At 42.5% G+C, this 461,373-nt stretch carries 423 protein-coding genes, 3 tRNA genes, 2 other RNA genes, 6 pseudogenes and 2 riboswitches (1 of these 436 only partly in view); of the genes and pseudogenes, 317 read left to right on the forward strand and 117 right to left on the reverse strand.

All coding sequences use genetic code 11. The features are described from left to right. From ACZ5C4_RS01600 to ACZ5C4_RS01615, 4 genes are all read left to right on the forward strand, one after another. On the forward strand, window positions 1-217 hold the 3' end of the coding sequence (locus tag ACZ5C4_RS01600; RefSeq protein WP_464519519.1) for a sigma-70 family RNA polymerase sigma factor. 674 nt of this gene lie to the left of the window's left edge; the window shows 217 of its 891 coding nt (coding positions 675-891); its start codon lies beyond the left edge, outside the window; it ends in the stop codon at window positions 215-217. Further along, entirely contained in the window at window positions 187-366 is a 180-nt protein-coding gene (locus ACZ5C4_RS01605; protein WP_464519520.1) for a hypothetical protein, read from the forward strand. Before ACZ5C4_RS01600 ends, ACZ5C4_RS01605 begins: the two co-directional genes overlap by 31 nt. Window positions 367-1,292: 926 nt before the next feature. Then, entirely contained in the window at window positions 1,293-1,865 is a 573-nt protein-coding gene (locus tag ACZ5C4_RS01610; RefSeq protein ID WP_464519521.1) for a GNAT family N-acetyltransferase, read from the forward strand. A gap of 53 nt (window positions 1,866-1,918) precedes the next feature. Continuing rightward, window positions 1,919-2,794 carry an aminoglycoside 6-adenylyltransferase gene (locus tag ACZ5C4_RS01615; RefSeq protein ID WP_464519522.1) on the forward strand — a complete coding sequence of 292 codons (876 nt, stop codon included), beginning with the start codon at window positions 1,919-1,921 and terminating at the stop codon, window positions 2,792-2,794. A gap of 74 nt (window positions 2,795-2,868) precedes the next feature. Here the strand turns inward: ACZ5C4_RS01615 and ACZ5C4_RS01620 are convergent, their stop codons facing one another. From ACZ5C4_RS01620 to ACZ5C4_RS01645, 6 genes are all read right to left on the reverse strand, one after another. Further along, window positions 2,869-4,068 (reverse strand): homocitrate synthase/isopropylmalate synthase family protein, encoded by a 1,200-nt coding sequence (locus ACZ5C4_RS01620; protein ID WP_186876114.1) that lies wholly within the window; start codon window positions 4,066-4,068, stop codon window positions 2,869-2,871. 293 nt (window positions 4,069-4,361) lie between these two features. Further along, window positions 4,362-5,189, reverse strand: a complete 828-nt coding sequence (locus tag ACZ5C4_RS01625) for a FadR/GntR family transcriptional regulator (protein ID WP_464519523.1) — start codon at window positions 5,187-5,189, stop codon at window positions 4,362-4,364. Window positions 5,190-5,308: 119 nt separating this feature from the next. Beyond that, window positions 5,309-6,580 carry a Glu/Leu/Phe/Val family dehydrogenase gene (locus tag ACZ5C4_RS01630; protein WP_464519524.1) on the reverse strand — a complete coding sequence of 424 codons (1,272 nt, stop codon included), beginning with the start codon at window positions 6,578-6,580 and terminating at the stop codon, window positions 5,309-5,311. Between the two features lie 92 nt (window positions 6,581-6,672). After that, window positions 6,673-7,671: a hydroxyacid dehydrogenase gene (locus tag ACZ5C4_RS01635; RefSeq protein WP_464519525.1), complete on the reverse strand. Its 999-nt coding sequence runs from the start codon at window positions 7,669-7,671 to the stop codon at window positions 6,673-6,675. A gap of 85 nt (window positions 7,672-7,756) precedes the next feature. After that, on the reverse strand, window positions 7,757-8,803 hold the full coding sequence (locus tag ACZ5C4_RS01640; protein WP_464519526.1) for a fumarylacetoacetate hydrolase family protein: 1,047 nt from the start codon (window positions 8,801-8,803) through the stop codon (window positions 7,757-7,759). A gap of 33 nt (window positions 8,804-8,836) precedes the next feature. Beyond that, complete coding sequence (locus ACZ5C4_RS01645; RefSeq protein WP_464519527.1) at window positions 8,837-10,021, reverse strand: pyridoxal phosphate-dependent aminotransferase; 1,185 nt, start codon at window positions 10,019-10,021, stop codon at window positions 8,837-8,839. A gap of 287 nt (window positions 10,022-10,308) precedes the next feature. Here ACZ5C4_RS01645 and ACZ5C4_RS01650 point away from each other — a divergent pair, with 287 nt between their 5' ends. The 5 genes from ACZ5C4_RS01650 (at window position 10,309) to ACZ5C4_RS01670 (ending at window position 16,615) form a co-directional block, all read left to right on the forward strand. Then, window positions 10,309-11,196, forward strand: coding sequence for a DUF6282 family protein (locus ACZ5C4_RS01650; RefSeq protein WP_464519528.1), 888 nt, complete (start codon window positions 10,309-10,311; stop codon window positions 11,194-11,196). A gap of 36 nt (window positions 11,197-11,232) precedes the next feature. Continuing rightward, the gene (locus ACZ5C4_RS01655) at window positions 11,233-12,768 is read left to right on the forward strand and encodes an acyl-CoA carboxylase subunit beta (protein WP_464519529.1); all 1,536 of its coding nucleotides are present in this window, start codon (window positions 11,233-11,235) and stop codon (window positions 12,766-12,768) included. Window positions 12,769-12,807: 39 nt separating this feature from the next. Continuing rightward, window positions 12,808-14,238: a Na+/H+ antiporter NhaC gene (gene nhaC / locus ACZ5C4_RS01660; protein ID WP_464519530.1), complete on the forward strand. Its 1,431-nt coding sequence runs from the start codon at window positions 12,808-12,810 to the stop codon at window positions 14,236-14,238. Between the two features lie 65 nt (window positions 14,239-14,303). After that, window positions 14,304-15,371 (forward strand): pyridoxal phosphate-dependent aminotransferase, encoded by a 1,068-nt coding sequence (locus ACZ5C4_RS01665; RefSeq protein WP_464519531.1) that lies wholly within the window; start codon window positions 14,304-14,306, stop codon window positions 15,369-15,371. Between the two features lie 269 nt (window positions 15,372-15,640). Beyond that, window positions 15,641-16,615: a DnaJ C-terminal domain-containing protein gene (locus ACZ5C4_RS01670; RefSeq protein WP_464519532.1), complete on the forward strand. Its 975-nt coding sequence runs from the start codon at window positions 15,641-15,643 to the stop codon at window positions 16,613-16,615. 81 nt (window positions 16,616-16,696) lie between these two features. On the opposite strand, the gene ACZ5C4_RS01675 is transcribed toward ACZ5C4_RS01670, so the two are convergent. After that, window positions 16,697-16,918 (reverse strand): hypothetical protein, encoded by a 222-nt coding sequence (locus ACZ5C4_RS01675; RefSeq protein ID WP_464519533.1) that lies wholly within the window; start codon window positions 16,916-16,918, stop codon window positions 16,697-16,699. Between the two features lie 352 nt (window positions 16,919-17,270). Here ACZ5C4_RS01675 and ACZ5C4_RS01680 point away from each other — a divergent pair, with 352 nt between their 5' ends. The 6 genes from ACZ5C4_RS01680 (at window position 17,271) to ACZ5C4_RS01705 (ending at window position 23,775) form a co-directional block, all read left to right on the forward strand. After that, entirely contained in the window at window positions 17,271-18,998 is a 1,728-nt protein-coding gene (locus tag ACZ5C4_RS01680; protein ID WP_464519534.1) for an ABC transporter ATP-binding protein, read from the forward strand. After that, window positions 18,998-20,854 (forward strand): ABC transporter ATP-binding protein, encoded by a 1,857-nt coding sequence (locus tag ACZ5C4_RS01685; RefSeq protein ID WP_464519535.1) that lies wholly within the window; start codon window positions 18,998-19,000, stop codon window positions 20,852-20,854. The genes ACZ5C4_RS01680 and ACZ5C4_RS01685 overlap by 1 nt, the downstream gene beginning before the upstream one ends. Before the next feature lie 58 nt (window positions 20,855-20,912). Beyond that, window positions 20,913-21,338, forward strand: a complete 426-nt coding sequence (locus tag ACZ5C4_RS01690; protein WP_464519536.1) for a MarR family winged helix-turn-helix transcriptional regulator — start codon at window positions 20,913-20,915, stop codon at window positions 21,336-21,338. A 111-nt stretch (window positions 21,339-21,449) separates the two neighbouring features. Beyond that, window positions 21,450-22,067: a TetR/AcrR family transcriptional regulator gene (locus tag ACZ5C4_RS01695; RefSeq protein ID WP_186876130.1), complete on the forward strand. Its 618-nt coding sequence runs from the start codon at window positions 21,450-21,452 to the stop codon at window positions 22,065-22,067. An 11-nt stretch (window positions 22,068-22,078) separates the two neighbouring features. Beyond that, window positions 22,079-22,981, forward strand: coding sequence for an ABC transporter ATP-binding protein (locus tag ACZ5C4_RS01700; RefSeq protein WP_464519537.1), 903 nt, complete (start codon window positions 22,079-22,081; stop codon window positions 22,979-22,981). Then, window positions 22,978-23,775 carry an ABC transporter permease subunit gene (locus ACZ5C4_RS01705; RefSeq protein ID WP_464519538.1) on the forward strand — a complete coding sequence of 266 codons (798 nt, stop codon included), beginning with the start codon at window positions 22,978-22,980 and terminating at the stop codon, window positions 23,773-23,775. The genes ACZ5C4_RS01700 and ACZ5C4_RS01705 overlap by 4 nt, the downstream gene beginning before the upstream one ends. Window positions 23,776-23,852: 77 nt before the next feature. On the opposite strand, the gene ACZ5C4_RS01710 is transcribed toward ACZ5C4_RS01705, so the two are convergent. The 9 genes from ACZ5C4_RS01710 to alsK all read right to left on the reverse strand — a co-directional run bounded on the left by ACZ5C4_RS01710 (window position 23,853) and on the right by alsK (window position 31,276). Next, window positions 23,853-25,337 (reverse strand): rhamnulokinase, encoded by a 1,485-nt coding sequence (locus tag ACZ5C4_RS01710; RefSeq protein WP_464519539.1) that lies wholly within the window; start codon window positions 25,335-25,337, stop codon window positions 23,853-23,855. A 27-nt stretch (window positions 25,338-25,364) separates the two neighbouring features. Beyond that, complete coding sequence (locus ACZ5C4_RS01715) at window positions 25,365-26,099, reverse strand: class II aldolase/adducin family protein (protein ID WP_464519540.1); 735 nt, start codon at window positions 26,097-26,099, stop codon at window positions 25,365-25,367. A gap of 198 nt (window positions 26,100-26,297) precedes the next feature. Further along, window positions 26,298-26,861 (reverse strand): RpiB/LacA/LacB family sugar-phosphate isomerase, encoded by a 564-nt coding sequence (locus ACZ5C4_RS01720; RefSeq protein ID WP_186876134.1) that lies wholly within the window; start codon window positions 26,859-26,861, stop codon window positions 26,298-26,300. 19 nt (window positions 26,862-26,880) lie between these two features. Further along, entirely contained in the window at window positions 26,881-27,327 is a 447-nt protein-coding gene (gene rpiB / locus ACZ5C4_RS01725) for a ribose 5-phosphate isomerase B (RefSeq protein WP_464519541.1), read from the reverse strand. Window positions 27,328-27,350: 23 nt separating this feature from the next. Beyond that, window positions 27,351-27,956: a class II aldolase/adducin family protein gene (locus ACZ5C4_RS01730; protein ID WP_186876136.1), complete on the reverse strand. Its 606-nt coding sequence runs from the start codon at window positions 27,954-27,956 to the stop codon at window positions 27,351-27,353. A gap of 33 nt (window positions 27,957-27,989) precedes the next feature. Then, a complete protein-coding gene (locus ACZ5C4_RS01735) occupies window positions 27,990-28,817 on the reverse strand; it encodes a PHP domain-containing protein (RefSeq protein WP_464519542.1) in 828 nt (275 codons plus the stop codon). Window positions 28,818-28,829: 12 nt separating this feature from the next. Then, window positions 28,830-29,642, reverse strand: coding sequence for a glucose-6-phosphate isomerase family protein (locus ACZ5C4_RS01740; protein ID WP_464519543.1), 813 nt, complete (start codon window positions 29,640-29,642; stop codon window positions 28,830-28,832). Between the two features lie 30 nt (window positions 29,643-29,672). Further along, the gene (gene rpe / locus ACZ5C4_RS01745; RefSeq protein WP_464519544.1) at window positions 29,673-30,332 is read right to left on the reverse strand and encodes a ribulose-phosphate 3-epimerase; all 660 of its coding nucleotides are present in this window, start codon (window positions 30,330-30,332) and stop codon (window positions 29,673-29,675) included. Continuing rightward, entirely contained in the window at window positions 30,329-31,276 is a 948-nt protein-coding gene (gene alsK, locus ACZ5C4_RS01750; RefSeq protein WP_464519545.1) for an allose kinase, read from the reverse strand. The genes rpe and alsK overlap by 4 nt, the downstream gene beginning before the upstream one ends. Before the next feature lie 264 nt (window positions 31,277-31,540). Between alsK and ACZ5C4_RS01755 the strand changes: the two genes are divergently transcribed. From ACZ5C4_RS01755 to ACZ5C4_RS01840, 18 genes are all read left to right on the forward strand, one after another. Beyond that, window positions 31,541-32,473 carry a 1-phosphofructokinase family hexose kinase gene (locus tag ACZ5C4_RS01755; protein ID WP_464519546.1) on the forward strand — a complete coding sequence of 311 codons (933 nt, stop codon included), beginning with the start codon at window positions 31,541-31,543 and terminating at the stop codon, window positions 32,471-32,473. A gap of 79 nt (window positions 32,474-32,552) precedes the next feature. Continuing rightward, entirely contained in the window at window positions 32,553-33,569 is a 1,017-nt protein-coding gene (locus ACZ5C4_RS01760; RefSeq protein WP_464519547.1) for a sugar ABC transporter substrate-binding protein, read from the forward strand. Between the two features lie 90 nt (window positions 33,570-33,659). Then, window positions 33,660-34,625 carry an ABC transporter permease gene (locus ACZ5C4_RS01765; RefSeq protein ID WP_186876143.1) on the forward strand — a complete coding sequence of 322 codons (966 nt, stop codon included), beginning with the start codon at window positions 33,660-33,662 and terminating at the stop codon, window positions 34,623-34,625. Between the two features lie 46 nt (window positions 34,626-34,671). After that, a complete protein-coding gene (locus tag ACZ5C4_RS01770) occupies window positions 34,672-36,174 on the forward strand; it encodes a sugar ABC transporter ATP-binding protein (RefSeq protein ID WP_464519548.1) in 1,503 nt (500 codons plus the stop codon). Further along, on the forward strand, window positions 36,174-37,157 hold the full coding sequence (locus tag ACZ5C4_RS01775) for an ABC transporter permease (protein WP_186876145.1): 984 nt from the start codon (window positions 36,174-36,176) through the stop codon (window positions 37,155-37,157). The genes ACZ5C4_RS01770 and ACZ5C4_RS01775 overlap by 1 nt, the downstream gene beginning before the upstream one ends. 69 nt (window positions 37,158-37,226) lie before the next feature. Further along, on the forward strand, window positions 37,227-38,015 hold the full coding sequence (locus ACZ5C4_RS01780; RefSeq protein ID WP_464519549.1) for a DeoR/GlpR family DNA-binding transcription regulator: 789 nt from the start codon (window positions 37,227-37,229) through the stop codon (window positions 38,013-38,015). A 25-nt stretch (window positions 38,016-38,040) separates the two neighbouring features. After that, window positions 38,041-39,516 (forward strand): rhamnulokinase, encoded by a 1,476-nt coding sequence (locus ACZ5C4_RS01785; protein WP_464519550.1) that lies wholly within the window; start codon window positions 38,041-38,043, stop codon window positions 39,514-39,516. A 49-nt stretch (window positions 39,517-39,565) separates the two neighbouring features. Beyond that, window positions 39,566-40,666 carry a M24 family metallopeptidase gene (locus tag ACZ5C4_RS01790; RefSeq protein ID WP_464519551.1) on the forward strand — a complete coding sequence of 367 codons (1,101 nt, stop codon included), beginning with the start codon at window positions 39,566-39,568 and terminating at the stop codon, window positions 40,664-40,666. Between the two features lie 15 nt (window positions 40,667-40,681). Continuing rightward, window positions 40,682-41,182, forward strand: coding sequence for a heme-degrading domain-containing protein (locus tag ACZ5C4_RS01795; RefSeq protein ID WP_464519552.1), 501 nt, complete (start codon window positions 40,682-40,684; stop codon window positions 41,180-41,182). Then, entirely contained in the window at window positions 41,183-42,052 is an 870-nt protein-coding gene (gene aroE / locus ACZ5C4_RS01800) for a shikimate dehydrogenase (RefSeq protein WP_464519553.1), read from the forward strand. It abuts the gene before it with no gap. A gap of 19 nt (window positions 42,053-42,071) precedes the next feature. After that, window positions 42,072-42,350 carry a hypothetical protein gene (locus ACZ5C4_RS01805; RefSeq protein WP_464519554.1) on the forward strand — a complete coding sequence of 93 codons (279 nt, stop codon included), beginning with the start codon at window positions 42,072-42,074 and terminating at the stop codon, window positions 42,348-42,350. 114 nt (window positions 42,351-42,464) lie between these two features. Next, window positions 42,465-42,752, forward strand: coding sequence for a phage holin family protein (locus tag ACZ5C4_RS01810; protein WP_186876152.1), 288 nt, complete (start codon window positions 42,465-42,467; stop codon window positions 42,750-42,752). A 132-nt stretch (window positions 42,753-42,884) separates the two neighbouring features. Further along, a complete protein-coding gene (locus ACZ5C4_RS01815; RefSeq protein ID WP_464519555.1) occupies window positions 42,885-43,550 on the forward strand; it encodes a Crp/Fnr family transcriptional regulator in 666 nt (221 codons plus the stop codon). Between the two features lie 72 nt (window positions 43,551-43,622). Then, entirely contained in the window at window positions 43,623-44,447 is an 825-nt protein-coding gene (locus ACZ5C4_RS01820) for a purine-nucleoside phosphorylase (protein WP_464519556.1), read from the forward strand. A gap of 38 nt (window positions 44,448-44,485) precedes the next feature. After that, window positions 44,486-46,180 carry a phospho-sugar mutase gene (locus tag ACZ5C4_RS01825; RefSeq protein WP_464519557.1) on the forward strand — a complete coding sequence of 565 codons (1,695 nt, stop codon included), beginning with the start codon at window positions 44,486-44,488 and terminating at the stop codon, window positions 46,178-46,180. Window positions 46,181-46,278: 98 nt separating this feature from the next. Continuing rightward, window positions 46,279-49,272 (forward strand): TOTE conflict system archaeo-eukaryotic primase domain-containing protein, encoded by a 2,994-nt coding sequence (locus ACZ5C4_RS01830; RefSeq protein ID WP_464519558.1) that lies wholly within the window; start codon window positions 46,279-46,281, stop codon window positions 49,270-49,272. 132 nt (window positions 49,273-49,404) lie between these two features. Further along, a complete protein-coding gene (locus ACZ5C4_RS01835; protein WP_464519559.1) occupies window positions 49,405-49,710 on the forward strand; it encodes a type II toxin-antitoxin system RelB/DinJ family antitoxin in 306 nt (101 codons plus the stop codon). Continuing rightward, a complete protein-coding gene (locus ACZ5C4_RS01840) occupies window positions 49,707-50,027 on the forward strand; it encodes a type II toxin-antitoxin system RelE/ParE family toxin (protein ID WP_464519560.1) in 321 nt (106 codons plus the stop codon). Before ACZ5C4_RS01835 ends, ACZ5C4_RS01840 begins: the two co-directional genes overlap by 4 nt. 72 nt (window positions 50,028-50,099) lie before the next feature. Here ACZ5C4_RS01840 and ACZ5C4_RS01845 read toward each other — a convergent pair whose 3' ends face one another. After that, window positions 50,100-51,251 (reverse strand): aldo/keto reductase, encoded by a 1,152-nt coding sequence (locus tag ACZ5C4_RS01845; RefSeq protein WP_464519561.1) that lies wholly within the window; start codon window positions 51,249-51,251, stop codon window positions 50,100-50,102. Between the two features lie 262 nt (window positions 51,252-51,513). Between ACZ5C4_RS01845 and ACZ5C4_RS01850 the strand changes: the two are divergent. Further along, window positions 51,514-52,322: pseudogene (locus tag ACZ5C4_RS01850) on the forward strand (DMT family transporter). Between the two features lie 185 nt (window positions 52,323-52,507). Here the strand turns inward: ACZ5C4_RS01850 and ACZ5C4_RS01855 are convergent. Next, window positions 52,508-54,040: a response regulator transcription factor gene (locus ACZ5C4_RS01855; RefSeq protein WP_464519562.1), complete on the reverse strand. Its 1,533-nt coding sequence runs from the start codon at window positions 54,038-54,040 to the stop codon at window positions 52,508-52,510. 43 nt (window positions 54,041-54,083) lie between these two features. Further along, window positions 54,084-55,853 (reverse strand): cache domain-containing sensor histidine kinase, encoded by a 1,770-nt coding sequence (locus ACZ5C4_RS01860; RefSeq protein WP_464519563.1) that lies wholly within the window; start codon window positions 55,851-55,853, stop codon window positions 54,084-54,086. A gap of 209 nt (window positions 55,854-56,062) precedes the next feature. On the opposite strand from ACZ5C4_RS01860, the gene ACZ5C4_RS01865 reads away from it, so the two are divergent. The 4 genes from ACZ5C4_RS01865 (at window position 56,063) to ACZ5C4_RS01880 (ending at window position 63,893) form a co-directional block, all read left to right on the forward strand. Further along, entirely contained in the window at window positions 56,063-57,394 is a 1,332-nt protein-coding gene (locus ACZ5C4_RS01865) for an ABC transporter substrate-binding protein (RefSeq protein WP_464519564.1), read from the forward strand. Between the two features lie 19 nt (window positions 57,395-57,413). Next, window positions 57,414-58,307 (forward strand): carbohydrate ABC transporter permease, encoded by an 894-nt coding sequence (locus ACZ5C4_RS01870; protein WP_464519565.1) that lies wholly within the window; start codon window positions 57,414-57,416, stop codon window positions 58,305-58,307. 2 nt (window positions 58,308-58,309) lie between these two features. Next, window positions 58,310-59,152 (forward strand): carbohydrate ABC transporter permease, encoded by an 843-nt coding sequence (locus ACZ5C4_RS01875; RefSeq protein WP_464519566.1) that lies wholly within the window; start codon window positions 58,310-58,312, stop codon window positions 59,150-59,152. A gap of 94 nt (window positions 59,153-59,246) precedes the next feature. Continuing rightward, complete coding sequence (locus tag ACZ5C4_RS01880; protein WP_464519567.1) at window positions 59,247-63,893, forward strand: family 78 glycoside hydrolase catalytic domain; 4,647 nt, start codon at window positions 59,247-59,249, stop codon at window positions 63,891-63,893. A gap of 50 nt (window positions 63,894-63,943) precedes the next feature. On the opposite strand, the gene ACZ5C4_RS01885 is transcribed toward ACZ5C4_RS01880, so the two are convergent. Beyond that, on the reverse strand, window positions 63,944-64,954 hold the full coding sequence (locus tag ACZ5C4_RS01885) for a LacI family DNA-binding transcriptional regulator (RefSeq protein WP_464519568.1): 1,011 nt from the start codon (window positions 64,952-64,954) through the stop codon (window positions 63,944-63,946). Window positions 64,955-65,219: 265 nt separating this feature from the next. On the opposite strand from ACZ5C4_RS01885, the gene ACZ5C4_RS01890 reads away from it, so the two are divergent. From ACZ5C4_RS01890 to ACZ5C4_RS01905, 4 genes are read left to right on the forward strand one after another with little or no spacing between them, the layout of a single operon-like run. Then, on the forward strand, window positions 65,220-66,620 hold the full coding sequence (locus ACZ5C4_RS01890; RefSeq protein ID WP_464519569.1) for an L-fucose/L-arabinose isomerase family protein: 1,401 nt from the start codon (window positions 65,220-65,222) through the stop codon (window positions 66,618-66,620). 2 nt (window positions 66,621-66,622) lie between these two features. After that, a complete protein-coding gene (locus tag ACZ5C4_RS01895; RefSeq protein ID WP_464519570.1) occupies window positions 66,623-67,495 on the forward strand; it encodes a transketolase in 873 nt (290 codons plus the stop codon). A gap of 1 nt (window position 67,496) precedes the next feature. After that, complete coding sequence (locus tag ACZ5C4_RS01900; protein WP_464519571.1) at window positions 67,497-68,450, forward strand: transketolase family protein; 954 nt, start codon at window positions 67,497-67,499, stop codon at window positions 68,448-68,450. A gap of 5 nt (window positions 68,451-68,455) precedes the next feature. Continuing rightward, a complete protein-coding gene (locus tag ACZ5C4_RS01905; protein ID WP_464519572.1) occupies window positions 68,456-69,937 on the forward strand; it encodes an FGGY-family carbohydrate kinase in 1,482 nt (493 codons plus the stop codon). 115 nt (window positions 69,938-70,052) lie between these two features. Here ACZ5C4_RS01905 and ACZ5C4_RS01910 read toward each other — a convergent pair whose 3' ends face one another. The 6 genes from ACZ5C4_RS01910 to ACZ5C4_RS01935 form a co-directional block, all read right to left on the reverse strand. Continuing rightward, complete coding sequence (locus ACZ5C4_RS01910) at window positions 70,053-70,862, reverse strand: Cof-type HAD-IIB family hydrolase (protein ID WP_464519573.1); 810 nt, start codon at window positions 70,860-70,862, stop codon at window positions 70,053-70,055. A gap of 5 nt (window positions 70,863-70,867) precedes the next feature. Beyond that, the gene (locus tag ACZ5C4_RS01915; RefSeq protein ID WP_464519574.1) at window positions 70,868-72,253 is read right to left on the reverse strand and encodes a UDP-N-acetylmuramoyl-tripeptide--D-alanyl-D-alanine ligase; all 1,386 of its coding nucleotides are present in this window, start codon (window positions 72,251-72,253) and stop codon (window positions 70,868-70,870) included. 30 nt (window positions 72,254-72,283) lie between these two features. After that, window positions 72,284-72,634, reverse strand: a complete 351-nt coding sequence (locus ACZ5C4_RS01920) for a DUF3784 domain-containing protein (protein WP_464519575.1) — start codon at window positions 72,632-72,634, stop codon at window positions 72,284-72,286. A 126-nt stretch (window positions 72,635-72,760) separates the two neighbouring features. Beyond that, the gene (locus ACZ5C4_RS01925; RefSeq protein WP_464519576.1) at window positions 72,761-73,822 is read right to left on the reverse strand and encodes a D-alanine--D-alanine ligase family protein; all 1,062 of its coding nucleotides are present in this window, start codon (window positions 73,820-73,822) and stop codon (window positions 72,761-72,763) included. Window positions 73,823-73,885: 63 nt separating this feature from the next. After that, on the reverse strand, window positions 73,886-75,334 hold the full coding sequence (locus ACZ5C4_RS01930) for a nicotinate phosphoribosyltransferase (RefSeq protein ID WP_464519577.1): 1,449 nt from the start codon (window positions 75,332-75,334) through the stop codon (window positions 73,886-73,888). A gap of 331 nt (window positions 75,335-75,665) precedes the next feature. Continuing rightward, a complete protein-coding gene (locus ACZ5C4_RS01935; protein WP_464519578.1) occupies window positions 75,666-76,391 on the reverse strand; it encodes a FadR/GntR family transcriptional regulator in 726 nt (241 codons plus the stop codon). Window positions 76,392-76,700: 309 nt separating this feature from the next. On the opposite strand from ACZ5C4_RS01935, the pseudogene ACZ5C4_RS01940 reads away from it, so the two are divergent. From ACZ5C4_RS01940 to ACZ5C4_RS01965, 6 genes and pseudogenes are all read left to right on the forward strand, one after another. After that, window positions 76,701-77,540 (forward strand): annotated as a pseudogene (locus ACZ5C4_RS01940) (transketolase); the annotation flags it as partial. Then, complete coding sequence (locus ACZ5C4_RS01945; protein WP_464519579.1) at window positions 77,537-78,466, forward strand: transketolase family protein; 930 nt, start codon at window positions 77,537-77,539, stop codon at window positions 78,464-78,466. The pseudogene ACZ5C4_RS01940 and the gene ACZ5C4_RS01945, both read left to right, overlap by 4 nt. 16 nt (window positions 78,467-78,482) lie before the next feature. Further along, entirely contained in the window at window positions 78,483-79,394 is a 912-nt protein-coding gene (locus ACZ5C4_RS01950) for an NAD(P)-dependent oxidoreductase (protein ID WP_464519580.1), read from the forward strand. Window positions 79,395-79,443: 49 nt separating this feature from the next. Next, window positions 79,444-80,415 carry a 2-keto-3-deoxygluconate permease gene (locus tag ACZ5C4_RS01955; RefSeq protein ID WP_464519581.1) on the forward strand — a complete coding sequence of 324 codons (972 nt, stop codon included), beginning with the start codon at window positions 79,444-79,446 and terminating at the stop codon, window positions 80,413-80,415. A gap of 29 nt (window positions 80,416-80,444) precedes the next feature. After that, the gene (locus ACZ5C4_RS01960; protein ID WP_464519582.1) at window positions 80,445-81,683 is read left to right on the forward strand and encodes an amidohydrolase family protein; all 1,239 of its coding nucleotides are present in this window, start codon (window positions 80,445-80,447) and stop codon (window positions 81,681-81,683) included. Further along, complete coding sequence (locus ACZ5C4_RS01965; RefSeq protein WP_464519583.1) at window positions 81,680-82,645, forward strand: D-2-hydroxyacid dehydrogenase; 966 nt, start codon at window positions 81,680-81,682, stop codon at window positions 82,643-82,645. Before ACZ5C4_RS01960 ends, ACZ5C4_RS01965 begins: the two co-directional genes overlap by 4 nt. A gap of 56 nt (window positions 82,646-82,701) precedes the next feature. Here the strand turns inward: ACZ5C4_RS01965 and ACZ5C4_RS01970 are convergent, their stop codons facing one another. The 3 genes and pseudogenes from ACZ5C4_RS01970 to ACZ5C4_RS01980 all read right to left on the reverse strand — a co-directional run. After that, window positions 82,702-83,049 (reverse strand): alpha-L-rhamnosidase C-terminal domain-containing protein, encoded by a 348-nt coding sequence (locus ACZ5C4_RS01970; RefSeq protein ID WP_464519584.1) that lies wholly within the window; start codon window positions 83,047-83,049, stop codon window positions 82,702-82,704. Window positions 83,050-83,058: 9 nt separating this feature from the next. After that, window positions 83,059-83,103, reverse strand: a pseudogene (locus ACZ5C4_RS01975) (hypothetical protein); the annotation flags it as partial. A gap of 17 nt (window positions 83,104-83,120) precedes the next feature. Then, a pseudogene (locus ACZ5C4_RS01980) lies at window positions 83,121-84,809 on the reverse strand (recombinase family protein); the annotation flags it as partial. A 164-nt stretch (window positions 84,810-84,973) separates the two neighbouring features. Between ACZ5C4_RS01980 and ACZ5C4_RS01985 the strand changes: the two are divergent. The 17 genes from ACZ5C4_RS01985 to ACZ5C4_RS02065 all read left to right on the forward strand — a co-directional run bounded on the left by ACZ5C4_RS01985 (window position 84,974) and on the right by ACZ5C4_RS02065 (window position 103,476). Continuing rightward, the gene (locus tag ACZ5C4_RS01985; RefSeq protein WP_058118389.1) at window positions 84,974-85,192 is read left to right on the forward strand and encodes a hypothetical protein; all 219 of its coding nucleotides are present in this window, start codon (window positions 84,974-84,976) and stop codon (window positions 85,190-85,192) included. A gap of 128 nt (window positions 85,193-85,320) precedes the next feature. Then, window positions 85,321-86,265: a DUF6017 domain-containing protein gene (locus ACZ5C4_RS01990; protein ID WP_058118388.1), complete on the forward strand. Its 945-nt coding sequence runs from the start codon at window positions 85,321-85,323 to the stop codon at window positions 86,263-86,265. A gap of 36 nt (window positions 86,266-86,301) precedes the next feature. Then, window positions 86,302-86,775 (forward strand): PcfB family protein, encoded by a 474-nt coding sequence (locus tag ACZ5C4_RS01995; RefSeq protein WP_002604484.1) that lies wholly within the window; start codon window positions 86,302-86,304, stop codon window positions 86,773-86,775. Continuing rightward, window positions 86,772-88,556 carry a VirD4-like conjugal transfer protein, CD1115 family gene (locus tag ACZ5C4_RS02000; protein WP_070087586.1) on the forward strand — a complete coding sequence of 595 codons (1,785 nt, stop codon included), beginning with the start codon at window positions 86,772-86,774 and terminating at the stop codon, window positions 88,554-88,556. The genes ACZ5C4_RS01995 and ACZ5C4_RS02000 overlap by 4 nt, the downstream gene beginning before the upstream one ends. Before the next feature lie 63 nt (window positions 88,557-88,619). Continuing rightward, entirely contained in the window at window positions 88,620-88,835 is a 216-nt protein-coding gene (locus ACZ5C4_RS02005; protein WP_003508243.1) for a Maff2 family mobile element protein, read from the forward strand. An 82-nt stretch (window positions 88,836-88,917) separates the two neighbouring features. Next, window positions 88,918-89,769, forward strand: a complete 852-nt coding sequence (locus tag ACZ5C4_RS02010; RefSeq protein ID WP_003431220.1) for a VirB6/TrbL-like conjugal transfer protein, CD1112 family — start codon at window positions 88,918-88,920, stop codon at window positions 89,767-89,769. A 16-nt stretch (window positions 89,770-89,785) separates the two neighbouring features. Further along, window positions 89,786-90,682, forward strand: coding sequence for a radical SAM protein (locus tag ACZ5C4_RS02015; RefSeq protein WP_171898515.1), 897 nt, complete (start codon window positions 89,786-89,788; stop codon window positions 90,680-90,682). A 1-nt stretch (window position 90,683) separates the two neighbouring features. After that, on the forward strand, window positions 90,684-91,076 hold the full coding sequence (locus ACZ5C4_RS02020; protein ID WP_006774460.1) for a PrgI family protein: 393 nt from the start codon (window positions 90,684-90,686) through the stop codon (window positions 91,074-91,076). Then, on the forward strand, window positions 91,036-93,432 hold the full coding sequence (locus ACZ5C4_RS02025; RefSeq protein ID WP_058118383.1) for a VirB4-like conjugal transfer ATPase, CD1110 family: 2,397 nt from the start codon (window positions 91,036-91,038) through the stop codon (window positions 93,430-93,432). The genes ACZ5C4_RS02020 and ACZ5C4_RS02025 overlap by 41 nt, the downstream gene beginning before the upstream one ends. After that, a complete protein-coding gene (locus ACZ5C4_RS02030; RefSeq protein WP_464519585.1) occupies window positions 93,429-94,385 on the forward strand; it encodes a DNA-methyltransferase in 957 nt (318 codons plus the stop codon). Before ACZ5C4_RS02025 ends, ACZ5C4_RS02030 begins: the two co-directional genes overlap by 4 nt. Then, window positions 94,382-96,349 carry a C40 family peptidase gene (locus ACZ5C4_RS02035; RefSeq protein ID WP_044942463.1) on the forward strand — a complete coding sequence of 656 codons (1,968 nt, stop codon included), beginning with the start codon at window positions 94,382-94,384 and terminating at the stop codon, window positions 96,347-96,349. Before ACZ5C4_RS02030 ends, ACZ5C4_RS02035 begins: the two co-directional genes overlap by 4 nt. Window positions 96,350-96,370: 21 nt before the next feature. Then, window positions 96,371-96,637 (forward strand): DUF4315 family protein, encoded by a 267-nt coding sequence (locus ACZ5C4_RS02040; RefSeq protein ID WP_003508256.1) that lies wholly within the window; start codon window positions 96,371-96,373, stop codon window positions 96,635-96,637. Then, complete coding sequence (locus ACZ5C4_RS02045) at window positions 96,627-97,352, forward strand: DUF4366 domain-containing protein (protein WP_044942466.1); 726 nt, start codon at window positions 96,627-96,629, stop codon at window positions 97,350-97,352. The genes ACZ5C4_RS02040 and ACZ5C4_RS02045 overlap by 11 nt, the downstream gene beginning before the upstream one ends. Then, window positions 97,349-99,424 carry a type IA DNA topoisomerase gene (locus ACZ5C4_RS02050; protein WP_044942468.1) on the forward strand — a complete coding sequence of 692 codons (2,076 nt, stop codon included), beginning with the start codon at window positions 97,349-97,351 and terminating at the stop codon, window positions 99,422-99,424. The genes ACZ5C4_RS02045 and ACZ5C4_RS02050 overlap by 4 nt, the downstream gene beginning before the upstream one ends. Further along, window positions 99,421-99,789, forward strand: a complete 369-nt coding sequence (locus tag ACZ5C4_RS02055) for a cysteine-rich VLP domain-containing protein (protein ID WP_002584962.1) — start codon at window positions 99,421-99,423, stop codon at window positions 99,787-99,789. Before ACZ5C4_RS02050 ends, ACZ5C4_RS02055 begins: the two co-directional genes overlap by 4 nt. 125 nt (window positions 99,790-99,914) lie before the next feature. Continuing rightward, window positions 99,915-103,262, forward strand: a complete 3,348-nt coding sequence (locus ACZ5C4_RS02060) for a YodL domain-containing protein (protein ID WP_257357936.1) — start codon at window positions 99,915-99,917, stop codon at window positions 103,260-103,262. A 4-nt stretch (window positions 103,263-103,266) separates the two neighbouring features. Further along, a complete protein-coding gene (locus ACZ5C4_RS02065) occupies window positions 103,267-103,476 on the forward strand; it encodes a transposon-transfer assisting family protein (protein WP_002584960.1) in 210 nt (69 codons plus the stop codon). Window positions 103,477-103,677: 201 nt separating this feature from the next. Here the strand turns inward: ACZ5C4_RS02065 and ACZ5C4_RS02070 are convergent, their stop codons facing one another. From ACZ5C4_RS02070 to ACZ5C4_RS02080, 3 genes are all read right to left on the reverse strand, one after another. Then, a complete protein-coding gene (locus tag ACZ5C4_RS02070) occupies window positions 103,678-105,012 on the reverse strand; it encodes a relaxase/mobilization nuclease domain-containing protein (protein ID WP_044942473.1) in 1,335 nt (444 codons plus the stop codon). Further along, the gene (locus ACZ5C4_RS02075) at window positions 104,973-105,302 is read right to left on the reverse strand and encodes a plasmid mobilization protein (RefSeq protein WP_002584958.1); all 330 of its coding nucleotides are present in this window, start codon (window positions 105,300-105,302) and stop codon (window positions 104,973-104,975) included. Before ACZ5C4_RS02075 ends, ACZ5C4_RS02070 begins: the two co-directional genes overlap by 40 nt. Before the next feature lie 199 nt (window positions 105,303-105,501). After that, the gene (locus ACZ5C4_RS02080) at window positions 105,502-105,858 is read right to left on the reverse strand and encodes a helix-turn-helix transcriptional regulator (RefSeq protein ID WP_044942672.1); all 357 of its coding nucleotides are present in this window, start codon (window positions 105,856-105,858) and stop codon (window positions 105,502-105,504) included. A 398-nt stretch (window positions 105,859-106,256) separates the two neighbouring features. Here ACZ5C4_RS02080 and ACZ5C4_RS02085 point away from each other — a divergent pair, with 398 nt between their 5' ends. From ACZ5C4_RS02085 to ACZ5C4_RS02110, 6 genes are all read left to right on the forward strand, one after another. Further along, window positions 106,257-106,442: a cysteine-rich KTR domain-containing protein gene (locus ACZ5C4_RS02085; protein WP_003431289.1), complete on the forward strand. Its 186-nt coding sequence runs from the start codon at window positions 106,257-106,259 to the stop codon at window positions 106,440-106,442. A 16-nt stretch (window positions 106,443-106,458) separates the two neighbouring features. Next, complete coding sequence (gene rlmN, locus ACZ5C4_RS02090) at window positions 106,459-107,442, forward strand: 23S rRNA (adenine(2503)-C(2))-methyltransferase RlmN (protein WP_002584956.1); 984 nt, start codon at window positions 106,459-106,461, stop codon at window positions 107,440-107,442. 473 nt (window positions 107,443-107,915) lie between these two features. Next, window positions 107,916-108,353 carry a sigma-70 family RNA polymerase sigma factor gene (locus ACZ5C4_RS02095; RefSeq protein WP_003502131.1) on the forward strand — a complete coding sequence of 146 codons (438 nt, stop codon included), beginning with the start codon at window positions 107,916-107,918 and terminating at the stop codon, window positions 108,351-108,353. Further along, on the forward strand, window positions 108,337-108,579 hold the full coding sequence (locus ACZ5C4_RS02100) for a helix-turn-helix domain-containing protein (RefSeq protein ID WP_002604473.1): 243 nt from the start codon (window positions 108,337-108,339) through the stop codon (window positions 108,577-108,579). Before ACZ5C4_RS02095 ends, ACZ5C4_RS02100 begins: the two co-directional genes overlap by 17 nt. A gap of 455 nt (window positions 108,580-109,034) precedes the next feature. Next, window positions 109,035-109,208 carry a transposon-encoded TnpW family protein gene (locus tag ACZ5C4_RS02105; RefSeq protein ID WP_002604472.1) on the forward strand — a complete coding sequence of 58 codons (174 nt, stop codon included), beginning with the start codon at window positions 109,035-109,037 and terminating at the stop codon, window positions 109,206-109,208. A 77-nt stretch (window positions 109,209-109,285) separates the two neighbouring features. Continuing rightward, entirely contained in the window at window positions 109,286-110,959 is a 1,674-nt protein-coding gene (locus ACZ5C4_RS02110) for a recombinase family protein (RefSeq protein ID WP_058118380.1), read from the forward strand. Window positions 110,960-110,966: 7 nt separating this feature from the next. Here ACZ5C4_RS02110 and ACZ5C4_RS02115 read toward each other — a convergent pair. The 13 genes and pseudogenes from ACZ5C4_RS02115 to ACZ5C4_RS02175 form a co-directional block, all read right to left on the reverse strand. After that, window positions 110,967-111,158: pseudogene (locus ACZ5C4_RS02115) on the reverse strand (recombinase family protein); the annotation flags it as partial. Window positions 111,159-111,212: 54 nt separating this feature from the next. Continuing rightward, window positions 111,213-111,404: a hypothetical protein gene (locus ACZ5C4_RS02120; protein ID WP_004070763.1), complete on the reverse strand. Its 192-nt coding sequence runs from the start codon at window positions 111,402-111,404 to the stop codon at window positions 111,213-111,215. Between the two features lie 70 nt (window positions 111,405-111,474). Beyond that, window positions 111,475-111,705 carry a YdbC family protein gene (locus ACZ5C4_RS02125; protein ID WP_004070761.1) on the reverse strand — a complete coding sequence of 77 codons (231 nt, stop codon included), beginning with the start codon at window positions 111,703-111,705 and terminating at the stop codon, window positions 111,475-111,477. A 43-nt stretch (window positions 111,706-111,748) separates the two neighbouring features. Continuing rightward, window positions 111,749-112,603 (reverse strand): ParB/RepB/Spo0J family partition protein, encoded by an 855-nt coding sequence (locus tag ACZ5C4_RS02130; RefSeq protein ID WP_373131967.1) that lies wholly within the window; start codon window positions 112,601-112,603, stop codon window positions 111,749-111,751. A gap of 8 nt (window positions 112,604-112,611) precedes the next feature. Next, window positions 112,612-113,577, reverse strand: a complete 966-nt coding sequence (gene mobV / locus ACZ5C4_RS02135; RefSeq protein ID WP_373131966.1) for a MobV family relaxase — start codon at window positions 113,575-113,577, stop codon at window positions 112,612-112,614. Window positions 113,578-113,918: 341 nt separating this feature from the next. Then, window positions 113,919-114,971, reverse strand: coding sequence for an AAA family ATPase (locus tag ACZ5C4_RS02140; RefSeq protein WP_004070756.1), 1,053 nt, complete (start codon window positions 114,969-114,971; stop codon window positions 113,919-113,921). Between the two features lie 152 nt (window positions 114,972-115,123). Continuing rightward, complete coding sequence (locus tag ACZ5C4_RS02145; RefSeq protein ID WP_004070755.1) at window positions 115,124-115,597, reverse strand: RNA polymerase sigma factor; 474 nt, start codon at window positions 115,595-115,597, stop codon at window positions 115,124-115,126. A 66-nt stretch (window positions 115,598-115,663) separates the two neighbouring features. Further along, window positions 115,664-116,107: a sigma factor-like helix-turn-helix DNA-binding protein gene (locus ACZ5C4_RS02150; protein ID WP_004070752.1), complete on the reverse strand. Its 444-nt coding sequence runs from the start codon at window positions 116,105-116,107 to the stop codon at window positions 115,664-115,666. A gap of 492 nt (window positions 116,108-116,599) precedes the next feature. Further along, window positions 116,600-116,773, reverse strand: coding sequence for a cysteine-rich KTR domain-containing protein (locus ACZ5C4_RS02155; RefSeq protein WP_373131964.1), 174 nt, complete (start codon window positions 116,771-116,773; stop codon window positions 116,600-116,602). A 64-nt stretch (window positions 116,774-116,837) separates the two neighbouring features. Continuing rightward, window positions 116,838-118,757 (reverse strand): tetracycline resistance ribosomal protection protein Tet(O), encoded by a 1,920-nt coding sequence (gene tet(O), locus ACZ5C4_RS02160; RefSeq protein ID WP_464519586.1) that lies wholly within the window; start codon window positions 118,755-118,757, stop codon window positions 116,838-116,840. A 366-nt stretch (window positions 118,758-119,123) separates the two neighbouring features. Continuing rightward, on the reverse strand, window positions 119,124-119,498 hold the full coding sequence (locus ACZ5C4_RS02165; protein ID WP_001129922.1) for a TnpV protein: 375 nt from the start codon (window positions 119,496-119,498) through the stop codon (window positions 119,124-119,126). Continuing rightward, a complete protein-coding gene (locus ACZ5C4_RS02170) occupies window positions 119,479-121,917 on the reverse strand; it encodes a family 78 glycoside hydrolase catalytic domain (protein WP_464519587.1) in 2,439 nt (812 codons plus the stop codon). The genes ACZ5C4_RS02165 and ACZ5C4_RS02170 overlap by 20 nt, the downstream gene beginning before the upstream one ends. Before the next feature lie 42 nt (window positions 121,918-121,959). Next, window positions 121,960-123,297: an MFS transporter gene (locus ACZ5C4_RS02175; RefSeq protein WP_464519588.1), complete on the reverse strand. Its 1,338-nt coding sequence runs from the start codon at window positions 123,295-123,297 to the stop codon at window positions 121,960-121,962. Window positions 123,298-123,445: 148 nt separating this feature from the next. On the opposite strand from ACZ5C4_RS02175, the gene ACZ5C4_RS02180 reads away from it, so the two are divergent. Continuing rightward, a complete protein-coding gene (locus ACZ5C4_RS02180; protein ID WP_464519589.1) occupies window positions 123,446-124,423 on the forward strand; it encodes an AraC family transcriptional regulator in 978 nt (325 codons plus the stop codon). A 23-nt stretch (window positions 124,424-124,446) separates the two neighbouring features. On the opposite strand, the gene ACZ5C4_RS02185 is transcribed toward ACZ5C4_RS02180, so the two are convergent. Beyond that, the gene (locus tag ACZ5C4_RS02185) at window positions 124,447-125,181 is read right to left on the reverse strand and encodes a lysophospholipid acyltransferase family protein (protein WP_464519590.1); all 735 of its coding nucleotides are present in this window, start codon (window positions 125,179-125,181) and stop codon (window positions 124,447-124,449) included. A 279-nt stretch (window positions 125,182-125,460) separates the two neighbouring features. On the opposite strand from ACZ5C4_RS02185, the gene ACZ5C4_RS02190 reads away from it, so the two are divergent. From ACZ5C4_RS02190 to ACZ5C4_RS02205, 4 genes are all read left to right on the forward strand, one after another. Beyond that, a complete protein-coding gene (locus ACZ5C4_RS02190; RefSeq protein WP_464519591.1) occupies window positions 125,461-126,360 on the forward strand; it encodes an NAD(P)/FAD-dependent oxidoreductase in 900 nt (299 codons plus the stop codon). A gap of 336 nt (window positions 126,361-126,696) precedes the next feature. Continuing rightward, window positions 126,697-126,915, forward strand: a complete 219-nt coding sequence (locus tag ACZ5C4_RS02195; protein WP_186876170.1) for a DUF3791 domain-containing protein — start codon at window positions 126,697-126,699, stop codon at window positions 126,913-126,915. Then, window positions 126,912-127,415 carry a DUF3990 domain-containing protein gene (locus ACZ5C4_RS02200; RefSeq protein ID WP_464519592.1) on the forward strand — a complete coding sequence of 168 codons (504 nt, stop codon included), beginning with the start codon at window positions 126,912-126,914 and terminating at the stop codon, window positions 127,413-127,415. The genes ACZ5C4_RS02195 and ACZ5C4_RS02200 overlap by 4 nt, the downstream gene beginning before the upstream one ends. Window position 127,416: 1 nt before the next feature. Further along, complete coding sequence (locus ACZ5C4_RS02205; protein WP_464519593.1) at window positions 127,417-127,647, forward strand: hypothetical protein; 231 nt, start codon at window positions 127,417-127,419, stop codon at window positions 127,645-127,647. 491 nt (window positions 127,648-128,138) lie between these two features. Here ACZ5C4_RS02205 and ACZ5C4_RS02210 read toward each other — a convergent pair whose 3' ends face one another. The 4 genes from ACZ5C4_RS02210 to ACZ5C4_RS02225 are packed head-to-tail and all read right to left on the reverse strand — an operon-like array spanning window position 128,139 to window position 131,415. Next, window positions 128,139-128,984 (reverse strand): hypothetical protein, encoded by an 846-nt coding sequence (locus ACZ5C4_RS02210; RefSeq protein ID WP_464519594.1) that lies wholly within the window; start codon window positions 128,982-128,984, stop codon window positions 128,139-128,141. Further along, window positions 128,978-129,202, reverse strand: a complete 225-nt coding sequence (locus ACZ5C4_RS02215) for a hypothetical protein (protein ID WP_464519595.1) — start codon at window positions 129,200-129,202, stop codon at window positions 128,978-128,980. Before ACZ5C4_RS02215 ends, ACZ5C4_RS02210 begins: the two co-directional genes overlap by 7 nt. A 14-nt stretch (window positions 129,203-129,216) precedes the next feature. Beyond that, window positions 129,217-130,353, reverse strand: a complete 1,137-nt coding sequence (locus ACZ5C4_RS02220) for an ATP-binding protein (RefSeq protein ID WP_464519596.1) — start codon at window positions 130,351-130,353, stop codon at window positions 129,217-129,219. Between the two features lie 15 nt (window positions 130,354-130,368). Beyond that, window positions 130,369-131,415 (reverse strand): Fic family protein, encoded by a 1,047-nt coding sequence (locus tag ACZ5C4_RS02225; RefSeq protein ID WP_464519597.1) that lies wholly within the window; start codon window positions 131,413-131,415, stop codon window positions 130,369-130,371. 351 nt (window positions 131,416-131,766) lie between these two features. Here ACZ5C4_RS02225 and ACZ5C4_RS02230 point away from each other — a divergent pair, with 351 nt between their 5' ends. The 22 genes and pseudogenes from ACZ5C4_RS02230 to ACZ5C4_RS02335 all read left to right on the forward strand — a co-directional run bounded on the left by ACZ5C4_RS02230 (window position 131,767) and on the right by ACZ5C4_RS02335 (window position 160,201). Beyond that, window positions 131,767-132,180 (forward strand): protease complex subunit PrcB family protein, encoded by a 414-nt coding sequence (locus tag ACZ5C4_RS02230; RefSeq protein ID WP_464519598.1) that lies wholly within the window; start codon window positions 131,767-131,769, stop codon window positions 132,178-132,180. Between the two features lie 10 nt (window positions 132,181-132,190). Further along, complete coding sequence (locus ACZ5C4_RS02235; protein WP_464519599.1) at window positions 132,191-133,750, forward strand: DUF3794 and LysM peptidoglycan-binding domain-containing protein; 1,560 nt, start codon at window positions 132,191-132,193, stop codon at window positions 133,748-133,750. Between the two features lie 68 nt (window positions 133,751-133,818). After that, entirely contained in the window at window positions 133,819-134,694 is an 876-nt protein-coding gene (gene ispE / locus ACZ5C4_RS02240; protein WP_464519600.1) for a 4-(cytidine 5'-diphospho)-2-C-methyl-D-erythritol kinase, read from the forward strand. Window position 134,695: 1 nt separating this feature from the next. After that, window positions 134,696-135,367 (forward strand): GntR family transcriptional regulator, encoded by a 672-nt coding sequence (locus ACZ5C4_RS02245; protein ID WP_464519601.1) that lies wholly within the window; start codon window positions 134,696-134,698, stop codon window positions 135,365-135,367. Window positions 135,368-135,458: 91 nt separating this feature from the next. Next, window positions 135,459-136,100 (forward strand): stage II sporulation protein R, encoded by a 642-nt coding sequence (spoIIR, locus tag ACZ5C4_RS02250; protein ID WP_464519602.1) that lies wholly within the window; start codon window positions 135,459-135,461, stop codon window positions 136,098-136,100. Then, complete coding sequence (locus tag ACZ5C4_RS02255; RefSeq protein ID WP_464519603.1) at window positions 136,097-137,275, forward strand: cation diffusion facilitator family transporter; 1,179 nt, start codon at window positions 136,097-136,099, stop codon at window positions 137,273-137,275. Before spoIIR ends, ACZ5C4_RS02255 begins: the two co-directional genes overlap by 4 nt. Window positions 137,276-137,320: 45 nt before the next feature. Then, a complete protein-coding gene (locus ACZ5C4_RS02260; RefSeq protein WP_464519604.1) occupies window positions 137,321-138,028 on the forward strand; it encodes an acyl-[acyl-carrier-protein] thioesterase in 708 nt (235 codons plus the stop codon). A gap of 13 nt (window positions 138,029-138,041) precedes the next feature. After that, window positions 138,042-138,860 carry a CvfB family protein gene (locus tag ACZ5C4_RS02265; RefSeq protein ID WP_464519605.1) on the forward strand — a complete coding sequence of 273 codons (819 nt, stop codon included), beginning with the start codon at window positions 138,042-138,044 and terminating at the stop codon, window positions 138,858-138,860. Window positions 138,861-139,211: 351 nt separating this feature from the next. Further along, the gene (locus ACZ5C4_RS02270) at window positions 139,212-140,576 is read left to right on the forward strand and encodes a homoserine dehydrogenase (RefSeq protein ID WP_464519606.1); all 1,365 of its coding nucleotides are present in this window, start codon (window positions 139,212-139,214) and stop codon (window positions 140,574-140,576) included. Window positions 140,577-140,611: 35 nt separating this feature from the next. Then, a complete protein-coding gene (locus ACZ5C4_RS02275; RefSeq protein ID WP_464522292.1) occupies window positions 140,612-142,528 on the forward strand; it encodes a sigma 54-interacting transcriptional regulator in 1,917 nt (638 codons plus the stop codon). 35 nt (window positions 142,529-142,563) lie between these two features. Next, window positions 142,564-143,829 carry a 3-oxo-tetronate kinase gene (gene otnK, locus ACZ5C4_RS02280; RefSeq protein WP_464519607.1) on the forward strand — a complete coding sequence of 422 codons (1,266 nt, stop codon included), beginning with the start codon at window positions 142,564-142,566 and terminating at the stop codon, window positions 143,827-143,829. Between the two features lie 4 nt (window positions 143,830-143,833). After that, on the forward strand, window positions 143,834-144,424 hold the full coding sequence (locus tag ACZ5C4_RS02285) for a class II aldolase/adducin family protein (protein ID WP_464519608.1): 591 nt from the start codon (window positions 143,834-143,836) through the stop codon (window positions 144,422-144,424). Window positions 144,425-144,778: 354 nt separating this feature from the next. Next, the gene (locus tag ACZ5C4_RS02290) at window positions 144,779-145,744 is read left to right on the forward strand and encodes a 2-keto-3-deoxygluconate permease (protein ID WP_464519609.1); all 966 of its coding nucleotides are present in this window, start codon (window positions 144,779-144,781) and stop codon (window positions 145,742-145,744) included. A gap of 70 nt (window positions 145,745-145,814) precedes the next feature. Beyond that, complete coding sequence (locus ACZ5C4_RS02295) at window positions 145,815-146,972, forward strand: amidohydrolase family protein (RefSeq protein WP_464519610.1); 1,158 nt, start codon at window positions 145,815-145,817, stop codon at window positions 146,970-146,972. A 133-nt stretch (window positions 146,973-147,105) separates the two neighbouring features. Further along, complete coding sequence (locus ACZ5C4_RS02300) at window positions 147,106-147,345, forward strand: hypothetical protein (protein ID WP_059066472.1); 240 nt, start codon at window positions 147,106-147,108, stop codon at window positions 147,343-147,345. A 97-nt stretch (window positions 147,346-147,442) separates the two neighbouring features. Continuing rightward, entirely contained in the window at window positions 147,443-150,916 is a 3,474-nt protein-coding gene (locus ACZ5C4_RS02305; RefSeq protein ID WP_464519611.1) for a DNA polymerase III subunit alpha, read from the forward strand. 126 nt (window positions 150,917-151,042) lie between these two features. Then, window positions 151,043-152,074 (forward strand): 6-phosphofructokinase, encoded by a 1,032-nt coding sequence (pfkA, locus tag ACZ5C4_RS02310; RefSeq protein WP_464519612.1) that lies wholly within the window; start codon window positions 151,043-151,045, stop codon window positions 152,072-152,074. A gap of 21 nt (window positions 152,075-152,095) precedes the next feature. Then, window positions 152,096-152,917, forward strand: coding sequence for a glutamate racemase (murI, locus tag ACZ5C4_RS02315; RefSeq protein ID WP_464522293.1), 822 nt, complete (start codon window positions 152,096-152,098; stop codon window positions 152,915-152,917). 3 nt (window positions 152,918-152,920) lie between these two features. Beyond that, a complete protein-coding gene (locus ACZ5C4_RS02320; protein WP_464519613.1) occupies window positions 152,921-153,385 on the forward strand; it encodes a YwiB family protein in 465 nt (154 codons plus the stop codon). A gap of 443 nt (window positions 153,386-153,828) precedes the next feature. Then, window positions 153,829-157,452 (forward strand): annotated as a pseudogene (locus ACZ5C4_RS02325) (family 78 glycoside hydrolase catalytic domain); the annotation flags it as partial. Continuing rightward, window positions 157,429-158,130: an alpha-L-rhamnosidase C-terminal domain-containing protein gene (locus tag ACZ5C4_RS02330; RefSeq protein ID WP_464522294.1), complete on the forward strand. Its 702-nt coding sequence runs from the start codon at window positions 157,429-157,431 to the stop codon at window positions 158,128-158,130. The pseudogene ACZ5C4_RS02325 and the gene ACZ5C4_RS02330, both read left to right, overlap by 24 nt. A gap of 439 nt (window positions 158,131-158,569) precedes the next feature. After that, window positions 158,570-160,201, forward strand: a complete 1,632-nt coding sequence (locus ACZ5C4_RS02335; RefSeq protein ID WP_464519614.1) for a hypothetical protein — start codon at window positions 158,570-158,572, stop codon at window positions 160,199-160,201. A 70-nt stretch (window positions 160,202-160,271) separates the two neighbouring features. On the opposite strand, the gene ACZ5C4_RS02340 is transcribed toward ACZ5C4_RS02335, so the two are convergent. The 7 genes from ACZ5C4_RS02340 to ACZ5C4_RS02370 all read right to left on the reverse strand — a co-directional run bounded on the left by ACZ5C4_RS02340 (window position 160,272) and on the right by ACZ5C4_RS02370 (window position 166,641). Beyond that, the gene (locus tag ACZ5C4_RS02340; RefSeq protein ID WP_464519615.1) at window positions 160,272-161,084 is read right to left on the reverse strand and encodes an energy-coupling factor ABC transporter ATP-binding protein; all 813 of its coding nucleotides are present in this window, start codon (window positions 161,082-161,084) and stop codon (window positions 160,272-160,274) included. Window positions 161,085-161,087: 3 nt separating this feature from the next. Then, entirely contained in the window at window positions 161,088-161,945 is an 858-nt protein-coding gene (locus ACZ5C4_RS02345) for an energy-coupling factor ABC transporter ATP-binding protein (protein WP_464519616.1), read from the reverse strand. Then, window positions 161,930-162,739, reverse strand: a complete 810-nt coding sequence (locus tag ACZ5C4_RS02350) for an energy-coupling factor transporter transmembrane component T (protein WP_464519617.1) — start codon at window positions 162,737-162,739, stop codon at window positions 161,930-161,932. Before ACZ5C4_RS02350 ends, ACZ5C4_RS02345 begins: the two co-directional genes overlap by 16 nt. A gap of 39 nt (window positions 162,740-162,778) precedes the next feature. Further along, a complete protein-coding gene (locus ACZ5C4_RS02355) occupies window positions 162,779-163,399 on the reverse strand; it encodes a hypothetical protein (protein WP_464519618.1) in 621 nt (206 codons plus the stop codon). Window positions 163,400-163,578: 179 nt separating this feature from the next. Further along, window positions 163,579-164,466 carry a ribokinase gene (locus ACZ5C4_RS02360; RefSeq protein WP_464519619.1) on the reverse strand — a complete coding sequence of 296 codons (888 nt, stop codon included), beginning with the start codon at window positions 164,464-164,466 and terminating at the stop codon, window positions 163,579-163,581. 6 nt (window positions 164,467-164,472) lie between these two features. Further along, window positions 164,473-165,420 carry a nucleoside hydrolase gene (locus ACZ5C4_RS02365; protein ID WP_464519620.1) on the reverse strand — a complete coding sequence of 316 codons (948 nt, stop codon included), beginning with the start codon at window positions 165,418-165,420 and terminating at the stop codon, window positions 164,473-164,475. 57 nt (window positions 165,421-165,477) lie between these two features. Then, window positions 165,478-166,641: an MFS transporter gene (locus tag ACZ5C4_RS02370; RefSeq protein WP_464519621.1), complete on the reverse strand. Its 1,164-nt coding sequence runs from the start codon at window positions 166,639-166,641 to the stop codon at window positions 165,478-165,480. A gap of 165 nt (window positions 166,642-166,806) precedes the next feature. Between ACZ5C4_RS02370 and ACZ5C4_RS02375 the strand changes: the two genes are divergently transcribed. Beyond that, window positions 166,807-167,502, forward strand: coding sequence for a Crp/Fnr family transcriptional regulator (locus ACZ5C4_RS02375; RefSeq protein WP_464519622.1), 696 nt, complete (start codon window positions 166,807-166,809; stop codon window positions 167,500-167,502). A 71-nt stretch (window positions 167,503-167,573) separates the two neighbouring features. Here the strand turns inward: ACZ5C4_RS02375 and ACZ5C4_RS02380 are convergent, their stop codons facing one another. Continuing rightward, window positions 167,574-168,014, reverse strand: a complete 441-nt coding sequence (locus ACZ5C4_RS02380) for a hypothetical protein (protein WP_186876203.1) — start codon at window positions 168,012-168,014, stop codon at window positions 167,574-167,576. Between the two features lie 197 nt (window positions 168,015-168,211). On the opposite strand from ACZ5C4_RS02380, the gene cls reads away from it, so the two are divergent. From cls to ACZ5C4_RS02405, 5 genes are all read left to right on the forward strand, one after another. Next, the gene (gene cls, locus ACZ5C4_RS02385; protein WP_464519623.1) at window positions 168,212-169,696 is read left to right on the forward strand and encodes a cardiolipin synthase; all 1,485 of its coding nucleotides are present in this window, start codon (window positions 168,212-168,214) and stop codon (window positions 169,694-169,696) included. Window positions 169,697-169,910: 214 nt separating this feature from the next. Further along, a complete protein-coding gene (tig, locus tag ACZ5C4_RS02390) occupies window positions 169,911-170,993 on the forward strand; it encodes a trigger factor (protein ID WP_464519624.1) in 1,083 nt (360 codons plus the stop codon). A gap of 56 nt (window positions 170,994-171,049) precedes the next feature. Further along, on the forward strand, window positions 171,050-171,919 hold the full coding sequence (locus ACZ5C4_RS02395; RefSeq protein ID WP_464519625.1) for an aldose 1-epimerase family protein: 870 nt from the start codon (window positions 171,050-171,052) through the stop codon (window positions 171,917-171,919). Between the two features lie 208 nt (window positions 171,920-172,127). Beyond that, window positions 172,128-172,883, forward strand: coding sequence for a LamB/YcsF family protein (locus tag ACZ5C4_RS02400; RefSeq protein WP_464519626.1), 756 nt, complete (start codon window positions 172,128-172,130; stop codon window positions 172,881-172,883). Between the two features lie 71 nt (window positions 172,884-172,954). Then, the gene (locus tag ACZ5C4_RS02405) at window positions 172,955-174,136 is read left to right on the forward strand and encodes a pyridoxal phosphate-dependent aminotransferase (RefSeq protein WP_464519627.1); all 1,182 of its coding nucleotides are present in this window, start codon (window positions 172,955-172,957) and stop codon (window positions 174,134-174,136) included. A gap of 61 nt (window positions 174,137-174,197) precedes the next feature. Here ACZ5C4_RS02405 and ACZ5C4_RS02410 read toward each other — a convergent pair whose 3' ends face one another. Continuing rightward, the gene (locus ACZ5C4_RS02410; RefSeq protein ID WP_464519628.1) at window positions 174,198-175,127 is read right to left on the reverse strand and encodes a LysR family transcriptional regulator; all 930 of its coding nucleotides are present in this window, start codon (window positions 175,125-175,127) and stop codon (window positions 174,198-174,200) included. A gap of 121 nt (window positions 175,128-175,248) precedes the next feature. Here ACZ5C4_RS02410 and ACZ5C4_RS02415 point away from each other — a divergent pair, with 121 nt between their 5' ends. From ACZ5C4_RS02415 to ACZ5C4_RS02495, 17 genes are all read left to right on the forward strand, one after another. Further along, window positions 175,249-175,929: an RraA family protein gene (locus ACZ5C4_RS02415; protein WP_464519629.1), complete on the forward strand. Its 681-nt coding sequence runs from the start codon at window positions 175,249-175,251 to the stop codon at window positions 175,927-175,929. An 86-nt stretch (window positions 175,930-176,015) separates the two neighbouring features. After that, on the forward strand, window positions 176,016-177,287 hold the full coding sequence (locus tag ACZ5C4_RS02420; RefSeq protein ID WP_464519630.1) for a Glu/Leu/Phe/Val family dehydrogenase: 1,272 nt from the start codon (window positions 176,016-176,018) through the stop codon (window positions 177,285-177,287). Window positions 177,288-177,338: 51 nt separating this feature from the next. Next, the gene (gene pxpB, locus ACZ5C4_RS02425; RefSeq protein ID WP_464519631.1) at window positions 177,339-178,133 is read left to right on the forward strand and encodes a 5-oxoprolinase subunit PxpB; all 795 of its coding nucleotides are present in this window, start codon (window positions 177,339-177,341) and stop codon (window positions 178,131-178,133) included. Between the two features lies 1 nt (window position 178,134). Continuing rightward, window positions 178,135-179,079 (forward strand): 5-oxoprolinase subunit C family protein, encoded by a 945-nt coding sequence (locus ACZ5C4_RS02430; protein WP_464519632.1) that lies wholly within the window; start codon window positions 178,135-178,137, stop codon window positions 179,077-179,079. Between the two features lie 20 nt (window positions 179,080-179,099). Then, window positions 179,100-180,065, forward strand: coding sequence for a D-2-hydroxyacid dehydrogenase (locus ACZ5C4_RS02435; RefSeq protein ID WP_464519633.1), 966 nt, complete (start codon window positions 179,100-179,102; stop codon window positions 180,063-180,065). Window positions 180,066-180,360: 295 nt separating this feature from the next. After that, entirely contained in the window at window positions 180,361-181,554 is a 1,194-nt protein-coding gene (locus ACZ5C4_RS02440) for an ATP-binding protein (RefSeq protein ID WP_464519634.1), read from the forward strand. 355 nt (window positions 181,555-181,909) lie between these two features. Further along, entirely contained in the window at window positions 181,910-182,380 is a 471-nt protein-coding gene (locus ACZ5C4_RS02445) for a PTS sugar transporter subunit IIA (RefSeq protein WP_464519635.1), read from the forward strand. Between the two features lie 16 nt (window positions 182,381-182,396). Further along, window positions 182,397-184,361, forward strand: coding sequence for a BglG family transcription antiterminator (locus ACZ5C4_RS02450; protein WP_464519636.1), 1,965 nt, complete (start codon window positions 182,397-182,399; stop codon window positions 184,359-184,361). A 91-nt stretch (window positions 184,362-184,452) separates the two neighbouring features. Then, entirely contained in the window at window positions 184,453-185,094 is a 642-nt protein-coding gene (locus tag ACZ5C4_RS02455; RefSeq protein WP_464519637.1) for a class II aldolase/adducin family protein, read from the forward strand. A gap of 20 nt (window positions 185,095-185,114) precedes the next feature. Continuing rightward, a complete protein-coding gene (locus tag ACZ5C4_RS02460) occupies window positions 185,115-185,429 on the forward strand; it encodes a PTS sugar transporter subunit IIB (protein WP_186876234.1) in 315 nt (104 codons plus the stop codon). Window positions 185,430-185,444: 15 nt separating this feature from the next. Continuing rightward, on the forward strand, window positions 185,445-186,713 hold the full coding sequence (locus ACZ5C4_RS02465; protein ID WP_186876235.1) for a PTS transporter subunit IIC: 1,269 nt from the start codon (window positions 185,445-185,447) through the stop codon (window positions 186,711-186,713). 106 nt (window positions 186,714-186,819) lie between these two features. After that, window positions 186,820-187,683: a class II fructose-bisphosphate aldolase gene (locus ACZ5C4_RS02470; protein ID WP_464519638.1), complete on the forward strand. Its 864-nt coding sequence runs from the start codon at window positions 186,820-186,822 to the stop codon at window positions 187,681-187,683. A gap of 12 nt (window positions 187,684-187,695) precedes the next feature. After that, a complete protein-coding gene (locus ACZ5C4_RS02475; RefSeq protein ID WP_464519639.1) occupies window positions 187,696-187,956 on the forward strand; it encodes an HPr family phosphocarrier protein in 261 nt (86 codons plus the stop codon). 86 nt (window positions 187,957-188,042) lie between these two features. Beyond that, window positions 188,043-189,035, forward strand: a complete 993-nt coding sequence (ydjG, locus tag ACZ5C4_RS02480) for an NADH-dependent methylglyoxal reductase (protein ID WP_464519640.1) — start codon at window positions 188,043-188,045, stop codon at window positions 189,033-189,035. Window positions 189,036-189,570: 535 nt separating this feature from the next. Continuing rightward, window positions 189,571-191,067, forward strand: a complete 1,497-nt coding sequence (locus ACZ5C4_RS02485) for a sugar ABC transporter ATP-binding protein (protein WP_464519641.1) — start codon at window positions 189,571-189,573, stop codon at window positions 191,065-191,067. 1 nt (window position 191,068) lies between these two features. Further along, the gene (locus ACZ5C4_RS02490; RefSeq protein ID WP_464519642.1) at window positions 191,069-192,034 is read left to right on the forward strand and encodes an ABC transporter permease; all 966 of its coding nucleotides are present in this window, start codon (window positions 191,069-191,071) and stop codon (window positions 192,032-192,034) included. Window positions 192,035-192,081: 47 nt separating this feature from the next. Next, window positions 192,082-193,083: a sugar ABC transporter substrate-binding protein gene (locus ACZ5C4_RS02495; RefSeq protein WP_464519643.1), complete on the forward strand. Its 1,002-nt coding sequence runs from the start codon at window positions 192,082-192,084 to the stop codon at window positions 193,081-193,083. Between the two features lie 53 nt (window positions 193,084-193,136). On the opposite strand, the gene ACZ5C4_RS02500 is transcribed toward ACZ5C4_RS02495, so the two are convergent. Beyond that, window positions 193,137-194,390, reverse strand: coding sequence for an ROK family protein (locus tag ACZ5C4_RS02500; RefSeq protein ID WP_464519644.1), 1,254 nt, complete (start codon window positions 194,388-194,390; stop codon window positions 193,137-193,139). A 163-nt stretch (window positions 194,391-194,553) separates the two neighbouring features. Between ACZ5C4_RS02500 and ACZ5C4_RS02505 the strand changes: the two genes are divergently transcribed. From ACZ5C4_RS02505 to ACZ5C4_RS02590, 18 genes are all read left to right on the forward strand, one after another. Beyond that, a complete protein-coding gene (locus ACZ5C4_RS02505; RefSeq protein ID WP_464519645.1) occupies window positions 194,554-195,594 on the forward strand; it encodes an NAD(P)-dependent alcohol dehydrogenase in 1,041 nt (346 codons plus the stop codon). Between the two features lie 38 nt (window positions 195,595-195,632). After that, a complete protein-coding gene (locus ACZ5C4_RS02510; RefSeq protein ID WP_464519646.1) occupies window positions 195,633-196,460 on the forward strand; it encodes a class II fructose-bisphosphate aldolase in 828 nt (275 codons plus the stop codon). Between the two features lie 17 nt (window positions 196,461-196,477). Continuing rightward, window positions 196,478-197,413 (forward strand): carbohydrate kinase family protein, encoded by a 936-nt coding sequence (locus ACZ5C4_RS02515; protein WP_464519647.1) that lies wholly within the window; start codon window positions 196,478-196,480, stop codon window positions 197,411-197,413. A 10-nt stretch (window positions 197,414-197,423) separates the two neighbouring features. After that, window positions 197,424-197,825 carry a VOC family protein gene (locus ACZ5C4_RS02520; protein ID WP_464519648.1) on the forward strand — a complete coding sequence of 134 codons (402 nt, stop codon included), beginning with the start codon at window positions 197,424-197,426 and terminating at the stop codon, window positions 197,823-197,825. Between the two features lie 28 nt (window positions 197,826-197,853). Continuing rightward, entirely contained in the window at window positions 197,854-198,942 is a 1,089-nt protein-coding gene (locus tag ACZ5C4_RS02525) for an alcohol dehydrogenase catalytic domain-containing protein (RefSeq protein WP_464519649.1), read from the forward strand. Between the two features lie 36 nt (window positions 198,943-198,978). After that, on the forward strand, window positions 198,979-200,064 hold the full coding sequence (locus ACZ5C4_RS02530) for an alcohol dehydrogenase catalytic domain-containing protein (protein WP_464519650.1): 1,086 nt from the start codon (window positions 198,979-198,981) through the stop codon (window positions 200,062-200,064). Window positions 200,065-200,094: 30 nt separating this feature from the next. Next, window positions 200,095-200,529, forward strand: a complete 435-nt coding sequence (rbsD, locus tag ACZ5C4_RS02535; RefSeq protein WP_464519651.1) for a D-ribose pyranase — start codon at window positions 200,095-200,097, stop codon at window positions 200,527-200,529. Between the two features lie 24 nt (window positions 200,530-200,553). Beyond that, the gene (locus ACZ5C4_RS02540; protein WP_464519652.1) at window positions 200,554-201,501 is read left to right on the forward strand and encodes an aldo/keto reductase; all 948 of its coding nucleotides are present in this window, start codon (window positions 200,554-200,556) and stop codon (window positions 201,499-201,501) included. Window positions 201,502-201,791: 290 nt separating this feature from the next. Further along, window positions 201,792-203,138, forward strand: a complete 1,347-nt coding sequence (gene rpoN / locus ACZ5C4_RS02545; protein ID WP_464519653.1) for an RNA polymerase factor sigma-54 — start codon at window positions 201,792-201,794, stop codon at window positions 203,136-203,138. 2 nt (window positions 203,139-203,140) lie between these two features. Next, window positions 203,141-205,063: a sigma 54-interacting transcriptional regulator gene (locus tag ACZ5C4_RS02550; protein WP_464519654.1), complete on the forward strand. Its 1,923-nt coding sequence runs from the start codon at window positions 203,141-203,143 to the stop codon at window positions 205,061-205,063. A gap of 221 nt (window positions 205,064-205,284) precedes the next feature. After that, window positions 205,285-206,124 (forward strand): alpha/beta fold hydrolase, encoded by an 840-nt coding sequence (locus ACZ5C4_RS02555; RefSeq protein WP_464519655.1) that lies wholly within the window; start codon window positions 205,285-205,287, stop codon window positions 206,122-206,124. A 10-nt stretch (window positions 206,125-206,134) separates the two neighbouring features. Then, on the forward strand, window positions 206,135-206,440 hold the full coding sequence (locus tag ACZ5C4_RS02560; RefSeq protein WP_464519656.1) for a hypothetical protein: 306 nt from the start codon (window positions 206,135-206,137) through the stop codon (window positions 206,438-206,440). 2 nt (window positions 206,441-206,442) lie between these two features. Then, window positions 206,443-207,972: a sodium:solute symporter family transporter gene (locus tag ACZ5C4_RS02565; RefSeq protein WP_464519657.1), complete on the forward strand. Its 1,530-nt coding sequence runs from the start codon at window positions 206,443-206,445 to the stop codon at window positions 207,970-207,972. A gap of 234 nt (window positions 207,973-208,206) precedes the next feature. After that, complete coding sequence (locus tag ACZ5C4_RS02570; protein ID WP_464519658.1) at window positions 208,207-209,400, forward strand: CaiB/BaiF CoA transferase family protein; 1,194 nt, start codon at window positions 208,207-208,209, stop codon at window positions 209,398-209,400. 16 nt (window positions 209,401-209,416) lie between these two features. After that, window positions 209,417-210,325 carry a hydroxymethylglutaryl-CoA lyase gene (locus ACZ5C4_RS02575; RefSeq protein WP_464519659.1) on the forward strand — a complete coding sequence of 303 codons (909 nt, stop codon included), beginning with the start codon at window positions 209,417-209,419 and terminating at the stop codon, window positions 210,323-210,325. Between the two features lie 10 nt (window positions 210,326-210,335). Next, complete coding sequence (locus ACZ5C4_RS02580; protein WP_464519660.1) at window positions 210,336-211,160, forward strand: transketolase; 825 nt, start codon at window positions 210,336-210,338, stop codon at window positions 211,158-211,160. Window positions 211,161-211,165: 5 nt separating this feature from the next. After that, window positions 211,166-212,116: a transketolase family protein gene (locus ACZ5C4_RS02585; protein WP_464519661.1), complete on the forward strand. Its 951-nt coding sequence runs from the start codon at window positions 211,166-211,168 to the stop codon at window positions 212,114-212,116. Then, window positions 212,113-213,078, forward strand: a complete 966-nt coding sequence (locus ACZ5C4_RS02590; RefSeq protein WP_464519662.1) for a D-2-hydroxyacid dehydrogenase — start codon at window positions 212,113-212,115, stop codon at window positions 213,076-213,078. The genes ACZ5C4_RS02585 and ACZ5C4_RS02590 overlap by 4 nt, the downstream gene beginning before the upstream one ends. 324 nt (window positions 213,079-213,402) lie before the next feature. Here ACZ5C4_RS02590 and ACZ5C4_RS02595 read toward each other — a convergent pair whose 3' ends face one another. From ACZ5C4_RS02595 to ACZ5C4_RS02645, 11 genes are all read right to left on the reverse strand, one after another. Continuing rightward, window positions 213,403-213,801, reverse strand: a complete 399-nt coding sequence (locus tag ACZ5C4_RS02595; protein WP_464519663.1) for a hypothetical protein — start codon at window positions 213,799-213,801, stop codon at window positions 213,403-213,405. 11 nt (window positions 213,802-213,812) lie between these two features. Continuing rightward, window positions 213,813-214,061: a hypothetical protein gene (locus ACZ5C4_RS02600; RefSeq protein ID WP_464519664.1), complete on the reverse strand. Its 249-nt coding sequence runs from the start codon at window positions 214,059-214,061 to the stop codon at window positions 213,813-213,815. A gap of 89 nt (window positions 214,062-214,150) precedes the next feature. Then, window positions 214,151-214,774: a V-type ATP synthase subunit D gene (locus ACZ5C4_RS02605; protein ID WP_464519665.1), complete on the reverse strand. Its 624-nt coding sequence runs from the start codon at window positions 214,772-214,774 to the stop codon at window positions 214,151-214,153. Window positions 214,775-214,844: 70 nt separating this feature from the next. Further along, on the reverse strand, window positions 214,845-216,236 hold the full coding sequence (locus ACZ5C4_RS02610) for a V-type ATP synthase subunit B (protein ID WP_464519666.1): 1,392 nt from the start codon (window positions 216,234-216,236) through the stop codon (window positions 214,845-214,847). A gap of 19 nt (window positions 216,237-216,255) precedes the next feature. Next, entirely contained in the window at window positions 216,256-218,022 is a 1,767-nt protein-coding gene (locus ACZ5C4_RS02615; RefSeq protein WP_464519667.1) for a V-type ATP synthase subunit A, read from the reverse strand. Next, window positions 218,015-218,602: a V-type ATP synthase subunit E gene (locus ACZ5C4_RS02620; RefSeq protein ID WP_464519668.1), complete on the reverse strand. Its 588-nt coding sequence runs from the start codon at window positions 218,600-218,602 to the stop codon at window positions 218,015-218,017. Before ACZ5C4_RS02620 ends, ACZ5C4_RS02615 begins: the two co-directional genes overlap by 8 nt. 61 nt (window positions 218,603-218,663) lie before the next feature. After that, a complete protein-coding gene (locus ACZ5C4_RS02625) occupies window positions 218,664-218,972 on the reverse strand; it encodes a V-type ATP synthase subunit F (protein ID WP_059067527.1) in 309 nt (102 codons plus the stop codon). A 1-nt stretch (window position 218,973) separates the two neighbouring features. Next, the gene (locus ACZ5C4_RS02630; protein ID WP_464519669.1) at window positions 218,974-219,405 is read right to left on the reverse strand and encodes an ATP synthase subunit C; all 432 of its coding nucleotides are present in this window, start codon (window positions 219,403-219,405) and stop codon (window positions 218,974-218,976) included. Window positions 219,406-219,417: 12 nt separating this feature from the next. Next, complete coding sequence (locus ACZ5C4_RS02635) at window positions 219,418-221,355, reverse strand: V-type ATP synthase subunit I (RefSeq protein WP_464519670.1); 1,938 nt, start codon at window positions 221,353-221,355, stop codon at window positions 219,418-219,420. Continuing rightward, the gene (locus ACZ5C4_RS02640) at window positions 221,352-222,398 is read right to left on the reverse strand and encodes a V0D/AC39 family V-type ATPase subunit (RefSeq protein ID WP_464519671.1); all 1,047 of its coding nucleotides are present in this window, start codon (window positions 222,396-222,398) and stop codon (window positions 221,352-221,354) included. The genes ACZ5C4_RS02635 and ACZ5C4_RS02640 overlap by 4 nt, the downstream gene beginning before the upstream one ends. A 3-nt stretch (window positions 222,399-222,401) precedes the next feature. Continuing rightward, window positions 222,402-222,713 carry a hypothetical protein gene (locus tag ACZ5C4_RS02645; RefSeq protein WP_186876284.1) on the reverse strand — a complete coding sequence of 104 codons (312 nt, stop codon included), beginning with the start codon at window positions 222,711-222,713 and terminating at the stop codon, window positions 222,402-222,404. A 506-nt stretch (window positions 222,714-223,219) separates the two neighbouring features. Here ACZ5C4_RS02645 and trmB point away from each other — a divergent pair. The 3 genes from trmB to ACZ5C4_RS02660 all read left to right on the forward strand — a co-directional run bounded on the left by trmB (window position 223,220) and on the right by ACZ5C4_RS02660 (window position 224,800). After that, a complete protein-coding gene (gene trmB, locus ACZ5C4_RS02650; RefSeq protein WP_464519672.1) occupies window positions 223,220-223,870 on the forward strand; it encodes a tRNA (guanosine(46)-N7)-methyltransferase TrmB in 651 nt (216 codons plus the stop codon). 297 nt (window positions 223,871-224,167) lie between these two features. Further along, the gene (locus ACZ5C4_RS02655) at window positions 224,168-224,524 is read left to right on the forward strand and encodes a thioredoxin family protein (protein ID WP_464519673.1); all 357 of its coding nucleotides are present in this window, start codon (window positions 224,168-224,170) and stop codon (window positions 224,522-224,524) included. A gap of 203 nt (window positions 224,525-224,727) precedes the next feature. Beyond that, a tRNA-Lys gene (locus ACZ5C4_RS02660) sits at window positions 224,728-224,800 on the forward strand. 98 nt (window positions 224,801-224,898) lie between these two features. Here ACZ5C4_RS02660 and ACZ5C4_RS02665 read toward each other — a convergent pair. The 4 genes from ACZ5C4_RS02665 to ACZ5C4_RS02680 all read right to left on the reverse strand — a co-directional run bounded on the left by ACZ5C4_RS02665 (window position 224,899) and on the right by ACZ5C4_RS02680 (window position 226,766). Continuing rightward, entirely contained in the window at window positions 224,899-225,648 is a 750-nt protein-coding gene (locus ACZ5C4_RS02665) for a metallophosphoesterase (RefSeq protein WP_464519674.1), read from the reverse strand. Next, window positions 225,648-226,190, reverse strand: a complete 543-nt coding sequence (locus tag ACZ5C4_RS02670) for a hypothetical protein (protein WP_464519675.1) — start codon at window positions 226,188-226,190, stop codon at window positions 225,648-225,650. The genes ACZ5C4_RS02665 and ACZ5C4_RS02670 overlap by 1 nt, the downstream gene beginning before the upstream one ends. A 19-nt stretch (window positions 226,191-226,209) precedes the next feature. After that, entirely contained in the window at window positions 226,210-226,437 is a 228-nt protein-coding gene (locus ACZ5C4_RS02675) for a hypothetical protein (protein ID WP_464519676.1), read from the reverse strand. Window positions 226,438-226,595: 158 nt separating this feature from the next. Beyond that, window positions 226,596-226,766 (reverse strand): hypothetical protein, encoded by a 171-nt coding sequence (locus tag ACZ5C4_RS02680; protein WP_464519677.1) that lies wholly within the window; start codon window positions 226,764-226,766, stop codon window positions 226,596-226,598. Between the two features lie 579 nt (window positions 226,767-227,345). Between ACZ5C4_RS02680 and ACZ5C4_RS02685 the strand changes: the two genes are divergently transcribed. Then, on the forward strand, window positions 227,346-228,110 hold the full coding sequence (locus ACZ5C4_RS02685; protein ID WP_464519678.1) for an EFR1 family ferrodoxin: 765 nt from the start codon (window positions 227,346-227,348) through the stop codon (window positions 228,108-228,110). Window positions 228,111-228,136: 26 nt separating this feature from the next. Here the strand turns inward: ACZ5C4_RS02685 and ACZ5C4_RS02690 are convergent, their stop codons facing one another. Next, window positions 228,137-229,099: a carbohydrate kinase family protein gene (locus ACZ5C4_RS02690; RefSeq protein ID WP_464519679.1), complete on the reverse strand. Its 963-nt coding sequence runs from the start codon at window positions 229,097-229,099 to the stop codon at window positions 228,137-228,139. Window positions 229,100-229,422: 323 nt separating this feature from the next. Between ACZ5C4_RS02690 and ACZ5C4_RS02695 the strand changes: the two genes are divergently transcribed. From ACZ5C4_RS02695 to gtfA, 9 genes are all read left to right on the forward strand, one after another. Next, window positions 229,423-229,665 (forward strand): hypothetical protein, encoded by a 243-nt coding sequence (locus ACZ5C4_RS02695; RefSeq protein WP_464519680.1) that lies wholly within the window; start codon window positions 229,423-229,425, stop codon window positions 229,663-229,665. Window positions 229,666-229,718: 53 nt separating this feature from the next. Beyond that, window positions 229,719-229,824, forward strand: a riboswitch (TPP riboswitch). A gap of 41 nt (window positions 229,825-229,865) precedes the next feature. After that, complete coding sequence (locus ACZ5C4_RS02700) at window positions 229,866-230,531, forward strand: energy-coupled thiamine transporter ThiT (RefSeq protein ID WP_464519681.1); 666 nt, start codon at window positions 229,866-229,868, stop codon at window positions 230,529-230,531. A gap of 198 nt (window positions 230,532-230,729) precedes the next feature. Next, window positions 230,730-231,746 (forward strand): LacI family DNA-binding transcriptional regulator, encoded by a 1,017-nt coding sequence (locus ACZ5C4_RS02705; protein ID WP_464519682.1) that lies wholly within the window; start codon window positions 230,730-230,732, stop codon window positions 231,744-231,746. Between the two features lie 242 nt (window positions 231,747-231,988). Further along, on the forward strand, window positions 231,989-233,284 hold the full coding sequence (locus ACZ5C4_RS02710; RefSeq protein ID WP_464519683.1) for an ABC transporter substrate-binding protein: 1,296 nt from the start codon (window positions 231,989-231,991) through the stop codon (window positions 233,282-233,284). Window positions 233,285-233,431: 147 nt separating this feature from the next. Further along, window positions 233,432-234,346 carry a carbohydrate ABC transporter permease gene (locus ACZ5C4_RS02715; protein ID WP_464519684.1) on the forward strand — a complete coding sequence of 305 codons (915 nt, stop codon included), beginning with the start codon at window positions 233,432-233,434 and terminating at the stop codon, window positions 234,344-234,346. Between the two features lie 18 nt (window positions 234,347-234,364). Continuing rightward, window positions 234,365-235,204 (forward strand): carbohydrate ABC transporter permease, encoded by an 840-nt coding sequence (locus ACZ5C4_RS02720; RefSeq protein ID WP_207723942.1) that lies wholly within the window; start codon window positions 234,365-234,367, stop codon window positions 235,202-235,204. A gap of 15 nt (window positions 235,205-235,219) precedes the next feature. Then, on the forward strand, window positions 235,220-236,116 hold the full coding sequence (locus tag ACZ5C4_RS02725; protein WP_464519685.1) for an aldo/keto reductase: 897 nt from the start codon (window positions 235,220-235,222) through the stop codon (window positions 236,114-236,116). 79 nt (window positions 236,117-236,195) lie between these two features. Beyond that, the gene (locus ACZ5C4_RS02730; protein WP_464519686.1) at window positions 236,196-237,275 is read left to right on the forward strand and encodes a Gfo/Idh/MocA family protein; all 1,080 of its coding nucleotides are present in this window, start codon (window positions 236,196-236,198) and stop codon (window positions 237,273-237,275) included. A gap of 11 nt (window positions 237,276-237,286) precedes the next feature. After that, the gene (gene gtfA, locus ACZ5C4_RS02735) at window positions 237,287-238,690 is read left to right on the forward strand and encodes a sucrose phosphorylase (protein ID WP_464519687.1); all 1,404 of its coding nucleotides are present in this window, start codon (window positions 237,287-237,289) and stop codon (window positions 238,688-238,690) included. Between the two features lie 96 nt (window positions 238,691-238,786). On the opposite strand, the gene ACZ5C4_RS02740 is transcribed toward gtfA, so the two are convergent. Further along, window positions 238,787-240,526 carry a hypothetical protein gene (locus tag ACZ5C4_RS02740; protein ID WP_464519688.1) on the reverse strand — a complete coding sequence of 580 codons (1,740 nt, stop codon included), beginning with the start codon at window positions 240,524-240,526 and terminating at the stop codon, window positions 238,787-238,789. Window positions 240,527-240,644: 118 nt separating this feature from the next. Beyond that, window positions 240,645-240,776, reverse strand: a complete 132-nt coding sequence (locus tag ACZ5C4_RS02745) for a hypothetical protein (RefSeq protein ID WP_464519689.1) — start codon at window positions 240,774-240,776, stop codon at window positions 240,645-240,647. Between the two features lie 342 nt (window positions 240,777-241,118). On the opposite strand from ACZ5C4_RS02745, the gene ACZ5C4_RS02750 reads away from it, so the two are divergent. Further along, window positions 241,119-241,961 (forward strand): tyrosine-type recombinase/integrase, encoded by an 843-nt coding sequence (locus tag ACZ5C4_RS02750; protein WP_464519690.1) that lies wholly within the window; start codon window positions 241,119-241,121, stop codon window positions 241,959-241,961. 374 nt (window positions 241,962-242,335) lie between these two features. Beyond that, a complete protein-coding gene (locus ACZ5C4_RS02755) occupies window positions 242,336-244,861 on the forward strand; it encodes a DUF7601 domain-containing protein (protein ID WP_464519691.1) in 2,526 nt (841 codons plus the stop codon). A 296-nt stretch (window positions 244,862-245,157) separates the two neighbouring features. Here ACZ5C4_RS02755 and ACZ5C4_RS02760 read toward each other — a convergent pair whose 3' ends face one another. After that, complete coding sequence (locus tag ACZ5C4_RS02760; protein ID WP_464519692.1) at window positions 245,158-245,934, reverse strand: DeoR/GlpR family DNA-binding transcription regulator; 777 nt, start codon at window positions 245,932-245,934, stop codon at window positions 245,158-245,160. Window positions 245,935-246,294: 360 nt separating this feature from the next. Between ACZ5C4_RS02760 and ACZ5C4_RS02765 the strand changes: the two genes are divergently transcribed. From ACZ5C4_RS02765 to ACZ5C4_RS02890, 26 genes are all read left to right on the forward strand, one after another. After that, window positions 246,295-247,449, forward strand: coding sequence for an iron-containing alcohol dehydrogenase (locus tag ACZ5C4_RS02765; protein WP_464519693.1), 1,155 nt, complete (start codon window positions 246,295-246,297; stop codon window positions 247,447-247,449). 12 nt (window positions 247,450-247,461) lie between these two features. Then, window positions 247,462-248,424 (forward strand): nuclear transport factor 2 family protein, encoded by a 963-nt coding sequence (locus tag ACZ5C4_RS02770; RefSeq protein WP_464519694.1) that lies wholly within the window; start codon window positions 247,462-247,464, stop codon window positions 248,422-248,424. Between the two features lie 18 nt (window positions 248,425-248,442). Then, window positions 248,443-248,766 (forward strand): PTS lactose/cellobiose transporter subunit IIA, encoded by a 324-nt coding sequence (locus tag ACZ5C4_RS02775; RefSeq protein WP_464519695.1) that lies wholly within the window; start codon window positions 248,443-248,445, stop codon window positions 248,764-248,766. A gap of 4 nt (window positions 248,767-248,770) precedes the next feature. Beyond that, on the forward strand, window positions 248,771-250,078 hold the full coding sequence (locus ACZ5C4_RS02780; protein ID WP_464519696.1) for a PTS sugar transporter subunit IIC: 1,308 nt from the start codon (window positions 248,771-248,773) through the stop codon (window positions 250,076-250,078). A gap of 39 nt (window positions 250,079-250,117) precedes the next feature. Further along, complete coding sequence (locus tag ACZ5C4_RS02785) at window positions 250,118-250,432, forward strand: PTS sugar transporter subunit IIB (protein ID WP_186876303.1); 315 nt, start codon at window positions 250,118-250,120, stop codon at window positions 250,430-250,432. 68 nt (window positions 250,433-250,500) lie between these two features. Then, entirely contained in the window at window positions 250,501-251,682 is a 1,182-nt protein-coding gene (locus ACZ5C4_RS02790) for an iron-containing alcohol dehydrogenase (protein WP_464519697.1), read from the forward strand. Window positions 251,683-251,684: 2 nt separating this feature from the next. Further along, complete coding sequence (locus tag ACZ5C4_RS02795; RefSeq protein WP_464519698.1) at window positions 251,685-253,619, forward strand: NAD(P)/FAD-dependent oxidoreductase; 1,935 nt, start codon at window positions 251,685-251,687, stop codon at window positions 253,617-253,619. A 17-nt stretch (window positions 253,620-253,636) separates the two neighbouring features. Continuing rightward, window positions 253,637-255,064 (forward strand): 6-phospho-beta-glucosidase, encoded by a 1,428-nt coding sequence (locus tag ACZ5C4_RS02800; RefSeq protein ID WP_464519699.1) that lies wholly within the window; start codon window positions 253,637-253,639, stop codon window positions 255,062-255,064. Window positions 255,065-255,108: 44 nt separating this feature from the next. Continuing rightward, window positions 255,109-255,255 (forward strand): HAD hydrolase family protein, encoded by a 147-nt coding sequence (locus ACZ5C4_RS02805; protein WP_464519700.1) that lies wholly within the window; start codon window positions 255,109-255,111, stop codon window positions 255,253-255,255. 45 nt (window positions 255,256-255,300) lie between these two features. Then, on the forward strand, window positions 255,301-256,254 hold the full coding sequence (locus tag ACZ5C4_RS02810; RefSeq protein ID WP_464519701.1) for a nuclear transport factor 2 family protein: 954 nt from the start codon (window positions 255,301-255,303) through the stop codon (window positions 256,252-256,254). 39 nt (window positions 256,255-256,293) lie between these two features. Next, window positions 256,294-256,737: a DUF3284 domain-containing protein gene (locus tag ACZ5C4_RS02815; RefSeq protein ID WP_464519702.1), complete on the forward strand. Its 444-nt coding sequence runs from the start codon at window positions 256,294-256,296 to the stop codon at window positions 256,735-256,737. Between the two features lie 27 nt (window positions 256,738-256,764). Next, the gene (locus ACZ5C4_RS02820; RefSeq protein WP_186876309.1) at window positions 256,765-257,013 is read left to right on the forward strand and encodes an HPr family phosphocarrier protein; all 249 of its coding nucleotides are present in this window, start codon (window positions 256,765-256,767) and stop codon (window positions 257,011-257,013) included. Window positions 257,014-257,247: 234 nt separating this feature from the next. Beyond that, complete coding sequence (locus ACZ5C4_RS02825; protein WP_464519703.1) at window positions 257,248-258,876, forward strand: MutS-related protein; 1,629 nt, start codon at window positions 257,248-257,250, stop codon at window positions 258,874-258,876. Next, window positions 258,873-259,871, forward strand: a complete 999-nt coding sequence (locus tag ACZ5C4_RS02830; protein WP_464519704.1) for an SPFH domain-containing protein — start codon at window positions 258,873-258,875, stop codon at window positions 259,869-259,871. Before ACZ5C4_RS02825 ends, ACZ5C4_RS02830 begins: the two co-directional genes overlap by 4 nt. Window positions 259,872-260,116: 245 nt before the next feature. Further along, complete coding sequence (locus ACZ5C4_RS02835; protein ID WP_464519705.1) at window positions 260,117-260,845, forward strand: GntR family transcriptional regulator; 729 nt, start codon at window positions 260,117-260,119, stop codon at window positions 260,843-260,845. A gap of 252 nt (window positions 260,846-261,097) precedes the next feature. Next, a complete protein-coding gene (locus ACZ5C4_RS02840) occupies window positions 261,098-262,351 on the forward strand; it encodes an IS4 family transposase (RefSeq protein WP_464519706.1) in 1,254 nt (417 codons plus the stop codon). Between the two features lie 357 nt (window positions 262,352-262,708). Further along, complete coding sequence (locus ACZ5C4_RS02845) at window positions 262,709-263,689, forward strand: sugar isomerase (protein ID WP_464519707.1); 981 nt, start codon at window positions 262,709-262,711, stop codon at window positions 263,687-263,689. 34 nt (window positions 263,690-263,723) lie between these two features. Next, complete coding sequence (gene ilvD / locus ACZ5C4_RS02850) at window positions 263,724-265,379, forward strand: dihydroxy-acid dehydratase (protein ID WP_464519708.1); 1,656 nt, start codon at window positions 263,724-263,726, stop codon at window positions 265,377-265,379. A 19-nt stretch (window positions 265,380-265,398) separates the two neighbouring features. After that, on the forward strand, window positions 265,399-266,382 hold the full coding sequence (locus tag ACZ5C4_RS02855) for an ornithine cyclodeaminase family protein (protein WP_464519709.1): 984 nt from the start codon (window positions 265,399-265,401) through the stop codon (window positions 266,380-266,382). A 30-nt stretch (window positions 266,383-266,412) separates the two neighbouring features. After that, window positions 266,413-266,835, forward strand: a complete 423-nt coding sequence (locus ACZ5C4_RS02860) for a PTS sugar transporter subunit IIA (RefSeq protein WP_464519710.1) — start codon at window positions 266,413-266,415, stop codon at window positions 266,833-266,835. Window positions 266,836-266,847: 12 nt separating this feature from the next. Further along, a complete protein-coding gene (locus ACZ5C4_RS02865) occupies window positions 266,848-267,318 on the forward strand; it encodes a PTS sugar transporter subunit IIB (protein WP_464519711.1) in 471 nt (156 codons plus the stop codon). A 22-nt stretch (window positions 267,319-267,340) separates the two neighbouring features. Beyond that, on the forward strand, window positions 267,341-268,123 hold the full coding sequence (locus ACZ5C4_RS02870; RefSeq protein ID WP_464519712.1) for a PTS mannose/fructose/sorbose/N-acetylgalactosamine transporter subunit IIC: 783 nt from the start codon (window positions 267,341-267,343) through the stop codon (window positions 268,121-268,123). Beyond that, window positions 268,110-268,946, forward strand: a complete 837-nt coding sequence (locus ACZ5C4_RS02875; RefSeq protein WP_464519713.1) for a PTS system mannose/fructose/sorbose family transporter subunit IID — start codon at window positions 268,110-268,112, stop codon at window positions 268,944-268,946. The genes ACZ5C4_RS02870 and ACZ5C4_RS02875 overlap by 14 nt, the downstream gene beginning before the upstream one ends. 13 nt (window positions 268,947-268,959) lie before the next feature. Further along, window positions 268,960-269,769 carry an HAD family hydrolase gene (locus ACZ5C4_RS02880; protein WP_464519714.1) on the forward strand — a complete coding sequence of 270 codons (810 nt, stop codon included), beginning with the start codon at window positions 268,960-268,962 and terminating at the stop codon, window positions 269,767-269,769. A 48-nt stretch (window positions 269,770-269,817) separates the two neighbouring features. Then, window positions 269,818-270,822 carry a proline racemase family protein gene (locus ACZ5C4_RS02885; RefSeq protein ID WP_464519715.1) on the forward strand — a complete coding sequence of 335 codons (1,005 nt, stop codon included), beginning with the start codon at window positions 269,818-269,820 and terminating at the stop codon, window positions 270,820-270,822. A 59-nt stretch (window positions 270,823-270,881) separates the two neighbouring features. Then, window positions 270,882-271,379, forward strand: coding sequence for an N-acetyltransferase family protein (locus ACZ5C4_RS02890; RefSeq protein ID WP_464519716.1), 498 nt, complete (start codon window positions 270,882-270,884; stop codon window positions 271,377-271,379). Between the two features lie 233 nt (window positions 271,380-271,612). On the opposite strand, the gene ACZ5C4_RS02895 is transcribed toward ACZ5C4_RS02890, so the two are convergent. The 9 genes from ACZ5C4_RS02895 to ACZ5C4_RS02935 form a co-directional block, all read right to left on the reverse strand. After that, the gene (locus ACZ5C4_RS02895) at window positions 271,613-272,173 is read right to left on the reverse strand and encodes a cob(I)yrinic acid a,c-diamide adenosyltransferase (protein WP_464519717.1); all 561 of its coding nucleotides are present in this window, start codon (window positions 272,171-272,173) and stop codon (window positions 271,613-271,615) included. A gap of 69 nt (window positions 272,174-272,242) precedes the next feature. Continuing rightward, window positions 272,243-272,572 (reverse strand): glycerol dehydratase reactivase beta/small subunit family protein, encoded by a 330-nt coding sequence (locus tag ACZ5C4_RS02900; protein ID WP_464519718.1) that lies wholly within the window; start codon window positions 272,570-272,572, stop codon window positions 272,243-272,245. Window positions 272,573-272,601: 29 nt separating this feature from the next. Then, complete coding sequence (locus tag ACZ5C4_RS02905; RefSeq protein ID WP_464519719.1) at window positions 272,602-274,413, reverse strand: diol dehydratase reactivase subunit alpha; 1,812 nt, start codon at window positions 274,411-274,413, stop codon at window positions 272,602-272,604. Beyond that, a complete protein-coding gene (locus tag ACZ5C4_RS02910) occupies window positions 274,410-274,802 on the reverse strand; it encodes a diol dehydratase small subunit (RefSeq protein WP_464519720.1) in 393 nt (130 codons plus the stop codon). The genes ACZ5C4_RS02905 and ACZ5C4_RS02910 overlap by 4 nt, the downstream gene beginning before the upstream one ends. Then, the gene (locus ACZ5C4_RS02915; RefSeq protein ID WP_464519721.1) at window positions 274,803-275,498 is read right to left on the reverse strand and encodes a propanediol/glycerol family dehydratase medium subunit; all 696 of its coding nucleotides are present in this window, start codon (window positions 275,496-275,498) and stop codon (window positions 274,803-274,805) included. Window positions 275,499-275,512: 14 nt separating this feature from the next. Next, on the reverse strand, window positions 275,513-277,177 hold the full coding sequence (locus ACZ5C4_RS02920) for a propanediol/glycerol family dehydratase large subunit (RefSeq protein ID WP_464519722.1): 1,665 nt from the start codon (window positions 277,175-277,177) through the stop codon (window positions 275,513-275,515). Between the two features lie 263 nt (window positions 277,178-277,440). Then, entirely contained in the window at window positions 277,441-277,683 is a 243-nt protein-coding gene (locus tag ACZ5C4_RS02925; RefSeq protein WP_415930738.1) for a DUF4318 domain-containing protein, read from the reverse strand. Between the two features lie 32 nt (window positions 277,684-277,715). Further along, window positions 277,716-278,627 carry a 4-hydroxy-tetrahydrodipicolinate synthase gene (gene dapA / locus ACZ5C4_RS02930; protein WP_415930739.1) on the reverse strand — a complete coding sequence of 304 codons (912 nt, stop codon included), beginning with the start codon at window positions 278,625-278,627 and terminating at the stop codon, window positions 277,716-277,718. A gap of 188 nt (window positions 278,628-278,815) precedes the next feature. Continuing rightward, the gene (locus ACZ5C4_RS02935; RefSeq protein ID WP_464519723.1) at window positions 278,816-280,606 is read right to left on the reverse strand and encodes an OPT/YSL family transporter; all 1,791 of its coding nucleotides are present in this window, start codon (window positions 280,604-280,606) and stop codon (window positions 278,816-278,818) included. 248 nt (window positions 280,607-280,854) lie between these two features. Between ACZ5C4_RS02935 and ACZ5C4_RS02940 the strand changes: the two genes are divergently transcribed. After that, on the forward strand, window positions 280,855-281,748 hold the full coding sequence (locus tag ACZ5C4_RS02940; protein ID WP_464519724.1) for a LysR family transcriptional regulator: 894 nt from the start codon (window positions 280,855-280,857) through the stop codon (window positions 281,746-281,748). 9 nt (window positions 281,749-281,757) lie between these two features. Here ACZ5C4_RS02940 and yaaA read toward each other — a convergent pair whose 3' ends face one another. After that, window positions 281,758-282,522, reverse strand: a complete 765-nt coding sequence (gene yaaA, locus ACZ5C4_RS02945; protein ID WP_464519725.1) for a peroxide stress protein YaaA — start codon at window positions 282,520-282,522, stop codon at window positions 281,758-281,760. On the opposite strand from yaaA, the gene ACZ5C4_RS02950 reads away from it, so the two are divergent. Genes ACZ5C4_RS02950 through ACZ5C4_RS02960 form a run of 3 tightly spaced genes read left to right on the forward strand, consistent with a single transcriptional unit; the run spans window position 282,509 to window position 284,130 of the window. Continuing rightward, the gene (locus ACZ5C4_RS02950) at window positions 282,509-282,658 is read left to right on the forward strand and encodes a hypothetical protein (RefSeq protein ID WP_464519726.1); all 150 of its coding nucleotides are present in this window, start codon (window positions 282,509-282,511) and stop codon (window positions 282,656-282,658) included. The two genes, yaaA and ACZ5C4_RS02950, sit on opposite strands and share 14 nt — an antisense overlap. A gap of 33 nt (window positions 282,659-282,691) precedes the next feature. Then, window positions 282,692-283,543: a lysostaphin resistance A-like protein gene (locus ACZ5C4_RS02955; protein ID WP_464519727.1), complete on the forward strand. Its 852-nt coding sequence runs from the start codon at window positions 282,692-282,694 to the stop codon at window positions 283,541-283,543. Then, window positions 283,540-284,130, forward strand: a complete 591-nt coding sequence (locus tag ACZ5C4_RS02960) for a Maf family protein (protein ID WP_464519728.1) — start codon at window positions 283,540-283,542, stop codon at window positions 284,128-284,130. The genes ACZ5C4_RS02955 and ACZ5C4_RS02960 overlap by 4 nt, the downstream gene beginning before the upstream one ends. 24 nt (window positions 284,131-284,154) lie before the next feature. Here the strand turns inward: ACZ5C4_RS02960 and ACZ5C4_RS02965 are convergent, their stop codons facing one another. Beyond that, window positions 284,155-284,715 (reverse strand): M48 family metallopeptidase, encoded by a 561-nt coding sequence (locus ACZ5C4_RS02965; RefSeq protein ID WP_464519729.1) that lies wholly within the window; start codon window positions 284,713-284,715, stop codon window positions 284,155-284,157. Window positions 284,716-284,785: 70 nt separating this feature from the next. On the opposite strand from ACZ5C4_RS02965, the gene ACZ5C4_RS02970 reads away from it, so the two are divergent. The 5 genes from ACZ5C4_RS02970 to ACZ5C4_RS02990 all read left to right on the forward strand — a co-directional run bounded on the left by ACZ5C4_RS02970 (window position 284,786) and on the right by ACZ5C4_RS02990 (window position 290,657). Continuing rightward, on the forward strand, window positions 284,786-285,478 hold the full coding sequence (locus ACZ5C4_RS02970) for a response regulator transcription factor (RefSeq protein WP_464519730.1): 693 nt from the start codon (window positions 284,786-284,788) through the stop codon (window positions 285,476-285,478). Next, the gene (locus tag ACZ5C4_RS02975; protein ID WP_464519731.1) at window positions 285,475-286,401 is read left to right on the forward strand and encodes a sensor histidine kinase; all 927 of its coding nucleotides are present in this window, start codon (window positions 285,475-285,477) and stop codon (window positions 286,399-286,401) included. Before ACZ5C4_RS02970 ends, ACZ5C4_RS02975 begins: the two co-directional genes overlap by 4 nt. 86 nt (window positions 286,402-286,487) lie before the next feature. Beyond that, window positions 286,488-287,168, forward strand: a complete 681-nt coding sequence (locus ACZ5C4_RS02980; protein WP_186876335.1) for an ABC transporter ATP-binding protein — start codon at window positions 286,488-286,490, stop codon at window positions 287,166-287,168. Continuing rightward, entirely contained in the window at window positions 287,165-289,624 is a 2,460-nt protein-coding gene (locus ACZ5C4_RS02985) for an ABC transporter permease (protein ID WP_464519732.1), read from the forward strand. Before ACZ5C4_RS02980 ends, ACZ5C4_RS02985 begins: the two co-directional genes overlap by 4 nt. Window positions 289,625-289,700: 76 nt before the next feature. Next, window positions 289,701-290,657, forward strand: coding sequence for a DUF2238 domain-containing protein (locus ACZ5C4_RS02990; RefSeq protein ID WP_464519733.1), 957 nt, complete (start codon window positions 289,701-289,703; stop codon window positions 290,655-290,657). Between the two features lie 43 nt (window positions 290,658-290,700). Here ACZ5C4_RS02990 and ACZ5C4_RS02995 read toward each other — a convergent pair whose 3' ends face one another. Next, window positions 290,701-291,378 carry a TMEM164 family acyltransferase gene (locus ACZ5C4_RS02995; RefSeq protein ID WP_464519735.1) on the reverse strand — a complete coding sequence of 226 codons (678 nt, stop codon included), beginning with the start codon at window positions 291,376-291,378 and terminating at the stop codon, window positions 290,701-290,703. A 664-nt stretch (window positions 291,379-292,042) separates the two neighbouring features. On the opposite strand from ACZ5C4_RS02995, the gene ACZ5C4_RS03000 reads away from it, so the two are divergent. The 12 genes from ACZ5C4_RS03000 (at window position 292,043) to ACZ5C4_RS03055 (ending at window position 303,210) form a co-directional block, all read left to right on the forward strand. Next, window positions 292,043-292,702, forward strand: a complete 660-nt coding sequence (locus tag ACZ5C4_RS03000) for a F0F1 ATP synthase subunit A (RefSeq protein ID WP_464522295.1) — start codon at window positions 292,043-292,045, stop codon at window positions 292,700-292,702. Window positions 292,703-292,733: 31 nt separating this feature from the next. Next, the gene (gene atpE / locus ACZ5C4_RS03005) at window positions 292,734-292,958 is read left to right on the forward strand and encodes an ATP synthase F0 subunit C (RefSeq protein WP_178058253.1); all 225 of its coding nucleotides are present in this window, start codon (window positions 292,734-292,736) and stop codon (window positions 292,956-292,958) included. A gap of 29 nt (window positions 292,959-292,987) precedes the next feature. Continuing rightward, window positions 292,988-293,491, forward strand: coding sequence for a F0F1 ATP synthase subunit B (gene atpF / locus ACZ5C4_RS03010; RefSeq protein ID WP_464519736.1), 504 nt, complete (start codon window positions 292,988-292,990; stop codon window positions 293,489-293,491). Then, entirely contained in the window at window positions 293,472-294,005 is a 534-nt protein-coding gene (gene atpH, locus ACZ5C4_RS03015; RefSeq protein WP_464519737.1) for an ATP synthase F1 subunit delta, read from the forward strand. Before atpF ends, atpH begins: the two co-directional genes overlap by 20 nt. Continuing rightward, on the forward strand, window positions 294,002-295,519 hold the full coding sequence (gene atpA, locus ACZ5C4_RS03020; RefSeq protein ID WP_464519738.1) for a F0F1 ATP synthase subunit alpha: 1,518 nt from the start codon (window positions 294,002-294,004) through the stop codon (window positions 295,517-295,519). Before atpH ends, atpA begins: the two co-directional genes overlap by 4 nt. 3 nt (window positions 295,520-295,522) lie before the next feature. Beyond that, the gene (gene atpG / locus ACZ5C4_RS03025; protein ID WP_464519739.1) at window positions 295,523-296,416 is read left to right on the forward strand and encodes an ATP synthase F1 subunit gamma; all 894 of its coding nucleotides are present in this window, start codon (window positions 295,523-295,525) and stop codon (window positions 296,414-296,416) included. Between the two features lie 9 nt (window positions 296,417-296,425). Continuing rightward, the gene (gene atpD, locus ACZ5C4_RS03030) at window positions 296,426-297,814 is read left to right on the forward strand and encodes a F0F1 ATP synthase subunit beta (protein WP_464522296.1); all 1,389 of its coding nucleotides are present in this window, start codon (window positions 296,426-296,428) and stop codon (window positions 297,812-297,814) included. Between the two features lie 12 nt (window positions 297,815-297,826). Beyond that, the gene (gene atpC / locus ACZ5C4_RS03035) at window positions 297,827-298,243 is read left to right on the forward strand and encodes an ATP synthase F1 subunit epsilon (RefSeq protein WP_186876343.1); all 417 of its coding nucleotides are present in this window, start codon (window positions 297,827-297,829) and stop codon (window positions 298,241-298,243) included. A gap of 640 nt (window positions 298,244-298,883) precedes the next feature. Beyond that, window positions 298,884-299,705, forward strand: a complete 822-nt coding sequence (locus ACZ5C4_RS03040) for an Rpn family recombination-promoting nuclease/putative transposase (RefSeq protein ID WP_464519740.1) — start codon at window positions 298,884-298,886, stop codon at window positions 299,703-299,705. Window positions 299,706-300,103: 398 nt separating this feature from the next. After that, a complete protein-coding gene (locus ACZ5C4_RS03045) occupies window positions 300,104-301,726 on the forward strand; it encodes an EAL domain-containing protein (protein WP_464519741.1) in 1,623 nt (540 codons plus the stop codon). A 66-nt stretch (window positions 301,727-301,792) separates the two neighbouring features. Then, the gene (locus tag ACZ5C4_RS03050) at window positions 301,793-302,422 is read left to right on the forward strand and encodes a 4'-phosphopantetheinyl transferase family protein (protein ID WP_464519742.1); all 630 of its coding nucleotides are present in this window, start codon (window positions 301,793-301,795) and stop codon (window positions 302,420-302,422) included. Then, window positions 302,422-303,210 carry a M15 family metallopeptidase gene (locus ACZ5C4_RS03055; protein WP_464522297.1) on the forward strand — a complete coding sequence of 263 codons (789 nt, stop codon included), beginning with the start codon at window positions 302,422-302,424 and terminating at the stop codon, window positions 303,208-303,210. Before ACZ5C4_RS03050 ends, ACZ5C4_RS03055 begins: the two co-directional genes overlap by 1 nt. Before the next feature lie 82 nt (window positions 303,211-303,292). Here ACZ5C4_RS03055 and ACZ5C4_RS03060 read toward each other — a convergent pair whose 3' ends face one another. Continuing rightward, a complete protein-coding gene (locus tag ACZ5C4_RS03060; RefSeq protein ID WP_464519743.1) occupies window positions 303,293-305,017 on the reverse strand; it encodes a vWA domain-containing protein in 1,725 nt (574 codons plus the stop codon). 3 nt (window positions 305,018-305,020) lie between these two features. Further along, a complete protein-coding gene (locus tag ACZ5C4_RS03065; protein WP_464522298.1) occupies window positions 305,021-305,953 on the reverse strand; it encodes an AAA family ATPase in 933 nt (310 codons plus the stop codon). Window positions 305,954-306,183: 230 nt separating this feature from the next. Here ACZ5C4_RS03065 and ACZ5C4_RS03070 point away from each other — a divergent pair, with 230 nt between their 5' ends. Both ACZ5C4_RS03070 and ACZ5C4_RS03075 read left to right on the forward strand, forming a co-directional pair. After that, window positions 306,184-306,984 (forward strand): hypothetical protein, encoded by an 801-nt coding sequence (locus tag ACZ5C4_RS03070; protein ID WP_464519744.1) that lies wholly within the window; start codon window positions 306,184-306,186, stop codon window positions 306,982-306,984. Between the two features lie 23 nt (window positions 306,985-307,007). Continuing rightward, complete coding sequence (locus ACZ5C4_RS03075) at window positions 307,008-308,420, forward strand: deoxyguanosinetriphosphate triphosphohydrolase (RefSeq protein ID WP_464519745.1); 1,413 nt, start codon at window positions 307,008-307,010, stop codon at window positions 308,418-308,420. On the opposite strand, the gene ACZ5C4_RS03080 is transcribed toward ACZ5C4_RS03075, so the two are convergent. After that, window positions 308,413-309,372, reverse strand: coding sequence for a DUF6128 domain-containing protein (locus tag ACZ5C4_RS03080; RefSeq protein ID WP_464519746.1), 960 nt, complete (start codon window positions 309,370-309,372; stop codon window positions 308,413-308,415). The genes ACZ5C4_RS03075 and ACZ5C4_RS03080 overlap by 8 nt on opposite strands. A gap of 101 nt (window positions 309,373-309,473) precedes the next feature. Here ACZ5C4_RS03080 and tadA point away from each other — a divergent pair, with 101 nt between their 5' ends. Beyond that, window positions 309,474-310,013, forward strand: coding sequence for a tRNA adenosine(34) deaminase TadA (gene tadA, locus ACZ5C4_RS03085; RefSeq protein ID WP_464519747.1), 540 nt, complete (start codon window positions 309,474-309,476; stop codon window positions 310,011-310,013). 27 nt (window positions 310,014-310,040) lie between these two features. Here the strand turns inward: tadA and ffs are convergent. Beyond that, window positions 310,041-310,302: signal recognition particle sRNA large type (ffs, locus tag ACZ5C4_RS03090), an RNA gene on the reverse strand. A 46-nt stretch (window positions 310,303-310,348) separates the two neighbouring features. On the opposite strand from ffs, the gene ACZ5C4_RS03095 reads away from it, so the two are divergent. From ACZ5C4_RS03095 to ACZ5C4_RS03125, 7 genes are all read left to right on the forward strand, one after another. Then, window positions 310,349-312,061, forward strand: a complete 1,713-nt coding sequence (locus ACZ5C4_RS03095; protein ID WP_464519748.1) for a B12-binding domain-containing radical SAM protein — start codon at window positions 310,349-310,351, stop codon at window positions 312,059-312,061. Window positions 312,062-312,070: 9 nt separating this feature from the next. Further along, window positions 312,071-312,697: an endonuclease III gene (gene nth / locus ACZ5C4_RS03100; RefSeq protein WP_464519749.1), complete on the forward strand. Its 627-nt coding sequence runs from the start codon at window positions 312,071-312,073 to the stop codon at window positions 312,695-312,697. A 186-nt stretch (window positions 312,698-312,883) separates the two neighbouring features. Then, window positions 312,884-314,401, forward strand: coding sequence for a VanW family protein (locus ACZ5C4_RS03105; RefSeq protein WP_464519750.1), 1,518 nt, complete (start codon window positions 312,884-312,886; stop codon window positions 314,399-314,401). Window positions 314,402-314,408: 7 nt separating this feature from the next. Further along, window positions 314,409-315,440, forward strand: coding sequence for an AIR synthase related protein (locus ACZ5C4_RS03110; protein ID WP_464519751.1), 1,032 nt, complete (start codon window positions 314,409-314,411; stop codon window positions 315,438-315,440). 29 nt (window positions 315,441-315,469) lie between these two features. Continuing rightward, window positions 315,470-315,967, forward strand: coding sequence for an Lrp/AsnC family transcriptional regulator (locus ACZ5C4_RS03115; RefSeq protein WP_186876355.1), 498 nt, complete (start codon window positions 315,470-315,472; stop codon window positions 315,965-315,967). Beyond that, window positions 315,967-317,136: an aminotransferase class I/II-fold pyridoxal phosphate-dependent enzyme gene (locus tag ACZ5C4_RS03120; protein ID WP_464519752.1), complete on the forward strand. Its 1,170-nt coding sequence runs from the start codon at window positions 315,967-315,969 to the stop codon at window positions 317,134-317,136. Before ACZ5C4_RS03115 ends, ACZ5C4_RS03120 begins: the two co-directional genes overlap by 1 nt. A gap of 19 nt (window positions 317,137-317,155) precedes the next feature. Further along, window positions 317,156-317,650, forward strand: coding sequence for a tRNA (cytidine(34)-2'-O)-methyltransferase (locus ACZ5C4_RS03125; RefSeq protein ID WP_464519753.1), 495 nt, complete (start codon window positions 317,156-317,158; stop codon window positions 317,648-317,650). Between the two features lie 40 nt (window positions 317,651-317,690). Here the strand turns inward: ACZ5C4_RS03125 and ACZ5C4_RS03130 are convergent, their stop codons facing one another. Next, entirely contained in the window at window positions 317,691-318,044 is a 354-nt protein-coding gene (locus tag ACZ5C4_RS03130; RefSeq protein ID WP_464519754.1) for an MmcQ/YjbR family DNA-binding protein, read from the reverse strand. Between the two features lie 1,205 nt (window positions 318,045-319,249). Here ACZ5C4_RS03130 and ACZ5C4_RS03135 point away from each other — a divergent pair. From ACZ5C4_RS03135 to ACZ5C4_RS03205, 15 genes are all read left to right on the forward strand, one after another. Next, window positions 319,250-319,741: a PTS sugar transporter subunit IIA gene (locus ACZ5C4_RS03135; RefSeq protein ID WP_464519755.1), complete on the forward strand. Its 492-nt coding sequence runs from the start codon at window positions 319,250-319,252 to the stop codon at window positions 319,739-319,741. Between the two features lie 3 nt (window positions 319,742-319,744). Further along, entirely contained in the window at window positions 319,745-320,593 is an 849-nt protein-coding gene (locus tag ACZ5C4_RS03140; RefSeq protein WP_464519756.1) for a PRD domain-containing protein, read from the forward strand. 172 nt (window positions 320,594-320,765) lie between these two features. After that, a complete protein-coding gene (locus ACZ5C4_RS03145; protein ID WP_464519757.1) occupies window positions 320,766-322,151 on the forward strand; it encodes a PTS transporter subunit EIIC in 1,386 nt (461 codons plus the stop codon). 69 nt (window positions 322,152-322,220) lie between these two features. Then, a complete protein-coding gene (locus ACZ5C4_RS03150) occupies window positions 322,221-324,644 on the forward strand; it encodes a glycoside hydrolase family 3 N-terminal domain-containing protein (RefSeq protein ID WP_464519758.1) in 2,424 nt (807 codons plus the stop codon). A 276-nt stretch (window positions 324,645-324,920) separates the two neighbouring features. Then, entirely contained in the window at window positions 324,921-325,043 is a 123-nt protein-coding gene (locus tag ACZ5C4_RS03155) for a hypothetical protein (protein ID WP_464519759.1), read from the forward strand. Window positions 325,044-325,141: 98 nt separating this feature from the next. Further along, window positions 325,142-327,010, forward strand: coding sequence for an autotransporter outer membrane beta-barrel domain-containing protein (locus tag ACZ5C4_RS03160; protein ID WP_464519760.1), 1,869 nt, complete (start codon window positions 325,142-325,144; stop codon window positions 327,008-327,010). Between the two features lie 595 nt (window positions 327,011-327,605). Further along, window positions 327,606-327,920: a hypothetical protein gene (locus ACZ5C4_RS03165; RefSeq protein ID WP_464519761.1), complete on the forward strand. Its 315-nt coding sequence runs from the start codon at window positions 327,606-327,608 to the stop codon at window positions 327,918-327,920. A 21-nt stretch (window positions 327,921-327,941) separates the two neighbouring features. Then, window positions 327,942-329,963, forward strand: coding sequence for a V-type ATP synthase subunit I (locus ACZ5C4_RS03170; RefSeq protein WP_464519762.1), 2,022 nt, complete (start codon window positions 327,942-327,944; stop codon window positions 329,961-329,963). Further along, entirely contained in the window at window positions 329,960-330,448 is a 489-nt protein-coding gene (locus tag ACZ5C4_RS03175; protein WP_186876363.1) for a V-type ATP synthase subunit K, read from the forward strand. The genes ACZ5C4_RS03170 and ACZ5C4_RS03175 overlap by 4 nt, the downstream gene beginning before the upstream one ends. 42 nt (window positions 330,449-330,490) lie before the next feature. Beyond that, window positions 330,491-331,084, forward strand: a complete 594-nt coding sequence (locus ACZ5C4_RS03180; RefSeq protein ID WP_464519763.1) for a V-type ATP synthase subunit E — start codon at window positions 330,491-330,493, stop codon at window positions 331,082-331,084. 59 nt (window positions 331,085-331,143) lie between these two features. Further along, window positions 331,144-332,115, forward strand: a complete 972-nt coding sequence (locus tag ACZ5C4_RS03185; protein WP_464519764.1) for a V0D/AC39 family V-type ATPase subunit — start codon at window positions 331,144-331,146, stop codon at window positions 332,113-332,115. Next, window positions 332,108-332,428, forward strand: a complete 321-nt coding sequence (locus ACZ5C4_RS03190; RefSeq protein WP_464519765.1) for a V-type ATP synthase subunit F — start codon at window positions 332,108-332,110, stop codon at window positions 332,426-332,428. The genes ACZ5C4_RS03185 and ACZ5C4_RS03190 overlap by 8 nt, the downstream gene beginning before the upstream one ends. 35 nt (window positions 332,429-332,463) lie before the next feature. Continuing rightward, complete coding sequence (locus tag ACZ5C4_RS03195; protein WP_464519766.1) at window positions 332,464-334,230, forward strand: V-type ATP synthase subunit A; 1,767 nt, start codon at window positions 332,464-332,466, stop codon at window positions 334,228-334,230. Continuing rightward, the gene (locus ACZ5C4_RS03200; protein ID WP_464519767.1) at window positions 334,231-335,604 is read left to right on the forward strand and encodes a V-type ATP synthase subunit B; all 1,374 of its coding nucleotides are present in this window, start codon (window positions 334,231-334,233) and stop codon (window positions 335,602-335,604) included. 39 nt (window positions 335,605-335,643) lie between these two features. Beyond that, complete coding sequence (locus ACZ5C4_RS03205) at window positions 335,644-336,303, forward strand: V-type ATP synthase subunit D (RefSeq protein ID WP_186876369.1); 660 nt, start codon at window positions 335,644-335,646, stop codon at window positions 336,301-336,303. 117 nt (window positions 336,304-336,420) lie between these two features. On the opposite strand, the gene ACZ5C4_RS03210 is transcribed toward ACZ5C4_RS03205, so the two are convergent. The 3 genes from ACZ5C4_RS03210 to ACZ5C4_RS03220 form a co-directional block, all read right to left on the reverse strand. Then, window positions 336,421-338,157 (reverse strand): ABC transporter ATP-binding protein, encoded by a 1,737-nt coding sequence (locus tag ACZ5C4_RS03210; RefSeq protein ID WP_464519768.1) that lies wholly within the window; start codon window positions 338,155-338,157, stop codon window positions 336,421-336,423. Continuing rightward, the gene (locus tag ACZ5C4_RS03215; RefSeq protein ID WP_464519769.1) at window positions 338,150-339,895 is read right to left on the reverse strand and encodes an ABC transporter ATP-binding protein; all 1,746 of its coding nucleotides are present in this window, start codon (window positions 339,893-339,895) and stop codon (window positions 338,150-338,152) included. The genes ACZ5C4_RS03210 and ACZ5C4_RS03215 overlap by 8 nt, the downstream gene beginning before the upstream one ends. Window positions 339,896-340,009: 114 nt before the next feature. Continuing rightward, a complete protein-coding gene (locus tag ACZ5C4_RS03220; RefSeq protein WP_464519770.1) occupies window positions 340,010-340,654 on the reverse strand; it encodes a TetR/AcrR family transcriptional regulator in 645 nt (214 codons plus the stop codon). A 633-nt stretch (window positions 340,655-341,287) separates the two neighbouring features. Here ACZ5C4_RS03220 and ACZ5C4_RS03225 point away from each other — a divergent pair. The 8 genes from ACZ5C4_RS03225 (at window position 341,288) to ACZ5C4_RS03260 (ending at window position 348,811) form a co-directional block, all read left to right on the forward strand. After that, the gene (locus tag ACZ5C4_RS03225) at window positions 341,288-342,274 is read left to right on the forward strand and encodes a helix-turn-helix domain-containing protein (RefSeq protein WP_464519771.1); all 987 of its coding nucleotides are present in this window, start codon (window positions 341,288-341,290) and stop codon (window positions 342,272-342,274) included. A 33-nt stretch (window positions 342,275-342,307) separates the two neighbouring features. Further along, a complete protein-coding gene (locus tag ACZ5C4_RS03230; RefSeq protein ID WP_464519772.1) occupies window positions 342,308-342,538 on the forward strand; it encodes a FeoA family protein in 231 nt (76 codons plus the stop codon). Further along, a complete protein-coding gene (gene feoB, locus ACZ5C4_RS03235) occupies window positions 342,538-344,562 on the forward strand; it encodes a ferrous iron transport protein B (RefSeq protein ID WP_464519773.1) in 2,025 nt (674 codons plus the stop codon). Before ACZ5C4_RS03230 ends, feoB begins: the two co-directional genes overlap by 1 nt. 43 nt (window positions 344,563-344,605) lie before the next feature. Then, on the forward strand, window positions 344,606-344,866 hold the full coding sequence (locus tag ACZ5C4_RS03240) for a hypothetical protein (RefSeq protein WP_464519774.1): 261 nt from the start codon (window positions 344,606-344,608) through the stop codon (window positions 344,864-344,866). Between the two features lie 195 nt (window positions 344,867-345,061). Beyond that, window positions 345,062-345,493: a DUF5391 family protein gene (locus tag ACZ5C4_RS03245; RefSeq protein ID WP_464519775.1), complete on the forward strand. Its 432-nt coding sequence runs from the start codon at window positions 345,062-345,064 to the stop codon at window positions 345,491-345,493. Between the two features lie 70 nt (window positions 345,494-345,563). Continuing rightward, window positions 345,564-346,229, forward strand: coding sequence for a TetR/AcrR family transcriptional regulator (locus tag ACZ5C4_RS03250; protein ID WP_464519776.1), 666 nt, complete (start codon window positions 345,564-345,566; stop codon window positions 346,227-346,229). Between the two features lie 124 nt (window positions 346,230-346,353). Further along, window positions 346,354-347,598 (forward strand): MFS transporter, encoded by a 1,245-nt coding sequence (locus tag ACZ5C4_RS03255; RefSeq protein ID WP_464519777.1) that lies wholly within the window; start codon window positions 346,354-346,356, stop codon window positions 347,596-347,598. A 436-nt stretch (window positions 347,599-348,034) separates the two neighbouring features. Then, a complete protein-coding gene (locus ACZ5C4_RS03260; RefSeq protein WP_464519778.1) occupies window positions 348,035-348,811 on the forward strand; it encodes a DUF3784 domain-containing protein in 777 nt (258 codons plus the stop codon). 62 nt (window positions 348,812-348,873) lie between these two features. Here ACZ5C4_RS03260 and ACZ5C4_RS03265 read toward each other — a convergent pair whose 3' ends face one another. After that, a complete protein-coding gene (locus ACZ5C4_RS03265; protein ID WP_464519779.1) occupies window positions 348,874-350,124 on the reverse strand; it encodes an MFS transporter in 1,251 nt (416 codons plus the stop codon). A gap of 36 nt (window positions 350,125-350,160) precedes the next feature. Continuing rightward, window positions 350,161-350,982: a zinc dependent phospholipase C family protein gene (locus ACZ5C4_RS03270; protein WP_464519780.1), complete on the reverse strand. Its 822-nt coding sequence runs from the start codon at window positions 350,980-350,982 to the stop codon at window positions 350,161-350,163. A gap of 203 nt (window positions 350,983-351,185) precedes the next feature. On the opposite strand from ACZ5C4_RS03270, the gene ssrA reads away from it, so the two are divergent. Then, window positions 351,186-351,530: a transfer-messenger RNA gene (ssrA, locus tag ACZ5C4_RS03275) on the forward strand. Window positions 351,531-351,532: 2 nt separating this feature from the next. Further along, window positions 351,533-351,605: transfer RNA gene (locus ACZ5C4_RS03280), tRNA-Ala, on the forward strand. Window positions 351,606-351,622: 17 nt separating this feature from the next. Here ACZ5C4_RS03280 and ACZ5C4_RS03285 read toward each other — a convergent pair. From ACZ5C4_RS03285 to ACZ5C4_RS03300, 4 genes are all read right to left on the reverse strand, one after another. Beyond that, window positions 351,623-352,369: a hypothetical protein gene (locus ACZ5C4_RS03285; protein WP_464519781.1), complete on the reverse strand. Its 747-nt coding sequence runs from the start codon at window positions 352,367-352,369 to the stop codon at window positions 351,623-351,625. 1,132 nt (window positions 352,370-353,501) lie between these two features. Then, window positions 353,502-353,690: a hypothetical protein gene (locus ACZ5C4_RS03290; RefSeq protein WP_186877231.1), complete on the reverse strand. Its 189-nt coding sequence runs from the start codon at window positions 353,688-353,690 to the stop codon at window positions 353,502-353,504. A 41-nt stretch (window positions 353,691-353,731) separates the two neighbouring features. Continuing rightward, on the reverse strand, window positions 353,732-354,913 hold the full coding sequence (locus ACZ5C4_RS03295; protein WP_464519782.1) for an IS91 family transposase: 1,182 nt from the start codon (window positions 354,911-354,913) through the stop codon (window positions 353,732-353,734). A 132-nt stretch (window positions 354,914-355,045) separates the two neighbouring features. Next, complete coding sequence (locus tag ACZ5C4_RS03300; protein WP_464519783.1) at window positions 355,046-356,011, reverse strand: YbjQ family protein; 966 nt, start codon at window positions 356,009-356,011, stop codon at window positions 355,046-355,048. A 252-nt stretch (window positions 356,012-356,263) separates the two neighbouring features. Between ACZ5C4_RS03300 and ACZ5C4_RS03305 the strand changes: the two genes are divergently transcribed. From ACZ5C4_RS03305 to ACZ5C4_RS03335, 7 genes are all read left to right on the forward strand, one after another. Continuing rightward, window positions 356,264-356,968: an ABC transporter ATP-binding protein gene (locus ACZ5C4_RS03305; protein ID WP_186876377.1), complete on the forward strand. Its 705-nt coding sequence runs from the start codon at window positions 356,264-356,266 to the stop codon at window positions 356,966-356,968. Window positions 356,969-356,977: 9 nt separating this feature from the next. Beyond that, window positions 356,978-360,352 carry an FtsX-like permease family protein gene (locus ACZ5C4_RS03310; RefSeq protein WP_464519784.1) on the forward strand — a complete coding sequence of 1,125 codons (3,375 nt, stop codon included), beginning with the start codon at window positions 356,978-356,980 and terminating at the stop codon, window positions 360,350-360,352. 21 nt (window positions 360,353-360,373) lie between these two features. Further along, window positions 360,374-361,054 (forward strand): response regulator transcription factor, encoded by a 681-nt coding sequence (locus ACZ5C4_RS03315; protein WP_464519785.1) that lies wholly within the window; start codon window positions 360,374-360,376, stop codon window positions 361,052-361,054. Beyond that, window positions 361,051-362,646 carry a sensor histidine kinase gene (locus ACZ5C4_RS03320; RefSeq protein ID WP_464519786.1) on the forward strand — a complete coding sequence of 532 codons (1,596 nt, stop codon included), beginning with the start codon at window positions 361,051-361,053 and terminating at the stop codon, window positions 362,644-362,646. Before ACZ5C4_RS03315 ends, ACZ5C4_RS03320 begins: the two co-directional genes overlap by 4 nt. A 12-nt stretch (window positions 362,647-362,658) precedes the next feature. Next, complete coding sequence (gene hisH, locus ACZ5C4_RS03325; RefSeq protein ID WP_464519787.1) at window positions 362,659-363,264, forward strand: imidazole glycerol phosphate synthase subunit HisH; 606 nt, start codon at window positions 362,659-362,661, stop codon at window positions 363,262-363,264. A 16-nt stretch (window positions 363,265-363,280) separates the two neighbouring features. Then, window positions 363,281-364,042, forward strand: a complete 762-nt coding sequence (gene hisF, locus ACZ5C4_RS03330) for an imidazole glycerol phosphate synthase subunit HisF (RefSeq protein ID WP_464519788.1) — start codon at window positions 363,281-363,283, stop codon at window positions 364,040-364,042. Window positions 364,043-364,123: 81 nt separating this feature from the next. Then, window positions 364,124-364,795, forward strand: a complete 672-nt coding sequence (locus ACZ5C4_RS03335; protein ID WP_464519789.1) for a uracil-DNA glycosylase — start codon at window positions 364,124-364,126, stop codon at window positions 364,793-364,795. 269 nt (window positions 364,796-365,064) lie between these two features. Here ACZ5C4_RS03335 and ACZ5C4_RS03340 read toward each other — a convergent pair whose 3' ends face one another. The 3 genes from ACZ5C4_RS03340 to deoC (ACZ5C4_RS03350) form a co-directional block, all read right to left on the reverse strand. Further along, window positions 365,065-365,253, reverse strand: a complete 189-nt coding sequence (locus ACZ5C4_RS03340) for a hypothetical protein (RefSeq protein ID WP_186877231.1) — start codon at window positions 365,251-365,253, stop codon at window positions 365,065-365,067. Window positions 365,254-365,294: 41 nt separating this feature from the next. Beyond that, window positions 365,295-366,476, reverse strand: a complete 1,182-nt coding sequence (locus tag ACZ5C4_RS03345; RefSeq protein ID WP_464519782.1) for an IS91 family transposase — start codon at window positions 366,474-366,476, stop codon at window positions 365,295-365,297. A 110-nt stretch (window positions 366,477-366,586) separates the two neighbouring features. Beyond that, complete coding sequence (gene deoC / locus ACZ5C4_RS03350) at window positions 366,587-367,222, reverse strand: deoxyribose-phosphate aldolase (protein WP_464519790.1); 636 nt, start codon at window positions 367,220-367,222, stop codon at window positions 366,587-366,589. Window positions 367,223-367,554: 332 nt separating this feature from the next. On the opposite strand from deoC (ACZ5C4_RS03350), the gene rbsK reads away from it, so the two are divergent. From rbsK to ACZ5C4_RS03385, 7 genes are all read left to right on the forward strand, one after another. Further along, a complete protein-coding gene (gene rbsK / locus ACZ5C4_RS03355; protein ID WP_464519791.1) occupies window positions 367,555-368,475 on the forward strand; it encodes a ribokinase in 921 nt (306 codons plus the stop codon). A gap of 29 nt (window positions 368,476-368,504) precedes the next feature. Continuing rightward, a complete protein-coding gene (locus tag ACZ5C4_RS03360) occupies window positions 368,505-368,948 on the forward strand; it encodes an RbsD/FucU family protein (RefSeq protein ID WP_464519792.1) in 444 nt (147 codons plus the stop codon). Window positions 368,949-369,010: 62 nt separating this feature from the next. Beyond that, the gene (locus tag ACZ5C4_RS03365) at window positions 369,011-370,075 is read left to right on the forward strand and encodes a substrate-binding domain-containing protein (RefSeq protein ID WP_464519793.1); all 1,065 of its coding nucleotides are present in this window, start codon (window positions 369,011-369,013) and stop codon (window positions 370,073-370,075) included. 104 nt (window positions 370,076-370,179) lie between these two features. Then, on the forward strand, window positions 370,180-371,688 hold the full coding sequence (locus tag ACZ5C4_RS03370) for a sugar ABC transporter ATP-binding protein (RefSeq protein ID WP_464519794.1): 1,509 nt from the start codon (window positions 370,180-370,182) through the stop codon (window positions 371,686-371,688). 10 nt (window positions 371,689-371,698) lie between these two features. After that, a complete protein-coding gene (locus ACZ5C4_RS03375) occupies window positions 371,699-372,673 on the forward strand; it encodes an ABC transporter permease (protein ID WP_464519795.1) in 975 nt (324 codons plus the stop codon). A 272-nt stretch (window positions 372,674-372,945) separates the two neighbouring features. Then, the gene (locus ACZ5C4_RS03380) at window positions 372,946-373,977 is read left to right on the forward strand and encodes a LacI family DNA-binding transcriptional regulator (protein WP_464519796.1); all 1,032 of its coding nucleotides are present in this window, start codon (window positions 372,946-372,948) and stop codon (window positions 373,975-373,977) included. Between the two features lie 26 nt (window positions 373,978-374,003). Then, a tRNA-Gly gene (locus tag ACZ5C4_RS03385) sits at window positions 374,004-374,074 on the forward strand. 155 nt (window positions 374,075-374,229) lie between these two features. Here the strand turns inward: ACZ5C4_RS03385 and ACZ5C4_RS03390 are convergent. Then, complete coding sequence (locus ACZ5C4_RS03390; protein WP_464519797.1) at window positions 374,230-374,817, reverse strand: N-acetyltransferase family protein; 588 nt, start codon at window positions 374,815-374,817, stop codon at window positions 374,230-374,232. Window positions 374,818-375,020: 203 nt separating this feature from the next. On the opposite strand from ACZ5C4_RS03390, the gene ACZ5C4_RS03395 reads away from it, so the two are divergent. The 3 genes from ACZ5C4_RS03395 to ACZ5C4_RS03405 are packed head-to-tail and all read left to right on the forward strand — an operon-like array spanning window position 375,021 to window position 378,628. Then, on the forward strand, window positions 375,021-375,731 hold the full coding sequence (locus ACZ5C4_RS03395) for an ABC transporter ATP-binding protein (RefSeq protein WP_464519798.1): 711 nt from the start codon (window positions 375,021-375,023) through the stop codon (window positions 375,729-375,731). Continuing rightward, the gene (locus ACZ5C4_RS03400) at window positions 375,718-377,247 is read left to right on the forward strand and encodes a COG1361 S-layer family protein (protein ID WP_464519799.1); all 1,530 of its coding nucleotides are present in this window, start codon (window positions 375,718-375,720) and stop codon (window positions 377,245-377,247) included. Before ACZ5C4_RS03395 ends, ACZ5C4_RS03400 begins: the two co-directional genes overlap by 14 nt. Continuing rightward, window positions 377,204-378,628 (forward strand): ABC transporter permease, encoded by a 1,425-nt coding sequence (locus ACZ5C4_RS03405; RefSeq protein WP_464519800.1) that lies wholly within the window; start codon window positions 377,204-377,206, stop codon window positions 378,626-378,628. Before ACZ5C4_RS03400 ends, ACZ5C4_RS03405 begins: the two co-directional genes overlap by 44 nt. 17 nt (window positions 378,629-378,645) lie before the next feature. On the opposite strand, the gene ACZ5C4_RS03410 is transcribed toward ACZ5C4_RS03405, so the two are convergent. After that, a complete protein-coding gene (locus tag ACZ5C4_RS03410) occupies window positions 378,646-378,909 on the reverse strand; it encodes a hypothetical protein (protein WP_186876447.1) in 264 nt (87 codons plus the stop codon). Between the two features lie 19 nt (window positions 378,910-378,928). Beyond that, window positions 378,929-379,249 (reverse strand): nucleotidyltransferase domain-containing protein, encoded by a 321-nt coding sequence (locus ACZ5C4_RS03415; RefSeq protein WP_464519801.1) that lies wholly within the window; start codon window positions 379,247-379,249, stop codon window positions 378,929-378,931. 280 nt (window positions 379,250-379,529) lie between these two features. Between ACZ5C4_RS03415 and ACZ5C4_RS03420 the strand changes: the two genes are divergently transcribed. From ACZ5C4_RS03420 to ACZ5C4_RS03565, 30 genes are all read left to right on the forward strand, one after another. Then, on the forward strand, window positions 379,530-380,222 hold the full coding sequence (locus ACZ5C4_RS03420; RefSeq protein ID WP_464519802.1) for a response regulator transcription factor: 693 nt from the start codon (window positions 379,530-379,532) through the stop codon (window positions 380,220-380,222). Window positions 380,223-380,243: 21 nt separating this feature from the next. Next, entirely contained in the window at window positions 380,244-381,092 is an 849-nt protein-coding gene (locus ACZ5C4_RS03425; RefSeq protein ID WP_464519803.1) for a sensor histidine kinase, read from the forward strand. Between the two features lie 172 nt (window positions 381,093-381,264). Continuing rightward, window positions 381,265-381,945, forward strand: a complete 681-nt coding sequence (locus ACZ5C4_RS03430) for an ABC transporter ATP-binding protein (protein ID WP_464519804.1) — start codon at window positions 381,265-381,267, stop codon at window positions 381,943-381,945. Continuing rightward, window positions 381,938-384,487, forward strand: a complete 2,550-nt coding sequence (locus ACZ5C4_RS03435) for an ABC transporter permease (RefSeq protein ID WP_464519805.1) — start codon at window positions 381,938-381,940, stop codon at window positions 384,485-384,487. The genes ACZ5C4_RS03430 and ACZ5C4_RS03435 overlap by 8 nt, the downstream gene beginning before the upstream one ends. A 199-nt stretch (window positions 384,488-384,686) precedes the next feature. Further along, the gene (locus tag ACZ5C4_RS03440; protein WP_464519806.1) at window positions 384,687-385,742 is read left to right on the forward strand and encodes a PTS sugar transporter subunit IIC; all 1,056 of its coding nucleotides are present in this window, start codon (window positions 384,687-384,689) and stop codon (window positions 385,740-385,742) included. 261 nt (window positions 385,743-386,003) lie between these two features. After that, entirely contained in the window at window positions 386,004-386,753 is a 750-nt protein-coding gene (locus tag ACZ5C4_RS03445; protein WP_464519807.1) for a GTP pyrophosphokinase, read from the forward strand. A gap of 385 nt (window positions 386,754-387,138) precedes the next feature. Further along, window positions 387,139-388,197 (forward strand): nuclear transport factor 2 family protein, encoded by a 1,059-nt coding sequence (locus ACZ5C4_RS03450; protein ID WP_464519808.1) that lies wholly within the window; start codon window positions 387,139-387,141, stop codon window positions 388,195-388,197. A 37-nt stretch (window positions 388,198-388,234) separates the two neighbouring features. Beyond that, entirely contained in the window at window positions 388,235-388,984 is a 750-nt protein-coding gene (locus tag ACZ5C4_RS03455) for an SDR family NAD(P)-dependent oxidoreductase (protein ID WP_464519809.1), read from the forward strand. 6 nt (window positions 388,985-388,990) lie between these two features. Then, window positions 388,991-389,635, forward strand: coding sequence for a TetR/AcrR family transcriptional regulator (locus ACZ5C4_RS03460; protein ID WP_464519810.1), 645 nt, complete (start codon window positions 388,991-388,993; stop codon window positions 389,633-389,635). A 99-nt stretch (window positions 389,636-389,734) separates the two neighbouring features. Then, window positions 389,735-390,916, forward strand: coding sequence for a Gfo/Idh/MocA family protein (locus ACZ5C4_RS03465; protein ID WP_464519812.1), 1,182 nt, complete (start codon window positions 389,735-389,737; stop codon window positions 390,914-390,916). Window positions 390,917-390,943: 27 nt separating this feature from the next. After that, complete coding sequence (locus ACZ5C4_RS03470) at window positions 390,944-391,432, forward strand: VOC family protein (RefSeq protein WP_464519813.1); 489 nt, start codon at window positions 390,944-390,946, stop codon at window positions 391,430-391,432. 13 nt (window positions 391,433-391,445) lie between these two features. Further along, window positions 391,446-393,377, forward strand: a complete 1,932-nt coding sequence (locus tag ACZ5C4_RS03475; protein ID WP_464519814.1) for an oxidoreductase — start codon at window positions 391,446-391,448, stop codon at window positions 393,375-393,377. Window positions 393,378-393,404: 27 nt separating this feature from the next. Then, the gene (locus ACZ5C4_RS03480) at window positions 393,405-394,151 is read left to right on the forward strand and encodes an SDR family NAD(P)-dependent oxidoreductase (protein ID WP_464519815.1); all 747 of its coding nucleotides are present in this window, start codon (window positions 393,405-393,407) and stop codon (window positions 394,149-394,151) included. Window positions 394,152-394,154: 3 nt separating this feature from the next. After that, window positions 394,155-395,663 carry a sugar ABC transporter ATP-binding protein gene (locus ACZ5C4_RS03485; protein ID WP_464519816.1) on the forward strand — a complete coding sequence of 503 codons (1,509 nt, stop codon included), beginning with the start codon at window positions 394,155-394,157 and terminating at the stop codon, window positions 395,661-395,663. Window positions 395,664-395,705: 42 nt separating this feature from the next. Beyond that, window positions 395,706-396,632, forward strand: coding sequence for an ABC transporter permease (locus ACZ5C4_RS03490; protein ID WP_464519817.1), 927 nt, complete (start codon window positions 395,706-395,708; stop codon window positions 396,630-396,632). A gap of 86 nt (window positions 396,633-396,718) precedes the next feature. Beyond that, a complete protein-coding gene (locus ACZ5C4_RS03495; protein WP_464519818.1) occupies window positions 396,719-397,915 on the forward strand; it encodes a sugar ABC transporter substrate-binding protein in 1,197 nt (398 codons plus the stop codon). Window positions 397,916-398,014: 99 nt separating this feature from the next. After that, window positions 398,015-398,980 (forward strand): ABC transporter permease, encoded by a 966-nt coding sequence (locus ACZ5C4_RS03500; protein WP_464519819.1) that lies wholly within the window; start codon window positions 398,015-398,017, stop codon window positions 398,978-398,980. 8 nt (window positions 398,981-398,988) lie between these two features. Then, complete coding sequence (locus tag ACZ5C4_RS03505) at window positions 398,989-400,089, forward strand: Gfo/Idh/MocA family protein (protein WP_464519820.1); 1,101 nt, start codon at window positions 398,989-398,991, stop codon at window positions 400,087-400,089. A gap of 17 nt (window positions 400,090-400,106) precedes the next feature. Beyond that, a complete protein-coding gene (locus tag ACZ5C4_RS03510) occupies window positions 400,107-400,559 on the forward strand; it encodes a VOC family protein (RefSeq protein WP_464519821.1) in 453 nt (150 codons plus the stop codon). 30 nt (window positions 400,560-400,589) lie between these two features. Continuing rightward, the gene (locus ACZ5C4_RS03515; RefSeq protein ID WP_464519822.1) at window positions 400,590-401,504 is read left to right on the forward strand and encodes an ROK family protein; all 915 of its coding nucleotides are present in this window, start codon (window positions 400,590-400,592) and stop codon (window positions 401,502-401,504) included. Between the two features lie 14 nt (window positions 401,505-401,518). Beyond that, window positions 401,519-402,514, forward strand: coding sequence for a Gfo/Idh/MocA family protein (locus ACZ5C4_RS03520; protein ID WP_464519823.1), 996 nt, complete (start codon window positions 401,519-401,521; stop codon window positions 402,512-402,514). Window positions 402,515-402,550: 36 nt separating this feature from the next. Then, on the forward strand, window positions 402,551-403,180 hold the full coding sequence (locus ACZ5C4_RS03525; RefSeq protein ID WP_464519824.1) for a flavodoxin family protein: 630 nt from the start codon (window positions 402,551-402,553) through the stop codon (window positions 403,178-403,180). A 27-nt stretch (window positions 403,181-403,207) separates the two neighbouring features. Next, window positions 403,208-404,623 carry a glycoside hydrolase family 1 protein gene (locus tag ACZ5C4_RS03530; protein WP_464519825.1) on the forward strand — a complete coding sequence of 472 codons (1,416 nt, stop codon included), beginning with the start codon at window positions 403,208-403,210 and terminating at the stop codon, window positions 404,621-404,623. 211 nt (window positions 404,624-404,834) lie between these two features. Further along, window positions 404,835-407,288: a heavy metal translocating P-type ATPase gene (locus tag ACZ5C4_RS03535; protein WP_464519826.1), complete on the forward strand. Its 2,454-nt coding sequence runs from the start codon at window positions 404,835-404,837 to the stop codon at window positions 407,286-407,288. A gap of 189 nt (window positions 407,289-407,477) precedes the next feature. Beyond that, complete coding sequence (locus ACZ5C4_RS03540; protein WP_186877058.1) at window positions 407,478-407,837, forward strand: ArsR/SmtB family transcription factor; 360 nt, start codon at window positions 407,478-407,480, stop codon at window positions 407,835-407,837. Window positions 407,838-407,863: 26 nt separating this feature from the next. Beyond that, window positions 407,864-409,723 carry a heavy metal translocating P-type ATPase gene (locus tag ACZ5C4_RS03545; RefSeq protein WP_464519827.1) on the forward strand — a complete coding sequence of 620 codons (1,860 nt, stop codon included), beginning with the start codon at window positions 407,864-407,866 and terminating at the stop codon, window positions 409,721-409,723. A gap of 9 nt (window positions 409,724-409,732) precedes the next feature. Beyond that, window positions 409,733-410,275, forward strand: a complete 543-nt coding sequence (locus tag ACZ5C4_RS03550; RefSeq protein ID WP_464519828.1) for a tetratricopeptide repeat protein — start codon at window positions 409,733-409,735, stop codon at window positions 410,273-410,275. Window positions 410,276-410,402: 127 nt separating this feature from the next. Then, window positions 410,403-410,966, forward strand: a complete 564-nt coding sequence (gene mnmM, locus ACZ5C4_RS03555; protein WP_464519829.1) for a tRNA 5-(aminomethyl)-2-thiouridylate-methyltransferase MnmM — start codon at window positions 410,403-410,405, stop codon at window positions 410,964-410,966. A 47-nt stretch (window positions 410,967-411,013) separates the two neighbouring features. Beyond that, window positions 411,014-412,255 (forward strand): GTPase HflX, encoded by a 1,242-nt coding sequence (hflX, locus tag ACZ5C4_RS03560; RefSeq protein WP_464522299.1) that lies wholly within the window; start codon window positions 411,014-411,016, stop codon window positions 412,253-412,255. A 66-nt stretch (window positions 412,256-412,321) separates the two neighbouring features. Then, complete coding sequence (locus ACZ5C4_RS03565; protein ID WP_464519830.1) at window positions 412,322-413,701, forward strand: MATE family efflux transporter; 1,380 nt, start codon at window positions 412,322-412,324, stop codon at window positions 413,699-413,701. 472 nt (window positions 413,702-414,173) lie between these two features. Here the strand turns inward: ACZ5C4_RS03565 and ACZ5C4_RS03570 are convergent, their stop codons facing one another. Next, entirely contained in the window at window positions 414,174-415,049 is an 876-nt protein-coding gene (locus ACZ5C4_RS03570; protein ID WP_464519831.1) for an Rpn family recombination-promoting nuclease/putative transposase, read from the reverse strand. A 553-nt stretch (window positions 415,050-415,602) separates the two neighbouring features. Between ACZ5C4_RS03570 and ACZ5C4_RS03575 the strand changes: the two genes are divergently transcribed. The 9 genes from ACZ5C4_RS03575 to ACZ5C4_RS03615 all read left to right on the forward strand — a co-directional run bounded on the left by ACZ5C4_RS03575 (window position 415,603) and on the right by ACZ5C4_RS03615 (window position 428,248). After that, entirely contained in the window at window positions 415,603-416,310 is a 708-nt protein-coding gene (locus ACZ5C4_RS03575; protein WP_464519832.1) for a LytR/AlgR family response regulator transcription factor, read from the forward strand. Further along, entirely contained in the window at window positions 416,307-417,656 is a 1,350-nt protein-coding gene (locus ACZ5C4_RS03580; protein ID WP_464519833.1) for a GHKL domain-containing protein, read from the forward strand. The genes ACZ5C4_RS03575 and ACZ5C4_RS03580 overlap by 4 nt, the downstream gene beginning before the upstream one ends. A gap of 279 nt (window positions 417,657-417,935) precedes the next feature. Then, window positions 417,936-420,695, forward strand: a complete 2,760-nt coding sequence (locus ACZ5C4_RS03585; protein ID WP_464519834.1) for a glycoside hydrolase family 3 protein — start codon at window positions 417,936-417,938, stop codon at window positions 420,693-420,695. Next, a complete protein-coding gene (locus tag ACZ5C4_RS03590) occupies window positions 420,685-423,159 on the forward strand; it encodes a glycoside hydrolase family 3 C-terminal domain-containing protein (RefSeq protein ID WP_464519835.1) in 2,475 nt (824 codons plus the stop codon). Before ACZ5C4_RS03585 ends, ACZ5C4_RS03590 begins: the two co-directional genes overlap by 11 nt. Before the next feature lie 24 nt (window positions 423,160-423,183). Further along, the gene (locus tag ACZ5C4_RS03595) at window positions 423,184-423,786 is read left to right on the forward strand and encodes a hypothetical protein (RefSeq protein WP_464519836.1); all 603 of its coding nucleotides are present in this window, start codon (window positions 423,184-423,186) and stop codon (window positions 423,784-423,786) included. Window positions 423,787-423,912: 126 nt separating this feature from the next. Next, on the forward strand, window positions 423,913-424,359 hold the full coding sequence (locus tag ACZ5C4_RS03600; RefSeq protein ID WP_464519837.1) for a hypothetical protein: 447 nt from the start codon (window positions 423,913-423,915) through the stop codon (window positions 424,357-424,359). Window positions 424,360-424,421: 62 nt separating this feature from the next. Further along, window positions 424,422-424,931: a shikimate kinase gene (locus ACZ5C4_RS03605; RefSeq protein WP_186875626.1), complete on the forward strand. Its 510-nt coding sequence runs from the start codon at window positions 424,422-424,424 to the stop codon at window positions 424,929-424,931. A gap of 231 nt (window positions 424,932-425,162) precedes the next feature. Then, window positions 425,163-426,455 carry a UDP-N-acetylglucosamine 1-carboxyvinyltransferase gene (locus ACZ5C4_RS03610; protein ID WP_464519838.1) on the forward strand — a complete coding sequence of 431 codons (1,293 nt, stop codon included), beginning with the start codon at window positions 425,163-425,165 and terminating at the stop codon, window positions 426,453-426,455. A 365-nt stretch (window positions 426,456-426,820) separates the two neighbouring features. Next, complete coding sequence (locus ACZ5C4_RS03615; RefSeq protein WP_464519839.1) at window positions 426,821-428,248, forward strand: CapA family protein; 1,428 nt, start codon at window positions 426,821-426,823, stop codon at window positions 428,246-428,248. 526 nt (window positions 428,249-428,774) lie between these two features. Here ACZ5C4_RS03615 and ACZ5C4_RS03620 read toward each other — a convergent pair. Genes ACZ5C4_RS03620 through ACZ5C4_RS03630 form a run of 3 tightly spaced genes read right to left on the reverse strand, consistent with a single transcriptional unit; the run spans window position 428,775 to window position 432,540 of the window. Next, window positions 428,775-430,295: a xylulokinase gene (locus ACZ5C4_RS03620; protein WP_464519840.1), complete on the reverse strand. Its 1,521-nt coding sequence runs from the start codon at window positions 430,293-430,295 to the stop codon at window positions 428,775-428,777. A 23-nt stretch (window positions 430,296-430,318) separates the two neighbouring features. Then, the gene (locus ACZ5C4_RS03625) at window positions 430,319-431,725 is read right to left on the reverse strand and encodes an ATP-binding cassette domain-containing protein (RefSeq protein ID WP_464519841.1); all 1,407 of its coding nucleotides are present in this window, start codon (window positions 431,723-431,725) and stop codon (window positions 430,319-430,321) included. A gap of 20 nt (window positions 431,726-431,745) precedes the next feature. Further along, entirely contained in the window at window positions 431,746-432,540 is a 795-nt protein-coding gene (locus tag ACZ5C4_RS03630) for a DeoR/GlpR family DNA-binding transcription regulator (protein ID WP_464519842.1), read from the reverse strand. A 307-nt stretch (window positions 432,541-432,847) separates the two neighbouring features. On the opposite strand from ACZ5C4_RS03630, the gene ACZ5C4_RS03635 reads away from it, so the two are divergent. The 7 genes from ACZ5C4_RS03635 to deoC (ACZ5C4_RS03665) all read left to right on the forward strand — a co-directional run bounded on the left by ACZ5C4_RS03635 (window position 432,848) and on the right by deoC (ACZ5C4_RS03665) (window position 440,663). Continuing rightward, entirely contained in the window at window positions 432,848-433,864 is a 1,017-nt protein-coding gene (locus ACZ5C4_RS03635; protein WP_464519843.1) for a substrate-binding domain-containing protein, read from the forward strand. A gap of 24 nt (window positions 433,865-433,888) precedes the next feature. Then, window positions 433,889-434,869, forward strand: coding sequence for a sugar phosphate isomerase/epimerase family protein (locus tag ACZ5C4_RS03640; RefSeq protein ID WP_186875620.1), 981 nt, complete (start codon window positions 433,889-433,891; stop codon window positions 434,867-434,869). A 13-nt stretch (window positions 434,870-434,882) separates the two neighbouring features. Then, window positions 434,883-435,950: a zinc-dependent alcohol dehydrogenase gene (locus ACZ5C4_RS03645; protein WP_464519844.1), complete on the forward strand. Its 1,068-nt coding sequence runs from the start codon at window positions 434,883-434,885 to the stop codon at window positions 435,948-435,950. A gap of 27 nt (window positions 435,951-435,977) precedes the next feature. Further along, window positions 435,978-436,967, forward strand: coding sequence for an ABC transporter permease (locus tag ACZ5C4_RS03650; RefSeq protein WP_464519845.1), 990 nt, complete (start codon window positions 435,978-435,980; stop codon window positions 436,965-436,967). Window positions 436,968-436,993: 26 nt separating this feature from the next. Continuing rightward, a complete protein-coding gene (locus tag ACZ5C4_RS03655) occupies window positions 436,994-438,496 on the forward strand; it encodes a sugar ABC transporter ATP-binding protein (RefSeq protein WP_464519846.1) in 1,503 nt (500 codons plus the stop codon). Window positions 438,497-438,537: 41 nt separating this feature from the next. Then, window positions 438,538-439,779 carry an oxidoreductase gene (locus ACZ5C4_RS03660; RefSeq protein ID WP_464519847.1) on the forward strand — a complete coding sequence of 414 codons (1,242 nt, stop codon included), beginning with the start codon at window positions 438,538-438,540 and terminating at the stop codon, window positions 439,777-439,779. 146 nt (window positions 439,780-439,925) lie between these two features. After that, window positions 439,926-440,663: a deoxyribose-phosphate aldolase gene (gene deoC / locus ACZ5C4_RS03665; RefSeq protein WP_464519848.1), complete on the forward strand. Its 738-nt coding sequence runs from the start codon at window positions 439,926-439,928 to the stop codon at window positions 440,661-440,663. Between the two features lie 212 nt (window positions 440,664-440,875). Here the strand turns inward: deoC (ACZ5C4_RS03665) and ACZ5C4_RS03670 are convergent, their stop codons facing one another. Further along, window positions 440,876-441,631, reverse strand: coding sequence for a GntR family transcriptional regulator (locus ACZ5C4_RS03670; protein ID WP_464519849.1), 756 nt, complete (start codon window positions 441,629-441,631; stop codon window positions 440,876-440,878). 184 nt (window positions 441,632-441,815) lie between these two features. On the opposite strand from ACZ5C4_RS03670, the gene deoC (ACZ5C4_RS03675) reads away from it, so the two are divergent. The 12 genes from deoC (ACZ5C4_RS03675) to ACZ5C4_RS03730 all read left to right on the forward strand — a co-directional run bounded on the left by deoC (ACZ5C4_RS03675) (window position 441,816) and on the right by ACZ5C4_RS03730 (window position 453,171). Then, window positions 441,816-442,505: a deoxyribose-phosphate aldolase gene (deoC, locus tag ACZ5C4_RS03675; RefSeq protein ID WP_464519850.1), complete on the forward strand. Its 690-nt coding sequence runs from the start codon at window positions 441,816-441,818 to the stop codon at window positions 442,503-442,505. 3 nt (window positions 442,506-442,508) lie between these two features. Next, the gene (locus ACZ5C4_RS03680; RefSeq protein WP_464519851.1) at window positions 442,509-442,868 is read left to right on the forward strand and encodes a Lin0368 family putative glycerol transporter subunit; all 360 of its coding nucleotides are present in this window, start codon (window positions 442,509-442,511) and stop codon (window positions 442,866-442,868) included. Between the two features lie 50 nt (window positions 442,869-442,918). Continuing rightward, a complete protein-coding gene (locus ACZ5C4_RS03685; RefSeq protein ID WP_464519852.1) occupies window positions 442,919-443,254 on the forward strand; it encodes a Lin0368 family putative glycerol transporter subunit in 336 nt (111 codons plus the stop codon). Window positions 443,255-443,311: 57 nt separating this feature from the next. Continuing rightward, window positions 443,312-444,349: a zinc-dependent alcohol dehydrogenase gene (locus ACZ5C4_RS03690; RefSeq protein ID WP_464519853.1), complete on the forward strand. Its 1,038-nt coding sequence runs from the start codon at window positions 443,312-443,314 to the stop codon at window positions 444,347-444,349. Window positions 444,350-444,366: 17 nt separating this feature from the next. Next, the gene (xylB, locus tag ACZ5C4_RS03695) at window positions 444,367-445,893 is read left to right on the forward strand and encodes a xylulokinase (protein ID WP_464519854.1); all 1,527 of its coding nucleotides are present in this window, start codon (window positions 444,367-444,369) and stop codon (window positions 445,891-445,893) included. A 181-nt stretch (window positions 445,894-446,074) separates the two neighbouring features. After that, window positions 446,075-446,176, forward strand: a riboswitch (SAM riboswitch). Between the two features lie 156 nt (window positions 446,177-446,332). Continuing rightward, complete coding sequence (gene metK, locus ACZ5C4_RS03700) at window positions 446,333-447,529, forward strand: methionine adenosyltransferase (RefSeq protein ID WP_464519855.1); 1,197 nt, start codon at window positions 446,333-446,335, stop codon at window positions 447,527-447,529. A gap of 284 nt (window positions 447,530-447,813) precedes the next feature. After that, window positions 447,814-448,869 (forward strand): sensor histidine kinase, encoded by a 1,056-nt coding sequence (locus ACZ5C4_RS03705; RefSeq protein WP_186875615.1) that lies wholly within the window; start codon window positions 447,814-447,816, stop codon window positions 448,867-448,869. After that, window positions 448,862-449,554, forward strand: coding sequence for a response regulator transcription factor (locus ACZ5C4_RS03710; protein ID WP_186875614.1), 693 nt, complete (start codon window positions 448,862-448,864; stop codon window positions 449,552-449,554). The genes ACZ5C4_RS03705 and ACZ5C4_RS03710 overlap by 8 nt, the downstream gene beginning before the upstream one ends. Before the next feature lie 74 nt (window positions 449,555-449,628). After that, window positions 449,629-450,969, forward strand: coding sequence for a TrkH family potassium uptake protein (locus tag ACZ5C4_RS03715; RefSeq protein WP_464519856.1), 1,341 nt, complete (start codon window positions 449,629-449,631; stop codon window positions 450,967-450,969). A 13-nt stretch (window positions 450,970-450,982) separates the two neighbouring features. Next, entirely contained in the window at window positions 450,983-451,633 is a 651-nt protein-coding gene (locus ACZ5C4_RS03720; RefSeq protein WP_186875613.1) for a potassium channel family protein, read from the forward strand. Between the two features lie 75 nt (window positions 451,634-451,708). After that, on the forward strand, window positions 451,709-452,506 hold the full coding sequence (locus ACZ5C4_RS03725) for a TrmH family RNA methyltransferase (protein WP_464522300.1): 798 nt from the start codon (window positions 451,709-451,711) through the stop codon (window positions 452,504-452,506). Then, window positions 452,500-453,171, forward strand: a complete 672-nt coding sequence (locus ACZ5C4_RS03730; RefSeq protein ID WP_464519857.1) for an HAD family hydrolase — start codon at window positions 452,500-452,502, stop codon at window positions 453,169-453,171. The genes ACZ5C4_RS03725 and ACZ5C4_RS03730 overlap by 7 nt, the downstream gene beginning before the upstream one ends. Before the next feature lie 122 nt (window positions 453,172-453,293). Here the strand turns inward: ACZ5C4_RS03730 and ACZ5C4_RS03735 are convergent, their stop codons facing one another. After that, complete coding sequence (locus ACZ5C4_RS03735) at window positions 453,294-455,291, reverse strand: oxidoreductase (RefSeq protein WP_464519858.1); 1,998 nt, start codon at window positions 455,289-455,291, stop codon at window positions 453,294-453,296. 188 nt (window positions 455,292-455,479) lie between these two features. Between ACZ5C4_RS03735 and ACZ5C4_RS03740 the strand changes: the two genes are divergently transcribed. The 6 genes from ACZ5C4_RS03740 to dusB are packed head-to-tail and all read left to right on the forward strand — an operon-like array spanning window position 455,480 to window position 461,346. Beyond that, on the forward strand, window positions 455,480-456,070 hold the full coding sequence (locus ACZ5C4_RS03740; protein WP_464519859.1) for a TetR/AcrR family transcriptional regulator: 591 nt from the start codon (window positions 455,480-455,482) through the stop codon (window positions 456,068-456,070). Between the two features lie 59 nt (window positions 456,071-456,129). Next, window positions 456,130-458,214, forward strand: a complete 2,085-nt coding sequence (gene argF, locus ACZ5C4_RS03745) for an ornithine carbamoyltransferase (protein ID WP_464519860.1) — start codon at window positions 456,130-456,132, stop codon at window positions 458,212-458,214. Window positions 458,215-458,249: 35 nt separating this feature from the next. Continuing rightward, window positions 458,250-459,230: a biotin--[acetyl-CoA-carboxylase] ligase gene (locus tag ACZ5C4_RS03750; RefSeq protein WP_464519861.1), complete on the forward strand. Its 981-nt coding sequence runs from the start codon at window positions 458,250-458,252 to the stop codon at window positions 459,228-459,230. 35 nt (window positions 459,231-459,265) lie between these two features. Further along, on the forward strand, window positions 459,266-459,619 hold the full coding sequence (locus tag ACZ5C4_RS03755) for a DUF6145 family protein (protein WP_186875808.1): 354 nt from the start codon (window positions 459,266-459,268) through the stop codon (window positions 459,617-459,619). Further along, window positions 459,603-460,373: a type III pantothenate kinase gene (locus ACZ5C4_RS03760; protein ID WP_464519862.1), complete on the forward strand. Its 771-nt coding sequence runs from the start codon at window positions 459,603-459,605 to the stop codon at window positions 460,371-460,373. Before ACZ5C4_RS03755 ends, ACZ5C4_RS03760 begins: the two co-directional genes overlap by 17 nt. Window positions 460,374-460,386: 13 nt before the next feature. Next, complete coding sequence (dusB, locus tag ACZ5C4_RS03765) at window positions 460,387-461,346, forward strand: tRNA dihydrouridine synthase DusB (protein WP_464519863.1); 960 nt, start codon at window positions 460,387-460,389, stop codon at window positions 461,344-461,346. Window positions 461,347-461,373 lie beyond the last annotated feature (27 nt).

Raw genomic sequence — 461,373 nt, forward strand, 5'->3', positions numbered from 1 at the left:
TGGAATAGGGGCAGAAAGCGTGAGAAATCTTCAGAATAAAGCCATGAGAACACTTAGACAGCAGGCGCATAAATATACATACCGCCGATATTATGAAGAATATCTTGCAGCTGCTCCAATCCATCATATAGGCATTGAGAGCTTCCAGAGGACATGGACAAGTGAAGTAGAAAGAGAGGCGTTGAGATGGGCAGAAAAGGAATTGGAATATATTTGATGAAGAACCATGAAGGGTATCACGATCCGACAGCAGGAAAGGCAATCAGGCGGACGGCTCGTCATAAGGGAAGATACAGAGGTAGCGAAACGCGACCTTTGACGTACCTGATCGGAGAGATGCCAGGCTTTCCAGTGATACTGAAATAGATGTTGTGCGCTGTTTGCGCTTATGGTAATATATGAACAGGGAAACCAAAGCCGGGCGGCTTACCCTCTGAATTTTTCGGAGGGGCAAACCCTCCAGACGAAAGAAAGGAGGGTTGCCAATGAATATTACATATTCGGATTTAATCCAATTTTGTATATTTGTTGTTGCCCTTGTTGGTCTGTGTTATCAGATTTTCAAGGGAAAGAAATAGCCGCCACTACTGCAATAGTGACGGCTTGCCGCTTGTAGCGGTGTAGCTTAGTTGGTATTGAGGGTAAGCCGCTTTTGGTTTCCCTTTTCTATTCATAATATAGCATATTGGCCGTAAATATTCAAGGAAAATTCGTAGTAGACATTGCCTACATTTTGCCTACCATGTACAGATTATGTATGATTATTGGTTGCGGAAATGAGTGATTGAGCGAATAAAGGAAACTGAAAAAAGCCTTGTTTTACTGCGTTTTCAGAGATTATATGTTAAACTATATTAAATAGTACAAGGCATATTCTTTATACGGTGCATGTGGAGACGGTAGTAATGTTGCAAAAGAAAGACTTATAGAAGTTTAGGTGTTTTACAGACATTTTGTGTTTGTAGAAGATAAAGATGGAAATCGAAAAGTGGCACGAGAAATGTTTTATTATAATCCTGACATGATTATTTCTTTTGGGGAAAATATAATAGATTATCATGCTTGAAAATAAGTGCATACAATCATTAGAAGAAATACCAAAAGACTACATAACGCCTTGCGGGGGTGTGTAGACAAGTGTTGCATGAATTTTGTGGGGAGGATGCACTGCTGGTATTGCTGGTAAAAGGAAATGGGGAATGGAAAGAGACTTCGCTTAATGAACTTCTTCCCAACAGTTTTTCCCTGGAATAAAAGTATCCTTATAAGCAGGAAGCTATGGAGGAAATGCAATGTCTAATATAAGAATTGAGACAGAAAGATTAATAGTAAGAAGATTTGAAGAAAAAGATATGGGAGCGTTGTATTTACTTTTGAAAGACGAAACAGTGAATACGTTCTTACCGTGGCTACCTGTAAAAAATATGGAAGAGACAAGAGATTTTTATGAAAAACAGGTTAGGGGTAAAACATATTATTATGCAATCTGTCTAAGAGAAGAAGATGAACCGATTGGTTATGTAAAGGCCGATACAGATGATAGTTATGATTTTGGATATGCACTTCGCAAAGAATTTTGGCACAAGGGGATAGTAACTGAAGCAAGCAAGATACTCGTGGAACAGCTGCGAAAGGATGGAATTCCCTATATTACAGCGACACACGACAGAAATAACCCGCGAAGCGGTGGAGTAATGCAGAGGATAGGAATGAAATATTGCTATTCGTATGAAGAGCTATGGCAGCCTAAAAATTTTTTGGTTACATTTAGAATGTATCAATTAAATTTGGACGGACAAGAAGACAGAGTATATAAAAAATATTGGAATCTCTATGAAAGACATTTTATAGAAAAAGGCATATAAAGAGATGTGCTATAGCTTTCTCTAAAAATGTATGCTTGTAAGGGAAATGGAAAATGCGTAGTGAAGAAGAAATGTTTGATTTAATTATAAGTACTGCTCAGAAGGATGACAGAATACGCGCTGTTTATATGAACGGCTCCAGAACGAATAAGAAGGTGAAAAAGGATATATTTCAAGACTATGATATTGTTTATGTAGTCAGGAAAAACAAGCCTTTTTATGAAGAAACAGCTTGGATCGATATTTTTGGAGAAAGGCTATATATGCAGTGTCCTGATGAGATAGACCGCTGTAATGGATTTCATGTTGATTTTGATAAATGCTATGGCTGGCTGATACAGTTTAAAGACGGAAATCGGCTTGATCTGCATGTGATACCGGAAGCAGAAGTAAAGGTGCTAGATGATAAATTATGTGTAATTCTATTAGATAAAGATGGAATTCTGCCAACAGTATCAGAGCCTACGGATGAGGATTACTGGATAAAAAAGCCCACACAAAAAGAATTCGAGGCCTGCTGTAATGAGTTTTGGTGGTGTCTGAATAACGTTGCAAAGGGATTGTGGCGTGAAGAAATTCCATATGTGCATAAAATGCTTTATGACGGAAGCCATCTGGAATTAGTAAAATTGTTGAATTGGAAAATAGGCTATGAAACAGAATTTCGGATTTCAACAGGAAAGGCGTCTAAATATTTGCAAAAATATTTAGATGGAGATATATGGAATCGATTTCTTGACACATATGCCAATGGTAATATAGATAACATTTGGCATAGTGTATTTGTTATGTGCGAATTGTTCAACGATACTGCATGTGAATTGGAACGGCGTTGGGGACATACTTACAATTTAAAAGAAGCAGAGGCAGGTTATAAATTTTTAAAGCATGTGCAGACACTGCCCAAAGACGCAAAAGAGGTTTTTTAGAAAGAGTATTGTATTTTAACGCGTAGCTTTGCCCTGCGTCTTTTTACTAAAAGAAGCAGGGCAGGAAATAGGGATTATACTTCTGCGTGATAGATGTCTAAGAACTCTTCTTCTGTTAGAAGGCCTCGTTTTTCAATTCCTTTTTCTTTTACTTTTGCTAAGATGGAAGTGATTTGTTCTGCATTTGCAGAGAGATTTAGTTTGTCAAGAAAATATTCAATAGAAGCTTTTCCACTCTTTTTACCAAGTACAATATCTCCTTCGCGGCCGAAATATCGTGGATCTGTAGCATACATAGCAAGTGGTTGCTTTACGACAAGATCGATACCAATTCCAGATTCACGGGTATAATTACGAATACCGGCTACAGGTTTGTTATTTGCGAGTTTTACACCAGAGATTTTTTCAACTTCTTTGCACATTTGCGGAAGTTTTTCTATTTTATAATCATTAGGCATGTCCATCATAATCTTCATGCACATCATGAGTTCTTCAAGAGAAGCATTTCCGGTTCGTTCACCTAACCCATTAATACATGAATGTACACAACTAGCGCCTGCGGCTATAGCGGCTAATTCTGTTGCAACTGCCATGCCAAAGTCGTTATGTGTATGTACTTCTACAGGGAGATCATTGGTCATTTTTTTCATCTTTTTAACAAGGTATTCTATTGTCTGTGGCATTGCACAACCCATTGTATCCACTACACCAACGGAAGTTGGAGCTGCCTCTTTCATAATCGCAGCCATCAAATTTTCTAAATCTTCTACTCTGGAACGTGTTGTGTCGTACGGGAAGTAAACAGCTTTCAGGCCCTGGCTCTTCGCATAATTTATACAGTCAGCACTTTTTTCAAATACTTTTTCCCATGTCCAATCAAATTGATATTTTAATTTTGGATAGCCGATTGGAACTTCGATGACAACACCATTTGCGCCGCAGTCTACAGCCATATCTATATCTTGGCGTGTTGCACGAGCAAATGTATAAATTTCCGCTTTAAGATTTTTCTTGGAGATTTCTCTGATGGCGTCCTGGTCCATTTTGGAGACCGCCGGCATACCTGCTTCAATTCTTTCTACACCGATCTGATCTAACATTTCTGCGATGCGCACTTTATCATCTTTAGTGAATACTACACCAGGAGTCTGCTCTCCATCTCTTAGGGTGGCGTCATGGATTTCTACTTTTTGTCCTGCAGTCATCAGTGATTTTACTTCATTTAGATCATTGTATGGGCTAGCCCACCATGCATCTTCTTTAAAATACGACATTGTTTTTCCTCCTTTTGTATATACCTTTATTATACATTTAAGAAATATTAACATATTATGTTAATACCTTTATGATAATTTCATCATACCTCTATATCTATTAGAAGTCAAGAGAAAATACGAAATAAGATATACGAAATATAAGGGCTGGAAGAGAAAGATCGGGAGTATGAAATAGAATGAAAATACAGAGAAATAGAAGAATGACACAGAAAAAAATATTCCCGACAGGAGTGCCTGTCGGGAATATTTGCTGAGAAATATATATCTGTTTATCAAAGAATAAATCTATATTATAAAAAGTTCTCCTGCGAAATACTTGTCTGCTTGGAAGCCTCGGTTAACATACGTCCTTGCATGATACGCAGATGATCGGTATTTAAACTATATGCTTTTTTATAATTTCTATCTTTTAATGCATTCAATATTTTTTTATGATAAGAATAAGAATGCTTTATAACACCTTCCACAGCGCTGGAGCGCTGGAGCTGTTCTTTTACAAACGGACTTAAGGCACTCCAAAACTGAAACAAAAACTCGTTTTTAGAGAGCATAATCAACTGGGAATGAAAATCATAATCTAGCTTTGCATATTCCTCTGGAGATTCACAGTTTTCCTGTTTTTTAAGATTTTTTTCAATAAAAACAAGAGCTTTTTCATCTAATCGTTCTGTAGCCAGTCGAAACGCTTCGCGTTCAATACAATTTCTGGCTTCAATATAATGAGAAAGCTGATAATTTCCGATTGTAAATAGAGAACGGATTGCCTCTCTTACGTTAGAGTTATCATCTGCTAAAGGCGGAAGAGAGGATTCTTCTACAGAAGAATCCTCGCCTTCTGCTGATTTTTCATCAGAAGTAAGAATAGACATCGCAGTATTGGCATCTACTACATAAGTTCCGTTTCCCTGTTTAATAGAGAGTATTCCAAAATACTCTAACTTTTTAAATGCTTCACGGAGCGTTGTTCTGCTGACTCCAAATTCTTGAGTTAACATTTTTTCAGACGGGATTTTTTTCCCTTCTTTAAAACGTCCGCTTTTAATTGCTTCTATCATCTGTTCTACGACAGCGTCTACCAGTGTAACACGTTTGACGTGTAATGAATTATTATTTGGCATGAGTATTTCACCATTACTTTCTTTCCTATATCTTTCCATATAATAATACCATACAACTCCCTTGAAAATCAACAAAATTAGAATTGCTTGCCAAACATGACCTGGAGGAAGCTGTTTGCTTAAGGCCAGATTCCACGCAGGTTTTTAGCATCTATAACGCGTTTGACAGCGATCAGATAAGCACCTGTCCGTAAGGTGGTCCCTTTTTCTTGGGAAATATCCCACACGGACTTGAAAGCTTGATCCATAATTTCTTTTAATTGTTCATTTACATGTTCTTCACTCCAGTTTACAGATTGAATGTTCTGTACCCACTCAAAATAAGAAACAATGACACCTCCAGCATTTGCCAGAATATCAGGCACCAGTATGATGCCCTTCTTTTTTAGGATTTCGTCGGCTTCCACAGAGGTTGGCCCGTTGGCTCCTTCGACAATGACTTTGGCTTGAATCTTGTCTGCATTTCCAGCGTGGATCTGATTTTCCAGCGCCGCGGGGACAAGAAGGACAGTATCCAGTTCAAGAAGCTCTTCATTGGTAATATGAACGACATTTTCCTTCTTATAATCTTTTAAGAGATTTCCTCTTTTTTCGGATAAATATTGAATAATATCCGGGATATCTAATCCGTCGGCGCAGTAAAGTCCGCCGGAGACGTCACTTACTCCTACTACTTTCATGCCCGCCATATGTAAAAGCTTTGCAGAAACGCTTCCGACATTCCCCATTCCTTGAACAGCTACGGTTGTTCCTGATATTGGCAGATGTAAAGCGCGAAGAATATTAAGAGCAGTAATCATAACTCCCCGTCCGGTTGCCTCACTTCTGCCCAGGGCCCCGCCTAATTCCAGGGGCTTACCGGTGACGACACCTGGAACACAGTGCCCTTTGAGCATGCTATAGGTATCCATGATCCATCCCATGACATTTGCATTTGTGCCTACATCAGGAGCAGGAATATCTTGTTCAGGTCCTATAATAGGGGCGATCATAGCTGTAAAGCGACGAGTAAGACGGCGGATTTCCGCTTCAGATAGTTCGGAGGGATCGCAGACAATTCCGCCTTTACCTCCGCCATAAGGGATATTTACAACGGCGCATTTAAAAGTCATCCAAGCTGCAAGCGCTTTTACCTCATCTGGGTTTACGTTTTGATGGTACCGGATACCGCCTTTGGCAGGCCCCCTGGAAGTGGAATGCTGCACACGGTATCCTTCAAAGACTCGGACGCTTCCATCGTCCATACGCACAGGAACAGAAACCTTTAACTCTCGTTCTGGATGCAGGACAGCTTCGTAATCGCTGGAATCATATTGCAGAAGTGAAGCGGCATGCTTTACAGTTGAAACTACATTATCGTAAGGATTGTATTTTTCAGATGTTGTACACATTCTAATCTCCATTCTGCACCACTGACGCTTGAGGCGCAAATATAATAAAGATGGTGTGCGTCATTCACCATAACTCATTTTTGATATTTATGTTAGAGCTTTTCAAGTACTGCAGTGTTTACAATCCAATCTGCTTTCTCACCCTTAAGTACTTTGACCATCTGTTCTGCTGACTGAACAGCCATTTTTCTGGAACCACTGACAGTAAGGGCAGAAGAATGAGGACTGATAATAAGATTTTCCATAGAAAACAATTTCTGGTAAGTATCCAGAAGTTTTCCGTCTTTATCCGTTGGTTCTGTTTCAAAGACATCTAGGGCAGCACCTGCGATAGTTTGGTTTTCCAACGCTTCTATAAGTGCCTTTTCATCTACGATAGGGCCACGGGAACAATTAATAAAATAAGCAGAAGGCTTCATTTTCGCAAACTGTTCCTTACTCATCATATGGATAGTTTCTTCTGTCTGCGGCGTATGGAGCGTTACGAAATCTGCATTCTTCAATACACTATCCATGTCAGGCATCATTTTTGCTCCGTATTTTGCGCCGTCTTCCGGACTCAGACGTGGATCATACGCGATTACATTCATGTCGAATATATTGCAGTATTTGGCAACAATGCTGCCTATATGTCCGAGACCGATGATGCCAACTGTTTTTCCTTCTATATCATCGGGTTTATAAGTAACTTTGATAGCAAAATTTCCTTTCTTTTGTTCTTTGTCTGCGGTCATTATTTTGCGGCCAAGCATCAGGATGTACATCATGGTGTGTTCTGCAACGGATACAGTGGCGGCATGCGGAGTATTTGTCACGATGACGCCCTGCTTTGTTGCGGCCTCAAGGTCGATCAATTCAGTACCAATACCGTGACGTGCGATAACCTGAAGATTCGGGCATTTTTGAATCATTTCAGAGGTCAGACGGTTATGGCGGACAATGATTCCATCTATGGATTCATCCATCATAGAAAGAAGTGTTTCCGGTTTTGGATCTGGTGCTAGTACAACCTGTTCTATTGCGTCCTCAAGTATTTTCATGCCGTCTGGATGGATGAATTGAGTGATAAGGACTTTTTTCTTAAGTTTCATATAGATACCTCCTGTTAAGTTGACATATGAAATGAAAAGACGAAGCGGGATATGCTGTGAGTATATCCCGCCTTCGGTTGCTGGATTATTTAATCATATCGTCAGAAATCACCTTGATCGGGTTTGCTATTTTTCCGATACCTTCTACTTCTGTTGTGAGAACTTTTCCTTTGCCAAGGTCAACATGCTGAAATTTCACTTTGATATCTTTGCGTTTTTCAGCATGCTTTTCGTCTCCGCCCTGTACAGTTCCCCAAGATACAATATCACCGGCACAAAGAGTGTGCGCGCCAGAAAGGTAGCTGATGAGATATGGAATTTTGAAAAACATATCTCTGGTATTACCTGTCTGAATGTGTTCTCCGTCAAGCCATGCGTCGATATCCAGGTTATTTACATCTTCGATTTCATCAGCGGTAACCAGATATGGCCCCATAGGAGCGAAAGAATCGTAGCATTTATATCTGCCGGCATACGTCAGTCGTTTGTCGCCGCCTTCTTCAGCAGAACGTTTGGAAACAATCCATTCTCTGTTATCGCGGAGCCAGTGAGCAGTAAGATCATTATGTACAGTATAACCGTAAACATAACTTTCAGCCTCTTTTTCATCAATGAAACGCCCTTTTTTAGCAATGACAAACGCCATTTCAGATTCAGAGCCGACATTGCCGATTTCTTTTGGAATTTCGAGTGTGTCATAAGGGCCTACGACACAGGTTGGAACCTTGATAAAGTAATACGGATGTTTTGGCCCATCTGGCAGATCTGCGATTTCATATTTCTGTCTATTGTTGATTGCTATAGAAAAAATCTTGGATGGAGCAGGGATTGGCGCCATATAGGTGATTTTGTCAGTATCATAAAGTAGCTGCTCCCCTTCTGGACCGGCTGCATCTGGATTTTTAGAGGCATAAGCCATAGCCTCTCTGATACATTCTTTGCCTTCCTCCCCACTTTCGATAACACCGATCATGCAAGGAGGTGTCATAACATCTGCACGTTCCTGAGGTTTTGCCTTTCCTGCGGCTTTAAGTGCTGCTGCATATCCATAGTTTACATCCAAAATTTTACCATTTTCCATCAATACGCCTACGCGCTGTTCACGACCTGTTTTAAAAGTACAAAGTTTCATAATTTTTATTCTCCATTTCTTATTGTTTTATTTTTATTGTTTGGAACGGATATCTGCTACAAATTTCTTTAAACGTTCCATTCCTTCGGCGCAGTCTTCATAAGAAGTAGCATAGGAGAGCCGGAGGTTATTTTTAGAACCAGGGCCAAAGTCACTACCAGGAACACAGGCTACTCCATATTCCTCAAGAAAACGCTGGCAGAAGGTATCGCCGTCCATACCTAGAGAAGAGACATTTGGAAATACATAAAATGCAGCCTGCGGATATGCACAGGGCAGTCCGAGTTCTTTTAATGTACTATATATTAATTCGCGTCTCTTATTAAATTGTTCCATCATATAAGCAATTTCATCTGACTCCTGTGTGAGCGCTGCAAGAGCAGCATCCTGTGAGGAGGAAGTTGCGCAGAGTACAATTTTTTGATGTGCGCGGATTAAAATGGACATTAATTTTTTGCAGGCAGCAATGTAGCCTATCCGGAAACCGCACATGGAATGACTTTTGGAAAAGGACTGAATTGTAATTGTTCTTTCCCACATTCCAGGCAGACTAGCAATAGACGTATGTACATTGTCTTCATATAGAATACGCTCATAAGCCTCGTCTGCGATCACAAGAATATCATGGTCGATACAAATTTGGCTGAGTTCTTCTAAGCTTTCCCTGTCCATAATTGTACCGGTCGGATTAGAAGGGGTACAAAGCATAATCAGCTTTGTCTTAGAGGTGATGCTCTGCTTAAGGATCTCCAAATCAAAATTCCAGTTATCTGCTTCACGTAAAGGTACATAAACGGGAACAGCGTTTGCGATTTTGACAATGCTGTCGTAAGGGGAATATCCCGGATCGGATAAGATCACCTCATCTCCGGCATCCACCAGTGCAAGGACAGCGGCAGCCATTGCCTCTTCTCCGCCGACGGTAACCATAATTTCACTGTTGGGATCCGCGTGGATGTGATTTTCTTTTTCCAATTTTTTCGCGATGGCTTTACGCAGTGCTATAGTTCCGTAATTAGAAGTATAGCGTGTATTACCTGCCTGAAGAGAAGCACATGCTGCTTCGCGGATATACTTTGGAGTGACAAAGTCAGGCTGGCCGATTTCAAAATGGATTACGGATTTTCCATCGGCTTCTAATTGCCCGGCTCTTTCAAGAACGCGCCGGATTCCGGTAAATGTAATTGCCTTCATCTTTTTCGGTTCATAATCTTTCATGCCATTCATCCTTTCTCTCATTTTTATTTTTGTAGATACAACGGAAAATAGATGCTGAGTAATACGTGCTATTTTCACAATGGTGTATCAAACATACTATGATAATACCTTTTGAAAGGTATTCTGTCAATATGTTTCGACGCAATAATTTGTACAAAAAAATGCAAAAAAAACTAGTAATATGTGACAGTTGACATATTTTTGTTTGATATGCATAATTGATATAAAGGTATTATAATATTATGATATTATTTAAATTGCGCAATTATTTAAAGGAGGTATGAACTATGGATCAGATAGATTCATTATTAGAGGGGTCTGTGGACATGCATATCCACAGTGGCCCGGGACTGATAAGCCGTTCATTGGATCATGTAGAGGCGGCACAGGAAGCGATGGCTGCGGGACAGAAAGCGATCGTAATTAAAGATCAGCATATTCCATCGGCGGAAACGGCAAACATTATTCAGAAATATATAGTCCGGGAGGCGCCCTTTCATATATATGGAAGCGTAGCATTAAACAATGCGGCAGGTGGAGTGAATCCCCGCGTGGTTGAAGCGGCACTAGGTTGTGGCGCAAAAGTAATATGGATGCCGACGCTTTCGGCCAGGTTCCACAAAGAAGGACACGCGAAGATGACGGCAAAGGCACAGGCTGCAATGCCGAAAACAAAGTTTGCGCTTTCACAGGATCCGCCGCTTTCTATATTGAAGGAAGACGGGAGCTTATTAGACGAAGTATATGAAATTTGCGAACTGATCGCACAAAAAAACGTAGTACTTGGAACAGGTCATCTTTCCTGGCCGGAGACATATGCCTTGATTAAGGCTGCGAAGGAAGCCGGTATAGAAAAAATTGTCGTAGATCATCCGGAACATCTTTTAAAAGCCACGGCAGAACAGATGCAGGAACTGACGGCGCAAGGTGTCTATGTAGAACATGTGTTGGCGTTGGTATATTCGAATAAATCATCACATGAAAAGATTTATGAGATGATTCGTGGACATGGAGTTGAATATTGCGTAGTTGCATCTGATCTAGGGCAGGTAGGGCGTCCCCATCCAGTGGAAGGCATGCGGAATTTTATTTCAGATATGCTGAAATTCGGGCTTACAGAAGCAGAGATCCGGAAGATAACTTCGGAAAATCCAGGAAAGCTTCTTGGGGTATAAATAAGTATTTATAAAAAATGATTTGAGGAATGTAGTATGACTAGGGAACAAAGAGAACTTCTTGAAATAAAGGAAAAGCTTCGGCTGGGTGGAGGGAGTAAGGCAGTTGAAAAACAGCGTGGTTTAGGGAAGCATACAGCACGTGAAAGGCTGGAAATGCTTTTTGATAAAGGTACTTTTGTAGAAACTGGACTGTTTGTGAAGCATCATGCATCTGCTTTTGGTATGGAAAGCAAAGCTGCAGCGTCAGATGGGGTTGTGACGGGACATGGATATGTGCAGGGACATCTCGTATATGCATATTCACAGGATTTCACTGTCCTTGGGGGAACACTTGGTGAGATGCATGCGAATAAAATTGCTGCAGTACAAGAAGAAGCCCTAAAAACAAAATCACCGATTGTAGCAATCAATGATTCGGGTGGTGCCAGAATCCAAGAGGGTGTAAATGCTCTGGGTGGTTATGGAAAAATTTTTACAAATAATATCCGTTCTTCGGGTGTAATTCCTCAGATTTGTGCGATATTAGGTCCGTGTGCCGGCGGTGCCGTATATTCGCCGGCATTGATGGACTTTGTGTTTATGGTTGATGGTATAAGCCAGATGTTTATTACAGGGCCACGGGTATTAAAAGAGGTGACAGGTGAGGTTGTTTCTTCCCAGGATCTAGGCGGTGCAAAGATACATAACGAGATAAGTGGCTGTGCACATTTTAGAGATCGGACAGAGGAAGACTGTTTTGGCAGAATACGGAAATTAATAGAACTGCTCTCAGAGCAGAAGCTGCCGGAAAGAAAGGAGGGGGAACAAGAGCTTCGGCGAGATCAAAATATGGATTATATTGTGCCAGCGAATCCGCGGAAACCATACAGTATGCGGAGTGTAATTGATGGAATTGCAGATCGGGGAGAGTTTTTTGAGTATCAAGAAGAGTTTGCGCGGAATATAAGAACCGGTTTTATCCGGTTGAACGGGAGAAGTGTAGGAGTGATTGCAAATGAGCCTTCGATACTGGCAGGCTGTCTGGATATTAACGCTTCGGATAAGGCTGCCAGATTCATTCGGACTTGTGACGCATTTGGAATCCCACTTTTGACATTGGAAGATGTACCAGGGTATTTACCAGGAAAAAGCCAGGAATATGGGGGGATTATCCGTCATGGAGCGAAACTTTTGTATGCGTATGCGGAAGCTGATGTACCAAAAGTGACTGTAATTACAAGGAAAGCATACGGTGGTGCCTATATTGGAATGTGTTCTATACACCTTGGTGCGGATTATGTATTTGCCTGGCCCGGAGCCGAAATAGCGGTGATGGGGGCGGAAGGAGCCGCCAATATTATTTTTGCAAAAGAAATAAAGCAAGGAGAAAATGCAGAAGCGAAACGAAAGGAATATATTCACCAATACGAAGAAATTATGATGAACCCATATATGGCGGCGGAGTCTGGATATGTACATGATATTATCGTGCCGGGTGAGACACGCAAAAGAGTGATGGAAGCATTTCGGGCGTTGGAGCAAAAAACAGAACAAAGGATACCTAAGAAGCATGGAAATATCCCATTGTAAGGAAAATGCGGATAATTAAGTGAAGAAAGGAATTGTGAGATGAAAAAAGAAAAAACGACGGAAGTAAAAAAAGAGAGAATACGCAGAGAACCCAAAGTGTGGCAGGCATTTTTGGCACTTGTCTGCGTGATTGCCGCCGTTGTAGCGGCGATAAGAGGCGATGTAGGAATCCAGATGGGACTTGCTATGGGAGGATGCATCGCGATTGTATTTGCTCTTCTAATGGGAAATAAATGGGAGGACGTACAAAATACAATTAAACATGTTGTCGGAGATTCAGCTACCACTCTTTTGATTTTGATAAGTGTAGGTATGATGGTGGGCATCTGGATTATAGGAGGGACAGTTCCTACGCTGCTTTACTATGGTCTGAAGCTTTGCTCTCCAGCAGTAATTACTCCGTTGACTTTTGTGCTATGTGCCATTACCTCCCTGTTTACTGGAAGTTCTTTTGGCTCGATTGCTACAATGGGACTCGCCTTGTTTGGCGTGGGAATCAGTATGGATATTTCTGCCCCGTTGATGGCAGGAGCAGTGTGCTCGGGAGCATTTTTCGGAGATAAGCTTTCTCCATTGTCTGATACAACGAATGTAGCGGCAGATATGTCCGGAACCCGTTTGTATGACCATATTGGCTCCATGATGTATACGACAGTACCTGCTACGGTGATATGTCTGATTCTATATACAGTTTTAGGAATACACAGTGCTTCTGCAAATGCAGATTTGAGTAGCGTTCAAACCATTATGACTACATTGGAATCGAATTTTAATATTACTATTTTTGCATTGATTCCGGCGCTTTTGGTTTTGGTTACTTCCGCTTTGAAAATGCCGGCTGTACCTGCCATGTTAGGGTGTACCGCGGTCAGCGGTGTGTTTGCCTGTGTTTTGCAGAAAGCAAGTCTTCCAGCAGTTTTAGGAGCAGCGATGAACGGATTCGTATCGGATACAGGAGTCGACATGGTGGATACGATTTTATCACGCGGCGGTATGACATCTATGTATGGAACAGTTGCGATTATTATTCTTTCTGCGACCATGGGCGCTGTATTAGAAAGAAGCGGCGTCATCGAATGTCTGGTGAAAAATGTCCTGCTTAAAGCAGTACATAAACCACGCGGACTTATTCTCTCAACGATGGTTTACTGCTATTCCTTATTATTAATCTCTGGTCATCAGGTAATGCCAATCATTCTTGGGGGACGGACATTCCGGCCAGCATATGACAAAATGGGAATACAGTCAAAAGTATTGTCCAGGACGTTGGAAGACACGTGTACAATCGGTGCTCCGCTGGTTCCATGGGGAACATCGTGTGCTTATATGTATTCCGTGCTTGGTATTGGAATCGCATATATACCTTATGCGTTCTTAAGCTTTATCGTACCGTTGTTTGCAATTCTCTATGCATGCACAGGTTGGTTTGTATGGCGGAAAGAACCGGTTACGGACGCAGCAGAAGCCTAAGTTAAGAAAGTGGGAAATGTACGGCAGCCATTTGCTTTATGCAGGGCTGCCGTTTAGGAGAAAAAATGATTAAAATAAAAGCATCTGTAATAGCTAACCAAAAGATGACATATGTGCAGGATAATAATGCCTGTATGCAAATTGACTGTTCTGCCGGAATTAATGATCTTTTGCTGCCGGATTGTTGTCGAAAGTTGGGTCTGGCTGATTATCCAAAAGATAACGCTTTAATAGAAGAATTGGCTTGTTATTGGAAAAAGGTGGCGGATACAACGATGGATATGTTTCTTCTTGGAAACGGTTCTCAGCAGCTATTGTATCTTGTGAATAAACTACTAATTGAACAAGGGACAAACGTACTGGGCTATGCCCCACAGTATTCTTCTTACTGCTCAGATGTGCTGTTTTGCGGAGGAATATACCGTGCCTGTCCTATGGGTGAAAACTACCGATTTGAACTAAAACGTTTCACAGAACAGATAGAACAGACAGATACCTTAATATATTTGGATAATCCGAATAATCCTACAGGTCAATGTATTCCGTTGGAACAGATAGAATATATTGTAAGAGAAGCGGCAAAAGATAATATATGCGTACTTGTTGATGAAGCGTATGGCGAATATATGCGTTCTGAAAATTCTGCGATAACATTAATAAAGACGTATGATAATCTTATAGTTCTCCGCACATTTTCGAAAGGGTTTGGGCTTGCAGGGCTTAGGTTGGGGTATCTTGTAGCAAGGCCTGAGATTATAGAGGAGATGAAAAAGTTGACATCTCCTTATGATGGGAATACTCTCGCACGCCGTATCTGTGCGCAAGTACTAAAAGAGGCGGACTTTCTTTCAAATCTTCGAAATGTAGTACGTGGTTTGAAGCTTCCAATTATGAATACTTCGTTTACACATTTAAAAATAGCATGGACGGATGTACATGTTCCGATTTTTATGTTATACCATTCGCGGCCGGATTTTGAATTGGCAAAGGCGTTGTCGTGTGAAGGAATTAGCGCTGTGTCAGGAAAGAATTTTTATTGCGTGGGTCCTAATGCCGTCCGTATGCGTGTTCCACCAAGAGAAGAACTGGATGAGGTATTAAAAATCTTACGTAAAATCGATCAAATGCTATAAGAAATTGTTGGAAAAGAAATAGAAGTCAGTAATATAAGGTTGACAATTAAAATTATATTTGCTATATTACATATAGAACAAAACCCCCGGAGATATTCCGGGGATTCTTTTTCATTGTATAGGAAACTCCGTTCCCTATACAATAAAACCCTCCGTGGGATGCACACTGCGCGCAAGTGGAAAATGGCTGCTGACACAGCCGCACTTCGGTGCGAGAATGTGCAAAGCACATTCTTTTTAAGTATTAGGAAAGAGAGAGGTGATATGTAATGGCAGTAAAAAGAGACTACTATGACATTTTAGGTATTCACAGGAATGCAGATGAAAATACAATAAAAAAAGCATACAGGAAGCTTGCAAAAAAGTACCACCCAGATACAAATGCAGGAAATTCCCAGGCGGAAGAAAAATTTAAGGAAGTTACAGAAGCATATAATGTACTAAGTGATAAAGAAAAGAAGAAACTGTATGATCAGTTTGGACATGCGGCATTTGACGGAAGCCAAAATGCAAGGGAAGCCGGTGACTTTGGCGGGTTTGACTTTAAAAACGGTTTTGGCGGACAGAATGGAGGTTACAGAGAATATCATTTTGAGGGCGGCAATATGGATGATATTTTCAGTGATATGTTCAGCGGTATTTTTTGTGGCGGAAAATCAAGGGCACAGGGCTTTGGCAGGGGCGGTTTTCGTCAGAAAGGCGCCGATCTGAGGGCAGAAGTGAGTGTCACCTTTGACGAAGCGGCATTTGGATGTAACAAGATTTTGCATTTGCAGGAAGAAGATGGGAAAATACAGGCGTTGCAGGTCTCTATTCCGGCGGGGATTGATACGGGCAAGACAATCCGACTGCGTGGGAAAGGAGCACCAGGCATAGGAGGGGCAGAAGCAGGAGATCTTCTGCTGAAAGTAAATGTCGGGGAAAAATCTGGATTTAAGAGGGAAGGAATGGACGTATACACAGAAGCTTCCATACCTTTTACAACTGCGGTATTTGGTGGAGAGGCAGTGGTGAAAACATTGAAAGGAAATGTTGTCTGCAAGATTCATGCAGGGATTCAGCCAGGCACGAAAATTCGTCTGAAAGGAAAAGGAATTGTATCTGTAAAAAACCCGAATGTATACGGAGATTTGTATGTGAGGGTAGAGATACAGGTGCCGACGAATTTGAGTCCAGAGGCGCGGGAGAAATTAAAAGAATTTGACGCTGCCTGCAGAAAGCAGAAAAAAACAAATGTAGCATAAAAATAAAGATGAGAAAATGGGTGCGACGCTAAAAGGCGGCGCACCTGTTTTATACTAGTGCGAGAATTTTGTGCCACCCGTTTAAGAATCTTCCATAACCATGGCGATCGCCATAGCATCCTCTTCGGCAAGTGTCTGTGCACAAAGCAGGACATCCTGTACATAGGATTGTTCAAAATGCAGAGTGGATGCAATCTCTGTTATATTTTTTCCCTCTTTATAGAGTGACAAAATCTGCTCTACTTCCTGGGCTTTGTTGAGAAGTGTTTCATTGGTAATGGAAGGGTGATTTGATACATTCATAAGAAGCCTCCTTTACAAGTGAAATAGTAATATAGTACTATTATAACATTTTTGAGAGAAGATACCTAGCTTCTCATTGCAAGTATATTGTGCTTTCAAATCTAAGCAAGATTGAGTAAACACAGGCTTGTTGACGTACGCCTGGATTTCCTCTAATACTGGACAATAGCCTTTATTTGTCTAGTTCTTCATAATCCATATTATATCAATTTTGTATATCTATCTCAATAAAGAGTATTTTAGTCTGTTGGTCGTACTGTTTTTCTGTAGCAGAGAAAGGCGATAGAGGTTGACATTGATAATAATTGCGCATACAATAGTTGTATATACAACTATGAAAGGAGAAAGAAATATGCTTCGTCGGATTTTTTCTTACATGGGTGAATATAAGAAGTATATGTATCTGGCAGTTATCTGCATTACAGGGGAATCTGTCTTTGAACTGGTAATCCCTCTGATTATGGCAAACATACTGGATATCGGGGTTACGAATCAGGATAAAGTATACATTTTCCAGCAAGGCGGGATTATGCTTGTCTGCGCTCTGCTTGCCCTTGTACTGGGGATAGGGAGCGCACGTTTTTCCGCGCGCTGCGGCCAGGGGCTGGGAGCCAACTTACGAGAAGCGGAGTACGCCAAATTCCAGGAATTTTCTTTTGCAAATGTGGATCATTTTCAGCTCTCTTCTTTAGTGACGCGCATGACGAGTGACGTGACAAACATTCAGAATACCATTTCCGGCGGTATGCGTCCGGCGTGCAGGGGGCCGGTTATGCTAGTGCTGGCGACAGCAGTGGCATTTTCTATCAATCACAGGCTTGCTATTGTATTTTTCATAGCCTTACCAGTGCTTGCTGTTTTTTTGTATGCGATTATCAGCCATGTGCGTCCGCTGTATGCGAAAATGCAGTCGGCAATTGATCTGGTGAACCGGATTATCCAGGAAAATTTGACAGCGGTGAGAGTGGTAAAGGCGTATGTCAGAGGGGAATACGAAATAGAAAAGTTTGAAAAAGTCAATACCAATTTAAAAACACAATCAGAAAAAGCGTTTAAGCTTGCTTCTACGAATATGGCGGCAATGCAGTTTGTCATGTACGGGACAATACTTGCAATTCTCTGGTTTGGAGGAAGGATGATCCAGGTCGGAAATATGCAGGTGGGAGAATTGACAGGATTTCTAAGCTATGTACTTCAGATTTTAAATTCTTTGATGATGATTTCCAATATTTTTATGATGATGACGCGTTCTTTAGCGTCAGGTAAACGTATATTGGAGGTTATTGATGAAGAGATTGATATTCGGGAGGATAAAGCAAAAGACATAGAAGTCACCCGAGGAGAAATCGTGTTTGACCATGTGTATTTTAAATATAAAAAGGAAGCGCCAGAATATGTGTTGTCTGATATGCATTTAAAAATTCCGGCAGGAAGCACAGTTGGGATCGTCGGGCAGACCGGATCGGCTAAGACTACGCTGGTGCAATTGATACCCCGCCTATATGAAGTGACGGAAGGGTCAGTCTTAATTGACGGGAAAACAGTAGATCAATATCCGCTTAAGACTCTGCGGGACGCGGTAGCGGTCGTATTGCAGAAAAACACCTTATTTTCTGGGACGCTTCGTGAAAATCTACTGTGGGGGAATCCAAATGCAACACAGCGTGAGTTGGACGAAGCATGCCGGATTGCAGGAGTGGATGAGTTTCTGGGGCGGCTGGAAAAAGGATACGATACGGAGATGGGACAGGGCGGCGTGAATGTTTCAGGAGGACAAAAGCAGAGGATCTGTATTGCCAGAGCCATCCTGAAAAAACCGAAGGTACTGATACTTGATGATTCTACCAGCGCAGTTGATACAGCGACAGAGGCGCGGATACGAAGCCAGCTTGCAGAATTTTTGCCGCATATGACGAAAATCGTTATCGCGCAGAGAATTTCTTCTGTCAGGCACGCGGATTTTATTGTAGTTCTGGATGACGGAAGGATACAGGGGATAGGTACGCATGAAGAACTGCTTGAGAGTAATCGTATTTACCAGGAAATATATGAATCCCAGAAGGAAGGGGTGGATCTGTAATGGCACGTTATGCAGGATATAAACGTCCGAAGAATACAAAGCAGGCATTAAAGCATCTGCTTGCCTATATGGGAATCCACAAATGGATGCTGCTGCTGGTTGCGGTTCTTGTTGTAGTCAGTACATCCGCCAGTGTGATGGGCACGTATCTGCTCAAACCAGTCATTAATTCTTTGATTCTGCCGGGAAATGTAAGGGGGCTTGCTTTTGCAGTGGTGGGAATGGGAGGTATGTATTTGTGCGGCGCTTTGGCAACCTTTGCATATAATCGCCTGATGGTAAAAACAGCGCAGAAGATTGTAGGGGATATACGGCAGGATTTATTTGCACATGTCCAGAAGCTTCCTCTTCGTTATTTTGACGAGCACACGCATGGGGAGATGATGAGCCGGTTTACGAATGACGTGGACACTGTACAGGAGGCGTTAAATAATAGCTTTACAATGGCGATCCAGAGTTTCCTGACACTGACAGGCACTGTGATTATGCTATTTGTCTTAAATACGGTCATGGCGTTGATTGTCTGCCTGTTTTTAGGGATTATGTTTCTATTTATTAAATGGAACGGAAAGAGAAGTAAAGTGTACTATAGCAGGCAGCAGACGGAGCTTGCAGGGATCAATGGCTTTGTGGAAGAGATGGTAGCAGGGCAGAAGGTAGAAAAAATCTTTAACCATGAAAAGGAAGATATGAAGGAATTTCACAGAAGAAATGAAGCGCTTAGGAAAGCGTCTACCAGCGCTTTAAGTTATTCTGGTATGATGGTGCCTGCGATTGTGAGCCTTTCCTATGGAAATTACGCAGTTTGTGCCTGTGTGGGAGGTTTGTTTGCACTAAGCGGGATGATGGATCTGGGGAGTCTTGCATCTTATCTGGTCTATGTAAGGCAGAGTGCTATGCCGTTAAATCAGTTTACACAACAGATTAATTTTATCCTGTCGGCGCTGGCGGGGGCAGAACGTATATTTGAAATGATGGATGAACCAGTCGAGGAGGATGAAGGGAAGGTTACGCTTGTCAGGGCAGAGGAAAAAGAAAATGGTTCGCTTAAGGAGTGTGAGACATACACAGGAATCTTTGCATGGAAAAAAACGGACGGCAAAAAGACAGAGCTGATCCGTTTAGAAGGAGACGTTCGTTTTGAGAATGTCGTTTTCGGGTATGTGAGGGAGAAAACAATCTTAAATGGAATCAGCCTTTATGCAAAGCCAGGGCAGAAGATTGCGTTCGTGGGTTCTACCGGCGCGGGCAAAACAACGATTATCAATCTGATTAACCGGTTTTATGAGATACAAAGCGGGAGAATTTTATATGACGGGATCGATATACGAGAGATTAAAAAGGACGACCTGAGACGTTCCCTGTCTATGGTTATACAAGATACGCATTTATTTACGGGGACAATCGCAGAAAATATCCGTTATGGAAAGCTGAACGCTGCGGACGATGAGATACGCAAAGCGGCTGAGATTGCCAATGCGGATTCTTTTATACGCAGGCTGCCGGACGGATATGATACAATGCTCTACAGTGACGGAAATAATCTTTCCCAGGGACAAAGGCAGCTTCTCGCCATTGCACGGGCAGCGGTAGCGCAGCCTCCCGTCCTGATTCTGGATGAAGCAACCAGTTCTATCGACACAAGAACAGAACGTCTGATCGAAAAGGGGATGGATGCGATTATGGAGGGAAGGACGGTTTTTGTGATTGCACACAGGCTGTCTACAGTACGAAATTCTAAGGCAATCATGGTTTTGGAAAAAGGAGAAATTATAGAACGCGGAAGCCATGAGGAGCTACTTGAGAAAAAAGGACGTTACTATCAGCTTTATATGGGGATGTATGAGCTGGATTAAGAGAAAACAGGCAAGTTGAAAGAAAGTAAAAAGCGGAAACAGAGGAGATGGCAGAAGGATGGAGAAGGAAGAAATCAGAAAGACATTATTTCAAATAGAACAGGCAAGAAGAAAGATCGTGCAGAATTTTTTAAAAGAGATCGGTCTGACCCCAGGACAGGGGCAGGCACGTATTCTGCAATTTCTTGCAGCGCATGAACCCGTAACGCAGAAGAAGCTGGCAGATGCGTGTGATCTGGATGTCACGACGATGTCGAGGGTACTGGATCGTCTGGAAAAGGAAGGGTATTTAAAAAGAGAGAAAAACCCACAGTGCAGGAGATCGTATTTGATTGCGCTGACAGAAAACGGATATAAAAAGGCGGAGGAGATTGCAGAAGGATTTCAGAAGCTGGACGAAAAAATATGTGCGGGGTTAAAAGAAGAAGAGAGCGAGACTTTGCTGATACTTCTTCACAAAGTAGAAAAAGAACTGGAAAGGTAATGGTGTTTCCGGTATAAAAATGAAATTAAATATAGAAAAGCAGGGTTCACAAAAACGGTCAGTCGCTCTAAAATAAGGTGAGGTAAGGAAAACAGCGGGAGGAAAAGGGCAATGAATGAAAAGTTTTATTCCCTGCCAAAAGAAAAACAACAGCGGATTATACAGGCTGGTTACAGGGTATTTGGAGGCGGCAGCTATAAAAAATGTCCAGTCGGCGAGATTGCGAGAGAAGCAGGAATCAGTAAGTCGCTGTTGTTTTATTATTTTAAGAATAAGAAAGAATTGTACTGGTTTCTGTGGGACGAAGCAATACGCACTGTGGAGGAATCTATGCAGGAAGCAGGAATGGAAAAGTGGGCACAGAAAGGATATTTTGAACTGCTAAAAGAAGGGATGAGATATAAAATAAAATTGTTGGCAGAAAAGCCGGAGCTGTCACAGTTTATGATAAATGGATTTTATGAGGCGGATGTCGATATAGCAGATGAAGTGCAGAGACGCTGTAAGCTTCTCCTCTTGAAATATAACCAGCCTTTTTTGCAGGCAATGGAACAGGAGCCGTTTGTTACGGGGCTTGACTTACATATGCTGGTTCAGGAGAATTACTGGGCGTGCGACGGGTGCCTCCATGCATTGATGCAAAATGGAAGCCTGGACGCAGAGGAAGCGTGGGCAACCTTTGAGCGTTTGATCACATTTTGGAAAAGCATTTATTTAAGGCAGGAGTAAGGGAGATAGAGATGGAAAATATAATAGAAATCAGCCATGTCACGAAAGACTATGGACGTGGCAGAGGCGTGTTTGATGTTAATTTCTTTGTGAGGGAGGGGGAGACACTTGGGTTCCTGGGGCCGAACGGCGCGGGGAAAACGACGACGATCCGGCAGCTCATGGGATTTATCCGGCCGGACAGCGGGAAATTATCGGTTATGGGGAGGGATTGCTTTAAAGAGGCAGACAAAATACATGCTCTGGTGGGCTATCTCCCGGGGGAAATTGCGTTTATTGATTCTATGAGTGGTATGGACTTCATTCGGTTTGTGGCAGATATAAAGAAAATGAACGGGCTGGGCCGCGCACAAGAGTTGATAGAAATGTTTGAGTTGCATGCATCGGGGAAATTAAAGAAAATGTCCAAAGGGATGAAGCAGAAAATAGGAATTGTCTGTGCGTTTATGAACCCAGATACCCAGGTGTATATTCTGGATGAGCCGAGCAGCGGCCTGGATCCGGTTATGCAGAATCGTTTTATTGATTTGGTCTTAAACGAAAAGAAACAGGGAAAGACGATTCTGATGTCCTCCCATATGTTTGAGGAGATCGAAAGGACATGCGATAGGGCGGCGATTATAAGAGAAGGAAAAATCGTGGCGGTTGAGGAAATGGAAAAGCTCCAGGCGGGACGGCAAAAAATGATGGAAGTGACATTTGCTTCACCTGATATGGCAAAGGCATTTGCAGGGGAAATTCATGGAGCGCAGTATACAGAGGGTACGCGCAAAGTCAGAGCAAAAGTGGGAAAAGAGCTGGATACATTTGTAAAAAAAGCAGGGCGGTATACTGTGACAGACTGGAATGTACAGACACAGAGCCTGGAAGAATTCTTTCTGCATTTCTACGGAGGGGAGGAAGAAAAAGTATGAATATAACGTTGTTGAAAAAGGAAATAAAATCAAACTGGCTCCTGCTTACAATTTTTCTTGCTGTGCTGACAATGTACGGCGTTATGGTGACAATGATGTATGAGCCGGAGTTGGGGGAAAGCCTTAAGATGATGGCGGAAAGTATGCCGGAGATATTTGCGGCATTTGGCATGGCGGAAGTAGGAGAGACGCTTCTGGAATTTCTTTCTGGCTATTTATATGGAATGCTGTTTGTGGCGTTTCCAGGCGTGTTTATTATTATTTTGACAAACAGGCTGTGTGCAAAATATGTAGATAATGGCTCTATGGCATATCTGTTGGCAGGACCGGGAAAACGCCGAGAAATTATGCGGACACAGGCGATATTTATGGTGGGCTGTCTGGTTCTGATGGTGCTCTATGTGTTTGGGCTTTTGGCGGTGACAAGCAAGATACTTTTTCCAGGAGAACTGGATATGACAGGCTTCTTTTATGTAAATGTGGGGCTCCTGGGTATCCTACTGTTCTTCGGTGGAGCAGGATTTTTCGTATCTTGTCTTAGCAACGAATCCAGACATGCTGTCGGATTTACCTCTGTTGTGGTCGTATATACCATATTAGTACAGATGATTTCCCAGGTGGGAGATAAATTTGAAAATCTGAAATATATAACTCCTGTTACACTTTTTGATGTAGAAGGGCTAAGTTTAGGAGAAACAAAAGCCTGGATCATGTGTGCAGTGTTGTATTTGACAGGCATAGCGCTTATCTGCGCGGGGATTGTAAAATTTGACAGGAGAGACTTGCCTTTGTAGTTTTTATAGATAGACCGCCTCTAAAAGTAGAAACCATCCGTTTGGACTTTTGAGGCGGCTTTTTCCGTTTGATTGTGTCAAAGGGAAGTGAAAGACAGATATTTTCGATACTGCTCATCCCAGACAGCTTGATCTTGCGGGTGATATTCAAAAATCTGGAAGGAATTTCTAAGAAGAGCTGCCATTTCTTGTTCCTTTTCTATACAGCCCAAAGCATGAAACTGTATCAGAGCATTTCCGACAGCGGTTGCTTCAACAGGGCCGGCGGCGACTTTCCTGCCGGTGGCGTTGGCGATATACTGGCAGAATGCTTTATCTTGAGAAGCGCCTCCCAAAAGGTGCAGGGTGTCTGTCTGATAGCCGGTGATATGTTCTAATTCTTCTACACACTCTCTATATTTAAAGGCGAGAGATTCCATCACAGTTCGGTAGAATCCGCCTGGTGAGTCTATGGCAGACTGCCCGGTTTTCTGACAGTATGTATTGATAGCCTGCTCCATATTAGACGGGGCGGTAAAAAGTGGATCATCGGGATCGATGAAATGGGCAAATGCAGGGGCTTTGTCCGCTGCCAGAAGTAGTGTAGTGTAATCATTTGGCAGCCCTTTTCTTTTCCAGTATTTCCGAAGCTCCTGAATCAGCCACATTCCCATAATGGTTTTGACAAGCTTGACTTTTCCAAAGGCAGCGCCTTCGTTGGACAGTCCGCTTCTGTAAACTTCTTCTGTGACAACGGGTGTATCTGTCACCATGCCGATGACAGACCAAGTTCCTGAATTGATGAAAATATAGTGAGGAGCTTCTGTAGGAACTGCATAGGCAGCAGAAGCAGAGTCATGCTGGGCTGTGGCAATTAAAAGCAGCTCTCTGGAAGGGGGAATTCCGATAAACTCTTTCAGACGCGGAAGGACAACTCCTTTCTGAGCCCCCGTCATGGTGATTTCTGGAAATAGGGAAGGAGAAAGATGAAGTTTCATCAGTATTTCCGGACATAACTGCCGATTTTTGAGATCGTATATCTGGGTGGTGGAAAGGCTGGTATATTCCAGGCTTTTCTTTCCCGTAAAGAAATACCCCAGTATATCGGCGAGCATCAGGAAGGTATCTGCATTTTCAAAAATACGTGGATTACGTTTCTGTATGCCGAGAATTTGATATACTGTGTTGTACCACATATCTTGTACTCCGGTCAGAGAGAACAGCCCTCCTTTTTTAAAGAGAAATTCTGCTTTTTGTATCATGCCTTGTGCCTGCGAGTCTCGATACTGATAAGGAGTGGAAATAAGCTCGCCTTCCTGGTCCAACAGCCCAAAATCTACACCCCAGGTATCAATGCCGAAAGCTTCAGCCGAATCTGTAATTTGAAAAGCTTTTTGCAGCCCTGCCAGAATTTCATGGAACAAATAAAGCAGATCTGTATAGCATCTCTCTTGGATATAAAGACCTTCGTTAGAGAAACGGTGTACTTCTTGCAGCTGGAGTTTATTATCTGCGAGAGTCACCAGGATAACACGCCCGTTGGACGCGCCTAAATCAACGGCAATTACACTTCTTTTTTTCATAGATTTTCCTCTTTTATCCCTGCTCAATTACGATAGTGTATCTGACTTATGGTAAAGTGACAGGACAGAATGAAATTTGCCTCTTTTTCCGGGGATGGAAAGACTCCGTTTCTGAATGACTGTATCAAGTTCTTTCACTGCCTCATCAGGTATTGCTTTTAAATTACCAAGAAGCTTTGCGGCAATGACAGACTGCGCCATACATTCCATCATCTGCATCATTTCGACTCCGTCAGACGCGCCGTGTGGACTACACATGAGTGCACCGTGGTTTTCCATGAGGAATCCATTGGAATCTTCGATCACTTTATCGAATTGAAGAGAAAGAGCCTCAGACACGGGCGTCTCGTAAGGCACCATTAGGAGGGGGCCTACCTCGAGTATGGGTTCTGGAAGAACCGGCTCGGCAAGCAGAGAGGAATCTGCAATCGCGAATCCTGTCAAAAGCGGTGGATGCGCATGCACAACAGAACGAATATCAGGACGTTTGTTCATAATACGTATATGGAAAGGCGTTTCTCCGGTCGGTTTCTTTCCTTCAGGTACAAAGACAGACTCACCATTTAAATTGACAATGCAGATGTCTTCAAAACGGACAAGACGCTTGGGGGTCTGTGTAGGTGTAATTAAAATAAGATTGTCTTTTGTACGTAGGGAAAGGTTTCCGCCTGCTGAGGTGACATATCCTAATTCCGCCAGACGATGACTGGCATGTACGAGTTCAATGATTTCGTTTTCATATTTTATTTGTAGTTCCTTCATATTGCGATATTTCCTTTCTTGCCGGAAAGCTGTGCGTCTCTATATCTTGTAGGACAAAGCTGCAGAAAACACCGGCATTTATGAATAAAGTTTGTGCCGGAATGCATTCACTTCGCAGGGAAGTGAGGGGGACGCGGATGAGGCGGCATTCCGGCACAAACGTTATTTTTCCACAGAAAATTTTCCTGTGAAACGAAATTATTTCAGAGGCTCTGGACCTAATTCTACTTCTCCAAGTTTTTTCACCTCAAAGCCATTTTTCTTGAATTCTTCATAGTCAAAGGCTTCCAGTTCGTCATAGGCAAGTTTGTGGAATTCATAGAAATTTTTCCAGTCCTCATATCCGTCGCCTAAGTTATGCTCTAAGAACGCGTCAGCCATCGCGATTCCTGTCTGTGGAGCTACATAGTGGGCGCCCATGGACATTACGTTACAATCATTGCCGGTGATACAGCGCAGAGCCGACGGAACACTTTCTACCACTGCGGCATGTACATGGGGGCATTTGCTTGCGGCGATATGGATTCCCATACCTGTACCACAGAAAATCAAAGCTCTCTCAAACTCTCTTTCTGCGATTTTTGCTCCTACTTTCAGACCGATACGGTGGAACATTTCTGGATTTTCTTCATCCTCTGTTTTGACGCCGATATCTGTGACAGTCCAGCCTTTTGCTTTTAAATGCTCTACGACTGCATTTTTCAAAGGCACTCCGGCAATGTCTGCTCCTACTAGAATTTGTTTGTCTTTTACTGTTTTCATGTGAATCCTCCTTATATTTTTATGAATTTCTTTTTTCAATTTCTGAAATCATGTCGATACGGTTCTGGTGACGACCTCCCTCGTATTCGGCATTCAGCCATTCGTCTACAATCATTTTGGCGAGCTCTATTCCTACAACTCTTGCTCCGAAGGCAAGGATATTAGTATTGTTGTGCTGCTTTGATAATCTGGCAGAATAAGGCTCGCTGCATACACATGCCCGTATTCCATTTACTTTATTGGCACTTAAGGAGATACCGACTCCTGTGCCGCAGATAAGAATCCCGCAGTCTGCCTCCTTGTGGGCTACCAGGTTGGCAACCTTTTCGCCGTATATGGGATAGTCACAGCGTTCAGGGGAGTCCGTTCCTACATCCGTAACAGCAATCCCCTTTTCCTGGAGATATTCTTTGATTTTCAATTTCATTTCAAGGGCGACATGGTCATTGCCGATTGCAATTCTCATACATTTTTCCTCCGAAGCTTTCCTTATATATTGTTTTTGAATATACCGCACATTGCATCCTGCTCGATACGTTCCAGCATGCTGTAAGCCATGTGCAGATCACTGCCGGATACAACAACCCCATGCAAAGGCATGATACAACCGATGGGATAAGTCTCTGCCAGTTCACGCCGGCTGTCCCAGTATTTATAAATTTCTTCATGGAGATCTTTGGTGTATGCTTTCGTATACGGAATACATTCTACAGGGCCACGCTTCATTGTTGCTTCGGTAATGTTTGGTATCGGTTTGGACTGTGCTACATACACCATGCAGTATTGTGGATGTGCATGGATTGTTGCTTTGATGTGATTGAATTTTGTGAGAAGAAGAACATGCATATACCCTTCTCGGGAAAGTTTTCCTGTGCCCTCCAGAATGTCCATATTGGAATTAATCAGCAGAAAATCTTCTGGTTGTAATTCGCAGAAATGTCTCTCTGACATAAGAGAAGGGGAAATCAAAATGCGGTCATCATCTACGCGTACGGCAAAATTTCCCCCTGCCGCATTGGTAAGCCTTCTGTCCCACATGTAATGTGCGACCTTGCACATATCCTCACGATCTTTTAAATAAGATATTTCAGACATAAATACCATCCTTTCTGAATGTGTAAAAATGGGTTATTGTAAACGTTCTAAAAATTGCCGGCTGTTCTCTTCGTCTGTTGTATGAAAACCGACAGGATGCACAGACTTGGAGTACATGCCGTGGAAATCGCTTCCGCCGGTTACTAACAGGTGATAAGAAGCAGCTATATCTCGGCAGGTTTTAGTGACTTCGGGTGAGTTCTTGTAGTGCATACATTCAATGCCATGAATTCTTTTTTCGCGGGCGAGCCGCCGTATAAGATCGATAGAATCAAATTGCCCTGGATGGGCAATTACAACGATCCCTTCCGCCTGGTGCATCATGTCAATGACGTCCAGGGTGTCGGGATAATGGATGGGAACGTAGCAAGAGCCTTGCTTTCCTATCAGTTCACCCAACAATGGCCCGAAAGGTTGATTGGTAAGTCCTGCATTTGCCAGTGCCATCATAATATGCGATTCAAAAATAGAGGCACTTTCATGGGATAGCAGGAGTACGTCTTCCACTGTTACTGCCGGATATAGTTGTTGTATTTTTTCTGCCATTGCAAGCTTGGCATTTTGTCGGCGCTGCGATGTTTCGTCGAGTACGGGCTTTAGGACAAGGGGCCTTTTCGGCGCGTAGCAAAGTACGTGCACAGGACGGCCTGAAAAAGGATCCTTTGTCGTACATTCCACACCGGGGATCACGCGAAGGGAAGTTGCGCGGGCGTATGCTTCGAGCCGGGCGACTCCGTTCATTGTATCGTGGTCGGTCAAAGCGATATAGTCAAGTCCTTTGCGCAGGGCATATTTTCCAATTTGTTCCGGTGTAGCGGAACCATCTGAATAGATGCTGTGACAATGTAAATCTCCTGTCATAAGAACACATCCTTATTTTTCTTTTAACATAGCGAAGAATTCCTCTTGAAGCTCCTGCGGCTCATTGAGGTAGCGATACAGAGCCGGATTCTTAAGAAATTCTGTGTAAACCGGACAGTCTTTAGAAATTCCCAATTTTGGGCTGTCTGTAGGCACAACCACTTTTGGCTCGCATTCGAATACATAGTTTGGATTTTTTTCGATCTGATACCCATTTTCAGTCTTATATATATAGGTGCTCATACCGTGACTTTGTTTCACACTGTCATAGTAGTTCATGCTGTTTACAGATACCAGATTAATAAATACCAAGGTTCCCTCCCCGATGTTGACGGTACAGTGTCCGTAATCTGGAGGAATGACAACGGTTTCTCCGGCATGTACTTCTGCTAGGAGAAGGTCTTTTACTGTCATAGGTTCCTCTTTTTGATAATCGTCGACGCGCTGCATGACAAAAAGGGCGGTACCGTTTATCACCTGATAAAGTTCAGGGAAGCTATAACTTTTTCCTGGAATTGGAAGGTGAAAATGTCCGGCTGTCTTTTTAAATTCTTTGCCTGCTGTGCCTGACAGAATAACCGTAGAATCATAGCGCAAATCTACATCAGAAAATGTGCTGCGTGTGCTGTTATTTACGATTGCTTTATAGAAATCGTAGTAAGGCTCGTCTTCTGTTTTATAGTCTGGATCTGCCAAAAGCCCTGCCATTTTACCGGAATATTTGCGGGAATAGTCCTCCCAGCAAACATCAGGTTCATTGCTTGTAAGCTTTCCTGTTTTTTCGTCGAGTGCGATCGGCATGCCAAATAAAGTTAAATTTTTCATTTTTTCCTCCTGATTATACAAATATACGTATTATAAATTTTGATAGAATTTTATTGCCTTTGGATATTCTTCCGGAGTATACGCATTGAAAAGTCCGGATGTTCCAAGCACAAGGATATTTGCGCCCGCCTTTACAAGCTCTGGCGCCGTTGATTCTTTTACCTGTCCGTCAACCATGATTTCTACTTCCTTGCCGGCGTCGGCAAACATAGTGCGTATTTTGCGTATCTTCTCTATTGTAGCAGGTATCAGAGTCTGTCCGGCAAATCCTGGATCCACTGTCATAACACAGATTAAGTCTATATAGTCGAGCATATATGTCAGTTGTGAAATATCTGTGGCAGGATTGATAGCGAGCCCTGCCTTCTTTCCGAGGGAACGGATTTGCTTCAAAGCACGAATCGGATGCATCAGCGCTTCGATATGTAAGGTGATATAGTCGGCTCCACATTCTGCGAAGTATTCAATATATTCTGTCGGGTTGGTAACCATCAGATGTACATCCATAGGTGTCTTTGAGATTGCGGCAATATCTTTCATAAGATACCCGTTCAGACAGAAGTTGGGAACGAAATGACCGTCCATAATATCAATATGGTAGAGATCAACTCCGGCTTTATCCAGGCTCTCGATTTTTTCTTTTAGTTCCATCGTGTTAATGCACATGACGGAAGGTGATACTTTGTTCATAGTTTGTCCTCCTTAAAATGTTCATGGTTTAATTTATTCCACATATAAATCCCCGCGCCTAAGATTCCGGCAAAGGGATTATTGGATCCTTTCATAAAATCCAGCGAATTCGCAGGATAGGGCTTCCGTGCATAATCGTATATCTTTTGGCAGAGCTCTTGATAAGGAAAGTCTTTCATATGAATGACGCCTCCTGCCAATATGATATGCACGGGATCTAAAATATTAATTTCTGTAGACAGAGCTATTGCCATGAAATCAAGGTATTCATGCAACTTAGGAGTCTGTTCGTAATGAGAAAAAATATCTGCAAAGGGAATATTGGACAGATACGTATCATGGATGCGTTCTAATGCCTTTCCAGCGCAGAAAAGTTCGATACAGCCCTTGTTTCCGCAAGGGCAGGTTTCTTCTTTACTGTAAACGGGTATATGCCCGAGCTCACCGGCGACTCCGTTTTTCCCGTCTAAAAAACGTCCGTGTATGTAGATGCCATTTCCTAATCCTGTACCAACATAGAAAGAAACAATACAGTCCGCGTCCTCCAGGTGTTTCTGTCTTATATCATAAGAAAGCAGGAGAATTACATCGTGTTCTGCTATGACGGGAACTTTGAACCGTTCCTTCAGAGGCGCGGCGATATTCAAATCTGTAAAGGAAAGTAAATTTGGACAGGAGATGACGGTTTCTTTTGTGTGATCGACTGTTCCTGGAAAGCCGATACAGATTCCCTTCATATGATAATCCGGAAAGGAACACATAAAATCGGTGATAACCTGGCTCAAGATTTCAACGGGTGAGCCAGAACAAAACATACTGCGGCTGCTATATTTTATAGGCTCTGCAATGAGAGAACCATCCTGCAGGACTCCGCCGATTCTGAAATTCGTCCCTCCTATATCAATGCCAATTACATATTCTTTTGTGTCAGCTGATATATTCATAATCTCCTCCTTTTGTTCGTGCACATTATATCACTTTATAATGTGAGAAACAATAAAAACGGGTGAAAAACGGTCAAAAACGGAAATTATACCAAAAAACACATGGGATAAATGTGAAAAATTCACAAAAACAAAAGTTGATAACAAAAAATACTTGAAAATTTGCATAACAAGATCTATGATTGAGGCACAAACAAAAATAAACGGTACAAAAAAGAAATATAAATTACCGGTATTGTGAATATTTGAGAGGGGATTGTCATAATGATATGCACTGTAACAATAAACCCTGCAATTGACAGAGTGATTTATCTTACGCAGCTAAATAAGGATAATACGAACCGGATTAAAGAAGTAAAAGAAGTTCTGGGAGGAAAAGGCACACATGTATCTGTGAATTTAAGTATCCTGGAATGTGTAAATAAAGCGTTTGGTATTGATTTTGGAGAAACAGGACGCAGAATTGAAAATCTGCTGGAACAGGAACATATAGAGATGAAATTCCTTCACTATGATGAAGGGGAATCTAGAATGAATTATGCGCTGATTGAGGAGGATAAGACCTGTACTCTGATCAGTGAAAAAGGAAAGGTTATCTCAAAGGAACAGTGTGAAGAGCTGATAAGAAAAATATATGAAGAGGTAAAGGATGGAGACATTCTTATTTTGTCGGGAGATGCGTCTAATACAGAAATTCCTCTTATTTATACGAAGATGATAGAAGCGGTATCAGATAAGAAAGTAAAGGTATTTTTAGATGCCAGTTCTGAAAACCTAACAGGCGCTTTGAGATGGAAGCCATTTCTTATTAAGCCAAATGAGGATGAATTGTCCCAGATTCTGGGGGAGGAGATAAAAGGGGAAGAGAAAATCCTCGAAGGCATTCGGAAAATTTCTGAGACAGGAATTGCGTGTATTGCGGTGTCCTGCGGAGGAAACGGTTCCTACATATGGTATGAGAATGAAATCTATAGAATACATCCGCTGAAAGTAAATGTGATGAATACTATCGGCTGTGGAGATGCATTTTTAAGCGGAATGGCATATGGATTTGAAAAGGGACTGGAATTTACTGAAATTTTGAAATATGCAGCAGGCGTCTCTTCTGCGACGGCAGAATCCAACAGTACGGTTGGATTTGACCGGAAAAGAGCATACGAGCTGATGGAAAAAGTACAGATTGAAAAATTGTTCTAAATGATAGGAGAGAAAAGAGCATTATATGTCGGTGAGACATTTAATGAATAAAAAATTATAAGAAAAGGAGAGAAGTATTATGAAAAACAAAGCGGTACGCAGAACTTTGAGTATCCTGGCAGTCAGTGCAATGATGCTTGGGATGGTAGGATGCAGCGGTGGTTCTTCCGGAGGAGATGACGCTTCCGATGAAGGCGGCAGCGGCGATTCTGGAAAGACAATCGGTATTTCCATGTGTGCGATTGAATCACAGATGTGGGCAGAGTACCAGGAATCTATGCACGCAGCGTGTGATGAAGCAGGTGTGAAGTACACGGAATCTATCGCAGAAAATGACGTGCAGAAACAGAATCAGCAGATTGAGGATTTTATTTCGCAGGGAGTTGATGCGATCATTATCGCTCCGGCTGACGGAGATGCGGTTGTATCTGCAATTCAGAAGTGTAACGATGCCGGAATTCCGGTTATTATGGCAAACCGTGCGGCAGGAGAAGGTGCAGAGGTATTTGCAACGATTTCTTCTGACAATAAAGAAATGGTAAAACGTGAGATTCAGTATGTGGCAGAAAATGCTCCTGAGGGAACAAAATATAAATGCCTCGAACTCGTAGGAAGCCTGACAGACGTAAATGCGATTGCAAGACAGGAAGGTTTTGAAGAGGCGATCGCGGAGTATCCGGACATGTTTGAATTGGTAGCGACAGTTCCGACAGAGTGGAAAGGTGACCTGGCTCTTACTGGCGTACAAAATGCATTTGCATCGGATGATGATATTAACTTTATCTTTAACCCGTCCGACGCGCTTCTTCCATCTATTCAGTCCGGCTTGCAGCAGCTTGGCAAATATGAGAAGGTCGGAGAAGACGGACATGTTACTCTGGTTACATTTGATGGTGCAGCAGATGCGGTTACAGCTATCCGTGAAGGATATGTAGATGTTGTTTCTGTACAGGATGCTACAGAGCAAGGCAAACTTTGTGTACAGGCGGCACTGGACGCTATCGACGGAAAAGAGGCTTCTGACTATACAGACCCAGGCTTTGAAGTAAGTACAGAGAACTGTGATACAGAGTACGCAGACTTCGAAGGATATTGATTTAAATAAAACTAAACGGCAAAAGTGGAAGTGCCTCAAAAGGATTCCTTTTGGGGCACACTCTATAAAAAGATTAAGGTGGGTTTCAACGTGAGTATAAAGAAGAGTTTAAAATCTATTGATGCGATATTCTGGTTTGTAGGAGTCTTTTTTATAATTTCTCTGATTTTCGTACCCGGCTTTGCGCAGTTTTCCGCTATTAAAAGTCTGTTAAGCCAGACTTGCGTTCTGATGGTTTTGGCATGTGGTGTACATCTTACCGTATTGAATGGTGGTGTAGATTTTACCAGTGCAGCACTACTTGCGCTGACTACGGTTGTAGGTGGTTCTATCATCAGTACAGGGGGAGCTCTGGGAGGAAGCGGGCTGGCAATCTTTCTGGGAATTGTAGTTATGCTTCTGCTGGGAGCAGGATTTGGAATTATTAACGGATTTTCCGTTGTCACTTTTAAAATGCCGTCGTTCATTGTAACAATGGCGACACAGATGCTGGTAAATGGACTTGCTGTCGTATATACAGGTGGATCCAGTGTAACAGGAATGCCGGCGGCGTTCGGAAGTTTTGGAAATGGCAGTATTTTTGTGATTCCGTATATTTTAATTATAGCGGTACTGGTAGCTGTCTGCATACATATCCTGCTGACAAAGACACTGCTTGGGCGGCAGCTATATGCGGTGGGAACGAACCCGAAAGCTTCGCTGATTTCCGGTATCTCTACAAAAAAGACTATATTTAAAATTTATGTGATCAGCGGTCTTTGTGCAGGAATTGCAGGCGTTATTGAACTGGCATATATGCAGAGTGGTTCCGTAAACTATGGAAGTACAATGTTTAATGATATTATGGGCAGCATTATTGTAGGTGGGACAAGCCCGCTTGGAGGAAGAGGTAAAGTTATCAATACGGTTATGGGAGCATTCCTGATTACAATGATAGGAAGTGTTCTGAATATTTTAAGCGTGCCGTATTATATGATTACTTTGATTAAAGGTCTGATTATTCTTATTGCTGCAAGTCTTGATTTGGTTAAGACAAAGAAGAGCATGGCGCAGTAAAGTGTGTCCGTTATAGGATTAAGACTACAGATTGGAAGTGAATAAGATGAGTGAAAATATTTTGGAATTAAAAGGCATTACAAAATCATTTGCGACCGTCAAGGTATTAAAGGATATTACCTTTTCTTTAAAGAAAGGCGAGATATTGGGGCTTGTAGGAGAAAACGGCGCAGGAAAGTCTACACTGATGAATGTGCTCGGAGGAATTTATCAGAGGGACGGCGGAGATATACTGTTGGATGGGAAAAAATTCGAACCCAGCAATCCGAAGGTGTCCAGTGATGCAGGTATCGCATTTGTGCAGCAGGAGCTGAATCTGTTTACAAACCTGACGGTTATGGAAAATCTCTTTATCACAGAGATGAAGAGAAGTAAAATTGGTAGCATCAATAAAAAAGAGATGAAGAAAATTGTCCGTGAAAAAATGGAGGAACTTGGCGGTACTGGAATTTCACCGGATGATATTATCGGCAATCTTTCTATGGGACAGCGGCAAATGGTAGAAATCACAAAGTCGATTATGAAGGATTCTAGAATTATTATATTTGACGAGCCGACAACATCTCTGTCAAATAAAGAAAAAGAAAAGCTGTTTGAGATCATGCACAGAATGCAGGAGCAAGGGAAATCTATTATTTTTATTTCTCACATTCTGGAGGACGTGTTTGCATATACGGATGAAATCGCGGTCTTACGTGATGGTGAAATCATCTCCCAGAGGAAAACAAAAGAAGCAGACTCCAATACAATCATTAAAGAGATGGTTGGGCGTGAACTTACGAATATTTATCCGGTCTGCGAAAAAGAGATAAAGGACATTGCCTTTGAGGCAAAAAATATCTGTCAGAACGGCAGATTTGAAAATTTGAACCTACATATCAGAGAAGGTGAGATTGTAGGAATGTTCGGCCTGATGGGTGCCGGACGGACAGAGCTTTTGAGATGTTTGTTTGGGTTAGATGAGATGGACGCAGGAGAGCTGTTCTATAAAGGGAAACAGATAACACCGGTGAATCCGCAAAATTGTATTAAAAACGGTATGGCATTTATCACAGAAAACAGGCGGGAAGAAGGACTTCTGATTCCAAAGACACTCAAGGAGAACATTGTATTGTCAAGCTTGAGAGAACATAAAAAGAATCTGTTGTTTATGGATGCGGCGAAGGAAAAAGAAAATACAGATAAAATGGTAAAGAGCCTGAATGTGAAAACCTTTGATCCCGGCAAACAGACGGCAGGAACACTGTCTGGAGGAAACCAGCAGAAAATTGTATTTGCAAAATGGGTTCTGCGGGAACCGAAGATTTTTCTTCTGGATGAGCCGACTAGAGGTGTGGATGTCGGGGCGAAATATGAGATCTATACCATTATACAGGAGTTGGCGAAAAAGAATTCCTGTGTGCTGATGGTTTCATCAGAGATTGAGGAATTGATGGGAGTGTGCGATAGAATTTTGGTTATGAGCAACAATCGGATTACAGGTGAACTTACCAAAAATGAGTATGTTCCAGAAGAAATTATGAAGTTTGCGGTAGGAGGTGTGAAATAATGGAGAAAGCAAAAAAGCAGCCGTCTACAGTAGGAGCAGGGAAGAAGTTTGTGGACTTGTTCTGTACATACGGCTTGTACTTTATTTTTATTGTACTGATCATATTTTTCGCGGTGCAACGGCCGAATTTCTTCTCCGTAAGTAATTTCCTCTTGATTTTGAAGTCTTCTTCCGTTCTGGGCATTGCGGTTGTAGGAATGTTCTTTGTCTTGATTGTAGCAGGAATTGACATATCGGTATCTATGAATATGTATTTTTCTGCGGTTATCGGAGCGACGGTGTTAAATAGTATGGAACTGCCGCTGATCGTATGTTTCCTGGCGGCGGGGGTAAGTGGACTTTTGATAGGCTGTATCAATGGATTTTTTGTGGCGAAGGTAAAAATTGTTCCATTTATCGTAACACTGGCGACGTATTCAGTAGCAAAAGGACTGGGCTTGTTTTTTACGAATCAACAGATGGTATTTCTGAACAGTTCCGTTATGACTCTTGCCAATGCCAAAGTTTTTGGAATTTCTGTATTCGTATTTATTTTCCTTGGCATTGTCTTGATTGCACATTTTGTCCTTACATCTACCCAGTTTGGACGTCAACTATTTGCTTGTGGAAATAACCTGGTGGGCGCGAATAAAATGGGAATCAATGGTCCGCGAACTGTATTTTTAGCCTATGCGATCTGTGGAGCTCTTGCAGGAATTGCAGGAATGTTGAGTGCATGTAACTTGAGTGTAATCAATCCAAACTTTGCGCAGGGTGATGAGTTTGTTGTTATTTCCTCTTCGGTTATCGGAGGTGCCAGTCTGTTCGGAGGTAAAGGAAAGGTTCTTCCGGGAGCGATTATCGGTATTGTTATGATTCAGGCGATCATAAACGGACTGACGATGATGGGAGCATCTGCATACTCCTATACGATATTCAGAGGAATTATCATCTTTATCGCGGTTATGGTCGACAGTATTAAATTTAGTGGTGAAATAAGATAATTTATGCCGCAAATCCTTTTTATGCTGTATAATGTTAAGTATCAATTTTAAGCTATGGGAGAAATGCGGATGAGAACGAAAAACTATAGTATTGAACGAAAAACAAAGATACTTAAGACTTTGGAAAAGGATGGAAGAGTAGAAGTGGAGACACTTGCAGGAGAATTAAAGGTCAGTAAAGAGACAATACGCAGAGATCTAAGAGAAATGGAGCAAGAAGGACTTCTTAAAAGGACGCATGGAGGCGCTGTGAGCACTGGAAGCACACAGCAGTCTTATGAGTATCCATATCTAATGCGTGAGATTCAGTGCCTGGAGGAAAAAGAAAGGATTTGCAAAAAGGCGGCATCTGTAATTAAGGACGGAGACACGATATTTATCGACAATAGTTCTACGAATATCTCTATTTTGAAAAACATCAATCCAGAGTATTCTGTAACTATCATAACAAATTCTGTGCGACTTCTTCTGGAGAGCACGCGATATGCGAATGAGAATTTTGTTTTTATTTCCCTGGGTGGGATTTTCAGATATAAGAATTATTCCTGTGTGGGAGACATTGCCAATGAAATGTCAAATAAATTCCGCCCAAGCAAGGCATTCTTATCCTGCTACGGTGTGGATACAGAAGGAGCGCTGTTTGACAGCAGTATGTATGAGATAGAGGTTAAGCGAAATTTTATTGAGCTTGCCGGAGAAGTCTACATAACGGCAGATCATACAAAGATTGGAAGAAAAGGCGGAGTACAGCTGTCAGACATATCTCAGGCAGATTATCTGATTTGTGATCGTGCGCTTACAGAGGAAGAACAGAATAATCTGGATATGCAGAATGTAAAAGTATTGGTAGCAGGATAAGTAGACATGTCGGGATAGGAGAGGCATGAAATACTTAGGATTCGACTTGGGCGCCAGCAGCGGGAAAATGATGCTGGGGGAATTAGATGGACAGATTTTAAGGACAAAGATAGTCCATCGTTTTCCAAACCGGCAGATTTTGGCGGCGGGTGGCCTGTACTGGGATATCCTCAACATATATTGGAATTTAAAAAATGGAATAGAAAAAGCAGTTTATGAGTCAGGAGAAAAAGAGATAAGTCTGGGAGTAGATTCTTTTTGTAATGATTTCGGGCTTCTGGACAAAGAGGGAAGGCTTGTCAATCAGGTATACTGTTACAGAGATGAAAGGACAAAACGCAAGGAAAAAGAAATTTACTCCAAAGTTTCTAAAAAGGAACTGTATATGGAAACAGGAAGTCAGAGTGCGTTGTTTAACACAGTGATACAAATGGCGGCTATGGTAGAAGAAGGAGAAGGATACCTTCTGGACAGATGCAGGCATGCACTGTTGATTCCAGATTTGCTTGCATATTTTCTCACGGGAGAGATGCATACGGAGTATACACTCGCATCGGTGACTCAGATGTTGGATTGGAAGACTAGGAGCTGGCATAAAGGCATTATGAAGCGTTTGGGGATTCGGGAAGATATTTTTCCAGAGGTGATTCCGTCAGGAACAGACGCAGGCGTTTTGGACAAAGAGAAAAATCTGGAATTCACAAACATTTCCTTACATGTTGTATCTGTATGTGGGCATGATACGGCATCTGCGGTCGCAGCGCTTCCTACAGTAAAGGAACATGTCGCATATATCAGCAGTGGAACATGGTCAATCGTAGGAACAGAAGTGGAACGCCCGATTCTTACGGAAGAAGCTTTCCGCTATAATATAGCGTTCGAAGGCGGCGTGGATTATCGTTACCGTATGATTAAAAATGTAATGGGGCTGTGGGTGCTGCAGGAGTGCGAAAGAGATTATGAAAGGCAGACAAGGCGAGAGTGTTCTTTTGCCTATACTGCGCAGGAAGCAAAGAAGGCAGCAATGCTGAAGTTTCTGATAGATCCGGACGATGTGTGTTTTTATATGCCTGGGAATATGCTGGAGAAGGTAGCAAAGTACTGTGAAAAAACAGGACAGGGAAGGCCGGAAACATTCGGAGAGATCGCACGTACTGTTATGGAAAGCCTTGCAATGAAGTATCGGTATGTACTGGAGAAGATGGAAGAGATTCTGGGCTATCGTCTGGAAGAAATCTATATTTTAGGCGGTGGAGGACAAAACCGAATACTCAGCCAGTTTACGGCAGATGCCTGTGGAAGACTCGTTTATACCGGCCCGTATGAGGCAGGACTTGCAGGCAATCTGATTGTGCAGATGCGAGGGCTTGGTGAAATCGCTACATTAAAAGAAGGACGTCAGATTATCCGTGACTCATTTGACATCACAGAATTTGTGCCTGAAAAGTGCGAATTGTGGGAAGAAAAATACAGTCAGTTTAAAAGACTGCTTGACATGTGAGAGGTCGGAGCATATCCGGCTTCTTTTTAATAAGAAAGGATGGAAGAAAATGATACGAGAAGTCAATGAAAAAATAAATAGAGTAAGAGGATTTATGAAGGAGGAGAATCTGGATGCAATCCTTTTAACCACTACGCCGAACTTCTTCTGGATTACCGGAGGGAAGCGAGGATATGTGGACAGGGGAACGCAGGACGCAGCGGTAAAAATACTCATAGAGAAGGAAAAGGCTTATGTTATCTGTAATTCCAGTGAAAAATACCGCGTCATGGATGAAGAACTGACAGACGGAAGCTTTGAACTGATTGGATATCTGTGGCATGAGGACGAAGCGGAAATTTTAAAACCTTATCTGGACGGAAAAAAGCTGGGCAGTGATTCGGGCATTTATGGTTCAGAAAATGTGGGAGGAAAGATTCAGAAGCTTCGCTATGTGCTGACAGAGGAAGAAGAAACCCGCATGCGCGAAATCGGACCGGAATGTGCACAGATATTGGAAGACTGTGTAAGAGAGATAAAGCCGGGCGAAACAGAGCTGGAAGCTGCAGGAAGGGTGATGGGAAGATTGACGGCAAGGGGATACCAGATACCTGTCTGCCTGGTTGCCTCTGATGAGAGAATGTATAAATACCGTCATCCACTTCCCACCGAGAAAAAGATTGAGAAATATGCAATGATTGCAATCTGTGGGCAGAAGTATGGATTGACTGTGTCTATTAGCAGAATCGTGAGTTTTGGGCCTGTACCTGATGAAATCCAGAGAAAATATGAGGCGCTGCTAAAAATTGACGCTACCTACATTTTGAATACAAAAGCCGGCGTATGGTCGCAGGATGTATTGAATAAGGCATACGAAGCATATAAGGAACAAGGCTATGAGGCGGATTTCCACCTGCATCATCAGGGCGGCGCGCTGGGATATTTGACACGTGACTATTGTACCAACGAAAGAACGCAAGAACGTATTTATGATCATCAGGGATATTCATGGAACCCGACGATTGCCGGGGTGAAGCTGGAGGATACCTATCTCATTAACGGGGAACAGCAGGAGATTATTTCCGATACGGGGAACTGGGTATACCGAGAGGTGACAATAGACGGAAAGAGAATTCGGCGTCCGGATATATGGATACAGGAGAAAAAATAGAAAGAGGAGAAGGATATGTCTATAGAAACCAGAAATTATGAGATTGTAAAAAAACAGGAAGCATTGCTTACATTTTCCCATTTTGACAACGAATCTGCCTGGGAACTAGGAAACATAATCGTAGAATATGCGAGGGAAAAAGAGGTGTCTATTGCAGTGGAGATCTGGATCAACCATTATCGGGTATTCCGGTATGGGTTCCAGGGGACAAATGCATTTAACGACCTATGGCTGAGGCGGAAGGTAAATACGGTAAATATGCTGCACCGCAGTTCTCTGAGAGTGCATTATATGCCTTATGTGGGGGAGGATGATATTTATGCAGACGGACATTTAGACCCTTCTGTATATGGAAATATGGGAGGCGGATTCCCGATTTACGTAAAGGGTGTTGGTGTGATTGGCGTTGTAGCGGTATCTGGGTTGACGCATACACAAGATCATCAGATGGCAGTCGAGGGAGTGGCCAGGATGTTGGGAATTGAGAACTTGGAAACGGTTGAGGAGGAAGTTTAGATGGGAAAATCATATAGAGAAGAATTGGTTGGAGTATTTGGATATCCGGTAGATGAAAATCCGACAGTGGTTGTGGCACAGACAGCATTTGAAGATTTGCAGGTGCCATACCGTTACCTGACAGTAGAGGTAAAACCAGAGGACTTAAAAGAGGCAATTCGGGCGCTTCCGGCATGGAATATGAAGGGCATCCATCTGACAATTCCTCATAAAGTAGAGGTATTAAAATATCTGGATTATGTGGCAGAGGATGCGAAAATAATGGGCGCAGTCAATACGGTTTATGTGAAGGAGGGCAAGCTGTACGGAGAGAACACAGATGGAAAGGGTTTTATAAAATCTTTGATAAATGCCGGTATATCCATCAAAGACAAGAAAGTCTTTATGCTGGGAGCAGGAGGCGCGGCAAGGGCAATCGCAGTAGAACTGGCAAACGCGGGCGCAAGAGAACTGGTAATTCTCAACCGTTCCAGAACAAGAGGAGAGGAATTAAAAGCGCTGCTTGAGGCACATACAAAGTTAAAGGCAGAGTATCGGGAATGGAAGCATACGATGCCGATAGACGAAGATACAGACATATTGGTAAATACAACAAGCATTGGTCTGTATCCAGATGTAGATGCAAAACCGGATATTGTATTTGATACGATTAAGGAACATATGATTGTCTGCGACGTTATTCCGAATCATCCCCATACACAGCTATTAAAGGAAGCCGAGAAAAGGAATGCAGTGACGATAGACGGACTGGGTATGCTTATCAACCAGGCAGTGGAAAGTATTCGGATGTGGACTGGAAAGACCGCAGATGCTGAGAAAATGAAGAATGCTCTCGCGAAAGAGTATGGAATTACAGATGTACACTATTGATGACAGAAAGTGCGAATATATGAACGAAAAAAGACAGAAAGATAAAACAGAAATGAAACGAGAAGAGCAGGAAGAAAAAAAGGAAGAAGGTACACTTAGCACAAGGCGATGGATGGGAATTGTACTTATTATAGCAGGGATGTACTTTGGCGCTACCGGACTTTCAGGGGCAGTGCTGCCGTTAAAAGACGAGGGTACTGCAGCAGTGAACGGACTAGTGATTTTTACAGGTATCATTGGGATTCTGGGAATCGTTATGATTGCAGTAGGGGCATATCTGTTTATGAAAAAACGATAGAGTCGGTATACAAGGGGCAATATGTGTTACCCCTTTGTACACCGACGCTAAAGGAACTTTCTCTGTCTGTTGTGCATATGATAAATTAGGCAGCAGATAAAAGGAGGGTTTTAAATGCAAGTAACAGATTATGTGAAACCGGAACTGCTTGTTGTCGCACTTGTTTTATATTTTTTGGATACAGGGCTGAAAAAAAGTGCTCTGATAAAGGAAAAATATGTTCTTTTTCTAACTGGAGGAATTGGGATTGTTATCTGTGCACTGTATGTGTTCGCCACATCGCCATGCTCATGTCCGAAGGATGTTGCGATGGCGCTGTTTACGTCCATTACGCAAGGAATCCTGCTGGCGGGGCTGAGCACGTATGCTAAGCAGATGATTGGGCAGATAAAACAGAAGTAAAAATAAAAGGATACCCCTTATGGCACTTAGGGCCTGGGGTATCCTTTATGCTTGCATTTCCCGAGAAGAAATTATATACTTTTTAAAAAGAAAAAGGGTCAGATGACCTTTTTTTAAAATGGGAGAAATGTTATGCTAAAGATGTCTATATTTCAGGAAATTCCAGAGCGTCTGCGAAAAAGCGCTGTTCTTATGTCTATGAAAAAGGGGAATATACTGATTCAAAAGGGAGAAAAGACAGAGTATGCTTATTATATAGTAAGCGGCAAGGTTTATGTACAAGCTGCGTTTCTCAATGGAAATGTGTATCAGTTTTCTTATTTGGAGAAGGGAGAGTATATTTCGGATGTGGAAGTGTTGTCGGGGATCTATCGGAATGTTTCTACCTTGATTGCGGCAGAAGACATACAGGTTTTAAAAATTCCGGTTGCGGCATTTGCGGAAGAATTGCAGGCAAATAAAGAGTTTCTATATTATGTATCTATGCACATGGCAAGGAAAATGTACAGCAGTAGTTATGAACGTGGACAAAATCTTTTTAAAAAAGGGATATTCAAAGTTGTATTGTATTTAATTCGATACTATGAGACAGAGGCGGGGGAAAAGAAAACCGTAAAAATAAGAAAGACAAGGCCGGTCATTGCCAGTGAAATAGGAATCAGTATTAAAACCCTGAACCGTTCGGTACAGCAGCTATATAAAGAGCAGCAGGTTTCTATTGACAAAGGAAAAATCACAATAAATGAAGAGCAATTTCAGACGCTGCTTACTCTGGCGGAAAAGGAAAATTTGTATTGACCGGAGGACGGTAAGAAAGCAGGTACATGTCTGCGTGCTGCTGGGAAAATAAAGAAGAAAAGAGGAGAAAATATGTATAACATAGCAGAGATGAAAGAGTATATCGGGCAGATCATTGCATATCAGCCTGAGATAGGACTTGTTTTGGGAAGTGGTTTAGGCGGATATGGAGAAAAGCTGGAAAAACCGCAATTTATTGAGTACAGAGATATTCCAGGTTTTCCAGTATCAAAGGTGCAGGGACATAAAAACAGGTTTATTTTGGGCACATTATTCGGGAAAAAAATCATTGCAATGCAGGGAAGATTTCATTATTATGAAGGAATAGAACAGCATATGCTGGCATTGCCTGTCCGGATCATGAAAGAAGCAGGAGTAAAAACCATTATTCTTACCAATGCAGCAGGAGGATTGAACCCTACATTTACACCGGGAGATTTGATGCTTATAACAGACCATATTAATTTTTCCGGCTCTACACCACTACGCGGTGAAAATGATGAGGAAATAGGGCCGCGGTTTCCTGATATGACAGAAGTGTATTCGAAACAATACATAGAAAGAATACAGTGTATTGCAAAAGAAAAAGGAATAAAACTGAAAAACGGAGTATATGTAATGAATACAGGACCTGCATATGAGACACCGGCAGAAGTAAGAATGCTTCAGATATTAGGCGGTGACGCGGTAGGTATGTCTACTGTGCCGGAAGCGATAGCGGCGCGGCACTGCGGGATTAAAGTAATCGGCGTGTCCTGCATTACCAATATGGCGGCAGGAATATTGGATCAGCCGTTGTGCCATGAAGAGGTAATGGAAACAGCGGAAAAAGTAAAAAAGGATTTTGAATATCTGGTAGATATAATGATACAGGAGGTTATACCTGCAAGGAGATGAACCGATGCGGGTACCACCAGGAGAAAGGGGTTTACAATATGGAAGCAGAGAAAAGATATTTACAGTGGAAGGAAAAGACAAGGTGCCAGGAACAAATACAGAAAGAATTAAGTGAGATGGAGGGGCATCCGGAACAGATAGAAGAATGTTTTGGAAAAGAATTAGAGTTTGGAACGGCAGGGCTTAGAGGAAAGCTGGGGGCCGGAACAAACCGCATGAATGTGATTACAGTAGGCAGGGTTACACAGGGAATTGCAGAATATATTGCAGACAGAGGAGCACAGTATAAAGACAGAGGGGTAGTGATCGCCTATGACTGCCGCCACTGCTCGGAAGAGTTTGCCAGGCTGGCAGCAGAGATTTTTGCGGCAAATGGGATAAAGGTCTTTCTTTTTGCATCTCTTCGGCCAACGCCGGAGCTATCTTTTGCGATCCGTCAGCTAAAAGCAGCAGGCGGAGTCAACATCACAGCCAGTCATAACCCAAAACAGTACAACGGCTATAAGGTGTACTGGGAGACAGGGGCACAGGTGATGTCAGACATTGCGGACAAAATGCTGGAAAAGATCCAAAAGACAGATATGTTTGAAGGTGTACACCGCATGGAGTATAAAAAGGCAGTAAGCAATGGGAATATCGTCATACTTTCAGAAGAAATGGATGAAAAATATTTGCAGCTCGTGAAATCTCTGGCTATACATGAGAAGGAAGAACTGGCGACAGATATTGCCATTGTATATACACCTTTAAATGGGGCAGGAAGCAGACCGGTACAAAAAATTTTAAGGGAAAGGGGATTTTGTAATGTTTCCATTGTGGAAGAACAAAAAGATCCGGATCCGGATTTTACAACAGTTGGATACCCCAATCCTGAAGACAGAAAAGCGTTTGCCCTGGCAGAGAAGTTAGGAACAGAAACAAACGCGGAAGTACTGATTGCTACAGATCCGGACAGCGACAGAATGGCCGTAGAGGTAAGAGGTGAGAACGGAAGCTATGTCGCTTTAAATGGAAATCAGACGGGCGTACTTCTTATTGCGTACATTCTGGAGGGAAGGAAAGAGAAAAAGAGCCTGCCTGCAAAAGGTGGAATGATAAAATCCATTGTCACAGGAGATATGGGAGCAAAAATCTGTCAGGCATACGGCGTCAAAACCTATGAAACTCTGACCGGCTTTAAAAATATCTGCGGAAAAATACCGCAGCTTAAAGAAGAGGGAAGAGAATATGTCTTTGGTTATGAAGAAAGCATTGGGTATGCAATCAGTGAAGAAGTCAGAGACAAAGACGGAATCAGCGCTGCGATGTATATATGTGAGATGGCGGCGTACTATAAAAAACAAGGCAGGTCACTTTTGCAGGTATTGGATGCGCTGTATGAACAATACGGATTTTACAAAGAAGAGCAGGTCTCCTTTGTGCTGGAGGGCATGAAAGGAACAGAAAGAATCAAACGTATCATGCAAAGGTGCAGAGAAGAACAGTTTGTACAGTTCGGCGGAATGAAGATAGAAGAAAAAATTGACTATAGGAACGGGTATAAAGAAATTGCCAAATCAGATGTACTAAAATTCGTGCTGGAGGATGAAAACTGGTTTGCAGTCCGCCCGTCAGGAACAGAGCCGAAGATTAAGTTCTATTTTTACGCCAAAGCAGACAATGAGCGTGAAGCCTTAAAACGTCTGCAGAAAGTAAAGGAGGATGTACTCTCCTTTGCAGAAGGAATTGAATAACAGCAGAATGGAAAGATCAGCTATGGCTGGTCTTTTCTCTTTTATGGATTTTCTTGTGCTATAGGCGGAAACTGGATAGAATAGAGCATAGAAAGCAGGTGACAGTTTTGAATATAGAGGCATATGACACGGAGTCTTTGAGAAAGCTTGTCAGACTTCTTGAATATGAAAACAGGATATTGAAAGAGAAACTGAAAAGAGAAAATATTCCATATGAGGAAATACATCCTTTCGAAGAGATGATGGATGATGCAGAAGCGTACGATCCGGATCAGGGAGGACGTATTGTTTATCCCCCGTTTATTACAGAGGAGATGGCAAAACGCTTTTTTTCTATGTTTTGGGGAAGGGAAGATGTCTATGCGAAACGGGGCAGGAATGGCGGTTATTTTCCTCAATGTGATAACAGATGGAACGACAAGCTTTGTCCAAAACAGCAGGGAGAAAAGGTGTTTTGTGATGAATGTAAGAATAACCAATGGACAAGGCTGGATGTGAAGAAAATCATTGCACATTTACTTGGGTACAAAGAGGATGGTTCAGATGTAATCGGTGTATATCCACTCTTACCGGACGGAACATGTAGATTCCTTGTGTTTGATTTTGACAATCATGAAAAGGGTGCAGAATCAACGGATTTTGCGAATACCGATAATGAGTGGCATAAAGAAGTGGATGCCCTCAGAAAAATGTGCGAGATAAATGGCATTAAGCCGTTGGTCGAACGTTCACGCTCTGGGAAGGGCGCCCATGTATGGATTTTCTTTAAGAAAGCGATCGCTGCTTCCCAGGCCAGAAATTTTGGATTTCTGTTATTGGATAAGGGGTCCGCCTCTATTAACTTAAAATCTTTTCACTATTATGATAGAATGTATCCTTCACAGGATGTGGCAAGCAGCATTGGAAATCTGATTGCGCTACCTCTGCAGGGACAGGCCCTTAAAAGAGGAAATAGTGCATTTGTAGATGAAAACTGGAATGTATACCCCGATCAATGGGGGATTTTACTTAATAAGACAGAAAAGCTGAGAACAGAAGATATTGAAAAATATATGGCAAAGTGGCAGGCAGAGCTGGCGGAAACCAGAGGGGGACTTACCGGTACAGGTATGAATAACAGGCCAAAGCCTTGGAAAAAGAAGTGTGAGTTTATGAAAGCGGATGTTGTCGGTAAGCTTCATATGGTACTTAGCGATGGTGTCTATATCGATACATTGAATCTTATGCCGAGAATACAAAATCAGATTCGCAGTCTGGCGGCTTTTGATAATCCGGAATTCTATAAAAATAAGAGAATGGGATATTCAAATTATTACAATTTCAGCTCTGTTTATCTGGGGAAGGATATAGACGGTTATATTCAAGTGCCAAGAGGATTGAGAGAACGAATTGCAGAGGAATGTAACAAAACCGGAATAGCTATTGATATATCTGATAAAAGAGAAACGGGACGGCCAATCAGAGTTTGTTTCAAAGGAGATTTGCGGACGCAGCAGGAGCTTGCGGCGGAAAAATTGTTATCCTATTCAGACGGCGTGTTAAGTGCAGCGACTGCATTTGGTAAAACGGTTGTGTGCAGCTATCTGATTGCAGAACGAAAAGTGAATACACTTATTTTGCTGCAAAGTAAAGATTTGCTTAACCAATGGGTGGATGAGCTGAATAAATTTCTGGATATCAGGGAAGAACCGCCAGAGTATGAAACCAAGACGGGAAGAAAGAAAAAAAGAAATAGTGTGATAGGTGTTCTGCATGGAAATAAAAATACATTAACAGGCATTATAGATGTTGCAATGGCGGGTTCGATGTATAGTAAAGGGAAGTTTCATAAGCTGCTTCATTCCTATGGAATGGTAATCATGGACGAATGTCATCATGCGGCATCACATACATCTATGGAGTTATTGCAGAAAATCAATACAAAATATGTGTATGGAGTCTCGGCTACACCAAAACGTGGAGACAGCCTGGACAAGATTATTTATATGCTGCTTGGACCGTTAAGACATAGATTTACAGCTTTAGAAAGAGCACAGGAACAGGGGATAGGACATTATTTTGTTCCCAGATATACGAGAGTGGTTGATACGGCTGACAGTAAGGCGGACATTAATAAAGCGTATAGTTTGATTAGTACCAGTAAGGTCCGCAATGAAATGATTGTAAGCGATGTAAAAAAGAGTATTGCGCAGAAGAAGACTCCGGTTATACTAACCAGATTTAAAGAGCATGCGGAGCTATTGTATGATATGCTGAAAAGGGAAGCCGACTATGTATTTCTTTTATATGGTGGAAATTCAGATAAGGAAAATGCAAATATACGGGTGAAGTTAAAACAGATTCCCAGAGAGGAAAGCCTTATTTTGATTGCGACGGGCCAAAAGATAGGAGAGGGCTTTGATTTCCCGAGACTTGACGTATTGATGCTTGCCGCACCTGTATCTTTTGAGGGGCGCCTGGAACAGTATGTGGGAAGATTAAATCGTGACTATGAAGGGAAAGAGGCGGTTTATGTATATGATTACATTGACGTACATATGAGATATTTTAATAAAATGTATGGAAAAAGGTTGAGAACATATAAGAAGACCGGATTTTCTATATGGATGGAGAATACGAAATCTAAACAAATGATTAATGCGATATATGATTCCGGTAATTATACCGAAAAATTTGAACAGGACATTGTGGAAGCAGAAAAGGCAATCGTGATTTCCAGTCCGGATATCCGACAAGATAAGGTTGAGAGACTGTTATTACTGGTGAGGAAAGGACAAGAAAAAGGTGTGAATGTAACCGTCATTACGACAGAACCAGAGGAAGTTATATATGGTAATGTCGATGCATGCTGCGAATTGATTCGAGAGATGCAGCAGGCAGGAGTTAATGTAGTGACAAAAGAGGAAGTAGGAGAACATTTTGCTGTGATTGATGGTGAATTGGTATGGCATGGAGGAATGAATCTACTTGGCAAGGTGGACGTCTGGGACAATCTGATGCGTATAAAAAATCATCAGGTGGCAGCGGAGCTGTTGGAAATTGCAATGGGTACGGCAGAAAAACCGAAGGAAACAGAAAAAGGAGACGAATAATAGTAGGATTAACACGAGTGGAAGCGTAGACTTTGTTTATTGAGTATAGAATGATGTATTGCTTATATCAATACAATGTAGTATATTAAACATAGAAAAGGGAACACTGTTTCTATGAAAGGAGTTGTTGGTATGGCAAAATCAGCAAGTGTATATGCAAGAATTGACCCCGTATTAAAAGAACAGGCAGAAAGCATTTTATCCGCACTTGGTATTCCGACATCGAATGCGATAGATATGTTTTTTAAGCAGATTGTTTTAAAAAAAGGATTGCCTTTTGAAGTAAAACTTCCGTATGAAAGGCCGGTTTGCATAGATAGTCTTACAGAAGAAGAATTTCATGCAGAGCTTGAAAAAGGATATGCGGATTTACAAGCAGGGCGTACAAAGCCGTTAGAACAGGCGATTGCAGAAATGAGCAGGGATTTTAAGATATGAAATTTGAAGTTGAATTATCCGAAAAGGCAGACAGAGATTTAAGGAATATCTTTCTTTATATTGCGATAGATTTATGCGCGCCTGAAACTGCTGAAAAGCAAGTTAATCGCTTATGGAACGCTATGCGTTCACTTGATGAGCTGCCAGAACGACACCGTCGTTATGAAAATGAACCGTGGCGCAGTCGAGGCATGCGAGTCCTTCCTGTAGATAACTATGTTATATTATATATTCCGGACTTGGAAGAAAAGATTGTGTGCATTGTCGGTGTTATGTATAGTGGACGTGATATAAGCGAACAATTAGAGAAGATTTAATGGGATAAGAAAATTGAGTACGATATAAAAAAAGTAGTTGATCTTTCGACCAGCTACTTTTTTCTATCTGTTTTATCCAAATAACCGGTTTGCTTCCTTCATCCTTTCGGCAATGGAAACACCGAATGGGCAACGCTTTTCACAGCTCTTACAGACAATGCAGTCTTTGCCGGACGCAGACAACGCGTGATAGTGTTCCTTTACTGAGTCAGGGACCTGTGATTGCATAACAGCAAGATCATATAGCTTATTTACCATAGCGATATCAATGCCTGCTGGACAGGGAGCGCAATGACCACAATAGGTACATTGGCCATAATAGGCATGTGCAGGTGCCTGTGACAAAACTGTTGCATAGTCTTTGGCTTCCTCCGAAGCGGTTTCGTAGGCAACAGCTTCTTTTACCTGACGGACAGAATCGAATCCTACCATTACACTTGAGACGGCAGGGCGGGTCAAAGCATAGTGCAGACATTGTACTGGAGTTAAAGAGACACCAAAAGGAGAGGTCTGCTCCGAAAACAGCCTGCCGCCGCCATAACCTTTCATAACGGTAATGCCTACCCCTGCTTTTTCACAGTTCTTATACAGCTCGACACGTTCCGGTGCGATGCCGCGCAACTCCTGATGGTTCTGATAGGTATGCAAAGAATAATAGTCCTCCAGATTTTCTGTGGGTGGCAGCATATCGAAGGCGGGATTAATACTAAATAGGATGACCTCGATTTTTTTACTCTGTACAGCAAGGGAGGCAACCTCAGGATTGTGGGTACTAAGGCCAATATGACGGATGGTTTTTCTGGCTTTTAACTGTTCTATATAGGAGAAGAAATCTCCCCTCATCACCCTGTGAAATTCTGCTGGTTCGTCGATATAGTGTATCATTCCCAAGTCAATATAATCGGTACGAAGCCGCAGAAGCAGATCTTCAAATGCCGGAATGACCTTTTTCATATCACGTGTGCGTGTATACTGTCCGTTTTCCCAGATAGAACCGATGTGCCCCTGAATGATCCATTTTTCACGATGCCCTTCTATAGCGGCGCCAATATTGGAACGAACATTTGGTTCAGACATAAAGCAATCCAGTATGTTGATTCCCTGCTTTTCACAGAAAAAAATGATTTCATGTACCTCTTCTGCACTGTGCCGTTCCAGCCATTCTCCTCCCAGGCCGATTTCACTGACCTTTAGTCCTGTTTTTCCGAGTGCTCTGTATTTCATAATAATTCCTCCTTCTAATATATTTTATTTTCACGGATAAGATGCCGGACAGACAGGGAGAGTATTGCCTTCTTGAACTGTAGGAGGCAATTCCCTTATATACATGCCTATACGGTTTAAAATACTTATTCACAATTATACCAGAAAGAGGAGTTGTCCGACACTAGAATCTATATAGAAATCAATACTATATGGCAATCTCTTTAGAAGTAGTTTATAATAAACCAAGTTAGAACCAGCATATAAGGAGATAGTGCGGCCGATGAAGGGAAAAGTGAGAAATAATATTTTGCTGATGATGACAGCATTTATTTGGGGAAGCTCTTTTGTGGCGCAGAGTGCCGGAATGGATTATATTGGACCGTTTACATTCAATTCTGTTCGTTGTCTAATGGGAGCTGCGGTGCTGTTTCCTGTGATAAAATTTCTGGACAGACAGAAAAAAACGGTTGGAAGAATAGAAAAGGGAAAAGAGATAGAAGAAAATAAAAAGACTCGGAGAAAGGACAGACAGAGCCTGCTTCTTGGGGGCTGTTGTTGTGGTGTTATTCTGGGCGTGGCGAGTTCCTTGCAGTAGTGGGAATGTATTTTTTATGTATTACGAAAGGATTTGCCATTGGAAAAGGAGATTTACTCGTGTGTATTTGTTCGGTGGTTTTTTCGTTACATATCCTGGTAATCGATTATTTTTCGCCTCGTACTGACAGTGTGAAGCTGTCCTGCGTCCAATTCTTGATAAGTGGTGTTATGTGTGCAGTACCTATGCTGATCATAGAGAAACCTTCTTTGGAAGAAATCTTCGCTGCTTGGCTGCCACTCATATATGCGGGGGTATTGTCCTGTGGAGTCGCTTATACATTACAGATTATAGCACAGAAGGATACAGATCCGGCAGTTGCGTCGCTTCTTTTAAGTCTGGAGTCAGTATTTGCCGCACTGACCGGATGGGCTATTTTAGGAGAAAGACTTTCTGCCAGAGAGATGTCTGGCTGCGTATTGGTATTTGCGGCAATTATTCTTGCACAGCTTCCGGAAGGAAATACGGAAAAGAATGAGAAGAAAGACGGATAAAATTCCCCTTATCTCTTGTCATACTGCATTCATATCCCACAGATGTGGAGATGGAGACATTCCGTCTGATAAAGAGTAGTGTTTCGGGAACAGTATAGTACACAGACAAAACCCCTTACCTGCGTATATAACTGAATAAAAATACAGGGAAGAGCTTCCGCAGGAATGGTCTTCGTAGGGGGAATTTAGCTTTCGAGAGTATTCTTTACCCATACAGTTGGAGACATACCGGTATATTTTTTAAATAACTGACTAAAATATTGCGGATTATTACCATAGCCGATTTCTTCGGCAATGTTACAAATTTTGTCGCTGCCCTGCTTTAACAAAAGTTTTTTTGCTAATTCCATCCTTGTATTTGTCAGATAGGCTGAGAATTTGATTCCGGTCTGTCTGACAAACTGTTTACTGACATAATCTACATTCATAAACAAGTAATTTTCAGCGATCCATTTTAGTGAAAGAGAAGAATCGGCAAGGTGTTCATTGACATAGGCAAGAGTCTTTTCAATAAAGTCTTTGTATACGCCGGCGTTTTGGTTTGTCTGGAACAAATAAGGGCTGTGTTCCATGAAATAGGAGCGTATGGAATCCGCTGTTTCCAGTCCGCCCAGATGTACTAAAAATTCTGAAATGTCTGGATTATATTTCTTGTAATAAGAACTGTTATCCGCATATTTTAATATCAGACTGTTTATTATTGTTTTCATTAAATCTGTATCACTCATCTCGGAGAGCTGCTCCTGAAAGGTTTGTAATATCTGCATACTACCATCATCATTGTCTTCAGAGAGTGCTTTGGCAGTGTTATAGGCAAAATGAAGCAGAGCATTATGATTTACGGTTTTGATTTTATGAAGACCGTCCATCAGATATACGACTTCAAAACGGCGCAATTTTGTAAGCAGTGTCTGTAACAGGGCAGAAAGATTCGGGTACAGTTTGTATTCAGTCTGAAAATCCGTACGGCATGCGGGAAAGTGCATTTGCGACAAAAACAATGAAAAGTTATCGACATTTCCATCGGTATTCGGATAAAAAAGAACAAGAGTATTTTTTACATAGAGGATGAAACTGCGAGTTTCGGGAGAGGAAAGAGCAGACTCCCAATTCGCATGGATTTCCTCCAGGGCGGCCGTCAGACAATTTTCAGGAAGGTAGTACAGATAATGCAGGATATAATCAGTGTGCTGAAAATCTAAAAAATGTTCATACTGCGAGAGAAGTGTCTCCGGCGGAAGCTCATTGGAAAGACTCTCTGTGATAATACTGCGCAGGATAGTCTGATACAGAGTGTTGGCGAACAGCAGATTTTTTTCCTGGATTTCTAAAAATGCGCGGCGTCTTTGACAGTCTGCGGTTACTTGTTTCATTATATCTATAATTTGGTATTCGTTACAAGGTTTTAATAGATAATGCCGTACTCCGTATTGCATTGCCTCCTTTGCATACTCAAACTCTCCGTAGCCCGAAAGAATAATAAACTGAATATTCTGATTAAGCTCAGATACTTTCTGTATAAGTTCCAATCCAGAAAGACCGGGCATTTTTATATCCGTCAGAACAATATCCGGATATTCATCTAATACCATATCATATGCTTCTATCCCATTTTTACACAGACCAACGACTTCTATACCTAAGGAGTTCCAATCGATGAGATCGTGAATCATTTCTCGTATTACTCTTTCATCATCTGCAATTAATAAACGTAACATGTTTGAACCTGCTTTCTTTTGTGATTATAGTATGCTGCCGGTTTTATATATGGTGATAAGGAAATATTATTTCCGCGACAGCGAAATCTTCTTCATTGTACAGGGAAAGTCCGTATGTGTTTCCCCAAGTCAGCTGTATCCTGTGGTGGATATTTAAAAGTCCGATACCGAAACCGCTAGGTGTGTGTCCCCCTGCTTCTAACTTAGACAACAGGTTGTCTTCGAATTGGGAACCACTGTTTTTGACGCAGAGTTGTATGAGGTTATTTTCCGTTAAATGACCACATATATAAATATAGCAGCCTTCCGTCACCTCTTCCAGAGCATGTATGATAGAATTTTCTACTAGGGGCTGAAGTATCAGCTTAGGAAGAAAGGCGTCTTTTAGCATATCCTCTATCTCTATCTCATAATACAGCCTGTCATCATACCGTATTTGCTGGATTGTCATATAGTTCTCGATGAGTTTTAATTCCATGCCCAGCGTATAATTCTGCGTTTTGGAGCTTAAAGTCGTACGCAGTAGATTTCCGAGAGATTCAATCATCAGGGAAATGGTATCCGCATGGAGAGCCTTAGCACGCCAGTTGATAGATTCCAGTGTATTGTACAGAAAATGGGGATTGATCTGTGCTTCTAAAGCCTTAATCTGCGCTTCTTTCATTAACAACTCGTTTTTATAGTTGACAGTAATCAAATCTTGTATTTGACATGCCATTTTGTCAAATTGCTGATGAATGATACCCAGTTCGTCCATACGGGTACTATAATCATATCCTACATCTATGATTTTATCTTCGGATTTTCCGAAAGACTGCATTTTATCGATAAGTGTGTTAAAATGGCGTGTCAGGCTGTTTATAAGAAAACTTGAAAACAATATACACATGAATATACCAAATCCAAGAATAAGCAGACAGCGTACATACGCCTCCTGCAGGGTCTGGTGAATATCAGCGTAGGAAACAAGACATACATATTCCCAATCATAATTCGGGATATTGCCTTTTACTGCGAAATATTTCTGGCGCTCCAGTGTGACAATAGAATAGGTGTCATCGGAAATGTCGGATAGCTTTTTGACAGAAGTATCCGACATTCCTTCCGGACGATAGATGAGATTCGTTCCATCTGTTAATACATAATAAGCGGAATTATAGTCTTGATGGAAATTAGAAGCAGCAGAAATTAAGCGGTCTATATCTATCTTGAGCGTTAGGATACCCAGAGGTTCCAGACTCAAATGTTCTACCTCCCGGATAGAACGGGTAAGGAACAGACCGTCTTCTTTGGCAAATTCTGTTACCCATACAGCTTTTCCGCCAGCTTCCTGTGCGTACCGGTAAAGAGTGGGCGCGATTTCTTCGGGAATAGGTTCCGAAGAGGAAGAATAGGAGGTCATCTCAAAATTGTAATTATATAAATGGATAGAGGAAATATTATTTTGTTTATACTGAAGATAATAGTTCTGTATGACCGTATAGAGACGGTAATAATGTTGATTATTGGCGGTGGATATGTTTTCGTCGTGCATGGCGGATAGCTCTGCTTGTATCACACTGTCTGAAAAGATAACGTCAGCCAGTGTACCTGCAGCATCCAGCGTACGTTGGATTTCTGTAGAGGAGTAAGACAGGGAATCGGCAGTTGAACGATAAAGAGACTTTGTATAGGCGTTGATGATAATATGGATACCGGGTATAAAAATAAATATACACAGAAAAATATTTACAAATACGATGATAAATGTAAATTTATATTTTAAGGAAAGATTATTGATATATTTTTCTATTTTTCTTTTTAGTTTTTTCATACTTAGAGCCCCATTTCAAAACGATATTCGGTTGTTAACAGTGTAACAATTCTTATATAAATAGACAATGGATTATAGAGAAAAGACGGTTTTTTTGAAGAAAAAGACGGTTTATTTCATCGACTTGTTTCCGGGAATCCTTATAATAAAAGTTACGAGAGTAAGACAGACATAAGGTAAGACAAACCACATAAAAAGGAGGAAAAAATATGAGGAAAGCAAAGAGATGGACGGCATTCGCACTGACGGGCGTACTTGCTGTTACTGCACTGGCAGGATGCGGAAGTTCACAAAGCGACGGAGAAAAAAAGGAAGCAAAAGGGGGAGACAAACAGCTGACCGTTTCCTGGTGGGGAAATCAGGTTCGTAATGAAGGAACGCAGAAGGCGCTGGATCTGTTTGCAGAAGAAAATCCCGGAGTGACATTTGACGGTCAGTTTTCAGAAGGCGCAGATTATTGGAACAAGCTTGCTACGTCAGCGGCGGGAGGAAATCTTCCGGATGTTATTCAGATGGATTATGCATATCTGGATCAGTATGCAAGCAGCGATCAGCTTCTGGATTTAACTCCTTACATTGAAAATGGAGATATCAATGTAGAAAACTGCGATGAAGGCGTATTGAACTCTGGAAAAGTGGGAGACAAATTATATGCGCTGTGTATTGGCGTGAATGCGCCGGCCTTATTGTATAATAAGACGCTGCTAGAAGATAACGGGATCGAAATCAAAGACAATATGACGACAGATGAATTTATTGATGTTTGTCGTGAGGTCTATGAAAAAACGGGATATAAGACAAATATCAGTTATGGCATCAGCGTGCAGTATCTGGAGTGCTGGCTGAGAGGAGAAGGGATCCCGTTGTTTGAGGATGGCAAACTGGGTGGAGATTCTTCCAAGCCATATGAAGAATATTTTAAGATCTATGAAGAGGGAATTACAGAGGGATGGCATATTGAATCCTCTGTGTACGCAGAGCGAACGGTCGGAGCGCCGGAACAGGATACATTGGTTTACGGCTCTGGTCCGGACACACGTTCCTGGTGCGCGTTTGTATATTCCAATCAGTTGTCCGCATATAAGAATGCTGCGCCGGATGACATGGAAATTGGAATTACAACATGGCCGTCAGACGATCCTTTGAAATCAAATTATCTGAAGCCAAGCCAGTTCTTCTCTATTTCAAAAGATACTGAGAATGTAGAAGAGGCAATCAAACTCTTAGACTTCTGGACAAATTCTGTAGAGTGTAACGAAATTTTACTGGGAGAAAGAGGGGTGCCGCTGTCATCCGAAGTATCTGAAGCAATTCTTCCGAAACTGGATGAAAATGGACAGCTTGTGACAAGCTATATTAACGATGTTGTAACGCCGAATTCTTCACCAATCGATCCGCCGTATCCGGATGGTTCAAGTGAGGTGACGGATACATACTGGAAATTATTGGAGCAGATCTGCTATGGCGAGATTTCTGCAGAAGAGGCAGGAAAGCAGCTTTATGAAGAAGGAAATAAGATTTTAGCTTCAAAGGCAGAGTAGGCGAGAAATGGAGTAAGTGATGAAAAGACTGAAACGTATGATGGGGAAGGAGGAAACGGCAGGGTTTATTTTTACTCTGCCGTTCCTGATAGGATTTTTGTTCTTTATGATAGTGCCGATGGGAATCTCCTTGTACTATTCTTTTTGCAAGTTTGATATCCTGACCCCGCCTGAATTTATAGGGTTAAAAAATTATATAGATATGGTGGCGGATCCCACGTTCTGGCAGACAGTAAAAGTGACGTTTTTCTTTGCTTTTGTTTCTGTTCCGCTGAAACTGATATTTGCTTTGCTCGTGGCGCTGCTTCTGTTACGGAACACGAAATTGTCCGGCTTCTACCGCGCGGCATATTATCTTCCGTCTATTATCGGCGGTTCCGTAGCGGTATCTATTTTGTGGAAACGTATGTTTGCTGTGGACGGCGTGATCAATAAATTGCTGAATACAGTGGGAATAGACAGTAGTGTTTCATGGCTGGGAGAGAAAAGTACGGCAATCTGGGTGCTGATTCTGCTGGTTGTGTGGCAGTTTGGTTCCTCCATGCTGATTTTTTTGTCAGCGCTGAAGCAAATTCCGAGTACACTTTATGAGGCTGCAATGATGGACGGTGCGGGCTCGGTAAAGAGATTTTTCAAAATTACCCTTCCGCTTCTGACGCCGACGATTTTCTTTAATCTGGTTATGCAGATTATTAATGGATTTTTAACTTTTACCCAGTGTTTTATTATTACACAAGGAAAACCGATGAATTCCACGCTTTTGTATACGGTGTACATGTATCAACAGTCGTTTGAATTTAGAAACACAGGATACGGTTCGGCGCTCGCATGGGTAATGTTCCTTATTCTGGGATTAATTACAGCGGTTCTGTTTAAAACAAAGAAATACTGGGTGTATGAAGGAGGAGTTTAATCATGAAGAAAAAGACGGTACGTTCTATCGTTTATAATGCAGTGGTACTTGTCGTCGGACTGATTATGATATATCCTCTGCTCTGGATGGTTATGAGTTCCTTTAAGGATACAAACACCATATTTACGACAGCAAATTCTCTGTTGCCGGATAAATTTACGTTGGATAATTATATCAATGGCTGGAAGGGATTTGCAGGAGTTGGATTTGAAATATTTTTTAAAAATTCTTTTTTCCTGTCCATTGTAGGGACAGTGGGAACACTCCTGTCTTCTTCTATTGTGGCTTACGGATTCGCGCGCTTTCAATTCAAAGGGAAAAAAATTCTGTTTGCCGCAATGATTACCACTATGATGCTGCCGGCGCAGGTGTTGATGATTCCGCAGTATTTGTGGTATAACCAACTTGGCTGGGTCGGTTCATATCTTCCTCTGACTGTGCCGTTTTTCTTTGCTATACAGGGATTCTTCGTATATTTGATGACGAACTTTATCGGAGGAATTCCGCGCGAGCTTGACGAGGCGGCAAAAATTGATGGATGTTCTTATTTCGGAATATTCAGGAGAGTTATCCTTCCGCTTATGAAACCGGCGATTGTAACGGCGCTTATCTTTTCCTTTATGTGGCGTTGGGATGATTTCCTGTCGGCTCTTTTATATGTAAACCAGTCAGATAAATATCCGGTCAGCCTGGCGCTAAAGCTGTTCTGCGATCCGGGTTCCTCATCGGATTATGGCGCGATGTTTGCGATGGCAACCTTGTCCATTCTTCCGGCGGTAATTATTTTTATTGTATTTCAGAAATATCTGGTAGATGGAATCAGCACATCTGGTTTGAAGGGATAAAAAAGTATTTTTAAAGTGGAAAGAGCGTCTAAGAAAAAGATAAGGCGTTCTTTCGTTTTGTTATTATAGAAAATGAAATGAGGAGGTAATTTTTATGCTGTACGGCGTTTCTTTTTATCCGGAACAGAAAGACAAACAGGAATTACAACATGACATACAACTGCTGGAGGAATCAGGGATTAATACGGTACGGATGGGAGAATTTGCATGGTGCCGTTTTGAACCGGAAGAAGGGAAGTTCCACTTTACATGGTTAGATGAAGTAGTAGAGGAGTTGGGCAAAAAAGGAATCCAAACGATTATATGTACGCCTACTGCTTGTCCTCCGGCATGGCTGGTTGAAAAATATCCGGAAATTCTTTATGTGGATAACAGAGGAATTACACGTCCGTTTGGAGGGCGTCGCCATTACTGCTATAATAATGAAATCTATCGTCGTTATTCCGGCAGAATTGCGGAAAAAATAACGGAGCATTATGGAAAGAATCCTTATGTGGCAGGATTCCAGATAGACAATGAGCTGGCGCAGGAGGGAACGGGCAGGTGCCACTGCGCAGTGTGCAGAAAAAAATTCCAAAGCTATATGAGAAATAAATATCATACAGTGGAGGAATTGAACCGTCGAATTGGCGGAGTATTTTGGTCAGGGGAGTATTCGGATTTTTCTCAAATTGAAATTCCTGTCAATACAATAGAGGTTGGAGCGACGCAACAAATTGAAGCGTTTTATGAGAATCCGTCTGTCAGGCTGGATTTTGAGAGATTTGCGGATGAGAGTCTCAGAGAATACCAGGATATTCAGAAAAAAGTAATGAAAACGTACACGAATAAACCGGTAACGACAAATGCTACAGGACTTGCTACGAATAGTATCGATTATTATAAAGGCTTTCGGGATCTGGATGTATATGCGTTCGATTATTATCCAGAATTAAGAGACAGCAAAGCAGATACTTTTCCCTACGCTTTTGGCAGAGGAATAAAGCAAGGGCAGAATTTCTGGGTGATGGAATTTATGTCAGGCGGCGGTCATCGATTCAGTGGTTCCGGAAGAAGACAACCTAATCCGGGGGCATTGAAAAAAGCAGTGTTTCAGGCGTTTGCCAATGGAGCAGGGGCGATGCTGCATTTTCAGTTCAGAACATTTCCTTTTGGAGCAGAACAACTGAATTATGCGATTGTAGACGCGGATGGAGTGCCGCGCAGACGGTATTATGAAATGCAGGAAACAGCGCGGCTGCTCAAGAAAATAGAAAAGTATGAGAGCGCGGAATTTAAAAACGAGACCGCGATTTGTCTGGACTATGAGACCTATTGGGCGCTTCGCATTAAGCCGGTCAATGATCCGGTATTTGAGTATTTGCGATATTGCGGAGAAATATATCAATTATTGGAAGCACAGGGTATACAGGCGGATGTTATCTCTGTGAAAGAAGATATTACACCGTACAAAACAGTTATTTTACCCTCTGCGTTTATTTTAGACGAACAGGACAGAGAGAGGCTGAAAACCTATGTGCAAAACGGCGGAAACCTCGTCGCGACATTTTTAAGCAGCGTGAAAAACAGAGATAATATCGGATATACAGAAACACTGCCGGCGGGACTGACAGACGTATTTGGAATTGAAGTAGAAGAAGTAGAGCCTGTATTCGAAAGTAATCATGCGAATATAAAGCTGGAATTGGACGGGAAGTATCTGGAAGGGCAGGACGGAATCTGGTGCGATTTATTAGGTGGTACGGCAAAGATGATAGGCAGCTATCAGGACTCTTATAAAGCAGGAAAAGGAATTGTTTCCGAGAACTGTTTTGGAGAAGGGCATGCCTACTATATCGGAACGGCGCTATCCGCAGAGCTGATGGAAGAATTGCTGGTATGGATCTGTGATAAGGCGGGAGTTAGAAAACATCCGTTTCAAAAGAAAAATGGCGTAGAGGTGGTTACTCGTTTCTATGAAGGTCGTCCGGTATACTTTTTTATAAACCAGTCCGGGAAAGCGGCAGAGATAGATCTGGAGGAACGCTATGAAGAATGTATTGAGGAAAAACAGCTGGAAGAGAAGCTGCATCTTGACAGTCAGGGGATCGCTGTACTGACTCCGTCTGTCGCAGGCGGATTAAAAGTAAACCATGAGAAAAATCCTATAGGAATCCAGAAAATTGAACAGATTTCATGGATACTGCAGTCAGAGGAGAAAAATATAAAACAAATGTCCTACCGGATACAGATTGCGCAAGACGAGGGATTTGCCCGACTTATCTATGACAGCGGGACGATATATTCAGAAGAGTCCGCGTATGTACGAATCGGAGAAGTGGACTTGAAACCGGTACAAAAATATTATCTCAGGGTATATGTGACGGACAGCACAGGAAGAAGTGGCTGTCTCAAAGGGCATTTCGTAACTACTCTGCACAGAGAAGAAGAGTGGAAAGGAGATTTTATTACTGTAGAAACAGAGGCAGAAAAGGAAAAATCGCAAAGCTTTTACGTACGCGGAGAATTTCAGACGAAAGGGGAAATAAAGTCTGCATATGTAATGTCTACGGCATTAGGGGTATATCATGCTTATCTGAACGGAGAAAAAATAGGAGAGGATGAGCTGACTCCGGGGTGGACGTCTTACCGGAAGCATATTCGGTATCAGATGTATGATGTAAAGGAGATGCTGCGGCAGGGAAAAAATGTGATCGGCGCATTGGTCGGCGCGGGCTGGTATAAAGGTAAAATGGGATTTTTACTGCGCCGTAATAATTACGGAACCAGAGCTGCATTTTCCTGCCAGCTTTTTATAGAATATGAAAATGGTGGAACAGAGATTGTAAAAACAGATGCTTCCTGGAGAGGGCATAAAGGGCCGATACTGTTTTCGGAGATTTATGACGGAGAATACTATGACGCAAGAGAGGAAATAGAAGGATGGAATAAGACGGAGTGCAGTTGTGAAAAATGGGAGAATGTCCGTAAAGTCCCTTGGAATGTACAAACCTTGAAACCACAAAGCGGAGCAAAAGTAAAATGTATGGAGAAAATTCCGGCAAAACGGATTTTTACCACGCCGGCAGGAGAAACGGTTGTAGATTTCGGGCAGAACTTAACCGGATGGATTGCATGCCGGGTAAAGGGAAAAAGAGGAGATAAAGTAGAACTGAATTGTTTCGAGGTGTTGGATAGAGAGGGAAATGTATACAGGGAAAATCTAAGGACTGCTAAGCAGACTGTGACCTATGTTTTAAAAGATGAAAAAGAGGTCGTTTTTTATCCGAATTTTACTTATCAGGGCTTCCAATATGCGAAGATCGCATCTTATCCGGGAATACCGAAAGCTTCTGATTTTACTGCCTGCGTTTTGTATTCAGAGATGGAACACACAGGTGATTTCCATTGTTCCAATGAGGACGTTAACCAGTTGCAGCATAATATTCTGTGGGGAATGAAAGGAAATTTTCTGGATATTCCTACAGACTGTCCACAGAGGGACGAACGGGTGGGCTGGACGGGGGACGTGCAGATTTTCTGCGGTACCTCCTGCTATTTAATGGATACGTATGTATTTTACCGTAAATGGCTTTGCGATCTGACGATGGATCAGAGAGAAGACGGAGGCGTGCCTCATGTGATACCGGACTTTATTGGGGATTGTCCGGGGAAGGACTGGCTGTTAAGCCAGGGTACCCATTCTGCGGCGGCATGGGCAGATGTGGCAGTGGTACTGCCATGGACATTATACCGGATATACGGAGATATGCAGATTCTGGAAGAACAATACGAAAGTATGAAGAAGTGGATTCAGTTTATGGAAAGACACGCTGAAGATTATATCTGGAATTACCGTCTTCAATTCGGAGATTGGGTCGCTCTGGATGCTGAAGAGGGCAGTTATTTTGGGGCAACGCCAAATGAATTAACCTGTACTGCTTATTTTGCATATTCCACAGGGCTTATGGAAAAAATCAGTACGATTTTGGGAAAAACAGAAGATGCGGCATATTATCGCCGCTTATACGACAATATAGCAGAAAAATATCAACATTCTTTTTTTGATGAAACAGGACACCTGATGGCACAGACCCAGACAGCGCAGATTATTACCTTACAGTTTGGGCTGGCACCGGAAGAATACAGGAAAAATGTGCAGCAGGATCTGCTGCGGCTCTTGCAGAAGGAAAACGGGCACCTTGTGACAGGATTCGTGGGAACACCATATTTTTGTCATGTGTTGAGCGAGGCAGGTTATATAAAGGAAGCATATGAACTATTGCTGAAAGAGGATTTTCCCTCCTGGCTGTATCAGGTGAAAAACGGAGCAACAACGATATGGGAGCACTGGGATGGGAAAAAACCAGACGGAACTATGTGGAGTCCGGACATGAATTCTTTTAATCACTATGCTTACGGAGCTGTAGGAGAGTGGTTGTACCGGGCAGTAGCGGGAATAAATGTGGCAGAGGACGGAGCCGGTTATAAGAAGATTTTAATACGTCCGTATATTGGAGGCAGGTTAAGTTACGCCAGAGGGACGTTCCGTTCTGTTTATGGAAAGATAGAATCCCGCTGGCAGGAGGAAAATGGAACTGTGACGCTGCGGATACGGATTCCGGCGAATACAACCGCGCAAATCTGCCTGGAACAGGCGACGGAGATTGTAAAAAGCGGAGAGATAAAATTAACATCATCTAAGGAAGGATATACAGGAAGTTGTGGCTCAGGGACCTATACCATTGTATATCGGATATGAAAAGAAAAGGGAAAGGAAGAAAAGTGGAAATAAGAAGAAAACAGCCCGTATCAGGCTGTTTTTCTTTTTATCAGTGTAGTGGCGACTTCTGTTTTAAGAGGAGGCTGTCCGGGAGCGTTTATAATAGCGGATAACCTTTGGGCCGCTATTTCTCCCATATATTGCTTAGGCACATGTATAGTAGTAAGAGCCGGTTCAATGACACTGGTAAGCGGAAGATTATCAAATCCAATGACAGCGATGTCTTCGGGGATTTTATAACCTTCTTCCTTAAACGCTTTGATGGCCCCGATGGCGATCAGATCGTTATCTGCAAAATAACAGGGAGCGAGTTCTTCATTTGCTTTCAGAATTTCACGCATATCTGCATAGGCGCCCTCTATAGAAGGGGTAAGACGGTGAATAATACTTTTAGAAGCAGACATACCACAGAAACGAATTGCTTTAAAAAATCCAGAAGAGCGTTCTGAAAAATTACTGATTTGATAAGCCGACTGCAGGTAGCCAGGCTGTTTTTTATATTTACGTATAAGATGCATGGCGGCAATGAAAGCACCTTGTATGTTGTTGATGAGGACGCAGTCGCAGGGAAGAGTTTCAAAATAGGCATCCAGAAGAAGTAGAGGACAGGACAGAGAGAGAAAAGGAGCGACATCTTTGGCTTCCATTTCAGTTCCCAGCAAAAGAATGCCGGAACAGTCAGAACCCCGTATGTCGGCAATCTGCTGTTCTATGGCTGCTGCCTCTTCATAGACATAACTGATCTTCAACGCAAGGTTCTGTCGTTTACACTCACGAGATATTCCTTCTGAAAGCTGAGAGAAAAATGGCGTGTCTGCAACAATAGCTCCATACTTTTTATAAATAATGAAATAAATAACATTGGTCAACTGCTGCCTGCGTTCCATGACTCTGGAAAAATCGTAACCATATTTTTCAGCGGTATCTATGACTAGTCGACGGGTCTGTGTACTTACGCCAGGTTTATGATTCAGCGCCATTGAGACGGCTGCTGCTGAAAGATTTAGTTTCTTTGCAAGTTCTTTTGCTGTGATTCCCATAGTTTTCCCCCTTTTTCATAATAATAAGAAAGGATATACCCTGGAGGGCATCCCGCAACACATTCCCTTCGGGAGGGCGGGTTTCACCCGACAAAGTATAAATTTTCCTTTCTTCTAGTATGAAGGATACAGTATAAAAAATCAATAATTAAGCAGATAATTAAGTGAATAATACTTAATTATTGGATGTGATTTAGTTAAACAAACATTATACTAAAATTAGAAATAAATAGTTACGGGATGGTGAGAAAGGAGAATCAGGAAAATGAAAAGAATAAAACTTGGCTATGTACCTACCAGGCGAAGCATTTTCAGTGCACCGGACGCGCTGAAATTTAGAAAGCTGACGGCACAGAAGCTGCAGGAATTGAAAGTAGATTATGTCGATATCACCGATATAAATGAGGAAGGGCTTCTGTATGATGATGCAGATGTGGAAAAAATTGCTGAGAAATTCAGAAGAGAAGGCGTGAACGGGATTTTGCTGGCACACTGCAATTTTGGTACAGAATACGTATGTGCACGTCTTGCAAAAAAAATAGGACTTCCGGTACTTCTCTGGGGACCTCTGGATGAAAGGCCGGAGCCAGATGGAGTCCGTTTAAGAGATACGCAGTGCGGGCTGTTTGCTACAGGAAAGGTATTGCGCAGATTCAGGGTGCCTTTTACCTATCTGACAAACTGCCGTTTAGACGATCCGGTATTTGAACGAGGAATCAGAGATTTTCTGGCGGTCTGTAATGTAGTCAGGACGTTCAGAAATATTAGAATTTTGCAAATCTCTACCCGCCCTTTTGATTTTTGGACAACAATGTGCAATGAAGGAGAGCTGTTAGAGAAATTTAACATACAACTGTCCCCTGTTCCTATGACAGAACTAATAGAAGCAGTAAAAGAGGTAAAGAAAAATAAGGAAAAAATGTTTGCTATGCTCTCTTATATCAGGGAAACAATGGAAATCCAGATTCAGACAGAGGAAGTGGAAACCGTAGCTGCCCTGGCACTGGCAATGAAGAGGCTGATAGAAAAATATGGCTGCCAGGCGGCTGCAATCCAGTGTTGGAATGCTCTGCAGACGGAATTAGGAATTATGCCTTGTGCGGCAAATGCAATTTTAAATGAGCAGGGGATTCCGGTTGTCTGCGAGACAGATATACATGGCGCAATAACAGCGCTTTTAACAGAAGCAGCAGGAATGGGAGAAACAAGAAGTTTCTTTGCGGACTGGACGATACGCCATCCAGATATTGAAAATGGGGAACTTTTGCAGCACTGTGGGCCATGGCCTGTATCTGTGGCGAAAGAAAAGCCAAAACTGACATATCCATTGGCGTTTGAACATCCAGGCAGTCTGACAGCAGAGGCGAAGCATGGAGAAGTGACTCTCTGTCGTTTTGATGGAGACAATGGAGAATATTCACTTCTGCTTGGCAATGCAAAAGGTGTAGACGGCCCCAAAGGCATGGGAACATATCTCTGGGTGGAGGTAGAAAATATCAAACGCCTGGAAGCAAAAATTGTGGAAGGACCGTATATTCACCACTGCGTCGGTATACATAAAAATGTGGTGCCAATTCTCTATGAGGCATGTAAATATATTGGAATAAAGCCAGACCTGTACGATCCAATAGAAGAGCAGGTGAAAGCATATTTACGAGGGGAATGAAAATGCTTGTTGAAAAGAACAGAGAAATTCCAGGAAAGGAAGTAGAAAATATGAATTTAAAAGCATTGGCATACAAGCTTAGAAAAGATACGGTTGATATTATCTGCTCGGGAAAAGCAGGCCATATTGGCGGTGACATGAGTGTGATGGAGATACTTACAGAACTGTATTTTTGCCAGATGAAAATAGATCCGGCAAATCCGGAGGATGAGGAAAGAGATTTGTTTGTTTTAAGCAAAGGACATTCTATGGAGGCATATTATGCGGTACTATCTGAAAAAGGATTTTTGGATAAAGCGGATGTAATGCAACGATTCAGCAAGTTTCAGTCTCCTTATATCGGACATCCGAATAATAAGCTGCCAGGTATTGAGATGAATTCAGGCTCTCTGGGGCATGGCCTGCCTGTATGTGTAGGTATGGCAAAAGCGATAAAAATGGATAAAAAAGACAGGCGCGTTTATGTAGTTATGGGAGACGGTGAGTTGGCGGAAGGTTCTGTATGGGAGGGAGCAATGGCGGCACACCAGTATAAACTGGACAACCTCTGTGCCGTAATAGATCGGAATCGCCTGCAGATTTCCGGAAACACAGAGGAAGTGATGGGACATGACGATTTGCATGAACGTTTCAGAAGCTTTGGATGGCATGTGATCGATGTGAAAGATGGAAATGATATTGATATGCTTCACGAAGCGTTTGAAGAAGCAAAGCAAGTAAAAGGTAAGCCTACAGTAGTGATTGCCAACACCGTAAAGGGAAAGGGTTCTTCGATTATGGAAAACAAGGCGGAATGGCATCATAAGGTTCCGTCTCCGGAACAGTATGAAAGCATTATGAGAGATTTAGATGCGGCAAAGGAGGCTCTTTTGTAAAATGGAAAAAACAGCGAATAAACAAAAAATATGCGAAGTATTATTAGAAGCGGCGCAGAAAGATAAAAATATTGTGGCATTGTGCAGTGATTCCAGAGGAAGCGGTTCCTTTACTCCGTTCGCGGAGAAATTTCCAGAGCAGTTCGTAGAGACGGGTATCGCAGAGCAAAATTTGGTGAGTATCGCCGCGGGCCTGGCTAAGTGTGGAAAAAAGGCATATGCAGTCTCGCCAGCCTGCTTTTTATCTACTAGAAGTTACGAACAATGCAAGATTGATGTAGCGTATTCCAACACAAATGTAAAGTTGATAGGAATTAGTGGCGGAATCAGCTATGGAGCACTGGGGATGAGCCATCATTCTGCACAGGATATCGCAGCAATGAGTGCAATTCCCAATATGAGAGTTTATATTCCAAGCGATCATCTGCAGACAGAAAAACTGATAAAAGCATTGTTAAAAGATGAGAAACCTGCTTATGTCCGTGTAGGCAGAAATGCGGTAGATACGGTATATGAAGAAGAAAACGTACCTTTTGAGATAGATAAAGCGTGTGAGGTGATAAAAGGAGATGCTGTACAGGACGATGTAGCGATTATTGCCTGCGGTGAAATGGTAAAACCGGCAAAGGGTGCTGCGGAAATGTTAAAAAAAGAAGGATATTGCGTATGTGTGCTGGATATGTATTGCGTGAAGCCTTTGGACAAAGAAGCAGTAGTAAAAGCAGCAGGAAAAGCTAAGATAGTTGTAACAGTGGAAGAACATTCTCCTTTTGGAGGACTTGGAGCGATGATTGCTCAGATTGTAGGAAGTGAGTGTCCGAGAAAGGTTATCAATTTATCTCTGCCGGATGCGCCTGTTGTTACAGGAACGTCAAAGGAAGTGTTTGATTACTATGGGTTAAATGCAGAAGGAATTGCGGCAAAGATCAGAGAAACATTATCAGCGATGGAGTGAGAAAAATGCCGGAAAAATATATTATCAGTGTCGATCAAAGTACACAGGGAACAAAAGCGCTGCTTTTTGACGAAAGCGGCGTACTTTTAAAACGTTCGGATCTGTTGCACAGGCAAATTATTAATGAAAAAGGCTGGGTATCGCACGATCCGGAAGAAATTTATCAAAATACAGTATGTGCCGTTAAAAAATTGGTAGAGACATCCGGGATAGATAAAAAGAAAGTGGCGGGACTGGGGATCAGTAATCAAAGGGAAACTTCGCTGATCTGGAAAAAGGAGGATGGCAAAGCACTTGCGGATGCAGTTGTATGGCAATGTGCGAGAAGTACGGAAATTTGCAGCCGTATCGAACAGACACAAGGAACGGCGGAAAAAATCAGAGAACGTACGGGGCTGCACCTTTCTCCTTATTTCCCTGCCTCTAAACTGGCCTGGCTGCTAGAAAATATACCTGGAGCACAGGAGCTGTTAAAAAGGCATGCATTATGTATGGGGACAGTAGATACATGGCTTGTCTACAGACTGACAGAAGGGAGCTCCTATAAAACAGATTATTCGAATGCCTCCAGGACACAACTGTTTAATATTTTCGAATTGAGGTGGGACGAAGATATTTGTCAGATGTTTGGGATAGATAAGGCGGATTTAGCACAGGTCTGTGATTCGGATTCCTGTTTCGGAAAAACGGATTTAGAAGGTTTCTTCCCGACAAAAATTCCGATACACAGTGTTATGGGAGATTCTCATGGCGCGTTGTTTGGTCAGGGCTGCATAAAGCCGGGGATGATCAAGTCTACATATGGAACAGGCTCCTCTATTATGATGAATATAGGAGACAGCCCTGTATTGAGTACGCATGGAGTAGTCACTTCTCTTGCATGGGGGAGAAAAGGAAAAGTTCATTATGTCCTGGAAGGAAATCTGAATTATACAGGCGCTGTGGTAACCTGGTTAAAGGAGGATATGGAACTGCTCACATCCGCGGAGGAGACAGAAATATTCTGCCGGAAAGCAGAACAGAATGATTCCCTGTATTTTGTACCTGCTTTTACAGGATTGGGAGCTCCTTATTGGGACAGCAATGCCAGAGGAATGTTATCTGGAATCACGCGAACAACGAAAAAGGCGGAGATAGTAAGAGCTGGAATAGAATGTATTGCTTACCAGATAGCAGATGTGGTAAATGCCATGAAGCAGGATGCAGATATGGAAATAGGAGAACTGCGCGTGGATGGAGGGCCGACCAGAAATAAGTATTTAATGCAGTTTCAAAGTGACATTTTGCATACAAAGGTTCTGGTACCTGTAGCAGAAGAATTATCCGGGATCGGTGCGGCATATGCCGCTGGAATCGGGCTTGGACTATATACAGAAGATATAGCCGATCATATCGACAGAAAAAAATATATACCACGTATGGAAGAGGAAACACGAACAGCAAAATATAAGGGATGGAAAGCGGCAGTCAGGCGTATATTGACCTGAGATAAATTTTACACGGTACAGGGTATAGAGATGGGGCCTATACCCTTGTGCTGCCGCAAGTATCCTGAAACGGTTCTTTTTGGTGTTGGATGGATTGCCTGTCCACTTGTATTGCTTACCGCATAAAGGTATTGATGACATGCAGGATTCCTTCATCATCATTAGATTTGGTAATAAAATCTGCGGTATCTTTTACAATAGACTGTGCATTTTCCATAGCAACGCCTAAACCGGCATATTCGATCATGGAAACATCGTTATAGCCGTCTCCGCAGCAGATCATCTGTTCAGCGGTCAGACCGATGCTGTTTAACAGCTTCTGGAGGGAATAGGCTTTATCAATATGCTGCGGCATAATTTCCAGGAAAAATGGTTCAGAACGGTAAATATTTAATAGGCCGTGATACCGGGCTTTTAATTTTGGCATACACTGCTCTAAAGCAGCAGGATCTCCGGGAATTAAGAGCTTATTAACCGGAAAAGCAAGGGCAGCAGGAAAATCCTCTACTATGCGTATATCCATTTTATTTATAAAGGATTCTTTCTGCGTATATTCATTTGGAGCAATACCGGAGATAATCGTTTCCGCATCATAAGAAAGAATGTCCAGTCCCGGGAATTCTTGAACAAACTGGTAAATAGGGGCGATTACCTCAGGTGGAAGCGTCTTGTTGTAAATGGCTTCTCCGGTAGAACATTGGGTAATACGGGCTCCGTTGAAGGAGAGAATATAGCTTCCATATTTGTGGAGATCTAACTTTTGGGCAAGGGGAAGTACACCATTGACGGGACGCCCGCTTGCCAGGACAACTTTTTTGCCCATTTTCTGTATTTCCAGAAGTGCTTGGCGTGTAGGTTCAGTAAGTTCTTTTCTGGAGTTTGTCAGGGTACCGTCCAGGTCAAGGACAAGCATCTGATATTCCATAACTATTACCTCATTTCTTTTAATCGTTCAACAATTTCAGGAAATTCCATTCCATGAGAAGCTTTGACAAGAACCGTATCGTTCTTTTTGAGTAGTTTATCTGCATTTTCCAGAAATTCTGCTTTTGTTTTAAAATAGTGTATCTCCATTTCGGAGCATAAAGATGTACGTTCGCCCTGTGCGCCCTTTGCCATGTGCGCAGAGTAATCACCGATACAGATCAGAACCTTGATTCCGGTTTTGGACGCGTAACGTCCTACTTCTGCATGTAGTTCGTTTATTTGAGGGCCGAGTTCAAACATATCTCCTAAAACGGCAACCGTACGTGTATCGGCCCTGGAAAGAACAGAAAGAGAGGACTTCATGGAAGCAGGATTGGCATTATAACAGTCGTCAATGATAGTAAGGTACTCTGTCTGAATCAGATTGTTTCTTCCGGCAAGAGGGACTAAATGTTCAATTCCCTGTATGATTTCTGCATCGTTCATTCCAAGTACACGTCCGACAGCAATGCCTGCCAGGGCATTGTATATCATATGTTTTCCCGGTATGGAGACATGAGCCGTAAAATCAGAATGCGGGGTAAAGAATCTGGCAGATGTGCCGTCCAAGCCATTGTCTTTTATATCTTTTGCATGATAAGGCAGCAAGGCGTCCAGTCCAAAATAGATGGGCGAGATTCCGTTAGAAGGCGAAAAGTTTTTTAGTTTATCGTCATCTCCATTTAAAATAATGGTGCCCTGTGGATTCATATAGTCAAACATTTCTGTCTTAGCCTTTAATATGCCATCCCGCGATTTTAAATTTTCCAGATGGGCGCAGCCGATATTGGTAATCACGCAGATGTCTGGACGAGCGATTTTTGCGAGTCGGCTCATTTCACCGAAGTCGCTGATTCCCATTTCAAGAACGGCGATTTCATGTTCTTCGCGCAGGCGAAAAACAGTCAGAGGAAGCCCGATTTCATTGTTAAAATTCCCCTCCGTCTTTAATACGTTGAATTTTTGAGACAAAATAGACGCAATCATCTCTTTTGTGCTTGTCTTGCCCACACTTCCTGAAATACCCACAACCTTAAGTTGCAAAACACGGCGGTAATATTCTGCCAGATCCTTTAATGCCTGTAAACAGGAGTTCACCAGAATATAGGGGAAGTCTGCATTGTCCAGCTTACGTTCTGATAGAGCACACAGTGCGCCGTTTTTCATTACCTGCGGGATAAAAGTATGTCCGTCCACGCGGGCGCCTTTTATCGCGATGAACAGGCTGTCCCGTTCTACTTTGCGGCTGTCAATTACGACACTGCCAACCTCTCTTATGGCAGCATCAGAACTGCCAAAATAGGTGCCGCCGCAGGCAGCGGCAATTTCTTTTAAAGACATATGTTTCATAAGGATACTCTCCTTTTTCGTTTTTTAAAATTATTTTAACCGATACTTTTGAAAAGCCTTGTCCCGATCCAGGTGTACATCCTTGAAAAACCAGATAATCCAGAGGAGAAACACAGGAATTGCAAGCCATTGGCTGATTAGAGTAAGCGCGGCTCCTGCAAATGCGAGAATTGCAAGCTGAAAATATAGATTGCGGATATCGCGGCTTATGCGCGCGCAGTCATAGTTTTTCTGTTCTTCGGGAGTAAACATATTAAAGCCAGAGACATAACGTGCCATCTTTTCTTTGCCGAAAGCAAATGGAAGAGCTGCAAAGAACATAATAAGTCCCATAAAAATACAGGAGACAGTAGCAATATGTGTTTCGATAAAATGATCCATATTAAAAGCTCCTTTCTTTCCCTTTGCTCTGTAAAGAAGAACGGATCAATATACCCTAAAGGGCATCCCGTAACACATTCCCTCCGGGAGGGCGGGCTTCACCCGATAAGGTATACCGGTCAATGATTACTGTGGGGAATAACGTGTTTCTAAAGATTTCTGGATAATAAGCTCGCACAGGCTTCCATAGTCGATTCCGACTGCACCTGCTTCCTTTGGAAGAAGACTTGCTGGTGTCATTCCAGGAAGCGTGTTCATCTCCAGGCAATAGAGATTACCTTTCTCATCCAAAAGAAAATCAGCTCGGCTGTACACGCTCAGTTTTAAGGCGCGGTAAGCTTTGACGGTCAGCTCTTTCATTTTGTTTTCTATTTCCGGACTGATGTCGGCAGGGCAGACTTCTTCGGAAGCGCCGTCCTGATATTTATTGGCATAGTCGAAAAATCCTGTTTTCGGGATGATTTCAATAGGAGGGAGCGCCTTGCCGTCTATGATGCCGCAGGCAAATTCGCGGCCTTTGATGTAAGGCTCTACAAGAATTTCATCTTCATACCGGAAAGAATTGTTTAATGCTTCTTCATATTCCTTTTCTGTATGTACAATATATACGCCGATGCTAGAACCACCGGAACAAGGTTTTACAACGACAGGAAGAGTGAGTGAAAAACGCGCCAGTGATTTATCGGTGTCATTTTTGTGAAGGCAGCCGCCGGCAGGAGTATCTACTCCGGCCTGTAAAAAGACTTGCTTTGTAAAATCTTTATCCATAGCGACAGCACAGCCGAGAGAGTCTGGGCCGGTATAACGGATTCCGAGCAGATCAAAGGTCGCCTGTAGTTTTCCATTTTCCCCCTCTCCTCCATGCAGGCCGAGGAAGGTAATATCTGCCATGCGGCATAATTCAATGACATTTGGGCCTAAGAAGCAGCTTGATTTGTCTGTGCGGGAAGCCTTAATTGCTTCAATGTCCGGCTCTGTGGTACGGATTCCCTTCGCGATTTCCAGCCCGTGTCCGGGCAGAGAAAAGACGTCCTCCAGATTAGCAGGAGGATTTTCTAAGCCTAAAAATACATCCAGCAGGTAGGCTTCATGTCCTTTTTCTACCAGCGTTTTACAGATTCCGGCGCTGGAGGAGAGGGAGACATCACGCTCCGTACTTAATCCTCCTGCCAGTACAATAATTTTCATAATCACAATCTCCTTTAACTTTCAATCTGTCATTTTTAAGTCAGTAAACATGCAAGCATATGTCTAAACACTCATAGAGTCTAACAATTTCGTTTTTGTGTCATAGAGTTTTTTGGATAGATCCACATATACCTTGTGCGGGTAGAAAAGACGCTTTGTCTCATCCCAGAGAGTCTCTTTTTCCTGCTTACAGTAAGCGGCAATTTCCATGACGGAAGGGGAGGTGTATACACATTCGCCATGGATAAAGACGGGCTTTAAGATTTCTCTCATGGTGTAGCTTCCCCCTGGAAGGCGTGTCTTTTTCCAGGTCGCATTCGGATCAAAAAGCAAGAGCTCTTCCGAAGTATCGTAGGTTTCGTCTACAAAACAGATGAGATCGGCGCGGATCTTTCCTGTTTCTTTATCATAGATTCGATAAATAGTTTTATTTCCTGGATTTGTAATTTTTTCTGTATTTTCTGAAATTTTAATTTTAGGTACAAATTCTCCTTCTTCATTCTGGATTGCGGCAAGCTTATAGACTCCGCCAAAGGAGGGACAATCTTTAGAAGTAATCAGATTGGTTCCTACACCCCAGGAAGTGATCGCGGCTCCCTGCATTTTCAAGTCATGGATGAGAAGCTCATCTAGGTCATTGGAAGCGGCGATAACAGCGTCGGGAAAACCTGCCTCATCCAACATTTTACGTGCTTTCTTGGAGAGATATGCAAGATCTCCGCTGTCCAGGCGAATACCGTAGCTTTTGGGCTTTATTCCGGCGTCTTTCATCTCTTTAAATACCCGTATCGCATTGGGAACACCAGATTTTAAAGTATCATAGGTGTCCACCAGAAGGGTACAGGAGTCTGGATATAACCGCGCGTATTCTTTAAAAGCAGTGTATTCATCTTTAAAACTCATAATCCAACTGTGGGCGTGTGTCCCCATGACCGGAACGTTGAACATTTTTCCGGCAAGGACATTGGAAGTTCCTACACAGCCGCCGATCATAGCAGCGCGCGCTCCGTAGAGTCCGGCGTCCGGCCCCTGGGCACGTCTCAAACCAAACTCCATAATACCGTCTCCCTGCGCGGCAAAGACAACACGCGCGGTTTTTGTAGCAATCAGGCACTGATGATTGATGATGTTCAGGATAGCAGTTTCGACAAGCTGCGCTTCCATGATAGGCGCAATTACTTTTATGATAGGCTCCTTGGGGAAGATTACAGTTCCTTCAGGAATGGCATAGATATTTCCGCTGAAATGAAATCCGCTTAGATAGTGTAGAAAATCCTCGCTGAAAATACCGAGCTTTCTTAAGTAGTCTACATCTTCATAAGAAAAATGTAGATTTTTAATATATTCAATTACCTGTTCCAGCCCCGCCATTATGGAATAACCGCCTTTATTCGGGTTCTCACGGAAAAATACATCGAAAATAACCGTTTCATTTTCCTGGGTTTCAAAATAGCCCTGCATCATAGTCAGCTCATACAGGTCTGTCAGTAGTGTCAGATTATGCGCACTCATAGTTCTCTCCTTTTTTATAAACCAGCCTGCCCTGGCAGGACAGACGCTCAATTAACAGGGAGTCACATAGTTACTGCGGCTTAGCCCTTGACGCATATTATAGCATATGTAAAGAAAAAGTAAAAGAAAAAGGAAGGAGGGAAGAAGGAGATTCGTAACAGTTCAGCCCGCGCCATTCGTAAAACCGCACTGCGTGCTTATCGTGGCTGTCGCCACCGTTTTACTCATTGATGGGCGCTTAAGCTCATACAGATGTACGCTCGCAAAAATATGCAAGCATGTTTTATGCTTCCCGCACACTGTATGGCTGAACTGTTCTGCAAAGAAAATTTTAATGATATATATCTTTCCAAAAGAAATAACTGTCATTCAGCGTTTTATCCAGATTTTCAAAGTCGCGGTTCTCAATGACATTCATCAGCTTTAAATGCGTGTCTATTAAATATTGTGCGTCTCCACTTTGAATGACCTTTTGGATTGTCTTTGCGCGGGAATCCTTTGTCAGCTCTACGACAAGAGAATTAATAAGCTGAATCAGGGAATTACGGGTTGCCTTTGCTATTTCATCGTGAAATGCAATGTCGGCGAGCAAAATCGCATCTGTATTTTCCGGGGTGTTTTTTAAAAGATTTACCAGCTTGTCACAACAATTTTTCATAGAGTAAAGCTCTTCTTTTGTCATATCTTTTTCAAGAATGATATGCATAATTCCGTTTTCTATCATTTTCCGCAAATCTACGAGATCGTTGTAAGCACTCTCCTTTTGGAGAATAATGTGGTAGAGCATGGGATTGATCATTTTGGCGGAGAAATCCGTACATACGAAGGTACCTTCAGGGCGTCTGATTTCCAGTACGCCGTAGGCGACAAGAATCCGGACGGCTTCCCGTACAGAATTACGGCCAACTTGAAACAGAGAGGCAAGCTCTGGCTCTGTAGGAAGCTTATCCCCGGGCTTTAATTCTCCGCTGATAATCGCATTGCTGATTCTGTCAATTACTAATTGTACGACGGAAGTGCTGTATATAGGCGCCAGAAAACGCTTTTCGTGTTCCATATATGTAAACCTCCAAAGTAAATAAACTACCAGTATCTATTTAGCATTATAACAGCTTTTAAGAAAAAAGACATAGGGGAAAATAATAAACATGGGATTTAGGGATGTTGCACAAAAATCATAATCAATAAATGTTGAGATTTCATAAATCGTAAAAATTATATAAAAATCTATTGAATTTTAAGGCAATGATTTATATAATACAAACAACATCCAACGTAGGATGTTGAAAAAACAAAAAGGCACGATTACGTCGTGCAAAATTTTTTGAGATTAAACATCCTATGTTAGGATGTTGGAAAGGCGGAAGAAATGCAAGAGGTATCAGTTGAAAAATTAAAAGAACAGGCAAAAGAACTTAGAAAGACGGCATTGACTATGATCTATAAAGCGCAGTCAGGACATCCGGGGGGCTCAATGTCAGCGGCAGACATTGTGACAGCACTGTATTTTCGGGAAATGAATATCCGTCCGGAAGAACCAAAGTGGGAGGAAAGAGACAGATTTGTTTTGTCCAAAGGCCATGTGTGTCCGATTTTGTATTCAGCTCTGGCGGTGAAAGGATACTTTGACAAAGAAATTTTAGGGACGTTAAGGAAACAAGGTTCTATTTTACAAGGGCATCCAGATATGAAAAAGTGTCCGGGCATTGACATCAGCACCGGCTCTCTGGGACAGGGAGTTTCCTGCGCGACGGGCATGGCGCTTGCAGGTAAAAGAGATAAGAAAGACTACAGAGTATTTACGCTGGCAGGCGATGGAGAATGTCAGGAAGGACAGGTGTGGGAAGCGGCTGAGACAGCGGCGAAATATAAGCTGGATAATCTGATTGTATTTGTAGATAATAACCGGCTGCAAAATGACGGAACCTGTGAAGACATCATGCCGACACAGGATTTAAAAGAAAAGTTTGCGGCGTTTGGATTCGAGGCATACCGCATTAACGGGCATGTGATGGAAGAAATCATAGATGTACTTGACATGGTGAGAATACATAAGAATGGAAAGCCCAAAGCGATTATCTGCAATACAGTGAAAGGAAAAGGCATTTCCTTTATGGAAAACGTTCCGGTATGGCATGGGCAGGCGCCGGATGAACAACAATATAAAAAAGCAATGGAAGATTTGGAAAGGGGTTTTGAAGCATGAACGGGAAAGCATTAAGAGAGGCATTTGGAGATGAGATGTTGGAATTGGGAAAAGAAAACCCAGATATTTATATCGTAGATGCAGATGTCGGAAAATCATGTAAAACACTGGCTTTTGCCTCCGCATACCCGAACCAGCACGTCAACGTCGGGATCGCGGAACAGAATGCCTGCGGAGTGGCGGCAGGACTTGCGACAACGGGAAAGATTCCTTTTATCAGCACCTATGCTGTATTCGGGTCTATGAGAATGTCCGAACAGATACGGCAGGAAATCTGTTATCCAAAGTTGAATGTGAAGATCGCCTGCTCACATGGAGGGCTGACTCCGGCAAATGACGGGGCAAGCCACCAGTCTATCGAGGATATGGGGATTATGCGGACACTTCCGAATATGACCGTAATCATGGGAGCAGATTATTATGCCACGAGAAATTTAATCAGAAAAGCGGCAGAATATGAAGGGCCGGTGTATCTGCGTTTTACAAGAGACGCGATACCATTTGTATATGATGAAACGATCGAATTGGAGATTGGCAAAGCACATCAGATACAAGAGGGGAAGGATATAGCTATTATTGCAAATGGAGATACAGTCTGCATTGCAAAAGAGGCGGCAGAAATACTGGAGACGAAAGGAATACACGTACGGCTTCTGGATATGCACACGATTAAACCGCTGGACAAAGAGGCGGTAGAAAAGTGTGTGAAGGAAATCGGAAAGATGATCACCGTAGAAGATCACAATATTCTCAATGGTCTGGGCAGTGCGGTGTGTGAGGTGACAGCAGAACTTGGCAGGGGAATCGTCCGCAGAATCGGCGTGCAGGATCAGTTTGGACAGTCGGCGCCTTATGAAGAGCTGTTGAAAATAAATGGGATTACAACAGAAAATATTATCCGGACAGCAGAAGAGCTCTGCCGGTAGAAAGGAGGAAAATACAGTGAAGATAGGGTTTGTAGGACTAGGAAACATGGGGTATAATATGGTTCACAACCTGTTGAAAAACGGCTTTGAAGTATATACATATGATGTGTTTGAGGAAGCTGTAAAACGGACGGAAAAAATTGGAGCATATGGAGCAAAAACACTAAAAGAACTGGGAAACACCGCGGATGTTGTTTTTGTTATGGTTATGAACTTTAAACAGGTACATAGCGTCGTGTTCGGGGAGAATGGAAACGGGGAAGGACTGGCAGATTCTATGGCGCCAGGGAAGATACTGGTTGTGTCCAGCACTGTGTCGCCGGAACAGACAAGAGAAGTTGCAGAAGCGGTGGAAAAGCGTGGAATCGCGTATATGGACTGTCCTGTCAGCGGCGGGAAAACTGGGGCGATAGACGGAAGGCTGATTATGATGGCCGCTGGAAAAAAAGAAATTTTTCTGAAAATACAAAAAGTTTTGGAAGCAATGGGAAGGAACAATACCTACCATGTCAGTGAAAAAATCGGCAATGGGCAGGTTATGAAAAGCATCAACCAAGTGATGATAGCAACGGGGATGGCAATTGTATCAGAGGCGGTCACAATGGCAGTAAAATCAGGGCTAAAACCAGAGCAGATATACGAGGTGATCTCAAAATGTACAGGATGCAATGATGTATTTAGAGATAAGCTGCCGTTGATTATGAAAAGAGACTTTACCCCTAGGGGGCCGGTGGATATTTTTATCAAAGACTTATCGATTGCTTTGGATATAGGCAAAGAAGTAAAAAGCCCAATGTTTGTGAGTGCTCTTGTAAAACAAATTTTTACTTGGAGCAGCGCGTGCGGATACGGGCAGGACGATCTGGGCGCTCTGATAAGAAGCTATGAGGATTGCGCGAAGATTGAAATAAAGGGAGAAGAAATCTGAAATAGAGAAAAATAATAATCATATAGGAAGAGATAGGAGGCGCTTTAGTTTGAAATTGGTAAAATTAATGAATAAAATACCTGGCGGAATCATGGTAATTCCTTTGCTGGCAGGCGTGATAATCAATACGTTTATTCCGGACGCATTGCAGATCGGCGGAGCTACAACAGGACTTTTAAAAGATGGAACAAATTGTCTCATGGGACTCTTTTTGATTTGCTGCGGGGCGTCTATCAGCTTTAAACAGGTTGGCGCGCCACTGTATAAAGGCGCCCTTCTGACAGTATTAAAGTTTGTGATCGGAGTAGCGATAGGCTGGGGTGTACAAATGGTATTTGGACCGGAAGGTTTCCTTGGACTGACACCGGTTGTTTTGATAGCGGTGTTGACAAATTCTTCAGGTTCAATCTATGCGACACTGGCGGCGAGATTTGGAGATTCTACAGACGTAGGCGCGGTCTCTGTTTTGTCGGTGAATGACGGGCCATTTCTTACGATGGTGGCATTAGGAGCCACAGGAATGTCAGATATTCCGTTTCTGACTTTACTGGCAACCATATTGCCTATCATCATTGGAGTTGTATGGGGAAATCTGGATAAAGATTTTAAAGAAATGGCGGAAAAGGCGCTTCCATTTATTATTATTTTCTTCTCTTTTGTACTCGGAGCCGGAATGAGCTTCATCACTGTAATAGAAGCAGGTGTCGCAGGAATTTTACTTGGAATTCTGGTACTGTTTTTCTCTGGTTTCCTTGTAAATCTGATTTATTGTCTAATATTGAGAAAACGGACGGCAGTAGGAGCCGCTGCTGGAACGGCAGCAGGAAATTCGGTGGCAACACCGGCGGCGATTGCGGCAGCAGATCCGAGTTTTGCCCCGTATGCAAATGCTGCGACAGCACAGTGTTCGGCGGCATGTGTGGTAACCGCTATTTTGTGTCCGGTTATGGTGGCATTTCTGGATAAAAGGATTAAGAAAAAAATGGAAAAAGAAGTGAAAACAAAAATAGAAGAAAAATAAACCAGAGATTTTAGAGAGGAGTCAGGAAGATGCAAAGATTAATATTAAAAAATGTAAATCTTTTCGATGGCGAAAATGATAAATTAGAGGAAAAAAAGACACTTGTAATAGAAAATGGAGTGATTGCGGATATTTTGTCAAAGGACAGCGAACAGGCAGAAAATGGAAAAGTGATCGATTTGTCGGGTTATACCTTGACGCCAGGCTTTATAGACTGTCATATGCATATGCTCCTGGAGGAGGTTACAGATAAGGAGGAGTCTCTGGCCACGACATCACCCGGAGGAGAGAGACTGGATACAGCGCAGGCAGCCGTTGCTTATTTAGGCGCGTATAATTGCCGTAGAATGTTGGATGCAGGTTTCACTACAGTGATTGACGGAGGAGGAAACAACTTTATCGAGTGTGCATTGAAAGAAGCAATTCATAAAGGATACATAGAAGGGCCGGATCTATTTATTGCAGGCAAACAACTCACGACAAATAAAGCACATTTCGTTGGATTTTCTATGGAGCCATACGGCCCTTATGGGATGCGCAAGGCGGTAAGAGATTTGATGTATCACAGTGTAGATCATATTAAGCTTCAGTTAAGCCCTCCGATCCGTATGATTGGAAGAAACTCCCAAGCCTGTGATTTTACACCGGAGGAAATCGAGGCAGCTATTGACGAAGCACATAACTATGCAACACCAGTACATGCGCATTTAAGAGGCGCCGAGGCGATCAAGCGTTTCCTGCGCGCAGACGGAGACCTTGTCGTACATGGAACGGGGATCGATGAAGAAGGGATTGAGCTGATGCTGAAAAAAGACCGGTATATGCTTGCTACGCTTCTGTCACCGACACCGACTCCGTCTAAAGAACTGGTAGCGGCAAAAAGCCAAGGGGTGTTAGACCTCCTGGCAAAGACAGCAGAGCGCCATTGGGCAAGCGTGAAAAAAGCATATGAAGCGGGCGTAAAAATCGCATTTTCTACCGACGCAGGGACACTTGGGATCAAAGTAGGTACGAATGCACTTGAATTTATGAATCTGAAAAAGATCGGAATGAGTAATGTAGAAGCCTTAAAAGCAGCGACCTCTGTGGCGGCATCCGCGATCGGGCAGGAGGATAAAATCGGATATATCAAAAAAGGGTATCGGGCGAATTTTGCGGTTCTTTCCGGAAATCCACTGGAAGATCTGCAAGCCACACAGAAAGTTGTTATGACAATAAAAGACGGCAAAATATTAAAAGACAGCAGAGAAGAGCAGGTGAGTTTATGAAAATCGTAGTATTGGACGGATATACATTAAACCCGGGAGACTTAAGCTGGGAAGCACTGGAAGAAATCGGGGAATGTACGGTATATGACCGCACATCCCTGACAGATACAGAAGAGATAAGAAGCAGAATCAAAGATGCAGAAATTGTTTTTACGAATAAGACGCCATTGTCTGCTGAAATATTGAAGGGATGCCGGAAGCTTCGCTATATTGGTGTCCTGGCAACAGGCTACAATGTAGTTGATATACAGGCAGCAAAGGAACAGGGGATTGTGGTGACAAATATTCCGACTTATGGGACAGCGGCGGTGGGACAGTTTGCCATAGCGCTTCTTCTGGAGATCTGTCATCATATCGGTCACCATAACAAGGTAGTACAGGAAGGCGCATGGACGCGAAATCCAGACTGGTGCTTCTGGGATTATCCGTTAATTGAATTGGCAGGAAAGACAATGGGAATCATAGGATACGGCAGAATTGGACAGGCAACAGGGAGAATTGCGCAGGCGCTGGGCATGAAAGTGCTCGCGTTCGATAAGCTTCAGACTGTGAAAGAAACGGAGCAGTTTCAATATGTAGATCTAAATACCTTATTTGCGTCATCTGATGTAATTGCGCTCCACTGTCCTTTATTTCCCGATACAGAGGGCATTATTAATAAAGAAAATATCGCAAAAATGAAGGATGGAGTGATTATTTTGAATAACTCCAGAGGGCCTCTTATCGTAGAGGAGGATTTGAGAGACGCATTGATAAGCGGTAAAGTTGCCGGGGCAGGATTAGACGTGGTATCTTCTGAACCAATCAGAGCAGATCATCCACTTTTAGGACTCGATAACTGTATTATCACCCCTCATATATCCTGGGCGCCTAAGGAGTCAAGGGAAAGACTTATGCAGACAGCAGTAGAGAATGTAAAAGCATATTTAAAAGGAAAACCAATCCATGTAGTGGGAGCCTGAATCAGTAGAAAAGCTCCTGCCGAATGGAATGAAATCAATTTGGCAGGAGCAGGATTTTATTTTGTAAAAGAAAATTGATATATACCCGGAGTCAGGCTGCATTCTGTATATCCGTTTATTTGTATTCCTCCAACTGGTTCACCGTTACATGTAACGTTTTTGCCGGGGATATATACCTTTGAAGTTGTGTTGTCGGGGATTTCGACAGTCATTAGCCCTTTTTTGAAATCTGTTTCTGCATAGAGTTTTCCATATATTGTATCATAAGATGCTCTTACCCAATCTAGTCCGCTGTTCTTAAGCGGCTTAATGGAACTTTTACGGTATCCTGGCGATTCTGAGCGAATTCCTGCCAGATATGTATACATCCAATTACCGACGCATCCGAACGCGTAATGATTCATGGAATCTTTATTTACACGTCCGTCCGGAAGGATTGTTTGCCAAGTTTCCCATATGGCAGTAGCTCCGTGGTTTACTTCAGTCGGTCATTTTTTGCGGACAGTTCAACACATACCTGTCTGTTTCGTTCTCTGCTCCTACGTTTCGTTTCTGTCCCTTGAGCCTTTCTTATCTTTCCCCTGCACTCTGGACAATACTTCGATATTGCGGAGCGGGGGACGTATTCAACACCGCACACTGTACAATTCTTAGGCTTTAATGCTGTCCACCGCTTTGTGGGTGTGATATGTAATTCACCGACAAAGCCGATGAATTTATAGTAAATCTTGATTTCCTGCTTCACTGTTCCGTCTGCCGATTTTTCACGCTCCGAAACAAGTATCTTGTCTATCAGTGCATTTATCACTGTTGCGTCCAGTTCTTTCAAACCTTGATAGTTGCGGATAAGGGAGAGGAAGTCACGGATTCCCTGCGATTTCTCGTAGCTTTCGTTAATCGTTTCCGTTACTTCTTTCAGTCTTGCTTCGATTTCAAGCTGTTCTTTCTGGTATTTCCCCGACATCATCTCAAAATTCCGCTCGGTGATACGCTCCATGACCTTATCCTCATAGAGAGAGGAAAACAGCCTGTCAAGCTCCGCAAGGCGTTTGTTCAGCTTCTTCCGTTCTTTCTCCATTGCCTTTGCTTTGCTCTGGTCTGTTTCCGTGAGCCGCTTCTCAATCGCCCTCACCGCCCTCTCGTCATTCACCGCCATATCTGCAAAACGGTTAATATCGGCAAGGACGGCGTTGAATAAGTCCCTCGCTTCAATGGCGTGTGCGGTACACATGACGTTGCCATACCTGCCATAATTATTACAGGTGTATTGTACGCAGTCGATAATGTCGGGGCGTTTCCTCCTGTTTGCGCTCATCGCCCGCAGAGCATAGCCGCAGTCCGCACACTTGATAACACCTGAAAAAATATTCTCAAAGTCACCCTTATTCTTTTCCCGTCTGCGGCTCGTCATAAGCTGTTGGACAGTATCAAATTCTTCTTGTGTGACTATGCCCTCATGGGTGTCGGGTATCACTTCCCATTCTTCTGGCAGCTTGGACGGTCTTTTCTTGCTTTTCATATTGGCGGCAATCCGCTTGTAGCCTGCAAGGTTTCCTGCATAGATAGGGCTTCTTAAAATATTCCTCAAGCTGTTCTCACTCCAGATATAACGGTTTTCTTCGTTGTCCTCAAAGTATCTCTCATAGCCTGTTGCTCCCTGCTCCGCCGCATAAGCGGCAGGGCGTAAAACGTGCTGGCTGTTGATGTGCTTGCGTATTTTTCCAAGTCCATTTCCCGCTAATGCAAGGTCAAATATCTCCCTTACAACGTGCGCCACCTTATCGTCAATCAGCAGATGGTTGTGGTCGGCAGGGTCTTTGATATATCCATAGGGTGCATACGTCCCCATAAATTTCCCCTGCTGGAATCTCGCTCGGTACGCCGATTTTATCTTAACCGACACATCGGCAGAGTACATTTCGTTTAGGATATTGCGGAATGGGGTGATGTCCATCGCCGATTTATTCAAGGTATCCACGCCGTCATTGACCGCTATATACCTCACATTATGCTCTGGGAAAAAGACTTCCAAATATAATCCGCAGTCAAGGTAGTTCCTCCCTAAACGTGATAAATCTTTCGTAATCACGCAGTTTATCCGTCCGTTTTCAATGTCCTTAATCATGTTCTGGAAGCTCGGTCTTTGGAATAATGAGGTGTGATAGCGATAGCGGCAAAAAGCTAATAAAATCAATGGTTTTGCGGACAGCGGATAGACAGGGAATGTGTTAAAAACTGAATACGCACACAAGCGGCGTTACCTTAACCCCTTTTGGGGAGAAAGTAACGCCGTTTTTTTATGCCCGCAGGAAAGGAGGTACAGCCGGAATGTATTTCATAAAAGGCAAGCAGCGGGCATTTGAACTGCTCATGCAGCAGAAGCCGGGATTTGACCGCTATCAATCCGGTTGTGCCGGAGATGATGAAGATTGCGGCACTTGCCGTTTCTACCGCCCCGGGTGGAAATATGAGTTTTGCGTTTTCAAAGAGTGTCCCTATTGCCCCGGCAAAAGGACGCGGAAAACGCCCGCCAGCATGGACAAATAGACGGGCAAAAGCCCTTGTGTCATGCGGCTTTGCAGACGCGAAAACGGCAAAGGGCATATTGCAATACCAAAACAGCCGAAAACGGCTTTCTAATTGTCCACGCAGACCAAGAGAGGAAGTGAGGAAAAATGGCAGTTTTCAGAGTGGAGCGAAATACGGGATATACCGTTATGAGCAACCACCACTTGCGAAACAAGGAATTGTCCTTAAAAGCAAAAGGCTTGCTTTCGCAAATGCTGTCCTTGCCGGAGGATTGGGATTATACCCTTGCGGGCTTATCCCATATCAACCGGGAGAAGATCGACGCAATCCGCGAAGCGGTAAAGGAACTCGAAAAAGCCGGATATATCGTGCGCAGCCGGGAACGCGACGAAAAGGGACGCTTGCGGGGCGCGGATTACGTCATATACGAGCAGCCGCAGCCGCGAGAGCCGGAAGCAGCTACCAGCGTCGGACAGCCGCCTATATTGGATTTACCTGCGTTGGAAAATCCAACATTGGAAAATCCAACGTTGGAAAAACCTACGCAGGAAAAACCTACGTTGGAAAATCCAACGCAATTAAATAAAGATATATCAAGTAAAGAAAAATCAATTACTGATTTATCAAGTACCCATTCCTTTCCATTCCATTCCCTAAATCCCTTGCCCTTTGAGCAGGGCGAAGCGGCTTCGCCGCCGGAAAGGAAAAGAACGGAAGCGAAAAGCAATAGCGCAGTAGAGATTTACAGGGAGATTATCAAGGACAATATCGAGTATGACATTCTCATTCAAGACCCCAAAATGGACAAAGACCGCCTAAATGAGATTGTTGACCTCATGCTGGAAACCGTCTGCACAGCGCGAAAGACAATCCGTATTGCCGGGGACGACTACCCCGCCGAACTGGTGAAATCCAAATTTTTGAAGCTGAACAGCAGCCATATTGAGTTTGTTTTGGATTGCATGAGGGAGAACACAACCAAAGTGCGCAACATCAAGCAGTATCTAAAAGCGGTGCTGTTCAACGCGCCGAGTACCATTGACAGCTACTATACCGCCCTTGTCAATCACGACTTATACGGCGGCGAATGAGCATAGCCGCATTTTACCGGGAAAGGAGTTGATACCTTGCAGGAGGAAGTAACCCAAAAAACGATTGCCCTATACGTCAAAGTGGGAAAAGGCGCGGCGCGGCTTACCGAACAGGCGTTGCAGAAAGCAATCCAAAAGTTTTTGGAGCAGAAAAGCAAGCCCGCGCATGGGAAACAGACCATGCGGCAGCTTATGAAGCAGAACGCGGGTGTTTCCAACATCGAGATCACCGACAGCAATATTAAAGCCTTTGAGAGTACGGCGAAGAAATACAACATAGATTTTTCGCTGAAAAAGGTTAAGGGCGAGCAGACCCGCTACCTTGTGTTTTTCAAAGGCCGGGACGCAGACGTTATGACCGCAGCGTTTCAAGAGTTTTCCGCAAAGAAGCTGAACAGGGAGAAAAAGCCCTCTATCCGCAAAGCCCTTGCCGCTGCAAAGGACAAGGCAAAGCAGCTTAACGCCGCCCGCGACAAGGTAAAGAAAATGGACAGGGGGCGCGAGATATGAAGCAGATTAACTACAAAAAGCTAATACTTCCGAATATCCCCTATGTGTTCTTTGTCTATCTCTTTGATAAAGTCGGACAGGCGGTGCGGCTTGCCCCCGGCGCGGATATTTCCGCAAAGATACTGAATATCACGCAGGGATTTTCCGCAGCCTTTGAAAGTGCCTTGCCGAGCATTTACCCGCTGGATTTGCTTGTCGGCATTGTCGGCGCGGTGATTATCCGCTTGATTGTCTATGTCAAAGGGAAAAACGCGAAGAAATACCGCAAGGGCGCGGAGTACGGCTCTGCCCGATGGGGAAACGCCGAAGATATTAAGCCCTACATAGACCCGGAGTTTCAAAACAACATCATTTTGACACAGACGGAACGCCTTACCATGAACAGCCGCCCGAAGCAGCCGAAGTACGCAAGAAATAAGAACGTCGTCGTGATCGGCGGCAGCGGCAGCGGAAAAACAAGGTTTTTCGTCAAGCCGAATTTAATGCAGCTTCATTCCTCTTACGTCTTGACAGACCCGAAAGGTACGGTTTTGATTGAGTGCGGGAAGTTGCTGCAACGGGCGGGCTACCGCATTAAGGTACTGAATACGATTAACTTCAAAAAATCTATGCACTACAACCCCTTTGTGTATATCCGCAGCGAGAAAGATATTTTGAAGCTGGTAAACACGTTGATAGCGAATACCAAAGGCGAGGGAGAAAAAAGTGCGGAGGATTTTTGGGTAAAAGCGGAAAGGTTATTGTATTGCGCATTGGTTGGCTACATCTGGTATGAAGCCCCCGCCGAGGAAATGAACTTTATTACCCTGTTGGAACTTATCAACGCCAGCGAAGCCCGCGAGGACGACGAGGAATATCAAAGCCCCGTCGATCTGCTGTTTGCCGACTTGGAAGAACGCGACCCCGACCATTTCGCGGTGAAGCAGTACCGAAAATATAAATTGGCGGCGGGCAAAACAGCAAAATCAATCCTCATTTCTTGCGGTGCGAGGCTTGCGCCTTTTGATATTAAGGAATTGCGCGATCTCATGTCCTACGACGAATTAGAACTTGACACGTTAGGCGACAGAAAGAGCGCACTTTTCCTCATAATGAGCGATACGGACAGCACGTTTAATTTTGTTATCGCTATGCTGCAATCGCAGCTTTTCAATTTGCTTTGCGACAAAGCGGACGACGAATATAACGGCAAATTGCCTGTTCACGTCCGCTTTTTGCTTGACGAGTTTGCGAACATCGGACAGATACCCCGATTTGATAAACTGATTGCCACAATCCGCAGCCGGGAAATGTCCGCTTCTATCATTCTGCAATCGCAGAGCCAGCTAAAAGCCATTTACAAGGACGCGGCAGAAATCATACTTGATAATGCCGACAGCACCTTGTTTTTGGGAGGACGTGGGAAAAATGCAAAGGATATTTCGGATAACTTGGGACGGGAAACAATTGACAGTTTCAACACTTCCGAAAATCGCGGCACGCAGGTTTCTCATGGACTTACTTATCAAAAATTAGGAAAGGAGTTGATGACACAGGACGAAATAGCAGTTATGGACGGTGGGAAATGTATTTTGCAGCTACGCGGTGTACGTCCCTTTTTAAGCGACAAATACGATATAACGAAACACCCGAACTACAAATACCTTTCCGACTTCGACAAGAAAAACGCTTTTGATGTGGAACGGTATATGTCTACCCGCCCGGCAATAGTAAAGCCCGATGAAGCCTTTGACATATACGAAATAGATTTGTCCGACGAGGACGCAGCCGCCGAGGAATAACGGCGGCATTTTCATTTTCAACAACATTTTTTGAGCCGCAAAGCGGCAGAAAGCGAGGTTTATATGGATTTCTTTAACAGCGCAGTTGGTGTATTGCAGACTTTGGTTATCGCGCTTGGCGCAGGTCTTGGCATTTGGGGGGCTATCAACCTCATGGAGGGTTACGGCAACGACAATCCGGGCGCAAAGAGCCAGGGCATGAAGCAGCTTATGGCGGGCGGTGGCGTCGCGTTGATCGGCGGCACCCTTGTTCCGCTTCTTTCCAAACTTTTTGGATAATGCCTAAAACAAATACCACCCGCCGCGCCCTCTCGGAAACGGGAGGGCGCGGGAAAGGAGGGATTAACTTTTGATATGGCAGATGATTGAAGATTGGTTTCGCGGCATTTTGACAGACGGGATTTTATCGAACCTCTCCGGCTTGTTTGACAGCGTAAATACAGAGGTTGGAGAAATTGCAACGCAAGTCGGCACGACCCCCGCCGGGTGGAACGCGGGCATATTCAACATGATACGCAGCCTTTCGGAAAACGTCATTGTACCGATTGCGGGCGTTATCATTACCTTTGTCATGTGTTATGAACTAATCCAGCTTGTAATTGAAAAAAACAATCTGCACGATCTCGACACTTGGATTTTTTTCAAATGGATTTTCAAAACCTTTGTTGCGGTGCTGCTGGTAACAAATACTTGGAATATCGTCATGGGAGTTTTTGACGTTACGCAGAGCGTCGTCAATCAGAGCGCGGGGGTTATCATATCCGATACAAGCATAGACGTTACCACTGTCATTACCGACATTGAAGCAAAACTCGACGCTATGAGCGTGGGCGGTCTTTTGGGGTTATGGTTTCAATCCCTCTTTGTAGGGCTTACCATGAAAGCCCTGTCAATCTGCATTATGCTTGTGGTGTATGGGCGCATGATTGAAATATATCTTGTAACGAGCGTTGCCCCTATCCCGATGGCAACAATGGTAAATCACGAATGGGGCAGCATGGGACAGAATTACTTAAAATCTTTGCTTGCGCTTGGTTTTCAAGCGTTTTTGATTTTGGTGTGTGTCGGCATTTATGCGGTGTTGATACAGACAATCGCAGCGACCGACGACATATCCGGCGCGATCTGGGCTTGCATGGGCTATACCGTCCTCTTGTGCTTTACCCTTTTCAAAACAGGGAGCCTTGCAAAGAGCGTCTTTTCGGCACATTAAGGGGGTGAGTTATGATTTGAAAATCGGCTTAATCGACGTTGACAGCCATAATTTCCCCAACCTCTGCTTGATGAAGCTATCCGCGTATCATAAAGCAAAGGGGCATACGGTGGAATGGTGGAACACAAAGGAGCGGTACGACCTTGTATATAAAAGCCGCGTCTTTACGGACACCTATTCCAAAGACACGATAACCGTTACCAACGCGGAACAGGTCATTTTCGGCGGTACGGGCTACGACACGAAAAACCGCTTGCCGCCGGAAGTGGAACACAGTTACCCGGATTATTCAATCTACCCGCAGTTTTTCGGGATTGCTTACGGCTTTTTAAGCCGGGGTTGTCCGAGAAATTGCGGGTTTTGCATTGTCAGCGGTAAAGAGGGACGCAAAAGCGTTAAGGTTGCGGATTTGTCCGAGTTTTGGAAATGGCAGCCGGAAATAAAAATCATGGACGCTAATCTGCTTGCCTGTCCCGACCATGAAAATCTCATTGAGCAGCTTATACGAAGCCGCGCATGGGTGGATTTTTCGCAAGGGCTGGATATTCGCCTTGTGAACAGGGATAATGTCAGCCTGTTAAATCGGGTACGGATAAAAGCGGTACATTTTGCATGGGATAATCCCGACGAGGACTTGACCGGGTATTTCCAACGTTTTTTGGATTTGACAGCTATTAAGAGCAGCCGCCAGCGGCGCGTGTATGTTCTTACCAACTACGGCAGCACTCACGAACAGGATTTATACCGCGTGAACACCTTGCGGGCTATGGGCTTTGACCCGTATGTGATGATTTACGAGCGTCCAACCGCCCCGCCTGTTACCCGCCATTTGCAACGGTGGGTAAACAACAAGCGGCTTTTCTATGCTGTTCCCCGCTTTGAAGATTACATTCCGGGCAGAAAGGAGGTTTGAAATGGCGTATGTAACCGTCCCAAAGGACTTAACAAAAATCAAAAGCAAGGTAATGTTCAACCTTACCAAACGACAGCTAATTTGTTTCAGCGCGGCGGTAGCAATCGGACTGCCGCTGTTCTTTTTGGTAAAAGGCAGCGTTGGAACGAGCGCAGCGGCATTGTGCATGGTGCTTGCCATGCTGCCTATGTTTTTGCTTGCCATGTACGAGAAAAACGGGCAACCGCTGGAAGTGATTATTCGGCAATTTGTGGAAGTGAAGTTTCTTCGCCCCAAAGAGCGACCTTATCAGACCAACAATTTTTATGCCGCCCTTGCGCGGCAAGAGCAATTAGATAAGGAGGTACGGGCGATTGTCAAAGGAAAAGAAAAACACCCAAAACGAAAAGCGTAAACTTTCCCGACAGGAAAGAAAACAGATAGATACCCTTATCCGACAGGCAAAGGGCGACGGGAAGCCCCATACGGCGCAGGACAGCATACCGTTTGAGCGAATGTATAAGGACGGGATTTGCCGCCTTGCAAACGGGCGGTATTCCAAGTGCATTGAGTTTGAGGATATAAATTATCAGCTTGCGCAGCCGGACGACAAAACCGCCATTTTTGAAGCCCTTTGCGATATGTATAACTCGTTCGACGCTTCTATCAGCGTGCAGCTTTCCCTAATCAGCCGCCATGCGAACAAGGACGATTTTAAGAACAGTATCACGATTGCACCGCAGAATGACGACTTCGACAGTATCAGAGCAGAATACACCGAAATGCTTAGGACGCAGCTTGAACGCGGAAACAACGGGCTTATCAAAACCAAGTTTCTCACCTTTACCGTTGAAGCAAAGGACATTAGATCGGCGCGGGCGCGTCTTGCCCGCATTGAAACGGACACCCTCAACCATTTTAAGGTGATCGGCGCGGCGGCGCGGGTATTGGACGGGAAACAGCGTCTTGAAGTGCTGCATGGGATTTTTCACCCGGACGGGGAACGCTTTAACTTTGCGTGGGAATGGCTACCCGCAAGTGGGCTTTCCGTCAAGGACTTTATCGCCCCGTCCTCTTTCCGATTTGGCGACGGGCGAATGTTTCAAATGGGCGGCAAGTTTGGTGCGGTTTCCTTTTTGCAGATCGTCGCGCCGGAACTCTCCGACCGTATGCTTGCCGACTTCATGGACGCGGAAAACGGGATTATCGTTAATCTGCACATTCAGAGTATCGACCACAACGAAGCAATCAAGACGATTAAGCGCAAGATCACCGACCTTGACCGCATGAAGATTGAGGAACAAAAGAAAGCAATCCGCAGCGGCTACGACATGGATATTATTCCGTCTGACCTTGCCACCTACGGCGGGGAAGCAAAAAACCTACTCCGCGATTTGCAGAGCCGCAACGAAAGAATGTTTCTGCTCACGCTGCTTGTCTTAAACCTTGCAGATACCAAGCAGAAATTGGATAACGAAGTATTTGGGGCGGCGGCAATCGCACAGAAATACAACTGCATTTTGACCCGCCTTGACTACCGGCAGGAACAGGGGCTTATGTCCTCTATCCCGTTGGGGGAAAACCTTATCCATATCCAGCGCGGCTTGACGACCAGCAGCACCGCCGTTTTCGTTCCCTTTACGGTGCAAGAGCTGTTCCAAAGCGGCGAAGCATTGTATTACGGCTTAAACGCCCTTTCCAACAACATGATTTTGTGCGACCGAAAGAAGCTGAAAAACCCCAACGGCTTGATACTCGGCACACCGGGCAGCGGCAAAAGTTTTTCTGCAAAACGCGAAATCACAAACGCTTTTCTTATCACGTCCGACGACATTATCATTTGCGACCCCGAAGCCGAATATTATCCCCTTGTCGGACGTTTGAAAGGACAGGTTATCAAGGTTTCGCAGAACAGCACGCAGTACATTAACCCTATGGATATTAACCTCAATTACAGCGAGGGCGACACGCCCATAGCCTTAAAGAGCGATTTTATCCTTTCCTTTTGTGAGTTGATTATGGGAGGTAAAAACGGGCTGGAAGCTGTTGAAAAGACCTTGATTGACCGCGCTGTTATCAGCGTGTACCGCAACTACCTTGCCGACCCGAAGCCCGAAAATATGCCGATTTTGGGCGACCTCTACGACGAGATCAAGAAGCAGCCGGAAAAGGAAGCGCAGCGTATCGCGGCGGCATTGGAACTCTATGTAAACGGCAGCTTGAACATTTTTAACCACAGGACAAACGTTGACATTCATAACCGCCTTGTCTGCTTTGATATTAAGGAACTCGGTACGCAGCTTAAAAAAGTCGGTATGCTTATCGTCCAAGACCAAGTATGGAACAGAGTAACGGTAAACCGCAGCGAGGGCAAGGCGACGCGGTATTACATCGACGAGTTTCATTTGCTGCTCAAAGAGGAACAGACCGCAGCATACAGCGTCGAGATTTGGAAGCGTTTTAGGAAGTGGGGCGGTATTCCGACAGGTATCACCCAAAACGTGAAAGATTTGTTGTCGTCCCGCGAGGTGGAGAACATCTTTGAAAACAGTGATTTTGTGTATATGCTCAACCAAGCCCAGGGCGACCGGGAAATCCTTGCCAAGCAGCTTAACATTTCACAGCAGCAAATGACCTATGTAACCCATTCCGAAGCGGGCGAGGGACTTATCTTCTATGGCAACGTGATTTTGCCCTTTATTGACCGTTTCCCAAAAGATACGGAACTCTACCGCGTGATGACGACCAAGCCCGGCGAGGTGTCAGCATGAAGATAGAAACGGATAAAATCTATTGCGGCGACAGCTTGCAGGTGCTTCAAACCTTGCCGGATAACTGTATGGATTGTTGCGTAACGTCCCCGCCCTACTATGCTTTGCGCGATTACGGCACAGACGGGCAGATCGGACGGGAAGCAACGCCGGAGGAATATGTTTCCCGCATTACAGCGGTTTTCCATGAGGTAAAGCGGGTGCTTACGCCGGAGGGTACTTGTTGGCTGAATATCGCGGACACTTATTGCGGCACAGGCAGCAAAGCCGACCACCAAGACCCGAAATATCCCAAAGGCAGGAACGGGCAGCAAGTGGCGGTAAACCACCGCGCCCCCGGCTGCAAGCCGAAAGACCTAATCGGTATTCCGTGGCTTGTAGCCCTTGCCTTGCGGGGCGACGGTTGGTATTTGCGCAGTTCTATCATTTGGCACAAGGGAAACGCCATGCCGGAAAGCACGCGGGACAGACCGACGCGCTGCTATGAATATGTGTTTCTGCTTACCAAGTCGAAGAAATATTACTACGATTGGCAAGCAGTAGCCGAGCCGATAGCCCCCACAACGGCGGTACGGCTGAAAAGCGGAGTTGGGAAAGGCAACAAATATGCCGCTACTGTTCCGGGGCAAAACCAACCGCAGAAAATCAACCGCCCCCGCGAAAAGGGCGCATACGCCGATGAGTTGATATGCCCCGTCCGCAGCCGCCGCAACGTTTGGCAGATCAACACAGCTTCCTATCGCGGCGGGCATTTCGCAGCTTTCCCGCCGAAACTTGCGGAAACGTGCATTTTGGCGGGCTGTCCCGTCGGCGGGATTGTCCTTGACCCGTTTTTAGGCAGCGGAACCACCGCAGCGGCGGCAAAAAGCCTTGACCGCCGCTATATTGGTATTGAGATCAACCCCGAATACTGTAACCTTGCGAAACAGCGGATTGGAGGTGAAAGCCCATGAGCAAGGAATGGAAAGCCCCGGACAAGGTAACGCAGAAAATGACCCGCGACGGTGCGGTTGCGGAAAACCTCACGACGGGCGAAACGTCCAGTATCAGCGAAAGGCCGCAGGAGGAAAACTATTCAGCCCCCGCAGGCGCGGCAGCGGAAAAGGTTGTGCAGCATATCGGCGCAGAGATTGAGCGACACGCAGCAAAAGGCGCGGAGAAAAAAGCCCTTGACGCGGCGCAGCCTAAAACCCATTCTTCCCGCTTGCAGTTTTCCGAAGCGGAACGGGCAACGCCGGACCTGCAAAAGGCAATCAAAAAATCCGATACGGCGGCTGACCGTTTAGACAAAGCGCGGGCAGCTATCCCCAAACAGACCAAAATCAAGAAAGAGCGCGTTTTTGACGAAGCCAAAGGCAAAGCAAAGACGCGCCTTGCTTTTGAAAAAACGGATAAGCCCCCAAACGGCAAGTTGCGTCATAACCCGTTATCCCGTCCGGCGCAGGAATTGGACGCCGCCGTACATGGAAAAATCTATGAGGTGGAGAAAGAAAACGTCGGTGTGGAAAGCGGACACAGGATAGAACTTGTGGGCGAGAAAGCGGGCGGCATGACGACGCGGGCAGTAAAACGCGGCATACGCAGCCATAAGCTGAAACCTTACCGGGCGGCGGCAGCAGCCGAGAAAAAGGCAGCAAAGGCAAACGCCGATTTTCTCTATCAAAAGGCGCTGCATGATAACCCCGCCCTTGCGCACTCTAACCCGATTTCCCGTTTTTGGCAAAAGCAGCGCATTAAAAAGCAGTATGCAAAGGCGTTGAAAACGGGCGGCAAGGTGAAAAAGACCGCCGAAGCCACCGCAAAGGCAGCAAAGAAAACGGCGCAGGAAACCAAACGGGCGACGTTCTTTGTCGTCCGGCATTGGAAAGGCTGTTTGATCGTGGGCGGGATTGCCTTTATCGTGCTTCTGTTTTTCGGCGGTTTGTCCTCTTGTTCCCTGTTCGGCGGCAACAGCGGAAGCGGCTTGATTGCGTCGTCCTATCTCTCCGAGGACGCGGATATTACAGGCGCAGAAAGCGCGTATGTCGCTATGGAAGCCGAGTTACAGGATATGCTGGATAACATCGAAAGCGAATACCCCGGCTATGACGAATACCGGGTAACGGCTGACGAGATCGAGCATGACCCGTATGTGCTAATCTCTATCCTCTCCGCTTGGCATGAGGGCGTGTTTACTCTCGATGAAGCGCAAAGCACCCTTGAAATGCTCTTTGATAAACAGTATATCTTGACGGTTACGGAGGAAGTCGAGGTACGCTACCGCACCGAAACGCGGACGGACAGCGAGGGCAACGAATACGACGTTGAAGTAGCCTATAACTATTACATTCTCAATGTGGATTTGGAAAACTTCAACCTCTCCCATGTTCCCGTTTACATTATGGGCGAGGAACAGCTATCCATGTACGCTATGTATATGTCGTCGCTTGGGAACAGACCCGACCTTTTCCCGCAATCCGGCTATATTTCAAAATACTATGAAAACCCGCCAGCGGATTATGAAATCCCGCCCGCCTATCTGGAAGATGAACAGTTTGCGCGGCTCATTGAGGAAGCGGAAAAGTATGTCGGTTTTCCTTATGTGTGGGGCGGCAGCAGCCCGGAAACCTCTTTTGATTGCAGCGGTTTTGTTAGCTATGTGCTGACGAACAGCGGCCTATACAATACGGGCAGACTTGGGGCACAGGGGCTTTACAACATTTCAACCCGCGTTTCCAACCCGCAGCCGGGGGATTTGGTTTTCTTTACGGGTACATACGACACACCGGGCGTATCTCATGTGGGTATCTACGTTGGCGAGGACGGGGACGGAAGCCCCGTCATGCTGCATTGTGGCGACCCGATACAATACGCAAAACTTGATACAAGCTATTGGCAATCCCATTTTTACGCCTATGGGCGGCTACATTACAACTGACTTTGAAAGGAGTTTATTTCTATGGCAAACACGAAACTTGACCGTATCGAACGGGATATTGAGAAAACGAGGGCGAAAATCCTTGAATACCAAAAAAGACTGAAAGACCTTGAAGCGCAGAAAATCGAGGAAGAAAATGCGCAGATCGTTCAAATGGTGAAAGCGGTACACCTTGACGGGGCGCAGCTTGCCGCGTTCCTCTCCGCTTACGCCAGCGGCGAAATTGCTTTGCCGCAGCCGGACGCAGACTATACCGACGAACAGGAGGAAACCGAAGATGAAGCATAAAAAACTGTTCCGCAGCGTTACCGCTTTGCTTGCCGCCCTTGTACTCATGGGCGGCTTTTCTGTTACCGCTTTTGCGGGCGGCGGTGACGTGAGCGACGAGCCGCCTACCCCCGTAACCGAAACCGAGCCGGAAGAAACGACGGGCGGCTATGAGCCGCAGCCTTTAACGCCGGAGGGCAACATGAGCCTTGTGGACGACATAACGGGCGAAGCGTCCGGCGATAAGCAGTTTATTACCGTCGTTACGAAAAACGGAAACTATTTTTACATCATCATTGACCGCGCCGAGGACGGAGAAAACACCGTCCATTTCCTCAATCAAGTTGATGAAAAAGACCTTTTGCAGCTTATGGAGGACGAACAGACCGAAGCCCCCGCTTGTAGCTGTACTGAAAAATGCGTTGCCGGAAGCGTCAACACCGATTGCCCCGTTTGCAGCGTCAATATGAGCGAGTGCGCGGGCAAGGAAGCCGAGCCGGAGCCGGAAGAAACCGAGCAGCCGGAGCCGGAGGAAGATAAAGGCGGCGGCATGGGCGGTGCTATTCTGCTTGTCGTGCTGCTTCTTGCCGCAGTAAGCGGCGGCGCGTTCTATTACTTTAAGATTATGAAGCCCAAAAAGGACGCGGCAAAAGGCAGCAGCAACCTTGACGATCTCGATTTTGACGAGGACGACGAGGAAGAATTAGAAACCGAGCAGGAGGACGAGGAAGTATGAAACTTGTAATTGCAGAGAAACCGAGCGTCGGGGCGGCGATTGCCGCCGTTATTGGCGCGAATGAAAAGCGCAGCGGATATTTTGAGGGCAGCGGCTACCTTGTGTCGTGGTGTATCGGGCATTTGATTAGCCTTGCAGACGCGGCAACCTACAACGAGCAGTACCGAAAATGGAAGTATGACGATCTCCCCATTGTCCCGCAGGATTGGCAGTTTACCGTTGCCAGCGGCAAGGAGCAGCAGTTTTCCGTACTCAAAGACCTTATGCAGCGCAGCGACGTTTCCGAGATTGTCAATGCGTGCGACAGCGGGCGCGAGGGAGAACTCATTTTTCGATTTGTCTACGAACAGGTAAATTGCCAAAAGCCCTTTTCCCGCCTTTGGATTAGCAGCATGGAAGAAAGCGCAATCCGCGAGGGCTTTTCAAACCTCAAAGACGGGCGCAGCTATGACAACCTCTATCAATCCGCGCTTTGCAGAGCAAAGGCAGATTGGCTTGTCGGGATTAACGCGACCCGCCTTTTCTCTATCCTCTATCACAAAACGCTGAATGTCGGCAGAGTGCAGACGCCCACCCTTACCATGCTGGTAAACCGCGACTATGCGATCAGCAGCTTTAAGAAAGAAAAATATCATGTTGTCCGTCTGGACGCGGGCGGTGTTTCGGCTTTGTCCGAAAGGCTGAACGAAGAAGCGGCGGCGCAGCAGATGAAAGCGGCTTGCGAGAAATCGCAAGCCGTTTGTACTTCCCTCAAAAAAGAGAAAAAGACCGTTGCACCGCCGAAGCTGTTTGACCTTACCGCGTTGCAGCGCGAAGCCAACCGCCTGTACGGGTTTACGGCGAAACAGACCCTTGATTATGCGCAAGCCCTCTACGAAAAGCGGCTTTTGACCTATCCCCGCACCGACAGCAAATATATCACTTCCGATATGCAGCGCAGCACAAAGGAACTCATTACCGGGCTTTGTTCGCTGCTTCCCTTTATGCGGGACGTGAAGCTGCAAGCAGACCTTACAAGGGTTTGCGACAACAGCAAAGTAACCGACCACCACGCTATTTTGCCGACAGCCGAGTTTTTGAAAACGGGCTTTTCTTCCCTTACCGACAGCGAAACAAAACTTATGACCCTTGTATGCGCGAAGCTGCTTTGCGCCGCAGCCGCGCCCTATGAATATGAAGCGGTTACGGCGGTTATCTCTTGCGGCGGTTATACCTTTACCGCAAAGGGAAAGACGACGCTTTGCGAGGGGTGGCGTGAGATTGAAAAGCTGTCCCGCGCCGCGTCCGAGGAACAGGACGAGGACGCAGAGCCGGAAACCGTTTTGCCGCCGCTTGCCGAGGGGCAGACCTTTGACAATCCGGCAGCGGAGATCTCCGAGCGTTACACGCAGCCCCCAAAGGCATTTACCGAAGATACGCTTCTGTCCGCTATGGAGAACGCGGGCAAGGAAGAAACGCCGGAGGACGCAGAGCGCAAAGGGTTAGGCACTACCGCAACGCGGGCGGGTATCATTGAAAAACTCATTAGCGCGGGCTTTGCCGAGCGCAAGGGCAAAAAGCTAATCCCCACAAAGGACGGGTATAACCTTGCCGCTATCCTGCCCGAAGTCCTTACGTCCCCGCAGCTTACGGCAGAATGGGAAACCCGCCTTACCGGGATTGCCAAAGGCAGCGACAGCCCGGACGATTTCATGCGCAGCATTGAGGAAATGACAGCGGGGCTTGTCAAGACCTATTCCGCGATTTCCGAGGATAAAGCGAAGCTGTTTACCCCGCAGCGGGAAGCAATCGGCACTTGCCCCCGTTGCGGCGCGGCGGTTTACGAGGGCAAGAAAAACTTTTACTGCTCCGACAGGGCTTGCAGCTTTGTGATGTGGAAGAATGACCGCTTTTTTGAGCAGCGCAAAAAGGCTTTCACAAAGGCGATTGCCGCCGCCCTTTTGAAAGACGGAAAGGTAAAAATCAAAGGTATGTACTCGACCAAGACGGGAAAGACCTTTGACGGAGTTGTGCTGCTTGCCGACACAGGCGGCAAGTATGTAAACTTCCGCGTCGAGCAGAACCGAAAATGATAAGGCTTGATGAAAAGCAATACCGCGCCGTAAAGAAAATGACCCGCGCCGCTTGTGCAAACAACGATTGCGGGAATTGTCTGCTGCTGGACGACGGGGAAACTTGCGTTTGTGTGCAGAGTATCAGCTATTCGCTGCTATGCCGCTATTTCCGCGAAGCGGTATTACCCGCCGACAGGCAGCTTTGCGAACAGATCACCCGCAGCGGGGAAACCGATTTGAAGCGTTGCGCGGTATGCGGCAGCACGTTTGCGGCGGGCAGCAACCGGGCGAAATACTGCCCCGATTGCGCGGCAAAGATACGCCGCAGACAGAAAGCCCAAAGCGAGAGAAACAGGCGTTTACGGATAAAAACAACTACATAGCAAGCACAGCAAACGAGTACCCGTTTGCGAGAAATGCCCGCGCTTCCCATAGAGAGCGCGGGCATTTTGCTTGTTGGGATAGTCCCAAACCCTTATATGACCGAGAAAGGACGTGATGAAAGAATATGCCGTATTCCTCATACGACCATGACAAATTGGAAACCGCCGAAACCATGCGGATAGAACGCCGGATATATTTTGAAGCAAAGGACAGGGAGATTGCCCCTTATGCTTCCTTGCCGATTGCGCAGCTACTTTCCATGCGCAGCGAAAGCGCGGCGGCAGAACAGGCGATTTTTGACGACCTTAAAGAACGCGCCGCCGCATGGGAAGAACAGGCGGGAAGAACGCTTTTGCTGGATAAAACACTTGAATATGTGAGAACGCCGCACGTCCAGCACACCGCTAACGAGTGGCAGACCACCGAGCATAACCGCCATATTCGCAGCAACCGGGTATATCAGATGAATTACTACATTTACGAGAATACCCGCTACGACAAAGAAGCGCAGAAATCTATCCCGTATTCATGGACGCTTACATGGAGCGTGCGCACCAACAGCCCAAGCAGAACCCAAGCGAAGATTGCCGGACAAGATAGAAAGGTTTTCACCGACAAGGCAGCTATGGAAAAGTATCTGAATGGGCGTATCAAAGCGTATGACCGTCTGTTTACGGAAATCTCCCCGCCTATCCCGCAGGAGTACGCCGACTATTTCAAAGTAAACGGTATGCTCATGCCGGACTACACCATAGAGGGCGAAGAACCCCCGCAGCAGCAACAGGCGGCAGCTATCCCCGAAAATACCGGGCAGGAAAAGGAGCGTGAACACATGAGCGAACAGTTTTCTATTATGATTGGCAACCGCAGCCGTTTTGAAGCGGGCGACCCCGACGGCTATTGGTTGGATATGCCCGCCACAAAGGAGCAGCTTCACGAAGCCATGCAGAGCGTCGGCATTACCGCCGACAACCCGCAGGATTTTTCCATTCGCGGCTTTTCCGACGACCCGGAAAAACATATTGCCTTGCCTTATGAAATGGTATGCGCCGCCGACGTGGACGAACTCAATTTTCTTGCGGCGCGGCTCGAACAGCTTGACCCCGCCGAGGTTGGCAAGCTGAACGCAGCCTTGCAGCAGAAAAACGGGCTTGCAAATATTGGACAGGTAATTGACTTCACCTACAACGTGGATTTCTACGTCCATATCCCCGAAGTACATAACTACCACGATTTGGGCGACTATTACTTAAATCAATCCGGCATGGTACAAATGCCCGAAGAATGGAAAGGCGGCATTGACCTTTCTACTTTTGGCAGGAACGCTGCCGCGCAGGAAAAAGGCGCGTTTACCGAGTACGGCTATATCGTGGAAAGCGGCGACGAGTGGGAACGGCAGTTTGAGGGGCGCGAAGTGCCGGAAGAATACCGCATTATGAGTTACCCGCAGCCGGAGCGCGGCGAACAGGACAAAGCCTATATGGACGCAGCCGAAACGCAGCAAGCAGACGCACAGGCCGCAGAGCCGCAGCAGCCCCGCCCCGTCGTCCCCATTATCCTTACTTCCGAAAAGCCCGCCGAAAAGGTAAAGGAGATCACCGCGCGTTTGGAACAGGGCGTACAGGCGATTTTTGACAGCGACCGCTACAAAGAGTTTCTTACTGCCATGTCGAAGTTTCACGATTACAGCTTGAATAACACTATCCTAATTGCCATGCAGGGCGGCAATTTGGTAAAGGGCTATTCACAATGGCAGAAAGAGTTTGACCGCCATGTAAAGAAAGGCGAGAAAGGCATTAAAATCTTTGCCCCCGCGCCCTACAAGGTGAAAAAGCTGGTTGATAAAATCGACCCCGAAACGAGAAAGCCCATGCTTGACCGCGAGGGAAAAGTGGTAAAGGAAGAAAAGGAAATCACCGTCCCCGCCTTTAAGGTTATAACCGTCTTTGATATTTCGCAGACCGAGGGCAAGGAGTTTCCCGACCTTTCCGTTAAACCGCTGCTTGCCGATGTGGAGCAGTACGAGGATTTTTTCGCCGCCCTTGAAAAAGCGTCCCCCGTCCCGATTGCATTTGAGCAGATCACAAACGGCGCAAATGGGTATTTCAGTTTGACCGACAAGCGTATTGCAATCAAAGAGGGCGTGAGTGAATTACAGGCGGTAAAGACCGCCATTCACGAAATCGCCCATGCGAAGCTGCACGACGTAGACTTAAACGCCCCGCCGGAGCAGCAAAACCGCGTTGACCGCCATACCTGCGAGGTAGAAGCGGAAAGCGTCGCTTATACGGTTTGCCAGCATTTCGGCCTTGATACTTCCGATTACTCTTTCGGCTATGTGGCTGGTTGGAGCAGCGGCAAGGAAATGACCGAGTTAAAAGCGTCCCTTGAAACAATACAGACCACCGCAAAGGAACTCATTACCGAGATTGAGGGGCATTTTACCGAGTTGCAGCAGCAGCGGCAAGCCGAGCAGGAGCAGGGCGATACCTTTTCCATTTATCAGTTAAAGCGCGGGGACGAAACAAGGGACTTGCGCTTTGAGCCTTATGACCGTCTGCAAGCGGCTGGACTTACCATTGACCGGGTAAATTATGAACTCGTCTATACTGCACCGCTTACAAAGGATATGACGCTGGGCGACATTTGGGAAAGGTTTAATATCGACCACCCCGCCGATTTCAAGGGGCATAGCCTTTCCGTTTCCGACATTGTTGTGCTTCATCAGAACGACGAGGACACCGCCCACTATGTAGACAGTATCGGTTTTCAGCAAGTGCCGGAGTTTTTGCAGGAGCAGCAGACCCCCGTATTTGACAAGCTGCCGCCCGAACAGCAGCAAGCCTTGTCCGACACCGTACAAGACACTTTGCAAATGCTGGTTGACGCAGACAAGCGGATTTATGGCGACGTTACGGGCAAGACCCTTGAAGCAATCGCGGCGCAAGGATATTCCTACAAGGACGGGCAGCTTGAAAAGCAGCAGCCGGAAGCGACCCCCGACAGCCTTTTGACGGGTGAAACCGTCAGAACGCCGAGGGGCAATTTTCATATTACCGATATGAGCCGTGAACAGATCGAAGCGGCGGGATTTGGTTTTCACCATGCGTCGGAGGACGGGAAGTATCTCATTATGGGGAATGGCACACAGGCTTATGCCATAGCCGCCGAGCAGCCGCAGCGGGATAATCCCTTAAAGCACGTCGAGGACACCATAGAGCAGAACGACAACAATTTTGACGGGCTTATCAACAATACGCCGCAAACGCCCACCGTTGCAGATTTTGAGCAGCGGGCAAAGGCGGGGGAAGCGATTTCCGTTACCGACCTTGCAAAAGCGGTAAAAGCCGAGAAACGGGAACAGCCGCAGAAAAAACCGTCCATTTTGAAGAAGCTGGACGAATACAAGAAACAGGCGGCGCAGCAGCCGAAAGATAAACAGAAAGAGCATAAAAAGGATTTGGAGGTTTGATAGCATGAATACCCGCTTTACCATTGAGGAAGAAAACATTGTTGCGATCTACGCCGAGGACAGCCGGGAAACAACGCTTGAAAATATCCTTGCCGCCATGCCCTACATGGACGAGGATATGCGCCAGCTTGCCGCCGCAGCGGTGAACAAGCTGCAAGCCATGACGGACAGCGAGTTTTCCGAAAGGGAGTTTATCTTGACCGACGAGGAATAGCCCATAGAAAACAGGGGCGCGGTTGCCGATTTCCGGCACCGCGCCCCTGTTCTTTTTTTGTCCTTGCGTGGACAATTAGAAAGCCGTTTTTGCGGGTTTGAATATACTTTATCGTCTATGCTGTTTCCCCGCGCTGGAAGCCGCAGAAACACAGGCGTTTTCAGCCCTTAACGTTCCACTTGCCACCCCATGTTTTGCGCCTTATCGCTCCTGCTCCCGCGCCCTGCTTTGGGACGGGTAAAGAATACTATCGACGTTCTTTTTGACAATGCCGTATTCTTGCATTTGCTTTTTCGCTTGGCGGTAATCCTCATACAATTTGCTTTTTCTGTCGTTTAAGCTGCTATACTCCTTGCGCAGCGCGGCGAGATCGGGCAGCTTCTTTATCTGCATTTCCTTTAATGCCCTTGCCGCAGCTTCAAACAGGATAATTTCGCTTTCATGCCCCCGCAGATACTTTTCCTTGTCCCGCGACTTCTTGTATTCCTCGTAAATCGGTTTTAATTGTCGGTATGTGGTCGTGTGCTTGATAAGCAGCGACAAATCAGACATACGCTGCTCTACGTCCTTAACCGCCCTTGCCGCCGCGTCATGGGCGGTCATAATATCGGCTATCTTGCTTTCAAGTTCGCTATAATACTCAATCTTGTTTTCGGTTAGGAAGTTCATGCTTTTAGCAGCCTGTTTCAGATTATGGATTTTTGCCCACCGTTCATAGCCCGCCGACTGTTGGGCTTTGATACTGTTTTCAAGATCGACGACAAGCCGGATTTTCTTATCTTCCCGCAGCGTTTTTGTTTTGGCAACATACACGCCCTTGATACGCTCCTTTATCGCTTCTTCCGTATAGGCCGCGCCGAGCGTCTTTGTGCGGGTAAACCGTTCCTGTCCGGCAGCGCGAAAGGAAATGTATTTGCCCTGTTTGATTTCATACCCCATTTCCTGCAAGCGGCGCAGCAGTTCGTCAAAATCTTTCACTTGGGGAATGAGAGTATCTATCGCCGTTTTCAGCTTTGCTTTGTAGCTTGTCCCTTGCTTTTCGGCGGTGTATTCTGCATAGCTTTTTCCCTTGTCCTGTCCCGGTACGACGACGGATAGCCCATGCTCTTTACATATCCTGTCGCTGGTGCGCCGGATAAAGTGATAGCTTTGCTTGTTGGAATGGTACTTTTTGTAGTCAACGAAGCTAACCGCGTTGAAAATCAAGTGATTATGCAGATGGTCTTTATCGACGTGAGTTGTCAAAACAAACTCATACTTGCCGCCTAATACCGCCCCGGCAAGTTCCATGCCGATTTTGTGCGCTTCTTCCGGTGTGGTTTCTCCCACCGCAAAGGATTGTATCAAGTGCCGCCCTAAATGTGTGCCGCGATCTCCGGCAGCTTCCCGCGTCCATGCAAACTCAATATCGGCGGTTTCCAGCCCGCAGCCGAAAGAGGACGCAAGCAGCTTCCCGTCTGTCTTTTCGGGATTTAAGATATAGTCTATCGCAGCCTTTAAGGTTGATTTAATAGGGTGCGTCTTTGTAACCGCCATATCTCGTCCACCGCCTTTTTAATGTCCTCTATATCCTGCCTGTAAACCGTCCCCGTCGCATTGGCGCGTTTTGCAATCTGGTTGATGTTCCGGCTCACCGCTTGCAGTTCCCGGATATATGCTTTTGTGTCGCTTCGGTCAACGACAAGAATATACCCGTCTATCGCCATTTTACGGAAGTATGCCCCATACTGCTTTATGGGAAGCTGCTTCATCTTCTCGTCGATCAGCCGCTTTTCTTCTTCCGTAACGTAAAACTTCATCTGTATATTTCTCTTTCGGTTTTCCATTTCCGCACCGCCTTTCGGTATAAGGGTTTGGGATTATCCCAACAAGCACTTTTCGCAAACGGGTACTCGTTTGCTGTGCTTGCTATCTACTCCTTATCCCGTTTCAAAGGCAGCGTTTGTTGCACTCTCTTTCTAATTTGGCGCAAAAAAAGATTGCAGCCCCTATGCGCTGCAATCTCCTGCTTCCCATATTGTGAGGTTAGTCCTCTGCTTGTTCGACTTCTGTTATCTCCCTTGCCGTTGCGGTTACAATCCGTATGCCTTTATCGCTCATACCGTCCAGCAGCGCGTCAAGCTGCCGCCGCCCGGTGGATTTCTCCGCATTGCTGTTCGGGAAGAAAAATTGATCTACCGAAATATGATACCGGGTTACAAGGTCATAGAATACCTGTAAACTCGGCTGTTGTCCCTTGTTCTCGATATTCGCAAGGTAGCGCGGGGAAATATATAACTCGTCGCTTACCTTTTTGCGGCTCTCGCCGTATTCATTTCTCGCGGCTTTTATAGCTGCCCCGAAAGCCTTAAAGTCGTACAATGGTACGGGTCTTTTTGCCATTTTCATTCACCCTGTTACATTTTACAGTTCACCTTTCTTTTTGGATATGTCCACACAATTCATATCATTAGGTTAAATACTTCCTGTTGTGTATTGACAGTAGACTGATTTTCTGATAAAATAAAATTTATGTAAAAGGAGGCGGCGTTTATGTTGCATAGCATGCGTATTAGATAAGCATTGAAAAAAAGGATTTTCCCATTTTCAACATGGGCTTTTTTGTCATGCTTATTTTGCGGATGCTATACAAAAAACTAACGACGTATAGATATAGTATAGACATAGTGCAAGCTATGCCTTAGTTTTGTTGTACTGCTCTGTGCATTATAAATGCAGGTCAATGCTCATGTTGAGGATTGACCTGCATTTTTTTGTGTAAAAAGGACGAGTGAAATATAATGCTTAAAAAATATTGGATAAAATGTCCGATTTGTAACGGAAAGACGAGAGTTCAAGTATTTCATAATACTGTATTAAAAGATTTTCCTCTTTTCTGCCCTAAATGCAAATTGACGCATATCATTGATGTAGAAAAATTAGAGATTGTAATCAAAAATACAGAAAAACAAACTTTTATTATTTAGAAGAAAGGATATAAAAATGAAACGTTTACCTAAATATACGCCTGCGGAAGTACGGAATGATCCATACGGATTTACTTACAAAGAAATGTCGGAAGTTATTGGCGAGAATGAAGCAAAAGCCTTATATGAAGAATTATATAAGCAATTACCACGCAAAAAAAATCTATCAATGTTGGTAAAAAATATTTGCAAAAGCAGTGATACTGAAAAGTATGTTTACGAACTGAAAGACAACAAATACATTGAAACGGTTTTTATCAAGCGGCGAGATGGTGGAACTGTTTGCGTGAGCACACAAGTCGGTTGTCCTGTTGGTTGTATTTTTTGTGAGTCCGGGCGAAATGGCTTTGTTCGTAATCTAACATCGTCAGAAATCGTACAACAGATTATATTGTTGCGTCGAAAAGTAAACCGTATCGTTTTTATGGGTATGGGAGAGCCTTTATTCAATTATGACAACTTGATAAAAGCAATCCATATTCTCCGAGATAGATATGGGCTCAACTTTCCAACCGACGGCATTACCATATCAACAGTTGGTCCGGTCGATCAATTAAAAAAATTGCGCGAGGAACATCTTAAAATTCAGTTGACAATATCTTTACACGCAGCAACACAATCTGCAAGAAATCGTATTATTCCTCACATGCGCATATATGCTATTGAAGATGTTGTTAAGCAAGCCTTATCCTATTCTGAAAGGCATAATCGCAAAATTGTCTTTGCGTATTTGCTTTTACCGGGTATAAATGACCGGCCCTCAGATGTAAGACAACTTGCAAAATGGTTTCGGGGCAAAAAAGTTATGATTAACGTGTTACAATACAACCCAACAAGCAATTCAAGAATTAAAGCACCACAGAAACGGGAAATAGTTGCATTCAAACATCAATTAGAGCAAGCAGGACTTGAAGTTACTATGAGAGTTTCTCATGGCAGAGAGATTAACGCGGCTTGTGGACAGTTAGCTAACACATATAATAAATTCAAAAAAAAATGATTAAAAGTGCCAGACGCATAGACGCAGAGCCGATAACGCATTAGGTCAAAAAACCTATGTGTTATCGGCTTTTTTATTTAATATTGCGCAAAAGCCGCTGTTCCCTATTATAGAATGGATTGCGGGTAGTGTATTAAAGTCGCCCTTTTTTAAGGATACGGCGGTATCGGGGAGGTATCGCCGTGTCCATTTTTATTTACTGTAACCCGCCTAATGCTTTGCGGTCAAAAAAAGCTATGCTCCGCAAGCGGGATATTCCGGCTATGAGTATGAACTGTCAATACATCTAAATACTTCTTACATTTCCTTTGCGCTCGTCCGCGTCTTGCGGACGGGCGCATTTTGCTTTTTTCAACTTTTTTCTGAAAAACGCACTCAAGAGCCATCTCCCGAACGGGTACGGAGCGAAAGGGGCAGAGAGGACAAGCCCTTAACTCCCGTCCTCTACTCCACGCGGGAAGGAGGTGAACTCTATGGAGCTATCTTCTTCCGACAAGGAAAGAATACAACATCAGTACGACGCATTAGCAAAGAAAACTTTGGTTGGCGAAGCGAAAAGCCACCGCCGCACTCTTGCGAAACGCGCAGCACGCGAAGTACCTTTTTCGGATTTGAGCGAAAGCGAACTCGCGCAGCTTTTCACAACGGACGAATACAAAAGCGATTATTTCCGTTTTCAAGTGTCCGGCTTTGATGTACTCGTCAAAAATGAACTGCTTGCCGAAGCCCTTAACGCTTTGCCCGAAAGGAAACGCGACATTATCCTTTTGTCCTACTTCTTGGACATGAGCGACGCGGAAATTGCTGAACTGCTGAATGTTGTACGCACGACGGTTTTCCGGCACAGGAAATCCGCGCTTGCGAAAATCAAACAGTATTTGGAGGGAAAAGCAGATGATGAATACCGTTAGGAAATCTGAAAATCTGTTGCCGTTCCCTGTCATTTCCGCAGCGGCAAACGGCGACACAACCGCCATGTGCGCGATCTTGAAGCATTACGAGGGTTACATAGCGAAACTTTGTACCCGCACGCTGAAAGACGACGCGGGCAATACCTATTCCTATGTGGACGAGGAAATGCGTAACAGGCTGCAAGTGCGCCTTATTACCCGCACCCTTGCTTTTCATGTAGGATAATCTTTTAGCCCATGCGGGGAGCGTGTCCCCTTTCCACGCTTCCCGTTATGGGCTATTTGTCGTTCCGTAACAGCACATCGGAAACGGTGTACTGTTACAGGCCGACAAAGCCTATTGTTCCTTGACAAAGAAAGCGGCCTTTGGTGCGCAGCATAACAGGCAACGGGTACATTCCGTCTGTACCGAGCCGGGCGGCGGGTACGCCATGACCGCTTTTCCCCGTTGGGGAAAAGTCGAGCGAGAACTACCGCGCCGTAAAACAAGTTTAGCAGCTTGTGGGCGACGACATACAAGGCGGCACAATGATACTCCCGCGTTGAACACCCTCAAAGTATTGCGCGGCGCACCCATAAGCATGGGCCGGGGTGAAACTCCCGTGAGGTTGCAGCTAACAACCGCCCGTTTTGCCTTTTGACGAATATAGTTTATCCATACAGGAAAAGGAGGTTTTTCTAATGGATAAAAAACAGACAATTACAACCGAACGCAAAATAGGGAAAATCACCTATCTTGTTCAAGCGTTGCCGAGTGAAAAGGCAACCGATACAATCCATAAAAAGATTGAAAAACTCATTGTAAAGGATTTGCAGAAAAAGCCCGGAAATCCGGGCTTTTTAGCGTCCGAGTAGTGCATTAGGCGGCGGGATATGGTATAATGATAGCAACACATTATACCTGTTTATTCGGCTGTCGGAAAGGAGGACTAATGTTACAGTCGAATAAAATCACCGCCCTTTACTGCCGTTTAAGTCAAGAGGATATGCAGGCCGGAGAAAGCGGAAGCATACAGCACCAAAAAATGATACTTCAACGCTATGCGGACGAACACCATTTTTTGAACACAAAGTTTTTTGTGGACGACGGATTTTCCGGCGTGAGTTTTGAGCGCGAGGGGCTGCAAGCGATGTTGCAGGAAGTGGAAGCCGGACGAGTGGCGACGGTTATTACCAAAGACCTCTCCCGTCTTGGCAGAAACTATCTGAAAACGGGCGAACTCATAGAGATTGTATTTCCCGAAAACGGAGTGCGCTATATCGCGATTAACGACGGAGTTGACACAGCGCGGGAGGATAACGAGTTTACCCCCTTGCGGAACTGGTTTAACGAGTTTTACGCCCGCGATACAAGCAAGAAAATCCGTGCAGTTAAACAGGCACAGGCGCAAAAAGGCGAGCGTGTCAACGGGGAATATCCATACGGCTATATCCCAGACCCGAACAACCGCCACCACCTTATACCCGACCCGGAAACCGCGCCGATTGTCAAACAGGTTTTCGCTATGTTTGTTAGCGGCGTGCGTATGTGCGAAATCCAAAAATGGCTTGCGGAAAACAAAGTCTTGACGATTGGAGCGTTGCGCTATCAGCGCACAGGACAGGCGCGGTATCAGCGGGCAATGATCGCCCCCTATACTTGGCCGGACAAAACGCTCTATGACATATTAGCAAGGCAGGAATATTTAGGGCATACCATAACCGCGAAAACTCACAAGGTATCCTACAAGTCGAAAAAGACCCGGAAGAACGAAGAAGAACAACGCTATTTCTTCCCAAACACCCATGAGCCGCTTGTTGACGAGGAAACCTTTGAACTTGCGCAAAAGCGGATTGCTACCCGCCACCGCCCGACAAAAGCAGCGGAGATTGATATTTTTTCCGGCTTGCTGTTTTGCGCTGGTTGCGGACATAAGATGTATTACCAACAGGGCGTAAATATCGAGCCGCGCAAGTTTTCCTATTCTTGCGGCGCATGGCGCAACAGGGCAAGGACAGGCAGCGAGTGTACCTCTCATTATATCCGCAAAAACGTACTTCTTGATTTAGTGCTGGAAGATATGCGGCGGATTTTGCGGTATGTTAAGGAACACGAACAGGACTTTATCTGTAAAGCTACCGAGTACGGCGACATGGAAGCGAGAAAGGCATTAGCGCAGCAGCAAAAGGAACTTTCCAAAGCACAGGCGCGTATGACCGAACTTGACACGCTTTTCCGCAAGCTGTATGAGGACAACGCATTAGGCAGACTGACAGATGAACGGTTTGTGTTTCTAACTTCCGGCTATGAGGACGAAAAGAAATCCCTTGCCGCAAGGATAGACGAGTTACAACAGCAGATCGCAACCGTTACCGAGCGAAAAAGGGATATATCAAGGTTTATTCAGATTGTCGGGAAATACAGCGACATACAGGAATTGACCTATGAAAACGTCCATGAGTTTATCGACCGTATCTTGATACACGAATTGGATCGGGAAACCAACACCCGGAAAATCGAAATCCATTACAGCTTTGTCGGACAGGTTGATACCGAGCAGGAGCCGACGCAAGTTGTCAACCATGACCGCCGTAACATGGTTGATGTAAAAAGTATCGCTATCTAACCTCAGCAAAATTCGTACCAGAGTACCCGTCGTCCACATACGTTTTTGCCAAATGCCAGCCCTGCTTTTTCACATAATCCGTGAGGATGGATTTCTGCGTGGCAATGCTCGCACTCTCGTTTTCCGTGCCATCGTCCTTTGACAAGCGGCAGTAAATGCCGACTTCATAAATCTGATTCCCCGTTCTTATCCCTGCCATACTGTTAAACCTCCGTCCTTGCTCTACTTAATTTCATGTTCCATTGCGTACATTCTAAGCGGATATATCCTCATTGTCGAAGGTGTCATCTTTGCCAATCCCCCTCCGTATATCTTCGGAGATAATCGGGATAAACGCTTCGGCAACGGTCTGTGTACCGACATATTCCCGACTGATAATTACCTGCACTTGTGCTTTTGGCATGATACGCTTTCTCTTTTTGTTCGTTGTCTTATCCTCGCCCATATTCAAATCTTCCTTTCCAGACAGGGCAGGGGAGCGTCTGAAAACGTCCCCACCTGCCAATCAGACACAATCAATCCCCGCTGTTCAATTCTTCCTGCAATGCTTTAAGGAGAGCCGCCGCTTCATCGGCAGTCAACGTGATTCCCTTTCCGCACTTCTCATGGTTGGGAGAAAAACTGCGGATGTCATACTTCGGCTCGTTCCCGTTCCATGAAATCAAGTTGATTTCCTTTGCGTAGCCGCTGTCGCTCATGGACAATACGGCGATTTTCTTTACAATCTCGTACTGGATTTCTTTCATTTTCTACCTCAACTTTCTGTATTTACCTCCCGAAAAAAGAAGATTAGCGGCTGTCCCTGTTCCGTTTCCTCTGCAATTCACGCTCTAACAGTTTGATGATGGCGTCCTCCATCTGCTTCGGCGTTGTGTTCTTCGGAAAATATTTTTTCAGCTTGCTTGTGTTGATTTTCAAGGTTTCTTTCTGGTTTTCCTTTTCCTCGGTCATAATGGAAAATATCATATCCATGTCAAGCCGCCCGCTCTGGCTAAGGCTTTTCATCCGCTGTGCCTGTGAGAGTGAGGGCGTTGCTTCTTCGCTCTCCATTGTGGCGAGTAGATTTTCCTGCTCGTCTTTCTTCAAAAAGGACAGCTCCACCGCAGGCGTGAGGGCGATTTTCCCCTCGTCCACCATCTGCAAAATCGGCGGTATCAGTTCCGTCAATCGGATAAATCTCTGCACGGTCATCCTGCCAACGCCGAAGCCCTGTGCCACCTTATCGTCTGTCCGCAACCTCGTCCCAACTTGTGACGAGGTTAAGTCTGTGCGGAAACCCTGCCGCTTCATGGCTTCGGATTTCATCTTGTAGGCAAACGCCCGCTCGCTCGGCAGGATATTTTCTCGTTGCAAATTGCTGTCCACAAGGGTGATGATGGCTCGGTCACGGTCTAAGGGCAGGACAAAAGCGGGGATTGTGTTTAACCCTGCAAGCTCCGAAGCACGCACACGCCGCTGTCCCGCAATGATTTCATAACCATTCCCGTCCTCTTTCGGGCGTGTGATTATCGGCGTTACGATTCCAAACTCTTTGATACTCTCTGCTAATTCTGATAACATTTCGTCCTCCACTACATGAAACGGATTATCGGGAAACGGGTATAAATCTGCGGTCTTTAATACCTTAAAATCCTGTCTCTTCATTCACATCCCTACCTTTCTTTTTTTCTGGTTCTGCCTGTTTTCTGTAATTCTTCCAATACCTCTGACGGTATTTTTTTCAATAACCGTTCCATCTGCTGATTGGTTTTCTGCAATTCAAATATCCTCTGGTTGGCTTTCTGTACCTTTAATTCCTGCTTGTACTTTTCATTACGCATACGCCCCGCATAATCGGATTCCTGCCCGATTCTCTCTTTCAAGCTGTCGATATAAGCTCTCTGTTTGCCGATTTCCTTAGAGAATTTCTCCACGTCTGGGAGCCACGCCGCAATCAGTTCCAGAGCCTTGTCACGCTTCTTTCCTGCGTTAAAGGCGTTAATGTCGGAGAGGGCAGACACGATTTCTTCATACTGTTTATCAAGCCTGCCGCCTAGTTTATAGAGCCATGTGGGGATGTGCTTGCGCTTTGTATCCATTGAGGACTGCCCCCGTTCAAGCGGATTCCACCGTGCGGACATCCGCTCATGGTAGGCGGTCTGCCACTCGGACAGGCTCTTTTGATTGCCTAAGATAGACTTCGCTGACAGCTTGTTGTCGGGCGTGAGCGGCACAAAGCACAGGTGCATATGGGGCGTTCTTTCGTCCATGTGGACGACTGCGGAGAGGATATTCTGCTTTCCCACACGTTCCGAAATGAAGTCAAGAGCCGTCTGGAAATAGGCTTTTTGTTCTTCTGGCGGTAAGCTGTTCATAAATTCGGGCGAAGCGGTGATGAGCGTTTCCACCATCATCACGCTGTCTTTCCTTACCTTACAGCCCGCTTCATCTACCATTCGGTTTATCTCTTTTTTGTAGGTGTAACGGGGTGGATTCACAAGATGGTAGTTATCTTTGGAGCGTCCCACGTCAATGTCTGGGTTGCTTTTATAGGCTTCTTTCTTCCTCTCGTTGTGGCGTTCACAAGCCGCAACGCCGCCTGCTTTGCGTTTCTGGAAACGCAGGATTGCATAGGGCATAGTTCATCATCTTCCTTTCTTTCGGCGGGTAACTGTCGCTTCCTGTCTTTGGTGCGTGACGGTCATGACGATGATGACGGTGTTTTTGGGATACCCCCTCATAAGAGCCGTAACCGTCACGCCGATATTCTTTTATCCGAAGCGGAAAGCGCAGGATAAGCAGGGCGTAAGCCCTGCCATAAGGGAGTCCAGAGGGAACGTCTGGCACACGACTTTGCAGGGCAAAGTGTAGTGTGTTACACCCTGTAAACGCAGTCGGAAAAATCGGGGGATTTTTCTGACCGCAGGGGTGGCTTTACGAGCCGAAAAGGGCGAGTAATGCCCACGCCTGCATGTTGCGTTTACGGGGTGTTCTCCCGTAGGGATGACAGCGGCGGGGGCATCCCAAAAACACCGTCATCATCGTCATGACCGTCATTCCCCACATCTTCCTGCCTTGCAAGGGAAATCATCCGCCCGTTGCTCCTGCGGCTGAAATCATAGCGGATATGGTTTTCAAGCAGGAAGTCAAGGCGGTACTCGTTCATCCACTTCGTCAAGACATTTGCCGCTGTCCCTGTTTCCCCCAGAGCGTCCAGTAACTCGGTGGCTGTGCCAGTCCATCCCTCCCTGCCCTGCATGAAATCAACCAGACGAAAAAGAACATCAGGTATCGCTTCTTTCGCAAGCTGTTCCTGCTCCTTACGTTCCACCAGTTCCCAACTGCAATCACGGAAGCGGAGCTTAAACTCCTGATAGGGTGTGTCCCTGCCCGTCACATATAACTTTGCGGCATTGGACGCACGGTTTTCCTGTTCCAGAACAAAGGTGGCGTCCGCACTCCCCGTCAATCCCGTCGTGCCAGACACCTTGTTGAACACATCGCTGTCGTTCTGCTTTCGGATGTGGTGTACGACAATGACCGCCAATGAGTGCCTGTCGGCAAAGTCTTTAATAAGGGAGATGTCCCCGTAATCGCTTGCATAGGCGTTGTCTTTGGATGCGGTGCGGATTTTCTGCAAGGTGTCAATGACAATCAGCCTGCTGTCGGGGTATTCTTTCAGATAATCTTCCAACTGCACAATAAGACCGTCTGACAGCTTATCGCTTGCCACCGCAAAGTGGAGCCGCCCACTTGCTTCGTCCGTCAAGCGGAACAGCCTGTCCTGTATGCGGCAGAACGTGTCCTCCAGACAGAGGTAAAGCACATCGCCCTCCCGTGTCGGCATATCCCATAAGGGGATTCCCTGTGACACACATAGGCAGAGCTTTAACATGAGCCAGCTCTTGCCGATTTTCTGTGAGCCGCAGAAAAGGGTTAAGCCCGTGGGTATCAGACCGTCCACTACAAAGGACGGTTTCTCAAGCGGCTCATAAAGGAGCGTGTCTGCATTGACTGTCTGTAACTTCTGCATGGCTTTCCTCCTTTCGGGCTGTGGTTTTGGTTTTGTTGCACATAAAAATAAACCTCCTTAAAAAGATTTACTCCCACGAAAAAAAGTGAGAGTATGTATTGCCGCCAATCCCACACCTATTAAGAGCAAACTTCTTTTTCGGGCGGTGACTGTCACGGTTGGAGATATTTCTTCATTTCTGCCTTGACCTTTTCCCTTGCAACCGAAACGGACTTCTGGATAGCGGAAGCGGTGCAATGCTCCATCTTGCCGATTTGATAAAAGTTGAAATCATACTCGTAGTAGAGCAGGAAACGCCGCCTTTGTATCTCTGGCAGTCGGGCAATAGCTTTGTAAAACAGTTCATTCCGTTCTTTTTCAATCATTCTTTCATCAAGCGATTTAGGCACTCTTAACGCACGTCTGTAAAGCGTTTCGTCCCATACCTCGTTAAACTCCCTGTGCCGCTGATTCCATTGCTGAAGGTTTCTATTTTTCCGTTCCATCTGCCGAAATTCAAAAAATAGCTGTTCTGATACTTCCAACTCGTGAGATTTCCCCTGCCCGTCCCTAAAACTGATAAAATACCTTGCGCCGCTTTCCGTGGATTCCTCCCGAAGTGTGTATGTCTTTGCCCCGTATGCCATTTCCTTTCCTCCCGAAAAAAATTGAGTGAGAGGATTGCCCTCCCACCCAATAGCCCGTGGAAATGATTAAATTTCCCCGAAAGGATAAAAAATAGGCTTTAATTTTTTACGGAGCCTTTCAAGGCGTTTATAGACCGCCCTTTCGGTAAGCCCTGCCATCGCCGCAATCTCCCTCGTGGAATAGCCCTGCATTTTCAGCAAGAGAATGAGCAGGGTATGCTTGTCCACCGTAAGCAGTGCCTGATACAGCTTCTCGTTCTCAATCTCGTCCAGTAAGTCCGCAATGGTATTCGGCTCTGCCTGCGGTTCGGTGTCTGCCATTCCCTCAAGGTATTCCCCAAAGTCGCTCGTCCATCGGTAAAACCGCCTGTTGGAATTAAAGTCTGCCCTGTCCTCTATGCGGATTTGCTCAATGACCGCTTCATCAACGCCGCACTCCCGCAACATCTTTTCCTCGGCTTCTTTCCAGATACGCCATTTTCTGTCCTCTCGTCCGTGGTTATATGCCATGTTCCTTTCCCTCCAATCTGAATTTTTGAAAATGTAAAAATCCAGATGGAGAGGCGGGGAACGACAACCAGCACAAGGACTAGCCCTGCGGCACATTCCGATAAAAAACGACAAAAGAAAAACCGCAAAAGCTCTGTGACCTCTACGGTTATAGGAGATACATATTCTGTTAAGTGGATATTCTACTTCTGGTTTCATGGTGAGAAGTAGCGTTGCATGGTTGGGGATAATTTTTTTAACTGGCTTCCTGCCATTCCCCGATATGTTGTGTATGTATAAATTCTGCGTTGCATGAGCAGATAGATTACTGCCCGAAAAAAGGAACATAAAAACCCTCCAAATTCAAAAACAAATCCAGAGGGTAATTTAAGGTATAATAAAAAAGCCCACCCGAATATCGTTTTTTTATTTGTGGGCTTGTCCTTTCAAATGCCAAATTAAAAAAAAGCCGATGATTCGTGAGTTATTCCACAAATTCATCGGCTCTGCGTCTTAAGCGTCTGGCTCTCTGATGACTGTTACTTTCAAATTATCAACTTTTATCAATCTTTCTTGCCTGCATTTTGGACAATAGAGAGGATAATTTTTTAAAACGCTATCCTTCCTAATTTTATTACGAGTTTTACTCCCACAAACAAGACACAATATCCATTCACATTTAATCATAATTACGTTCTAATCCTTTCAAATCCCATTCTATACAAAATATTTATACAATTTACACAAACTGTTAAGTCAACTTATGGAACATATGCCGAACCTTATCTATACGGCTATTCGGGCGGCGGGGTTGGCAAATAAATTTACCAATAGCTGGCTGGTATCCTTTTAACTCTGTCAAGCAGACTCCCTGCCCATTTGTGAAATAAGTTAAATCGTTCCTGTATTCTTGAATACATCTAGCAGGGATTTCTCCTTTCAGAATGACCTCGTCATTCTTTATCTGAGTACTTACAATATCTGCACAATACCTTGGAGCATCATGATACGCCCGTGAGAGATATTCCTGCGGTGCATAAATTTCAAAGTGGAGATATGGCTCTAATAGTTCTGTCCCTGCTTTTTTTAAAGCCTGCTCCAATACGATAGGGGAAAGCAGCCGAAAGTCTGCGGGGGTACTTACAGGACTATAATACAATCCATATTCAAAACAGATTTTACAGTCTGTCACTTTCCATCCATACAGCCCCTGCTCGCAGCCATAAAGAACCCCCTCCATAACCGCATTTTGGAACGATTGATTTAAATATCCAAGTGAAACTCTGCTTTCATACTGCACTCCGCTTCCAATAGGGAGCGGCTCTATGGACAACCCGACAGAAGCCCAGAAAGGATTTGGCGGGACTTCTATGTGGATGGTATATTCTGCTTTTCTAAGCGGTCTTTCCATATATATAACAGTAGGCTCTTTTATTTCTGCCTCCACATGATATTTTTCCTCAAGGATGGCACAAATGACTTCCATCTGCACATTCCCCAAAAAAGAAAGTATAATCTCATGCGTTGTAGTATCCACATAATATTTTAAAAGAGGGTCGCCATCTGAAATTTCTGTAAGTGCCCCAAGCAATATTTCCCGCTGTTCAGATTTCTTTACTGCAATCGTTGTTTGGAGCATAGGGAGAGGATTTTCAATAAATTTTCTCTGCGGCAACAGTATTTCGTTCCCCAAAATACTGTTTAGCTGCAAAACATCATTTGGTAAAATTACAATATCACCAGAGCAGGCTGTATCGGATGAATATAATTCACCGTTTGTCGGAACACACATCTCTGTGATTTTTATTTTCTCTTTTTCAGATATTCTAATAACATCCCTCAAATGCAATGTTCCGCTATATATACGCACATAAACAAAACGCCGCCTTTTCTCTGAATATTCAATCTTAAAAACCTGCCCGCATAGTTCAGATTGACCTTCAGGCGTTGATGAATAAAATTTACTGGCAATTACTTCTATAAGCTGCCGAATCCCCAGATTGTTTTTAGCGCTTCCGTGATAAACGGGAAATAACGTTCCGTTTTGGAATCTCCTGTTTTCTTCCTGTTCCAGTTCTGACATTTTAAACGGTTTCCCTGACATATATTTCTCTAATAGTTCATCGTTTCCCATAATTACCGCATCCCACTGTTCCATATCGTCATTGTCCGTTACATTTATATGGGGATGCTGCCCAACCTTTTGCTTCACTATAATTTCCGAAGAAAGCTTTGCTTTCATTTCCCGATATACCATTGGCAAATCAATCCCCTCTTGGTCAATTTTATTGATGAAAAAAATTGTCGGAATCTTCATTATCTGTAGTGCATGAAACAGTATACGGGTCTGTGCCTGTATGCCATCCTTTGCAGAAACTAATAATACTGCTCCGTCTAATACGGATAAAGAACGGTATACTTCCGCCAAAAAATCCATATGGCCTGGCGTATCTATAATGTTGACTTTTACATCCTCCCACTGAAAAGATGTCACTGCTGTCTGGATAGTGATTCCCCTTTGACGCTCCAAATTCATTGTATCTGTCCTTGTTGTGCCTTCATCTACGCTCCCTAGTTCTGCAATTGCACCACTGGTATACAATAAACTTTCCGTTAATGTTGTCTTTCCTGCGTCAACGTGAGCCAGAATGCCTAAGTTAATTATTTTCATGTGATTTTCCTCCTATCAACACCCAAAAAAGGGCATAAAAATACCCAGTGATAAATACTCCTATCACTGGGTAAATAACTCCAATAGCCCCAAAACACTTATATGTTTTCGGGCATATAAAATTACATGATAAAAGTATTCTTAAACTGGGTACAAAAAACTAAGCCCCATATTAAAAGTGAAACGGGACTGCTACTTTTTGTTCCCACTATCAAATTGACAGTTTATTTAAGAATACCTTGCCGCATATTTATTAACTCCTTGTATAATACTGAATCTAATTATATTCCTTAACCCTTTATTTGTCAAGCTGACAAACTAAAGCAGAAAAAGCGGCAGGATTTCCCCCTGCCACTAATCATCTGTTTATGCAAAAATAATTTCCTTTTCCACAATCTCCCTCGCACAAGCCCTTATGTTATTGAGGCATCCTGTCCATTCTAAGGCGTTTTCTGCCTTTAGCTGTTCCGTTATGCCCTGTGCCTGTTTCATACCCTCTATGAGCCTTTCAAAGCGTTCCTGTGCCTGTCTGTTGATGTCGGCAAGGTAGGCGTTTAGCCTGCCGCTTGTAAGAAGATTGGTGTATGTAACTTTACGGTACTGTTTTAGATAATCTAAATGCCGTTGCCCCCAGATGCCTATTGCCTGTTCTTCTTCGGCGGGTACAGTTAAGCACGGTATCAAATAATCCCCTTGCCTTTCGTATTTGCCGCCCAGTTCCTCAAATAATGATTTTGCCATTGTCTGTTACCTCCACATTCTTTTTTATTTTGAATGTCCGCAAAATCCGTCCTACATCATATAGCCAGGAAGGGCACTCTTCCTGGTACAAAATTTTCAGGGCAATATCTTCGTGTCCATATTTACAAAGTTCTTCCAACAGATATGGAATACTCATAAAGCCTGTATCCAACCTGTAACCGTTCTTTATGATTAAGTCAACTAAATGGTTTACAGCCAGAGGGACTTTTTCTTCCGGAAACATCTCAAATTTCAGGCCGAGAACATATAACCCTTGTAGTTCCTGCGGCATATAACCGTTTTTGTCTATATATTCTTCTGCGAAAGCTTCTCGAATGTGTCTGTTCAAAGTATAAAAATATTCGCTGTCCTTCTTTTCACCCAAAATTTCTGCGACCTCAGCTGCAATCCTGGCAGAGGCTGCATAAAAACATGTAGGTACGTATTTGTTTGTCAGCAGAGCGCTTCTTTCCATATCCGTTTTTCCGGTGTCCGGATTGATGCAGACACTTGGCGTTACCCAGTCGCCAAAATGAAAATTTGTATTCCACAAATATTTCTGTCGTTGTTTTTGTTCTTCTGACAGGTTTTTAAGTTCTTTCGGATAATGATTTTCTGCGACAGAGGAAATATAGTGAATCCATTTTTTCATCATCTGGTAGTTTTCTTTGAGGATTCTTTCATCTCGGTATATTTTATAAAGATTCCACGGAAGGAACGTACATACATCACCCCAGCCGGCAGAAGTGATATTATCAGGTAAAATCTGTTCTCCCAGTCCTGTAGACGCTGCCTTCTGGTATGCTTTTATAAATGGTACCACAATGGGTACCTGGCCGTCTGCGCTCTGTTCTTTCTGCATCATATGCAGATAACGGCGGAAAAAAGTTATTGCGTCAAGATTAAAGCAGGCAGTAGGAGAAATGACCTGTACATCTCCTGTCCATCCGGCTCGTTCCCGCTGCGGACAATCTGTTGGTATAGATAACAGATTTCCTCGAAGGCTCCAGTAGATATTCTGCTGCAGACGATTTAATTTTTCATTTGAGCATTCGAAGAATCCTGTTTTCTCCATAGAAGAACTCAAAACCCGAGCTATAAAATTTTCTTTTTTTACCACTCCGGGATAACCGGTTATCTTTACATATCGAAAGCCATGATATGTAAACCATGGTTCATACTCTTCGGACATTTCGCCTTTCAGAATATAGTGGTCTGTCTGGTCTTTGTAAATTCCTGTTATGTTTTGAAAGAAATTTCCATTTTCGTCTAATGTTTCAGAATGTTCCAATGTTATTTTAGTTCCACGCTCTCCGGATACCCGAAATTTTACTCTCCCTGCAATTATCTGTCCGAAGTCAATAACGGTTTCGCCTTTTGGCGTATGGATAATATCTACAGGTGAAATTTCATCTATACATTTTACAGGAGCGCCGTATTGCGCGGTCAGATTGTCCTTTTTGATATCTGCGATCTGTACATTCTGCCATCCCTCCGCTGGGTAGCCTGACCTGTTCCATCCGATGATTTCACGGGTTGCGTCATATGTTTCGCCAAGAAAAAGGTCGGAATAAGTAAGTGGTCCTGTAGAGGATTTAAAGTCTTCATCAGACAATATATACATTCGACTTCCATCTGAACAAATTAAATTTATCTGCAGCAATGCCGCGAGTTTATTGCCATACTGGCAGGAGTCTCCCGTACATCCAATCCTGCCCGCGTACCAGCCGTCTGAGAGAACAATGCCAACTGTGTTCTGACCGTCTGTTATCAAATTTGTTATATCATATGTCTGATAAGGAAGAATGTCATCATATGGTGAATTACCGGGAGCAAGTTCATCGGGATTTACGCAGACGCCATTAATTTCCAAACGGTATATTCCGTGAGATGTTGCAAAAGCGCGCGCACGTTTTATACTCTTATTAATATAGAATTCTTTTCGGAGAAATTTGCAGGGATAAATTGTCGAATAGTCGAATGCCACCCCTCCGTTTCCTGCTTCCAGGAACATTTCTTCCATACTGATGTCCCTGCTTTCCGGAACGGGAATCTGCTCCGGTTCAATCCAGTTTGCTTTCCAGGATGTTTCATTCAACAGCCCTGTAGAGAATTGTCCGTCTGCGTTTCCGCCGGAATTTCCATCATTGTCCCAGACAGATATTTTCCAGGTATAATACGTGTCGTCCGTAAGCTGTAGATCGGAGGCGTTGTGCCATACTTCGCTGCTGTTTATCCGGCCGCTGTCATAGAGCACATCATTTCGCTCTGTCTGGAAAATCTGCAAACGGAAGCTGCTCTGACTAAAGCGGCGGTGTTTATCTGTGTTTTTTATCTGCCAGTTAAACCGTAAATCTTTCTTGTCTACAACCGGATTTTTCTGATATTCACATTTAAGATTAATAGGATAAATATTCATTTTTTCTACCTTTTCTACAACAATATATTTTCTTTAATGTCTCTAGTTTTTCTTTTCGGCAATTGCTGCACGTACGTCTTCTAACATTTTACCTTTCAAAGGATAAATCAGAGCAAAAATAATCGCGCCGGCAAACGGTATAATCGGATAAAGATAGCGCATGATATTGAGGCCTGTTATTGTTGAAGCTGACTGTACCGATAAAGCGGCGTCGAAACCGCAGGCGCTTAGGAGAATTCCTAATAATCCGCTGTTGATTGCCTGCGCAATTTTGGCAGTCAGGTTATTTATAGAGTACATTACTCCGTCTTCTCTGCGTCCGGTTCGATAGAAAGTATAATCGGATACATCTGTACACATAATTGTGACGATAGTAGCGGGAGCGAAAGAGCAGGCACTGCCTACAAAAGTCAGTACAAGCAAAAGCGGGATATTCCTATCGCCAAGTATAAACATGGATACGTGACTTGCTATACCTATAAGCAAGAACATAACAAGCGCTTTTTCTCTCGACAGGCGTTTCAATACAGATGGAATAATGACAGTAACGCATGACATCGCGATTGTCATTATAAACATATAAATGGAGAGCAGAGCTTCATTATTAAGTACGTAGAGAACGTAATAGCTTCCCATTGCATTTCCGACAGACATTGCCAGCGTGAAAAGGAAATTGATTCCTTCGACTGCCGCAAAGGGTTTGTGAAGAAGATTACGGAATCTTTGCGTTATCTTGAGAGATTCCACCTGCGCTGTTTCAATTTCTTCTCTGGTAGATATGAAAGTCGTCCAGCCTGAGGCAATTAATATGATTCCGACAACAGCCATAGCCCATGGATAACCTTTTGCCAGATTGGATGTTTCACTTCCGCCGCCAAGCAGTTTAATCAGCGGATAGGCAAATGTACTTCCCAGCACAACTGCCAGTGTGGTGAAAAAGGTCTGGCAGGTTGCCAGAGCGCTTCTTTCTTTTGGGTTTTTAGTAAGCGTTGGCATCAAACTTAATACCGGAATATTGAAAGCGGTTGATAACATACTCATAATCACATAAGTGACTGCCGCCCATGTAACTTTGCCTACATTGGAAAAATTAACAGGGATAAATACGAGAACACCGAAAATGGCAAGCAGTGGAGGGACGAATAAGATATAGGGTCTGTATTTCCCCCAACGTGACTTTGTTTTATCTGCGATAACCCCCATAATCGGATCATTGACGGCGTCCCATATCTTGGTTCCCATCATAATCATTCCACCTGCGAAAGCGGATATTCCAAGAATATTTGTATAAAAAAGCATGAGATACGTACTGATTATAATATTGCACAGATCTTTTCCCAATGAGCTAACACCGTAGCCCAGAATTTTACCTTTACTCATTTGCAAAATCCTTTCCCGTTTTATTTTCATAACTATTTACAAAATTTCTCGATGCATCGTATAAGAGGATTATAACAAAATAAATATCGCCCAAAATATCTAATTATGATATATTTTATATTGATACTTATGATTTAAGGAGGAAAAAATGAAAAATCAAGGAAATGAAGAAATAAACAAGATGTTGACAGCGTTAAAAAAATATACGACATCCAGACCGTTGGACAAAACAATTCTCGTGCATTATAAAGATTATGATTTTTTGACAGACAACATTTTTGATGGTGGGATGAATATTTTTATAAACCGTCATTTGGCGTCGGCAAATAAACCTTTTCAGCGCCTTCACCGCCATAATTTTTTCGAAATTATTTACGTTTTGAAAGGGGAATGTATCCAGAATATCAATAATTCTGAGAAATTTGTATTAAAAGAGGGGAGTTTGTGCGTCATGAATCCTATGGTAAAACATAATATATTTATAGAAAATGACGACAACTGTGTGATTAATATTTTGATAAAAGCTAATTTATACTATTCTACTTTTCTTACACTTCTTAATTCTGAACAAAATATGAGCAGCTTTTTTATGAGTTATATTCTTTCGCAAAATATGGAAAGCAATTATCAGATTTTTGAAATAGAATCAAATGATACGATAAAAAATACAGTTTTTTATGTTATTTCTGAGTATTTAAAAAAAGAAAATTATTATGAAACGGTTATCGCGAGCCAACTCATCAGTCTTTTTTCACTGGTAAACAGAGAACATGAAAAAATTATTTCCAGTAATATTTTCAAAAACAAAACGGATTTGAAACTGGCTGCGTTATTTCAGTATCTCAGCCGCAATTATAAAAGTGCGACACTTGAATCTACGGCTGAGTATCTGCATTTTAGCCCTAATTATCTGTCTGCCTATATTAAAAAACATACTGGCAAAACTTTCCGCTATATTCTGGAACAGATTAAACTTAGCTATGCTTCAAATTTTTTATTGAATACAAATATGTCTGTCTATTCAATATCTGAAATTCTTGGTTTTAAACAACCATGTAATTTTTACGCTCTGATTCAAAAGTATTACCACATGACACCTACGGATTACCGAAAGCATTTATCATAATTGATATAAGAGCAGGAGCGATTTTATACAAGTTCCACATTCTTTTTGATTGTCTCTCGGATGATATTTTCTACATAGTCCCCGATATGCCGCTTTGTCTCTTTATCCAGTTCGTTTGGATATATGGGCTTTCCATATTCAATGACGACATGGACTTTTCTGATTTTGGGAAATTGATTTTCAAATATAGCAGCAGTGTTGTTCATAGAAATCGGTATAATAGCACATCCTGTCTTGGTGGCGATTTTAAAGGCGCCGTCTTTAAAAGGAAGCATGCTTAATTCTTCCCCTTTATTTCTTGTACCCTCCGGAAAGATACAGATAGAAATTCCTTTTTTAATATAGTCGATTGCAGTCAGTATAGTTTTCAGCCCTTCCTTTGGATTTTCCCTGTCCAGAAACAGGCAGTATACAAAACGCATCCAGGTAGAGAGCAGAGGAATGTGCTCCATCTCTTTTTTAGCCACATATCCGGTGAGGCGCCTGCAGCGGCTGTATGTCAACAGAATGTCGAAGAAGCTCCTGTGGTTGCCGACAAAGAGTACCGGCTCATCGGGAATATTTTCTTCTCCGATAATGGTTGCTTTAACGGAAGTCATTTTCAGGATAATTTTAAAGCCGAGCTGTACGATACGCAGGGAACTATAGTCTCTCTTTTCACGACTAAACTTTCCAATGATCCATTCTGCCAGAAATACAGGAATGGACAAAATAAGATAAAGCACAAGGAAAATAACAATACATATAAAACGAAACATTCGGTGAACCCTCTTTTCTTTAGAAATGTCACATGTAAAACAATAGTAACGTAAATACAGCCGTATTTCAAGCGTAATTTACGCTGAAAAGCTGAATAAATACGGATGGATATGGAGGCTTGCCATTTAGATAATTCATTTTCTGTCCGAACTATAATAAAATTATATTATGATAAAATAAATAAATATAATTTTACATTATGATATATGAAGGTATAATGAAAGTCAGAAAGATAAAAGATATGGAAGAACAGGAAAATAACGGAAAGGATGAGGATGATGTACGATATTATTATAATAGGAGCAGGGCCGGCAGGTATCAGCGCAGGTATTTACGCAGTGAGTCGCGGCAAAAGGACGCTGATTCTGGAAAAGGAAGCGGTAGGTGGAATCATCGGAAAGGTATCGGTAGTTACACACTATGCTGCCTTGCTTCCCGAAGAGACAGGAATTACCTTTGCAAAGCGTATGGAAAAACAAGCTTTAGACGCGGGGGTAGAGATTCTCTATGAAAATGTAACAAAGGTAGAACTTAAGGGAGCAGTAAAGAAAATTTATACAGAAAAGGGAAACTACGAAACGGCGAAAGTGATTCTTGCAAACGGCAGTACGCCGCGAAAACTCAATATTCCGGGAGAGGCAGAGCTGGCAGGTAAAGGAATCGGCATGAATGCTGCGAAATGTGGAAAAAATTATACCGGAAAAAATATATATGTTGTAGGCGGAGCAGACGGCGCTGTAAAAGAAGCTTTGTACCTGGCACAGTTTGCAAAAAACCTGACGATTCTTCACTTTGAGGATTCGCTTGGATGTATTCCGGAATTTTTAAACAGAGTAAAAGAAATGCCGAATATTTGTGTGCGCACAGGGTATCGGTTAAAAGCAGTGTATGGCGCGAGTCATGTAGAAAAGCTGGAAATAGAGCGCGAGAAAGACGGGAAAACGGAAATGATAGAAGATGACGGATGCGGAATCTTTATCTATGCCGGATCGACACCGAATACAGAATTGTATAATGGACTTGAGCTGATAGATGGATATATAGTGACAGATGAAAAAATGCGTACGAATCTGTCGGGAGTATATGCTGCCGGAGATATACGTGTAAAACAAGTGCGTCAGGCTGCGACGGCTGTTGCAGACGGTGCGGTTGCGGCAATTAACGCTGCGATGGAATAGGTAAACGACCGTATTATGTAAAGACATAGTACGGTTTTTTATGCTATATTCCTGAAATGTATCAAAGAGTGAGTGTGAAGGCTAGAACAGCAAAAAAGCAAAGTGAGGATATACAATAAATTCTACACCTGTGGTATACTAGTTCTACCAAGTTTAAAGCTTTTTCTGGATGTCTTATACGAACAATGGAGGGAATGATGACGGAACAGGAATAATATAGAAAAAGACAGATAAAAAGAAGAAATAAAAAATAGTTGTGACTTGCGCTGTGGTCAATCGAATGTCTGGATATTTATGAAAGAAAATGTTTATTATGGAAAGAGAGGAGATGTTTAAATGAGTGAACAGAAGAAAAAGATTAATTTTACAGTTGCCTGTGTAAATGAATTTGCTCAAAAGTATAACTTAGGTGTTCAAGAGGCGTTTCGCTATCTCTTTCAATTTAAAGGCATTGCATTTATCAAAGAAAATTATGATATTGAACATACGTTAGATTTTGAAACAGTACTAGAAGATTTAGGAACTCTGTGTCGAAAAAATGGAGGTATGCTATGAAATTATATCATGGGAGTAATATAGTGATAGATAACATAAATTTAGCAATGTGCAGACCATATAAAGATTTCGGAAAAGGTTTTTATTTGACAGATATTGAGGAACAGGCGGGAAAAATGGCGGTAAGAGTGTCTAAAATTTATGGGGGAGTTCCTATTGTGAATACCTTTGAAATAGAAGATGATTTTAGAGAATTAACAAATATTAAGATTAAAGATTTTGGAACTTATACAACAGCGGAATGGGCAAAATTTGTAATGAATAACCGGAACAGAGCATTTATAGATGAGAAAGATGTTTTGTGCAATAAAGATAACAAATATGATATTGTTATTGGACCTGTTGCAGATGATAATATGGCGTTATTATTCCGGCAATATGAAAATGAAATGATTGATTTTGATACATTGCTAAAAGGAATGATATATAAGAAAACGTCTTCTCAATATTCTTTTCATACTGAAAAAAGTATTAAACTTTTACGAAAGGTGGTTGATTAAAATGTGTAAGCAGAGCCAGTTGATTGAATATATGATACAGGATATTGTGGATATGATTACTACGGATCAGAAAATAGAATACGATGAAGCTATGAATAGATTTTATAATTCAGAAATTTTTGAAAAGCTCCAGGATAAAGAAACGGGATTATATTTAGAAAGTCCAGAATATGTATATGATCTTTTTAAAGATGAGATGAACTTTGGACATATCATCCAAGCGGAGATATAAAATCCCTAAATTTAGAACTGATATTTAATAAAAGTAGTATATGAGTATAATTTTTATATATTAGATTATCTTTTTAGTAGCGTAAACACTAAAGAAGAGAAGAAATGATTGGGAACAGCATAAGTCATATAGTTGTTCCACTGTAAATCATGCGCTTACAAGACACTGCAGAGTGTGCGGTATATTTGAAATTTCTATTCATGGACTTGGGCATACACATACAACACTTTTGACTACATTCTCTTTGCTTGGAGTTACTGTTTTATATTATTGAGTTTGGGAATATTGTATTATTTGTCAAATTAATAAATGACAATACACGTAAAAATGTGTGATATGACAATAAAATCGTTTTTGTCGTCAGTTTTATGTAAGAGTGTACACACTCTTCTAAATCATGTAATCGAATCTATTTTTTCTTTATAATTTTAATCCATGTTCACATTAAAAAAACAAGCCAATAATAAATAGCGTCACAAAGAGTACTGAGCCTATTGAAGTAAGACGTAATCCCTACTTGTAATACTTGAATTTTTTATCGCTAACCAATGCCCAGATTTCTTTACCACATTTTCAAACACCCCTAACTTCAACCAACTAGAATATTGAGCTTGGATACATAAAATGTTGTATGCTTCTTCATACATATTAAAATACATATATATGTCAACGAGATAGCAGTCTAAATCTATTTGAACTTGCAGTTTTAACTTTCCAAGTTCTTCTCCTAACTCATACATTTTTGAGATAAGTTCAAACCAATATTCTTTTCCACATTCCTTTATCAAATTGCTCTTGCAGAATGTATTTGAAAAAATACTCATATATACAGAATATGCTTTTTCTCTGTTCTGTTTTTCTTTGCGATTAATATCTGTTTGTTTTAGTCCATACTCCTGAATCTCCAATTTCTGAATGTGTAGATTCATCAATGAATATTTCACAAGGGGGGGGACTAAGCTACAATAACGGTTGGCATAATTCGTTGTTGAACTGACCCAAACGCTCCCTGTTTCATTTTCGGCCGTTTGGTCACTTTCTTTTCCTCGCATTCCAACCTTTGTAATCATAACTGCACCTGTACAAATACCGACACCGCAACCAATACAAATATCCATTGATTTTTTCAAAGCAGGATTTAAGCAATAATCAATCAACGTATGAATATATCTGGCTGCTTTTATTTCTTTGCATGATGATAAAATAATTTGGTCGTCTTCATTGCTATCCTGAAAAACCCCCATAATTCCGTCACCGGCAAGCTGCCGTGTATATCCTCCCGAATACCGAATTGCTTGAATAACGATACGAATAAATGAGCGATAAACTTTCACCATTTTTTAGATTTCAATTTATCTGTTAAGTCGGTAGACTTTCTCATATCCACAAACAGAACAGACAGGTTTCCCTTAAACACTTTGTTAGAATCTGTTATATCATTAAGCGGTGGCAATATGTCTATTATTTCTATTTCTTCAACAGGAAGTCTCAAAATTTTGTTGATAGTATTACTTACTACTTCAAATTCCGATGATGGGATAGATGATTCTTCCATAAGCACAACCTCCTCTAACTTTTAAAATCCTTTAGCATTTGCTGTAATAGTTGAGATTGTAAATATTCATTTCTAAATGCATCCATATTATATCCTTCTAAATCCGGAAAATAGGGCAGTCGATTGGTAAATTCGTCAATATTATATTTTTTAAAATTGGCTATGACGAAATCATTAAATTTCATTCTTTCATATTCAGATTCAAAAACAAGTATACATTCCATAAATCTTTGTCTTGCAGTAAGTTCCTCGTCCATATCATCAGTAATATAGAATAGATGAATTCTATGTTCGATTGAACCTTTAACGAAATACTTATATAAAATATCCCAATGGTGATAGCTTTCTTTATATAAAGAAATTCCGCCTGTTTCTGGGGTAGATGTAAAACACCTTCCACCGTCCAATGCGACCCCGCCCAAAGAATATAATAAGGTTTGATGATAATAAATGTTTATATCGTACCATCGAGGGTGGAAATCGTATTGATTAAATAAATAGAACTCATAACCGTTTCGGCAATCGTCAGCTGATGTTTCTTCAAGTGTAAATTCGGGAGCATATTTATAAAACTTTTTCCCATCATCAGAACCTACCCAATCACAAGGAGTTTGTAATAACAACAATGCACGATCAAGAACGGGTGCGTCAATACCAAACCGTTTTTTCCAAAGCCTTTCGATTATATTTATATCGGCTGACGAGTTTTTAGGGGTGTTGGTATCCATTATCCGAGCATAAATGTTGTTGGCAAACACACCTTGATATTGTTCTGTTAAATAATAAGGCGTGTTACGATCATTCCTAATAACAATAACATCTATTTCGCTTTTTCTAAAAGAGAGTGACTGCACATATACCGTCGGGCGAATACCGCCAGCAAATTTTTTCTCTCGCAAAAAAACAACAATGTCCTGCGTTTTTCTTCTGTGTGGGTCACTTGTAATATCACAAATAGAATAATCGGTTTCTTCATCAACACCGATAATAATGAGTCCGTCGTGATTAGAAAGATTATTCGCCATACATATAATATCGTGTAATAAATCGGATTTATTTTTATGCCACTCTTTTTTGAAATCCCAATATTCACCCTCTTGTCGAAGTTCTAGAAGCCGCCCTATTTCAGTTTTAATTGAAAACACATCCATTTTATTCACCTTGTACTATACCTTAATATATCGTGTTGCCCTCGATTTGCCGACTCGTTTTATCGCACCGCTTTTTACCATAGCGCCAAGAACAGCTTCAACGGTAGTTGGACTTACATCAGGAAGAATTTTGCATATCTCCGCTTTGGAAAGCGGCGTTAGACTATTTAGTATCGTAGCTTCAATACGGGCTTTCTTTGTAATCTTTTTTCCGTGAACAACAGCGAAACGTTTATCAAGTTCCTTATAACACATATAAAGCATGGATAAAAAGTTTTCGATAAAAGGGAAATAACTGTTTTCACCGGATTCCCAACCATCCGAAGATTGACGGAGAGATTCATAATAATATGCTTTGTATTTATTGATCTGTTCTTCAAAGGACACATATTTTCCCGCATCAAACCCATTTTTATATAAAAGCAACAGAGAAAGCAGGCGTGACATTCTGCCATTGCCGTCTCGGAATGGATGTACGCAAAGAAAGTCCAAAATAATACAGGGAATCAACAAAAGCTGATTCACATTTGCATCGCTACGAGCCTCCATATATGCAAGTTCTAGTTGCTCCATTGCTTTCGGTGTTTCGGCTGCGGGAGTAGGGCGGAAACGAACTCGTCTATTGCCGTCAGAGTCTATCTCTAAAATTACATTGTCATCCGTTTTGTACTGACCGCCGTATTCATATCCAGCAAAAGACATCATCATTTCGTGCAAACGCAAAATATCACGACTTCTGAAATCGATATGTTCAAAGCCTAAATGAATTTCATTTAATGCGTCCCTATAACCTGCGATTTCTGCTTCGTTATGATTAAGAGGGGCACTATTTTGATTTACAATGGCAGCGATACGTTCGTCGCTTGTAACAATTCCTTCAATAGCATTAGAACTTTTAATAGATTGTACCTTTGCAACGGCTTCAAGTTCAGTAAAAATCTGCCTGTATTTGTCTTTTCGTACACCTGCCATGGTCTTCAGAGAAGATATGTTTGCAGTTAAGTTTACAAGATTCGCAGGCAACAGGCCGTTATTCAAAAAAGAATAATCAAATTTTCTCATATAGCTCCATCCTTTCTGCACATAATTGTACTATATTATATGCAGAAAAACAAGAATATGGACATATTTTCTGCATATAATATAGTGTAATTATATGCAGATAGTGTGTGCCATAATGCGGAAAGGCGATACAACATTGTTGGAACTCTAAACTATCAAGTCGAAATTATGCCGTTAATGAAACACCATCCTTTTTCGATAAATTTTTCGTCAAAGTTCAACTTGGAAAAGTAATTGAATAAATGACGATAAATGCTTACGCTGATAAATCAAAAAATCTTCCAACAGCAGGGTATAATCCTGCTGTTTTTTTAATATGATATTAGAGAAAATATGCCGCGGAGAATGGGGATGGGAAAGAAAACATATAGGAGCATATGGATTTTCTGCCTGGCGGCGCTATTTCTGACAGGCTGTATATCGAGGCCGCAGAAAACAGAAAAATTACAGGACCTTTCATTTACGGTTCTCGACAAGGAGGCGGTGCCGGAAGAACTGAAATCCATGATCGAAGAAAACAAATCACAGCCGTTTAAGCTTACCTATGCGGACCAGGGGCAGTTGTATATTGCACAGGGATATGGGGCACAGATGAAAACAGGGTACAGTGTAGAGGTTCTGGCGCTATATGAGACGAAGAATGCTGTTTATATACATACCAATCTGCTTGGACCAGAGAAAGGAGAAAAGACAAAAGAGATTACCACATTTCCTTATGTGGTCGTACAGCTTAAATATATAGAAAAAGAGGTCATTTTTGATTAAGGAGGAAAAGATGGAACTGATAAAAAAGCAGATACATTATAATCAGGAAGGAAAAAAGATTTTCGATCAGTTTGTGCTGGATGAAGATTATAACGTGCCGGATGCGAAGGAAGACGTGCGGCAAATTGTTCAAAATACAGGTACAGTGAAAGTAGAGGACATTCGGACTGTAGAAAACTATATCCGGATCACAGGGAAATTTTATTTTCAGATTTTATATTTAGCAGACTCTTTGGAGGCACGCCCAGCGGTACTGGAAGGGAAAATACCTTTTGAAGAAATGGTGTATGCGGAAAATGATGAAAATGAGAATTATTATATGGAAAATATCAGAAATGAATTTACAGTCACTATGGTCAATTCGAGAAAAATCAGTCTGAAGGCTATGGTTGAGATGGAGATAGGAAAAGAAAAGTTAGAAGACGAAGAGACGACGACAGATGTGGAGAGTACGGTTCCAATCTATAAAAAAATGAAGCCGGTGAATCTTCTGAAGCTTAATACGACTAAGAAAGATACATACAGGGTGAAAGAAGAGATTACCTTGCCCGGTACAAAAGAGAGTGTAGGCGTAATGCTCGTAACCCATGTAAGCAGCAGAAAGCTGGAAATCAGGCCGGAGATGGATGCGCTTCTGATAAGAGGGGAACTGCTGGTATTCTGTATGTATCTGTCAGAGGAAGAAAAGACAGACTGGATAGAACAAAGCGTTCCCTTCGAAGGACGGCTTGCTTGTGACGGAGTAGAGGAAGGGATGTATTATCATGTACAGCACACACTGGAGGATACATTGGTGGATGCCCGTATGGATGAAGATGGGGAAATGCGTATTCTGGGAATCGAAGGTACGATAAATCTGCGGCTGAATATTTACGAGGAAGAACAGATGGAACTACTTGCAGACATGTATTCACTGGAACAAAGATGTGAATTCCAGACACGTGAAGCAGTATATGAAGAATTACTGATGCAGAATCACTCGAAATGCAAAATTGGGGAGAGACTGGAACTGCCGGAGTTAAAAGACAATGTACTACAAATCTGCCACAGCGAAGGAAACATTCAGATAGAGCATATCGAAAGAACAGAAGGAGGACTACAGATCGAGGGGATTTTACATCTGTCATTTTTATATCTGCGTGCGGATGACAGTATGCCTTTTGGAAGCTGGCAAGGAATGGTGCCGTTTTCTTATCTGATGGAATGTGCAGGCGTTCCGGAAGCTGTAAGATACAATATGTCTTATCATGTAGAGCAGCTTTTAGTTACACTGGCGGGAAGTGAGGCAGTAGAAGTAAAAGCGGTGCTTGCATTTGATGCGTTTCTTCGAAAACCGGTTCCCATGCAAGTGATTACAGAGGCCAAGTTAACAGAGGTTCCTTTAGGGGAAATGGAAAACAGACCGGGAATTGTGGGATACATTGTAAAAGCAGGAGACGAATTGTGGGATTTGGCGAAAAAGTATATGACAACAGTGGAAGGAATCAAAGAGATAAATACATTGGAGACAGATACGATAAAACCGGGCGATAAATTGTTGATTTTTAAAGAAAATATGAGTATACTATAAGTATAATGTATACAAGATACAAGACATAAGATAAGACAATCTGAAGAATACAATATGGAGGACATACAATGAGGCAGCTCTCATTAAAAGCGCTTGCAAAAATTAATCTCGGGTTGGATGTACTTGGGAAAAGGGAAAATGGCTACCATGATGTGCGCATGATAATGCAGTCAGTTTACCTGTATGATGATGTGCATATAGAAAAGACAGAAGAAGAGGGAATCTCTCTGGAGACGAATCTGCATTTTCTTCCGACAGATGAAAGCAACATAGCCTATAAGGCGGCGAAGCTGCTGTCAGATGAATTCCATTTAAGGCAGGGAGTGAAGATTGCATTAGAGAAGCATATACCTGTGGCGGCAGGATTGGCAGGCGGCAGCTCCAACGCAGCAGCAGTGCTGTTTGGAATGAACCGCCTGTTTGATCTGCATTTAACGCAGGAAGAACTGATGGACAGGGGCGTGAAGCTTGGGGCGGATGTTCCGTATTGTATTATGCGCGGGACAGTGCTGGCTGAAGGAATCGGTGAGAAGCTGACGATGCTGCCGGCTATGCCGAAATGTACGGTTCTGATTGCCAAACCGCCTGTCAGTGTATCTACAAAAATGGTATATGAAGCTCTGGATGCAGAAATTATACAAAAACATCCAGATATTGACGGACTGATCCGCGGATTGGAGCATCAGGCACTTTATGAGATAGCTGCCTGTATGGGAAATGTCTTGGAGGATGTGACGATCCCCATGTATCCGGTTATTGAAGAGATCAAAAAAGAAATGAAGGCAGCAGGGGCATTAAATGCGATGATGAGTGGCAGCGGGCCAACGGTATTTGGTTTGTTTGAAAACCGGACAGACGCCCGGAAAGCACAGATACGAATCAGAGAGAAAGCACTGGCAAAGCAAGCGTTTGTGACAAATGTACATGGAGTAAGGAGGAAATAGGATGGAGCCGAATTTTGAAGTAACAATGAACGAATATCTTCCTTTGAGAGACGTCGTGTTTCAGACATTAAGACAGGCTATTTTGCGAGGAGAATTAAAGCCTGGCGAACGGCTGATGGAAATACAGCTTGCAAATAAACTGGGGGTAAGCAGGACACCTATCCGAGAAGCAATCCGGAAGCTGGAACTGGAAGGACTTGTGCTGATGATTCCCAGAAAGGGAGCAGAGGTAGCGGAGATCACAGAGAAAAACTTAAGAGATGTGCTGGAAGTGCGCTGCGCGCTTGAGGAATTGGCAGTACAGCTTGCATGTGACAGGATTGATAAACAAGGGATTCGAGATTTACAGCAAGCGGCAAAGAATTTTGAGTCGGTGCTGGACAGTGCGGATATAACGAAAATCGCGGAGGCGGACGTGGCATTCCATGATATTATCTATATGGCGACAGACAATAAGAGGCTGATTCAGCTTTTGAATAATTTAAGGGAGCAGATGTACCGCTATCGAATTGAATATCTGAAAAAGAAAGAGTACTATCCCAGGTTGCTGGCGGAACATCAGGATATTATTCAGGCGATCGCAAATGGAGAACGGGAACGGGCTACGAAAATCACCAGCCAGCATATTGATAACCAAGTGGAGACGGTTGCCGATACGATCCGGCACAAGTAAAAGAAAAAATAGATAAAGGACGTGTGTTTTTTGAATAAAGAGGGAAGAAACGTCCATACTCTCTGTATCAGTAAGATGGAGGGAGATACATATGGACAGAACATATATAGAAAAACACGCAAATCAGTTGGTATTTTTTCTGGCAATCTTTATTGCCACACTTGTTACTGCTGCGGCAGTCTGGAGAGTACAGACAGTAGCAGCGGCAGAACGCCAGGAACATTTGTCGCAGGAAGTCTTAAGATTTCATGTTGTGGCAAATAGTGACAGTAAGAGAGATCAGGCTTTGAAGATAAAAGTCAGGGACGCAGTGATGGACTGGATGGAAGAAGCATTGCCTCAGGAAATGGATGTAAAGCAGACAACCCAGTGGGTGCGGGAGCATACAGATGAGCTGGAGAAAATAAGTAAAAAGACTCTGGAAGAAAATGGTGCGGACGATACAGTAAGCGCTGCGGTGTGCACCTGTTACTTCCCAGATAAGACGTATGGAGATGTGACATTTCCGGCAGGAAACTATGAGGCGCTGCGGATAGAAATTGGAAATGCGAAAGGACATAACTGGTGGTGCGTACTGTATCCGAATCTTTGCTTCCTGGATACGACAAATGCAGTAGTGCCGGACGAAGGAAAGAAAAAATTAAAAAATGTACTTACAGAGGAGGAATATTCTCAGATTACAGCCGAATCAGAGTTTAAGATAAAATGGTTTTTCTGGGGAGACGATAAATGACAGAATTTTTGGTCAGACATTTTGTAAAAGATTATAAAGAGGTAGAGAAGGTGTCCGTGCGGACGGCATATGGAGTGCTTGCCAGCATTGTGGGCATCTTCTGTAATGTATTTCTATTTGTTGTAAAGCTTGTGATTGGAATTTTCCTGCACAGTGTTTCTGTCACAGCCGATGCATTCAATAATCTTTCAGATGCGGGCTCTTCTATTATCAGTTTTGCAGGTGTAAAAATGGCGAGTAAGCCGGCGGACAAGGATCACCCGTTTGGACATGGCAGAATGGAGTATATCGCGGCGTTAATCGTATCCTTTCTGATACTGGAGGTGGGATTTACCTTTCTAAAGGATTCCTTTGGAAAAATTTTACATCCGGAAGAACTAAATTTCCAGGTGGTTTCTGTTGTGATATTGGCATTGTCCATTGGTGTGAAGCTGTGGCTTGGATTGTTTAACAGAAAGTTAGGTCAGAAAATTAATTCCAAGGTAATGAAAGCGATATTTACGGATTCGATGGGAGATGTGATCACGACAGGAGCAACGATTGTGTCTCTTGTATTTTTTGGAATTACGAAGATCAATATTGACGGATTTGTAGGAATTGGTGTGGCGCTTGTCGTGATGTGGGCCGGAATCGGCATTGCGAGGGATACGTTGGAACCGCTTATAGGAGAAGCGATTGACCCAGAGATTTATGAAGAAATCAAACAGTTCGTGGAAGGGTATGACGGGATAGAAGGAACCCATGACTTGATCGTACATAATTACGGACCAGGCAGAAGCATGGCGTCGATACACGCTGAAGTCCCAAATGACGTAGATGTAGAACAGTCCCATGAGATCATCGATCGGATAGAGAGGGAGGCCGCAAAGAAGCTGGGAATTTTTCTTGTTATCCATATGGATCCGGTGGAGATGAAGGACGAAAGAGTCCTTGAGATTAAGCGAAAGACCGAAGAAATACTGAACGAACTGGATGACGCGTGTAGTATCCACGATTTTCGCGTGGTGTACGGGCAAGAGCAGATCAATCTGATTTTTGATATGGTAATTCCAATCGAATATGAGGAAGAAAAAAGAAAGCATCTTCCACTTGCATTAACAGAACGACTACAGAAATTAGATGCGAGGTATCAGTGTGTAATAACTGTGGATTATAATTATGTTGCAAAAGAATAGAAGAGGGACTAGAATAGCAGAAGGAAAAGAAGGAAGGAAAAGTACATGTATACATTTGACAGCCAAGTGCGTTACAGTGAAATTGATCACCGCGGTACAATGACACTGCCGGCGCTGATTAACTATTTTCAAGACTGCAGCACCTTTCATTCTGAGAGTGTAGGACTTGGAATGAACGTTTTAAAAGAAAAAAAGAAGGCATGGATACTGTCTTACTGGCAGGTAGTGATAGAACGCTTTCCGAAGCTGGCGGAGAAGATTACAGTAGGAACCTTTGCTACGGAATTTAAAGGTTTGTACGGCAACCGTAATTTTTTTATGAAGGATGAGACGGGGGAAAGAATCGCCTGCGCGAACTCAATCTGGGTATTTATGGATCTGGAAAAGGGCCGTCCTGTACGTCCTGAGGAGGAATATATTCTGCCATACGGAACAGAAGAGCCGCTTGCTATGGAATATGAAGGAAGAAAAATTAAGATGCCGCAGCAGTGCGAAAACCTGGAACCATTTCCGGTCAGAAAATATCATATTGATACCAATGAACACGTCAATAACTGTCAATATGTACAGATGGCCTTGGAGGTTCTGCCGGAGGAGAGGAGACTTCGGCAGATTAGAGTAGATTATAAGAAATCTGCCGTCTATGGAGATATTATCTATCCGAAAGCGGCATTTGAGAATGACAGGACGATAGTAGAGCTGTGCGATACAGAAGAGAAACCTTATGCAGTAATAGAGATGAGAGAAGAATAAGAGGAGAAAAGTGATGAGATTAGGAGAAAAGCAGATGCTGACCGTAGTAAAAAAGGTAGACTTCGGCGTGTATCTGGGAAATGATGAGCAAAGAGTTCTGCTGCCGAAAAAACAAGTGCCAGAAGAAATTGAGCCCGGCGATCCGATAGAAGTATTCCTATATAAAGATTCTGCGGACAGGCTGATTGCGACAACGCGGGAACCAAAGATAACCCTGGGAAAGCTTGCAGTTCTTAAAGTAGCAGATGTAGGCAGGCTGGGGGCCTTCTTGGAGTGGGGACTGGAAAAAGATTTATTCCTGCCATTTAAGGAACAGACCGCGAAAGTAAAAAAGGGAGATTCCTGCCTTGTAAGTCTCTACATTGACAAAAGTGAGAGACTGTGTGCCACGATGAAGATATATCACCTTCTACGGACAGATTCTCCATACAAAAAGGATGACAAGGTAACGGGAATTATCTATGATACCAGTAAAGAATATGGCGTTTTTGTCGCGGTGGACAACCAGTATTCCGCACTGATTCCGAAGAAAGATTCGTTTGGAAGCTTAACGGTGGGGCAGGAAATCACAGCGCGGGTGACAGCGGTAAAAGAGGACGGAAAGCTGGATTTAAGCGTAAGAGAAAAGATTCCGGAGCAGATGGATAAGGATGCAGAGAAGATTCTGGAAGTGCTGAAAAGCTATGATGGTGAACTGCCCTTTACCGATAAGGCGGATCCGGAGAGAATCAAACAGGAATTCGGCATGAGCAAGGCAGCGTTTAAGAGGGCTGTCGGCAGATTGTTAAAGCAAGGGAAGATAGAGATATTAGAAAAGAGTATAAAGGGATAGAAGGTAAGAATGCTGCATGTGTTGCAACAAATGTGTTACGTAACATATTTGTGCAACGTATGCAGCGTTTTATATAATAGGAAATTTCGATAAATTTCCTATTATACAAAAAGCCCTCCGGGCGGGATGCGCACGCCGCAATAAGGAAATTTTACCGCTTTGCGGTATTGCGGCGGCGCGCAAAGTGTACAAGCCTTTCAAGATTGAGGGTAGGGGTGTTGAAGTGGGCTTGCCCACTTTATTCTAATAGAGAAGATATAAGAAAAAGAGCTTATAAAAAGTTGGCATGTGAATTGCTGTATATTTTGATGTAAAAAATACATTGAATATATGCAAAGGAGAGTGGATAGAATGGACTATACGAATTTATGGAAAGACTGTGCGGGGAAAAAATCAATTGTAGGCATTATTGGCGCAACTCGTGGGTATGGATATACTTTGTTAGCGCAAATCCCGAAGGTGAATCATATGAAGCTGCGGGTCATCTGTTCCAGGCATCCGGAAGAGTGCTTTGAGGTTCTCGCGGAGATTGGCTATAGAAAAGAGAACGTGGTTGTCTGCCGCAGCAAAGAAGAGATTGTACAGGCAGGAGAAGAGAAGGTTCTCATAGTGGAGGATTATAAGCTGGTTATAGAGTGCGGTATTACAGCGCTTGTCGAATGTACCGGAAATACGGAGATAAGTTCGGAGGTTGCACTTCTGGCGTTGAGACGCGGCATCAATGTTTATATGGTTTCAAAAGAGACGGACAGTGTATGCGGGCCTATATTAAATAAAACTGCGGAAGAAAATCACGCGGTATATTCACTGGTAAATGGGGATCAGCCGCGAAACCTGCTGGATCTGTACTCATGGGGACGTGCGCTTGGACTGGAGATTATAGCAGCCGGAAAGGCGAGCGAATATGATTTTGTCTGGGATTATGAGACAGGAGAGCTGACCTATACAGATGGAACAGACAATGTGAAGGAGCTTCCACAGATGAAGGACTGCTGGAGATACGCAGGGACTAAAACCCTGCAGAGGAGAAAGGAACTCTTAAAAAGTTATACAGAGGTGATTTCTGCAGACCTCTGCGAAATGAATCTGGTGTCGAATGTGACAGGGCTGGTTCCATCCTCTGCATTTCTAAGTTATCCAATCGCGAAGACCAGTGAGCTGGCAGATATTTTTATTCCTGAAGAAGACGGTGGAATTTTGAAGAAAACGGGCGTAGTAGATGTCTTCTATAATCTGCGGGAAAAAGACGAAGCCAGCTTTTGCGGCGGTGAATTTATTATTGTGAAATGTGAAAATAAGAAGATGTGGGATCTGTTAAAGAGCAAAGGGCATGTAATGAGTAAGAATGGAAAATATGCATGTATTTATCTGCCATATCATTATATGGGACTGGAGACGCCGCTGTCTGTTCTTTTAGGAGATTTAAATGGAATCGGTACACATCCGGAATGCAGGCAGGTTTCCGTAATGGCGGGAGTTGCGCAGAGAAATATGGAAAAAGGAACCGTACTGAAAGTGGCGGGGCATCATCATTCTATAGAGGGACTGGAACCAGAATTGATAGAGAGAAAAGCAGCAGATAATCTGGCGCCGTTTTACCTTCTGAACGGAGCTGTCCTTTTGAAAGAGGTTAAAGAAGGGCAGCCTGTCACGCTGGAGGATGTGGAACTATCTGGAAACGCATTTGAGATTTACATGCAAGGTTTAAAATTGTAAAATAACGATATAAACCGAAGAGGAGGAGCTGTTTGGTGAATATACTGCTGATTGTCCCGTATCCGAAATTGGAAAAAACAGTGAGAAAAGTTTATCAGGAATCTTTTAAAAGAAAAAATCTGCATGTAGACATACGTGTTCTGCGAGACAGAGAGGTGGAAGAAATTGATGCGGGTGAAAAATATGATCTGTTAATTGGTCGGGGGAATACGGCGTCCATTCTAAAGAAAAAATATCCGGATAAATCCATTCTGGAAATTCCGATTACCGGATACGACATTATGCGCAGTATTTTAGAAGCAAAGTCCCGTTTTGCGGCAAAACGAATCGCCATTATAGTCTCCTCCGCATATAACCATGATGAGACGGTGCTAAGTATGGTTTTTGGTTCTCATATTACGGTGAGAAAGATATTAGATTTCAGCAGAACCGCAGATTTTATAGACGCTTTGATCCGAGAAGGGTATGATACGGTGATAGGCGGCTATTCCGTAGAGTCAGCCGCAAAGGGAAAGGATATACATGCCTTAACTATAGAGACAGGAGAAGAGGCTGTTGCACAGATTTTAAATGACGCTGTCAACATGGTGGCAGTAATACAGACAGAAAGAGAAAAAAAGACCCTCTATGAGACAATCACGCAATCCTCCAAAGAAGGCATTGTATATGTAGGAAGGACAGGCTATATTGAACTGGTAAACAAAAAAATGCTACAGCTTGGGGGAAATCGCAAGGGTACGGTAAATGGAGAAAAGCTATCGGAAGTATATCCATTTTTTAGGGAATGCTGTGAAGCAGTATTACAGAAGGGAACAGCTCTTAGCAACGAAATTGCAAGGGTAGGTTCCAATGTATTTTCCGTAGATTATATGCCTGTGATAGTAGGACATAAGGTAATGGGTGTCGTGATCACCTGCCAGAATGTAAAGAAAATACAGCAGATCGAATCCCAGCTAAGGAAGAAGCTGTCTGAAAAAGGATTGGTGGCAAACTATACATTTGCAGATGTTATCCGTAAAAGCGAATTGATGGAAAAAACAATTAAACACGCAGAAAAATATGCAAAGGTTTCCTCCAGTATTTTGATTGTCGGTGAGACAGGGACAGGAAAAGAATTAATGGCGCAGAGTATTCATAATGCCAGTAACAGGCATGACGGCCCCTTTGTGGCTGTGAACTGTGCGGCGCTGCCGGAAAATCTTCTGGAAAGCGAATTGTTCGGCTATGTGGACGGAGCCTTTACAGGCAGCAGAAAGGGCGGAAAGGTAGGATTTTTTGAACAGGCGCACACAGGAACCTTGTTTTTAGATGAAATTTCAGAGCTGCCGCTGAGCTTTCAGGGGAAATTTTTGCGTGCTTTGCAGGAAAAGCAGATACGCAGGATAGGAGACGATAAAGTAGTAAACGTAAATGTACGTATTATTGCGGCGACAAATAGAAATCTGTCTCTCATGGTAAAAGAGAAAAAATTCAGGCAGGATCTGTTATACAGGCTGGATGTTTTGAAAATCTATATACCTCCGCTTAGAGAGAGAAAGGAAGATATTCTGCCGCTGTTTTACTATTTTATACAAAAGTATAATAAAAAATTTGGCAAGGAAATAGGTTTTTGTACAAACGAGGCAGAGCGTCTGCTGGAGAGCTACGCATTTGAAGGAAATATCAGGGAGCTCAGAAATCTGGCAGAAAGAATTTCTGTGATATGCGAGGAGGAACGAATCACCGAATATATGGTAAAAACAGCGCTGTATCCGGAGGACATTTTTGCAGTGCAGGAGCATATTGAACAGCAGGAAAAGGCCGCTTTATACGGGGAAAAGAAACCGACAGAACAGGAAAAGATTATACAGGCGCTGCACATCAGCGGCGGCAGGAAGAAGGATGCGGCGGCTTTACTGGGAATGGACAGGACAACACTTTGGAGAAAAATGAAGTTTTATCATATGGAATAAAAAAGAAGGACGTTGAACCAGAATGGAGGAGAGCTATGGAGACAAAGCAGAAGGGAATACTGCTGGGATGTGTAGCGGATGATTTTACAGGGGCATCGGACGCAGCAAGCTTTTTACAGGAAGCGGGACTGCGTACAATCCTGACAAATGGGATTCCCGAAAAAGCAGAGATACCCGAAGAGATACAGGCTGTTGTAGTAGCGCTGAAATCCCGTACGCAGGAGACCACGCAGGCGGTGTACGAGGCGCTTGAGGCAATAAAATGGCTAGAAAAGAGTGGGGTAGAGCAATTTTATTTTAAATACTGTTCTACCTTTGATTCGACGAAGCAGGGAAATATAGGGCCGGTTACAGATGCGATTTTAGAATATCTGAAAGTAAAATACACGATTTTATGTCCGGCGCTTCCGGTGAACGGACGTACTGTAAGAGGTGGATGCCTGTACGTAAACGGCGTGCCTTTGCATGAAAGCTCTATGAAGGATCACCCGCTTACGCCTATGTGGGACAGCCGTATCAAAAATCTGATGGAAGCGCAGGGAAAATATCCGGCATATGAGCTTTACAGTGAATCCATGAAGGATATTTACAAAAGGGCGTGCGAAGAGAAGCATTTCTACGTAATTCCTGATTATGAGGAGGAAGAGGACGGCGAGAAGATCGCAGCGGAATTTGGCGACTTGCAGCTTCTTACAGGCGGTTCCGGAATCCTGAAGCCTTTAGGGAAATATTTGCTGAAAAAAAATAATATAAAGCAAATGAAACAGGACGAAAAAAAGAAATATAGTTCTACAAAAACAGTACTTTTTGCCGGAAGCTGTTCCGCAGCGACATTGGGGCAGATTGCGGATTATCAGGACAAAGGAGGGATTTCTGTCCGGATTACTCCTTTGAAGTTGCTGGAGGGAACCCAGACGATAGACGACATACTCAAGTTTATACATACACATTCTGACAGAGATGTTTTGGTGTATTCTTCTGATACTGCTGATAAGGTCAGAGAAATACAAAAGTCCGGACGGGAAAAAATTGCAAACTTGATAGAAGATACTATAAGCGGTACAGCGGCAGAACTGGTAAAAGAAGGATACGGCGGCATTATATCCGCAGGAGGCGAGACCTCCGGAGCGATCATGAAAAAGCTGGGATTTGATATGTTTCTAATCGGAGAATCTGTGGCGCCGGGAGTACCGGTGATGGTACCGGTCGCATGCAGAGAGTTGAAGCTTGTACTGAAATCAGGCAACTTCGGACAGCTGGATTTCTTTACGAGAGCGTTGAAAATATTGAGAGGAAAGTGAGAAGATGACCGAATTAGAAAAAAAGATAGAGGACGCAATATGGGTGGCAAAGGAATTGTTTGAAAGAGGGAAAGCAACAGGATCTTCAGCAAATTTAAGCTTTAAGCATGAAGGCTGCATTTACATTACGGGAAGCGGTACCTGTTTTGGGAGGCTGACGCCGGAAAGTTTTTCAAGGGTAGATGAAACCGGCGCATGGACGGGGAAGAAGCCGAGCAAAGAATTGCCTCTGCACAAAATATTCTATGAAAAATCAGAAAGCATTGGAGCAGTCATACATACACACAGTTTCTATAGTGTTATGTATACATTTTTGAAGCATGAATGGACGACCGATATTGTACCGGACTATACGCCTTATCTGAAAATGAAGGTGGGAACGATCGGGCTTGTGCCATATGCGGCGCCGGGGAGCGAGGAATTGTTTTCTTATTTTAAAAAGGCGGCGCCGGACAGTGATGCGTTTCTCTTAGAACGGCATGGCTCCGTAGTTGGGGGCAAAACGCTCATGGATGCCTTCTTTGGTGTCGAAGAGCTGGAGGAAAGCTGTAAAATAGCATGGACGCTGAAAGAAAATAAAATATTACATGAGTAATAGAGGCTGGGCAGAGAAGCGTGTTATCTACTTGATCAGGGAGCTGCTGCAAAACAGATGAGAAATCACCTGTGGAGCAATGGCTCTCCTTTTTATGTCTGAAATCTAGTGTGTGCCAGATAAAATGTTGCAACAAATACAACAAAATGCAGCAACGGTGCAGCGTGAAACGAGCTGCCTCAAAAGAGAAGCCGAAATTAAGAAGCTAAAAAAGCGGAAATACGGGATTTTTCTGATACCTCGCAAAAAAGTTTAGAGAAAGATAAATTGGCATGTGGTTTGCTTATAATATATATAACAAACATATGCTGCGCGGCTGTGAAAATATAGTAGGACGAAAGAGAGGTAAAGGATATGAAGATATGTGCGACAATGAAGAAATTTCCGGGAGGGATGATGGTAATTCCATTGTTGATCGGATGTCTGGTGAATACATTTATTCCACAGTGTCTGGAAATCGGAGGGTTTACGACTGCCTTGTTTAAGAGTGGACAAGCGACGCTGGTAGGTCTGTTCATCTTTTGCAGCGGAGCTACAATCAATGTGAGACAGGTAGGAATGCCGCTATATAAAGGTGTAATACTGACTGGTCTTAAGCTGGCTATCGGCGTGATTATCGGGTACCTGTTAAATATGGCGTTTGGCCCGGCGGGAATGCTGGGCTTGACTCCCTTTGCGGCGATCGCGGCGATTACAAACTCAAACGGGGCAATCTATACAGCGTTGGCAAAGGAATTCGGTGATGATACGGACATGGGTGCGATTGCGGTATTATCCCTGAATGACGGGCCATTTCTCACGATGATCGCACTGGGCACGACAGGACTTGCATCTATCCCTGTTATTGACATCGTAGCTGCGATTATACCGCTTATCATAGGTATGATACTCGGAAATCTGGATTCGGATTTCAGAGATCTTCTTTCAAAAGGCTTGAATATGATCCTTCCGGTCAACGGCTTTGTATTCGGAGCGAACATGAGCCTTATTACGATCGCAAAGGCCGGAGTACCGGGAATCATTCTGGGGCTTATTACCGTCCTTTCCACAGGCGTGCTCACTTATTTTATTTACAGTGCAATCAGAAGAAAACCCGATCCTATGGGAATGGCGATTGGAACAGTAGGAGGAAATGCGGTCGCAACACCTGCCTCTGTGGCAGCAGTAGATACAAGTCTTGAACCATATGCAGCGTCGGCGACAGCGCAGATAGCCGCTTCGGTCGTTATTACGGCAATTCTGACGCCTGTTCTGACAGGCTTTGTAGCGCGCCGGAGCCAGAAAAAACTGCAGAAAAAGGCGGAGCAGAAGAAAGAGTAAGCCTTAAAAGGCAGGAGCTGTAAAAAAGAAAGAATATAGAAAGCACATAGAAGGCAAGAAGGAGAAGAAAATGGAACATTATATATTAAAAGCAGAAAATGTAATAGCAGGCCGTAATCTACAGACGCTCTGGAATGCGGCTGTGGAGGTGAAGGACGGAAAGATCGCAGAAATTTACGAGACGGAGGCGGAGATACCGGAAGAGCTCAAGGACAGAGTGACGGATTTGGGAAAGGTTACTTTGATGCCGGGAATGATTGACTGCCATAACCATCTTGCGCTTGATACTCGCTTAGAAAATCATCTTGTAAAAATGAATGACTGCGAGTGCGAACAGACCATTCGGGCATTAAAGACAATGAAGGACGATCTGGAGGCAGGTGTGACAACAGCCCGCTGTATGGGGGACAGATATTATATTGACGTAACTTGCAGAAAGGCGCAGCAGGACGGCAGAATTGCAGGCCCGAAGCTGGTTGTGAGTGGAATCGGAATGCGGGCTTCACATGGACATGGATATGTGGGAATGCCCTTTGACGGGCCAGAGCAGTTCAGAAAGCAGGCAAGGGAGAATATCGCACATGGAGTTGACTTCCTGAAAGTATTTACGACGAAGGTGATCAATGCAACTCCGTTTATTTACCATTTTATGAGTCCGGAGGAGCTTAAGGCAGTTGTACAGGAGGCAAGGAGTGTGGGAATTACGACCGCGTGCCACTGTTCAGGCGGCCAGGGGCTGGAAGACTGTCTGGAAGCAGGTATCGACTGCCTGGAGCATGTATATTATATTACGCCGGAACAGGTAGAAAAGGTCAAAAAAGCAGACAGATGGGTTGTATATACGCCAAGCTATGCTTTGAATGATAAATTACTGTTTAAGTTTTCACCACAGGATCGTGAAGGAAGCTTAAAAGAAAAAGAAATCATCTGTAAATGCCTGTCGGGAGCCATTCAGGGAGATCTAAAGTTCGGGATTGGAACAGACGGAATTCACACAGGACTGCCCCAGGAAGCGGAATATATTGCTTCTTTAGGTGCATCTAACACGAAGGTATTAGCCGGAATTACGGTGAATGCAGCAAAGCTATGCGGTGTAGACGATAAGACCGGAGCGATCGAAAAAGGGCTTGCAGCAGATTTTGTAATGCTTGCAGGAAACCCGCTTGATAATATCAGCGCCTTAAAGCAGGTGAAATCAGTGTATCAGGATGGAAGAAAAATACGGTAGGGAAAGGCAAAATTCAGGAATATATCTTGCAATCCCTTGTAAATAGGGTATAATAGCAATAGAAACACCAAAAACAGATATAGTTCTGTCAGGTGAAATATCCATTATATAGGATCAGAAAGGAGATTGTAAGATGAAAGTACAAAATATTACAGACATAGACGCATTTTTTAAAGTAGTAGATTCCTGCAAAGGAAGAGTAGAGCTGGTAACAGGAGAAGGAGACAGACTGAATCTGAAGTCCAAACTTTCCCAGTATGTATCTATGGCAAATATTTTTTCCAATGGAGAAATTCCAGAATTAGAGATTATTGCATATGAGAAAGAGGATACAGATAAGCTGATCAATTTCATGCTGAATGGCGGTCAATAGGTAAAGCTGGTTCTGGCAGCTGAATCAGGCATGTTATAAGGGCAGTTCCCCGACGGGAACGCCCTTTTTGTATCGAAAGAACAGCGAGAGGTGAAACATGAATTTTGCGCATTTGCACGTCCATACAGAGTACAGTCTGCTGGATGGATCCAATAAGATAAAAGAATATGTAGCGCGAGTGAAGGAATTAGGGATGAACAGCGCGGCGATTACAGATCATGGGGTAATGTACGGGGTCATTGATTTTTATAGAGAAGCGAAGAGCCAGGGAATTAACCCGATTCTTGGCTGTGAAGTCTATGTGGCGCCAGGTTCCAGATTTGACAGAGAGATTTCCGGCGGAGAGGACAGATATTATCATCTGGTACTTCTGGCAGAAAATAATACAGGCTATTCAAACCTGATGAAAATTGTCTCAAAAGGGTTTGTAGAAGGGTACTATTATAAACCGCGTGTAGATAAACAAGTGCTTCGTGAGTACAGCGAAGGGATTATTGCATTAAGCGCCTGCCTGGCAGGAGAGGTGCAGCGGTATCTGACAAAAGGACTGTATGAAGAAGCAAAAAAATCAGCTCTGGAATACAGAGATATTTTTGGAGAGGGGAATTATTTCCTTGAACTGCAGGATCATGGTATACCAGAGCAAACAATGGTAAATCAACGTTTGCTGAAATTATCTGAAGAACTGGGGATTGAACTGGTAGCGACCAATGATGTCCACTATACCTATGCAGAGGACGCGAAAGCCCATGACATTCTTCTATGTATCCAGACGGGAAAGAAGCTCGCTGATGAAAACCGGATGCGGTATGAAGGCGGGCAGTATTATGTAAAATCTCCAGAAGAGATGCGCACGTTATTCCCATATGCTCTACAGGCGTTGGAAAATACGCAGAAAATCGCAGACAGGTGTCATGTAACGATTGAATTTGGAGTGACAAAACTTCCAAAATATGACGTGCCAGACGGTTTTACGTCGTGGGAATATTTGCAGAAGTTATGTTATGAAGGGCTTGAAAAGCATTACGGCAACCCTTCGGATGCATTAAAAGAGCGTCTGGAATATGAGCTTACCACCATTAAAAATATGGGGTATGTAGACTACTTCCTGATTGTATGGGATTTCATCAAATATGCCAAGGACCATGGTATCTCTGTAGGGCCTGGCAGGGGGAGCGCGGCGGGGAGTATTGTGTCTTATTGTCTGGAAATTACGACTATCGATCCGATTAAGTACCAGTTGCTGTTCGAGCGTTTCTTGAATCCTGAGCGTGTCTCTATGCCTGATATTGATGTAGATTTCTGTTTTGAGCGCAGACAAGAAGTGATTGATTACGTAGTACGTAAATACGGGAAAGATCGTGTTGTGCAGATTGTAACCTTCGGTACACTTGCTGCGCGCGGAGTCATTCGTGATGTGGGAAGAGTTATGGATTTACCGTATGCTTTTGTGGATACAATTGCAAAGATGATTCCTACAGAGCTGAATATTACGATCGATAAAGCAATGAGAGAAAATCCAGAGCTAAAAAGAACCTATGAGAGTGACGAGCAGGTAAAATACCTGATCGATATGGCAAAACGTCTGGAAGGCTTGCCGCGGCACAGTTCTATGCATGCTGCCGGCGTTGTAATCTGTCAGGAGGACGCGGATGAATATGTTCCACTTTCGCGTGCCTCTGACGGAACAATCACAACACAGTTTACCATGACAACGTTGGAGGAGCTGGGGCTTTTGAAGATGGACTTCTTAGGCTTACGTACGCTCACTGTGATCCAAAATGCGGTACAGATGGCACGAAAGAAAACGCCGGATTTGGATATGACAAAGATTGACTATAATGATACCGCAGTTTTAGAGTATATCGGTACCGGAAAGACAGATGGAATCTTTCAATTGGAAAGTGGAGGAATGAAAGGCTTTATGAAGGAATTAAAGCCCCATAGCCTGGAGGACATTATTGCCGGAATTTCCCTCTATCGTCCAGGGCCGATGGATTTCATCCCACAGTATATCAAAGGGAAGAATGATGCAGGGTCGATTTTCTATGACTGTCCGCAGCTGGAGCCGATTCTTGAGCCTACGTATGGCTGTATTGTGTATCAAGAACAGGTTATGCAGATTGTACGTGATCTGGCAGGATACACATTGGGGAGAAGTGATTTGCTCCGTCGTGCAATGTCAAAGAAAAAAGGCGATGTTATGAGAAAGGAACGCCAGATTTTCGTATATGGGGATGAAAAGACTGGGGTACCGGGCTGTATAAACAATGGGATCGATGAAAAGACGGCGAACAAGATTTATGATGAAATGATTGATTTTGCAAAGTATGCATTCAATAAATCCCATGCCGCTGCGTATGCGGTTGTCGCCTACCAGACTGCCTATCTGAAATTTTATTATCCAGTAGAATTTATGGCTGCGCTTATGACGTCTGTGATTGAAAATCCTCCTAAGGTGGCAGAATATATTTATGCCTGCCGGCAGATGGACATCCATATACTTCCTCCGGATATTAATAGAGGAATCGCGAGCTTCTCTGTGGACGGCGGTAACATTCGATACGGACTGGCCGCAATTAAAAGTATCGGGAAACCTGTGATAGAGCAGATTGAAGCAGAGAGAAAAGAATTTGGCCCCTTTAAGAATCTGGAAGACTTTATCAGCCGGATGTCGGTGAAAGACATATTGAATAAAAAAGTAATAGAAAACTTTATTAAGTCCGGTGCGTTGGACTGCCTCGGCGGAACGCGGAAACAGTATATGAGTATTTATATTCAGATTATGGAGCATGTCAATCAAGAGAAAAAGTATGCAATGACCGGACAGATGACACTGTTTGATCTGGTAGATGAAGAACAGAAAAGCGAGTTCGAGATCAAACTGCCGGATGTAGGGGAATATGCAAAAGAGAATCTGCTCGCCTTTGAGAAGGAAGTGCTTGGAATCTATATCAGCGGACATCCTCTGAAAGAATATGAGGAGAAGTGGAAAAAAGTAATTTCTGCAACTACACTGGATTTCCAGCCGGATGAAGAAACCGGACGCACGAAAGTACATGACGGGGTGAAGGAAATCATAGGAGGAATGATTACAGATAAAACAGTGAAGCATACAAAGACAAACCAAATGATGGCATTTGTAACAGTGGAGGATTTGCTTGGAACAGTGGAGGTTGTTGTCTTTCCCAGGGATTATGAAAAGAACAGAGAATACCTGGAAATCGATAACAAGGTATTTATACGCGGCAGAGTATCAGAAGAGGACGAGAGAGCGAGCAAGCTGATTTGCGAGAAGGTAATTCCTTTCGAGAAGACGAAAAAAGAGCTTTGGATTCAGTTCCCCGATAAGGCAGCGTATCTGGAAAATGAGCAGATTATATACGGATACCTGGCAGATTCAGAAGGAGAGGACGAAGTGGTGATTTACTGTGCAAAAGAACGGGCGGTAAAACGCCTGCCGAAAAACCGCAACATTCGAATTGGACAGGAAATCTTAGGAAGATTGATGAATCATTACGGCGAGAACAGGATAAAAGTGGTAGAAAAAGCTATTGAAAACCATTTCTAAATGGGGTAGAATATTATCCAAAGTGTTAAAATTTAATCAATAATGTCAGTGTATATTGGCATCAGTATTGCTGTAAAAGCAAAAATGGGTTTAGGTTATTATTTTTGGGAAAGGTGGAATTGAAACATGGCAGAAACAAAAGAAAATACGGCAGCAGTGGATAAGGCAAAACTGCTGGATGAAATCGAGGATAGGATCCGTACTATAGGTGTGTTGACAAGTGGAGGAGATGCACCGGGTATGAACGCGGCAATCCGTGCAGTTGTCAGAACTGCATTGGCACGCGGATTAAAGGTGCGTGGAATCCGCAGAGGGTACCATGGACTATTGAAAGAAGAAATTATAGATTTGACAGCGCGGGACGTATCAGATACGATCCAGCGCGGAGGTACGATTTTACAGACTGCAAGGTGTCAGTCTATGCGTACAGAAGAAGGACAGCAGAAGGCAGCGGCGATTTGTAAGAAATACGGTATAGACGGATTGGTCGTTATTGGAGGTGACGGCTCTTTCGCGGGTGCGCAAAAATTGGCAAATCTTGGAGTGAATACAATAGGAATTCCTGGAACGATCGACTTAGATATTGCATGTACAGATTATACGATTGGTTTCGATACAGCAGTGAATACGGCTATGGAAGCGATTGATAAGGTGCGTGATACTTCCACTTCCCATGAACGGTGCAGCATTATAGAGGTTATGGGAAGGGATGCAGGATACCTGGCCTTATGGTGTGGAATTGCAAATGGAGCAGAAAAAATTCTTATGCCGGAAGAAAAGGATTTCAACGAGCAGGAGTTAATTGACGATATCCTGGAGAACAAAAAACGCGGCAAGAAGAACTATATTATTATTAACGCCGAGGGAATCGGTGATTCTATCAATATGGCAAAGAGAATTGAGGAAGCAACTGGTATTGAAACAAGGGCAACGATTCTCGGCCACATGCAGCGCGGCGGAAGCCCCACATGTAAAGACAGAGTATATGCTTCAACAATGGGTGCTATGGCAGTAGATTTGTTATGCCAGGGCAAGTCAAATCGTGTAGTCGGGTATAAGAATGGACAGTATGTAGACTTTGATATAGAAGAAGCTCTCGCGATGAAGAAAACAATTCCAGAATATCAGTATGAAATATCAAAAGTATTGGCAATCTAGGAGAGGATTGATAAAGTGAAGGTGACAGGAAAGAAAGCAGCTCCGATCGGTGTATTTGACTCTGGAGTAGGTGGTCTGACAGTAATGCGGGAGATTTCCCGTCAGCTGCCCTGTGAAAATATTATATATTTTGGAGATACAGCGCGCGTTCCATATGGAAGCAAATCTCAGAATAATGTGATTCGTTTTTCAGAACAGATCATTCGCTTTCTCCAGACAAAGCAGGTGAAGGCAATTGTGATTGCGTGCAATACGGCGAGTGCGCTTGCATTGGAGTCTGTACAGGAACGGTTTGCAGTTCCGATTATCGGGGTGGTAATTCCTGGAGCACGTGCAGCGGTTGAGGTGACACAGAATCGAAAAGTAGGCGTGGTTGGAACCGATGCTACAGTGCAAAGTGGTATGTATACCAAAGTAATCCACAAGATGGCGCCGGATATAGTGGTTCTGGAAAAAGCCTGCCCTCTGTTTGTACCCCTTGTGGAAGAAGGATTTAAGGAACATGTGGTGACAGAGGAAGTGATAGAGTACTATCTGGATTCTCTGAGAAATACAGAGATTGACGCTATGATTTTGGGGTGTACGCATTATCCGCTGCTTCGTTCTAAGATACGCGCCTTCATGGGAGATAAAATACAGATTGTAAATCCTGCTTATGAAACGGCAATGGATTTGAAAAAGCTTTTGAAACAGCAAGGAATAGAAAATGACGGAGCTACCCGAGAATGCAGGCATTATGAATTCTATGTCAGTGATGCTGCAGAAAAGTTCCGTAAGTTTGCCAATACAGTTATGCCGTTTGATGTACCGACGACAAATGTAGTAAATATTGAGGAATATTAAGATATGACGAAAGATGTAATCGTAAGCATTTCTGGACTTCATATGGATATGATGGCAGCAGCCTTCAAAGAGGAGGACGCCATTGAGGTTATGACTCCTGCAAGCTATTACTTGCGCAATGGAAAGCATTATATCATATATGATGAAGTGCTAGAGGGAATGGCAGGGACAATCAAAAACAAAATAAAAATTACAGGGACAGACAGCTTGGAAATTATGAAAACAGGGGCGTCTAATACACATATGGTTTTTGAAAAAAATAAGAAAAACCTTACCTATTACCGGACTCCTTACGGACAGATGCTTGTAGGCTTAAATACCCGCAGTATGGAAATTAACGTGACAGAAGAGAAGATAGACGTGCTGGTGGATTACGAGCTGGATGTCAACCACGAGCCGATGGCAGACTGCCGAATTAAAATGAATATTACATCAAAAGACAGTAAAAATTTTTCTGTATTGAGTTAAGAATTCAGATAAAAATACCTTGTTATAGAATCGGCAAATTTTATGCGTTTATAATTGAATATTTATTTAGAGAAGCGGTTAGTCTTTAGAGATTGACTGCTTTTTGTATACTTAAAACTTACCAAAGAACTGTTAAGAATATTGGTTTGCTTTTAAGTTAAAAGATACAGAAATAGTTCAAATAATTAATATGTATTTGGAAGAAGTGGATAAAAAATTACCCGAAAAACAAATATTTTACCGTTGATATGTTGAAAAAAGAGTGTTATTCTTTCTGCTATACTGGGAATTATTATAAAAGGAGGCAAAAGAATGAAGAAGAAAAGAAGAAGGCGTCTATATGCATTTTTGGCTGCAGGCCTTATGCTGATGACTGCTATTTTTTCAGGGGGGGGGGCGTAGCCCAAGCTGAAACAACGGATGGACTTAAAGTAACAGAACTTCAAACAGAGAGTTTAACAGATCCTTTGGGATTGGATGAGGCACACCCATCATTTAGCTGGAAAATAATGTCGGATATTCGGGGAACAGTACAGACAAAGTATCAAATTATCGTAAATCAGTTAAATGCAGATGGAAAAGTAGAAAAACAGGTGTGGGACAGCGGAAAAGTTAATTCGGGTGTTTCGGTGGACATTGCCTATGCCGGTGATGACTTAGAGGCACGAACTCGCTATGCCTGGACAGTGCAGGTATGGGATGGTACAGGCAACACAGCAGTTTCAGACACCGCTTATTTTGAAACAGGGTTGATGGATGAAGGTTGGAGTGGGGCACAATGGCTGGGAATGCCAGATGAATGGAACGGTGAAAAGTATCATTATAGCATTGCATATACATTCGTAATTAATCAAGGTGTTTTTGCTCCGGTTTTTGGCGCGTCAGATGAAGGAAATCTGTATATGTGGCAGGTAAAGGCAGACGGTTCTTCCATTGTTCCTCATACGTGTACAAACAACAGCTTTTCTACTTTAACATCTACATCAGCAGATATTCAAACGGGTATTAAGTATGACATGGAAATTGAAGTGAATGGAAGAGAAGTGAATACCTATTTAAAAGAGCATGATGGAGAAACATTTACAGAAGAACATCTCGTGGCATCAGATGATTTAGAAATCTCTCCCGAGCTTGGAAGAATTGGATTTCGCTCTTATATCGATGGGGAAAATGCAGATGTGTATTCTGTGAAAGTAACAGATTTAGATAATGAAGAAAATAGTCGTTCATATGATTTTTCGACACTGCAGGAAAATCCATTTACTGGAGGCGAAGTAAAAGATGGCAGCCTGCATGTGCAGATGCTGAGTACCCCGAATAATGTGATTCTTGAAAAAAATGCAGATGATGAGGAGGAAGAGACTCTTACCCAATATTCATTGGAATATATATTTAAGACAGATAGCGGGACAACGCAGTTTTCTCCGGTATTTGGTGCAAAGGATGAGAATAACTTTGTTATGTGGCAGATGAATAATGGAGGTATAATCCCGCATATCTGGACAAATGGCAGCCCTTCTTCTATGGCAGCACTTAATTATCCAGAAGGGCTTGCGCTGACATCCGATAATACCTATGCCATGAGGATTGAGGTAGAAGGGAAAACGGTCAGGACATATATAAAGACGTATACATTGGGAGAAGACATTACTTTTACAGAAGAAGATGCGGGGGATGCGGTTCAGATGAACAGCGAAATTCCATATGGACAACTGGGATTTCGGGCATATAATTCAGAAGGGTACAATGTATATTTAATAAGAGCAATAGATGAATCGACACAAACACCGATTATAGAGATGGATTTTTCCAATATAGTTGAAAATCCATTTACAGCAGGCGAGATACAAAATGGCGCATACCATTTGACAAATTGCACGCTTGCTAATAATACTACTCTTCAGAAGAATCCTGTAGAGTATATTGTCAAGATACCAGAAGATACCGAAAGTGCTGAAGAACAAGCTGAGCTTTCCACTATCAGCGAAGAAAATAAACAGGCAGAAGAAAACCCATACGGTTTAGTGCGTCCGACTGTGGATAGCAGAGGATGGGAATTTACAGACTGTAAAGTCCCCCGGCTTCGCAGTGAATTTGAACTTGAAAAAGATAAGATAGTAAATGCACGTCTATATACTACGGCGGCAGGTATTTATGATGTGTATCTAAATGGAAATAAAGTTGGAAATGATTACTTTAATCCAGGTAATTCAGAGTATAAAGATCGGGTGTTCTATCAGACATTCGACGTGACAGAAATGTTGAATTCTGGCGGTAAAAATGTAATCGGAGCAGAATTGGGAACTGGATGGTATGCAGGAGCAGAATATCAGCAGATCGCGTTATATTATGGCAGAGATTTGGCTTTTTTATCTAAACTGGTAGTTACATATGAAAATAATGAAGAAACGATTCTGGTATCCAACGGCGATAGCTGGCAAATTACTACAGATGGACCTTTGAAATACGCAAATATGTACCATGGGGAGACCTATGATTCAAACGATGAGATGAAAGGATGGACAACCACAGAATACAAAGGATTAGAAAAAGATGGCTGGAAAAACGCACAAGCGACGAATATTAAGAAACTGAAACTAGGAGAAATTGTATCCCAGAGTTTCCCGACGATTCAACCGGAAGAGGAAGTAATGACTGCACAGACTGCATATCAGATTGCAGAGGATACCTGGATTTATGACTTTGGACAGAACTTTGCCGGAGTGGAGAAGGTAGTGCTAGATGGCATGGATGCGGGAGCAGTTATACGTTTCCGCCATGCAGAGATGCTAAATTATGACGAGTCGGGAAACGTTGTATCTATTTTTCAGGGAGATTACGGTGGAGCGCAGGCGACAAATTTATATACGGCAAATGGGGAGGCTGAACAGAGCTATTCTCCGACAAAATCCTATACAGGCTTTCGTTATCTTGAAATAACGGGGATAAACCATCAGTTGCCTTTGGAAGATGTACAGGCTTTTGTTCTCCATACAGAATTTGAAGTGACAGGAGCAGTAGAAAGTTCGAATAAAAATCTGGAACAGCTTTATAAAAATACGACTTGGAGTACAAGGAGTAATTTCATGTCTGTTCCAACAGATTGTCCACAAAGGGATGAAAGACTGGGATGGTCATTTGACATTGGAATATTTGCCAGAACATCTACTTATATCACAGATAATGAGGCTTTTCTGAGAAAATATCTGGATGATCTGAACGACTGCCAGGCGGCAGATGGGGGATATTCTAATATCGCACCACGAGGAGAAGAATTTTATTTCTCTGCAGGAGAAGGCGGATGGACAGAAACGGCAACAATCCTTACGTGGGAGTTATATCAACAGTTTGGGGATTATAATGTCCTTACAGAATATTATGATAATTTGAAAAGAAATCAAGAATACTTAATGAGTTACTTTAAAACAGGGGATCCGTCTACGGATAAAGACGGGGGATATGATGAATACCCATTAATCAGAACAATTGAGCGTGCGGGCTCATGGGGAGATTGGATGTCATTGGAAGGCTGCGATTATCTTTTGGGTGATACAGCATATGCTGCGTACAATGCTTTATTAATGGAGAAGATTGCGCTTGTCATTGGAAACGAAGAAGATGCGGCAGTATTCCATGAGAATTTTGAGACATTGAAATCTGGATTTCAGGCGGCATTTTTCGAGACGGATAATGATGGAAACTATACTGGAAAAATAAAAGAAGGAACAGATACACAGGGAGCATATCTAATGGCAATCGCATTTGAACTCGTACCGGAGGGAAAAGTGGCGCAAGCGGCAGAAAATTTAGTGAAAGATATTGAAGAACATAACTATCATCTGACAACAGGTTTTCTCGGAGTAAATTTGCTTTTGCCAGTACTTTCCCAGACAGGATATTCAGATATTGCCTATGATCTGCTTCTTGCGGAGGATTATCCAAGCTGGCTGTATTCTGTAACGACAGGTGCAACGACAATGTGGGAAACCTGGAATGCTTATACAGAGGAAAATGGCTGCCAGAATATTAGTTTTAATCATTATATGTTTGGCTGTGTATTTGGATGGGTATTTCAGAATAGCGCAGGAATTTGGTTTGATGAAGTGCTGGAACCAGGCAGTACAGAAAAGGCAGCTTATAAACACTTTATTGTAGCTCCAGAAGTAGACAAAAGATCAGAAGAACATCTGCAGGCAGTAGATACAGGTGCAGGAGAAAAAGTTACCTATCTCGGGGCGTCTATTGATTCAGCGTACGGGCGGATTTCAAGCAAATGGACGACGAATGAAGATGGAACGATAACATATGATATTACAATTCCGGCAAATACTTCCGCAACAGTAAAACTTGATGCAAAAGATGGCTATGTTATGACGGAGGATGACGGAACTGGCGCTAAAAATGTTATGACAGAGGATATTGCGGGAATTGAACGTAATAGTGTAAAAGAGGAAAACGGTGTTATCAAAATGGAAGTTGGAAGCGGGACATATAAATTCAGGCTTATGAAAGCCGAAGAAGTACCGGAAATAGACGAGCCTTCTGATAAGCCGGATGAATCAGAAACAGATAAACCGCATAGTTCATCAGAAAATAAAAATAATCTGGGGACAGACGAGGCGGTGAAATCAGTAAAAACAGGCGATGAGACCTCCATAAACCTATGGTTGGCGTTTTTTGTGGTTTCTGCGGGCATAGCTGGCAGTGTGCTATTTGTTGTACGAAAAAGAAAAATAAAAAAATAATGCTGTAGTCTTAAAAATTCTGAAACAGGTATATAAGACAGTATCGGTTCAGGCAAACAGATATAAATATTTTTGCTAAATTTTTACTAGGTCTGTATCTGAAAATCTGTTATAATACATGTATGTAAAAAATATACAAAAGGGGTTGTAAATCATGGGATTCCAGCCTAAAATTGACAGACAGACAGACAGACAGACAGACAGACAGACAGACAGACAGACAGACAGACAGACAGACAGACAGACTAGCTAAGTATGTCCTTTTTGGCGTGCCGAAAGAAATAAATAATATTGTATGGAAAGGTATGTTGCACTTACGGTTTATCCGTGAGTGTAACATGCCTTTTTGTATTCCTTCACCGCCAGGAGGCTAGTAAAGCTACACTTATATTTATATCAGGATTTAAAGATACGGATAATGGAAGGGAAAAGGTGTAGTATGTACATAAAAAAGATTTTTCAAATATTATTTTTAACAGGGATAACAGCGCTGGCAATGCCTGTAGCAGCTTCTGCCGCAAGTAACGGACAGATATGGGTAAATGGGGAGAACATTGTACAAGCAGAGGAGCATAAGGTGGCCTGTGGTACGGGGAGCGCTTCATATGATCCGCAAACGAAAACATTGACATTGGAAAATGCCGTTATTACGCAAGGCAATTCCTATAAGCGGGGAATAGATCTTCCCAGCGATATAGACTTGAACATAGTACTGACAGGAAATAATTATATCACAGGCGAAGAAGTACTTTCTGACGATGGTGTAGGTCAGGGAATATATGCAGACGGAAATATTAAAATAAGTGGTACAGGAACGCTGACAACAGTGACAAATTTGGATGCTTTAAAGGCTATGGGCAATGTAGAGATTGATGGGGTTGCACTGGACTTAACGGTAAATAAAGATTATTTTGCTATACATGCCAATGGGGGAGATGTTACGATTCAAAATAATGCTGTAGTCAAAGCGGAGAACCAGAAAGGAACGATGGCAGGAGCATTAATAGCGGGATGGAATTCAGTAAACATTGAAAGCAGTAAGATAAATGCGGTGTCTTCCTGTGAGTCAGTAATACAGTCAGGAAACGGTAGTGTCAATATTACGGACAGTCAGGTGGAGTTGGAACAAAAGGACATTGGCGGTACGATTTACGCGGGAAATGAAATTGCGATTTCGGGCGAAAATACAGAGGTAACAGCCACTTGTGGAGCGAATACAAAGATGGCTAATATGTATGCATATAACGGTATAAGTATCCAAAGTGGCACTGTAAAATCTATTTCCGGAAATAATGGACTTTATACGGACAATACTCTTGAGATTTCCGAGGCGGCAAATGTAACAGTTGAAAGTGCCAATACCGGATATACAGGAATGCAGGCAGCGGAAATGACGATCAACAGCAAGAATGTAACGATAAGCGGAGGAACGCGGGCAATAAATGTATTTGACGGCATTATAAATCTCAACGTGCCGGCATGGGCATCTGTAAATGCTGACAGAACAAGTATGGAAAAATTTTCGGCCGAAGAATTTACAGTGTATAAGTGGATATCTACCAAGCCAATTTACCTTTCGGAAGTGACAGATGTTGTGTGGGACACTTCGGAGAGAGGAAAGGTTTCTTGGAGCAAAGTGGATTGTGCGGCAGGATATGAGTTACAGCTCTATAAAGATGGTATAGAAGAGGAAAATAAAGTTGGAAACGCTGTAAATGTTACAGAGGGAACAACATATAATTTTAATCAGTCCATAGTAGAAGCAGGTACTTACTATTTTACGGTAAAGGCATTGGGAGAAGAGGGATATTCTTTTGACAGTGATATTACGAAGAGCAACTCCTGTGAATTTGCGGCAATGCCTGTAAAACCGGTTCCGCCTGCTGAGACAGACCAACCTGACAAGACAGTTAAACCGGCAGACTATACGAAGACAGATAAGGGACAAGAAATACCTAAGACAGGAGACAATACGACGCCGGAAATATGGATTGCGATATTGGGAATATCCGGTTTTGTAGGTGTATGTATTCTTTTGGGAAACAGAGCAGGTAACAGGAAAAAACTGTAATTGTATTATAGCGCCGATAGCTGCAAAAGCTCTGTAGCTATCGGCAGCTTTTCATATAATTGTCATATTGTTATGGTAAGTCTGCCCATTTACCGTAGATCTGTCTTGCGGCTGTTTCCACATCTGCCGCATCTATATCCAAATACCGGCAGAGTCTGAGGATGCTGGGCGGCTCCAGACCTGCCTTTTTAAAGAGATGAGGGGTTTGGAAAGCTTCCTTACGTGTACCAAAGAAAAGAATCCCTTTATTTGCCATTATGATGAACTTATCAAAATTTTCAAAGACAAATTCCATATCATGTGAGATGACGATCACAGTTTTCTTTTTTTCTTTTAATTCTCGGAAAATATTTATCAGTGTATTTCGCCCAGCTAAGTCTTGACCGGCTGTAGGCTCGTCAAAGATAAAAATATCTGGATCCATGGCTAATACAGACGCCATAGCCACGAATCTTCGCAGAGAGAGGGGAAGCTCAAATGGATTTTTCGTTCTGTATTTCTCCATACCTGTAATATGAAGGGCTGCATCGATTTGTGCTTTGACATTCTGTCCTTTTTGCCTTACTATTTTTCTGCAAAAGCCTACTTCCTTTTCTACTGAGGGATGGAAAATCTGATCGTCTGGATTTTGAAATACATACCCAACATGATGCGCGATTTTTGCAGTTGTATATTCTTTTGTATTCATGTCACCGATCCAAACGTTTCCATCGGTGGGAGATAAAAGACGGTTTATAAGTTTCGCGAGGGTGCTCTTTCCTGCCCCGTTATGTCCTATCAGGGCGATCTGCTCTCCACTGTCTATTGTCAAATCTATATGTTCGAGGACAGATTCGCTGTCAGGATAAGAAAAGCTTACATTTTGAAATAGAATATCTTTCATAGTTTATCTCTTTTCTGTATGCAGTAGTCTGTTGATTACGATAAGTGCCTGATCATAGGTTATGGGAATTGAATCAAAGGAAATCCCATATTGTTTTAATTTATTACTCAAAAGTGCCGCCTGCGGAGGAAGGACGCCTCTGCCTATCAGATCAGGAGAGGCGAGAATGTGATTGGTATTCCCACTGTTCGTTAATCGTCCCTTTTCAAAAATAAGGACTTCATCTGCATATTCTGCAATCAGATCCGTTTTATGTTCCGCAATAATCACCGTTTTTTTCTGTTCCTTTAATGCTTTTACAATATCAAATACATTCCTTGTCTCCTGTGGATCTAGTTGACTGGTAGGCTCATCCAGAATCAAAATGTCTGGTTCCTGTACAAGAACAGAGGCAAGCGCGGTACGCTGCAGTTGGCCGCCGGAAAGATGGAGAGGATTCTTTAATGCCAGGTCTTTGATATTTGTCTTTTCCATAGCCTGTATAACTCTGGGCTCTATGGTATCGGCATCAGCTCCCATATTTTCCAGGCCATATGCCACTTCTTCAAATACAGTATCCTTCACACCGCTTAACTGTGTAAAAGGATTTTGGAATACATAGCCGATTTCTTTAGCCAGCAATCCGCCGTATTCAGAAATTGGTTTATTTTTCAATAGTACCTCGCCAGTCAAAGTACCTTGATAAAATGTAGGTACAAAACCTCTCAGAAGAGAACAAAAGGTTGTCTTACCGGAACCATTAGCCCCGAGAACTCCATAGATTTTTCCGGCCTCCAGGATAATATTGATGTCGATAAGAGCTGGAAATTTGCTTAAAGGATAATAATAGGTGATATTTCTACACTCTATGATAGGAAACATAACATTACCCTCCCTGCCAGTATAAATATAGTGCATAAGGCGGCAGCCATGATCGCATATGTTTCATGTCCGCTGCGCTTTACATTCAATAAATGGGTCTTGGGACATTCTACCAGAAAGCCTTTTGTCTCTAAAGCCAATACCCGTTCTTCGACACCGGTTATAGCGGTCAGAAACAGGGGGAGCAGTACAGGGATAAAAGCTTTTATCCGAAGGAGAAGGTTTCCGTCGGTTTCGATGCCGCGTGCTCTTTGTGCATTGAGAATCGTTTTACTGTTTTGTGAAAGGACATCAATCATTTGAAAGGTGGAGAGCATAATATAAGCAGCTTTGTAGTGGACGCCAGAGTCTTCCAGTGCACGAATGATTTCTTTGGTTTCTGTGGTCTGAAAAAACCAGATAAAAATACCTGCTATATTCAGCAGAGTAAATGACAGGGAAATACCGGATCTTATTCCTTCCTCATATAGAGTCAGGAAGAAGAGGCGGAAAACGAGTCTTCCTCCGGGGATTAAAAAAACCTGTACGAAGAAGATAATGGCCGCAAATTTTAGTATATCTTTTAAAATATTGTAACCATTTTTGGAGATTTCACTTACTATGAGCAGAAACACAACAATACCAAATTCGGGGATCAGAAGCAGCGGTAAAGATAAACTTGTTATTCTGACGGTTCCGATTACCAGTGTACAAAATATATACAGGACAACAATAATCAGTTTTGCTGTGGGATAGAGTGCTGCGATTTTGTTTGTTTTATAGATTTGTATTTGTTCTGTGTAGTTTGTTTCCATAACCGGTCACCCTTTCTTTCACTGTATGGCTGATGATTCCTACATAGGCGGAAGTTCCTTTTGGTCTTTGATAAATGTATATCCGCATTTATATTTAATCAGTATACGGGGAGGAATACAGCGTATGACAGACAGGCATATAATAAAAGACAAGATTCGGTCTAATACAGTAAAGATGCCTTCCGTTCCCAGAAAGGCTGTCCATATATTGACACCCGCCGCCATTACGACAGCTGTGATGATGGAAGTTCCGCCTCCGGTAATTCCGCCGTACAATAAAACAACAACAGGGGCGGAAAGGATAATTGTAATCGCTGATATGATGCATATAGAAATGGGCCATTTCCACCAGGAAGAAAACATATTTTTATTTGCAAGAAATCCGGTTACAAGCCCTACTCCTATATTTACTATGATAAAAGGCAAGACAGATGGATTGATAACACCGGATACCAAATTTGACAGTGCTCCTGTAGCTGCGCCAACCCAGGGGCCGCACAACATGGAAACAAACATAGTTCCGATGGCATCCAGATATAAGGGGAGCTTTAGAATCGCAGCGGTCTGGCCTCCTACAAAGTTTACAGCTACGCCTATAGGAATGACCAGAATTGCCAGCATAGAAAAATCATGTTTTAGGAAGTGTGTTTTGTCTCTCATAATTCCCCTCTTATGTAAAAAATGCTCAATGTTTTTCATTGTTTCTTGATTTTAATGTTACTTTAGCACAAATAGAATGGCTGAAAAATGACATTTGTCAGTTTATAAATATATTCAGATAGTAAAAAATAGAAAGTATGATTTTCCTACCATACTTTCTATTTTGTTCTATCCTATTCCTATTTTGTGCTTAAAATCTCATCTATTTTAGGTATGGATAAAGCCGCACCTTTACGTGAGACAGTGATAGACGCCGCTTTGGCAGCCATTTGCATAGATTCTTTCGCACAGAATCCTTTTAACTGCCCTGCCAGATAATATCCTGTGAAGGTATCTCCGGCAGCGGTCGTATCTATAGCTGTGACAGGATAGCTTTCTTGTGTGATATGACCTTCTTTCCCCAGATAGAGAGCACCCCGTTCACCCAGTGTCAGTACGATTTCAGCATGAGGAAAAGCAGCATGTACCTTTTCTAAAAGCACATTGTCATTTCCGGTATCTTTTATTAATTCCTGTGCCTCAATTTCATTTAGAATGAAGCAGCTGATGTGCTCCAGATTTATATCAAAAATCTTACTGTCCATCGGAGATGGGTTCAGCGCAATATGGATCCCTTTTTTGTATGCGCTTTCCACGATATAGGGAATTTCATTTATCTCATTTTGCAGAAGCAGCCAGTCATCTTTTTCAAAATTTTTTAAAACACAATCTATAAATTCACGTGTAACAGCTTGGTTTGCTCCTCCGTACAACAGGATGCAGTTATCTCCCTGGGCGTCATTTTGAATGATCGCATTTCCCGTTCGGGTTTGCTCGGAGGTCATAACATAACGGGTATCGACACCAGCATCTTTTAGAATATCCTCCAGAAATGTACCGTCTGTTCCTATCATTCCCGCGTGATATACATGTAATCCTGCTCGGCTTAACGCGACAGACTGATTCAGTCCCTTTCCTCCGCATGAAACACGCAGATTTTTAGAGGAAATGGTTTCTCCCTTCCGTACAAAATGTTCGACTTCATAGACGTAGTCTATATTCAGGGAACCAAAATTTAATATGTTCATTATCGTTTACTCCACTCGCAAGGTCCTGTAAATATATTCTTTGTATTTATCTGGATGCAGCTTACTGCAGATATATACATTCGGTTCTTTACCGGAGAAGTAATTTACATCCACCAGCATGGAACCATAGCTTGGCCCATTTGTAACGTCTACCTCGCAGTAATACTTGTCACATTTATCAATACATTCCGGATAAAGAGCTGCTGCCATTGCAGATGGATCTGCCATGTCAAGATAGGCATCCCCAAAGCGCTCCTTATTCATTTCCATTAAGTCTTTATTGCAGTCAATGGCAAATTTGCCAAGCGTACTTCCGTTCCTGATTTTGTCGATTTCCTGTGGGTTCAGCATACTGTCGCCCAGGCAGGCATCCCATCCTACATAGATAATCTGGTCTAGTCCGGATTCCGTAACGACCTTAGCCGCTTCTGCGTCCTGCCATATGTTAAATTCAGCCACCGGCGTTACATTTCCTGCGCCCAGTCCGGCAGTTCCCATGATGATGATGCGTCCTGCCTTTTGCATTGCTTCATAATCGAGACGGAGGGCAAGCGCAATATTTGTAAGAGGCCCGAGAGCGACGATGTCGATTTCTCCCTTTTCACTGTTGCGCAGATGTTCCAGCATTTTTAGAACGCCATGTCCTTCTTGGGCTTTTAATCGTTTTGGCACAAGCCCAATATCACCCATTCCGTCATTTCCATGTGTTTCATGGGCATAGATAAGCTCTTTCAGAAGCATTTTGTCTGAACCCTTATATACAGGCGGTTCGTAAGTGTCGGCATATTCGATCGTTGTCAATGTATTGATCGTTGCCTGATCTACATGTACATTTCCTGAAACGGTGGAAATCATTACAATTTCATAAGCTGGGTCATTTAATGCCATTGCAATCGCCATTGCGTCATCAGATCCACAATCTGTATCAATAATAATTTTCTTTTTCTGTTCCATAATAATAGTCTCCTTTTATATATGATTCGATAAAATATACCTGCACAAAGGCATGGTTTACACTTCTGTTTCGGAAGTGGAAAGTTTTACTACCGCTGCCGCAATGATACATACAGCCAACATAATCAGAGCAAAGATATAAGAGAAATCAATTCCCAGGCTGGCGATAACTGCTCCTGTGATAACTGGTGTGAAGAAATCCGCAAAACCGCTTGCAGTTGCGACTAAAGAGCTTGCGACACTGATTCTTTTATATCCGATACGCGTAGCGATAGATACGATAACGCTGAACAGTACGCCTAAGAAAAGTCCCGCGATAAACAGTCCGACGAAATAAACCGGCGTCGTGTTGATAAGCATAGCGGCAAGGATTGCAATAAAGGCTACGGCACAGTTCATAAGAAGCACAGTCTGGCTCTTGATGTATCTTAAAACAATAACGAATACGGCGCCTCCGATTACGCAGCCTACATTATATACAGTAAACATAAATGCTGCGGAAGCCTCGGAAATTCCTCTGCTGATTGCGAAGCTGGAAGTATACAGGCCGATTGCGCTGGATACTGCGCTGAACGCAGCTACAACAAGGAAGATTCCCACATAGACGACGTAAGGTTTTTTTGTATACAGCGGCTGGATGTGTTCTTCAGCCTCTTCTGCCTGCTGCTCTGTCTCTTTTGCAAAGAAAGTCAGAATAAAGATTAAGACGGCAACTGCTGCCAATACAAAATAAGAGTAGTAGAACGGCAGTTTTCCTGAGAGCATAATTCCGATCAGGAAAGGTGTTACAGAAGTACCGATACCAAAGAGTGTCTGTCCTCCGCTTAAGGCGCTGGAGTAATTCTTCTTAAATACCATGCTCAGTAAAACCGGAGTTACTGCATCCTGGGTTCCCATTCCGATTCCGCCCAGCACTGCGAACAGCATTCCTGCATAGAAGTTTATAATCAATGGGATTCCTAATAAAAAGGCACCTGTTAAAGCTGCGCCGATGGCAAGGACTTTGAGTGGGCCGATCTTTTCAACCATACGTCCGGTGATATAGACAGTCAATACACGCCCCAGGGCATATGCGGAACCTAATAATGCAACCTTATCTAGTCCGATTCCATACATTTCTACTAGCTGCGGAAGGCTGCTTCCGACAAGAACGCACGCAGCACCGGTTAGAAAATACATGGCAAACGCCAGAAAACCTAACAATTTGTATCTGTTTTTCATGTTTACTTTTACCTCTCTTCCTGTGTGGTTAGTTAAAATATCCGGATATGCTTTGTGTATTTTTCACAAAACTTTTTTCTAACTTGATATTAATCTACCATAGTTATATAATACAAAAAATGACACATGTCATTTTTGTGATTCAGTTTATGGAGGCAGTATGAAATGCAAACGAATCTGGAAAAGGCTCTGAAGATTATTTTAGAAAAGAAGTATAACACTAGAAATCCAGTGCTTTCGCTTGCGGAAATCGTTCCGTCTAAGGATCTTCTGATATTTGAAAAAAATGAGACAATTCTCAACCAGAAAGAGCCGCTGGATTACTTTTATTTTCTGCTAAGCGGGCGGGTTTCGGTGTGGAATGAAATTTCCTGGAACAGCAACAATATAATCGAATATTTAGAACCACTTGAGATTTTAGGGTTGATTGAATACTTGAATCATACGGACTACTACACTGCTTATATTTTAGCGGAGAGTAAATGTACAGTATTTAGAATTCAGACAGAAAGATTCATACAGATGATACAGCAGAATAATGAACTGTGTTTTCAGACGCTTTTCGTTCTTGGGAATATCGCAGCATTAAATATGGAAGGCGCAGAAAAACAGCATTTATTTACCCCTGGAGATATATTGGGGCATTATTTATTTTTACAAGCGTGCCATCGCCGTCCATATACCTGTCCTCTTACGAGAGTAGCGCTGGCAGAAAAGCTGCATATCAATCTGAGAACTCTATACCGGCATATCTATGCACTGGAAAGTCAGAACTATCTGCGTATAAAAAAGGGGAAGATTGTAATCGAAGAAGAACAGTACAAGCTTCTTGCTGAGAAATACGATGAAATTATCCTTTGAGAATAAGACAAAATTTATCCAAAAAAAACGGCATAGTCACGAATCACTATGCCGTACTTTATGTATTCTGTTTATTTTCCTCTCAGCCGAGCAAAGAATCCTTTCTTCTTCGGCGGAGTCTCCAGCGCGCCGCGCACGCCTCTTACTCCAGTTATGTAAATTCCGCTGATGACAGCTTTTACCTCTTTCTTTACTGGAATCAAAGGAAAGACCTGTGCGTCGCACATCAGGGTCATAATCTTGGGGCCGATTTTAGCCTTTACTACAGGAACCTTAGTACGGCGCAGGTATTTGGGTGTATTTTCTAAAACAGCAGAAGGAAAACCAGCGTCCCGCAGCTTCATCTTGCCTTTGTCAATGACCAGTATGCTGACCGTCTGCGCAATGGCATCCATTTGTTCTTTCTGTGCCGCCTGTTTCTTTTCTGCCTTTTTTCCCATTACATATAAAACAATGACTGCGATAATTAATATCACAAGAATTACAAGCATTATTATCAATGGTGTACTCACGATAGAACCCTCCTAATTACTCTGTTTCGCAAGTAGTATTGTATCATTGTTTGAGGACAAGTGCAAGCAATTTGATATTTTGGGGTTACTTTTCCCATGTAAAACGGGTATACTGTGTATATGGCTTGCTTTTCCATTTCTGGTTGGCAGAAAGTGGAATGTGTTATGCGTAAAAGAAAAGGAGTTTTTGACGAATTATGAGTGTAACAGAAACAATATGGAATCTGTTGGTGGCAGGGTATGATTTTATCATGGATAATCTGCTGATTATCAATATACTGCTGTCCCTTGTTATTGTTTTCTTTCAGAGGAGGTCTCCGCAGACAGTATGGACCTGGCTGCTCTTGCTCTACTTCATCCCGATTCTGGGATTTCTCTTATATTTGGTGATCGGACAAGATTTTCATAAAAGCAGGATGTTTAAAGCAAAAGAAATAGAAGGGGAATTAAAGTATGCGGTGCGTCGGCAGGAGGAGACGATATATAGAAAGCAGTTAAGGCTGGCAAATCCGGAGATGGCGCGGTTTAAGGATTTGATTCTCTATAATCTGGAGGCAGGAGAGGCAGTCCTAACGGATAACAATGAAGTGCGCATCTATACGGACGGGAAGGAAAAATTTCGGGCGCTGATAGAAGAGATGAAACAGGCAAAGCGGTATATCCATTTACAGTACTATATTATACGGAATGATGAACTGTGGAGAGAGATAGAAAAAGTCCTGCTTCAGAAGGCAAAGGAAGGCGTGGAAGTCCGCGTCCTTTTTGACAGTATGGGCTGCCGGACAATGCATAATAAGGATTGGGAAAGACTGGAGAGAGCAGGGATTCAGGTGGCAGAATTCTTTCCGGCACTGCTGGGGCAGCTGCAGCTGCGTGTGAATTACCGAAACCACAGAAAAATCGTCGTGATAGACGGTAGAATCGGGTTTGTCGGTGGATTTAATATTGGACGGGAATACCTGGGATTGGATACGAAGAAATTTGGCTATTGGAGGGATACGCATCTTTGCATAGAGGGGGCGGCGGTGACTTCTCTTGCTGTCCGGTTCGTGCTGGACTGGAACTATGCGGCGAAGGAAAATCTGTTTTTAGAGGACAGACTGTTTGAAATTCCCGACTATGTACGACATGGAAGAGATCCGGTGCAGATTATTTCAAGCGGCCCTGATTCACAGACAAAAACGATTCACGATAACTATCTTCGTCTGATTCACAGCGCAAAGGATCACGTTTACATACAGACACCGTACTTTATTCCGGATGAATCGATCTTCGACGCATTAAAAATTGCCAGCCGATCCGGTGTGGACGTCCGTATCATGGTGCCTTGCAAGCCGGATCACCCGTTTGTGTACTGGGCGACGTATTCTTATTTAGGAGATATGGTTGCGGCAGGGGCAAAATGCTATGTTTATAACAATGGATTTTTACACGCAAAAACGCTTAGTGTGGACGGTATGGTGGCATGTGTGGGAACCGCGAACATGGACATTCGAAGCTTTGGTCTGAATTTTGAAGTGAACGCGGTGATATACAGTGAGCGTACAGTACAGAGACTGGAGAGAGCATTCGAAAATGACATGACAAAATGTACGCATGTGACAAGAAAGATCTATGATCAGAGAGGACTCGTCATACGGACAAAAGAGCAGTTCTCCAGGCTGTTGTCCCCGCTTCTGTAAAAAATAACATGCGGTGTGCCCTTTAGGGTATACCTTATCGGGCGAAGCCCGTCGTCCCGAAGGGAATAAGTTGCGGTGTGCCCTTAGGGTATAGTTTTGGTGAAGAGTCACGTATTTTTGCGGAAGGAACTTTTCACTGAAAAGGAAATGTGGTATAAATATAGGAAGCGCATAGAAGGCTTCGTATGGGAAAAAGATAAAAGGAGAGACGAAAATGAAAAAGAAAATAATTGCAGTTATGATAAGCTTGATGCTGACAGCATCCTTAGCAGGATGCAGCGGTGAGATTTCAAATGATTATATTACAATTACCCAGTATAAGGATCTGGAAGTTCCACAGGTAGAAAGTACAGAGGTCACCGAGGAAAAAATAGAAAATGTAATTAACAGTAATTTGGAGCTGGCGGCTACAAAAGAAAGTGTTACAGATCGCGCCGCACAGGAAGGCGATACTGTGAATATGGATTATACGGGAACGATCGAGGGCGTGGCTTTCGAGGGCGGAACAGCCTCCGGCGCGACAATCGAGCTGGGAGAAAACAGCGGTTATATAGGGGCGACGGGAGATTATGAAGGCTTTGCAGATCAAATTGTCGGACATAGTACAGGAGAGGAATTCGATATTACCGTACAGTTTCCAGAGGATTATACAGCAGAGATGGCAGGAAAAGTGGCAGATTTTCATATTAAAATAAATGAGATCTACCAGATGAAGACACCAGAGCTGACAGACGAATGGGTACAGGAAAACAGCGAAGAATCTAAGACGGTAGAAGAGTATAAGAAGGAAATTAAAAAACAACTGGAAGAAGAAAATACAGAGTCCGTAGATGGAGAACTGGAAAATGCTGTTATGGAAGTATTTCTGGAGAAAGTGGAAGTGAAGAAATATCCAAAGGACGCAGTAGAAGAACAAGTACAGGAGGTAAAAGAATACTATACGAGTATTGCAGGCGCATACGGGATGGAATTTGGCGATTTCCTTGCCAATTATATGAATGGAATGACAGAAGAGGAGTTTAATGAACAGGCAGAGAAAGCGGCGCAGAATACAGTGAAGAGAAATGAAGCAGTCAAGCTGCTCGCTGAAAAGAAACATTTAGAGCCGTCAGAGGAAGAATATGAAAAGGAAATCGAAAAATATGCTGAAGATGCCGGAGCTGCGGATGTGGAGGCGTTCAAAGAGCAGTATGGAGAAGACTCTCTGAAACTGGCTATACTCACAGAAAAGGTGGCAGAATATCTGGCAGATAACTGTATTCAGGTAGAAAGCTCTGATACGGAAGCGGCAGAGTAAAAAAAGAAAGATAGATACGAAAAAGGAGTTCCTATTGTATAAATGGAGGTGTCTGGATGAAGCTGGAAAATGAGAGACTCTGCGTAGAGATTGTAGAGAGAGGAGCAGAGGTTGTAAGAATCTATGACAAAAAGAAAAATCAGGAGATTCTTTGGGATGGAAAGCCTGAATTTTGGAAACGTCATTCTCCAATTTTGTTCCCCAATGTAGGAAAGACGTGGAACAATACGGTTTTGTTTAACGGAATCCAATATCCTTCCTCCCAGCATGGATTTGCCAGAGACAATGACTTTCTTTGTGTAAAATCAGACAAAACAGAGGCAGTCTGGCTTCTGCGTTCTTCTGATGAGACAAAGGAGGTATATCCGTTTGACTTTGAACTTTATATTACATATATGCTGGAAAAGAACCGGCTTCATGTAAAATGGGAAGTAAAAAATCATTCTGAGGAGACCATGTATTTTACAATCGGCGGACATCCGGCGTTTTGGTGCGCACAGGATGCAGAAAGCAGAAATGAATGTTTTCTGAAATTCCCTGGCAAGGAAAGCCTTGAGTATATAGGAGTAGACTTGCCAACCGGCGCGGCACTGCCAAAGACAAAACAGACACTTTTCTTAAAAGAGGGATTTTGTCAGATTACAGATAAGCTTTTTGAACTGGATACGATGATTTTCGATGGAGGACAGATCGAGGAGGCATGGCTGTGCCACAAAGACGGAACACCTTTTGCGGGAGTAGTATGCAAGGGCTTTCCTAATTTTGGAATCTGGTCGGTAAGAGGTTCCCCGTTCGTGTGCTTAGAACCGTGGGCAGGACGGTGCGATGACAAAGGGTTTGATGAAGACATTTCTCAAAAACCTGGGATTAACCAGGTTGAGGCAGGGGAAATATTTCAGAAGGAATATACGATAGTGGTAGGATAACTGGTAATCACCCATAGAATTGGAAAGAATTCTGTGGGTGATTTTTTTAAACTAAATATAGAAAACATTAATATTTTACAGAGGAATAATTTATTTTATTCTTGATTCTTCCAATGCTATACTTTAAACATAGAAAATTCTCAGGCTGTTTTTATACGTATAGACGATAACCGAGAAGAAAAATAAGATGGAGAGAAGGAGGTTTATTATGTACAGTATTGACTTAAATAGTGACATGGGAGAAAGCTTCGGGGCGTATAAACTCGGCAGTGATGAAGAAATTATCAAATATGTTACTGCCGCAAACGTAGCATGTGGATGGCATGCGGGAGACCCAATGGTGATGGATAAGGTTGTCCGTATGGCGAAAGAAAGAAATGTAAAAGTAGGCGCGCACCCGGGGTATCCGGATTTACTCGGCTTTGGCCGAAGAAAAATGGCGCTTTCCCATAATGAAGTGAAGAACTACGTTAAATATCAGATTGGTGCACTGGCGGCATTTGCGCAGAGCTGTGAAATGAAGCTGCATCATGTAGCACCTCATGGGGCAATGGGAAATGCTTGTCAGTACGATGAAGATATATCGTCGGCAATCTGTGAGGCGATTTATGAGTATGACAGAGATTTGATCGTGTATTACTGCGCAGGGGCAGTCCTTGGAGAGATTGCGGAGAGTATGGGGTTGCGAACTGCTTCTGAAATTTTTGCGGATAGAGCGTATATGGACGATCTGTCTCTGGTTCCGAGAAACATGGAAGGTTCTATGATCACAGACGAAGAAATTGCAATACAAAGGTGCGTGAAAATGATTAAGGAGGGAAAGGTCACCACTATTAATGGAAAAGAAGCGGATATCAAAGGCGACACGCTTTGTGTACATGGGGACGGGCCGAAAGCATTAGCTTTTGTCAGGAAAATCAGAGAGAAATTTACAGAAGAAGGAATTGAAATAAAACATTTATAACGGATAAGCAGTGCGGTTCGTTGTCTGGACGGCAGACTGCCGCTTAAATTATATTTATGGGAGGAATTGATATGGAGTATAGAACAGCGAAGAGAATGGAAAGTCTTCCATTTTCGGGGATACGAGCAGTAATGGAAAAGGCTACAAAGATGCAGCAGGCCGGTGAAAAGGTAATTCATCTGGAAATTGGCCGGCCGGATTTTGATACGCCGGAAAAAATTAAGGAGGCAGCCTTTAAAAGTCTAAAAGCCGGACATGTATTTTATACCTCAAATTACGGGATACCGGCGCTTAGAGAGGAAATAGCGCGGTGGGAGACAGAACATCATGGTGTGAAATATGAGGCAGAGGAAGTGCTTGTAACAGTAGGAGTGGGGGAAGCGACGTACGCGTCTATGGCAGCGTTTCTCCAGGAGGGGGATGAAGTATTGGTTCCGAATCCGGTATGGCTGAATTATATCCATGTGCCGGCTTCACTGGGAGCAACGCCTATCACGTACAGTCTGAAAGAAGAAAATGATTATCAGATAGATTTTGATGAATTAGAAAGCAAGCTAAGCGACAGGACAAAAATGATTGTAGTTGTTAATCCGAGTAATCCGACAGGCGGGGTATTCTCCTTTGAAACACTGGAAAGATTAAGCAGGATTGCCATAAAGCACGACCTTCTTGTTGTCGCAGACGAGATATACAGCCAGCTTGTATATGACGGAACGAAGCATGTGAGTATTGCTTCACTTCCCGGAATGAAGGAGAGAACCATTACGCTCGGCGGATTTTCTAAAGCATATTCCATGACAGGATGGCGGCTGGGATATATGTGCGCGCCAAAGGAAATTATTCAGGCGTGCGTCAGAGTCCATCAGTATACTATCACCTGTGCTTCGTCTTTTGTGCAGGAGGCCGCAATCACTGCGCTGCGTGACTGTGCCGGTGATGTAGAAAGTATGAGACAGGAGTACCAGAGAAGGAAAGACTATATGGTAAAAGCGCTCAATGAGATAGAGGGCATCAGTTGTAACAATCCCCAGGGAGCGTTTTACATCTTTGTAAATATTAAACAGCTTGGGAGAACTTCTATGGAAATGGCTGAATACCTGCTGGAGCATGCAAAGGTAGCATTGGTGCCGGGCTCTGCCTTCGGTACGGAAGGAGAAGGGTATTTGCGTATCTCTTATGCCTGCAGCTATGAGGAACTCCAGGAAGCATGCGGACGTATTGAAAAAGCCGTGGCAGAATTGAGAAAGAAATAGCTGTCAAAATAGCGGAACCGGAAGCAGTCTTTTTGTTAAAGCCTGCTGTCCGGTTTCTGCTTTATCTATTTTCGGCAGGGGCCCATACTTCTCCGAAAGTAAAGGAAGGAAAAGGATCCTTTAAAAATTCTTCCAGAGCATGTTCAAAAAATTCTACGGCGCGTTTGCTGGTCGTCTTTGGATACCGGTGTCTGATTTTATAACAGATTCTATTCGGCGGCGGGTTTTTCAGTTCGCTGATGAAAAGAGGCCGGTAACGGGAAAGCTCGCTGATGACGGAAACAGGGGCAATCATCCAGTTTTCTTCTTTTTTCCACAGTCGATCCAAAAGTGTGATGGTATCTGCGGCGATATGGGGTCTGGAGACGGAGGAAAACCAACGATCGTGCCAGAGCTGGAAGTTATCATCCCAGCTTAAGAAAAGCTCCGTAGAAGGATCCAGCTCGTCTGTATGTACCTTTGCAGAGGGAATGGAAGGGGCAGCAGACTGTATGAGATAAAGCTTTTCTTCAAAAAGCTTCTCTGTGATAATATTTTTGTAATGCAGCTTGTGATAGACAAGTCCTATATCAATGTTATGCTCTCCAAGCAGACCGTATAATTCGGAAGAATGGTGAGACTGGATATTTAAGTCAAGTCGGGCATGGTCTTGCAGCAGCTTGTCATACAGGGGAGCAAACACGGCGATATTAAGGCTGTCGGTACAGCCGATTTTCAGCAGCAGGGTTTCCTGGTTCCTTTTTAATTCTAATGTTTCCTTCCACAACGACATCCATCGTTCGGCTATAACAATGAAGTCAGTACCCTTTGGGGTTAATTCCACTTGCTTGTACCCCTTATTCCGGACGACAAGAGGAAATCCCAGTTCATTTTCCAGTGAAGTCAGCCTGTGGCTGACAGTAGGCTGAGACAAAAACAGCAGATCGGCTGTGCGGCTGATACTTTTTGTATTTACAATCGTAAGGAAGGTTTCAATTTCTGACAGATTCATAGGCATTCTTCTCCTGTGTAAATATAGAATTTATTTATATTATACAAAGAAATTATTCGTTTTTCAATTAGAATTGTCTGTGCTATTATGAGGACAGATTAAAAGAAAAGAGGGTTTTAAAATGTCAGCAGGATGCAGAATAAAAAGAAATTTTCAAAGACCGCCGAAGGAATTGGTGGAAGCTTTCCGTGGAATCCCAGTGGCTAATATAGACGACAATTGCGGAAGAATCGCCGCTGTAGACGCATGTATTTATCCGTTGAATCCAAAGGCGCGTCTTCTTGGCACTGCTTTTACGGTAAACGCACCGGCAGGAGATAACCTTTTATTCCACAAGGCGCTGGATATGGCACAGCCGGGAGACGTTATCGTACTTGCCAATAAGGGAAGTATGAGCCGCGCCCTGTGCGGGGAAATTATGAGCAGCTATGCGAAATCCAGAGGGCTTGCAGGGATCATTATTGACGGATGTGTGCGTGACAGCTATACGCTCAGTCAAATGGATTTTCCGGTATACGCAAAAGGCGTGACGCCAAATGGACCTTATAAGAACGGGCCGGGAGAAATGAACTTTCCTGTTTCTTTCGCGGGAATCATTATAAATCCAGGGGATATTATTGTCGGCGATTCAGACGGGCTGATCGCTGTGCGGCCGGAACACGCAAAGGAACTGGCGGAGGCAGCGAAGGCTTATCATGCCGGAGAGGAAAAACAGATGGAGGGTATCCTAAGTCGAGGAGAATGGCCGAGGCCCTGGGTAGATTCCAAACTGGAGGAAGCAGGATTTGAATTTGTAGATTAGAAGCGGCAGCCAGAAAATAACTTCCACTTATACAGACAGTGGGAGACAGACAGGTATTGGGGAGAAAAGAACGGAGGAAGCTGTAAATGGGAACAAAAACATATAATCCTTATGAAAATATGGTTGCAGTTCTGGAACAGGCGGCAGAGAAGCTGGGGCTGAAGCCGGACGAGTATGAAACATTAAAATATCCGGAACGGGAGTTGATTGTGTCTATACCGGTCAGGATGGATGACGGAACGTTGAAAGTATTTGAAGGATACCGCGTGCAACATAACAGTGCAAGAGGGCCCTATAAAGGAGGTATCCGTTATCACCAGAATGCGAACCAGGATGAAGTGAAAGCGCTGGCGGCATGGATGTCATTCAAATGCGCGGTGGCAAATATTCCTTACGGTGGAGCAAAAGGTGGAATCAAGGTTGATCCGACAAAATTGTCCAGGGATGAGCTTATCCGTCTGACAAGGAGATATACGACCAGAATTCTGCCCCTGATCGGGCCGGATCAGGATATACCGGCGCCGGATGTGAATACAAACGGTGAGGTAATGGGCTGGATTATGGATACATACAGTATGTTCAAGGGACACAGCGTACCGGGAGTCGTTACAGGAAAGCCGGTTGAGATCGGCGGTTCTATCGGAAGAGCAGAGGCTACAGGACGCGGAGTGACTATCATTGCTGAAAAATGCCTGGAAGACTCGGGAATGGAGCCGCAGGAGCAGACATACGCCATCCAGGGAATGGGAAATGTAGGCGGTACGGCGGCAAAAATTCTGTATGAAGAAGGCAAAAAGGTTATTGCTGTCAGTGATTGGTCTGGAGGCGTAATGAAGAGAGAGGGACTGGATATTCCGGATATTCTGGCATTTCTCTCTGACAGGAGCAAAGCGTTGAAGGACTATGAAAAGGAAGGAACAGAACATATCAGCAATGAGGAGCTGCTCACATGTAAGTGTGATGTATTGATTCCGGCAGCATTGGAAAATCAGATTACAGAAAAAAATGCGGCACAAATACAGGCAAGAGTAATTGTTGAGGCGGCAAACGGGCCGACTACCATAGAGGCAGATCAGATACTGGCGGAAAGGAAAATAACAGTTATTCCGGATATTCTCGCCAATGCAGGTGGTGTAGTAGTCTCTTATTTTGAGTGGGTACAAAATATTCAGAGCATGGCATGGGAACTGGATGAGGTAAATCAGATGCTAAAAAAGGTGATGCTCAAGGCATACCATGATGTAAGTAATATGAGTAAAGAAAAAAGCAGTACGATGCGCATGGGAGCGTATATGGTGGCTATCAACAGGATTACTACGGCAGGAAGGCAGAGAGGCGGTCCGATTTCTATGGCATAAATGTGCTATAATGTATGGAGATAGGAAAAAAATGCAGGAAGGTCTGGCGATATGAGGACAGACCTTCCTGCTTTTGAAAAAAACGGAGGTGCTGTTATGGAGGCAAAATTTCTCATAGCTGGAGAACGGGCGGTTTCTGTTGAACTGGGCAAAGAAATTTGCCTGGAGGTAAACGCCAGAGTCCGCATGCTGGAAGAAAGGTTAAAAGAGGATCCGATTGACGGGGTGATAGAGGTTGTTCCCACATATTGCTCTTTGATTGTACATTATCGGCCGGAAGTGCTGCTTTACGGTACTCTGGTGGAGGAACTGAAAAAGAGGCTGACGGACATGAGAGGAACAGAAATGCCGGCGAAGAAGATTGTAAAGGAGGTACCGGTTTTATATGGCGGAGAGACAGGGCCGGATCTGGAGTACTGCGCACAGCTTGAACAAATATCAGTAGAGGAAATTATCCGGAAACATTCAGAACATGAATATTATGTCTATATGCTTGGATTTGCGCCGGGACATCCATATATGGCGAGATTTGAAGAGCCATTTTCATTTAAAAGAAGAGAAACTCCGCGTGTTAAGATTCCTGCCCGATCTGTAGTAGTACAGCAGAATCTTTCCGATCTGATTCCGTTTGAGCAGCCATGCGGCTGGAATATTATTGGAAGTACGCCTCTCGATCTCTGCAATTATGAGAAGGAGGAACCGTTTCTTCTAAACGCGGGGGACTGGGTGAAGCATGTGCCGGTTACACAGGCGGAATATGACAGAATACGAAGAGAGGTTGAAAAGGGAACATACAAAGTAAAAACGTATGCGAAGGAAGACGCAGGCGGGAAAGGGCGGGGATAATATGGGAATTATCGTAGAAAACGGAGGAATCCTGACGACGGTGCAGGACGAAGGACGATTCGGGTACCAGGCATATGGGGTATCAACTTCGGGCCCGCTGGACAGCCACGCTTTCCATATCGCGAATCTCCTTGTTGGAAATAGAATGGAAGAAGGCGCGCTGGAAATGACGTTTATCGGGCCGACACTTACCTTCACTTGCAGTAACATTGTCGCGGTGACAGGCGGTGATCTGACGCCGCTTCTGGATGGAAAGCCTCTTCCTATGTATCGGGCGGTACTCGTAAAAGAGGGGCAGAAGCTGTCTTTTGCGGGCGCAAGAAACGGATGCCGCGGGTACATTGCCTTTGCAGGAGGCTTAGACGTACCGGAGGTAATGGGAAGCAAATCTACACTGATCAGGAATAAACTGGGTGGAATTGAGGGACGTAAGCTGGAAAAAGGAGATAAAATCGGCTTTTGCCGGCCTAAGACAGAATTATCCGGTATGGAGAAGAGAACTGTGCCTGCGGATGTATACCCGCAGGGAGAAATTTCTCTTCGGGTGGTGCTTGGCCCACAGGAGGATGAGTTTACAGAGAAAGGAATCCGTAGTTTTTTCTGGAACAGCGGTGTCATCACGAACGAATTTGATCGGATGGGCTGCCGGATTGAGAGAGAGCCGATCGAGCATAAGGGAGATGGGAATATCAATACAGACGGTATTTCCCTGGGTAGCATCCAGGTGCCGGCGAACGGAAAACCGATCATTATGCTCGCGGACAGACAGAGCACAGGCGGATACGCAAAAATCGGAACGGTAATTTCCGTAGATCTGCCTAAAATTGCGCAGAGCCAGCCGGGATATAAGGTGCGGTTTATCGAAGTGAGCCTGGAACTGGCACAGAGCCTGTACATAAGAGAGTGGAACCGGATGCATGAGTTGGATAAAAAATTAAACAAATAAAAAGAAAGGTGAAAAATACTATGAAAATTGTTGTATTAGACGGATATACAGAAAACCCGGGCGATTTAAGCTGGAGCGCGCTGGAGAAATTAGGAGAGGTGACAGTGTATGACCGTACCTCGTATATAGAGTCTCCGCTGATCGCGGAGCGTATCGGCGATGCAGAGATCGTTGTCATCAATAAGACGCCGATTTCAAGAGAAACAATAGATAAATGCGGCAATATGAAGCTGATTGCCGTCCTTGCGACAGGATATAACGTTGTGGATTATAACTATGCAAAAGAAAAAGGAATTCCCGTTGTAAACGTACCGACTTATGGTACGCAGATTGTGGGGCAATACGCGGTAGGACTTCTTCTGGAAATATGTTCTCATTATGGACACCATGATAAAACGGTAAAAGAAGGAAAATGGGAAAACAATGCAGACTGGTGCTATTGGGATTATCCAATGATTGAATTATATGGAAAGACGGCGGGGATTATCGGATTGGGAAGAATCGGACAGGCTACGGCGAAGCTTTTAAACGCGCTGGATATGAAGGTGCTCGCCTATGATGCATATGAAAGTGAAGAAGGAAAGAAGCTGGCCACATATGTGACGCTGGATGAACTTTTTGCCAAATCGGATGTAATCTTTTTACACTGTCCTTTGTTTCCTGAGACAGAAGGAATTATCAATAAAGAAAATATCAAGAAAATGAAAGACGGTGTGATTCTTATCAACAACAGTCGAGGACAGCTTGTGAAGGAACAGGATCTGGCGGACGCGTTGAACTGCGGAAAGGTATACGCGGCAGGGCTGGATGTTGTATCTACAGAACCGATAAAAGGAGATAACCCGCTGCTGAAAGCAAAGAATTGCTTTATTACACCTCATATTTCCTGGGCGGCACAGGCTTCCAGGCAGAGAATTATGGATATTACCGTTGAAAATATCAAGGCATTCATTGCCGGAAATACGGTAAACCGAGTGAATGAATAACAGGATATAAAACAGGAACAAAAAAGGATACTCTTTCCTTTTATATGATGTGATATTTCCTCTGGGAGTAGTCAAGGGCTGATAGGAAAGTATTTTAGGAAATATGGTGTAACCTCAGTAAATGGGGTTATACCTTTTTCTTTTTTGGACAAAGGGTACTGTTTTGGATGCCCAAAATCGTCCGTCTTTTAATTTTATTGTTAATGTGGAAGTTTCAGATTTTACTTCCCAAAAACAAAATTATATTGTTTTTGGGAAGTGGACGCGGTATAATAACTTTGCGAGGTGATTTTCTATGAAACTGATCGAAAGAAAACAGTACTTAGATAAAATGATAGGTGTTATCGGAATTCCCGATATTAAAGTTTTGACGGGTGTGCGTCGTTCTGGCAAATCGAAACTGCTGGAAGCGTTCAAAGCCTATGTGCAAAAGAATATTGCTGACGCCAATATTATCCATATTAACTTCAATTTATCTAAGTATGACAACCTTAAAGAATACAAAGCGCTAAATGAATATATTGAAAGCAATTATGCGGAAGGCAGGGAGAATTTCGTTTTAATTGACGAGATTCAGATGTGCGATAACTTTGAACTGTGTATAAACAATCTGCACGCAACGGAAATGTATGATCTTTATATCACGGGTTCCAATGCATTCCTGCTTAGCTCAGATTTGGCAACTTTGTTTACCGGCAGAACATTTGAAATTAAAGTATATCCGTTTTCTTTTGCGGAGTATGTTCATTACTTTGACTTGACAGATAAATATACTGCATTCGATAACTATATGCTTGAAGGCGGTATGTCCGGCTCTTATTTGTATAAAGAGCAAGAGGATAAATATGACTATATTGAAACTGTTTTTGACACTTTGATTTTAAGAGATATACGTCAAAAGTATAAAATTAAAAATCCTGCTTTGATAGATAGAATTTCTCAATTCCTAATGGATAATGTGTCCAATTTAACCTCGGCGAGAAGCATTACGGATACTCTTACATCGAACAAAGATAAAATCAATCATAAGACGGTTGGCAACTATCTGAATTACCTTTGCAATGCTTTTGCCTTTTATAAGTTCCGCAGATATGACATTAAAGGCAAAAAATATCTCGCGTCTAACGATAAGTATTATTTGAGCGACCACACTTTTCGATATGCCAAGCTCGGAACAAAAAACTTAGACAACGGCAGAATCATTGAAAACATCATTGCTATGGAATTGCTCAGACGCGGTTACGAAGTTTATGTCGGCGTTTTATATAAAAAAGAGATTGACTTTGTGGCACTCAAGAGAAACGAGAAAATTTATATTCAGGTTTCGGATAACATAACCCATCCCGATACCTTTAAGCGAGAAGTGGATCCTCTGCTTAAAATCAAGGATGCCTATCCTAAGATGGTAATAGCACGAACAAGAAATCCCGAATATCAATATGAAGGCGTTAAAATTGTAGATGTGGCGGATTGGTTATTGAATAAATAGATTATTTCCCAAAAATGAAAAATTTTATATTTTGGATAACAACATTTTATCGCTTTAAAAAAATAAGGTACAATCAACGGATTTTTCTCCGAAGATTGTGCCTTATTTCGTCTGTGTATTATTTCTGAATTCACGATTTCGATTGCTCGACTGCGAATGTTATTCATTTTTTGAACCCGTAGTATTTTCTCAGGGGGATTTTTTATACAGACCTCGCTGATATGGACAATCCTTCTATTCTAATATGTACGTTCTTCCTAAAAGCATAGGAAGAAACGAACTTGTATTCCAGAAGGGTAAAAACATATACTGAACGTAAATAGAAAATATTACTTTAAGAAGGAAGGTAGACTAAATGGAAGAAAAGAAATCGTTATTCCGGAAAGATGCTGTTTTTTTTCTGGATCAGGAAAAACAATATGAAGGAGAAGACATTCTGCATTTTATAGGAAAAAGAATGGCAGAAAAAGGGTATGCAAAGGAAAGCTTTGAACAGGCTTTAATTGAACGGGAGAAAAAATTCCCTACGGGACTTCAGACAGCTCCATATCCGATTGCAATTCCCCATGCGGATATGGGACATGCCAACGCGTCTTGTATCGGAGTTGTTCGTCTGCGTGGAAGCGCATGTTTTTCAGATATGGTGGAACCGGACAAAAAGGTACATGCTAAGTTTATTTTTTGTATAGTTTTGTCGAAAAAGGAACAACAGACAGATATATTACAGGAGGTAATGCAGATTGCCGCGGATGAGGAGCTGATGGAAAAAATGGAACAGGCAAGGACAGAGGAAGAGCTGTATGATATGTTAAGCAAAAGAGGTTAAAGAAGGAGGACAAAAGATGTATCTGACTGAACGACAAAAGAGGATTTTGTCGCTGCTGCTTGCTTCAAAGGAATGGATGACCGGGGCGGAGATAGGGAGAAGGCTTGGCATAACAGACCGCACAGTGCGTAAAGATATACGGGAGATTAACGAATCGCTGAAGGAATACAAAGGTTCGCATATTGATTCTATACGTGGAACAGGGTATGTTTTAAAGACAAAAGAAAGAAAACAGATTTTGAAATATACGGGGAAGGGGAATGAAAACGAAACACTGCAAGGAAGGATTTCAAGCCTCGCATTAGAAATATTGACTGCGGATGAAGCCATATCCCTGGATGATCTGGAAGAAGCGTTTTTTATCAGCAGGACAACTCTGGAAACGGCTATCAGACAGATCAATGAAAAAAGTATAAAGTATGGACTCGGAACTGTAATCAAGCATAAGAGGAATATGGTCTGTACGGAATGTCTGGAGGAGGAACGCAGAAAAGGAATACATATTTTTTTGAAAAGACTGTGGGAAAGCAGGCAGATTGCAGAGGATGAGTTTGGCTTTTTGAACAAGAAGGAAATACAGGACATCCAACAGAGCGTATGGAAAGCCTTTGCAGCATATGCACTGAAGGTGACAGATCAGGATATGGAGGAGTTGGTGTTATGGCTGTATGTACAGAAACTTCGGTTAATTACGGGGAATGGACTAAAAACTGAGAAAAATATGGGGGGGGGGGTAGGAAAGAATATTCCTTTGGTTATTAAGCAGCTTACAGATATGATATTAGACAGTATGCAGGAAAAGTATCAGATTGTATACGCGGAGACGGAAAGACATGCTCTGGCAGAAGAACTCTGTAATTTGAGGCTTATGAAAAAAGAAGAGCGTTTTACACGGGAAGAGATTATCGCGATGATTGAGCCCTGTTATATCGTCATTGTAGAGGAGCTGTTAAACGATATTAAAGACAGGTTTATGATCGATTTTACCAGAGATGACAAGCTGTTTTCTGATTTGGTGATGCATATCCGGTTTTCTGCCCGGCCGCAGCATGAGAATATGAGTCAGGAAGCATTTCTTCTGGATATGATTAAGAGCAGATACCCTTTCGTTTTTGAACTTTCTACATATATTTTCGGACGTATCTATGACGCACTGGGGTTCGAGATGGATGAGATACAGTTAAGCTATGTGGCGGCACATTTGGGAGCAGCACTGGAAAGAATGGAACGGATAAACTCTACCAGTGATTTTACAATCGCCGTATGCAGTAATATGAGCATGGGAATTGTCCGTCTTTTAATGGCGAAGCTCCATTCTATGTATCAGACCCAGGCGAAGATCGCGGGGCCTTATCCATTGTATGACGTAGAAAATATGATGAAAGAAAAACCACAGCTTATACTTACAACCAACCTATATGGAATATTTGAAGAATTCGGTGTACCTGTGCTGACGATCTCGCCAATGCTTGAGCCGGAAAATATTTTGCAGATAAATGAAAAAATAAAAAGCATCCGGCAGAAATCTGTCATTCTGTCTCCGGAGCATGAAATAGAACAATATTTTGAACGGGAACTTTTTTTTCCGCATATGGATTTTTCGACCAGAGAAGAAACATTGAAATTTCTGGCGGACAGAATCGTGGAAAAGGGATACGCCCCAGAGAATCTTCTGGCAGATATTTTAGAACGGGAGAGAATTGCGCCGACTACATTTTCTAATTATATGGCTATGCCGCATCCGCTGCATATGTGTGCCTATAAAACGGTCATAGCGGTGTCTACTTTAAAAAACAGTGTACTGTGGGGAAAACAGAATGTAAAACTGGTATTTCTTCTGATCGTAAGGAGCAGCGACATGAAATATATCAGCGGTTTCTTCGATATTACTTCCAAGCTGGCCAGCCAGAAAAAGAAAGTACAGCGTCTTTTGGAAATATCGGATTTTGATGAATTTGTAGAAGAACTTGTTCCTATGTGATACGGAATGAGACGGTTTTTAATCTGAAAAGGATTTATATATAATGAAATCAGAAAAAACAAAGCGATGTAATGCTAAAGGAGGAATAATAATGAAATATCAGGAGACAAGAGAGAAAGTTCTTGAAATCGCGGTAAAATGTCTGGAAAAAGGATTGATTCATGGAACGGCAGGAAATGTATCCATGAGGGTTCCGGGAGAAGATTTGGCGATTATCACACCTACGAGAATTCCATACGATCAGCTGAAACCAGAGCAGCTTCCGGTAGTCAGCCTGCACGCAGAATGGCTGGAGGGAGAGTTTAAGCCTTCATCAGAAGCCCCAATGCATACGGCAGTTTACAGAGCAAGACCGAATCTGAACGGCGTAGTACATACACATTCCATGTACGCGACAGTATTTTCTATATTGGAAAAAGAAATTCCGCCTATGATGCCGCCGTCAACTCCGTATGCGCCTGTACCGGTTGCGCCGTTTCATTTACCTGGCTCGGAGGAGCTGGCGCAGTCGGCTGTGGAGGCATTAGGAGAGGACAAAATGGTCTGCACACTTCAGAACCATGGCCTTTTGGCAGCGTGCCCTACATTGGAAAGAGCTTTTTCAGCGGCAGAGTATATAGAGGAATGTGCGCAGCTTGCGTATTTAACACTGATGGCAGGCAAGATGAATCCGATACCGGATAAGGATGTACAGACACTGCGCGACCGTATGTTGAAAGGAATCGCAGTGTAAAAAGAGAGGAGGGAATCAAAATGGGAGAAAACTACCGTATTCTTGCAATTTGTGGAGCAGGACTTGCAACATCTACCCATGTGGCAAAGACATTACAGACAGGATTAGAACAAAGAGGGATTTCTACACAAATCCGGACATGCAGTGTGGCAGAGTCGTCAGGCGTTATGTTTCAGTATAAACCACATGTAATTCTGGCGACAGTATCTGTTGATTCTATACAGCCTCCTCAGGATACACCGGTTTATTCCGGCGTTCCGCTTCTGACAGGAATTGGCTCTTCTAAGGTACTGGATGAAATTGCAGAGTATTTGAAAAATAAAAATGCCGGATAATACAGGAGGTGTACTATGGATGCAGTAATGGATGTACTAAATAAAGTGGTGGATCTGGGTGCGTTTGTTATGATGCCTGTCATCCTGTTTATTATGGGGATGATTTTCAGGATGAAGGCAAGCGATGCGATCCGCGCCGGCATTACAGTCGGAATCGGATTTAAAGGTATCTCTTTGGCAGCGGGCCTGATCAGCACAACGATGAGCCCCCTGGTAGAAACTTTGCAGGAACTATGGGGACTAAAGCTGGACGGAGTAGATTTGGGAGTACCGGTTATCTCTACGATGTCATTCAGCGACGGAAGATTTGTGCTGATGATGTTCGGCGGTGTTCTTCTTGTTAATGCAGTGATGCTCATACTGAATTTGACGAAAACGCTGAATGTAGATATTTGGAATTTCTGGCATTATCTTTTTATAGGAAGTCTCGGAACACTCATATCAGGAAATATTTTTATAGGTTTGCTTGTAGGCGTAATTTATTCCGCGATTAACCTCGTGCTTGCCGATCGCAATCAGGATCTGATTTGTGAGGTATGCGGAGAACAGTACAGGGGATTGTCTTTCTGTACGATGGCATTTCCGATTCTGCTTCCTATCGGCAGGGCGATTAACTGGGTAATTGACAGGATTCCGGGTGTGCGTAATATCAATTTTAACTTAAAGAAAGTTCCTAAAAAGTTTTCCTTTTTTACAGAACCTATCATAATCGGGTTTGTAATAGGCGGGGCGTTGGCCGCTTTGGCAAGATATAGCTGGGATCAATGCTTAAATGTAGGTATGACGATGGCCGCGGCAATGTTTTTGCTCCCCAGAATGATTTCTATACTGATGGAAGGTCTGTCACCAATTGCAACTGCTACAAGAGAGTTCATGGCAGCAAAGTTTCCAAAACGCGAGTTCCGGATTGGTATGGACTTCGCACTTCTGGTAGGAGACGCGGACATGATTACACTTGGAATGCTGTTTGTACCGATTTCATTGATTATGGCAGTATTACTTCCAGGTAACCGTGTACTTCCGGTAGTGGGATTGACGAACTTAGCCTATATGATGATGGCTCCGGTTATATCGTCTAAAAGAAATATGTTCCGGGCGCTGCTGACAGGAATCATTATGGTTGCGCTTGTGTTCTTTATGGCAACGAGTCTGACGCCTTTGATTACAGAATTGGGAATACAGACTGGACTTGTAGAGGCAGGAGGAAACTATACACTATTTAATACAGGAGAACATGTAGGCTTTGTATTGCTGCAGATATTGAAATTGTTCTTCCCTTCATAAGACGGACAGGCGGTTTCGGCTTGTAATAAAGAGGTGAAAAAGCAAGAGCATGTGGATTTTAGTTCCATATCACTTGCTTTTTCTATAACAGCAGAAAGGAGAAAGTATGGTAGTAAAAAGAGAAGAGATACAGGAACTGTTCAGGGAAGCGGCGGACAAAGGAATCGCTGTTCCCCATTTTAACCATTCAGATTTCTGGGATATGTCATTTATAGTTGAGGCGGCAGAAGAACAAGGAGCACCGGTCATTATCGCCTGCCTGCCCAAAGTGATAGATGCGATAGGGATTGAAAAGCTTGGGGCGGTTGCGAAAGTAGTGATGGAGAAAAGCAGTGTTCCGATCGTATATCATCTGGATCACTGTCACAGTGTAGATACTTGCCTGAAAGCGGTAGATCATGGTTACAATTCTGTAATGATCGACGCGGCGGATCTGCCATTGGAAGAAAATATCAAAGCTGTAAAAAAAGTAGTGGACTATGCACATGCCAAAGGCGTGCATGTAGAAGCAGAGATCGGGCAGATAAAAAGCGCAGGCGAGGAAGGATATACGGTTGAGTCGGAGCTTGCGGCGTTGGAAGATGCAAAAAGACTGGCGGAGGAAACCGGAGTAGATGCTCTTGCAGTTTCCATAGGGAGCGAGCATGGATTCTATCAGCATACGCCCAAATTAGATTATGCACTTCTGGAAAAAATACACGGTGTGATTCAGGTTCCGCTGGTATTACACGGCGGTTCCGGTATTCCGAGAGAAATGGTACGAAAAGCGATTCAAAAAGGAATACGGAAAGTCAATGTAGGCACCCAGATACGTTATACATATATAAAAACATTAGGAGAGACAATACAGAATATGGGAGCAGGCACCCACACAGCAGATATAATGGAAGCAGTAAAAATTCCGGTAAAGGAAACACTGAAAGAATGGATTGTCACATGCAGGGGAGAAGCAAATAACGGCTGGAAATAGGAGGAAGAAAGTATGTATGCAAAAGAGGTAGAAATTGTAAATCCTACGGGACTACACGCAAGACCTGCATCTCAGCTGGTAAAACGCGCGGAGAAATATAAATCAAATCTCCAGATAATCAAAGGAGAGAGAATCGTAAACCCTAAAAGTATCTTCAATATACTTGCGGCTGGAATGGGAAAAGGTTTGACTATTACCGTATGCGCAGAAGGAGAAGATGAGAAAGAGGCTGTGGAAGATTTGTGTACGTTTATTTCAGAGTTAAAAGAGTGATTAGAAGATAATAACTAGGCGGAAATGTTCATGGATGTACAGCGGCCTGAAAAAGGCTGTTCCACAACAGAAGGAGAAATAAAACCATGAAAACAATGAAATTAGGAAAAACAGGAATAAATATCTCGAGGATCGGTCTTGGAACATGGTCTATCGGAGGAGGCTCTGCATGGGGCGGAGATCATGAACTGAAGACTGTAGTAGATACGATCAGGGAAGCGCCAAAGGTTGGAGTAAATCTGATCGATACGGCTCCGGGATATAATTTCGGAAACAGTGAAAAGATACTCGGCAAAGCGCTGGAAGGCATGAATCGCGAGGAGGTAGTCATTATTACCAAATGCGGTGTCACCTGGGATCAGGAGATGAAGGGCGATCTTTTCAATAAGGTCAATGGAATCCAGCTTTACAAAAATCTAAACAGCAAGTCGGTGAAAAAAGAAATTGTCGGTTCTCTGGAACGCCTCGGTACGGATTACGTGGATGTTTACATGACGCATTGGCAGGCGATCGAAGGCTCGGAGTATTATGTTCCGATAGAGAAGACGATGGATGTGCTAAATGAACTAAAGGCGCAGGGAAAGATCCGAGCTATCGGAGCAGCTAATGTGGACATCCGTCAGATTGAGGAATACTTAAAGTGGGGACAACTTGACATCGTACAGGCAAAATATTCCATTCTTGATCGGGGGATTGAAACAGACATTATTCCATGCTGCCGCGAGAACGGCATTACGATACAAGCGTATTCGCCGCTTGAAATGGGCCTGCTTTCAGGGACTATGCCGAGGGACTACAAGCCGGTAGGAGCGCAGATTCCGAAAAAATGGTTCCAGCCGGACAATATGCAGGCTGCAATGGATATGATGGATCAGTGGAAACCACTGTGTGATAAATACCATTGTACGATCGCTAATCTGGCATTGGGCTGGATTCTGGCTCAAGGAGATTTCCTGAATCTGTTAAGCGGCTCAACGACGGCCGAACAGATCCAAGAAAATGTAAAATCAGCAGAACTCGAGCTGGAGGCGGAAGATGTGGCGTTCATGCGTGAGCTGGCGGAAAAGATAGATAAGTAAAGAATGATAATTTTCAACATAAGTAGTAGAATAAATAGTAATCACTCATAGAATTGGAAAGAATTCTATGGGTGATTTTTTTGTATAATAGGAAATTTTGATAAATTTCCTATTATACAAAAAGCCCTCCGGGCGGGATGCGCACGCCGCAATAAGGAAATTTTACCGCTTTGCGGTATTGCGGCGGCGCGCAAAGTGGACAAGCCCCTCAAGATTGAGGGTAGGGGTATTGAAATGGGCTTGCCCACTTTGTTCTGGGGAAAAATTTCCTTCGGGATGGCTAGTTTAGCCCGATAAGGTATATTTATAAAGATAAAGAATGTAATAAAATTAAGCTGATAAAAATAATATGCACAAAAAATAGCGTTAATTTGGTATAAAAACACAATAAAAATAGAAAAAATAAATAAAAATTATACAAAATGCAAAAATGTTTTGACAAAATAAAATTTACTTGGTAAAATTAATAAACAAAATAAAATTTAGTTACTTAATTTTATTGTGGCGAAAAATATATGAGAAAGGGAGGAGAAAAATGGAAAAAGGATACAAGCTACAGTTGAAAGATATCTGTAAGAGTTTTCCAGGCGTAAAAGCACTTGATAATGTCAGCTTAAATGTACGTAAAGGAACTGTCCATTCGCTTGTTGGTGAAAATGGTGCGGGAAAATCAACAATGATGAAAATTCTTAACGGCTCATTAATGCCGGATGGGGGAGAGATATGGATTGACGGCAAAAAAGTAAACATTCGAACTCCGAAAGATGCAGAACAACTTGGAATTGCAATGATATGGCAGGAGTTACAATTCGTTCCGCATCTTACCATTCAAGAAAATCTTGTTATTAACGGACATCCTAAAAAAGGAAAAACACCATTTATTAATTGGAAAAAAATCAATGAAAGCGCAAAAAGTATTCTAAAGAAGGAAGGGATTATGCACGATCCCAAAACACTCTTATCTGATATATCAGTTTCAGACATACAATTATTAGAAATTGTGAAGGCAACAACGAAAAATGCAAAGATTATTATTATGGATGAACCAACTTCATCGTTGACACAGCATGAAACAGACCGATTGATGGAAAAAATAAAAAGATTGCGCGAAGAGGGAACAACAATCATATATATCTCCCATAAAATGGATGAAGTGTTTGAACTGAGTGACGATGTAACGATTATGCGAGATGGAAAATTTGTAGGGACATATCCGATTGCAGAGGTGAACCGTGACGAAATTATAGCGATGATGGTGGGAAGAACAGTAGAAAATATATATCCGGAACGAGATACTCCTATAGGTGATATTTTATTTGAGGTAAACGAATTATGTTGTGGAAAGCTGTATCAGAATGTGTCCTTTCATGTTAAAAAGGGAGAAATTGTAGGATTTGCGGGATTAGTAGGAGCAGGACGTACGGAGATTATGAGGGCGATAGCAGGATTAGATCCGTACGATTCAGGGGATATATTTCTAGAGAAAAAGAAGATTAACCCGAAGTCAGTAACAAACGCGGTGGATGCGGGTATTATGATGGCTACAGAGGATAGGCGCAGATATGGTTTAATTCCTATTAGGAGCATAAAAGAAAATATAACATTGGCCGGTCTCAAAAAATTATGTAAAGGACCTTTCATTAACAAGAAAAGAGAAAATAAAGAAGCAATGGTCTATTTCAATCGGATGAGAGTGAAAGCACCAAGTTTAAATACACCTACTTATACATTAAGTGGCGGAAATCAGCAGAAAGCTGTATTGGCAAAATGGATGATGGCAAATCCAAAAGTATTTATTATGGACGAGCCGACCAGAGGAATTGATGTGGGGGCAAAATTTGAAATATATAATCTGATGAATGAGATGATCCGCGAAGGTATGTCTATTATTATGATTTCCTCTGAACTTCCAGAGTTACTGGGAATGTGTGACCGAATTTATATTGTATGTGAAGGGCGTATTAACGGAGAAATAGCAAGAGAAGAATTCACGCAGGAAAGAATTATGAATCTCGCAACAGGAGGAAAATAAAATGAATACAAATAAAAGTGCAAAGGATAAAGTTGGTTTTCTAGTAAGCAAATTTGGAATTGTAGTTGTTTTATTTATATTAGTTATTGTATGTTCAATTGTCAGTCCAGTTTTCCTGACAGCTACGAACATTTTAAATGTACTTCGTCAGGTATGTGTGGTAGCGTTAGTAGCTTTTGCTGAGGCTGTTCTTATTATTTCAGGAAGTATTGATCTTTCAGCCGGTACTTTGATGTGTTTTTCTGGAATTATGGCAATTCCGGTATATGTATCAACAGGCTCTATTACTATTGCAATCGGAGCAGCGATTGTCTGTGGAATTGTATTGGAAGGAATTTCGGGTCTTTTGGTTTCTTTATTTAATTTACCTCCTTTTGTAGCAACTTTGGCAATGAATATGTCGGCGAGAGGTGCAGTGAAGTTGTATACAGGAGGCATGGTCATTACAGATACAGGAGAAAACTTCAGTTTTATGGGACAGGGATATTTGGGGATTATTCCAATTCCAGTTATTGTAATGCTCATTGCGACAATTGCGTTATGGATTGTATTAGAAAAGACACGTTTTGGAAGGAATCTGTACGCCGTTGGAGGTAATGCAGAGGCTGCAAGAGCGTCAGGAATTAATGTAAAAAGATTCAGATTGTATTCATTTATATTTGCAGGAATTTTTATTGGCCTGGCAGGATATATGTTTGCATCACGAGTGAATTCAGGCGTACCTACAGCGGGGACAGGATATGAAGGCCAGGGAATTTCAGCAGCGATTATAGGAGGAGTTGGATTTGCCGGGGGCACAGGTTCGGCAGGCGGAGTATTGGTGGGCGCCATTATTATGGGAGTTATCAGCAATATATTAAATTTAATGAGGGTAGATTCCTATTTACAGGAAGTGATTAACGGTATCATTGTTGTAGTGGCAGTTATTATAGACCTGCAGACCAAAAAGAAGCGATTAGGTCAGTAACTATGTACATAAGTACATAAAATAAAAAAATAAAAGGAGGAAAAGAGATGAAAAAAAGAGTAGCAGCGGTTATATTGGCATTCGTGATGGTATTGTCAATGATTGGGTGTTCAGCAGGAGGAAGCAGTGGAAACGAAAAATCGGGAGATGGTGGAGAAACTTATGATGTTGCTGTTATTGTACGCCTGACAGATATGTATGGAGCGTGGCTTAAGGTAGCATATGAGGCGGCTGAAAAGGAATTTCCAAATCTGAATATTACGGTAATGGATCATCAAAGTGACAACGCAAAACTAGTAGAGTGTATGGAAAATGCGGTACAACAACAATATGATTTTATTGTAGTTCAGACGGTATTAGGCAATTTTGAAGATTCCTTTGAACGGGCAATTGATGCAGGGATTCCTGTTGTCAGCATTAACTGTTATCAAGATTGGGTTGATAAGTATGCGGCGCAGGTATACTGTGATGAATACAAACTGGGGCTTGCTATAGGACAACGTGCGGCAGAAGAACTTCCGGAAAATGCACAGGTTGTTATACTAGACGGACCTGCTGGATTATTGTTGTCAGAACAGAGACATGACGGTATTGTAGACGGACTAAATGAAAGAAGCGATATTACGATTCTCGACAACCAAGATGCAAATTTTGAGAAAGATACCGCAATGGATAAGACAGAGGATTGGATTCAGGCATTTAATGGGGAGATTGATGGTGTTCTTGCGGCATCCGATTCGGAAGCTTTAGGAGCAGTTGAAGCCTTTAAATCAAGTGGAATTGATTTGAAAGATGTTCATATATACGGTATAGATGGTTTAACAGATGCCTGCAATGCAATTACGAATGGAGAAATGAGCGCTTCAACCTTACAGGACGCTACACAGTATCCGACACTTTCCTTACAGCTGATTATGGATCATATAAATGGAGATATTGATTTGTTTAAAGATTTGGAGCAGATTACCTTTGATCCAGAATTAATTGATTCTAACAATGTAGAGGAACAGCTGGAGTTCTACAAAGAACAAGGACTGGTAGAAGAATAAAGATAAAGAAGGAAGGAGCTGGAACCTTCCGGCTCCTTCTTAAGAGAAAACAATTAGCTGACAGGTTTGATACTATTAACCCATTCGATATTCTGCAATATTTTATTTGTAGCATAGAGACAACCACCAATGATAGTATTATCTTTTTGGGTGACACGTTCAACAGGCAGCATCCGAATATCAGGAAAGTAATCATTTCGGTGAGGAAGATGAGTGTGAACAGCATCTGTCAGCATATACAAAAAAGTTTCAGAATTAGGAAGTTCATCCCCAATAAAAATACAATGTGGATGAAGCAGAGAAATTAACTGCACTATTGCGTAGCCCAGAATATCGGCAGCATATTGAAAAATATTTAATGCTACTTCATCTGCAATATAGAACGCGTTAATTAGATCTCTGCTAATAAGAAACTCTTTTCCATAGAGTGAAGAATCAGGATAGTGGGAAACGATTTTTTGGGCCTTGTTCAATAAAGCCTGTGTTGTTATGGAATCCTGTAAAGTGACTTGTTTTCCAGTACAGTCGGTGACAAGGAAATTTCCAAAGGCTCCAGGAATTCGAATGGCATTTTTCAGGATAGTCCGATCCTGCATGATAGCAATGTCAATATCATAGCTTACATCAATATGAATTACAGTTTTATTATGGAGGTAATTAAGACTGCGCTGACAACTTAACCAGTAAATACCAAAGTTAGCAGTCGAATTGAAATAAACAGGAAGCTGAAAATCTTGCTTTAATGTACTGCTTAAATCAATGTATTTTCCACTACCTTCCAGCATAATACATTCTTTTTCAGTAAGGCGGAAATTACCCAGCAGAGACATGGCAATAGCTAATGGAGTTAAATTTTTTGCTTCGCCCAGTTGGATAAAGTGACGAATCTGTTTCTTTAATTCTAATAGTGATAAAGAAATATCATGGAATGTATCTATATAAGTTTTTTTAACATCGATACATACAGAATTAATATCATAAAGCCCCACTGCTATATATTGTGGGGTGATACGCAGGCCAATTGTACAAAATCGATCTGTGACAATAGAAAGACCAATCATTTTACGTCCGGAATCTCCGTCTACATAACCATTTTCGCATATTAGACCGGCAGCAAGTAATTCACGAGTAATATTTGTGATGCTGGCCTGTGTTAATTGGCTATATTGGGAGAGCTCTTTTCTGGAAATTACACCAGCATCTTTAATAATACGTAAAACCAGAGTCTTTGTGCTATTTAAAGCGGAAGAATGTTGATTTTTTTGAGGCAAAAAATAACTGGATAACGGTGAATGATATTTTTCCAAAAATATATCCCTCCCTATTGTTTGATAAAATTTATTAACTTTATTTTAGGTAGTGGACACAATTTTGTCAATATAATACATAAAAGGAATAAAATGTAAAATTTGGAAACTTATGTAAAGAAAGCTTATTAAATACATATTTAAAAGAAAAGGAGAAAGAATTATGGAGAATCAGACGGCTTATTTAATAGAAGCAGAAAAGTTTGAAATCAGAGAATCCCCTATGCCTGTTTGTAAAGATGATGAAGTTTTAGTACAAATGAAACATGTAGGAATCTGTGGTTCAGATGTTATGTTTTATCAGGACCCAACATTAGGCGGAGTTTTGGATGTAGAATTACCCATTGTTTTAGGGCATGAATGTGCAGGAATTGTCGTTGAAACAGGGAAGAATGTAAAACATCTTGTGAAAGGCGACAAAGTTGCATTGGAACCTGGAATACCGTGCGGAAAATGTGAGTACTGCTTGAGTGGACAATACAACCTATGCCCTGAAGTTAACTTTATGGCAGCCCCACCATGGAAATCAGCGGCATTACATAAGTATATAAGCCATCCGGCAGCATTTACATTCAAATTACCGGATAATATGGATACGATTGAGGGAGCAATGATTGAACCACTTGCTGTTGGAGTACATGCTGCCAACCGAGCGCAAGTACAGCCGGGAAAATCCATTCTTATTTTAGGAGCAGGATGTATAGGGCTTATGACATTACTAGCATGCAAGGGACGCGGGGCAACAGATGTTACAGTGGTAGATCTATTTGCGAATCGTTTAGATAAAGCACTAGAGTTAGGAGCTTCAAGAGCTATCAATGCCAAGGAAAAAAATGTGATAGAAGAAATAGAGTATATTACAAATGGGAAAGGCATGAACATAGTTTTTGAGACAGCAGGGAACAAAGCGACTGCACAACAAGTTCCATACCTTGTAAAAGCTGGAGGAAAGGCGGTAATGGTAGGAAATGTACATGGAAATCCGGAAATAGATTTATTTACTATGAATAATAAAGAAGCTGATATTTTATCTGTTTTTCGTTATAGAAATATTTATCCTATGGCGATTGAGGGAGTGGCCTCGGGAAGTATGCCGGTAAAGAAGATAGCATCGGATTTCTTTACATTTGATAAGGTGAATGAGGCGTTTGCATGTGCATTGAAACAAAAGCAAACAGCATTAAAAGTACTGATTGAATTTTAAATTAAGATTAAGCATAAACAAAAAGGAAGGTAGAGATTATGGCATTAGCAAAGTTAAAAGATGTATTAGTACCAGCGCGTGCAGAAAAGTATGGCGTTGGGGCGTATGATTTTACCAATATGGAGATGATGCTTGGAATTTTAGATGCTGCTGAGCAGACAAAAACGCCAGTAATTATTCAATTTCCTCATATTGATGAATTTGATGAGATTATTGATGTCTTTGCGCCGATGATGGTAGAAGCTGCAAAACGAGCAACTGTTCCAGTAGTTTTACACTTGGATCACGGAAAAACATTTGCTGCTTGTAAAAAGTGTGCAGATGTAGGGTTTACCAGTGTTATGCTTGATGCGTCTACAGAACCATTTGAAAAAAATGTTGCACTGACCAGGCAGGTAGTTGCTTATTGTAAACCTTTGAATGTGGATGTAGAAGCAGAAATAGGACATGTAGGAGAAGGGGAAAATCTGGAATCCTGTCAGTATACAGATCCAGATGAAGCCCAAAGATTTGTAGAAGAAACAGGAGTTGACGCTCTGGCTGTCTCAATTGGTAACGCACACGGAGCTTATAAGGCAGCGCCTAAAATCAATTACGAAGTACTAACTGAAATTGAGAAGAAGGTATCTATTCCTCTGGTACTACATGGCGGCTCAGGGATTTCAGATGAAGACTTCAAGAAAATAATCAAACATGGTATTGCTAAAATTAATATTTTTACAGAATTAACACAGCAAGTGAAAGAAGAAATGGATAAGATACCGGATACACAGATGAATATGTTTACAGCATTGGGAACAATACGAGAAGGATTTAAACAACGTACGCTTGAGAAAATTAAGCTATTCGAAACAAAACCAGTGTAAAGAAAGGAAACATGCATATGAAAACAGATGTAATATGTATCGGACTTACATGTGCAGATGTACTTATTCGTGGAATAGATTTTTCTAGTCCGTTTATAGCTGAAACAAAGCCGGCAAAAGAGGTTTCATTTCATGTTGGAGGAGATGCTGCAAACCAGGCGATTGTACTGTCTCATATGGGAATAAATACGGAACTGGTAACAGGACTGGGAAAGGACTCTATAGGCGATTTCTGTGTAAATACATTTAGAGGAGCAGGCGTTGACATAAGCAAAGTGATTTATGCTAAGGCGGCGCCTTCATCCATCAATGTAGTAATTATAAATGCAGATGGACAGAGAAATTTTATAAATAGTGGTATGCCTGAAAGTGTGTTTTTTACTCCGGATTTCGAACAGATTAAAGAGGCAAAAGTCGTTTCCCTTGGAAGTATGATGATGCCTCCGTTTACAACTGTTTCTATTATTGAAAAGACTGTAAAAAAAGCAAAACAGGAAGGCTGTATTGTCTGTGCGGATGTGATGTTTAATCCAGAAAGTTGTACCCTTGAGGAGCTGGGAAAGGAAGTCTTGTCTAACATTGATTATATTTTCCCAAATGAGGACGAGGCCAGACAACTTACAGGGAAGACAGATTTAGACGAGATGGCAGACATATTTTTGAGATATGGAATCAAAAATGTACTGATCAAAATCGGAAAAGACGGATGCTTTGTTAAAAACAAAGACATTAGAAAAATTTTCCCGGCTATTGCAGTCAAGGTTGTAGATACGACAGGAGCAGGAGACAATTTTGCAGCAGGATTTATTACAGGGTTGGTAGAAGGAAAAGACCTGGAAGGATGCGTTACTCTTGCGTCGGCTACGGCCGGTATAGCAATCCAACATATGGGAGCTAATACGGGAGTAAAAAGCAGGGAACAGGTAGAAACATATTTACGAGATACTATATAAGGAGAGAGTTATGGCAATCGGCAATATAGAAGGATTGGCACATATAGGAATTTATGTGAAAAATATGGAGGCATCTAAGAAATTTTATTGCGGTGTTTTAGGATTTGAGATTGTTTTTGAACGTTCAGAGCCTTATCGCGATAATAAGAAAGTACAAATTTCTTTTTTAAAGTTAGGAGATATGATGCTGGAAATGATTTGTGTGCCGGAAGTAAGTTATCCACCTGACGGATGTTTTCAACATCTTGCGTTTCGTGTTACAGATATAGAACAGGTGAAGAGGAGACTGGAGGAAAAAGGAGTACATATGGATGAATTGGTGTATTCCCCAGAGACATTTTCGCATGGGGCTAAGTGGGTCACTTTTTTAGGCCCTGATGGAGAACATCTGGAGATAAATGAAGTACTTTAGAAATGTATATGGCAAAGGAGGAAGAGATATGGAAAAAACAATGAGAGCGATGATTATTGAAACTCCCGGAGGTGGCCGCGCTGCGTCAAAAATTACAGATATACCATATCCGAGATGCGAGGATAACCAGATTATTATCAAGGTTATGGCAGCAAGTATATGCAAGCATTGTGAAGGACCGTATGATAAAGGGGCGATGCAACTTACAAAATCGGGGGATTATCCTATTGTTCTTGGACATGAATTTGCAGGCGAGGTTGTGGAAAAGGGCAGTAAAGTAAAAGATATAAAGATCGGAGATCGTGTAACAGTAGATAATACAGTCCTTTGCGGAGAATGTTATTATTGCCAGAAAGATTTGCCTCTTAAATGCGACAATTTTGGTTCTATGGGACACAACATACACGGAGGATTTGAACAGTATGTAGCTGCTTTAGCAGAGAAAGCGTTTCTCATTCCAGAAGGAATATCATTTGAAGAAGCTGCTTGTACAGAGCCAGTGGCATGCTGCTTAAGAGCTGTGGATCGGATGGACGTTACATATGGCGATAATATCGCAGTTTTAGGAGCAGGATCCATGGGGATGATACTTGCACAGCTATGCAAACATACTAGTGCAAATAAGGTGGTAGTGTTGGCATCTACGCAAAGTAAGCTGGATATTATTGAGAGAGAATTTGGTGTAAAAACAATTTTGGTAGATAGAAATGATTATTCTAAACATGAAAAAGCAATTGAAGAAATGTTTCCACATGGGCTGGACATTGTAGTAGATACAACAGGCTCAAAGGAGATGGCGTGGAGTGGAGTGCGGATGCTTGGAAGAGGAGGTAAACTTGTATTCTACACAGTTGTTGATGCGTTTGAGGTCAAAGACAGCGATATGTGGTTTAACAAAGAGATTTCTTTGATTATGTCGTGGTGTCAGACACATAATTATGGACGGTGTCTGGATTCTATAGAAAATGGTTATGTCAATTTGAAGCCTTTGATTACACATGAATTTTCTTTAGAAGACTATTTTGAAGCATTGGATACAAATTATGAAGACAGAAATTCTGTGAAAGTGCTAATTCATCCGCATTGGGAGAAAGGAAAGAAAAAGGTACATATTTGACAGAAGACGAATGAAGTTAAAGTAGGAGGAATTGGTATGGAAAAAACAATGAGAGCAATGATTATAGAAAAACCAGGAGGAGGCAGGGAAGCAACTAAAATTACTAATCTGCCATATCCGAAATGTGGGGACAAACAAATTATTGTTAAAGTGATGGCAGCCAGTATCTGCAAACACTGTGAAGAAATGTATGATAATGGCAGCATGGGAATGACAAAAGAGGAAGACTATCCAATTGTGCTTGGCCATGAATTTGCAGGAGAAGTGGTAGAGGTTGGTGCAAAAGTAAGAAATGTGCGGGTTGGGGACAGGGTGACAGTGGATAATACAGTTCTTTGTGGAAGCTGTTATTATTGCAAAAAGGATCAGCCCCTTTATTGTGAGAATTTTGGTTCTATGGGACATAACCTTCATGGCGGCTTTGAGGAGTATGTGGCGGCTTTGGGAGAAAAAGCTTTTGTGATACCAGACAGTGTATCTTATGAGGAAGCGGCGTGTACAGAACCGGTAGCATGTTGCCTGCGGGCAGTAGACAGGATGAAGGTTACGTTCGGAGACAAAATTGCTGTAATGGGAGCAGGATCGATGGGGCTGATATTAGCGCAATTATGTAAGCATACAAGTGCAAGCGATGTTGTAGTTTTAGCATCTACACAGAGCAAGCTGGATTTGTGCGAAAAAGAATTCGGGGTAAAAACAATCTTAGTTGACAGAGAAGATCACACAAAACATGAAGAAAAAATTGCAGAAATGTTTCCGCATGGATTGGACATTGTCGTTGATACAACCGGATCTGCGGCTATGAATAGCAGCGCCCTTAGAATGCTTGGAAAATGCGGAAAGCTGATTCAGTATACTTGGGTACCGGGGTTTAAAATTGAGGATGCCTGGATGTTTGCGAATAAAGAATTGTCTGTGATCGTATCGTGGTGTCAAACACATAATTATGGGAGATGCATCGAGGCAATTGGAAAAGGATATGTAAATTTAAAACCACTCATTACACATGAATTTTCACTTGAGGATTATCTGGAAGCACTGGATACAAATTTAAGAGACAGGAATTCAATTAAAGTGTTAATTCATCCACAATGGAAAAAGGGAGAAAAAGTGATACCCTAAAGGGTACATATATAAAGAAGAGGAGTACGTATGAAAAAAGCGGGTGTTTTAAATGCACAGTTAATGTGTGAACTTACAAAATTACGCCATACAGATAAGATAGTCATCTGTGATGCAGGTTTTCCTATACCGAAAGGAGCTATAATTGTGGATGTGTCTTTGGTTGAAGGAATACCGACAATGCCGCAAGTGCTAAAGGCAGTGTTAAATGAAATTATTGTAGAGGAATACGTCATTTTTGATATGATGAAGAATGTAAACAAAGAGTACTATGACTTTATAAAAAGCACATTTAAAGGAGAACAAAAGAAGGCGGAGGTTTCTATGGCTGCTTTTCAAGAAACAGCCATAGATGCGAAAGTCTTTGTACGTACAGGAGATTTAGCACCCTGTGCGAACATTATGCTGACTTCTGCATCAGGGGTATCTGCCATATGTGAACCAATGAATATTACATGCCGGTAACGGAAGAAAGGAGTGTATGAATTTATGAGATTTAAAGAATTTGGGAAAACAGGAGAGAAAATATCGGCCCTGACTGTGGGAACCTGGGCAATCGGAGGAGCTGGTTGGGGAGCAGTAAATAAAGCAGATTGTATTAAAGCAATTCACGCTATGTTTGATAATGGGGTAAACAGTATTGATACTGCACCGTGTTATAATTGTGGAGAATCAGAGAGGATTGTAGGAGAAGCGTTAAAAGGCAGAAGAGAACAGATATTTTTAACAACAAAGACGGCTTTATATCAGCCGGATCCTCAGACGCCGGCAATCAAAGATGGAAGGCGGGAGACGATTCTGCGTCTTTGTGATGAATCATTAAAGAACTTACAGACAGATTACATAGATTTGCTGCTGATTCATTGGCCGGATATTGAACATAATGCACCGATTGAAGAAACAATGGGCGCTATGAATGAACTGGTGAAAGCAGGAAAGGTGCGTTATCTGGGCGTTTCTAATTTTAGTATCGAACAGATAAAAGAGGCAGAAAAATATGGCATAATATCAGCTTCTGAACCTCCATACTCTATGGTAAACCGTTCAGAAGAAGAACTGATGAGGTGGTGTTACAGCCAGAACATTGCAAATATGACGTATGGTTCTTTGGGGGCAGGAATCCTGACCGGAGCGATAAGAGAACTGCCTAAGTTTGACGAAAACGACTGGAGACTGACATTCTATGATTTCTTTAAAGAGCCTAAATTCTCAAAAGTAATGAAGCTGTTGAAAGTACTGGATGAGATAGCGGCAGGTCATAATGCGCCGGTTGCACAAGTGGCAGTAAACTGGAATGCACAGAAGGACTTTGTTCAGACGGCTCTCTGTGGTGTCCGTAATGAGCATGAGGCAAATGAAAATTGCAGAGGGTTTGAATGGAGTCTTTCAGAGGAAGAGATGGCCGTGATTGATAAAGCAATAGAAGAATATTTATAAGGGCGTACATATTAAACAAGGTGTTTCAATTGTATGAATGATTTGATTTGCTCTGTTGGGTAATACCGACTTTTGACTATTGATTCTTGAGAAAGAGATCGTACTGTGAAATTCAGGCTTTTTCAAAGTCTTGAATCTGCACGGAACGGTCTCTTTATGTTATAATTATTCAAAAATACGATTTTTACAATATATTTTTCCACTTAAGAATAATAGAATGAAGTTTACAATGTGTATTGCTAAGTAAGAAGAAACGATGAAATTATAACCAAAGACGAGGAGAACTGCAAATGGAACTTGGACAAGGGATGGAGCAAAAAAATATTCAGACATTAAGATTGTCTCCACTCCAAATACAAAACTTAAGTGTGTTGGAAATGAACGGTCAAGAATTATCCATATTTATTGAAAATGAACGGATGGAAAATCCTATGCTGGAATTGGAGGACGGAAGTTCTAGGCAGAGTGAAGAGACGATAGAACGAATGCAAAATAATGAGTATGAAGAGGAAGACTATCCGATACAAGAGGAGAAAAGAGAAAATAGTCCTTATTCCTCGATCTCAGTACAAAACAATGAAAGCCTGACGGATTATTTAAAATCACAAATCTATTCCAAAGACAGAAAAAAAGAGTATTGTCAGTTATTAGAGACTTTGATTGAATGTATAGATAAAGAAACCGGCTTTTTTTCAGAACCAATCAATATTCTGAAAAAGATTCCGGGATATGGAGAAGATGAAATTATTCAGGCGATAGACACTATTCGCGAAATGGAACCGGTAGGAGTGGGAGCATTTGATTTATCAGATTGCCTTCTCATTCAAGTCCAAAGACAAAAAATAGAAGATCCATTATTGGAGAGAATAATTCATAGCTACATGAAAGAGATAGCAGAGGGGAAAATCAGCACGATTTCCAGAGCACTGCATATATCGACAGAAAAAGTCAGATATTATATCCGATATATCCAAACTTTAAATCCAAGACCATCAAAAGGCTTTGGAGAATCTGAAACGATTTATATTATTCCAGATATAAAAGCGGTATGGAATCATGGGAAATGGGAAATTACAATTTGTGGAAACACATCAAAAGATATTCATCTAAATCAGTTATATATGAATCTGGCAAAGAATGCAAAAGACGAAGAAATAAAAATTTATCTGGAAGAAAAGATAAAAAGGGCAAAGCAGATGATTAAAGCTGTGGAGCAAAGGGAGGAGACTCTGAAAAAGGTAGTTTTATACGTACTGATTCATCAGGAAAGGTTTTTAATAGACAGAGGACCAAAACAGATTCTGACAATGAAACAGATAGCAAAGGAGTTGGGAATGCATCCGTCCACGGTTACAAGGGCTGTAAAAGGAAAATATATAGAAACGCCCAGAGGGGTTATTTCTTTGAAGGCACTGTTTCCTCTTTCAAAAGAAAAACGCGAAACACCAGAGAAGGACAAGATGATAGTTGATAAGATTAAAATATTGATCTCGAAAGAAGATAAAAAAGCTCCATTATCTGATCAGAGAATATCTGAGAGATTAGCGGAAGAGGGAATCCAGATAGCGAGACGAACTGTAACAAAATACAGGGAGGCATATGGGATTAAAAAAGCATCAGAGAGGAGGAAGAATTGAAAATGAGAACAGAGATACCAGAGATTTGTTTGATTGCTCCTACAGAAGAACTTATGAAAAAAAGTGATAAGATTATCCGGAAATATAAAAAGAAAGTGCATGTATATCAAGGGTCTATTGGAAATGCAATAGAATTATCTGAAAGGCTGCTGAACCAGGGGGCACAAGTAATTATAAGCCGCAGGGGAACAAAGAAAATAATAGAAAAGAAATTTCCTGACCAGGTAATTGACATAGGATTGACACTTGCCGATTATATGCCTGTAATAGAAGAAGCAGCAGCGATCTCAGGAAAGACAGCCTTTTTTTCGTATGGAAAAATAAGAGAGGATGTAAAGGTGATATGCCATATGTTAAAGATAGAAGCAGAGTTTTACTCCTTTACAAATTTATCTGACTGTTACCATATTGTAGAAGAAGCGGTAAAAGGGGGAGCACAGTTAGGAATTGGCGGAGCAGATACGGAGAAAATAGCACATGATAAAGGACTCCGACATTTGGTAGTTGAAAATTCGGAGGAGTCGTTGCTAAGAGCAATAGAGATGGCAGAGCAGCTTTTACAGGTGAAGAAAAAGGAAAAGGAAAAGCAAAAACAACTAAAATTAAAGATGGAGAGGTATCAGCTAATTTTTAATCATACACATGATGCTATTATTGCGGTAAATAGAGAAGGTGAGATTGATGTTATTAATGATGAAGCAAAAAAAATATTGAAGCGGGGGACGCAAAATTTAAAAGAAACAGAGATGGTTGAAAAAGAAGCTGTACAAGATACACGATTGATGGAGGTTTTTCACACAGGAGAAAAAAAGCTTAACCAGTTAATGAGCTTAAATGGGGTGTTGGTTTCTGCTAATAGAATGCCGATCGTAGTGGATGGAAAAATTGAAGGAGTAATTGCTACATTTCAAGATGTTAAAGCGATACAGGATAATGAGCAAAGAATTCGTGTTAAGCTGCATCAAAGAGGATTGATTGCAAAATATCATTTTACGGATATTATAGGAGAGTCAAAATTAATGAGGGATAATGTGAATCTTGCCAAAAAGTTTGCAAAATCAGATGCAACCATTCTTCTGCAGGGAGAAACAGGAACGGGAAAAGAGCTATTTGCACAAAGTATACATAACGCAAGCAGAAGGGCAGAAGGGCCTTTTGTGGCGGTGAACTGCGGAGCATTCCCCAGAAATCTGCTGGAAGCAGAATTGTTCGGATATGTTGAAGGCGCCTTTACAGGAGCAAGTAAGGGGGGAAAAATCGGTCTTTTTGAGATGGCTCATAGAGGGACAATTTTTTTGGATGAAATTGGTGAGATGCCGTTAGAAACACAGGTACAACTGCTGCGTGTTTTGCAAGAAAAAGAAATAAGAAGAATTGGAAGCGACAGGGTAACACCAGTAAATATTCGAGTGATTACGGCTACAAATAGAAACCTGCATAAAGAAATTAGTAAAGGAAAATTCAGGGAAGACTTATACTATCGGCTGAATGTTTTGAACATTAAGATTCCTGCTTTAAAGGAACGAAGAGAAGATATATGTGAAATTGGATTTCACTTATATGAACAATGTAGTGGAAACGTTTCAGATGAGGAACAGAAATTTATTAGGAGGATACTCAATAAACTGGAACAATATAATTGGCCTGGGAATGTCAGAGAACTGGGAAATTTAATGGAACGGATTTATGTATTACTTTCACAAGGCGAGGAGCAGGATTTTGTAGAAGCATACATTTCTTCATATTTATATTTTCAAGAAAATAAAGAAGATGCGACAGAAAGATTAGATGAATGGGAAAAAAATCATATTCTTACAGAACTAAAAAAACAAAATTTAGAAATTGGAAAAACTGCGGAAGCAATGGGAATAAGTAGGAGCACTCTTTGGAGAAAAATAAAAAAGTATGGAATCGAATTTAGGTGAAACAATATAAAACAAAATTAAACATTTGTTGTAATGAAAAGAAAATTTATTAGTTTATTTGATGATAAATAAGTAAACTGATAAATTTTTTTTACTTAAAATATTGAATTTATAAGAAGAAAAGAAATTTTATATCGAAAAATCAAGTATTGGCACGATATAAAAAATAAATTGCTAATAAATAAAAGTAAACAAATTTATTAAGGAAGGGAGTGAAAAATATGATTTTTTCAAAACAAAATTTTTTTGAGACAAGTGATGGGACGATTTTATACTATGAGGATTATGGTGAGGGCAAGCCAATACTCTTACTGCATGGTTTTTGCTGTAGCAGTCAGGTGTTTAAAAGGAATATAGCAGGGTTGAGCCAAGATAATCGGTTAGTATTATTAGATCTCAGAGGACATGGATCCAGTTCAAAAACCTTGAAGGACATTACCATATCAAGAATGGCAAAAGACGTGAAAGAGCTTATAGAATATCTGCATTTATGTGATGTTACCCTTTTAGGATGGTCTATGGGCGGACAAGTAGCACTCATGTATTGGAGAAAATATGCGGGTTATGGTTATGTGAGACGTATGGGAATTTTGGATTCCACGTTATATCCATTTTCAGAAGAGGAATGGAATCAACATGGCAATAGAAATTATAATATGGATAAAGCAAATGACAGACTGATCCATATGCTGGAAGATCACGAGGCTGATGCATATGCAATGGTGGAGGGAATGGTAGTAGAAGGAACTTGCCAGGAAGATAAAGAATGGATACAAAAAGAAATTATGAAAACACCACCTTATATAGCATACAGTATATACACGGATTTCTTAGGAAGAGATTTTACAGAGTATATTCCGGCTGTTATGATTCCTATACTTTTTATAGGGAGTACATCTCCAGCTGTAAAGGGTGAATTGGCAATGGATTATTATGTAAGCAAATGCAGAACTTCATATGAATTGGTAAAAATAGGGAATTCAGGTCATTTCTTTTTCTATTTTCAGCCAGAAAGATTTAACAAAATTGTACTTGATTTTATAGAAAAATATCCAGTATAGGAGGAAGAAAATGAATAGTGAACGTGATTTAGAGAGCAGAGAATATGATGTGAATGATATTGTGGATGACAAAAGGTTTATAAGGTGCAAAAAAGAAATGTGGATTGTACTTCTCATTGGGGCAATACAGATTATTATTCCTACTATTTTGATTTATACATTAAATGGTAATGGAAAATGGTTTGCAGGAGTACCGATGTGGTATGGAGTGACGGCGCTATTTTATTTATGTATATCGCTTGTTTCGATTATTATTGCAAAAACAGTAATTAAGAATCATAAATTGGATGCAGTTGCAGATGATGAGGAGGTATAAATATGGATTTAGGTTTTACAGTATCAACAGGACACCAAAGAATGATCATTATTGTATTTTTTATTTATACAATAATCATTATGGGGCTGGGGCTTTATGTTAAATATGCAGGCAGGAGAGAGAATACTTCTCAAAAAGTAGCAGGTTTCCTGACGGGAGGAGGAAATCTGGGAGCTTTATCAGTCGGGTTGATTATGGTAACAAATATTATGTCCAGCGGCGGCATGGTAGGTGGGCCGGGATTAAGCTATGGCACAGGCTTTATCTGGTCGCTGTGTGTCTTTTGTAGTTTTATTAATATTTTCCTATCTTTGGGAAGTGTTGGAAAAAAGATGTCTATTATGGGAAGAAGAACAGGCGCTCAGACTGTACTGCAATTATTTAGACATAGATACCAATCCAAGGTTTTTTCGACGTTTTTAGGGCTGACTTTCATAGTATTCCTTCTCCCCTATGCAGGAAGTCAGTTTATTGGAGGAGGGAAACTATTTTCAGTAGTAACGGGAAACGGAAATTACAGGGTTGGCGTGTTATTGTTTGCTCTGATTACATTGCTCTATACGCTGACAGGAGGAATTAAATCTATTTCTAAAATTGCAGTTGTACAAGGAGCGATTATGATTTTCTCAGTGATTGCTATTTTTGTTGCAACAGGCGGAGAACTGTTTGATAAATTTGGAAGTATACAGTCAGCTATGGAATTTGTAGAAGAAACCAATCCGTTATTGTTGGATGCGAGTACATATGCACCGTTGATTTTTATTGGTACGGCATGTATACAAAGCTTTGCCTTAATTCCCCTTCCCCATGCATTGATGGGAACATTTACCTATAACAATACAAAGACACTGAAAAATGCGATTATTGTGGGCATTATTGGTTATACAATTATTCAGTTTACAATGTCTGGCGTGGGCCCGCTGGCGTATGCGGTCAATCCGAATGTAAGCGAGGGAGATTATGTAATTCCAATGTTGTTATCTACTCTGTTGCCTCCGGTAATGGGTGGTATTGTAATAGCAGGTGCAGTAGCAGCGATTCAGTCCACTGTAGCAGCTTTCCTAATTATTATTGCATCTACCATTGTGAAGGACTTGTATAAAACATTGATTAATCCAAATATTTCAGAAGAGAAGGAAAATAAAGGGAATCTTATTTTTACAGTTATAGCAGCAGTGATTGCAATTATAATGGCGATGTTCCCTAGTGATTACTTACAGGTGATTGTAAATTTTGCGATTGGCGGGTTGGCAGCCGGCTTTTTCTTCCCATTATTCCTTGGGTTATACTGGAAGAAGGCAACACCGGCAGCGGCAATAGTGGGTACAATAGCAGGCACAGTTGTTTATATTATAGCAACGGTGATGTCGGCACCTATTCATCCTATTTTACTGGCATTTGCAGTATCCGGCATTTTGATGGTGTTAGTAAGTCCAATGACGCCGAAGGTAAAAAGAGGAGTTTTTGAAGTGTGGTTTGGAAAAAATTATAATGAACAGTATGCAAAGGCAGATATTTCTGCTATAAAGTGAAATATGAGACGAATTAAAACATTATGAAACAATATAGCGGATCCAGAAGAGGTCAATCTTCGGATCCGCTTCATTTTTTGATTTGTACAGTATTTAAGAAGGCTTTTTTAAAACTATAAACAAAATAGTAAGAAAATTATATGTAAAATAGTTGTTTTAATTTGAATTGGCACGAAAGAGAAAAAGAATTGCTAGATATATATTATAAAAACATATAGAAAGAAGGTAAATAAAATGAAACAAACAGGTCTTTTAAGTGGAGTAAAAGTGTTGGACTTAACGCGGGTACTTGCGGGTCCCTATTGTGGGATGATGCTTGCAGATATGGGTGCAGATGTAATTAAGATTGAAATGCCAGGCAGGGGAGATGATGCCCGAAGAAATGCTCCGATTGTTCATGGGGAAAGTGCATATTTTATGAACTTGAATCGGAATAAACGGGGAATGACACTGAATTTAAAAAGTGAAAAAGGAAAAATGATATTTCGAAAGTTGATAGAGAGATCAGATATTGTATTGGAGAATTACCGGCCTGGCGTAATGGAAAAATTAGGATTGGGGTATGAAGAACTCCGAAAAATTAATCCGGCCATTGTATATGGAGCAGTGTCAGGGTTTGGACATTATGGGCCATATTCACAGCGCGCAGGGTATGACATTATCGGGCAGGCTATGAGTGGACTAATGAGTACAACTGGATGGCCAGATACGCCTCCTACACGTACAGGAACTGCAATTTCTGATGTGATGGGAGGAGCGAGCTGCTGTATTGGTGTTTTGGCAGCCTATGTAAACCGCCTGAAAACAGGAGTGGGAGATAAAGTCGATGTCTCCCTCGTAGATTCTATGGTGTCTTCTCTTGAAATTATCAATATGATTTATCTATGTACCGGACGAGTACCGAGCAGAATTGGAAATCGGTATGAGGCAATCTATCCTTATGATTCCTTTCATGCGAAAGATGGTATGGTCATCATTGCATGTGGTAATGACAAACTGTATAACATTTTAAAAGAAAAACTGAAAATGCCGGAGCTTCAGGATGAAAAGTTTGCAACGAATGTCGATAGGGTGAGAAATCACGCGCCGTTAAAAGAGATTATAGAACGCTGGACAAAAGACAAAAATATTGATGACATCGTGGAGGAGCTGCTTGCGGCGGGGATTCCGGCAAGTCCTGTCAATACAATCGACAGAGTAGCGCGGGATCCGCATATTGCAGTGGCACGGGAAATGTTTGTGGATTTGGAACATCCGGTGGCAGGAAAGATGAAGGTTACAGGAAATCAGTTGAAATTCACAAATAATAAAATAAAGATTGATACACCGGCGCCTCTGTTGGGACAACACACAGAAGAGATTTTAAAAAAAGAGCTGGGGATTGCCGAGGAAGAATATGAAGGTATGAAAGCAGAGGGAATTTTTTAGAAAGGAAGAATTGAATATGGCGAAGAAAGTAAAAATTGTGGAAATAGGGCCGCGGGATGGGTTTCAGAGTGTCAAAACATTTATCCCTACAGAAACGAAACTGAAGATTATAGACGGACTTGTAGAGGCAGGATATAAAAAGATACAGATGGGCTCTTTTGTAAGTCCGAAAGCGATTCCGCAAATGCGGGATAGTGCAGTGATAGCGGAGACGGTTTTAGAGAGATATAAAGGAGTAGAATTTTTTGCTCTTGTACCAAACCTCTATGGGGCAAAAGCCGCGGCGAAAGCAGGGCTTAAAGAGATCACACCAGTAATTTCTTTAAGTGAATCTCATAATATGGCAAATGTAAAAAGAACTAGAGAACAATCACTAGAAGAGATTAAGAAAATACGGGAAGAACTGCCGGATATGAAAATAACACAGGATATTGCAACAGTGTTTGGATGCCCGTTTGAAGGAGAAATGTCAGTTGAAGCATTGATAGAATTGGTAGGAAACATAAGAGAACTGGGAATTCATTCGTTTACCTTGTGTGATACAGTAGGTATGGCATATCCGACTTTGGTAGAAAGAGTTTTTTGTGCGATGAAGAAAAATTTCCCTGAAGATAAGTTCCATGTACATATTCACGATACAAGAAATATGGGAATATTAAACAGTTATATTGCATTACAAAATGGAGCAGACAGCATTCAGGCAGCAGTAGGAGGACTTGGAGGATGCCCTTTTGCGCCGGGAGCTACAGGGAACACTTCCAGTGAGGACCTAGTATATATGTTGGAACAGTGTGGGTATGAGACAGGAATTAATTTTGCTAAATTACTGAAGACAGCAAAATATGTAAAAGCCAAAATTGATGGAAATTTTAGTGGGCACCAGATAAATATACCGGAAAAACCATGTGTGATAACGCAGGAGTAAAGGAGCAGATATGAATAGAGATGAATTGGAAGAAGTGTGCCGTATAGTCCGTACAGACATTATAGAGATGATATATAATGCTGGTTCTGGGCATCCTGGCGGGTCGCTGTCAGCGGTAGAATTGTTGGCAGGGCTTTACTTTGGAGGAATTTTAAAAATAGACCCCAAGAATCCGAAATGGGAAGAAAGAGATTACTTTATCCTTTCTAAAGGCCATGTTGCCCCTGTACTATATAGTGTGTTGGCACGAAAAGGTTTTTTTCCTGTTGAAGAGCTGAAAACGCTGCGGAAAATGGGGAGTATTCTTCAGGGACATCCACATATGTCGCGTACACCGGGGCTGGATTGCTCTGGAGGTTCATTGGGGCAGGGTCTTTCTATTGCAAACGGGATTGCGTTGTCCTGCAAAATGCAGAAAAAGGGGAACAGGATATATTGTCTGATGGGAGACGGAGAATTACAAGAAGGACAGATATGGGAAGCGGTTATGACAGCAGCGCAGCATAGATTGGATAACTTGTGCGCGATTGTGGATTACAATCATATTCAATTAGATGGAAACTTGGAGGAAATTAAAAATCTGGGTGATCTGACGGAGAAATGGGCTGATTTTGGATGGAATGTGTTGGAAATCAATGGACACGATATAGGGGAAGTACTTTTGGCATATCAAAGCGCACAGATGCAAAAAGAAAAGTCAACGGTAATCATTGCAAATACTGTAAAAGGAAAAGGGGTTTCCTTTATGGAAAATGATTGTAACTGGCATGGAAACGCGCCAGATAATGAGCAGTACAAACGGGCTATTTCAGAAATCAGGAGAGGGGAGGTATAAAGCGGATGGAAAAAGAAAAAATTCCCATGCGGGATGGGTATGGAAGGGCATTGTTAAAGCTGGCAGAAGAAAAGAAAAACTTAATTGTTATGGATGCGGATGTGGCGAAATCTACCCGTACAGTATGGATACGCGAACAGTATCCAGAGAAGTTTATTGATATGGGAATTGCTGAACAAGATATGGTGGGAACAGCCGCAGGGTTGGCATTAGGCGGTATGCTCCCATTTGCGACGACGTATGGCGTGTTTTTAGCAGGCAGAGCGTGGGATCAGATCCGAACAACGATATGCTATAATCATCTCAATGTGAAACTAGCGGGAGCCCATGCAGGTATTTCTGTAGGAGCAGACGGCGCAACGCATCAATCGCTGGAGGATATAGCATTGATGCGTGTATTGCCAGATATGACAGTTGTAGTACCTTGTGACGCGTATGAGACAGAGAAAGCGACATTGGCGATTGCAGAACAGGAAGGGCCATGTTTTATCCGTTTTGAACGTGAGGCGGTTCCAGTTGTCACGAAAAAAGAAAGTCCATTTATACTGGGTAAAGCGAATATAATGAGAGAAGGGAAGGATATCGTTCTTTTTGCAAATGGAGCGATGGTACAGGAAGGATTAAAAGCAGCAGAGTCTTTGGAAAAAGAAGGAATTGATTTGATGGTTGTGAATGTACATACGGTGAAGCCGTTAGATACAGAAGCTATTTTGGAAGCAACGAAAAAAACAGGATGTGTTCTTACGGCGGAAGAACATCAGGCAGCCGGAGGGATGGGCAGCGCAATAGCAGAGTTTTTGATTCGGAATTATCCGGTTCCTATGAAAATAATCGGCGTGGAAGACAGCTTTGGAGAATCGGGGAAGCCGGAAGAACTGATGGAAAAATATGGACTGACTGCAGAACGGATTTATAAAGAGGCAAGGAACCTGTTAAAGAAAGGGGAACAAGGATGAAAATAGTAGTATTGGACGGATATACGTTGAATCCAGGAGATTTAAGCTGGGAAGAATTAGAACAATATGGAGAGTTGACGGTGTATGACAGAACCTCCTTAGATGATGAAAAAGAGATTATCCAGAGAATTCAGGACGCAGAAGTCGTATTTACGAATAAAACACCGCTGTCAAAAAATATATTTAGTTCGTGTGAGAATATAAAATATGTAGGGGTACTTGCGACTGGATATAACGTGGTAGATATTCTTGCAGCAAAGGAAAGAGGAATCGTTGTGACGAACATTCCAACTTATGGGACAAATGCTGTAGGACAGTTTGCAATTGCACTTTTACTGGAAATATGCCATCGGATCGGGCACCATGATAAAGCGGTGCACGAAGGAGCGTGGGAAACAAACAAGGACTGGTGCTTCTGGGATTATCCCCTGGTTGAACTGGCAGGAAAAACAATGGGAATTATAGGCTTTGGAAAAATTGGGCAGACGACAGGACGTATTGCCAGGGCCTTAGGGATGGAAGTAATTGCAAATGATGAATATCCAAATGACAGAGGCAGGGAGATTGCAGAATATGTATCCAAAGATGAAGTGTTTAAAAAGGCGGATGTGATCACGCTTCACTGTCCATTATTTGCTTCAAAGGAGGGAATTATTTGCAAAAAGAATATTGAAAAGATGAAAGATGGAGTCATTATACTAAATAACTCTAGAGGAGCGTTGATAGTTGAGCAGGATTTAGCGGAGGCTTTAAATAGCGGAAAAATATATGCGGCAGGTTTAGATGTTGTGTCTACAGAGCCTATAAAAAAGGAAAATCCCTTATTAAAAGCTAAGAATTGTATTCTTACTCCACATATGTCGTGGGGTGCAAAAGAAAGCAGACAGAGGCTGATGAAGACAGCGGTAGAGAATCTGAAAGGATTTTTAGAAGGAATGCCGGTAAATGTAGTAAATAGATAAAAACTAGGAAGAGAGATACATACATTTTGACGTTTCAATAGATTTGTTTTACTCTGCCGGGTAATTATGCAAAGCAAAGATTTGGTGTCACCTTTCAGAAAAAACGGAATCTGCTATAATCATATCTGCAGAATTTAATTGAAACCGCGGTGTAAAAGTTAGAAAAATAAGAAAATGGTTTAATCGTACCCCGACAGAAAACTACAGGGAGAAAGGCTTTAGTTTGGCTGTCGGGGATTTATAATGTGAAAAGATAAATTATGATTTTGAAAAAGCAATTATTAAAGAGTATGCTAAAGATTGGAACAAACATAAATTTTCTCTTTAGTATTCTACAAGATATTCATTTAGACTTCTAATACGCAAATGGCAATTTCCATTCCCTTCTATATTTTTTTCATATATGATAGGATCAAATCCAATTTCTATATTTTTCTTTATTTCCTGTCCCTGTATATCTTTATAAGAGATAGACAGAATTATTTGTGGAAAGTCCTGCATAGTTAACGGATTGTTATACTCAATATCCTCCGATAGAGGAAGCTTTTCATAACAATAACCAGATAATAATTCTAAATAAATAGAAGGTATCATTATCTGTTTTTTCATATTTTGCGAAATATAACTCTCTAAATCTACAGGATCAATACGTGTACGTGCAATTCTACGACCTGCATAATCGACTTCAAAAACATTTTCTTCTTTAAGAATAGAAACATCCATGTTACTGCCTTCTAAGTATAATCATCTTCTCTTTTGATTGGAATTCCGTCATTATCCCAATATAGAGAGATGGTGTTTTCATATACTCTGAGATCCGGTTTATATCTAAGCTCTCTTTCTTGCTTTAATTCATATACAGAATATATGGCGATAAGGAGTGAACCTAAGGATATACATATTGCTATTAACGAACCATAATTTGTTTTTTTAAAGGGATCGATATATTTGTTGTATTCTTCTGCTACTTTATCATTAGACACAGATAATCTAACAGCTACGGTTTATATATTCGTCTTTTTACGTTTTAATTTCCATAAATAATAGCGAACTTTTAATTTGGTAAACATTTTTACCCCTTCTTCATCTTCATCCTCTTTATTACTTTCAGCCTTGTAAACTCCTCCCTCTCTTTTTCTTCCAGTGCGTTGGTAATGCTATATACCAGCTGTGAATACATGGGAATAGTGATGTTTTGCAGTGCATTCGCCCGTTTTTGTGTCTTTTTGATATTCGAAGCGAGACGATACGCTGCATTTTCCACCATAGAGAGCTTGACTGTTAAGTCTTTTACCTTGCGGAATGCCTCTCGTGCGGTATCAATGGACTCGTGTGTGGTGCCGAAAGAGTAAGTCGGCGTACCGTCGTCCGGAATATATTTCACATGGGGAATTTCGGTACCCATAATGCTTCTTGTCTGAATGGTGATGGAGTTCTCAATGGGCACTGTGTAGGCAAGCTGATCCACCATATTGATTCCATGCTCAATATTTGCCCTCTGTAGGCACCGGTAGGCATAGGTAAAGGTATGATCGATTTCATCTTGTATATTGCGCGCTTCATCGATCAAATTCATAAGTTCTCGGATAAGAATATTTCGCTTTTTATCCATCAGATCATACCCTTGCTTTGCAAGTGCCAGGGAATTTTTTGCCAGCATGAGATTTCCTTTTGTAGGAAAGGTACGCGGATCCATGCGACTCCTCCTTTCAAAAATATATCAGCCTTCAAAACAGATATGCTATACCCTGTTGAAAGGAAGAGTTTTATTCCTCTTCCTCTTCTGTCGGGTGATAATATTTATCCAGAATCTTTGTATCTACTCGATCCAACTCTTCTCTTGGCAGACGACCGAGCAGCTTCCACCCCAGATCCAGGGTTTCTTCCATGCTGCGGTTTTCTTCGGGACCCTGCCCGATATAATTTTGCTCAAAATCTATTCCAAATTCCAAGTATTTTTTGTCAATGGGCGAAAGCTCATCCTCACCGATAACGGAAGCCAGGTTTCGCGCGTCTCCTACTTTGGCATAGGCGGAGAAAAGCTGGTTTGCCAAGTCCTGATGATCCTCTCTTGTATATCCTTCCCCGATACCGTCCTTCATCAGGCGGGAAAGAGAGGGCAGGATATTGATGGGCGGATAGATGGACTGCCCATGCAGGGGTCTGTCTAAAACAATCTGTCCTTCTGTGATATATCCTGTCAGGTCAGGAATCGGATGTGTAATGTCATCATTGGGCATTGTGAGGATGGGAAGCTGTGTTACCGAACCCTTTACGCCTTCTACAATGCCGGCACGTTCATAGATAGTGGCAAGCTCACTGTACAGATAACCGGGAAATCCTTTTCGGCTTGGAATCTCTCCTTTAGAGGAAGAAACCTCCCGCATCGCTTCTGCAAAAGAAGTCATATCCGTCAGGATAACGAGGATATGCATATTTTGTTCAAAGGCCAGGTATTCTGCTACAGTCAAGGCTACCTTCGGTGTAATCAGACGTTCGACTACCGGGTCATTGGCAAGGTTTAAAAACATGGCAACGTGGTCTGCCACGCCGCTTTCTTCAAACGTATGGCGGAAGAAGTCAGCGACGTCATGTTTTACTCCCATAGCGGCAAATACAATGGCGAACTGTTCCTCAGAGTTTTCGCCGAGGGAGGCCTGTTTTACAATCTGTGCCGCGAGCTGGTCGTGGGGCAGGCCATTCCCTGAGAAAATGGGGAGCTTCTGTCCGCGTATCAGGGTAGTCAGTCCGTCGATAGCAGAGATGCCTGTGTGAATATAATTTCTTGGATATTCTCGTTTTACCGGATTCAAGGGAAGACCGTTGACGTCCCGTTTCAGTGTGGAGATAATCGGGCCTAAATCGTCAATAGGCTGTCCGATTCCATTGAAAGTACGCCCCAGCATATCCGGAGAGAGCGCGATTTCCATTGGATGTCCGGTAAGTCGTGTGTGCGTATTTTTCAGAGACATATTTTCAGAGCCTTCAAATACCTGTATCACAGCGCGATCCTCGTACACCTCTACTATACGTCCAATTTTGCGTTCTGTACCGTCCACAATAAATTCAACGATTTCATCAAAGAAAGCATCCTGTATGCCTTCCAGGGCGATGAGAGGACCATTGATGCTGCTTAAGCCTAAATATTCGATTGACATGTGTCGGATTCCTCCCTTCTTATGCATTTTTTTCCAGGACACGTTGATAAAAAGCGTCAATATCCCGATGGTATCCGGCAAACAACTCTGGTCTGTCATTTGGTACGTCGTACTTGATAGCGATAACCTTGTCGAAAATGTTTTCTGCTTTTAGTACAGACATAGGATGCCCCATTGTGACGAGAGCACGTGCCTGGTTGTACAGATATAAGATTGTTTCCATCATCAGATATTGTTTTTCCATAGAGACACAGGTATCGTCTTTGTGGAAAGCATTTTGCTGCAGGAAACCGAGTCGGATGACCCGGGCGATTTCCAACACCAGTTTTTGATCATCAGGAAGTACGTCGCTTCCGATCAATTTTACAATTTCCAGCAGACTGCTCTCCTGATTTAAAAGTGCCATAAGGCGGTTGCGGTAATCTACAAATTTAGGAGAGACGTTATCCTGATACCAGTGGCTTAAATCATTCAGATATTCACTGTAACTGGTGAGCCAGTGAATTGCAGGAAAATGTCTGGAGTAGGCAAGGCTTTTATCCAGTCCCCAGAAACAACGGACAAAACGTTTTGTGTTCTGTGTTACAGGCTCAGAAAAATCACCGCCCTGCGGCGAAACGGCGCCGATAATTGTCACAGAACCGTCTGTTCCATTTAAGTTGTGCATCATGCCTGCCCTCTCATAGAAGGCAGAGAGACGGGAGGCAAGGTAAGCGGGGAATCCTTCCTCCGCGGGCATCTCCTCCAGACGTCCGGAGAGCTCGCGCAAAGCTTCCGCCCAGCGGGAAGTGGAATCTGCCATGATAGCAACGTCATATCCCATATCGCGGTAGTATTCGGCGAGGGTAAGGCCGGTGTAGATGCTTGCTTCGCGGGCGGCAACCGGCATATTGGAGGTGTTGGCGATCAATGTAGTCCTGTCCATCAGAGGATTTCCGGTGCGGGGATCTGTAAGCTCTCCAAATTCTTCCAATACCTGCGTCATTTCATTTCCACGTTCGCCGCAGCCGATATAAATAATGATGTCGGCATCTGCCCATTTGGCAATTTGGTGCTGGGTCATGGTTTTTCCTGTACCGAATCCGCCGGGAATGGCGGCTGTGCCCCCTTTGGCGATGGGAAACATTGTATCAATAATTCTCTGTCCGGTGATAAGCGGAACAGAGGCTGGAAAACGATGATGGGTCGGACGCGCTGTACGGATAGGCCAGTACTGTGTCATAGAAAGTTCTTTTTGAGAACCGTCGTTTAATTCCAGCGTTACAAGTGTTTCTTCGATCGTATACTCCCCGTCCGAAGCGACAGAAAGAACAGTACCTTCTATATTTGGAGGAACCATACACTTGTGGAGAATGGCGTGGGTTTCGGGAACTTCTGCAATAATATCACCGCTGTGCAGATATTGCCCTTCCTTCACTGTGATGTGCGTCTGCCATTTTTTAGATTTATCCAATGAATCTACGCTTACGCCGCGAGTGATAAACGCACCCGCAGATTCGGAAATACGCTCTAAAGGCCGTTCAATCCCGTCGAAGATATTATTGAGAATTCCGGGCGCCAGTGTGACAGAAACAGCATTTCCGCTGGCAATCACCTCTTCACCAGGCTTTAAGCCCGTTGTCTCTTCATAGACCTGAATGGTTGTTCTGTCTTTATCGAGCGCAATGACCTCACCTACAAGCTTCTGCTTTCCGACATAGACCATTTCAGACATACGAAAGCCCGTATTGCCCTTCAGATAGATGACAGGGCCATTAATTCCGTAAATTGTTCCAGTTTTAAGCAACTCCGTCACCTCCTAAAAACAAAAATGAGTCATATTCATTGCGAAGCTTTGTCTTGAAGGAATTATCAATGAGGATATTTCGCGCACGAATAACAGCGCGTACCCCTCCGATAAAGTCCTCAGCGCTGATTGTCAAGTGAATACCGGTGGCATCCTCCAAATCAGAACGCTTCGTTTCATCAGAAGGATTGATATAAATCACAACCGGATCCTCTCCGGCAAAATGTTTGGCATGATGGATGCAGTTTATAAGGTAATCCAGATAGCTTTCGGTTTTCATATAGTCATCAAGCAGGCTTTTGGTTTCTTCAAATATTTTATCTTTTAATTCCAACTGTACTTTTCCGTACTGTCGTTTTATTTCCAGCTGTGATTTTGCCATTGCCTGGTTTAGCTGCTGTCTGGCATTTGTCGTCTCAGCCTTGATGCGGGTCTGGGACTGGCGGATCGCCTCCTCTTTATGATCTGCCAATACTTTTTCCAGTGCTTCTTTGTAGGAATCGATGATGGCATTTCCTTCGCTTCTCGCCTGTTCCATCGATGTAGTCTGTAAATGTGCGATTTTTTCTTCCAGAGTCAAACAAAATTCCTCCTTTTCCATTCAGCACGTTTTTTCATTTCAGATGTCCTTCTTTATATATTTACAATTTAAGTCCGATTGCTTCAGTAATATAAGACGTGATAAAGTCTTTTTTTCGTCCGGTTCCGTGCCTGTCGGGGATTTCGACAAGAAGGGGATTTTTGCGTTCCAGACGGAATGTGTCAATGATGTCAGGAAATTCGCGGCCGAATTTTTCGGTTAGAAGCACAATGCCTACCGTTTTGTCTGCCAGCACATCTTCAAGCGCTTTGCGAAGCTCCTCGCGTTCATGTACAACAACACCGTCTACCCCTGCAAGTCTCATGCCCGTATAGGTATCGACATTATCACTGATTAAATACATTTTCATATTATAGGTTCCCCAGGATCATAAAAGAGATAATCAGCCCGTAGAGGCAGACACCTTCTGCAAGTCCTACGAAAATTAAAGATTTACCCAGAACAGAAGAGTCTTCGCTGATTGCTCCCAATGCCGCACTCGCTGCGCTGGCAACGGCAATACCGCCGCCGATACAGGATAAACCGGTAACCAATGCGGCTGCGATATAGCCCATTCCTGTTGCAAAACCAGAATCTGAAGTGACACTTCCCGCCGCCTGTACATCTGGACTTAACATCATAATGGAGGCGAGGGCAAACGCACCGAAGAAAAAGAAAGCATTGACGCCGAGCGTACGTTTATAACGCTTTTTATTCTTTTCTCCGATCAGATAGTAGCCAAATGGGATGATAATGCTTAAAATCAAAGCGATGATGAAGATAATTTTCGTTGCTAAAGTCATAGTATAATCCTCCTATTTTTTGTTTGTCTTTTTTGTATATGGCTGAAATGCTCTGCCAGTGCCTTTATAAAAGCGGCTGAACATTTCATAATATTCTAGACGCAGTACCTGGATACCTACGATTAGTCCTTCCAATCCGCATACAAACAGGTTTCCCAGTACAATGACAATCCAGTTTGGATTTCCCTCCTCTGCACCGGCGAGCATCAGCACAACCTCCATGATGGCTGCGTGGCTGACGGCGAAGGCGCCGATACGGATGAAAGAGATGGTGTTGGAAAAATAACTTAATAAGGTCTCAAATAATTCAAAGAATCCTTCCACAATGAACATTGCCTTGCTCTCTTCCATCTTGTCAGCGCGCTTTTGAATAAGCCTGGTCAGCGGTTTTTTAAAGAAAATCAAAAGCAGCGGCACCCCGAACATGACAGCCATGACAAATCCGGCAGGAAGAGAATTGCCGGTCATAAACAGTACAATGGAGACGATGGCGGAGGCATAGAAAATGAATCCGGCAACACCGTTGGCGTCAAACCAGGCGCCTTCTATATCGCGGCTTTTCAGTGCGTTGATAATATGAAGAATCATAGCGAGAAGAATGATTCCCATACCAAAGGCAACAGCAATGATAAATACAGTGTTCAGCTTTCCTAAAAACGGCAGTGTCGTCATATGGTCAATGGGACGCAGCCACAGAGCCGGTAGGACATTTTCAAAACCAAAAATACTCCCGAAGAGGAAGCCGAAAATGGTGGAAAAGATTCCGGCAGTTGCGATAATTCCGGCAAGAGGAGCCTTTTTAAAATGAAAGATCAGCCCTCCGCCAATAAAAAGCAAAAGTCCCTGTCCCACATCTCCGAACATAACGCCGAAAATAAACGAATACGTCAGGCCTACAAATACAGTCGGATCCATTTCGTTAGAAGCAGGAAGTCCGTACATCTGGATAAACATTTCAAAAGGCTTGAAAAGCTTGGGGTTCTCCAGCTTTGTAGGTGGTTCCCCGAAAAAGGTATCGTGGTCGTCCTCCACTACGACGAATACCCGATCGTCCTCTTTGATTTCAGCTAAAAATTTTTCTACGTCATCTTCCGCCATCCAGCCGCAGAGAATATAGTAATCCTCTTTTTTGTCTTCTACGCGGGCAGCAAGCTTGCGGACATCAAAGTTATTAGAAAGTTCTTCTAAACGGTTTTTGGCGGCGACAAGCTGCGGCGCACGATCAGAGAGCATTTCTCCGGCAGCTTTGTCCAAATCTTCGATTTCTATATGAATTCTTGCAATCTCGCTGTCTAAAGCCTGATAGGCATAAGAAGGAGTACCCTCAAATTCGTCCTTTAATTCAATCCGTTCAAAATGCAGAGAACGAAATACTGCGTCTACCTTCTGTACTTCCCCGGGAGAAACAAAATAAGCCCCGTACACATAGCTTTCATCGCGTTCTCCTTCTACGAAGATAGCGCCCAGATCTTCCATCAGATATTTGAGCATTTTGTGATAATATTCCACAGCAATTCGCCCAAACCGGTAATTGATGAACCGGTAATTTAAGACGTGATGTAAATCACAGTCCAAAGGACGGAAAGGTGCGATGACTTGCTGCTTTGCACGAAGCTGTTCGGTTTTCTTTTTTAATTTTTCCTTCTTCTCCTCAAGAGACATGTAATCTTCGTTCGCTTTTCTGACGATTTCAAACATGTCGTTGAGCCCCAGGGATGTGTCAGGAACAATATCCTGGACATTTGGAAGGAGCTCCACAAATTGTACTGCTTTATTTAATGCGTCACGGTATGGATTGATTTCTATAAAGGGGCGCAGGTTATCCACTGTCTTGAGCTCAGACAATGCAGATTCCAGTTGGATTTCGTATCGGGAAAGATAAAGATCTGTCACCCGATCAATGTCACTGCGCGGGCCGGATATATTAATAAATTTCATCTTTACAATCATTGTGTTCTACCTCCTACGTATGCCAACGTTTCGCCGGGAGACAGGCTGTACCGGATACACTCCATAGCGGTAGTCAGCTTTTTGAGTTCCTCTTCTTTTAAGAAGAGATAGGTATTGATTGCAGCGATAGAGTAGGGGTTACGTCGTCTGTCTATTATATAAAGATGATGGAGACAATCAGCGTACATCTGCTCGATCGTTAGATTCTGCCGGAAGTTATAATGACGGGCATAGGAGGTTTTTTCTAATACATTCATAAATTCCTCCAAAGATGCCGTCTCGACCAGTTCTTTTATCTGGTCGACGTGAACTTTATAATGAATGGGAATCAGCATCAAATAAATATCTGCCGGCTGCATGTTGTAATATTTCTTTGCGCGGTATATATACTGCAGATTCAAAAGATCAATTTTGGAGCCGCAGTCCTGTGTAAATAGATCTAAGTCTGTTTTTTTCAGCACTTTTTTCCGTTCTTTCCATAAAGAAGAAAAATAATACAGATCTAAAGTCAGCTCGTAGTCAAATAAAGACAGATGCTGCGACTCTTGTATCTTTTTCAACGGTTCATAATACTCGGTATCCTTTAGATTTTCAATCAATTCGCCGGTCGTATGCGAGCCGATCAGTTTTTCAATGGAAATCTGAGAATAGCGGTCGAAAAAAGCCTTCTTATAATGTAAGTCAAATGGCTGCCGATAGTGATTGATTACAATCCGCAGGCAGTAATTGATTAAATCAATCTCATAACGTTTCAGATAAAGCTTTAAAAAACGACGCTGCTGCTGTCCGCAGAAACGGTAAATCTTCGTATAATCATGGTAGAGCGACTGAATCAGAACTTTCTCAATATTACCGCGGTGCAGTTTATCATCCTCCAGTGTCTCAAGGACATCTGCATAAGATGAATTTTCTTTCAGGTAAGAGACAACCTCCAGAACGCTGCTTAGATTTGCGATTTCTTCAAATTGTTCCGGTTTTAACAGCTTTGCTTCCATTGCACGTATTTTTGTCACGATACCGCTGTAAGCTAGTATATTTCCCATAGGCTACACCTCGGTAATCCGGTTTAATAATTCTTTTGCGTATTTCGTATGATTCTCTTCGTATTCTTTTTTCAGCGCTTCCACTGTCAAATTACCAGCTCCACTCTGTGATTCCAGAAGCTTTCGCGTATTTTCTTCTAACTTGGCACGTATGGCCTCAATTTGGCTTAACGTTTTATTTTCTAATTGGGTATCAAAGGCTCTTCTTTTTTCATCGTATTCTTTGTCAAGGATTTCTTTCTGGGCTTCCGCATGTTGAACAATCGCTGAAGCGGCATCTTCGATTTCCGTCAATTTGTTTACAATAGAGTCCATAACAACCCTCCTGTTTGTTAAAAAATACTAATTTATTCTATCATACACCTTTTTTAGAAAAATGCAAGTTAAGGAATTGTCAATTTTTATAAAATGGTATCAGTTCAGACATACAGTGGAGGCAGCCACGATAAGCACGCAGTGCGGTTTTACGAATGGCGCGGGCTGAACTGATAATTTCTATAAAAACCCCTTTGACCATAAGTGGGGGCTTGTGCTATGTTAAAGGTAACGCCGGAATAGGGAGAATGTGGAAGGAGGACTATCCGACTTAGATTTTTCCAGAGTTTTATGCGAGGCGTAGTATTCCCCAGACAGGAAGCTTGTATACCTTATCGGGCGAAGCCCGCCATCCCGAAGGGAATAAGTTACGGTGTGCCCTTTAGGGTATACCTTATCAGGTGAAGCCTGCCGTCCCGAAGGGAATAAGTTATGGTGTGCCTTAGGACATAGTTTTTAAGGCATGGAAGAAAAGCGGGAAGTTTTGACAAAAAAGGAGGCATCATATGAGACTGCGTAATATACCCAGAGCAGAAGGAGTAATACAGCTTCACAGAGCTGTTATAAAAAGACCAGAGGCACAGAGAGGAAATTGGAAGCAGATATTTGGAAACGAAAATCCTATTTATATAGAAATCGGTATGGGAAAAGGACAATTTATTCTTGAAATGGCCCGCAAACATTCCGCGCTGAATTTTATTGGGATTGAGAGATATTCCAGTGTCCTGCTGCGGGCAATCGAAAAGTTTGATACAGAAGAGTTCCAGGAATTAGAAAATGTCCGGTTTGTCTGCATGGATGCCAGGAACGTAGAAGAGGTGTTTGCCCCGAAGGAAGTGGGAAAGATTTATCTGAATTTTTCAGATCCATGGCCGAAAGCACGACATGCGAAGAGACGGCTTACTTCTCGGGAATTTCTGGAGCGCTATGAAAAGATCCTGGCGGATGGAGGAGCTGTAGAGTTTAAAACAGATAATACAGAGTTGTTTAATTTTTCATTGGAACAAGTAAAAGAGGCAGGATGGGCATTGAAGCATTATACTTACGATCTTCACCATAATGAAGAGTTGAACCGAGGAAATGTAATGACAGAATATGAAGAAAAATTCTCTTCTAAGGGAAATCCTATCAATAAGATGATTGCAGTGAAAAAATAGTATAGAAGAATATTTCACATCTGCGGACTTTGTTCATATACTAATATATATTCCCAGTATCGGCATAAAGAGAGAAGAAAAGGAATAGAAAGTGGCATACCTTTGGATTTGCCGGCGTTTAAAATGGAGGAATGTTATGAGATGGAGAAAGAGTTGGAAAACCTGTGTAAGAGAGAGATTATATTGTATGCCGGGGATAAACAGGCGCCTGATGTGCCTGAGATGTTCTTTTGATGAGGTGTACCGGATTTTAAACACCGGTTTTTGCCATGGAGATGAAAAAGAAAGAAAATGTAGGTGAATAAAGTGAATGCATGGTCTCAAAAGAAAGAAAACAGGCGGATTTTGGTTACAGAAGATACTTATAGACAGGAAGTGCTTGCCTCCGATTTGCCTGTTCTGGTTGAATTTTATGCATCCTGGTGTGGAAAGTGTGCAATGATGCAGGAGACGGTGGCACAGCTTGCAGAAGAATACCAGGGGATTATAAAGGTCTGTCAGATCGACATTGACAAATCAGAAACACTTGCAGCGCAGTTTGAAGTGACAGAGGTTCCTACATTTGTTATTTTTGTAGAAGGTGAGCCTGTCGCGGCGGCAAGTGGAGTTGTACGAAAGAGTATGCTGAAAAAAATGATAGAGGACTTCAAATGAAGAAAATTTTGTGCCGGTGTTTAAGATTGCCGGCACAAGATATGTATGTTTCCATCAAAATAGGGTAAGATGAAAGATAGACGGCAGATTTAGGGTGAAATTGTAAAAAAAGAGGAAGAAAATAGAAAAAATCTCTTGCAATCCTAAAAAAACTGTTATATAATAGCACTTGCGTTACAGAAATAACAAGAAAATATTGAAATGCGCGATTAGCTCAGTTGGTAGAGCACCTGACTCTTAATCAGGGTGTCCAGGGTTCGAACCCCTGATCGCGCACTTGAAAATCACTGTTTTTGAAGTCGTTGGAGCTTCGGGGGCGGTGGTTTTTTTGTATGTTTTCAAGGAGGGGAATTAGATAACCTCTCTCTTTCTGTTTATATAATCCTTAAAATTTTTTCAAAGATAGCGGTTTCTTGTTCATTTATTGTTGTATCAATATGATAGTGACCAAAAAACCACCGTTTAAAGTTAACATTGCTTCGTATATCTTCCAAATAATCTGTCAGTATATCGGGTTTGAAATAGCCCCGAGATAATAGCATTACACTGCTGCTTGCTCCACAATGGGTTAATATAAAATCGACGTTATTGTTTGTTTGCTGGAGATTATTTAAAGCTTCGTTCATTTCCTCTTGCGACGGTAATTCTTGTTTCCACCAGGAAATTTTATTAACACGAAATAGTTTGTTAGGATTATTTTTCCATGTCTGAAGCTTTGGGTCATTTACTTCAATAATTCCGTCTCTGATATCGTGGCTTCTCGCGCCTCCAAATGTAAAAAAGCGTTTTTCTTGTATTTGAAATATTTGGCCACGCATTAGGTGGATTATACTAGAACGGATTTTATGTACCTTACCGCCATTCCATATCTCTGTTGGATAGTTGACTAGTCTATCGAAATTTTCATGATTGCCATCGACGAAGCAAGTAGTAAATGTTTTTTGTTCTAACCAGTCAAGCCTCTCCTTTTCGTATGTGTTTTCTCCTTTGTAATCCCAAACTAAACCGAAATCCCCAAGAATTATAACTAAATCTTTTTTACACAGCTCATTTTGCTGAGGAAAATTTTCTAGTGAAAATCGGTTTTGCGGATTGCCATGAATATCTCCAGTAATGAATACCATTATTCTTCCTCACCTTCTTTCCGATAATATCCAGAAGCGCTTACATATGTGATGCTGGCAATTAATTCACAAAGATAGCGATAACGTACTCCTTGCTTAGAATTAATTAAACCCAAATCAAAATCAGCTTTCAGTTGTTTATATAGCGCAGAATCACTAGGTAAGATTTCTTGTACTACTTCTAGATAGTCCACATACTCTTCTTTTGGGATTTTTCGAAAATCACTCCATGCCCAAGCTGGAACGCCCGATTTCCCATGCCAACCATATTTGTTTAGTACATTAATAGTTTCTTGGACGAAAGCTTTTTTTGTTTTTTCTTTATGCTTTGTATATGTGTATTCTCTTTTTAGATGGTCGGAGAGATTTCCACTGCAATTCGAGTCTAAATACCCTCGTTTCTCGAGCTGATTTAATGTACTTTGTAAGGCGGTGAGAAGAGCCATCTGTATGTTCTCGTTTTGTGATTTTGAAAATATTCGGCTTTCGTGAGGAATGTTGACAGCGATATATACCTGTGCTTTGCTCAAGCAGTTTTTCATTGTGCTCCCTCCTTTAAACTCAATTATTGCAAGAAATGTTTTCTAGTAAATAGCGAATAGCGGTATCGTACAATAGGGTGTTTAGCTCAACGTCTTTCATTTTGCGTCCACGGTAATACCCCAAAGCTACGATAATCTGTCTAATAGTTTCGTAGGGGACATGAAGTTGCTTTGCAATATCTGAAATCCATGCACTACGCTCTCCGTAAAGTTTATTAATAAGTTCTAACACTTCTCTGCTTGTCATTTTTTCCTCCTCTTTTAATATGATGTCATAAAAATAGCATACAAAAATGATATTGTCAACATCTATTTGATGAATTGATAGATGATAAATTGATGTTTTCGAGGTGAAAAAATGAGCGATAGAAAAATTTGGTATCTATCGCTTATGTTATAATGAGTTTATTGTTCTGAAATTGTTTTACTTTGTTCATGATTTAAACATTCTTTCAAGGCATATGAAACAGTAAATCCTTGTGTTACGCGTGAATCCCATTTTTTTGATAAAATTGTTTGCAATTTTTCTAAATTTTCAAGGGCTTCTTGAGATAGTGTTAAAGTTGTGCGTGCCATAATTAATCCTCCTCTATATTTTATTAATATTAAAATAACATATCAAAAAACATCTGGTCAACATCAAATTGATGACAAAATAGGAGGGGATATTGAACATGGGATAGATAGCATTAAGATGTTACTTATCCTGAAGACAATCTTAATTATATCATTGCTGTTTAAAGATTACTCTACGGCATTATTGGCTTCGTCCAGCCCTTTGACAGTAGAGACATTTATCGACTATCTAAAATTATTCTATGCGTCTTTAAACTATCCAAAGTTTTATTATCAATTCCAGATTTCAATAATTTATACTGACTAATATTTTTACATTTCATATTTTCCCATAATGGAGAGTAATCTATCATTGTAATTACCATCTTTTCCTACTTTTTGATAGAAAAATTTTGTTTCATTATATATCAATGCGAAGTCAGAAGTATAAGATAAAATTTCTTTCTAAGCATATTTTAAGTAGGCTATTATGTATAGGGATACATGAAATTATAAAGAATAAGAAATATATGATATAATAATACAAATGTATGGCATCCTGTATGACTGCGAAAAAAATATAAAAAGAAGGTGAATAAAATGATATTTTATTTTTCAGGAACGGGAAATAGCGCTTATATTGCAGAACGAATTTCCCAGGCGTTAGATGAAAGAATCTGCTCATTAAACCAGGAGATTAAGAACCATCGACTTTTTAAAGGAAAGACACCCGAACGGCTGATTTTTGTATTGCCAACCTATTCTTGGAGGATACCGAAGGTTGTGGAGGAGTGGATTTTAAAATCCAGATTTTATGGTACACCAGAAGCATATTTTGTGATGAACTGCGGAGGAGAAATTGGAAATGCGGCAAAGTATATAAGAAAGCTCTGCCGTAAAAAAGAGTTTCTTTACCGAGGATGTGCGGAGATTGTTATGCCAGAAAATTATATTGCCATGTTTTCTGCACCTGATGAGATGGAAGCAAAAGAGATTATTGCGAAAGCAGACCCCAAGATTGATGCAGTGATAGAACAGATTGCAGAGGGGAAAACGCTGGAGAAGGAAAAAGAAGGGTTCATGGGCGCAGTTTTAAGCGGACCGATTAACATTCTATTTTATCCAGCAGTAGTACATGCAAAAAAATTTTGGGCAGACGACCAGTGTATTGGATGCAGAAAATGTGCAGATGCCTGCCCGTTGAATAACATTACAATGGAGGAGAGAAAACCTAAGTGGCACAACAAGTGTACACATTGTATGGCATGTATTACAGTCTGTCCCACAAAGGCAATTGAATACGGAAAGAAAAGCGCGGGTAAACCGAGATACCGCTGCCCATACGGACAGATGAGAGAGATATGAGCTGGCAGTGAGTGTTTAGTTGAGAATTATACCGGACAGTATCCTGTATCAGAAAGAAATTTTTCCGCCTGTGCTCTGCTTTGCACACCAGAAGTAGCTCCGACAGACTGGACACAGATGGCAGCGCAGGCAGAGGCAAAAGACAAGGCATTTTTAAATGAACTGCCGCGCAGGAGAGCAGAAAGAAAACCTGCGGCAAAATTATCGCCGGCTCCAGTACTGTCTATTGCGTTTACTCTGAATGCAGGCATGGAAAGACTTATCTTATGATTTTTAGCAAAGCATCCATTCTGTCCGGTTTTGATGATGACATTTTTAACCCCATAGTTTAAAAAGACTTCTGCCATATCAGCGTAGTCTTTTTTCTTTGTATAAAATCTGGCCTCTTCTTCATTGGGGAAGATATAGTCAATATAAGACAAGGCTTCCTTGATGTCTTCAAGTGTGACGGGTGTTTGAAGCGGAAGTTTGGTATCCGCTGTTACAATGGCTCCGGAAGCTTTTGCATCACGGCAGATTTTAGTAATGATTTCTGGGCATGTTAAGGGTGGTCTGAAAAGACTGGCAAGAGAGACTATCTGTACCTTTTTAAACAGAGAATGGGAAATCTGTAAGAAATCGTTCAGACAGAAAAAGGCATTGATCGATTTTCGATTTCCATCAGCGTCTACGAGTAGAGGGGCAATAGGAGTGTGTACCGCGTTATTACGGATGATATTGGTTGTACATATTCCGCTGTCAGTAAGGAGGTTGGTTAATATATCTCTGGCAAGATCGTTTCCGAGGACACAGACAGTCTGTACGCTGTGACCCAGACGGGATAAAACAACGGACTCATTGAATGCATCTCCGCCAGGGGACAAAGTGACAGAATCAGCAGTCTGCACACGTTCTTTATAAGAAGCACTGTTCCATCCTTTTATGATACAGTCCATAAGAACCTGACCAATACAAAGGACTTCTGGTGTTGTGTGAGTATGTATATTCATTTTCGCAGCCTCCTCATGCTCTAAAAATAAAAGGTATGTCGGCCGTCTTCATCAGAGAAATACAGATAAAAACGGCTGGATGCTAAAATTATATCATATCCATATATATTTGTCATAGAAGGATAGACAGACTTTTTAGGCGAGAAATCGATTTACATGCATAAGAAAAAATAATAAGGAGTCGAGTAGAGCCTAAGAATATACGTTGACAGTCTATGAAAGCAGTGCTACTCTAATAATATGAAGTTAGCGATTGCTAACCAATCTGATATATATCAGTATTCTAAAGCTGGAAGTTCATAAAAGGAAAGAAGGTCTGTACAATGGGAAGATATTACCGATTGTCAAAGAAAATTACAGAAGAGACGGCAGAAGAAATATTAAGGGAGATACGGGAAATTGAAGGGGCTGGAGAGATTACATTTGTAATGGACAATACTTGCCTGTTTGTAGATGTAGACAGAGAAAAGTATCCGCAGATTATGGGAAGAGCAGTGAATATATGCAGCAGAGTAGGAAAAGGGTGTGAGTTGTCCTTCGCTGGTTTCGGGCAGGAAAATAAATAGTGTTGCTTGACATTTACCGTATTTATGTTTATGATAAAAATCAAATACATAGGAATGATAACAAGGGGAGCTTGTGCTACAGGCTGAGAGGAAGTTTATAACTTCGACCCATAACCTGATTTGGATAATGCCAACGTAGGGATTTACGGTATGTGGGATTGTGCCCTCCTTGTTTTCAAAAAATAACAAGGAGGGTTTTTATGTTTGATCTATTAGTGAATGGGGAAGGCAGTCTGACGGCAGCAGGTTATGCGGTGAGTATTGTCGCTGGAATCCTTCTATTTATAGCAGCGTCTTTCTTTGCAGGAAAAACCTCGGAGAAAAAGAAGATGACAGCAAAACAGCTTGTATTTTGCGGTATGGCGATTGCATTAGCGTTTCTGACATCTTATTTAAAAGTATTTGAAATGCCCTGGGGAGGCAGTGTGACCCTGTGTAGTATGCTGTTCATTGTCTTGGTAGGAAACTGGTATGGGCCGAAGACTGGAATTTTGGTGGGCTTTGCATACGGACTTTTGCAGTTTTTGCAGGAACCTTATGTGTTGTCCTTTTTTCAGGTATGCTGCGATTATATTCTTGCCTTTGCAGCATTGGGGACAGCAGGATTCTTTGCAAAAAGCAGATACGGGCTAGTCAAAGGTTATATTGTCGCTGTGATTGCGCGAGGGGCTTTTCATGCACTGGGAGGATACCTGTACTGGATGAGTTATATGCCGGATAATTTTCCGCAATCTTTAAAGAGTATTTATCCAATTGCATATAATTACAGCTACATTCTTGCAGAAGGGGCGATTACGCTGGTGATTATTTCTATTCCTGCTGTGGCAAAAGGACTGAACCGGATTCGACAGATGGCCTTAGAATAAAAGTGAGTGCCGGGGCAGAGGAATGATGAAATCCATAGAAGTGTTTATTGTAAATCTGTACAATAAATGATATGTAAAATTATAAGTTATCCACAAAAAAAGCCAGGATGGGAAAAAGACATTGACGTAGTCAAGATACAGTGCTATTATATAGGCAAATAGGAAAACGATTTCCTGCTTTGTAAAAGGAGAACTTATATGGCGGTTACGATTGCAGATATTGCGAAGGAAGCAGGAGTTTCCATTTCTACTGTTTCCAGGGTGATAAATAACACAAAGCCAGTGAGTCCGGAATTAAAAGAAAGAGTATACCGGATTATAGAAAAAAATCATTTTACACCAAACGCATTGGCGCAGGGATTAATTACAAAAAAGACAAATATCGTAGGCGTTATAGTACCAGATATTTCCAATGCGGTTTTCGGAGCTCTGACAAAGGGGATCAATAGTGTATGTTCCAACAAAGGGTATACGATTATGGTATGTGAATCGGGGGGAGAGCTTGAACGGGAATTAAATCTTTTGAACATTCTTGAGGACAGGCAGATTGACGGCGTTCTTTTCGCGGGAGTGGACGTTAATCAGGAATTGGTCGATGCTATGCAGAGAAAGGATTATCCGGTTGTCCTTGTGACGCAGGAATGCTCCGTAAAAGAAAATATAATTGATACAGTGACACATGATAATGTACAGGCACTTTATGATGTTGTGATGTTCCTGCATGAAAACGGGCATGAGAGAATTGCATATTTAGGAGGTCCAGAGTATGATTTTTCTTCTGGACAGAAGCGGCTGAAAGGGTATAAGGAAGCACTCAGTGCACTGAAGATTTCCGTCCCGTATTCATATATTGAACAGGTACAGTTTTCTTTTCAGGGGGGATATGAAGGTATGAAGCGCATCTATGAAGAGAATAGTATTCTTCCTACAGCCGTGGTAACGGGAAGTGATTTGATTGCAATCGGGGCAGTACAGTTTTTGAATGGCCAAGGAATAGGCGTTCCAGAAGAAATATCTGTAATCGGATTTGATGATTTAGATTTTGCTACTTATTTCAGGCCGGAGTTGTCTACTGTTAGGATTCCTTATTTTGAGGAAGGGGAGATTGCGGCGAAGGAATTGTTGAAATATATGACGGGGAGTAAAACAAAAGCCTCTACACATTATGTACCTCACAAGATTATTCGGAGAGGTACTGTAAAAGTATTAAAATAAAGAAGGTCAAGAGCTGAAGTTGGTTTCAGCTCTTTCAAAATAGTTGATAGGAAAACGCTTTCCTAATAGATAAAAAGAAAATGATAGTTCAATAATTTGAGAAAAGGATGAGAATTAAAAAGGAATATTCTTAAAAGAAAGAATATTCAGTTTTTTGTCAAAAAAGGAAAACGCTTTCCAATGCCAGAAGATTCTCCCAAAAAGGGGAATTATATAAAATAATAAATTTAAAAGGAGGAAACATGATGAAAAAGAGAATGAAACAAATTGCAGCGTGTATGATAGCGGCCACGATGGTTGCTGGATTGGCAGGATGCGGCGGGAACAAAGACGGAAACAGCGGTTCCGGTGGAGGCTCTGGAGACAAGATTACCCTGCACTTTTCTTTTGACCAGGGTGTGGGAGAACCTACGCAGCAGATTGTGGACAAGTTTAATGAAAGTCAGGATAAGATACAGGTTGAGACGGTTCTACTTCCACAGGATGCAAACCAGGTTCACGATGACTTCGTGAATAAACTGGCTTCCGGAGACACGAGCGTAGATATTATGGGACTTGATGTCGTATATGTTTCAGAATTTGCTTCTGCCGGATGGCTGATGGATCTAACAGACAAGGTCGATACAAGCGCAATGCTGGAAGGACCGGTAGCGGGTGCAACTTATGACGGAAAACTGGTGGCAGCACCGTGGTTTACAAACTCCAGTGTTCTGTTCTACCGGACAGATGTATTGGAAGCACTTGGAGCAGAGGTTCCCACTACATGGGAAGGCTGGATGGAGCTGGCCGACAAGGCAGTTGGTACAAATGGAATCGAATATGGCGCTGACTTCCAGGCAGCACAGGCTGAAGCACTTGTAACAAACTGGGTAGAATATGTATGGGGTAATGGCGGAGATATACTAGATGAAGACGGAAAGCCGGTCGTAAATTCTGAAAATAATATCGAAGCGACCAATATTATGAAAACACTGGTAGACGAGTATGCGCCAGAGGGTGTCACCACCTATACGGAGACAGAAAGTGAGCAGGTATTTAAAGAGGGTAAGTGTTTGTTTATCCGTGATTGGTCAGGATTCTGGTCAAGTGGACAGGACGAAGGCTCTAAGGTGACAGGAAAAATTGCAGCTACCAAGCTTCCGACAGGCCCAAGTGGGGAAGAATCTCATACATGTCTGGGCGGGCTGGATCTTGTTGTAAATAATGCAATCAGCGATGAACAGAAGGAAGCAGCAATAGAGTTTATCAACTATATGACAAGTGCAGAAACACAGAAAGAAATGACACTGATTTCTTCACAGCCGCCGGTAGTAAAAGATGTGTATACAGATGAGGAAATTTTGGAAGAAATTCCATTTTATGCAGATTTCTATGACATTATTATGACAGGAAAGTCAAGACCAATGTCTCCACAGTATGCAAAAGTTTCTGATGCAATTCAGAGAAACATTCACCAGGCATTGACAGGAGAGGCAGAGGTAGAAGATGCATTAAATACACTGCAAAGTGAAATCGAAGAACTAAACAGCGAAAAATAAGCACTTCGTGTAATCGTGCGCACGCCGCGTAACATAAAACCTGTCTTCTGGGCAGCAGCGCGGCGGCGCATAAGAGACAAAAGCTCTTTAGGACAGAGGGACAATCAATTTGAAGTGGGCTTGCCCGCTTTGTTTAAGGAGGCAACTATGACGGGTAAGAAGAAAAAGTATAATACTCTCCAGAAAACCGAGACAAGGGATGCCTGGATTATGATGGCGCCTGCGATTATCATGCTTTTGATCATAGCAGTATATCCAGTTCTACGCACAATCTGGTTGAGTCTCCATGAGATGGTACTGACGGATCCAGGCAGCGGCTATCCATTTATCGGCCTGGAAAATTATATAAATATTTTAAAAGATGAAAGAGCCCTAAACTCTATTTTATTTACATTGAAATTTACAGTTACTACTGTGTTTTTTGAATTACTCATCGGCTTTGCGGCGGCGCTTGTGATGAATAAAGCATTTCGTGGCAAGGGACTAGTCCGCGCGGCAATTTTAATTCCGTGGGCAATCCCGACATCCGTTTCGGCGCTGATGTGGAAGTTCATTTACAACGACCAGTACGGGCTGTTCAACGATATATTGTACAAGCTGGGGATTATTGACAGTTATCAGGCGTGGTTAAGCACCGCAGACGGCTCCTTTATGGCACTTGTTATTACGGATGTATGGAAAACAGCTCCGTATATGGCGCTGTTGATTTTGGCAGGTCTGCAGATGATTCCGGAGGATCTTTATGAAGCAGCAAAGATTGACGGGGCGAATGTCTTTCAAAGATTCCGATATGTCACTTTACCAAATGTAAAGGGTACAGTATTAGTCGCACTTTTGTTCCGTACACTGGATGCGTTTCGTGTATACGATCTGGTGTCTGTTATGACCGGAGGTGCAAATCAGACGGAAAGCGTATCTCTGTATGCGTACAACAACTTGATGAAATTCTTAGACTTTGGGTATGGTTCTGCGATGGCGGTATTGGTGTTTGTCATTGTGTTTATCATCAGCCTGATCTATATGAGGGCGATGGGCGACCAGCTGACCGGTTCATTAGACTGATAGAAAGAGGGTGGACAAATGAACAGAAAAATGACACATGGAATCAAACAGATTTTCTTTTATCTATTTGTCATCGTCTTTGTAGGGATTATTATTCTGCCGTTTCTGTGGCAGTTTCTGACATCGATTAAACCGATGTCAGAGATTTCAGCTATACCGGCGAAATGGATTCCAAGCGAGATAAATATACAATATTATTTTAATGTATTTGAAAAACATCCTTTCGGCAGATATTTAATGAATAGTTTTATCGTGGCAGTCTGCACGACTGTATTAGGCCTCTTGGTAGGAGCTTCTGCGGCATATGCGCTTGCGCGGCTGAGATTCAAGGGAAAGAAGATTCTTTTAATGGCGATTTTAAGTATCTCTATGTTCCCTGCGATTGCGACATTGAGCCCAATTTATCTGTTGTTAAAGCAGTTCAATCTGTTGAATACGTATCCGGGTTTGATTATCCCGTATATTACATTTGCACTGCCGCTTGCGATCTGGCTTCTGACGAATTTCTTCTCACAGCTTCCTAAGGGCTTTGAAGAGGCGGCTTCTATAGATGGGTGTTCCCGTGCCGGAATTTTCTTTAAAATTATGCTTCCGCTTATCAAACCGGCTATTTTTTCTGTAGCTTTGATTGTATTTATCAATGCATGGAATGAATATATCTATGCGCTGACCTTCATGACAAATGACTTGATGAGAACAGTACCGGTAGGAATCGCCATGTTCCCAAGCAATTATGAAATGCCTTGGGGTGATATGGCGGCAGGTTCTGTCATTGTGACAGTTCCGCTGATAATTCTGGTATTGATTTTCCAGAAAAAGATTATTGCCGGACTGACGACAGGCGGAGTAAAAGAATAAGGAGAGTAAGACAAAATGAAAACAGTAAAAATAGACGAAGCATTTGAAATATCTCAGGTGGTAGCGGGATGCATGCGTGCTGCTGATGCTGGGATGGAAGGGGATACCTTTCTAAGATTTGTAGAAGAGTGTATGGAAATGGGGATCACTACGTTTGACCATGCGCCGGTGTATGGAGGATATACCTGCGAGAAATTATTTGGCGACGCGGTTTTGAGAAAAAAACCAGAGCTGCGGAAAAAAATGCAGATCGTGACAAAGACAGGAATCGTACTTCCGGGAAAAAATGGAAACAAGACGATTTATTATGAATCCTCTAAACAAGAAATCAAAAAAGAGATGGAAGCGTCTCTTGTAAATCTAGGTACGGATTATGTAGACCTCCTGTTGGTACATCGTCCAGATCCATTAGCTGATCCGGCAGAAACAGCAGAAGCGCTGGACACTCTGGTAAAGGAAGGAAAAGTACGTTATATTGGCGTGTCTAATTTCATGCCTTCTCAGGTAGAAATGCTGCAAAGCTATATGAAAAATAAAATTGTGATTAACCAGATAGAATTGTCTGTTAAGAATACAGAAAATTATTTTAACGGCGTGACAGATGATGCATTTACAAGAAGGATGCCGCTTATGGCATGGTCTCCTCTTGGCGGAGGTAGTGTATTTAGTGGAGAAGATGAACAGTCAGTACGCCTACGAAGCGTATTAGAAGAAATCGCGTCCAGATACGGCACGACAATCGATACGATCATGTATGCATGGCTGTTTATCCATCCTGTCAGAATCGCGGCAATTACCGGTACAATGCAGACGGACAGAATGAAAAAAGCTGTGGAGGCTTTAGAGATAAAACTTTCCTATGATGAATGGTATCAGATTTTGGAGGCATCCAGAGGATTTCCTGTACCGTAGAGAAATGTATGGCTTATAAGATGAGCGTTTAAAGTGGTGAGGAAACGCTTTATGAAACTGGATTGGAGGAAGAATGGAAATGAAAAAGATTAGATTTGGACTGATTGGTTCCGGCTGGAGAGCAGAATTTTATATCCGCATTGCAAAAGCGCTGCCGCAGCAGTTTGAATTGACGAAAGTTCTGATACGGGACAAGAAAAAGGGAGAGCAGTTTAAAAAGGTCCATGATGTGGAGGTTGTACAGACAATAGAAGAACTGGAGGCAGACCATCCCGATTATGTGGTACTTGCCATCAAGCGTGGGATTATTTCCGGATATCTTCCGAAGCTTTTTGAAAAAGGGATTCCGGTTTTGTGTGAGACACCGCCGGGAGAAGATATAGAGGCGCTGAACAGTGTCTGGAAAGCATATGAAAAATATCAGGCAAAAATTCAGGTCGCAGAGCAGTATTTTGTACAGCCATTATATGCAGCATGGGAAAAGGTGATCAAAGAAGGGAAAATCGGAAGAGTAGAGAATATTAACGTCTCTGCTCTACATGGGTATCATGGAGCGAGCATCATCCGCAGATTTTTAAATGCAGGCTTTGAGAATGTAGTGATATATGGAAAAAGGTTCTGGTTTGATGTGACAGAGACATATGGACGTGACGGAATGATATTTGACGGAGAAGTATTCCAGTGTTCTAGAGATCGCCTGACGCTGGAGTTTGACAATGGGACAGTGGCCTATTTTGACTTTTCAGATCCGGCACAGTATCATTCTTTTATCCGTACCCGCCAGTTGACTGTGCAGGGAGTACGCGGGGAGATTGATGATATGACAATTCGTTATCTGACAGAAGAAAATATACCTGTTACCCAGGAATTAAACAGGATTGACTTAGGTGTTTATGGAAATCAGGAGTGGGCGCATTATGGAATTATGCTGGGAGAAGAATTCTTATATAAAAATCCATTTAAAAATGCCCGATTTAATGATGACGAGATTGCAGTTGCGACATGTATGATGAAGATGGGAGAATATGTAAAGACAGGACAAGAATTTTACAGTTTAAGGGAAGCGCTGCAAGATATGTATATTTCCCTTAAAATGGACGAAGCGCTGGCAAATCCAAATAAAGAAATCAGAACAGAGACACAAATCTGGGCGAAATAGGAGGAAATGATATGAAAAATCAGATTATGCTTATTACCTATGGGGACAGCCTGGGAAAGAACTTTCAGGAGATGGAACAGATTTTAGAAAAGCATTATCAGGGTGCAATAGGAAGTATCCATATTCTTCCTTTTTTTCCTTCTTCCGCAGACAGGGGATTTGCTCCAGAGAGGTATGATGAAGTCGATAAGAAATTCGGAGACTTTACAGATCTTGAACGAATCGGGAAAAAATATGACCTCATGTATGATTTCATGGTGAATCATATTTCTGCACATTCACCGTATTATATGGATTTTAAAGAGAAAAAAGAGGATTCCGCGTATAAAGATTTTTTTATACGTTATAAAGATTTTTGGGAAAACGGGGAACCGACACAGGAGCAGGTAGACAAAATTTATAAAAGAAAACCGAAGGCACCCTATGTAAATCTGACCTTTTCAGACGGCACGACCGAAAAGATCTGGTGTACATTTGGGGAAGAACAGATCGATCTGGATGTGAACAGTCCTCATGTAAAAGAGTTTATCGAACAGACCGTGCGGTTTATGTGTGAACACGGCGCGGGGATTATTCGCTTGGATGCTTTTGCTTATGCGGTGAAGGAACCGGATACAAGCTGCTTTTTTGTGGAACCGAAGATGTGGGATTTGCTCTATGAAATTGAGGCAGTGGCAAAAGAGTATCATGTAGATATTTTGCCGGAGATCCATGAACATTATACCATCCAGCTTAAGATCGCAGAAAAAGGATTCTGGGTTTATGACTTTGCATTGCCGATGTTGGTTCTGCATGCACTTTACACACACAGAGGAGACCGGCTGCAGCATTGGCTTACGATTTGTCCGCGCAAGCAGATGACGACGCTGGACACTCACGATGGGATTGGGGTAGTCGATGTGGTTGATTTGCTGTCTCCTGAGGAAATAGAAGAGACGAAAGAATTGCTTTACACAAAAGGAGCGAATGTAAAGAAAAAATACAGCAGTGAGGAATACAATAATCTAGATATTTACCAGATTAACTGTAGTTATTATTCTGCTCTCGGCAATAATGACGACGCATATCTGCTGGCAAGGGCAATTCAGTTTTTCGCTCCAGGGATTCCACAGGTATATTATGTAGGTATGCTTGCGGGAGAAAATGATCTGGAGCTTCTAGAACAGACAAAAGAGGGACGCAATATTAACCGGCATTATTATACAGCAAAGGAAGTAGAAGAGAATCTGAAACGTCCAGTCGTAGAAAGATTACGGGATTTGATGAGGTTTAGGAATACCTGTCCGGCTTTTGACGGGGAGTGTATTTGCGAAAGTGAAGGAGATAAACTGATAATCACGAGAAAAAGTAAAGATGCAGAGGCGGTGCTGAAAGCAGATTTGAGTACATATCATTTTGAGATCGAAGTGAAATAAAAGATAAGCCTGTAACGTACAGAAAAATAGACGGAGCTGCCGCATCTATGATTAAGAAATCATAGGTACGGCAGCTCTATACTGTTTGAGGAATATTTATTTTGTTTTATGGTGGCGCTTCTGGATGTAAAGTATTGTACCGATCCATACGATAGCTGCCATAAGCATTACCCCAATCCAAAGGGGAAGATTACTGCTGTCTCCGGTATGCGGACTGCCTGCCTCGCCTGCGCTGGAAATATTCTTGTCGGGTTCAGCTTGTACAGGCTTCTTTTCCAATGCAGTAATTGCCTCTTCAATCGCCTTGGCCATAGCGTCTACTTCATCTTGTTCCGTAATGTTCTTGCCATATACGACAGAGTTAATTGCCGCTTCTACCTTGGAAAAATCCGTATATTCGTCCTTATTCAAGGACTCTGCTTTTTTTATCGCTTCTGCCACCTTGTCATAGCTGGCAGGTTTATATTCCAACGCCGAAACTGCGTCTAAAATAGCCTGCGCCATTTTGTCTACTTCAGCCTGCTCTAATTTACTCTTATTCCAGTCAACCGCTTCGAGCGCTTGTGTGACGTCCGCATAATTTGTATACAGTTCTGCGTTTAATGCCTGGGCTGTTTTTACCGCTTCCTCAACCGCCTTATAATTTGCAGGAATGTTCTGCTCATCCCAATCAAAGGTTGGATGCTTTATTCCAATAACCCAATTTACATTTTGGTGCGCATTAGCTTTCAAAGCCTCTAACAAGGCAGTGTCTTTGAAATCTTTCACAGAGCTGCCGCAAGTATCAATAATTGTTGGATTACTTTCTAAATTTATGATGGCTGGCGGCCAGTTATCTGCACTATCCGGCCAATAGCAATTCTGCGGTGCGCCTGATTCTGTATTATACATAATCCAGGTAGGCGGATTGCCTTCTCCGGATTTTGTATATGCATTTTCTATCTGGCTTGTTGCTGCCATGCAGTTATTGAGCACTACATCTCCCGTACCGTTCTGCGATATATAGTGATAGCCCAGAATTCCTCCCGTCAGACTGGATTTGCCGATTTCCACATCACTGTCTTCTGAAAATAGTATTTTTCCGTTAAAATAACAGTCGGAAATGAAACCGTTTTGATCATCGGTATGAACCCATGCACCTATAATTCCACCAATCGCATGTCCCGTCCAACTTGTCACATAATCGATGATTGTCGCGGAAGAAGAACATCCGATTACGTTTGTACTGCCTTGTGCAAGACCTATCACGCCTCCTACATTACTACCGCCAAGCGGAGTTGTTGTCAAAGTTCCGGAAACGGAGCAGCTTATAATTGTTGCCTGACTTGTCTGGCAGGCAAGAATACCGGCATACATCTCACTAGTATTGACGACAGTTGCATCGGTCACATGAAGGTTAGAAATTGTTCCGCCTGTAACACCGCCAAATAGCCCCAGCTGGTTATGCACTTTTTGGGTGGTTGTCGTCATGTTTTTGATTTCATGCCCCTGACCGTCAAAATTTCCATAAAAAGCAGTACCATCAGACGCAGTAGGCAGATTTCCTATCGCGGTCCATTCATGCCCGCCCAGATCCAAATCCTTTTGCAGATAAAAAGTCTTGCCCGCAAAATCTGCCCCCTCTCCTGAATTTACAATTTCCGCCAACCCCGCAAGCTGTTCCGCTGTCGCAATTTCATAACTGTCCTTGACATCACTAGAATCAAACCATGAGGTATCAGCTGTACCATCCCAAGTATCTGTTTCATTTTCTGCCGCAAGAGTGGTCATTGGAATCAAAGTAAACAGCAGGCAGAAAGCGAACAGAGAGCTTAGAAATTTTCGTTTTGTTTTCATTATTTCCCTCTCTTTTCAAATATGTATTTGACTGTTGATATAAATTTATGCAACACAAAAAGGCGCATCCCGCCCGCAGTAAAACGAACAGAATACGCTTTTCAAATATATGTAATATTTAAGCTTGACAGGAAAAAAGGACACAATTATACTGCGCTTGCTTGCTTGCTTGCTTGCTTGCTTGCTTGCTTGCTTGCTTGCTTGCTTGCTTGCTTGCTTGCGGCCAGAATTGGCTCTTTTTCTCCATCATTGTCAAGACTCCTTTTCAAATATAATTATATATATTACAACATATAATCTGGAAGTTTTCAAGAGATTATGGTTTAGATTTCGTTAGGTTCCTCTATGTCTGATTCATTTTCACATATAGAAAAAATAAATACTTTTTCCAAACTAGAGACTGCGGCGTTTCATAATAAGATAGAAACGGAACGGGAATGATATATCTTAAAAGACATACCGTAATCCAATCCCTTCGGGAGGGCGGGTTTCGCCCGATAAGGTATACCCTAAAGGGCATACCGTAATACATTCCCTTCGGGAGGACGGGCTTCGCCCGATAAGGTATAGAAAAGTGCAGGAGGAAATGAATATGCTACATGAGGAAAAAGAAGAAAAATGGTTACTAGAGTTTCAGAGGCATATGGAAGAGGAGGAAAAGAGCAGTGCTACAATTGAAAAATACGAAAGGGATGTACGAAAATTTCTGAGTTTTCGAAATGACAGGGAGATAAGTAAAACGCTGACATTGGAATATAAGGAGCATCTGATACAGAACTATGCAGTTTCCAGTGTGAATTCTATGCTTGCTGCAATGAACAGTTTTTTGAGATTCATAAGGATGGCACATTGCTGTGTGAAACAACTGAAGGTACAGCGTCAAGTATACTGCATGGCAGAGAACGAGCTTACAAAAGCAGAGTATATACGGCTTGTAAAAGCAGCAAGAGAAAAGAAGAACAGGAGGTTAAGTCTGATACTTGAGACAATCTGCGGGACAGGAATACGGGTGAGTGAATTAAAATATATTACGATAGAAGCGGTAAAGAAGGGCAAAGCAGTTGTGACCTGTAAGAATAAAACAAGAGTTGTGCTGCTGCCTGTGCAGCTTCAGAAAAAATTACGACAGTATGCGAAGGGGAAAAATATATTTACAGGCAGCTTATTTATCACCAGGACAGGGCGAGAGATGAATCGCTGTAATATTTGGAAGGAGATGAAGCTGCTGTGTGAGAAGGCAAAAGTACTGCCTGGAAAAGTATTTCCACATAATCTCAGACATTTGTTCGCAAGAACTTTTTATAAAATAGAACATGACATTGTAAAATTAGCAGATCTATTAGGACACAGCAGTATTAATACAACACGTATATACACAGTAGCAACTGGAAAAGAACATCAGCAGAAATTAGAAGAAATGAGTTTGATTTTATAAGATAAAAAATAAAAGGTAATAATATTGAGATTTATTACATAATTGTCATTATGTAATAAATTTCTCTCTATGAGCCACATAATTGTCATTATGTAGCATTTTATATCTCATATTTTATTCTAAAAGAACTAGATAAGATTTGCAAGCGGTAAATCTAGATACAGTATTTTTCTTAAAAATAATCAAAGTTTAAAGAATTACATGCCAAATAGACTTTTCTATGTTTGTAGAAAGGAAAAGTCTTATTTGCTACGTTTAAAATAAAGAATTCTGATATTCTTCAACGATTTGAAAAGGAAACAAAATAGAATATCGCCCTCTTTTTTACATAAATTACAACATAATGACAATTATGTGATAAAAGGAGTGTAAAAATGTTAAAACAAAAATGGAAAAAAGTATTAAGGGGAATGTTTTTTAGCGTTATACTTCTGGCTTTTAGCATATCTGTGTATGCAGAAGAGCCAGATACCTCTGTGGCAGAAACAAAGGTTTCTTCCTATGAAATGCTCAAAAAAGCTGTAGAAGAATCGCAGGGAGAGACGGTATTGACAGTCGGCAGTGATATTGTTCTGGAGGAACCGATAACAATTAAGGCGGGACAAAATATTACACTTGTGGATGACGGAGTAGCAAGGAGAATATCTACAGATTCCCAGAACAAGGCAGATAGGGCATTTGAAGTTGAAGCAGGAGGAAAATTTACAATAAAAACAAGCATTCCAGGGCGAAATGATTTATTAGTGATAGACGGACAGAATTTCGATATGCCGGGAGGAGCATTTGAGGAAGGGCAGATTATTACATGTAGTGGTCAGTTTGTGTTAGAAGGAGGTACGATTGAGAACAGCAACTGTGATACGGCGCGGTCAGGGGCAATTGTTGTTTCGGGAGAAGAAGCGTTCTTTCATATGACAGGTGGACTGGTAAGAAATAATTTTTATGAGAATCAGTACGGTGGTATCATAAGAGTCTCCTGCGGTGCTACATTTAACATGGAAGGCGGAAGTATTTCTGGAAATGATACATATCCGGGCGGGCAGGTGAATAATGCGACTATTTATGTTGCGGCAAAAGAAGGAAACTCTAGCTTTCAGATGAATGGCGGAGAAATTAGCGAAAATCATGGCTTTTTTGGTGGTGTATTTCTGGGAGAATGGCTCAGTCCCGACTATGTTTCTATTGCTTCCATGGAAATGAATGGCGGAAAAATTATGAATAATAAAGCTGAGAGATTTGGCGGCGGTATTATGGTATGTGGACAGGCGTCTTTGATTATGGAAGGTGGAGAAATATCCGGCAATGAGGCGCTGATAGGCGGAGGAATCGCGGCATATGATCTGTATTATGCCAGAGGTGGTTCTGGAAATTATGATATAGAGACGTGGAAACAATTTTTTCCGGCAGAGTTTGTTATGAATGGGGGAACAATATCTGGAAACAAAGCGTTTGATGGCGATGAAGAAAATGACGGAGGCTGTGGCGGCGGAATATATATTGGATCTGACAGTGTAGTGCTTAACGCAGGTTATATTACCAACAATACTGCACAGAGGCAGGGCGGCGGAGTGTATGTCGGTTCAGTACCCTATACATTACATATGTACAATACACTTGTCACAGAAAATACAGCAACGATTTTAGGTGGCGGCTTATGGTTCTGTCCTACCGGAGATGCCCATAATACCGTGACAAACGGAGGGGCAATTTTTGGAAATACGGCCAGGTCAGAGTCAGGGGTTGAGACAGAGGCGGCAGGAGATGACTTTGCTGCGGTACCCCAGGAAGGGAAAGAGCATTTCGTCACACTGGCAGATCGTATGCTTGGCGGCGGTGAAGCGGCATGGTATAAGGATGGCGGCGTGTTATCTACGGAACCGGATAAAGGAAATGTATTGGGAGAACCAGATGGCTCCGCCAGATATGATGAAGCGAATTCGGGAGATAGAATTACAGAAATTAAAGATAACAAAGATGGAATTGCACTGAAGTCTGTTGTATCAGAATCGGCGGCGCAGTTGGCACGAATGGAAGCAAAATTGTTTGTGACAGGGAATACGGCGCCGCGCGGAGGGGGAATCGGTTCAAACGGAGCGATTATTATCGGGACACCGCAGGATGAGTGGAGTTTGGATGTAATAAAAGCATGGGCAGATGAAATTCCTGAGGATGCGAAAAAAGAAGTTACGGTACGGCTTACGATTGGAGATTACGAATTGGACACAGTGACTCTGAATCAGACAAATGGCTGGAAGGCTTCATTTACCCAGCTTCCGAATCCGGATTCACTAAGCGAAGGATTAACAATTACTGCAATAGAAGAAGGAAATGAATATATTGCAGATTATACAGAGGTATCGAAGGATGGAGAAAATAAGAGGCTGGAACTTACGATCACGAATCATTTAAAACCTTCAGGGAACCTTATTGTTTCGAAAGAAGTGATAGAAGGAGATAAAGATAAGGAATTTCCATTTACGGTAGTATTGGGAGATACAACAATCAATGGAATATATAACGATATGGAGTTTAAAGACGGAATAGCGCAATTTACATTAAAGGATGGAGAAAGCAAAACGGCGATTGGGCTTCCGGCAGGAATCACTTATACGGTGGAGGAACAGGAAAATGAGGAATATACGGTGACAAAGGACGGAGATACAGGGATTATACCAAAGGGAGATACGGCATATGCACTCTTTAAGAATAAGAGGATTCATGGTACGGATACACCGGGGGAGAATCCTGAAGATCCAAAAGAAAGCTTAAAAAGTACAGATAAAACAAATAGCCCTAAGACGGGGGATGACTTTGGAGTATACATAGCTTTGGCAGTGACGGCAGCAAGTATATGCCTTATAGCAGGAAGCCTGTATATCAGAAAGAAAAAACAACTCTAAAGGGAACACCGTAATACATTCCCTTCGGGAGGACGGACTTCGCCCGATAAGGTATACCCCAAAGGGCATACCGTAATACATTCCCTTCGGGAGGGCGGACTTCGCCCGATAAGGTATACCCCAAAGGGCATACCGTAATACATTCCCTTCGGGAGGACGGGCTTTGCCCGATAAGGTATAAATAACAAGTGAAAAAGCTTCTTTCAGATGCGAAGAAATATTCTGTAAAAGCAGGGTAAGTACGTATCTGAAAGGAGCTTATATTTTATGGGACCAAGAGCTGTTCACAGTATATTTTATGATTCATTTGCATTTCTGTCAGGGGCAGCATCTACAAGGATAAGATTTTCTACGGTAAAATCGGGCCTTTTATTCGTTATCAGAGTCGCAACGTCTAGCCCAGAAAATGTATAAAGGCGTTTTAAGCCAAACTTAGAGTGATCACATAGAATATAACTTTTACTACAACGTTTAAGAACACTTTTTTTGATTGCCGCATCATGCTCGTTGCGTGTCGTATATCCTGCATATTCATCCAAGCCGCTGGTTCCAAGAAATGCTAAATCAAAATTCAGATTAGCGAGCTGCCCACTGGTTTCAGAACTCATAATAGCAGAAGAACCAAAATTGATATAGCCATTTGGCACATACGTTTTAATGTTTTTCTGTGCTAGTGTTTGGAAATTATTAATTCCATTTGTCACTACGGTTATATTGTGCGCTGTGATATATTCTACAATAAAGGAGGTTGTAGAACCCGCGTCAAGAAAGATACAGTCATTATCTTTAATCATTGAAGCGGCATGCTGCGACAAAGCACGTTTTACATCGACCCCTCTTTTAAAATTCAAGATATAATCATCCTGCCAATGTGCATTTTCATTTGTCTCGTGTGCCACTGTACTTGCGCCGCCCCACAGTCTTTTAATCATATTCTGGTTTTCCATTTTTACTAGGTCTCTGCGTATCGTTGTCTCGCTGACTGATAGCATAGAGGCAAGTTCCTGTACAGAGAGAGAACCTGATTTGCTCAAAATTTCTTCAATTTTTTCCCATCTTTTTTCTACTTTCATTGCTTATCCCCGTTTATTTTGATTTGAGCCTCCATTTAATACCAGCAGTTATGCATAGATGTATATGATATGATACCAGAAGCAAAAGACTACAGATTTTCTGAATGAAACATAAGCCTTTTTGAACATAAAATTTGATTAAATGAAGTCTCGTTAAGGTCAGTATAATATTCAAAAAGCGAAAAGTCAACTTAAACACATTAAAAATGATTGAAAAAGTGATTGAAAATAGATTTAAATGAATAAAATGGTTAAAATGATAAAATTATGATTGAAAAATGATAAAAATGATTGACAAATGAACTTAAAAAGATTATATTTAGACTAAATAAAAGAGGACGTAAAGTTTGGAGGAGGAATATGAACAATTATGTTACACAATTAAATTTAGGACAGATAAGACTACTGTTCGGAATAGGTGTGGTAAAAGAGACACCGGCAGAATTGAGAAGAGTGGATGTGAAATATCCATTTATTGTAACAGATCGGTTTTTACGGGAAGGAGGACTACTAAGCTCCTTGATAAAAATACTTACAGAGGAAAACTACAGGTTTGAAGTGTTTGACAAGGTGACGCCGGATCCGGGAGGAAGTATTGTAGATGAAGCAGTAGCATATCTGAAACAAAAAGAATGTGACTGTGTGATTGGCTTCGGGGGAGGCAGTGTGATGGATGTGGCAAAATGTGTGGCGGCCATGGCAGTAAATGAGGGAAAATTAATGGATTATGACCACGCAAATTCAGCGCATAAAGAATTTACAAAAAGCAGCCTGGCACTGATACAGATTCCGACTACGTCAGGGACTGGTTCAGAGATGAGCCCATATGCAGTAATTACAAATGAACAGGAGGGTAGAAAGGCAACAATTGGTTCGCCAATGCTGTTGAGCAGAATAGCATTAGTAGATCCAGAGTTGGTAAAAAATCTTCCAAAAGGGGCGACCGCTTCGACTGGTATGGATGCACTGACACACTGCATAGAAAGTTACACTACAAAGAAATCATTGGAAACACCAAACCCGATTATAGATGCACTGGCTTTAAAAGGAATTCATTACTTATATAAGAACTTGTACAAAGCATACAGGGAGGGAAGTAATTTATCCGTACGCGAGAAGGTAATGTGGGGAAGTGTTATCGGGGGAATTGTGCTTCAGTATGGTTCAGGGGCTAGTCATGGTTTGGGAAATGTATTAGGTGGAGAGTATCATGTTCCGCATGGAACAGCAGTAGGGATGTTGTTGCCGTATGTCATGGAATTTAACAAAGATGTCTGTGGCAGACGATATGGAGAGATAGCAGACGAGCTAGGATTAAAAAGTGTAGAAGAATTGATACAGAGAATGAAAGAATTAAAAGAAAATCTGGAAATACCGACACTTTTACATTATGTAAAAGATACCAATGAGATTAGCAGATTGGCACAGCTAGCTGTTTTAGACAAATGTACTAGGATTAACGGAAAGAAAATAGAACCGGCAGATGCCGAATCTATCTATAAAAAAGCATTATAAGGAGGAAAACATATGATGAGAAAGAGGGACATAATCAAGCAGAGATTTGAGGAATTTGTAGAAGCACTGGAATCATTTTGCCCAGAAAAAATCAGAAAAATCACAACAGAGGATGTAAAAGGGCATTTCTCAAATGTAGGAGAGGCAGAGGGGAAAGATGCACTGATAGAGTTGCTGACATGGAAGGGAAAAAAGATGAATGTTTCCCGGAGGAGAATAACAAATTTCGTTGTCAGAACACAGGGAGAAAAGGCGCAGCAATCAGCTTATGTTATGTCTTTGATTGGCTATGACAATGGAAAATTTTTGTTTCCCTTTGAATTTGGAGGAAAATATGTTGTTAGCTGGGAAGAACAGGACGGAGAGTGGAAGATAAAGGAAATCCGATATGATATGGATTGGGAGAAAGGGAATACATATTTTGCAAAAGATTGGAACTTCATCGATTATAAAATTTATGCTGGGCATAAACCTATGATCAGCAGTGAATATCAATCTCCGTGGGCAGTAGTTTTGGAGAATGACGAAGAACTGACAGAAGAAGAAAAAATTATGGAAAATATGTTTAAATATTCTTTCGGGCTGGATAATTGTGATTGGGCGCTACATCATAGTTCGTATACAGACGATATTATTTTTTATGCCGGAAACAGTGTGATGGAAAGCGGCGCCTGCAATCTTATTAATAATTTTAAAAATACAAGTCATAAAGAGCCTGCGCTGGAGCATGCAATTAAAATTATAGACATTCAAATTAATGGGGATGAAGCGGTGCTGTATGGATACCGGATAGAACCACATAGGCTTGGGTCTAAAAACCTGAACCGTGATACTCTGCACCAGAGCTTTTACAGTGCAAAATATAAAAATCTGTTAAAGAAGGTGGACGGAGAGTGGAAGATGTATGAGATTCATTATCAGAGTGGTGTCTTTTTCGAAAATGATAATGGTAAACATTATGTAGATACGATATAAGGGAAAGGAGGGAAATATATGGAGGAACTTCAGATGATTGCTTTTGAGATGATTACAACCGTCGGAGAGGCAAAGACATTTTATATGCGTGCAGTCAATCTAGCAAAAGAAGGAAAGATGAATGAGGCGGAAGAAGCAATCGGACAGGGGAATGCAGTTTTTGCAAAAGCACATGAACATCATTTTTCCTGTATACAAAAAGAGGCGGAAGGAGAACAACTGCCGTTCTCTATTTTGTTTCTGCATGCGGAGGACCAACTTTTGTCTACAGAAATAATGAGAGATATGGCAGTACAACTGATAGACGTTTACAGAGAGCTGAAGTGTTTAAAGGGGGAATAGACGAATGAAAAATGAGAAAAAACGAAATCCAATCATAGAAAAAGTAATGCGTATTACAGAGAAATTGAGTGCAGAAGTACATCTAAGGGCAGTTAGAGACGCCTTTCTTCTGACAATTCCTTTTTTGGTATTATCTGGTTTTATGACATTTATCGCATATGTTTTGCTCGCAGAGGACAGCATAGTATATAATGCCATTCCTGGAAATGTATCTGCGGCGATTATAAGCATCTGCAGCAAGACGATCAATGGAGGACAGAATATTTTAGCGCTTCTAATGGTTTTACTTGTATCCTATAACCTGGCTAAGTATAAAAAATACCATAATCCGTTAATGGCGGCTCTGATTAGTCTCGGTGCCTTGTTTATTATGATGCCGGATACTCTGTCTTATACTCCGATAGGGACAAATGGAATGTTTGTATCCCTTATCACAGCGTTACTTGTGACAGAGGCATTTCTTGCATTAAGTAAACAAGACAAGTTAAAGCTGAAAATTTCCGGAAATGTACCGCCTGCAATTACAGAAAGTTTTAATTCTATGTTTGTCATTATTATCATAGAGCTTCTTGTAGCGGTTTTGGCATTTGCCTGCAATGCAATTTCAGGAATGGGGGTACATGACATGATCAATGCAGTACTTCAAAAACCGCTTGTCGGAGTTGCAACGACGCTGCCTGCATTCCTGTGTTACTTTGGCTTTGGACAATGCTTATGCTATTTCTTTGGTATCCATCCGGCAGGAGTTATTAACCCCATCGTAGAGCCAGCACTTCTGGTAGCAATTAATGAAAATAATGAAGCATGGCTGGCAGGAAAAGAAATTCCTCATATCATAACACTTCCGTTTCGAGATGTATACGGTACACTTGGAGGAATTGCCTGCACATTAGGACTTTTGATAGCGATTTTCTTGGTGAGCAAACGGTCAGATGTTAGAAGTATTGCAAAATTGAGCCTTCCAGTCAGTGTATTCAATATCAATGAACCGGTTCTGTTCGGGCTTCCGATTGTATTTAACCCAATTATGTTCGTACCATTCTGCTTTACAACCACAATTATCTATATTGTTGCCTATGTAGCTACTGCTCTGGGATTGGTATCTAGATTGGTTGTATATACGACATGGTCTACCCCTATTTTTCTATCCGGCTATATGGCAAGTGGAGGAGATTTCAGAAATGTAATCCTCCAGGTCATCTGTCTGGGAATTGCGGTGCTGACTTATCTGCCGTTCGTAAAATTACTGGATCGCCAGCAGATAACCTCTGTACAGGATGATGAGCTGACAGAAGAGGATCTATCTTTTTAATAGAAAGGAATTGGCGGTGGGAAAGGAGTAGAAGGAAATATGAAAACAGTATTACTAGTGTGCAGCTTTGGAATGTCAACCAGCTTTATAACTAAGAAAATGAATGATTTGGCAAAGGAGAAAAATATACCACTTATGGTATATGCAAAGAGTGAAAATGCAATTGAGACAGAACTGGACAAGGTAGACTGCATTTTAATTGGTCCGCAGATTGCCTATCTGGAAGAGAAAATCAGACAAAGAGTAAATGGGAGAGTACCGGTTGAGTGTGTAGATGCAACAAGCTTCGGACGCATGAATGCGGCAGCGATCTTAAAACAGGCAATCAGGATGATCAAGTCACAGAATAACTAGACGCGAAAAGAGGGATGGTCTGTAAAGGACCATCCTGATTTATCTAATGAAAGAAAGCGAGACGGAATATGAAGTACATAAAATATAATTTAACCGGTATTCAATTGATTGCCGGGCAGGGAGCTTTTGAAGAATTAAAAAAAGAGATGAAACGCATGCATGTAATGAAACCTCTGATTGTTACGGATAAAGGAATTGTAGAGGCTGGAATTATAGAGAAGGCAGAAGTGTATTTGAAAAACAGTCAGATTCCATATGCTATATATGATGAAGTCTTTACAGACCCTACTGACGAATTGGTAGAAAAAGGTGTATATACATACAAAGAGAATGGATGCGACGCAATTATGAGTATTGGCGGTGGAAGTGCAATGGATGTGGGAAAATGTATTTCTATTATGTCAGTGCATACAGGCAAAATATTAGATTATGCAAGAAGTACACCAGAACACCGCCTTTTTGAAAAAAAAGGATGTCCGATCATTGCAGTTCCTACTACATCGGGAACAGGAAGCGAGGTCAGTCAATATGCAGTGCTTACCAATGCTGTAACACACAGAAAAACGACGATTGCATCTCCGTTCATTTTAAGCAATGTTGCAATTTTAGAACCAGAGTTTGCAAAGACGATGCCAAAAGAAGTGACAGCTTATACGGGAATGGATGCATTGGCTCATGCGATTGAAGCATACACATTCAAAACAGCAATGGAAGGAAATATACATATTGTAGACGCTGCGGCATTAAAAGCAGTGCAGCTGATTGGGGGGAATATTGTAAGGACCTATGAAAACGGAGAGGATATAAAAGCAAGGGAAAGGATGCAGTGGGGGGCTTTGTTGGCAGGGATTGCTTTGAATATTGGCTCAGGGGAAACTCACGCGATTGGTTCCATGCTTGCTAAATATTATGGAGTATGCCACGGCATTTCCGTAGGAATTCCACTACCGTACTGCATGGAATATAACATGTCATATGGATATGAAAGATTTGCTGATATTGCAAAGGTACTGGGCGTTGATACGGCAGGAATGACATGGGAGGAAGGTGCTCAGGCAGCGGCAGAGAAAGTAAAAGAAATACAGAAAAAGCTGCAGTTCCCTAAAATGACAGATTATATCCACAGTATGGAAGAAGTAGAGAAATTTAGTGAAGAATGTGCGAATAACAGCTGTTGTGTGAGTAATCAGAGAATGAATAACAAACAGGCGATAGAAAAAGTATTTCGCATGTGTATGGAGGCGAGATAGAGATGAGATACAGAAAATTATTTGAACCAGTCAAAATAGGAAATGTGACATTGAAAAACCGGTTTGTCATGCCGGCTATGGATAGCTCTACTACAACACCGGAACACAAATTTTCTCAGCAGTCAATTGAGTATCTTTCCGCCCGGGCAGAAGGCGGGTTTGGTCTGGTAATCGCAGAGTTTATGGCGGTTGACCCGTCAGGATTTGCGACACCTAACCAGGTGGGAATTTATGACGATTCCTTTCTGCCTAATCTAAGGGAACTGACAGAAGCGATTCACGCGAAAAATGGGAAATGCTGCGCGCAGATACATCATGCGGGTATTCAGACAAAGACAGATTGTATAGGCAGGAAGCCTCTTGCTGTTACAGGGATTCCGTCGACAAAATATAAAGAACCAGTCCATGAAATGACAACAAAAGAGGTGTATGCATTGATTGATAAGTTTGCCGAGGCGGGAATACGGGCAAAAAAGGCTGGATTCGATTTTGTAGAAGTACATGGGGCGCACGGGTATATGATTGCACAGTTTTTGTCAAAAGCCACCAATAAACGTTGTGATGAATTTGGCGGCTCCTATGAAAATAGGGCTAGATTTGCCACAGAGGTGATACGGAGAATAAAAGTACGCTGCGGAAATGATTATCCGATCCTATTCCGCATCAGTGCAGAGGAATTTATGAACGGAGGAAATAAAATAGAGGATGCGATTGTCTATGCAAAACTGGCGGAAGAAGCTGGGGCAGATGCAATTCATATTTCAACAGGCTCTGCAGCAGGTGGAAATATCGTAACGACATACTACACAGATCCAGGCTTTAATGTAGAAAATGCAGCGAGGGTAAAAGAGAGCGTCAATGTGCCTGTGATTTGTGTGGGGCGCATCAATGATCCAGCACTTGCAGAAGAGATTATCGAGTCGGGGAAAGCTGATTTGATTTCTTTGGGCAGACAGTCTATCTGTGACAGCGAGTTTCCTAATAAGATTTATGAAGGGCGTGAGGCAGAGATTTACCACTGTACAGGTTGTATGCAGCGGTGCTATTATTCCCCCGGATGTGATGAACAGGATAAAGGTATTTCGTGTATGATCAATCCATTTTCCGGCAAAGAAGGATGCTGGAAGATAGAGGAAGCAACGAAAAAGAAACGGGTTGCTGTAATAGGCGGAGGCGTGGCAGGATTGGAAGCGGCGTGGATTTTGGCAAGGAGAGGACATGAAGTACAAGTGTATGAAAAAGAAGCTATGCTGGGAGGACAGTACCGTGTTGCCAGTGTAACTCCGAAAAAACAGGATATGGGTAAAACAGTGCATACATATGAGGCTTTATGCAGGCGATATGGAGTGAAAATTTATCTGAATACGGAAATAACAGAAGAAAAATTAAAGCATTTAGATGTGGACACTATTTTACTTACTACGGGTGCAAAGCCGATTCTTCCTAAAATACCAGGGATTGATTCAAGAAATGTCAGTCAGGCAAATGAGATTCTAAGTGGAAAAAAGGTGATAACGGACAAAAAAGTCTTGATGCTCGGCGGCGGGATTGTAGGATGTGAATGTGCAGAATTTTTAAATCTCTATAACAATGTGGTCGATATAGTAGATAAAATTTTAACATTTGCGGACGGACTTAACAAATATCCAAAAGCAATCCTGCTTGCTTCTTTAAAGGAACACGGTTCTGTATTGTATCCGGAAACGAACATTACTAAGATAACAAAGGACGGTATCGAAGGAGAACATAATGGTGAAGAAATCTGCCTGAAAGGATACGATGAAATTGTTATAGCAGTAGGTTCTAAACCGGAATGTTCTCTGAAAGAACCTTTGGAGAGTATGGGAGTGGAAGTGCATGTACTGGGAGACGCTATGCAGGTACAGGATGCAAAATATGCGATTTTCAACGCTGCGAAACTGGCATTGACATTATAAAAGGAGCAAATAAGTGTATGAACAGAATACAGGATAATTTTTTATGGGGAGGTGCAGTAAGTGCCCATCAGTGTGAGGGCGCCTACTGTACGGGCGGCAAGGGGTTAAGTATTGCGGATGTTACGACTGCGGGTAGCAAAGACTGCCCGCGCAGAATTACAGATGGAATTGTAAAAGGAGAATATTATCCGAATCACGAAGGAATAGACTTTTATCACCGGTTTCGAGAAGACATTGGACTGCTGGCAGAGATGGGATTTAAGTGCTTCCGTATGTCGATTGCATGGACACGGATTTTCCCCCGCGGAGACGAAAGAGAACCCAATGAAGAGGGGATAAAATTTTATGATCAGGTTTTTACGGAGTTAAAACGACATAATATAGAACCGATCGTGACGCTTTCCCACTTTGAAACGCCCTATTGTCTGGTGAAAGAGTACGGCGGTTGGAAAAACAGAAAACTGATTTCCTTCTTTGAACGGTATGCAGAGGCAGTCTTTAATAGATATAAGGACAAAGTGAAATACTGGCAGACATTTAATGAAATAAACCATTGCAAGGCAGATTCTAAACTTGGAATGTGGCTTGCAGGAGCACTGGAAATAAAAGAAGGAGATGACAGAGAACAGATTTGCGCCCAGGCAGTACACAATATGTTTGTAGCCAGTGCAAAAGCAGTTATCTGTGGTAAAAGGATAAATCCTGAATTTAAAATCGGATGTATGGTTGGATATATTCCATATTATCCTGCTACTTGTAATCCGTGTGATGTAATGGCAGTAATGAAAAGAGAAGAAGAGGATTACTTCTTTACAGATGTGATGGTAAAGGGAACATACCCATACTACAAAGAACAGGCATATAAAAAGAAAGGAATTCAAATTCAGACGGAACCGGAGGATGGGAGTTTACTAAGACAAGGAACAGTGGACTACATTGGATTTAGCTATTATATGTCAAATGTGTACAGTGATAATATAGAGCATATTAAGGTTTCAGCAGGAGGAATTATAAGAACAATGGAGAATCCCTATTTAAAATCAACAAAATGGGGATGGGCGATTGATCCCTTAGGGCTGCGTATTTCTTTGAACAGGTTGTATGACCGATACGGCGTTCCTCTTATGATTGTGGAGAATGGATTCGGAGCTTATGACAAATTTGCAGAGGACGGAATCATCCATGATGATGACAGGATTGCCTATCTGAAAGCGCATATAGAGGCGATGAAACAGGCGATAACAGAAGATGGAGTAGAGGTGCTGGGATATACACCGTGGGGATGTATTGATTTAGTGAGTGCTTCCACAGGAGAAATGGAGAAACGGTATGGCTTTATCTACGTAGACAAAAACAACAGGGGAAAAGGAGATCTTCACAGAGAAAAAAAGAAATCCTTTTACTGGTATCAGAAAGTGATAAAAAGCAATGGAGAAATTTTGTAAAACGGTGGCGGTAGCCACGATAAGCACGTAGTGCGGTTTTACGAATGGCGCGGGCTGAACTGATATGTATTGATGACACATTGGTAGATCCGAAGAATGAGAAGATACTAGAATCTGCAGAAAAGATACTAAAAGAAGCGCAAAAAATAGGATACCGGCTCCGTATAGCAACGGGAAGGGCATACAGATGAGTGGGTAAAACAGCGCTGGTAAAGTTTGAGGAGGTGGAAAAAGGAATGGATTTGGAATTGGAGAAAATTAGAGAAGTACAAAGAGAATTTGTAGAAAGGCTGAAGGAGAACTGTTTTGTAGATTTGGATAGGGTTCTTAGCCATGATGTGAAAATAAACTGCTATATGACTGGCAGGGGAAAAGGGATTGGGGCAGTAGAAGAACTGCTGCGGTATCCTGGGCCTGCTCCGTCCGATGTGAAAATGAATATAGAAAATGAGATTCTAAGGCGTGATAAGGAGTATGCACAGCATAGCTTTCATCTTCTGATGTTATATACAGTCTGTGGGGAGAATAAGCAGTTTCATTTTATGCAGTATGGTGGGACAATGGTCTTATCCTATAAAAAACAGGAGGAAAAGTGGAAAATCTGTAAAATTCTGTTTGATTTATGTTGGCTGGACCAGAACAGCTATTGGGTGAATTCCTGGAAAATGCTAAATTTCCATGAACCATGGAATCACGAGCCAGTAATAAGAAAGGAGGACAGTGTATGGAGAACGGTTTCTGTATGTGAATATGCAAGAACAGACGAAGAAAAGATACGCGAGACACTGTATCATTTTGGTTGGGTTACAGACACAGAAGATTATGAACTATTGGAAATAATTGCCTTACGAAATGTTGTGATTGTGGATGGATACCATAATCAGCGGATTACATCGACGGATGAATGGAAAGAATTTTTAAAGGGAATTAATTATAGGGAACCAAGACTACATCATTCCTACCGTATCAGAGAAATACTGATAGATAAAGATAAGGCAGAGGCGCGGATGTCCAGAGTAGAACCAAACCGAATTGGAACAAAAGTAATCGGTGAACATAATTATTTTATGGATTGGTTTACAATGGACTGCAATGTGGAATTAATCAGGGTGGATAAAAATTGGAAAATAAAACATGTAGAATTTATAAAGAACATATATTCCAGTCCTGTTGTTTCTAACAAAGTTTAAGCATATCCGGATATCTGCGTAAGAGGAGAGGTGAATAAAATGAAAGTTGTTAAAACATTGAAAGTAAGCCCGGAGGAATTTTTTACATTGATTGAAAATTCATTGAGATATGATATTGAACAGTACGGAAGAAAAGCAGCAGGAGAATATGTGCTGGAGGAAGGTTTGGTCTATTATAAAAAGATAAAGTATAAGAAGAAGGAGTACCGGACGCGTACCGAAGTAAAGAATTTCCAAGCGCCGTGGGCTTACCAGGTATTGATAAAAAATGAGATGGGGAATTTTGTGATCTCCTACGATATTTCACAAAAGGAAGACAATGTGATTGAAGTAGTTTATCAGGAAAATACAGTAGATGAAAATGGAAATCCTAACACGTCTCTTGGCAGACGGATCTTTGGAAAACTGCAGGCAGGAAGAATAAAACATAGATTATCTTATATGGAAAAAAATATTCACGAACAGAGGAAGAAAAATGAATAACAGATAATCAATAAAAAGGAGAAAACAATGGCAGAATTTTTATATACAATTACAGATGAATTAGGACTACATGCAAGACCGGCAGGAATTCTTGTAAAAAAGGTGAGAGAACTCGGGGAGGGAGTAACACTTACAAAAGGTGAAAAAACAGTAGATGCCTCAAAACTGTTTGCGATAATGGGGCTGGGTATAAAGTGTGGGGAGACTGTCAGTGTGGCAGCCGAAAACGATAAAACACTGGCAGAATTAAAAAAGTTTTTTGAAGAAAATTTATAGTTATATGTATGTAGAAACGAACAGGAGATTTTTAGAATCTTCTGTTTTTTAGTTGCTGGGCGCTTAAGCTCATACAGATGTACGTTCGCAAAAACATGCAAGCATGTTTTATGCCTCCCGCACATTGTATGGTTGAATTGTTACACACAAATTTAGAGAACAGAATTTGGATATTGACAATTTTGGACTTTCGTACTATTGTATTAATAAGATAATACAAAAGGAGGCAGTGAAATGACCGCCGCTATATTGACCATGGCAGGAATCGTGTTATTTGCTTTGGCAGTTTCTTTGTCAGGAAAGAGAGAAATACGGAAAAAACAAAAGGCTTATATGGAGAAAAAATTTGGCACTGTTCCCTCTAAGACAGAGTTTGACGAGAATATAAGAAACTATTATGATACATTTTCGGATGCCTCCGGAGTGGACGAGATTACATGGAATGATTTGTCTATGGATGCTGTTTTCTGCCGGCTCAATCAGTGTGATACGTCCGCAGGGGAAGAAATTTTATATTACCAGCTTCACAGAGACGCGCTTTCAGAGGAAGAATACGAACAGATCGAACGTAAGATTAAAGCGGCCAGAAAGGAAGAAAACCGTCGGGATATTGAGAAGGAGCTGATGAAGATTGGAAAAAGTAAAGGCGCTTATTTTATACCGTCCTACATGGATGCGCTGGAAGAATATCAGATGAAAAATGCCTGGATTTATCAAGTACTTCAAATTTTGTTTTTCGCAGTGCTGGCTGCTTTTTTATTATTTCCAGTTACAGTGACAGGAATTATATTGTGTACCGTAATCGGAATAAATCTGGTATTGTATGCAGTTTTAAAGATGCGTTATGAAATTGAGATTCAGATGATAGGAACTGCAGTAGGGATATTAAGATGTGGAAATCAGCTTGTCAGAAAAAAAGAAGTAGCTTGCTTATATCCAGAGTTAAAGGAGGGACTTGAGAATTTACAAAAAGTGACGCGCAGTGTTACTTTGCTCCAGACACAGAAATACAGCGCTTTTTCAGGAGACATCTTTGGAATTGTATTAGATTATATACTGGGTGTGACAATGTGGCAGATTGTTACTTACAATAAAGTAATAAAAAGACTGGAAAGAAATGCAGCAGACTACATGATGGTCTATCGCTCGATTGGAGAGATGGATATGACAATCAGTATTGCTTCCTTCCGACAAAGCATTCCCTGGTACTGCCAGCCGGAATTTCAGGAGAAACAATCCATCGAGATGGAGGAGATTTATCATCCCCTTTTGGAACATCCGGTAGAAAACTCATTGAAGCTGGAAAAGAATTGTATCATAACCGGTTCTAATGCGTCTGGAAAATCGACCTTCATCAAAGCGGTAGCAGTATCTGCAATTTTGGCGCAGACAATACATACCTGTACGGCGCGGAGCATGAAGCTACCGAAGTGTCAGGTGATTACCTCCATGTCGGTCAAGGATGACTTGTCTGCCGGAGAGAGCTATTTTATCAGAGAGATAAAATATTTAAAGAGGATACTGGACAGTTTGTCAGAGGAGAGAACAACGCTCTGCGTAGTGGATGAGATACTGCGTGGAACGAATACAGGAGAAAGGATTCGGGCATCGACCGCCATTTTAAAGTATCTGTCAGATAAAAAGTGTATCGCGTTTGTGGCAACACATGATAAAGAACTGACAGAGCTGCTTGCCGGAAAATATGAGAATTATCATTTCAGCGAAGAAATCGGAGAAGAGGATATTTATTTCAGCTACAAGATAAAAGAAGGGCCGTCCACTTCCCAAAATGCAATTAAATTACTGGAGTTTGCAGATTTTCCAAAAGAGATTATTGAGAAAGCGAAGGAGAATATAGGATGAATACAGAAAAAAATCAAATAGAAAATGAAAAGGTGTTGAAGGCGAAGAATGGATATGGAATGTTGTTTCTATGGATTTTGGGAATATTAGCAGGAATTGCCCTGATGGTAGCAGGCCCTGTTCTTTATTCCTATGAAAAAGTGAATGGAGGAGTACTGGGAACAGCGATTGTGCTGGGAATCGTACTGATGTTGGTTTCTATTATCGGGTTATGCGGCCTAAAGGTATTAAATCCAAATGAGGCATATGTGCTTGCTTTGTTTGGAAAATATTATGGAACGCTGAAAGAAGCGGGGTTTTTCTGGGTGAATCCATTTTGTACTGCGCTGAATCCTACTGTGCGTCCGGCGGCTCCTGTTGTATCAGCAAACGGAGTATCACGCTCTGTCTCTGTGAGCATGGCAAATAAAAAAGTATCATTGCGTACAATGACGCTGAATAATGAGAAACAAAAGGTAAATGATGAACTGGGGAATCCGGTGGAAATCGGTGCGGTAGTTATCTGGAAGGTAACGAATCCTACAAAGGCGGTAGTCAATGTAGAGAATTATAAAAATTATCTTTCTATACAGTGTGATGCGATTATAAGGAACACAGCGCGGAAGTATCCTTATGATACGAGCGAGGGTGGAGACGAGAAATCTCTGCGGGGAAGCAGCCAGGAGATTGCGGCAATTATGAGTCAGGAATTGCAGGAAAAAGTAGAAAATGCCGGAATCCGGATTATCGAGGTAAGGATTACACATCTTGCTTACGCGCCGGAAATTGCATCTGCAATGTTACAGAGGCAGCAGGCGGCAGCGATTATTGACGCGCGGCAGAAAATTGTAGAAGGCGCCGTAGGAATGGTGGAGATGGCGCTTGCAAAATTAAATGAGCAGGAGATTGTCAATCTGGATGAAGAAAGAAAGGCAGCGATGGTAAGCAACCTTTTGGTAGTGCTGTGTGGGAATAAAGACGCACAGCCTGTTGTAAACAGTGGAACACTGGTATGATTTTCCTTAAATAATAGAAATCCATATGGTAAATTTGAATGACAAGGTACTTATATTTTGTTATACTTGTACCGTTACTGTCCCTATAACTGGCAACAGGAAGGGGATGGGCTTTTTCGGTTTTGGATGGGGAAATAAATAAAAGCTCTATTTGGAATGAAAAGCTTGAATTTTGATATAAAATAATATATTATATAGAAGATGTATTAACACGTCTTTTATAAATATGTTATAAGGAATATAGAATGAATATAATTTTAAAAAATGAAGCTACTCCACTATATTTACAAATTAAAAGTAAAATAAAGAAAGAAATCCGAACAGGAATATTAAAACCTGGAGATAAACTGCCGTCTGAATCTGAAATGCAGAAGAAGTATAATATAAGCCGGGTTACAATACGTAATGCAATGGCAGAGCTTGAATCAGAAGGTTATATTATTAAGGTGCAAGGAAAAGGAAGTTTTGTGGCACATTCGGATATGCTAAGGCTACCTGTAGGAGTAACAAGTCTGAGTGAAGATGTAATTATGCAGGGAGCCAGTATAAGTTCTTTTGTGATAAAGGCAGGGATTGAGAAGGTTAAAAGTAATCTTGATAAAGAGTTTTTTGGATTGGATGAAAATGGCGAAATTATGGCGATAAAAAGAGTGAGAATTATTAATGGAATTCCACTCATTTTAGAAGAGTGTCATTTTTCTTCTGAATTTTCAGAATTACAGTCGGAAGATTTAAGTCAGTCTTTATATGAGATCATACAGAACAAATATAAAGTATTTCCGACAAATAAAGGGCGAAGAAGTATAAAAATAACTTTTGCTTCAGAGCATATAGCAGAATATTTGGATGTGCCAACAGGTATGCCGGTCATAGAGAGTGAGATGTGTGTGTTTGATATGAGTGGGGAACCTGTACACACGGTAAAAGAAATTGTACGAGGAGATAATGACCGTTTTTTTAAATGGTATGTGTAAAAGAAAGTTTTAGAATGTATATGTGTGAAGGGATGCTATTATTAGCATCCTTTTTTATAGGGGTCGGATAGACCCAGTTGAGTACGTTGGAGTTTCTCAACAGAGAAACGGAAACGTGCGAAATATAATCCACCCGCTATGCGGGCAATGTCGTCAACTTAAGAGATATCGAAAAAATGCGTAAAAACACTTGACAAAACGTTCAAAAAATGTTGCCTCGCATTGATTACATTTTCAATGCGAGGTGTTTTTATGAATACAAAACTTTTAACGTCCATCTTACAATCTTCTAATGAGCTTATCACATCAGTAGATTTTCTGGCAAGGCATCGTATCGGTAATGCTTTTACACGTTCAGGAAAACTTCCTTTCTCCAACCTGATTTACTTTGTGCTCCAGTCGGTACATAAATCCATTCAGATAAACTATTCCCGATTTTTAGATATGTTCCCATCTGAGGTTCCTCCATTTGTATCAAAACAGGCGGTTTCAAAGGCAAGACAGGGCATTTCTCATAAAGCATTCCTTGAATTATTCCGTCTTTCTGTGCAGCAGTTCTATTTACGGACAGTAGATTTATGTACATGGAATAACTTCCATATTTACGCTGTTGACGGAAGCACGATACAGATTCCAGAATCAAAAGAGAATTATGAGGTGTTTGGAGGCAACCCGAACAAGACAGGAATAGTGTCACCCCTTGCTTCCGCATCTGTTCTTTATGATGTGTTGAATGATATTCTGGTTGACGTTTCTCTTCATCCTTATCGTTACAACGAACGGGAATCGGCCAAATCCCACATGGATTTTCTGCCCGGTTTTCCAAACAGCGTCATACTTTTTGACAGGGGCTACCCTTCCGAGGATATGTTCCGCTATCTAAACTCCAAAGGAATCCTGTTTGTCATGCGTGTGCCAAAAACATTTAAGAAAGCCATAGCAGAACAGAAAGACGCTTTGTTTACATATCCTGTTTCCCGTAATAAAGAATCCCTTACTTTAAGGAGCATTCACTTTTTACTGGAAGACGGCAGTGCCGAATATCTGGTAACAAATCTGATGCCTGAACAGATGGCTGTGGAGAATTTTCCGGGTTTATACCGGCTGCGCTGGGGAGTTGAAAGTAAATACAGGGAGCTTAAGAACCGGCTTGAAGTAGAAGCCTTTAACAGCGTTAAACCTGTCAGTATCCGGCAGGAGTTCTTTGCAGCGATGTATTTATCTAATCTGGCTGCAGTCATAAAATTGGAGGCGGATTCAAAGCTCATTATGTCTGCTGGCAACAGGCGTGATTACCAGTCTAACCGCAGTTATATATTAAACCGGATAAAAGGCTGTATCATACGTCTTTTGCGGTCGTCCCTGCCCCTATGCAATGAGATGATATGCCGGATAGTGGAAGAATCTTCCAAAATACGTTCGATTATCCGCCCTGACAGAAAGTTCGGCAGATACCGAAAACATACACGCCGGAGATATTACAGCCATATGAAAAGCTGCATTTAAATAAGACCACGACCAGAAGGATATGGGACTGTTTAAAAATCAACAGTCCTATTTGTGGTGCGATTATTTGCAACAATAAACTTAATTGCTTGGTATCATGCTGTTTTTTTGAAGCAAATACTCTTAAGTTGACGACATTGCCCGTTTTACGGGTGGGGGCGACTGAAAAAGAGAGGGAATGTTTATGAAAAGATATTGACATAAAGTGTTTTATAACATATACTTAGATTAAGACGTATTAATACAAGTTAAAAGGGCCCGATAAAATAGGTATTAGCGCATGAGTAATAATTAAAATAAGATTTATATCTATTAGATGAATATTAAAAAATTAAGGAGAAATTAGGAGAAACTATTATGGAAATCAGAGAAATTATTGAAAGAATCGTAAAGGAAAAAGAAGAAGTTGGCGGGGTTAAAAACGTAGTGTGGTTAGCTGCGGGTGGTTCAAATGGTGGAAACTACCCGGCGCAATATTTTATGGATCGAGAAGCAAAAACAATACGTTCCCAGATGTTTACAAGTAATGAATTTGTTTACGCTCCTCCTAAATTTATAGGAGAAAACACAATAGCAATTATTACATCTATGAGGGGAACACCGGAAACATGTGTTGCGGCACAGGTGGCGAAAGAATTGGGAGCAGTTACAATCGGACTCTATGTAGAGGAATCTTTGCTGACAGAGACATGTCATTATAATATCCGTTATGACAGTATTATGTTTGATGAATCAGATCAGAGCAAAACCAATTCGGCGTTCGGATTAAAAATTGCAATGAATATAGTAGATATTGTAGAAGGATATGAAAACTATCAAGATGCAATGAAGGCATTTGAAATTTTAGATGATATATATAATGAAGCAAAAATTTACTGTGCTCCACTGGCCGAACAATGGGCAAATAAAAATAGAGATAAAAAACTTATTTCTGTAATGGCAAGCGGCCCTGCATATGCGGCAGGATATACATTTTCTATCTGTAATCTTATGGAAATGCTGCAAATTCAGTCCCCAACGGTGAACTGCTGCGAATTTTTCCATGGGCCGTTTGAAGTAGTAGATAAAAATGAATCTATCTTTTTGCTGGTGGCAGAGGGAAGAACACGAAAGGCAGATGAAAGAGCAGTTAAATTTTTAAAAGAATATGGCGGAGAAAACGTATATATTCTGGATGCGAAGGAATTAGGCATTAACAGGTTTAAAGATTCCGTAAGTGAGTATTTTAATCATATGTTGTTTGCTCCTGTTTTAAATAATGTATATATGAAAACACTGTCGAAAGCGACAGGAGTAGACTATATGACGAGACGTTATATGTGGAAGGTAGAATATTAATTCAGAATGGAAGGTAGCGGAGAGGAGGGAGCATATGAAAAACGAATTTTGGAATGGGGCGCAGGCGGCGCACAGAAGAGTAATGATGAAGGCGGCAGGGTATTCAGATGATGATATTCGTAATAAACCGCATATAGGCGTTCCTAATTCTTATATGTCTGGTTCTCCGGGTTCGGCACATTTGCGGCAGCTTACAGAAGCAGTAAAAGAGGGGATTTGGGAAGCGGGGGGAGTGCCGGTAGAATTTGGTATTCCCGCTACGTGCGGAAATATTGCGAATGGCGCTGAAGAGTTGAAGTATGAGCAGGTTGGCAGAGATATTGTGGCGATGGCGATAGAATTTGTAAGCAGAGTACACAATTTTGATGGTTTAGCTATGACGGCAACTTGCGATAATATTATAGCGGGCTGTTATCTGGCCGCTATGAGACTGGATATTCCATCTTTGATTATAACTGGGGGCTCAATGCAGCCGGGACAGTATTGCGGCAAAGTAATTGTAGAGGCAGATTTGGATTCTGCACGATTTTCCGGAATATCTAATATGGAATTAAAGGAGATGGAAGATAGTGTGTGTCCTTCTTTTGGGGCATGTCCTTCTATGGGAACGGCCAATACAATGCAGATGCTTGGGGAAGTGCTTAATTTAGTAATTCCGGGGACATCCACAATTCCGGCATCAGATAATCTAAAACTCAGAAAAGCCAGAGAAGCAGGAAGATATGCAGTTAAACTGGCGAAAGAAAAGCGAAAACCTTCTACACTTATTACAAAAGAGGTGCTGTTGAATGCTGTTATGTTTGATATGGCAGTGGCAGGATCTACAAATGCAGTACTTCATCTTTTGGCATATGCATATGAGTTGGGAATTACACTTACGTTAGAAGATTTTGAGAAATATGCAGAAAAAATTCCATGCATTAATGCAGTGATTCCAAATGGAACATTTACAGTTGTGGACTTTCATTATGCCGGCGGAGTATTAAATGTAATGAAAATGCTGGAAAATCAGATTTATCAGGAGGTTCCCTGTATCTTTGGAACTACTTGGAAAGAAATTTTGGTAAATGTAACGGCAAATGAAAATGAAGTGATTCATTCTTTAGAAAGACCGGTATTTAAAGAGCCGGGGCTTAAAATTTTAAAAGGAAATCTGGCGGATAAGGGAGCAATTGTCAGACCAACAGCTGTATATGAAGAAGTGAAATATATGAAAGGTAAAGCAAAAGTATTCGATGGGGATCGCGCGGCTTTTGATGCGATATGGAAAGGCGATATAAAACCCGGAGACATATTAGTAATACGATATGAAGGATGTAAAGGGGCTCCGGGTATGAAAGAGTTGATGCTAAGTATAGATGCGCTGATAGGACTGGGGCTTCATAAAAGCGTAGGCTTGATTACAGATGCAAGATTTTCAGGATTTAACTATGGAGCTATTATCGGACATGTTTCACCGGAAGCATATGAAGGTGGGAATATTGCCTTAGTAGAAGAGGACGACGAGATAGAAATTGATATTCCAGGAGGAAGAATTTCACTTTTAGTATCGGAAGAAGAATTAAGCAGAAGAAGAGCTGAATGGAAAGTGCTGCCATTAAAAGAGAAGAAGGGTTGCTTAAATATTTATGCGCAGATGTGCCGCCCGGCGGAAGAAGGCGGCGCTATGCAGCCGTGGGATTTAAACTAAAAAGAAAAGAGGTGAATGTATGCTACTTTTATCTAAACAGGATATTAAAAGTATATTTACAATGCAGGATGCAATAGAAGCGGCCCGTCAGGCATTTAAGGTTATAGCGCTGGAAGAATGCGAACTTCCTCTTAGGACAAATATACAGGCGGCAGAAGAAGGCTGTTTTTTATTTATGCCTGCATATGCAAAAAAAGAAGAAACGGCAGCATTAAAAGTTGTAAATATTTTTCCCCGTAATGTCGAAAATAATCTTCCGACTTCTGTTGGAACGCTTCTGTTGATAGATGGTAAGACGGGAATCGTTACGTCTGTATTGGACGGGACACATGTGACTCGAATGAGAACGGGAGCCGCTACAGGACTGGCATTTGATATGCTTGCCAGAAGGGAATGTAAAATTGGCGCTTTGATAGGAACAGGCGGGCAGGCGGCTTCACAGTTGGAAGCAATGCTGTCAGTACGAAAATTGGAAATAGTAAAAGTATATGACGTAAATCAAAAGCGTACAGAACAGTTTGTTGCGCAGATAAAGAAAGAAGCAGTGGCGTATGGTACAGAAATCCGCGCGGTTGTTTCTTCCGATGAGGTAGTTGAAAATGCGGATCTTTTAGTTACAGTTACTTCTTCACATAAACCTGTATTTGATGGAAAGAAAATTAAAAAAGGAGCGACAGTTAGCTGTGTAGGTGCATATCAGCCGCATATGCAGGAAATGGATCCCGTCATTTTACAGAGAGCTTCAAAAATTTATTTCGATTCTATGGATGCGGTTTTGCAGGAATCAGGGGATATTCTTATTCCTCTTAAACAAAAATTAATTTCAGAACAAGATTTCACAGGAAATTTAGGAGAGGTAATATTAGGGGAATTACCGGGAAGACAGAATGATGATGAGATAATTGTGTTTGAGACGGTCGGTCTCGCTGCACAGGATCTAATTACCGCAAAACATATATATGAGAAAGCGATAGAAAACGGTGCGGGAACAGTGTGGGAGTAAAGAGTAAAAACTCAGATGAAAGGAACGGTTATGAGAAAATTTTTATTTGCATCACATGCATATCTGGCCGAAGGAGTAAAAAGCGCGTTGGAATTAATCATGGGAGAACAAGAGTCTGTTGAGGTAATGTGCGCGTATCTTCAGGAAGATTATGATATTAAACAGGAAATTAAAAAATATATGGATAATCTTTCAGAAGAGGCGGAATTGATTATAATAACTGACGTGTTAGGGGGAAGTGTAAATAATGAATTTGTTGAGAACATTGCAGGAAGAAAAAATATATTTCTGATTTCCGGACTGACATTGTCTCTTGTGATGAATCTGATATGCAGAAAGGATGAAGAATGCCCTACAGAAAAAATGATTCAGGAATGTATAGAAGAAGCAAAGGAATCAATATGTTTCTGTAATGCCAGAATGTGCGAAGAAACAGAAGATGAAGATTTTTAAGGAGGATTGGATATGGTACTAATAACAAGAGTAGACGAGCGCCTGTTGCATGGGCAGACAGCCGCTTCGTGGATACCGGCGATAGGAGCAGACTGTATTCTGATAGCAAATGACAGTGTAGTACAAGACAACCTGAAAAAAACAGCAATGAAATTGGCGAAGCCCTCCGGTACGAAGCTGGTTATGAAAAGTATAGAAGATTCTATACAAGCTTTAAATAGTGGAGTAACAGATAAATATAAGTTATTTATTATAGTAGAATCTATTGCAGACGCGGAACGAATCTCCAGTGAAGTGTCAGCAGTGGATAAAGTAAATTTGGGTTTGGTACGGGCGAAAGAGGGGACACGAAATATTTGCAAATCAGTTAATGTCCTTCCGGAAGAGGAAGAATTAATAAGAAAGATGATAGAGGCAGGGATAGAAGTAGAAATTCGTCAGGCGCCGAATGACAAGAAAATAAATGTAACTGCAGTATTATAAAAGTAGAACGGGAGCAAAAGATATGTTGAAAGTATTTTTGATTTTTCTTATAGCATGTGTCGGATATAGTGATTATTTTACAGGCAAATCCTTACTGACAAGACCGCTTGTTACAGGTCCTCTGGTAGGACTTGTTTTAGGAGATTTAGAGGCAGGGTGTGTAATAGGCGCAACGGTAGAATTGGCGATGATGGGAGCAGTAGGAATCGGGGCTGCGCTGCCACCGGAAGTTGTATCCGGCGGAATCTTGGGAACAGCATTTGCTATTATTGGAAACCAGGATGCTGGAATGGCAGTGGCGTTGGGACTTCCAATTGCTATGTTGGTAATGTTGCTTAGAAATGTATTGTTTATATTGGTTGTTCCGTTATTTATGAACAGAGCTGATAAATACGCGGAACAGGGGGATATAAAAGGTGTCGCACGGATGCACTGGTTTGGAGGAACTTTTGGAATGTATCTGCCGTTGGCAGTGTTGGTTGCAGTAGCATTTTATTTTGGTAGTAATGTAATGGAAAGTATTCTCAATGCAATTCCACAGTTCGTACAAGATGGGCTTACAATTGCGGCAGGTATTCTTCCGGCGTTAGGATTTGCAATTCTGCTTCGTATGATTGTAAATAAAAGGATTATTGCATTTTTAATTATTGGTTTTGTACTGACAGCATATCTAGGTATGCCAGTACTTGGTGTAGCAATTCTTGCAGTAGGCATCCTTCTTTTAATGGCATTTGGAGAAGAAAAGCGTCCATTAATGGATACAGGAGAAGGAAAAATGGAGGTAGAGGAAGATGAGGACTTCTAAAGAGCAGGTTATGGAAAATCAAAAGATTACAAAAAAGGATTTGATGAAAGTATTTTGGAGATCTATACCATTTGAAATTTCATGGAATTATGTAAGACAGATGCACTCTGGAGTTGCATATGCATTAGGACCGATTATAGAAAAATTATATAAAACGAAAGAGGAGCGTGCAGAAGCTCTGAAACGTCATATGGAATTTTTTAATATTACGCCGTATTTTGCTACCCTGGTTTTGGGAATTGTAACAGCTATGGAAGAAAAGAATGCCGAAGATCCAGAATTTGATGTAGCATCCATCAATAATGTGAAGGCCAGTCTTATGGGACCGTTATCGGGAATAGGAGACTCTCTGTTTTTAAATACGTGGAGGATTATTACAGCGGGAATAGGTATTTCTCTGGCTATGAATGGAAGTCCACTGGGAGCTGTTATATTTCTTATACTTTATAATATTCCTGCATTAATTCTTAGGTATTTTGGAATGATGAAAGGATATGAGTTGGGTACAGGCTTGATTGAAAAAGTACAGAAGTTGGGTTTGATGAGTAAGATCATGGATATGACAGGTATCCTGGGGCTGATGACGGTAGGTTCAATGATTGCTACAATGGTAACAATGAAAACCGGAATTACCTTTGGATCCGGTGAGGCTGTGACAGAATTACAAGCAATTTTAGACACGATTATGCCATGTCTATTGCCTGCGTGTGCCACTTTTCTTATATATTGGCTGTTAGGCAAAAATATTAAAACAACCTGGCTGTTAATAGCTATTATTATTGCTTCTATAATCTGTGCAAGATTTGGTATATTGGCAGTATAGTCCGGAGGGAGAAATGGATTTCAGGAATATAATTTTGTTTTCAGATATGGATGACACACTATTAAATGATAATAAACAGATTTCGGAGGAAAATCTAAGAGCTATCCAGCAATTTAAAAAGAAGGGCGGCCTGTTTACTATTGCGACAGGCCGTTCTGCAAGAAGTGTAAAAAAGTATATTCATCAACTGGATATAGATATGCCGGTCATTTTATATAATGGGGGCTGTATTTATGACTATGGCAGACGCTGTGCAGTATGGAAAGAGAAATATACAGAAAATACGATTAGGTTTTTATCTGATATAATTAGCGCATTTCCGCGCTTGGGTGTTCAGTTTATGGCAGAGCAAAATTCATATTGTTGTCATCCTACCCCTGTATATGAAAAGAGTATGATGAAAGAAGATCTTACTTACCAGATTATAGAGGGAGTGGAGGAGATCCCGGAAGAATGGATAAAAATAGAACTTATTTACGATTTGGTTGACGAGATAGAACTTATACAATATTTAGAGCAGAATATTCCGCAGGGGTGCAGATGGCTTCTGACAGGAAATTTTACAATAGATATTGTCATGCAGTGTGTTTCAAAAGGAAATGCCGTAAAGAGATATATGGACATATTCGCTTTACAGGGAAAGACGATATGCTGCATTGGAGATCATAACAATGATTTTGAAATGCTTCAGAAAGCGGATATTAGTTTTACAGTAGAAAATGCGCTGAAAGAAATAAAGGATAAAGTAGATTTTATAGTACAAAGTAATAATCATCATGCACTGGCAAATGTAATTAATTTACTGGCGGGTATATCTGAATAAGCAAGGGAAAAACAATCCTCGATAAGGCGCCGGAGAAAGGGGAATATTTTGAGCATAGGTCATCGTATATACACAATTGAGGCACATACTATGGGGGAACCTCTCCGTTGTATTGTAGGAGGGATGCCGTACCTTTTTGGAAACACAATACAGGAAAAAAGGGAATATCTAAAAAAGAATTATGATTATCTGAGAAGAGCGTTAATTTTAGAACCCAGAGGGCATAAAGATATGTTCGGCGCTGTGTTGACTGAACCAACAGTGCCGGAGGCAGACGTGGGCGCTATTTTTATGCATGGCAAGGGTTACCATAATATGTGCGGACACGGCACGATAGCAGTTAGTACGATACTAATTGAAAATAAAATGGTGAAAGTAAGGGAACCGGAGACTATTTTAAAAATAGAGACTCCAGCAGGACTCGTAACGGTTCGTGCAAAAGTAAAGGATGGATACGTTGAACAGGTGTCCTTTCAAAATGTTCCTGCATTTTTGTATGAAAAAAATTTACTGGTAGAGTCAGAGGAGTTTGGGGAAATTATAGTTGATATTGCATTCGGAGGAAGTTTTTTCGTAATTGCGAATGGAAATCAGTTTGGCATTGATATTTGTCCGGATAACGCTACAAGGCTGATGAAAATAGGAATGCAGATTTTAAATGATGTAAATACAAAAGTAAAAGTATGTCATCCTATATTGGAACATATTAATACAATTGATTTATGTGAAATCTATGGAGCTGCAAAATCAGAAACTGCAGATATGCAGAATATCACTATTTTTGATAATCAGATCGACCGTTCTCCATGTGGAACCGGAACCTGTGCGAAATTAGCGGCAATGTGGGCTGCAGATGAAATAAAGGCGGGAGAAAAATTTGTCTATGAAAGTGTGATTCAGACAAAATTCACCGGCAGAATAGTAGAAGAAACAAAAATCGGAGAGTTTAAAGCAGTTATTCCAGAAATTACAGGAAGAGCGTTTATAATGGGGAACAGTCAATTTATGATAGACGAAAGAGATCCGGTAAAACATGGATTTTTATTATCTTGAAAATTGTTAATTAGCCTGTAAGATGAAAGAAGGAAAATGACAGAAGGAAGAAGCAGTGAATGAACAGAGAGATTTTCATTAGAAATTACAGAATAGAAGATATGGAACAGATGTTAGCAATATGGAATGAGGTTGTAAAAGAAGGAAACGCGTTTCCGCAGGAAGAATGTCTGGATACGGAGACAGGAAAAAGCTTTTTTGGAAGCCAGACATATTGCGGTGTTGCGCAGGATAGGGAAGAAAAACAAATTTTAGGATTATATATACTACACCCTAATAACACAGGAAGGTGCGGACATATATGCAATGCAAGCTATGCCATTTCCAAGAAATACAGGGGGCTTCATATCGGAGAGAAATTAGTTAGAGACTCTTTGAAAAAAGGGAAAGAATATGGGTTTCGTATTCTTCAGTTTAATGCGGTGGTGGTATCGAATGTTTCTGCCAGACATTTATATGAGAGAATAGGATTCCGGCAGCTTGGTACAATACGAGGGGGATTTCGCAGGAAAAATGGGGAATATGAAGATATTTGTCTTTATGTAATTGACCTGTAATTACAAAAACATATAATATAAAGTAAAGATGTAGAGGAAATCCGTTCGCGGATTTCTTTAATTTTTAGTGCACAGACTTTTGTCTGCTTGTCATCTAAAATCATGCGATTTTCGATATAATGTATCGTTGAGAAACACCAGCCTTAATGACATTCACACTCAAAAGTGCAATTAGATTACAGGAGAGTATGGATTTCTCCCCCCAAAAAAAATTATTCAGAAAGCGCAGACTACTAGTTGCTTTTTAAAATATTCTGTGCGATATTCTGACGGATTGCTTCTTCCTTTGTATGTGACGCCTGATAGTCTATGAAGCGTGCCGCAATGTACAGGAAATCAGATAGGCGGTTTATATACTGCATTGCTTTTGGATCGCAGCCATAGTTTTGTTCTACCTTACGAAAGCGTCTTTCTGCTCTACGAGCGACAGCGCGCGCTACATCCAGGCGGGCAGACTGTTCACAGCCTCCGTACAGGACGAATTCTTTCGCACGCGGGAAAGAAGCATCCATACGGTCTATCTCTGCTTCCAGGTCAGACGTTTCCTGTGCGTTTAAATTGTAGTTCAGATTACGTGGCTCGGCGATTTTTGCCATAATCTGCATCAAGGTTTTTTGAATTTGTGAAATCTGGCTGTGCAGAGGTTCATCACAGAGCACCTTCGCGAGTCCTAAGTGGCTGTTCAGTTCATCAATCGTGCCGAGCAGCTCTATGCGATCGTCAGACTTGGAAACGGTGGTTCCGTTCATCAGAGAGGTTTTTCCGCTGTCACCCTGTTTTGTATATATCTTCATCTACAAATTTCTCCTTCCTATCAATGGACAGTATACATATCCTAATTTGCTTCGGAATTTTTATGAATTTTAACGAAACGGCAGCTTTTTGACTGCACGTGCACTGTTAGAGCCTGTTTTCCGAGCTTCTTCTGCTGTTGGATGAAGATGGCTCTCTATGTTTTTTCCTTTTTCAAGCCCCTGCATTTTGAAACATACGGCAGTGCCGAAGATGCCGATTCCCGATCCGAGCATAGAATCTCTTGCCGCTTTATAGGCGAGTTTTTCCATACATGCATCAGGAAATTCTGTTATCTCATAGAATACGCCTTCTTCCTCGATTCCAGCGCATACATTACGAAGCACCTGAGGACTGGCATCATGTGTGTAAATAAAAACAGAAGGTTTTTTAATTATCATTTTCGTAACCTCTTCTGGAAAGATTATATCTATTTGCCGATATAGGAGAGAACAAGTCCGGTCGCAACCGCGTTGCGTGGCCCTTCTGTACCGCGTATATTTCCGCGTCCGCATACAATACGGTATTCGGCAAATGCTTCCATCAACATTTCCGGTATCTCGAAATCCTGCGCAGAACCGCCTACCAGTACGACATTGGAAATATTTTTTAGATCGTGGCATGGAGCTACTTTTTTCAGTGCGCGGAAGGCGTTTGCGGTGAAGACCTTCCGTTTTGCATCTCGCCGTACCTGTACAATTTTTTCCATGGGTATATCTTGCTCTATACGTACATATCCGTTTTCTGTCAGAAGAATGACCCTGCCAAAAAAGCGAGGATCGATAGAATCCTCTACAAAGGTCATCTGTCCATTTTCCATCCGCATATGGAACAGGCTTTCTACCTTTGCAAGAGGGTATTTCTTTATCTGCTCTGCGATACGGCGGTCCCCAAGTCCCAGTTCTGTTTCTATGAGCATAGAGACTAGCTCTCCGGCGCCTGCCTGGTGCGTCATTGTCACCTGTCCATTTTCGGAAATAACAGCGGCATCTGTCGACCCCCCGCCCATATCTAAAATAGCGAGAGGCAGCTTCGTACCCGGTGTAGTCAAAGCGCCGAGACTTGCCATGACAGCCTCTACTCCGGCGACAGTGACGTCTGTACCCAGTTCCGTTTTCAGACGCGCTGCAATTTCCTGCATGGGAAGCTTCTGGGTCTTTACCATGGCGGCAATCCCGACTGCTTTTTCCAGACAGGTCTCCCCGGCGAGAGCGCCGGAAATGAGAACAGGTGCCAGCGTATCTACAGCAAGGATGTCTGTAATGCGTATATCGGACGAAGAGCCGGGATCAAGCTGATGCATTCCCTGTTTGATGCGGGTAAACATATTTCCGACATTGGTGTCGGCCTGTCCGCTGATGTCATATATGTCTCCGGCAGCGGATACAGCTTTCATAATTTTTTCTGCACCCTCATCCAAATTAATAGAAATTGTTTCTTTACCGTTTAAATAAATTTCACCGGCAGGAAGAACATTTTCGTGCACATTTCCGCCGGGAGTCTTTAAGACAACCGCGCTGCGTTTCCCGATCAGGCTTTTGGCGATCGGTGTGACGGTATGGGTCTCTTCTGCATTTAACTGTAACAATGTGGCGATTCCATACGGGTTGGAAAGCATATGGATCGTCTGTCCGGGGAGCGCAACCTCGATTGCCGCCAAAACTCCGTCCGGCAGCCTGTCGATATGCAGAACCTCATCAATGATGGGCAGCTTTTTATGCAGACGGTTATATACAAGAACCGCCTCGTCTGCCTGCAAAATCAGTCCTGTGATTTGGAGGCGCTCTGCGAGAAGATTGATCTGAGCAGCAATTTCCTCATAGGGATGCTCGCGGGATACAGCGACGATATAAGGAGTATCCTTTACCGCCCGCATAAGATTATCATATACCAGAATTTCACCTACTGCCTGTCCTGCTCCGGCAGGGGTAGAAGGATTGTGTCCGATCATAGAAGAGTCGGTTATAATCGTTTCTGTGAGTGTTTCCATCGCGGTATCCCCAATAACAGGAGCAGCTTCGTTTAACCGGACGCAGTGCAGACTGTCCGGAGCTTTTCCGATCTTTTCCATTGCCTGGTTAAGAGCAGTTTTTATGCCATGTACATTTTCGACAGTACCCTTCGTTCCGGTTGTAGGGCATGAAGAACTAGCGCGAAAGGTAAGGGTTCCATTTTCCGAAACTTCTCCCACGCAGACTTCTGTTGTGGAATTTCCAATATCAACTCCGGCGATTAATCTCAAAGCAAAATCCCTCTCTTTTCGTACACTTCGGCGGCTTCCATGACAAGCCTTGCACAGTTTCTGGCATTGTATTTTTCCAATAACTCCTGCGCCATCATTACTAACTCTAGTTTCGTGGAACGGTTAGGACGCAGCTTATCATACATTTTTAAAATAACGTCATCTGGAACATCCACCAGTTCTGCGGCACGCTCAAAATTTTTTTCCATAGGAGCGTTCCCGTTTTCCTTTGCCACCTGCCCTTGTGCGCGAAGTATTTCTTTGGATATTTTAATGTCATCCGGTGAGATATGATTTTTCATAACCTCATCCAATGTGATGTCGGTTAGTTTTTTACCTGTCTTAGAAGAGATACGCTCTTTTTCGTGTTCACCTAAAGGGTACTGCATCTATTTTCCCTCCCATTCAATGATTCCTACTTCGGGATCTAACTGTTCTGTCTCTGCGATATGCATGATTGCCGCCTTTACCTGGTACTTTGGACGAGACATGGGGTCATTGGTACAGGGGATAGGTATGACCTGCTCTCCTTTGACGTATTTTGCCGCGTTTTTCCCGATCTGACGGTAGGTTTCCAGTGACATAAGAGGAGCCTGCGGAAATAGCTCCAGATTGGAGAGAGGATACAAATCTCTTTGATGGATAACCGTTGTCCCTTTTGACTGGATACCGACGCCTATACCGGAACCAGAAAGTTTTGCCGCCTCCAGCGCCATGAAGCACACATCAGAGGTATCCAGTATCTTAACCACTCTTGGGTTCATACCTTCTTCTTCAATCCCTGCTTTTACATTTCGAAGGACGTCATTCAGAGGAATTCCACTGATAGTTTTCGTAATTTCCTTCTGAAAAGCGGCCCCGACGCCGATCACGACTTCCTTTGGGTCAGTGCCTTTGCGGGCGCGGGGATAATCGCGGTAAGAAGTTTTTTCTTCATTGATGCGTTCTTTTCCGGCCAGAGAAGGAAGCTGTTCTGATAAAGAAGTATCTGAAGCAGAAGGAGAACTGGCAGAAGAAGCGGCTTGCCCCATCTGTGTCAGGACGGCGTTTGTAATCTGTTTGATTAAATCTTCATTGATCTGCATGATTTCTCAACCTCCTATATATCTTTCGGGTTGATAATGTGAGGAATTTTTTTGATTTCCTCCCAGCGTTCACCCTCTACACGATACCCTGTGCCCGGCCCCATATAGTCGTTCGGTGTGTTGATTCCCGAAAGAACATGGAAATCTTTATCTAATATTGCGGCTGTCTGCATATAATCGCCTGCCACACGCTGTTTCAGCATATTAAGAACGCTGGAGGCAATATCCTCAAAGCCGGATTCTGCAAGAGCGCGGACGACGTCGATACCGGTAATCCCTCTTTTTAAGACATCCTCCGCAGCCATCAAATCTGCGGTGACGTCGCGGGAAGGCGTATCCTTGCTTCCATGTGCATAGGTTGCCGCCTCCACCTGCTCGTCTGTGACAGGAGAAAGCCCAAGATTACGGAAAACTGCCTGCACCGCGCTGGCAGCGCGGTTTCTTACGCGGATGACCTCTTCTTCTGTAACAGGGCGAAGGCCTCCGTCTACCTGCATGTCTCTCTGTAATACGTTATAGTCATCAAAGTCTTCGGCATCAAAGTTAGAGCCGGCAAACATATTGTCATAATTTGGTTCTGCGGCATAACCGGAGAAGATAAAATCCGTGCCCGGTAAAAACTGCAGCATAGTACGCGCGGTTCTTCTCATATCAGAATTGGAAAAGCTCTGATCGTTAGAGGAAGCGCATTCCAGCCCAAGCAGAGCCGCTACAAGGTTTTCGGCCAGCACTTCTCGGATTCCCGAAGGAACAGAGCCGGTGACTCCTATACAGCTTACACTGCCGTTTTGAATCCCCTGGCTTCCGGCGCCCTTTGTGGCATACAGACACCGGCATTCTAAATACAACATAGATTTTTTCTCACTGCTTCCCATCAGTACCTCTGAACCGGAGCCGGAGGTGAAACGAACCTTTAACCCTCTGGAAGCGTAGGCGGAGTTTAGGAAAGCCTTAGAATAAGGCGTGTCATCTCCGTCGATAAAGACCTTTTCTGTACCATATACAGACAAAGTCTCCGCATAGGTAGTCAGTCCGCGTATTCCCAATTCCAGCTCAGTCGCTTCTTCGGCAGAACACTGGGTAAGCACGCCGGGACGCCCTGCCTGAGAACCAATCAAAAGCGCCATTGCGCTTAGTGGAGCGTAACGTGCTACACCCATTGTCGTTTCTTCTTCGGCAAAGCCTCTTAAAGCGCCTTCTGCGGCGTCTGCAGCTATCTGTACCGGATCATCTTTCAGATTGGTGATATGAGCCTGATTCCCCGGCGTTCTTCGCGCGCGGATTTTCTGCATGCCCATCATCAGCTCCACGACATTTAAGTGATTCATTACTTCCGCCATTTTCGCGGGAGTGATACCGGAAATTAAATCCAGGATTTCTCTGCGTGAAACATGAATGTCTACAATCATTCTGGCAATATCCAGAGAAGAGACAGACATGGAAGCTTCAGCGCGTTCTATATGGATCGCGTAGTCAGCAATAAATTGGTCAATAAAGTCAAAATCTTGTCTTTTCTTTCCGTCCAGTTCTATAATTTTTCCATTTTCGACTTTGACGGAAGGGTGTGGATCGTAGGGGCTTTTCATAGCAACAAAGCCCATTTCCGGCCACTCATTGATATAACCGTCCAGATTTACCGGACGCCTGTCCAATGCTTCGATTCGTTTCGAACGCTTCATTTTGGCTTGTTCTCCTTACAAACGATATTTATATGGGTATTATACAATAATCACAGGGGAATAGCAATATAAGATTTCAAGAAACTGGTATAAAACCACATGTGAAAGAAATAAAAACCACAACAAACCACAAAATAGGATTGGTGTTTGAAGTATATAAAAAAATGTACAAAAAAACCGGCAACCCCCATCAGAAGTATAGATAAGACGAGAAGGAAACTTCTGCGGACGCGAAGATTGCCGGTAATATTAAGAATCTGTATTTATGCTTTTGCAGCTTTGGACTGGCACTGACAGCGGATCATCCAGTACGCAGGGCCGTCCAATGTCTCTTTTTCTATTTTCGTTTTGTAGAATTCCCCGTCCATATAGAAGCAGACAGCTCCCTTTCGCGGAAGAAAACGGTATTCCAAACTGTGTTCCCTACAGAAATGTTCAATACTTTTCTTTATCTCTGTTTGGTTCTTAGGGTGTGTATCTTGAAAAATAATCAGTTCTTTTTTCATTATTAAAATCCTCCTGTTTATTTACATGGAATTTATATTAAATGATATTCTTTTAGACAATTTTTCAATTCTTCTGCCTTTGACGGCTCCATCGGACATAACGGGAGTCTGCAAGGCCCGGTTTCAAAGCCCATCATTTCCATTGCTGTTTTTACTGGAATCGGGTTGATGTCGGAAAACAAAGCTTCGATCAGCGCTTCATATTTTAATTGAAGCTCTTCACTGTGGTGTACATTTCCGGAAAAATAGGAAGCACAAAGTTCACTTACTGCTTCCGGACAAATATTGGAAAGTACAGAAATAATTCCTTTTGAACCAAGTGCCAGCGCTGATACTGCCTGGTCATCATTTCCGCAATAAATATCCAGCCGATCTCCATAACGGGAAACAATTTTGGCAAGCTGTGAGAAATTTCCGCTTGCTTCTTTGACCGCACGTACATTTGGAATCTGAAGCAGCTCTTCATATGTAGAAGGCTGAATGTTCACACCTGTCCTCGACGGAATATTGTAGAGGATAAAGGGAAGGCCTGTAACCTTGGCACATGCAGCATAATGCATGACCAGCCCTTTTTGGGAACATTTATTATAATAAGGGGTTACGAGAAGTAAGGCATCTGCACCGGCTTTCTCTGCATTTTCACACAATAGCTGTGAGTGGGCAGTGTGATTGGAGCCCGCGCCGGCTATGACCGGGACCCGTTTGTTTACAACTTCACAGGTAAAACGAACCAGTTCATAATGCTCTTCTGTGCTTAAGCAGGCAGATTCTCCAGTTGTACCGGCAACGATAATCGCATCGGCATGTCCTTTGATCTGGAATTCGAGGAGCTCTTCCATTTTTTTGTAATTGATGGAACCATCCTCGTTCATTGGGGTGATAATGGCGGTGCCTGCTCCTGTAAAGATAGAATCTCTCTTAGGTTCACTGTCTTCTCTGTCCATAATGTCTCCTTTAATCTATTATTTTGTTTTTTTGTTTGCTCTGATTCTACCTCACCTGTTGTAAAAAGCGTATAAAGAATAAGAGGAAAGGTATAAAGACTGTATAAAAATCAAAAAGGCTGTGCCGCCCTCTTAAAAAATACAAAAAGGGCGGCGCAGCTTTGAAAGACAAGATTTAAGAAAAACAATTATTTTGAGGTTGGTTTAAACAGTTTAAAGGTATTGCTGAAGAAGGAGAAAAGCGCGCTTCCGGCAATTAGGCCAGCAGATACAACATTTAAATTTTTTCTTCCTTCATCACCGAACAGTTTTTCGATCACTACCCGAATTGCCAGGAAGATCAGACCGGCAATTCCGGCTACCGGATTGGTGATCAAAAGTCCTGCCGCAAACATGATACCAATCTGGCGTTTCAGACCGCTGATGAGCTGGATGACCCCGCCTAAAACTGCCCAGGTTAAGATGTATTTGAGCACGATCGGATCTACGCCTGCTTCAATCGTAGATTTATAGACAGAGGCAACAGGAGGAATCCTTCCTGCTTCAAAGTATGCTTTGTAAAAGAGGACAACAGCTACGATTGCGACAACTCCCCCTAACATTTCAGCGAAATACTGTTGTTTCCGTCCTTCTACTTCAAATTTGGCGTGCTTCCCTTTTCCGCGCAGTATCCAGCCGGTTTTTAAGTCGTAGCCCATATCTGCAAAGGCGGGGCCTGTACATGCCGCGTATCCCGCGAGGAATGCGAGCGCATAAGGGGGAAATCCGATAAACATTCCAAGCACAAGGAAAATAATAACGGTTGCCATTGCGGGGAAATATCCGGAGTGCATGGCAGATATTCCGACAAGGATTTCAGACACCAGTGCGGCAATCATTGCATAAATAACCCAGATGACCAGCATACCTGTACTCATTTCTGCAAAAAGCCCTCCGATAACTGCCATGATAATTGCACCGATTGTATAGAGGACGACGCCTTTTAACATAGCTTTAGACATATCCTCTGTGGAACGGGAGTAGACGTAAGACTGTTCTTTTGTCTCCTGGACTTCTTCTTTGATTTCTTTTTGAATTTCGGAGACAGCTTCTAATTCTGGTTCCAGAATGGTTTCTGCCTCTTCGATACCGGCAGTCTCTTCCACACTGTGCTCGGAGGCCGCAGCAGAGAGATTCTGTTCGCGTTTGTTTTTATAGCGGCGCACAATCAGGATGCCGGCCTGAATAAGGGCCACAAGTCCGGCGCCTACCATGACACCCTGGGGAACATAATAATCTGCAAGTGCATATCCAAACAGTCTGTCCCAGTAGCCATTGCAGAGAAGTCCGATACAAAATGCGGTCAGCGCTACGATATTTCCAAGCCCACAGACACCAATAATATCCATAGGAAGCCCAAAGTAGGTCCCAGCAATGCCGACGACTGTTCCGGAAATAAGAAGGACTGCCTTTTTACCCAGCTCAGCGGCGGCGAGAATGGTCTCTGCGGTCGCAATGCCGATCGGCCATGCTTCATTGGCGCCCATAAGCGGGGTATCAAACATCCAGTACATCATAGTAATGTCGATTAAAAAGGCAATGATACCGCCTATCAGAATTCCGGTGCACATCTGCGGTTGATCAAATACCCAGATAACAGAGACGCAGACGAGAAGTACATTTCCGGCTCCGAAGGTTGCACAGGAGATTGCCGTCTCGATAATGTTCTGCGTATGAATATTGCGGAACTGCCGCGTAAACCTCATAGGGATCATGCCGACTAGAACTGCGATCAGCGCTCCGATAATGGAAGTGTTGGTACTAAGTCCGAATTCCACAATCAGTTCCATACCAATAATTGCTCCCAGAATAGATGTCAGAAGGATGATGAACAATATAGCGGGACTAAAGGTTTTAGGATGCTTTTGTGCCACATAGTACTCGATAATTTCATCATCGGAGTTGAATTTGGGGATATCGTGTTTGTTGCTTGAATCCATATGTAGTCCTCCTTTACGCGGTCATTATAAAAGGCAGAAGGAGTGTTATTATAAAAAGTAAATTTTTAAAATAACACTCCTTTGCACAAGTATAATTTTGAAAATTTTATAAAAATATATGAATTTTCTTTAATTTTAAAATATTTATAAAAATTGTTCAAATAAAATATTTTTATGTTGTTTATAAATTGTATTTATATATAGCGACTGTTATAATGGAAAGAAATGATGGAGTAGGAGGTGGGGAAATGCTGGATTTCAGGCTGCATACATTTATGGATTTATGTGATTCTAAAAGTTATACAAAGACAGCGAAAAATTTGCATATGACACAGCCCGCTGTTTCACAGCATATCCGGTATCTGGAGAATTACTACGGGGTCAAGCTGATTCATTATGAAAAAAGAAAAATGTCTCTGACAAAGGAAGGAGAATATCTTTTTAAATCTGTAACCGGACTTTTAGAATCCTCTCGGATTATCCGGCGTGGGATTTTATCTCTCGGTCAGAAAACGCCTCCGGTATCCGTAGGAGCAGTGCCTGCTGTAGGAGAATTTATTCTGCCGCATTTAACAGCGGAATATGAAGAAAAATATGCTTTTTTAAATATTCATTCTGTGATTGGGCGGACAGATACATTGGAGAGAAAGATGCGCGCCGGAGAGTTGGATTTTGCGGTTGTGGACAGTGAAAAGACATGTCCGGAGCTGCCCCACTGTCTGATCGGAAGCCAGCAGATATGCTGCGTGTGCAGTCCGGCTCACCCGCTGGCTTGGAAATCTGCTACCTTTAAAGAGCTGACAAACCAGAATATTATCTATTGGGAAAAAGATTCTCATGCGTACCGGATACTAAATGAAAAATTAAAAAGACAGGGGCTTACGTTAAACGATTTTTCGATCACTGTGCAGTCGGACAGTATGGTTTCGATTCTTTCTTACTTAAAAGAAACACCTCGGATTTCTTTTTTGTTTAAAAGTGTGATTAAAGAAAAGCTGGACAAAGGAGAGCTTGCGGAAATCTATATAGACTCCTTCCATGAATCTGAGGCTTTCTACTGTATTTATACGGATGAAATACAGAAAAAAGAACAGGCGGCGCATTTTATGGAATTTTGTATTTCCAGAGGAATCGGGGAGTAACCGGATACATCAGAGGGAGGGATGTTTCTCCTTTATAAATACAAGCTCTTCCGGCGTGGACAGCTCTGGACGATAATGATACGAAAGAGAGGAAAAGCCGGTGAGCTCTCCGGACGTTGTAACCTGTTTTTCTGACATCCACCGCACCATCTCTCCGCGGGCCATTTTTGCCTGTGTTGCTTTTACCTTTACTTTTCCGTTTATCATTTCCCCGAAGATACAGGTTACACAGTGTATGTGCGGGGGAATATAAGGGAGGACTGCCTTGCTGTATTCGGCGGAGGCTAAGTTGATAATTTCATCCGTACCTTCTCTGGAAAGCTCTTCATACAGGGAACTGCCCCAGAAAGCATAGAGTCGCTGGAATGTATTGGTTTTTAGCTTTGCCTGCATTTCCAGACGGTATGGAATCACTCCATCTGTAGGACGCAGAATACCATAGAAGCCTGACAGAATTTTTAGATGCCGGTTTACGTATTCCCACTGCATGTCGGAAAAGACAGAAGGGGAGATGTATTGATACTGGATTCCCTCGTAGGCGAGAAGTGCAGGGGTCATATTTTGAGATAAGTGGTATGTGTGGAGCCGCTGATAGTTTTCCTGTGCAAGCTTATCACTGCACTGCCAGAGCTTTTGCAAATCAGACAGTGACTGCTCTTTTAAAAGTTTCATCAAGATATTGGTTTTGTCCAAAAAGACAGGAACAGTCAGCTCACAGGGGTATTCATCATAGACATTCATTTTTTTGGCCGGAGACAAAATGATTTTCAGCATAAAATATCCTTTCTTTTGCACATTTATTTTCAGCGCCAGACAGACACAAAAGCAGAAGCTGCTCTTTGTATCTATCATAGACGAAAAGGATAGCGAGGTAAAGCGGCAGATTGACAAAAGAGGGAAAGATACATAAGATAGGTTATATCCAAAAAGGAGAACAACACATATGAAGAAAAAAATCAATTATCTGTATGCAGCTTTGGTATTTATAGCTGTAATGTGCCTTATGAACGGACTTAGTTATTTCTGGTCGTTTCTTGCGATGATAGAGGGAATGCTGCTTAGAGGGGAACAGGGCGTGGACATTGTGTATACGTTCCTGATGGATCATATGAATTTTTACTCCGTGATGATCTATCTGCCTGTCGCCTTTTTGTTCGGCATATGGTTCTATCTCACAGTATTGTTAAAGGAAGGGACAGGTGTATATCTAAGAAAAAGTACAAAGAGGGTGTCTTTGGCATGCTTTGGCTGGACGTTCCTGCTTACATTGGCAATGCAGCACGCAACCTCTCTTATATTTTTATTATTTCAGCTTATCAGTCCAGAGGCACTAAGCGATTATAATGATTTGGTGGAAGGCTCAAGCATGATGCAGTATTCACTCCTGTGGGTGTTCAGTACGCTTATCTTGCCGCCCCTGGCAGAAGAAATTATATTCAGGGGGCTGATTATGAAATATCTGCAGCGTGCAGGTGCGGCTTTTGTCGTTGCAAATCTGATACAGGCGGTCTTGTTTGGAATCTTTCACCAAAATTTGGTGCAGGGAGTTTATGCAGCGGTTTTAGGTTTTATTTTAGGTTATCTTGCTTGGAGATACGACAGCCTTCTGGTACCTATGGTTATGCATTTTCTATATAATCTGACCGGAACGGTACTTGTGGATTTTGAAAATGCCTTTTTGCCAGACTGGGCGTTCGTGATTCTGATGTTTTTCAGTGTACCTGTGCTGGCTGTATCGCTGTTGATGATACATTTTGGAATTGGCGACAAAAAGAAAAAGGAGAGAGTAAGATGAAAAAAGTGATACTTGCATCTGGGTCTCCCCGACGCAGAGAGCTACTTGCGCAGATCGGAATAGAATTTGACGTCAGGGTCAGTGAACAGGAAGAAATTTATCACAGTACAGTTCCAGAAGAGATTGTAAAAGAGCTGGCGCTTCTAAAGGCAGAGCATGTGGCAGAAAATATGCAGGAAGAAGAGCGTGCAGGCAAAGTGATAATCGGGGCGGATACGGTGGTTGTACAGGACGGAAGGATTCTGGGAAAACCACAGGGAGAAGAGGACGCCTTTCGCATGTTAAAGAAACTACAAGGGAGAAGCCATGAGGTATATACCGGAACAGCACTTTTGTATTTTGAAGGGAAAGAGAAAAAGACGGTAAACAGAGCCGTAAAGACAAACGTGTATGTACATGCTATGACAGAGAAAGAAATACAAGACTATATCGCCTCTGGGGAACCGATGGACAAAGCGGGCGCTTATGGAATCCAGGGGAAATTTGCGGCATTTATAGAACGGATCGAGGGCGACTATTATAATGTGGTAGGGCTGCCTGTTTCGTTTGTATATCAATGCTTAAAACAGTGGAATCTGGCAGGCTGAATCTGTCAGAACAGGGGAACCCGATTAGACGGGATTCCACAGGGAATGCCCATTCTCTCTTAACCATTTCTGGCTTTTTTTGTAATCCGGCAGCACCTGCTCTACAATGGCATAAAAGGCTTTGGAGTGGTTCATTTCTATACGGTGGGCAAGTTCATGCACAACAATATAGTCTAAAACCTCTTCAGGAGCAAAAATGAGGCGCCAGTTGAAATTTAAGTTTCCGGCGCTGCTGCAGCTTCCCCACCGCGTTTTCTGTTCCCGGATAGAGATACGGTGGTAAGTAACGTGCATCCGCTTTGCATAATAGGCTGTTTTTACGGTGAAAATATCACGTGCCATCTGTATATAATGCGTTCGTTCCTTTTGGGTAAGCGGGTGTGGAGATACCCTGTCAGAGGTTCGTTTTTGTATCTGTGACAGATGTTTTAAGATCCAGCCCTCTTTTTCGCAGAGAAAGGCGTCGATAAAGGATTTCGGGCAGCGGCGGGGAGCGCGCACCCGCACTGTTCCCTCTGGGGTAATCTGAATTGCCGTAGTTTTTCTGTCGCTGTACAGAACTTCATAGTCAAATGGGTGCTTCATAACGTATACCTCCTACAAAAGCTAAGTGTAGCAGGGGGATAGAAAAAGTGCAAGAAAAAGGAGGCATATCATGAGTCAGGAAAAAATTTTGATCATAGAGGATGATGAAATTCTGGCGCAGGGAGTAAGGATGAATCTTTCCCTTGCCGGATTTGCGGCGGAGACGGCGAAGAATTTAAGAGAAGGAGAAGAAAAGCTTACATCAAAAGTATGGAGCTTACTTCTTTTGGATGTCAATCTGCCCGATGGAGATGGGTTTTCTTTTGCAAAAAAATTAAGAGAAAAGCAGGATATTCCTATTATTTTTCTGACTGCAAAGGATATGGATACAGATATGATGGAAGGGTTTGAAAGCGGGGCAGATGATTATGTCACGAAGCCGTTTCATGTACAGATTTTAATACAGCGGATACGTGCTGTCCTTAGCAGATATGCTGCCGGAAAAAAGGAAGAGAACCGTAAGAAAACGGGAAACCTGGAAATAGATTTCCAGGCATATAAAGTCTGGAAAAGCGGGAAGGAGCTGACTCTGACGCCGACAGAATTCAAACTGCTGCGTAAATTTCTTGAAAATTCGGGGATCGTCCTTACAAGGGGCGCCTTGCTGGAAGAGCTTTGGGACAAGGAGGGGGACTTTGTGGACGAACATACGCTGACGATTTTCGTCAGCAGGCTGCGTTCAAAGATTTCAGATGCAGAATATACCTATATCCGGACTGTTTATGGAACAGGATACCAGTGGACAGAGGAGAAAAAAAGATGAGTCAGTGGGGAATTACAGCAGTAGCTTTGGGCAGTGTGCTTTTCATTACAGGCGCAATATGGCTGTATATGCGGCGCCAGTATATTCTTTTTACAGAGGCAGTCTGTTCCAGTATTGATAAAATTCTGGAGGGAGACGCAGAGAATACGTTTCAGACAGAGTCAGATGAATTGTTGTCAAAAATACAGATGCAACTGGTGCGGCTGCAGGAGATAACTGCCTTCCATGCACAGGAAAGCGAACGACAAAAGCAGAAAGTACAAGGGATTGTTTCGGACATTTCCCATCAGTTGAAAACACCTATCGCGAATGTAGTTATGTACTGTGACACAGCGGTAAATCCGAAGCTTTCAGAGAGGGAGCGAGATATGTGTCTTGGAGTGCTGAAAAACCAGGTGGGCAAGTTGGATTTTCTTGTACAGGCATTAATACAAATGTCCAGGCTGGAGCAGAATATACTCCATCTGCATACAGATGCGGTACCTCTTATGCAGCTTTTGGAGGATGCGAAAGAAAGCATTGGGGCAAACGCGAAAAAGAAGAAAATAAAGGTGGAGATAAACTGTCCAGAGGATACGGAACTGTTCTGTGATGAAAAATGGACGCTGGAAGCATTGTTTAATGTTCTGGACAATGCGGTCAAATATTCAGATGCGGGAAGTACGATACGGATACGTTCAGAGCGTATGGAAATGTATACAAAAATCCAGATAGAAGATGAGGGCACAGGAATTGCTCCGGAACATATAAATGATGTCTGTAAACGGTTCTACAGAGAAGAACGTGCAGCACACGTGGAAGGACTTGGAATCGGTCTGTATCTGACAAGAGAAATCATAGAGAAAGAAAGCGGATATTTAAAAATCCAGTCAAAAGAGGGAAAAGGAACGCAGGTTACTGTATATCTTCAGAATGTCGGATGAGAAATTTCTGTTTCTTTTTTCATTTTTGAGAGGTTTTTGAAACATTTGCCTGTTATCCTCTAACTAAAAGATGGAGGTGTCAGAAAATGAGTATACTGGTTACGGAAAATTTAAAGAAATACTATGGGACAGGTGCAAATGAAGTGCGGGCATTAGACGGTGTTTCCATGGAAGTAGAGGATGGAGAGTTTGTCGCAATCGTTGGGACGAGTGGCAGTGGAAAATCTACTCTGTTAAATATGCTGGGAGGTCTGGACATACCTACTGCAGGAGAGGTTACAATTGCGGGAAAAAAGCTTTCTGGTATGGGCGACGAGAAGCTGACTATTTTCAGAAGACGCCGGATCGGATTTGTCTTTCAGAACTATAACCTAGTTCCTATTTTAAACGTCTATGAAAATATTATCCTTCCGGTATCCTTAGACGGAGGAAAACCAGACGAACTTTATTTAAAAAAAATTATCAGTCTCTTGGGACTGAAAGAAAGGCTGACAGAGATGCCGGGCAATCTGTCAGGCGGACAGCAGCAAAGAGTGGCGATTGCGCGTGCATTAGCGTCTAAACCTGCACTCGTGCTTGCAGATGAGCCGACAGGGAACCTGGATTCAAAGACCAGCCAGGATGTGATCGGATTGATTAAGACATCCAGCCGACAGTTTCATCAAACGGTGGTGATGATCACACATAATGAAGAAATCGCACAGACTGCAGACCGGATTATCCGGATTGAGGACGGAAAAATCATGGAAAGCAGGTGGACAGTATGAGCCGCAGCAAGAGAATCTCTTCGAATAATAACAGGAGATCTGTCTGGTCTTTAGCTGTACGCAGTGTAAAGAGCAGCAAAATGAAAGACTTTTTTGTAATTTTGACGATTGTATTGTCTGTCAGCCTTCTGATGGTGATGTCCCTGTTTTATGTCGGAATGAATACAGAGACAAAACGGACGGTCGCACGCATGCAGCATGCTATTTATTACAATCTGGAGGAAGAACAGCTTGCACAGATGGCGAAGGATGAACGAAGCCAATATGTGCTTTCCATGAAAGAAGGGCAGGCTGTCGAGGTGGACGGGAACATGGTTAAGCCTGCGGCGTATGGAAAAGCTCCCTTGAAAAACGAAGGCATAGAAATAGACACAGTGACTCCGACAGAGGGGAAAATACCAGAGAAGACAGAGGAGATTATGCTTTCGGATGCTTACTGCAAGCTGGCGGGAATAAAGGCGACTCCGGGGGAAACGGTTTCTTTTACATGGCTGGACGGTACAACAGAGAACTATCGTATCTCTGGCATTTACCACACAGAGGAAAACCAGCCCCTTTATACGGTGTTGTTCTCGGAAGCATATGCCAGAGAGGGCAGCCAGTTAAAGGAAGTTCCATGGGAAGGGATCGTCTGCTTTTATGGAGCAGATGAGATGACGCAGCCGGCGTTTGAGGAGCTGGTTTATGGCTTTGGGGACGACTGTGGCGTTACAAGAAAAGATATGAATATCAATAATTTCTTCTTGGATGCACTTCCGGGAGGAGATATGGCAATGCAACAAATGATGGTAGTCATCTGTGCAGGTATCGGGCTTCTCTTTGTCAGTGTACTTGTCATCTATAGTGTATTCTATCTTTCTGTAGTAGGAAGAATCCGCCAGTTTGGGCAGCTTCGGACGATAGGCATGACAAAGAGGCAGATTCGCAGAATGGTACGGATAGAAGGACTGTTTCTAAGTGCGCTGGGTATTCCGATTGGCTTGCTTGTCGGCGGCGTGGTCAGCTATGTAATACGGCCGGGCGGCTGGGACATTGTACACACGTTGATTGCAGCGGGAATTGTGACGGTAGCAGATGTAATTACTGTTTTAATTTCTGTGCAGAAGCCTGCGAAGAAGGCAGCTTCTGTCTCTCCGGTGGAAGCGGCAAAATATTCCGGTTATACAGGGGAAGAGAAGAAAAAGAAAAGGAAAGAGTCGGGCAGCCGGACTATAAGACTGGCAAGAAAGATTACGCCGACGAGTCTTGCTGTTATGAGTAATGCAAGAAATAAGAAAAAAACAGTACTTACAATGATTTCTCTTGGTATCGGCGGAATACTTTATATGCTGGCGGCATTTTTTGTGACCTCTACCAGTCTGGAGGGATACGCAAGGCAGGGAGAATATAAATATGGAGAATTTGTAATAGGCTATTCTTATAATGTGGCAGAGACAGCCGAACATGGAGAGACTCAGCTTCAAAAGGAACATCCTCTGGATGAAAAGCTGCTGCAGGAGATCGAGAAAACAGACGGTGTGAAGAACATGCATACGGTGCAAAGGCTGGAAGTATCTTGGGAGGCCCACGACACCCAGGAGGAAGGAGACGACAATGTAAGAAGCTTTCCCCAAAAGCGTATGGAAAAATTAAAGGAATTGAAGCATACCGGAGATTTTACTTATGAAAAAATGGTAGAAGAGGATGGGATTCTCTTTACCCGGGGAGGAGCCTGGGAGGAAGTCTACGGGTGGGAATTCAAACCAGGAGATAAAGTGAAGCTGTCCTGGTACGACGGAGAAGAGGAGAGGGAGAAGGAATTTACAATTATGGGTATCATAGATGCAAACGACTTTGACGAGGAACCAGGAGATACCTTTACTTCCTTTTTGATTCCAGAACAGACACTGAAAAGTATGACAAAAGGGCTGAACCTGAATGCAGAGCTGATTGTTGAGACGGATCAGAAAAAAGAAACACAGGTTGGAAAAGAACTAAAAGATATAACAGAACAATACCCTTACCTATCGCTGGGGACGCTGGAGGAACAAAGACTAATCGCAAAATCGCAGTTTACTACGTTGTTTTCTGTTATGCTGGGACTTAGTATGTTTATCATAGGGTTTGCATTGCTCAATCTTCTAAATACTCTGATTACGAATATACTGACGAGGAGCCATGAATTTGCCATGCTGCAGTCTGTGGGAATGACGAGGCGGCAGCTTTGTAAAATGCTGCGTATGGAAGGGCTTATATTGGCAGCCGGAAATCTGGCTGTATCACTGGTACTGGGAACAGCGGCAGGATACGCTATGATACAGATTATGAATTATTTCGGGGCGGACTATATGCACTTTGTATTCCCTGTCTGGTATTTCCTAGGATATGCGGCATTTATCCTTCTGGTTCCCGTTCTGGTTACGGAATATATGGTAAGAAAATTTCAGAAACAACCGCTGGTAGATAGGTTAAGATAAGAGGAGTCTTTTTTGTGTGACTTTCAAATAGGAGTGTGATAGAATAAAAGGAAAAAACGGAGAAGTATGGTATTAGATGAAGAACAAAGAAGAAAAACAGAGCAGAGAAGAAAGACGGGCGGGCGGACGTCTTAGAAATCTCAAGAAAGCGCTTGGCATGGAGCTGCGGGAGCATAAGAGTTCCTTTATCGTGTATTTTGTGCTGCGTTTCCTTGTTATAGCAATGATGATTCTGCAGATTTTAAACAGGAATTATGAAAATGTATTTCTATGTGCATTGACCTTGCTTTTGCTTGTAATACCGAGTTTCGTACAGGTTACATTTAAAATCGAGCTGCCGACGACCTTAGAGATTATTATTCTTGTTTTTATATTTGCCGCGGAGATTTTAGGAGAGATCAGCGAATTTTATCTGATGTTTCCATTCTGGGATACAGTACTGCATACGCTCAATGGATTTCTCGCCGCGGCAATCGGATTTTCCCTTGTAGATTTATTAAATCGCAGTGAAAGGACATCTTTTACATTGTCTCCGGTATTTATGGCTATCGTGGCGTTTTGTTTTTCAATGACGATCGGGGTAATATGGGAATTTTTTGAATTTGGAATGGATCAGATTCTGGGCTATGATATGCAGAAGGATACGGTAATCCATGTGATTCGTTCTGTGACGCTGGATCCGGCGGGGCATAATGTTCCTGCAATCATTGACAATATTTCCAGCACAGCCGTAAATGGAAAAGAGCTTGGGCTTGGAGGATATTTAGATATTGGCTTGATTGATACAATGAATGATTTGATTGTTAATTTTATAGGGGCGACAGTCTTTTCTGTGATCGGCTTTTTCTATGTAAAGAGCAGAGGAAAAGGAAAAGTCGCACGCCGGTTTATTCCGCGCAGAAAGAAAAGTGACAGAGATTTTCTGCGGATTGTCGCGGAAAACGCAGAAAAGGAATCGGAGGAACAAAAAGGACGAAAGGAAAAAGAATCGGAGGAAGCGGTCAGGGAGGGAAAGAAAACACAGGACAGCTGACAGGCGGCTGCGCGTAGGAAGGCTGTGTTTACGTCTTATCTCCTTAAAAATTTTTGTCCGCCGGAAGTGCTTTTTTACATCGTTTCCAGATAAGCCTCCACATAAGGAACAGAAAGAAAGCACCACATATCGTCGAAAGGATATATAGAAGGATAGCAGTAAGGTTTCCTGCCGTATCTGCAATCTCGCGGAATACGATCTGTTGCATAGAATAGTCTGGATTGATATAGAACATGTTGATTGTGCCAAAGGAATCGAAGGTCAGATTGATCCACTCTGCAATGGTGCAGCAGGCAAGGTATAGAAGTACCGTTATTCCAAAAGCAGGAACACGCAGACGGAACGCTCTCTGCTTAAATAATGTAAATCCGGCATACAGGCCGATCAAGATTAGGACAAAGTGCCAGAGATAGGAATGAACTGTAAGCAAGGCGAGAGGATAGTGCAGCCCGCTTGTGTCGGCAAAGGCGGCGATACCGCCTAAAAGACCGAAAGTGGAGAGAAAGACAAGGAAGCTTTCCTGTATTTTGAGGGGCACGAACGGCAGCAGAAGCATAAGATACATAGGAATACTGCATAGCTGGAAGGGCAGATACCACCAGTAATAGCTTCCGCCATTTACGACGAAGGTAAGCAGTAATTGTTTGAATATTTCACTTAAGAACAGACAGATTCCGCAGAGGAAAAAACTGCGGAATCTATTTTTATGTTCAAATCGCATAAAAACCTCCGGAATATAAAGTCAGCAATATCTGTGTATTATCAGTACAGGCATATGCAGGTGTTAGTTCTATTATAAGACAAATTTAGAAAAGATATAGGGGGAAAGTTTGTGAAATAATAGACAGATTTCTGGGCGTTTTTTACAAAAATATAGGACGAAAAAAATAGAATATTGTGTGTTGTGCAATTGAAAAATAAAAGAGGGTGTTTTTAGAAATGAAGAAGCGGCAAAATAGATAAAAATAGCGAAATGAGGATTTTGAATACAGACAAATTCGTGCAAAAACCGACTGAGTTCGGTTTTTGAAAAGGACTGAATTTTTTTGTTGACAAATCAACAAATTGCGCGTAACCTTTAAATGTCTTTTGGACAAGGGTTGTTTAAAAGACTGGAGGGGCATATGTTCAGGAAAGAACAGGCTTCTTTTTTGTATAATAGGAAATTTTGATAAATTTCCTATTATACAAAAAGCCCTCCGGGCAGGATGCGCACGCCGCAATAACGAAATTTTACCGCTTTGCGGTATTGCGGCGGCGCGCAAAGCGGACAAGCCCCTCAAGAGTGAGGGGGCAGGAAAGTTGAAGTGGGCTTTTCCACTTTGTTCTGCATGAATTTAAGAAGAAAAGGAGGAAGTGATACGGGAGATTTAACAGAAAAATTAATGGAAGAATTAAACTGTGAAACAGTGTTTGACCTTCCGGTTTTAGGCGGTATTTCAGAGTCCGTTGTTGTCACCTGGATCATTATGGCAGTTCTGGTAATTGCGTCTGTGATACTGGTACGAAACCTAAAGGTTGAAAATCCCGGCAAAGTGCAGCTTGCACTGGAATCCGCTATAGGGTGGGCGCAGGATTTCTTTGAAGGAATTATCGGAAAAGAGAACAGACGATATATCCCTTATCTGATAACTGTTCTTCTTTATCTGGGGATTTCTAATGCGGTTATGCCACTGTTTGGGTTCAAGCCTCCGACAAAAGATTTGAATGTAACGGCGGCTTTGGCAATTATGAGTATGTGCCTGATTGAATTTTCAGGCATACATAAGAATGGATTAAAGCACTGGGTGAAACATTTCGCCAAACCGGTACCGGTTGTAGCGCCGATTATGGTACTGGAGGTTGTAATCAGGCCGTTGTCTCTTTGTATGCGTCTGTTCGGCAATATGCTTGCCGGATTTGTGGTAATGGAACTTTTGAAGGTGTTTGTACCTCTTATCATTCCGATTCCGGTAAGCTTTTATTTTGATATATTTGACGGACTGCTTCAGGCATATGTGTTTGTATTTCTGACGGCGCTGTTTATGAATGAGGAAATGGAGTAAATAAGATTAAAGAAAAAGGAGATTGAATAGTATGGGAACAATTATTGCAATTGGAGCAGGTATTGCGGTTTTAACAGGTATTGGAGCAGGAATTGGCATTGGAATTGCAACAGCGAAGGCTACAGAGGCGATTGCCAGACAGCCTGAGGCAGAAGGAAAAATCAGTAAAACGCTGATTCTTGGATGTGCGCTTGCAGAGGCGACGGCGATTTATGGCTTTATTATCGGTCTGTTGATTATTTTCTTCTTAAAATAAAGACAATAACGGAAAGGCGGGTGAGACAGGTGCTGCAACTGAATATGAACCTTCTCTATACCATTATAAATCTTGTTGTTCTTTATCTTTTGCTTAGGCACTTTTTGATTAAGCCTGTGACAGAGATCATGGAAAAAAGAAAGAAGCTCATCGAGGAGGGGCTTTTAAACGCGCGGAACGCACAGGATGACGCGGCGAAAATGAAGCAGGAATATGAGAAGGCTTTAAGCGGCGCAAAACAGGAGTCCGCAAAGATCCTTGAGAAGGCGCAGAGACAGGCAAAAGAGGAATATGAGAAAATCCTGCAAAAAGCTGACGAGAAAGCGGCAGATATGATGGAGTCTGCGAAAGAATCTATCCGCGTACAGCGGGAACAGACGATACACGAGCTCGAGTCCCAGATTGCAGGCCTGGCGGTAAATGCGGCTGCCAAAATTGTAGGAGAAAAGGCAGAGAATCAAGGAAATCAGGAAATTTATAATCAGTTTCTAGAAGAAGTAGGTGAAGCTTTTGATGACCCAGACAAAAAATAGTACAGGGCAGATACCGGCAGCAGCGATACGGTACGCCAGAGTATTGTATGAGCTTCCGATTTCAAAGGAAGTGATACAGGAGGCAAGGGATATATTAAAAGAGACGCCGATTCTCTATGATGTGTTTATAAATCCTGTGGTTGCCGACTGCAGTAAAATGAGAGTGATTGGCAGGATTTTTCCGGAAGAAATAAGAAATTTTTTAAAGCTTGTATGCAAAAACCATAGAATGAATCTGATTACAGATATATTTGCTGCCTATGACAGATATTCAGATGAGAAGGAACAGATCATCCATGCACAGCTTATCTGTGTAGAGCCTCCGGATAAAGAGCAGCAAAAGAAGATAGAAGCGTTTCTTTTAAAGAAATACAGCGCTGTAGAAGTCAAGCTCACGATTCGTAAAGATCCGCGTCTGCTGGGCGGATTTATATTGCTTGTCGGCAATGAGGAGTATGACTGGAGTCTGAAAGGACGATTAGACAGATTAGAACAAAAATTGACCTGGAGGTGAACAAGGTGAATGCAATCAGTTCAGATGAAATTATCTCTATCTTAAAAGAGGAGATAGAAAATTTTGATAGTATGGCAAAAGACAGCGAAGTCGGAACGGTTGTCGCAGTTGGCGACGGAATTGCCACCATTTACGGAATTGACCACGCGATGTATGGGGAGATTGTTACCTTCGATACAGGCTTAAAGGGTATGGTACAGGACGTCCGGAAAAATGAGATAGGGTGTATCCTTTTTGGACATGATACCGGCATCAGAGAGGGAACGAAAGTAACCCGAACAGGAAAGAAGGCAGGCGTTCCGGTAGGAGAAAGCTACATTGGAAGAGTTGTGGATGCGCTGGGAGCTCCAATCGACGGAAAAGGTCCGATTCAGGAAGACGATTATCGGCCTGTCGAGCAGGAAGCGCCGGGAATTATCGACCGGAAATCGGTCAGTGTACCGTTGGAGACGGGGATCCTTTCTATAGATGCGATGTTCCCGATCGGACGCGGTCAAAGAGAGCTGATTATTGGAGACCGGCAGACCGGAAAAACTTCGATTGCGCTGGATGCGATTTTGAATCAGAAGGGAAAAGACGTCATCTGTATTTATGTAGCAATCGGTCAGAAGGCTTCTACAGTTGCAAAGGTGGTTAATACACTTGGAAGTCATGGGGCGCTGGACTATACGATTGTTATGTCCTCGACGGCGAGTGATTGTGCGCCGCTGCAGTATATTGCTCCTTATGCCGGTACAGCAATGGCAGAATACTTTATGTACCAGGGAAAGGATGTATTGATTGTATACGACGATCTGTCGAAGCACGCGGTGGCTTACAGAGCCTTGTCTCTTCTGCTTGGACGTTCTCCGGGACGTGAGGCGTACCCGGGAGATGTGTTCTATTTACATTCCAGACTTTTGGAACGTTCAAGCCGTCTGAGTGAAGAAAAAGGCGGCGGCTCCATTACAGCGCTGCCGATTATAGAGACACAGGCAGGAGATGTATCTGCATACATTCCGACGAATGTGATTTCTATTACGGATGGGCAGATTTTCTTGGAAAGCGATCTATTTGCCGCAGGTATGAGGCCTGCTGTCAACGTGGGACTGTCTGTATCTCGTGTGGGTGGTGCGGCACAGACAAAGGCGATGAAGAAAGCATCTGGAAGTATCCGTATTGATCTGGCACAGTATCGGGAAATGGAAGTGTTTACTCAGTTTAGTTCCGATCTGGATGCGGCGACGAAGGAACAGCTGGAATACGGAAGCGGCCTGATGGAGCTTTTAAAACAGCCGCTATGCCACCCTTTGAGCCTGCATGAAAAGGTGATTACATTATGTGCAGCTACGCATAAAGTATTGCTTGGTGTAGACAAGGCAAATATCAAATCTTTCCAGAAGGAAATGCTCGCATATTTTGAGACAGAACATCCGGAAATCGGACAGGAGATAGAGGAAAGCAAAGCGCTGACGGAAGAATTGATAGAAAAGATTGTTGAGGCAGCCGGAGAATTTAAAAAGAGCAGGTGTTAGCACATGGCAAATATAAAAGAAGTACAGGAACGTATCAACAGTGTCAAAGACACGATGAAAATTACAAATGCGATGTATATGATTTCTTCTTCTAAGATGACACAGGCGCGGAAAAAATTAGCGGATACAGAACCATATTTTTACGGACTGCAAGGAGAGATTGCAAGGATTTTGCGGCACCTGCCGGAATTGACGCACCGTTTTTTTGACAGGCGTGAGGGGGTGCCCAAAGAGGAGAGGAAAATTGGTTCCATTGTGGTCACCGCAGATAAAGGCCTTGCGGGAGCCTATAATCACAATGTGATAAAGCTGGAGGAAGAAATTCTGGCAAAGCCGGGAAAACACAAGCTTTTTGTGGTGGGAGAGCTTGGCAGGCATTATTTTTCCAAGAAAGAGATTGAAATTGATACGAATTTTCAGTATACAGTTCAGAAACCAACGATGCACCGGGCAAGGAACATTTCCGCGAAGATTTTAGAACAGTTTCAGAATAGAGAATTGGATGAGGTTTACATTGTGTATACCAGAATGGAAAATTCGGTACAGGCAGATGCAGAGGCAGTAAAGCTCCTTCCTCTGGAAAGAAGTGATTTCAGTGAAATGAAAATGCCTCTGAATATGTACCGAGAAGCGATTGAACTGTATCCTTCGGCGGAAGCAGTGATGGACAGCATTGTTCCAAATTATGTGACGGGTATGGTTTATGGCTGTCTGGTGGAGGCTTATGCCAGCGAGCATAATGCCCGTATGATGGCAATGAAATCTGCTACTGACAGTGCACAGAGCCTGATCAAAGATTTGTCTGTTCTATATAACAGGGCGCGGCAGGCGGCAATTACCCAGGAGATAACGGAGGTCTGCGCGGGAGCCAGAGCACAGAATGGGGAAAGGAAGTGAGCATGAATGATGAATAAAGGACGAATTGTACAGGTGATGGGGCCTGTCGTTGACGTAGTGTTTGAAGATGGAGAGCTTCCTTACATTAAGGACGCTCTTGAAGTAGAGAATAACGGCAAAAAATGTATTATGGAAGTGGCACAGCATCTGGGAAATAACGAAGTGAGGTGCCTTATGCTCGCGGCGAGTGAAGGGCTGCACAGGGACATGGAAGTGACGGCGACCGGTGCGGGAATCAAAGTTCCCGTCGGGGAAAAGACGCTGGGAAGATTGTTCAATGTTCTTGGAGAGACGATTGATGATGGAGAGAAAATAGAGGAAGCTCCCAAGTGGGTCATTCACAGAGATCCGCCGAGCTTCGAAGATCAAAGTCCGGTAGTTGAAATTCTGGAGACAGGAATCAAAGTCATTGACCTGCTGGCGCCTTATGCGAAAGGCGGCAAGATTGGGTTGTTCGGCGGCGCGGGTGTTGGGAAAACTGTGCTGATACAGGAGCTGATCCGCAATATCGCCACCGAACATGGAGGATATTCTATTTTTACAGGTGTAGGAGAGCGTTCCCGCGAGGGAAACGATCTCTGGACAGAGATGAAAGAATCAGGCGTATTGGAAAAAACAGCGCTGGTATTCGGACAGATGAATGAACCGCCTGGAGCGCGTATGCGTGTGGCAGAGACAGGGCTTACAATGGCGGAGTATTTTCGTGATGAGCAGCATCAAAATGTACTTCTCTTTATCGATAATATTTTCCGTTTCACACAGGCAGGAAGTGAGGTTTCTGCGCTGCTTGGGCGTATGCCTTCCGCAGTAGGCTATCAGCCGACTCTTGCCACCGAGATGGGAGAGCTCCAGGAAAGAATTGCTTCAACGAAAAATGGCTCCGTTACATCAGTACAGGCAGTCTATGTGCCGGCGGATGACCTGACAGATCCGGCTCCGGCAACGACGTTCGCGCATCTGGACGCAACCACTGTACTTTCCAGAAAGATTGTAGAGCAGGGAATTTATCCGGCGGTAGATCCTCTGGAATCCAGTTCACGTATCCTGGAAGCAGATGTAGTAGGCGAGGAGCATTATGAAGTAGCAAATAAGGTACTCGCTATTTTACAGAAATATAAGGAACTGCAGGACATTATTGCCATTCTTGGCATGGAAGAATTGTCAGATGAAGACAAGGCAACGGTTATGCGCGCGCGGAAGATTCAGCGGTTTTTGTCCCAGCCGTTCTTTGTGGCAGAGACATTTACTGGTATTCCAGGCAGATACGTGCCATTGAAAGAGACTATCCGCGGATTTAAGATGATTATAAACGGCGAGATGGACGCGTATCCGGAATCTGCATTTTTCAATGTGGGAACCATTGACGATGTAATAGAGAAGGCAAAAGCTGCAGAATAGAGGTGCATGTGTATGGATACATTTGGACTGAAAATTATAGCAAGCGACAGGGTATTTTATGAAGGCAGGTGCAGGCAAATAATTATACCAGCGCCGGACGGGGAGAAAGGAATCCTTCCGAACCATGAGAATATGGTGATTGCAGTGAATGTCGGAGACGCGCGCATGGAAGTGGAAAAAGGAAAATGGGTGGATATTGCGGTCGGCGCAGGATTTATGGAAATTGTAAATAACCGTGTGACAATGCTGGTAGACACTGCGGAACGGCCGGAAGAAATTGACATCCGGCGTGCAGAGGAAGCAAAAGAACGCGCGGAAGAACAACTCCGTCAGAAACAAAGCATCCAGGAATACTACCACTCACAGGCGTCGCTGGCAAGAGCTATGAACCGCCTGAAAGTATCAAAAGAAAAACCTTGGAATCTTTGACAAATATAAATTTAATTGATGAAATGGTTCGCGCAAGAGGGCGTGTATTGCAACGTTCGTCAGGGCTTCGCCGAAATTCCTCACTTTTGCAACACACGCCCTCTTGCGCTTACACTTTCGCCAGCTTAAGTTTATAATTTCAGACAGAACAGAACCGGTTTCACGCTGCTACAGACTCCCAATCAGAAGTTTTTCCTTCGTCTATAGGAAGGTGGCGCCCTAACTGAAATTCATAAAAAAGAGAACGGCTTCACGTTGTTATAGCCCTCCAATTAGAAGTATCTATACTACTTCTGATTGGAAATGCATAGCAGCGTGAAGCCGATTTTTTATGTCTGGAAATATAAACTTAAGCTGGCGAAAGCGTGAGTGCGAAAGAGAGGCTTTGCGTGAGTGAGGAATTTCGGCGAAGCCCTGACGAACGATGCAAAGCCTCTCTTTCACACATCCCTTTTGTCGATTAAATTTATATGTATCATTCTATTTATGTTCATCTGATGGACAATCGGTTTTCCGGCAGTTAGCTGTCTGGATATTCTGAATCTTTACCCAATGGAACAAAAGAAACTGCTGTGTAACTTAAGGGGAAAGTGTTGTAAACCGTAAGACTTTTCCCTATAATAAAGGAGGAAAAGTAAATATGGAACAAAAACAAAAAACATTGAAGGACTTGAATCTGCTGGATCGTTTTTTATTCTCACAGGCTGCTGATGACCCAGATACAATGCGGGACATGCTGGAGATTATTCTAGGAAGGGAGGTTGTCTTAAAACTCCTGCCCCAGACAGAAAAGGAGCAGCGCACCCATCCGCTGAACCGGTATGTCCGTCTGGATGTCTGGGCAATGGACAAAGAGGAGCGCATATACAATACAGAGGTGCAGAGAGAGGATACCGGAAATCTGCCGAAGCGAAGCCGGTTTTATCAGGCGCTAATTGATTCCAACCTTTTAAAGCCAGGAGAAGTAGGGTTCCAAAGCCTGAATCCTGTCTATATTATTCTTATCTGCCCTTTTGATTTATTCGGTTATGGATTATACCGATATACCTTCCAGATGCAGTGTAAAGAAGTACCTGGATTATCCTTGCAGGACGACGCTATTCGGATATTTTTAAATACCCGCGGGCAGCACACAGAAGGAGTACCACAAGAACTGATAGAGCTGTTAAAGTATATGGAGCACACCACAGAGGAGGTAAGCGCCTCCTGTGCCAGTGAGAGGATACATAATATCCAGAAACGGATCCGCACAATCAAATCCAGTGAAAAGATTGGAGTAAAATATATGCAGGCATGGGAAGAAAAGATATTGGATCAGGAGAAAGCACGTAAAGAAGGACAGATGCAAAAATTAAAAGAATTGGTAGAAAAGAAAGTAAAAAAGGGATATGCAGCGGAAGAGATTGCGGAGATGTTGGAAGAAGATATAGAAACCATTCAAAAATTAATAGAAGAATTATAGCGCCGGTGTACAAGGGGGGCTCCTTGTACACTGACGCTAAAGTTAATGAAGCAGAAAGCAGCGTGAAGTGCAAATCTTCCTTTTATAATTACATATCAGTTCAGCCCGTACCATTCGTAAAACCGCACTCCGTGTTTATTGTGGCTATCGTCACTGTTTTATTCATTGGCGGGCGCTTCGCTCATCTGTATATTAGTCGCCGGATTCTTATGCAGGCATAAATCCGTCTCCTGCTAACAGAGGGTTGAACTGATACGAAATTACAGATTACAGAAAGCTTACAGACTTGCATTTTGACATAGATTATACTACAATAGCTTTATCTGAAATCGGATAAATAGGTTTTTTGCGCCCTTTTATCCAAAAAATGAGTAAAATTTTGAAAAAAGGGGTATTCCATGAGTGAAAAAGAAAGACAACGCTCTCTTGTAGAGATTATGAATGATGTACTGAGTACAGTACGGAATTATTATGATTCAGAATATGTATATTATATAGAAAAAGAATATGACGACGTAGAGACTATCTATGAGTGGTGTGCAGAAAATGTACCGTGGCAGCGTGACAAGATTAAAATGCTGGAGGCGGAACAGCAGCCTAAGTGGATGAAACAGGAAATAACAGACACAACGGAAGAAAGCTACAGTATATTTGAACAGATTGGCGAAGAGGCAACAGCAATTCTGGCGGTTGTAGGAGTGCACAGAGGGGGCTGTGAGTTATCTTTGATGTATGCGATGTTGCCATTTATAAGACAGGCGATTGTATTGCAGAAACAGCAGAAGCAGCAGGAGTACTTAAGCTACCACGACGATTTGACTGGATTATTAAACAGAAACAGCTTTGTACAGTATCTGGCAGAAGCTGAGAAAAAGAAGCGAAAAACGCTTGGCGCTTTATCTGTGGACATCAACGGACTGAAAAACTTTAACAAGGAATTTGGGCGCGACTACGGGGATGAAGTGGTTATCCGCGTGGGAGAGGTGCTAGAAGAGTTCTTTAAAAGCGGTATGGTTTTTCGTCTTACAGGAGATGAGTACCTGGCTGTTGCCGAAGATGCGTCATACGAAGAATTTATGAAGAATATTCATGCGGCGCATGATAAATTAGATAATATCAGCCTTGGGCTCGTTACGATGGGATATGCATGGGAAAAGATAGATATCAATGTAGATAATCTGGTGGCGCATGCAGAGAATATGATGCGTGAAGAAAAACAGAAATATTATAAAAACCTGAAGAAAGGACACCATGAGCCGATCATAAAGCAAGACTTGCTTCAGGATATTGAACAGGGAAGTTTTATTGTCTGTCTGGTACCTAAGATCGATGTAGTGACGGAGGAAATCGTCGGGGCAGAGGCAGTAGTGCGTTACCATCATAAAGATTTAGGAATTTTAAATCCTGAAAAATATATTACACTGCTTCAAGAAACCCGTCTGTCTCATCATTTAGACCTCTATGTATTTGAAGAGGTATGTAAGACCTTACGCAGGTGGGAGAGAGACGATATTCCTATGATTCCTATATCTGTAAATTTTGCCGGAGCTACTTTGTGCCAGGTGGATATTGCAGATAAAATGATGGCACTGATTGAGAAATACCATGTATCCTGCGAATATCTGGAGGTGGAAGTTTCAGAATCCTATGCAAATATGAATCAGGAAATGCTTTCAGAGACGAGCAATAAAATCAGGAAGGAAAATGTAAGAGTTACACTGGACCATTTCGGGGCAAAGGATTCTAGTATTTCTATTCTTTCTGTGATGGAATTTGATGGTTTGAAACTGGACAAGGGGCTTGTGTCTAATATTGTAGGAAACAGCCGCAGCAGAATTGTGGCAAAGGCAGTGATTGAGGTGTGCAGGCAGCTTGGAGCATATGTCTGTGCGTCTGGAGTGGAAACACAGGATCAGTTAAATGTGCTGAATGAACTTGGATGTAATTATGCACAGGGAAGTCTTTTTAATAAACCGATTACGATCGATACATTTGAAGTGCGGTATTTAAAAGAGAGATAGGCGGTATCCGCGGGCAAAAGCAGTGCTTTGCAGCGGCTGGCTAAGAGATGAAAAGGTTGAAAGCATATGGTGAAAGCCTGGGTTGCAGATATTCGTCCGCTACTGGACGAGGGATGTTATAAAAGATATTATGAAGTGCTTCCTTCTTTCAGACAGGAAAAAGCGGACAAGATAAAGAGAAAATTAAACAAGGCACAGAGTGTAGGTGTGTGGAGCTTGTGGGAAAAGATAAAGAAAGCGTATCAACTGCCAGAGGACAGTAGCTTCAATCTTTCCCATTCTGGTTTTTTTGTGATGTGTGCGGCGGAACTGGAAAAAAATGTAGATGTGCAGGTCGGCTGTGATATTGAGCAGATAAGGGAAGCAAATCTAAAGATGGCACACCGGTATTTTTGTCCTGCAGAGTACAAAAGGATAGTAGAGGCAGCAGACAGACAGCGGCAGAATGAAATGTTCTTTAGATATTGGGTACTCAAAGAAAGCTTTATGAAAGCGACGAGAAAGGGAATGGCTCTTGCACTGGATACCTTTGAAATTGTTTTAGGCACCCCCTCTATACTGATAAATAAGCCGGCTGATTTTACAGATTCCTATTATTACCGCGAATACGAGATTGAAGGCGAGCCATATAAAATGGCGGTCTGTTCAACACAAGAAGAAATAGATTCTAAGATACGGACGGAGTTTAAACTGTGATGAGAAAATGGAATGTGAAGATGAAAAAAATACTGATAACAGGAATCGCGATAGGAGTCGTATTTGGTATCCTGCTTACAATCGCCGCGGCGAAGCATGTAGTAGATTCACATGAGGAAAAATTGACTGCACAGAATAAAAAGCTGGAGACAGAGAACAAAGAGCTAAAAGGCAAGGTGCAGATAGAATCAGCGGTAGGAGACAGCGCTGCAACTCTTTCAGGAGATGAGGACGGATGGGCTTTAGCGCTTGTCAATGAAAGTCATCCTTTGGCGACGGACTATACGCCGGAGCTGACGGAGATTGATACAGAACGATCTGTAGATACAAGAATTGTCGAGGAATTAGAACAGATGTTAAGTGATGCGCAGGCGGAAGGTTTAAGTATGTATGTGGCGTCTGCGTACCGTTCCTATGAACAGCAGAGAGAAGTGTTTAATTCTACAATGCAAGACTGGATTGTACAGGGGTATAATCCGCTGGACGCATATGATGAGACAAAGAAATCGGTTGCAGTGCCAGGGACAAGCGAGCACGCGACGGGGCTTGCGGTGGACATTATTGCCTCTGCTTATGAGGCGCTGGATGAAGCACAGGGGGATACGCCGGAGCAGAAATGGCTTATGGAACACTGTGCTGAATATGGTTTTATACTCCGGTATCCTTCAGATAAAGCAGAGGTGACAGGGATTATTTACGAGCCGTGGCATTATCGGTATGTAGGAAAAGAGGCGGCGCAGGAGATAACAGAAAAAGGACTGACATTGGAAGAGTATCTGGAACAATAAGGATTGCCGTAAAGTATTGTTTACATAAAAAGTATAGCCGCTGTATATCTGTACAGACATTGTGGCAGAAAAGGGCGGCATATTATAAAGATAAGAGGGAATGGAGAAGCATATTCCCGACAGAATCAGCAAAATGATGGATATCTTGTATTCTTACAAAATCCCTGCCGAAGATTTCTTTTGCGGCGGGGATATCTTTTTCAATTCCCATAAACACTCCAAGAACTTGAATTCCGCGTTTTCTTAGATTCCGTACTTCCTTGGCCGTATCTTGAATACCAACGCTGTCTGTATATTCATGGTTCTGATAAAAAGGGCCTTCTTTTGCACAGCGATCGTCACTGGGGCTTGCATCAGACAGCATAATGAGCAGTCTCTTTTCACAGGGAGATTCTTCCATCAGATGTGCGGCGCCTCTAAGAGCCAGACCGTCTCTGTTACTGCCGGCAGCAGTATATGAAAAGATGTCTTTGTTTTGGTTATTCTCCTGATAGGTGCGGTATAACCGCATCACTGTGTAGCCGCGTATGCTGCAATAGGAATATATCTGTACAGGAATATGCAGGCGAGTAAGGCTTTCTGCAAGAATGTAGGCTTGGGCGGCGATACTTTCCTGACAATCTTTTCTGGAAGAAGAAGCATCTAAAAGCAAATCTACTGAAAATCCGGCAGAAAGGTGTTCTCCTTTTTTTGTAAAAATACGGTTGTCATCGAGGCAGAAAGCACGCCAGACCTGAGAGGTGTTTAATCTGCCAGAGTGTGAACGGGGGGCTTCTTCATCAGACAGAAAATCTAAGGCATTTGAAAGCTTTTCTGACAAACGAAGGATGCTATTTTGATGAAGCGGCAGGGCGTTCCTGTAATACTGGATGTTTTTTTCCTTCTGTAAAATGGTTTCCTGGCGGAAGGTCTGTACTTCTTTCTGAAATTTTTCAGGACATGCAGTAAGCGGCGTAAGGGATGCGCGCGTAAAGAGTAGATGGAGCCCTGCGTGATTTCCTGTACAAAGAGCTTGCTCGATTTTGCAGGCAGTCTGCTCAGGATACATACTCTCTCCGAAACATGCTTGTACATACTTCCTAGAAAGTGCTTCCTTTTCCAGGTGTGTGAACTGAAAAAGAACACCTAATTGTCGGGAAAGTGTGCCGGCAAGACTAGATGCAGCCTTCTCTTTGGAGGAGGTATGCACCCTTACATAGCCAGAATGAACCCTGCCAAGAGAATAAAATGCAGGAAGCACTTTCTGGAGAAAGTAGGATCCGGATTTTTTTCTGGGAGCGTGGGGGATATACTGGAAATAGGTTTGATAAATTTTCTTTGTCTTTTCTATGATCTCACAGGAAGATAACTGGGCGCTGTAGGACAAGGAGCTTAATAGCTCTTTTTCCCAGCCGGACAGAGAACTGTCTTTGCCTAAAATTTCACAGAACCTTCCGCGCTGTAGTGCACAGAGAAGCACATCCGAGGCAGATTTATGCATAGCTTTCAGATTACGGGCAGCGTATTCTGTACGCAGTTCTTTCAAGGCAGGACGTAATGGGACTTCTTTTTCGTAAGCGGCATTCTCAAGTCCCAGCCAGAAAATTCCCTCATATAGCTCTCTCTGACTGGTTCCCAGAGAATGAAAGAGATGCTCTATTTCTGTTTTATCATACCATTTGTATACCAGTCCAATGATAAGATTCAGGTATACGTCAGCGGTGTTATCCTGGTTAAAAGCGAGATAGAGTGGCTCAAACGAATAGTCTTCGGCAGCAGTCCAGATGATGTTTTTTGCCCGTTTTTCTTCCTGTATATCATAGTTCATACCTTATACCTCGAATAATTGATTGTGTTCTAGATGCCTTGGAATCCTCGTATGGATTATATCGCGGATGAAGGTTTGTTCATAGATGTCAAAAGATTTATTCGTGATTCCCATATCCAGAGCAGTATGCGCTTCCAGCCCTCTTTCCATAAGAGCGACAGCATCTAAAAGACCGCGTAAGTCCAACGGTTTGGATGAGATTTCGGAGTTTTCGCATTTCTTTTGCAATTCTAGAAAGAGTGCTGCAAACTGTTCAGCATATTTGGTTTTTATCGCAGGAAATTCGCACTGCAAAAGTCTTTTAAGCTGTTCATGGGTGATCATAGGCATCTGAATAACGACAAAACGAGAGGTAAGCGCTTCGTTAAGCTCTTTTGTTCCGGCATAACCATAGTTCATGGTAGCAATGAAACGGGCAGCGGGGTGAAGGGGGATCCGTTCGTATCCTGGTACGTCAATGACACGGCGGAAATCAAGCGCAGCATGAAGAACAGCCAACGCCTCATTTTTTGCCATGTTGATTTCGTCAAGTATGCCGAAACCACCGTACTTTGCACACTGAAAAACGGGACCCGGGCGGAAAACTACTTTTCCATTTTCAAAAGTATCGCAGCCGATCAAAGTGGAGGCGTCCATATTTACGTGAAAAGAAATGTCCCATCTGGGACGCCCGAATATGGCGGCGAGATTCTCGGCAAAGATGTTTTTTCCGGTTGCTTTATGTCCTGCAAGGAGAAGGTTTTTCCCGCTTAAGATGGCGCAGACTGCCGCTTCCCATATTTCTTTCCCATAGTAAAATTGAGAGGGGACAGGAAGCCGGTCTTTTAGATTTTCAGGAATAGGATAACAATCGGTGAATTGTTGGATGCTTTCCAACAAAGCAGGTTGCAGATATTCTTCTTTTAAACGATTTAACACAAGAGTTCCTCTTTTCATATAATGCATGTTTTTCGTGCCTGTTCCGCATAAAAACAGATAGTTTTGACAAGACAGGCTACGTATGTATTATAAATAAACAAGCGCTTATTTACAACTGCTATATTATTGACGAAAAAACAGGGTTTTGATAAAATGGGAAAAGGGAAAAAGATAGGTTTATGAAGCAACGATTATGTTGCTTCTGGGATATTCATATTGGAGTATAAGAGTACATAAGGAGGAAAGTCATGGAAGACCTGACATTTGGAGAACAAGTCAAAATTATTCTGGGAAGAAAGGGAATGACAATCAAAGAGCTGGCAGAAATAATTGAGGCACAGACCGGAAAAAAGATGTCCAGGCAGAATCTGACACAGCGTTTAGGAAGAGATAATTTTCAAGAACAAGATATGCGGATGATTGCGCGGATATTAGGTTGTCCGTTCCAACTGAGCATATTATCTGGAGAGACGACATTGCAGAAAAAAGCGGAACCTACGGCAGAGAAGGCAGCAGCGGACAAAGTAGAACGTGACATGACGATAGGGGAACTTTATGAAATTCACCAGGAATTGTCAGAATTGGAAGAAGAAGCAAAGTCTGGCGAGGCAGTTGAAACGATAAAGGAAGAGCTGGAGAACCCAAAGAAAGAAAAATTTCCGACAGGAAGCATTTTTTTCCGCAGGAAGGAAGGAAGCTCGCCAGAGAAGGAACGCAAGGCGACGGAACAACGAATCTTACATGCAGCGGGCAGGGAAGAAAGAGTTCCCGTCAGTGAAGGTTCTGAAAAAGAAGAAGACTTTGAACCTGTTATTCGTCAAAATGATGAGCAGGAGGATCGGGAACGCGGAGAGGTCAATCCATATACAGGAAGGGAATACCAGTCAAACAGCGTACGTATGCACCCTACAAGGATCGGTTATGTGCAGGTGTATGACAGGAAACTGCACAAGTGGACAGATATGACAGAGTGGGCGTTTTTAGGATACCAGGAAAGAATGAAAGCGCTGCTTGGAAAGGCATATGAGCCGCCGATTTATCTGGACTAAATGCAGAAAGGACATAGAAGTCTATGGAATGGAATACACTGCTGTCCGCACAGCGTATGCGGGGAGGAAAAAGCAAGAAAAACTTCAAATCAACAGATCTGCGCAGCGAATTTGAAAAAGATTATCACAGGATTATCGGAAGTGCGTCATTTCGCAGGCTGCAGGATAAGACACAAGTTTTTCCGCTGGATAAAAGCGATTTTATAAGGACAAGGCTGACACACTCTCTGGAGGTTGCCTCTCTGGGGAAATCGCTGGGGCAGAACATTGGGGAAAATATTTTAAATTATAGAAAAGACAGCGGATTTACGATACAGATGAAGGAGGATATCTGTCATATTCTGGAATGTGCGGGGCTGATACATGACATTGGCAATCCGCCTTTTGGACATTTTGGCGAGACAGCGATACGAGAATGGTTTGAACGTAACCTGCCGCAGCTTGTATTTAAAGGGAGACGGGTGGAAGATATATTGACACCTCAGATGAAGGGGGATTTTTATCATTTCGAAGGAAATGCGCAGGCGCTCAGGCTAGTGACAAAACTGCACTATCTGGTAGATGAATATGGAATGAACCTGACATACGCTCTGTTAAACACAATTGTGAAGTATCCGGTTCCTTCTGATAAAATCAATAAAAAAAGCGGCAACATAAAAGAGAAAAAGATGGGATATTATGATGCGGACAGAGAAGTATTTGAAGAAATTTCCAGCGCCACAGGAGCAGGAAACTGCAGGCATCCTCTGACATATATTCTGGAGGCGGCAGATGATCTCGCCTATAAGACGGCAGATATAGAAGATGCGTTTGTGAAAGGATTTGTCTCTTACTATACACTGGAAAGAGAACTGTCTGATTTGATGGAGAAGCATCCGGACGCCCCTTTTGATGCATTGGGGAAACTGAAAGAGCTGTATGAGAGGGGAGCAAAAAAACAGCCGCAGAATCCGGAATCCTATGCGGTAAAAAATTGGATTGTGCGTGTGCAGGGATTTTTGATTAGCTGTGCGACATATGGTTTTACATCACATTATGACGAAATTATGGCGGGAACCTTCTGCCACGATCTGTTTTACGGCACCTATGGGGAGGAGTTGATGGAGCTATTGGGGGATATTGCATTTCGGTATGTATTTTCCTCAAAAACGATCTATAAAATGGAAGTATCCGAGGCAGTGATTCTCGATTTTCTTATGGACAGACTGGTACATGCAGTCTTGTACTATGATACGAAAGAGAAGCTCAACTCTATAGACAGTCGGGTGATTTCTTTTATATCAGACAACTATAAAAATGCCTACAAGCTGCAGGCGGAGGGAAAGACAGAAGAGGAAAAGCTGTATCTTCGCCTGCTGCTTGTGACAGATTATGTCTGCGGTATGACAGACAGCTATGCAAAACGTCTGTATCAGGAAATGAACGGGATCATTTAATATAACGGCACCAGTGTCCGAAATCTGCATCGTCGTTTCGTTCTTCTTCTTCTAATTGAAGCGCTTCTGTATAAGAACGGGTAAACTGTGGAAAACCGAACAGGCTGGCAGCCCGCGCTTCATGGGAGTCATAAATGCCCGGAACACCGAGCCAGTAATGACCATCTTCTTCTACAAGAAGGAGGTGGTTATAATTATGATAACCATGGAGCAGAAAGCTGTTGTTTGCAAGAAACCAATATTTTTTTGGAAGCAGACATAGCTCACTGCGGTCAATTTTCCGTGCAGTAGGATGAACGGAGTTCTCTTTTACAGCGGGCTTTTCTGCAGGAGCCTCGTGGTTATCGGATTCGGGAGCCTCTGGTGGAGCTTCTGCGGGAGCCTCTTGGTTATCGGATTCGGATGCCTCTGGTGGTGTTTTGGTGGTAGAATTCTCTTCTGGAGAGCTTTCCTGCAAGGAAGCGTCTTCTGCCGGCGGTGTCGGCGAGGGCGACTTGTCGGCAGAGGCATCCTTTGCAGGAGTCTCATGCTCCGGCATTTCCGAAGAGGAGTCTTCACCGGAAAGGGAAGCTTCCTCGTAAGGGATAATATTCTGGGGAACAATATGTGAGACAACCCAGAATTTTTGAGATTCTGTGTGTGACGCTTTCAAGAAGAACCCGTCAATTCTTTCCAGAGTGCGGCCCTGCGGGAAGACAGATTCCGAGACGGAAATCCGGACGGACAAAGAGTGCTCCATGCAGGAGAGGGAAGCAAGCTTTTTAGCGACACTATGTTCCCCGTCCTGGTAGAAAACATATAAATCTACACTGCTCTTAGCGTGGACAGAAATGCCTCTTGCCTGGATTTGCAGGATGCAGGTGTGATAATGCCGAGTGATTTTAAAAAATCCGACATTTCTTACTTTACGGATATTTTCATATTCATATAGATAACAATTACCGGGATTCATACTATATACCTCTGGTCTTGTCTTTCTTTTAAATCTATTCAGTACATGACTGAAAAAGAACCGGAGGAAAAAAGAAATTGAAAAGGAACAGGTTGCAGAATATGGGTAGAGAAACGCTGGAAACTGAGGAAGAATTAAGAAGTCTTCAAAGAAAGACAGATGAAAAATATATGAAAGAAGCGTTGAAGCAGGCGAAAAAGGCATACGCACTGGAGGAGACACCAATCGGCTGTGTGATTGTGAGGGATAACCGGATTATTGCCAGGGGATATAACAGACGTAATACAGATAAAAGCCCTCTCGCACATGCAGAAATCGCGGCGATTAAAAGAGCGAGTAAAAAGACGGGAGACTGGAGGCTGGAAGACTGTACTTTATATGTGACTCTGGAACCATGCCAGATGTGCGCGGGAGCGATTGTACAGGCACGAATGAAGCGTGTCGTAGTGGGATGTATGAACCCAAAAGCGGGATGCGCCGGTTCTGTGCTGAATTTGCTGCAGATGGAAGCATTCAACCATCAGGCAGCGCTTACAACAGGAATATTAGAAGAAGAATGCAGCCAAATGATGAAACAGTTTTTCAGAGAGTTGAGACAGAAAAAAACACTGCGTCCCAAACAGTCAAAAGAAGCTGAATAAAGGAAAGCAGTGCTGCTAGTCTTTTTTATGTGCATTGCGCTTCGAACCAGGTTCATAAACGTTACCCCGACAGTTAACTCAGCTCAGGCACCCTCACGGCACCCGGGAGGTTCTGCTTAGTGCTGCTTCGTTCCCGACCTGACACAGTTCACAGATTCCCGTCGCGTAAGACCCAGGCATCAACATCACTTATCGGGGGCAGCTTTACAAACTTTCGCCCTCTGCGCAATATCACCCCTGCTATAGCGGATTGCAGGTACAAGGTACCGCTAACACCCCGGCTGCACAGGTTCTAATTTTACATTGTTTTTTTTAAAATGTCAATGGAGGAGAGCATGAAAGTTTTATTGGCTGCAATAAATGCAAAATATATACATTCCAATCTGGCTGTCTACAGTCTTAAGGCATATGCAGAAAAGTTCGGATATAAGGCCAAAATCGCTGAATATACAATCAATCAGCCGCTAAATGAGCTGTTAGGAGAGCTGTTTGAGCAAAAACCAGACGTCATATGCTTCTCCTGTTATCTTTGGAACATTTCCTATGTAAAGGCGCTTCTTAAGGAACTTCCCAAAATTTTGCCCGAGGTACGGCTGTGGCTGGGCGGGCCGGAGGTATCTTTCAATGCCAAACAAATGCTTGCAGAGTATCCGCAGCTAGAAGGCATTATGTGCGGAGAGGGAGAAGAGACATTTCGGGAACTGATGGAACATTTTGAACAGGGGCGGCCGGAATTGGATAAGATACGCGGAATTGTATTTTGCAGAAAGACGGATGGAAAAATCATAGAGACGTCTCCAAGACAGGTGATGGATCTCAATGCGGTTCCATTTGTCTATGAGAACCTGGATTGCTTTGCAAATAAGATTGTGTATTATGAATCGAGCCGAGGCTGCCCGTTTTCGTGCAGCTATTGTCTGTCCTCCATAGATAAATGCCTGCGGTTTCGAGACACAAAGAAAGTGAAGGAGGAACTGCAATTTTTGATAGACAGCGAGGTGCCGCAGGTAAAATTTGTAGATCGTACATTTAATTGCAGGCGGGATCATGCAATGGAAATATGGACCTATTTAATGGAGCATGACAGGGGGATTACAAATTTTCATTTTGAAATTGCGGCGGATTTGTTGAGTGAAGAGGAGCTGGAGCTGATTGGGAAAATGCGCCCAGGACTGATTCAGCTTGAAATTGGGATTCAGTCTACCAATGAAGACACAATCAGAGAAATTCGAAGGACAATGCAGTTTTCGCGGGTGAAAGAGGTGGTGAAGCAGATACAGGAAAGGGGAAACGTACACCAGCATTTAGATCTGATTGCAGGGCTTCCCTTTGAAAATATGGCAAGTTTTAAAAAATCGTTCTGTGATGTATATGCTCTGAAGCCGGAACAATTACAGCTTGGCTTTTTAAAAGTTTTAAAAGGCTCCTGGATGCATGAGAAGGCAGAAGATTATGGGCTTTTATATCAGGACATGCCGCCCTATGAAGTACTCTCTACCAGGTGGATAGCGTATGGAGAAATCCGCAGGTTAAAAAAGATAGAAGAAATGGTAGAGGTGTACTATAACAGCAGGCAGTTTGAATATACGATAGAACTGTTAGAACAGGAATATTCGGATGCATTTACCATGTATGAAGCGATTGCGGCGTATTATGAGAAAGAAAATCTGGACAAAATAAACCATTCCAGACTGGCAAGATATGAGATTTTGTTTGCATTTATAGAAAAATCCCAGATACGAGATATAGAGAGCTACAGGCAGTCGCTGCTGCTGGACCTATATATGAGAGAAAATGTGAAACGGCGCCCCTGTTTCGTACAGGAGATACAGATAACAAAAGAGGAAGCAAGAAGATTCTATGAAAAGGAAGCGCAGGAATTCCATTATCTGAAGGGGTATGAACAGTACGACAGAATGCAGATACGTAAAATGACGCATTTAGAATGGATAGGAGGAAAGCTTCTTCTGTTTGACTATCAGAACAGAAATAAGCTTACCCACCAGGCGGCAGTATATGAGATTACAGAGGATACAGGAGAGGTTTAAGCGATAAAGATGAAGAAACGTACAGAGGAAATTATAAAAATATTGGATGAACAGTTTGGAACAGAATACGTCTGTTACCTGCATTATGAGACGGCGTGGCAGCTTTTGATTGCGACTATGCTAAGCGCACAGTGTACGGACGCGCGCGTCAATATTGTAACGGCAGACCTGTTCCAGAAATATGATACATTGGAAAAGTTTGCAAATGCAGATTTAAAGGAACTGGAACAGGATATTAAACCGACAGGATTTTATCATAATAAAGCAAAAAATATCATAGCGTGTACGAAGGCGCTGGTAGAACGGTTTGGCGGGGAGGTTCCCAGAAGCCTGGAGGACTTGACGTCTCTTGCGGGGGTAGGAAGAAAGACAGCGAATGTCATACGGGGGAATATTTACCATGATGCCAGTGTAGTGGTAGACACCCATGTAAAGAGAATTTCGAAAAGGCTGGGGCTTACTGTGAATGAAGATCCAGAAAAAATAGAGCAGGATCTGATGAAGGAGCTGCCAAAGGATCACTGGATTTTGTATAATATCCAGATCATCACCTTTGGGCGGACTGTCTGTACGGCGAGAAGTCCCAAATGTGAACAGTGCCGCTTGCAAAAATACTGTAAAGAGTATAAAATGTAGTTTATTATAATTAGATGAAGTTTCATAAGGAGTGGAATAAATGAATTTATATGATAAAAAATTCAGAAAAATTGTTTCTATTGGAATTCTTGTGATCATTGTGGCAATGATTCTGACAATGGTTTTGCCATATATCATATAATGCAGGTGGTATAAAGAAAGTGTGTGAGTAAGGCGGGGGAATGTATGAACAAGAAGAGAAAAAAACACAAAAGTGTCAGAAGCTATAAGCCGGATAGAAGGGCGATCTTGGGTCTGCTCTTTGTTCTTGCCTGCGCAGTTTGTGTCATTGTGCTTGTTCAGCTTTACTTACATAAAACAATTGATAAATATGAAAAGAATGTCATTATAAAAGGGGTATCTATCGGGACAACCGACGTCTCAGGCATGACAAAAGAGGAGGCAAAAAGCGCTGTTTTAGCAGATACAGAAAGCTGTGGACAAGAGCAGCTTATATTGACATTAGAAAACGGAAACCAGGGAGAGGCAACCTTGGCAGAGTTGGGGCTTACTGTAAAGGAGCTGGACAGCGTGATTCAAAAAGCGGCAGATTACGGAAAAGTCGGAAATGCAGTGAGCTGTTTTAAAATTTTAAAAAATTCTGAAAAGGGTAAAGAGAAGAAACGCTTCACCATTGCGTACCAGGTGACGGAAGAAGATGCGAAAAGGATACTGGAAGAACGTTTAAATCCCCTTTTGAAGCTTCCGGCCAATGCCCGTGTGACACAGGATGAAAACGGCGTAGTTGTAGTGGAGGAACAGCCAGGAGAGATACTGGATATAGAAAAGACAGTCAAAAATATCAACCAGTTTTTGGATAAGAAATGGGATAAAAAGGGCGGTACAGTGCAAGCAGAGGTCAGTCATACGGAACCGGATATAACAACAGAGGATTTGGAGGGGATAACGGATCTGCTTGGAAGCTTTACTACATATTATGGAAATGACGGTTCCGGCCGATCCCTGAATGTAGAGTCTGGGGCAAACCATATAAACGCTGCTCTGCTTCAGCCTGGAGAAGAGATCTCTGTCAATGGGGCGATGGAGCCCTACACAGAAGAGAATGGATATTATCCGGCAGCATCCTATGAAGGAGATCGGGTGGTCGAGTCTATGGGTGGGGGAATTTGCCAGGTATCGACGACACTGTACAATGCAGTGCTAAGGGCAGAGCTGGAGGTGACAGAGCGTCATCCCCATTCTATGCTGGTTTCCTACGTAGAGCCGTCTATGGACGCGGCGATTGCAGAGGATATACTGGACTTTAAATTTAAGAACAACTATGGCAGTCCGATCTATATCGAAACAGTCCTTTCTGACGGTTCCCTGACATTTAACATCTATGGAAAAGAGACAAGGAACGAGAATCGGTCTGTAGAATATGTAAGTGAAACATTAGAGACAGAGGAGCCGGAAGGGAAACGGTTTGTTGCCACAGAGGATGCGATTGGATATATAGCAACACAAAGCGAGGCGCATACGGGCATGACTGCGCAGCTTTGGAAGGTTGTCTATGAAGACGGACAGGAGGTAAGCCGAGACGTCATTAATTACAGTCAGTATGTGTCCTCAAAGGAAACGATCGGAGTGGGGACTGCATCGGACAATCAAGAAGCTGTTGAAAAAATAAACGCCGTCATTGAGACACAGGACGAGGACAAGATACAAAAGGCGATCCAGGAGATTACAGACGGAAATGGATAAAAAATAAATGAAACAAGAAGAAAATAAAGAGAGGGCTTCCATGAAGATTGGAAATCTATCGCAAACCGTGTGGAAACGGGATATAAAAAAGAAAATACAGATGAGACGCAAAGAGGTACTCTTTCCGATTACGATGGAAGAAAAAACTTCTGCCCTTGTCTCTGGAGGTAAGGCACACAGTGAAGCCTTTGTGTGGGCGGATGCATCTGTAAGTGGAACAACCGAGAAGCTTGGACAATATGCCATTCTTCGCGCGGCAAATGACGTCGCTGCGAAAGGAGCAGAGCCAATAGGGGTGTCTGTGCAGGTTTTAAGTCCTGCGGAAGAAAAGGAAGAAAAAATCGTACATATGGCAGCGGCAATGGAGGAAATGTGCGAAAAATTAAACCTTCAGATAACCTGTATAAGAGCAGAGGGCAGTCCTTCTGTCTTGCAAAATATTGTCTGTGTAACAGTGGCAGGCTTTTTAGATGCCGCTGTTCCTGCAAAAGACGCACGTCCGGGCAGGGAGATTCTTCTGTGCGGCTATGCCGGACTGGAAGGAACCCTGCTGATTGCGCAGGAAGCAGAGGAAGAGCTGGACAGACGTTTTACCCCTGCGTTTTTGCGTCAGACAAAGGAAAAGGAAAAATGGCTGTGCACACCGACTGTGATTCAAGGAGCATTCGCACATGGTGCCAAAACAGCGCGGCAGATAGGAAGCGGTGGGATTCTGGCAGCTCTTTGGGAGCTTGGGGAACGTTTTAACATAGGAATGGAAATAGAATTTTCAGACATTCTTATTTGCCAGGAGACAGTGGAAATTTGTGAGTATTACCAGCTAAATCCATATCAGATGACTTCTGCCGGAAGCTTGCTTATCACCACAGATAAAAGTACAGAACTGCTGGCGTTTTTTAAGCAGGTGGGAATACGAGCCAGAAGGCTTGGGGTTATCACGGATGACAATGTCCGGATAATCACAAGCGGCACAGAAAAAAGGTATCTCGACAGGCCGGCGCCGGACGAATGGCTGCGCTGGCAAAGCGACAGAGAATAGAAAAAATAAGAAAATCAGGAGGCAGTGACATGAATCAGAATGATTTGAGACTGGAAATATTAAAGTACCTGGAAAAGAACAGTCGGGTAGATTTGGGAGAACTTGCGGTACTGCTTGGCGTATCGGAAGTGGATATTGCAAACGCTATGTCCAATATGGAACAGGAAAAAATTATCTGCGGATACCATACATTGGTTGATTGGGATAAGGCCGGAGTGGAAAAAGTAACGGCCCTGATAGAAGTACGTGTAACACCGCAGAGAGACAGAGGATTTGACAGGATTGCAGAACGGATTTATAAATATCCGGAAGTATTTTCCGTATATCTGATTTCCGGAGGATATGATCTGCTTGTTACATTAGAAGGAAAGACACTCAAAGAAGTATCCCGCTTTGTTTCAGAGAAGCTTTCTACTATAGATGAAGTCATCAGTACTGCCACATACTTCATATTAAAAAAATATAAAGATTACGGAACCATCATGGGGCCGAAAAAAGAATCTGAGAGAATGAAGGTGACACCATAATGCGGACACCCTTATCAAAAAAAATTATTGATATTCAGCCTTCTGGAATCCGGAAGTTTTTCGATGTGGCAAATGAAATGGAAGATGCGATCTCACTGGGGGTAGGTGAGCCGGATTTCGATACACCGTGGAGAATACGAGAAGAGGGCATTTTTTCGTTGGAAAGAGGACGGACATTTTATACGTCCAATGCGGGGCTTCAGGAATTAAGAGATGAGATTTGCCGTTATCTGGAACGGAAAATCCATGTGTCTTATCATTCTAAGACAGAAACGCTTGTAACGGTCGGCGGAAGCGAGGCGATAGACATTGGGCTTCGCTGTATGCTGGATCCGGGCGACGAGGTTTTGATTCCGCAGCCTAGTTATGTGTCCTATCTGCCATGTACCGTTATGGCGGACGGGGTGCCGGTGATTATTCCCCTCCAGTATGGAAATGAATTTAAACTGACAGTGGAAGATCTGGAAAAATATGCGACGGAAAAGACAAAAGTGCTGGTTATGCCATTTCCAAACAATCCCACCGGTTCGATTATGACGTGGGAAGATTTAGAGCCGATCGCGCGGTTTGTAAAAGAGCATGATCTGTATGTAATGTCGGATGAAATCTATTCAGAACTCAGCTACAAGGGGGAGCATGTTTCGATCGCGAGCCTGCCTGGTATGCGGGAGAGAACAATTGTAATCAATGGATTTTCCAAAGGCTTTGCTATGACTGGATGGAGGCTGGGATATTGCTGTGGGCCGGCGGCGATCATTGAACAGATGACAAAGCTGCATCAGTTTGCAATTATGTGTGCCCCTACAACCAGCCAGTATGCGGCGGTAGAAGGCTTAAGGAACTGCGAGAATGAGGTGGAAGAAATGCGCAAGGCATATAACCAGAGAAGGCGCTTTCTTATGCATGAATTTGCCAGAATGGGTCTGGAGTGTTTTGAGCCGTTCGGCGCGTTCTATGTATTTCCGAGTATCAGGGAATTCGGCATGACATCTGAAGAATTTGCAACCCGTCTTCTCAAGGAAGAAAAGGTGGCGGTTGTGCCGGGGACGGCATTCGGCGAATGTGGAGAAGGCTTCCTTCGGATTTCTTATGCATATTCCCTGGAAGATCTAAAAGAAGCGCTGGGCAGGCTTGGGCATTTTATTCAGCGCCTGCGCAACGAAAGATAGGGCAGAAAGGAAATACCATATGCTAAACATTGTACTGCTCGAACCGGAGATACCGGCAAATACCGGAAATATTGGACGTACCTGTGTAGCGACAAATACGCGCCTGCATCTGATAGAGCCATTCGGATTTAAGCTGAATGAGAAGGCATTAAAACGTGCCGGAATGGATTATTGGAAAGATTTGGACGTCAGAACATATATTGATTTCGAGGATTTTAAAAAGCAAAATCCAGGCGCGAAAATCTATATGGCAACGACCAAAGCGCCGAAGGTATATACGGAAGTAAGGTATGAACCAGACTGCTATATCATGTTCGGGAAAGAAAGCGCGGGGATTCCGGAGGAAATACTTGTAGAATATAAAGAAAACTGCGTGCGGATTCCAATGGCAGGAGACATTCGTTCGCTGAACCTCGGAAATTCGGTTGCAGTTATTTTGTATGAGGCGCTTAGACAGCAGAAATTTGCAGATCTGGAGGTTACAGGCCATCTGCATAGGTTAAGCTGGGAGTAAAAGAAGAGAAGTCCCTAACAGGGCTTCTTTTTTTCTTTTATCAAACAGTTAATTTAAAACTTATATCAAGAAGCAGTTTTACTGTTTCGGCGCTGACAGTTCCATCTAATGCGACAGAAATCCAGTGCGCCTTATTCATATGATAGGCCGGATAAATGCCTGGCTTTTCCCGAAAAGAACCAAGCGTGACAGGGTCACATTTTACATTCAAAAGCTCCAGATACTCCATACCAGGCAGGCCCAGCTTTTCTTTAGGCACAGTCATACATAACGCAAACCATTTTTTGTTGCGGGTATGGCGGAAAACCATGTAATCTGGATACTTTGCCCAAGGAAAATCAGGATAGGTATGGTAAGCCTCAGCGATATATTCTTTTAATTCTATTTTGTTCATTTTTCACTCTTATCTCCTATCGTTATCCTGTCAAAGACAGAAATGTTCCTGCTTTGGATTATAAATCAGTTTTTATTATTGCTATAATATCATTCCATTATCTGGCAAACAATAAATGAAAGCTATGGGGCCAGGACAACCTCATAAAAAATATCCATCTGGAGAATGTTCCTCTGGATGGATATTTTTAAACGTTTTCTGCAATTTTCTTTCCTGTAAGATACTCTATTTCTGGCAAAATCGCATACTTCCTTTTTCTATGCGTCTATGTTTTTTTCGATGGTCTGATAAGTGATCAGCCTTTCCGGCTCATCTTTTTCAGTATAAGAAAAATAGTCTTTTATTTTTTCGTGCAGAATTGCCTGGTTTGTTTTCATTGCAAGGCAATAATGCTCGTTCTGTTCCACAATCTACTTTGCAATATGTTTTTGGTAGCCGATTGTATCTAACGTTAACACACACTCTGTAATACCCAGTTCCTTCAGCAATTTTGGGATTTCTTTAATCTCATTGGTTTCCCCCACTTTTAACTGCCCAATGGAAAGACCATAATTTCTCCAATATGCGGATATGATATAGAGGATGCTCCCGCCTTATACTGCCGCCGCACGTACAGCCCTTTTATCAATGGCAACTCATCATTGTGGCTCCAGTTTCTTATTTTTCTGGATGGTTGACAACACATCACGAATCCAAGGATAAAACATCTGCATAAACTTTTCGGGTTCTATAGTCGCAAACACACGAAGATAAAGTGTCGACAAAGGAAACCCCATATTTTAAATCCAGCATCTTAGAAAAATAAGACTCTTGAAGTTTCATAAAAAAGCCATGTTTTCCGCATCTGTGTATCCACATAAAATTGCATAGATACTCATAACGACGATATCCTCAAGATTATGCCTTAATCCACAGTTATTTCTGTTATCTTTAAATCGGAAAAATACACCCTCATTTCCATCATAAAAATCATTTTTTATGCGGTTACCCTGAGTATAGGGATATTTCTTCTTGACAAAAGTTGTACATTTTGATATAAGATTTATATAAGGACTGTAACTCCAAGCGGAGGCATGACCTTGATAAAGACATTTGTGTTTTTATTGGTTATGATCTGCTTGTTTTTTTATATAAAAATACTGTTCCGGTCATAAATACCAATAATCCACTTATCATCAAGAATCAGGAGGTATACGACAGAAATTATGTTTAAGCTGAGTTTTTTAAGTGTTGGTTCTGAACCGGACGACACGAATCTGTATTCCCCGGCACAGGGGAATTGTTTGGACATCACCGCATGTCCGGACGCGACATTTTCTAAGAAGATACTTGGGGATGGGTTTATGGTCATTCCGGAGACTAATATGATTTGTTCTCCTTGTGACGGAACAGTAGAGAATATTTTTCCGACGTTGCACGCCTTTGGCATCAGGATGAAGAACGAAGCGGAAGTTATGATTCACATTGGCCTGGAGACGGTAAAGTTAAACGGAAACGGATTTCGGACATTCGTTCAAAAAGGGGATACTGTAAAAGCCGGAGAGCCACTGGCAGAATTTGACGCCGCGTTTATGAAGGAGAAGCAGATCGATATGTCTACAATGGTTGTGCTGCTCGGAACGGCCGAGGCTCCCCACACGAAGCTGAATCTTAATAAGCACGTCAATATTAAAGATATGGTTATAAGGATTGATTAATGTATGAAATTAATTAAAAAAATCAACAATAATTTTGCTCTTGCGGAAGATTCAAAAGGCGAAATTATTATTGTAAACGGGAAAGGCATCGGCTTTTTGAAAATGCCCTGTGAAGCCACAGACTTAGATATCATTAGCCGCACGTATTATTCAACAGATTCCCGGGTTTATGAGCTGATCAAAAAGCTCCCGGAAGAGGTGATGGCTGTTTCAGAAACTATTTACGATATAGCGCGTAAGAGGCTGGGACAGGCGTTGAACAGCAATTTAATTTTCACTTTGGCGGATCATATCCATTTTGCAATCGTAAGAACAGATCGGGGAATCCGGTTTGGAGCCGGCGTTGTTTACGAAGTCCGTTACCAGTATCCGAAAGAATATGAAATCGGCGAATGGGCGCTAGACTATATCAACTATACGCTGAGAGCGAATCTGCCGCCTGAAGAAGCTTCGATTATCGCGATGCATCTGGCAGAAGGGAAGAACAATGTCGAACCGGAGAATTTTGATCAGAAAGCAAAAAATGACGAAATAATAAAATCGATCCTATTTATTGTGGAGCAGCAGATGGGCATTATCATCAATAAAAGCAGCTTTGACTACTACCGTTTCCTAATGCATCTTCAATATCTGCTGCAGAGGGGCATCACAGGATATCTGAAAACAGAGAATGAAAAGATGTTTCAGGAAGTGAAAGAGCAATATTCAGAAGTCTATGAATGCTCACTGAAAATCAAAGAATATCTGGCAGAGCAGACATGCGAAGAACTCTCAGATGAAGAATGTTTATATCTTATGTTGCACATTAATCGCTTATGTATAGCCGGGGACTGTAACCGGAATCGGGCATGACCTCATAAATGTAATCAATACTTATTCTGTATTGTTATGTTTATGGGGTTTTTTATTTCTATCAAGCAGAAGGAGAATACTGTTCTATTGCAGCACGAAAACTTGAAGGTGTGAACCACTTTCATTACTATTTTTGTGCCGTTAACTGAAAGACGGCAGAATGGAGATTATTATGAAGAATTATAAAGAGCTTTGCACTGTGCTGATCGAATTGGTCGGCGGTAAAAGTAACATTAAAGACGTCCTGCACTGTATGACTCGCCTCAGATTCACCTTAAAGGACAGAGGCCTTGCAAAAATGGATGAGATTGAAAAGACAGACGGCGTACTTGGAATCATCAAAAGCGAGGGTGAACTGCAGGTTATTATCGGCCCTATGGTAACGGATGTTTATCATCAGTTAGTCGAAATTCTTAATATTGAGGCAGACCGCCCCGACAACCCGGCTTTAGAGGGCGAACGGAAGAAGATGGGCATAAAGGATATTGGTAATAATATTATAAATGCAATCGCCGGCTGTTTCGGCCCGCTGGTTCCTATCTTCTTTATACTGGGTATATTTAATACCATCGCTATTATAATCGGGCCCAATCTCTTGAATATTGTTTCTGAAGAATCTGATATTTATACGAACTTTTACTGGATCGGGCAGGCTATCCTCTACTTTCTGCCTGTATATATTGCCTACGCTGCTTCTAAAAGATTTAAAGTCAACACGCTGATCTCTTTGACAATTGCTGCGTTTATGTTATATCCATCATTTGTATCGCTTATTGATGCCGGAACCGGATATACATTTTTCGGCATACCCATAACGCTCGTTAATTATTCTGCTTCTGTAATCCCGATTTTTTTGTCTGTATGGATTCAGTCATATATCGAGCGTATTATTAATAAATACCTGCCAAACACATTAAAATCAATACTCGAAGCCGCACTGGTTGTGGCCGTACTGCTTCCCATTACTTTAATTGCCATCGGTCCTCTCGGCACCTGGATCGGCATCGCGCTCTCCTGGTGTCTGGACACGCTCAATCATATTGCCGGGCCTTTGGCTACGACACTGGAAGGAGCCACCTCCCTTTTGGGAACAGGAATGGGGTTTACACGTCCTATCTTTTTTGCTGGAGTCACAACCCTCACGGAGCAGGGGGTAGAACGGATTATTCTACCAAGCTGCTTCATTATCCAAAACTGGTGTACGTTTGGAGCGACAGCAGCTTTTATTATTCGTTCGAAAACAAAACAGGATAAAACATTAGGTATCACTTGTTTTACCTCATCTTTTCTGGGGGGAGTATCAGAACCAGCTATATATGGTATCTTTTTTAACCACAAAAAGATCATGGCGGCAACGATGATCGGTGGTGCTGCGGCAGGGTTGTTCTGCGGTATTATGAAAGTTGCGGTTTATTATTTCGGGCCTTCCTCTTTTTTAGGTGTTTTAAGCGCCATTGGCAGCGGCGGAATGGGTAATTTCTATAACGCATGTATTATGGCCGGCATCGCATGTATCGTATCCTTTGTACTGACGCTTATTTTATACAAAGGGGAATAGAAGACCGTTTTATCGTGTCATTGTCAATCTGAAAAAAATTTAGTGAAGAAAGAAAAGGAGAAAGAAACGATGAATAAATATAAAGATCAGAATCTAAGTCCAAGGGAGCGTGCGGAAGATCTATGCGCTCTTATGAACCTGGAGGAAAAAATCGCACAGTTGTGTGGTTATATGCCATTTGCGCTGCTGGATTCAGAACTTGCCGTAGACCCGCAGAAAGCCGAAGCGATCGCAAAACACGGTCTGGGACGGCTGACACAGTTTGCCGGCATATCCGCAATCGATCCTCGCAAAATCGTAAAAGCCTATAATACGATCCAAAAATACTGTGTGGAACAAACCCGTCTGGGGATTCCTTTTATGACTCAGGCCGAATGCATCAATGGTCTGGTTGCCCCTTATGGGGCTCCTTTCCCCTGTCCTACTGTTGTAGCTTCAACATTTAATCCGGAGATGGCACGGCTCGTAGGAAAGTCCATCGGAGAACAGAATGCGGCCGCTGGAGTCAATATTGGGCTTTTTCCGACTGTCGATCTGTCCAGGGACGCAAGATGGGGGAGGATTACCGAGAACTTCGGTGAAGATGCATATCTAACAGCAGTTATGGCTTCCACTGAGGCAAAAGAGTATCAGAAAAATCCGAAGCTGATGTGTACTGCGAAACATTTTGTCGGATTCGGTCAGGTTATAGAAGGGCAGTACAGCGCAGAAATCATGGTTCCCGAACACACTCTGCGCGAAGACCACGCCTATCCCTGGGAAACGATGTTTCGTGAGTCTGACGTCAGAGGTGTCATGTGTACATACGGTTTATGGAACGGCGTGCCTGCCTCCGTCAGCAAGGAGCTTCTGACAGGGCTTTTAAAAGAAGAACTTGGCTTTCAGGGAAGTGCTATTTGCGATGGCAACTCTATCACCCAGGCTCATGAGTTGAATTATGTCGGAGATAATGTGGCTCACACTGCTGCACTTGCGGTGAAAGCTGGACTAGGCGCAGACACCCCTACGCCGAAGTATTTCCCACATTTGCGTGAAGCGGTTGAACAGGGGTATATTACAGAAGCGGAAATCGACCATCGTGTCGTAGAGATATTGGAGCAAAAGTTCCGCTTAGGATTATTCGAGGCTCCTTACTTCGATGAGAGCAAGGTGTCAGAAACCTTAATCAAAGGGAGGTATGATGAAGACTGTAAAGCGGTCCTCCGCGAAGGCATCACACTGCTCCAGAATAAAGAGCATTTCCTGCCATTAGAAAAAACATCGGATCACATAGCGGTAATCGGGCCGTTTGGAGACAGTTTTAAAGACTTTTTCGGCGGTTATACATTTCCCACATATGCCCGGATGATGTGGGGGATTGTAAAAAAACAGGAAAAAGGAAAAATGCAGGGAGTAACGGATGCAAACGCCATTGGCGACGCTTCCTACGGCGCGACGTTTGGCAACATGTTTAACGGCATGCCCGACGAGTGGCAGAGACGTCTTGTGGATGAAGACTTAAAAGACATCATATGCGACGAAATGTACAACGGGGAAACCATCGTGCAGGCCATAGAACGACAGACCGGGAGAAAACCATCCTTCGCGAAAGGAACAAATTTCAGTTCCGTTCACGAGAGTTATGAAAATGCGTTGAACCTGGCAGGAAACGCAGACATTGTCGTACTGGCTTTAGGAGAAAATGTCGGATGGGGAGAAGATTCTTTAGGTGGTGAAGGAAATACCAGAACTTTCTGCCTTCCGGAAAATCAGGAGAAATTGTTAAAGGAAGTGATTCGGAGAAATGAAAATGTTATTTTAGTACTAATTGCAGGACGCCCTCTTGTTCTGCCGGAGGAAGCGCTACAGGCAAAAGCCATCTTCAATATGTGGATGCCCAGCGCATTTGGCGGCACATGCTTATCAGAAATATTATTCGGCGCTGTGAATCCAAGCGGAAGACTGCCGGTTACTATGCCTCTTTCCTTGAAAAACACCCAGTCTTATTACGCCCAGATTCCGGGAAAACGATCCCCCCAAGGAGATGGTTTTGACGAAGTGCAGCGCTGGCCTTTTGGATATGGACTGTCCTACACAGACTTTGAATATTCCGATTTAAGAATAGATGAAACCACGCCTATCGACGGGAATGTAACTATTTCTGTCAAAGTTACCAATACAGGACATCGAACCGGGAAAGAAGTCTGCGAAGTTTATTTCCAGTTGAAAAACCGCACGGTATCCAGGCCGATCCGGCAGCTTGTTGCTTTTGAAAAGGTAGAACTGGTTCCTGGACAGACTGCGGAAATTAAATTCCATATTCCGGTGGATATTGTAGGATACTACAATATGGATCATATATTCGGAATTGAAAGAGGCCCTGTCGAAATCTACGTAGGCGGAGATTCTGAACATTGTGCTTTACACGGAAAAACAGAAGTGGTTGGCGATTTCCGAACACTTGATTATCACAGGAAACATATTTCACACTCCGAAGTGAGCATAATAAATTAATCCAAAGCCCGGAATATCATTATCCTTCATAAAGCCTCCTTTTGGCAAAGCGTCAAAAGGAGGCTTTTATTTATTGTTTATTGTGCACCGCAAGGCGTACAACATTTAAAAATATCCATCCAGAGGAGTATTTCCTAAATAGATATTTTTTATGCGGTTGTCTTGGCTATGGGGCGGCGAAAATAAGATATTTGAAAACTGGATTTCAGAATTGCATTCATAATATGTTTTTGTTATAATCATTATGTATAAATTTATGGAAAAGGGGATTGACAGATGATTAGAAGTGGAAGCATAATTTTAGCAAGCAAGCAAGCAAGCAAGCAAGCAAGCAAGCAAGCAAGCAAGCAAGCAAGCAAGCAAGCAATAATTTTGCCTCTTTTTATGTTCAGTCTGTAAATTCCTCAAATTTAAAAGGCGTATTCTGCCCATTTTATTATGGGCGGGATGCGCCTTTTTGTATGCGGTGAAAAGACAGAGCAGGAGGTAAAAGAAAGGTGAAACAAAAAGTAAAACAAAAAATAGTTATAATTATGGCAAGCCTGTGCCTTATGATAGGGTTAATGCCGCTGACAGCATATGCAGGAACGAGCTATGGCAATATTCAGGTTACGTCAGATAGTACATGGGGAGATACGATCTCTTATGATGCGGGAAGTAATACGCTTACTCTGACAAACTGTACGTTGACAAATACGAAATCTGTAAATATACCTGCGATTTATGCGCCAAATGGAGATTTGAAGTTGGAATTAGTCGGGACAAACAGTATTACGGCGAATCAGGGAATATTTACAAATGGCAGTTTAACGATTACAGGAGAAGGTAGCCTGAATGTAAACGGAACTACATACGCCCTTTATGGCAGCAAGGGTGTCAGCATCAGCGGCGCAAAGGTTACGGCATCTAATGCAAAAAGTAATGCCGCGCTCCTTGCCGGAAGCGGAGCAGTTTCGGTGACAGACGGAGCAGAAGTAAATGTATCTAATTCAGCGGGGATTGGTATCAGTGGAAGGGACGGCGTCAGCATTGAAAACAGCAAGGTTGTTTCAACGGTTACAGCGGAATCAGGGATTTATGCCGGAATATCTTCCAGCGCGGGCAAAGTAGAAATTACAAACTCATCCGTAGAAAGTTCCAGCGCTTGTGATGCGGGAATTTATGCAGGAAACAGTATCAGTATTAGTGGCAGTACAGTGACAGTCGAAGCTTCATCCTACGGGTATAGTATCGGTACAGAAGGAAATATTTCTATTTCCGGAGGAACTGTGTCAGCAGCCTCAGCAGGCGCTGAAAGTAATGCGATTTATGCCGGAGGCGCCATTGAGATTACTGATAATGCTTCTGTAACAGCAAAGGCAACCAATGAAGGAAGCTATCCGGCAGTGTATGGAACAAGTGGAGTTTCTGTTTCTGGAAGTAGAGTAGAAGCAGAGTCAAAAGGAGACGCTGCTATTTTTTCTCCCGCTACAGTTACACTGAGTAACGGGGCAGATATAATAGCAACAGGGTATTGGCCTGCAATCAAGGGAAACGATTCTGTCGAAATAAGTGGAAGTAAAGTAAACGCTGTTTCAGAAAATGATGTTGCCGTTTACTCAGAGGGGAGCGTCACAATTGGGGACAGTGTTGTAAAAGCGACAGCGCCGCAGGAAACAGAGAGTATTCTGGCAAACGATTCTGTCTCTGTGTCTGATTCCTGGGTAGAAGCTTCCTATGTAGAGGATGGATTGACGGCTGTTTCAGACAGTGTGATTTTCACAGGAAACACAGGAATGGTTACCGGTGATGCAGTCATTCCGGCAGATGTGGAGATTGCCGCAGGAATGAACCTTACAGTTCCAGACGGGACATCCCTTACAATTCCGGCAGATAAAACATTGACCAATCATGGAATTGTTTATGTGGAAGGAACAATTACCCGTAATGGGAATATAGTATGTGACAGTCACAACGGAGGTACGGCAACCTGTGCAAAAAAAGCAGAGTGTGAGTTCTGTGGAACAGGATATGGAGATTTGGATGAGAAAAATCACATCAATCTTATAAAAGTAGAAGAAAAAGCGGCTACACAACTAGAAGAGGGTAACATCGAATATTATTTCTGTGATGGTTGTGGGAGATATTACAAAGATGCGGCAGGAAATGAAGAGATTACTCTTGCAGAGACTGTGATTGAGAAGCTAAAAGGGAATACAGAAGCGAATAAAACAACAAATGATTCTTCTGTACAGAAAGGCAAATCAGACGATAAAGCAATCCCTTCAACAGGAGATAGTGAGAATATGTATATGTGGCTCACATTCGTTTTGATGGCAGGCATTGTGCTGACCGGAACGGAGGTAATCAGAAGAAAACAACGGTAAACGATCCGGCAGGATAGAATGGACAGAGCAAAAAGAACTGTCCCAGCCGGCTTATACAAAGATTTAGAAAGACCATCCCGACTTTTCATGGAAAGTTATGGGATGGTCTTTTTATATAAGCGGCGGCGCGCAAAGTGGACAAGCCCCTCAAGAGTGAGGGGCAGGAGAGTTGAAGTGGGCCTGCCCACTTTGTTTTAGCAGGAGCAGAAGGCGAAAGATATAAGATGATAGAAGAAATAGAAAATATAAAAAGTATATGAATAGTCGAATGAAAATATAGAAAAAGCGGGATACTTGTTAGAATAATAAAAAAATGAATGGAATAGTATGAAACTTATCAAAGAAAATTAGCTGTGGTTATAAATATGTTTTGAACATTCCGACTATTTATTGTATAATAGTTACAACGCTCTGTAAGGGGCGTTTATATTCGTTTATAATAGTGTAGGCACGTGGGATTTTACATGCGTGCTGCCGCATAAACGCGGGAAATATGGGCGTGTCAGGTGGAATTTTTTGTAAACGCCCAGGGAGGATATTTTTACAGATTATTTGACGAATGAAAATAAAGAACAGGGAAGGTGGTGAATCGAGTATGGTGGAAGAGACCATTCAGGCAATCCGCGAGACAGAAAGGCAGGCAGAAGAAATGATAAGAGAGGCAAAGCAGAAAAGCCAGAGTATACTTAAAGAAGCCCAGGAGAATGCCTTACAGTTAAGAGAAGAGAAAATCAAACGCGCGCAAAACGAAGCTTTGGCCGCGCTTGAAAAAGCACAGGATGACGCGGAAAAAGCACATGAAAACGCGAAGAAAAGTGTAGATGAGGAAGTGCTGGCGCTAAAGCAGGCGGCATCCAAAAAGCAGGAAGAAGCAATGCGTCTCATAATTTCACAGTTAGTTTCATCATAGAAGAAAAGGAGGGATAAAATTATGTCGGTATTGCAGATGCAGCGAATCAGTATCTGCGCGTTAAAAAAAGACCGTAAGCCGATTCTGGAAAAATTACAGAGTATGGGTATCATGGAGATAAGCCTGTCTTTAGACGAAGATAAGGATTTTCAGAAGATGGATACTATGAATGCGAGAATGAGCTTTGAAAAAGCGGCTGCCGCGGCAGATCAGGCGCTGGATATTTTAGAGTCTTATGCACCTGTGAAAAAATCCATGCTGTCCGCATTAGAGGGAAAAGCTCTGGTAGAAAAGGCAGTATATCAGAAGGTGACTGACCAGAAGGAAGAGCTTTTGAAAACTGCGAACAGGCTGTATGCTCTGGATAAAGAGAAGGCAGAGTTAAAAGCAAATATTCTAAAGCTTGAAAATCAGATGGAAAGCCTAAAGCCATGGCTTGCTCTGGATGTTCCTATGAACCTGACCGGAACGAAAAAGACGGCGCTGCTGCTTGGAACTATGCCGGGAACGGCGGGGGTGGAAGAGATTTTCCGTATTCTGGCAGAAAAAGCTCCTAAGACAGAAGGGGCAGATGTTCAGATAATCGCATCGGAGCCGGATACAGTATATCTCGCTGTACTTTGTATGAAAACGGATGTACGGGAAGTGGAGGAAGCGCTTAGGAGCGCAGGCTTTGCAAGGCCATCTCAGGTATGGGAAAACCAGCCAGTAAAGGAAAAGGTATATCTGGAAAATCAGATAAAAGAAATAAAAGGCCGGATTTCCGAAATAGAGAAGGAAATTAAGGGAGAGGCTACGATAAGAGAAAAATTGAAAATTCTCAGTGATTATTACAGAGTACGTGCCAAAAAGTACGAAGTTCTGGGCCAGATTCCACAGACCGGAAGGACGTTTGTGATAAGTGGCTATGTGCCGAAGCAAAACGCGCAGGAGGTGGAACAGCTTCTGAACGTAAATTATGACTGTGTGGTAGATGTAGAAGACTTAAAGGATGGGGAAGAAATGCCGATTCTTTTAAAGAATAATCCATTTTCTGCAAGTGTGGAAGGGATTGTGGAGTCCTATGGCCTGCCGCATAAAGGAGAAATCGATCCGACGACGATTATGTCATTTTTCTATGTATTTTTCTTTGGAATGATGCTTTCAGACGCGGCATACGGCGCGATTGTAGCGGCTGCATGCTTTATCGTATTGAAACGTTTTCCGCGTATGGGAGCAGGAATGAAAAAATCTTTAAGACTATTCATGTACTGCGGTATTTCTACCCTTGTCTGGGGAATCCTTTTCGGAGGATATTTCGGGAATATTGTGGATATTGTATCGGAAAAATTCTTTGGACATACTGTGACGGTTCCGGCGTTATGGTTTGTACCGTTAAATGATCCGATGAAGCTTTTGGTATACTCCATGCTGTTTGGAGTGATTCATTTGTTTGTGGGCTTGGGTATCAAAGGCTATATGTGTCTGCGAGATGGAAAAGTTATGGATTTCTTCTGTGACGTTGTGCTTTGGTTTATGCTTTTGGTAGGATTGATTTTGATGCTTCTGCCAAGTGATATTTTTGCATCTATCGCACAGACGCAAATTGTATTTCCGGCAGTAGTGAATACGCTCGCGAAGGTTCTGGCAATAGCAGGAGCTGTGGGAATTGTTCTGATGTCAGGCCGTTCCAGTAAAAATCCGGGGATCCGTATCGCGCTGGGAGCATATGATTTGTATAATGTCACAGGGTGGTTAAGTGACGTGCTTTCTTATTCGCGTTTGCTTGCTTTGGGGTTGGCAACAGGCGTTATCGCATCTGTCATCAATCAGATGGGAAGCATGATGCCGAACAATATTTTTGGAATTATCGGATTTGTTGTGATTTTTATTGTTGGACATTTATTGAACCTCGCAATTAATTTACTCGGTGCATATGTGCACACAAACCGTCTGCAATTTGTAGAATTTTTTGGAAAATTCTACGAAGGCGGGGGCAGGCCGTTTAATCCATTTAAAACAAATACAAAATATACAGATATAAAGGAGGAGACTTTAACATGAGTATTATGAGTGAATTAGGAATCGTATATGCGCTGCTCGGCGCAGCAGTGGCAGTGCTGTTTGCAGGGGCTGGCTCTGCGATTGGAGTTGGAATCGCGGGACAGGCGGCAGCCGGCGTTGTCACAGAGGATCCAAGCAAATTTGCAAAAGTGCTGATCATTCAGCTTCTTCCGGGTACACAGGGACTTTACGGGCTTTTAGTCGGATTTATCACATTGTCTAATATTGGAATTTTAGGTGGAGATATTGCGCAGATCGATGTCAAAACAGGACTTTTGATTTTGGCGGCATGCCTGCCAATCGGCATTGTAGGTCTGCTGTCTGGAATCGCACAGGGAAAGACGGCTGCGGCCTCTATCGGCATTGTTGCAAAGAAACCGGATCAGTTCGGTAAAGCGATGCTGTTTCCTGCAATGGTGGAGACATATGCGATTCTGGCACTTCTGATTTCTTTCCTTGCAGTAAGTGGAATTAAGATTCAGTAAAAAGACGGATGAAAAAGGAACGAAAAAAAGGAGAGCATGAATATGAGTGGATTAGAAAAAATGAAAAGCCAGATATTAGATGAGGCGCGCCACTCAGCGGAAACAGAAATAAAGAAAGCAGAAGAACAAGCGGCAGAAATGCGAAATAGGGCCAAGGCAGATGCGAATGCCGAGGCTGAGAAAATTCTGGAAAAATCGAAAGCAGATGTGGAAAGTTTCCTGGAACGCGCTGCTTCTTCCTGTGATATGTACAGAAAGAAGGCGGTGTTAAAAGCAAAACAGGAAGTTATCCAGGAAGTGCTTCAAAAGGCATATGAAAGAATCCAGAGCCTGGACGCACAGAGTTATTTTGAGATGGTAGAAAAACTGCTGGACAAATATACACTGGCGCAGGAGGGTGAGATTTATTTTTCAAAGGAAGATTTGGAGAGAATGCCGGAAGGATTTGAACAGAAGATTCGTCAGACTGCCGTTTTAAAAGGCGGTGCGCTTACTGTTTCCAAAGAGCCGAGGCAGATAGACGGCGGTTTTATTCTGGTGTATGGCGGGATCGAAGAAAACTGCACAATCAAGGCATTATTTGAAGCGAAAAGAGAGGAATTGTCTGATAAGGTGCATAGCTTATTATTTGCATAAAGCGTAACCTAAGCGCAGTGTTTTTGGACACAGCGTAAAGCGGATAAGGAGGATTAGTCTTGAAAGATTTGGAATATACTTACGCGGTTGCGCGCATACGTGCTTTAGAAGTCTCACTGCTTACCGGAGCTTCCATCGAACAGCTTTTATCCTGTGCGACTTTCGAGCAGTGCCTGCAGTTCTTAAGTGAAAAAGGCTGGGGAGACGCAGGCGGAGAGCTGGATGCGGTTTCTATGCTGAAGCGGGAGGAGGAAAAGACCTGGGAAGTGATTGCCGATGTTGCGCCGGATATGAGTGTGTTTGACGTATTTTCATATCCAAAGTTGTATCATAATTTAAAAGCAGCGATCAAGGAAGTATGTACGGAAGCGAGAAACGAAAATATCTTTTATGAAGACTGCAAAATTCCTGGAAGCGAGATGCTCCATATTGTAGAGAATAAGGAATTTGACAGACTTCCAGGGCAGATGGCACAGACGGCGCGGGAGGCCTATGATACCTTGCTTCATACGCGGGACGGACAGCTATGTGATGTCATTGTAGACAAAGCGGCGTTGGACGCAATTTATGAGGCAGGAAAGAATGCTTCCGACAAGATTATTCGGCAGTATGCGGATGCTACAGTTGCAATTTCAGATATAAAAATTGCAGTGCGTGCACAGAAAACAGGGAAAAGTGCGGAATTTATGCGGCGTGCTCTTGCACCGTGCGACAGTATCAGTGTAGAACAGCTTATGAAAGCCGCGCTTAGCGGTATGGATGCAATACGGGATTATCTGGCAGGCACGACATATGCAGAAGGTGCACTGGCATTAGAGGAATCTCCGTCAGCATTTGAGCGCTGGTGTGACAACCGTATGATAGAAACAATGAAATCCCAGAAATACGAGGCATTTTCTGTGGGGCCTTTGGCAGCATATCTGATTGCCAGGGAAAATGAAATAAAGACAGTTCGGATTATACTGACAGGAAAACAAAATGATTTTCCAGAAGATGCAATCCGAGAAAGGATAAGGGAGATGTATGTATAAGATTGCGGTAATCGGCGATTATGACAGTATTTACGGCTTTGCGACACTGGGTCTTAGCATATGTCCTGTTAAGAACCGCGAAGAGACAAAGGAAAAGTTAAACCAGCTCGCGTCAGGAAAATATGGAATCATCTATATTACCGAGGCCGCAGCAGCCGGATTGAAAGAAGAAATCGAAAAATATCAAGAGCAGGTCATGCCTGCGATCATCCAGATACCGGGCGTGTCGGGAAATACCGGCGCCGGGGTGGAAGGAGTGAAAAAGACCGTAGAACAGGCGGTCGGATCGGACATTTTGTTCGGTAACGAGTAAACTAGGAAGAATTGAATGAAGGAGGCAAAAGCCCAATGAGTACAGGCACAATTAAAAAAGTCGCAGGGCCTCTTGTTATTGCAGAGGGGATGCGCGACGCGAATATGTTTGACGTGGTTCGTGTCAGTAATCAGAGACTGATTGGCGAAATCATAGAGATACATGGCGACGAGGCTTCCATTCAGGTATATGAGGAGACTTCTGGCTTAGGGCCGGGAGAACCTGTAGAATCTATGGAGGTGCCAATGTCCGTAGAACTGGGGCCAGGCCTGATTACCAGTATCTACGATGGAATCCAGCGTCCGCTGGACGACATTATGAAGATTTCAGGAAATAGTTTAAAAAGAGGTGTAGAAGTTCCCTCACTGAAAAGAGATCGGAAATGGGAGTTTGTACCTGTTGTACAGGCAGGAGATAAGGTGGAATCTGGCGATGTTATCGGCACCGTACAGGAAACCATCGTTGTACAGCAAAAAATTATGGTTCCTTATGGTATTGAGGGAACAATTAAGGAAATCAAAGCCGGAGAATTTACAGTAGAAGAGACGGTGGCTGTCGTTGAGACCAAAGACGGAGAGAAAGAACTGACTCTTATGCAGAGATGGCCGGTTCGGCGCGGACGCCCTTACAAGAAAAAGCTTCCGCCAGAGATGCCATTGATTACAGGACAACGCGTGGTAGATACCTTTTTCCCAATCGCAAAAGGCGGTGTGGCAGCAGTTCCGGGCCCATTCGGAAGTGGAAAAACAGTCATCCAGCATCAGCTTGCGAAATGGGCGGAGGCAGACATTGTTGTCTATATCGGATGCGGAGAGCGCGGAAATGAGATGACAGACGTTCTGAATGAATTTCCAGAGCTAAAGGATCCAAAAACAGGACAGTCTCTTATGCAGAGGACAGTTCTGATTGCCAATACATCAGATATGCCCGTTGCGGCTCGTGAGGCGTCTATTTATACCGGAATTACAATCGCGGAGTATTTCCGCGATATGGGGTATTCTGTTGCGCTGATGGCAGACTCTACCTCCAGATGGGCGGAAGCTCTTCGTGAGATGTCCGGACGTCTGGAAGAAATGCCAGGTGAGGAGGGTTATCCGGCTTATCTGGGAAGTCGTCTGGCACAGTTTTATGAAAGAGCAGGACATGTCATTTCACTTGGAAAAGAAGGCAGAGAGGGAGCGCTTTCCGTAATCGGGGCTGTTTCTCCGCCGGGAGGAGATATTTCGGAGCCGGTTTCTCAGGCGACACTGCGTATTGTAAAGGTATTCTGGGGATTAGACTCCAACCTTGCATATAAGAGACATTTCCCTGCAATTAACTGGCTGAACAGCTATTCTTTGTATTTGGATGACATGGAGAAATGGTTCAATGCAAACGTGGCAGAAGGCTGGATGAAGAACAGGCAAAAGATGATGACGCTTTTACAGGAAGAAGCAGAGCTGGAAGAAATTGTAAAGATGGTTGGTATGGACGCTCTTTCTCCGGGCGACAGACTGAAAATGGAAGCAGCGCGCTCTATTCGTGAAGACTTCCTGCACCAGAATTCTTTCCATGAGATTGATACCTATACTTCATTGAAGAAACAATATATGATGATGAATCTGGTAACTGCCTTCTATGACAGAGCAGTGGAAGCGCTGGCGGAGGGAGCTTCTCTTGAAAAGCTTATCGCGATGCCGGCAAGAGAGCAGATAGGACGTTTTAAATACGTGACAGAAGATGCTCTGGATACAGAGTATAAAAAAGTAGATGAAGAATTAAGTGTAGAGATTGCGAATGCACTGGTAAAGGAGGACCGCTAAATGCCAAAAGAGTATAGAACCATACAGGAAGTAGCCGGCCCGCTTATGCTGGTGCGGGGCGTAGAAAATGTCACATATGATGAGCTGGGAGAGATTGAACTGGCAAGCGGGGAGACACGCCGCTGTAAAGTATTGGAAATCAACGGAAGTGACGCACTGGTACAGCTGTTTGAAAGCTCAACAGGAATCAATTTGTCAAACAGTAAAGTACGTTTTCTTGGGCGCAGCATGGAACTGGGTGTGTCGGAGGATATGCTGGGACGCGTCTTTGACGGTCTGGGACGTCCGATTGATGACGGACCGGACATTTTGCCGGACGCGCGTATGGACATCAATGGACTGCCAATGAATCCGGCAGCGCGCAGCTATCCGGAGGAGTTTATTCAGACAGGTGTTTCTGCGATCGACGGATTAAATACACTTGTCCGCGGACAGAAGCTTCCTATTTTCTCTGCCTCTGGTCTGCCGCACGCACAGCTTGCAGCGCAGATTGCGAGACAGGCAAAAGTACTGGGAAATGATGAGAACTTTGCCGTTGTATTCGCGGCGATGGGAATCACTTTCGAGGAATCGAATTATTTTATCGAGAGCTTCAAGGAAACCGGAGCGATTGACAGGACGGTACTGTTTGTAAATCTGGCAAATGATCCGGCGATCGAACGTATCGCGACGCCCAAAATGGCGTTGACGGCGGCGGAGTATCTTGCCTTTGAAAAAGAAATGCATGTACTTGTTATTCTGACAGATATTACAAACTATGCAGATGCACTGCGCGAAGTATCCGCAGCACGTAAAGAGGTTCCAGGACGCCGCGGATATCCGGGATATATGTACACAGACCTTGCCTCTATCTATGAGAGAGCAGGACGGCAGAGAGGGAAGAAGGGAAGCATCACAATGATTCCGATTCTTACCATGCCGGAGGATGACAAGACACATCCAATCCCTGATTTGACAGGATATATTACAGAAGGGCAGATTATCTTAAGCCGCGACCTTTACAGAAAGGGAATCGCACCGCCGATCGACGTACTTCCGTCACTGTCCCGTCTAAAAGACAAGGGAATTGGAGAAGGAAAGACACGTGCCGATCATTCCAATACAATGAACCAGTTATTTGCCGCGTACGCGCGTGGAAAAGATGCCAAAGAGCTGATGGTTATCTTAGGAGAAGCGGCGCTGACAGAAATCGATCTGATGTATGCAAGATTTGCAGATGCGTTTGAAGAAAAATATGTATCGCAAGGTTACATGGCAGACCGCAGTATTGAAGAGACCTTAGACATAGGCTGGGAGCTGCTTCGTATGCTTCCGCGCACAGAATTAAAGCGTATCGACGATAAATTCCTGGATGCGTTTTACGATAAACAGTAAAATGTATCAGAATACAGCATACAAGGAGGTGAGCGTAAGTTGGCATCAACACAGGTAAATCCTACCCGTATGGAATTGACAAGACTGAAAAAGAAACGGATAACTGCAATACGGGGACATAAACTTTTAAAAGATAAACGGGATGAGCTTATGCGCCAGTATCTGGATTTAGTTCGGGAGAATATGGAAGTCCGCAAAAAGGTAGAGGCAGGTATCCTGTCTGCGAATAAAAATTTCGTTATCGCAAAAGCCGGTATGTCGGAAGCGGCACTTCATACAGCGTTGATGGCGCCGAAACAGGAAATAAATCTTTCGCCTGGCGAAAAGAATGTAATGAGTGTAAATATTCCGACCTTTACGTATCAGACAAGGACGGCGGATGAGAACGATATTTATTCCTATGGATTTGCTTTTACATCCAGTGATCTGGACGGAGCAGTGAAGTCTCTGGCTGATATTCTGCCGGATATGATACGGCTTGCAGAGTGCGAGAAAGCATGCCAGCTGATGGCGGCGGAGATTGAAAAGACAAGAAGGCGGGTAAATGCGCTGGAACATGTTATTATTCCAGAAACAGAGAAGAATATCAAATATATTACAATGAAGCTGGACGAAAATGAAAGAAGTACGCAGATTCGTTTGATGAAAGTAAAAGATATGATGTTGGAAGAAGCACATCATTATAGCGAGAAGGCGTGAAATAGAAGAAGTGAACCGATTCTGAGAGGAAACGGCTCACTTCTTCTATTTATGGGCATGACTTTGTTGTGCTGCGTGAGTACAAGGGGCTTGTTATACAAAAAGAAAATGTTATATTCATATCTTCATTTTCCAGCCAACGGCTTCTTTTCGTTTTCCTACGAAATCTGCATAGAGCCCTTCCTGCGTTATAAGTTCTTTGTGTGTGCCCTTCTGGACGATTCTGCCGTCATCAATGACAAGAATCTGATCGGCATTTTTGACAGTCTTTAATCTATGAGCAATCATAAGGATTGTTTTGTTGCGTGTCAGTTCTTCGATAGCTGTCTGCAGGCGGTCTTCATTTTCTGGATCTACATTTGCAGTTGCTTCATCAAAAATGATAATGGGGGCATCCTTTAGGATTGCTCTGGCAATAGAGATTCTTTGCTTTTCACCGCCGGACAAAGAGGCGCCGCCTTCCCCAATGACAGTCTGGTAGCCGTCGGGAAGAGCCTCTATAAAATCATGGCAGCATGCCTTTTTCGCGGCGATTACGACTTCCTCATGGGTAGCTGTGGGAGCGCCGAACTTAATATTATTCTCAATTGTGTCTGCAAAAAGATAGACATTTTGAAAAACCATACTGATCTGGGACATCAGAGACTCCAGTGTATACTCTTTTACATCATGTCCTCCAATCTTTACAGCCCCTTCGTCTACATCCCAAAATCTTGCAATGAGACTGCAAAGTGTGGTCTTTCCGGAACCGGAGGGCCCGATAATGGCAGTGGTGGTCTTTTCTGGCATTGTGATAGAGATATTGTGCAGGATTTCTTTTTTATCATAAGAAAAGTTTACATGTTCAAACATAATCGTATGATCAGGAGGGACGATCGACTTTCCCTTGCTGTCCATCTCCGGAATATCGTCTACCTGGTTCGCATGATCGATAGAGCTGCTGGCGACGCGCAGAATTGACATGCCGCTTCCTGCAGACTCGATCTGTGCGAATACGAGGAAAGAAATAATGATTGTCATTAAAGCATCTGCAGGCTGCATACTTCCTTCTTGATAGAACCAGATACCAGCGACCATTAAAAGGACACTGAAAACTTGAAGCGTAATGCCCTGTGCCACTGTATAGGGAGTAAATAATTTCTCGATATCCAGGTTACTTTTTCGGTTATACTCCAATGCTTCGCGGACTCTTTTATCTCCTCTGCCGGTTAAATTGAAGGATTTGATAACACTCATACCCTGTATTTGCTCTAATACTGCTTCTACTAATTGGGCTTCAGACTCCTGTCGTTTGGGAGCTACAGAAGCGGACTTCTTTTCCATTTTGGAAGTAATAATCAGGTATAAAAATGTTCCTGCTATAACAAGAAGTCCAATACGCCAGTCAAACAGAAGTATAAGCAGAGTAAATACAATTGCGTTGATAAATCCGGTCAAGATCTTTACCAGTACCATAGGAGCAGTATTTTCTACATCATCCAGTACGGTAGTTGTGATACCGGTAATCTGCCCCAGGCTCTTTTCGTTGAAATACCCCATAGGAACTGTCTTTAATTTGTTACCGATATAAATCCTTTTATTTGCTGACATAAAATAACCGGCGTGGGTTTGCTCAAGCTGTGCAAAATAGTTCATACATGCTCTGCCTGCGATACTCACAAGCAAAAGGCAAAGAGAAAGAACAGCAGCCTCCTTTGAACGGCTTTTTTCTGTCAGTGCAAGAACGATATAATAAATTGCAGCAATCTGCAGCATATGAAAAACGGCATGAAAAAATCCTACGATAATCGACTTATTGATTTCCTTTCGTTCTGTACCTGCAAAAGTCCAGATTTTTACTAATGCATCAATCATTTGTCTCACCATCCTTTGCTCCAATGTGCGCCTGCCACATAGAAAAATACAGAGGGCAGTTTTTACATAATTGTTCGTGGGTTCCAGAAGATTCTATCCGCCCGTTTTGTACAACGAAAATTTGATCCGCATCTGTAATTGTAGAAAGACGGTGGGCGATTACAATTACGGTTTTGCCTTTGACAAGTCTTGCGACTGCTTTCTGGATAACGGCCTCATTTTCTGGATCTATATAGGCCGTTGCCTCGTCTAAAATGACAACAGGAGCATTCTTTAACATTGCCCGCGCAATCGCTATTCGCTGGCGTTCTCCTCCTGAGAGATGGGCGCCGCCACCGCCGACTTTTGTGTCATAGCCGCTTTCTAATTTCTGTATGAACCCGTCACATCCGGCTGCTTTGGCGGCTGCCTCCACCTCCATGTCTGTTGCGGCAGGGTTTCCCATTCGGATATTTTCCCGAACCGTTTCATCAAAAAGATAATTGTCTTGAGAAACAAAAGCAACGGCATTGTAGAGCTGTGGAAGAGGAATTTCGTTTAAATCGTGTCCGCTTAGAGTGATACGTCCCTTTTTTACATCCCAAAATCCGGCAATTAGTTTGGCGATTGTAGATTTTCCACTGCCGCTTGGACCTACAAATGCCGCCATGCTTCCCGCGGGAATTGTAAGGCTTACATCATGCAGGACTTCCTCTCCTTCATGGTATCCAAATGAGACATGTTCTACCCGAATTTCTGTGTGTTCGATTGACACAGGATGAATACCATGAAGCTGTTCCTCCCCTTCTAAGATCGAATCCACAGAACCTACAATGGTTCCCACTCTGGCAAGACTGTCAACGAAATCCATTGCCGCCAGAAGAGGGCCGGTAATACCAAGAGAGAGGATGACGGAGGTGATAAACGTACTGGTCTCAAGGCTGCCGTTTAAATATAAAAGCCAGCCGACAGGCAGAACAGTGATCAGGGTAGTAGGCAGGACAGAGCGCGACACAGAAACAGGAAGCTGGCAGCTTTTCATCCAATGGTAAAAGTAAGAAGCATTTGCTGTGACGCTGTCTGCAAAACGGGCATAGGAATGTTCTCCCTGGTTGAAAGCCTTAATGACCTCGATTCCTTGGACATATTCTACAATTGCAGAGTTCATGTGCTGTGTAGCTTTGACAGAGCCCTCGTATTTTGATGCATAATCCTTCATAGCAAAGCTCATAAAAAACATGCCCACAGGCAAAGAAACTAAAGAGAGCAGTGCTATTCTCCAATCCAGCAACAAAAGATAAATAAAAATCAGTACAGGCGCTAAAATATTGGAAGTCATTTCTGGAAGGAGATGTGCCAGCGGACGTTCCATACTTTCCACCTGATCTACAATAATCTGCTTTAGCTGTCCGCTGGAAGTATCTAATATTGTGCCGAGAGGCATTTTAGGCAATTTTTTGAGTATGCGTTCCCGTATATCCTTTAAAATTGAAAAAGTCGCATTGTGTGAGAGGGAAAGCGCTTTTGCATAGAGGACAGAACGAAGTATGTATCCGGCAAGCCCGAAGATACACCAGATGAGATAAAGTAAAAAGTCTGTCTCGTCCCTAAGTAGTGCAATAATAATATTGGCAGCGGAAAAGTAAGGAAACATACCGCATATAACACCGACACAGGCAAATAAAATAGAAAGCTTTAATTTTCCATGCTGTTTTTTGGCGAGTTCCCACAGACGCAGCATGGGACTCTTCTTTTTCATAGCGAAACCTCCTTTGGTTAGAAAAAACTAACTTGATAGTTTAAAGAAGGACTGTCTGAGATTGGCAGACAGCCTTACTGATGCTGTTCTTCCTTAAGAATTACACAAAAATTTTTATGTGGGAGAATATAGTTCATATTTTTCTGGGGAGAATATGGTGTCAAATCCTGCCATATGATATTTGGATAACATATTCATATAACGCAGGGCATCTGCTTTGTCCATGTTATGGCGGATCACCTCAAAAACACCTGTGAAATAAGCTGAAGTAACGATATGGATAAAATCTTCTGTCACCATGCCAGACTTGACAGATTCGCAGCCGATTGCCTCCATATATTTGTAGGTGGAGGCGACTTCCATTTCGACCAGCTCATCCAGAAAATTTTGGAACCGAGTGCCATATGAGGCATCTAAGAGAAGCTGGAATTCTTCAAAGTGCTCATACATAAAGTCCAGAACCTCTTTCATTCCTTTGCCAGAATATTCCGGCATCAGATCTTCCTTTTGTTCATCTCCGATTTGTTCAAACCGGTCTAAGACAGAAAGAAAAAGAAGCTTCATTTCTTCCACGACAGGCTCTACGATTGCTTGAAACAATCCCTCTTTATCTTTAAAACGGGTATAAATAGAGCCGGTACTAGTACCTGCTTCCTGTGCAATAACGCGGAGGGAAGCATCTTTGAAACCATTTTTTAAAAATTCTTTTTTGGCGCAGGCATACACCCTTTCATATACGCCTTCGATTTGCTTTGCCATATTCATCTCCATTCTAATCTTTCGTATCTTCATATCGATTGGAAAGATTCATAACACTGTTTCGAAACACTGTTATGAATATATACCTAAATGACAGATTTGTCAAGAGTAAAAAATAATATTGTTACCTTACAGGATTCGGGTGTCAAAAGGTAACTTATTTAAATTCTCTTGTCAATTTTCACAAAAAGTAACTTTTCAGACTCCGGTGCGCGGAGCATTCCGCTGAACCTCTTAATACGAAAATCACGTCAGCAAAGGCTTCCGTGATTTTTGAGTTTCATCTCCATCGCGCATAAAGTCGTCTGGCAAGTTATCTTTTTGTGAAAATTACCGGAAGCATTTGCAAAAGTTACCTTTTGACACCCGAATCCTTACAGAAAAAACATACCTTATCGGGCGAAGCCCGTCCTCCCGAAGGGAATGAGTTACGGTGTGCCCTTTAGGGTATACCTTATCGGGCGAAGTACGTCGTCTTGAAGGGAATAAGTTGCGGTGTGTCCTTTAGGGCATGGTTCTTTAAAAAGATGTCGGATGGAGCGAAAAAAGCTATACGGAGTAGATGAAAGCATAAAAGTATGATATTCTTTGAAAAAAGTTAGTTATAACTAACATGAAGGGGAAGGAGAGACGGTGAGACAATATATTGAAAATGCGGAATATGTGACGAATTACTGCGTCGAAGAAAGCTTTATTTCTCCGCAGGTGAGGAAAATCGAGATCAAGCTGGACGAAAAAATAGGCGAAATATATCTGACAGAAATATATCAGGGTGTATTAATTTGGGTGAATGATTTTTATGTGAAAAAATTCTGGATGAGAAAGACAGAAGAAAATCGATATTTGAAACTAAATTATGGCCTGGAAGGCAGATGTGAGGTTCCGCTTCCGGACAGCCGGTATGTATACGTAGGAAGAGGCGATTTAAGTGTTGACATGAATCCTGCCTCTGGATGGATGGTGTCGCCTGCTTCCAGATATGAGGGACTGGAGATTGTGATTGATTTAAATGCGGTCAGAGACGGAGCGTTATCTAACTGGAAGGAATATGGGATTGATGTAGCAGAACTGGCAGATTATCTTCAGAAAAGGAATGGAAGCTGGCTGGGAAAGACAGATATACAATGGGAGGCAGCAGCGCGGAAACTGGCCGAACACCTGAAAAGCGGCAAAGGAGAGACTGCGGATTTTCGGTTCTGTACATTGCAGCTGTTCTATCTCATGGGAAAGATGTTACAAAGAGAAAAAGGCTGTGTAAAAAGCTATCTGACGAAGGGACAAAGAGAGATGGTGCTGCGGATAGAAAAACAACTGTCAGAACATCTGGAAAATTCTTTTTCTATTGAAGAACTGGCACAGATGGAAGGAATCAGCGCCAGCTCTTTGAAGAAATATTTCCGGATGATGTATGAAAAACCTATTTCGGTATATACAAGAGAGTTGAAAATGAAACGGGCGATGGAGCTTTTGCAGCAGACAAAAAGAAGTATTTCCGATATTGCAATGGAAGTAGGCTATGCAAATCCGGGAAAATTTGGCAGTGCGTTCCGCCGATATACAAAGGTGACGCCGCTGGAATACCGACGCTTGAATAAAACTGAAGTACAGATACCAAAATAGAGGTGAGAATTTAGGAAAGGAAGGAAAGAATACATGAAGAAGCTAACACAGGCAGAAAGCGGAGAGAAAGGAATTATTGCAAAGGTAGAAGGAGATACCCGGTTTTTAAGCCGGATCACATCTATAGGGCTTACACCGGGAAGCCCCGTTACCGTTATCTTAAACGAGAAGAAACGCCCCTTGCTGATATACAGCAGGGACACAATGATTGCTTTAAATAGGGAAGAGTGCGGTAAGATTCAGATACAGGGAGGGAGAGAATAATGAAACAAAACAGGGAATCCGTAATTGCGCTGTTGGGGCAGCCGAATTCAGGAAAATCTACGCTGTTTAACGGGCTGACCGGAATGCGTCAGCATGTGGGAAACTGGCCGGGGAAGACAGTAGAAAAAAAGGAAGGGTATTTTACATATGACGGACTGCAGTATACAGTAGTTGACTTGCCGGGTTCATATAGTCTCTCGGCAAATTCGGAAGAAGAGGTGATTACAAGAGAATATATTGCTTCCGGGAAAGCAGACGCAGTGTGTATTCTGGCGGACGCCTCTCAGCTTGGGAGAAGCCTTTTTATGCTGGCGGATTATGCGGGCATTCAGATTCCTGCATTTCTTGTGCTCAATATGATAGATATTGCAGAAGAACAAGGAAAGACCATAGATGTTAAGGAACTGGAGAAAAGACTTGGGATTCCGGTTCTGCCATTTTCTGCTACGGATAAAAAGGGGTATGGAAGATTTTACCAGGTACTTAAGAAAGTGCTAAAAGATCGGACATTGGTAAATACAGAAGAATTAAAAGATCAGTTTGGACAGATTGAAAAATTCAAGGATATTTATGAGATACTTCCGAAAGAAGAGAAGCTATATTCTGCCGTATGGACTGCGGCGAAGCTGATAGAAAATGATGCGCCTGCAAAGCTTTATATAAAAGAGCATATGGCTGGAGAAGAAAAGGGAGAATTAGAAAAGCTGCTAAGTGAAATAAAAGACGGAGCGCTTTTGACTGGAGAAAAGAAGTTTGCCTGGATAGACTGGGTGCTATCCGGAATAGTAGGAGGAAGAAAGAATTCTCCTGTGTTAGGAAAATTTGACCGTCTGGCTACAGGAAAACGCTGGGGAAAACCGCTGGCAGTGCTGATTATCCTGCTTGGGCTGGTGGCGTCCTTTATCCCGGCGGCGCCGTTTATGCTTGCCAGTGCACTGATTCCTATGTTTATAACTCCGGCGCTGACGTCGCTTTTGTCGGCAGCTGGAGCTTCGCCGGTTATTGTGGGGCTGGTATGTGACGTAGGTGTAAATACGCTGTATTTTGCAATTTCCATGATCGGATTCGTGTTTGGAATTACATTTGTATTTGGACTGTTAGAAGAAGTAGGGTATATGGCCCGTATCTCTTATGTATTTGACGGGACTATGTCGAGAGTCGGGCTACAGGGCAAAGCAGTGATGCCGTTTCTTGTAAGCTTTGGATGTACAATCGGCGGAGCCGCAGGCACAAGAGTGATTGACAGCTGGGGACAGAGGATTTTGACGATCGCTTTGGCATGGGCAGTGCCGTGTGCCGCTACATGGGCGATTGTGCCGGTGATTGCGAGTGTATTTTTTGGAGCAGGAGCGCCCCTTGTGATTGTTATCATTTTTGGTGTTGCAGTGCTGCATATGTGGCTTACCTCAAAAGTATTCGGGAAAAGGCTTGTAAAAGAGGAGGAACGTACCGGACTGATTATGGAACTTCCTCCATATCACAAACCGAAGTGGGGAAGCCTTCTGCGCTATGTCTTTGGAAGGACGAAAGACATTCTTCTGCGTGCGCTGAAGGTGATTTTTCTAATCTCTCTCGTGTTTTGGATGCTCTCTTATTCAGGAGACGGGGCGGTAGAAAATAGTATCATATATAGGATCGGAACGTTTATAGAACCAGTGACCAGATTTTTCGGATTGGGCTGGCAGACTTTCCTTGCATTTATTTCGTCTGCTATCAGTAAAGAAGCTGCTCTGGGAGTTTTGAGTTCGCTCTATGCAGGTACGGGAACAATTTTTGCTTCTACAGTAGGAAGTGCAGGTCAGGCTGCGAATATAGGGGAGATTTTGACGGCAAATATAGCGCCGGCAGAGGCGCTTGCATTTATATTTGCTGTTACCTTTAATATTCCTTGCGTTGTGGCGGTTGCTTCTACCTATCAGGAAACACATTCTGCAAAGTGGACTCTGCGGATTGCCTTGTATTATCTGGGAATGGCGCTCCTGCTTTCGTTCCTTGTATATCATATTGCGGTTCTGATTTTCTAACAGAAGGAAGCATGTAGAAATAAAAAAGAAAGAGGTGTCAGATATGACAGAACTGCTGGAATTGCTAAAAGAAGGACGGACATGGACAACAGTAGGGTTAGCTGAAAGGCTGCATACAGACTGGGAGGACGTTCAGCGAAAACTGGAATTTTTGGAACAGGCCGGATACATAAAGCAAAGTACAGTATGTTACGGCAGTTGTAAAGGCTGTTCGGCACAGTGTGGGAGTACGGAATGCCTAAGCGGCATGCCGGTATTCTGGGAAATAAAAGAAAACAGGCGTGATGCCAATATCCAGTTATGACATGCAGGGTGTAATGAAATGACAAGAAAATGTATATGGGAAGAAAAAAATATATACTGAAAACCATACCCTAAAGGGCACACCGTAACTTACTTCCTTTGGGAGGGCGGGTTTTGCCCGACAAGGGATAAAAGCTATCGGTACGGTATGTTAAAAACAGTACCATAGCAGAATATAGAAGGAGGTTTTGAGTATATGGAGCAGACGAAAACAGATAAATCTATGAAAAGACGAGTGATTGTGTGGACAATTACCAGTTTGGCAGTATTGGTAACCCTGCTGGTGGAGGTCACCTTGACCCCTCTTGCACAGAGAGGAAATGGAACTCGTTTTTTAAGTACAGGAATGTGGTACAATTTGATATGGGTGGGCAGTATGTATGTAATTCCCGTAAGTTTATATATTTTAGGGATAAAATCTATGCGGTATGTGCTGGCAGGAGTAGTAGGGTTCTGGATAATTCCTGTTCCTGTGATAGGTATCATAGGGGCAGGAGCCTGGTATTGGTACCTGGTGAGAGAAGAAATATTTTATGCGAGTCTGCTCATTATGAGTATTCTGTCACTGTGTGCACTGGCAGTAAATATAGGATGGTTTATTGCTTGTTTTGGAAAGCGGGGAAAGTAACGCTTGACATACATACTATTGGTATGTATAATAAACATACCGTTAGTATGTAAATCAATGAGGAGGAAGCATGGCAAGAAATAAATATCCAGAAGAGACAAAGAATCTGATCATAGATACAGCTTCTAAACTGTTTATTGAAAATGGATACGAACACACCTCGATCCAGGATATTATCGAGCATCTGGGCGGATTGAGCAAAGGCGCAATTTATCATCATTTCAAATCGAAAGAGGAGATTATGATGGCAGTGGCAGAAAAGTTGTATTCGAATTCTAGTGCCCAGATGTATAAAATACGGGAGAGGAAGGATCTAAATGGACGGCAGAAGCTAGAAGAGGTATTTCGTATCTCTATCTTTGCAATGGAACAGAAAAATATGTTTTCTGCCGCGCCGGATATGATGAAAAATCCACAGCTTTTAGTAATTTTTCTAAAAGATGTAGTGCAGAAAGAAGCGGCACAGTTCTTTACAGAATTATTAGAAGAAGGGGTTGCAGACGGTTCTGTATCTCTAGAGTATCCAAAGGAGACTGCGGAGGTTCTTATGCTTTTAGGAAATGTCTGGATGAATCCTATGATATATGGATGTTCCCCGCAAGAGATGATTGGGAAAGCAAAATTTTACCAACATCTTTTGAAGCTTCTGAATCTGGATAATATTGTGTCGGACAGCATGATTTCCCGTTTGGAGGAATTTGCTGATATTTATCAGAAAACCCAGAAGGAAGGTTGAAATATAGGTGTGCACCCATGCATAAAGGAGTATATGACAGTATAGAAGGTCCGCGAACGGACTTTCTCTTTTACAAATATACATACCGACGGTTGGTATTATAATTATAAAGGAGGAAATACGAATGGAGAAGAATAAAGGATTTTCAAGAGACTTTTGGTTGGTTGTAGCAGGGCAGATTATTTCCTTATTTGGAAATGCGGTAATGCGATTTGCCCTTCCGCTTCATCTTTTAGATGTTACAGGCTCAGCGGCGGCGCTTGGTATTGTATCTGGATTTGCCTTTCTTCCGCTGGCAGTGATGGCTCCGCTTGGAGGAATTATCGCAGATAGAATAAACAAACGAAACATTATGGTTTTTTTGGATTTCTTTACTTGTGGGCTTACACTGCTGTTTCTGGCAGCTTACGGGAAGATTAGTTTACTCGGTCTGATTCTGGCCACCTTGTTTTTGCTATATGGAATATCCGGTGCTTATCAGCCGTCTGTGCAGGCGAGCGTTCCGCTGCTGGTAGACAGAGAGAAAATAATGCCGGCGAATGCGGCGATAAATATGGTGTCCTCCTTATCAGGTATGGCCGGGCCGGCGCTTGGCGGAATAGCCTATGCAAAATGGGGAATCCTTCCGGTAATGGCGGCTGCGTCTGTTTGCTTCTTTCTGTCTGCGGTGATGGAAATATTTATACGGATACCATTTGCCAGGAGGAGAAGAAGCCGGTCGTTGTTAAGAGAAGCAATCGAAGATATGAGAGGCGGCATCCGTTATATTACAAAGGAAAAACCGGAAATAGGGAAGCTGACAATCTGTTGTGCGGGAGTAAATATGGTCTTGTCGGCTCTTCTTATTATCGGGCTTCCCGTAGTAGTCATGCAGGTACTGGACTTTACAGAGGATACGGCATCTAAAATGTATGGATTCTTGCAGGGGATTCTGGCGGTCGGAGGACTTGCCGGAGGAATGGCAGCAGGCGTATGCAGTAAAAAGCTGAAGCTTCCAGGCAGCTGGAAAATTCTTTTGGGCTGTGCAGGACTGCTGCTTCCTATGGGGATAGCGGTATGTTTATCTGGCATGCCCTATGGCGCATATGGAATGATAGCGGTGGCAGGGATGGGAATTATGGCGGCCTCCTCCCTGTATGTAATTCAGATCATGTCTTATATCCAGATGACAGTACCAGACGAGATGATAGGGAAAGTCATTGCCTGGGTGATTGCAGTTTCAACCTGTGCACAACCCTTAGGACAGGTGGTGTACGGCTTACTTTTTGAATGGTTGAAGGAATCGGTATATATTATCTTTGGAACAGCAGCGGTAGTTTCAGCGGGAATCGCATATTATGCGAAACAGTTCAGCCCGCGCCATTCGTAAAACCGCACTGCGTGCTTATTGTGGCTGCCACCACCGTTTTACTCATTGATGGGCGCTTAAGCTCATACAGATGTACGCTCGCAAAAACATGCAGGCATGTTTTATGCTTCCTGCACACTGTATGGCTGTCTGTTACGGAAATATTCGCAGAAACTGAAAGAGTAATGCAGACAGATGGCAGGAGTGGTATAATAAGTATATCTATTTACGGGAATAGGTTTTTCTGTCTGAGGAGGGGAAATTTGCCTGTCATATAAATCGTATACCCAAAAGACATCCCTTAACTTATTCCCTTTGGGACGGCGGGCTTCGCCCGATAAGATTACGAGATAGAAACGGAGGTAAAATAATATGTTAGAATTTCGGTATGATACACAGCTTTTAATTGAAGGAGAAGACCTGGAAAGACAGTCCAAAGGTTTGAAGGGATAGACATATGAGGTGGATAGAGTGGGGAATTGCTGTTTTATTTCTTATTTTGACAGTCGTATTTCTTTCTGGAAAAGGCGCGTTTCTAATTGCCGGATATAACACTGCGAGTTCAAAGGAGAAACAGCGGTATGATCGCAAAAAATTGTGTCGTGTGGTAGGGGCAGGGATGGCAGTTGTTACGGCGACCATATTTTGCACGTTGGCCATGGGAGAAAATATGCCTGCCTGGATGCCGGACGTCTTTCTTGCCATAACGCTTGTAACTGCTGTGGTTCTTTTGATTCTGTGTAATACTGTGTGCAGAGTCAGAGAAGAAGTTTCAGAAAGGAAGGAAAGCCAGGAGAGGATCCTGCAAGAAGAGAAGTCGGGAGAAACACAGAAAAAATGGGGGATAAGAGGATCCGTTATTTTTACAGCTGTGATTTGTGTATTTGTAGGAGTACTGCTGGTTACAGGAGATATAGAGATTTCAGTGACACGAGAACAGATCGACATTGCAGGCTCCTACTGGAGCGATTATACAGTAGAGGTAGGAGATATTCTTTCTGTTTCTTATACAGAGGACTTGGAGACAGGGAAAAGGACAGGCGGATTTGGCAGCTTTAAGCTGGCAGAAGGAAACTTTAAAAACAGTGAATTTGGCTCCTATAAGCTGTATGCATATACAGGGTGTGACAGTTATGTTGTCATGGAAACGGCAGACAAGATGGTTGTAGTAAATTGTGATACGAAAGAAAAGACAAAAGAACTATACGAAAAAATAAAGGCGGCGGTGTACTAGTAAGGTGCACCGCCTCATTTTTGTTGTGTAGGAAACTCTGTTTTCTATACAACAAAAATTTTTCAATCCAAATTTCGGACTGTATTTAATTTTGCCGCTTTTAAAAATAAAAGTAGTCCAATGAAAAACATAACGGATAATGCACTGACCCCCATATTGACACTGCCGGTAATCTGGCTTAAGAAAGAGACAAACGCGGTTCCGATAATCGAGGCGCCCTTTCCGCAGATGTCATAGATTCCGAAATATTCTCCGGATTTTTCAGCTGGAATAATCTTGGCAAAATAGGATCGGGACAAAGCCTGTATTGTACCCTGGAACATTCCTACTAAAACGGCGAGAATCCAGAAATCTAACTGTGTGTCCAGCCAGTAGGCATAGATGGCAATACAAAAATACGCAGCGATACAGACAGTAATTATCTTTTCGGGAGATATTTTCTTTACCAGCCTTCCAAAAATCAGTACAGACGGAAATGCAACAATTTGTGTCACAAGCAGGGCTACGAGGAGCCCGTTACTGTCCAATCCCAGAGCCTGTCCGTAGGCCGTCGCCATATCGATGACAGTGTAAACTCCGTCGATATAAAAGAAGAATGCCAGCAGAAAGAGAAAAATATGTTTTTCTTTTACAAGCTCCCGAAAGGTATGACCCAGACGGCGGAAGCTGTCTCTTATTATATGATTCCCTGCCTGCGCATAATACCGTTGTTTGTAATTTTTCATCAGAGGGAGAGCAGAACAGCCCCACCAGACAGCAGTAATCAAAAAGGCTATAATCATGGATTGCTGTGCGCTTAAGCCTATATTTCCTCCGAACAGGACGATGAGAAGGCTTATGGCAAAGGGAATACAGCTTCCAATATAACCCCAGGCGTAACCATGAGAAGAAACCCGATCCATTCGCTCTGGTTCTGTTATATCGGGAAGCATTGCGTCATAAAATACGAGACTTGCAGAATATCCGGTCTTTGCAAGGATAAAGACAACAAGGAACCAGAACCAGGAAGAGAGAAAGCCCAGAAGAATACATCCGGCGATTCCTGCAGCCATAACAATTCCAAAAATTTTCTTTTTATAATTCTTAGTATCTGCGACAGCTCCCAGTGTGGGGCCGATAAGCGCTACCAGCAGGGTGCTGACAGAGACTGCATATCCCCAGTAGGCGAGATAGTCTACATCTGAAATTCCGGCATTTCCGGCAAGTGTATTAAAGTAGATGGGGAAGATGGTAGATACCATCATTGTAAACGCTGAGTTTCCTACATCATAAAGTACCCAGTTTTTCTCCATTTTCGTCAGTTTAAATTTCATACTCATTCCTCTCTTTTGGCGAAATATTCTATCTTCCTATAAGGGAAGAGTCTCCCAGTTTTCTCCGGCTCCAAATGTTCTGTGGAAACGCTGTGGAAGCTCTTTTTGTTCAAACAGCATCCTTTGATACTGGATAATCAGTCCTGCGGCAAGAGGTACTGCCCCTGCATATAGCCGCCTTAGAAGCTGGCAGTAATTTTCACAGGCAGAATTTGGCGCTTCACTCATCACCATTCCATGCATGGTATCATATTTTTTTGCCAGCTTCATGGCGCCAAAGAGAAACCGGCGTTTTTTCGGATTTGGAGCAAGCAGCAATTTGTGATAAAAAATCATAGATTTTAAAGCTTTTTTTATTGTATCCGAAGAGAGTCCCTCGAAGAAGGGAGCTATAATTTCGGCATTTACTGCTGTAGGGTGGATGTGTCGTACAGTGAGATACTTCACTGGATTGATATAGTCCTCACACAGAAGCAGCCTGTCAAATTCCATCTCAATTTCCGAGTGAGTGATCCCGCTTGTCTGTATTATTTTTTCGATATAAGGATGACATTCACTATCCAAAGCAAAGTGGCAGATAAAGCCATAGATATAGGCTCTGGCTGCAGCGGGATCTGCGGCTGTCTTTATGGTTTCTGCCGCCTGGTTAAAAAATATATCCGCCATTCTTTCATGCAGGTCATATCCTTGTTCGCTGACTGGATTTTTCATAAGAGCTTTATAATAAAACAGGATGTCTGGCCCATGAAGTCCAATGTCAAAAAGCTCTCTGTGGTTTTCTATGGCACCCTGCAAAGGACGCGGCAACGCGCTGATGACTTCTTTTCCAAATCTATAATGTGCATAGGTTGTCGGCATAATTTTTCTCCTTTTGTAAAATCTTTTTCACATCATAGGTATATATTATCACATAATCAGTGTAAAAAAAGTATTATGTTTGTGAAAAATAAAAGTAAATCTTGACATTTTAGTTTATCATTTTATATTATATAGTATACGGTCTTTATATTCTCAATTTGAATATCTGATTGGGAGAAGAATTTCGTATATCAAATCAACAAGGGCTTGTACTGGTTTCGACAGGGATCTTGAAGATGGAGAAGCTATCCGCAGGTTGATGCGTCAAATCACGAATTTAAAATTAAACGCTAACGATAATTACGAATTAGCTGCAGCCTAATTGCTGCATGTCAGCCCTAAGGCACTCACACTTTAGGGAACTGGCACCGACTATGTGAGAAACGATGCCGGCAAAGCTTTGAGCCGGCAGGCGTATGATGAAGCTACCTAAACTGTAAGGATGTTAGTTTCCGTACAGCGGGGGGAATCAAAAAGAACTAACTATGATAGTAGAAGTACATGGGATAGGTTTTTGGACGCGGGTTCGATTCCCGCCAGGTCCATATAAGGGGTATTAGCGCAGTTGGGAGCGCGCAACATTCGCATTGTTGAGGCCACGGGTTCGAATCCCGTATACTCCATTGTATATCGTCAGTATTTATGAAGGGGGTCCGTTTTCGTGTTGCATGAACTTCTTGAAATCCCGCATAGATTTTTTATCATCTTTCCGGTCAAAGAGTAGGAGCCATGCTTTATATTTCTCTTTGTCAGGAGGGGGGAGGCTCTTATCTGTCCCTTTGATAATGTTGAATATGACTTCCGGTGTAGGGAGAGCAACAATTTTCTGCGGAACTTTCGGTAGCTTGACATTCGGTGTATATCCGTTGATATACTGATGGATAACGGCAGATACCAGGCCATAAGCATTGCGAACGGTTTTGGGAGATATTGTCCGCGTATTTTTTGTGCAGCGCCGATTGGGGCGTTGACTTTCCACGGTGATGGCATCCTGCAGAATGTCATCTGTGAGGTTGCGGAGTTCAATGTCCATAATGCTCTGGAAACAGTTCTTGCGGATTTTCCAATATTCTTCTATTGTTTTTGGGCTTAGAGATACATTTGAAACAGTGATATATTTCTCAATCGCCTCAAATAGCGTGAGTCGATCCGTGTGCCGCGACTTTCTTTTGCGGTTGAGATAAAATTCATTCGCAAGAATCTCAGCTTCAATCTTTCCTCTACATGCCGGATCATTGCTTGTAAAGGATTCGTATATCCGCTTCTTTTTTGACCTTTTAGTCTTTGGATCAATTACCACCCGTCCTTGTTCATCAAACACGGGCTCATAATGGCTAAATACCTGACAACGCCAAGAGCCGGAAGGTAATTTTTTTGCAGTTGCCATAAAATCATCTCCTTTTTGTGTACAAAAATAACAGCGCACAAATGTTCTGTATTGTGCAGCTGCACCGAAGATGATACAATATTCCTGCGAGAGATTACAGCATAATCTTCGGATTGTGCTGGAACTGCTCCGGTATTGGCGTACCGGGGCGGTTGACATTTAAAGTATATTTGCTATAATATACTTAACAAGACAACTGGGATAGATAGATGAAGCCTATCCGTCCCGGGTAAGATGTTAAACTACGAAAAGTAGTCGCTTATCCTACCAAGATACGGGCGACTACTTTTTTCGTTTGTCAAAGAAACTTTTTACAAGAGTGATGATTGCGATAATCATTAGTACAAATGTAAATAAGTCATTATATGTAACGAACATAAGCACCACCCCTTTCGCAAGACTCCGAAACGGATGGATTCGCCCTCCCAGTTGCCTGGGTAAATATATTATTTTGGATTGCCCCGGACGGTGCCAGGACGGTTTGGTTTTTTAGAATATTTATATTTTACAAAATATAAAAGGAGCTTCCACAATGGGAAACACCTTCGATTAGTAAACTGAGTTACAAGCGGGACGGCGTATCCAGCATCTCAGGTACTCTTTCGAGTGTGTCGGGAGCCTTTCCGACCTTTTCAACTCAATTTATTGTATTCCCATTATATCATCAATTATAATAACGTAAAAGACCCCGTATTACTACGAGGTCTTCACATAATAGACTAATGTCTTCTTTGATGCCCCAAGGGCGATATTAGGAAAAGAATTTCTCTTTTCTGTTAATCTGTTATAGTTCATATTATGCTCGTAGTCAATGGAAATATTCCGCATTTCCGTAATATTTCTGTTGCTTTTCTTAGAAAATATATAAATCTTTTACTTTTTGATTAATTTTTTCCATATTCTCTTCAGATAATGAAATACCAGCAAGTACACCTTTCAGGTGTCGAGGATCAAATATACGTATTTTGCTTATTGTGGTTATTTGGTTAATTAGAGCAATACTTCCTGTTTTCATTCTCGAAATCTCAAGACCTATCTTATCAAGATATTCTTGAGTATTAGGAAAGTTCTCCCTTTTAGAAAAAGAGAAAAAATAGTCCACTAAAAAAATGGGCATGGGAAATAGACGATATTAGAAAAGATAAAAATCTTCTTCTTCAAAATCGTCATCGTCATCAAATTCATGTAGAAAATAATCCATATCCAGAAGGTCACTGTCGCTCATGTATTTAATATCATAAGGGGTCATACCTTCCGGAGGAGATTCGATGTATTGCTTCCTGAGTTTCTCTGCAAGTTCATGCTCACTTATGGGTTTCATGGGAATGCTGCCTCCGTTTCATACTTGATATTCTGATTGTATCACGAATGAAAAGGAGATAAAAGAAATTTACTTTTAGCAGGAGAACGGGGCAGGTACTTTCGCATTGCTTTTTCGTATAATTCTTGCAGAGAAACAGGATGATGGTTGTAGTAAATTTCAAGGAGGAGCATGGTTTTGCCACATTTAGGACACTTTAAAGGGTCATAGCCGAAAGAGGCTATGATGGAGCAGCGCCATTTGTTGAAGCTAAGGAGAAAAGGACGGGCTTTTTGGGAAATAGCCCGGAAAAGGAGTTTGTCTGATTCGCGGTGCCTTGCATAAAGACCATAGTAGCGAATCATTTTAAAGTGCTTTTCTGGGATGTGCTGAATCAGGCGGGAGATAAAGTCCAAGGCAGGGAGTGTTTCAACAACAAGTTTTTCATCCTCATGGCGGTTGTAATGAAAGGTGACGGAATCGCCATTGTAAGCATCAATGCGGGAAGTGGCAATGGGAGGGCGACCGAGATAGCGACCGATATATTTGGAGACAGCATAGGGGTTGCAAAGATTGGGTTTGGCATAAACATAAAAGCCGTTCCTGCAGTGTTGATAGCAAAAAGCTTTCATTTTTTTAAAAGAGGGACCAAGCTGCTGATGAAGTGAATTGAGGAGTGCGGTACAAAAGGCGCTGCGCAGAAAAGAGAAGTTGAAATGAGAGAGTTTGCGCCAAAAATTATCGTGGCTAAGCCCGCCTTGGGTAACAAGACAATGAATATGTGGATTCCATTTCAGGTCACGACCGAAAGTATGAAGGACGCAAATAAAACCGGGAGTAAAATTTTTGGATGTATTCACCTTAGAAAATAAGCGGAAGATAACACTTTGGACTGCGGAAAAAAGGCAGTTAAGAAGAGAACGGTTGTGGAGGAAGAAAGGGCGAAGCTGTTCAGGGATAGTGAAGACACAATGGCGGTGAGTGCAGGCAAGGAGCTTAAAAGACATAGAAGTGGTACGGTGGATGGAATACATGTTGCCGCAGGTAGGGCAAAAGCGGCTGTGGCAGCGAAAGGGAACGAACTTCCATTCTGCGCAGTGGGGACAGTGGTACATTGCGCCGCCGAAAGAAGGGTCACCGCAGTGAATCATTTTTTCAACATTCTCAATAACAGAGATACGGGGATGTAAAATATAAATCATTTCTTCATAATGGTCTTTAAAAATCTTCTGTAAAATATTCATAAGACTATTATGCAGGAAACTAACACAAAAAGAAACCCCTAATTCCCCCATGAATGGGGGATAGGGGGCTGAAGTGTCGAAGACACTTTGTTCTTTATGTTATGAAGGGAATTCCAGGTAAGAATATAGCAGCTAAATATTATCCGAGAAATATAGTTCTATTTTTTGGATACAATCTTTAGACATATTTCCATACATTCGTTCGTTGGAGACTAATGATTTTATAGCTTCAAGAAGATCATTTGGTATAAAATCATTATGCTCTGCATTAAAATTAAGGCTATAATCATAAATTTCTTTTGCGCTATTTAAACTTTTGATAAAATATATATAATCATGCCTAAGCGTTAAGCTGTCAGATTGTTTGGGAGACTTATCCAGCAGCGCAGATGGATTTATATGATTAGAGCTGATGCATGTTTTTAGATCGTCTTTATATTTGGTAATTTCAAAAGAAGCTGATTTTAATACAGGAATTAATTCTGTAGGAACAGCAATCGGTATAAATGTACTGATTCGATAGTTATTGTCTTCTTTTGTAAAATCGTAAAAATAAGTATTTTTGATTTCGTATATATCGTCTAAAATAGTAGTAAAAACAATATTGCCTTTTAATGTATGGATATTATTAGAGGATACATCAACGGACAGTAATCTGGCGTAGCATTGACGTTCAGAGCACGAAAGTGAAAAAGCTATAGGCCTTATAGGAATTTCTGCATTATAATCAGTAATTTCAACTTTTTTATTGAGATTTAGAAGAGAGGTTACAGATTTTTCGATTTTAACAGCTGTTCCATTTGCGGTGACACCCATAATATCTGCTGAAAATGCAGTATATTCAATTTGCACAGCAATAACCGCGTTTGCACCGCACATTTTTGCCTGATGTATTAAATTATCTAAAGCCATGTTGCGGGCGTTATTTAATTTTTCTTCATACATGGTACTGTTAGTCCCCAGTATATCGGCGATCCCAGCGCCTAAGCTACTCAAAAATCCTGTGCCGAGTGCCGCTTCACCAGAGCATAGCCCTAAATACTCAGTGATATTATATCCTTCAAAATTATATCCAGATGTTATTTGTATATTTTTCACAGTTATGCCTCCTAATATTTTAATGGAATATGTATCAATATTTATAGAAGTATTATATCACAGAATAGGAGGAAACGGAGACCGGTAAAGGAAGTGAGGCCGCAAAGAAATATGCCTTGATTGCGTTATTTATCCGAGGTGAAAGAGATTAAAAAAGTGTGAAATAACATTGAATTTGATTAAATTTTTATGGGAACATGCTATAATAATTGATACAGAATTAGTCATATTTTTACGTCGGGAGATACATATATGGAAAACTTTGTAAAATTACATAATATCACAAAGATTTATAAAATGGGAGAAGTCGAGATCCGTGCAGTGGACGGGATCGACTTCTCGATCCATAAGGGGGAATTTGTTGTAATCGTAGGGCCAAGCGGCGCTGGAAAGACAACGGTGCTCAATATATTAGGCGGGATGGATACAGCTACATCTGGAAGCCTTGTTGTGGATGGAGAAGAGATTACAAAATATTCGGCAAGACAGTTGACTGGGTACAGACGGGAAGACATTGGATTTGTGTTCCAGTTTTATAATTTGGTGCCAAATCTGACTGCACTGGAAAATGTAGAACTGGCGTTGCAGATCTGTAAAGACCCCCTGGATGCGAGAACGGTTCTGGAGGAAGTGGGGCTTACCGATCGGATGGATAATTTCCCAGCCCAGTTATCGGGAGGTGAGCAGCAGCGTGTCTCGATTGCAAGGGCGCTGGCGAAAAATCCAAAGCTCCTTCTCTGTGACGAGCCGACAGGGGCATTGGACTATAATACAGGAAAAGCAATTTTAAAGCTTCTTCAGGATATGTGTCGGGAACGTGGCATGACAGTGATTGTTATCACACATAATTCTGCTTTAGCGCCAATGGCGGATCGGCTGATTAAAATAAAAAACGGCAGGGTATCCAAAATGGAGATCAATGAAAATCCGGTGTCAATAGATGAAATTGAATGGTAGGTTGTTTTGATGAACAGAAAAGCATTGAGAAAAGATTTTTATATGGAAATCAGACGCAGTCTGGGACGTTTTCTGTCTATCTTTTTCATTGTGGCGATTGGCGTTGCGTTTTTTTCGGGTATCCGTTCAGCGGAGCCGGATATGCGGGTGTCAGGAGACGCTTATTTTGACGAGAAAAATCTGATGGATATCCAGGTTGTCAGTACGCTGGGACTTACAGAGGACGACGTCCATGCACTGGAAAAGGTAGAGGGAATCGAAGCAGTAGAGGGCGGGTATTCGGTAGATGCGCTCTGTACAGGGAATGAAAATGAAAGCGTGGTACATATCTCTTCTATCCTGCCGACAATGAACGAGGTGCAGGTGGAGGAAGGACGGCTTCCGAAAGCAGCAGATGAGTGTGCGGTAGATGTAGATTTTCTGGAAGCCGGTGAATATAAAATAGGAGATAAGATCACATTCCGTTCGGGGACGGAGGACGCGATTACAGATACATTGCAGACAGATACCTTTACAATTGTAGGTGCAGTCAGCAGTCCATGTTATATTTCCTTTCAGAGAGGCAGCACGACCATTGGCACAGGGAGTGTAGATGGATTTGTCAGTGTACCGGCAGACAGCTTTGATATGGATGTATATACAGAACTGTATGCATCGGTAGAAGGGGCAAAGGCATTGACTGCGTTTACTTCCGCATATGATGACCGAGTGGGAGAAGTGACAAGCCGTGTGGAGGAGATAAAAGAAGGACGTGAAACTGCTCGGTATCAAGAGGTGATAGATGAGGCGAATTCCCAACTGGAAGAGGCGAAAGAAGAATTAGAAGAGGCACAGTCCGAAGTAGAAGAACAGCTTGCGGAGGCAGAGCAAGAGCTGGAGGACGGGCAAAGCCAGATAGACAGTGCAAAGGCGGAGATAGAGAATTCTTTGAATCAGCTTGCAGCTTCGGAAAGTGAGCTGACGGCAAAGCAAGGGGAAATCGACAGCGCAAAGACCGAGCTCATCTCCAGGCAGGCGGAGTTGGATACGGCGAAGACAGCGCTGGAGACACAAAAAACTGCATTAGAGGCAGGAAATATTACAAAAGACGAGAACTACCAGGCGGCATACCAACAGGGATATAATACGGCGTTATTACAGGCCTACGAAGCGGTGGACGCAGAATTAAATACACAGGCGGCACAGATAGAGAGTGTGATTACTAAGCTGGAAGAAGAAATTCGGGCATTGGAAGAAGCAGGAGACACCAGTGGAAAACTGGAAGAGCTAAAAACACAGCTTGCAGTACAGGAAGCGGCTCTTGCGCAGATAAATAGTGATGCCTTTAGAAGTACGGTAAAGGAACAGGCAAAGGAAGCGCTAGATGCTGCTTTTCCCGAACAGTTTCATGAGCAGTACCGGCAGCAGGCATTAGAGCAGGTGAATGGGTATCTTTCTCAACTAGACACCGGACAGAGTCAGATCGATCAGGCGGAGGCACAGCTGGATGCCGGCCAGGGACAGCTTGACAGCGGCTGGGCACAAATCAGTCAGGCAAAAACACAGCTGGCAGCTGCACAGGAAGAAATTGCAGAAAAAGAGCAGGAGCTTATTGAGGGGTGGAGTGAGTATGAGGAGGGAAAAACAGAGGCAGAAGAACAGCTCACAGAAGGAAAAAAGAAGATACAGGATGCAGAAGATGAGATTGAAAAGATCGAACATGCGAAATGGTATGTCAATGACAGAAATGATGCGATAACGGATTATTCCGGATATGGGGACAATGCGGACAGGATGCGGGCGATTGGGGAAGTCTTCCCTGTTTTGTTTTTTCTGGTTGCAGCGTTAGTCAGTCTGACGACTATGACTCGTATGGTAGAGGAACAGAGGACACTGATTGGTACACTAAAAGCGCTTGGATATGAGCGACATTCCATTGCGGGAAAATATCTGGGCTATGCATTTCTTGCTACGGTCGGCGGCTGTGTCGTAGGTGTGCTGGTTGGGGAAAAGATACTGCCGTACATTATTATTACAGCTTATGGAATTATGTATACACATATGGATAGTATCATAGTGCCGTATAATCTGTCTTATGCTGTGGCAGCATCTGCAGCGGCGCTTGTCTGCACGATTGGCGCGACATTTTTTGCCTGCTTTAAAGAGTTAAAAGAACAGGCGGCAGAGCTGATGCGTCCGCCTGCTCCTAAGCAGGGAAAACGAGTTTTGCTGGAGAGACTGACTTTTATCTGGAAAAGATTAAGCTTTATATGGAAAGCAACAGTGCGCAATCTCGTACGATATAAAAAGCGGTTTTTTATGACTGTATTTGGTATCGGAGGCTCGATGGCACTTTTGCTCGTAGGTTTTGGGCTTCAGGATTCTATTTTTAATATTGGAGTGCTGCAGTATGAGAAAATACAATTGTATGATGGAAATGTAATATTAAATGAGGATGCAGCTGACGAGGAGAAGCAGGAGATATATGATTCGCTCCAGGCAGACAGCCGGACGGATATGACGGCAAAAAATCTTCTGACGCAGGTAAAAGTACACAACGGGGAGAATAAAGGAGAGGTCTACTTAAATGTGCCGGAAAATACAGAAGATTTTTCTGAGCTGGTGGTTTTTGAAAACCGGGTGACAAAGGAAAGATACAGCTTGGACAATGACGGTGTGATTTTGACAGAAAAGATGGCTAAGACACTGGATGTGGAAGCGGGCGAAACAATTGAGATACAAGATGACGTCAAAGGGGAGATTCCGATAAAAGTAGAAAGCATCTGTGAGAATTACATGGGGCACTATCTATATATGACTTCGGAGCTGTATGCCAAGCTATATGGAAAAGAACCGGAGTATAACGCAGTATACTTTAAGACACAAGACGGTACAACAAAACAGGCACAGGAAATCGGAGAAGAAATACTGGAAAATCCAGGCGCTTTGAGTGTCAGCTATACAACGGATATAGAGAGTCAGCTGGACGATATGCTGGGAAGCCTGGATATTGTGATTGTTGTACTTGTAATTTCCGCCGGAATGCTTGCCTTTGTTGTACTGTATAATCTGAATAATATCAACATTACAGAACGCAAGAGGGAACTGGCGACGCTGAAGGTGCTTGGATTTTATGACAAAGAAGTCAGCGCCTATGTGTATCGTGAAAATATCATTCTGACGGTGATAGGCGGTATATTCGGAATGATACTGGGGAACATTTTACATCAGTTCATCATTGTAACGGTAGAAATTGAATCTGTCATGTTTGGAAGAAATATTGATATTAGCAGTTTTATCTATAGTTTTCTAATAACACTTGCATTTTCTTTCTTTGTAAACGGTGTTATGTATTTTAAACTGAGAAGAATTGACATGGTGGAATCGTTAAAAAGTGTAGAATGACATAAGAAAGATGGTGAGATTATGGAAAGAGCAAAAATTTTGGTTGTAGATGATGAAAGCAGGATGCGGAAGCTGGTAAAAGATTTTCTCGTCAGAGAAGGCTATATTGTGCTGGAGGCAGGAGATGGCGTGGAAGCAATGGATATTTTCTATGAGGAGAAAGATATTGCACTGGTGATTCTGGATGTTATGATGCCTAAAATGGACGGCTGGCAGGTATGCAGGGAGATTCGGGAAGAATCAAAGGTACCGATTATTATGCTGACGGCACGTTCAGAGGAACGGGATGAATTACAGGGATTCGAATTAGGGGTGGATGAATATATATCTAAGCCCTTTAGTCCGAAGATTCTGGTGGCACGTGTGGGCGCTATTTTAAGGCGCACGATGGGGAGCGCCGCAGGAGAGCTGCTCGAGGCCGGCGGCATAGTGGTAGACAAAGCAGCACATATTGTGAAGCTCGACGGACAGGTGACAGATCTGAGCTTTAAGGAGTTTGAGCTGCTTGCATATTTTATGGAAAATCAAGGAATTGCGCTGTCACGTGAGAAGATTTTAAACAATGTATGGAATTATGATTATTTTGGAGATGCACGGACGATTGATACGCATGTAAAAAAATTGCGGAGTAAGTTAAAAGACAAGGGAGAGTATATCAAAACGATTTGGGGAATGGGCTATAAATTTGAGGTAGAAGAATGAAATGGTCAATCAGGAGCCAGATTACTGCTATTTTTATCGGACTGATCGTGTTGATTCTGGCAGGAATGTTTGTAATCAATTCTGGATTTCTTGGACAGTACTATGTGGCGCACAAGGAAAAAGATCTGGTGGATACCTATGAGGTGATTAACAGGGCTCTTTCGGACGGGAAATTTACATCTGAAAGTGTAAAGGACAAGGTGCTGAATCAGTCAGAGAAGACAAATATTGATATTTCTATAATGGATACGGCAGGGGGAAATATTATCTTTTCTACTATCAAGGACGAAAGAGGTCTGCTGTTTGGCAGAATGCTGGGCTATTTCTTTGATAAAAATCAAGGAGACGGGATTGTGCTGGAAAGTACAGATGCATATCAGATTTTAAAAGCGACAGATACGGCGAACAAGACAGATTACCTGGAGATGTGGGGATATTTTTCAGACGGTTCTTTTTTTACGATGCGCAGTCCCTTAGAAAGTATTAGAGAAAGCGCGAGTCTGGCAAATAAATTTCTGGTTTATATGGGGATTACAGGAATTGTGCTGGGAGGAATTTTAGTCTGGTTTTTCTCTAAAAAGATTACAAAGCCGGTTTTAGAGCTCGCAGAACTGTCAAGAAGAATGGCAAATCTGGACTTTAACGCAAAATATACAAGTGGAGGAAGCAACGAAATCGGAGTTCTGGGAGAGAGCTTCAATATCATGTCGAAACGTCTGGAAAAGACAGTGTCAGAATTAAAGAGTGCAAACAACAAGCTGTTAAAGGACATTGAACAGAAAGAAAAGATCGAAGATATGCGCAATGAATTTCTGGGAAATGTTTCCCATGAGCTAAAGACGCCCATTGCGCTTATTCAAGGCTATGCAGAGGGGCTGAAAGAGGGGGTAAACGACGATCCGGAAAGTCGTGAATTTTATTGTGATGTAATTATGGACGAGGCAGGGAAGATGAACCAGATGGTGAAAAATCTTCTGACGCTGAATCAGTTGGAGTTCGGATCGGATGAATTGGAGTTTGAACGGTTTGATATAGTAGGGCTGATACGTGGAGTAATAGCAAGCTGTGATATCTTGATTCAGCAGGCAGAGGCGTCGGTATCCTTTGTAGCAGATCTTGCCGTTTATGTTTGGGCAGATGAGTTTAAAACAGAGCAGGTAGTGCGCAATTATCTGACGAATGCGATCCATCATGTGGAAAATGAGAAGCGCATAGAAATCCGCGTGCTTCCAAAACAGGATACAGTTAGGATCACTGTATTTAACAGTGGAAAGCCGATTCCTAAGGAGGATGTCTCAAAGCTGTGGGACAAGTTTTATAAAGTGGACAAGGCGCATACAAGAGAGTATGGAGGGAACGGCATTGGTCTGTCTATTGTAAAGGCGATCATGGAATCTTTCCATCAGGCATATGGAGTACAAAATTTTGACAATGGAGTGGAATTCTGGTTTGAATTGGAACCAGACGTAAGCATAAAGAGCGAAGACTGCGTTAAAAATGAGCATTACGGACAGGAGAAGAAAGAGGGGGCTGTGGAAGGCCAAGCTTTACATGGAAAGGGAAATGAGGTAAAATACGAAGAGCTTCAGTGAGGTGTGAGGAACATGATTGCGATAATTGATTATGATGCGGGAAATATAAAGAGCGTGGAGAAAGCGCTTATACATTTGGGACAAGAGGTAATTGTAACAGGTGAGAAGGAACAGATTGAAAAGGCGGATAAAGTGATTCTTCCTGGCGTGGGCGCGTTCGGAGATGCAATGAGGAATCTAAGGCAGAGTGGGCTGGACAAGGTAATTCGGGAAGTAGTTGACAGGGGAACTCTTTTTCTGGGTATCTGCCTGGGGCTGCAGGTTTTGTTTGAAAGCAGTGAAGAGGCGCCGGGAGTACAAGGACTTGGTATCCTGGAAGGAAAAATTTTACGGATTCCGCAGAAAGAAGGTATGAAAATTCCGCATATGGGATGGAATTCCCTTTGTCTAAAAAACGAAGGGAGGCTTTTTAAGGGAATAGAGGAAGGTGCGTTTGTGTATTTTGTACATTCCTATTATCTGAAGGCAGCAAATGAGAAGATTGTGAAGGCTTCTGCGCAGTATGGCGTGTCTATTGACGCATCTGTAGAACAGGGCAATCTGTTTGCGTGTCAGTTTCATCCGGAGAAAAGCAGTGAAGTAGGCTTGAGGATACTGAAAAATTTTGTGGAGCTTTAACAGGAGGCGGGAGGCTATGTTTACAAAAAGAATTATCCCCTGTCTGGATGTCCATGCAGGAAGAGTCGTAAAAGGAGTGAACTTTGTAGATTTAAAAGATGCCGGAGATCCGGTGGAGATTGCCAGGGCCTATGATACAGCAGGGGCGGATGAATTGGTGTTTTTGGATATTACAGCATCGTCTGATGCGCGCAAGACGGTGGTAGATATGGTAAGAAAAGTGGCGCAGTGCGTGTTCATTCCATTTACAGTGGGAGGCGGAATCCGTACGGTAGAGGATTTTCGTGTTCTTTTAAGGGAAGGGGCAGACAAGATTTCGATCAATTCCTCCGCGATTAATACTCCGGAATTGATACAGGACGCAGCAGAAAAATTTGGCAGTCAGTGTGTGGTTGTCGCGATTGACGCGAAGAAAAGAGCAGACGGAAGCGGCTGGAATATCTACAAAAATGGCGGAAGAATTGATGCAGGTATAGATGCAGTAGAATGGGCGCAGAAGGTGGAGGTGTTAGGAGCAGGTGAGATCCTTCTTACAAGCATGGACTGTGATGGAACAAAGGCGGGGTATGATTTGGAATTGACGCATACGATTGCGGAGCATGTGTCGATTCCAGTGATTGCTTCTGGAGGCGCGGGGCAGCTTAAACACTTTAAAGAAGCTCTGACAGAAGGAAAGGCAGATGCAGTGCTGGCAGCCTCGCTGTTTCATTATAAGGAGCTTGAAATACGGGAGGTAAAAGAGTATTTGAGAAAAGAAGGGGTCTCTGTCCGTCTATAGTGCAAAAAAGACAGGTTTCTATATAGAATCATCTATAAGGCTATACAACAGAAAAATATACAAGGGAGGAATAATAACGGCATGGCAGGATTAAATGGCGACTGGTATGAAGCGCTGAAAGAAGAATTCAAAAAGCCCTATTATAAAAAACTATTTGAAACAGTAAATCAGGAATATAAAACAAAGAGGATTTTTCCGCCGGCAAAGGACATATTCAATGCATTCCATCTCACGCCGCTTCATGATGTGAAAGTTGTGATCCTTGGACAGGATCCATATCATAACTATGGACAGGCGCATGGACTATGCTTTTCAGTGCAGAAAGGAGTAGCAATTCCTCCTTCGCTGGAAAATATTTATCAGGAGTTGCATGATGACCTGGGATGTACAATCCCGCATCATGGCTGCCTGACAAAGTGGGCGGAGCAGGGGGTGTTGATGCTCAATACAGTGCTGACTGTAAGGGCACACCAGGCAAATTCCCATCGCGGGATTGGCTGGGAAGAATTTACAGACGCGGCAATTCTCGCACTGAACAGGCAGGAGCGACCGATGGTGTTTATTTTGTGGGGCTCTCCGGCACAGAGAAAGAAACGGATGCTGCGCAATCCGAAGCACTTGATATTAGAGGCTGCACATCCAAGCCCACTCTCTGCATTCAGAGGCTTTTTTGGCAGCCGGCCATTTAGTCAGACAAACCGTTTTCTAGAAGAACATGGTATAGAACCGATTGACTGGCAGATAGAAGATTAAAAAAACTCCTTTGGGAAGAAGGATAGCATGAAAGTTTTCTTCTCAAAGGAGTTTTTTATATAATAGGAAATTTCGATAAATTTCCTATTATATGAAAAGCCCTCCGGGCAGGATGCGCACGCCGCAATAAGGAAATTTTACCGCTTTGCGGTATTGCGGCGGCGCGCAAAGTGGGCTTGCCCACTTTGTTCAATATTAGGAAAGTTCTCCCTTTTAGAAAAAGAGAAAAAATAGTCCACTAAAAAAATGGGCATGGGAAATAGACGATATTAGAAAAGATAAAAATCTTCTTCTTCAAAATCGTCATCGTCATCAAATTCATGTAGAAAATAATCCATATCCAGAAGGTCACTGTCGCTCATGTATTTAATATCATAAGGGGTCATACCTTCCGGAGGAGATTCGATGTATTGCTTCCTGAGTTTCTCTGCAAGTTCATGCTCACTTATGGGTTTCATGGGAATGCTGCCTCCGTTTCATACTTGATATTCTGATTGTATCACGAATGAAAAGGAGATAAAAGAAATTTACTTTTAGCAGGAGAACGGGGCAGGTACTTTCGCATTGCTTTTTCGTATAATTCTTGCAGAGAAACAGGATGATGGTTGTAGTAAATTTCAAGGAGGAGCATGGTTTTGCCACATTTAGGACACTTTAAAGGGTCATAGCCGAAAGAGGCTATGATGGAGCAGCGCCATTTGTTGAAGCTAAGGAGAAAAGGACGGGCTTTTTGGGAAATAGCCCGGAAAAGGAGTTTGTCTGATTCGCGGTGCCTTGCATAAAGACCATAGTAGCGAATCATTTTAAAGTGCTTTTCTGGGATGTGCTGAATCAGGCGGGAGATAAAGTCCAAGGCAGGGAGTGTTTCAACAACAAGTTTTTCATCCTCATGGCGGTTGTAATGAAAGGTGACGGAATCGCCATTGTAAGCATCAATGCGGGAAGTGGCAATGGGAGGGCGACCGAGATAGCGACCGATATATTTGGAGACAGCATAGGGGTTGCAAAGATTGGGTTTGGCATAAACATAAAAGCCGTTCCTGCAGTGTTGATAGCAAAAAGCTTTCATTTTTTTAAAAGAGGGACCAAGCTGCTGATGAAGTGAATTGAGGAGTGCGGTACAAAAGGCGCTGCGCAGAAAAGAGAAGTTGAAATGAGAGAGTTTGCGCCAAAAATTATCGTGGCTAAGCCCGCCTTGGGTAACAAGACAATGAATATGTGGATTCCATTTCAGGTCACGACCGAAAGTATGAAGGACGCAAATAAAACCGGGAGTAAAATTTTTGGATGTATTCACCTTAGAAAATAAGCGGAAGATAACACTTTGGACTGCGGAAAAAAGGCAGTTAAGAAGAGAACGGTTGTGGAGGAAGAAAGGGCGAAGCTGTTCAGGGATAGTGAAGACACAATGGCGGTGAGTGCAGGCAAGGAGCTTAAAAGACATAGAAGTGGTACGGTGGATGGAATACATGTTGCCGCAGGTAGGGCAAAAGCGGCTGTGGCAGCGAAAGGGAACGAACTTCCATTCTGCGCAGTGGGGACAGTGGTACATTGCGCCGCCGAAAGAAGGGTCACCGCAGTGAATCATTTTTTCAACATTCTCAATAACAGAGATACGGGGATGTAAAATATAAATCATTTCTTCATAATGGTCTTTAAAAATCTTCTGTAAAATATTCATAAGACTATTATGCAGGAAACTAACACAAAAAGAAACCCCTAATTCCCCCATGAATGGGGGATAGGGGGCTGAAGTGTCGAAGACACTTTGTTCTATGGAATCTTTCATTTTTATAGCAGAATCACTCCATTGCCGGCTCCGATTCTGTCAGCCCCTGCTGCGATTAATTCTTCTGTAAATGCGCGGGTGCGGATACCGCCGCTTGCCTTTACCTGTAAACGATCCCCGACTGTTTCTTTCATCAGTTTTATATCTTCGATGGTTGCTCCGCCAGTGGAAAAGCCAGTGGAAGTCTTGACAAAAGCTGCTCCCGCTTCCTCGGAAAGCTGGCATGCTTTTCTTTTTTCCTCTTCTGTCAAAAGGCAGGTCTCAATTATGACTTTGACGATTGCCGGTTTGGAGGCGTCTACTACCGCTTTAATATCATCTCTTACAAAATCCCAGTCTTTGTCTTTCACAGCACCGATATTGATAACCATATCGATTTCAGAGGCACCTGCTTTTACAGCTTCTAAGGCCTCAAAAGCTTTTGCGGATGTCATCATAGCTCCTAGAGGGAAGCCGACAACACAGCAGGTTTTGACATCTGTTCCCTTTAGCTCTGAAGCGACAAGCGCAGCATGGCAGGTGTTTACGCAGACAGACGCAAACCCATGCTCCCTGGCTTCCTGACAATAACGGATGATCGTTTCCTTTGTAGAATCTGCTTTTAACATAGTGTGATCGATTTTCTTTGCAATATTCATTATTCTCCTCCTGTATTCCATAAATAAAATTAGATAATGGTACGTATTTTGGTTCTGTACTGACAGATACCTTAATTTATGATTATTATACCATAGACAAAACAGAAAAACAACTGAAACCGCTTTTATTTTTATAGGGGGGGGGCAAATGGTAAAAATATACAAAAAATAATATAAAATTATATGAAAATTGACGTTTTAATGAATGATAGTGAGTTTTGGATTGACTATATTGGAATTAAATGGTATGGTTGACTTAAGAAAAGTGAAAGCGGTTTCAAAAAATGTTTCATAGAAACAGAACAGAAAATTGAAAAACGGGAGGGTGCAAAATGAGCAAGGTTGTTGTATTTGGCAGTTTTGTAGTAGATTTGATGGCACGAAGTCCTCATCTGCCAGTTCCAGGGGAGACGGTAAAAGGTTCCGTCTTCAAAATGGGGCCGGGAGGAAAAGGTTTCAATCAGTGTGTAGCTGCTCACAAAGCAGGATCAGACGTTGTGATGATAACAAAACTGGGAAAAGACAGTTTCGCGGATGTGGCGCTCAACACAATGGATGAATTGGGGATGACGAAAGAGAGTCTCTTTTATTCAGATGATGTAGAAACGGGAATTGCATTGATTTTGGTGGATGAGAACACAAGTCAGAATGAAATTATCATTGTACCTGGTGCATGTAACACGATTACGCCGGAGGAAGTAGCAAAAATTGAAAACGTTATAAAAGAAAGTGAATATGTTCTGCTTCAGTTAGAAGTAAACCAGGATGCAAATGAGTTGGTTGCAGATATGGCAAACCGGTACGGATGTAAAGTGATTGTTAATACAGCTCCGTATGCAAAAATCAGTGATGAGTTTCTATCAAAAGCCTATATGGTTACGCCAAATGAAGTAGAAGCAGAAGAGCTGACAGGAGTACATGTAGATAGTCTTGAATCGGCACATGAAGCGGCGGAATACTTCTATAAAAAAGGTGTACAAAAAGTGATTATTACGCTTGGTTCAAGAGGAGTATTTGTTTCATCAGATGGAAGAGAAGAAATTGTTCCTGCATTTAAAGTAGACGCGGTAGATACGACTGGGGCGGGAGATGCATTTAATGGAGGGTTACTTGCAGCACTCTCCGAAGGAAAAGACATATGGGAGGCGGTACGATTTGCAAACGGGCTCGCAGCGCTTTCTGTACAAAAAATGGGAACCACCCCGTCTATGCCGAAACTAGAAGAGATTAGGAAATTTTTAGAAACACATTAAAGATTCATATATAAAAAGGAGGAAGAGAAATGTTAAAAGGTATTCCAACAAGAATTGGATCCGACCTGCTGAAAGCGCTTGCAGACATGGGACACGGCGATTTGATTGTAATTGCAGACGACTTTTACCCGCCGGTTACAAAAACTCCTGGCGGGATCAGTATTCAGGCGAAAGGAAATACGGCGCCGGAGATGATTGAAGCTATTTTGCAGCTTATGCCGCTGGATGTAGAGTATTGTGAACATCCGGTAGAGTATATGGTGCCGGACAAGGATGCGGGCATCACAATGGAAAGACCGAAGGTATGGGATGACGCGATTGCCGCTGTAGAAAAGAACGGATATAGTGCAGGGCAGGTAGGAGAAATTGAGAGAACGAAATTTTATGAAAAAGCAGGAAGAGCCTATGTAACTGTATGCACCAGTGAGAGACAGCCATATGGATGCTTTATTATGCAGAAAGGTGTTTTGTAAAAAGAAATTCAAACGCTTATTGTCGGGTGACAATTTAAGTAAAATAAAAAGGAGGAAAACTTATGAAAATGAAAAAGTTGGTAGCAGCGGTATTAGCGGGAACAATGGTGCTTTCTCTTGCGGCGTGCAGTAAGGGTGGAGATTCCGGCAAAGCTTCTGGAGGAGGAGACGGAGAAACTTATACAATCGTATATTTGACTCCTTCTACGGCTTCCCAGTTCTGGACTTATGTAGGAATTGGAATTGAAAATGCCATGAAAGATATGGAAGAAGAACATGGCGTAAAAATTGATTTCTCAACAGTAGGGCCGGCAGAGGAAAGCCAGACAGAAGAATATGTAACGGCATTTGAGCAGTGTATTGCAAAGCAGCCAGATGCGATTGTGACAGCGACACTGGCGATTGATGCGACAGTTCCAAAAGCACAGGAAGCTACAAATGCAGGAATCGTGCTGAATTTTGTAAACTGTGGCCTTGGTGTGGGAGATGACGGGGCCCATGAAGAAGCATACAATCAGTTCTATTATTGCTCTAACGATACCATTGGAGAGATGGCAGCAGAGGCATTCCTTGACATTGCAGCAGAAAAAGGCATTTCAACAGAAGAAGGCGTTCTTGGGATGAATACAAATGTTGAAAACGAAGCGCTGAACCACAGAGTTGACAGCTTCCGTGCATATATCGAAGAGAACGCACCGGGATTGGAAATGACAGATACATATTATAATGGAAACGTAGTAGAAACAGCACAGTCTAATGCTGAAAATATCATCTCTACATATGGAGACAAACTGATGGGTATGTACTCCGGAAATAATATTACAGGCGACGGCGTGTGTCTTGCTGTACAAGGTTCTGGAATTGCAGATAAGATCGTAAATGTTGCGGTAGATTCTGATGATACAGAGATAGCAGCCCTGGAGGGTGGTTATCTGGATGCGATTATTGTGCAGGATGCTTACGCACAGGGATATAAATGTATGGAAAATGCGATTCTGACGCTGATTAACGGAGAAAATCCGGAAAGTGAAAAACAGGTAAACTGCCCGCCAGTAGTTATCACAAAGGATAACATGAATGAGGAGGAAATGCAGGATCTGCTTGACCCGACACGACTGCAGAAATAAGAAAGGTGCTTGGAACAGAATAGTAGTTTGATGAATCTAGGGAGGCTGTAGGAAATTGGTGAGATTTGCCGCTGCCTCCCGTTGTTATCAGAAAGGATGGAATTATGAGCGAGACAATTATGAAGATCGACCACATAAGCAAATTTTATCCTGGCGTCACAGCGTTGAACAATGTGAGTTTTGAGATTAAAAAAGGTGAAGTTCACGCTCTATGCGGTGAAAACGGTGCGGGAAAATCCACACTCATCAAATGTATTATGGGAGTCGAGAAACCAGATGAGGGAAAGGTTTCGATGAACTATAACGGAGAATGGATAGTCAATGCCAACGCGTTGGAAGCGCAGAGTCACGGTGTATTCGCCAATTATCAGCATGTCAATATTGCCTTGGATTTAAGCATTGCTGAAAATTACTTCCTGGGCAGACAGCCTAAGACAAAACTCAAAATGGTGGACTGGAGGAAAATGCAGGAAGACAGCCAGAAGATTATCGATAAATTTGAGATGAACGTTAATCCGAATGAGAAAATAAAAACCCTTCCGATTGCTATGCAGGCGATGGTGACGATCAGCAAAATATCGGTAAATGATGACATCAGGGTAGTAATTTTTGATGAACCTACAGCACTTCTGGAAAATGAAAAAGTAGATATTCTTTTCAAGTTTATAGCAGAGCTGAAAGAAAGGGGAGTCAGTATTATCTATATTTCTCATCGTCTGGAAGAGGTTATGGATATCTGTGATACAGTTACAGTTTTAAAAGATGGTACATATGTGGATACAAAACCAATTTCAGAGGTGACGAAGGATTCTCTGATTGCCATGATGGTAGGACGTGAAATGTCAGATATTTATAATATCAAACATCAGGTTCCGGGAGAAGAAATCTTAAAAATTGAGAATTTTACAGACAGCAAACATTTTAAAAATATTAATTTCAGCTTGAAGAAAGGCGAGATCCTAGGATTTGTCGGATTGGTTGGAGCAGGCCGAAGTGAAATTATGCGTGCGCTGTGCGGAGTGGAAAAAAGGCTGTCTGGTGATGTATATGTAAAAGGGAAGAAAGTGAACATCAAAAATCCAAGCGATGCTATGAAATACGGAATCAGCTTTCTGACAGAGGACAGGCGGACAGACGGGCTCGCACTTCAACTTCCAATTAAGACGAATATCAATATGAATTCCTACGAAATGATAAGCAAAGGCGGCGTGATCTCTCTGAAGGAGGAAAACAACAGGGCAGAGGATTATTCAAAACGTGTAAATGTCAAGACACCGAGTGTAATGCAGCTTGTGGGTAACCTGTCAGGAGGAAATCAACAGAAGGTCGTTATTGCAAAATTGCTGTGCTGCGATCCGGATGTCCTGATTTTTGATGAACCTACAGTCGGCGTGGATGTGGGGGCAAAGGAAGAAATTTATAAAATTATGGAAGGACTGACAGCACAAGGGAAATCCATTATTCTGATTTCGTCTTACCTGCCGGAAGTTATGGGGCTGTCTGACCGGTTGATTGTTATGGCGCAAGGAAAGATAACAGGCGAATTTGCAGGGGAAGAACTGGCAGGCTTAAGAGAAGAAGATGTTCTGAAACGGGCATCCATTGAAGGTTAGGAGGGTCATTATGAATCATGCAAAAAAAGGAAAAAACAGTTCTTTGACCAGCGTGTTCCAAAAGACGGAATTTACGCTTGGCATTATTATAGTGGCGCTGTTTATAGTTGCCACAGTAGGGACAGATAATTTCTGTACAGTATATAATATTACAAACCTGATGAAACAATGTGCGATCATCGGTGTACTGGCAGTAGCGCAGACAATGATTATTATTACAGGCGGCATTGATATAAGCTGCGGCGCTATTACAGGGTTATCCTGTATGGTTCTTGCGCTCTTGCAGAGAGATACAGATGTAAACTTTTTCCTGACACTGATTATAGCGGTAGTCGTATCCGTCATTTGTGGTCTGGTAAATGGAATTATCGTATATGAATTCCAGGTTCCGGCTATGATTGCCACCTTAGGTACACAGACAATCATATATGGTACTGTAAAGATTATAAGCGGTGCCCTTACAGTCAGCGGCCTGGATCAGAGGCTTCTGGATATGGGAAATACAAATATCGGCGGTATTTTACCTGTTCTTGCTATTTTCTGGGTGATTGTATCAGTGATCATCTTTCTTGTTCTTAAATTTACTATCTTCGGACGGAACTTGTATGTAATAGGCAGTGGAGTAGAGGTAGCAAAGCTATGTGGTATCAAAGTACGCGGTATGTTTTACACCGTATATGCTTTTGCAGGTCTGCTGTATGGCATTGCCGGAATTATGCTTGCAGCACGTGTACAGAGTGCACTGCCGACAGGTGGAGAAGGATATGAAATGAATGCCATCGCGGCGGCTGTTATCGGAGGTGCATCACTGACAGGAGGAAGAGGTGCAGTAGCGGGGACGATTTTGGGTACTATATTGATGACGTTAATTAATAATGCAGGAGTGCAGTTTGGATTAAATACGCATGTACTGTCGATTACAAGTGGTGTACTGATTATTTTGGCAGTAACAATGGATATGCTTAAGGCAAGGAAAAAAGGATAGTACAGTTTAGAAAATATAACCCCTCGTTTTTCGGTATTCCGAAAGACGGGGGAGAGTTAAACTTTAAGGTGTATACAGCCTGTTTTTTTTCGACGAAATCTCTCAGTATTTTGTAATCAGTGCCCCTCTCTTTACAAGAATGCGTGTGTCTTTGTAAAAAGAGGATATGTAGTAATAAAATACCGCTTTATGATAGTTGACATATTCTCAAATTGTTGCTATCTTGTAAAAAGCTAAATAATTGCCAAATAGGGCGAAGGAAAGGTGTTTTCATGAATATCTATGATATAGCAAAAGAAGCGGGAGTGTCGCCGTCTACGGTTTCCAGAGTATTAAACAATAGAGACAATGTAAAAAAGGATACCAGGGAGAAGGTGCTTCAGGTGATAGAAGGCAAGGCATACAAACCCAACCTGCTTGCCAGATCCTTAAGTGTGGGAGTGTCGCGGAATATCGCGTTTCTGGTTCCTGATATTGAGAATCCTTTTTTCAGCAAGGTACTGCATGGTATTTCAGACTGTGCAATAGAGAAGGACTATAATGTTTTCATGTTTGGTACTGATGAAAATACAGAGCGTGAACATAAAGTTCTTGAAAATCTAAAACTAGAAATGATAATGGGGCTGATTATCACGCCGGTATCCGAGAAGGATGAAGAGACAGTAGAATTTCTGAAACGATTTGAACAGCAGGGAATTCCAATTGTACTGGTGGATAGAGATATTCGTGGCTGCAAATTTGACGGCGTTTTTTCAAATGATGTAGAAAGTGCCTGTGAGGCAGTAGAGTGTCTGATTGAGGAAGGACACAAAAAAATCGGTGTTATAACCGGACCGGAAACATCAAAACCAGGATATGACCGCTGTGCAGGATATAAAAGAGCACTGAAAAAGCATAACATTGAAATCAATGAGAACTACATTGTCAGAGGGGGCTTTAAGGAAGAAGGCGCCTATTGTGCAATGAAAGTACTCATGGAACAGAAGGAACCTCCAACCGCGGTTTTTTCCTGTAATAATATGACAACACTAGGCTGCTTGAGATATATGCAGGAAAAGGGCATGAAGCTGACACGAGACATTTCCATGGTTTGTTTTGATGAAATAAAGGAACTGGAATATACGGACATTCGCCTGACATCTGTGGCAAGACCTATCTATGAGATGGGATATGAGGCGATGCATATTTTAGAAAAGCGATATGAAGACAAGGAAAAGAGAGGATCGGACAGATATATCATTAGAAGGCATACAGTAAATCCAAAGCTTGTAAAACGTGGTTCTGAAAAATACTTGCAATTTTAATGTGAAAGTATTATAATATTTTCCGTGCAGATGTAGTTCATCGGTAGAACACCAGCTTCCCAAGCTGGGGAGGCGGGTTCGATTCCCGTCATCTGCTTTACGGAGATTCCCTGTATGATATAGCAGTTTAGCACTGTAATCATGCAGGGATTTTTTATTGTACTAGGAAACTTTGTTTCCTATACAATAAAACCCTCTGGGGATGCGCACGCCGCAATAAGGAAATTTTACCGCTTTGCGGTATTGCGGCGGCTATTTATCTCTTTCTCTGGCAGAAAAGGTTTGGATAAGCTGTTCTCTTTTTTCTTTAGGTATTTCCTGTATAGAAAGAACAGGTGCAGGCGTTCCTTCATAAGGGAGGAGCGCCTTTTCATACCATGACACATCTCGCCATTTTCCGCATTTATATCCTGTATTATGATAGGTTCCAAGACAAGAAAAGCCCAGAGCAGTGTGCAGGTGTTCACTTTTTTTATTGGGAATAGTGATCCCACTGTAAACAGTATGCACCCCCTGCTCTTGGAGCAGTGCGATTAAGAGTCGGTACAATTTTTGTCCGAATCCTCTGGAAGTATAATTCTCATCCAGATAAATAGATAATTCTGCGTTCCACTGATAAGCAGCACGTTCCATCTGGCGGTGTGCATAGGCGTATCCTATGATTTTCTTATCTTCCTCACAGACAAGATAAGGGTAAAATGCAGAAAACGTCCGGATACGTTCTTGGAATTCTTCTATGGAAGGAAGGGTCTCTTCGAATGTGATAGGAGTATCAATATACTGAGCGTAAATTTTCAGCAAATCTTCTGTATCAGATAAGCGGACAAATCGGATAGTCATAGGCAGGCTCCTTTTCTATGTAAATTATGAACAGTTCCAGACAACATTATAGCAAATCCAGGAAGCGGGAAAAAGTATTTTCGATCTTAAGAAATTCTTAAACAAATTCCCATACAAATATTTCAATCTTTTCTATAGACTGGAAAAGGAATAAGTATCCGAAACAGAAGATCGGGAAAAAGGAAAGATGAAGGAGGGGCGGTGTGAAAAAAATTATAGAAGTGAAAAACCTATATAAGCTGTACCGTGTCGGGGACTCTGCTGTACGGGCGTTAGACGGGGTAAACTTTGAGATATACGAAGGAGAATTCTGCGCTATTGTCGGAACTTCTGGTTCTGGAAAATCCACACTTTTGAATATGCTGGCGGGCCTGGAGAAGCCGACGAAAGGTGAGATCGTGATAGACGGACATCATATAGAGGGATTGAAAGAGGACGAACTGGTAAAATTTAGGAGAGAAAATGTGGGATTTATTTTTCAGTCCTTTCACTTAATCGGAACGATGACTGCATTGGAAAATGTCGCTCTGCCGTTAAGCTTCAGAGGGGAAGCGCGAGATATCCGTTTGAAAAAAGCGGATAGGATGTTGGATCTTATGAGTCTTAAGAAGCATAAGAAGCACATGCCAAATCAAATGTCAGGCGGACAGCAGCAAAGAGTGGGAGTGGCGCGCGCGCTCGTGACGGATCCCAAAATTATATTTGCTGACGAGCCTACAGGTAATCTGGATTCTCATACTTCGGAAGAGGTCATGCGGCTGATGCAAAAAATTGTGCAGGAACAGAAACGGACACTTGTTATGGTAACACACGACAATCATCTCGCAGAATATGCAGACAGAGTATTCCATATTATAGATGGGAAAATTGTAAAGATAGAAAACTTAGGAGGGAAAAACCATGAAATTGATTAAAAGGACAGCAAGCCTGCTCTGCGCGGCTTTATTAATGGCAGGAATATTTGCGCCGGCGGGAGTCAGAGCAGGAGATGCGGCAATTCCGCAGATTAAACTTTCTGTGGGAAAAGGACAGAATACACCTACATATAAGGCAGGAGAGAAGGTGAAACTGGAGCTTAATATATTGAATCAAGGGACAGCGCCGGCGAAAAATGTGACGGTAACGCCTGTCCTTGAAGATGCGGCGTCCTGGCCGTTTGATATTGACAGTATGAATTATGAGCAGGAGCTGGGAGAAATACCGGCAGGAGGAGAGGCGAAAACTGTATCCTGGGACTTTCAGGTGCGCTCAGATGTAGAGAGCAAATCTTACCGGTTAGATTTTGAGGTCAAATATGAATCGGAAGATGGCAAATCGGAGAAAGAGAACAAGTATGTCTATGTGAAAACCGTTGCAAAACAGACAGAGGAGCAGGGTGGAACGCAAAACGGCGGGGAAGGTGAACCGTCAGGAACAGGAGACGACGGAAGCGGCATACAGACATACGGAATGGACGGTGGAGGCATAGTCAACAGCGATCCCGTAGTGTCAGGCGGCGGTTCAGGGAACGCGTCCGTACCTCGCGTCATTGTGACCGGCTTTAGTACAGAACCGGGGGAAGTGAAGGCGGGGAGTGACTTCAAGCTGGTGGTACATGTAAAAAATACGGCGTCCTGGACAGGAGTATCCAACATGTTGTTCGATTTCCAGGCGCCCTCCTCCGGTACGGAAGCAGCGGCAGAAGCGCCCGCGTTTCTTCCCTCTTCTGGTTCTAGTTCTGTTTATTTGGAGAGTATTCCGGCAGGGGAGACAAGAGATATTGCAATTGAGCTGAATGCAAGGGCGGATTTGGTACAGAAGCCGTACAGCATTGCAATGTCGATGAAATACGAGGATGGAAGTCAGACACAGTACGAGGGAAATTCCAGTTTGGCGATTCCAGTAAAACAGGCTGCACGGTTCGAATTCAGTGAGATTAAGGCTGCCCCCGAAAGTATTGCAGTGGGGGAAGAGGCAAATATCACCTGCAGCTTATACAACACAGGACGGATTAAATTATATAATGTAAAGGCAAAATTTCAGGGAGACGGGATCGAAGGCGATGAAATTTTTATAGGAAATCTGGAATCAGGAGCGACAGGAACAATTGACGGGATTGTGACAGGGACCTCTGAGACAACAGAAAATACCAAATGTAAAATGGTAGTAAGCTATGAAGATGAAGCGGGAAAAGCCTCTACAGTAGAAAAAGAATTTTCTCTGGGAGTGACTGCACAGGCAGAACCGGCAGATATGTCAGCTATGATGACGCAGGAAGAGGAAAAAGGGCTCCCCCTCCTGCCTATCCTTTTGATTGTTCTGCTTCTGGTGATTGTAGTTGTAGTGGTGATAGTAGTTAAGGTGAGAAAGAAAAAGAAGACAGCCATGGAAGAGGAGGAGTTGTTAGATGAGGTGGACCGATTTATTGAGGATGAGCATATCGAGCCTTAGGCGCCGGAAGCTTCGTACATTTCTGACAATTCTTGGGGTGGTAATCGGAACAGCCTCGATTGTGGTGATGATTTCTCTTGGTCTAGGTATGCAGGAATCTGTGTACAGAGAAATTGAACAGTCTGGGGGGATGACAAGCTTGACTGTCACAGGAAAGCAGACTGATACTGGTATGTACAGTTCTTCTTTGGGAAGTGAGGAGGAGTCAGATAAATATATTACAGATGAAGTGATTGCGCAGCTAAGGGAGATGGAACATGTAAAAAGCGCCGAGCCGGTTCTCAGCATGAATGCAATAGCCCTGAAAGGAAAATATATCGGCTATCTGGAATTAAGGGGGATGACGCCGGAAGGGTTAAAACAGTTGAAAATGGATCTGGTGCCAGGCGGAACGTTGCCGGATCCGGACAGCCGGAATTTAGATCTTGTAGTGGGAAACGGGGTTATCCAGTCCTTCTATGAAGAATCTACAGGCAAGGGATACTGGGATACGGGTGAGCTTCCGGATATTGATTTTATGAAAGACCAGATGTTTCTTATCCTAGATGAAAGTACCTATTTTCAGTCTCAGGAGAACACAGATATGGGAACCGGTGGAGAGAACGGGGAAAACGGACAGGACGGAAGTGCAGCTTCTGCACAGAAGAAAACGGCTAAAAAATATGTGGTAAAGGCAAGTGGAGTAATAGAAGGAGATGTCAATGCATATAACGCGAATTATTATTATGTATACTGCGATCTGGACACATTAAAAGAGATGCTGAAAAAAGAATTCAGAGGAAGTGTGATTCCTGGACAGCCAAGTACGAAGTCAGGAAAACCTTACAGCAAGTTTGTGTATTCTTCGGCAACCGTACAGGCAGATGACATGGGAGAAGTAGATGCGCTTTCAGCACAGATTCGGGAGATGGGTTACAATGTAACAACAAATGCAGAATACATGGAAAGCATGAAGAAACAGTTTGCAATGGTACAGGCGGTGTTGGGAGGTATTGGTGCGGTATCCCTGCTCGTGGCAGCGATAGGAATTGCAAATACAATGATGATGTCTATTTATGAAAGAACAAAAGAGATAGGTGTTATGAAAGTGATTGGGTGCAGTCTGAAAAATATCAAACAGATGTTTCTGCTAGAGGCGGCATTTATTGGATTTGTAGGAGGTGTGATTGGAAGTGTACTAAGCTTCTTGATGTCTTTTGTGATTAACTTCCTGACTGGAAATGGAAGCACTGTAGGGCTGGACGGAAATATTTCTTATATACCACTGTGGCTTGTGTTAGCTGCTCTTGCTTTCGCTGTGTTAGTAGGGATGACAGCAGGCTATTTTCCGGCAAAAAGAGCGATGCGACTAAGTCCGCTTGCCGCGATAAGAAATGAATGATAAAAGAGTGAATGTAGTTATTCCTCTATAATTTGAATTTCCAGATAATCGAAGTCAATAGAATCTACAAAGTTATCCTGGTAAAAACGTGCTTTATCATGCCGTTTAAACTCAGAAATAGTTGAATCCAGCCAGATTGGCTTGCTTAAATCAAATTCGTAACAGATGGCATCCAGCGCATTGAAAATTTTATGCGTGCGGGTGTCATCTGTTTCGTCACAGATTACAGTGTCTCTAAGCATTCGATTGTCTTTAAATTCTTTTCCCCATAAACGAAACATAGTTCTTTCCTTTCTATTTCTATACGGCGTCAAAACGTGATTTCTTTTCGTACAGGAGAATTCCTGTCTTTTTGATTTCCTGAAGAAGCTCTTTTGAAAGGGGATTCTCCAGAACAGTGATTTCGATTTTAAGAAATGTCGGCGCTGTTTTTCTTACATCGAGAGAAAATGCAGCGGTATGCCGTCCACTGACTGCAAGCTGGATACTGCTCTTGGCAGAGAACGTACCTTCTGCCCTGGGGCCAAACAGCAGTACTTTCTCTAAATGATGTTTCTGGGCAAGAAAACAAATTTCGTGAAGTACTGACGGCTTAATTCCTGTGTTGGGAATATGCTTCATGGCAGACGACTCCTTTCTTAAAATATCGAATTTTTGTAACAATCAACTGGGAGGCTGAACTGCTGCGAATTTTCAGCTTTGTCTGTGGACATTCTATCACAATTTATATACAGGCTCAAGATAGAAATATAAGACGACAGCAGGTTTATTTTTAGATTTTTACCAGATGACATGGTATACTAAGGTATACCCGAAAGGGCATCCCGTAATACATTCCCTTCGGGAAGGCGGGCTTCGCCCGACAAGATTATTGAAAATGCAGCAAAAAGAGGATAGAAAAATGGCAGAAATATTAATAATAGAGGATGACAAAGGATTGAATGAGGGGATTGCCATCGGGCTTGGCGGAGAGGACTATCATTTTACAGGGTGCAGTACACTTGCCGAAGCCAGGAGAAGCATCTATGAAGAGAAAAAGAGGTTCGACCTTGTGATACTGGACTTAAACCTTCCAGACGGCAGCGGGTATGAATTTCTAAAAGAATACAGAAGTATAACAGATCAGCCGGTGTTGGTTTTGACAGCAAATGATCTGGAAATGAATGAAGTGATGGGGTTCGAACTGGGGGCCAATGACTACGTGACAAAACCTTTTAGTCTTGCTGTTTTAAGAGCGAGGATTTCGAATCTGATAAAGCTTGGCAGAGAAAGAGAAAATGCAGAGTACGCAAGAGGAAGATACAAAGATGAGAAATTATATCTGGATACAAATGAAATGAAGTTCATAAAAGAGGGACGAGAGGTGCTTCTAAGCCGAACAGAACAGAAGCTTTTAAAAATCTTGCTTGAAAACAGGGGAAATACAATTCCAAAAGAACGTATGCTGGAAAAAATCTGGCCGGACGGAACGGAATTTGTGGAAGAAAACGCACTCTCTGTAGCAGTCAGCAGGCTGCGGGGAAAGATAGAGGATAATCCCTCTAAGCCGCAGCATATACTGAATGTTTATGGGATTGGATATGTATGGAGATAGAAAGGGAATAAGAAAGAAGCTATGGACAGGTTCGTTAGGAGAAAGACATTTGAGATCCTGAATAAGATGGTGGATGAAGCTTTGGCGGGGACATTTACGGAATCGGATTATGATGAGAGTGAATTGTCAAAGTTAGAATCAAAATGGATGCGGTTTTTGAGCGCTTCTGTGCTTAACAGAGAGGCGCTCGAAAAGGAACGGCAGTCCATACAGGAGCTTGTCTCGGACATTTCGCATCAAGTGAAAACACCGATAGCAAATATTCTCTTGTATGGAGAGATTTTAGAGGAAAGACTTGAGGGCAGCAAGGAGAAAGAACTGGCGGAACACCTTTTAAAAGAGACAGAACGGTTAGAGTTTCTGATACAGTCTCTAATAAAAATGTCCCGGCTTGAAACCAACACTATTCAGGTGCTGCCGGAGGTACAGTCTCTTATTCCACTTCTCGAGGAGGTAGTGGAGCGAGGGGAGAAGAAACAAAAATTAAAAGGAATTCAGATAGAAAAGATAGGGTGGTCGGATACGCTTTTGGCGTGTTTTGATAAGAAATGGACTGAAGAGGCGATCTATAATATTTTGGATAATGCCTTGAAATATACAGAAGAAAACAGTAAGATAGTCATTCGGATCGTACCATATGAATTTTTTGTGCGGATTTGTATAAAAGATGAAGGGCCTGGAGTGACAGAGGAGGAAGCCCCTCTGTTGTTTAAACGGTTTTACAGAAGTCCCAGATTCAGTGAAAAGGAGGGTGTGGGACTGGGGTTATATTTATCGAGAGAGATTTTAAGAAAAGAAGGGGGCTACATCAAAGTAACTTCTCCAAAAGAAGGCGGAACGGAATTTTCTGTATTTTTGAAATGTTATTGAATGTGGAAGAGTCCGCCTGGGAAATCTTTCGAAAATGACAGATTTGAGAAAGTACACAGAAAGATTGCTGTGATAAAGTCAGATAATAGAAGACGGCGTCGGCGTACACTGCATGGGAGCTGCCTGCGTGTTCGCCGGCGTCTGGCTTTTTTACATCAAGGAGGCGAAAAGAATGGAGACAATTTTACAGGCAAGAGACTTGAAAAAATACTATGGAAGTGGGGAAAACCAGGTTCGTGCATTGGATGGGGTATCTTTATCCATCCGTCGGGGAGAGTTTGTAGCGGTGGTAGGAACTTCCGGTTCCGGTAAGTCAACGCTTCTGCATATGCTGGGAGGACTGGACAGACCAACCTCCGGAAAGGTGCTGGTGGATGGAAAGGATATTTTTCGATTGAAGGATGATGCTCTCTGTATTTTCCGAAGAAGAAAGATTGGATTCGTTTTTCAAAGCTACAATCTTGTTCCAGTGTTGAATGTAGAGGAAAATATTACACTGCCGATTGAATTGGACGGAAACCATATAGATACCATGTTTGTCCAGGAGATTGTCCAGGTATTAGGATTGGCAAATAAACTGGGAAGCCTGCCAAGTGAGTTGTCCGGCGGGCAGCAGCAAAGAGTTGCAATCGCCAGGGCGCTTGCGGCAAAACCGGCGATTTTGCTTGCCGATGAACCGACCGGCAATTTGGATTCGGTTACCAGCCAGGACGTCTTAAGTCTCTTGAAAGTGACAAGCGAACAATTTGGTCAGACTATTGTTATGATTACACACAATGAAGAGATTGCACAGATGGCAGATCGGATTATTCGAATTGAAGACGGCAGAATAAGGGGTGAATCCTATGAGTAGAGTGAGAAATCAGAAGGTCTTAAAAAAACTCTCACAGAGGATTCTAAAGTCTAGGAAAAAGAAAAACGTGATCAGCCTTGCGGCGATTCTTTTGACGACAGTTCTGTTTACAACGGTATTCTCTGTAGGTGGCAGCCTGATAAAAAGCAATACCGAGTCTACTATGCGTCAGGTTGGCGGAAGTACCCATGCGGGATATAAAAACATGACACAGGAGGAATATGAGATTGTAAAGCAGGATGAGAAAATACAGGATGTATCCTACAATATTATGGTAGGCGTTACAACGAACCCGCAGTTGAACAAAATACAAGGTGAGGTACGTTACTTTGAGCCTCTGGATGCAAAGCACAGCTTTTCCTATCCGACAGTCGGAAATATGCCGGAAAAGGAAGATGAGGCGGCGATGAGTACGATTGTACTGGACGCACTGGGGATACAGCATAAACTGGGAGAGAAAGTGACTCTGGACATACAGATACATGGCGCCGTACAGACGAAGACATTTGTGCTGTGCGGTTACTGGGAGGGGGATTCGGTTTCTCGTGCACAGGAGATATTAGTGTCGAGAAAATGGGCGGATAAGGTGGCGCCTGTAGAGACAACTCCCTTCTATGAGACAGACCAGACGGATCACAGCGGCTATATGAATGTAAACTTTAATTTCTCTAATTCTTTTGACATTGAAAAGAAGACAGAGGAATTGACGCAGCGCTGCGGCTTTGACGCGGATAAGACAAAGGCAGGGATTAACTGGGCATATGGGTTTTCTTCTGTAGATGCAGGTTCCATTCTGCTTATCGTTGTTCTGCTTGGAGTAATTATGCTCTCGGGATATTTGATTATCTATAATATTTTCTACTTGAGTATTTTTGGTGACATTCGTTTTTATGGGTTGCTTAAAACGATAGGGACAACGGGAAGACAGTTGAAGAAAATCGTGAGAAAACAGGCGTGGCAGCTTTGCCTTCTGGGGATTCCGGCAGGGCTTCTTATCGGATGGCTGACGGGGAGATTTTTTACCCCCTTTGTCGTCAATATGCTGGACGGAATAACGATGTATTATTCCGCTAATCCATTGATCTTTTTGGGCTCTGCGGCATTTACGATTCTGACAGTCTATATAAGCTGTATCAAGCCATGCAGAATGGCCGCGAAAGTGTCTCCGATTGAAGCAGTCCGCTTTACAGAGAAAAGAAAAAGGAAGAAAACGAAAAAAACAAAGAAAGCAACCGCGTTTCATATGGCGATTTCAAACCTGAAACGAAATACAAAAAAATTGGTATTGGTTGTATTTTCGTTGTCATTGAGTTTGATTCTTCTAAACAGCGCATATACAATTGTGACTGGATTTGACATGGATAAGTTTCTTTCCTCGTATATGGTCTCTGATTACATGGTAACAGATTCCAGTATGGTGAATCTGAGCGCTTCCTATGTGGAGTATGAGGGAGTGACGGAAGAATTTCTTACAGAGCTAAAAGAACAGGAAGGAGTAAAAAATATCGGCAATATTTATGTCTGCGGCAATTACCATTATTACTCCGATACAGAATGGGAAAGATTGGAAGAAATCATGGCGGATCCGGCTTATGCGGACTGGTTTGGAGACAGCATGCTCAAAGAATCCTTCGATTATGTCAGAGAAGAAAAAGCAACAGATATAGACATTTATGGGGTAAATAAAGTAGCAGCAGAGAAAATACAGCTTTCCGGAGGAAAAGAGATAGACTGGGAAAAATTCTGCACCGGAGACTATGTCATTGTCAATGCAATGGACAGTACAGAAGCAGAGGTATCCTTCAACAGTCCGTTTCTAAAGGCGGGAGATAAGGTGACGCTGGAATTTGAGGAAGGAAAGTCTAAGGAATACGAGGTGCTTTATGTAGGGCAGATGCCAATGGCGCTTGGAACACAGCATTTTCCACTGATACCGGAAAGCTTTATACTGCCGGACACAGAGTTGAAAAAGCAGTCTGGAATAAAGCAACCTATGCGGACGATTTTTGACGCGGAGGACGGGCAAAAAGAGGAGATCGCAAAGTGGCTGGCAGACTACTGTGAAAAAGTCAATCCAGATTTGGCACAGAGAACAAAAGCGGATTATCAGAAAGAATTTGAAGGTGTGAAGCAGGTATTTGTCATTGCCGGAGGAATTTTAAGCGCGGTGCTTGCATTGATAGGAATCCTGAATTTCGTGAATGTGACAGTGACCTCGATTCTTTCGCGCAGACAGGAGCTTGCTATGCTTGCGGCAATCGGGATGACAGGAAAACAATTGCGGAGAATGTTAAGAGACGAAGGGATCGTCTATGGAGTCTTAACCATATTAGTAAGCGCCAGTGCGGGAACCGCAATCGGGTATTTTCTCGTTGAGGCAGTGGCAGGACAAATGTGGATGTTTAGCTGGCATTTCACACTTCTGCCGATTGTGATATGTATTCCGTTCCTTCTCTTGATTTCTGTCATTGTTCCGGAAATGTGCTATCGGAATATGTGTAGAAATACAGTTGTGGAACGACTTCGGGCAACAGAGGATTGAGCCGCCTGTCAAGAGACAGCCGATATATGAAATGTAGTATATCGGCTGTTTTGCTGTAATTGTTCGGCCGTAGGATTCTGATGGACAGCGATATACTTTTCTGTTTATTTATGCTAAAATAGACAAGAATGTGTGCCTTTGCAGAGCGAAGTGCACAGCGTTTACAGAGGAAAACATAGTATACAGGGAGTGCATGGAGATGAAAAAGCTGTTAGACAGAATTTTTATTGATGGATTGGGTGGAATGGCACATGGTTTGTTCGCTACTTTAATTATCGGAACGATCATTCAGCAGGCCGGTACGTTTATGGGCGGAGAAACAGGAAACCTCATCTTTCTTATCGGCAAAGTGGCCGCAGCGCTGACTGGGGCAGGAATCGGAATCGGTGTGGCAAGAAAATTAGAAGCGCCGCAGTTGGTAATTATATCGGCGGCTGTGGTAGGTATGGCAGGCGCCTTTGCAGACAAGCTGCTTGCCGGAAGTGTGCTAAAAGACGGTAGTATTGTCCTTACAGGCCCCGGAGAACCACTCGGAGCTTTTATCGCGGCATATATTGCGATTGAGATCGGGATCTTGATTTCGGGAAAAACAAAACTGGATATTCTTTTGACTCCTCTGGTTTGTATCGGAGCAGGGACGGCTGTGGGTCTGTTTTTAGGGCCGCCTATATCCAAATTTATGATGTGGCTTGGTTCTTTGATTAACTGGGGGACACAGCAGCAGCCTTTTTTGATGGGAGTTGTCGTGTCTGTGCTTATGGGGATGATATTAACCCTGCCCATCAGTTCTGCGGCGCTGGGAGTCATTTTAAATTTGTCCGGTCTTGCGGCAGGGGCGGCAACAGTCGGCTGCTGCTGTAATATGATTGGCTTTGCTGTGGCGAGCTTCAGGGAAAATAAGGTGGGCGGCTTGCTGGCACAGGGGCTTGGAACCTCTATGTTACAGGTTCCCAATATTGTAAAGCGGCCTGTTATCTGGCTGCCTGTGATTTTATCCAGTGCGATATTGGGTCCGGTGGGGACTATGCTTCTGCATATGACGAATAATGCGACAGGTTCCGGAATGGGGACTGCCGGTCTGGTAGGGCCGATCATGACATGGCAGGTTATGACTGCCAGTGAGCCTGCAATGGTTGTATTTGTAAAAATTCTTCTTATTCAATTTATTCTTCCGGCAGTTCTGACGCTGTTTATTTCAGAGTTTATGCGTAAGAAAAAGTGGATCCGGTATGGAGATATGAGACTTACAGACTGATGTGGATGTAACCGTTCAGCCCGCGCCATTCGTAAAACCGCACTGCGTGCTTATCGTGGCTGCCGCCACCGTTTTACTCATTGATGGGCGCTTAAGCTCATACAGATGTACGCTCGCAAAAACATGCAAGCATGTTTTATGCTTCCCGCACACTGTGTGGCTGAACGGTTACATATAGATTTATAAAAAAAGAGTGAACTCTGTGACAGAAAGGGTAAAATATGGTATACTGAACAAAGCAGGAAAGGAGGAAGCCCCAAGGTGAGAAGTGAACAGCAGATTCAGGATGCATTGAGAAATTATGAAGATGTTGATAGCTGGAAAACAGTCATTTTCCTGTACAATGCAGCATTAAAGGAAGTCGGAACGAAGCTGGAAATATTAAACGAAGAGTTTCAGCATGTACATAGGTATAATCCGATCGAACATATAAAGACCCGAATTAAAACTCCGGAAAGTATCGTAAAGAAGTTAAAAAGAAATGGTTATGAGACTTCTATAGAAAATATGGTAAAATATATCAATGATATTGCGGGGGTACGCCTGATTTGTTCTTTTACCTCGGATATTTACCGCCTGGCTGAAATGATAGGGAATCAGAGCGACTTAAAGGTTCTTTCTATTAAAGATTATATTAAAAATCCGAAGGAGAGTGGTTATAAAAGCTACCATATGTTGGTGTCTGTACCGATTTTTCTTTCGGACAGTGTGGTGGATACGAAAGTAGAAATACAGATTCGCACCATAGCGATGGATTTCTGGGCGAGTCTGGAGCATAAGATTTATTATAAGTTTGAAGGAAATGCTCCGGAATATATAAGCCGGGAGTTAAAAGAGTGTGCACAGATGGTTTCCGAGCTGGATGATAAAATGTTGTCTCTAAATGATGCAATCCTGGAGTGTGCGATGAATGCTGTGCTGGAGGAAGAACAGGTAACAGTGGAAGATGTCGCTGAACATGTTTTGGGAAGCAGGGAAAAACAAAAGGAACTGCAGTTTGGACATAAGTAATGTTTTGAAAAGTTTATAACGATAAAGTACGAGCATGGTATGCTCCTCATATGATAGGTAATGGGAATATGAAATACTATCGTATGAGGAGCATATTTATGCTTAAAAAGAATTTTTTTAGATAATGTAAAGTTTCTAAATACAATTTAACATGGGACACATATATTATTTTGAAGGTGAGGTCTAAAAATAAAAACATAATTATGCATAAAAATAAAACTGAAAAATTATATAAAATAACGAAAATATAAAAAATGTATTGTGAAAATATATAAAAAATAAGAGGGAAAATTGTTGTATTATGATAATTGACTAATATTTGCGTAAGATATATTATAATTACAAAAAGGGACACGTGTTTCAAAATAAAATGGAGGGAAATTTAATGAGTGAAGTAAAAAATAAAGAGCATGAAGGAAGAACAATGATAGAGTCCAAAAGTGATTATGAGCAAATTAAATGTGCATTTGAAAAATTTGTGAAGGCTTGGGAGACGACTGAAGTTGATGAAATTGACAGCGTGGTGGCAAAAGATACATACGCCAATTTTAGCATTTTTGGAGAAGCGTGCAGCAGGGACTTTTTAAAGCATAATCTGAAACAGAGGACAAGAAAGACTACATATGCAAGGTTTTTAATCAATAATTATGTATGCCTCATTGAAGGAAATAAGGCGCAGCAAATAGCAGGTATAGCAGCGCTTCTTTCAGACAGCTCAGGAAAGGAATATGCACATTATTGCTTCAATGGAATGTTTGCCAACAGTTGGGTCAAGACGGAAACAGGCTGGCAGATGAACAGTATCCGCTTTGATCTTCTGACAGATGATGCCAATATTTTAACCAGGGATGAGACAGGTTCCTTTATTACTGTGAAAGGGACAGGGGATCTTTCCTTTGTAAAAAATTGGAAGCCGATAATCGATAAAAATGGATTCTATTTTGGCACCAGACTTAATTCTATCTGTGCAGAGTATGATGCTCCCTGGTATGTGATTCAGAATCGAGAGAATATCGGGACAGATGAGGAGCAGATAGAAGAATTATTTTATAAGTATTGTTTTGCGATAGACATGGATAGTTTCGGATTATTTAAAGATGTATGGACAGATGATGTTGTTGCATATCTGCCGCCTCTTGGGATCCATGATAAGCGTGGAATCACAAATGTTTTAAAACTGAATAAATCAGGCTCGAGGCGCTGCCAACATATGGGAAGAGTAAAATCTATTGAGGTACACGGAGATACAGCCGATATTGTCATGTACCATATGGACAGCACAATGATTCAGCCGCCATATACGATTACCAAAGAGACAGAAAAGAAAGATATTGTTGGCTCGCGTTGGCGTATTCAGGCGAGAAAAGAGAATGGAGAGTGGCGTTTCAGCAAATTTTTTTATGAATATGGACCTTTTATAGAAGGAGAGTTTAAAGAGGAATAGAGATAGAAAGCTATTTATAAGCGAGGTGACAGTAAAAATGTCTGTGGCACAAGTAATCCTGGTTACTGGTGGAACGAGTGGAATTGGATTCCAGATTTCGAAGAAATTTATAAAGAAAGGTTTTTGTGTGATCGCTGCCAGCCTGGATGAAAAACAGAAGGTGGAGAAAGCGATGGATGCCTTAAGAAAAGCGGGCGGATGTGCTGAATATGGTTATCTGGATGTAAGTGACAGGGATAGTTGTAAGCAATTGATAAAATATGTTATAAATAAATATGGACGATTGGATGTCCTAGTCAATGCAGCAGGAGTGAGAGGGAAAGCAGTTCCTCCGTCAAAGACGGATTTTAACGACTTGGAAAAAACGATGCGCGTCAATTTTTTCGGGACAGTTATGATGTCTACTTTGGCGGCAGATTATATGAAAAAACAACGATCCGGCGCTATTATAAATATCAGCTCCATTAGTGGCTCAATGGTTACCGCTTCCGATTATGGGTATCACTGTTCCAAATGTAGTGTAGATATGGCGACGAAGATCCTGGCAAAGGAGGTTTCTCCATTTGGCGTACGCTGTATTTCTGTTGCGCCGGGAGGGGTGAAGACAGGAATGAATTCATCCGAATGGGAGAAAGAAGGTCGAAAGCTGCACGTCAGAAAACGGCTGCTCACAGGGGAAGAGGTGGCAGATGCCGTTTATTTAATGACAACGCAGGAAGCATCTGCAGTCAATGGGTCTGTTTTATTGGCGGATGACGGGTACACAGCATTTAAAGGAGTATTTTAAAAGAAAATGAAAGAGACAGAGTCTATGACAGAAAAATTTAAAGAAACAAATGAGAGGATACTGGCTATTTCCAGGCGTTTGTTTTCCCAAAACGGGATTGCGAATGTGGAGATGAAAGATATCTGCAAGGAGTCAGGCTGTAGCAGGAGTACGTTATACCGGCATTTTGCGTCAAAGGAAGCGATACTTTTTGTCCTGACAAATGAGTCTGTGATAAGAATTATGGAGGCTGCTATTATTCCTCCGCGAATGAAGTTTGCGAACGGATATGAAGCATTATCCTGGCAGCTGAGATCGCAGATTGCATATATGGAAAATAATGTAAATGAAATCACATTTATGAGGGATTTTGATTATTTTTATACACGGTTTATTCCAGAAACAGAAGAGGGGATAAAATTTGAGCGTGAGATGATACAAAACAGAGGGAGACAGGAGCTGCTAAAAAGTCTTTCAGCAGGAGTTCAAGATGGGAGTATATGTCCGGTTGAAAATCTTGAATTGATGGTATATACACTGGTTAATTCTTGTATCGCAATGGCACAGCGTATCCTGCCAAGAGAGAACATATACCGAAATGAAATGAAATATGGCAGAGAGATGCTGGAGACACAGGCAGAACTTTTGCTTTCTGCATTAAAAGCAAAATAAAAGTATCGTAAGGTATTTTTATTTTGCTTCTGAATGGGACATGTGTATCAAAAATACAGAAAAAATGGAGCATGTGAATCTAAAAAGGAGGGTAGAGCAATGAAACCAGTAAAAACGGCGATTATAGGATGTGGCATGATAAGTAATATTTACATCCGTAATTTACAGAATCTCTTTCATATTATCGATCTTACAACGTTATGTGATGTGCGGAAAGAAAATGCACAAGAGAAAGCAAAAATGTACGGAGTGCCAAAGGTAATGACGCTTGACGAACTTTCTTCATCTGATGAAATTGAACTTGCAGTAAATCTGACCGGACCAGGCGCGCATTACAGTGTGTCAAAAAAGATGCTTGAGTCAGGAAAACATGTGTTTTCAGAAAAGACCCTTGCAGTGACAATGGCAGAAGGGATAGAATTGGTAAATTTGGCAAATGAAAAAGGACTGTATCTGGGAGCAGCGCCAGATACTGTACTCGGTGCGGGGCTCCAGACTGCACGAAAAGCGATCGACACAGGATGGATAGGGAAAGTAACTTCTTGCTATGCATCTATCAATCGGAATCAGATTTTGAATTCAGAGCTATTTCATTTCATACAGAAGGATCGCGGAGGTGCTTTTCCGCTAGATGTAGGTGTGTATTATGCGGCTGCACTGGTCAGTCTATTGGGGCCGGTAAAAGCGGTGAGTGGCTTCTCTGTGAAAGCGCCGTTCCATGAGAAGGAATTGTTGTTTACGGGAGGCGAGGAAGAAGGATGGCAGTTAGAAGGCGATAATCTTCTTGCGGGAGCAATGCAGTTTAAAAATGGTGCAGTGGGAACATTACATTTGAATGGAATGAGTATTAACAGAGAACAGCCGGTACTTAAGATTTATGGGACGGAGGGAATATTGACTCTGGGAGATCCGAATACATTTTATGGGGAAGTAAAACTGCAAAGAGAAACAAAAGAAGCATGCGTACTCCCGTTTACCCACGGATATGATGGAAGTGCTGTTTTAGATGACCCTACGTCTTTTGAAAAAACCTATGGACACCGTGGAGTCGGGGCTGCTGAAATGGCATGGGCAATACGTATGGGAAGACCAGCCAGATGCAGCAAGGAATTTGCTCTCCACACATTAGAAATTCTACTTGGAATCGAACAGGCATCAAAAGAAGGAAAGGTATACCAAATGACTACAGATTGTAATTTCCAACCTTTAAGATCCGGATACTATTCCACTACATTTGGAACCGCAATGAGGGCGGATGCAGAAAGATCGTTGATAGAGTAATAAAGACAAGGAAAAGAGGAAAAGAAAATGGCAAAAATTAGAACCGCGCAGATCAGACAAATCGGAATTATGGTAAAAGATATGGAGAAAACAGTTGCAGCTTTCGAAAAATTTCTGGGAAGGAAAGCGGATTTCGTAGGTGTGACAGAAAAAGCAGAGGTGACAGGACAGAAACTTCATGGAAAAGTATGTTATGGACGTTGTCATCAGGCGTTATTTAATCTGGAGAATATTCAGATTGAGTTGGTATCCCCGTATGGAGAAGGAGACTCCGTCTGGAAAGAATGTCTTGAGAAAAATGGAGAGGGACTCCATCATCTGGCGTTTAAGACAGAGAATATACAGGAGGCAATAAAAGATTTAGAGCAAAATAACAATGCAGAATTAGTACAATATGGTACATGGCCGGATTCGCCAAAGAATGGACAATATGCATATATGGATATGCGTTCTGAAATTACGACATTTGTAGAACTTTTAGAAGCAGATGAAGGGGAGAAATGGGACGAAATTTAAGGAGCACAAAGACATGTATGAGAATCTATTTCACAAAGGAAAGATTGGCCGGCTGGAATTAAAAAACAGATTTGTTATGCCTCCGATGGACAGCGGTATGACGGAAGAAAACGGAGAAGTCAGTGAACGTCTTATTGCATATTATGCGGCGCGGGCGAAGGGCAGTTTTGGGTTGATTATTACGGAGTATACATCTGTAGACTATCCGGATGGAATGGCAAAGAAAGGACAGTTATCTCTATATGATGACAGATTTATTCCTAAGATGAAAAAACTGGCAGAGGCTGTTCACAGGGAAGGTTCCAGAATCTTTATTCAATTACAGCATCCTGGACGTGAAACGACCAGTGAAATTACAGGCAGGCAGACTGTGTCGGCATCCGCAGTCCCGTCTTTACTGCAGGGGAAAGGAATCCCTCGAGAACTAAGGAAAGATGAGATAAGAGGCCTGACAGAAAAGTTTGCTAAAGCTGCGCTCCGCGCAAAAACAGCAGGGATGGACGGAGTGGAAATTCAATGCGGTCACGGGTACCTGATAGCGCAGTTCCTTTCAGGAAGTGCAAATAAAAGAACGGATGAGTATGGAGGGTACCTCCTTAACCGAATCCGGTTTGCAAAAGAAATCATAAGAGCCGTAAAAGAGACGTGTGGCAGCGATTTTCCAGTTTCATGCAGAATAAGCGGAGAAGAGAGGATTCCGGGAGGTCTGTCTCTTCAAGAGAGCATGGTTATTGCAAAAGAGTTAGAACGAGCTGGAGCAGATGCCATTCATGTATCTACTGGAACAGTTGCCTCTATTCCCTGGCTGATCGGGCCGGCGGCTCTCTCAGGGGGATTTAACCTGAAAGCTGCAAAAGCAATAAAGCAGGCAGTACATATTCCTGTGATTTGTGTTGGAAGGATGACAGATCCATTACTGGCAGAATATGCATTAGAAGAGACAGCAGATTTTGTATCGTTTGGACGAGCTTCGATTGCGGATCCGGAACTGCCCAATAAGATAAAAGAAGGAAGAATAAATGAGATTGTACCATGCGTGGGATGCATTTCGCGTTGTTTTTATACAGAAGGCGTCATCCCCGGGGATAAGGCCATATCCTGTATGCCCAATCCTTTTTCAGGACATGAAGGTATATTAGAGATTACACCCGCAGAAAAAACAAAAAAGGTACTTGTCGTGGGCGGCGGCCCGGGAGGACTTGAGGCGGCATGGGTGGCTGCCGCAAGAGGACATAAGGTGACACTGTTTGAGAAGGACGCCCAGTGCGGAGGGCAATTAAGGCTGGCTGCAATACCACCGGGAAAACACGAAATGGCAAAAGGAATTGCATATCTTATGAATATGAACAGGAAATACAAAGTGGATATCAGGACAGATACAGAGGCAACTTTAGAAAGAATTAAAGAGGCTGCCCCAGAGGTTGTTATTCTTGCTACCGGTGCAATTCCTACGGAAATTTCCCTTGAATGTACGGACATGCCAATCACACAGGCAATGGATATTCTGAATGGAACCGAAGAACCGGCACAGACAAATTTGATTATCGGAGGCGGCATGGTAGGATTGGAAACGGCGCTCTATATTGCTTCCCGCGGCTATCATGTGGATGTGGTTGAGATGCAGCAGGCAGCAGGGAAAGATTTGAATAAAGGGGTAAGGAAGTTCCTTTTTGACGAACTGAAAGAAAAAGGGGTAAACATTTTTACTTCTACTCGGATAGAGAACATAGAAAATGGAACAGTTTCCTGTATAACTCCAGATGGAAAAATAAAGCGAAGGAATATCGGCAAAGTAATCAGTGCAGTCGGTTCAAAGCCTTTCGATCCACTGTCAGAAAAACTGAAGGAAAGTGAATGTAAAGTAATACGGATAGGAGATGCAGTCTGTGTCAGAAAAGCCTATGCAGCGATTGAAGAAGGTGCGCGGACAGCGCTCTGTATTTGACAAAATGTGTCAGGAAGGAGCAGTAGGATGAAAGAGAACAGGGTTGTATTGATAACAGGCGGTACGCGCGGGATTGGTCTTGCTGTGGCAAAGAAATTTCTCCAATACGGAAACCGTGTGGCAGTTGCCAGTATAGATGACGAAGAGACAGTAAATAAAGCTCTTTTAGAACTGAACGCAATAGGCGAAGCTGCGTATTTTAGATTGGACGTCGCGAATAAAGAAAATTGCCGGCAAGTAGTAGAACAGACCGTACAGAAATATGGAACGCTTGATGTACTTTGCAATATTGCCGGGATTGTAGGAGAGCTAAAGACGCCTTTAGAAGCTGACTTGAAAAAAGTGGAAGAAGTAATCCAGGTAGATCTCCTGGGGACGATCTACATGTCTGTCTATGCAGGAAGACATATGAAAGAACAGAAGAAAGGCGTCATCTTAAATACCAGTTCTATCTGTGGCTTTATGGCGACAAATGTAAGTGTGGGATACCATGCGGCAAAAGCGGGAGTGAATCTGGTAACGAAGGTTTTCGCGGAGGAACTGGGGATATATGGAATTCGCTGTGCGGCAGTGGCGCCGGCGACAGTCAGGACACGACTAATGGATCCATCTATTGAAGAAGAAGCAAAGAAACTGCATATGAAAGGCAGAGTGGAAGAGCCAGAAGAGATTGCAGGGATATTTCATCTCTTGTCACTGGAGGAAGCATCTGCAATCAACGGAACAACAGTTATGGCGGAAGATGGATTCTGTTCGTTTAAAGGAGTGTGGTAAGAGATGAAAGAGAAGAATGGAGAAATACTGGTTAAGGTGGAGGGAATCAGTAAGACTTTTGGCAATACGAAGGCGCTTACAGACGTTCACCTTGAAGTACGAAGAGGGGAGGTCAGAGGGCTGATCGGGGAAAATGGATCGGGAAAGTCAACCCTTGTATCCATGATCACCGGAGTGAATAAACCGGATACAGGAAAAATGTGGTATAGGGGAGAACCCCATAAACCGACATCTCTATTGGATTCCAGAAATAAGGGAATTGGGATTCTTGTTCAGGAATCCGGTACGATTAACGGATTGAGTGTTGCGGAGAATATGTTTTTGGGAAAAGAAGCCTCCTTTGGGAGAGGCGTTGTAAGGCGTAAAGAGATGGCGGAACAGGCGAAGAAAGCGCTGGAAAACATGGGAATTACAGATATTAAACCAACCGATCCTGTGGAAGCATATTCTTTTGAAGACAGAAAGCTAATCGAAGTAGCAACGGCATTAAACATGCATCCAGATTTGCTGATAGTGGATGAAACAACGACAGCTTTGTCACAGAAAGGCAGAGATCAGATTTATGAAATTATTAAAAACAGCAGCCAGGAAGGGCGGGGAGTGATCTTTATCTCCCATGACTTAGATGAATTGGTGATGCTCTGTGACAGTGTGACAATATTAAGAGATGGACATTACGTAGATACTTTGGCAGGAGATGACATCAATGTAGAGAAAATGCGGGGACTGATGGTCGGCCGTGAATTAGCAGGACACTATTACCGGGAAGATCAGGAGGAAACGCATAGTACAGAGGTAGTACTTGAGGCAGAAAATATCTCTTATGGTGAAAAATTTGAAGATGTAAATTTTAAACTCTATAAAGGAGAAATTTTGGGGATATGCGGACTGACAGATTCAGGAATGCACGATTTGGCAAAAGGGCTCTTTGGAGGGGTGAAGCTGGATAAAGGGGAAGTAAGACTTCCACAGAAAAAAGCGGTGATCCATAATACAACCAACGCAATTGAAAATGGTATAGGATATATGCCGAAAGACAGAGACAGGGAATCAATGTTTTTAGGAGCAAGTATTCAGGATAATATTACGCTTCCTGCCCTGGATCATTTGAAAGTAAAGGGGTTAGTAAGCCGGAGAAAGATGAAAAAGCTGGCAGAAGAAAATGCAAAGAAGCTTTCCGTAAAGATGAGTGGAATTACACAGCTGACGAAGGAGCTTTCCGGAGGAAATAAACAAAAAGTCGTTGTGGCAAAATGGATCGCGAATGACTCCGATATCTTTATTATGGACTGTCCGACCAGAGGAATTGACATTGGGGTAAAAGCGGCAATCTATGATCTTATGTCAGAGCTGAAAAAAGAGGGCAGATCCATGATCATGATCTCAGAAGAAATGCCAGAAGTACTTGGAATGGCAGATCGTGTACTTATTATGCGGGATGGCCGTATCACCGGTGAATTCAGCAGGTCTGAGGGATTGACCGAGACGAAGATTATCGAAAAGATGATTTGATGACAGATGACATAAACTGTAAATGTAAAAGAGGATAAAAAGATGAAGATAAAAAAATTTGATCTAAAAGCAGCGATTCCGTTTATGGGGTTTATTCTTATCTTCCTGCTCTTTAGTCTGACTACGGGAGGAAGATTCCTTACAGTTTCTAATATAGAGACATTGATTATCCAGGCATCCTTGGTAAGTGTGCTGGGCGTAGGCGCTTCCTTTGTAATGGCGCATGGAAATCTGGAATTTTCCCTCGGCGGAGCAACGGCAATAAGCTGTATGGCGGCGGCAATGGCGGGAAAGATTTCACCAGTTCTTGTGATTCCGGTAGGAATTATCGTTGGAATTCTATTGAGCCTGATCAGTGCGGTTGTACACACAAAGATGCATGTTCCCGCGTTTGTTGTCGGTATGTGCGTTATGATTTTGGGGAAAGGAATGACACAGACACTTTCAGCAGTGGTGGTTATGAATGCACCGGTCTCATTTACAAAACTGAATTTTTCTGGATTTTATGCGCTAGTGGTACTGATTGTATTTATACTTGGCTATATTGTGATGGAGCATACCAAGATCGGACTCTACAATAAATCGATTGGCTCCAATGAGGATGCCGCCCAGCTTAGCGGCGTATCTGTGGCAAAATATAAAACACTGGCATTTGTGATGAGTGGAATCTGCATAGGGATATGTGCATTTTTAACCTTGATCCGGTCAGGAGGTGTTTCCTCCACTTGCGGTCAAAACCTTGAAGTATATACATTGATTGCGGTAGTGCTTGGAGGAACTCCGCTGTCAGGAGGAACACGGCTTCGGCTTTACAGTGTTCTGCTCGGCTCATTTTCCTTCTATATGCTGAGCAATGGACTGGCAATCTGGGGAGTGAGCCCTGATCTTGTAAATATTATAAGAGGTGTGGTGTTTATCTTATTTGTATACTTTACATATGACAGGAATAGTAATGCTGTTGCAGTGTAAAACAAAGACAGAAATGCTATTCTGTAAAAAAATATACCTGTAAATAAAAATGCAAGATTGAATTAGAAAAAGAAAGGAAAAAGAAAATGAAAAAAGTAATGAAACGCATGGTAACAGCAATTTTAACACTTTGCCTGACGGCGGTTATGTTTACGGGCTGTGGTTCGGGAAATCCAACAGATGATGTGGCTGCGGACGGCGCAGCAGAAAGCACTGCTTCTGGATCGGAATCAGAAGATATGGATAATGGAGGAGATAAGACGATCGGTGTTGTTTTTTACAGTAAGACAGACAGCCTGGGTTCGGTTGTGTATGCTTTGGTAAACGAAGCAGCGAAAACCTGGGGAGTAAATGTGAGATGGGAAATAGGCGGACTTGATAATGATACACAGCTTAATTCTGTACAAAATCTGATCTCAGCAGGCGTAGATGGGATTGTGATTATTCCTCTGGCAGATACGGTTACACAGAAAACAGCGGAAATGTGTGAGGATGCCGAAGTATACTTCTCTCTTTGCTGCCGCGACATTATAGATGAAGATATCCGCAAGCAGGTAACTGCTAATCCGTATTTTGCAGGTATGTGCTATGAAGCAGACTATGATGCGGCAAAAGAGATGGTGAAGATTGCATCAGAGCAGGGATGCAAAAAAGCCAGCGTCGGTTATAATTCGCCGACTGTTCCCTTTGAAAAGCAGGTTACTGCTGGATTCAATGATGGTATGGAAGAGTACGGGGTGGACAAAGTAGCAGAGTATACGATTTCCGATCAGGGAGATGCAAACGTAACGATTTCCAATCTGGAGAATTTCCTGGATGCATATCCGGATATGGACTTAGTACTTGCAGGTGCAGGTTCTCAGGGAATTGCGGAGGCATCCGTACAACTTCTTGCAAATACAGGAGTAAAGCTGGCAACAAGAGACTTCTTTACCGGTATGGAAGAGGCATTCGAGAATGAAACACTCGCAGTAGCGATCGGAGGAATGGCACCGGATGCTTTGTACAGCCTGGCATTGTGCTACAATGCAGTGGCTGGGACACCGCTTTCTGATTCCTACGTTGAAGTACAGCAGAAATATATCTTTCTGACGAGTGCAGAAGAGTGTAAAGTCTATGAAGAGTATTTTGGCTCAGATTTGTCTCATGTAGGAGATGTTTATACAGAGGAATACCTGAACTCTCTGCTACAGTCAAATAATCCAGAACTAAATGCAGAGACATTACAGTCTATGATGGATGAATATTCTATGGAATGGATTGAGGAACAGGTACAGAAATAATATAAATATGTTGTTATTTTCATTAGAACAGATATATCAGAGGAGGCCTAGTCTGCTGCTGGATTTCTAGCTGGCAGCAGACGGGAAAAGGAGGCTACAATGAATAGAGTCGCAAAAGGAACTATAATAGCGATTAAAACAATTGCAATACCAATAGTTTTACTACTGTTTACGAAATTGCTTTTTCCGGGGAATGTTGGTTTTGGTACGGTACAAAACATGGTGTATCAGGCAGTACCGGCGGCAATTTTGGCATGGGGCGTCAGTTTCAATATGAAGATAGGAAACTGGGATTTCTCGGTAGGAGCAGTTGCAATGATTTCTGCAATTGTAGGAGGAAACCTTGCATTGAATTTTGGGCTTGGTCCGATTGGAATGTTGCTGCTGTGCCTGGCAATCGGGACTTTCTGTGGAGCAGTGACGGGGATGTTGTATTATCTGCTTAAGATTCCGACATTGATCGTTTCCCTGGGAATGGTATTTTTACTGGAAAGTTTATCCGCCATCATCTTCAATGGCGCTGGCGTTTTGGTAACAGGAGAGTATGTTGTGTTTTCTGACTTTATACCTATGATGGTGTTTGGAATGATTGTTTTTCTTGTAGCAATCTTTCTGTATTTTGGCAGACCGTTCGGCTATCATGTCAGGGCAGTAGGCAACGATCCGGCGATTGCCGCACAGGAAGGAATTGACATCTACAAGGAAAAATTGAAAGTAATCGTGGTAGCAAGTGCGTTTGCCGGACTGTATGCATTTGCAACATTGGCGCGGACAGGTGTGTGGAAAGCGTCTTCATCACCAATGAGTACAATGAGCACTTGTTTTGACGCAATGATGTGTGTGTTTATCGGGCAGGCGATAGGAGCCTCTACGAACCAGCTGGTAGGAATCTATTTTGGAAGTGTTACACTTCAGATCGTGAAGCTGCTTATTATACTTTCCGGTGTTAAAAGTACGTTTACACAGGCAATTGTGGCGATTATCGTCCTTATCTTTATGAGCATCTCTACTTGGAGAGAACATAACAATAAGATTCAGCTTCAAAAGCGGCGCGTGGAAGGGTAGTGAGGAATATGAAAGTGTGGAAAGTAGGAATTGTTGGCTGTGGTAATCTGGCAGAAACGGTGTATATTCCGCAGATGGCGCGGATTAAAAATGCACAGATTACGGCAGTGTGCGACAGGAATGGCAGACGTGCCAAAGCAGTTGCGGAAAATTTTGGGATTCCCCAGTGGTATGACAATGTAGATGATTTTTTAAAAAAATCGGATGTTGAAATTTGTATGAGTGTCGCTTCGATTATTGGGCGGCATGAAATAAATATGAAAATATTAAGTGCAGGCAAGCATCTGTATTCTCAGAAACCATTTGCGCCAGATGTAAAGGCAGCTACGGAACAGATTGAGGCAGCAAAAAGATACGGTGTGCTTCTTACAGCTGCTCCGGTACATAGGAATCGTCCAGAGATCAGAGAAGCTGCAAAGATGATCCGGGAAGGTATGATAGGACATCCTTCTTTGATTAAAATGGATGTTACACATGGCGGACCAGAATACTATCAGTATCGTGATTCGGATCCATCCTGGTTCTATAAAAAGGGGGCGGGAGCACTCCTGGATCTTGGCGTACATGCAATTGACCAGGTAGTAGCATTATTGGGGCCTGTGAAAGCAGTCTCCTGTATGGCTGCTATATCGGAGCCGATACGAACAATTCGTTCCGGAGCTTTGGACGGAAAGAAGATTGAGTGTAAAGAAGTTCCAGATAATTATTTGATTTCTCTCGACTTTGGTGGAGGAACACTAGGGATGGTCAATACCGGCTTTGTAGAGAAGGCAAGTCTTACACCTGCGGCAGGGATTGAAATCTATGGCGATAAGGGTACGATTGTAATCGACGGCGGAATTGGATATGAAGGGGTAGCGAAGATACATGTGTATGTAGACAAACCGGAGATTGGCGTACGCGGATGGATGGAACCACAGCCGATAAGAGAGGAGCCGCAGACAGAATATTTTCAGGCACAAGTACTCACAGATTTGATTGATGCAATAGAGAATCATCATGTGCCAAGACTTTCTCCGGAACATGCACGCCATGTAATAGATGTTCTGGATGCAGTAGAAAGAGCTGCAAATACAGGCGCCAGAGTGGAAACAATCACGACAATTTAATTGAATAGGAGATAAAAATGGAACAAGTATTTAAAGGGTTGGCGCATATTGGTCTTTTTACAGATGACTATGAAGGGACAATGTATTTTTATACTAAGCAGCTTCCTTTTCAGATTATAAAAGAAACGATCGAAAAACATGAAGGCGATACGAGTGGATATTATCCCATGAAATGGGCGTTGATAGAGCTGAAAGGACTTTATCTGGAAATCATGCAGTGTGCGAATAATGCATGTGCTAAAAAAGATGTGGCAGGGAATTTTGATCATTTAGGAATCAGTGTAAGTGATCTGGATGCGGCAATTGCTTTGCTTAAGCAAAAAGGAGTTAGTCCGGAACGATTTGAAAAGATTGTTGTAAATGACCAGCTGTTTCCAGGGCATACCTATCGTTCATGCCGCCTGAAAGGGAAGAACGGTGAATGGATCGGACTTTATGAAATGGATAATCAGAAATTCTTTAATTTTTAATAAACCTGAAAATGAAATGGAGACAAAGATATGGGAATTTTATGTATAGATATAGGAGGGACTTTTCTAAAACATACTATATTAGATGAGAAGCTTAATATTGAAAAAGTGGAACGTACTCCGACTCCCAGAGAAGCCCTTTCTGATTTCCTGCATGTATTTCGAAAAATATATGAAAACTATCGAGGGGTCACAGGCATTGCAGTGAGTACGCCAGGAGTGATCGACGTAGAATCTGGAAAAATGTATACAGGAGGTTCACTCGATTATATCCGCGATCTTGATATGGCGGATATGATGAGCGAACTATGTGGTGGACTGCCAGTCTCTATTGAGAATGATGCGAAGGCCGCTGCATATGCAGAATTAAAATCTGGAGCGCTGCAAAAAGCTAAAAATGGAATTGTACTTACAGTCGGGACGGCAATCGGAGGTACTGTGATTATAAATCGCGAAATAGTAAGAGGAAGAAATTTATTCGCAGGCGAACTGTCCTATGCAATTTACAAAGACGACGGTGTTCGGGATGAAAGTTGGAATTTGCAGGAAAATATGTGGGGATACAGAGGCGTTCCTTCTCAGATTATCAGAGAATATGGTACTGAGGGCATAGAGTGTGAGGAAATATTAAAACGTCTTACAAAAGGAGAAAAAAAAGCGGAACATGCAGTTCGGGCTGCAGCTCGGGACTTGGCGCTTCTTGTACATAACCTTCAGGCTGTGTACGATCCGGATATTGTGGCGATCGGAGGAGGAATCAGTGTGAATAAAGATTATATCCGCCTTGTAAGAGAAGAAGAGGCATGGATAAATCAAATGTTTGACGGGGTTGTGCCTATGCCGGATATTCGGCCATGTAGATACTACAACGACGCAAATTTATTAGGAGCCTATTATGCGTTTCAAAATATGTATCCTGAACATACGGCAACCTGGACTGCATGAAAGGAGATGTGTCTGTGAAAAAAACGTATCACTGGGGGATAATGGGGCCGGGGTTCATTGCGGATAAAGTATTGCCAGACTTTTCTTTGTCAGACGGAGGAAAGGTACTCGCGGCGGCGTCAAATACACCGGGGAAGGCAGAGGCATTTACGAAGAAGTGGGGAATAGAACGTGCTTATGAAAAGTACGAAGCATTGGTAGAAGATCCGGACATTGATATTATATATATTACAACGCCTAATGCATTTCATCATAAAAATGCAATCCTCGCAATGGAACATGGGAAACACGTACTGTGCGAGAAACCTTTTGCGGTCAACGCAAAAGCGGCGGAGGAAATGATTGCCTGCGCAATGGAAAACCACGTGTTTTTGATGGAAGCGATGTGGACACGTTTTATTCCTGCTGTACAAGAGCTCAAACAGCAGATTGCGGCAGGGAAAATTGGAGAGATACATCAGATTATTTCAGATTTTTCCTATGATGTACCTTTTGCACCGAATTATCATCTCTATGATCCGGAAATAGGAGGGGGCACATTACTTGATGGAGGTATCTATCCTCTTTCGCTTGCCGGATATTTATATGAAAACCTCCCAGAAGAATATTTTGGATATGCAAATTTGAGAAACGGAGTAGATATTCGGGATCATGTTATTCTTATGTTCCCTTCCGGTGGCATGTCCTCCTTTATTTGTGGGGCGGATACAGCTTCCCCTTGGAACAGCGTGATTTATGGATCCAAAGGTGCCATAAAGATTCCGTCTTTTTACGCAGCAAAAGAATTTCAAATATGCGAGTATAAGACAAAAAAAGAGGAATGGCAGCGATTCCCATATGAAGGGTTGGGGTATCAGTTTGAAATCAATGAAGTAATGAAATGTGTGGAGGAAGGGAGAGGACAAAGCAAAATTATGCCGTTGGAAGAATCATTGGGCTATATGCATATTATGGATGAACTGAGAAAAGAATGGGGCGTGGTCTATCCGCAGGATAAAGGAGAAATATAAGTGGAGTTTAACTGACAAAATTGAAGGGATTACTATATGAAAGTATTGCTAATAAATGGAAGTACGGTAAAGAACGGATGTATTTATACGGCTCTTTCTGAAATAGAGACTGTATTAAACAGAGCGCACATAGAAACAGAGGTATTACAGTTGGGGAACCAGCCTATAAGAGACTGTACAGGATGTGGATTTTGCCGTAAAGAAGGAAAGGGATACTGCGTGTTTAGAGAGGACATTGTTAATGCGTGGCTGGATAAGATGAAGAAAGCAGATGGTTTTATATTTGGAACACCTGTTTATTATGCACATCCTACCGGACAGATACTGGCATTTTTAGATCGTGTATTTTATGCAGGCAGAGACTATTTTTTGCATAAGCCGGCTGCGGCAGTAACGTCTGCAAGGAGAGCAGGGACAACGGCCTCTATAGACGTGCTGAATAAATATTTTTCTAACGCATGTATGCCGATTGTGTCATCTAATTATTGGAACATGGTATATGGAAACACACCAGAAGAAGTAAGAGAAGATGCAGAAGGTTTGCAGACTATGCGAAATTTGGGACATAATATGGCATGGCTGCTAAAGTGTATCAAAGCAGGAGCAGAAAAGGGGATTATAAGACCTCAGATGGAAACAAAGTCCTGCACAAACTTTATTCGTTAAGTGTTGAAAAAAGGAGAGAATGTACCTATGGAGAGAGTTGTATTTCCAGAGAATTTTTTGTGGGGCGGAGCTGTTGCTGCGAACCAGTGTGAGGGCGCCTACAATGAAGATGGAAAAGGGTTGTCTATACAGGATATTATGCCGAAAGGAATAAAAGGAGCGCCGACTGAGGAACCTACGGCAGAGAATATGAAACTTGTGGCAGTAGATTTTTATCACCGCTATAAGGAAGATATTGCTATGTTTGCAGAGATGGGATTCAAGGTATTCCGGTTTTCGATTGCGTGGAGCAGGATTTTTCCTAAAGGGGACGAAGAAAAACCAAATGAAAAAGGTCTGCAGTTTTACGACAATGTGTTAGACGAATGTCTCAAATATGGGATTGAGCCGCTTGTGACAATTTCCCACTATGAAACACCTTTGCATCTGGCAAGAAAATATGATGGATGGAGAAGCCGCAAATTAATTGATTTTTATCTTACATTTTGCAAAGTAATTTTTGACAGATATAAAAATAAAGTGAAGTATTGGCTGACATTTAATGAAATCAACTCTGTACTGCATCAACCTCTAATCAGTGGAGGGATTTTGACTCCGAAGGAGAAACTTACGCAGCAAGATCTGTATCAGGCAGTCCACCATGAGCTTGTAGCCTCTGCCGGTGCGGTAAAATTAGCGCACGAGATGATGCCTGAGTCCAAAGTGGGGTGTATGATTCTTGCCATGCCTACATATCCGCTTACTCCCAATCCAGAAGATGTGCTGGCGGCATTGAAGGCGGAACAAAAGAACTATTTTTTTGCAGATGTACAGGCAAGAGGAAAATATCCGAAATATCTGGACAGGTATCTTGCAGATGAGAATGTAAAGATTGAAATGGAACCGGAGGATGTAGAAATTCTGAAAAATACGGTGGATTTTATTTCATTTAGCTACTATGTCAGTGTCTGTGAGAGTGCGAAGAAGATGGAGGAAGGAGAAGGAAATCTGATCGGCGGGATACCGAATCCATATTTAAAAGCAAGTGAATGGGGATGGCAGATCGATCCAATTGGACTGCGTATTGTGCTAAACCAGTTTTATGATCGCTATCAAAAACCGTTATTTATTGTTGAAAATGGTCTTGGCGCAGTAGACAAACTGGTAAAAGATGAATCCGGAGAATGGACAGTGGAGGATGAATACAGGATTGATTATATGAAACAGCATCTATTTCAAGTAGGTAAAGCAATAGAAGATGGAGTGGATGTGATGGGGTATACATCATGGGGATGTATTGATTTGGTCAGTGCCTCTACGGCGGAACTAAAGAAGCGGTATGGCTTCATCTATGTAGACCGTGATGATTCCGGCAAAGGAAGCCTTAATCGGTATAGAAAAAAATCATTCTATTGGTATCGGGATGTGATCCGTACAAATGGAAATGTATTAAATATAGAATAAAATGGTGGCATGAAACCTTTCAGAAATTTAATTCTGGGAGGTTTTTATATATTTGAAATATAACTTTAATTGGAGAGTATAGAATTATTTTCATATACCTCTTGACAAAGTATTATTTTTGTGATTATATGAACATATGAACAGTAATTCATATGATAGAGATACAATCATTTGAAAGTAAATAGAAAAATTTGTCAAGGAGGGAAAGGTTATGGCACAAGCAGCATTAAAAGAAAAAATATATGAAGAAGCGCCGGAGGAACACTGTGGATGCGGGCATGACCATGCGGAGCATAGACATCACCACCATGACGCAGAGTGTGATCACCATCACGAACATCATCACGAACATGAAGGGCATGACCACCACCATGACCATCATCACGAACATGAAGATCATTGCGGATGCGGACATGACCATCACACACATGGAGACCACTGCGGATGCGGGCATGACCATCATACACATGAAGACCATTGTGGATGCGGGCACGATCACCACGCGCATGAAGGGCATCACCATGAAGAAGTGGAACGCAGAGCATTTAATCATGCATTTGACAATGTGAAGAAGGATATTTATATATTAGAAAATTTAGGATGTGCAAACTGTGCAGCAAAAATGGAGAGAAAGATACAGGAGTTGCCGCAGGTTGATTTTGCGAACATTGTATTTGCAACAAAACAGCTTCAGATCGTCCAAAACACGTCTGAAGATTTGCTTCCGGAATTTCAGAAAATTTGTTCTTCGATTGAAAGCGAAGTAGCTGTCAGAAAAAGAGAAGAGGGAACTGCTGGAAGGGAGAAAGAAAAAAGAGGGCGTTTTGCAGAAAATAAAAAGGATTTTTGTGAGATTGGAATCGGAGCAGTGCTTCTGATAGCTGGGAAAATGACAGAGACTTTCGGGGGCTATATTTCTCCAGTCTTATTTGTCGTTGGGTATCTTGTGTTGGGGCGGTCTGTATTGTGGACTGCGGTTAGGAATCTTGGAAAAGGACAGATATTTGATGAAAATTTTCTTATGAGCATTGCAACTCTGGGTGCTTTTATTATTGGGGAATATTCTGAGGCAGTCGGCGTTATGCTGTTCTACAGAGTAGGGGATTTGTTTGAAGAAATTGCAGTGGCAAGAAGCAGAAGCCAGATTATGGACGCAGTAGATATGCGTCCGGAGGTTGTAAATCTGGTACAGGGGGAACATACAGAAGAAATTCCTGCAAAAGACGCTAAAATAGGAGATATACTTCTTGTGCGGCCTGGCGACAGGATCCCTCTGGATTCTGTTATTGTAGAGGGAATGAGCAGGATTGATACATCTCCTGTTACGGGAGAGCCGGTGCCTGTTTCTGTACAAAAAGGGGATGCGGTTACTTCTGGCTGTGTCAATACATCAGGAATGTTAAAAATAAAAGTAGAGAAGGTTCTGGGAGAATCTATGGTGACCAGAATTCTGGATTCTGTTGAAAATGCTGCTGCAAGCAAACCGAAGATAGACAGATTCATCACAAGATTTTCCAGAGTATATACTCCATTTGTAGTTGCTTTAGCGGTACTGACCGCAGTGCTCCCATCTATTGTGACAGGTAACTGGAATTACTGGGTATATACAGCATTGACATTTCTTGTAATCAGCTGTCCGTGCGCGCTGGTATTGAGCGTTCCGCTTGCCTTCTTCTCCGGAATTGGAGCAGGCTCCAAAAAAGGAATTCTTTTTAAGGGCGGAGCTGCATTGGAAGCATTAAATGAAGTAAAAGCAGTGGTTATGGACAAAACCGGAACAATAACAGAAGGAAACTTTGCAGTACAGGGAATTGTACCGGAAAAGGGACAAGATGAGATAACTTTACTTGCGTATGCGGGGAGCTGCGAGCAGGTATCAACACATCCGATTGCAAGCAGTATTTTAATGGCTGCCAAAGAGAGAAACATTGCACTTGACAGACCTGAAAGTGTGGAGGAAATTTCCGGAAAAGGTGTCAGAGCAAAGGTAGAAGGAAAAGAGATACTCTGTGGAAATGAAAAATTAATGAGAGATTTTCAGATTCAGCTTCCGGAAAAGGCGAGGAGCACATATGGAACAGAAGTATTTCTGGCGGCAGACGGAGAATATATCGGAAGAATTCAGATTGCTGATGAAATTAAAAAGGATGCTTCTCCGGCGATAGGGGCAATGAAAAAACAGGGGATACTTACAGCAATGCTGACCGGAGATGCGCAGGAAAATGCACGTGCAGTGGCAGAAAAGACAGGTGTGGATGAAATATATGCAAGACTTCTGCCGCAGGATAAAGTACAGAAATTAGTCTCTATTCGGCAGAAGCATGGAAGTGTAATGTTTGTCGGCGATGGCATTAATGATGCACCTGTACTTGCGGGGGCGGATGTCGGAGCAGCGATGGGAAGCGGGGCAGACGCGGCAATCGAAGCTGCGGATGTAGTGTTTATGACCTCTGCGATGGAGGCAATACCACAATCCTTGATGATCGCAAAGAAAACAGGGACGATTGCAAAGCAGAATATCGTATTTGCTTTAGTAATTAAAGCGCTTGTTATGATACTTGGACTTGCGGGAATGGCAGATATGTGGATGGCAGTGTTTGCAGATACGGGAGTAGCAGTGCTTTGTATTTTGAATTCTATACGAGTTTTATATAAAAAATTCTAAATAAGGATATGAAAAACAGGCATATCTGATATAAAAATGTAAAAATATGGATAAAAGCGTAAAAAGCATAGGAAAACCCCTGAAAATGTGGATTTCCTATGCTTTCTTACGTCCACAAAGCTTGACCATGTTACCTGTTTCACGTATAATAAAATTTGAACGGCTGCTCATATGAAGGGAGAAGAACCTATGGATAAAATAGAAGTGGAGCACTGTGACTATATACATGTGCATGAAGATATTGTGAAAAATGTCCAGGAACATATGCCGCAGGAAGAAGAATTAAGAGATTTGGCGGATTTCTTTAAAGTATTCGGAGATACGACGCGGATTCGTATTTTATATACATTGTTCCAGTCTGAAATGTGTGTCTGTGATCTGGCACAGACACTAGATATGACACAGTCTGCAATTTCTCACCAGCTCCGAGTTCTTAAACAGATGAAGCTGGTGGCAAACAGAAGAGAAGGCAAGACCGTGTTTTATTCACTGGCAGACAGTCATATTAAGACGATTATGAATCAGGGAATGGAGCATATAAGGGAATAAAAGTAAAGCAGAAAAGGTAGTGCGTGATGGGGAAGGAAGTAAAGAGAAAGTGGCTGGAAATCGGTGTTGGAACACTTTTTTATCTGGCGGCATTAAGTACCAGAAAGTATCAGAGCCAGGAGAAAACAATACAGTGTATTCTATACTTAATACCTTATATAATTATTTCCTTTGAGACATATTGGGAAATGCTCAAAGGTATCCGAAAGTTTCAGTTCTTTAATGAAAACCTGCTGATGATACTTGCTACTATCGGTGCCTTTTGTATTGGAAAAAACGCAGAGGCGGCAGGGGCAATGCTGTTCTTTCAGATTGGAATATTGATAGAGAAAATAGCATTTGGAAGGACGAAGAAATCTATTGCAAAATTTATGGACATACGTCCAGATTCTGCAAATTTGAAAACAGATACCGGAGAAGAGTCGGTTCTGCCAGAAAAATTAAATATAGGCGACGTTATTATCATTAAGCCAGGAGATAGAATTCCTGTGGACGCGGTGGTTACATTTGGCAACAGTACCATTGATAAAAAGGCGCTTACAGGAGAATATGAACCCGTAGAAGTAAAGCCGGGAGACCGACTTTACAGCGGAAGCATTAATTTGAGTGGGGGACTTGAGGCGAAAGTAAAGAAGCTATACAGAGATTCAACCGCTTCTAGAATTGTTGATTTGGTGGAAAATGCCAACAATAAAAAGGCAGAGACAGAGAATCTGGCAGCACGGTTTACAAAATATTATACGCCAGTGGTGATTCTTCTGGGGATTCTTGTTATGATTTTGCCACCGATGATGTTGCCAGGACATGAAACAGAGAAATGGATATACCGAGGACTAATATTTTTGGTGGCGGCATGTCCAAGTGGTCTTTTGGTTTCTGTACCGCTTGCCTTTTTAGGGGGAATCGGCGCAGCGTCCAGGCAAGGAATATTGATTAAAGGATGCGATTATGTGGAGGCTCTGTCAAAGACGGAAACATTTGTATTTGACAAGACAGGGACATTGACAGAAGGGGTGTTTCATGTACGTGCAATAGAGCCTAAAAACATGACAGAAGCGGAATTGTTGGATATTGCTTCGGCAGCGGAGGCTTATTCTACGCATCCGATTGCGCTTTCGCTCCGAGAGAGCTGTAAAAGTGAGATTGACTTGGGGAGAGTAGAGGCAGTTCAGGAATTTTCCGGTTTTGGGATTAAGGCAAAAGTAGATGGCAAGGATGTAATCGTAGGAAATTATAAATTTATGATGAAGGAGGGCATTTTCTTTGCCCCTGCAAATGGAAGCGGTACAGCCGTATATGTAGCGGTTTCTGGAGAATATGCCGGTTATATTTTGATTGATGATGTGATCCGTAAGGACGTAAGGCAGCTGATGCGGTGGCTACATAAACATAATCTGGAAGCGGTTATGTTGACAGGAGACAATGAAGAGACCGCACATGCAGTTGCAAAAGAACTGCGGATGGACTATGTGTATGCAGAACTTTTGCCGGAGGATAAGGTGGAGCAGTTAGAAGAATTTATAGACAGCCAGATGGAGTCAGAAAAACTGGCTTTTGTAGGCGATGGCATCAATGATGCTCCGGTACTTGCAAGAGCAGACATAGGAATTGCTATGGGAGGTCTGGGAGCCGACGCTGCGTTGGAAGCAGCAGATATTATTTTGATGGAAGATGAGCCTTCTAGAATTATCAATGCAATTCGTATTTCAAAGGGAACGCTGCGTTCTGTGAAGGAGAATATGATATTTGCAGTCGGAATGAAGGTATTTTTGCTGGTGCTTGCCTTTTTTGGACTTGTAACTATGCAGAATGCCATTTTTGCGGATATGGGGGTTATGTTACTGAATATATTGAATTCTTTCTGGGTAATTAAATATCCGGAGTAAGGGGTGTAGATGATGAAAATACGGAAAATTCTGCCTGTGATTCTCGCTGTCTGTATGCTGACAGGATGTGGGAATGCGTTAAAGGACGGCACAAAACAGTTGGAAGAAGGAAACTATAAAAAGGCAGCGGAAAGCTTTGAAGAAGCAGTACAAAAAGAAGAGGATACAGCAGAGGCATATAGGGGACTGGGAATGGCACTGTATGAACAGGAGGATTATAAAGGGGCCTTGGAAGCATTTCAAAACGCACTGGATAAAGGCGTAAAGGAGACGCCTCAATTGTATAACCTTATGGGAATCAGTGCGATGCAGACAGAAGACTATGCAGGTGCTTCTGAATATTTTGAAACAGGTCTTGCGCTGGCTGACGCCAGAGCTTCAGAGGAAACGATCGATGGAGGACTTCTTCAGGAAATGCGGTACAATAGAATTGTATGCGCTGAGAAATCTGCGGATTGGGATACGGCAAAGGAAAAAATAGCAGAATATCTCGAAACCTATCCAGATGATGAGAGAGCAGTGAAAGAAGCAGAATTTTTAAAGACAAGATAGAGGCAGGAAGACCTGCCTCTTTTTGGCGCGATACACTCGGCAGGCGGTGCTGCACACCGGTAGTATGCGTCTCGTACAGAACGCAGCGGAGCGAAGAACTGCCGTATTGCCGAAAAAGGAGGAAAAGATGAGAAGTTATCAGATTACAGAATACTGCCATCGCTTCGTGAAAGAATATATCGCAGAAGGAGACTGCTGCGTGGACGCTACTGCCGGAAACGGCGGTGATACAGAATTTTTGTGCAGATGTGTGGGAAGAACGGGAAAGGTTTATGCATTTGATATTCAAAAGACAGCGATAGAGCACACCAAAATGAGGCTGAAAGAGGCGGGATATATGGAGCGCGCTGTGCTTTTTCAGGAAGGGCATGAGCAGATGGCTTCCTATGTAGAGGAAGAAGTGTCGGCAGTGCTGTTTAATTTTGGGTATTTGCCGGGAGGGGATCACCGGATAGCCACAAGAGCAAAGACAAGTGTAGAAGGGGTAAGACAAGGAATGGAGCTTTTGAAAAAAGGTGGAATTATGAGTCTTTGTATTTACAGTGGAAAGGATACAGGATATGAAGAAAAAGAAGCATTACTGGATTTTTTAAAAAGACTTGATTCTAAAAAATGGCTGGTAATTTTAAACTGTTATTATAATCGAGAGAACAATCCGCCTCTCCCTGTATTTGTTATTCGCTTAAAGTAGCGCTGACGGAAAAGAGGGAATTAGGAAGACGGATAAGAGGAGAAATGATGGTAGGTTTTGATTTGAGGGAAACAACAGAAAAGGTCATTCTTGTAGGGATTCAGTTGGATGGAGCAGAGGATGCAAAATGTTCTCTGGATGAATTAGAGGAGCTTGCCAGGACAGCAAAAGCAGAAGTCAAAGGAAGACTTATTCAATCAAGAGAAGCAGTGCATCCGGTAACCTATATTGGCAAGGGAAAGCTGGCGGAACTAAAAGAGCTTCTGTGGGAAACAGATGCAAACGGGATTATCTGTGATGATGAGCTGACAAGTGTGCAGCTTAGAAATTTAGAGGAAGAGCTGCAGTGTAAAGTTATTGACCGAACTCTCTTAATTTTGGACATTTTCGCGGCGCGCGCTGTTTCGGGGGAAGGAAAGATACAGGTAGAACTGGCACAGCTTCGTTATCGTGCTTCGCGTCTGTCAGGACTTGGCAGTTCTCTGTCTCGTTTAGGAGGTGGGATAGGAACACGTGGGCCAGGAGAAAAGAAGCTGGAGACAGACAGGAGACTGATTCGTGAGAGGATTAGCCGATTAAAGAGAGAATTAAAGGAAGTAGAAAAACACAGGGATTTAATCCGCAGGGAGCGAAAGGACTCCAGTCTGAAAGTGGCAGCCTTGGTAGGATATACTTCTGCTGGAAAGAGCAGCATTGAAAATAGATTGACGGATGCAAAAATCTTGGAGGATGCAATGCTTTTCTCTACACTGGATACAACGACAAGGACACTGTATCTAAGCCGTACTCAAAAGATTCTGCTGACGGATACAGTGGGATTTATCCGTAAACTGCCGCATCATTTGATAGAAGCATTTAAGAGTACGCTGGAGGAAGCAAAATATGCGGATATTATTATACATGTAGTAGATACCTCCAACCCGCAGATGGACATGCAGATGCATGTAGTGTATGATACGCTGCAGACACTAGGGGTACAGGGAAAACCGATTATTACATTGTTTAACAAACAGGACAAAGTAGAAGCAAAGAGCAGTATCAGGGATGGAGCTGCGGACTATTCTATTTTATGTTCTGCGAAAACCGGACAGGGGATGGAAGAATTAAAAGAAGTATTGATGGAAATTATACGCAGGGAGCAGATTTATATTGAGCGTTTATATCCCTTTACAGAAGCATGGAGAATTCAGCTTATCAGAAAGAATGGAGAGCTTCTTTTGGAAGAATATACCCCAGAGGGAATTATGACGAAGGCATACGTTCCCAAAGAAATCTATGGACAGGTATAGAGAGGAAAAGAGGGAAGAGTGCAGGAAAATCCAGAGGGAAGACAAAGGAGAAAGAAGGATAAAATATTGGAAAAACAAAAGGAAGCAGTACAGGCGGAAAATCCACTGGGGAGTGCTCCGCTGGGCGGGCTGATTGCAAAGTTTGCGATTCCGGCAATCATCAGCATGCTTGTAAGCGCCCTGTATAATATTGTCGATCAGATTTTCATTGGACAGGGAGTTGGGATGTTAGGAAATGCAGCTACGAATATTGCATTTCCGGTTACCATTATTTCAACGGCAACGGCATTGCTTCTTGGAATAGGAAGTGCGTCAAACTATAATTTGGAAATGGGGGCAGGACGGGAAGAAAAAGCAAGCAGGATAGCGGGGACTGGTCTTGGAATGCTTGTAATATGCGGAACTGGAATTGCAATCATTATCTTGTTGTTTTTGGAACCGCTTCTTCATTTGTTTGGGGGAACACCGGACGTTATGCCTTATGCGATGGATTATGTGGGAATTACAGCATTTGGACTACCGTTTTTTGTCTTGACTACAGGGGGAAATCATCTGGTAAGAGCAGACAGAAGCCCTACATATTCAATGACATGTATGCTGACAGGGGCGGTGATGAATACCATTTTGGATCCACTCTTTATATTTGGATTCGGATGGGGAATAAAAGGTGCGGCATGGGCAACAGTAATCGGACAGGTAGCTTCAGGCATTCTTGTGATTGTGTATTTTGTAAAGCTAAAGAAGATGAAACTGACAAGACAGATGCTGCGTCCTGGTGCTGTGTATCTGCGGGCTATTGTTTCGCTGGGACTTGCCTCTTGCATTAATCAGATAGCAATGGCAGTTGTACAGATTGCAATGAATAATATTTTGAGACATTATGGCGAAGCTTCTGTATATGGCAGTGACATCCCAATTGCCTGCGTAGGAATTATTACAAAAGTAAATCAAGTATTTTTGGCAATTTGCATCGGAATTTCTCAGGGGTGTCAGCCGATATGGGGATTTAATTACGGCTCGGGAAAGTATGACAGGGTGAAAAGGACATATCGTTATTCTGTTACTCTATGTACAACGGTTGCTGTTCTCTTTTTTGTGTGCTTTCAATTTTTTCCACATCAGATTGTGGGGCTTTTTGGCAGTGGAAGTGAACTGTATTTCCAGTTTGCCGAACATTATCTAAAGATTTTTATGCTGCTGACTTTTGTCAATGGAATCCAGCCGATGTCCTCTGGCTTTTTTACCTCCATTGGAAAAGCAAAGCTTGGAATTGTGATGTCTTTGACGAGGCAGGTCATTTTTCTCTTGCCCTTGATTCTCATTTTCCCAATTTTTATGGGAATTGATGGTGTGATGTTCGCAGGGCCGATAGCAGACGCCGCCGCATTTACACTCGCAGTACTATTCGCAAGAAAAGAACTGAAAAAGATGAAAATAGAAAGTTAATTGACGAAAATGATTCGCACAAGAGGGCGTGTATTGCAACGTTCGTCAGGGCTTCGCCGGAATTCCTCACTTTTGCAATACACGCCCTCTTGTGCTTACACTTTCGCCAGCTTAAGTTTATAATTTCAAACAGAAAAGAATCGACTTCACGCTGCTGCAGACTCCCAGTCAGAAGATTTTCCTTCGTCTATAGGAAGGTGGCTCCCTAACTGAAATCCATAAAAAAGAGAACGGCTTCACGTTGTTATAGCCCTTCAATTAGAAGTATCTATACTACTTCCGATTGGAAATGCAAAGCATCTCTTTCACATGTCCCTTTTGCCAACTTCCGCAGTGCCAGCTCAATTCCGCATACGCTCCATTTCGCTATCGGCAGTCGCCGAATGAAAAGAAGCAGGCAAACTCTGTGGCATGCTCGCATGTAAACAGAAGTTTGTCTGTTCTTTTCGCACTGCTTGTTGCTTCGTTAAATTTATATTTCTTCTATTAATTTTTGAATGGTTTCTATATCTTCTTCCAGCATTTCTGCAATCTCTTCTGCTCCATATCCTTTTTGTATTTTCTTTTCTACTAATTCCTGTAGTTTTCGCATACCACCTTGTGTTAAACCTTCTTTTAATCCAGAAGCGTGTCCTTCTTGACGTCCTTCCTTACGCCCCTCTTCACGTGCTTTTTCCTGCTCCAATATCTTTTCTTCCCATGCCTGCATGTATTTCACCCCGATCTTTTCACTGGATTTGATTGCATGGATCCGTTTCTGGATATTATGTATCCTCTCACTGGTACAAGAGGCACTTACTTCCTCTGTGGTATGCTCCATATACCTTAACAGCTCTATCAGTTCTTGTGGTACGCCTTCTGTGTGCTGTCCGCGGGTATTTAAAAATATCCGAACAGCGTCGTCCTGTAATGACAATTCAGGTACTTCCTTACACTGCATCTGGAAGGTATATCGGTATAACCCATATCCGAACAGATCAAAGGGACAGATAAGAATAATGTAGACGGGATTCAGCCTTTGGAATCCCACTTCTCCTGGCTTTAAGAGGTTGGAATCAATTAACGCTTGGTAAAACCGGCTCCGTTTTGGCAGATTCCCTGTATCCTCTCTCTGCACCTCTGCGTTGTATATGCGTTCCTCTTCATCCATTGCCCAGACATCCAGACGGACATACCGGTTCAATGGATGGGTGCGCTGCTCTTTTTCTGTCTGGGGCAGAAGTTTTAAAACAACCTCCCTTCCCAGAATAATCTCCAGCATGTCCCGCATTGTATCTGGGTCATCAGCAGCCTGTGAGAATAAAAAACGATCCAGCAGATTCAAATCCTTCAATGGTTTTTGTTCCATATTTACTTTTCCTCCTTTTATTATAGGGAAAAGCCTTACGGTTTACAACACTTTCCCCTTAAGTTACACAGCATTTGCCGCAAACGATATGGCGCTCTCTGCAAAGTAGACATTAAACACACAAATATATACCTCACCTGCAGCGTAAGTAATAAAACAGATGCTGTTACAGCATTTTCCTTTGTTTCATTGGGTAAAAATTTAGAATGCCCTGGCAGTTAAATACCAGAAAAACCGATTGTCCATCAGATGAACATAAATAGAATGATACATGTAAATTTTTAGAATATAGATTCCTTATATAAGAAATAAAGCTACTTTCCTTTTCCTAATATAGACAGATGTTAGAAAAGGTACCCTTACCTTAACACATTAGAAAACAAACTACAAGAAAAAATAGAAATTTAAGAAATTTCACTGAGAAAGAGCACGAAATGACAAATAATTTGGAATATGCTATATTAATTCCAGTAACTTGTAATGGATGAAAGTGCAGTGGTTTGCTTAAGGAGAGCTGCATGCCAGAGGACGGTCAAGAGAAGGTGGAAAAAGAATGATTCGTATTGCTGTAGTAGAGGATGAACAAAATTATATAGACCAGATTACAGAATATTTACGGCGTTATGAAAAAGAACAGAGAGAAGAGCTTCAAATATCAGTCTATCGGGATGGGGATGGAATTACCGCGGAGTATAAGGCTCAGTTTGATATTATTTTTATGGATATTCAGATGAAATTTGTGGACGGAATGACCGCTGCAGAAGAGATACGAAAAAAGGATACAGAAGTGATTATTATATTTATAACGAATATGACGCAGTATGCTATTCGGGGATATGAGGTAGATGCCCTGGATTATGTGCTGAAGCCGGTGACATACTTTGCATTTAGCCAGAAGTTGAAAAAAGCGGTTGCCAGAATAAAGAACCGTAAGCGTAAGTATGTGATGATTTCCGTCAAGGGAGGCGTGTTTAGGGTGGATGTGGAAGATATATACTATGTAGAAAGTCAGGGGCATAATTTAATCTATCATACGGCAGGCGGAGAATATACAACAGCAGGGACGATGAGATCTGCAGAGGAAGAATTAGAAAACATGGGCTTTTACCGTGGAAATAAGTGTTACTTGATTAATTTGGAACATGTGGACGGGATACAGGATAAGTGCGCCGTAGTCAAAGGAGAGAGTTTACAGATTAGTAGACCGAGAATGAATGATTTTATGCAGGCGTTGACAAGGCATTGGGGGGAATTAAGATGAATGTGGCAGAAGTGGATATTGTGAGTACGATATTACCGGATATTCCTCGATTTTATACGGCTTTGGCGGAATGGCTTGCCTGTCTTTTGTGTATAGCGGAAGTAAAGAGAAGAGTAACAGGATGGAGATTTATAGGTATATCTGTAGGCGCGCTGGCTATACAGGTGCTTTTTCTGGAAGTGACACAGGGCATGGAGAATTTCCTATGGATTCTCTGCATGGGTGCGGCAGTCGGACTCATGTATGGATATATTTATCTTTGCTGCCGCGTCAGTGGAAAGGATGCGGGATATTATTGTGTCCGCGCGTTTGTAGCAGCAGAATTTGCGGCATCTCTGGAGTGGCAGACATATTGTTGGCTGTCACTTCGAATGGCAATGGATGGGGTTGTATTTAGAATATTCTGGCTGGTACTGATTTACAGTTTCGTATTTTGCATTGTCTGGTTACTGTATAGAAAATCCGGTACAAAAGAAAAGTCATATCTGGTTACAAACAAAGAATTGGCAGCGTACATTATCATTGGGCTTGCAGTTTTTTCTATCAGTAATCTGGGATTTGTATCTGCAGATACGATATTTGGCGGACAGCAGAGCGCAGAAATTTTTAATGTACGGACTCTGGTAGATTTAGGAGGCATTGTAATTATGTATGCCTACCATGTACAGCGGATAGAGCTCCGCACGCGGCATGAGCTGGAGAGTGTGCAGAGTATTCTTTACAATCAGTATATGCAGTATCAGCAGTCACAAGAGGCTATGGATCTTATCAATTATAAGTATCATGATCTAAAGCACCATATTATAGCGCTGCGCGCAGAGGAAAACGCACAGAAAAGAGAAGCATACCTGGATAAAATGGAAGAAGAAATCCAGAACTATGAAGCGCAGAACCGGACAGGGAATAAAGTATTAGATACTCTTTTGACATCGAAAAATCTTCTCTGTATGAAAAACGATATTTCTATGACCTGTGTGGTGGATGGAAAGCTGTTTGAATTTATGGACGTTATGGATATATGTTCTATTTTCGGAAACGCGCTGGATAATGCGATCGAATGTGAGAAGCAGATACCGGAGAAAGAAAAAAGGCTGATTCATGTCAGTACATTTCTACAGAAAAGTTTTTTGATGATTCGTTTTGAAAATTATTATGAAGGGAGCTTAGAGCTCGAAGAAAGTCTTCCTGTTACGACTAAGAAAGAAAAAACATTTCATGGATATGGCTTAAAAAGCCTGCGCTATACAGTGCATAAATATAAGGGAGAAGTAGATATTCAATGCTGTGATAATTGGTTTAATTTGAAAATATTGATCCCTATGGATATGAATTTTTTGCAAAAATGAGGAAAGAAAATAAAGGGAAAAGGGAACTGCTCAGGGAAAGCAAATGGCGTCAAAATAAGCATAATGCATAAATTTTGGCGCTGTTTTTGTATAAAATACACAATACTATATACAATTTAAGCAGAAAAACAACAGTTTATGCAAAATGAGGCACAGAAAGAAAAGAACTGATAGAATCAAAGACAAGCAGAAAGCGTGTGAATGAAAGCACGAAAATAAAGGCAGCCGGAAAAGTAAAAAACGAAAATGGACTGCCGAAGAGGAAAAGGAGAGAGAAAGATGGAAAAAAAGGTGAAAAAACCAAAGAAAACCAGTGTAGTGATCATAAGTATCCTGCTGGTAGTTCTGCTTGCTGTAAATATTGCCGGAGGAATGTTTTACAATGTTATTACACAGTTTTTTTCTAAGGCAGACGTAGATAAGGAGAAGACGGCTGAGGCGTCAGAGGCTGCGGGTAAGGTGGTAGAAGAAATAGTGGATGAAGGTGCAGTGCTTCTTCATAATGAAAATGAGGCGCTTCCTTTAGACATGGACAGTGAAAAAGAGAAAAAAGTAAATGTCTTTGGATGGTCATCTGTGCATCCGGTGTATAGCGGAGTAGGAACGGGAGCAGGGAATACGGAAAACTGCATCAGTCTTTATGAAGGATTGGAAAATGCAGGGATTTCAGCGAATCCTGAACTTGAACAATTCTACGAAGAAAGTGACCTGGAAAGTAATACAGTAGACAGTATGGGAACATTTAATACAGACTATTGTAAGATTCAGATCCCAGTAGATGAGTATTCTAATGAGATGCTGGAACAGGCAAAAGAATATTCAGATGTAGCGCTGATATTTCTGAGCCGCACAGGAGGGGAAGGATATGAAGATCTACCTCTGGATATGAGCAGTCTTGGAGGTACACCTGACGAACATTATCTGGAATTAAGCCAGGAGGAAAAAGAGCTTATCAACATGGTAGATAACATGGGATTTGGTAAAGTGATTTTATTGTTGAATTCCAGCTATCCTATGGAATTAAGATTTTTAGAAGAAGGTAAAGTAGACGCAGCGCTTTGGATCGGTGGAATGGGAGAGACAGGCATGAACTCCGTAGGCAGTATTTTAAGCGGAGAGGTGAATCCATCGGGGCGTACAGTAGATACATATGCTTATGATCTGACTTCTGCTCCGGCGGTTGAGAATTTTGGGAGCTTTTCGTATACAGATTCTGAATTTATGGCGAGTGTTTTCGGAGGAAAGGAAGAAGAAGTACGGCAGGGATATGCTGATTATGCAGAGGGAATCTATGTCGGGTATCGATATTATGAAACACGTTGGGTAGATAATGAGACAGGTGAAGTAAATGAAGAAGAGTATAGAAAAGCAGTACAATATCCCTTCGGATATGGTTTATCTTATACAACCTTTGAGCAGGAGATAGCAGACTTTACGTCAGATGATAAAAATATCAATATGACGGTTAAAGTTACGAATACCGGTAATGCGGCAGGAAAAGAGGTAGTGCAGGTTTATTATACAGCTCCATATCAGACGGGAGGAATTGAAAAATCTCATGTTGTATTGGCTGATTTTGGAAAGACAAAATTGTTGGAACCAGGCGAATCAGAAGAAATTAAAATTTCTTTTGCTGTAGAGGAAATGGCATCATTTGATTACATTACAAATGGCTGTTATGTATTAGAGGAAGGCACATATGAAGTCAAATTGATGAAAAATGCACACGATATAATCGATACAAGAGATTATACAGTGGATAGTACAATCATTTACGATGAAGGAAATAAAAGAGATTCGGATGAAACAGCTGCTGTAGCAAGATTTAAAGATATTGAAAACGATGGAGTAACGGAAATTACGTATGTATCCAGAGCAGATTGGGAAGGAACGATTCCAAAAGATGTACCGCATGAAAGAGCAGCATCTGAAGAATTAAAGAAAGCATGGGAAGATCTGACTCCCCCAGAAGATCCAGAAGCGGAGGATATAGTGATTCGGGATAACGGATTGAAGCTGCAAGATTTAATAGGAAAATCCTATGATGATCCAATGTGGGAAAAACTTTTGGAACAGCTTTCCGTTGAAGACATGCAGTATCTCATAGGATACGGCGGATTCGCGACACAGGTGATTGAATCAGTGGATAAACCGTATACGATAGATTTAGATGGACCGGCAGGAATTAAGGCTCTGGTAAATGAAACAGCATATGAGGGTATTTCCTATACAACGGGTGTTGTATTGGCAAGCACATGGAATCAGGAGCTGGCGGAAAAGATGGGAGAGGCCTTTAGTGCAGAAGCTGTTGCGTGGGGAATCAGCGGTATTTACGGGCCGACTATCAATATACACAGGACACAGTTTAATGGCAGAGGATATGAAGGATATTCAGAAGATCCTGTAGTGGCAGGAAAGATGGCTGCGGGCCTTATAACAGGGTTTAATACAAACAAAGTATATAATTATGTAAAACATTTTGCTATTTATAACCAGTGTGCAAATACGTTGACAGGTCTGAATATATGGGGGAATGAACAAGCAATTCGGGAAATTTATCTGCGGCCGTTTGAAATTGCGGTTAAGGAAGGAAATGCCCACGCCATGATGTCATCCTATAACAGGATCGGTGCAAAATGGAGTGGCTCAGTAAAGGAACTGATGACAGATGTTCTGCGTGGAGAATGGGGCTTTGAAGGTATGGTTATTTCAGACTGGGTAGCAGCGGACTGTATGAATGCAGATCAGGGAATTCATGCAGGAAATGACTTGATGCTTGATACAGTAGGAAGTCCTGTAAATGATACGAGTAATGCAGGAAAACAGGCGATGCGAAAGGCTTGCCACAATATTTTGTATACGGTGGCAAATTCCACAGCTATGGACATCGGTTATTATGGCCCTACACCATACTGGCTCTATATACTGATAGCAGTAGATGTGATTGCTGTTGTGGGAGCAGGTGCATTTTACTGGAAATGGAGGAAGAACTGGAAGAATTTTAAAAAGAATGTTCATGTAGGAGAAAATGGAAAGTAAACAAAAAACGGTTATCGAGAAGATGACATTAAAGGAAAAGGCTGCTTTTTTAAGCGGGAAGAACGAATGGGAGACGAGAGATTTTTCCCACTTTGGAATCCCTTCTTTGTTTTGTGCCGACGGACCTCATGGAGTCCGTCGGCAGGATGGGGAGGGAGATCATCTGGGGCTAAATCCGTCTGTGCCGGCTACTTGCTTTCCCACCGCTGCTACTATTGCAAACAGTTGGGATGAATCACTGGGGGAAGAACTGGGCGAAGCACTTGGAAAGGAAGCTGTTGCCTTGCAGGTGGATATTCTTCTTGGACCTGGCTTGAATGTGAAAAGGAGTCCTCTGTGCGGCAGAAATTTTGAATACTTTTCGGAGGATCCCTATCTGGCAGGAAAAATGGCAGCAGCCTATATACGCGGAATACAAAGCCAGGGTGTATACGCATGCCCTAAGCATTTCGCGGTAAACAATCAGGAATTACACAGAATGTCTGTGAACTCTGTTTTAGATGAGAGAACCTTAAGGGAAATCTATCTGACAGGGTTTGAGATTGCTGTCAAAGAAGGCAGAGCAAAGTCAATTATGACAAGCTATAATAAAATAAATGGCGTGTATGCAAACGAAAATTCATATCTGCTCAAAAAGATTCTTCGGGATGAGTGGGGATTTAAAGGAATTGTAGTAACAGATTGGGGAGGCTCCAACGACCACACAAAAGGGGTAAAGGCCGGCTCTAATCTGGAAATGCCTTTCCCGGGGCTGGATTCGGCGCGGCAGTTGGTTCAGGCAGTGGAAGAAAAGAAAGTATCTATGGCAGAAATAGATTTTTGTGTAGAGGGGCTTCTACAAGCAGTAACAGAACTGTCCGGAAAGGAAAGCAGAAAAAAAGATTTTGAGGCGACACAACACCATGAATTGGCGAAGAAGGCGGCAAAGGAAAGTGCAGTACTTTTAAAAAATGAAGCGCACATTCTGCCGCTTCAAAAAAATACGTTAGTGGCTATAATCGGCGATTTTGCAGAGAATCCCAGATACCAGGGCGCAGGGTCATCTCTGGTCAATCCTACGTTTCTGGAAAATATCAAAACAGTAGTAAAGGATTATGAACTGGAGGTTTTGGGGGTTGCGAAAGGCTACAGGCGAACAGGAAAAAGAGATGAAAAGCTGAAAGCGGAAGCGCTTGCACTGGCAGAAAAGGCTGACATTGTGCTCTATTTCTTCGGACTGGATGAAATAAGTGAGGTAGAGGGAAAAGACAGAGAAAATATGCAGCTTCGCCAAAACCAGACTGCATTATTAGAAGGGCTTTGTAAAGTGAATTCTAATATTGTAGGCATATTAAGCGGAGGCTCTGCCATTGAGATGGAATGGAAAGACTGTTGTAAAGCAATTTTGCATGGATTTCTGACGGGACAGGCAGGCGCGGGGGCTATACTGGATATTTTGACTGGGAGGTCAAATCCGTCGGGAAAACTAAGTGAGACATATCCGATTCGCTGTGAAGATACTCCGGCTTATTTCTATTTCCCAGGCAAGGAATATTCGGCTGAGTATAGGGAAGGGCTCTATATAGGATACCGCTACTACGATACGGCAAAGATTCCGGTGTGCTATCCTTTTGGCTATGGACTGTCTTATACGACATTTTCCTATTCCGATTTACAGGTAAATACGACTGGAATTACATTTACAATTACAAACACAGGAGAATATGACGGGGCTGAAATCGCGCAGCTGTATGTCGGTCTGCCGGATAGTAAAATATTTCGCCCATTTAAAGAATTAAAAGGCTTTACAAAAGTATATTTAAGGGCAAAAGAAAGTAAAAAGGCAGAGATACCATTTGATGACAAGACATTTCGATATTGGAATGTAAAAACGCAAAAGTGGGAAACAGAGGAAGGAACATACCGGATCATGGTAGGCGCCAATATAGAAGATATACGATTGGCAGGAGAATACAAAGTCCAGGGAACAACGGAGGAATATCCATATAAAAAAGAGGAGCTCCCTTCGTACTATGCTGGAAAGATACACCATGTGGAGGATGCAGAATTTGAAAAGCTGTTAGGGCATCCGCTTCCAGATGGCAGATGGAAAAAAGCGCTGGATATCAATGATACCATTTCCCAGATGTACTATGCAAAGAGCATATGGGCGCGGCTGGTCTGGAAGTGTCTGGATCACAAAGAGAAAAGCAGCACAAAGAGAGGAACCCCCAATTTAAATATTCTGTTTGTTTATAATATTCCCTTTCGTGCTCTGGCGAAGATGACAGAGGGAATAGTCAGTATGGGTATGGCAGAAGGGCTTCTACAAATTGTGAATGGACATTTTTTTAAAGGCATAAAGAAAACAATTGGAGAATTTATAAAAAACCGCAGGGAAAATAGGGAATATGAAGCATATTTAAAGGCTGCGGCAAAAGCACAGACAGGAGGCATAAAACGGGAAGAAGATGCCAAAAAATAGCAGAAAGTTGGGGAAGAAGCAAGTATGAGAGGAATATCAGGATGGTGGGAAAAAGAGTGGAAAGCGTTTGAAAGAAAATATCCTCGGTTTTCAAAATGGCTGTATCAAATTTTCTGCTTTCTTGTATTTAGCATAGGAGTAACTGTATTTCAATATCTGGTCTTTACTTTTATGCCGGGCATATTGGGAAAAGAACTGGCAGGAATAGAATTTATGTGGCCAAAGATACCGGTGGATATCTGCAATGTAGAATTTACCTGGAGTCTTTTGGGATACAATATTCTTTACGACACGTCGGGGGCCGTTATGATCGGCGGGGGGCTTGGATATTTTATCAGTTACGAGACTGGCTCTTTTCTGGCACAATGTATTAATTTTCCGTTACAGAGGAATATTACCTTTAAAAGTAAAGGAAATGTTTTTTACCAGGCGTTTTGGTATTTTTTTTCCTGGATTGTAATTTCACTTATCTGTAATGGGTTTAATAATCTGTGGATGCCGGTTGCGGCTGTGTATGTATCGCCGGCGGTCTATAATATTTTAGTGACGGTGATTACCGGTGGCGTATCTATGGTGATTTTCTTCTTTGTATTTAAAATTATTTTTCCGGAGGGGAAAAAGAGATAAAAAGCATAAATAAAAAGAGGCTGCAGTTCTAGAGGACTTTCTCCAAAAGAGCTGCGGCTTCTTTGCACATAGGGAATATCCCTGGCATATACTGTTTATATAATGTCTGAATGGAAGTGTGAAAGTATGAATCATAAACTGCCGTATTATATGGCATATCCCATGCCGTTTGCGTATGATGACGACAAGATTGAACAAAGAGACATGGACTATATGAAAAGTATGTACCCAGATATTCCAAAAAAAATTTTGCCTTACGTGGAAGAGGAATGTGATCGGCAAGAGTACGACAACAGCATGATATATGATGAATATCCGGATAAATTACAGCTGCGTATGATGTGCAGCCGCATTTATGAAAAAGTAATGAAAAATGAAAAACTATTTTACGGTACAGAATATGCAGAGATGGTTTCCAATGAGAGGCAAAAAGAACGTCCGCACCAGGGACCGCCAATGCCGCCTCCGGGGCCAGGACAAAACTGGCTGCGGGACATGGTAGAAGTGATGCTTTACCAGGAACTTTTCAGACGCCGTTGTGACAACCGCAGATGCAAGCGCAGATTTTACTAAACAAAAAAAATATGATATACTTACAATCAATGGAAAAAAGCATATAAAAGGATGGAATACATATGAAGAGTAACCTTATCTTTATTGGAATGCCGGCGGTGGGAAAGAGTACGGTTGGCGTTGTGGTAGCGAAAAGGCTTGGCATGCAGTTTGTTGACACGGATTTATTGATACAGGAACAGGAAAAGAAACTGCTTCGTGAAATTATTGAGGAAGTAGGAGAAGAAGGCTTTTTAAAAATAGAAAATCAGGTCAATAAAAGTGTAAACGTGGAAAATTCGGTGATATCGCCGGGAGGAAGCGTTATCTACTGTGAGGAAGCCATGCAGCATTTTAAAGATATCGGTATTGTCGTATATTTACAGGCTTCTTATCAAACAATAAAAAGGAGGATACGAAACCCGAAAAAAAGAGGGGTCGTGCTGCGGGAGGGGCAGACGCTGCGCAGTCTGTACAATGAGAGAGTAAAATATTTCGAAAAATATGCGGACATTGTAGTATGTGAGGACAGATGCAGGATTGAAGAAACAATCGAGAATGTCCTTGACAAGATTGCAAAATGTAAAAAATAGCCCGAAACGGTTACATTAGCAAAAATGATTTTACAAATGCCGTTTTTGTGGTATAATGTCACAGTGTATTATGAAATAAGACTGATAAGAGTTTACCTAAAGGGCATACCGTAATTTATTCCCTATGGGATAGCGGGCTTCGCTCGACAAGGTATAAGCGGATATAAAGAATAAAACGGGAAAATAGAATATACGACTATAATTTATAATATCGAATAATCGAGGTGCGAAATGGAGCAATATATTATCAAGGGCGGCAATCCGCTTGTAGGGGAAGTGGAGATAGGCGGCGCCAAGAACGCGGCTCTCGCGATTTTGGCCGCGGCGATTATGACGGATGAGACCGTTTTGATTGACAATCTGCCGGATGTAAATGACATCAATGTCATGCTGGAGGCAATCAGTGGAATTGGAGCGACAGTCCAGAGGATTGACAGGCACACAGTGAAGATCAACGGAAGTGCTATCGGCAGTTTTAATATTGAATATGACTATATCAAAAAGATAAGAGCCTCCTATTATTTATTAGGGGCGCTGCTTGGAAAATATAAAAGAGCAGAGGTTGCACTTCCTGGAGGATGTAATATCGGAAGCCGGCCGATTGACCAGCACTTGAAAGGCTTTCGGGCACTGGGGGCGGATGTAGACATAGAGCATGGGAAGATTGTCGCGGATGCAGAACAGCTTCGAGGAACGCATTTATATTTCGATGTAGTTTCAGTGGGAGCTACGATCAACGTTATGATGACCGCTGCAATGGCAGATGGGATTACCATTATGGAAAATGTGGCAAAGGAACCCCATGTTGTAGACGTCGCGAACTTTTTAAACAGTATGGGTGCGAATATCCGCGGGGCAGGAACAGATGTTATTAAGATACGCGGAGTGAAGTCTTTGCATAAGTCAGAATATTCTATTATACCGGATCAGATCGAGGCAGGGACATTTATGTTCGCGGCGGCCTGTACAAAGGGTGACGTGACAGTGTTGAACGTGATTCCTAAGCATTTGGATGCAACGATTTCAAAATTGATAGATATTGGATGCGAGGTAGAGGAATTTGATGACGCTGTACGTGTAGTGGCGAAAAAAAGGCTTAAGAGTACGCAGGTGAAAACACTGCCGTATCCAGGATACCCCACCGATATGCAGCCGCAGATTGGTGTGGCGCTGGCGTTAGCGGATGGAACCAGCACGATTACAGAAAGTATTTTTGAGAATCGTTTTAAATATCTGGATGAGTTGGCGAGAATGGGTGCTGTTATTAAAGTAGAAGGAAATTCTGCGACAATAGAAGGTGTGGAAAAATTTTCGGGTGCAAGAGTAAGCGCGCCGGATCTTAGAGCAGGAGCAGCTCTGTGCATTGCAGGACTTGCTACAGACGGTATTACAGTTATTGATGATATTGTTTATATCCAGAGAGGATATGAATGCTTTGAACAAAAATTGCAGAGCCTGGGCGGTATGATTGAGAAGGTGTCCAGTGAAAAAGAAATACAGAAATTTAAATTGAAAATAGGCTGAAAAGCTAATAAATAGCGGGCCTCACCCGATAAGGCAAATAAATCTAAGCGTGCAGCATTAAACTGTATAAATTCAGTATTATGCGGCACGTTTTATTGTATTTAGGATTCGGGTGTCAAAAGTTACCTTTTGACACCCGAATCTATTTAGGAAACTTCGTTCTCTATACAATAAAATCCTACGGGAGATGCACACTGTGTGTCAGTAGAAACTGTCTGTTGATACAACCGCACTTCGTCCGGCGGGCCGCGCGAAATGTCAGTCTATTACAGAGTATTGACTTTTATATACTGAAATGGGACAATCTATAACAAGGTATATAGACAAAAGAAAAATTTACGGGGAAGACAAATCGGAGGAAAAACATGGAGGGTGGAAGATACAACAGACAGAGGCGCGAAGCAATGCGGCGAAGGAGAGCAAGGCAAGTCAGGAAGCAAATAGCGGTGATAGGAGGTATTGCGATATTTCTTGTGCTGACGGTTGTTATTGTCAGTATAAATCTGTATAAGGGTTCAAAAGAGAAAAAGCAGCGTGCCCTTGTAAAAGCTGCTGTGGAGGAATGCTATGCGGCGTTTTCAGCTTCAAAGGAGGAGGAAGTTCCTGCAGCCAAAATAGAGAAAGAGCAGGCAGACTTTGCTGAGTGGTTTGTAAAGCATTATACAGACCAGACAGAGGGAGCGCTTTTGAAAAAAGCAGAAAAGGGAGAACTTACACAGAAAGATATATATGAAGCAACTGGAGAAACATTACAGGTGCTTACAGATAGGAAAAAGGGATGGCTTGATGATGAACAGACGGCAAAAGAACATCAGATTTACATAAGGGAAGGCAGAGAAAAAAAGCAGGCAGAAGTGACGATAGCCGGGGACATCTGTTTTGCGGAAGAAGGCTTTGTGCTGGATCATTATGATGAGACAGATGGGCTGGAAGAATGTATATCACCTGAAATTTTGGATATTACAAATCAGGCAGATGTATTTTACTTAAATCACGAATATTGTGTAAGCGAGAGAGGGACACCGCTTGAGGGAAAGCTCTATACATTTAGGGCAAAGCCGGAGCGCATGGAGCTTCTAAAGGAAATGGGGACAGACATAGTTTCTCTTGCGAATAATCACGTTTATGATTATGGGGAAGAAGCGCTTTTGGATACTTTGGATTATCTAGATGAAGATAATTTGCCTTATGTAGGCGGAGGGCGTAACAAAGAGGAAGCGGATCGTCCGATTTACTTTATCGTAAATGGTATGAAGATTGGTTTTGTAGCGGCGACAAATGCGGAGATTGTATATTATACGCCTGCGGCAACAGAAAGCTCGCCGGGAGTATTAGAGGCATATGACACAACAGAGTATAACCAGATTATTAAAGAAACGGCAAAAGAGTGCGATTACCTGATTGCATATATTCACTGGGGACCGGAAGATACAAATCAGTATGCAGAGTATCAGACAGAGCAGGGAAAAGAATTTCTGGCGTCAGGGGCGGATATTGTAGTCGGCGGGCATCCTCATGTATTGCAGGGGATTGAGTATGTGGGTGGAAAGCCCATTATTTACAGCATGGGAGATTTCTGGTTCAATGATGAGACAAAATATACAGGACTTTTAAAATTAGATATTACGTATGATGGTCTTGCGGAGATGTCCTTTGTGCCCTGCTTGCAGACAGGGTATACAACCCAATACATAAGCGATAAGGCAGAACAAAGAGAAATGTACGATTTTCTGCAAGGCCTGTCACCAAATGCAGAAATAGATGATGAAGGAAGAATAACACAGAAAAATTGACGGTGAAATATAAATTTAACGAAGCAACAAGCAGTGCGAAATGAAGCGTATGCGAAATTGAGCTGGCACTGTGGAAATTCGCAAAAGGGTCGTGTGAAAGAGATGCTTTGCAACGTTCGTCAGGGCTTCGCCGGAATTCCTCACTTTTGCAACACACGCCCTCTTGCGCTTACACTTTCGCCAGCTTAAGTTTATAATTTCAGACAGAAAAGAACCGACTTCACGCTGCTACAGACTCCCAATCAGAAGTTTTTCCTTCGTCTATAGGAAGGTGGCGCCCTAACTGAAATTCATAAAAAAAAGAACGGCTTCACGTTGTTATAGCCCTCCAATTAGAAGTATCTATACTACTTCTGATTGGAAATGCATAGCAGCGTGAAGCTGATTTTTTCCGTTACGAATTATAAACTTAAGCTGGCGAAAGTGTGAGTGTGAAAGAGATGCTTTGCGTGAGTGAGGAATTTCGGCGAAGCCCTGACGAACGATGCAAAGCATCTCTTTCACACGTCCCTTTTGTCACTTAAATTTATATTTCTTTCATTTTATCTCCTAATTTGGCAAGTGTATCTGTCCAGAGGCTATATATATGTAGGAGTTTTTCGTAATAAGTGCTGCGTGTTTCATCTGGAAGGGATAGTTCTTCTTGTTTGTGGATTGTGAGGATTTTATTATATCCCTGCCATAGTCCAACAGCGTTGGCGGCAAGCGCGGCAGCTCCTAAAGAGGCAGCGTCTTGATCGATATTTGTTTTCAGAACAGGCATATGATAGATATCAGCAAATATCTGGCGCCAGAGAACACTTTTGCTTCCACCTCCACAAATTAACATTTCATTTTGTACATTTACTTGTTTCAATAGAATATCAAGTGCCTGCCTAAGAGCCATTGCTACACCTTCCATAGAGGCGCGTACCATATCCTCTCTTGTGTTTCCAAGAGTAAGCCCCATAAATCCCCCGTTTAAATTAGGGCTAGGTTCTTGTGCACTACCTCCCGCTAGACTGGGATTAAAAAGTACACCATTTGCTCCCGGAGGTACAGACGCAGCCATTTGATTCATAATATCATAGGCGGCTACATCATTTTTTAAGTCGCGGCAAAGATTATCTCGTATCCATCGAAAAGAATTTCCGGCTGAGAAGATAGATACAGCAGAAGTATAATACCCTTTTTTCGCATGTGCGAATACGAAAGGCCTAGTTGAGACATCGATGACAGGTGTTTGAGAGGTAACGGCTATCCAACTGGAAGAACCAAGAGAAGTATAGATAACACCTTCTTCCATTCCACGAGCACCCAAGGCCATGCAAGTATTGTCTACTCCACCACATGCTACAGGAGTTCCTTTTGCAAGCCCGCTTTCCAAAGCTGCCTCAGAAGTAACATAGCCGATAATAGAATCAGATGGAAGTATTTCTGGAAAAATGTCCTGAGAAATACCTGCCGCTTTGAAAAAATCTGGTTCATATTCCCATTTTTTTAAATTAAATACTCCGAAACCAGAGGCATAAGACGGATCTGTACAGATACGTCCGGTAAGGCGGTAGTTTACATAGTCTTTGGAGCCGAGTATTTTAGATGTCTCTGCAAAGATGGCAGGTTGATGTTCCTTCATCCACATAAGCTTTAAAATAGTATAACATTCCTCTGGATCTCCGTTGCCTGTGGTAGAATACCATTTGTCGTACGGAAGATCCTGAAAGAATTTTTGGATTTGGTCATCTGCACGCATATCACACCAGATTGGGACCTGTTCCAATAAAAGCTTTCCATCTTTATCCAGAGGGACAGAAACAAGACTGTGGCCTGATAAGGATACGCAGGCAATTTCTTCCGGCAGGCATTGACTATGTGCGAGAAGTTTTTTTGTCGCGGCGCATACATTGGTCCACCAATCTATAGGACGTTGTTCGCAGAACTTTTCTTTAGGAAAATAGGTTTCATATTGGTTGAATATTTCAGCATGTGAGATTCCTTCAGCATCAAAGAGAGATGCCTTGATCCCTCCAGTTCCTAAATCATATGCAATCAACTTATCTTTTTTCATAAATAAAATTCCTTTCTTCGTGATTATAATTGCTTGTATAAAGCTTCACTGGAAAGGTAGTCTGTAGAATAATTTCCAATCTGTTTTCCATCTTTAAAAAGGACGATTCGGCTGCACATTCCGATAAGCTCGGAAATATCGGAAGATAGAATTAATATGGATGCGTCCTTTAATGCAAGAGCATTTAAAATATTGTATAATTCCAATCTGCTTATGGAATCCAGATTTTTAGTTGGTTCATCATATATATACAATTTGGACTCGTTAAAAAGAGACCGGGCAATCAATAGTTTTTGTTTGTTACCAGAGCTTAAAAAACGTGTCGGAGTATGTACAGTGGCATTGTGAATACCAAGTCGTGTAATATAACTTTTGGCATAACGCTTTTCTTTAGATGCAGAAACGAAATACTTTTTGCGTGCCTTACGAAAATTAGAGGCTGTAATATTGAAAGGAATTCCTTGTGTAAGGAATAAAACCTCATCACTACTTTTCTCAGGTAACAGCCCGACATCTTTTAGATGTTTCACTATATAAGTTGACAGTGCTTTTCTCTGGGGTTTGGTAAGCCCGGTAATTCCAATAATTTCTCTTTCGTGTAGAGTGAAACAAATATTGGTGAGGGGGCAATCTGTACCTTCCACTTTAAGAAGTGTTTTGCCCTTAGAAAGAACAAGCCTGGGATAGCGGAAGTTCATATTTAAGTTTGTTATATGTGTAATAAATTCTTCCGATTCGAATTGCTTCTTTGTAAAATTGGCTGTAATAGTTCCATCTGTAATAATAGAAACCTGGTCGCAATACTTTCGTATCTCCGAATAATTGTGCGTAATTAAGAGAATAGCTGTATTCTGCTCCTTTAAATTCATAAGAATATCAAAAATACGTGTTGTTTGTGCGTAATTTAAAAATGTAGAAAATTCATCTAAAATTAGCACTTTGGGATGACAGATTAAAATACGCAGCAGTTGCAGAAGACGTAAATCTGCTTCTTCTAGTTCCCCTGCTCTTTGCCATAAATGAAAATGCAGATGATACATATCTAAAATTTTTTGACAACATTGTTCCATCTCTTTTTTAGATGGGGTGAATATGCGCTTTCCCCATATCAATTCTTCATTGCCACAAATGAGATTATCACGCACGGAAAGTTCGGGGAAAATATGAACCTCCTGTGTGAGCATATATATACCATTTTTCTGAGCAGAAAGAGGACACGTGATGTTCAATTCGCGGTCGTCTAAGAATATCTGTCCGGATGTTTTGGGCCGTAAACCGGCGAGAACCTGGGCAAAGACAGTTTTACCTTCTCCGTTATTGCCTATAATTCCATGTATTTCTCCGGAACGTGCCGAAAAATGGATACCATCAATTAAAGTACGATCTGCCACCATTGTTAAATTTCGGGTACATAGAGTAAAATCTGTCATAGAATCCACCACTTTACTTTTTATAGCTTCCAGTTTTCTAAGTTATAGGAAGTATATACACCTATCTGATGTTCGAGATAATAGTTTTTATATTCGGCTGTGATAGTATCATTTGTAATAATAATATCAGGAAAATCTAAATCTCCGATTTTGCGGAAAGCGCGTTTTCCAAATTTAGAACAATCTATTCCGAAGATGATTTCTTTACATTTTGGAGTAATTGTACGAATTAACTCCTGGACAGATAAGTCCGAAAGTGTGTATCCCGCATCAAAATCTACTCCATCCACAGAAAAAAAACATTTGTCCAGATAAATATTATGGAGCTCAGCAGAAATATCATCTGGATAAGAATAAAATCCGTTAGTGACAAGATGGCCGCCTAAAAATAGACACTGTATATTTGGAACTGCACTTAAAACTCCTGCTACCCAAAAATTATTTGTTAATACATTGATATTATTACGAGTGAGGAGTGCTTTTGCTATATAGTAAGAAGTTGTACCAGGACCTAAGAATATCCATTCACGTTCCTGAATGAGTCTGGAAGCTATTTCGCCGATTTCTTCTTTATCCTTATCATATACTGGCGCTGCTCCGGTAAAAGTCAGAGTGTTGTTTTCTTCTTCTTGTGCCGTGTTTAAGGTAGCGCCGCCATGGAACCGTGTCAGAAATCCTTCTTTTTCTAACTCCTCTAAATCATTTCGAATAGTTGCATCTGTAACTTCTAAAAGGCTACTGAGAGTAGAAACGTCAATTTGCTTACAGTCAGCCAGAATTTCTTTGATTTTCCGGAGCCGTTCTATTTTAAACATGAAGGTGCCTCCATTTCGAGTATTTATAGTTACATAAATTATAATATCACAGGAAGTCGAAAATAACAATATACAAATGAAAAGAAACAAAAATGAATATGGAAAATATGAACAAAAATAGTCTGAAAGAAAAATAAGTGAAACACATTTTTGAAATTAAACAAAAATAAAAGAAAATAAATAAAAATAAATGAAAAAATATTATAGACAAATACAAAAAAGCATGATATATTATTATCAAAATAAAAAACGAGCTCGGAAAAAAGGTAGTCTGTAACAAAAAAGAATGAAAGGAAAAGAAAAAGTTATGAAAAAAAGGAAATTAATCTCTATGGGTTTAACGGTCTGTATGTTAGCAGGACTTATTGTCAGTGGGTGTGGAAAGAGCGAAGGTGAAGAAAAGGGAAAAGAAGGAGAATCTGAAGGAAAATATAAGATTGGCTTTGCAAATGCATCTATATCAAACAGCTGGCGTGTAAAAATGCGGGATATGCTAATGGAAGAAGCGGATAAACTTGGAGTAGAGATTGTAGAAACAGATGCAAATGACGATGCAAATACCCAAAACAGTAATATCGAGGCGATGCTGCAGCAGGACTTAGATGCAATTTTGATTACTCCATGTGTAGAGGATGCGGTAAATCCAGGAATTGAAGCAGCTTATGAAAGTGGAATTCCGGTAATACTTTTTGACCGTACCTGTACAACAGAAGACTATACACATTTTGTGGGATACTCGGATGAGAAGAATGGAGCAGCGTGTGCACAGATGTTAGTGGATGCTTTGGAAGAAAAGAATGGGGAGGCGAAAGGGAAAATCATTGCGCTGGACACAATTGCGGGCTCGAGTACAGACAATAATCAGAAAAAGGGACAGGATTCAGTATTTTCACAGTATCCAGATATAGAGATTATAGAAAGACAGTATACCGATTTTGAAGCCAGCAAAGCAAAGACATTTATGGAAGACTGCTTAAGTAAATACGGTGAAGGAGAAATAGATGGAATTATTTCACAGGATGGGGCTGTAACACTTGCGGCAGTAGATGCGATTGAAGAAGCCGGAAGAATGGAGGAAGGAATTCTGATTGTCAATGCAGACGGCATTAATGGAATCGCTAAGATGGTAAAAGAAGGAACCTGCGTAGGATTTACACAGTTCCCGTGTGCGGCAAGCGTGGACGCACTACATATGGCAATTGATACAATCGAAGGAAATGATCCAGAAGAAAAGGATATTATGATGGATTCAATCATTGTTACACCGGACAATGTAGACGAATATTTAATTCCAGATGGAGATGATTATGATTGGACTTACTAAGAGTTAAATCGGGAGGGCTTATAAATGAAAGTAGGATTTTGTGTTGTCAATTATTCAGAAAAACCTGTAGAAGAAGTAGTAAAATTAGCGGCCGCTAATGGATATGAAGCGGTAGAGCTTCCGGCATATAATGAGAACGGACAGATAGACGTAGATGAAATGCTGAAGGGAAATAATGCAAAAAATTTGAAAAAAATGGTGGAAAGTCACGGTATGACTATCGCCTCTTTGTCTAACCATCCAGATTCCGCGTTGATTATGGGGCCTTACAGCAAAGGAATGGATACGATCTGTGCAGGAACTAAAGAAGAAAAAATTAAATTTGGGACAGAGAGCATGATTAAAAGTGCACAGCTTGCGAATGTGTTAGAGGTGCCGGCGGTAGTCGCATTTTCCGGTATGGAAAATTATGGACATATCAATGATTGGCCAGAGCCGGACGGCTGGAAGGATGAGGAAGAACAATTTGCCGAAAAATGGGGATATGTGTTTGACAAGTATAAAGAATATGGGGTAAAAGTGGCGTTTGAGCCGCACCCCAATAATATTGTATATGATACGCAGTCTACTCTTAGATTACTGGAGGTAGTAGACTATCACGAAGCATTTGGGATTAACCTAGATCCGGCAAATATTTTATTCTCCGGTATCGATCCGCAGCGGTTTGTATATGAATTGGCAGACAGAATTGTGCTGGTACATGCAAAAGACTGTGAGATTATTCAACACCAGCTTGCCAAAGGTGGTCTGAATATGTATATGCAGGACAGATGGGGAAGAAAGGATCGCTCCTTCCGTTTCAGAATACCCGGCTGGGGAGATGTAAACTGGAAAGGCCTAATCAGTGAACTGTATTTAAATGGATATGACGGAGTATTTAATTATGAACATGAAGATGTTATTATGAGCCGTGCAGATGGAGTGAAGAAAACGATTGATTATTTGAAACCGCTTATGATCAGTGCGCCATATGAGGGCAGAAGTGACAAATTATTTACGAAATAATCGGGAGGATAAAATGATGAAAATGATGAGAGCGCAAGTTTTGACAGAACCATATAATTTTGATTTAAAAGAGGTGCCGATTCCAGAGATTACAGATGACGAAGTGTTGGTAAAAGTAAAATACTGCGGAATCTGTGGTTCTGACTGGGGATCTTATACAGGAAAATATGCGGATGAGGTAGCGTGTATTCCGCTGACAACAGGGCATGAAGTATATGGAACGATTGAGGAGGTCGGAAAAAATGCAAAAGGGTTAAAAGTAGGTGATAGAGTTACATATGATATTTGTAAACCGTGCGGAACCTGTTACCACTGTCGAATTGGAGAGCCACTTTTGTGTCAGGATTTTAAGCAAATAGGAATTCATATGGATGGCGGATTTGCAGAATATGTAAAAGTACCGTGGAAAAATATTTATCTTGTACCAGATGAGGTTTCCGATGAAAAGGCAGCATTTGTAGAACCACTTACTGCCTGCTTAAATGCTTCCAGGAAGATGGACTGCGTTATGGGAAGAAGCGTTGTTGTAATCGGAGCAGGGCTCGGAATCATGCATGCACAGCTTGCAAAATTGCGTGGAGCAGCGCCCGTCATCGTGATTGACGCTAATGTGGATCGTTTAAAAATGGCAAAAGAGGTTGTTGCGGATTATACAATCAATGTAAAAGAGGCAGATCCGATTGAAGAAGTTATGCGTTTGACAAACGGAGTCGGAGCCGATTTTGTACTGGAGGCAGTAGGAAGCTCAAAAACATATGAACAGGCATTTAAGATGATAAGAAGAGGTGGCAAGGTAGAAGCATTCGGCATCTGTGCGGATGATGATTACGCAAGCCTTCCACCGGTATCCTTTGTATTGGAAGAGAAAAAAGTCAGTGGAAGCTGTGCGGGAATCGGATATGACTGGGGAGATGCACTTACACTTTTGAAATATAATCGTGTAGATCCAATGCCATTGATTTCTATGATTGTACCATTAGAAGAGCTGGAAGATGCTTTAAAAGAAATACGCAAAAATCCTAAATTAATAAAAGTTTTAGTAAGCCCGCTTGTAACAGAGCGCACGGTCCTCTACGAATAAAACAAGGAATAGACTGGAGGAATTAAAGTGGGTAAAGAAACTACAAATATAGCTGGGAAACCCAGCGTTATAAAGAGAATATTAAGGAATCCGATAAGCGGACCATACATTGCATTAATTTTGTTATTTATTATTTCTTCTATTGCGTCGCCGGAGATATTTCCGACCTTTTCCAATGTGGCGAATATCTTAAGACAGGCATCTGTTATGGGAATGGTCAGCATTGGGATGACGGTTGTTTTGCTGGTTGCGGGTATCGACTTGTCGGTTACATATATTATGGCGATCTGCGCTTGTGTTATGGCAAATATGATGGAGAAAAGCGTGGCGGCAGGAAATAATGGAATGGCGATAGGTGCATTGCTCTTCGTTCTTTTGATTGGATGCCTTGTAGGACTGGTAAATGGCAGTATTATCGTACTGCGCGGAGCAGAACCTTTTATCATTACCTTGGGTACTGGTCAAGTAATTAAGGGAATCACTTATATTTATACCAAAGGAGCTCCGGGCGGGACTGTTACAGAGTTCTGGAAAAATTTTGGCTCGGAATCTTTTCTGAATTTGATACCTTATGCGGTGATGCTGTATGCGGTTATGATGGTTGTGTTTATGATACTGCTGCACAAGACAGTATATGGTCGGCACATATATGCAATCGGAAGCAATGAAGAAGCTGCAAGGCTGACAGGCATAAAAGTAAAAATCAATAAAATTATAGCATACGTATTGTGCGGATTTACCGCGGCATTGGCAGGGGTCATGCTGCTTGCCAGAGTTCGTGTAGGAGAGCCAAATGGAAGCTCTGGATATGACATGGATGCGATCGCGGCGGTTGTTATTGGCGGAACAGCTATGTCAGGAGGTCGCGGGAACCTGGCGGGCACCTTGGCCGGTGTTTTGATTATGGCGATCATGAATAACATTCTGAATCTAGTAGGAGCAGATCCGAATCTCCAGATTGTCATCAAAGGCTTGATTATCCTGATAGCTGTCTTGATTCAGCGTAAAGATGATTAATGCTTTAGGAAAAGGAGAGTGACGGTATGAGTGAATATGCATTGGAGATGCAAAACATTACAAAAACGTTCTCGAAAGTAACTGCACTGAATCAAGTGAATTTGAAAGTGCGTCCAGGAGAAATTCACGCATTGATCGGCGAAAACGGAGCAGGCAAATCTACTTTGATGAAAGTATTGTCAGGAGTATATAAACCAGATGATGGAAAGATTTTGCTGAACGGTAAGGAAGTGACGATGCACAATCCTAAGGATGCGATAAAAAAAGGTGTGGCAATTATTTATCAGGAACTAAGCCTGGTTCCGGAATTGAATGCGATACAGAATCTAATGTTAGGCCAGGAAAAAAATGCCTGTGGATTTATTAAAGGAAAAGAAGAAAATCAATTCGCAAAAAGTTATCTGGATTATGTAAGTCATGGGACGATTGACAGTTATACAGTACCAGTCAAGCAATTAAGCGTAGCGCAGCAACAGATGATAGATATTGCAAAAGCGTTATCTTATAATTCTAAGATTATCGTTATGGATGAACCGACAGACAGTCTGACAAACAGGGAAATAGAAATTTTATTTGAGTGTGTGAGAAAATTAAAGGAAGACGGTATTACAGTGATTTACATTTCACATCGTCTGGAAGAACTGTTTGCGCTGTGTGACAGAGTGACGGTACTCAGAGATGGACAATATGTGGCGGATGAGAATATCGCAGATATTGATAAGGATTGGCTTATCAGTAAAATGATAGGCAGGGACTTAAAGGATACTTTTCCGCCACGTCATAGAAGTGACAGCCGAGAAGTCGTATTGGAAGTAGAAGGGCTTACCGGAGAACGGTTCCAGGACATTTCCTTTAAACTTAAAAAAGGAGAAATATTAGGATTGACCGGTTTGGTTGGCGCTGGGCGTACGGAGGTGCTGCGGACTATTTTCGGGGCAGATAAAGCAAAAAGCGGTACGGTAAAAATATGTGGGGAAAAAGTAGACATTCACCATCCAAGTAAGGCGCTGAAATGTGGACTTGGATTTGCGACGGAGGATAGGAAGGCCCAAGGATTGTTTTTGAATCAGAGTATTGAGAAAAACATTACAATGGCATCTTTGAACAAAATTTCCAAGGCCGGATTTCTAAATAAACCAAAAGAAATAAAGATGTCGGCCGCATATTTTAAGAGCTTGAATGTAGCTGCCCCGGATACGAAAAAGTTGTGTAAATATCTTTCAGGTGGAAATCAGCAAAAAGTAGTTCTGGCGAAATGGCTTGCCTCAGAGTGTAAAATTTTGTTTTTAGATGAACCGACAAGAGGAATTGACGTAGGCGCAAAATATGAAATTTATCAGCTTATGGATCAGCTTGTGCAGCAGGGTGTAAGTATTGTCATGATATCGTCCGAGATGCCGGAAGTTATGGGGGTTGCGGATCGCGTTGTGGTGATGCATGAAGGAAACATGACGGGAGAAGTTATGCAGAAGGAATTTACAGAAGAAGGGATTATGAAGCTGGCAAGCGGAGAAAGAAAAATCGGATAAATTATACAGAACAAAAAATAGAAAGCATAAGGAGAAAAAAGATGGGATATAAAGAGACATTATTAAGTCCTATAAAAATAGGAAATAAGGAATGTGTAAACCGCTTCTTTGCGCAGCCGATGGAATGTGTGGATTCAGACGAAGAAGGAAACCCGTCTGATTTAACATATCAGCGATATGAAAATCTTTATAAAGGTGGTTTTGGGCTAGTTGACTTAGAAGCAATTACAGTTACAAATGAGAGCCGTGCGCGAAAGACGCAGCTTGAGATAATGCCGAGAAACGAAAAGGCGCTGGAAAGATTTATCAGGAAATTGAAAGAAGTAAATCCTTATACATTGATTGTGTTTCAACTTACACACTCTGGAGAAATAAGTGAACCAGATTTTTCTAGAAGGGTATGTGTAAAGCCTATGTATGGCTTGGGCGGCGATCTTCTTTCAGAAGAAGAAGTGGAACATATAATGGATCAATTTGTTTTAGCTTCTAAAATAGCTCAGGCAGTCGGGGCAGATGGGATCGACATGAAATTATGTCATGGATATCTGGGTTCTCAAATTATTCGTCCATTTAATGACAGAGACTGGAAATATGGCGGCTCCTGGGAGAGAAGATCTGCTTTTGCTTATGACCTGATGGAACGGATCCAAAAGGGAGTAAATGATAAAGACTTCCTGATTGGTTCAAAGATGTCCATGTGGGAGGGGCATCCAGGTGGATTTGGTTCTGCTGGACCGGAATCCCCGCTTATGGATATGACAGAGCCTTTAGATTTAATTAAAGGACTGGAAGAAAGAGGAGCGAGCTATTTTATAGAGTCGCTCGGGAATGTACATAGTGCAATGAATTATATGGAGGCACTGAAGGACGCACCGGAACTGTCCTATTTGCATATTTATTTTGCGAATATGATGAAGAAAGTGTTAAAACCAGAAACCGTTGTCATTGGTTCTCATTTCTCACCATTTAGGGGGAAAAAGAACAAGCTGTTGTCAGTAGATCCGGAAAAATCTTCTCTGTTTGCAATGGGCGCACATTGTATCGAAGAAGGCATGATGGATATGGTAGGCTTGGGAAGACAATCGTTTGCAGATCCGTTTACACCAGCAAAACTTGCGGAGGGCAGGGAAGACGAAATTCATTATTGTACACAATGTATGAATTGTGAAGAACTAATGATACGGCAACAGCCGGTGGGATGTGTAGCATATAATAGGCCCTATGCGCAGCGTCTGGTTGAAACAAGGAAGAAATATGGAAAATTAACAGAATTACATACTTGATATTCAAAATAGACATAGGCCTGAAAGAATGTGTTTAAACTGGCAGAAAGTTATGCTTGATTTGTATTTTTTAGATGGGGAATTTCTTACTGGCTGTAAGGAATATGAACCATAAATTTATTGTAGTAGAAAGGTGATAGATAAAGATGGAAGAAATAAGGAAAGATGTGTTGAGTAAAAGCGATATTGCCTATATGATGGATCCAAGTGTCCTGAAACTAGATACGACACTGGAAGATGTAGAGGCAATGGTAGAGCTGTGTAAAAAATATAACTGTGGGAGCTGCTTTTGCTGGCCGTGTTACTATCCGCAGCTAGTAGAACTTTTAAAAGGGACAAACACGAAGTTTGGCACATCCCTTGCGTTTCCTTCTGGACAGGAGGCAACGGAGACAAAGGTACAGATGGCAGAATATTTTATGACAATGAAACCGGCAGAAAATGATATGGTAATGAATGTGGGCTGGCTGAAATCTGGAAAATATGATCTGGTACTAGAAGACATTAAAGCAGTGAGAAAGGCCACAGAAGGAACATCCCTTAAAGTGATTATCGAAGCTATGCTTTTAACAGACGATGAAATCAGAAAGGCATGTGAACTGGTTATTGAAGGCGGTGCTGACTATGTAAAGACAGGAACAGGATTTTCAGCAGCACCTTCGACTCTGCATCATGTAAAAGTGATTAAAGATTGCGTTGGTGATAGAGTAAAGATCAAGGTCGCAGGAGGTGTGAGAAGTCTTGACACGTTGCTGAAAATGTATAAATTAGGGGCATGCAGATTTGGAATTGGGTGTAAATCAGCAGAAAAGATTCTCGCAGAAGTAGATGAACTTGGAGGAGACATTAATATAAATGATATTGTAATTGATGGCGAAATATAAAGTTAATTGACGAAATGGTTCGCACAATAGGGCGTGTATTGCAACGTTCGTCAGCTTCCGCAGTGCCAGCTCAATTCCGCATACGCTCCATTTCGCTATCGGCAGTCGCCGAATGAAAAGAAGCAGACAAACTTCTGTTTACATGCAAGCATGACACAGAGTTTGTCTGCTTCTTTTCGCACTGCTTGTTGCTTCGTTAAATTTATATTTATTTATGCTCGGTACAGATCAATGTTCATTTTATATAGGTCGCTTCTATAAGAGGCAAGGGAATACTCAAAAGGTTGATTCTCCTGATCGTATGCAACGGTGGAAATATACAGAAGGGGAGTGTTTTCCTCTATCTTAAGAAGTCCGGATACATAAGAATCAGCAGCTATAGCGTGTACATGCCGGTTGACTCTGGAAGCAGTGACATGAAATTTTTTATCCAGTATCTCATAGAGTGACTCCCGTGTTAGATCTTCTTTTAACAATTTTTTAAAACGTTTTGCACTTAAGAAGGTTTTGACATATACAATAGGGCGCTCGTTTGCAAAACGAACCCGTTCTATTTGAATAACGGGGCTGTTTTTGGGAAGATTTAATTTCAACAAAATTTCGGGATATACGCTGACTTCTTCGAGAGAAAGCACGATTGTTTTGGGAACAAGATTCTGCTTTATCATCTCCTGATTAAAATTTTCTATATTCTGTATAAAACTGCCCATTACTTTAGGGTGTGTGATAAACGTTCCCTTTGCCTTTACTCGGTTTAGGTATCCCTCCTGTACCAGTTCGGAAAATGCCTGACGGATGGTTGGGCGTGATATGTTAAACAGTGTACACAATTCTTCTTCCGGCGGGACGAGCTCTCCGTCTTTGAGTTCCCCGCTTTCTATATATTGTACCATATACTGCTTCAACTGATAATAAAGCGGTACGGGAATATTACGGTCCAATCGAATTTTCTTATATACCATATTCATTAAGAACACCTCCCATTTGTCTAAAATTTATAATTAATTATACTTTAGAGGATGGTTTGTGTCAAATATCATATCAAACAAATATTTTAATGTAAATATATTATACAAAATGATATAATGTATTGACATTAGTATGTAATAATGATATATATAATATATAAAAACAAAAGGAGGAAATGTAAAAATGATAGGAGGAAAAGAGCTTGCTAATATGTTTGATCATACGCTTTTGAAACCATATGCTACAAAAGAAGAGATGAAAAAGCTGTGTGAGGAAGCAAGGGAGAATGGGTTTAAGATGGTAGCAGTTAATTCTGTACAGAGTGCTTTTTGTAAAGAATGTCTGAAAGGAAGCGGTGTACATGTAGGGGCGGCTATCAGTTTTCCATTAGGACAGACCACAATTGAAGCAAAGGTATTTGAGACAGAAAATGCAATTAAAAATGGTGCGGATGAGATAGATTATGTGATTAACATCACAGAATTAAAAGAAAAAAATTATGACTACATACGTAGAGAAATGGAAAGTATCGTTGAGATATGCCGGAAAAACAATGTTATCAGCAAGGTCATTTTTGAAAATTGTTATCTCACAGAGGAAGAGAAAAGAATATTGTGCGAGATTGCTTTGGATGTAAAACCGGATTTTATCAAGACTTCTACGGGATTTGGAACAAGCGGAGCAAGAGTGGAAGATGTAAAACTGATGAAATCGATTGTAAAGGACGCGGTGAAAGTGAAAGCGGCTGGAGAAATAAGAGATTTAGATACATGTATGAAAATGATTGAAGCGGGTGCAGAGCGAATCGGAACTTCTTCGTCTATTAAGATTCTGGAAGAGTATTATGAAGAAGCAGGAGAAAGGCGGGAATAGAATATGATGAAGCATGTGCGGATATTTGTTGGGGCATTTGTAGTAGGCTTGGCGATTATGGGAGCATGGGGACAGATTTCTAATGAATATGGGACAATCGGAGGATGGCTGGCAGCATTGTTTATTGTGACGCCTACCTGGTTTGTAAATCATTACTGTGGTTTAATCCATCAAGACGGCGCATGGGTAGATCAAGGACTGGCTTTGGGAGCAGCAGGAATGTTTAAGGGACTTTTTCTTGACGGCGCAGGCGCTTTTGCAGAAGCTGTTCCACTGCTGGCGGTCGTATGTGTTGGAGGCGCTCTGGGTGGTATTTTTGCAGATATGGCGGATACGAATATTGCAAAAGAGAACGGAGAATAGACGTTCGTAACATATAGGGACAGACAAAAGAAAAACCGGAGGAAATAGATATGGAATGGGTAATAACAAGTTTTGCAGGGGCGTTTGCATTTGGCTTTATGGGAAAGTTTGCCTGGGGAAAACTGGTAGATAAGTTTGGTCCAAGTCCAGTTGGTGGATGTATGTGTGCAGGATTTTTGGTAGGTACTTTCTGGGTTTTGAATCATTTTCTAGCGCTGATTGTACAGACAGGAACAAACGTGTGGGTGGATCAAGGATTCGCAATTGGATGTGCATTTCTTTTTTCTGATGTAGCGCGCAGAAAGTTCAATGTACACTCACTGACAGGAATTATTCTGGCAATCGCGGGCGGCGCACTTGCAGGATATGTTCTGGCGCTGGTATAGTAGATACTAGAAATAAAGCGGTAAAAGTAGAATAATAGGTAAAAGGAGAAAGTATAGATGAAAAGTTTAGCTGTTTTTGAAGACCAGAGTTTGAAAATTGTAGATGTGCCGGTTCCTGAATATGGTGATTATGAATGTCTGGTAAAAATGGAAAGCTGCGGTGTGTGCAACGGGACAGATATGAAAATCATACATGGAAAATTAAAAGGCTTCGATACATATCCGGCATTGCTGGGACATGAAGGCGTAGGCAGAGTTGTCGAGAAGGGTGCGAAAGTAACTTCGTTTGAAATAGGAGATTTGGTAACGCTTCCTTTCATTGGAAAAGCACCGGAGGGATATTATAGCGGTTGGGGCACTTATTCAGAATACAACATTATTGCGGACTATAAAGCGAAACTGGCTAACGGTATACAGCCGGATGAATGTGATTATGCACAGAGAAAGCTTCCGGCAGATTTTGACCCGGTAGACTCTGCAATGATCATTACATTTCGGGAAGTACTCTCAGAGGCAAAAACATTTGGCTTTGAGCCGAACCAAAGCGTATTCATTATGGGGATGGGCCCGGTAGGGTTGTGCTTTGTCAAATTCGCAAAATTGATGGGAATGGGGCCTGTTATTGCGTGTGACAGAGACCGTACGGGGGATAAACTGGAATACGCGAAAAAAATAGGTGCGGATTATGTCGTGAATACAAAAGAAGACATTGTGAAATTCGCGAGAAAAATTTGTCCAGATGGAATTGATCACGTTGTAGATGCCGTGGGAATTAACTCCTTTATTAATCAGGCAATGGAGATGATTTCATATGATGGCAATATAGACGTCTATGGTATCTCCGAGACGCTGAAAACAGAAATCGACTGGTCAAAAGCTCCGTTTAATTGGAAGTTGAAATTTTCTACATGGCCGAGCAAAATTTTAGAGGGAGAAGCACATCTGCAAATTTGCAGCTGGATACAGTCAGGCGTGCTTAATCCGAAGGATTTTGTATCTCATGTATTTCCTCTTGACGAGGCACAGAAAGCATTCGATATGGTAAAAGAGAAACCAAAGGGAATGCGGAAAATCGTCATTAAACTGTCAGAATAAAAGGAGGGTGCGGGACTATGAGCTGTTATCTGCTGGCACATGATTTAGGCACGTCGGGAAATAAGGCTGTACTCTATGATTCAGATGGTAATCTGATCAAAAGTGTTACATATTCTTATCCTGTATTTTACAGTAATAATAACTGGGCGGAACAGAATCCAGACGACTGGTGGAAGGCCGTATGTGAGACGACAAGGGAGATGCTTGCGGATATAAATCCCGCAGATGTGGCAGGCGTCTCGTTCAGCGGTCAGATGATGGGTTGTGTTTGTGTGGACCAAAACGGCGAGAAACTGCGCAACAGCATTATATGGGCAGATATGAGAGCGTCGGAGGAGGTAAGTCTGATTCGCAGGCAAATTTCGGACAGAGAATTTTACCGGATTACCGGACACCGAATCAGTGCGTCATACGGCGGTGAAAAACTGATGTGGTTAAAGCGCCATGAACCGGAAGTCTATAAAAATACATATAAGATGCTGAATGCAAAGGACTATATTATTCTAAAATTAACAGGACGGTTTGTGACAGAATATACGGATGCGTCCTCTACCTGTCTGATGGATCTAAATAGGATGAAGTGGTCGGAACAGCTTTTGGATATTATGGGGATTCTTCCAGATAAACTTCCAGAGCTTTGTTCTTCGACGGATATTGCAGGATATGTGGGAAAAGAAGCCGCTGAACTGACAGGACTTCTGGAAGGTACTCCGGTTGTTTTAGGAGGCGGGGACGGTGTATGTGCAGCAGTAGGGACGGGATGTGTCAAAGAAGGAACCGCCCACAGTTGTATGGGAACTTCCTCATGGATTTCAATCACAAGTAAAAAGCCGGTATTTGATGAAGAGCAGAAGACGTTCACATGGGCCCATATTGTACCGGGATATGTATTGCCGACAGGAACTATGCAGTGCGGCGGAGGAGCATATGCATGGTTTACAAAGGAGCTTGGACTGTATGAAAGACAATGCGCGCAGGAGAGAGGGATTGGATTCTATGACGTACTTGAAGAAGAGCTTGCACAGACAGAAGTAGGAAGCAATGGACTTTTATTTTTGCCGTACCTGTTAGGAGAAAGAGCACCTCGGTGGAATCCTGAAGCAAAGGGCGGGTTTATCGGTCTGAAAATGGAACACAGCAGAAGCGATATGCTTCGGGCAGTGCAGGAAGGCGTGGCGATGAACTTGTCTATTGTATTAGATACATTCCGCAAATACGGGGAAGATATACAGGCAGTGACAGTGATAGGAGGCGGTGCAAAAAGTGCTGCATGGCGTAAGATACTGGCGGATGTATATGATGTTAAGATACGAAGGCCAGACAGTATGGATGAGGCAACCTCTATGGGAGCTGCGATAACAGCGGGAGTAGGAACTGGAGTATTTCAAAGTTTTGATGAGGCGGAACGGTTTTTAAAAATCGAGGAGGAAATCGTGCCGGATGCCGAAAATCACAGAAAATATGTAGAATTGAGAAAAATATTCAATGAGGCGTATGAAAGTCTTGTACCTGTGTTTGAAAAACTTTCAGCCTATAAAAAATAGTATAAGGCGTAACAGCCATACAGTGTGCGGGAAGCATAAAACATGCTTGCATGTTTTTGCGAGCGTACATCTGTATGACTGTTACCATAAGATAGGTAAAACCTAAAATAAATATTGACATTTTCTATCATACAGTGTAAAGTTCCTATTGAACCAAATAAAATGAAATAGTGTAAACTTTCTCTTATTCAGAGCAGTGGAGACACAAAGGGTCTGGGAAGCTGCGGCAACCCCTTCGTATTAAGGAAGGTGCCAACCTGAGCGAGTAATCGAACAATAAGAGGATTGTTATGAAATATCGACAGTCCGCTTTTGGCGGACTGTTTTCGTTTGGCACAGGCAGGTTAGCGGCTGGTTATGCTTAAAAGAGCTAAAGAAACTGCCTGTATCCAGAGGAAAGCAGGATGCGCAAAAGAGAAAGTGCAGAAAGGAGCTGTATATGGAAAAATTATTGTTTACATCTGAATCAGTGACGGAAGGGCATCCGGACAAAATGTGCGACCAGATTTCAGATGCGATTCTGGACGCGTTGATGGAGCAGGATCCAATGAGCCGCGTGGCGTGCGAAACATGCTGTACGACAGGTATGGTGATGGTGATGGGAGAGATTACAACAAATGCGTATGTAGATATTCCCAAAATTGTGAGAGATACAGTGCGTGAAATCGGCTATACGAGAGGAAAATATGGCTTTGACGCGGATACCTGCGGCGTCATCACTACGATTGACGAGCAGTCGGCGGACATTGCCCTCGGAGTAGACAAAGCGTTGGAGGCAAAAGAGCATATAATGGCGGAGGATGACATTGAGGCAATCGGCGCCGGAGATCAAGGAATGATGTTTGGCTATGCCTCCGATGAGACAGAAGAATATATGCCTTATCCGATAGCGATGGCGCATAAGCTGGCCCGACAGCTTACCAAAGTGCGCAAAGACGGGGCCCTGCCGTATCTGCGTCCGGATGGAAAGACCCAGGTGACAGTGGAGTATGAGGAGGATGGAACTCCAAAGCGTCTAGAAGCGGTAGTTCTCTCTACACAGCACGATCCGGATGTGACTCAGGAACAAATTCACGAAGATATTAAAAAATATGTATTTGATGCGATTATTCCGGAAAATATGATAGATAAGGATACAAAGTTTTTCATCAATCCAACGGGAAGATTCGTGATTGGAGGGCCACACGGAGATAGCGGATTGACGGGGAGGAAAATTATTGTAGACACATATGGAGGAATGGCAAGTCACGGTGGCGGAGCGTTCTCCGGAAAAGACTGTACGAAGGTGGATCGGTCTGCGGCGTATGCGGCACGGTATGCGGCGAAAAATATTGTGGCTGCAGGACTGGCAAAGAAATGTGAGATACAGCTTTCCTATGCAATCGGGGTGGCACAGCCGACTTCCGTGATGGTGAATACGTTTGGAACTGGAGCTGTGCCGGACAGAGAGCTGGTAAAGATTGTGAGGGAGAATTTTGATCTGCGTCCGGCAGGCATTATTAAAATGTTGGATTTACGCCGGCCAATTTATAGACAGACAGCTGCCTATGGACATTTCGGCAGAAATGACTTGCAGTTGCCATGGGAAAAACTGGATAAGGCAGACGCACTGAAAAGATATATCAAGGGAAAATAACAGGCGCTTTATGAATATTGAATTTGGCACATCTGGTATGCTATACTAAACACGTTATATAGTGAAAGCAGGTGCAGATTTCGAAAAGCAGGCACCTTAGCGGGCGCCTGTTTTTATTGTATACCCTAAAGGGCATACCGTAATTTATTCCCTTGGGGACGGCGGGCTTTGTCCGATAAGGTATGGGAAATTTTGTTCCTACAATAAAGCCCTTCGGTGAATGTGTACTGCAAGTGGAAAATAGCTGCTGATGCAGTCGTTGCGGCGAGGGAAAGGAGCCGAATATGAAATTAAAGACGAAACTGATTATTGCATTTATGACGGTGATGATACTTCCTACTATTTTTACAACCGTTGCAATGTATACATTTGCGCCACGCAAGGTAAATGAAATACAACAGGTATATCTGCTGATTGTTTTTCTGACGGCGGCGCTTCTTATCTACTGGATTTATCGTACGGTGTCGGTGCCTTTGGCAAAGCTTCAAAAGGCAGCGAGAAATATAAAAGAAGGAAACTTAGACTTTGAGATTAAAAGAGAAGCGGACGACGAGATTGGACAGCTTTGCCAGGACTTTGAGGAGATGCGGCTGCGGCTGAAGGCGAATGCTGAAGAAAAGGTGGCGTATGACAGAGAAAACAAAGAATTAATCAGCAATATTTCCCATGATCTGAAAACACCGATTACGGCGATTAAGGGATATGTGGAAGGAATTATGGATGGAGTGGCAGATACGCCGGAAAAAATGGACAGATACATCAAAACCATATATAATAAAGCGAATGAGATGGATCTGCTGATCAACGAGCTGACGTTGTATTCTAAGATAGATACGAACCGTATTCCATATAATTTTACAACGATTTCAGCAGAAAATTATTTTGGAGACTGCGCTGAGGATTTACACATGGAATTGGAGGCAAAAGGGGTGGAGTTCACATACCGTAATTATGTGGAGGTGGATTCTAAAGTGATTGTAGATCCGGAGCAGCTTAGGCGGGTTATCAACAACATCGTCTCAAATTCCCTGAAGTATATGGATAAACCAAAGGGAAAGATTACAATGAATTTAAAGGATGTGGGAGACTTTATCCAGGTAGAGCTTGGAGACAATGGAAAAGGGATAGCGGCAAAGGACTTGCCGTATATATTTGATCGTTTTTACCGGACGGATGCATCTAGAAATTCGTCAAAGGGAGGAAGCGGAATTGGGCTTTCTATTGTCAAAAAGATTGTAGAAGAACATGGCGGAAATATCTGGGCGACCAGTGAAGAGGGCATTGGAACGACTATGTATTTTGTAGTAAGAAAATATCAGGAGGTACCGATGGATGAGTAAACGCATTTTGATTGTGGAAGATGAGGAAAGTATTGCAGAGTTGGAAAGGGATTATCTCGAATTAAGCGGTTTCGAGGTAGAGGTTGCGACGGATGGAGAAGGAGGACTGAAAAAAGGGCTGGAAGAAGATTTCGACCTTATTATTTTAGACTTAATGCTTCCGGGGGTAGATGGATTCGAGATCTGTCGTCAGGTACGTGACCAAAAGAATACACCGATTATCATGGTTTCGGCAAAAAAAGATGACATCGATAAAATCCGTGGACTGGGTCTTGGGGCGGACGACTATATGACAAAGCCGTTTAGCCCGAGTGAGCTTGTGGCGCGTGTAAAAGCGCATCTTGCAAGATACGAGCGTCTTATCGGAAGCAATGTGGAAGAAAACGAGATTATTGAAATCCGTGGGCTTAAAATTGATACGACAGCGCGGCGTGTATGGGTGAATGAGGAGGAACGTAACTTTACGACAAAGGAGTTTGATCTTCTTACTTTCCTTGCAAAACATCCGAATCATGTATATACAAAAGAAGAGCTGTTTCGGGAAATATGGGATATGGAATCAATTGGGGATATTGCGACGGTAACTGTGCATATTAAGAAAATCAGGGAAAAGATTGAGTATGATACCTCACATCCACAGTATATTGAGACAATCTGGGGTGTGGGATACAGATTTAAGGTATAATGGACGGAAGGAAATACAACGATACGAAATACGGAAAGCAAAAACGAAGTATCAGAAAATTAAGATTCACTACCATGCAGAAAGTCGCGCTGGGATTTTTCGGGGTTATTTTTCTCGGCGGGGTTTTATTATGGCTGCCAGCCTGTAATCAAAAGCCTATCGCATTCTTTGATTCTTTGTTTACATCAGTTTCCGCAGTGTGTGTGACAGGGCTTGTGACAGTGATTCCGGCAGAACAGTTTACGCTGCTGGGAAAAATCATTTTAATGCTCTTGATTCAGATTGGCGGATTAGGAGTCATTGCGTGTACAATGGCATTTTTTCTTGCACTTAGAAGAAAAATTACCATGAAAGACCGGGTGATGATACAGCAGGCATACGGGCTGGATACGCTGACAGGACTTGTACGGTTTGTAATTCGAATTTTAAAAGGAACACTTTTGGTGGAAGGAATCGGAGCTATTTTGTTCTCTATAAAATTTGTGCCGGAATACGGGCTGTATAGAGGAATTGGCTATGGGATTTTCCACGCTATATCTGCATTCTGCAACGCGGGGATCGATATATTGGGGAACAACAGCTTTATAGACTATGCCAGTTCGCCGCTTATAAACTTTACGACGATGTTTTTGATCGTGATGGGCGGTTTGGGTTTTCCGGTATGGCATAATATTCGTGTAAATACGCAGAAAGTATGGAGGGGGAAGGAACCAAAGGCTAGGTTGTGGAGTAGACTGGGACTCCAGAGCAAGATCGTGCTGACGATGACGGCAGCATTGATTCTTTTGGGGACAGTCGGATTTTTTCTGCTAGAGTATAACAATCCGGAAACGATGAAGGAATTTAGTGCAGGGCAGAAGCTTATGGCGTCTGCTTTTCAGTCTGTCACGACGAGAACTGCCGGATTTGCGGCTGTGCCGCAGTCAGAGCTTACAGAAGGTTCCAGACTTTTAGGGTGTATTTTGATGTTTATCGGTGGTTCCCCTGCAGGAACAGCCGGAGGCGTTAAGACGACAACGATGGCGATGCTGCTTTTGACAGCGTTGTCTGTGTTGAGGGGAAGAAAGGATACAGAGTGCTTTGGAAGAAAAGTAGATGATACAATAGTACGCTCCGGAATCACGATCACGTTGGTGACATTTTTATTCTGGCTGATAGGAATTGTGGTGATTACGGTATTGGAGTCGGGCAGAGATTATCTAAATATCATGTATGAAGCGACATCAGCGATCGGAACAGTGGGACTGTCTGCGGATCTGACGCCTTCACTTACGCGAGGTAGTCAGGTAGTGCTGATGGTGCTGATGTATATCGGCAGAATCGGGCCGATGACAATGGCTCTGGTTTTTGCAGGGAAGGCAAGGGCAGGCGCGCAATTTAGAGAGCTGCCGGAAAAACGGATTATGTTAGGATAGGAGTATAGAAAGTATGAAGAAGCAATTTGCAGTGTTTGGGCTGGGCAGCTTTGGCTGGAGTGTTGCCTTGACGCTGGAAAGCCTCGGGTGTGATGTTTTGGTGGTGGATAAGTCTTATGAGAAAATACAGGAAATTTCCGATCAGGTGTCCTATGCTATGAAGGCAGACGTGTCGGATCCGGAGGCAATGCAGGCGCTGGGAGGCCGAAATCTGGATGGGGCAGTGGTTGCTGTATCAGAGAGCTTGGAGGCGAGTATCATGGCAACGATGCTCAGCAAGGAGATGGGTATCCCATATGTTTTGGCAAAAGCGAAGGACAGGCTGCAAGGGACGATTCTGGAGAAGGTCGGTGCGGATTCTGTCGTCTATCCGGAACGGGAGATGGGAAGCCGGGTGGCGAAAAATCTTGTATCTGGTACGTTCTCTGATTGGATCGAGCTTTCCTCAGAATACAGTATGGCAGAAACAGTGATCCCGGCAAAATGGGCAGGAAGAAGCCTTTCTGAATTGAAGATCAGAGAAAAATATGGAATTAATGTAGTTGGAATTATTCAAGATGAGAAGGTGAATGTGATGTTCGATCCACAGGAGCCTCTCCCTGTAGATGGCATCTTGATCGTAATAGGAGCAAATTCTGTGTTGGAAAAATTCCATACAGAATGATTTTGAAACAACAAAAAAGAGCGATGGATCAAATGTAGACAACTGTAAATGAACAAGGAGACAAAAGATACAGTGATAATCACAAGCACAGGAAATCAAAGAGTAAAAGAGCTGGTACAGCTTCAAAAAAAGAGCAGGATACGGAACAAAGAAGGCGTTTTTATCGCAGAAGGGCTTCGGATTGTGCGTGAAATGCCAGCAGAACGTATAAAAAGCCTGTATGTGTCGGAGAGCTGGTGGAAAAAACATAAAAAAGAGACAGATGGATTGGGAAAGAAAGTAGAGATTTTTTCAGATGCGGTGTTTGCCTATGTCTCTGACACAAAAACACCACAGGGCATACTGGCAGTTGTACGTCAGATGGAGTATGGATTCGCAGATATTACAGGGGAAAAGAAAGAGAAAAAGGCACATATCCTTGTACTGGACAATCTGCAGGATCCAGGAAATCTGGGCACGATTTTTAGAACCGCAGAGGCTGCCGGTGCGACAGGTATCTTGCTGAGCAGCGACTGTGTGGATATATATAATCCGAAGGTGATTCGCTCTACGATGGGAGCCATCTGTAGAATTCCTTTTTATTATGCAGAAGATTTGTCTGCAGAGATTGCAAAGATAAAGGAGAAGAAGATACATGTATATGCCGCCCACTTAAATGGAAGGCGTTTCTATGATGAGGAAGACTATACAAGGCCTTGTGCGTTTCTGATCGGAAATGAAGGAAACGGATTGAGAAAGGAAGTGGCGGACTGTGCGGACTGCCAAGTGCGGATTCCGATGGAGGGGAAGGCAGAGTCATTGAACGCGGCAGTTGCCGCGGCAGTCCTGATGTTTGAGACAGGAAGACAGAGAAGAAAGGAAAGAAAATGTTAGATAAAAATATTTTAAAGTCGCGGACGGAGTTGGTTATCTTTGATATGGATGGGTTAATGCTTGACACAGAACGCTATTTTTATCTTGGCATAGAAGAGGCATTTTCCAGAGAAAATATACAGGTCAATATGGAAGAATATAAAAAAACACTTGGAACTGTAAATAAAGTGGAAATGCAGAAGTTCAACCAAAGTGCATATGCAGACGAAGAGATAGCTAGAATGAAGGAAGAGGTGGTTGCCCGTCTTCGTGAAAAGCTATGTCAGGAAGGCGCTCCGGTGAAAAAGGGGCTCAAGGAGCTGTTGGAGGCATTGAGAGCAAGAGCGATAAAACGAGTAGTTGCGACGTCAACTCCGCGGGTATGGGCAGAGAAATATCTTGCGTCGGCAGAAATAGAAAAAGAATTTGCATATATCGTCACAGGAGAAGAAGTAAGAGCCGGGAAACCTCAGCCGGATATTTTCTTAAAAGCGGCAGAAAAAGCAGGTGTCGCACCGGAGAAGTGCCTGATATTGGAAGATTCTTATGCAGGTGGTCTGGCAGCGAAACGTGCGGGTATACCGTATATTATCGTACCGGATATCAATCCTCCTTCGGAAGAGATTAAAGGCAGCGCTCTTTTTGTGGCGGAGTCATTGTGTGAGGTGGCTGCATTATTCAAATAAATAAAAAAGCACAAGGGAAAACCATGCTTTTGTGGTCGCCCTTGTGCATAACAGCTATATTGGGTACTGCTTGCGGAATGAGAAAGCCGGCAGCACGAAAAGATATTGTGATATGTAGGAGGCTAAATATTTCGTGCCACTTCGTATCCTTCCCAAATAGCATTGCGGATATTACGTACCTGCTTTGCGTCTCCCAGCAGATAGATATGTGCATAGTCAAACTGACAATCATCAAATACCGGCTTTATAGAACGATAACCGATCGACAAGATCGTTTGATCACAGGATAATGTTTTGACTTCACCGTTTTTATCTGTTACTGTAATACCGTCTTGCGTTACCTCAGATAAATAAGCATCCCGAATGATTTTTACATTGTTGTAAGCTAATAAATCACGCAGCATCCATTCATTCATCGGAGGGAGCATTGGGCCAGACTTCAAGATATCCGATAATCCTTCTACAATAGTGACATTCTTTCCCTGCATAGCGAGATGAAGTGCGGTTTCACAGCCTACCAGCCCGCCGCCGACAAGGATCACGTTTTCTTTTGCAGGAACCTTTCCCGTTAAAATATCCTGAGCTAAAACAGCATTTTCAACACCGTGTACATTTGGAATAATCGGTACAGAGCCTTCTGCTGCGTAAATTACGTCAGGCTGTATTGCGTCGACGGCATCCTTATCAGCCTCTGTATTGGTAAGGACTTCAACGCCGAGACGCTTCAATTCCTGCTCATACCAAGCTACGAGATTTAAGTCATCTTTTTTGAAACTTGGAATACCCCCAATAATCAGAGCGCCGCCGATTCGGTCTTTTTTCTCAAATAAAGTGACCTTATGACCGCGCAGGGCGCTGACTCTGGCTGCCTCCATTCCGGCCGGTCCGCCTCCGATAACGACAACCTTTTTGGATTCAGCAGCTTTGGAAATTCCTTCGATTGTTTCACGTCCACATTCGGGATTCACCGCACAACTTCCCATACCATGCTCCAAAAGACGACCGAAACAGCCGTCGTGACATCCAAGGCAAGGACGGATCCTTTCTTCATGTCCTTCTCTTAGTTTATTGATATATTCAGGGTCAGTCAACAAAGGTCTTCCGAGGCCGACACCGTCAATGATGCCTTCCTGTAAAGCCTTTGCAGCCATGATTGGATCGTCCATCCGTCCTGCTACTATGACAGGAACTTTTGCAACTTCTTTCAGCCTTTTCGCCAAAGGCAGGTACATGCCCTTATTGAAATACATAGGCGGATGCGCCCAATACCAAGAATCATAGCTTCCGGCATCTGCGTCAAAGGCATCATAACCTGCTTCTTGGAGCATTTGTGCAACTGTCAGCGCCTCTTCGATGTCGCGCCCTTTTTCAGTAAATTCTTCACCTGGGAGCCCGCCTTGGCGCAGCTCTTTAATATAACTCTTGATGGAAAAACGTAAAATAACGGGATAATCTTCACCGCAGCGTTTTTTAATTTCCTGAACAATCTCTATTGCAAAACGGAGACGATTTTCTAAAGAGCCGCCGTATTTATCATTTCTTTGGTTAAAGATGCTCATTGTAAAACAATCCAGTAAATATCCTTCGTGTACAGCGTGAACCTCAATACCGTCAAATCCGGATTGTTTTGCGACAGCTGCAGCATCTCCAAAACATTTTACGATATGCTCCACCTCTTCTGTTTTAAGTTCCCGGCAGATGATCCTTGGATCCCAACGATTGCTGATCTGGCTGGGAGCAACATAATCTTCTGCATTTCCTGGAAGAGTAGAACGTCCTGTACCTGCTGTGAGTTGAAGAAATATTTTAGCTCCAAAGGCATGACATTTATCTGTCATTTCTTTTGCCTTTTTGGTGTATTTGTCCGGCATTGTTGTAGGACAGGGAAACAGGCATTTTGCATGTGGTTCAACATCATTTTCAACCCAGTTTGCGCCGGTAATGATCAGCCCCACCCCGCCTTTGGCTCTGCGAACGAAATATTCTACGCCTCGGTCTGTGTAACAGCCCTGTTCGTCATTTTCTGCTAATGTTCCCATAGGAGCCATGAAGAATTTGTTTTTTATCTGGAGCTTTCCAATTTGCATTGGATTAAATAAAGGCTTTAATGCTTCATTCATACTTACTTTCTCCTTAATAAACCATATACTTGATCAGGGTATATGATATGTTTTAGGTTTGGTGTGAACGCGTTCACTGAACATGTTCATAATAACATAAAAGAAGCGTTCCTTCAAGCGATTTTTGACTTTTCACACAGATTCATGTATATTAAAAATACTTTAAAAAGAAAGAGGGATCATATAAAATGCCAAACCCTTTGCACATGCTTAAAGCACAATCTACAAAAGAGCAGATTTTAGTTTCCATCGAGAAGCTCGTACAGAAAAAATCTCTCGATAAAATAACGATCAGGGAAATATGTAAAGATGCTAATATTTCCATAGGGACGTTTTATTTATACTTTTCATGTAAAGAAGAATGTATTTTAAATATATACCGGTCGGCTGATCAGGTGTTTCATAATCTGAAATTGTCAGAAGATGCAAGGAAAAATATATATGATATTGTTTATCATTTGTATGATATGGTTGATTTTGATAACATCTCGTTTACCAGACACATATATATGTGCCATCTTTCTTATTTTGACGATTATTTTTTCAGTGAGGAACGGGAGGTGTTCCAACTCTTAAAAAAGCAGATTCAGGCCATGGATTCAAGTTGTGATTGTGCAAAGCTCACATGGGAAATATTAGAGTTTTGCAGGGGCGCCATTTATAATTATAGTATCAATCCAAAGGAAAATGGGAGAATCTGGTTAAAGGAGACAGCGGAAAAGACAGTGGATTATCTGGAATTTCTCATCTGCCGGCAGTGTGGAAGGAAGAAGAAATAGAGGTGTTTTGATTGTATTTTTATACAGATATATAGTATACTACCAACAGAGGTGAGGTTATGGAGCCATTATTGGATTTGACAAAGGAGTACGGGATTGTTTTAGACGGCGGGGGAGCACGCGGGGCCTATCAGATCGGAGCATGGAAGGCGTTGAAAGAAGCCGGAGTGAAAATCAATGCGGTGGCAGGCACTTCTGTAGGGGCGTTAAACGGTGCGCTTATCTGTATGGATGATATAGAAAACGCAGAAAAAATATGGAGTGAGATGACCTTCTCGAAAGTAATGGATGTGGATGACAGATGGATGGAGGAACTCTTCGCCGGAAAACGGAAGATCGGGGATGTCATCTCAGAGGTGTGGAGTACACTTTCAGAAGGCGGTGTGGACATTACCCCGCTTCGCCGTCTGATTCACGAGATGGTGGATGAGGAGAAGATACGGAGTTCTGGAAAAGAGTTCTGCCTGCTGACCTTTTCTCTCACAGATATGAAAGAGCTGGATTTGAGCATAGAAGATATACCAGAAGGCATGCTGGAGGATTTCTTATTGGCAAGCGCCTATCTGCTTGGCTTCAAGAACGAAAAGCTGCATGGCAAGCGGTATATCGACGGCGGAGTCGTCAACAATGTGCCGCTGCATTCTCTTGTAAAAAGAGGATATACGGATATTATTGAAATCCGGATCTACGGGCCGGGAAGAGTGCCCAGGGTGAAAATGCCAAAGGACAGCGAGGTCTATGAGATCGGGCCGAGGGTACGCTTAGGAAGCATTATAGAATTTGATGGAAGAAGGAGCCGGCAGAATTTAAAGATAGGATATTATGACGCCAAAAGGATGCTGTACGGTCTGGAAGGATTTATATATTATCTGGAACAGAACCATGAAGAAATATGGTATAATGAAAAAATGAGCAGCATTTCAGACAGAGAAAAGGCGGAAATGGCATTTGTGTTGAAGCTGCCGATTGGATTTACAGACAAAGAGCTGTATCTGGCTATGCTGGAGGCGAGCGCGAAGCTGCTGCGTGTGCCAAAATATCAGATTTATACGGTAGATACGCTGGGCGAGATTGTAAAAGAGAGATATGAAGCGCTGGCGGATAAAGTGAATCTGCCGCGTTTTACACATGTATTTATAGATATAGGAGAGGACAAAAAGATGAATTTAAAAGGAAGAAATTTTTTGACACTGAAGGACTTTACACCGGAGGAAATCACATATCTGCTGGATCTGGCGGCTGATGTAAAAGAGAAAAAGAAAAACGGAATTCCGGTCGATCACTATAAAGGAAAGAATATCGCGCTGATTTTTGAAAAGACTAGTACGAGAACCCGCTGCGCTTTTGAAGTGGCGGCGCATGATATGGGAATGGGGACAACCTACCTGGATCCGTCAGGTTCTCAGATTGGGAAAAAAGAGAGTATCGAAGATACGGCGCGTGTGCTCGGACGGATGTACGACGGGATTGAATACCGCGGATTCGGTCAGGAGATTGTGGAGGAATTGGCAAAATATGCAGGAGTTCCGGTGTGGAACGGACTGACGAATGAGTACCATCCTACACAAATGCTGGCAGATCTTCTTACAATCCGTGAGAATTTCGGAACATTAAAAGGAATAAAGCTGGTTTATATGGGAGATGCCAGATTTAATATGGGTAATTCTCTTATGATCGCCTGTGCGAAGATGGGGATGCACTTTGTGGCATGTACGACAAAAAAATATTTCCCGAATGAGGAGTTGGTAAACCTGTGCAGAGGATATGCAAAGGAAAGTGGAGCTACCATTACCTTGACAGAGGATGTGCAAGCTGGGACAAGGGAGGCGGATGTGATCTATACGGATGTCTGGGTGTCCATGGGAGAGCCGGATGAAGTATGGGAAGAACGTATTCGTGAATTGGCGCCGTACAAAGTCACGATGGAAGTCATGGAAAATGCAAAGGAGGAAGCGATTTTCCTGCACTGCTTGCCTGCCTTCCACGACTTAAAGACAAAAATCGGAAAAGAAATGGGAGAACGCTTCGGTATTCAGGATATGGAAGTGACGGACGAGGTATTTGAGTCGGAAAAATCAAAAGTGTTTGATGAAGCGGAAAATCGTATGCACACCATCAAGGCAGTGATGATGGCTACATTGTAAGAAATAAGAAGATTGCAAAACCAGGGTGAGAACTTGTGAAAGCGGAAATTTTAAAAATGCTGCGGGAGAATGGCAGCTATGTGTCAGGACAGCAGCTCTGTGAGAAATTTGGAGTTTCTAGAACCGCAGTGTGGAAGGTGATTGGACAATTAAAAGAAGAAGGGTATCAAGTGGAGGCGGTCAGGAACCGTGGATACCGGATCATTGACAGTCCAGATGTGATGACAGAAGAAGAACTGAAAAGTCTGATTCGCACAGAATGGGCAGGACAGAATATTGCCTATTATGCAGAGACAGATTCTACGAATATACGGGCAAAACTCTTGGGAGAAGAAGGAGCGCCACATGGGACACTGGCTGTGGCGGATATGCAGAGCGCCGGAAAGGGCAGACGCGGTCGTGGCTGGGTTTCTTCACCGGGAAGAAGTATTTATATGTCCTTGCTTTTAAAGCCAGATATTCCTCCGGTAAAGGCACCTATGCTGACACTGGTGGCGGCGTGTGCTGTGGCGGAAGCACTGAAAAGCTGTACAGGACTGGAGATTCAGATTAAATGGCCCAATGATATTGTGGTAAATGGCAAAAAGCTGGTAGGTATTCTGACAGAGATGAGTACGGAGATTGACTATATCAATTATGTTGTGACGGGAATTGGAATTAATGTCAATATCGAGCAGTTTCCAGAAGAGATCAAAGATATGGCTACCTCCCTTTTTCTGGAAACCGGCAGCATGGTGAAGCGGGCGCCTGTGATTGTAGAAATTATGCGCTTTTATGAGGTGTGCTATGCAAAATTTATGGAGACGAAGGACTTATCTTTGCTCCAGGAAGAATATAACAAGCTGCTTGTAAACCGGAATCGGGAAGTACAGATTCTGGGAGTAAAGGAAACATACAAGGCGTATGCCCTGGGCATCAATCCGTCAGGAGAGCTTTTGGTGCGCAGACAAGATGGCACGCAGGAGGTCATATATGCCGGAGAGGTGTCTGTCAGAGGAGTCTATGGGTATGTATAAGGAAAAAAAGAGAAGGCATGCGGGAAGGAAAACAGATGGAGGAAGAAATTGTATTGTGCGCAGCGAGCGCTTATGAACAGAAATTTTATTTGAATCCAGAGTTTGACGCTCTGCCGGAGGAAATCAAGCAGGAGCTTCAAATTATGTGTGTGCTGTACACAGAGGACGTGGGAGGAATTCTTCTGCTCGTATTTGATGAGGATGGGAATCTGGAATTGAAAGTAGACCATGAGGAGAACGATTTTACATTTGATGAGATTGGCAGTGTGCTGAAAATAAAAGAGCTGCAGCAGACAAAAGTAGAGCTGTTCGAATCATTAGAACTATTTTTTAAGATTTTTTATCTAGGTGAAGAGTTCAAGGAGGAAGAAAATGCTGCTGACGATTGATGTAGGGAATACCAATATTACAATGGGCGTATTTGCCGGTGAGGTTCTGATCGGGACGTTTCGCATGACGACGAAACAGGCGCGGACATCAGATGAATATGGATTTACAATCTGTGGGATACTGGAACACAGGAATATATCGCCAAAGGACATCCACGCGGTAATAATCGCATCTGTAGTGCCGGATATTATGCATTCTCTGACAAACGGAATCATTAAATATCTGGAAGTAAAGCCACTTGTTGTATCGGCTGGTATTAAGACGGGGATTCGTATCGTAACGGAGAATCCGAAGGAAATCGGTCCAGACCGGATCGTGGACGCGGTGGCAGGATATGAGATTGCCAAAGGCGCAGTCATAGTAGTGGACTTTGGTACTGCAACGACCTATGACTTGATCGGGCCGGAGGGAACATTTGAGGCAGGCATTACAGCGCCGGGCATTGAGACAGCGGGACGTTCTCTGTGGGGCGGTACTGCGATGCTTCCGGCGGTGGAAATCAAAAAGCCGAGATCGATACTGGCGAAAGAGACGATCAGCAGTATGCAGGCAGGGCTTATATATGGGGCAATCGGACAGACGGAGTACATTATACAGAGGATAAAGGAAGAGGCGCCGTATGAGTCGCTTACAGTGATTGCTACCGGAGGTCTGGGGAAAATTATTGCAGAATCGACAGACAGCATTGACGCCTATGATCCGCAGTTGACGCTCAATGGGTTGAGGCTGATTTATAATAAAAATAAGAAATAATGGGATAATAGAGATGAAACAGTTCACAATCGGAAATGTAAAGCTTGACAACTGTTATATACTAGGACCGATGGCAGGCGTGACAGACCTGCCATTTCGCTTGCTCTGCAAAGAAAAGGGCGCGGGTCTTTTGTGTATGGAGATGATCAGTGCAAAAGGAATATTATATAATAATAAGAATACAGAAAGCCTTCTGACCATTCACCCGAATGAAACTCCGGTTTCTCTGCAATTATTCGGCTCCGATCCAAAGATCGTCAGTGAGATGGCAAAGCGGATTGAAGAACGCCCTTTTTCTATTCTGGATATTAATATGGGATGTCCGGTGCCCAAGGTAGTGAAAAATGGAGAAGGCTCTGCCTTGATGAAAGAGCCAAAGCGGGTGTACGAGCTTGTCAGTGCGACAGTGAAGGCGATTGAAAAACCAGTCACAGTGAAGATAAGAAAAGGATTTGACGAGGCACATGTCAATGCAGTCGAGATTGCCAAGATTATAGAAGAGGCCGGCGCTTCAGCGGTGGCAGTCCACGGAAGGACAAGAGAGCAGTATTACAGCGGAAAGGCGGACTGGGAAATCATACGGAAGGTGAAGGAAGCGGTGCGCATTCCCGTAATTGGAAATGGAGACGTCACATCCGCGGAGAAGGCGGTTAGTATGCAGCAAGTTACCGGCTGTGACGCAGTGATGGTTGCCAGAGGCGCACAGGGAAATCCCTGGATTTTTTCAGAATTAACCGCCTATGAAAAAACGGGAGAGATTCCTCCCCGCCCGAATGTAAACGAGGTAAAGGAGACAATGCTAAGACATGCGGCGCTTCAGATCCAATATAAAGGGGACTATACCGGAATCCGGGAGATGAGAAAGCATGTGGCATGGTACACGAAGGGGTTGCATGGCGCAGCCAGGCTGCGTGAGAAGATTAATAAAGTAGAGTCCTATGAAGAGTTGGTAAATCTCTTGACATCATTATAGGGATTGGTTATAATATTGAAATTGTGA

The sequence above is a fragment of the Mediterraneibacter flintii genome, assembly GCF_055387595.1.

Bases quoted from the DNA above. Each gene is read 5' to 3' on its own strand.
- ACZ5C4_RS01605 (WP_464519520.1), top strand. From the start codon at position 187: ATGGGCAGAAAAGGAATTGGAATATATTTGATGAAGAACCATGAAGGG.
- ACZ5C4_RS01610 (WP_464519521.1), top strand. From the start codon at position 1,293: ATGTCTAATATAAGAATTGAGACAGAAAGATTAATAGTAAGAAGATTT.
- ACZ5C4_RS01615 (WP_464519522.1), top strand. From the start codon at position 1,919: ATGCGTAGTGAAGAAGAAATGTTTGATTTAATTATAAGTACTGCTCAG.
- ACZ5C4_RS01620 (WP_186876114.1), bottom strand. From the start codon at position 4,068: ATGTCGTATTTTAAAGAAGATGCATGGTGGGCTAGCCCATACAATGAT.
- ACZ5C4_RS01625 (WP_464519523.1), bottom strand. From the start codon at position 5,189: ATGCCAAATAATAATTCATTACACGTCAAACGTGTTACACTGGTAGAC.
- ACZ5C4_RS01630 (WP_464519524.1), bottom strand. From the start codon at position 6,580: ATGTGTACAACATCTGAAAAATACAATCCTTACGATAATGTAGTTTCA.
- ACZ5C4_RS01635 (WP_464519525.1), bottom strand. From the start codon at position 7,671: ATGAAACTTAAGAAAAAAGTCCTTATCACTCAATTCATCCATCCAGAC.
- ACZ5C4_RS01640 (WP_464519526.1), bottom strand. From the start codon at position 8,803: ATGAAACTTTGTACTTTTAAAACAGGTCGTGAACAGCGCGTAGGCGTA.
- ACZ5C4_RS01645 (WP_464519527.1), bottom strand. From the start codon at position 10,021: ATGAAAGATTATGAACCGAAAAAGATGAAGGCAATTACATTTACCGGA.
- ACZ5C4_RS01650 (WP_464519528.1), top strand. From the start codon at position 10,309: ATGGATCAGATAGATTCATTATTAGAGGGGTCTGTGGACATGCATATC.
- ACZ5C4_RS01655 (WP_464519529.1), top strand. From the start codon at position 11,233: ATGACTAGGGAACAAAGAGAACTTCTTGAAATAAAGGAAAAGCTTCGG.
- nhaC (WP_464519530.1), top strand. From the start codon at position 12,808: ATGAAAAAAGAAAAAACGACGGAAGTAAAAAAAGAGAGAATACGCAGA.
- ACZ5C4_RS01665 (WP_464519531.1), top strand. From the start codon at position 14,304: ATGATTAAAATAAAAGCATCTGTAATAGCTAACCAAAAGATGACATAT.
- ACZ5C4_RS01670 (WP_464519532.1), top strand. From the start codon at position 15,641: ATGGCAGTAAAAAGAGACTACTATGACATTTTAGGTATTCACAGGAAT.
- ACZ5C4_RS01675 (WP_464519533.1), bottom strand. From the start codon at position 16,918: ATGAATGTATCAAATCACCCTTCCATTACCAATGAAACACTTCTCAAC.
- ACZ5C4_RS01680 (WP_464519534.1), top strand. From the start codon at position 17,271: ATGCTTCGTCGGATTTTTTCTTACATGGGTGAATATAAGAAGTATATG.
- ACZ5C4_RS01685 (WP_464519535.1), top strand. From the start codon at position 18,998: ATGGCACGTTATGCAGGATATAAACGTCCGAAGAATACAAAGCAGGCA.
- ACZ5C4_RS01690 (WP_464519536.1), top strand. From the start codon at position 20,913: ATGGAGAAGGAAGAAATCAGAAAGACATTATTTCAAATAGAACAGGCA.
- ACZ5C4_RS01695 (WP_186876130.1), top strand. From the start codon at position 21,450: ATGAATGAAAAGTTTTATTCCCTGCCAAAAGAAAAACAACAGCGGATT.
- ACZ5C4_RS01700 (WP_464519537.1), top strand. From the start codon at position 22,079: ATGGAAAATATAATAGAAATCAGCCATGTCACGAAAGACTATGGACGT.
- ACZ5C4_RS01705 (WP_464519538.1), top strand. From the start codon at position 22,978: ATGAATATAACGTTGTTGAAAAAGGAAATAAAATCAAACTGGCTCCTG.
- ACZ5C4_RS01710 (WP_464519539.1), bottom strand. From the start codon at position 25,337: ATGAAAAAAAGAAGTGTAATTGCCGTTGATTTAGGCGCGTCCAACGGG.
- ACZ5C4_RS01715 (WP_464519540.1), bottom strand. From the start codon at position 26,099: ATGAAGGAACTACAAATAAAATATGAAAACGAAATCATTGAACTCGTA.
- ACZ5C4_RS01720 (WP_186876134.1), bottom strand. From the start codon at position 26,861: ATGAAAACAGTAAAAGACAAACAAATTCTAGTAGGAGCAGACATTGCC.
- rpiB (WP_464519541.1), bottom strand. From the start codon at position 27,327: ATGAGAATTGCAATCGGCAATGACCATGTCGCCCTTGAAATGAAATTG.
- ACZ5C4_RS01730 (WP_186876136.1), bottom strand. From the start codon at position 27,956: ATGTCTGAAATATCTTATTTAAAAGATCGTGAGGATATGTGCAAGGTC.
- ACZ5C4_RS01735 (WP_464519542.1), bottom strand. From the start codon at position 28,817: ATGACAGGAGATTTACATTGTCACAGCATCTATTCAGATGGTTCCGCT.
- ACZ5C4_RS01740 (WP_464519543.1), bottom strand. From the start codon at position 29,642: ATGAAAAATTTAACTTTATTTGGCATGCCGATCGCACTCGACGAAAAA.
- rpe (WP_464519544.1), bottom strand. From the start codon at position 30,332: ATGAACAAAGTATCACCTTCCGTCATGTGCATTAACACGATGGAACTA.
- alsK (WP_464519545.1), bottom strand. From the start codon at position 31,276: ATGAATATATCAGCTGACACAAAAGAATATGTAATTGGCATTGATATA.
- ACZ5C4_RS01755 (WP_464519546.1), top strand. From the start codon at position 31,541: ATGATATGCACTGTAACAATAAACCCTGCAATTGACAGAGTGATTTAT.
- ACZ5C4_RS01760 (WP_464519547.1), top strand. From the start codon at position 32,553: ATGAAAAACAAAGCGGTACGCAGAACTTTGAGTATCCTGGCAGTCAGT.
- ACZ5C4_RS01770 (WP_464519548.1), top strand. From the start codon at position 34,672: ATGAGTGAAAATATTTTGGAATTAAAAGGCATTACAAAATCATTTGCG.
- ACZ5C4_RS01775 (WP_186876145.1), top strand. From the start codon at position 36,174: ATGGAGAAAGCAAAAAAGCAGCCGTCTACAGTAGGAGCAGGGAAGAAG.
- ACZ5C4_RS01780 (WP_464519549.1), top strand. From the start codon at position 37,227: ATGAGAACGAAAAACTATAGTATTGAACGAAAAACAAAGATACTTAAG.
- ACZ5C4_RS01785 (WP_464519550.1), top strand. From the start codon at position 38,041: ATGAAATACTTAGGATTCGACTTGGGCGCCAGCAGCGGGAAAATGATG.
- ACZ5C4_RS01790 (WP_464519551.1), top strand. From the start codon at position 39,566: ATGATACGAGAAGTCAATGAAAAAATAAATAGAGTAAGAGGATTTATG.
- ACZ5C4_RS01795 (WP_464519552.1), top strand. From the start codon at position 40,682: ATGTCTATAGAAACCAGAAATTATGAGATTGTAAAAAAACAGGAAGCA.
- aroE (WP_464519553.1), top strand. From the start codon at position 41,183: ATGGGAAAATCATATAGAGAAGAATTGGTTGGAGTATTTGGATATCCG.
- ACZ5C4_RS01805 (WP_464519554.1), top strand. From the start codon at position 42,072: ATGAACGAAAAAAGACAGAAAGATAAAACAGAAATGAAACGAGAAGAG.
- ACZ5C4_RS01810 (WP_186876152.1), top strand. From the start codon at position 42,465: ATGCAAGTAACAGATTATGTGAAACCGGAACTGCTTGTTGTCGCACTT.
- ACZ5C4_RS01815 (WP_464519555.1), top strand. From the start codon at position 42,885: ATGCTAAAGATGTCTATATTTCAGGAAATTCCAGAGCGTCTGCGAAAA.
- ACZ5C4_RS01820 (WP_464519556.1), top strand. From the start codon at position 43,623: ATGTATAACATAGCAGAGATGAAAGAGTATATCGGGCAGATCATTGCA.
- ACZ5C4_RS01825 (WP_464519557.1), top strand. From the start codon at position 44,486: ATGGAAGCAGAGAAAAGATATTTACAGTGGAAGGAAAAGACAAGGTGC.
- ACZ5C4_RS01835 (WP_464519559.1), top strand. From the start codon at position 49,405: ATGGCAAAATCAGCAAGTGTATATGCAAGAATTGACCCCGTATTAAAA.
- ACZ5C4_RS01840 (WP_464519560.1), top strand. From the start codon at position 49,707: ATGAAATTTGAAGTTGAATTATCCGAAAAGGCAGACAGAGATTTAAGG.
- ACZ5C4_RS01845 (WP_464519561.1), bottom strand. From the start codon at position 51,251: ATGAAATACAGAGCACTCGGAAAAACAGGACTAAAGGTCAGTGAAATC.
- ACZ5C4_RS01855 (WP_464519562.1), bottom strand. From the start codon at position 54,040: ATGTTACGTTTATTAATTGCAGATGATGAAAGAGTAATACGAGAAATG.
- ACZ5C4_RS01860 (WP_464519563.1), bottom strand. From the start codon at position 55,853: ATGAAAAAACTAAAAAGAAAAATAGAAAAATATATCAATAATCTTTCC.
- ACZ5C4_RS01865 (WP_464519564.1), top strand. From the start codon at position 56,063: ATGAGGAAAGCAAAGAGATGGACGGCATTCGCACTGACGGGCGTACTT.
- ACZ5C4_RS01870 (WP_464519565.1), top strand. From the start codon at position 57,414: ATGAAAAGACTGAAACGTATGATGGGGAAGGAGGAAACGGCAGGGTTT.
- ACZ5C4_RS01875 (WP_464519566.1), top strand. From the start codon at position 58,310: ATGAAGAAAAAGACGGTACGTTCTATCGTTTATAATGCAGTGGTACTT.
- ACZ5C4_RS01880 (WP_464519567.1), top strand. From the start codon at position 59,247: ATGCTGTACGGCGTTTCTTTTTATCCGGAACAGAAAGACAAACAGGAA.
- ACZ5C4_RS01885 (WP_464519568.1), bottom strand. From the start codon at position 64,954: ATGGGAATCACAGCAAAAGAACTTGCAAAGAAACTAAATCTTTCAGCA.
- ACZ5C4_RS01890 (WP_464519569.1), top strand. From the start codon at position 65,220: ATGAAAAGAATAAAACTTGGCTATGTACCTACCAGGCGAAGCATTTTC.
- ACZ5C4_RS01895 (WP_464519570.1), top strand. From the start codon at position 66,623: ATGCTTGTTGAAAAGAACAGAGAAATTCCAGGAAAGGAAGTAGAAAAT.
- ACZ5C4_RS01900 (WP_464519571.1), top strand. From the start codon at position 67,497: ATGGAAAAAACAGCGAATAAACAAAAAATATGCGAAGTATTATTAGAA.
- ACZ5C4_RS01905 (WP_464519572.1), top strand. From the start codon at position 68,456: ATGCCGGAAAAATATATTATCAGTGTCGATCAAAGTACACAGGGAACA.
- ACZ5C4_RS01910 (WP_464519573.1), bottom strand. From the start codon at position 70,862: ATGGAATATCAGATGCTTGTCCTTGACCTGGACGGTACCCTGACAAAC.
- ACZ5C4_RS01915 (WP_464519574.1), bottom strand. From the start codon at position 72,253: ATGAAACATATGTCTTTAAAAGAAATTGCCGCTGCCTGCGGCGGCACC.
- ACZ5C4_RS01920 (WP_464519575.1), bottom strand. From the start codon at position 72,634: ATGGATCATTTTATCGAAACACATATTGCTACTGTCTCCTGTATTTTT.
- ACZ5C4_RS01925 (WP_464519576.1), bottom strand. From the start codon at position 73,822: ATGAAAATTATTGTACTGGCAGGAGGATTAAGTACGGAGCGTGATGTC.
- ACZ5C4_RS01930 (WP_464519577.1), bottom strand. From the start codon at position 75,334: ATGAGTGCGCATAATCTGACACTACTGACAGACCTGTATGAGCTGACT.
- ACZ5C4_RS01935 (WP_464519578.1), bottom strand. From the start codon at position 76,391: ATGGAACACGAAAAGCGTTTTCTGGCGCCTATATACAGCACTTCCGTC.
- ACZ5C4_RS01945 (WP_464519579.1), top strand. From the start codon at position 77,537: ATGAACGGGAAAGCATTAAGAGAGGCATTTGGAGATGAGATGTTGGAA.
- ACZ5C4_RS01960 (WP_464519582.1), top strand. From the start codon at position 80,445: ATGCAAAGATTAATATTAAAAAATGTAAATCTTTTCGATGGCGAAAAT.
- ACZ5C4_RS01965 (WP_464519583.1), top strand. From the start codon at position 81,680: ATGAAAATCGTAGTATTGGACGGATATACATTAAACCCGGGAGACTTA.
- ACZ5C4_RS01970 (WP_464519584.1), bottom strand. From the start codon at position 83,049: ATGAATCATTACGCGTTCGGATGCGTCGGTAATTGGATGTATACATAT.
- ACZ5C4_RS01985 (WP_058118389.1), top strand. From the start codon at position 84,974: ATGTATTTCATAAAAGGCAAGCAGCGGGCATTTGAACTGCTCATGCAG.
- ACZ5C4_RS01990 (WP_058118388.1), top strand. From the start codon at position 85,321: ATGGCAGTTTTCAGAGTGGAGCGAAATACGGGATATACCGTTATGAGC.
- ACZ5C4_RS02000 (WP_070087586.1), top strand. From the start codon at position 86,772: ATGAAGCAGATTAACTACAAAAAGCTAATACTTCCGAATATCCCCTAT.
- ACZ5C4_RS02005 (WP_003508243.1), top strand. From the start codon at position 88,620: ATGGATTTCTTTAACAGCGCAGTTGGTGTATTGCAGACTTTGGTTATC.
- ACZ5C4_RS02010 (WP_003431220.1), top strand. From the start codon at position 88,918: ATGATTGAAGATTGGTTTCGCGGCATTTTGACAGACGGGATTTTATCG.
- ACZ5C4_RS02020 (WP_006774460.1), top strand. From the start codon at position 90,684: ATGGCGTATGTAACCGTCCCAAAGGACTTAACAAAAATCAAAAGCAAG.
- ACZ5C4_RS02030 (WP_464519585.1), top strand. From the start codon at position 93,429: ATGAAGATAGAAACGGATAAAATCTATTGCGGCGACAGCTTGCAGGTG.
- ACZ5C4_RS02035 (WP_044942463.1), top strand. From the start codon at position 94,382: ATGAGCAAGGAATGGAAAGCCCCGGACAAGGTAACGCAGAAAATGACC.
- ACZ5C4_RS02040 (WP_003508256.1), top strand. From the start codon at position 96,371: ATGGCAAACACGAAACTTGACCGTATCGAACGGGATATTGAGAAAACG.
- ACZ5C4_RS02045 (WP_044942466.1), top strand. From the start codon at position 96,627: ATGAAGCATAAAAAACTGTTCCGCAGCGTTACCGCTTTGCTTGCCGCC.
- ACZ5C4_RS02050 (WP_044942468.1), top strand. From the start codon at position 97,349: ATGAAACTTGTAATTGCAGAGAAACCGAGCGTCGGGGCGGCGATTGCC.
- ACZ5C4_RS02055 (WP_002584962.1), top strand. From the start codon at position 99,421: ATGATAAGGCTTGATGAAAAGCAATACCGCGCCGTAAAGAAAATGACC.
- ACZ5C4_RS02060 (WP_257357936.1), top strand. From the start codon at position 99,915: ATGCCGTATTCCTCATACGACCATGACAAATTGGAAACCGCCGAAACC.
- ACZ5C4_RS02065 (WP_002584960.1), top strand. From the start codon at position 103,267: ATGAATACCCGCTTTACCATTGAGGAAGAAAACATTGTTGCGATCTAC.
- ACZ5C4_RS02070 (WP_044942473.1), bottom strand. From the start codon at position 105,012: ATGGCGGTTACAAAGACGCACCCTATTAAATCAACCTTAAAGGCTGCG.
- ACZ5C4_RS02075 (WP_002584958.1), bottom strand. From the start codon at position 105,302: ATGGAAAACCGAAAGAGAAATATACAGATGAAGTTTTACGTTACGGAA.
- ACZ5C4_RS02080 (WP_044942672.1), bottom strand. From the start codon at position 105,858: ATGGCAAAAAGACCCGTACCATTGTACGACTTTAAGGCTTTCGGGGCA.
- ACZ5C4_RS02085 (WP_003431289.1), top strand. From the start codon at position 106,257: ATGCTTAAAAAATATTGGATAAAATGTCCGATTTGTAACGGAAAGACG.
- rlmN (WP_002584956.1), top strand. From the start codon at position 106,459: ATGAAACGTTTACCTAAATATACGCCTGCGGAAGTACGGAATGATCCA.
- ACZ5C4_RS02095 (WP_003502131.1), top strand. From the start codon at position 107,916: ATGGAGCTATCTTCTTCCGACAAGGAAAGAATACAACATCAGTACGAC.
- ACZ5C4_RS02100 (WP_002604473.1), top strand. From the start codon at position 108,337: ATGATGAATACCGTTAGGAAATCTGAAAATCTGTTGCCGTTCCCTGTC.
- ACZ5C4_RS02105 (WP_002604472.1), top strand. From the start codon at position 109,035: ATGGATAAAAAACAGACAATTACAACCGAACGCAAAATAGGGAAAATC.
- ACZ5C4_RS02110 (WP_058118380.1), top strand. From the start codon at position 109,286: ATGTTACAGTCGAATAAAATCACCGCCCTTTACTGCCGTTTAAGTCAA.
- ACZ5C4_RS02120 (WP_004070763.1), bottom strand. From the start codon at position 111,404: ATGGGCGAGGATAAGACAACGAACAAAAAGAGAAAGCGTATCATGCCA.
- ACZ5C4_RS02125 (WP_004070761.1), bottom strand. From the start codon at position 111,705: ATGAAAGAAATCCAGTACGAGATTGTAAAGAAAATCGCCGTATTGTCC.
- ACZ5C4_RS02130 (WP_373131967.1), bottom strand. From the start codon at position 112,603: ATGAAGAGACAGGATTTTAAGGTATTAAAGACCGCAGATTTATACCCG.
- mobV (WP_373131966.1), bottom strand. From the start codon at position 113,577: ATGCCCTATGCAATCCTGCGTTTCCAGAAACGCAAAGCAGGCGGCGTT.
- ACZ5C4_RS02140 (WP_004070756.1), bottom strand. From the start codon at position 114,971: ATGCAGAAGTTACAGACAGTCAATGCAGACACGCTCCTTTATGAGCCG.
- ACZ5C4_RS02145 (WP_004070755.1), bottom strand. From the start codon at position 115,597: ATGGCATACGGGGCAAAGACATACACACTTCGGGAGGAATCCACGGAA.
- ACZ5C4_RS02150 (WP_004070752.1), bottom strand. From the start codon at position 116,107: ATGGCATATAACCACGGACGAGAGGACAGAAAATGGCGTATCTGGAAA.
- ACZ5C4_RS02155 (WP_373131964.1), bottom strand. From the start codon at position 116,773: ATGATTAAATGTGAATGGATATTGTGTCTTGTTTGTGGGAGTAAAACT.
- ACZ5C4_RS02165 (WP_001129922.1), bottom strand. From the start codon at position 119,498: ATGGCAAAATCATTATTTGAGGAACTGGGCGGCAAATACGAAAGGCAA.
- ACZ5C4_RS02170 (WP_464519587.1), bottom strand. From the start codon at position 121,917: ATGAATATTTATCCTATTAATCTTAAATGTGAATATCAGAAAAATCCG.
- ACZ5C4_RS02175 (WP_464519588.1), bottom strand. From the start codon at position 123,297: ATGAGTAAAGGTAAAATTCTGGGCTACGGTGTTAGCTCATTGGGAAAA.
- ACZ5C4_RS02180 (WP_464519589.1), top strand. From the start codon at position 123,446: ATGAAAAATCAAGGAAATGAAGAAATAAACAAGATGTTGACAGCGTTA.
- ACZ5C4_RS02185 (WP_464519590.1), bottom strand. From the start codon at position 125,181: ATGTTTCGTTTTATATGTATTGTTATTTTCCTTGTGCTTTATCTTATT.
- ACZ5C4_RS02190 (WP_464519591.1), top strand. From the start codon at position 125,461: ATGTACGATATTATTATAATAGGAGCAGGGCCGGCAGGTATCAGCGCA.
- ACZ5C4_RS02195 (WP_186876170.1), top strand. From the start codon at position 126,697: ATGAGTGAACAGAAGAAAAAGATTAATTTTACAGTTGCCTGTGTAAAT.
- ACZ5C4_RS02200 (WP_464519592.1), top strand. From the start codon at position 126,912: ATGAAATTATATCATGGGAGTAATATAGTGATAGATAACATAAATTTA.
- ACZ5C4_RS02205 (WP_464519593.1), top strand. From the start codon at position 127,417: ATGTGTAAGCAGAGCCAGTTGATTGAATATATGATACAGGATATTGTG.
- ACZ5C4_RS02210 (WP_464519594.1), bottom strand. From the start codon at position 128,984: ATGGTGAAAGTTTATCGCTCATTTATTCGTATCGTTATTCAAGCAATT.
- ACZ5C4_RS02215 (WP_464519595.1), bottom strand. From the start codon at position 129,202: ATGGAAGAATCATCTATCCCATCATCGGAATTTGAAGTAGTAAGTAAT.
- ACZ5C4_RS02220 (WP_464519596.1), bottom strand. From the start codon at position 130,353: ATGGATGTGTTTTCAATTAAAACTGAAATAGGGCGGCTTCTAGAACTT.
- ACZ5C4_RS02225 (WP_464519597.1), bottom strand. From the start codon at position 131,415: ATGAGAAAATTTGATTATTCTTTTTTGAATAACGGCCTGTTGCCTGCG.
- ACZ5C4_RS02230 (WP_464519598.1), top strand. From the start codon at position 131,767: ATGGGAAAGAAAACATATAGGAGCATATGGATTTTCTGCCTGGCGGCG.
- ACZ5C4_RS02235 (WP_464519599.1), top strand. From the start codon at position 132,191: ATGGAACTGATAAAAAAGCAGATACATTATAATCAGGAAGGAAAAAAG.
- ispE (WP_464519600.1), top strand. From the start codon at position 133,819: ATGAGGCAGCTCTCATTAAAAGCGCTTGCAAAAATTAATCTCGGGTTG.
- ACZ5C4_RS02245 (WP_464519601.1), top strand. From the start codon at position 134,696: ATGGAGCCGAATTTTGAAGTAACAATGAACGAATATCTTCCTTTGAGA.
- spoIIR (WP_464519602.1), top strand. From the start codon at position 135,459: ATGGACAGAACATATATAGAAAAACACGCAAATCAGTTGGTATTTTTT.
- ACZ5C4_RS02255 (WP_464519603.1), top strand. From the start codon at position 136,097: ATGACAGAATTTTTGGTCAGACATTTTGTAAAAGATTATAAAGAGGTA.
- ACZ5C4_RS02260 (WP_464519604.1), top strand. From the start codon at position 137,321: ATGTATACATTTGACAGCCAAGTGCGTTACAGTGAAATTGATCACCGC.
- ACZ5C4_RS02265 (WP_464519605.1), top strand. From the start codon at position 138,042: ATGAGATTAGGAGAAAAGCAGATGCTGACCGTAGTAAAAAAGGTAGAC.
- ACZ5C4_RS02270 (WP_464519606.1), top strand. From the start codon at position 139,212: ATGGACTATACGAATTTATGGAAAGACTGTGCGGGGAAAAAATCAATT.
- otnK (WP_464519607.1), top strand. From the start codon at position 142,564: ATGGAGACAAAGCAGAAGGGAATACTGCTGGGATGTGTAGCGGATGAT.
- ACZ5C4_RS02285 (WP_464519608.1), top strand. From the start codon at position 143,834: ATGACCGAATTAGAAAAAAAGATAGAGGACGCAATATGGGTGGCAAAG.
- ACZ5C4_RS02290 (WP_464519609.1), top strand. From the start codon at position 144,779: ATGAAGATATGTGCGACAATGAAGAAATTTCCGGGAGGGATGATGGTA.
- ACZ5C4_RS02295 (WP_464519610.1), top strand. From the start codon at position 145,815: ATGGAACATTATATATTAAAAGCAGAAAATGTAATAGCAGGCCGTAAT.
- ACZ5C4_RS02300 (WP_059066472.1), top strand. From the start codon at position 147,106: ATGAAAGTACAAAATATTACAGACATAGACGCATTTTTTAAAGTAGTA.
- ACZ5C4_RS02305 (WP_464519611.1), top strand. From the start codon at position 147,443: ATGAATTTTGCGCATTTGCACGTCCATACAGAGTACAGTCTGCTGGAT.
- pfkA (WP_464519612.1), top strand. From the start codon at position 151,043: ATGGCAGAAACAAAAGAAAATACGGCAGCAGTGGATAAGGCAAAACTG.
- ACZ5C4_RS02320 (WP_464519613.1), top strand. From the start codon at position 152,921: ATGACGAAAGATGTAATCGTAAGCATTTCTGGACTTCATATGGATATG.
- ACZ5C4_RS02330 (WP_464522294.1), top strand. From the start codon at position 157,429: ATGTTTGGCTGTGTATTTGGATGGGTATTTCAGAATAGCGCAGGAATT.
- ACZ5C4_RS02335 (WP_464519614.1), top strand. From the start codon at position 158,570: ATGTACATAAAAAAGATTTTTCAAATATTATTTTTAACAGGGATAACA.
- ACZ5C4_RS02340 (WP_464519615.1), bottom strand. From the start codon at position 161,084: ATGAAAGATATTCTATTTCAAAATGTAAGCTTTTCTTATCCTGACAGC.
- ACZ5C4_RS02345 (WP_464519616.1), bottom strand. From the start codon at position 161,945: ATGTTTCCTATCATAGAGTGTAGAAATATCACCTATTATTATCCTTTA.
- ACZ5C4_RS02350 (WP_464519617.1), bottom strand. From the start codon at position 162,739: ATGGAAACAAACTACACAGAACAAATACAAATCTATAAAACAAACAAA.
- ACZ5C4_RS02355 (WP_464519618.1), bottom strand. From the start codon at position 163,399: ATGAGAGACAAAACACACTTCCTAAAACATGATTTTTCTATGCTGGCA.
- ACZ5C4_RS02360 (WP_464519619.1), bottom strand. From the start codon at position 164,466: ATGAACATATTAAATTTTGGTTCCCTGAATATAGACTACGTCTATGAA.
- ACZ5C4_RS02365 (WP_464519620.1), bottom strand. From the start codon at position 165,420: ATGGAACAGAAAAAGAAAATTATTATTGATACAGATTGTGGATCTGAT.
- ACZ5C4_RS02370 (WP_464519621.1), bottom strand. From the start codon at position 166,641: ATGAAAAACAGATACAAATTGTTAGGTTTTCTGGCGTTTGCCATGTAT.
- ACZ5C4_RS02375 (WP_464519622.1), top strand. From the start codon at position 166,807: ATGCAAACGAATCTGGAAAAGGCTCTGAAGATTATTTTAGAAAAGAAG.
- cls (WP_464519623.1), top strand. From the start codon at position 168,212: ATGAGTGTAACAGAAACAATATGGAATCTGTTGGTGGCAGGGTATGAT.
- tig (WP_464519624.1), top strand. From the start codon at position 169,911: ATGAAAAAGAAAATAATTGCAGTTATGATAAGCTTGATGCTGACAGCA.
- ACZ5C4_RS02395 (WP_464519625.1), top strand. From the start codon at position 171,050: ATGAAGCTGGAAAATGAGAGACTCTGCGTAGAGATTGTAGAGAGAGGA.
- ACZ5C4_RS02400 (WP_464519626.1), top strand. From the start codon at position 172,128: ATGTACAGTATTGACTTAAATAGTGACATGGGAGAAAGCTTCGGGGCG.
- ACZ5C4_RS02405 (WP_464519627.1), top strand. From the start codon at position 172,955: ATGGAGTATAGAACAGCGAAGAGAATGGAAAGTCTTCCATTTTCGGGG.
- ACZ5C4_RS02410 (WP_464519628.1), bottom strand. From the start codon at position 175,127: ATGAATCTGTCAGAAATTGAAACCTTCCTTACGATTGTAAATACAAAA.
- ACZ5C4_RS02415 (WP_464519629.1), top strand. From the start codon at position 175,249: ATGTCAGCAGGATGCAGAATAAAAAGAAATTTTCAAAGACCGCCGAAG.
- ACZ5C4_RS02420 (WP_464519630.1), top strand. From the start codon at position 176,016: ATGGGAACAAAAACATATAATCCTTATGAAAATATGGTTGCAGTTCTG.
- pxpB (WP_464519631.1), top strand. From the start codon at position 177,339: ATGAGGACAGACCTTCCTGCTTTTGAAAAAAACGGAGGTGCTGTTATG.
- ACZ5C4_RS02430 (WP_464519632.1), top strand. From the start codon at position 178,135: ATGGGAATTATCGTAGAAAACGGAGGAATCCTGACGACGGTGCAGGAC.
- ACZ5C4_RS02435 (WP_464519633.1), top strand. From the start codon at position 179,100: ATGAAAATTGTTGTATTAGACGGATATACAGAAAACCCGGGCGATTTA.
- ACZ5C4_RS02440 (WP_464519634.1), top strand. From the start codon at position 180,361: ATGAAACTGATCGAAAGAAAACAGTACTTAGATAAAATGATAGGTGTT.
- ACZ5C4_RS02445 (WP_464519635.1), top strand. From the start codon at position 181,910: ATGGAAGAAAAGAAATCGTTATTCCGGAAAGATGCTGTTTTTTTTCTG.
- ACZ5C4_RS02450 (WP_464519636.1), top strand. From the start codon at position 182,397: ATGTATCTGACTGAACGACAAAAGAGGATTTTGTCGCTGCTGCTTGCT.
- ACZ5C4_RS02455 (WP_464519637.1), top strand. From the start codon at position 184,453: ATGAAATATCAGGAGACAAGAGAGAAAGTTCTTGAAATCGCGGTAAAA.
- ACZ5C4_RS02460 (WP_186876234.1), top strand. From the start codon at position 185,115: ATGGGAGAAAACTACCGTATTCTTGCAATTTGTGGAGCAGGACTTGCA.
- ACZ5C4_RS02465 (WP_186876235.1), top strand. From the start codon at position 185,445: ATGGATGCAGTAATGGATGTACTAAATAAAGTGGTGGATCTGGGTGCG.
- ACZ5C4_RS02470 (WP_464519638.1), top strand. From the start codon at position 186,820: ATGGTAGTAAAAAGAGAAGAGATACAGGAACTGTTCAGGGAAGCGGCG.
- ACZ5C4_RS02475 (WP_464519639.1), top strand. From the start codon at position 187,696: ATGTATGCAAAAGAGGTAGAAATTGTAAATCCTACGGGACTACACGCA.
- ydjG (WP_464519640.1), top strand. From the start codon at position 188,043: ATGAAAACAATGAAATTAGGAAAAACAGGAATAAATATCTCGAGGATC.
- ACZ5C4_RS02485 (WP_464519641.1), top strand. From the start codon at position 189,571: ATGGAAAAAGGATACAAGCTACAGTTGAAAGATATCTGTAAGAGTTTT.
- ACZ5C4_RS02490 (WP_464519642.1), top strand. From the start codon at position 191,069: ATGAATACAAATAAAAGTGCAAAGGATAAAGTTGGTTTTCTAGTAAGC.
- ACZ5C4_RS02495 (WP_464519643.1), top strand. From the start codon at position 192,082: ATGAAAAAAAGAGTAGCAGCGGTTATATTGGCATTCGTGATGGTATTG.
- ACZ5C4_RS02505 (WP_464519645.1), top strand. From the start codon at position 194,554: ATGGAGAATCAGACGGCTTATTTAATAGAAGCAGAAAAGTTTGAAATC.
- ACZ5C4_RS02510 (WP_464519646.1), top strand. From the start codon at position 195,633: ATGGCATTAGCAAAGTTAAAAGATGTATTAGTACCAGCGCGTGCAGAA.
- ACZ5C4_RS02515 (WP_464519647.1), top strand. From the start codon at position 196,478: ATGAAAACAGATGTAATATGTATCGGACTTACATGTGCAGATGTACTT.
- ACZ5C4_RS02520 (WP_464519648.1), top strand. From the start codon at position 197,424: ATGGCAATCGGCAATATAGAAGGATTGGCACATATAGGAATTTATGTG.
- ACZ5C4_RS02525 (WP_464519649.1), top strand. From the start codon at position 197,854: ATGGAAAAAACAATGAGAGCGATGATTATTGAAACTCCCGGAGGTGGC.
- ACZ5C4_RS02530 (WP_464519650.1), top strand. From the start codon at position 198,979: ATGGAAAAAACAATGAGAGCAATGATTATAGAAAAACCAGGAGGAGGC.
- rbsD (WP_464519651.1), top strand. From the start codon at position 200,095: ATGAAAAAAGCGGGTGTTTTAAATGCACAGTTAATGTGTGAACTTACA.
- ACZ5C4_RS02540 (WP_464519652.1), top strand. From the start codon at position 200,554: ATGAGATTTAAAGAATTTGGGAAAACAGGAGAGAAAATATCGGCCCTG.
- rpoN (WP_464519653.1), top strand. From the start codon at position 201,792: ATGGAACTTGGACAAGGGATGGAGCAAAAAAATATTCAGACATTAAGA.
- ACZ5C4_RS02550 (WP_464519654.1), top strand. From the start codon at position 203,141: ATGAGAACAGAGATACCAGAGATTTGTTTGATTGCTCCTACAGAAGAA.
- ACZ5C4_RS02555 (WP_464519655.1), top strand. From the start codon at position 205,285: ATGATTTTTTCAAAACAAAATTTTTTTGAGACAAGTGATGGGACGATT.
- ACZ5C4_RS02560 (WP_464519656.1), top strand. From the start codon at position 206,135: ATGAATAGTGAACGTGATTTAGAGAGCAGAGAATATGATGTGAATGAT.
- ACZ5C4_RS02565 (WP_464519657.1), top strand. From the start codon at position 206,443: ATGGATTTAGGTTTTACAGTATCAACAGGACACCAAAGAATGATCATT.
- ACZ5C4_RS02570 (WP_464519658.1), top strand. From the start codon at position 208,207: ATGAAACAAACAGGTCTTTTAAGTGGAGTAAAAGTGTTGGACTTAACG.
- ACZ5C4_RS02575 (WP_464519659.1), top strand. From the start codon at position 209,417: ATGGCGAAGAAAGTAAAAATTGTGGAAATAGGGCCGCGGGATGGGTTT.
- ACZ5C4_RS02580 (WP_464519660.1), top strand. From the start codon at position 210,336: ATGAATAGAGATGAATTGGAAGAAGTGTGCCGTATAGTCCGTACAGAC.
- ACZ5C4_RS02585 (WP_464519661.1), top strand. From the start codon at position 211,166: ATGGAAAAAGAAAAAATTCCCATGCGGGATGGGTATGGAAGGGCATTG.
- ACZ5C4_RS02590 (WP_464519662.1), top strand. From the start codon at position 212,113: ATGAAAATAGTAGTATTGGACGGATATACGTTGAATCCAGGAGATTTA.
- ACZ5C4_RS02595 (WP_464519663.1), bottom strand. From the start codon at position 213,801: ATGGATGTTTCTATTCTTAAAGAAGAAAATGTTTTTGAAGTCGATTAT.
- ACZ5C4_RS02605 (WP_464519665.1), bottom strand. From the start codon at position 214,774: ATGGATCCGCGTACCTTTCCTACAAAAGGAAATCTCATGCTGGCAAAA.
- ACZ5C4_RS02610 (WP_464519666.1), bottom strand. From the start codon at position 216,236: ATGTCAATCGAATATTTAGGCTTAAGCAGCATCAATGGTCCTCTCATC.
- ACZ5C4_RS02625 (WP_059067527.1), bottom strand. From the start codon at position 218,972: ATGAAAATGTATTTAATCAGTGATAATGTCGATACCTATACGGGCATG.
- ACZ5C4_RS02630 (WP_464519669.1), bottom strand. From the start codon at position 219,405: ATGACTTTAGCAACGAAAATTATCTTCATCATCGCTTTGATTTTAAGC.
- ACZ5C4_RS02635 (WP_464519670.1), bottom strand. From the start codon at position 221,355: ATGATTGTAAAGATGAAATTTATTAATATATCCGGCCCGCGCAGTGAC.
- ACZ5C4_RS02640 (WP_464519671.1), bottom strand. From the start codon at position 222,398: ATGGGAAATATACTAGCTTACAGCGGTATCGTGACAAAAATACGTGCA.
- ACZ5C4_RS02645 (WP_186876284.1), bottom strand. From the start codon at position 222,713: ATGGACTCTATTGTAAACAAATTGACGGAAATCGAAGATGCCGCTTCA.
- trmB (WP_464519672.1), top strand. From the start codon at position 223,220: ATGAGACTGCGTAATATACCCAGAGCAGAAGGAGTAATACAGCTTCAC.
- ACZ5C4_RS02665 (WP_464519674.1), bottom strand. From the start codon at position 225,648: ATGGTATTCATTACTGGAGATATTCATGGCAATCCGCAAAACCGATTT.
- ACZ5C4_RS02670 (WP_464519675.1), bottom strand. From the start codon at position 226,190: ATGAAAAACTGCTTGAGCAAAGCACAGGTATATATCGCTGTCAACATT.
- ACZ5C4_RS02675 (WP_464519676.1), bottom strand. From the start codon at position 226,437: ATGACAAGCAGAGAAGTGTTAGAACTTATTAATAAACTTTACGGAGAG.
- ACZ5C4_RS02680 (WP_464519677.1), bottom strand. From the start codon at position 226,766: ATGGCACGCACAACTTTAACACTATCTCAAGAAGCCCTTGAAAATTTA.
- ACZ5C4_RS02685 (WP_464519678.1), top strand. From the start codon at position 227,346: ATGATATTTTATTTTTCAGGAACGGGAAATAGCGCTTATATTGCAGAA.
- ACZ5C4_RS02690 (WP_464519679.1), bottom strand. From the start codon at position 229,099: ATGAATATACATACTCACACAACACCAGAAGTCCTTTGTATTGGTCAG.
- ACZ5C4_RS02695 (WP_464519680.1), top strand. From the start codon at position 229,423: ATGGGAAGATATTACCGATTGTCAAAGAAAATTACAGAAGAGACGGCA.
- ACZ5C4_RS02700 (WP_464519681.1), top strand. From the start codon at position 229,866: ATGTTTGATCTATTAGTGAATGGGGAAGGCAGTCTGACGGCAGCAGGT.
- ACZ5C4_RS02705 (WP_464519682.1), top strand. From the start codon at position 230,730: ATGGCGGTTACGATTGCAGATATTGCGAAGGAAGCAGGAGTTTCCATT.
- ACZ5C4_RS02710 (WP_464519683.1), top strand. From the start codon at position 231,989: ATGATGAAAAAGAGAATGAAACAAATTGCAGCGTGTATGATAGCGGCC.
- ACZ5C4_RS02715 (WP_464519684.1), top strand. From the start codon at position 233,432: ATGACGGGTAAGAAGAAAAAGTATAATACTCTCCAGAAAACCGAGACA.
- ACZ5C4_RS02720 (WP_207723942.1), top strand. From the start codon at position 234,365: ATGAACAGAAAAATGACACATGGAATCAAACAGATTTTCTTTTATCTA.
- ACZ5C4_RS02725 (WP_464519685.1), top strand. From the start codon at position 235,220: ATGAAAACAGTAAAAATAGACGAAGCATTTGAAATATCTCAGGTGGTA.
- ACZ5C4_RS02730 (WP_464519686.1), top strand. From the start codon at position 236,196: ATGAAAAAGATTAGATTTGGACTGATTGGTTCCGGCTGGAGAGCAGAA.
- gtfA (WP_464519687.1), top strand. From the start codon at position 237,287: ATGAAAAATCAGATTATGCTTATTACCTATGGGGACAGCCTGGGAAAG.
- ACZ5C4_RS02740 (WP_464519688.1), bottom strand. From the start codon at position 240,526: ATGAAAACAAAACGAAAATTTCTAAGCTCTCTGTTCGCTTTCTGCCTG.
- ACZ5C4_RS02745 (WP_464519689.1), bottom strand. From the start codon at position 240,776: ATGATGGAGAAAAAGAGCCAATTCTGGCCGCAAGCAAGCAAGCAAGCA.
- ACZ5C4_RS02750 (WP_464519690.1), top strand. From the start codon at position 241,119: ATGCTACATGAGGAAAAAGAAGAAAAATGGTTACTAGAGTTTCAGAGG.
- ACZ5C4_RS02755 (WP_464519691.1), top strand. From the start codon at position 242,336: ATGTTAAAACAAAAATGGAAAAAAGTATTAAGGGGAATGTTTTTTAGC.
- ACZ5C4_RS02760 (WP_464519692.1), bottom strand. From the start codon at position 245,934: ATGAAAGTAGAAAAAAGATGGGAAAAAATTGAAGAAATTTTGAGCAAA.
- ACZ5C4_RS02765 (WP_464519693.1), top strand. From the start codon at position 246,295: ATGAACAATTATGTTACACAATTAAATTTAGGACAGATAAGACTACTG.
- ACZ5C4_RS02770 (WP_464519694.1), top strand. From the start codon at position 247,462: ATGATGAGAAAGAGGGACATAATCAAGCAGAGATTTGAGGAATTTGTA.
- ACZ5C4_RS02775 (WP_464519695.1), top strand. From the start codon at position 248,443: ATGGAGGAACTTCAGATGATTGCTTTTGAGATGATTACAACCGTCGGA.
- ACZ5C4_RS02780 (WP_464519696.1), top strand. From the start codon at position 248,771: ATGAAAAATGAGAAAAAACGAAATCCAATCATAGAAAAAGTAATGCGT.
- ACZ5C4_RS02785 (WP_186876303.1), top strand. From the start codon at position 250,118: ATGAAAACAGTATTACTAGTGTGCAGCTTTGGAATGTCAACCAGCTTT.
- ACZ5C4_RS02790 (WP_464519697.1), top strand. From the start codon at position 250,501: ATGAAGTACATAAAATATAATTTAACCGGTATTCAATTGATTGCCGGG.
- ACZ5C4_RS02795 (WP_464519698.1), top strand. From the start codon at position 251,685: ATGAGATACAGAAAATTATTTGAACCAGTCAAAATAGGAAATGTGACA.
- ACZ5C4_RS02800 (WP_464519699.1), top strand. From the start codon at position 253,637: ATGAACAGAATACAGGATAATTTTTTATGGGGAGGTGCAGTAAGTGCC.
- ACZ5C4_RS02805 (WP_464519700.1), top strand. From the start codon at position 255,109: ATGGCGCGGGCTGAACTGATATGTATTGATGACACATTGGTAGATCCG.
- ACZ5C4_RS02810 (WP_464519701.1), top strand. From the start codon at position 255,301: ATGGATTTGGAATTGGAGAAAATTAGAGAAGTACAAAGAGAATTTGTA.
- ACZ5C4_RS02815 (WP_464519702.1), top strand. From the start codon at position 256,294: ATGAAAGTTGTTAAAACATTGAAAGTAAGCCCGGAGGAATTTTTTACA.
- ACZ5C4_RS02820 (WP_186876309.1), top strand. From the start codon at position 256,765: ATGGCAGAATTTTTATATACAATTACAGATGAATTAGGACTACATGCA.
- ACZ5C4_RS02825 (WP_464519703.1), top strand. From the start codon at position 257,248: ATGACCGCCGCTATATTGACCATGGCAGGAATCGTGTTATTTGCTTTG.
- ACZ5C4_RS02830 (WP_464519704.1), top strand. From the start codon at position 258,873: ATGAATACAGAAAAAAATCAAATAGAAAATGAAAAGGTGTTGAAGGCG.
- ACZ5C4_RS02835 (WP_464519705.1), top strand. From the start codon at position 260,117: ATGAATATAATTTTAAAAAATGAAGCTACTCCACTATATTTACAAATT.
- ACZ5C4_RS02840 (WP_464519706.1), top strand. From the start codon at position 261,098: ATGAATACAAAACTTTTAACGTCCATCTTACAATCTTCTAATGAGCTT.
- ACZ5C4_RS02845 (WP_464519707.1), top strand. From the start codon at position 262,709: ATGGAAATCAGAGAAATTATTGAAAGAATCGTAAAGGAAAAAGAAGAA.
- ilvD (WP_464519708.1), top strand. From the start codon at position 263,724: ATGAAAAACGAATTTTGGAATGGGGCGCAGGCGGCGCACAGAAGAGTA.
- ACZ5C4_RS02855 (WP_464519709.1), top strand. From the start codon at position 265,399: ATGCTACTTTTATCTAAACAGGATATTAAAAGTATATTTACAATGCAG.
- ACZ5C4_RS02860 (WP_464519710.1), top strand. From the start codon at position 266,413: ATGAGAAAATTTTTATTTGCATCACATGCATATCTGGCCGAAGGAGTA.
- ACZ5C4_RS02865 (WP_464519711.1), top strand. From the start codon at position 266,848: ATGGTACTAATAACAAGAGTAGACGAGCGCCTGTTGCATGGGCAGACA.
- ACZ5C4_RS02870 (WP_464519712.1), top strand. From the start codon at position 267,341: ATGTTGAAAGTATTTTTGATTTTTCTTATAGCATGTGTCGGATATAGT.
- ACZ5C4_RS02875 (WP_464519713.1), top strand. From the start codon at position 268,110: ATGAGGACTTCTAAAGAGCAGGTTATGGAAAATCAAAAGATTACAAAA.
- ACZ5C4_RS02880 (WP_464519714.1), top strand. From the start codon at position 268,960: ATGGATTTCAGGAATATAATTTTGTTTTCAGATATGGATGACACACTA.
- ACZ5C4_RS02890 (WP_464519716.1), top strand. From the start codon at position 270,882: ATGAACAGAGAGATTTTCATTAGAAATTACAGAATAGAAGATATGGAA.
- ACZ5C4_RS02895 (WP_464519717.1), bottom strand. From the start codon at position 272,173: ATGAAGATATATACAAAACAGGGTGACAGCGGAAAAACCTCTCTGATG.
- ACZ5C4_RS02900 (WP_464519718.1), bottom strand. From the start codon at position 272,572: ATGATAATTAAAAAACCTTCTGTTTTTATTTACACACATGATGCCAGT.
- ACZ5C4_RS02910 (WP_464519720.1), bottom strand. From the start codon at position 274,802: ATGCAGTACCCTTTAGGTGAACACGAAAAAGAGCGTATCTCTTCTAAG.
- ACZ5C4_RS02915 (WP_464519721.1), bottom strand. From the start codon at position 275,498: ATGCAGATCAATGAAGATTTAATCAAACAGATTACAAACGCCGTCCTG.
- ACZ5C4_RS02920 (WP_464519722.1), bottom strand. From the start codon at position 277,177: ATGAAGCGTTCGAAACGAATCGAAGCATTGGACAGGCGTCCGGTAAAT.
- ACZ5C4_RS02925 (WP_415930738.1), bottom strand. From the start codon at position 277,683: ATGAAAAAAGAACTGATTATTTTTCAAGATACACACCCTAAGAACCAA.
- dapA (WP_415930739.1), bottom strand. From the start codon at position 278,627: ATGGACAGAGAAGACAGTGAACCTAAGAGAGATTCTATCTTTACAGGA.
- ACZ5C4_RS02935 (WP_464519723.1), bottom strand. From the start codon at position 280,606: ATGGATTCAAGCAACAAACACGATATCCCCAAATTCAACTCCGATGAT.
- ACZ5C4_RS02940 (WP_464519724.1), top strand. From the start codon at position 280,855: ATGCTGGATTTCAGGCTGCATACATTTATGGATTTATGTGATTCTAAA.
- ACZ5C4_RS02950 (WP_464519726.1), top strand. From the start codon at position 282,509: ATGATTTTCAGCATAAAATATCCTTTCTTTTGCACATTTATTTTCAGC.
- yaaA (WP_464519725.1), bottom strand. From the start codon at position 282,522: ATGCTGAAAATCATTTTGTCTCCGGCCAAAAAAATGAATGTCTATGAT.
- ACZ5C4_RS02955 (WP_464519727.1), top strand. From the start codon at position 282,692: ATGAAGAAAAAAATCAATTATCTGTATGCAGCTTTGGTATTTATAGCT.
- ACZ5C4_RS02960 (WP_464519728.1), top strand. From the start codon at position 283,540: ATGAAAAAAGTGATACTTGCATCTGGGTCTCCCCGACGCAGAGAGCTA.
- ACZ5C4_RS02965 (WP_464519729.1), bottom strand. From the start codon at position 284,715: ATGAAGCACCCATTTGACTATGAAGTTCTGTACAGCGACAGAAAAACT.
- ACZ5C4_RS02970 (WP_464519730.1), top strand. From the start codon at position 284,786: ATGAGTCAGGAAAAAATTTTGATCATAGAGGATGATGAAATTCTGGCG.
- ACZ5C4_RS02975 (WP_464519731.1), top strand. From the start codon at position 285,475: ATGAGTCAGTGGGGAATTACAGCAGTAGCTTTGGGCAGTGTGCTTTTC.
- ACZ5C4_RS02980 (WP_186876335.1), top strand. From the start codon at position 286,488: ATGAGTATACTGGTTACGGAAAATTTAAAGAAATACTATGGGACAGGT.
- ACZ5C4_RS02985 (WP_464519732.1), top strand. From the start codon at position 287,165: ATGAGCCGCAGCAAGAGAATCTCTTCGAATAATAACAGGAGATCTGTC.
- ACZ5C4_RS02990 (WP_464519733.1), top strand. From the start codon at position 289,701: ATGAAGAACAAAGAAGAAAAACAGAGCAGAGAAGAAAGACGGGCGGGC.
- ACZ5C4_RS02995 (WP_464519735.1), bottom strand. From the start codon at position 291,378: ATGCGATTTGAACATAAAAATAGATTCCGCAGTTTTTTCCTCTGCGGA.
- ACZ5C4_RS03000 (WP_464522295.1), top strand. From the start codon at position 292,043: ATGGAAGAATTAAACTGTGAAACAGTGTTTGACCTTCCGGTTTTAGGC.
- atpE (WP_178058253.1), top strand. From the start codon at position 292,734: ATGGGAACAATTATTGCAATTGGAGCAGGTATTGCGGTTTTAACAGGT.
- atpH (WP_464519737.1), top strand. From the start codon at position 293,472: ATGACCCAGACAAAAAATAGTACAGGGCAGATACCGGCAGCAGCGATA.
- atpG (WP_464519739.1), top strand. From the start codon at position 295,523: ATGGCAAATATAAAAGAAGTACAGGAACGTATCAACAGTGTCAAAGAC.
- atpD (WP_464522296.1), top strand. From the start codon at position 296,426: ATGAATAAAGGACGAATTGTACAGGTGATGGGGCCTGTCGTTGACGTA.
- atpC (WP_186876343.1), top strand. From the start codon at position 297,827: ATGGATACATTTGGACTGAAAATTATAGCAAGCGACAGGGTATTTTAT.
- ACZ5C4_RS03040 (WP_464519740.1), top strand. From the start codon at position 298,884: ATGGAACAAAAACAAAAAACATTGAAGGACTTGAATCTGCTGGATCGT.
- ACZ5C4_RS03045 (WP_464519741.1), top strand. From the start codon at position 300,104: ATGAGTGAAAAAGAAAGACAACGCTCTCTTGTAGAGATTATGAATGAT.
- ACZ5C4_RS03050 (WP_464519742.1), top strand. From the start codon at position 301,793: ATGGTGAAAGCCTGGGTTGCAGATATTCGTCCGCTACTGGACGAGGGA.
- ACZ5C4_RS03055 (WP_464522297.1), top strand. From the start codon at position 302,422: ATGAGAAAATGGAATGTGAAGATGAAAAAAATACTGATAACAGGAATC.
- ACZ5C4_RS03060 (WP_464519743.1), bottom strand. From the start codon at position 305,017: ATGAACTATGATATACAGGAAGAAAAACGGGCAAAAAACATCATCTGG.
- ACZ5C4_RS03065 (WP_464522298.1), bottom strand. From the start codon at position 305,953: ATGAAAAGAGGAACTCTTGTGTTAAATCGTTTAAAAGAAGAATATCTG.
- ACZ5C4_RS03070 (WP_464519744.1), top strand. From the start codon at position 306,184: ATGGAAGACCTGACATTTGGAGAACAAGTCAAAATTATTCTGGGAAGA.
- ACZ5C4_RS03075 (WP_464519745.1), top strand. From the start codon at position 307,008: ATGGAATGGAATACACTGCTGTCCGCACAGCGTATGCGGGGAGGAAAA.
- ACZ5C4_RS03080 (WP_464519746.1), bottom strand. From the start codon at position 309,372: ATGAATCCCGGTAATTGTTATCTATATGAATATGAAAATATCCGTAAA.
- tadA (WP_464519747.1), top strand. From the start codon at position 309,474: ATGGGTAGAGAAACGCTGGAAACTGAGGAAGAATTAAGAAGTCTTCAA.
- ACZ5C4_RS03095 (WP_464519748.1), top strand. From the start codon at position 310,349: ATGAAAGTTTTATTGGCTGCAATAAATGCAAAATATATACATTCCAAT.
- nth (WP_464519749.1), top strand. From the start codon at position 312,071: ATGAAGAAACGTACAGAGGAAATTATAAAAATATTGGATGAACAGTTT.
- ACZ5C4_RS03105 (WP_464519750.1), top strand. From the start codon at position 312,884: ATGAACAAGAAGAGAAAAAAACACAAAAGTGTCAGAAGCTATAAGCCG.
- ACZ5C4_RS03110 (WP_464519751.1), top strand. From the start codon at position 314,409: ATGAAACAAGAAGAAAATAAAGAGAGGGCTTCCATGAAGATTGGAAAT.
- ACZ5C4_RS03115 (WP_186876355.1), top strand. From the start codon at position 315,470: ATGAATCAGAATGATTTGAGACTGGAAATATTAAAGTACCTGGAAAAG.
- ACZ5C4_RS03120 (WP_464519752.1), top strand. From the start codon at position 315,967: ATGCGGACACCCTTATCAAAAAAAATTATTGATATTCAGCCTTCTGGA.
- ACZ5C4_RS03125 (WP_464519753.1), top strand. From the start codon at position 317,156: ATGCTAAACATTGTACTGCTCGAACCGGAGATACCGGCAAATACCGGA.
- ACZ5C4_RS03130 (WP_464519754.1), bottom strand. From the start codon at position 318,044: ATGAACAAAATAGAATTAAAAGAATATATCGCTGAGGCTTACCATACC.
- ACZ5C4_RS03135 (WP_464519755.1), top strand. From the start codon at position 319,250: ATGTTTAAGCTGAGTTTTTTAAGTGTTGGTTCTGAACCGGACGACACG.
- ACZ5C4_RS03140 (WP_464519756.1), top strand. From the start codon at position 319,745: ATGAAATTAATTAAAAAAATCAACAATAATTTTGCTCTTGCGGAAGAT.
- ACZ5C4_RS03145 (WP_464519757.1), top strand. From the start codon at position 320,766: ATGAAGAATTATAAAGAGCTTTGCACTGTGCTGATCGAATTGGTCGGC.
- ACZ5C4_RS03150 (WP_464519758.1), top strand. From the start codon at position 322,221: ATGAATAAATATAAAGATCAGAATCTAAGTCCAAGGGAGCGTGCGGAA.
- ACZ5C4_RS03155 (WP_464519759.1), top strand. From the start codon at position 324,921: ATGATTAGAAGTGGAAGCATAATTTTAGCAAGCAAGCAAGCAAGCAAG.
- ACZ5C4_RS03165 (WP_464519761.1), top strand. From the start codon at position 327,606: ATGGTGGAAGAGACCATTCAGGCAATCCGCGAGACAGAAAGGCAGGCA.
- ACZ5C4_RS03170 (WP_464519762.1), top strand. From the start codon at position 327,942: ATGTCGGTATTGCAGATGCAGCGAATCAGTATCTGCGCGTTAAAAAAA.
- ACZ5C4_RS03175 (WP_186876363.1), top strand. From the start codon at position 329,960: ATGAGTATTATGAGTGAATTAGGAATCGTATATGCGCTGCTCGGCGCA.
- ACZ5C4_RS03180 (WP_464519763.1), top strand. From the start codon at position 330,491: ATGAGTGGATTAGAAAAAATGAAAAGCCAGATATTAGATGAGGCGCGC.
- ACZ5C4_RS03190 (WP_464519765.1), top strand. From the start codon at position 332,108: ATGTATAAGATTGCGGTAATCGGCGATTATGACAGTATTTACGGCTTT.
- ACZ5C4_RS03195 (WP_464519766.1), top strand. From the start codon at position 332,464: ATGAGTACAGGCACAATTAAAAAAGTCGCAGGGCCTCTTGTTATTGCA.
- ACZ5C4_RS03200 (WP_464519767.1), top strand. From the start codon at position 334,231: ATGCCAAAAGAGTATAGAACCATACAGGAAGTAGCCGGCCCGCTTATG.
- ACZ5C4_RS03210 (WP_464519768.1), bottom strand. From the start codon at position 338,157: ATGATTGATGCATTAGTAAAAATCTGGACTTTTGCAGGTACAGAACGA.
- ACZ5C4_RS03215 (WP_464519769.1), bottom strand. From the start codon at position 339,895: ATGAAAAAGAAGAGTCCCATGCTGCGTCTGTGGGAACTCGCCAAAAAA.
- ACZ5C4_RS03220 (WP_464519770.1), bottom strand. From the start codon at position 340,654: ATGGCAAAGCAAATCGAAGGCGTATATGAAAGGGTGTATGCCTGCGCC.
- ACZ5C4_RS03230 (WP_464519772.1), top strand. From the start codon at position 342,308: ATGAAGAAGCTAACACAGGCAGAAAGCGGAGAGAAAGGAATTATTGCA.
- feoB (WP_464519773.1), top strand. From the start codon at position 342,538: ATGAAACAAAACAGGGAATCCGTAATTGCGCTGTTGGGGCAGCCGAAT.
- ACZ5C4_RS03240 (WP_464519774.1), top strand. From the start codon at position 344,606: ATGACAGAACTGCTGGAATTGCTAAAAGAAGGACGGACATGGACAACA.
- ACZ5C4_RS03245 (WP_464519775.1), top strand. From the start codon at position 345,062: ATGGAGCAGACGAAAACAGATAAATCTATGAAAAGACGAGTGATTGTG.
- ACZ5C4_RS03250 (WP_464519776.1), top strand. From the start codon at position 345,564: ATGGCAAGAAATAAATATCCAGAAGAGACAAAGAATCTGATCATAGAT.
- ACZ5C4_RS03255 (WP_464519777.1), top strand. From the start codon at position 346,354: ATGGAGAAGAATAAAGGATTTTCAAGAGACTTTTGGTTGGTTGTAGCA.
- ACZ5C4_RS03260 (WP_464519778.1), top strand. From the start codon at position 348,035: ATGAGGTGGATAGAGTGGGGAATTGCTGTTTTATTTCTTATTTTGACA.
- ACZ5C4_RS03265 (WP_464519779.1), bottom strand. From the start codon at position 350,124: ATGAAATTTAAACTGACGAAAATGGAGAAAAACTGGGTACTTTATGAT.
- ACZ5C4_RS03270 (WP_464519780.1), bottom strand. From the start codon at position 350,982: ATGCCGACAACCTATGCACATTATAGATTTGGAAAAGAAGTCATCAGC.
- ACZ5C4_RS03285 (WP_464519781.1), bottom strand. From the start codon at position 352,369: ATGGCAACTGCAAAAAAATTACCTTCCGGCTCTTGGCGTTGTCAGGTA.
- ACZ5C4_RS03290 (WP_186877231.1), bottom strand. From the start codon at position 353,690: ATGAAACCCATAAGTGAGCATGAACTTGCAGAGAAACTCAGGAAGCAA.
- ACZ5C4_RS03295 (WP_464519782.1), bottom strand. From the start codon at position 354,913: ATGAATATTTTACAGAAGATTTTTAAAGACCATTATGAAGAAATGATT.
- ACZ5C4_RS03305 (WP_186876377.1), top strand. From the start codon at position 356,264: ATGGAAAACTTTGTAAAATTACATAATATCACAAAGATTTATAAAATG.
- ACZ5C4_RS03310 (WP_464519784.1), top strand. From the start codon at position 356,978: ATGAACAGAAAAGCATTGAGAAAAGATTTTTATATGGAAATCAGACGC.
- ACZ5C4_RS03315 (WP_464519785.1), top strand. From the start codon at position 360,374: ATGGAAAGAGCAAAAATTTTGGTTGTAGATGATGAAAGCAGGATGCGG.
- ACZ5C4_RS03320 (WP_464519786.1), top strand. From the start codon at position 361,051: ATGAAATGGTCAATCAGGAGCCAGATTACTGCTATTTTTATCGGACTG.
- hisH (WP_464519787.1), top strand. From the start codon at position 362,659: ATGATTGCGATAATTGATTATGATGCGGGAAATATAAAGAGCGTGGAG.
- hisF (WP_464519788.1), top strand. From the start codon at position 363,281: ATGTTTACAAAAAGAATTATCCCCTGTCTGGATGTCCATGCAGGAAGA.
- ACZ5C4_RS03335 (WP_464519789.1), top strand. From the start codon at position 364,124: ATGGCAGGATTAAATGGCGACTGGTATGAAGCGCTGAAAGAAGAATTC.
- ACZ5C4_RS03340 (WP_186877231.1), bottom strand. From the start codon at position 365,253: ATGAAACCCATAAGTGAGCATGAACTTGCAGAGAAACTCAGGAAGCAA.
- ACZ5C4_RS03345 (WP_464519782.1), bottom strand. From the start codon at position 366,476: ATGAATATTTTACAGAAGATTTTTAAAGACCATTATGAAGAAATGATT.
- deoC (WP_464519790.1), bottom strand. From the start codon at position 367,222: ATGAATATTGCAAAGAAAATCGATCACACTATGTTAAAAGCAGATTCT.
- rbsK (WP_464519791.1), top strand. From the start codon at position 367,555: ATGAGCAAGGTTGTTGTATTTGGCAGTTTTGTAGTAGATTTGATGGCA.
- ACZ5C4_RS03360 (WP_464519792.1), top strand. From the start codon at position 368,505: ATGTTAAAAGGTATTCCAACAAGAATTGGATCCGACCTGCTGAAAGCG.
- ACZ5C4_RS03365 (WP_464519793.1), top strand. From the start codon at position 369,011: ATGAAAATGAAAAAGTTGGTAGCAGCGGTATTAGCGGGAACAATGGTG.
- ACZ5C4_RS03370 (WP_464519794.1), top strand. From the start codon at position 370,180: ATGAGCGAGACAATTATGAAGATCGACCACATAAGCAAATTTTATCCT.
- ACZ5C4_RS03375 (WP_464519795.1), top strand. From the start codon at position 371,699: ATGAATCATGCAAAAAAAGGAAAAAACAGTTCTTTGACCAGCGTGTTC.
- ACZ5C4_RS03380 (WP_464519796.1), top strand. From the start codon at position 372,946: ATGAATATCTATGATATAGCAAAAGAAGCGGGAGTGTCGCCGTCTACG.
- ACZ5C4_RS03390 (WP_464519797.1), bottom strand. From the start codon at position 374,817: ATGACTATCCGATTTGTCCGCTTATCTGATACAGAAGATTTGCTGAAA.
- ACZ5C4_RS03400 (WP_464519799.1), top strand. From the start codon at position 375,718: ATGAAATTGATTAAAAGGACAGCAAGCCTGCTCTGCGCGGCTTTATTA.
- ACZ5C4_RS03405 (WP_464519800.1), top strand. From the start codon at position 377,204: ATGAGGTGGACCGATTTATTGAGGATGAGCATATCGAGCCTTAGGCGC.
- ACZ5C4_RS03410 (WP_186876447.1), bottom strand. From the start codon at position 378,909: ATGTTTCGTTTATGGGGAAAAGAATTTAAAGACAATCGAATGCTTAGA.
- ACZ5C4_RS03415 (WP_464519801.1), bottom strand. From the start codon at position 379,249: ATGAAGCATATTCCCAACACAGGAATTAAGCCGTCAGTACTTCACGAA.
- ACZ5C4_RS03420 (WP_464519802.1), top strand. From the start codon at position 379,530: ATGGCAGAAATATTAATAATAGAGGATGACAAAGGATTGAATGAGGGG.
- ACZ5C4_RS03425 (WP_464519803.1), top strand. From the start codon at position 380,244: ATGGACAGGTTCGTTAGGAGAAAGACATTTGAGATCCTGAATAAGATG.
- ACZ5C4_RS03430 (WP_464519804.1), top strand. From the start codon at position 381,265: ATGGAGACAATTTTACAGGCAAGAGACTTGAAAAAATACTATGGAAGT.
- ACZ5C4_RS03435 (WP_464519805.1), top strand. From the start codon at position 381,938: ATGAGTAGAGTGAGAAATCAGAAGGTCTTAAAAAAACTCTCACAGAGG.
- ACZ5C4_RS03440 (WP_464519806.1), top strand. From the start codon at position 384,687: ATGAAAAAGCTGTTAGACAGAATTTTTATTGATGGATTGGGTGGAATG.
- ACZ5C4_RS03450 (WP_464519808.1), top strand. From the start codon at position 387,139: ATGAGTGAAGTAAAAAATAAAGAGCATGAAGGAAGAACAATGATAGAG.
- ACZ5C4_RS03455 (WP_464519809.1), top strand. From the start codon at position 388,235: ATGTCTGTGGCACAAGTAATCCTGGTTACTGGTGGAACGAGTGGAATT.
- ACZ5C4_RS03460 (WP_464519810.1), top strand. From the start codon at position 388,991: ATGAAAGAGACAGAGTCTATGACAGAAAAATTTAAAGAAACAAATGAG.
- ACZ5C4_RS03465 (WP_464519812.1), top strand. From the start codon at position 389,735: ATGAAACCAGTAAAAACGGCGATTATAGGATGTGGCATGATAAGTAAT.
- ACZ5C4_RS03470 (WP_464519813.1), top strand. From the start codon at position 390,944: ATGGCAAAAATTAGAACCGCGCAGATCAGACAAATCGGAATTATGGTA.
- ACZ5C4_RS03475 (WP_464519814.1), top strand. From the start codon at position 391,446: ATGTATGAGAATCTATTTCACAAAGGAAAGATTGGCCGGCTGGAATTA.
- ACZ5C4_RS03480 (WP_464519815.1), top strand. From the start codon at position 393,405: ATGAAAGAGAACAGGGTTGTATTGATAACAGGCGGTACGCGCGGGATT.
- ACZ5C4_RS03485 (WP_464519816.1), top strand. From the start codon at position 394,155: ATGAAAGAGAAGAATGGAGAAATACTGGTTAAGGTGGAGGGAATCAGT.
- ACZ5C4_RS03490 (WP_464519817.1), top strand. From the start codon at position 395,706: ATGAAGATAAAAAAATTTGATCTAAAAGCAGCGATTCCGTTTATGGGG.
- ACZ5C4_RS03495 (WP_464519818.1), top strand. From the start codon at position 396,719: ATGAAAAAAGTAATGAAACGCATGGTAACAGCAATTTTAACACTTTGC.
- ACZ5C4_RS03500 (WP_464519819.1), top strand. From the start codon at position 398,015: ATGAATAGAGTCGCAAAAGGAACTATAATAGCGATTAAAACAATTGCA.
- ACZ5C4_RS03505 (WP_464519820.1), top strand. From the start codon at position 398,989: ATGAAAGTGTGGAAAGTAGGAATTGTTGGCTGTGGTAATCTGGCAGAA.
- ACZ5C4_RS03510 (WP_464519821.1), top strand. From the start codon at position 400,107: ATGGAACAAGTATTTAAAGGGTTGGCGCATATTGGTCTTTTTACAGAT.
- ACZ5C4_RS03515 (WP_464519822.1), top strand. From the start codon at position 400,590: ATGGGAATTTTATGTATAGATATAGGAGGGACTTTTCTAAAACATACT.
- ACZ5C4_RS03525 (WP_464519824.1), top strand. From the start codon at position 402,551: ATGAAAGTATTGCTAATAAATGGAAGTACGGTAAAGAACGGATGTATT.
- ACZ5C4_RS03530 (WP_464519825.1), top strand. From the start codon at position 403,208: ATGGAGAGAGTTGTATTTCCAGAGAATTTTTTGTGGGGCGGAGCTGTT.
- ACZ5C4_RS03535 (WP_464519826.1), top strand. From the start codon at position 404,835: ATGGCACAAGCAGCATTAAAAGAAAAAATATATGAAGAAGCGCCGGAG.
- ACZ5C4_RS03540 (WP_186877058.1), top strand. From the start codon at position 407,478: ATGGATAAAATAGAAGTGGAGCACTGTGACTATATACATGTGCATGAA.
- ACZ5C4_RS03545 (WP_464519827.1), top strand. From the start codon at position 407,864: ATGGGGAAGGAAGTAAAGAGAAAGTGGCTGGAAATCGGTGTTGGAACA.
- ACZ5C4_RS03550 (WP_464519828.1), top strand. From the start codon at position 409,733: ATGATGAAAATACGGAAAATTCTGCCTGTGATTCTCGCTGTCTGTATG.
- mnmM (WP_464519829.1), top strand. From the start codon at position 410,403: ATGAGAAGTTATCAGATTACAGAATACTGCCATCGCTTCGTGAAAGAA.
- hflX (WP_464522299.1), top strand. From the start codon at position 411,014: ATGGTAGGTTTTGATTTGAGGGAAACAACAGAAAAGGTCATTCTTGTA.
- ACZ5C4_RS03570 (WP_464519831.1), bottom strand. From the start codon at position 415,049: ATGGAACAAAAACCATTGAAGGATTTGAATCTGCTGGATCGTTTTTTA.
- ACZ5C4_RS03575 (WP_464519832.1), top strand. From the start codon at position 415,603: ATGATTCGTATTGCTGTAGTAGAGGATGAACAAAATTATATAGACCAG.
- ACZ5C4_RS03580 (WP_464519833.1), top strand. From the start codon at position 416,307: ATGAATGTGGCAGAAGTGGATATTGTGAGTACGATATTACCGGATATT.
- ACZ5C4_RS03585 (WP_464519834.1), top strand. From the start codon at position 417,936: ATGGAAAAAAAGGTGAAAAAACCAAAGAAAACCAGTGTAGTGATCATA.
- ACZ5C4_RS03590 (WP_464519835.1), top strand. From the start codon at position 420,685: ATGGAAAGTAAACAAAAAACGGTTATCGAGAAGATGACATTAAAGGAA.
- ACZ5C4_RS03595 (WP_464519836.1), top strand. From the start codon at position 423,184: ATGAGAGGAATATCAGGATGGTGGGAAAAAGAGTGGAAAGCGTTTGAA.
- ACZ5C4_RS03600 (WP_464519837.1), top strand. From the start codon at position 423,913: ATGAATCATAAACTGCCGTATTATATGGCATATCCCATGCCGTTTGCG.
- ACZ5C4_RS03605 (WP_186875626.1), top strand. From the start codon at position 424,422: ATGAAGAGTAACCTTATCTTTATTGGAATGCCGGCGGTGGGAAAGAGT.
- ACZ5C4_RS03610 (WP_464519838.1), top strand. From the start codon at position 425,163: ATGGAGCAATATATTATCAAGGGCGGCAATCCGCTTGTAGGGGAAGTG.
- ACZ5C4_RS03615 (WP_464519839.1), top strand. From the start codon at position 426,821: ATGGAGGGTGGAAGATACAACAGACAGAGGCGCGAAGCAATGCGGCGA.
- ACZ5C4_RS03620 (WP_464519840.1), bottom strand. From the start codon at position 430,295: ATGAAAAAAGATAAGTTGATTGCATATGATTTAGGAACTGGAGGGATC.
- ACZ5C4_RS03625 (WP_464519841.1), bottom strand. From the start codon at position 431,725: ATGACAGATTTTACTCTATGTACCCGAAATTTAACAATGGTGGCAGAT.
- ACZ5C4_RS03630 (WP_464519842.1), bottom strand. From the start codon at position 432,540: ATGTTTAAAATAGAACGGCTCCGGAAAATCAAAGAAATTCTGGCTGAC.
- ACZ5C4_RS03635 (WP_464519843.1), top strand. From the start codon at position 432,848: ATGAAAAAAAGGAAATTAATCTCTATGGGTTTAACGGTCTGTATGTTA.
- ACZ5C4_RS03640 (WP_186875620.1), top strand. From the start codon at position 433,889: ATGAAAGTAGGATTTTGTGTTGTCAATTATTCAGAAAAACCTGTAGAA.
- ACZ5C4_RS03645 (WP_464519844.1), top strand. From the start codon at position 434,883: ATGATGAAAATGATGAGAGCGCAAGTTTTGACAGAACCATATAATTTT.
- ACZ5C4_RS03655 (WP_464519846.1), top strand. From the start codon at position 436,994: ATGAGTGAATATGCATTGGAGATGCAAAACATTACAAAAACGTTCTCG.
- ACZ5C4_RS03660 (WP_464519847.1), top strand. From the start codon at position 438,538: ATGGGATATAAAGAGACATTATTAAGTCCTATAAAAATAGGAAATAAG.
- deoC (WP_464519848.1), top strand. From the start codon at position 439,926: ATGGAAGAAATAAGGAAAGATGTGTTGAGTAAAAGCGATATTGCCTAT.
- ACZ5C4_RS03670 (WP_464519849.1), bottom strand. From the start codon at position 441,631: ATGAATATGGTATATAAGAAAATTCGATTGGACCGTAATATTCCCGTA.
- deoC (WP_464519850.1), top strand. From the start codon at position 441,816: ATGATAGGAGGAAAAGAGCTTGCTAATATGTTTGATCATACGCTTTTG.
- ACZ5C4_RS03680 (WP_464519851.1), top strand. From the start codon at position 442,509: ATGATGAAGCATGTGCGGATATTTGTTGGGGCATTTGTAGTAGGCTTG.
- ACZ5C4_RS03685 (WP_464519852.1), top strand. From the start codon at position 442,919: ATGGAATGGGTAATAACAAGTTTTGCAGGGGCGTTTGCATTTGGCTTT.
- ACZ5C4_RS03690 (WP_464519853.1), top strand. From the start codon at position 443,312: ATGAAAAGTTTAGCTGTTTTTGAAGACCAGAGTTTGAAAATTGTAGAT.
- xylB (WP_464519854.1), top strand. From the start codon at position 444,367: ATGAGCTGTTATCTGCTGGCACATGATTTAGGCACGTCGGGAAATAAG.
- metK (WP_464519855.1), top strand. From the start codon at position 446,333: ATGGAAAAATTATTGTTTACATCTGAATCAGTGACGGAAGGGCATCCG.
- ACZ5C4_RS03705 (WP_186875615.1), top strand. From the start codon at position 447,814: ATGAAATTAAAGACGAAACTGATTATTGCATTTATGACGGTGATGATA.
- ACZ5C4_RS03710 (WP_186875614.1), top strand. From the start codon at position 448,862: ATGAGTAAACGCATTTTGATTGTGGAAGATGAGGAAAGTATTGCAGAG.
- ACZ5C4_RS03715 (WP_464519856.1), top strand. From the start codon at position 449,629: ATGCAGAAAGTCGCGCTGGGATTTTTCGGGGTTATTTTTCTCGGCGGG.
- ACZ5C4_RS03720 (WP_186875613.1), top strand. From the start codon at position 450,983: ATGAAGAAGCAATTTGCAGTGTTTGGGCTGGGCAGCTTTGGCTGGAGT.
- ACZ5C4_RS03730 (WP_464519857.1), top strand. From the start codon at position 452,500: ATGTTAGATAAAAATATTTTAAAGTCGCGGACGGAGTTGGTTATCTTT.
- ACZ5C4_RS03735 (WP_464519858.1), bottom strand. From the start codon at position 455,291: ATGAATGAAGCATTAAAGCCTTTATTTAATCCAATGCAAATTGGAAAG.
- ACZ5C4_RS03740 (WP_464519859.1), top strand. From the start codon at position 455,480: ATGCCAAACCCTTTGCACATGCTTAAAGCACAATCTACAAAAGAGCAG.
- argF (WP_464519860.1), top strand. From the start codon at position 456,130: ATGGAGCCATTATTGGATTTGACAAAGGAGTACGGGATTGTTTTAGAC.
- ACZ5C4_RS03755 (WP_186875808.1), top strand. From the start codon at position 459,266: ATGGAGGAAGAAATTGTATTGTGCGCAGCGAGCGCTTATGAACAGAAA.
- ACZ5C4_RS03760 (WP_464519862.1), top strand. From the start codon at position 459,603: ATGCTGCTGACGATTGATGTAGGGAATACCAATATTACAATGGGCGTA.
- dusB (WP_464519863.1), top strand. From the start codon at position 460,387: ATGAAACAGTTCACAATCGGAAATGTAAAGCTTGACAACTGTTATATA.